This window comes from Maribacter sp. 1_MG-2023, from assembly GCF_030547005.1.
Lineage (GTDB): Bacteria > Bacteroidota > Bacteroidia > Flavobacteriales > Flavobacteriaceae > Maribacter.
This window is the reverse complement of sequence record NZ_JAUOPN010000002.1, coordinates 1-387033: the sequence shown is the minus strand read 5'-3', so window position 1 is coordinate 387033 and position 387033 is coordinate 1. Positions and strand designations below refer to the sequence as shown.

General features: G+C 34.6%; 329 protein-coding genes, 2 tRNA genes and 1 pseudogene. 138 read left to right on the top strand and 194 right to left on the bottom strand.

The window, feature by feature from the left end:
- Positions 1-178 precede the first annotated feature (178 nt).
- From Q4500_RS04585 to Q4500_RS04555, 7 genes are all read left to right on the top strand, one after another.
- Positions 179-1639 (top strand): lipopolysaccharide biosynthesis protein, encoded by a 1461-nt coding sequence (locus Q4500_RS04585; RefSeq protein ID WP_303598545.1) that lies wholly within the window; start codon positions 179-181, stop codon positions 1637-1639.
- Positions 1636-2070: a dUTP diphosphatase gene (dut, locus tag Q4500_RS04580; protein WP_303598544.1), complete on the top strand. Its 435-nt coding sequence runs from the start codon at positions 1636-1638 to the stop codon at positions 2068-2070. Before Q4500_RS04585 ends, dut begins: the two co-directional genes overlap by 4 nt.
- Before the next feature lie 16 nt (positions 2071-2086).
- Positions 2087-3028, top strand: coding sequence for a lipopolysaccharide assembly protein LapB (locus Q4500_RS04575; RefSeq protein WP_303598543.1), 942 nt, complete (start codon positions 2087-2089; stop codon positions 3026-3028).
- A complete protein-coding gene (locus Q4500_RS04570) occupies positions 3029-3814 on the top strand; it encodes a DUF4292 domain-containing protein (RefSeq protein ID WP_303598542.1) in 786 nt (261 codons plus the stop codon).
- Between the two features lie 4 nt (positions 3815-3818).
- A complete protein-coding gene (locus Q4500_RS04565) occupies positions 3819-5042 on the top strand; it encodes a murein hydrolase activator EnvC (protein ID WP_303598541.1) in 1224 nt (407 codons plus the stop codon).
- A gap of 12 nt (positions 5043-5054) precedes the next feature.
- Positions 5055-5900: an aldo/keto reductase gene (locus Q4500_RS04560; protein WP_303598540.1), complete on the top strand. Its 846-nt coding sequence runs from the start codon at positions 5055-5057 to the stop codon at positions 5898-5900.
- A gap of 151 nt (positions 5901-6051) precedes the next feature.
- Positions 6052-6363: a hypothetical protein gene (locus Q4500_RS04555; RefSeq protein WP_303598539.1), complete on the top strand. Its 312-nt coding sequence runs from the start codon at positions 6052-6054 to the stop codon at positions 6361-6363.
- 680 nt (positions 6364-7043) lie between these two features.
- On the opposite strand, the gene Q4500_RS04550 is transcribed toward Q4500_RS04555, so the two are convergent.
- The gene (locus Q4500_RS04550) at positions 7044-7556 is read right to left on the bottom strand and encodes an acyl-CoA thioesterase (protein WP_036151042.1); all 513 of its coding nucleotides are present in this window, start codon (positions 7554-7556) and stop codon (positions 7044-7046) included.
- A gap of 60 nt (positions 7557-7616) precedes the next feature.
- Positions 7617-8588 carry an SPOR domain-containing protein gene (locus tag Q4500_RS04545; protein ID WP_303598538.1) on the bottom strand — a complete coding sequence of 324 codons (972 nt, stop codon included), beginning with the start codon at positions 8586-8588 and terminating at the stop codon, positions 7617-7619.
- A 92-nt stretch (positions 8589-8680) separates the two neighbouring features.
- On the opposite strand from Q4500_RS04545, the gene dprA reads away from it, so the two are divergent.
- The gene (gene dprA / locus Q4500_RS04540) at positions 8681-9799 is read left to right on the top strand and encodes a DNA-processing protein DprA (protein ID WP_303598537.1); all 1119 of its coding nucleotides are present in this window, start codon (positions 8681-8683) and stop codon (positions 9797-9799) included.
- Positions 9800-10090: 291 nt separating this feature from the next.
- On the opposite strand, the gene Q4500_RS04535 is transcribed toward dprA, so the two are convergent.
- The 6 genes from Q4500_RS04535 to trpS form a co-directional block, all read right to left on the bottom strand.
- The gene (locus Q4500_RS04535; RefSeq protein ID WP_303598536.1) at positions 10091-10738 is read right to left on the bottom strand and encodes a hypothetical protein; all 648 of its coding nucleotides are present in this window, start codon (positions 10736-10738) and stop codon (positions 10091-10093) included.
- Positions 10689-11660, bottom strand: coding sequence for a hypothetical protein (locus tag Q4500_RS04530; protein WP_303598535.1), 972 nt, complete (start codon positions 11658-11660; stop codon positions 10689-10691). Before Q4500_RS04530 ends, Q4500_RS04535 begins: the two co-directional genes overlap by 50 nt.
- Positions 11661-11666: 6 nt before the next feature.
- Entirely contained in the window at positions 11667-12095 is a 429-nt protein-coding gene (locus Q4500_RS04525; RefSeq protein ID WP_303598534.1) for a hypothetical protein, read from the bottom strand.
- Positions 12096-12725, bottom strand: coding sequence for a hypothetical protein (locus Q4500_RS04520; protein ID WP_303598533.1), 630 nt, complete (start codon positions 12723-12725; stop codon positions 12096-12098).
- A complete protein-coding gene (locus Q4500_RS04515; protein WP_303598532.1) occupies positions 12716-14587 on the bottom strand; it encodes a hypothetical protein in 1872 nt (623 codons plus the stop codon). The genes Q4500_RS04520 and Q4500_RS04515 overlap by 10 nt, the downstream gene beginning before the upstream one ends.
- Positions 14588-14918: 331 nt before the next feature.
- A complete protein-coding gene (gene trpS / locus Q4500_RS04510) occupies positions 14919-15887 on the bottom strand; it encodes a tryptophan--tRNA ligase (RefSeq protein ID WP_303598531.1) in 969 nt (322 codons plus the stop codon).
- 70 nt (positions 15888-15957) lie between these two features.
- Between trpS and Q4500_RS04505 the strand changes: the two genes are divergently transcribed.
- Entirely contained in the window at positions 15958-16698 is a 741-nt protein-coding gene (locus Q4500_RS04505; RefSeq protein WP_303598530.1) for a 1-acyl-sn-glycerol-3-phosphate acyltransferase, read from the top strand.
- Here the strand turns inward: Q4500_RS04505 and Q4500_RS04500 are convergent.
- From Q4500_RS04500 to recA, 5 genes are all read right to left on the bottom strand, one after another.
- Positions 16695-17249 (bottom strand): DUF3575 domain-containing protein, encoded by a 555-nt coding sequence (locus tag Q4500_RS04500; protein WP_303598529.1) that lies wholly within the window; start codon positions 17247-17249, stop codon positions 16695-16697. The two genes, Q4500_RS04505 and Q4500_RS04500, sit on opposite strands and share 4 nt — an antisense overlap.
- A 9-nt stretch (positions 17250-17258) precedes the next feature.
- Positions 17259-18779 carry an outer membrane beta-barrel protein gene (locus tag Q4500_RS04495; RefSeq protein WP_303598528.1) on the bottom strand — a complete coding sequence of 507 codons (1521 nt, stop codon included), beginning with the start codon at positions 18777-18779 and terminating at the stop codon, positions 17259-17261.
- A 31-nt stretch (positions 18780-18810) separates the two neighbouring features.
- The gene (locus Q4500_RS04490; protein WP_133685886.1) at positions 18811-19377 is read right to left on the bottom strand and encodes an RNA polymerase sigma factor; all 567 of its coding nucleotides are present in this window, start codon (positions 19375-19377) and stop codon (positions 18811-18813) included.
- A gap of 15 nt (positions 19378-19392) precedes the next feature.
- Positions 19393-19818: a hypothetical protein gene (locus Q4500_RS04485; protein ID WP_303598527.1), complete on the bottom strand. Its 426-nt coding sequence runs from the start codon at positions 19816-19818 to the stop codon at positions 19393-19395.
- 79 nt (positions 19819-19897) lie between these two features.
- Entirely contained in the window at positions 19898-20905 is a 1008-nt protein-coding gene (gene recA / locus Q4500_RS04480; RefSeq protein ID WP_027065412.1) for a recombinase RecA, read from the bottom strand.
- A gap of 372 nt (positions 20906-21277) precedes the next feature.
- On the opposite strand from recA, the gene Q4500_RS04475 reads away from it, so the two are divergent.
- The 9 genes from Q4500_RS04475 (at position 21278) to Q4500_RS04435 (ending at position 30743) form a co-directional block, all read left to right on the top strand.
- Positions 21278-22309, top strand: a complete 1032-nt coding sequence (locus Q4500_RS04475; RefSeq protein ID WP_303598526.1) for a rhodanese-related sulfurtransferase — start codon at positions 21278-21280, stop codon at positions 22307-22309.
- Between the two features lie 244 nt (positions 22310-22553).
- Positions 22554-23750 (top strand): regulatory iron-sulfur-containing complex subunit RicT, encoded by a 1197-nt coding sequence (locus Q4500_RS04470; protein ID WP_303598525.1) that lies wholly within the window; start codon positions 22554-22556, stop codon positions 23748-23750.
- A complete protein-coding gene (locus Q4500_RS04465; protein WP_073241568.1) occupies positions 23743-24228 on the top strand; it encodes a gliding motility lipoprotein GldH in 486 nt (161 codons plus the stop codon). The genes Q4500_RS04470 and Q4500_RS04465 overlap by 8 nt, the downstream gene beginning before the upstream one ends.
- Before the next feature lie 3 nt (positions 24229-24231).
- Positions 24232-26574 (top strand): transglycosylase domain-containing protein, encoded by a 2343-nt coding sequence (locus Q4500_RS04460; RefSeq protein WP_303598524.1) that lies wholly within the window; start codon positions 24232-24234, stop codon positions 26572-26574.
- Between the two features lie 105 nt (positions 26575-26679).
- Positions 26680-27378 carry a CoA transferase subunit A gene (locus Q4500_RS04455; protein ID WP_303598523.1) on the top strand — a complete coding sequence of 233 codons (699 nt, stop codon included), beginning with the start codon at positions 26680-26682 and terminating at the stop codon, positions 27376-27378.
- A 4-nt stretch (positions 27379-27382) separates the two neighbouring features.
- Entirely contained in the window at positions 27383-28036 is a 654-nt protein-coding gene (locus Q4500_RS04450) for a CoA transferase subunit B (protein ID WP_303598522.1), read from the top strand.
- A 506-nt stretch (positions 28037-28542) separates the two neighbouring features.
- Entirely contained in the window at positions 28543-28908 is a 366-nt protein-coding gene (locus Q4500_RS04445) for a hypothetical protein (protein WP_303598521.1), read from the top strand.
- A gap of 145 nt (positions 28909-29053) precedes the next feature.
- Positions 29054-29578: a GNAT family N-acetyltransferase gene (locus Q4500_RS04440; RefSeq protein ID WP_303598520.1), complete on the top strand. Its 525-nt coding sequence runs from the start codon at positions 29054-29056 to the stop codon at positions 29576-29578.
- Between the two features lie 16 nt (positions 29579-29594).
- A complete protein-coding gene (locus Q4500_RS04435; protein ID WP_303598519.1) occupies positions 29595-30743 on the top strand; it encodes a serine hydrolase in 1149 nt (382 codons plus the stop codon).
- Between the two features lie 10 nt (positions 30744-30753).
- On the opposite strand, the gene Q4500_RS04430 is transcribed toward Q4500_RS04435, so the two are convergent.
- From Q4500_RS04430 to Q4500_RS04385, 10 genes are all read right to left on the bottom strand, one after another.
- The gene (locus tag Q4500_RS04430; RefSeq protein WP_303598518.1) at positions 30754-31911 is read right to left on the bottom strand and encodes a methionine aminotransferase; all 1158 of its coding nucleotides are present in this window, start codon (positions 31909-31911) and stop codon (positions 30754-30756) included.
- 82 nt (positions 31912-31993) lie between these two features.
- Positions 31994-32539 (bottom strand): type 1 glutamine amidotransferase domain-containing protein, encoded by a 546-nt coding sequence (locus tag Q4500_RS04425; protein ID WP_303598517.1) that lies wholly within the window; start codon positions 32537-32539, stop codon positions 31994-31996.
- Between the two features lie 116 nt (positions 32540-32655).
- Entirely contained in the window at positions 32656-33138 is a 483-nt protein-coding gene (locus Q4500_RS04420; protein ID WP_303598516.1) for a very short patch repair endonuclease, read from the bottom strand.
- A gap of 66 nt (positions 33139-33204) precedes the next feature.
- The gene (locus Q4500_RS04415; protein WP_303598515.1) at positions 33205-33951 is read right to left on the bottom strand and encodes a succinate dehydrogenase/fumarate reductase iron-sulfur subunit; all 747 of its coding nucleotides are present in this window, start codon (positions 33949-33951) and stop codon (positions 33205-33207) included.
- 65 nt (positions 33952-34016) lie between these two features.
- Positions 34017-36032 (bottom strand): fumarate reductase/succinate dehydrogenase flavoprotein subunit, encoded by a 2016-nt coding sequence (locus tag Q4500_RS04410; RefSeq protein WP_299798673.1) that lies wholly within the window; start codon positions 36030-36032, stop codon positions 34017-34019.
- Positions 36033-36044: 12 nt separating this feature from the next.
- Entirely contained in the window at positions 36045-36725 is a 681-nt protein-coding gene (locus tag Q4500_RS04405) for a succinate dehydrogenase cytochrome b subunit (RefSeq protein WP_303598514.1), read from the bottom strand.
- Positions 36726-36906: 181 nt separating this feature from the next.
- Entirely contained in the window at positions 36907-37326 is a 420-nt protein-coding gene (locus Q4500_RS04400; RefSeq protein ID WP_303598513.1) for a hypothetical protein, read from the bottom strand.
- A gap of 109 nt (positions 37327-37435) precedes the next feature.
- The gene (locus Q4500_RS04395; protein ID WP_303598512.1) at positions 37436-37825 is read right to left on the bottom strand and encodes a DUF2721 domain-containing protein; all 390 of its coding nucleotides are present in this window, start codon (positions 37823-37825) and stop codon (positions 37436-37438) included.
- Positions 37826-37837: 12 nt separating this feature from the next.
- Positions 37838-38176, bottom strand: a complete 339-nt coding sequence (locus Q4500_RS04390; protein WP_303598511.1) for a cupin domain-containing protein — start codon at positions 38174-38176, stop codon at positions 37838-37840.
- A 3-nt stretch (positions 38177-38179) separates the two neighbouring features.
- On the bottom strand, positions 38180-41026 hold the full coding sequence (locus Q4500_RS04385) for a glycosyl hydrolase (protein WP_303598510.1): 2847 nt from the start codon (positions 41024-41026) through the stop codon (positions 38180-38182).
- 178 nt (positions 41027-41204) lie between these two features.
- On the opposite strand from Q4500_RS04385, the gene Q4500_RS04380 reads away from it, so the two are divergent.
- Entirely contained in the window at positions 41205-41489 is a 285-nt protein-coding gene (locus Q4500_RS04380; RefSeq protein WP_303598509.1) for a hypothetical protein, read from the top strand.
- 112 nt (positions 41490-41601) lie between these two features.
- Here Q4500_RS04380 and Q4500_RS04375 read toward each other — a convergent pair whose 3' ends face one another.
- On the bottom strand, positions 41602-43365 hold the full coding sequence (locus Q4500_RS04375) for a M28 family peptidase (RefSeq protein ID WP_303598508.1): 1764 nt from the start codon (positions 43363-43365) through the stop codon (positions 41602-41604).
- The gene (locus tag Q4500_RS04370; protein ID WP_303598507.1) at positions 43353-44804 is read right to left on the bottom strand and encodes a M20/M25/M40 family metallo-hydrolase; all 1452 of its coding nucleotides are present in this window, start codon (positions 44802-44804) and stop codon (positions 43353-43355) included. The genes Q4500_RS04375 and Q4500_RS04370 overlap by 13 nt, the downstream gene beginning before the upstream one ends.
- Before the next feature lie 147 nt (positions 44805-44951).
- Here Q4500_RS04370 and Q4500_RS04365 point away from each other — a divergent pair, with 147 nt between their 5' ends.
- The 3 genes from Q4500_RS04365 to Q4500_RS04355 are packed head-to-tail and all read left to right on the top strand — an operon-like array spanning position 44952 to position 47201.
- Positions 44952-46244, top strand: coding sequence for an aminopeptidase P family protein (locus Q4500_RS04365; protein WP_303598506.1), 1293 nt, complete (start codon positions 44952-44954; stop codon positions 46242-46244).
- 9 nt (positions 46245-46253) lie between these two features.
- Complete coding sequence (locus Q4500_RS04360) at positions 46254-47024, top strand: exodeoxyribonuclease III (protein ID WP_303598505.1); 771 nt, start codon at positions 46254-46256, stop codon at positions 47022-47024.
- Between the two features lie 3 nt (positions 47025-47027).
- Positions 47028-47201, top strand: coding sequence for a hypothetical protein (locus Q4500_RS04355; protein ID WP_303598504.1), 174 nt, complete (start codon positions 47028-47030; stop codon positions 47199-47201).
- 15 nt (positions 47202-47216) lie between these two features.
- Here Q4500_RS04355 and Q4500_RS04350 read toward each other — a convergent pair whose 3' ends face one another.
- Positions 47217-48494 carry a branched-chain amino acid transport system II carrier protein gene (locus Q4500_RS04350; protein ID WP_303598503.1) on the bottom strand — a complete coding sequence of 426 codons (1278 nt, stop codon included), beginning with the start codon at positions 48492-48494 and terminating at the stop codon, positions 47217-47219.
- A gap of 250 nt (positions 48495-48744) precedes the next feature.
- Here Q4500_RS04350 and Q4500_RS04345 point away from each other — a divergent pair, with 250 nt between their 5' ends.
- Positions 48745-48981: a hypothetical protein gene (locus tag Q4500_RS04345; RefSeq protein WP_299798641.1), complete on the top strand. Its 237-nt coding sequence runs from the start codon at positions 48745-48747 to the stop codon at positions 48979-48981.
- A gap of 10 nt (positions 48982-48991) precedes the next feature.
- On the opposite strand, the pseudogene Q4500_RS04340 reads toward Q4500_RS04345, so the two are convergent.
- From Q4500_RS04340 to Q4500_RS04320, 5 genes and pseudogenes are all read right to left on the bottom strand, one after another.
- A pseudogene (locus Q4500_RS04340) lies at positions 48992-49141 on the bottom strand (thiamine-phosphate kinase); the annotation flags it as partial.
- On the bottom strand, positions 49138-49791 hold the full coding sequence (locus tag Q4500_RS04335; protein ID WP_303598502.1) for a hypothetical protein: 654 nt from the start codon (positions 49789-49791) through the stop codon (positions 49138-49140). The gene Q4500_RS04335 and the pseudogene Q4500_RS04340, both read right to left, overlap by 4 nt.
- 82 nt (positions 49792-49873) lie before the next feature.
- Positions 49874-51004, bottom strand: a complete 1131-nt coding sequence (locus tag Q4500_RS04330) for a helix-turn-helix domain-containing protein (protein ID WP_303598501.1) — start codon at positions 51002-51004, stop codon at positions 49874-49876.
- Positions 51005-51062: 58 nt separating this feature from the next.
- Positions 51063-52106 carry a thiamine-phosphate kinase gene (thiL, locus tag Q4500_RS04325; protein WP_303598500.1) on the bottom strand — a complete coding sequence of 348 codons (1044 nt, stop codon included), beginning with the start codon at positions 52104-52106 and terminating at the stop codon, positions 51063-51065.
- A gap of 98 nt (positions 52107-52204) precedes the next feature.
- Positions 52205-53662, bottom strand: a complete 1458-nt coding sequence (locus Q4500_RS04320) for a Gfo/Idh/MocA family protein (RefSeq protein WP_303598499.1) — start codon at positions 53660-53662, stop codon at positions 52205-52207.
- 506 nt (positions 53663-54168) lie between these two features.
- Between Q4500_RS04320 and Q4500_RS04315 the strand changes: the two genes are divergently transcribed.
- The 9 genes from Q4500_RS04315 (at position 54169) to Q4500_RS04275 (ending at position 61969) form a co-directional block, all read left to right on the top strand.
- Positions 54169-54498 (top strand): iron-sulfur cluster assembly accessory protein, encoded by a 330-nt coding sequence (locus Q4500_RS04315; protein WP_073241609.1) that lies wholly within the window; start codon positions 54169-54171, stop codon positions 54496-54498.
- A 78-nt stretch (positions 54499-54576) separates the two neighbouring features.
- Positions 54577-56022, top strand: a complete 1446-nt coding sequence (gene sufB, locus Q4500_RS04310; protein ID WP_299318722.1) for a Fe-S cluster assembly protein SufB — start codon at positions 54577-54579, stop codon at positions 56020-56022.
- Positions 56023-56081: 59 nt separating this feature from the next.
- On the top strand, positions 56082-56834 hold the full coding sequence (gene sufC / locus Q4500_RS04305; RefSeq protein WP_133685917.1) for a Fe-S cluster assembly ATPase SufC: 753 nt from the start codon (positions 56082-56084) through the stop codon (positions 56832-56834).
- 79 nt (positions 56835-56913) lie between these two features.
- On the top strand, positions 56914-58230 hold the full coding sequence (gene sufD / locus Q4500_RS04300; RefSeq protein ID WP_303598498.1) for a Fe-S cluster assembly protein SufD: 1317 nt from the start codon (positions 56914-56916) through the stop codon (positions 58228-58230).
- A 144-nt stretch (positions 58231-58374) separates the two neighbouring features.
- Positions 58375-59589, top strand: coding sequence for an aminotransferase class V-fold PLP-dependent enzyme (locus tag Q4500_RS04295; protein ID WP_303598497.1), 1215 nt, complete (start codon positions 58375-58377; stop codon positions 59587-59589).
- A gap of 73 nt (positions 59590-59662) precedes the next feature.
- Positions 59663-60088: a SufE family protein gene (locus Q4500_RS04290; RefSeq protein WP_299318741.1), complete on the top strand. Its 426-nt coding sequence runs from the start codon at positions 59663-59665 to the stop codon at positions 60086-60088.
- A gap of 6 nt (positions 60089-60094) precedes the next feature.
- A complete protein-coding gene (locus Q4500_RS04285) occupies positions 60095-60427 on the top strand; it encodes an SUF system Fe-S cluster assembly protein (protein WP_299318744.1) in 333 nt (110 codons plus the stop codon).
- A gap of 33 nt (positions 60428-60460) precedes the next feature.
- Complete coding sequence (locus Q4500_RS04280) at positions 60461-60967, top strand: DUF2480 family protein (protein WP_303598496.1); 507 nt, start codon at positions 60461-60463, stop codon at positions 60965-60967.
- A 72-nt stretch (positions 60968-61039) separates the two neighbouring features.
- Entirely contained in the window at positions 61040-61969 is a 930-nt protein-coding gene (locus tag Q4500_RS04275) for a DUF3078 domain-containing protein (protein WP_303598495.1), read from the top strand.
- A 279-nt stretch (positions 61970-62248) separates the two neighbouring features.
- On the opposite strand, the gene hflX is transcribed toward Q4500_RS04275, so the two are convergent.
- Positions 62249-63460 carry a GTPase HflX gene (hflX, locus tag Q4500_RS04270; protein WP_303598494.1) on the bottom strand — a complete coding sequence of 404 codons (1212 nt, stop codon included), beginning with the start codon at positions 63458-63460 and terminating at the stop codon, positions 62249-62251.
- A gap of 165 nt (positions 63461-63625) precedes the next feature.
- On the opposite strand from hflX, the gene Q4500_RS04265 reads away from it, so the two are divergent.
- Together Q4500_RS04265 and Q4500_RS04260 are read left to right on the top strand one after the other, a co-directional pair.
- A complete protein-coding gene (locus Q4500_RS04265) occupies positions 63626-64603 on the top strand; it encodes an endonuclease/exonuclease/phosphatase family protein (protein WP_303598493.1) in 978 nt (325 codons plus the stop codon).
- A 163-nt stretch (positions 64604-64766) separates the two neighbouring features.
- Positions 64767-66965 carry a S8 family serine peptidase gene (locus Q4500_RS04260; RefSeq protein ID WP_303598492.1) on the top strand — a complete coding sequence of 733 codons (2199 nt, stop codon included), beginning with the start codon at positions 64767-64769 and terminating at the stop codon, positions 66963-66965.
- 4 nt (positions 66966-66969) lie between these two features.
- Here the strand turns inward: Q4500_RS04260 and Q4500_RS04255 are convergent, their stop codons facing one another.
- From Q4500_RS04255 to Q4500_RS04190, 14 genes are all read right to left on the bottom strand, one after another.
- Positions 66970-67479 (bottom strand): DUF3124 domain-containing protein, encoded by a 510-nt coding sequence (locus Q4500_RS04255; protein ID WP_303598491.1) that lies wholly within the window; start codon positions 67477-67479, stop codon positions 66970-66972.
- Positions 67480-67575: 96 nt separating this feature from the next.
- Positions 67576-68295: a 3'-5' exonuclease gene (locus Q4500_RS04250; RefSeq protein ID WP_303598490.1), complete on the bottom strand. Its 720-nt coding sequence runs from the start codon at positions 68293-68295 to the stop codon at positions 67576-67578.
- Between the two features lie 213 nt (positions 68296-68508).
- On the bottom strand, positions 68509-69084 hold the full coding sequence (locus Q4500_RS04245; RefSeq protein WP_303598489.1) for a hypothetical protein: 576 nt from the start codon (positions 69082-69084) through the stop codon (positions 68509-68511).
- Positions 69085-70050, bottom strand: a complete 966-nt coding sequence (locus Q4500_RS04240; protein WP_303598488.1) for a YHYH protein — start codon at positions 70048-70050, stop codon at positions 69085-69087.
- Positions 70051-70688: 638 nt separating this feature from the next.
- Complete coding sequence (locus Q4500_RS04235) at positions 70689-71351, bottom strand: CPBP family intramembrane glutamic endopeptidase (RefSeq protein WP_303598487.1); 663 nt, start codon at positions 71349-71351, stop codon at positions 70689-70691.
- A 114-nt stretch (positions 71352-71465) separates the two neighbouring features.
- Positions 71466-72302: a LytTR family DNA-binding domain-containing protein gene (locus tag Q4500_RS04230; RefSeq protein ID WP_303598486.1), complete on the bottom strand. Its 837-nt coding sequence runs from the start codon at positions 72300-72302 to the stop codon at positions 71466-71468.
- A 122-nt stretch (positions 72303-72424) separates the two neighbouring features.
- A complete protein-coding gene (locus Q4500_RS04225) occupies positions 72425-72877 on the bottom strand; it encodes a GNAT family N-acetyltransferase (protein ID WP_303598485.1) in 453 nt (150 codons plus the stop codon).
- A 48-nt stretch (positions 72878-72925) separates the two neighbouring features.
- Positions 72926-73432 carry a hypothetical protein gene (locus Q4500_RS04220; RefSeq protein WP_303598484.1) on the bottom strand — a complete coding sequence of 169 codons (507 nt, stop codon included), beginning with the start codon at positions 73430-73432 and terminating at the stop codon, positions 72926-72928.
- Between the two features lie 518 nt (positions 73433-73950).
- Positions 73951-74538 (bottom strand): hypothetical protein, encoded by a 588-nt coding sequence (locus Q4500_RS04215; protein ID WP_303598483.1) that lies wholly within the window; start codon positions 74536-74538, stop codon positions 73951-73953.
- Positions 74539-74837: 299 nt separating this feature from the next.
- Entirely contained in the window at positions 74838-75575 is a 738-nt protein-coding gene (locus Q4500_RS04210; protein WP_303598482.1) for a phospholipase D family protein, read from the bottom strand.
- Between the two features lie 513 nt (positions 75576-76088).
- On the bottom strand, positions 76089-77042 hold the full coding sequence (locus Q4500_RS04205) for an ornithine cyclodeaminase family protein (RefSeq protein WP_303598481.1): 954 nt from the start codon (positions 77040-77042) through the stop codon (positions 76089-76091).
- Positions 77039-78163, bottom strand: a complete 1125-nt coding sequence (locus Q4500_RS04200) for an aminotransferase class I/II-fold pyridoxal phosphate-dependent enzyme (RefSeq protein WP_303598480.1) — start codon at positions 78161-78163, stop codon at positions 77039-77041. The genes Q4500_RS04205 and Q4500_RS04200 overlap by 4 nt, the downstream gene beginning before the upstream one ends.
- A gap of 345 nt (positions 78164-78508) precedes the next feature.
- On the bottom strand, positions 78509-79342 hold the full coding sequence (locus Q4500_RS04195) for an EcsC family protein (protein WP_303598479.1): 834 nt from the start codon (positions 79340-79342) through the stop codon (positions 78509-78511).
- 5 nt (positions 79343-79347) lie between these two features.
- Complete coding sequence (locus Q4500_RS04190; protein WP_303598478.1) at positions 79348-79533, bottom strand: hypothetical protein; 186 nt, start codon at positions 79531-79533, stop codon at positions 79348-79350.
- 721 nt (positions 79534-80254) lie between these two features.
- On the opposite strand from Q4500_RS04190, the gene Q4500_RS04185 reads away from it, so the two are divergent.
- Complete coding sequence (locus Q4500_RS04185; protein ID WP_303598477.1) at positions 80255-80974, top strand: reverse transcriptase domain-containing protein; 720 nt, start codon at positions 80255-80257, stop codon at positions 80972-80974.
- 269 nt (positions 80975-81243) lie between these two features.
- Here Q4500_RS04185 and Q4500_RS04180 read toward each other — a convergent pair whose 3' ends face one another.
- Together Q4500_RS04180 and Q4500_RS04175 are read right to left on the bottom strand one after the other, a co-directional pair.
- Positions 81244-82425 (bottom strand): IS91 family transposase, encoded by a 1182-nt coding sequence (locus Q4500_RS04180; RefSeq protein ID WP_303598553.1) that lies wholly within the window; start codon positions 82423-82425, stop codon positions 81244-81246.
- A complete protein-coding gene (locus Q4500_RS04175) occupies positions 82392-82997 on the bottom strand; it encodes a tyrosine-type recombinase/integrase (RefSeq protein ID WP_303598476.1) in 606 nt (201 codons plus the stop codon). The genes Q4500_RS04180 and Q4500_RS04175 overlap by 34 nt, the downstream gene beginning before the upstream one ends.
- Positions 82998-83444: 447 nt before the next feature.
- Here Q4500_RS04175 and Q4500_RS04170 point away from each other — a divergent pair, with 447 nt between their 5' ends.
- Both Q4500_RS04170 and Q4500_RS04165 read left to right on the top strand, forming a co-directional pair.
- Positions 83445-83939 (top strand): group II intron maturase-specific domain-containing protein, encoded by a 495-nt coding sequence (locus Q4500_RS04170; RefSeq protein WP_303598475.1) that lies wholly within the window; start codon positions 83445-83447, stop codon positions 83937-83939.
- Positions 83940-84113: 174 nt separating this feature from the next.
- A complete protein-coding gene (locus tag Q4500_RS04165; protein WP_303598474.1) occupies positions 84114-85412 on the top strand; it encodes a VCBS repeat-containing protein in 1299 nt (432 codons plus the stop codon).
- Between the two features lie 271 nt (positions 85413-85683).
- Here the strand turns inward: Q4500_RS04165 and Q4500_RS04160 are convergent, their stop codons facing one another.
- From Q4500_RS04160 to Q4500_RS04105, 12 genes are all read right to left on the bottom strand, one after another.
- The gene (locus Q4500_RS04160) at positions 85684-86310 is read right to left on the bottom strand and encodes a hypothetical protein (protein WP_303598473.1); all 627 of its coding nucleotides are present in this window, start codon (positions 86308-86310) and stop codon (positions 85684-85686) included.
- A 508-nt stretch (positions 86311-86818) separates the two neighbouring features.
- A complete protein-coding gene (locus Q4500_RS04155) occupies positions 86819-87406 on the bottom strand; it encodes a hypothetical protein (RefSeq protein ID WP_303598472.1) in 588 nt (195 codons plus the stop codon).
- 124 nt (positions 87407-87530) lie between these two features.
- Positions 87531-88649 carry an acyltransferase family protein gene (locus Q4500_RS04150; RefSeq protein ID WP_303598471.1) on the bottom strand — a complete coding sequence of 373 codons (1119 nt, stop codon included), beginning with the start codon at positions 88647-88649 and terminating at the stop codon, positions 87531-87533.
- Positions 88650-88744: 95 nt separating this feature from the next.
- A complete protein-coding gene (locus tag Q4500_RS04145; protein WP_303598470.1) occupies positions 88745-89581 on the bottom strand; it encodes a LytTR family DNA-binding domain-containing protein in 837 nt (278 codons plus the stop codon).
- A 200-nt stretch (positions 89582-89781) separates the two neighbouring features.
- Complete coding sequence (locus Q4500_RS04140; RefSeq protein WP_303598469.1) at positions 89782-90804, bottom strand: bestrophin family protein; 1023 nt, start codon at positions 90802-90804, stop codon at positions 89782-89784.
- A 221-nt stretch (positions 90805-91025) separates the two neighbouring features.
- Positions 91026-91370, bottom strand: a complete 345-nt coding sequence (locus Q4500_RS04135) for a hypothetical protein (RefSeq protein ID WP_303598468.1) — start codon at positions 91368-91370, stop codon at positions 91026-91028.
- Between the two features lie 605 nt (positions 91371-91975).
- Complete coding sequence (gene avs2, locus Q4500_RS04130; protein ID WP_303598467.1) at positions 91976-96382, bottom strand: AVAST type 2 anti-phage system protein Avs2; 4407 nt, start codon at positions 96380-96382, stop codon at positions 91976-91978.
- 508 nt (positions 96383-96890) lie between these two features.
- A complete protein-coding gene (locus Q4500_RS04125) occupies positions 96891-97367 on the bottom strand; it encodes a methylated-DNA--[protein]-cysteine S-methyltransferase (protein WP_303598466.1) in 477 nt (158 codons plus the stop codon).
- A 15-nt stretch (positions 97368-97382) separates the two neighbouring features.
- On the bottom strand, positions 97383-98507 hold the full coding sequence (locus Q4500_RS04120) for a CNNM domain-containing protein (RefSeq protein ID WP_303598465.1): 1125 nt from the start codon (positions 98505-98507) through the stop codon (positions 97383-97385).
- Between the two features lie 37 nt (positions 98508-98544).
- A complete protein-coding gene (locus Q4500_RS04115) occupies positions 98545-99888 on the bottom strand; it encodes a serine hydrolase (protein WP_303598464.1) in 1344 nt (447 codons plus the stop codon).
- Between the two features lie 22 nt (positions 99889-99910).
- Positions 99911-100900: a porphobilinogen synthase gene (gene hemB, locus Q4500_RS04110; RefSeq protein ID WP_303598463.1), complete on the bottom strand. Its 990-nt coding sequence runs from the start codon at positions 100898-100900 to the stop codon at positions 99911-99913.
- A gap of 18 nt (positions 100901-100918) precedes the next feature.
- On the bottom strand, positions 100919-101068 hold the full coding sequence (locus Q4500_RS04105; RefSeq protein ID WP_299318851.1) for a hypothetical protein: 150 nt from the start codon (positions 101066-101068) through the stop codon (positions 100919-100921).
- A 516-nt stretch (positions 101069-101584) separates the two neighbouring features.
- On the opposite strand from Q4500_RS04105, the gene Q4500_RS04100 reads away from it, so the two are divergent.
- Together Q4500_RS04100 and Q4500_RS04095 are read left to right on the top strand one after the other, a co-directional pair.
- Entirely contained in the window at positions 101585-102460 is an 876-nt protein-coding gene (locus Q4500_RS04100; protein WP_303598462.1) for an ABC transporter ATP-binding protein, read from the top strand.
- A gap of 1 nt (position 102461) precedes the next feature.
- Positions 102462-106064: a M1 family aminopeptidase gene (locus Q4500_RS04095; protein WP_303598461.1), complete on the top strand. Its 3603-nt coding sequence runs from the start codon at positions 102462-102464 to the stop codon at positions 106062-106064.
- Between the two features lie 286 nt (positions 106065-106350).
- On the opposite strand, the gene Q4500_RS04090 is transcribed toward Q4500_RS04095, so the two are convergent.
- The 7 genes from Q4500_RS04090 to hemA all read right to left on the bottom strand — a co-directional run bounded on the left by Q4500_RS04090 (position 106351) and on the right by hemA (position 113682).
- The gene (locus Q4500_RS04090) at positions 106351-107139 is read right to left on the bottom strand and encodes a PhzF family phenazine biosynthesis protein (protein ID WP_303598460.1); all 789 of its coding nucleotides are present in this window, start codon (positions 107137-107139) and stop codon (positions 106351-106353) included.
- A 106-nt stretch (positions 107140-107245) separates the two neighbouring features.
- Entirely contained in the window at positions 107246-108190 is a 945-nt protein-coding gene (locus tag Q4500_RS04085) for a DUF4421 family protein (RefSeq protein WP_303598459.1), read from the bottom strand.
- Positions 108181-109083, bottom strand: coding sequence for an oxygen-dependent coproporphyrinogen oxidase (gene hemF / locus Q4500_RS04080; RefSeq protein ID WP_303598458.1), 903 nt, complete (start codon positions 109081-109083; stop codon positions 108181-108183). Before hemF ends, Q4500_RS04085 begins: the two co-directional genes overlap by 10 nt.
- On the bottom strand, positions 109073-109615 hold the full coding sequence (locus Q4500_RS04075; protein ID WP_303598457.1) for a GNAT family N-acetyltransferase: 543 nt from the start codon (positions 109613-109615) through the stop codon (positions 109073-109075). The genes hemF and Q4500_RS04075 overlap by 11 nt, the downstream gene beginning before the upstream one ends.
- Before the next feature lie 49 nt (positions 109616-109664).
- Entirely contained in the window at positions 109665-110696 is a 1032-nt protein-coding gene (gene hemE, locus Q4500_RS04070) for a uroporphyrinogen decarboxylase (RefSeq protein WP_303598552.1), read from the bottom strand.
- 152 nt (positions 110697-110848) lie between these two features.
- Complete coding sequence (gene hemC, locus Q4500_RS04065) at positions 110849-112429, bottom strand: hydroxymethylbilane synthase (protein ID WP_303598456.1); 1581 nt, start codon at positions 112427-112429, stop codon at positions 110849-110851.
- On the bottom strand, positions 112426-113682 hold the full coding sequence (gene hemA, locus Q4500_RS04060) for a glutamyl-tRNA reductase (RefSeq protein ID WP_303598455.1): 1257 nt from the start codon (positions 113680-113682) through the stop codon (positions 112426-112428). Before hemA ends, hemC begins: the two co-directional genes overlap by 4 nt.
- 192 nt (positions 113683-113874) lie before the next feature.
- On the opposite strand from hemA, the gene Q4500_RS04055 reads away from it, so the two are divergent.
- Positions 113875-114765, top strand: a complete 891-nt coding sequence (locus Q4500_RS04055; RefSeq protein WP_303598454.1) for a helix-turn-helix transcriptional regulator — start codon at positions 113875-113877, stop codon at positions 114763-114765.
- Between the two features lie 4 nt (positions 114766-114769).
- On the opposite strand, the gene Q4500_RS04050 is transcribed toward Q4500_RS04055, so the two are convergent.
- Positions 114770-115612 carry an N-acetylmuramoyl-L-alanine amidase-like domain-containing protein gene (locus tag Q4500_RS04050; RefSeq protein ID WP_303598453.1) on the bottom strand — a complete coding sequence of 281 codons (843 nt, stop codon included), beginning with the start codon at positions 115610-115612 and terminating at the stop codon, positions 114770-114772.
- 9 nt (positions 115613-115621) lie between these two features.
- Entirely contained in the window at positions 115622-116692 is a 1071-nt protein-coding gene (locus tag Q4500_RS04045) for a mechanosensitive ion channel family protein (protein ID WP_303598452.1), read from the bottom strand.
- A gap of 177 nt (positions 116693-116869) precedes the next feature.
- On the opposite strand from Q4500_RS04045, the gene hemH reads away from it, so the two are divergent.
- The 4 genes from hemH to Q4500_RS04025 all read left to right on the top strand — a co-directional run bounded on the left by hemH (position 116870) and on the right by Q4500_RS04025 (position 120345).
- A complete protein-coding gene (gene hemH / locus Q4500_RS04040) occupies positions 116870-117913 on the top strand; it encodes a ferrochelatase (protein ID WP_303598451.1) in 1044 nt (347 codons plus the stop codon).
- Positions 117914-117943: 30 nt separating this feature from the next.
- A complete protein-coding gene (locus tag Q4500_RS04035; RefSeq protein ID WP_303598450.1) occupies positions 117944-118717 on the top strand; it encodes a DUF3050 domain-containing protein in 774 nt (257 codons plus the stop codon).
- A 41-nt stretch (positions 118718-118758) separates the two neighbouring features.
- A complete protein-coding gene (locus Q4500_RS04030) occupies positions 118759-120135 on the top strand; it encodes an MATE family efflux transporter (protein WP_303598449.1) in 1377 nt (458 codons plus the stop codon).
- A 69-nt stretch (positions 120136-120204) separates the two neighbouring features.
- Positions 120205-120345, top strand: a complete 141-nt coding sequence (locus Q4500_RS04025) for a hypothetical protein (RefSeq protein WP_166638524.1) — start codon at positions 120205-120207, stop codon at positions 120343-120345.
- On the opposite strand, the gene Q4500_RS04020 is transcribed toward Q4500_RS04025, so the two are convergent.
- Positions 120342-121646 carry a dienelactone hydrolase gene (locus Q4500_RS04020; protein WP_303598448.1) on the bottom strand — a complete coding sequence of 435 codons (1305 nt, stop codon included), beginning with the start codon at positions 121644-121646 and terminating at the stop codon, positions 120342-120344. The two genes, Q4500_RS04025 and Q4500_RS04020, sit on opposite strands and share 4 nt — an antisense overlap.
- Before the next feature lie 307 nt (positions 121647-121953).
- Here Q4500_RS04020 and Q4500_RS04015 point away from each other — a divergent pair, with 307 nt between their 5' ends.
- The 3 genes from Q4500_RS04015 to Q4500_RS04005 all read left to right on the top strand — a co-directional run bounded on the left by Q4500_RS04015 (position 121954) and on the right by Q4500_RS04005 (position 128971).
- Positions 121954-125064, top strand: a complete 3111-nt coding sequence (locus Q4500_RS04015; protein WP_303598551.1) for a glycosyl hydrolase — start codon at positions 121954-121956, stop codon at positions 125062-125064.
- 169 nt (positions 125065-125233) lie between these two features.
- Positions 125234-128356, top strand: a complete 3123-nt coding sequence (locus tag Q4500_RS04010) for a glycosyl hydrolase (RefSeq protein WP_303598447.1) — start codon at positions 125234-125236, stop codon at positions 128354-128356.
- A gap of 63 nt (positions 128357-128419) precedes the next feature.
- The gene (locus Q4500_RS04005; RefSeq protein ID WP_303598446.1) at positions 128420-128971 is read left to right on the top strand and encodes a CopD family protein; all 552 of its coding nucleotides are present in this window, start codon (positions 128420-128422) and stop codon (positions 128969-128971) included.
- A 44-nt stretch (positions 128972-129015) separates the two neighbouring features.
- On the opposite strand, the gene Q4500_RS04000 is transcribed toward Q4500_RS04005, so the two are convergent.
- Together Q4500_RS04000 and Q4500_RS03995 are read right to left on the bottom strand one after the other, a co-directional pair.
- Positions 129016-132267 (bottom strand): sensor histidine kinase, encoded by a 3252-nt coding sequence (locus Q4500_RS04000; protein WP_303598445.1) that lies wholly within the window; start codon positions 132265-132267, stop codon positions 129016-129018.
- Between the two features lie 199 nt (positions 132268-132466).
- On the bottom strand, positions 132467-133261 hold the full coding sequence (locus tag Q4500_RS03995; RefSeq protein ID WP_303598444.1) for a transglutaminase family protein: 795 nt from the start codon (positions 133259-133261) through the stop codon (positions 132467-132469).
- Between the two features lie 202 nt (positions 133262-133463).
- Here Q4500_RS03995 and Q4500_RS03990 point away from each other — a divergent pair, with 202 nt between their 5' ends.
- The 4 genes from Q4500_RS03990 to Q4500_RS03975 are packed head-to-tail and all read left to right on the top strand — an operon-like array spanning position 133464 to position 138372.
- Complete coding sequence (locus tag Q4500_RS03990; protein ID WP_303598443.1) at positions 133464-134876, top strand: PAS domain-containing sensor histidine kinase; 1413 nt, start codon at positions 133464-133466, stop codon at positions 134874-134876.
- An 18-nt stretch (positions 134877-134894) separates the two neighbouring features.
- On the top strand, positions 134895-135677 hold the full coding sequence (locus Q4500_RS03985) for an enoyl-CoA hydratase/isomerase family protein (protein WP_303598442.1): 783 nt from the start codon (positions 134895-134897) through the stop codon (positions 135675-135677).
- A gap of 17 nt (positions 135678-135694) precedes the next feature.
- Positions 135695-137248: a hypothetical protein gene (locus Q4500_RS03980; RefSeq protein ID WP_303598441.1), complete on the top strand. Its 1554-nt coding sequence runs from the start codon at positions 135695-135697 to the stop codon at positions 137246-137248.
- A 50-nt stretch (positions 137249-137298) separates the two neighbouring features.
- Positions 137299-138372, top strand: coding sequence for a PA0069 family radical SAM protein (locus tag Q4500_RS03975; protein ID WP_299318931.1), 1074 nt, complete (start codon positions 137299-137301; stop codon positions 138370-138372).
- A 206-nt stretch (positions 138373-138578) separates the two neighbouring features.
- Here the strand turns inward: Q4500_RS03975 and Q4500_RS03970 are convergent, their stop codons facing one another.
- Complete coding sequence (locus Q4500_RS03970; RefSeq protein ID WP_303598440.1) at positions 138579-138929, bottom strand: endo-arabinase; 351 nt, start codon at positions 138927-138929, stop codon at positions 138579-138581.
- Positions 138930-139207: 278 nt separating this feature from the next.
- Here Q4500_RS03970 and Q4500_RS03965 point away from each other — a divergent pair, with 278 nt between their 5' ends.
- On the top strand, positions 139208-140608 hold the full coding sequence (locus Q4500_RS03965; protein ID WP_303598439.1) for a glycosyltransferase family 2 protein: 1401 nt from the start codon (positions 139208-139210) through the stop codon (positions 140606-140608).
- Positions 140609-140696: 88 nt separating this feature from the next.
- Here the strand turns inward: Q4500_RS03965 and Q4500_RS03960 are convergent, their stop codons facing one another.
- From Q4500_RS03960 to Q4500_RS03950, 3 genes are all read right to left on the bottom strand, one after another.
- Entirely contained in the window at positions 140697-141377 is a 681-nt protein-coding gene (locus tag Q4500_RS03960; protein ID WP_303598438.1) for an HD domain-containing protein, read from the bottom strand.
- Complete coding sequence (locus tag Q4500_RS03955) at positions 141374-141958, bottom strand: lysophospholipid acyltransferase family protein (RefSeq protein ID WP_368389718.1); 585 nt, start codon at positions 141956-141958, stop codon at positions 141374-141376. The genes Q4500_RS03960 and Q4500_RS03955 overlap by 4 nt, the downstream gene beginning before the upstream one ends.
- Before the next feature lie 234 nt (positions 141959-142192).
- Positions 142193-142603, bottom strand: coding sequence for a BrxA/BrxB family bacilliredoxin (locus tag Q4500_RS03950; protein WP_027065332.1), 411 nt, complete (start codon positions 142601-142603; stop codon positions 142193-142195).
- A gap of 130 nt (positions 142604-142733) precedes the next feature.
- Between Q4500_RS03950 and Q4500_RS03945 the strand changes: the two genes are divergently transcribed.
- The 4 genes from Q4500_RS03945 (at position 142734) to Q4500_RS03930 (ending at position 146248) form a co-directional block, all read left to right on the top strand.
- Positions 142734-143474: a TerB family tellurite resistance protein gene (locus tag Q4500_RS03945; protein ID WP_303598436.1), complete on the top strand. Its 741-nt coding sequence runs from the start codon at positions 142734-142736 to the stop codon at positions 143472-143474.
- A 26-nt stretch (positions 143475-143500) separates the two neighbouring features.
- Positions 143501-144085: a HupE/UreJ family protein gene (locus Q4500_RS03940; protein ID WP_303598435.1), complete on the top strand. Its 585-nt coding sequence runs from the start codon at positions 143501-143503 to the stop codon at positions 144083-144085.
- 85 nt (positions 144086-144170) lie between these two features.
- The gene (locus Q4500_RS03935) at positions 144171-144608 is read left to right on the top strand and encodes a dCMP deaminase family protein (RefSeq protein ID WP_133685991.1); all 438 of its coding nucleotides are present in this window, start codon (positions 144171-144173) and stop codon (positions 144606-144608) included.
- Between the two features lie 14 nt (positions 144609-144622).
- The gene (locus Q4500_RS03930) at positions 144623-146248 is read left to right on the top strand and encodes a S41 family peptidase (RefSeq protein ID WP_303598550.1); all 1626 of its coding nucleotides are present in this window, start codon (positions 144623-144625) and stop codon (positions 146246-146248) included.
- Here the strand turns inward: Q4500_RS03930 and Q4500_RS03925 are convergent.
- On the bottom strand, positions 146245-146448 hold the full coding sequence (locus Q4500_RS03925; RefSeq protein ID WP_276491622.1) for a hypothetical protein: 204 nt from the start codon (positions 146446-146448) through the stop codon (positions 146245-146247). The two genes, Q4500_RS03930 and Q4500_RS03925, sit on opposite strands and share 4 nt — an antisense overlap.
- Positions 146449-146484: 36 nt before the next feature.
- Entirely contained in the window at positions 146485-147063 is a 579-nt protein-coding gene (locus tag Q4500_RS03920; protein ID WP_303598434.1) for a MarC family protein, read from the bottom strand.
- A gap of 115 nt (positions 147064-147178) precedes the next feature.
- On the opposite strand from Q4500_RS03920, the gene Q4500_RS03915 reads away from it, so the two are divergent.
- The gene (locus Q4500_RS03915; RefSeq protein WP_303598433.1) at positions 147179-147748 is read left to right on the top strand and encodes a DUF3109 family protein; all 570 of its coding nucleotides are present in this window, start codon (positions 147179-147181) and stop codon (positions 147746-147748) included.
- Here Q4500_RS03915 and Q4500_RS03910 read toward each other — a convergent pair.
- Both Q4500_RS03910 and Q4500_RS03905 read right to left on the bottom strand, forming a co-directional pair.
- Positions 147741-149678, bottom strand: a complete 1938-nt coding sequence (locus Q4500_RS03910; RefSeq protein ID WP_303598432.1) for a tetratricopeptide repeat protein — start codon at positions 149676-149678, stop codon at positions 147741-147743. The two genes, Q4500_RS03915 and Q4500_RS03910, sit on opposite strands and share 8 nt — an antisense overlap.
- Before the next feature lie 53 nt (positions 149679-149731).
- On the bottom strand, positions 149732-150466 hold the full coding sequence (locus Q4500_RS03905; protein WP_303598431.1) for a LytTR family DNA-binding domain-containing protein: 735 nt from the start codon (positions 150464-150466) through the stop codon (positions 149732-149734).
- A 308-nt stretch (positions 150467-150774) separates the two neighbouring features.
- Between Q4500_RS03905 and Q4500_RS03900 the strand changes: the two genes are divergently transcribed.
- Together Q4500_RS03900 and Q4500_RS03895 are read left to right on the top strand one after the other, a co-directional pair.
- Entirely contained in the window at positions 150775-150915 is a 141-nt protein-coding gene (locus tag Q4500_RS03900; RefSeq protein ID WP_303598430.1) for a hypothetical protein, read from the top strand.
- 21 nt (positions 150916-150936) lie between these two features.
- The gene (locus Q4500_RS03895) at positions 150937-151494 is read left to right on the top strand and encodes a hypothetical protein (RefSeq protein ID WP_303598429.1); all 558 of its coding nucleotides are present in this window, start codon (positions 150937-150939) and stop codon (positions 151492-151494) included.
- A 946-nt stretch (positions 151495-152440) separates the two neighbouring features.
- On the opposite strand, the gene Q4500_RS03890 is transcribed toward Q4500_RS03895, so the two are convergent.
- The 3 genes from Q4500_RS03890 to Q4500_RS03880 form a co-directional block, all read right to left on the bottom strand.
- Positions 152441-153364 (bottom strand): hydroxypyruvate isomerase family protein, encoded by a 924-nt coding sequence (locus Q4500_RS03890; protein ID WP_303598428.1) that lies wholly within the window; start codon positions 153362-153364, stop codon positions 152441-152443.
- 80 nt (positions 153365-153444) lie between these two features.
- A complete protein-coding gene (locus tag Q4500_RS03885; RefSeq protein WP_303598427.1) occupies positions 153445-154092 on the bottom strand; it encodes a gluconate 2-dehydrogenase subunit 3 family protein in 648 nt (215 codons plus the stop codon).
- Positions 154092-155804 carry a GMC oxidoreductase gene (locus tag Q4500_RS03880; protein WP_303598426.1) on the bottom strand — a complete coding sequence of 571 codons (1713 nt, stop codon included), beginning with the start codon at positions 155802-155804 and terminating at the stop codon, positions 154092-154094. Before Q4500_RS03880 ends, Q4500_RS03885 begins: the two co-directional genes overlap by 1 nt.
- Before the next feature lie 172 nt (positions 155805-155976).
- Between Q4500_RS03880 and Q4500_RS03875 the strand changes: the two genes are divergently transcribed.
- The 4 genes from Q4500_RS03875 to Q4500_RS03860 all read left to right on the top strand — a co-directional run bounded on the left by Q4500_RS03875 (position 155977) and on the right by Q4500_RS03860 (position 159979).
- The gene (locus Q4500_RS03875) at positions 155977-156969 is read left to right on the top strand and encodes a sugar phosphate isomerase/epimerase (protein ID WP_303598425.1); all 993 of its coding nucleotides are present in this window, start codon (positions 155977-155979) and stop codon (positions 156967-156969) included.
- Positions 156970-156984: 15 nt separating this feature from the next.
- Positions 156985-157428: a DinB family protein gene (locus tag Q4500_RS03870; RefSeq protein ID WP_303598424.1), complete on the top strand. Its 444-nt coding sequence runs from the start codon at positions 156985-156987 to the stop codon at positions 157426-157428.
- Positions 157429-158658 carry a nucleoside permease gene (locus Q4500_RS03865; RefSeq protein WP_303598423.1) on the top strand — a complete coding sequence of 410 codons (1230 nt, stop codon included), beginning with the start codon at positions 157429-157431 and terminating at the stop codon, positions 158656-158658.
- A gap of 181 nt (positions 158659-158839) precedes the next feature.
- Positions 158840-159979 carry a Gfo/Idh/MocA family protein gene (locus Q4500_RS03860; RefSeq protein ID WP_303598422.1) on the top strand — a complete coding sequence of 380 codons (1140 nt, stop codon included), beginning with the start codon at positions 158840-158842 and terminating at the stop codon, positions 159977-159979.
- Positions 159980-160049: 70 nt separating this feature from the next.
- Here the strand turns inward: Q4500_RS03860 and Q4500_RS03855 are convergent, their stop codons facing one another.
- Positions 160050-160511, bottom strand: coding sequence for an ASCH domain-containing protein (locus Q4500_RS03855; protein WP_303598421.1), 462 nt, complete (start codon positions 160509-160511; stop codon positions 160050-160052).
- A 64-nt stretch (positions 160512-160575) separates the two neighbouring features.
- Entirely contained in the window at positions 160576-162279 is a 1704-nt protein-coding gene (locus Q4500_RS03850) for a GMC oxidoreductase (RefSeq protein WP_303598420.1), read from the bottom strand.
- A 161-nt stretch (positions 162280-162440) separates the two neighbouring features.
- On the opposite strand from Q4500_RS03850, the gene Q4500_RS03845 reads away from it, so the two are divergent.
- The 6 genes from Q4500_RS03845 (at position 162441) to nadD (ending at position 167243) form a co-directional block, all read left to right on the top strand.
- Entirely contained in the window at positions 162441-163493 is a 1053-nt protein-coding gene (locus Q4500_RS03845) for a sugar phosphate isomerase/epimerase (RefSeq protein ID WP_303598419.1), read from the top strand.
- A 12-nt stretch (positions 163494-163505) separates the two neighbouring features.
- Positions 163506-164243, top strand: a complete 738-nt coding sequence (locus tag Q4500_RS03840; RefSeq protein WP_303598418.1) for a DUF1080 domain-containing protein — start codon at positions 163506-163508, stop codon at positions 164241-164243.
- A 12-nt stretch (positions 164244-164255) separates the two neighbouring features.
- Positions 164256-165080 (top strand): DUF1080 domain-containing protein, encoded by an 825-nt coding sequence (locus tag Q4500_RS03835; RefSeq protein WP_303598417.1) that lies wholly within the window; start codon positions 164256-164258, stop codon positions 165078-165080.
- A 132-nt stretch (positions 165081-165212) separates the two neighbouring features.
- Positions 165213-166070, top strand: coding sequence for a YicC/YloC family endoribonuclease (locus Q4500_RS03830; protein WP_303598416.1), 858 nt, complete (start codon positions 165213-165215; stop codon positions 166068-166070).
- On the top strand, positions 166071-166652 hold the full coding sequence (gene gmk, locus Q4500_RS03825) for a guanylate kinase (protein WP_303598415.1): 582 nt from the start codon (positions 166071-166073) through the stop codon (positions 166650-166652).
- Positions 166653-166658: 6 nt separating this feature from the next.
- Positions 166659-167243, top strand: a complete 585-nt coding sequence (gene nadD / locus Q4500_RS03820; protein ID WP_303598414.1) for a nicotinate (nicotinamide) nucleotide adenylyltransferase — start codon at positions 166659-166661, stop codon at positions 167241-167243.
- On the opposite strand, the gene Q4500_RS03815 is transcribed toward nadD, so the two are convergent.
- The 3 genes from Q4500_RS03815 to Q4500_RS03805 all read right to left on the bottom strand — a co-directional run bounded on the left by Q4500_RS03815 (position 167240) and on the right by Q4500_RS03805 (position 170891).
- Positions 167240-167959, bottom strand: coding sequence for a DUF6503 family protein (locus Q4500_RS03815; RefSeq protein WP_303598413.1), 720 nt, complete (start codon positions 167957-167959; stop codon positions 167240-167242). The two genes, nadD and Q4500_RS03815, sit on opposite strands and share 4 nt — an antisense overlap.
- 32 nt (positions 167960-167991) lie before the next feature.
- Positions 167992-170259 (bottom strand): inorganic phosphate transporter, encoded by a 2268-nt coding sequence (locus Q4500_RS03810; RefSeq protein WP_303598412.1) that lies wholly within the window; start codon positions 170257-170259, stop codon positions 167992-167994.
- Positions 170260-170492: 233 nt separating this feature from the next.
- On the bottom strand, positions 170493-170891 hold the full coding sequence (locus Q4500_RS03805) for a carboxypeptidase-like regulatory domain-containing protein (RefSeq protein WP_303598411.1): 399 nt from the start codon (positions 170889-170891) through the stop codon (positions 170493-170495).
- A 174-nt stretch (positions 170892-171065) separates the two neighbouring features.
- Between Q4500_RS03805 and Q4500_RS03800 the strand changes: the two genes are divergently transcribed.
- On the top strand, positions 171066-172409 hold the full coding sequence (locus tag Q4500_RS03800) for a deoxyguanosinetriphosphate triphosphohydrolase (RefSeq protein WP_303598410.1): 1344 nt from the start codon (positions 171066-171068) through the stop codon (positions 172407-172409).
- Here the strand turns inward: Q4500_RS03800 and Q4500_RS03795 are convergent.
- Positions 172406-173533: a DUF3078 domain-containing protein gene (locus Q4500_RS03795; RefSeq protein ID WP_303598409.1), complete on the bottom strand. Its 1128-nt coding sequence runs from the start codon at positions 173531-173533 to the stop codon at positions 172406-172408. The genes Q4500_RS03800 and Q4500_RS03795 overlap by 4 nt on opposite strands.
- Positions 173530-175296: a 1-deoxy-D-xylulose-5-phosphate synthase gene (locus tag Q4500_RS03790; RefSeq protein ID WP_303598408.1), complete on the bottom strand. Its 1767-nt coding sequence runs from the start codon at positions 175294-175296 to the stop codon at positions 173530-173532. The genes Q4500_RS03795 and Q4500_RS03790 overlap by 4 nt, the downstream gene beginning before the upstream one ends.
- A 63-nt stretch (positions 175297-175359) precedes the next feature.
- Here Q4500_RS03790 and Q4500_RS03785 point away from each other — a divergent pair, with 63 nt between their 5' ends.
- On the top strand, positions 175360-175803 hold the full coding sequence (locus Q4500_RS03785) for a nucleoside deaminase (RefSeq protein ID WP_303598407.1): 444 nt from the start codon (positions 175360-175362) through the stop codon (positions 175801-175803).
- 70 nt (positions 175804-175873) lie between these two features.
- On the opposite strand, the gene Q4500_RS03780 is transcribed toward Q4500_RS03785, so the two are convergent.
- The 6 genes from Q4500_RS03780 to aspS form a co-directional block, all read right to left on the bottom strand.
- Complete coding sequence (locus tag Q4500_RS03780) at positions 175874-176065, bottom strand: cold-shock protein (protein WP_299798355.1); 192 nt, start codon at positions 176063-176065, stop codon at positions 175874-175876.
- Between the two features lie 70 nt (positions 176066-176135).
- Positions 176136-176402: a hypothetical protein gene (locus Q4500_RS03775; protein ID WP_303598406.1), complete on the bottom strand. Its 267-nt coding sequence runs from the start codon at positions 176400-176402 to the stop codon at positions 176136-176138.
- 8 nt (positions 176403-176410) lie between these two features.
- Positions 176411-178195, bottom strand: coding sequence for a chloride channel protein (locus Q4500_RS03770; RefSeq protein WP_303598405.1), 1785 nt, complete (start codon positions 178193-178195; stop codon positions 176411-176413).
- 35 nt (positions 178196-178230) lie between these two features.
- On the bottom strand, positions 178231-179085 hold the full coding sequence (locus Q4500_RS03765; RefSeq protein WP_303598404.1) for a tetratricopeptide repeat protein: 855 nt from the start codon (positions 179083-179085) through the stop codon (positions 178231-178233).
- Positions 179057-179602, bottom strand: coding sequence for a hypothetical protein (locus tag Q4500_RS03760; RefSeq protein WP_303598403.1), 546 nt, complete (start codon positions 179600-179602; stop codon positions 179057-179059). Before Q4500_RS03760 ends, Q4500_RS03765 begins: the two co-directional genes overlap by 29 nt.
- A gap of 129 nt (positions 179603-179731) precedes the next feature.
- Positions 179732-181486 (bottom strand): aspartate--tRNA ligase, encoded by a 1755-nt coding sequence (gene aspS / locus Q4500_RS03755; RefSeq protein WP_303598402.1) that lies wholly within the window; start codon positions 181484-181486, stop codon positions 179732-179734.
- 258 nt (positions 181487-181744) lie between these two features.
- Here aspS and Q4500_RS03750 point away from each other — a divergent pair, with 258 nt between their 5' ends.
- Positions 181745-182092, top strand: a complete 348-nt coding sequence (locus Q4500_RS03750) for a toxin-antitoxin system YwqK family antitoxin (RefSeq protein ID WP_303598401.1) — start codon at positions 181745-181747, stop codon at positions 182090-182092.
- Between the two features lie 77 nt (positions 182093-182169).
- On the opposite strand, the gene Q4500_RS03745 is transcribed toward Q4500_RS03750, so the two are convergent.
- The 9 genes from Q4500_RS03745 to Q4500_RS03705 all read right to left on the bottom strand — a co-directional run bounded on the left by Q4500_RS03745 (position 182170) and on the right by Q4500_RS03705 (position 200733).
- Positions 182170-185673 carry an efflux RND transporter permease subunit gene (locus tag Q4500_RS03745; RefSeq protein WP_303598400.1) on the bottom strand — a complete coding sequence of 1168 codons (3504 nt, stop codon included), beginning with the start codon at positions 185671-185673 and terminating at the stop codon, positions 182170-182172.
- A gap of 6 nt (positions 185674-185679) precedes the next feature.
- Entirely contained in the window at positions 185680-186846 is a 1167-nt protein-coding gene (locus Q4500_RS03740; RefSeq protein ID WP_303598399.1) for an efflux RND transporter periplasmic adaptor subunit, read from the bottom strand.
- A 25-nt stretch (positions 186847-186871) separates the two neighbouring features.
- Positions 186872-188212, bottom strand: coding sequence for a TolC family protein (locus tag Q4500_RS03735; protein ID WP_303598398.1), 1341 nt, complete (start codon positions 188210-188212; stop codon positions 186872-186874).
- Positions 188213-188818, bottom strand: a complete 606-nt coding sequence (locus tag Q4500_RS03730; RefSeq protein ID WP_073241815.1) for a TetR/AcrR family transcriptional regulator — start codon at positions 188816-188818, stop codon at positions 188213-188215.
- Positions 188819-189125: 307 nt separating this feature from the next.
- A complete protein-coding gene (locus Q4500_RS03725; protein ID WP_303598397.1) occupies positions 189126-190823 on the bottom strand; it encodes a CRTAC1 family protein in 1698 nt (565 codons plus the stop codon).
- A complete protein-coding gene (locus tag Q4500_RS03720) occupies positions 190810-192171 on the bottom strand; it encodes a phosphatase PAP2 family protein (RefSeq protein ID WP_303598396.1) in 1362 nt (453 codons plus the stop codon). Before Q4500_RS03720 ends, Q4500_RS03725 begins: the two co-directional genes overlap by 14 nt.
- Before the next feature lie 14 nt (positions 192172-192185).
- Complete coding sequence (locus Q4500_RS03715; RefSeq protein ID WP_303598395.1) at positions 192186-195527, bottom strand: VCBS repeat-containing protein; 3342 nt, start codon at positions 195525-195527, stop codon at positions 192186-192188.
- Between the two features lie 67 nt (positions 195528-195594).
- Entirely contained in the window at positions 195595-197472 is a 1878-nt protein-coding gene (locus Q4500_RS03710) for a RagB/SusD family nutrient uptake outer membrane protein (RefSeq protein WP_303598394.1), read from the bottom strand.
- Between the two features lie 9 nt (positions 197473-197481).
- Positions 197482-200733, bottom strand: coding sequence for a TonB-dependent receptor (locus Q4500_RS03705; protein WP_303598393.1), 3252 nt, complete (start codon positions 200731-200733; stop codon positions 197482-197484).
- A gap of 436 nt (positions 200734-201169) precedes the next feature.
- On the opposite strand from Q4500_RS03705, the gene Q4500_RS03700 reads away from it, so the two are divergent.
- The gene (locus tag Q4500_RS03700; protein WP_303598392.1) at positions 201170-202186 is read left to right on the top strand and encodes a GntR family transcriptional regulator; all 1017 of its coding nucleotides are present in this window, start codon (positions 201170-201172) and stop codon (positions 202184-202186) included.
- A 140-nt stretch (positions 202187-202326) separates the two neighbouring features.
- Positions 202327-203301 (top strand): polyprenyl synthetase family protein, encoded by a 975-nt coding sequence (locus tag Q4500_RS03695; RefSeq protein WP_303598391.1) that lies wholly within the window; start codon positions 202327-202329, stop codon positions 203299-203301.
- On the opposite strand, the gene Q4500_RS03690 is transcribed toward Q4500_RS03695, so the two are convergent.
- Entirely contained in the window at positions 203298-204440 is a 1143-nt protein-coding gene (locus Q4500_RS03690) for a lycopene cyclase family protein (RefSeq protein WP_303598390.1), read from the bottom strand. The genes Q4500_RS03695 and Q4500_RS03690 overlap by 4 nt on opposite strands.
- 75 nt (positions 204441-204515) lie before the next feature.
- Entirely contained in the window at positions 204516-206792 is a 2277-nt protein-coding gene (locus Q4500_RS03685; RefSeq protein WP_303598389.1) for a TonB-dependent receptor, read from the bottom strand.
- A gap of 77 nt (positions 206793-206869) precedes the next feature.
- Here Q4500_RS03685 and Q4500_RS03680 point away from each other — a divergent pair, with 77 nt between their 5' ends.
- From Q4500_RS03680 to Q4500_RS03665, 4 genes are all read left to right on the top strand, one after another.
- Positions 206870-207532 (top strand): metal-dependent transcriptional regulator, encoded by a 663-nt coding sequence (locus Q4500_RS03680; RefSeq protein ID WP_303598388.1) that lies wholly within the window; start codon positions 206870-206872, stop codon positions 207530-207532.
- Between the two features lie 26 nt (positions 207533-207558).
- Complete coding sequence (locus Q4500_RS03675) at positions 207559-208380, top strand: ZIP family metal transporter (protein WP_282074773.1); 822 nt, start codon at positions 207559-207561, stop codon at positions 208378-208380.
- Positions 208381-208467: 87 nt separating this feature from the next.
- Positions 208468-208908, top strand: coding sequence for a hypothetical protein (locus Q4500_RS03670; RefSeq protein WP_303598387.1), 441 nt, complete (start codon positions 208468-208470; stop codon positions 208906-208908).
- Positions 208909-208976: 68 nt separating this feature from the next.
- Positions 208977-209399, top strand: a complete 423-nt coding sequence (locus tag Q4500_RS03665) for a DUF2141 domain-containing protein (RefSeq protein WP_303598386.1) — start codon at positions 208977-208979, stop codon at positions 209397-209399.
- 36 nt (positions 209400-209435) lie between these two features.
- On the opposite strand, the gene Q4500_RS03660 is transcribed toward Q4500_RS03665, so the two are convergent.
- Positions 209436-209789, bottom strand: coding sequence for a hypothetical protein (locus Q4500_RS03660; RefSeq protein ID WP_303598385.1), 354 nt, complete (start codon positions 209787-209789; stop codon positions 209436-209438).
- A 72-nt stretch (positions 209790-209861) separates the two neighbouring features.
- Here Q4500_RS03660 and Q4500_RS03655 point away from each other — a divergent pair, with 72 nt between their 5' ends.
- Positions 209862-210248 carry a DUF423 domain-containing protein gene (locus tag Q4500_RS03655; RefSeq protein ID WP_303598549.1) on the top strand — a complete coding sequence of 129 codons (387 nt, stop codon included), beginning with the start codon at positions 209862-209864 and terminating at the stop codon, positions 210246-210248.
- 1 nt (position 210249) lies between these two features.
- Here Q4500_RS03655 and Q4500_RS03650 read toward each other — a convergent pair whose 3' ends face one another.
- The 5 genes from Q4500_RS03650 to Q4500_RS03630 all read right to left on the bottom strand — a co-directional run bounded on the left by Q4500_RS03650 (position 210250) and on the right by Q4500_RS03630 (position 215323).
- A complete protein-coding gene (locus tag Q4500_RS03650; RefSeq protein ID WP_303598384.1) occupies positions 210250-211788 on the bottom strand; it encodes a carboxypeptidase-like regulatory domain-containing protein in 1539 nt (512 codons plus the stop codon).
- A 105-nt stretch (positions 211789-211893) separates the two neighbouring features.
- A complete protein-coding gene (locus Q4500_RS03645; protein ID WP_299319128.1) occupies positions 211894-212037 on the bottom strand; it encodes a hypothetical protein in 144 nt (47 codons plus the stop codon).
- 7 nt (positions 212038-212044) lie between these two features.
- Positions 212045-214231, bottom strand: coding sequence for a ferrous iron transport protein B (gene feoB / locus Q4500_RS03640; protein ID WP_303598383.1), 2187 nt, complete (start codon positions 214229-214231; stop codon positions 212045-212047).
- On the bottom strand, positions 214228-214473 hold the full coding sequence (locus Q4500_RS03635; RefSeq protein ID WP_073241858.1) for a FeoA family protein: 246 nt from the start codon (positions 214471-214473) through the stop codon (positions 214228-214230). Before Q4500_RS03635 ends, feoB begins: the two co-directional genes overlap by 4 nt.
- Before the next feature lie 181 nt (positions 214474-214654).
- Positions 214655-215323, bottom strand: a complete 669-nt coding sequence (locus Q4500_RS03630; RefSeq protein WP_303598382.1) for an SCO family protein — start codon at positions 215321-215323, stop codon at positions 214655-214657.
- A gap of 162 nt (positions 215324-215485) precedes the next feature.
- On the opposite strand from Q4500_RS03630, the gene rseP reads away from it, so the two are divergent.
- The gene (gene rseP, locus Q4500_RS03625) at positions 215486-216838 is read left to right on the top strand and encodes an RIP metalloprotease RseP (RefSeq protein WP_303598381.1); all 1353 of its coding nucleotides are present in this window, start codon (positions 215486-215488) and stop codon (positions 216836-216838) included.
- An 80-nt stretch (positions 216839-216918) separates the two neighbouring features.
- Positions 216919-216992 (top strand) — tRNA-Asn (locus Q4500_RS03620).
- A 341-nt stretch (positions 216993-217333) separates the two neighbouring features.
- Here the strand turns inward: Q4500_RS03620 and Q4500_RS03615 are convergent.
- Complete coding sequence (locus Q4500_RS03615; RefSeq protein ID WP_303598380.1) at positions 217334-218839, bottom strand: aminotransferase class V-fold PLP-dependent enzyme; 1506 nt, start codon at positions 218837-218839, stop codon at positions 217334-217336.
- Positions 218840-219066: 227 nt separating this feature from the next.
- Between Q4500_RS03615 and Q4500_RS03610 the strand changes: the two genes are divergently transcribed.
- The 3 genes from Q4500_RS03610 (at position 219067) to Q4500_RS03600 (ending at position 222771) form a co-directional block, all read left to right on the top strand.
- Entirely contained in the window at positions 219067-219546 is a 480-nt protein-coding gene (locus tag Q4500_RS03610; RefSeq protein WP_303598379.1) for a biotin/lipoyl-containing protein, read from the top strand.
- Between the two features lie 183 nt (positions 219547-219729).
- Positions 219730-221202, top strand: coding sequence for an acetyl-CoA carboxylase biotin carboxylase subunit (accC, locus tag Q4500_RS03605; RefSeq protein WP_303598378.1), 1473 nt, complete (start codon positions 219730-219732; stop codon positions 221200-221202).
- Positions 221203-221229: 27 nt separating this feature from the next.
- Positions 221230-222771 carry an acyl-CoA carboxylase subunit beta gene (locus Q4500_RS03600; RefSeq protein WP_303598377.1) on the top strand — a complete coding sequence of 514 codons (1542 nt, stop codon included), beginning with the start codon at positions 221230-221232 and terminating at the stop codon, positions 222769-222771.
- Positions 222772-222804: 33 nt separating this feature from the next.
- Here Q4500_RS03600 and Q4500_RS03595 read toward each other — a convergent pair whose 3' ends face one another.
- Complete coding sequence (locus Q4500_RS03595; protein ID WP_303598376.1) at positions 222805-223830, bottom strand: LacI family DNA-binding transcriptional regulator; 1026 nt, start codon at positions 223828-223830, stop codon at positions 222805-222807.
- Between the two features lie 195 nt (positions 223831-224025).
- On the opposite strand from Q4500_RS03595, the gene Q4500_RS03590 reads away from it, so the two are divergent.
- The 10 genes from Q4500_RS03590 to scpA all read left to right on the top strand — a co-directional run bounded on the left by Q4500_RS03590 (position 224026) and on the right by scpA (position 239096).
- Entirely contained in the window at positions 224026-226701 is a 2676-nt protein-coding gene (locus Q4500_RS03590) for a TonB-dependent siderophore receptor (protein ID WP_303598375.1), read from the top strand.
- A gap of 178 nt (positions 226702-226879) precedes the next feature.
- Positions 226880-228193: an amylo-alpha-1,6-glucosidase gene (locus Q4500_RS03585; protein WP_303598374.1), complete on the top strand. Its 1314-nt coding sequence runs from the start codon at positions 226880-226882 to the stop codon at positions 228191-228193.
- 121 nt (positions 228194-228314) lie between these two features.
- Positions 228315-229919 (top strand): sodium:solute symporter, encoded by a 1605-nt coding sequence (locus Q4500_RS03580; protein WP_303598373.1) that lies wholly within the window; start codon positions 228315-228317, stop codon positions 229917-229919.
- Between the two features lie 10 nt (positions 229920-229929).
- On the top strand, positions 229930-231054 hold the full coding sequence (locus Q4500_RS03575; RefSeq protein WP_303598372.1) for a glycerate kinase: 1125 nt from the start codon (positions 229930-229932) through the stop codon (positions 231052-231054).
- A 312-nt stretch (positions 231055-231366) separates the two neighbouring features.
- Complete coding sequence (locus Q4500_RS03570; RefSeq protein ID WP_303598371.1) at positions 231367-233673, top strand: PAS domain S-box protein; 2307 nt, start codon at positions 231367-231369, stop codon at positions 233671-233673.
- An 11-nt stretch (positions 233674-233684) separates the two neighbouring features.
- Entirely contained in the window at positions 233685-234101 is a 417-nt protein-coding gene (locus tag Q4500_RS03565) for a response regulator (RefSeq protein ID WP_303598370.1), read from the top strand.
- A gap of 105 nt (positions 234102-234206) precedes the next feature.
- On the top strand, positions 234207-234362 hold the full coding sequence (locus Q4500_RS03560) for a YqaE/Pmp3 family membrane protein (RefSeq protein ID WP_133671524.1): 156 nt from the start codon (positions 234207-234209) through the stop codon (positions 234360-234362).
- A gap of 289 nt (positions 234363-234651) precedes the next feature.
- On the top strand, positions 234652-235461 hold the full coding sequence (locus tag Q4500_RS03555) for a DUF6503 family protein (protein WP_303598369.1): 810 nt from the start codon (positions 234652-234654) through the stop codon (positions 235459-235461).
- A gap of 106 nt (positions 235462-235567) precedes the next feature.
- Positions 235568-236941, top strand: coding sequence for a methylmalonyl-CoA mutase subunit beta (locus Q4500_RS03550; protein ID WP_303598368.1), 1374 nt, complete (start codon positions 235568-235570; stop codon positions 236939-236941).
- Entirely contained in the window at positions 236934-239096 is a 2163-nt protein-coding gene (gene scpA / locus Q4500_RS03545) for a methylmalonyl-CoA mutase (RefSeq protein WP_303598367.1), read from the top strand. Before Q4500_RS03550 ends, scpA begins: the two co-directional genes overlap by 8 nt.
- Positions 239097-239171: 75 nt before the next feature.
- On the opposite strand, the gene Q4500_RS03540 is transcribed toward scpA, so the two are convergent.
- Positions 239172-240416, bottom strand: a complete 1245-nt coding sequence (locus Q4500_RS03540; RefSeq protein ID WP_303598366.1) for a sugar MFS transporter — start codon at positions 240414-240416, stop codon at positions 239172-239174.
- Between the two features lie 239 nt (positions 240417-240655).
- On the opposite strand from Q4500_RS03540, the gene Q4500_RS03535 reads away from it, so the two are divergent.
- Positions 240656-241228 carry a RidA family protein gene (locus Q4500_RS03535; RefSeq protein ID WP_303598365.1) on the top strand — a complete coding sequence of 191 codons (573 nt, stop codon included), beginning with the start codon at positions 240656-240658 and terminating at the stop codon, positions 241226-241228.
- Between the two features lie 485 nt (positions 241229-241713).
- On the opposite strand, the gene Q4500_RS03530 is transcribed toward Q4500_RS03535, so the two are convergent.
- The gene (locus tag Q4500_RS03530) at positions 241714-242463 is read right to left on the bottom strand and encodes a hypothetical protein (RefSeq protein WP_303598364.1); all 750 of its coding nucleotides are present in this window, start codon (positions 242461-242463) and stop codon (positions 241714-241716) included.
- Between the two features lie 483 nt (positions 242464-242946).
- On the opposite strand from Q4500_RS03530, the gene Q4500_RS03525 reads away from it, so the two are divergent.
- The 6 genes from Q4500_RS03525 to rimK all read left to right on the top strand — a co-directional run bounded on the left by Q4500_RS03525 (position 242947) and on the right by rimK (position 249737).
- Positions 242947-244359, top strand: a complete 1413-nt coding sequence (locus tag Q4500_RS03525) for an arginine decarboxylase (RefSeq protein ID WP_303598363.1) — start codon at positions 242947-242949, stop codon at positions 244357-244359.
- A 93-nt stretch (positions 244360-244452) separates the two neighbouring features.
- Positions 244453-245391, top strand: a complete 939-nt coding sequence (speB, locus tag Q4500_RS03520) for an agmatinase (protein WP_303598362.1) — start codon at positions 244453-244455, stop codon at positions 245389-245391.
- The gene (locus Q4500_RS03515; RefSeq protein WP_299319243.1) at positions 245378-246355 is read left to right on the top strand and encodes a deoxyhypusine synthase family protein; all 978 of its coding nucleotides are present in this window, start codon (positions 245378-245380) and stop codon (positions 246353-246355) included. Before speB ends, Q4500_RS03515 begins: the two co-directional genes overlap by 14 nt.
- A gap of 2 nt (positions 246356-246357) precedes the next feature.
- A complete protein-coding gene (locus Q4500_RS03510; RefSeq protein WP_303598361.1) occupies positions 246358-246681 on the top strand; it encodes a hypothetical protein in 324 nt (107 codons plus the stop codon).
- A gap of 116 nt (positions 246682-246797) precedes the next feature.
- Positions 246798-248324 (top strand): bifunctional GNAT family N-acetyltransferase/carbon-nitrogen hydrolase family protein, encoded by a 1527-nt coding sequence (locus tag Q4500_RS03505; protein WP_303598360.1) that lies wholly within the window; start codon positions 246798-246800, stop codon positions 248322-248324.
- A 42-nt stretch (positions 248325-248366) separates the two neighbouring features.
- Positions 248367-249737 (top strand): 30S ribosomal protein S6--L-glutamate ligase, encoded by a 1371-nt coding sequence (rimK, locus tag Q4500_RS03500; RefSeq protein ID WP_303598359.1) that lies wholly within the window; start codon positions 248367-248369, stop codon positions 249735-249737.
- A 108-nt stretch (positions 249738-249845) separates the two neighbouring features.
- Here the strand turns inward: rimK and Q4500_RS03495 are convergent, their stop codons facing one another.
- Together Q4500_RS03495 and Q4500_RS03490 are read right to left on the bottom strand one after the other, a co-directional pair.
- Complete coding sequence (locus tag Q4500_RS03495; protein ID WP_303598358.1) at positions 249846-250268, bottom strand: hypothetical protein; 423 nt, start codon at positions 250266-250268, stop codon at positions 249846-249848.
- A gap of 131 nt (positions 250269-250399) precedes the next feature.
- Positions 250400-251341 (bottom strand): NAD-dependent epimerase/dehydratase family protein, encoded by a 942-nt coding sequence (locus Q4500_RS03490; RefSeq protein WP_303598357.1) that lies wholly within the window; start codon positions 251339-251341, stop codon positions 250400-250402.
- Positions 251342-251404: 63 nt separating this feature from the next.
- Between Q4500_RS03490 and Q4500_RS03485 the strand changes: the two genes are divergently transcribed.
- A complete protein-coding gene (locus Q4500_RS03485; RefSeq protein ID WP_303598356.1) occupies positions 251405-251905 on the top strand; it encodes a hypothetical protein in 501 nt (166 codons plus the stop codon).
- Between the two features lie 139 nt (positions 251906-252044).
- On the opposite strand, the gene Q4500_RS03480 is transcribed toward Q4500_RS03485, so the two are convergent.
- The 4 genes from Q4500_RS03480 to Q4500_RS03465 all read right to left on the bottom strand — a co-directional run bounded on the left by Q4500_RS03480 (position 252045) and on the right by Q4500_RS03465 (position 256466).
- On the bottom strand, positions 252045-252749 hold the full coding sequence (locus tag Q4500_RS03480; protein WP_303598355.1) for a hypothetical protein: 705 nt from the start codon (positions 252747-252749) through the stop codon (positions 252045-252047).
- A 135-nt stretch (positions 252750-252884) separates the two neighbouring features.
- Positions 252885-253259, bottom strand: coding sequence for a hypothetical protein (locus tag Q4500_RS03475; protein ID WP_036151420.1), 375 nt, complete (start codon positions 253257-253259; stop codon positions 252885-252887).
- 125 nt (positions 253260-253384) lie between these two features.
- Positions 253385-254191, bottom strand: a complete 807-nt coding sequence (locus Q4500_RS03470) for an SDR family oxidoreductase (RefSeq protein WP_303598354.1) — start codon at positions 254189-254191, stop codon at positions 253385-253387.
- Positions 254184-256466 (bottom strand): M28 family peptidase, encoded by a 2283-nt coding sequence (locus Q4500_RS03465; RefSeq protein WP_303598353.1) that lies wholly within the window; start codon positions 256464-256466, stop codon positions 254184-254186. Before Q4500_RS03465 ends, Q4500_RS03470 begins: the two co-directional genes overlap by 8 nt.
- 120 nt (positions 256467-256586) lie before the next feature.
- Between Q4500_RS03465 and Q4500_RS03460 the strand changes: the two genes are divergently transcribed.
- On the top strand, positions 256587-257051 hold the full coding sequence (locus tag Q4500_RS03460; RefSeq protein ID WP_299319281.1) for a CBS domain-containing protein: 465 nt from the start codon (positions 256587-256589) through the stop codon (positions 257049-257051).
- Between the two features lie 96 nt (positions 257052-257147).
- On the opposite strand, the gene Q4500_RS03455 is transcribed toward Q4500_RS03460, so the two are convergent.
- From Q4500_RS03455 to Q4500_RS03420, 8 genes are all read right to left on the bottom strand, one after another.
- Positions 257148-257498, bottom strand: a complete 351-nt coding sequence (locus Q4500_RS03455) for a hypothetical protein (RefSeq protein WP_303598352.1) — start codon at positions 257496-257498, stop codon at positions 257148-257150.
- Positions 257499-257990, bottom strand: coding sequence for a DUF6265 family protein (locus Q4500_RS03450; RefSeq protein ID WP_303598351.1), 492 nt, complete (start codon positions 257988-257990; stop codon positions 257499-257501).
- A 51-nt stretch (positions 257991-258041) separates the two neighbouring features.
- Complete coding sequence (locus Q4500_RS03445; RefSeq protein ID WP_303598350.1) at positions 258042-258422, bottom strand: VOC family protein; 381 nt, start codon at positions 258420-258422, stop codon at positions 258042-258044.
- Positions 258423-258510: 88 nt separating this feature from the next.
- Entirely contained in the window at positions 258511-259020 is a 510-nt protein-coding gene (locus Q4500_RS03440) for an outer membrane beta-barrel protein (protein WP_303598349.1), read from the bottom strand.
- Between the two features lie 221 nt (positions 259021-259241).
- On the bottom strand, positions 259242-259805 hold the full coding sequence (locus Q4500_RS03435) for a hypothetical protein (protein ID WP_303598348.1): 564 nt from the start codon (positions 259803-259805) through the stop codon (positions 259242-259244).
- Positions 259806-259821: 16 nt separating this feature from the next.
- Complete coding sequence (locus tag Q4500_RS03430; protein WP_303598347.1) at positions 259822-260379, bottom strand: hypothetical protein; 558 nt, start codon at positions 260377-260379, stop codon at positions 259822-259824.
- Between the two features lie 7 nt (positions 260380-260386).
- Positions 260387-260605, bottom strand: a complete 219-nt coding sequence (locus Q4500_RS03425; RefSeq protein ID WP_303598346.1) for a DUF6500 family protein — start codon at positions 260603-260605, stop codon at positions 260387-260389.
- A gap of 8 nt (positions 260606-260613) precedes the next feature.
- A complete protein-coding gene (locus Q4500_RS03420; RefSeq protein WP_303598345.1) occupies positions 260614-261186 on the bottom strand; it encodes a pentapeptide repeat-containing protein in 573 nt (190 codons plus the stop codon).
- Positions 261187-261376: 190 nt separating this feature from the next.
- Between Q4500_RS03420 and Q4500_RS03415 the strand changes: the two genes are divergently transcribed.
- Entirely contained in the window at positions 261377-263965 is a 2589-nt protein-coding gene (locus tag Q4500_RS03415) for a cyclic nucleotide-binding domain-containing protein (RefSeq protein ID WP_303598344.1), read from the top strand.
- Positions 263966-263969: 4 nt separating this feature from the next.
- Here the strand turns inward: Q4500_RS03415 and Q4500_RS03410 are convergent, their stop codons facing one another.
- The 4 genes from Q4500_RS03410 to Q4500_RS03395 all read right to left on the bottom strand — a co-directional run bounded on the left by Q4500_RS03410 (position 263970) and on the right by Q4500_RS03395 (position 267632).
- Positions 263970-265520: a M20/M25/M40 family metallo-hydrolase gene (locus tag Q4500_RS03410; protein WP_303598343.1), complete on the bottom strand. Its 1551-nt coding sequence runs from the start codon at positions 265518-265520 to the stop codon at positions 263970-263972.
- Between the two features lie 203 nt (positions 265521-265723).
- Complete coding sequence (locus tag Q4500_RS03405; RefSeq protein ID WP_303598342.1) at positions 265724-266020, bottom strand: SRPBCC domain-containing protein; 297 nt, start codon at positions 266018-266020, stop codon at positions 265724-265726.
- A 6-nt stretch (positions 266021-266026) separates the two neighbouring features.
- Positions 266027-267319 (bottom strand): Zn-dependent hydrolase, encoded by a 1293-nt coding sequence (locus tag Q4500_RS03400; RefSeq protein ID WP_303598341.1) that lies wholly within the window; start codon positions 267317-267319, stop codon positions 266027-266029.
- A 109-nt stretch (positions 267320-267428) separates the two neighbouring features.
- The gene (locus Q4500_RS03395) at positions 267429-267632 is read right to left on the bottom strand and encodes a CDGSH iron-sulfur domain-containing protein (protein WP_303598340.1); all 204 of its coding nucleotides are present in this window, start codon (positions 267630-267632) and stop codon (positions 267429-267431) included.
- Positions 267633-267788: 156 nt separating this feature from the next.
- On the opposite strand from Q4500_RS03395, the gene Q4500_RS03390 reads away from it, so the two are divergent.
- The gene (locus Q4500_RS03390) at positions 267789-268424 is read left to right on the top strand and encodes a CatA-like O-acetyltransferase (RefSeq protein ID WP_303598339.1); all 636 of its coding nucleotides are present in this window, start codon (positions 267789-267791) and stop codon (positions 268422-268424) included.
- Positions 268425-268451: 27 nt separating this feature from the next.
- Here the strand turns inward: Q4500_RS03390 and Q4500_RS03385 are convergent, their stop codons facing one another.
- Entirely contained in the window at positions 268452-269954 is a 1503-nt protein-coding gene (locus Q4500_RS03385) for a sensor histidine kinase (protein WP_303598338.1), read from the bottom strand.
- A gap of 209 nt (positions 269955-270163) precedes the next feature.
- On the opposite strand from Q4500_RS03385, the gene Q4500_RS03380 reads away from it, so the two are divergent.
- From Q4500_RS03380 to recQ, 3 genes are all read left to right on the top strand, one after another.
- Complete coding sequence (locus Q4500_RS03380; RefSeq protein ID WP_303598337.1) at positions 270164-270850, top strand: GNAT family N-acetyltransferase; 687 nt, start codon at positions 270164-270166, stop codon at positions 270848-270850.
- Between the two features lie 265 nt (positions 270851-271115).
- Positions 271116-271448 carry a single-stranded DNA-binding protein gene (locus Q4500_RS03375; RefSeq protein ID WP_303598336.1) on the top strand — a complete coding sequence of 111 codons (333 nt, stop codon included), beginning with the start codon at positions 271116-271118 and terminating at the stop codon, positions 271446-271448.
- A gap of 143 nt (positions 271449-271591) precedes the next feature.
- On the top strand, positions 271592-273676 hold the full coding sequence (recQ, locus tag Q4500_RS03370) for a DNA helicase RecQ (RefSeq protein WP_303598335.1): 2085 nt from the start codon (positions 271592-271594) through the stop codon (positions 273674-273676).
- 253 nt (positions 273677-273929) lie between these two features.
- On the opposite strand, the gene Q4500_RS03365 is transcribed toward recQ, so the two are convergent.
- The 4 genes from Q4500_RS03365 to metG all read right to left on the bottom strand — a co-directional run bounded on the left by Q4500_RS03365 (position 273930) and on the right by metG (position 279938).
- The gene (locus tag Q4500_RS03365; RefSeq protein WP_303598334.1) at positions 273930-274529 is read right to left on the bottom strand and encodes a phosphatase PAP2 family protein; all 600 of its coding nucleotides are present in this window, start codon (positions 274527-274529) and stop codon (positions 273930-273932) included.
- A gap of 77 nt (positions 274530-274606) precedes the next feature.
- A complete protein-coding gene (locus Q4500_RS03360) occupies positions 274607-275509 on the bottom strand; it encodes a histone deacetylase (protein ID WP_303598333.1) in 903 nt (300 codons plus the stop codon).
- Between the two features lie 8 nt (positions 275510-275517).
- On the bottom strand, positions 275518-277641 hold the full coding sequence (locus tag Q4500_RS03355; RefSeq protein ID WP_303598332.1) for a Tex family protein: 2124 nt from the start codon (positions 277639-277641) through the stop codon (positions 275518-275520).
- 218 nt (positions 277642-277859) lie between these two features.
- On the bottom strand, positions 277860-279938 hold the full coding sequence (metG, locus tag Q4500_RS03350; protein ID WP_303598331.1) for a methionine--tRNA ligase: 2079 nt from the start codon (positions 279936-279938) through the stop codon (positions 277860-277862).
- A gap of 192 nt (positions 279939-280130) precedes the next feature.
- Between metG and Q4500_RS03345 the strand changes: the two genes are divergently transcribed.
- Positions 280131-280310: a hypothetical protein gene (locus tag Q4500_RS03345; protein ID WP_027065197.1), complete on the top strand. Its 180-nt coding sequence runs from the start codon at positions 280131-280133 to the stop codon at positions 280308-280310.
- 57 nt (positions 280311-280367) lie between these two features.
- Here Q4500_RS03345 and Q4500_RS03340 read toward each other — a convergent pair whose 3' ends face one another.
- Together Q4500_RS03340 and Q4500_RS03335 are read right to left on the bottom strand one after the other, a co-directional pair.
- Positions 280368-282071 carry a DUF1501 domain-containing protein gene (locus tag Q4500_RS03340; RefSeq protein WP_073241963.1) on the bottom strand — a complete coding sequence of 568 codons (1704 nt, stop codon included), beginning with the start codon at positions 282069-282071 and terminating at the stop codon, positions 280368-280370.
- A gap of 11 nt (positions 282072-282082) precedes the next feature.
- Positions 282083-283576 (bottom strand): DUF1800 family protein, encoded by a 1494-nt coding sequence (locus tag Q4500_RS03335; RefSeq protein WP_303598330.1) that lies wholly within the window; start codon positions 283574-283576, stop codon positions 282083-282085.
- Positions 283577-283762: 186 nt separating this feature from the next.
- Between Q4500_RS03335 and Q4500_RS03330 the strand changes: the two genes are divergently transcribed.
- Both Q4500_RS03330 and Q4500_RS03325 read left to right on the top strand, forming a co-directional pair.
- Entirely contained in the window at positions 283763-284122 is a 360-nt protein-coding gene (locus tag Q4500_RS03330) for a YraN family protein (protein WP_303598329.1), read from the top strand.
- Positions 284123-284210: 88 nt separating this feature from the next.
- Entirely contained in the window at positions 284211-284870 is a 660-nt protein-coding gene (locus Q4500_RS03325; protein WP_073241969.1) for an aspartate kinase, read from the top strand.
- Here the strand turns inward: Q4500_RS03325 and Q4500_RS03320 are convergent.
- The 5 genes from Q4500_RS03320 to mfd all read right to left on the bottom strand — a co-directional run bounded on the left by Q4500_RS03320 (position 284867) and on the right by mfd (position 290864).
- Positions 284867-286186 (bottom strand): TlpA disulfide reductase family protein, encoded by a 1320-nt coding sequence (locus Q4500_RS03320; protein ID WP_303598328.1) that lies wholly within the window; start codon positions 286184-286186, stop codon positions 284867-284869. The two genes, Q4500_RS03325 and Q4500_RS03320, sit on opposite strands and share 4 nt — an antisense overlap.
- Before the next feature lie 162 nt (positions 286187-286348).
- Positions 286349-286681: a hypothetical protein gene (locus Q4500_RS03315; protein ID WP_303598327.1), complete on the bottom strand. Its 333-nt coding sequence runs from the start codon at positions 286679-286681 to the stop codon at positions 286349-286351.
- Between the two features lie 8 nt (positions 286682-286689).
- Complete coding sequence (locus tag Q4500_RS03310) at positions 286690-287019, bottom strand: hypothetical protein (protein ID WP_303598326.1); 330 nt, start codon at positions 287017-287019, stop codon at positions 286690-286692.
- 150 nt (positions 287020-287169) lie between these two features.
- Positions 287170-287496 (bottom strand): TerB family tellurite resistance protein, encoded by a 327-nt coding sequence (locus Q4500_RS03305; protein WP_303598325.1) that lies wholly within the window; start codon positions 287494-287496, stop codon positions 287170-287172.
- Positions 287496-290864: a transcription-repair coupling factor gene (mfd, locus tag Q4500_RS03300; RefSeq protein WP_303598324.1), complete on the bottom strand. Its 3369-nt coding sequence runs from the start codon at positions 290862-290864 to the stop codon at positions 287496-287498. Before mfd ends, Q4500_RS03305 begins: the two co-directional genes overlap by 1 nt.
- A gap of 126 nt (positions 290865-290990) precedes the next feature.
- Between mfd and Q4500_RS03295 the strand changes: the two genes are divergently transcribed.
- Positions 290991-292340: an NAD(P)/FAD-dependent oxidoreductase gene (locus tag Q4500_RS03295; RefSeq protein WP_303598323.1), complete on the top strand. Its 1350-nt coding sequence runs from the start codon at positions 290991-290993 to the stop codon at positions 292338-292340.
- Positions 292341-292348: 8 nt separating this feature from the next.
- Here the strand turns inward: Q4500_RS03295 and Q4500_RS03290 are convergent, their stop codons facing one another.
- From Q4500_RS03290 to Q4500_RS03270, 5 genes are read right to left on the bottom strand one after another with little or no spacing between them, the layout of a single operon-like run.
- Positions 292349-293140, bottom strand: coding sequence for a tryptophan-rich sensory protein (locus Q4500_RS03290; protein WP_303598322.1), 792 nt, complete (start codon positions 293138-293140; stop codon positions 292349-292351).
- 58 nt (positions 293141-293198) lie between these two features.
- Entirely contained in the window at positions 293199-293870 is a 672-nt protein-coding gene (gene pdeM / locus Q4500_RS03285; RefSeq protein ID WP_303598321.1) for a ligase-associated DNA damage response endonuclease PdeM, read from the bottom strand.
- Positions 293871-293884: 14 nt separating this feature from the next.
- Positions 293885-296356: a ligase-associated DNA damage response DEXH box helicase gene (locus Q4500_RS03280; RefSeq protein ID WP_303598320.1), complete on the bottom strand. Its 2472-nt coding sequence runs from the start codon at positions 296354-296356 to the stop codon at positions 293885-293887.
- 49 nt (positions 296357-296405) lie between these two features.
- Entirely contained in the window at positions 296406-298043 is a 1638-nt protein-coding gene (locus Q4500_RS03275; RefSeq protein ID WP_303598319.1) for an ATP-dependent DNA ligase, read from the bottom strand.
- Positions 298040-299065: a ligase-associated DNA damage response exonuclease gene (locus Q4500_RS03270; RefSeq protein ID WP_303598318.1), complete on the bottom strand. Its 1026-nt coding sequence runs from the start codon at positions 299063-299065 to the stop codon at positions 298040-298042. The genes Q4500_RS03275 and Q4500_RS03270 overlap by 4 nt, the downstream gene beginning before the upstream one ends.
- Positions 299066-299167: 102 nt before the next feature.
- On the opposite strand from Q4500_RS03270, the gene Q4500_RS03265 reads away from it, so the two are divergent.
- Positions 299168-299590: a TerB family tellurite resistance protein gene (locus tag Q4500_RS03265; RefSeq protein WP_299319432.1), complete on the top strand. Its 423-nt coding sequence runs from the start codon at positions 299168-299170 to the stop codon at positions 299588-299590.
- Between the two features lie 50 nt (positions 299591-299640).
- On the opposite strand, the gene fbp is transcribed toward Q4500_RS03265, so the two are convergent.
- On the bottom strand, positions 299641-300651 hold the full coding sequence (fbp, locus tag Q4500_RS03260) for a class 1 fructose-bisphosphatase (RefSeq protein ID WP_303598317.1): 1011 nt from the start codon (positions 300649-300651) through the stop codon (positions 299641-299643).
- A gap of 107 nt (positions 300652-300758) precedes the next feature.
- Here fbp and Q4500_RS03255 point away from each other — a divergent pair, with 107 nt between their 5' ends.
- The 3 genes from Q4500_RS03255 to Q4500_RS03245 all read left to right on the top strand — a co-directional run bounded on the left by Q4500_RS03255 (position 300759) and on the right by Q4500_RS03245 (position 304428).
- On the top strand, positions 300759-301241 hold the full coding sequence (locus Q4500_RS03255) for a GNAT family N-acetyltransferase (RefSeq protein WP_303598316.1): 483 nt from the start codon (positions 300759-300761) through the stop codon (positions 301239-301241).
- 37 nt (positions 301242-301278) lie between these two features.
- A complete protein-coding gene (locus Q4500_RS03250) occupies positions 301279-302526 on the top strand; it encodes an aspartate kinase (protein WP_303598315.1) in 1248 nt (415 codons plus the stop codon).
- An 81-nt stretch (positions 302527-302607) separates the two neighbouring features.
- On the top strand, positions 302608-304428 hold the full coding sequence (locus Q4500_RS03245; RefSeq protein WP_303598314.1) for a lysophospholipid acyltransferase family protein: 1821 nt from the start codon (positions 302608-302610) through the stop codon (positions 304426-304428).
- Position 304429: 1 nt separating this feature from the next.
- Here the strand turns inward: Q4500_RS03245 and Q4500_RS03240 are convergent, their stop codons facing one another.
- From Q4500_RS03240 to Q4500_RS03160, 16 genes are all read right to left on the bottom strand, one after another.
- A complete protein-coding gene (locus Q4500_RS03240) occupies positions 304430-304930 on the bottom strand; it encodes a GNAT family N-acetyltransferase (protein ID WP_303598313.1) in 501 nt (166 codons plus the stop codon).
- An 11-nt stretch (positions 304931-304941) separates the two neighbouring features.
- Positions 304942-305265 carry a helix-turn-helix transcriptional regulator gene (locus Q4500_RS03235; RefSeq protein ID WP_303598312.1) on the bottom strand — a complete coding sequence of 108 codons (324 nt, stop codon included), beginning with the start codon at positions 305263-305265 and terminating at the stop codon, positions 304942-304944.
- A gap of 87 nt (positions 305266-305352) precedes the next feature.
- The gene (locus Q4500_RS03230) at positions 305353-305790 is read right to left on the bottom strand and encodes a TM2 domain-containing protein (RefSeq protein ID WP_303598311.1); all 438 of its coding nucleotides are present in this window, start codon (positions 305788-305790) and stop codon (positions 305353-305355) included.
- A gap of 54 nt (positions 305791-305844) precedes the next feature.
- Complete coding sequence (locus Q4500_RS03225; protein WP_303598310.1) at positions 305845-306231, bottom strand: VOC family protein; 387 nt, start codon at positions 306229-306231, stop codon at positions 305845-305847.
- Between the two features lie 6 nt (positions 306232-306237).
- Complete coding sequence (locus Q4500_RS03220) at positions 306238-306693, bottom strand: DUF1801 domain-containing protein (RefSeq protein ID WP_303598309.1); 456 nt, start codon at positions 306691-306693, stop codon at positions 306238-306240.
- 1 nt (position 306694) lies between these two features.
- Positions 306695-307639, bottom strand: a complete 945-nt coding sequence (locus Q4500_RS03215) for a 2-hydroxyacid dehydrogenase (RefSeq protein WP_303598308.1) — start codon at positions 307637-307639, stop codon at positions 306695-306697.
- A gap of 10 nt (positions 307640-307649) precedes the next feature.
- Entirely contained in the window at positions 307650-308015 is a 366-nt protein-coding gene (locus Q4500_RS03210) for a cupin domain-containing protein (protein WP_303598307.1), read from the bottom strand.
- Positions 308016-308132: 117 nt separating this feature from the next.
- Positions 308133-309488 (bottom strand): magnesium transporter, encoded by a 1356-nt coding sequence (gene mgtE / locus Q4500_RS03205; RefSeq protein ID WP_303598306.1) that lies wholly within the window; start codon positions 309486-309488, stop codon positions 308133-308135.
- The gene (gene rsmA, locus Q4500_RS03200; RefSeq protein WP_303598305.1) at positions 309475-310341 is read right to left on the bottom strand and encodes a 16S rRNA (adenine(1518)-N(6)/adenine(1519)-N(6))-dimethyltransferase RsmA; all 867 of its coding nucleotides are present in this window, start codon (positions 310339-310341) and stop codon (positions 309475-309477) included. Before rsmA ends, mgtE begins: the two co-directional genes overlap by 14 nt.
- A gap of 20 nt (positions 310342-310361) precedes the next feature.
- Complete coding sequence (locus tag Q4500_RS18640) at positions 310362-310994, bottom strand: DUF4286 family protein (protein WP_368389716.1); 633 nt, start codon at positions 310992-310994, stop codon at positions 310362-310364.
- A 75-nt stretch (positions 310995-311069) separates the two neighbouring features.
- Positions 311070-312857: a tetratricopeptide repeat protein gene (locus Q4500_RS03185; RefSeq protein ID WP_303598304.1), complete on the bottom strand. Its 1788-nt coding sequence runs from the start codon at positions 312855-312857 to the stop codon at positions 311070-311072.
- Positions 312858-312970: 113 nt separating this feature from the next.
- On the bottom strand, positions 312971-313297 hold the full coding sequence (locus tag Q4500_RS03180) for a multidrug efflux SMR transporter (protein WP_303598303.1): 327 nt from the start codon (positions 313295-313297) through the stop codon (positions 312971-312973).
- Between the two features lie 44 nt (positions 313298-313341).
- Positions 313342-314184: an endo alpha-1,4 polygalactosaminidase gene (locus Q4500_RS03175; protein WP_303598302.1), complete on the bottom strand. Its 843-nt coding sequence runs from the start codon at positions 314182-314184 to the stop codon at positions 313342-313344.
- Between the two features lie 442 nt (positions 314185-314626).
- Positions 314627-315898 carry a serine--tRNA ligase gene (serS, locus tag Q4500_RS03170; protein ID WP_303598301.1) on the bottom strand — a complete coding sequence of 424 codons (1272 nt, stop codon included), beginning with the start codon at positions 315896-315898 and terminating at the stop codon, positions 314627-314629.
- 78 nt (positions 315899-315976) lie between these two features.
- Positions 315977-317308: an HTTM domain-containing protein gene (locus Q4500_RS03165; RefSeq protein ID WP_303598300.1), complete on the bottom strand. Its 1332-nt coding sequence runs from the start codon at positions 317306-317308 to the stop codon at positions 315977-315979.
- Positions 317309-317310: 2 nt separating this feature from the next.
- A complete protein-coding gene (locus tag Q4500_RS03160) occupies positions 317311-318237 on the bottom strand; it encodes a bifunctional riboflavin kinase/FAD synthetase (RefSeq protein WP_303598299.1) in 927 nt (308 codons plus the stop codon).
- 53 nt (positions 318238-318290) lie between these two features.
- Between Q4500_RS03160 and Q4500_RS03155 the strand changes: the two genes are divergently transcribed.
- Positions 318291-322055, top strand: coding sequence for a reprolysin-like metallopeptidase (locus Q4500_RS03155; RefSeq protein ID WP_303598298.1), 3765 nt, complete (start codon positions 318291-318293; stop codon positions 322053-322055).
- Positions 322052-322738, top strand: a complete 687-nt coding sequence (locus Q4500_RS03150) for a hypothetical protein (RefSeq protein WP_303598297.1) — start codon at positions 322052-322054, stop codon at positions 322736-322738. The genes Q4500_RS03155 and Q4500_RS03150 overlap by 4 nt, the downstream gene beginning before the upstream one ends.
- Here the strand turns inward: Q4500_RS03150 and pth are convergent.
- The 3 genes from pth to Q4500_RS03135 all read right to left on the bottom strand — a co-directional run bounded on the left by pth (position 322735) and on the right by Q4500_RS03135 (position 325064).
- On the bottom strand, positions 322735-323364 hold the full coding sequence (gene pth / locus Q4500_RS03145) for an aminoacyl-tRNA hydrolase (protein ID WP_303598296.1): 630 nt from the start codon (positions 323362-323364) through the stop codon (positions 322735-322737). The two genes, Q4500_RS03150 and pth, sit on opposite strands and share 4 nt — an antisense overlap.
- Before the next feature lie 87 nt (positions 323365-323451).
- Complete coding sequence (locus Q4500_RS03140) at positions 323452-324081, bottom strand: 50S ribosomal protein L25/general stress protein Ctc (RefSeq protein WP_303598295.1); 630 nt, start codon at positions 324079-324081, stop codon at positions 323452-323454.
- A gap of 41 nt (positions 324082-324122) precedes the next feature.
- Positions 324123-325064 (bottom strand): ribose-phosphate pyrophosphokinase, encoded by a 942-nt coding sequence (locus Q4500_RS03135; RefSeq protein WP_303598547.1) that lies wholly within the window; start codon positions 325062-325064, stop codon positions 324123-324125.
- A gap of 191 nt (positions 325065-325255) precedes the next feature.
- Between Q4500_RS03135 and Q4500_RS03130 the strand changes: the two genes are divergently transcribed.
- A tRNA-Leu gene (locus Q4500_RS03130) sits at positions 325256-325335 on the top strand.
- 155 nt (positions 325336-325490) lie between these two features.
- A complete protein-coding gene (locus Q4500_RS03125; RefSeq protein WP_303598294.1) occupies positions 325491-326312 on the top strand; it encodes a CPBP family glutamic-type intramembrane protease in 822 nt (273 codons plus the stop codon).
- 21 nt (positions 326313-326333) lie between these two features.
- On the opposite strand, the gene Q4500_RS03120 is transcribed toward Q4500_RS03125, so the two are convergent.
- The 3 genes from Q4500_RS03120 to Q4500_RS03110 form a co-directional block, all read right to left on the bottom strand.
- The gene (locus Q4500_RS03120; RefSeq protein ID WP_303598293.1) at positions 326334-327377 is read right to left on the bottom strand and encodes a DNA cytosine methyltransferase; all 1044 of its coding nucleotides are present in this window, start codon (positions 327375-327377) and stop codon (positions 326334-326336) included.
- 180 nt (positions 327378-327557) lie between these two features.
- Positions 327558-328919 carry a phospholipase D-like domain-containing protein gene (locus Q4500_RS03115; protein ID WP_303598292.1) on the bottom strand — a complete coding sequence of 454 codons (1362 nt, stop codon included), beginning with the start codon at positions 328917-328919 and terminating at the stop codon, positions 327558-327560.
- Positions 328920-328964: 45 nt separating this feature from the next.
- Positions 328965-329870: a hypothetical protein gene (locus tag Q4500_RS03110; RefSeq protein ID WP_303598291.1), complete on the bottom strand. Its 906-nt coding sequence runs from the start codon at positions 329868-329870 to the stop codon at positions 328965-328967.
- A gap of 274 nt (positions 329871-330144) precedes the next feature.
- Here Q4500_RS03110 and dinB point away from each other — a divergent pair, with 274 nt between their 5' ends.
- The 3 genes from dinB (at position 330145) to Q4500_RS03095 (ending at position 334664) form a co-directional block, all read left to right on the top strand.
- On the top strand, positions 330145-331359 hold the full coding sequence (dinB, locus tag Q4500_RS03105; protein WP_303598290.1) for a DNA polymerase IV: 1215 nt from the start codon (positions 330145-330147) through the stop codon (positions 331357-331359).
- Between the two features lie 160 nt (positions 331360-331519).
- A complete protein-coding gene (locus Q4500_RS03100; RefSeq protein WP_303598554.1) occupies positions 331520-331732 on the top strand; it encodes a hypothetical protein in 213 nt (70 codons plus the stop codon).
- On the top strand, positions 331680-334664 hold the full coding sequence (locus tag Q4500_RS03095) for a DNA polymerase III subunit alpha (RefSeq protein WP_303598546.1): 2985 nt from the start codon (positions 331680-331682) through the stop codon (positions 334662-334664). The genes Q4500_RS03100 and Q4500_RS03095 overlap by 53 nt, the downstream gene beginning before the upstream one ends.
- A 545-nt stretch (positions 334665-335209) precedes the next feature.
- Here Q4500_RS03095 and Q4500_RS03090 read toward each other — a convergent pair.
- The 12 genes from Q4500_RS03090 to Q4500_RS03035 form a co-directional block, all read right to left on the bottom strand.
- Positions 335210-336298, bottom strand: coding sequence for a glycosyltransferase (locus Q4500_RS03090; protein WP_303598289.1), 1089 nt, complete (start codon positions 336296-336298; stop codon positions 335210-335212).
- A complete protein-coding gene (locus Q4500_RS03085) occupies positions 336298-336777 on the bottom strand; it encodes a serine O-acetyltransferase (RefSeq protein ID WP_303598288.1) in 480 nt (159 codons plus the stop codon). Before Q4500_RS03085 ends, Q4500_RS03090 begins: the two co-directional genes overlap by 1 nt.
- Positions 336774-337883 carry a glycosyltransferase family 4 protein gene (locus Q4500_RS03080; RefSeq protein ID WP_303598287.1) on the bottom strand — a complete coding sequence of 370 codons (1110 nt, stop codon included), beginning with the start codon at positions 337881-337883 and terminating at the stop codon, positions 336774-336776. The genes Q4500_RS03085 and Q4500_RS03080 overlap by 4 nt, the downstream gene beginning before the upstream one ends.
- Complete coding sequence (locus Q4500_RS03075) at positions 337880-338410, bottom strand: acyltransferase (protein WP_303598286.1); 531 nt, start codon at positions 338408-338410, stop codon at positions 337880-337882. Before Q4500_RS03075 ends, Q4500_RS03080 begins: the two co-directional genes overlap by 4 nt.
- Before the next feature lies 1 nt (position 338411).
- Positions 338412-339545: a glycosyltransferase gene (locus Q4500_RS03070; protein ID WP_303598285.1), complete on the bottom strand. Its 1134-nt coding sequence runs from the start codon at positions 339543-339545 to the stop codon at positions 338412-338414.
- Positions 339546-339602: 57 nt separating this feature from the next.
- Positions 339603-340046 (bottom strand): serine O-acetyltransferase, encoded by a 444-nt coding sequence (locus Q4500_RS03065; protein ID WP_303598284.1) that lies wholly within the window; start codon positions 340044-340046, stop codon positions 339603-339605.
- A 131-nt stretch (positions 340047-340177) separates the two neighbouring features.
- A complete protein-coding gene (locus Q4500_RS03060) occupies positions 340178-340786 on the bottom strand; it encodes a DapH/DapD/GlmU-related protein (RefSeq protein WP_303598283.1) in 609 nt (202 codons plus the stop codon).
- 13 nt (positions 340787-340799) lie between these two features.
- Positions 340800-341780 (bottom strand): glycosyltransferase, encoded by a 981-nt coding sequence (locus tag Q4500_RS03055; protein ID WP_303598282.1) that lies wholly within the window; start codon positions 341778-341780, stop codon positions 340800-340802.
- A 1-nt stretch (position 341781) separates the two neighbouring features.
- Positions 341782-343080: a glycosyltransferase family 4 protein gene (locus Q4500_RS03050; protein WP_303598281.1), complete on the bottom strand. Its 1299-nt coding sequence runs from the start codon at positions 343078-343080 to the stop codon at positions 341782-341784.
- A complete protein-coding gene (locus Q4500_RS03045; RefSeq protein WP_303598280.1) occupies positions 343040-344236 on the bottom strand; it encodes a hypothetical protein in 1197 nt (398 codons plus the stop codon). Before Q4500_RS03045 ends, Q4500_RS03050 begins: the two co-directional genes overlap by 41 nt.
- Positions 344237-344313: 77 nt before the next feature.
- The gene (locus Q4500_RS03040; RefSeq protein ID WP_303598279.1) at positions 344314-345840 is read right to left on the bottom strand and encodes an oligosaccharide flippase family protein; all 1527 of its coding nucleotides are present in this window, start codon (positions 345838-345840) and stop codon (positions 344314-344316) included.
- Between the two features lie 201 nt (positions 345841-346041).
- Positions 346042-347082 (bottom strand): NAD-dependent epimerase/dehydratase family protein, encoded by a 1041-nt coding sequence (locus tag Q4500_RS03035; RefSeq protein ID WP_303598278.1) that lies wholly within the window; start codon positions 347080-347082, stop codon positions 346042-346044.
- 577 nt (positions 347083-347659) lie between these two features.
- Here Q4500_RS03035 and Q4500_RS03030 point away from each other — a divergent pair.
- From Q4500_RS03030 to Q4500_RS03020, 3 genes are all read left to right on the top strand, one after another.
- Positions 347660-349399 carry a hypothetical protein gene (locus Q4500_RS03030; RefSeq protein WP_303598277.1) on the top strand — a complete coding sequence of 580 codons (1740 nt, stop codon included), beginning with the start codon at positions 347660-347662 and terminating at the stop codon, positions 349397-349399.
- Between the two features lie 160 nt (positions 349400-349559).
- Positions 349560-350912 (top strand): exopolysaccharide biosynthesis polyprenyl glycosylphosphotransferase, encoded by a 1353-nt coding sequence (locus Q4500_RS03025; RefSeq protein WP_303598276.1) that lies wholly within the window; start codon positions 349560-349562, stop codon positions 350910-350912.
- Positions 350913-351079: 167 nt separating this feature from the next.
- A complete protein-coding gene (locus Q4500_RS03020; protein WP_303598275.1) occupies positions 351080-353431 on the top strand; it encodes a polysaccharide biosynthesis tyrosine autokinase in 2352 nt (783 codons plus the stop codon).
- Between the two features lie 64 nt (positions 353432-353495).
- Here Q4500_RS03020 and Q4500_RS03015 read toward each other — a convergent pair whose 3' ends face one another.
- A complete protein-coding gene (locus Q4500_RS03015) occupies positions 353496-353927 on the bottom strand; it encodes a hypothetical protein (RefSeq protein WP_303598274.1) in 432 nt (143 codons plus the stop codon).
- Positions 353879-354433, bottom strand: coding sequence for a Gfo/Idh/MocA family protein (locus tag Q4500_RS03010; protein WP_303598273.1), 555 nt, complete (start codon positions 354431-354433; stop codon positions 353879-353881). Before Q4500_RS03010 ends, Q4500_RS03015 begins: the two co-directional genes overlap by 49 nt.
- Positions 354434-354571: 138 nt before the next feature.
- On the opposite strand from Q4500_RS03010, the gene Q4500_RS03005 reads away from it, so the two are divergent.
- Positions 354572-355441 (top strand): DUF808 domain-containing protein, encoded by an 870-nt coding sequence (locus tag Q4500_RS03005; protein ID WP_303598272.1) that lies wholly within the window; start codon positions 354572-354574, stop codon positions 355439-355441.
- On the opposite strand, the gene Q4500_RS03000 is transcribed toward Q4500_RS03005, so the two are convergent.
- From Q4500_RS03000 to gmd, 3 genes are all read right to left on the bottom strand, one after another.
- A complete protein-coding gene (locus Q4500_RS03000; protein ID WP_303598271.1) occupies positions 355442-356788 on the bottom strand; it encodes an undecaprenyl-phosphate glucose phosphotransferase in 1347 nt (448 codons plus the stop codon).
- A gap of 122 nt (positions 356789-356910) precedes the next feature.
- Complete coding sequence (locus Q4500_RS02995) at positions 356911-358002, bottom strand: GDP-L-fucose synthase (RefSeq protein WP_303598270.1); 1092 nt, start codon at positions 358000-358002, stop codon at positions 356911-356913.
- Between the two features lie 47 nt (positions 358003-358049).
- Positions 358050-359162, bottom strand: coding sequence for a GDP-mannose 4,6-dehydratase (gene gmd / locus Q4500_RS02990; protein WP_303598269.1), 1113 nt, complete (start codon positions 359160-359162; stop codon positions 358050-358052).
- A gap of 883 nt (positions 359163-360045) precedes the next feature.
- Between gmd and Q4500_RS02985 the strand changes: the two genes are divergently transcribed.
- From Q4500_RS02985 to Q4500_RS02940, 10 genes are all read left to right on the top strand, one after another.
- A complete protein-coding gene (locus tag Q4500_RS02985; protein ID WP_303598268.1) occupies positions 360046-360297 on the top strand; it encodes a hypothetical protein in 252 nt (83 codons plus the stop codon).
- 501 nt (positions 360298-360798) lie between these two features.
- Positions 360799-364755: a non-ribosomal peptide synthetase gene (locus Q4500_RS02980; RefSeq protein WP_303598267.1), complete on the top strand. Its 3957-nt coding sequence runs from the start codon at positions 360799-360801 to the stop codon at positions 364753-364755.
- Between the two features lie 475 nt (positions 364756-365230).
- Positions 365231-372619 (top strand): non-ribosomal peptide synthetase/type I polyketide synthase, encoded by a 7389-nt coding sequence (locus tag Q4500_RS02975; RefSeq protein WP_303598266.1) that lies wholly within the window; start codon positions 365231-365233, stop codon positions 372617-372619.
- A gap of 49 nt (positions 372620-372668) precedes the next feature.
- A complete protein-coding gene (locus Q4500_RS02970; protein ID WP_303598265.1) occupies positions 372669-373361 on the top strand; it encodes a 4'-phosphopantetheinyl transferase superfamily protein in 693 nt (230 codons plus the stop codon).
- Between the two features lie 203 nt (positions 373362-373564).
- Positions 373565-374356: a polysaccharide biosynthesis/export family protein gene (locus tag Q4500_RS02965; protein WP_303598264.1), complete on the top strand. Its 792-nt coding sequence runs from the start codon at positions 373565-373567 to the stop codon at positions 374354-374356.
- 109 nt (positions 374357-374465) lie between these two features.
- On the top strand, positions 374466-376784 hold the full coding sequence (locus tag Q4500_RS02960) for a polysaccharide biosynthesis tyrosine autokinase (protein WP_303598263.1): 2319 nt from the start codon (positions 374466-374468) through the stop codon (positions 376782-376784).
- Positions 376785-377149: 365 nt separating this feature from the next.
- Positions 377150-378085 (top strand): hypothetical protein, encoded by a 936-nt coding sequence (locus Q4500_RS02955; RefSeq protein WP_303598262.1) that lies wholly within the window; start codon positions 377150-377152, stop codon positions 378083-378085.
- Positions 378086-378091: 6 nt separating this feature from the next.
- Entirely contained in the window at positions 378092-379459 is a 1368-nt protein-coding gene (locus tag Q4500_RS02950; RefSeq protein WP_303598261.1) for a lipopolysaccharide biosynthesis protein, read from the top strand.
- A gap of 23 nt (positions 379460-379482) precedes the next feature.
- Complete coding sequence (locus tag Q4500_RS02945) at positions 379483-380367, top strand: glycosyltransferase family 2 protein (protein ID WP_303598260.1); 885 nt, start codon at positions 379483-379485, stop codon at positions 380365-380367.
- On the top strand, positions 380364-381305 hold the full coding sequence (locus tag Q4500_RS02940; RefSeq protein WP_303598259.1) for a nucleotide-diphospho-sugar transferase: 942 nt from the start codon (positions 380364-380366) through the stop codon (positions 381303-381305). Before Q4500_RS02945 ends, Q4500_RS02940 begins: the two co-directional genes overlap by 4 nt.
- Positions 381306-381343: 38 nt before the next feature.
- Here Q4500_RS02940 and Q4500_RS02935 read toward each other — a convergent pair whose 3' ends face one another.
- On the bottom strand, positions 381344-382798 hold the full coding sequence (locus Q4500_RS02935) for a right-handed parallel beta-helix repeat-containing protein (protein ID WP_303598258.1): 1455 nt from the start codon (positions 382796-382798) through the stop codon (positions 381344-381346).
- A 429-nt stretch (positions 382799-383227) separates the two neighbouring features.
- Between Q4500_RS02935 and Q4500_RS02930 the strand changes: the two genes are divergently transcribed.
- Positions 383228-383980 (top strand): WecB/TagA/CpsF family glycosyltransferase, encoded by a 753-nt coding sequence (locus Q4500_RS02930; protein WP_303598257.1) that lies wholly within the window; start codon positions 383228-383230, stop codon positions 383978-383980.
- 112 nt (positions 383981-384092) lie between these two features.
- On the opposite strand, the gene Q4500_RS02925 is transcribed toward Q4500_RS02930, so the two are convergent.
- Entirely contained in the window at positions 384093-386192 is a 2100-nt protein-coding gene (locus Q4500_RS02925; RefSeq protein ID WP_303598256.1) for an Ig-like domain-containing protein, read from the bottom strand.
- Positions 386193-387033: the final 841 nt, after the last annotated feature.

Here is a 387033-nt window from a genome sequence, read left to right as displayed (position 1 = left end):
AATATTGAGCCTAAAACAGATGGGGCTAGCCCCATCTGTTTTAAATATTCGTGTTGCACTTATGACTTGAACTTAGAGGTTATTAAAACTGTATTAAAATAAATTATTAAGAGAACCAGAGAAGTAACTTTGTATCTAGGCTTTTAATAGGTACTTTTATAATCTGAATGTATAGTGCTTGAATCCACTCAAAAAACTTTTTAAACAAACTGCAATCTATGGCTTGGCAACTGTCTTGCCAAGGATGCTTAATGTTATATTGGTGCCTATTTATACGGGTGTAATGAAGCCAGGTTCATATGGTGAAGTCGTGGTGATTTTTGCTTATTTTGCTATTTTCAATGTCTTCTTAGCGTATGGTATGGAGACTGCCTTTTTTAGATTCTATAAGGATACAGAAAATAAAAAAAGAGTGGTTTCGACATCATTGTTGTCCATTTTGGGATCAACTTTGTTATTTATGCTTATTGGGTTTTTGTTTAAATCTTCGTTATCCGATGTTCTTGAAATATCAAATGAGTATATAGGCTATGTCTTTTGGATATTAGCTTTAGATGCGTTAGTTATTATTCCGTTTGCTTGGTTAAGAGCAAATGAAAGACCTATGCGTTATGCCATAGTAAAGTTGATAAACGTAGTCTTAAACTTAGGGTTGAATTCCTTTTTCTTAATTTTTCTGCCCAAAATTGCAGCTACAGATAGTTCAGGTTTCTTAGTTTCTATCTACAAACCAGATTTTGAGATTTCATACATCTTAATTTCTAACTTGGTTTCAAGTGCTGTCACATTAGTTTTAATGTTAAGAGTTTATCTACGAAGACCATATGTTTTTGATATGGAAATTTGGAAGAGAATGCTAAAATATGCCATGCCAGTAATGATAGCGGGTATTGCATTTACCGTAAATGAAGTATTGGATAAAATTTTACTAGAGAAGATATTACCTGTAGAAATCGCTAGTAATGAAGTGGGTAAGTATGGGGCTTGTGTAAAATTAGCAGTATTTATGACGTTATTTGCCACTGCATTTAGAATGGGTATTGAACCCTTTTTTTTTAGCCATTCAGACACTAAGCATCCACAGAAAGCTTATGCTCAGATAACAAATTATTTTGTAGTATTAGGGAGTATCATATTGTTGGCAGTAGTAGTTTTTTCTGATGTGTTGAAGGTTCTTTTTGTACGCGATGAAGCGTATTGGGAAGCGATGCCTGTAGTGCCATTAATTTTATTAGCGGCTTTTTTCTTAGGTATCTATCACAATTTATCCGTTTGGTATAAGGTGACCGATCGTACAAAATTCGGAGCTTATATATCCATGATTGGCGCGGTTTTGACTATAATCGTAAACTTAATTTTCATTCCTTATTTTGGATATATGGCATCTGCCGTTGCAACTTTATTGGCTTACGGGTCCATGATGTTGCTTTCGTTTTATTTCGGGCGTATGTATTATCCTATCCCGTATAACTTTAGAAAAATTATCTTTTATTTAGTAGTATCTATCTTGTTTTCTGCAATATCATTTTACATTTTTGATAGAAATCTTTTCGTTGGTATACCGCTATTGCTATTGTTCTTAGGCTTGGTTTATAAATTGGAATTTCAGAATCTAAAAAAATTATACTTAAATAGATGAACATAAAAATCATAAATAAATCGAATCACGACTTACCGCATTACGAAACAAATGCTTCTGCTGGTATGGACTTAAGAGCTAATCTTGCTGAAGCTGTTACTTTACAACCTTTAGGCAGAGCCATTATACCAACTGGTCTTTTCATTGAGTTGCCTGTAGGTATAGAAGCTCAAGTAAGACCTAGAAGTGGTCTTGCCGCTAAAAAAGGAGTCACAGTACTTAATGCACCTGGCACGATAGATGCTGATTATAGAGGAGAAGTCGGAGTGATATTGATAAATCTGGGTAGTGAAGATTTTGTTGTTGAAAACGGTGAACGTATTGCACAAATGGTCATTGCTAAGCATGAACGTGCTGAGTGGAACCTTGTCGATAATCTGTCTGAAACCGTAAGAGGCGAAGGCGGATTTGGTAGTACCGGCGTAAAGTAATTTCTAAATTTTACATATGAAGAAGTTGATTTTTTTGGGTTTGCTTGTTGGTGTTTGTAATACGCCCTTGCAGTCTTATGCACAAGAAAATCAAGAATTAGAAGTAGAACAAAGTGCTGAAGTATTTCTAGAAGAATATTCTGATACTTTTCAAGAGAATTTTTTCGAGGGATTAAAGCAAATGGGAATAAGAAATTATGACCGTGCCATTACCTACTTTTTAGAATGTAAACGTCTACAGCCGCAAAATACAGTTGTTACTTTTGAACTTGCTAAGTTTCATTTGTATGATAAGCAATATATACTTGCTCAAGAATATGCCTTAGAAGCATTGAACGGAGAGCCGGAAAATTACTGGTATGCTGAAACTCTCGTTAATGTCGTTGATGCTAGAAAATCTGTACTAGAAGAGGTGAAAACAGAATTACCTTGGAACAACGTTGAACTAAGAGGTAATTTGGCAGAAATCTATTTTTTAAACGCAGATTACGTTACTGCAAAGTCTGTTTTAAAAGGAATTAAAACGTCAAAAAAACAAAAGTATTTAGAGCAGAAAATTAACGACTCCATTGCTAAACAACAAAAGATAGTGGTATCTGTAGCAAATGTAGAGAGAACAGAAACTTCTGAAGATTTAAACGGTGTAGAAGGGTATAAGTCAAAAATTGAAACCTTGCTTACTGGGGGTTCTGACAATGATATTTTACTTGAAACAACCGAAGAGGCAATGGAACGTTTCCCTTCTCAGCCTTATTTCTATTATGCCAACGGAGCATCTTTAAATAAAGCGCTTAAATATGAAGATGCTATTGATATTCTAGAGACGGCATTAGACTACATAGTTGATGATGCTAACTTAGAAAATGCTATTTATAAAGAATTGGTAAATGCATATACGGCGACAAATAATACGTCTAAAGCAAATATGTACCTTAGTAAAATTAAATCAGGATTTTAAATGACGAAGTTTTTAAATATGATGAAGATAAAATATGCTTTACTAGTGGTCGCGGTAGTTTTTATGGCGTCTTGTAAAAGTACAAAGGTGATTTCTGGAGGTACAGTAGATGCAAAATTATCGTCTAAATCGGTGATAAAAGCGCATTACCAGAACGAAGCTGGATTTAAGACATTAGCAGGTAGGGTTAAAATTAATTATTCCGATGGCGAATCTTCTCAAGGTGTTTCGGTAAGCTTACGAATGGAAAAAGACAAAGCTATTTGGATGAGTGCTCCATTAGGTATTGTAAAGGCATACATCACGCCAGATAGAGTGTCGTTTTATAACAAATTACAAAACGAATATTTTGATGGTGATTTTTCATATTTAAGTGATTTGCTTGGGACCGAGGTAGATTTTTCTATTCTACAAAATTTACTAACCGGTCAGGCGATAGTAGATTTAAGAGATGAGAAGTATAATATTGGTATATCTGAAGATAATTATAGGCTTACTCCAAAGCAGCAAGGTACTTTGTACAAAACCTTATTTCAAATAGAGCCTAAAAATTTTAAAATGGCTTTGCAGCAATTATCCCAACCTGCAGACAAACGTTTGTTAGAAATTACCTATAAAAATTATCAAAGTATAGATAAAGAAGTTTTGCCTAATGAGATTATGGTAAAGGCTATAAGTAAGGATAAGATGAATACGATTGACCTGGAGTTTAAAAATTTAGAATTGAACGTAAAAGTTAACTTTCCATATTCAATACCAAAAGGGTTTAATGAAATAGAGTTGTAAGCAGATGTTATTCAAATTAAAATATGGTCTTTTCCTATTAGTGCTGTTCACTGCGGTATCTGCCTTTGCGCAAACCAGTGAGCAAAAAGCTTTAGAGGAAAAACGTGAGCAACTGCAGACTGAAATACGGGATATCAACAGATTACTTTTTGCTGAGAAAAAAGAGAAAGGTAATGTATTGGATCAGATGGAAGCATTGGATAAAAAGATTACTGTACGCCAACAATTAATTCGTGTTACCAATCAACAATCTAACTTGTTGAACAGGCAGATCAATACCAACATCAGAAATATAGGGAAATTAAAGAATGAGCTGCAAGAAGTAAAGGACGAGTATGCTAAAATGATACAGAAGTCATATCAGAACAAATCCAAGCAAAACAGGTTGATGTTCTTGTTGTCGTCAGAAAGCTTTTTTCAGGCATTTAAAAGACTTCAGTATATGAAGCAATATACTGACTATAGAAAAGAGCAAGGAGCTCAAATATTAGCTAAAACAGAAGAGCTTTCGCGGTTAAATTCAGACTTGAACGAAGAGCGTAAAGTAAAAGAGGTTTTGTTGGCTCAAAACAAAAAAGCAAAAAATCAATTATTTGCCGAAATACAGACACAAAAAGCATTATTAGGTACTATTCGTAAAAACGAGAGTAAGTATACTAGTGCTATTGATAAGAAGAAGAAGGAATCTAGAAAAATAGATCAGCAAATTGAAAAACTGATCAGAAGTGCTATTGCCGCTTCCAATAAAAAAACGGGAAGTACTACCAAAAATTCAAGCAAATTTGTGTTAACTCCCGAAGCTACGGTTATCGCAAATAACTTCTCTGCAAATAAAGGTAAATTGATTTGGCCAGTTGAAAAGGGAATAAAAAGTCAAGGATTCGGAGTATATGCCGATCCTGTTTATCCAGGAATTAAACACCAAAGCAACGGTGTAATCATTGCAACTGATGAGGGTTCTAAAGCACGTGCCATTTTTGAAGGTGAGGTAATTGCTATTTTGGCTGTACCAGGCGGTAATAAAGGTGTTCAAATTAAACATGGTAATTTCATTAGTACTTATTACAACCTTTCTGAACTATATGTCAAAAAAGGAGATAAAGTTTCTAGTAAAGAAGAGCTAGGTGTGGTTTACACCAATAAGAACAATGGACAAACCCGATTAAAATTCTACCTATACCAAGATACCTCTCGTCTTAACCCAGAAGATTGGGTGTATCGTCTTTAAAACTTTATAAGCATGAGTCAAAAACACACTATATCAGATATAAAAGGAAGCTTTGAATTAAGTAACGGGGTAAAGATGCCGTACTTAGGTTTGGGAACTTATCAATCAGATAATGACCAAGAAGTTGTAGATGCGGTAAAGAGTGCACTTCAATTAGGGTATCGGCATATTGATACTGCGGCAGCATATAAAAATGAAGAAGGTGTAGGGCAAGGTATACGCGAAAGCGGAATAGATAGAAGTGAAATATTTTTGGTTACCAAAGTTTGGAATGCTGACCAAGGATATGATGAAACACTAAAAGCTTTTGATGCGAGTTTAAAACGTTTGGGTGTCGACTACCTAGATTTATACCTTATTCATTGGCCAGTTGCAGATAAGTACAAAGATACTTGGAGAGCTGTAGAACATCTGTATGCTCAAAAGAAAATTAGGGCTATAGGAGTTAGTAATTTTCTAAAACATCACTTAGAAGATCTGATGAGCGAATGTACCGTGGTGCCTATGGTCAACCAAATGGAGTTTCATCCGTACTTGGTGCAGCAAGACCTTATCAATTTTTGTACTTCGAACGGAATTCAATACGAGTCTTGGTCTCCTTTTATGCAGGGTAAGGTGTTTGAATTAAATATTTGTGCGGACTTGGCTAAAAAGTATAATAAGAGTGTTGCACAGATTATTTTGCGTTATAATCTTCAAAAAGGTATTGTTGCTATTCCAAAATCTGTACATGCCAATCGAATAGCATCTAATGCTGATATTTTTGATTTTGAGTTGTCTATAGCTGATATTACTTTTATAGATGGCTTGGAAACAGGAGAACGTTCAGGTCCTGATCCCGATAACTTCAATTTTTAGTAGCTAATTTTATCAATACTATTTTTCTGTTATTTAAATAATATTATTTCTTTAATTCTGAGTTATCATATTGATTTTCATGCTATTATGTGAGTGGTGGTTGATTAATTTTTCCGAATTTTACTGTATTAATTAGTAAAAAGGAACTATTATGAGCAACACGATCACTTTAAATTCAGAGTCTACTCAAAATCAATTAGAGAAGAATGCTAAATCACCAAGTTTTAATTTAAACTGGTCTCTTAAACCAATTGTGGTATTTGTTGCTTTCTTAGCTATATGTTTGACTTTAGCCTACGGTGGACTAATTGCATATTCTATCTCCTTTTTCATAATAGGAAGCATTGGTCTGGCTGCACTTTATATTTGGAATAATGCAAACAAAATTGAAATGGACCTTTCTTTTGAGGTTGATTTAGAGCAGTCAGAATTGGAAAAGGATTTGTACCGAGAGGTGGTTTAACAGAAAGTAGTTGCTAGTTAAGTTTTGAATATGCAAAAATTTTTGCGTTATCTTAACCTAGCGTACTTTCCTTTTAGTGAATTTTCAATAACAAAAATTAAAGGAACATCGCCTGAGTTTAGACAATGTAATAGTGACGGTTTGGTCATTTTTGATTTCCAACCTGCACAGGCAGCTGCAAGTCCATATCTTGGGTCGCTTAACTCTTTTTTTCTAATTTAAAGATTTTGTTTTATTCTTAGGACATATTTATTATAACCAAAACTAAACAAAGCCTGGACTATCAAATTCGGTATTAATGGTATCCAAAGAAAATGTATTAATTCATCAAAATGAAATGCCGTAAAATGAGTCCAAATTTTAGTAAATACAAACATTAAAATGGAAGGTAAAAAGAAGGTTGTCAAAACAAGAATTCTGCTCTTGATTCTACCTATAAATACATAAGGTAAATACGCTATTAACCATATTCCTGCTGCAATTAATGTTAATATAATAAACATTCCAGCTTCCCCTTTAGGTTTAATTATGAATCCTAAAAGAATAAATGGCAGTATATTTATTAGTACCGCCATTAAATACATCTTAGTGGGATAAAAATATTTTTTCATTACACTTAGATTGCATTTTTATAATTAATCTCAATAGAGAACGACACCTCAAGAACAAGATAAAGCCATTTACTTCGTAAACAAAGCTTTAAGCTCGGTAGCATTATCAGGCTTCATTTTTCCTGCCAAAACAAGACTTAGCTGTTTTCTACGTAATGCACCTTCAAAACGGGTAATTTCTAGAGGAGTTTCCGGCGTTAGTTCAGGAACTTCAGTTGGTGTACCTGTTTCATCAACGGCAACAAAGGTATAGATAGCTTCATTTGCCTTAGTGCTCTTGCCGCTGTAGCGGTCTTCTATCCAAACATCTATATAGACCTCCATAGAGGTGTTGTATGCTCTAGAAACGGCTGCTTCTACAGTAACAACACTACCAAGCGGAATTGCCAAGTTAAAGGCTACATGGTTAACAGACGCTGTAACGGTAATTCTACGGCTATGTCTACCGGCCGCAATACTCGCTGCACGATCCATACGTGCCAATAGTTCGCCCCCAAATAAATTTTGAAGTGCGTTGGTCTCACTTGGGAGAACCAAATCGGTCATTGTAGTACGAGATGCTGCAGGAGTCTTTGCTTCCATTAATTAGAAATTTTGCGCAAAGATACGGGCATCAAGGGTACTAATAAAATGTGTGTAGGTTTATTTTTCGGTTAATAACCAAGCATCTTTAGACTGCGTACGTTTAATTTCACGCAATGCTTTTAAAGCATCGTTTGCATTGGTGTAACTATCAAATGTTACCATGTGAAGTCCGTAAGCATTCGTGCCATAATAGCCGGCATTAAATCCGTTTGCCTTAAGCTGTTCAATTTTTCTATCGGCATTACCTCTCACCCTAAAAGCGCCGGCAACAATAAAGTGTGTTGCCTCATCTTTGTTGATGGTTGATTTTGCTGTTGAAGTTGTAGTAGCTTCAACGGTAACCGTTGGTAATTCTAATGGCGATAAGTCAAAGAAGGTCGCTTCTTGTATTTGTTTGTTTACAAATTCTTCAGCATCTTGTCTTGCAACTTGCTCGTTTGTATTTTTTTGTTGGTATGCACGATAACCGGTTATTCCTGTAGAAAATGCTAACATTAGAATAGCAGCATATTTTAAATAAGGTCTAAAACCTCTAGTTTCTCTACGTTCAGGACTAATAACGAACGGTATTTTTTCTTCTATTTCTACAATCTCTTCTTTTAGAACTTCTCTAGTTACTGGTATAGAGTTAAAATTAGAAAGACCGAATGAAGAGGTTAAATAGTTTGTTTCATTTGCAGGTTGAAACAATATTTTATCTTCCTGGTTTCTTGCTAAAGAACCTATATTTTTAAGGTTTAAAGAAGTTTCTTGAATCAAAACTTCTTGCCAAGTTTTCACTTGTTTTTCAATTTCAACCAATGCTGTTTCATAAGAAACCTTCTCTGCACTTGATACATAAGAAACCAAAAGCCCATCATTAGAGATGAGTTGTCTATTGAAAACAATAGATTTATTTGGTGCACTAAACGTATTGGTAACCACGTTTATTTTGGCAGAATTTTTTTGGGTAAGGAATGCTCCAAATCCAGGAACAACAACACAGTTGTACCTATAAAGTAAATCGCTTATATAGTGTTCTAAAACCATCGGATCACAAATATGAAGAAAATAATGAGGTATAAAAACACCTTCGGTAACTTTTTATTAACATATTTTTTTCGCTTATTTGTGAACAAGAAATGAAAACTACACAACATACTGCTGATGAACTTGTTGCAATACTTCGGTTACAACATGTTCCAAATATCGGAGATATCCTCGCGAAGAAATTAATTTCACATTGTGGGAATCCATCCGCAATTTTCGAAGATAAAAAGCAAAATCTTTTAAAAATCGATGGTATCGGTACCCATACAATCAGACATTTATTTGACTTAGAGCATTTAGAAGCTGCCGAGTCAGAATATAACTATGTGCTAAAAAACGATATCAACTGTACCTACTTTCTAGATGAAGATTATCCTAAATATTTAAAACATTGTATAGACGGGCCTATTCTTTTATTTCAGAAAGGAAATATTGATTTGCATGATCGTAAATTGATTAGTGTTGTAGGCACTCGTAATATTACGAGCTACGGTACTGCTTTTTGTGAACAGTTTATTGAAGAAATAGCTCCATTGAACCCAGTTATAATTAGTGGTTTTGCGTACGGAGTAGATATTTGTATTCAAAAAGAAGCAACCAAGCACGGTTTGCAAACCATAGGTTGTTTGGCGCACGGATTAAATCAAATCTACCCAAAAGTACATGCCAAGTACCAAGCCGATGTTTTAATGAATGGCGGATTCTACACTGAGTTTTGGAGCACCAGTAACCCCGAACGTGAAAATTTTTTAAAACGCAACAGAATAATTGCTGGTGTGAGTGAAGCTACGGTTGTAGTTGAATCTGCTGAAAAAGGTGGTAGTCTAGTAACCGCTGATATTGCCAATAGTTATAATAGAGATGTCTTTGCGGTACCAGGTAGAACTACCGATAAATACAGTCTGGGTTGTAATAACCTAATCAAGCAGCAAAAAGCACATGTAATGACTTCGGCTGCAGATTTGATTTATTTACTAGATTGGGATATAGCAGAGAAACAAAATAAGACAATTCAGAGACAGCTTTTTATTGAATTAGATGAGATTGAACAAAATATTTACACTTATTTACAGAATAACGGGAAGCAAATTTTAGATAGTATAGCCTTAGATTGTAAACTGCCTATTTATAGAACATCGTCTACCTTGTTGACTATGGAAATGAAAGGTGTTATACGACCGTTACCTGGAAAACTGTTTGAGGCTATCTGAGATTTTACAAACCACTCGGTTTGTTTATTGATTATTAAAGGTGTAGAATGGACTAAATAATCACTTTGTCGATAAAATGCCATTACAAATCGGGAATACTACCACGGACTCAGTAGTAATTAAAACAAAAAACCGACCTAGTGGTCGGTTTATAATATTTGAGGTTTTCTGAGGCTGATAATTAATATCCTAGTTTTTCACGAACTCTTCCTAGTACTCCGTCAGCTACTTTTCTTGCTTTTTCTGCGCCTAAATCAACTGAAACTAAATATATGTAGGCTAATTCGCATTTCAATATTCAAAATTCCAACTGTTGAAATTGATACGATATTTAATTTTATAACCTTCATCTATTTTCGCAACAACAATTAACTCTTCTGTACCATAAATATTATTATTTAAGTTAAAATGATATAGTAAGTATTCATTATCTTTTATTGAAACAAGAGAAGAAAAAAAGTGTCCGAACCTTCCTTTCGAATAGGGTTCCGTAAAAAAATTCTCCTTAGAAAAATTGTTTTGGAGTGATTTTTCCTCTGGAATATTATCAATAATACACTTAACTTCTTCATCTGTAAAATATTTATTTAAGCTCTTTAAACCAAATTTAAGTGACTCTTCCAATAATTTTTTTAAGGCTGAATTTTTTGTTATTTTAAATATAATCGGAATACTATTTTTTTTGTTCTGAACATAATTTATACTATCCTGTTGGGTTAATATTCCATTTTTTATATAGTTATTTAACTTGTAAAGTTCATCAGGACCAATGATTTTTGCCTCTAAAACTACTTTTTCAATCAATGTATAGTACCCTTCATCTTTTATGCTATAATCTTGACTCGATAAATTAAGATTGAACATTATAAAGGTAGAAACTAAAAAAGGTCTAATTACATGGGGACCCGATTGCCAAAATTTCAAAACCTGTGCTTTCATCGTCAATAATATTTTTATAATTCTCTTTTACAATTTCTTCTAAAAGTGTCCAAGCGACTGAGTCTTGTAGACCAGCCCAGGCTAATGCTTCTGCGGTATTATCACTAACATTATACCCTTTTAAATTGCCATAATTTTGAATAATCTGGGCACTTTCCAAAACCAGAGCACCCATTATCTGATGTTGCTGTATTGCCAAATCCGTCAAGATTTCATCTTGAGGAACACCAGCCTGAACATGGGCAACGTGCTTAGACCATTCGTTAGCCAAAATTGAATAGTCTATGTTTGGGTTATCAATAGTTATGCCAGCGTTGGACAATTGATAGTACATCAATGCATGAATATTTTCATGAATTACTGTTGCGAATATGGAGAGATCGGTTGCATCAATTAAAAAGTCGTTGTCTAGTTCTATGTTAATTCTCACTATGTTTCCTTGACTGTTCGTAGTCGGTATTGTCCGTCCTAATACATGACCATCTGGATTGTCTTGAGGAATGTCTGTATTTGAATAAAACAAATCTGGACCGTCTTGGCTACCAAAAGAGTCCATAATCTTTTGAGCTATAGGGTTATCTGCTTTGTTTGCTTCTTCGACAACATCTGAGGGGCAAGGAAAGGTTATCGTATTTATTATCCTATCATCAACATTAACAGTTCCGCCGTTAACCAACGCATCAACAGCCATTAGAACAAAAATAATTGAATCTTCAGATTTGTTGTTGTCCAAAAGAAACCATACCAAATCTTGGGCCATAAATTTTCGTTCGGGAAAATTACTATCGTTGAACCAATTTAACTGGCCGGCATTTAGCCCACCTGGCAAGTGATAATCCAATTTTTCGATAGACCTAGCAGCGGTATTGATGGCGAAAGTGCCGTCTGGGCTTGTACAATCGCCACTTTTAGAGGTGTTCAATATAGATTATTCAACTCCTAATATTGCAGATGCTTTGTAAAATTTATTGGTTTCACTTTTTGTTGTGTCTATAAAAATAACAACATTAGAATTAAATTTATCAAATATTTTCTGATGCCTATATGATAAATGCTTTTCGTTATAAAGTCCTTTTCGTTGTAAATATCTTTTTAAATTAAGAACAGTATCGGTTTTAATAGTTCTTACTTCTTCTAATTCAAAATTTAGACTTGTATGTAAACTTGTACTATTAGTATCTTCAGTAATACAGACTAAGTTCAAATCAGGCAGAGTTTTTTTCAAATAAGCGTGATCATAATTAAAAAACAAGGTATCCTTATTAACCTTTCTTGTTTTTTCCTGAGCAAATAAATTCATTACCGATAAATAAATTAAAACTTGGAAGAATTTTACTGTTCTTTTTTCACTTATCATCTAAGAAATTGATTTTAGTTCAGATTGATATTTCCAAGACCCATCACTCAATTTTTTTGCGTAAATAATAGATGAACTTGAATTTAATCTTCTTTTGTAAAAATTCATTTCAAAAACGGCTTTTTTTCCATCTTTCGAGTAATATAAATTTCTAAAACTTATAAATCCGCCATAGTCTTCATTAAATTGAATTTTATCTTGCTTTTTAAAAAATTCCTCACTTGAAAGGAATTCTAGTTCAACACCTTTCTTTTCATCAAACTTTATTTTTTCTAAAAGAAAATTCTTAGCCGGAAATTCATTATTATCCATAAAGCTAAAATCTCTTTTCAGTTTTTGGTCATGTAGAAAATTAGAATCGAATTTAATCTCAAGGTCTATGTAAATTTTAAGTGGTACAAGGTTGCTTACAATTGAATCAGGCTTCATTCTCCCGATATGCTTTAGGCTATCTTTCCATTGCGGCGGTGGTGGTGGGTCATAAAGTCTAATATCATACTTTTGATTATTTATATAGTCCCCAATGTATACATTAATCGCATCAGGATTTATAGATTTTTCTTTAATCCTGCAACCATCAAAAACTAGAATGGATATTGACAAAATGACGAGAATTCTAATTATTCGCATGATGTTTTATGATTATCGGTTAATGGTATTTGTGCAAGTCTAGTAAATTCATTGAATTGACTCATATTTATCAGACCTCTATTACTTCCTTCATCATATAAACCTTCCCATCCGAAATACATATAGTTCTGTTTGGAATGTTTATAATTATCATATTTTCTAACTGCTTCTGCTATAGGATTTACGTATAGAACGGACATAAAATCATGTTGAGCAGTTTCAACGGGCATTACGGAATGACCTTCCCACCATTTATTTAAATCAATTAACCAGGTATACTGATCATTTGTGAGATTATATTTTACATTATTACCAGATGCAATTATTCTTTGTAATTGAGCATGAACTCCTTCATGTAGTAATATTCCGGCTATTTCCAAATCTTTAGCTTCAGCAGAAGCAGGCCTAAATGTAATTGTTATAATTCCATTTGCATCTGGTGTACTAGTTTGTGCATCCGCACCATCCCTAACAGGGCCCGTTGTAAATTTCAATTTATATTCGCTATTATTATTTGTAAAGGCATCCATCACTTCCTTAAAATAACCTGTTTGCTTTAGTAAAATATCAAGAACACAATTGGCTTTTGAATTTACGAAACTTTTATCTCTAATTATCCTATCATCAACATCTACACTTCCGCCATTAACCAACGCATCAACAGCCATTAGAACAAAAATAATTGATTCTTCAGATTTGTTGTTGTCCAAAAGAAACCATACCAAATCTTGGGCCATAAATTTTCGTTCGGGAAAATTACTATCGTTGAACCAATTTAACTGGCCGGCATTAAGCCCACCTGGCAAGTGATAATCCAATTTTTCGATAGACCTAGCAGCGGTATTGATGGCGAAAGTGCCGTCTGGGCCTGTACAATCGCCGCTTTTAGAGGTGTTGTTTGTTTTTTGTTGTGCTCCTTGGCAGGGTATATTGTCTATAGTAACATGTCCGTCACCAAAAGTGGTCACCACCAAACAGATATCTCCTGGTCCAGAAGGGCCATTGCCTTCACTGGTGACCTGAACGCTAACTGTTTGCGTTGGCACATTATGACTTAACAATGTACCTGTAGGGCCTGTGGTCGCTATTTGCACAGTACCACTAGTACCTGCCGTACTGACCGTATTCACTTGAGCATTTTGTGTTCTTATGGTTGAGGTATAGCCATAGGGTATATTGACCGCATCGTTACTAAAAATATTTGTTACTGAATGTCCACCATAGTTGTGGTTGAACGTGCCACCTGGAGGAGTTTGTGAAGAACCTCCTGTATTACCCCCAGTGGTGCCACCACCACAATCTCCAGATTTGCCAACACGATTGAATTTACTATCCTCGAAAAAAGCATCAAATTTATAATAACGATACTCGGTAATAAAATAATTATAATCTTCCCCGTTTTCAAAAAAGGTGTTTAAATCTTTAGGCTTCATTTTATAACCTACTATAACTGGATCTTGCATTGAACCATCTTCGCCCTTGGTCATTATTAGGTTATAAATATAATTTGGCGAATCTTTTACATCTAACGCAAAGGTGTAATTTCTATTACTACCTTCGTTTACAATCTCTTTTATATCTTCAAGAAAGATTGCAACATTATTATGTTTTAATTTGCCTGTATTTATGTTTTTAGAGCTTTTGCCTATTCTAGACATTAAATCGTTCATTACACTTGGTATCTCATCATAAGTTAGGGTTTTTATTCGACTTTCAGTCTCGATCGAAAAGGCGTTTTCTTCAATTTCTAAGGAGTCTATGGTTATAGATTCTATATCCTTTTCTACGCATCCTAGAAATATAATTGACGGTATCAGGCAAAAAACTAAGGATGGTACTGCTCTTTTTAAAAATTTTTTCATGAAGGTGGGTTATTAATTTTGGTCAAGTTATTTTTTTTTTTTTTGCGGAAGTCAATAGGAAAACCTTAGAATTTTTGAGGTTCTTGTATTATTTTATCTTTTCTGGTTTTAAATTCCTTAATTCTTATCTGATAAATTCCTTGCGGATTAAATTTTTACAAACTACTTGGTCTGTAATTAGTTGTATTTTAAATTGTATTCTTATTGTTTTGAACTTTCATCGATATTTCGTCATTTCAAATCGGAAAATTACAAATGGTAGTAAGTTTATTAAAACAAAAAACCGACCTAGTGGTCGGTTTTTGATATTTGTGGTATTTAAGGCTAGAAATTAATAACCCAGCTTTTCACGAACTCTTCCTAGCACTCCATCAGCTACTTTTCTTGCCTTTTCTGCACCTAAGGCCAAAGCATCATCTATCTCGTTTAGGTTGTTCATGTAATATTCAAACTTCTCACGAGGTTCTTCAAACTTATTTACTATTACTTCATAAAGTGCTTGCTTGGCATGACCGTAACCATAATTTCCCGCTAGGTAGTTGGCGCTCATTTCTTCAATTTGAGGCTGGCTAGCTAGAATTTTATATAAAGCGAATACATTATCATTGGTAGGGTCTTTTGGGTCTTCCATAGGCGTACTATCCGTCTGTATTCCCATTATCTGCTTACGTAATTTTTTATCCGTCTGAAAAAGACTGATTAAATTACCCTTGCTCTTACTCATTTTTGCACCATCTGTGCCTGGTATGTACATGGTTTCTTCTTGAACCTTGCCCTCTGGTAAAACAAAAGTTTCACCTAACTGTGCGTGAAAACGAGAAGCTACATCGCGTGTCATTTCTATGTGTTGCATTTGATCTTTTCCTACAGGTACAATATTGGCATCATACAATAGAATATCTGCAGCCATTAACATAGGGTAGGTGAAGAGTCCGGTATTTACATCCTCTAACCTATCAGCTTTGTCTTTAAAGGAATGTGCAAGCGTTAAACGTTGGTACGGAAAAAAACAGCTTAAGTACCAAGCTAGTTCTGCCGTTTGAGGCACATCACTCTGTCTATAAAAAACGGTATTTTCAATATCCAATCCAAAGGCCAGCCAAGTTGCAGCAACAGCATAGGTATTATGACGTAATTCTGCGCCATTTTTAATCTGTGTTAATGAATGCATGTCTGCAATAAAAAGAAAAGATTCGTTAGCCGGATTATTTGCCATTTCTATTGCTGGCTTAATCGCTCCTAAAATATTTCCTAAATGCGGAGTCCCTGTACTTTGTATGCCTGTTAAAATTCTTGCCATTTTCTTTATTCTAAGAAAGCAAAGGTAAAACAAATACAAAAAAACTATCCTAAATAACTACTTTTGATTTATGCTTAAATTGGTTAAACAAACCGGTCAAACGATATACCGTATTTGGTTTTATATTCTAGTGGCCATTCCTATTCTACTCTTTTTTCCATTTCTTGTCCTTTTTGCCTCAAGGGAGGCTTGGTATCCTCAGTTTTTCTGGATGGCCAGAAACCTATGGGCAAGATTTATACTATATGGTATGTTTTGCTTTCCTAGAGTGAAATATGACCAACAATTGGTTAAAAAGAAGAGTTATATGTTGGTGGCGAACCATACAAGTATGTTAGATATTATGCTGATGCTTGTGGTTAGTAGAAACCCTTTTGTATTTGTTGGCAAGAAAGAGTTGGTTAAAATTCCTTTATTTGGATTTTTCTATAAACGTGTATGTATAATGGTAGATAGAGACAATACACAAAGTAGAACAGGTGTATATAGACGGGCGCAAAGAAGACTGCAGCAGGGTTTGAGTATCTGTATTTTTCCTGAAGGTGGTGTGCCTGAAGAACATGTATTGTTAGATAAATTTAAAGATGGTGCTTTTAAAATGGCTATTGCTCATAAAATACCAGTAGTACCCATGACTTTTTATGATAATAAAAAACGATTCTCTTTTACATTTTTAAGTGGAGGACCAGGTAAGTGCAGGGCTAGAGTACATTCATTTGTTGAAACACATTCAATACGACCGGAAGATACGGCACAGCTTAGAACAAGTGTTAGAGAAACGATACTTAACGATTTAACCAAAAATAGCTAGAACCTGTAACCAAGGTTAATACCGCCTTTACCGATAATTGTAAAGTCTCTATCGTTTTTAAATAGATTGCGGCCAATACCTGCGTCTATTTCTACGATAAAACCTCTTTTAGTTAGTAGTTTAACACCTGTGCCAATGCCTAAGGCAAAATCGACAATGTTTTCTTCGTATCCAGAACTTGAATAATAAGAATCTGCTGGCTCATCATAATAAGAACCATAAGTGTAATCATCAACAGAATTCAACATACCAAAAGCTTCTACGAAGAAACCAGAAGCGTATTTTTTCCCAAAATATTGACGGTAGTAAGGCGATACATAATAGTTGACATCGAGATTCTCATCATCATAAGCATATAAGACATCAATACCGATAGCAGATTCTTCGTTTAGTAAATATTGATAATCCAACTCAATGGCGCCTAAGATTAAAAAGAGACCGTTAATTTTTAATTCTTGATGTTCTTCTGAAGTTATATACTCATCATCTATATTTTGAGCATGTATAGAAATGCTCATTAAACAAAGGCAACACAATATATAATTCTTCATATTTATAATTTAAAATTGAAAGGTTAGTCCACTGTAAACTCCCACAGAATAGGGTCTAAAAGTACCGTTTACATCAGAAAAGGTATTCAGTTGGTATTTAAAAATAGGCTCAACGTTAAACCGCACCTTTTGTGAAAAATTGTAATTAAGACCTAGCCCCATGTTGGCGCTAAAATTTAGGTCGTTAATATTATTAGCCTCTCCTATTTCAGTGGTCAGTTCACCAGAAGTCAAGGATACTGCATTGTCAATTAAAAATAAAGAACTAACACCACCAATAAGGTTAACGCCGAATTTTTTATCTATAAGCGCGTAATTTAATTCAACAGGTAATTCAAGATAACCGAACTGTTGCGACATATAGCCATCTCTTGATGGACTTTTTGCGGTGATGTCTTGGGTAGAATTCGTAGTGTTGAATTTTTCTGAAGCAACCCTATTGCTAGAAATCTTTAAGGTACTAGAGGTTTCAGCATAATCAATAGAGCTTAATTGTCCATTATTCGGTGCAAAAGCCGATGAAGATGAAAAAGCAACATCTTCAGTATCATAACCATAATCTACTTTGTTAATTCCTGAACGTATCGTCAACTTTTTGGTAACCGCGTATGCTACAGAGACTCCGTAACTCATATTTACATTCCCTGATTTTGCATTAGGACTAAAAATTGAATTTACCGGAGAGCCTTCGCCAATGGCATTAAAATATACAGGAGCTACATTTGGTCCTGCAGACCATCTATTACTAGTTACTTTTTTCTTTTTTAGCTCTTCTTGATCTTCAATCTCTTCAAAAATAGATTTCTTGTTCGATTCAAGTTCTTTGTTAACCTCTTCTACAGTACTATTTTCAGCGATTGAACTTTCTAATTCTTTAGGGCTAAAATCTAAATGTGAATTAGAATCCTTGTTTGTTGTAGCAATTGATCTGTCTGTATTTAGAATGTTATTTGATACGTTTTCTGAATCATTAATGTCAACAGCTTTTAAAGGGATATGTTCAGCAAGTAAAGCCTCGTTAGTAGAATTACTTTTCTCTGAAACATTTTTATTGTTTTCAGCTATAGCATTATTCTCAGGTTCAATATTCTTGTTGTAACTATTTTTAGTCTTGGACGCTACAATCTTATTAGATTCTTCCTGATTGTTCAATGCTTTATTTTTAGCACTATTCGCTTCGCTATCACTAACTATATTTTGTTCAACTACAGCATTAGTAGTAGTGTCTATAGAGTCAATAAAAATCCTAGTTTTGGTAGTTGGTTCAATATCATTTAGTATTTCTGATTCATTTTTAGTGTCCACCAGAATTTCATTGGTAGTGTGTTCTTCTGTAAACGGATTAAATACTAATAAACTAATCATTATAGAGGCAGCAATACCCCCAAATGACCACCAAAATGGTATGACCCTTCTCTTTTTCCTTTTGTCCAATGACGCATCAATCGCACGCCAAACTTTATTGTCTGGTGTTTGCTTGAAGTCCGAAAGTTTATCTCGGAAAAGTTCGTCTATATTCTTCTTCTGCATCTAGTACTGTTTCTGTCTATAATCACGAGGATTATAAAAAGTGTGTTGATATTATAATTAAGATACTTACAATTGATTGCGTGATCTTAGTTTCTATTTTTTCTTTTAATAATGCGCGTGCCCTAGCAAGATTAGATTTTGAGGTGCCTATAGTGGTGCCTAACAGTTCACTAATTTCTTTATGCGTGTAGCCATCCATTACATATAAATTGAATGTAGCGCGGTATTTATTAGGTAATTCTTGAATGTAGCTGAGCAACGTTTGCAAGCTTATGTCATCATAAACGTTATCTACGGTAACTTCTTCTTCGGTATTATCTGTAACTACATTAAGGTATTCTTGCTTTCTATATTTTTGTAGCGCAGTATTTACGGTAATTCTTTTCATCCAACCTTCAAAAGAACCTTTGTTTTTAAACTGACCTATTTTATCATAAATCGTCATAAAACTATCATGTAGAGTGTCTTCTGCCTGCGATTTTGATTTGGAATATTTTAGGCATATACCATAGAGGGTTGTGGCATAGGCTCTATATAATAGCTCCTGTGCTTTACGGTCTCCTTTTTTGCAATTATGTATGAGTTCTTCTAGACTCACAAATGGTTGGTTGTTTTAAGGGTTGTTTACTGGAACGACAATTTCCATATATTCTGCCTCTCCGTCACTATTATCGCCTTTGTAAAATCTAAATGTATAGGGTTCGGTATAAATTACCTGGAAGTTGAAAGACGCCGTTTCTTGAATTAATTCTTCCATACAATCATCAATATCAGTTTTTACTGCGCCAATGGCAACAACACTTCTAGTGGTCAGGGAATCTTTAACAACGTCAAAACCTTCATAGTATGTACAACTATCGGGTTTTAAATAATTTACAGAAATCTTATAAGTCTCATTAAGAATAAAAGATTCTGGTACTTCTGCATCGACAATTTCCAATGCTGTAAAATGGAAATTGGCGTCATCATCATCAATAGAACAACCATTGCATATAAATGCTATGACCAAGGTCAACAGCATCAACTTATTTCTCATCATATAACTGTTTTGTTTTAAGATGAGAATGAAGTGCAATGGTTGCGTTAATTCATTTATGTTTACTTAAATAAAACTGAATTTAAGCATTTAAGGCAGCAATGGCTTCTCTGATTTTACCATCTAATTCCTCAAATAATTCAGGGTTATCTAAAAGTAGGTTTTTAACAGCATCACGACCTTGACCTAATTTTGTGTCGCCATAGCTAAACCATGAACCACTCTTTTTTACTATTTCATATTCAACACCTAAGTCGATAACCTCACCAACTTTAGAAATACCTTCACCATACATAATATCAAATTCAGTGGTACGGAAAGGTGGAGCTACTTTATTCTTTACAACCTTAACTCTGGTCTTGTTACCTTGAACATTACCGTCTGTATCTTTAATTTGTGTAGATCTTCTAATATCTAAACGAACAGATGCGTAAAATTTAAGTGCGTTACCACCAGTAGTAGTTTCTGGGTTACCGAACATTACACCAATCTTTTCACGTAATTGGTTAATGAATATAACGGTACAGTTTGTTTTGCTGATAGAACCGGTTAATTTTCTAAGTGCTTGAGACATTAAACGAGCGTGAAGACCCATTTTAGAATCTCCCATTTCTCCTTCAATTTCACTTTTAGGTGTCAATGCCGCAACTGAATCTATTACTACAATATCGATTGCTCCAGAACGAATTAAGTTATCTGCAATCTCTAAACCTTGCTCACCGTTGTCTGGTTGAGAAATAATTAAGTTGTCTATATCTACACCTAGTTTTTGAGCGTAAAAACGGTCAAAAGCATGCTCTGCATCAATAAATGCTGCAATACCCCCATTTTTCTGCGCTTCTGCTATTGCATGTAAAGTCAAGGTTGTTTTACCTGAAGATTCTGGTCCGTAAATTTCAATTACACGACCTCTTGGGTAACCCCCTACGCCTAAGGCAATATCTAAACCTAATGAGCCAGAAGGTATCACTTCAACATCTGCAACAACACTATCCCCCATTTTCATTACAGCGCCCTTACCGTAGGTCTTATCCATTTTGTCAAGGGTCAACTTTAATGCTTTTAATTTTGCTTCTTTTTCAGAACTCATTTTCTATTTTTTTGGAAAGCTAAATTACCAATTCTTTTTTGAATTGAATAATATTGAATCGATTACGCAACCATTTTAAGCAATTACTATCTTTTATAAAATAGAAGTTACTTCATTGGTTATAAATCGCTGTTTTTAGTGTCGGCGATTATAGGTGACTATCTTCTTTTTCTATTCTTTAAGAATGCTATGAAAAAGAAAAGAATGGAATAGTCGATTAAGAGTCTTGTTCTAAACAAGGCTCTTTTTTATGTTATAACGCGGTAAACGGTAATAAAATAGGTGCATTTTTCAATATTATAACTATTTTTGTCCTTCAAAAATTTTCTATAAACCTTCTGCCAAATGGCAGACTTAAATTATTAGTATAGCATGCAACTGTACAATACGTTAAGTGCAATAGAAAGAGCAGCTTTAATTGAAGAAGCGGGTAAGGAACGCCTTACTATCTCTTTCTATACCTATGCACACATTGGTAATACCAACATTTTTAGAAACCACCTTTTTATCAACTGGAACGATATGGATGTTCTTGGGCGAATTTATGTTGCTCACGAAGGTATAAATGCCCAACTTTCCGTTCCGGCTGAAAACTTCAATGTTTTTAAAGAGCATTTGGATAGCATTTCTTTTCTAGAGAATGTGCGACTTAATATTGCTATTGAGCAAGACAACCTTTCTTTTTTAAAGTTGAAAGTTAAAGTGCGTAAGAAAATCGTTGCCGACGGATTGGAAGACAATTCTTTTGATGTTACCAACAAAGGTATTCACGTTGGCGCAGAGCAGTTCAATGAACTTATTGAAGATCCAGATACGGTTTTGGTAGATATGCGAAATCATTATGAAAGTGAAATAGGTCATTTTAAAAATGCAGTTACTCCCGATGTTGATACGTTTAGAGATTCACTTGATATTATTGAACGTGATTTAGCTGATCATAAAAAGGACAAGAAATTGGTAATGTACTGTACTGGTGGAATTCGTTGCGAAAAAGCTAGTGCTTATTATAAACACAAAGGTTTTGAACAAGTATATCAACTAGAAGGCGGAATCATTGAATACACAAGACAAGTAGAGAAAAACAATCTTGAAAATAAATTCAAGGGTAAGAATTTTGTTTTTGATCACAGAAGGGGAGAGCGTATTAGTGATGATATTATTGCCAATTGTCATCAATGTGGTGAGTCTTGCGATGAGCATGTTAATTGTGCAAATGAAGCTTGCCATTTATTATTTATTCAATGCCCATCTTGTGCAGAAAAAATGAATAATTGCTGTTCAGATACTTGTAGAGAGGTTCATGAATTGCCTTTTGAAGAACAAAAAGCGTTGAGAAAAGGTAAGGTTGTAAGTAATAAGATATTTAAAAAAGGTCGCTCAGAAGTGCTGAAGTTTAAAAAGTAGCTTTCTGTTTAAATAAGGCTTACGTCATTAAACAATACGATATATTATAAAAAGGCAGCGTTTTTCGCAGTCTTTTTGTGTTTTAAAAAAGGGCTTGAGTTATTGGTAAAGTCACTATTTAAAACCCACTCCGCTAATTTCACTTTTATTTCACATTAAAAAAACTGTATCTTTACCTATAAGTTTTTTATGAACCTTTTTTGGTGAATTTTATAAAATTCGACCAAACCAATATATATATAATATGAGTTGTAGTAGTTGTTCTACCGGTAAGGATGGACAACCAAAGGGATGCAAGAATAACGGTACTTGCGGTACAGATGGTTGCAATAAACTGACAGTCTTTGACTGGCTTTCAAATATGTCGCTCCCTAATGGGGAACGACCATTCGATTTTGTTGAAGTAAGATTTAAAAATAGTAGAAAAGAGTTTTTTAGAAATACAGAGAATCTCTCACTTTCCATTGGCGATATAGTTGCCACACAAGCACAATCTGGTCATGACATTGGTATGGTTACCTTAACTGGTGAACTAGTACGTGTGCAAATGAAACGGAAAAAAGTGTCTTTTACTGATGAAGAGGCACCGAAAGTGTATAGAAAGGCGAGCCAGAAAGACATTGATATTTGGCAAAAATGTAGAGATAGAGAAGAAGAAATTAAGAAAAGAGCACGTGAAATCGCTATTATCTTAAAGCTTCAAATGAAAATTTCTGATGTTGAGTTTCAGGGTGATGGCTCTAAAGCTACTTTTTATTACACGGCAGATGAACGTGTAGATTTTCGTCAGTTGATAAAAGATATGGCAAAGGCGTTCGGTATTCGTATCGAGATGCGTCAAATCGGGTATCGTCAAGAGGCACAAAGACTTGGTGGTATCGGGTCTTGTGGTAGAGAGTTATGTTGCTCAACATGGTTAACAGATTTTAGGTCTGTAAGTACTTCTGCAGCACGTTACCAACAACTATCATTGAATCCGCAAAAGCTTGCTGGTCAATGTGGTAAATTGAAGTGTTGTTTAAATTATGAGCTAGACGTGTATGTAGACGCTCTTAAAGATTTTCCTGCTCAAGACACAAAATTGTTTACTGAAAAAGGACTAGCTTTTTGCCAGAAAACTGACATTTTTAAAGAGATGTTGTGGTTTTCATATAGAGAAGATCCAGGTAGTTGGCATGTGCTTTCTAAAGATCAGGTAAATGAAATTTTAGAAAAGAATAAAAAGAAAGAGAAAGTAGCTAGTTTGGAGATGTATGCAATGGAAATTGCCGTTGAAGAAAAAGTAGTTTTCGAAAATGTAGTAGGGCAAGACAGTCTTACACGTTTTGATAGACCAAAAGGTGGCGGAAACAATAATAAAAACAGGAATAAAAACAAAAATCGCAACCGAAATAAGAACAAGAACAGAAATCGTAATAGAAATCAAAAGAAGGATGCGTAGTATATCTTGTTGTTTTTTAGCATTAGTGCTATTTGCTTCTTGTGACAGCAATATTATTAAGACTGAATACCGAACATTAGAAGATGGTGTTTGGAACAAAGATAATGTTCTTGAATTTTCATTATCTAAAATGGATACTATTGCGGCTCATGATATCTTTATCAATGTTCGCAATGACAATACTTTCCCATATAGCAATCTATTTATAATTGCATCTTTGACTACACCTGAAGGCGAAGTAACCAAAGACACTTTAGAATATGCGATGTCCTTACCAGATGGCACATGGCTTGGCAAGGGTAGTGGTAGCATCAAAGAAAATAAATTATGGTATAAAGAAAACATCGTTTTTTCATCTTCTGGCGTATATACTATTGAGGTATCACAGGCGATGCGTAAAAATGGTAATGTTTCTGGTATAATTGGGCTAGAAGGCATTACCGATGTAGGAATAGAAGTAACAAAAAGCACCCCGTAAACAATGGCAAAAGAGGTAAAGAAAAAAACAACGAATAGTTTTTCGAAATTCATATTATGGTTTTGGATTTTGTTTGGGTCGGGTATTGCTATTGTTGCATTAATTTTCCTATCTGCTTCTTGGGGACTTTTTGGTGAATTGCCTCCTTATGAGTATTTAGAAAATCCGCAGACCAATTTAGCCTCACAAATCATCTCTTCTGATGGTAATTTGTTAGGTAAATTCTATTTAGATGATAACCGTACCGATGTAAACTTTGAAGAGCTACCAGAAAATTTGGTAAATACTCTTATGGCGAGTGAGGATATACGTTTTATGGACCACTCTGGTATTGATTCTCGCGGTACATTGAGAGCATTTTTCTATTTAGGAAAAAGGGGTGGAGCAAGTACTATAACTCAACAATTGGCTCGTCAACTTTTTGTTGGAAGGGCAGCAAGAGGATGGAAGCGATATACACAAAAAATTAAAGAATGGGTTTTAGCTATTAGGTTAGAGCGCAGTTATACCAAAGAAGAAATCATTAGTATGTATTTGAATATCTATGATTTTGGTAATAATGCCGATGGTATACGTTCTGCAGCTCGTATTTATTTTGGTAAAGAACCGAAAGACCTTAAAATCGAAGAATCTGCCATGTTGGTTGGTATGTTGCAAAACTCATCTCTTTTTAATCCATTAAGACGAGAGGAAATTACTTTTAAGAAAAGAAACATTGTTCTCGGACAGTTAGCAAGGTACGAGTACATCACAGAGGTAGAAAAAGACTCGCTACAGGCTATGAAAATGGATATTAATTATAATCCAGAAACGCATAGCGTAGGTTTGGCAACTTACTTTAGAATGTATTTGCAACGTTTCATGAAAGATTGGATAAATAAGAATCCAAAACCAGCAATCGGTGATGAGCCAGATAAGTACAATCTGTATTTAGACGGACTCAAAATCTACACGACCATTGATTCTAAAATGCAGGCTAATGCAGAAGAGGCGGTCAATGAGCATATGACAAAATTACAAGCGGAGTTTTTTCATCAAAATACACCAGATAGAAATAAGACAGCACCTTTCTTAGATATTACTCCAGAGGAAACGAAGGGTATTATGGAACGTGCCATGAAGAATTCTGATCGATGGAAAATTATGAAAAGCGCTGGCAAATCTGAAAAAGAGATTCGTGAGTCTTTTGATAAGAAAACAGAAATGACTGTTTTCGATTGGAAAAGTCCGACTAAAGAAAAAGATACCATACTTACACCAAGAGATTCCATTCGTTATTATAAAACTTTTTTAAGAACGGCAATGATGTCTATGGAGCCACAAACCGGTCATGTTAAAGCATGGGTAGGCGGCATCAATTACAAGCATTTTCAATATGACAATGTTATACAAGGTGCAAGGCAGGCAGGTTCTACTTTTAAACCTTTTGTGTATGCAGCTGCAATAGATCAATTACGATTATCACCTTGTGAAACTCGCCCAGATACACAATATTGTATAGAAGCTGGTAAGCATGGTAATGTGGAGCCTTGGTGCCCAAGAAATTCTAATCTTAAGTATTCAGGTAATAGCTATACCTTGAAAAAGGCATTGGCAAATTCTGTAAACACAGTTACAGCGCAATTAATAGATGAGGTAGGTCCGAAATCTGTTGTTAGTATGGTACGTAATTTAGGCTTGAGCGGAGATATTTTGGAAGTACCTGCAATTGCTTTAGGTACTGTAGATGTAAATGTATATGAAATGGTTGGTGCATATGGTGCCTTTGCCAATCAAGGGGTATATGTAAAGCCAGTTATGGTAACCCGTATAGAAAATAAAGATGGTACCGTTTTATATGAATACGTTCCTGAAACTAAAGATGTGTTGAGTAAAGATGTTTCATACGCTATATTAGATTTAATGAAAGGTGTTACTCAAGGTGGTTCAGGTACACGATTACGTACTACCGGCTATAATAAGTGGAGACCAGAGTATGATGAAATAATTACTGGGTACCCTTATAAATTGACAAATCCTATCGCAGGTAAAACGGGTACAACACAAAACAATAGTGATGGTTGGTTTATGGGTATGGTTCCCAATCTAGTTACCGGTGTTTGGGTAGGTGGTGAAGAAAGAGCTGTTCACTTTAAAAGTATTACATACGGTCAAGGTGCTTCAATGGCGCTGCCAATATGGGGATTGTATATGACCAAGAATTATGCAGACGAAGAGCTAGGTATTTCTAAAGAAGATTTTGAGAAGCCAAGTAATATGTCGATAGAAATTAATTGCGATGAGTTTGCAGCTGATATTAAAGAAGATAATGATATTGAAGATGACCTAGAAGATTTAGATTTCTAGGCATATTCTATTGTAATAATGAAAAGGTCTTGGTGTAAACCAAGACCTTTTTTTATTTAATCCATTTTAATTGGGTAATTTAGTGACTAGTTAATTTAATAAAAAATGATACGTAAAACAGTAGCAAACGTAACCGATGCATTAGCAGAAGTAAAAGACGGAATGACCTTTATGTTAGGTGGTTTTGGTCTTTGTGGAATACCTGAAAATGCGATAAGTGAATTGGTTAATTTAGGTGTAAAGGATATCACTTGTATTTCTAATAATGCGGGAGTTGATGATTTTGGTTTGGGATTATTGTTGCAGCAACATCAAATTAAAAAAATGATATCTTCTTATGTTGGCGAGAATGATGAATTTGAGCGACAGATGTTAAGTGGAGAGTTAGAAGTTGAACTAACACCACAAGGTACATTAGCTGAAAAATGTAGAGCTGCACAAGCCGGTTTTCCTGCTTTTTTCACTCCGGCTGGGTATGGAACCGAAGTGGCAGAAGGAAAAGAGGTGCGTGAATTTGATGGGAAAATGTACATATTAGAAGAAGCATTTAAGGCAGATTTTGCTTTTGTTAAAGCTTGGAAAGGAGATGCTGCGGGTAACTTAATATTTAAGGGTACTGCTAGAAATTTTAATCCGTGTATGTGTGGTGCGGCAACAATTACTGTGGCTGAGGTTGAAGAATTAGTTCCTGAAGGAGAACTAGATCCAAACCAAATACATATTCCAGGAATATTCGTGCAACGCATTTTTCAAGGAAAAGATTACGAGAAAAGAATAGAACAAAGAACGGTACGTCAAAAATAAGAGCATGTTAGATAAAAACGGAATTGCAAAGAGAATTGCACAAGAAGTGGAAGACGGTTATTATGTAAACTTAGGTATTGGTATTCCTACCCTAGTTGCTAATTATGTTCGTGAAGATATTAGTGTAGAGTTTCAAAGTGAAAACGGAATACTTGGTATGGGTCCATTTCCTTTTGAAGGGGAAGAAGACGCAGATTTAATAAATGCCGGTAAGCAAACTATTACCGCGCTACCTGGTGCATCTTATTTTGACTCTGCAACGAGTTTTGCTATGATTAGAGGTAAACATGTTGACCTTACCATTCTTGGTGCTATGGAGGTCGCTGAGAACGGTGATATAGCCAACTGGAAAATTCCAGGTAAAATGGTTAAGGGTATGGGTGGTGCTATGGACCTTGTAGCATCTGCAGAGAATATCATAGTTGCTATGATGCATACCAATAGAGCAGGTGAGTCTAAACTATTAAAGAAGTGTAGTCTTCCTTTAACAGGGGTTGGTTGTGTTAAGAAGATAGTAACTAATTTGGCAGTACTTGAGGTTATAGAAGATGGCTTTTTGCTATTAGAAAGAGCGCCAGGTGTATCTGTAGATGATATTAAAGCTGCTACTGAAGGTAATCTAATAATTAGAGGAGAAGTTATAGAGATGAATGTTTAGTAGGGTTGGGTAAATCATCGATGAAATAAGCTTTTTTTATTTTTTACAACAGGTTATATTCAGTACACAACATTTATTGTCATGTTTAAGAACAACAGATGTATCTTTAGACCTCAATGAAACCCATAACCTATTAATTGCTTAACCGTCATGAATTCTCGAATTAATCACACAGCAAACGAACATAAAATTCAAGTTTATAGAAACGACTTTTTTAGTGGATTTCTAAGACTTACTAAAAAGTTATTTATGTTATAAATTACTTTTATAAAATTAAAAAAGAGCGACTTAATAGGTCGCTCTTTTTTTTTGCCTTTTTTTTAAACGTTGAAAATTTTAATAACCTATAATTAAACTTTTAGTCATAGTTGATTAACTAACTCGTCTAGGTTCACCACAATTTTAATAAGTTTTACCACAAATATTTTATTGTAAGAAAAAGACTACATATATTTGAAATGTAATAAAAAGTGAACCCCAAATCGCTTTGAAAAACTTAACCTAAAATGAAGTATGTATTTAGTTGCCTAATCTTGTTGGTACTTGTTGCCTCTTGTTCAAAAATTGAAGAAAATAACGATCCTATAATTGGTATATGGAATCACACCGTGAAAACGGCTGCCAATACAAATAAGATGGTTATTGATAATGAAGAATGGATTTTCAATGATGTTTATTTAGGTCGCTTTCACGGTTATAAAGATGGTCAGGTAGTTTATCTAACAGATTTTAACTGGAGTGTTAATGATGATGTATATATCGTTAGTTACCCAGGTACAGATTTCCCCAATGATTTCGTTAAAATGCAAAAGACAGATGAAGGAACAATACTTATGAGAACAGAAGGTAAATTGTTTGCCGAAAAACAATAAAAGTTCGCAAATGAAAAATGCCTACGAGCTATTGCATGTTATAAACATGCATTATTAGAAACAGAAAAGTTACCAAATCAACCATTTTATAAAATTTCCCCCGGTTAGGAGCAAAGTAATTTGCTCCTTTTTTTATTTTAGGGGTATGGTACTTACTTACACTTTATGTTCTTTCGAAGAACTAGATCAATTAAGGTCAATTTCAGAACAAACTTTTGTTTCTGCCTTTGCTAAAGACAACGACCCTAAAGATTTTGAAATCTACATTAAAAAAGCGTTTGCATTAGAAACTATTAAAAAGGAACTTCTTAATCCTAACAGCGATTTTTACTTCGTATACACTAACAATGAAGTTGTTGGTTACTTTAAGTTAAATGTAAAGGAAGCACAGTCAGAACTTAAGCAAGATGATAGTATTGAATTGGAACGTATATATGTATTACAGAAACATCAAGGTTTAGGTTTAGGCGAGCAATTTCTTCATCACATTAAAACTATTGCTAAAGAACGAAATAAGAAAATGTTATGGTTAGGTGTTTGGCAAGAGAATAAACGCGCCATAAAATTTTATGAACGATACGGATTCCAAAAATTTGATACGCACCCATATTTTATAGGTTCAGATGAACAGACAGATTGGTTAATGCGTTTCAATTTAAGTACCTTGTAGTTTCAAATTAACTTTCATGAAATTACATTTTATCACCTTCGTAGCGCTCCTTGGTTTTTTTAATTTACAGGGGCAAGAATATTACTTTCCAGAACGAAATGCAGACTGGGAAATAAAAGCACCAAAAGACTTTAAAATCAAAGATGCTAAGCTAAATGAAGCGGTAGATTTTGCAGAGGCAAATGAATATTCAGGCTCTAGAGATTTGCGTATTGCAATCGTAAAAGGTTTTGAAAAAGAACCTTTTCATAAAATATTAGGTCCGACTAAGAAACGTGGCGGTCCTGCAGGCATGATTCTTAAAAATGGATATGTAGTTGCTCAATGGGGAGATACCAAAAGAGTTGATATGACTTTCAGTGTAACTAAGAGTTTTTTGAGCACAATGGCTGGTCTTGCCGAAGACGAAAAGCTAATTACGGATACTAAGAATTTGGTAGGTGACTACATTTGGGACGGCACTTTTGATGGTACCCATAATTCTAAAATTACTTGGGAACATTTATTGCAGCAGAATTCGGCTTGGTCTGGTGAGTTGTGGGGAGTAAAAGATTGGGCAGATAGGCCACCAAGTGAAGGCGATATTGATGATTGGAAAATGGCTCAGCCAAAAGAACCAGGCACTGTTATGGAATATAATGATGTTCGTGTAAATGTGCTTGCATATTCGCTTACACATGTATGGCGCAAACCAATGCCTTTAGTATTAAAGGAGAAAATTATGGATAGAATTGAAGCATCTTCTACATGGCGCTGGTTTGGTTATGATGATGCTTGGACAGAAATTGACGGACTTCAAATGAAATCTGTAACCGGTGGCGGACACTCAGGGGCAGGAATATTCATTAGCACAGAAGATATGGCTCGTTTTGGTATGTTATTCTTAAATAATGGTAAATGGAAGAATGAACGATTGATTTCAGAAAATTGGATAAAGAAAGCAACAACTCCTTCAATCCCAAATGCGAATTACGGCTATATGTGGTGGTTAAATAAAAAGGGTGCTAGACATTGGGAAGGATTATCTGAAAACATCTATTATGCTGCTGGTTTTGGTGGTAACTTTATTGTTATAGATAAAGAGAATGATGTGGTTGTAGTAACACGTTGGTTAGAGCCTAGTAAAATTGGTGAATTTATGTCTAAGGTAAATGCTGCTTTTTAATAAGTAGGTGTTAGAGCTTGCATAGAATTTCAACTGCTTTTTCTAAAGTTTTCTGTTTTTTGGCGAAGCAGAATCTCAACATATGATCATTTCTGTTATCGACATTGAAAGATGAAATTGGTATAGATGCTATTCGGTTTTTAGTAATTAATCGTTTTCCTATAGCTTCATCTTCTTCATTTGAAATATGGGTATAATCCAATAGTTGAAAATATGTGCCTTTGGATGGTTTAAACTTAAATTTGGACGATTTTATTCCTTCAAGAAAGAAATCTCGTTTTTGCTGGTAAAAATTGTTCAAATCTAAATAGTGTGATGGATTCTTCAAATATATAGCCAATGCCCGTTGCACCGGATGGTCTACACAGAAAACCGCAAATTGATGCACTTTTCTAAACTCAGCCATTAATTCAGCAGGCGCTGCACAATAGCCCATTTTCCAACCGGTTACATGAAATGTTTTTCCGAATGATGCGCAGACAAAACTCCTGTTGGCTAGATCTGTAAATCGCGAAGCACTTTCATGCACTTGTCCGTCGAAAATGATATGCTCATAAACCTCGTCGCTCAAAAGAATAATATTGGTTGGTTTTAATATATTCTCTAGCTGCTCCATATCCCATTTGGTTAACATTGTTCCGCTAGGGTTGTGAGGCGTATTTATGATGACCATTTTAGTCTTATCACTAATTTTACTACGAAAAATGTTCCAATCAATTTTATAATCTGGTGCATTTAATTGAACGAAAACCGGTATGCCTCCATTTAATATGATTGCAGGTTCATAACAGTCGTATGCAGGTTTTATGACAATAACCTCGTCGCCTTTGTTAACGAAGGCTGTAATAGCGGTAAAAATAGCTTGTGTGGCGCCAACGGTTACCGTTATTTCACTTTCAGGATTATACTCGCGGTTATGTAGCGTTTCTATTTTGTCTGATATAACTTCTCTAAGTCCGTAATAGCCTTGCATGGGTGCATATTGATTATAACCAATATTAATTGCCTCGCTTACCAATGACTTTAATTTGCTGTCAGCCTGAAAATTTGGAAAACCTTGAGATAGATCAATAGCCTTATGTTTACGTGCTAGATTGCCAACGGTTGTAAAAATTGTTGTCTTTACTTCTGTTAATTTAGAGGCTTTGGTAAGTGGTGTATAATCCATAGTAGTAAATGTATGAATTTTAAATACGGATATAAAAAAAGCCCAACCTGTTGGTTGGGCTTTTCATTTCCATTAAAATGAATTATGCATGTTGCATTTCATGCTTACCTTCTTTTATTTCCTCAATTAATTTGGAATTAAATGCTGGTAAATCATCCGGATTTCTACTTGTTACAAATCCTTCATCAACTACTACCTCTTGGTCTACCCAATTGGCTCCTGCATTTACTAAATCATCGTTAATGGAATTAAATGATGTCATTTTTCTCCCTTTGACTACGCCTGCACTAATTAATGTCCACGGTGCATGGCAAATTGCTGCTACTGGCTTTTTCAGTTTAAAGAAGTCACGTACAAAATTCAAAGCCGTTTCTTCTCTTCTTAATAAATCTGGATTAATTACTCCACCAGGCAATATTAATGCATTATAATCTTCCGCTTTTACTTCACTTAGTGTTTTATCTACTTTATAGCTGTTAGACCATTTTCCGTTTGCCCAACCTTTTATTTCTCCTTTTTCTAAACTTACAATTTCCACATTGAAGCCTTCTTTTTCCATGGCTTCTTTTGGAGATTTTAATTCACTTTCTTCAAATCCATTTGTAGCTAAAATTGCTATCCTCTTCATAATATTTAGTTTTTAGATTAATAATTTTGTTCTTCACTAAGTTACTAATCATACATGCTCATACCCGTTAAGGCTGTATTAAATAGGGGTTTTCAAGGGTTAAATATTTATAAAACTCATTTTGTGCTCATTTGCACAGTATTTAAATGATTTAGGGTAATCGCTAAGCATTCGTCTAGATTTTTTTTGATTTCAGATTCCCAAAACCTGAATATGGTATAGCCTAAATGATTAAGTTCTTTGTTTACTTCATTATCACGCTGCATATTGCGCTCTATTTTAGCAATCCAAAATTCGCGATTTGTTTTAACCTTTGGTTTTCGTTCTGACCAATTTTTGCCATGCCAGTATTCCCCATCTATAAATATGACTGTTTTGTATTTAGGTAAGGCAATGTCTGGTTTACCAATCAATTTTTTGTAATCTATTCGATATCTATATCCGGCACTGTATAATGCTTTTCTAAAAGCTAGTTCAGGTTTGGTATTCTTACCCTTGATCTTACTCATGATTTTAGATCGCTGAGGTGTAGTGTAATATCCTGATGCTTCGTTGAACCTAGGTACTTTAATTCTTTCTTTAGGATAGTCTTTTGACATATCTTAAAAATAAAAAATCCCGAGCCTTTACGGTCGAGATTTTTTAAAACTTTATGATTGTTATGTCTAACTTTTAACGTTAGCACTTAAGAATTCGCGGTTCATTCTTGCAATGTTTTCCAATGAAATACCCTTAGGGCATTCTACTTCACATGCTCCGGTATTGGTACAATTACCAAATCCTTCTAAATCCATTTGTGCAACCATGTTTTGAACACGGTCTACAGCTTCTACTTGACCTTGTGGCAATAATGCATATTGAGATACTTTTGCACCTACAAACAACATTGCTGAAGCATTTTTACAACTTGCAACACAAGCACCACAACCAATACATGTAGCGGCATCCATTGCCTCATCTGCAGCGTGCTTGGATATTGGAATACCATTAGCATCTTGAGTGTTACCTGAAGTGTTTACAGAAATGTACCCACCTGCATGTTGTATACGGTCAAATGAACTTCTGTCAACAACTAAATCTTTAATTACAGGAAATGCTTTTGCTCTAAATGGCTCTATTGTAATAGTATCGCCATCTTTGAACATACGCATGTGCAATTGACAAGTAGTTACACCTCTATCTGGTCCATGTGCTTCTCCGTTAATAAACATAGAGCACATACCACATATACCTTCTCTACAATCGTGGTCAAAAGCTACAGGCTCTTCACCCTTGTTAATCAACTGTTCGTTAAGAACATCCATCATTTCTAAGAACGACATATGTTCAGAAATCTCTGTCACTTTATAATCGACCATTTTACCCTTATCTTGGGCATTTGATTGTCTCCAAATTTTTAATGTCAGATTCATATTTTAAGTATTGAGTAATGAGTATTATTTTATGAAGTAAATCATATGTAATAGCTCAATACTATTTATTTATAACTTCTTTGTTTTAATTCGATCTCGTTGAACTCTAGCTCTTCTTTATGTAAAACTGCATCACCAGGTTCTCCTTTGTATTCCCATGCAGAAACGAATGCGAAATCAACATCGTTACGTTTTGCTTCACCTGCTTGTTCTCCACCAATCTCAACCGACTCTTCTCTAAAGTGACCACCACAAGATTCTTCTCTTTCTAAGGCATCTTTAGCGAATAGCTCACCAAGTTCCAAGAAATCTGCTACACGACCAGCTTTTTCCAATTCTGCATTAAGTTCGGTTGCAGTACCAGGTACGCTAACGTTTTTGTAGAAATCTTCACGAAGAGCCTTAATTTCTGCCATAGCTTCTTTTAAGCCTTCAGCGTTACGAGACATTCCACATTTCTCCCACATAATATTACCTAATTTTTTATGGTAATAATCTACAGAGTGAGACCCTTTGTTATTCACAAAGAAATTAATTTTATCTGTTACTTCTTTTTCAGCAGCATCAAATTCTGGAGTATCGGTTGCTATCTTACCGGTACGAATTTCGTGAGATAGATAATCACCAATTGTATATGGCAATACAAAATAACCATCAGCTAAACCTTGCATTAACGCAGAAGCACCAAGTCTGTTTGCACCGTGATCAGAGAAGTTTGCTTCACCTATACAGTAAAGACCTTCTACAGTAGTCATTAAGTTATAATCAACCCAAACACCACCCATAGTATAGTGTACCGCTGGGTAAATCATCATTGGTGTTTTGTATGGATCTTGATCAACAATCTTCTCATACATTTGAAATAAGTTACCATACTTCGCTTTTACGATAGCGGCACCTAATTCATAAATTTTATCGGCAGAAGCATTTGAGATATTATGAATCTTAGCTTGTTCAACACCGTAACGTTGAATTGCAGATGCAAAATCTAAATACACAGCTTCACCAGTTGCATTTACTCCGTAACCGGCATCACAACGTTCTTTTGCAGCTCTCGATGCAACATCTCGTGGAACCAAGTTACCAAATGCAGGGTATCTTCTTTCTAAGTAATAATCTCTTTCATCTTCAGACAAATCGGTCGGCTTTTTCTTGCCTTCACGTATTGCCATTACATCATCCATATTCTTTGGCACCCAAATACGACCATCATTACGTAAAGATTCAGACATCAACGTAAGTTTAGACTGATAATCTCCTGAACGAGGAATACACGTTGGGTGAATTTGAGTATAACAAGGGTTTGCGAAAAATGCTCCTTTTTTGTGTATTTTCCAAGCAGCGGTAGCGTTCGATCCCATTGCATTTGTTGAAAGGAAATAAACATTTCCGTATCCACCAGAAGCAATAACTACGGCATGTGCTGAGTGACGTTCTATTTCACCAGTAACCAAGTCACGAGCGATAATACCACGAGCCTTACCATCAACCTTTACTACATCTAACATTTCATGACGATTGAACGGGGTAATTTTACCACGTGCAATTTGTCTGTTCATTGCAGAATAAGCGCCTAACAATAATTGTTGGCCAGTTTGTCCTTTAGCATAGAAAGTACGAGAAACTAATACACCACCGAAAGAACGGTTGTCTAAAAGTCCGCCATAATCACGTGCAAATGGTACACCTTGGGCAACACATTGGTCAATAATATTTGCAGAAACTTCTGCTAATCTATATACGTTTGCTTCTCTAGAACGATAATCACCACCTTTTACGGTATCGTAAAATAAACGGTAAGTTGAATCACCATCACCTTGATAGTTTTTTGCAGCATTAATACCACCTTGTGCAGCAATAGAGTGAGCTCTTCTTGGAGAATCTTGGTAGCAAAATGTTTTTACATTATAGCCTAATTCTGCTAAAGTTGCAGCAGCAGAACCACCTGCCAATCCTGTTCCAACAACGATTACATCAATATTACGTTTGTTAGCAGGGTTAACTAAATCTATATGGTTCTTATAATCGGTCCACTTCGTTTTCAACGGACCTTTAGGTACTTTTGAGTCTAATACAGACATAAGTAATAGGTGTTAATGATGATTAAAATGATGAAAAAGTGCAATGAATATAAATCCTAACGGGATAAAGATTGAATACACTTTAGCAAACAATTGTAGTTTTTCTTTTCTCATGCTCGATGCACCGGCAGACTGAAATGCAGAACTGAAACCATGCATAAGGTGTAGCGATAAGAAAATGAAGGCAATAACATAAGCACCTACACGTAATGGGTTTTCAAATTTATGAGCTAATTCCTCATAGTATCTGAATCCTTCTCCATTTGGCAGTAAGCCAGTCATGTCTCCTGCAATAAACTTGGTGTTAATTTCTGGTATCCAGAAATCTATAAAGTGAAGTACTAAGAAGGCCAAAATAGCTAATCCGCTGTAAATCATATTACGGCTCATCCAAGATGAATTGGCAGCACCATTGTTTTTTGCGTATGTTTTAACTCTTGCACTTCTGTTTTTAGCTTCTAAAATGAAACCCATCACAAAGTGATAAATAACACCGAAAATTAAAACAGGCTGCAAAACATATTGTACGGCCCAAAAAGTGCCCATAAAATGCGAAGCTTCATTAAACGCATCGGGACTTATAACCGATAAGATGTTTATTGCAAAATGCTGAAGTAGAAAAAACATTAAAAAGAAAGCAGAAAGCGCCATTGCGTACTTTCTACCAATCGAAGATTTAAAAAATCCGCTCATTAGTCGTTAATTTTATATGCGAATGTACATCACAAGCTAGTTATTAACAAGAATTAAGCAGTTTTAGTATGTCTATTTAGATTGATTTTAAAATGTATTTTTCGTGTGTTTAAGAATTTTCTCGAATTAGTTCATTTAAAATGCGAATTCTTGAACAAAATTCGATTTAGGATACAGCTAGCTAATGTGCTTTTTTTGAGATTTGTAGCGCCCAGTTTACAGCTTCGTCTAAATCTGTAAATGTTTGAATTCTTTTTGGAAAAATCAATTGCTTCAATATTGAGCTGAGTATATTGTTTTTTAATGCACCGACTGAAGCAATATACTGCATGTCAAAACGATTTTTGTGAAACTTGAACCACTCAAAAGGTGATACACGATATTTGTTTACTCTATTGGCAATATAAATTAATGGAATACCCTTTTCATAGATTTCTTGTGCTGCGTAGACTGCTTTTTTTGCATTCTCCCACTTGAATTTAGCACCTTCATTCATTTCAGATATAACAATACCTCCTTTGAAGAAATAGAATACCCCAAATTCGAATTCTCTTATTTCCCTTATCTGATTTATCAATTCGAGTTCTCGAACTCTTTTCATGCCTATTTTTGTCAGATGGCAAAGATACCGGATATTAACCTAATAGCTAATAAAAACATCGACGAACGGTAAGGTTATTAGTTAGGCTTCTTTAATTGATCTCAGGTAATTATTTCTCCATATCCTTTAACTGAATTTCTAATGCTTTAGTCGATAATTGAACTTCAATCAACGATAATACTAGAGAGATCATAAGTGCAAATAAACTTATACTAAATACCAAATTAGCCCAAAAGGTAAATTTTACATAAATTAAGGTCATGGTAATTACGGCCAAAAGGAAGCTTACAATAGCAGTTGCCTGCATATTTTTTATAATAGTAAGTCGCTTTCTTAATTTTTGTACCTGTAAACCAACGGACTGCGATGCTGTTTCTTGATATTTTTGATGTAACTGTCGAATTAAAGCTGCAATGGCTAAATAACGTGCATTATAGGCTAGCATAGTCAATGAAATAGCTGGAAAAAGTAGTGCCGGTATTCCTAATGTTAATTCCATAATTAATTCTTCTTAATCTGTGGCTATGCCAAAATAGGTCCAAGTGACTTCTGTGTCAAAAGGATTGTGTTGTCCATGTATTTCGCCTGGTTCAATAGTTATACAATTTCCTGGACCTACTTTATACTCTTTACCTGAAATAGTAAAAACAGCTTGACCTGTTTGTATATGAAATACTTCGAACATCGTATCATGTTTGTGTAAATCTACTTGTTGACCAGGTTTAAAAACGGCAGTGCCATACATCATTAATTGCGGAATTTCTCCACGGTTGATTAATGTTCTTTTTTTAATATCCGCATTATGGCTAACTCCTAAATCTGCCAGTGTATTCCAATCTACTATCTTCATTTATTACTCTATTTCGAAAGTGATGTTTTCACTGGTACCGTTTCCTTTAATTTCAACAACGTATGATCCTTTAGGTAAATAAGTACTTCCGTTATCAGCTTGCTTTAATACGGTTTTGTGCTTTTTAAGGTAATTGAGTTTGCCAATTTTTGAAAAAGCTAAGTCATATGACAAAATATTCAATCCTTTATTCGCTATAATTTCTGTTTCACTAACTACAATGTCATCAGATGATTTAATCTTAGTTTGGTACACATCATCTCTATCAGAATAGAAAGTGATGTCTAAACCAGGTGTACTTGCCTTCGACCACGAACTCCATGAATTCCCCCAACGACTAGAGTGCTTTATGTTTTCTAACGGATAAGTATGCAATGCTTTCTCTAGTACTTCAGTTGTCATACTTTGCAATGCTGAAATATCTGCTTTATAAATGCTTCTGCCATGTGTACCTATTAACAAATGTTTGGCTTCTTTTTGAATTACCAAATCGTGTACCGCTACATTGGGCATTCCGTTTTGAAAAGATTCCCAAGATGTACCACCATTTAAGCTTACATATAAACCATTGTCAGTACCTACGAATAATACCTTCTCATTTTCGGTATCTTCAAAAATAACATTTACTGCAGCAGTAGGTATGTTTGCTGCAATGTTCTTCCAAGTAGCGCCTTTGTCTTCACTTACATATATATAAGGTGTAAAATCATCTGAGCGGTAACCGTTTAATGTAGCATACACTCTATTTTTTTGATGTGTTGAAGCAACTACTCGACTTACCCATAAATTTTGAGGTAGGTTTTTAGAAATGACCTCCCAGTTTCCGCCACCATTTTCTGTGCGTTGTATGAGTCCGTCATCACTACCGGTGTACATCAATCCGAATTTGAAGGTTGATTCTGATATGGTTGCTAAGGTTCCGAATGCTACGTTACCCTCTTTGCCGCCTTGGGTTAAATCACCTGATATGGTTTCCCAAGTATCACCTTGGTTTAATGAACGATGCAGCTTATTGCTTCCCATATATAAAATATCTTGATTATGGGGTGATAATAGGATAGGAGATTGCCAATTAAAACGATACGGAGTCTCACCTAATTCATGTTTAGGTTGAATATAAGTGCGGTGGTCATTTTCTAAATCAATTCTGAAATAATTGCCGAATTGATATCCTGTGTAAACGATTTTTGAATTGCGACTATCTACTTGTACTTGCATTCCATCGCCACCTAAAATAGATTTCCAAGGGTATTGACCTGTTTGTTGCCACCTCGTATTTTCTTCTGCGTTATTTGGACCCATCCATACTCCGTTATCTTGAAGACCGCCATATACGTTATATGGTTTTTCGTTATCTACAGTAATTGCGTAAAATTGACCTACTGTAGGTGAGTTGTTCTTAAACCAATTTTTGCCGTCATCATAACTAGTATTTACTCCGCCATCATTTCCGTTGATTAAATGTCCAGGTAAATTTGGATTTACCCATACTGCATGGTGATCAGAATGTACATTATCGCCATTTATAGAAGTATATGTTTTACCACCGTCTTTTGATGAAATAATAGGAACGCCAGACAAATAGATGGCATCTACATTATTTGGGTCTACCGTAATTTGCGCAAAATAATAACCGTAGCTGTAGAATAAATCATCTATATAGTCTTCGCTTTGCTTTACCCAAGTGGTGCCGCCATCATTACTACGATATACTTCTGCGCCAATTACTGGCGTATCGAATAACATAGAATTCGCATCTTCTAAATACAATGCGATGTCTGCTGGTTGTACAGCATTACTACGTACCATTTGCTTTACGTTGGCAGCTCTATATTTTTCTTGAAAGTTGTTGGTTTTGAGAAACTCATTTAGATCTTTATCGTTTAGGTCTAAGAATTGTTCTTTCGACAGCGACTTAAAGTCATTTTTCGTTAAACCATTTTGATTCTCTTTCTTTTCGTTGGAGTTTTCTCTTCTAAACTGACTGTCATGAACAGCATAAACAGTATTATCATTAAAGACAGCTAAACCTATTCTACCTACTCCTTCACCAGTAGGAAAACTACTTGCGGGAGTTGATATTTTTGTCCAGCTTGATCCTGAATCTGTACTTTTGTAAATACCAGATCCTTCTCCATTACCAATAAAATCCCAAGCTTTTCTATCTTTTTGCCATGCAGCGGCATATTGAATGTTAAAATTATTAGGTGAAACGGCTACGTCAATAATACCTGTTTTGTCATCTATGAATAAGGTGTTTTTCCAAGTTGTACCACCGTCTGTAGTTTTGTAGATACCACGTTCCTTATTATTCGAGTATAAATGTCCGGTTACACCAACGGTGACTTCATTTGCATTATCCGGATTTACGACTATACGCCCAATATGATGCGAATCGCTTAAACCCATGTGTTGCCAAGTTTTACCTTTGTCGGTAGATTTTAAAATTCCGATACCTGCATACGATGAACGCGATGAATTATTTTCGCCAGTACCTGCCCAAATAGTGCCGCTTTGCCAGTGAACGGCTATATCACCAAGATTTTGTGTTTGAGTTTCATCCATCACTGGGGTAAAAGTATTACCGTTGTTATTGGTATACCATAAACCGCCAGACGCATATGCGACATAGTATTCTGTAGGGTTATTTTCATTGACCGCCAAATCAACAACACGACCACTCATTACAGACGGACCAATATTTTTTAATGGAATATTTTTAACCAGAGAATTGGTTTCCATCACTTTTTTTACAGCTAAAGATTCATCAACTTTTTGTGAAGAAGTGGGTTGAATTTGTGCCGATGCAATAGTAATACTGGCTAAACATAGAAGGAAAAATTGCTTCATTTTGATAAGTTATTTGTAAAGTGAAAGTTAATAATAAGTTTTACCGAGTACAAATAATCGTTTTATGACTTTGTTAGCGGGAATAAAGTTGTCATTTAGGCGAAAAAATTTGATTAAATTATAAAAATCACAAATAAAATGTTAAATTATTGCCAAATAACAAATTAATATTTTAAACATGGAAGAGTACTTACCTTTAATTATTCAATTAGTATCAGGCGCAATAGGTGGAAACGTTGCGGGAAAGTTATTGCCAAAACTTAATCTAGGAACGCTGGGAAATAGTGTAGCTGGAATTTTAGGTGGTGGTCTAGGTGGGACATTACTTGGTATGTTGGGACTGGCAACCGATGGTGGAATGGACGTTTCTGGAATAGTATCAAGTCTTGCCGGTGGTGGTGTAGGTGGTGGTGTAATTATGGCTATTATAGGTGTAATAAAAAATGCTATGGCTAAAAGCTAAACTGAAAATATGTTAATAAAAAAAGGACCTTAGAATGAGGTCCTTTTTTTATTCTTTATATCGAGGTTAATTTTATCTATTTAAAGACATTTAGGATTGTTGATTTATAATTTCAAAATTTCCATTTAAATACATCATCGTTAAGGGATTGTCCTAATTTATTCAGTTCTGACCTTAATTCAACTTGAGCTTCTTCAATAGCTTGTTTGGTATTTTTGTTTGGGATGATGTCATTTAAAGAGTTTAGAGATCCGGTATACCAATTAAACCAAGCCATAATTATAAGCGATTCTTCAGACATTGATCCTCCGTTTTCTTTTACTTTTTTAGTTAATTCAATTTCATCCATTAAACGCTTAATAGCCTGTTCTTTTAGAATTTGAATCTGTGCATGTACAAATACATCTGATGCATTCACTAATTGCAACCCACTAACCAACGCTGCCGTGCCTACATTTTTCAAGGTTTCTTGAGATACCTTGTCAATTCGGTCATTATCGGTATGGTAAAATTGATCTGTAAAGTGCCACAATAACAGACCGGGAATATTTGCTTTTAAAAACGGAGTATGATCACTACCACCTTCAAACGGATTGGTTTCAACTACCCAATTGGCATATTCACCTTGTTCTTTAAACGTAGAAATTATAAAATCATTCAGGTAATGCGGTTTCATATCTTCTAATTTCAAAACCTCACCGCCCCATTCGCTGTGTTTGTCTTTACCACGTGTCCAAATAGCACTAGGGTCTGGCATTTTTTCAATCAAGAAAGTGCCCCCAGTTATCGCGGTGTTTTCACCGACCATATCTAAACTAATTCCCCACTTAATGCCTTTAGCTCGTTCTTGGTCTTCTTGAATATACCGGTTGGTAGAAACAATTTCATCGCCCCATAAAAAGGTCATGCTACGCTTAAAATCTATTTTGTTATCCGTAAATAATTTAGAGGCTATTCTAGCCATTTCTAATTGCGTGCCAACGCCAGTTGCATTATCATTTGCACCCGGTTCTTGTATATGTGCGCTGTACACCAAACGCTCATTTGGTAAATCATTACCTCTAATATTGGCAACTATAGTTAGTTCTTCTGATGGATATCTTTTGGTCTGAATATTCACTAGAACTTCGGTTTTACCTTTTTGAAGCTGAGTTTTTAGTTTTTCTTTTGCTTCGAAGGATAAAGCAATGCCCCAGAAATCAGCATCATCTTGAGAAGGAAGACTTCTAAATTGTATGGAAGTAGTGTTCTTTTCTGGTTGTAAATATGCTGGATTGTCATAAGTGAGAATCCCCAAAGCGCCATTTCTTATGGCTGATTTGTAAAGCTTTCGAACATTTATTTCTGCAAATACCACTTTGTCTTTAACAGAAACTGACTCTAGTTCATCAACGGATTTAATCCAAACTACTGTTGCCTTTAAATCATCTTTAGGGGTTGAAACCGAATTTAAATAGGTCATGTTTCGGTTCGTTTCTGATAATAATAAAGGTTTTTCGTTACCAACGATTTGTAACGATGCAGATAAGGGCTCCCATGTTTGGTGGGTCATTGCCCGTTTTTCAATACGGTAGGTAAATCGGTCACCTTCCTTAGCTTTTTCTTCTAAAACGTAACCTGCCGCTTTTAAACTATCTGCAATAAGGTATATGGTTTTATTAAAACCGGTATTGCCAACTACGCGCCAATAATCTTCTACAAAATCCGTGGTCTCGTATGCTAGTTGACCTGTAAATTCTGGACGTACAAGTTTAAAATAATCAACCTGTTTTTCTTCAACATGCTGTGAGCATCCTGTTAAAAAAGAAAGGCAGAGTAGTGCAGGTACAATTCCCTGCCTAATGATAATTTTTTTAATTTCGGTTATTCTTCCCATTTCCACTCGTTACCAATGATCAATTTTTCCTTTAGGTCATTTTTAATCATGAACTCTTTTGTGGTTTCGCTATCCATTTTGGTAGCAGGTAATGTATCTGCATTTGCAACGGCATAAAGCATCATGGTGCCAAAACGTGCCGTGTTTTTCATATGGTCTTCATTTACCAAATTAAAATCATCACAATCAGAATGGTAGCAGCCATAAATAGAACGGTCTAAATTGCTGTGTACAGATAAAATTGGCACACCTTCTAACATAAAAGGTTGGTGATCACTATGTAAACCAGATTTGTTAGAAAACTTATTTTGGTAGATGGTATCTTGTTGTTGAATAGCAGCACCTAAATCTGTAAAGAATTTTTCGTCATCTAATTTTCCGCCAGCATTCATACCTATTGGGTTACCAGACATATCTAAGTTCATCATGTATTTAATGTTCTCGATAGTATTATTTTCAATAGCTTGTTCCACTAAATATTTAGAACCAAGTAATCCTTGTTCTTCACCCATGAACATCACGAATTTCACCGTACGTTTTGGGTGCAGGTTATTTGCTTTAAATGCTCGTGCAATGTCTAGAACTGCAAAAGAACCAATACCATTATCAATAGCACCTGTAGCTAGATCCCAAGAATCTAAATGACCGCCAATAACAATCTCTTCTTGCGGAATTTCTGTACCAGGTAATGTTGCGACTACGTTTCTTGCTTTGATGACATCACTTGTATTGGTCATATCAATTTTAGCAGTTGCCTTTTTAGTTTTCAAGGTTTCTTTCAAAGCCATACCATCTTCCTTGCCAATGCATACAGCAGGGATTGGTATCAACTCTCCGGTTACAGAAGCAGTACCCGTTAATAAAACACCATTATCAACTTGGTTAATTATAATTATACCAATAGCACCGTATTTAATTGCTAAAGCCGTTTTCTCACTTCTGTGTAAATTGGTAAGTCCCTCTTCACTTTCTGGAAGAATATTAATGTATACCAATGAAATTTTTCCTTTTACTGCATCTGGGTTAGCTGTGTAATCTGCATCTAGTCCATTACCCATATCTACAATTTCGCCGGTAACGTGTGCTTCTACAGGTGCGTGACCTAAAGTCACTACTTTAACGTCTTCATCGTTAATTTTTAAAGAAACCTCGCCCCTTGCCCAAGCTTCCACTTCAAAAGTTTGGTATTCAACATCGTCAAAACCATATTCCTTAAATTTATTATAGGTGTATTCTTCTGCCTTAGCACCATTTGTAGACCCTGTAAGTCGGTGTCCGATAGTTTCGGTAGCTTCTTTTAAAGCACTATAACCTTTTGAGTTTGCTTTGATCTCGGTATCGATACGTGCAAAAAGTTCAGATTGCGTTTCCTCTTTTTTAGTTTCTGAACAAGCCTGTAGGCACAAAGCACCTATGAATAGGTAAGCGATTTTTTTCATGAGTTGTTTGAGTTTGGTTTAGGTATACAAGTTAGTTAAATTGTATTGAAATAGTAGGGTAGTGGTTTATGTTAATCTTGTAATTCCATGCCCTATTTTTTAAGGAAACAACACATAATGCTTAATTTTATAACAAAATAAGAATTCATGAAATACGATCAAATACCTAACTCCCTATTTATAAAGAATCGCAAGAAGTTTATGGACCGCATGCAGCCTAAAAGCATAGCTGTTTTTAACTCTAACGATATCTATCCTATTGCTGCTGATAGTGTTTTGCCTTTTGAGCAGCATAGAGATATTTTTTACCTATCTGGGGCTGATCAAGAAGAAACTATTTTAGTGTTGTTTCCTGATGCGATTAATAAAAATCATCGCGAGGTGCTGTTCGTTCGCGAAACAAACGAACATATTGCTATTTGGGAAGGTGAAAAATTAACGAAAGAGAAGGCTACAGAAGTTTCAGGTATTGAAACAGTTTGTTGGTTACAAGATTTCGAGAAAATATTCTTTGATTTAATGACCGAGGCTGAAACTATTTATTTCAATACTAACGAGCATTATAGACAAGCAGTAGAAACGCAAACGCGTGAAGACCGATTTATTGAAAAATACAAGCATCAATATCCAGCTCATAAGGTTGCTAAGAGTAACCCTATTCTTCAAGAAATTAGAGGGGTGAAGGAACCAGAAGAAATTGCTATTATGCAAACTGCATGTAATATCACCGAAAAAGGATTTCGTAGGCTGCTAAGTTTCGTGAAACCGGGGGTGATGGAATATGAGATCGAAGCAGAACTATTGCATGAATTCGTAAGAAATAAATCTAAAGGTTTTGCTTATCAGCCAATTATTGCTTCTGGAAATAATGCCAATGTACTTCATTACTTAGAGAATAATAAACCATGTAACGATGGTGATTTAATTCTGATGGATGTTGCTGCAGAGTATGCTAATTATTCTAGCGATTTAACTAGAACTATTCCTGCAAACGGGAAATTTACCAAACGCCAAAAAGAGGTGTATAATGCCGTCTTACGAGTTAAAGACGATGCTACTAAAATGTTGGTGCCAGGTACGCTTTGGGCAGAATATCATAAAGAATGTGGTAAACTAATGACTTCTGAACTTTTAGGTTTAGGTTTATTGGATAAGGCAGATGTTCAGAATGAAAACCCTGAATGGCCTGCGTATAAGAAGTACTTTATGCATGGAACTAGTCACCATATTGGTTTAAATACGCATGATTATGGCGCATTGAAAACGCCTATGAAAGCAAATATGGTATTTACCGTAGAGCCAGGTATTTATATTCCTGCTGAGAATATGGGTATTCGTTTAGAAGATGATGTGGTTATTCAAGAAAAGGGAGAACCTTTTAACTTGATGGCTAATATTCCTATTAAGGCAGATGAGATTGAGGAATTAATGAATAAATAAGACCAAAGAATGAAATTAGTATCGTGGAATGTTAATGGAATAAGAGCTTCTGTAAAAAAGGGCTTTGAAGATATCGTGAAAGATTTTGATGCCGATGTTTTCTGCGTTCAAGAAACAAAGGCGCAAGATGACCAGGTTGAAGGAGCACTGAAAAATATTTCTGATTATGTGCTATTTAGTAATAGTGCAGAACGAAAAGGATATTCCGGAACTGGAATTTTATCTAAACAAGCACCTGTGAAGTTTGATAAGGACATGGGTATTGAAGAACATGATTTAGAAGGAAGGATTACACATTCTGAATTTGAACATTTTCATTTAATCAATGTATATATACCTAATAGTGGTAGTGGATTAAAACGTTTGGATTACCGTGCCGGATGGGATAAAGATTTTACCAATTACCTAAAAGAACTGTCTAAATCGAAGCCTTTGATTATTACGGGCGATTTTAATGTAGCACATACCGAGAACGATTTGGCAAACCCGAAGAGTAATTACAATAAAACATCAGGATTTACACAAGTTGAAATTGACGGATTTGAGCATATGCTGAAAGAAGTGAACTTAGTAGATAGCTTTAGAAAATTGCACCCTACAACGTTCGATAAATATACATTTTGGAGTGCAAGAGGTGGTGCGCGTGGTAGAAATGTGGGTTGGCGTTTAGATTACTTTTTGGTTAGTGAATCTATTTGGGATAAGGTAACATCTGCCGAAATTCATGATCAGGTAATGGGTAGTGATCATTGCCCTATTAGTTTAGAAATAGAATTTTAGAATATGAGATTATTAGTTTTGATACAAGATGCTTCTGAAATTGAAGAGAAGATTCAGAATGCACCTAGCAACGCATATGAAATAGGTGTAGCTATTGGAACTTATCTGCCTTTTGTGGTGATGGTTTTAATAGCTTATGCTTTTTATTATTATTCTAAGAAGAGAAAGAATCGATAATAGGTATTTCAAAATTTATTGAGGTTTTCTGCTACCTATCAGATTGATTGCCAAAAAGACAACGAAAGAAGGTAAAACCCACCCTAAGCTATACTGTTGCAGCGGAATCCAAGAGAAAGTTTCTGCAGCAGGAGCTAATGCGCTTATGCTGCCTAAGAAATCTGGAATACTAAATAGGATGGTGGTAATCGTAACCGCTCTGAAAACAAAAACTGTTGCATATTTATCTGGCACTACATTCAATAATATTAGAATTATGGTTATCGGATAAATAAACATTAAAGACGGTATTGCTACGGCAATAATATAGGCTACATTAAATTGCCCCACTAAAACACCGAGTACACTACCTAGAATTGCTGTTATCGTATAAATAGATTTGGAGTCATTAAATCTAGACGCCACAAAATCTGCTGTCCCCGTCACAATACCTACTGCAGTAGTAAAGCAAGCTAAACCCACTAGAATGCTCAAAAACAAATTGCCAATATTGCCCAAACTCTGTATTGCTAAGCCAGATAAAATTTCAGTTCTACTGGTATCTGCATCAAAGACAGAATGTACTAACGCCCCGGAGAGAATTAGTCCCATATAAATTAAAAACAGCGATAAACCTGCAAACCAAGCGGCGTTGCGTATCAATAGTTTTTTATCTTCATAAGAAGCATGGGTGTATTTTAAATTGATCGATATAATAATTACCCCACCAACAACAACAGCACCAATGGCATCGAATGTTTGGTAACCTTCTAGTATTCCATTTGTGAATGGACTTGCAATAGCCGCGCTTCCAAATTCGAAAGGGAAAGAAAAAACGGTTATTCCAATCACTAAAAGTAGAATTAGAATTATGGCAGGCGTTAATATTTTACCTAATATGTTTAAAATTTTAGAACGGTTCAATGCAAAGACTAAAACTAACCCGAAATAAATACTACTTGTAAACCAAGATGAGATATCCCAATAAGGCTGAATGGCCATTTCATGTGTTACCGAAGCTGTTCTAGGGCTAGGCAGTGCAATAGCAATAGCATAAATGAAAAAGGCATAGATTAAACTGAACGTTGGCGAAACTTTATTACCAAAATCTATTAATGTACCCTGCAGTTTTGCATGGGCCAAAATACCAAGTACCGGAATTGCTACTGCAGATAGGCCAAAACCTATTGTAACTATGAGCCATTGATCGCCAGAATTAAAGCCTAATAATGGAGGTAAAATAAGATTGCCCGCTCCAAAAAAAAGAGAGAATAATGCAAAGGCTGTAACTAGGGTTTCCTTTTTTTTAAACATGGTTGCAAATTAAGTGAAAGATTATTAAATAACAGGTAGGGTAAGGTTTTTCATTTTCTGAAACAGCAAAAAAAAGGGTGTTGACAACAGGTTAGGTAAAATTCACAACAATTACTGGTACAGGCCTTTAATATGCTGTACTTTAACCAAAGGAAACAAAACGCATGTTAATTTCCTTGAAATTCAATCTAATTTATAATCGCATTTTCTCGATTACCCAAATCGAAATTTTTGCATAAAATCCTACAGCATGAAAAAAATATTCTGCAGCATCTTCGGCCATCACTATTCAATTTCTAAAAAAGTGACATCTCATATTAAAGAGTACAAATGCATTCACTGTCAAAAAGAAGTAACTACAGATGTGAGTGGTAATCTTTCTGCTTTGACACCTGAATTACAAGATATCAATAGAACTTTAGAGCATATTTATCAAAGAAGACATACAGCTTCGCATGCACAAACACCTACACAACAGGTAGCATAATGTATTGCCTTTAGTTAAATGAATTCCAACCCTGTGCGGTTAATGGAATCTTTGTATTACTCCTTGAAATTAAGAATGCACCTTCGTCTTTTCCTGTGGTATGACCAATAATGGTCAAATTTGGATTGCCCTTGATTTTCGGGAATTCTTTTTGGTCTATATTTTTTTAATTTTGTTCTTTCTCCAAAAAAAGATAATAAATCCTATTGCCAAGAGAGTTCCAAATATAGAAGGTAAAAATTGGCTGTAAGGTTTGTATTCTGGTAAAACTGTACCAATAAAAGCCGCCAAAAGAGCTGTAAATGAAGCTACCATCTTATAGATATGTTCATATAGCCATCTATTCTTATACTTGTTTTTTGGGAGCAAGTATCTAAGGAAATCATAAGTGATTATTAAAAATAATGCTGCAACTGTACTATAAATAATTCCTGGTGCCCATATAAAGCCTATAGTTTCAATATAGTACATAAAATATATTCCAGCTCCCAAAGTTATTACTGCTACAATAATATCTAATAGTTTTGGTAAGCTTTTTTTATTTCCTAAAATTCTATAGCCAGAAAATGCTTGATATCCACTTAGTAATGTAAGTACTAAAAGAAACGTATTTACTTTAAAAATCAAAATACCAATAAGTCCTGTTGCTATTACAACTGCTATCAAATAAACAAATAGTAAACCGCTTTTTTTATGTATTGTTTTTCCTTTTGAGGATATCATGGCAATGATTGCCATTATCATTGCTAAACAACCTGAAATAATATGTAACCAAATATTTAATTGATGTGAAAAAGTATAGTCGCTCATAACTTTAAAGTTTTAAGCAATATTACTTTTTGATATTATTTTTCACGACCCAATCCATTGGTTGACACTTGTAAAGTAAGAATCAAGTGTTAAACTGGGAGGGAGTTTTGCCTGTATTTTTTTTAAAATATCGATTGAAAGAAGATTTTGATTTAAAACCACATTCAAATGCAATTCCTAAAATTGAAAGATGGTCATAATCATTAGACTCAATCATAGTCTTAGCCATTTCAACACGATATTGATTAATGTAATCATAAAAGTTAATTTTATAATATTGGTTAATGACTTGTGATAAGTGAGCGGGAGAAATATTTAAATTATCTGCAAGTAGCGCTAAATTAAGATTCTCGTTCATAAATGGTTTTTCCTGAATCATAAAAATTGCTAATCGTTGCGCTAATACTTGAATTTTATCATCTGTTAATCCTGATTTTGAATAAGGGGATTTTAGCTTTTCAGGAGAGTTATGTATTGGTGAATTGTTTTGAGAAAAATCAATGCTGGAAAACACAGCAGTTTGTTTGAATCCGTAAAATCCAAAAGCAATTAGCATTAAGCTTAATGAAATTCCGACCAATGCAAATGCATTTTTTAATGGGAATAATTGAAACTGAGTAGCTCCAAAAATCCAAATTGAAGTTATTACGAAAAGTATTAAAAATGAATTGACAACGTAGGTCAACCATTTTAAATCTATTTTTTTCTGAAATGAAAATAGAGTGTTAATTGAGGTTCTATGTTCTTTAAGTATTAGTAAATCCAAAACACAATACAAAAGCCCAGAAATTGCTAAAGGGACTGCATAAAATCGGGACCAAAATGTATCACTTTTTGGAATAATTAAATAGCCGTCTTTTGCTATTATTAACGTATCCCAATATTGTTGTGCAACGTATAGAATAATAACATAAAGAACATATATGCTCGAATGGACGAGTATAGTTCGAGCTGATACTTTGTGTCCTGTAAGATGTAAAATATAAAGGTAAAGGACTGGCGCACCCAATAAAGGAAGGCTAAAAAAAGAGATAGCCCAAAACCCTGTCATTTCAAATTGATAGATGGTAATTTGGTAAAAAGCGACCTGGCAAAGCATAATGCCAATCCAGCTAAGAAAGAAGTAATCTCCTTGTTGTTTTGCTTTTTTAAACAATAGTAAAAAAAACATCAAGATACCAATACCAAAACCAATATTCAGAACAGTTTCCATTTATACACTATAACTCTCCATGCCCCAAACTACGAATTTATATCATAATCAATCCTTTTTAGTCAAATGAATTCCAACCCTGTGCGGTTAATGGAATCTTTGTATTACTCCTTGAAATTAAGAATGCACCTTCGTCTTTTCCTGTGGTATGACCAATAATGGTCAAGTTTGGATTACCCTTAATTTTCGGGAATTCTTTTTGGTCTATCGTGAACAATAATTCATAGTCCTCGCCGCCACTAAGTGCCACAAGGGTACTATCCATTTTAAACTCTTCGCAAGCTGAAATAACAGTAGGGTCTAAAGGAATTTTGTCTTCGTACAAGTCAATCCCTAATCCGCTACTCTTGCTTAAATGTAGAATCTCAGATGAAAGTCCGTCACTAATATCGATCATTGATGTTGGGTGAACATCTAATTTTTTCAATAGTTCAGGAATGTCTTTACGAGCCTCTGGCTTTAATTGTCTTTCAACGATATAAGAATACGGCTCTAGATCTGGCTGACTATTTGGGTTTACTTTAAAAACTTCGTTTTCACGCTCTAATACTTGTAGCCCCATATATGCGGCACCTAAATCTCCGCTAATAACCAAAAGATTGTTTGGTTGAGCACCTGAGCGGTAAGCGATATCTTCTTCATTTGCGATACCAATTGCGGTAACGCTAATCATTAACCCTGTTTTTGATGAGGTGGTGTCACCACCAACTAAATCAACATTATATGCTTTACATGCCGTTGCCACACCTGCGTAAAATTCTTCAAGGGCTTCTAACGGAAACCTATTTGAAACAGCAATAGAAACTGTGACTTGAGTTGCAGTAGCGTTCATGGCGTAAATATCAGAAAGGTTGACCATAATAGATTTGTAACCTAAATGCTTTAGTGGCATGTAGGCAAGGTCGAAATGTACCCCTTCTATTAAAAGATCTGTACTGATAACCGTTTTTTTGTTTTCAAAATCTAAAACTGCAGCATCATCACCAATACCTTTTACAGTAGATTTCTGTTCGATTTTAAAATCTTTGGTCAGGTGTTCTATAAGTCCGAATTCACCTAATTTCTCTAACGATGTTCTTTCTTGTTCTTTATCTTCTAGCATGTTGCAAAAATAAGAAGTAAAACTAGATGAATGGTATAAAAAAATCCGAAGCTTTTTAGCTTCGGATTTACTATTAAAATTGTGAATATGTTTTGGTCTTATCCTGCCGAATACCCATCTCTGTATGTGCGTTTTACGTATTTGTTTGCGGGTTCGAAGTTGGTAATTTTCATATTTGCTGCATCCCACTGTAGGCGCTTTCTGCCGTGGTATTGTTTTCCGCCACCCCAGAAACTTTGATTTTCAACAGTTGGGTCTACTTCAAAATATGATTTCAATGCCAAGTTTCCTATTAGTATACTTTCTGTAAACGGACCAGCATAATCAAAAGAAGAACTAGTTTCTGCATTTCTGTAGCCTGCCATACATGCATTTACCCATTGTAAATAATGACCTTCTGGTACACGTGCAATAGTTTGTTCTACTTCAAATTGTTCGTTAAGGGTTAATGGCAGTAACCTTGGGTTTGCACCGTAGCAATCTGCCATTAATTTTCCTTTTGTACCTATGAATAGTACGCCACCATCCCAGTTTCCTAAAGCTTCGTCATCGCCTAGTTCTTCTGGTCTTTCAGGTAGCAATCCGCCATCCATCCAAGTAACTTTTATTTTTCCTTTACCATCCGTTCTTGGATAGCTTAAGTGTATTTTACTAGAGTTGGGGAAACTTTTTGGGTAGTCTTTGTACTGAAAATTACCACTGAAAGAATCAGAAACACTGCATTCTACAGTATCAGGATATAAAATAGGTAGTATTCTATAGACAGGATCCATAATATGGCAAGCCATGTCACCTAAAGCTCCTGTTCCAAAATCTGACCAACCTCTCCAATCAAAAGGTAGATAGGCATTATTATAATCTCGCATTGCTGCTGTACCTAACCAAAGATCCCAATTCAATCCTTTTGGGACCTTGTCTTTTTTAGTTGGTGTTTGTAATGCTTGCGGCCAGATGGCTCTATTTGTCCAACATTTTACGGTGTGTACTTCACCAATAATTCCCGTATCGTAAATTTCTTTCATGGTACGTACACCATCGCCAGAACCACCTTGGTTGCCCATTTGTGTAACTACCTTGAATTTTTTCGCTGCTTCGGTCAGCATTCTTGCTTCCCAAATATCATGCGTCAATGGCTTTTGAACGTAAACATGTTTACCCATAGACATTGCTTGGTAAGCAGCAACGGCATGGTTGTGATCTGGTGTAGATACAGATACGGCATCAATATTTTTGCCTTCTTTATCTAGCATTTCCCTAAAGTCATTGAAATAACTTGCTTTTGGGAATGCCTCTCTAGATGCAATTGCTTGTCTATTATCTACATCGGCAAGTGATACGATATTTACATTTGGGCTCTCGGCAAAAGAAGCAATATCGCTTTGGCCTTTTCCGCCAACTCCTATACCAGCAATGTTTAGTTTATCGCTAGGTGCAATATAACCTGTTCCCCCAAGAACGTGTCTTGGTACAATCATAAAACCGGCTGCCGCCATACCGGTATTTTTCATGAATTTTCGGCGAGTGTTGTTTTTGTCGTTTGATTTGTTGTTTGACATAAGTTGTTGTTGTTTGATTTCGTATTGAAGATACTTGAATTCTAGCAAATTGCAGGTGAACATTAGGTTTTATAAAATTTTTTCTAATAGCAATTTGCTGTTTTAACTGTTGACTATAAATTAATTTCGATTTAGTTGTGATTAGTATTTAATATTCACTTTGTTTTATTACGAACTTCAGACTGATTTAATTTTTTTTTAATAGTGCGAATTAGAACTCGATTGCCAAGGGTGAAAATTGATGAAAGGTGGCTTAAAATTTACCGTTCTTACAGCCATAGGCAGTCGCAGCTATAATAGATTTTTAAAGATGATATAGGTAAATTTTAGGAGAAAAACTTGTAAAGTAAACTTGTATTTAATCGATCATAAATTTAAATAACTGCTTTACATTTTCTTGATAGTATTTCTCTATGAACTTATACTTTATAATAATGTTAGGTTCTATGGAAAAAACCTACTTATAACGTATATTTGTAAACTATTTAGATTAAATCTAGTTAATTATGATTCAAGTATCAGAAACGGCTAAACAGAAAGTAATCAACCTAATGACAGAAGAGGGTTTTGATGCTACGACGGATTATGTACGTGTAGGTGTAAAGAGCGGCGGATGCAGTGGCTTATCATATGAGTTAAACTTCGATGATAAGAAAGACGATGCTGATAAAGTATTCGAAGACAATAACGTACGTATTATCGTAGACAAAAAAAGCTTTTTATATTTAGTAGGAACGGTGTTGGAATACTCTGGTGGATTAAACGGAAAAGGTTTTGTTTTTAACAATCCTAACGCTCAAAGAACGTGTGGTTGTGGCGAGAGTTTTTCATTGTAAAAAATAAGTTTTGAATATGTAAAATGATAGGTGAGTAAGTTTTTAACTCATTTTCTTTTTACTTATTACATAGAATATATGGCATATACAGAAGAAGAATTAAAGAAAGAATTAGAAACCAAAGAGTATGAGTATGGTTTCTACACAGATATTGAATCTGATACATTTCCTGTTGGTTTAAACGAAGAAATCGTTATTGCAATTTCAAAGAAAAAGGAAGAACCAGAATGGATGACCCAATGGCGTTTAGAAGCTTTTCGCATTTGGGAAAGTATGGAAGAGCCTACATGGGCAAATGTGCATTATGAAAAACCAGATTTTCAAAAAATCAGTTATTATTCTGCGCCTAAATCTGCTGACCCTAATAAAACGTTAGATGATGTAGATCCAGATTTGTTAGAAATGTATCGTAAGCTTGGTATTTCTGTTGATGAGCAAAAGAAATTACAAAATGTAGCTGTTGATATTGTTGTTGATTCTGTTTCTGTAGCAACGACTTTTAAAAAGACACTTGCAGAAAAGGGAATTATTTTTATGCCTATTTCAGAGGCTATAAAAGAGCACCCAGAGTTAGTGAAAAAGTACATTGGTTCTGTAGTGCCACAAAAAGATAATTTTTATGCAGCTTTAAATTCTGCTGTATTTACAGATGGTTCTTTCTGTTACATTCCAAAAGGGGTAAGATGCCCAATGGAGCTTTCTACGTATTTTAGGATTAATCAAGCAGGTACAGGTCAATTTGAGCGTACGTTGCTAATTGCAGATGAAGATAGTTATGTAAGTTACCTTGAAGGTTGTACAGCTCCTTCAAGAGATGAAAATCAATTGCATGCTGCCGTAGTAGAGCTAATTGCTCTAGATGGTGCCGAGATAAAATATTCAACCGTTCAAAACTGGTTCCCTGGTAATAGTGAGGGTAAAGGTGGTGTTTTTAACTTCGTTACGAAAAGAGCTATTTGCGAGAAAAATGCTAAAGTTTCTTGGACACAAGTTGAAACAGGTTCGGCAGTAACATGGAAATATCCTTCTTGTATTTTGAAAGGAGATAATTCTATCGGTGAATTTTATTCTATTGCTGTAACTAACAATTACCAACAGGCAGATACAGGTACAAAAATGATTCACCTTGGTAAAAATACCAAGAGTACTATTATATCTAAAGGTATTTCTGCAGGTAAATCACAAAACAGTTATAGAGGTTTGGTACAGATTAATAGCCGTGCCGATGGAGCGCGTAACTTCTCTCAATGCGATTCTTTATTAATGGGTAACGAGTGTGGTGCACATACCTTCCCGTATATTGAAGCAAAGAATAAAACGGCAATGATAGAACATGAGGCTACAACTAGTAAAATTGGTGAAGACCAAATTTTCTATTGTAACCAAAGAGGTATCGATACCGAGAAAGCAATTGCATTAATTGTAAATGGTTTTAGTAAAGAAGTATTAAATAAATTACCAATGGAATTTGCTGTTGAAGCTCAAAAATTATTGGAAATTAGTTTAGAAGGTTCTGTAGGATAAAAAGTAATTAAGATTTTAGTAAAACGCCATTGGCGCCACAATATTTAAAGTAACACATTATGTTGAAAATTAAAGATCTACATGCTAGCGTAGACGATAAGGAGATATTAAGAGGAATAAACTTAGAGGTTAAAGCAGGTGAAGTACATGCTATCATGGGTCCTAACGGTTCTGGTAAAAGTACATTAGCTTCTGTAATTGCCGGAAATGAGCGTTTTGAGGTTACTCAAGGTTCAATTGAATTAAGTGGTGAAGATTTAGAAGAAGTTTCTCCAGAAGAAAGAGCACACAAGGGTGTTTTTCTTTCTTTTCAATATCCAGTTGAGATTCCGGGTGTTTCTGTAACCAACTTTATGAAAACTGCTATTAACGAATCTCGTAAGGCTAAAGGTCTTGAAGATATGCCTGCAAAGGATATGTTGAAGCTGATTCGTGAAAAATCTGAGTTATTAGAAATTGACCGTAAGTTCTTATCTAGATCATTAAACGAAGGTTTTTCTGGTGGTGAGAAAAAGAGAAACGAGATTTTTCAAATGGCAATGTTAGAGCCAAAGGTTGCTATATTGGATGAAACCGATTCTGGATTAGATATCGATGCTTTACGTATTGTTGCTAGCGGAGTTAACAAGCTAAAAAGTAAGGATAACGCTGTAATATTAATTACACACTACCAACGTTTATTGGAGTATATCGTACCTGATTTTGTTCACGTTTTACATAATGGTAAAATTGTAAAATCTGGTGGTAAAGAACTTGCTCTAGAGCTTGAAGAAAAAGGATACGACTGGTTAAAGCAAGAAACGGCGGTGTAATTAAGTATACAGTATTCATTGGTAGTAATCAGAGATTGCGAACTGCCAACTGCTACTGTAAACTGGCAACTGAAAAAATATGGATTTAAAAGATAAATTGATTTCCTCTTTTATGGCGTTTGAGAACAACGTGGATGTTGAACATCCGGTACACGATGTTCGTATGGCAGCCATAAAAAACTTTGAGGAAAAAGGATTTCCTTCTAAAAAGGAAGAAGCTTGGAAATATACTTCATTAAATAGTTTACAAAAAATAGATTTCAGCATCTTTCCAAAAGAACAGAATGCGTTGGAATATAAAGATGTAAAACGCTATTTCATTCACGAAATTGATACCTACAAAATTGTTTTTGTTGACGGTATTTATAGTTCTTACCTTTCAGAAACTACGCATGATGGGGTAGATATCTGTTTAATGAGTGCAGCGCTTACTAAGCCAATGTACAAGCAGATAATTGATGTATATTTTAATAAAATTGCATCTAAAGATGAGTCGTTAACTACTTTAAACACGGCGTTTAGTAGAGAAGGAGCTTACATTTACATTCCGAAGAATAAAATGCCTAAAAAACCAATTGAGATATTACATTTCTCTACTGGTAATGAGGCTTCTCTTTTATTACAACCAAGAAATTTAATTGTCGTAGAAGAAAATGCTGAGGTTCAAATTATTGAGCGTCACCAGAGTTTAACATCAAACGACACACTTACTAATGCAGTAACCGAAATATTCGCTGCAAAAAGTGCTATTGTTGACTTTTATAAAATTCAGAATGATGCGGCTACGGCTTCATTAATCGATAACACCTATGTTGACCAAAAAGATAAAAGTGTTGTTAACGTTCATACTTTCTCTTTCGGTGGTAAATTAACGCGTAACAATCTTAACTTTTATCAGAACGGTGAGTATATAGATTCTACTATGAATGGTGTTACTATTCTAGGGGAAAAACAACACGTTGACCATTACACATTAGTGCATCATATGCAACCGAATTGTGAAAGTCATCAAGATTATAAGGGAATTTATAGCGACAGCTCTACAGGTGTTTTTAACGGTAAAATTATCGTAGATAAAATTGCCCAAAAGACAAATGCTTTCCAAAAGAATAATAATATTCTTATTAGCGATAAAGCAAGCATCAATTCAAAACCTCAGTTAGAGATTTTTGCCGATGATGTAAAATGTTCTCATGGTTGTACTATTGGTCAGTTAGATGAAGATGCCTTATTCTATTTACAGTCTAGAGGTATACCAAAAAAAGAAGCAAGAGCATTATTGATGTATGCATTTGCTAATAATGTATTATCTACAGTTCGTATTCCTGAACTAAAAGCTAGAATAAATAAATTGATTGCTAAGAAGCTAGGGGTAAACCTTGGGTTTGATTTGTAAGATGTTTTAAGTAAAAAGTATATAATAAGGATAGTTAATTATTTAGCTATCCTTTTTTATTTTAAACTGACCTAGAACTAAATCAGTATTCAATAATATATATGTTTTCATTATCGGGTATCTTTGTATATAAGAAGATTGACTATGTTAGATATTAAAAAAATAAGAGAAGATTTTCCAATTCTTAAGCGTCAGGTGAATGGTAAGCCATTGGTCTATTTAGACAATGCCGCTACTTCGCAAACTCCGCAACAGGTTTTGGATGCTATTGTAGATTACTATCAAAACTACAATGCCAATATACATCGTGGTGTTCATACGCTTTCACAAGAAGCTACCGATAAATACGAACAAGCTAGAATAAAGATTCAAAAGCATTTTAATGCGGCTAATTCTTACGAGATAATTTTTACTTCAGGTACAACGCATAGTATTAATCTAGTAGCAAACGGATTCGCTTCTTTGATCAAAAAAGGAGATGAGGTATTAGTTTCTGCTATGGAGCATCATTCAAATATTGTACCATGGCAAATGTTATGTGAACGTACGGGTGCTGTTTTAAAAGTAATTCCTATGAATCAAGAAGGGGAATTACTGATGGATGTTTATGAGGAACTTCTAAACTACAAAACGAAACTGGTTTTTTGTAACCATATTTCAAACGCGTTAGGTACTATTAATCCTATAGAAGAAATTATTGAAAAGGCTCATAAAGTAGGTGCGGCTGTTTTAATTGATGGCGCACAGGCTGCTCCTCATTTAATAGCAGATGTTCAAGCTTTAGATGTTGATTTTTATACCTGTTCTGCACATAAAATTTGTGGTCCTACAGGTGAAGGTATGTTATATGGCAAAGAAGAGTGGTTAAATAAATTACCACCATATCAAGGTGGTGGTGAAATGATTGCAGAGGTTACTTTCGAAAAAACTACTTATGCCGATTTACCACATAAATTTGAAGCTGGCACCCCTAATATTTGCGGTGGTATCGCTTTTGGTGCCGCATTAGATTATATGAATGCTATTGGCTTTGATGAAATTGCCAAATATGAGCATGAGTTGTTAGAATACGCTACGGAGGAATTACTGAAGATAGACGGACTCAAAATTTACGGTACGGCTAAAAACAAGACTTCTGTTATTTCATTTAATATAGAAGGTATTCACCCGTATGATATAGGTAGTATTTTAGATAAGTTGGGAATTGCCGTTCGTACAGGGCACCATTGTGCACAACCTATTATGGATTTTTACAAGATACCAGGTACTGTACGTGCTAGTTTTGCTTTCTATAACACCAAAGAAGAAGTAGATGTACTGGTGGCAGGTGTATTGAAAGCTAAAAGTATGTTGTTGTAATACAAAGTTTAACAGGTAATGTTTAGGTTTGAAATCCTTCAATTGTTATTGTATTTTTGCATAAAATAAAGCAATGGAAATTAAAGAGATACAGGAAGAGATTATAGATGAATTTTCTATGTTCGATGATTGGATGCAGCGCTATGAGTACATGATCGATCTTGGTAAGTCACTTCCATTAATTAACGAAGAGTTTAAGACTGACGATAACATTATTAAAGGTTGTCAAAGTAAGGTTTGGGTACATGCCGAATTAGAAGATAATAAATTGGTCTTCACTGCAGATAGTGACGCTATAATTACTAAGGGTATTATTGCCATTCTAATACGTGCATTTAGCAACCAAAAACCGCAAGATATTTTAGATGCCGATACGCAGTTTATTGATGAAATTGGGTTAAAAGAGCATTTATCGCCTACAAGGGCAAACGGTTTGGTAAGTATGATCAAACAATTAAAGTTATACGCAGTAGCGTATCAAACACAAATTGAAGACTAGAAGATTATGAGTGATGAAAATATAGCTGAAGACAGCGCAGAGTTAGGAGAGAAAATCGTTAAGATTTTAAAGAGCATATACGATCCAGAAATTCCTGTAGATATCTATGAACTTGGATTAATCTATGATGTTTTGGTAAATGAAGATAATGAAGTTAAGATTTTAATGACACTTACATCTCCAAACTGTCCGGTTGCAGAAAGCTTGCCGGCAGAAGTTGAGGAAAAAGTAAAATCATTAGACGCTATTAAAGATGCTGAGGTTGAAATTACTTTTGATCCACCTTGGACACAAGATTTAATGAGCGAAGAAGCAAAATTAGAATTAGGACTTCTTTAATTAGATTGTTTCCTCAATTTAAAAGATGCCTTTATGCAAGATGAAATTGTAAATAAAGTTGCCCAGAGCAAACTGATTACTTTTAACCTAGAAGATTACTATCCGAAAGGGAATAGAGTAGTGTTAGATATTAAAGACTGGCTATATGAAGGTTTTATTCTTAAGGAAAAGGAATTCAGAAGTTTTGTAGAAGCGCATGATTGGTCTCAATATGAGGGCGCTTATGTAGCTATGCTATGTTCTACCGATGCTATCGTACCAGGTTGGGCGTATTTATTATTAAGTGTAAAGCTTAGTGGTATAGCAAAAAAGGCAATTCAAGGTACTTTGGTAGATTTAGAAACGAGTATTTACCAATCTATAATTGAGGGTATTGACGTTTCTGAATATCAAGATAAGTTAATTATTATAAAGGGATGTAGTAAAAAACCTGTGCCTGTTAACGCATATCTGTTTCTTGCAGAGCGTTTAAAACCGGTTGCAAAGTCTATTATGTATGGTGAAGCTTGCTCTTCTGTGCCATTATATAAAAGAAAATAACATAATCGTGCTTAAAGAAGTTCTCAAGTATTATTACCTTTGCGCCACTATAAATTATAAACATTAATTATTATGAAGAAAATTGTATTAACACTAGCTCTTGCATTTGTTGCAACTGTTGGTTTTTCTCAGACAGAAGAAGAACTAAAAGGTCAATTAGGTGCAGCGAAAGATTCTATTGCAGATATTCAAGGAAGAGCGGACGCTATTCAAGGTGAAATAGATGCATTACCAGGTTGGAAAAAAGGTGCATTCGGTACTATTGGTGCTAACTTAAGTAGCTTCAACAACTGGTACGGTCAAGGTACTCCAGATTTATCTTCTGGTAGCATCGGTGTAACAGTAAATGCTTTTGCTAATTTGAACCAAGAGAAATTCTTTTGGAGAAACTCTGCCAACGTCAACTTAAGTTGGTTAAAGTTCGACGATAAGAACGATGAAACTGATGAAGATGGTTTTAAGCAAGGAACAGATGTTTTTAACATCTCTTCTCTTTATGGAAGAAAACTAAATGAAAAATGGGCTATTTCTGGTTTAGCGGAATATAGAACTACTATTCTTAATAACTTCAACGATCCAGGATATCTTGATTTAGGTGTTGGTGCTACTTGGACTCCTATCGCTGATTTAGTTGTTGTAATTCACCCATTAAACTACAACTTTGTTTTTAGTAACAACGATGCAGTTTTTGAATCATCTTTAGGTGCTAAAATTGTTGCTGATTATACTAAGAAATTTGGAGCAGTTAATTTTAAGACAAATCTTTCTATGTTTCAAAGTTATAAGAGCGGTAACCTTTCTAATTTAACATGGATCAACTCCTTTGGTTACACGTTATGGAATGGTATTGGTTTAGGTTTTGATTTTGGTTTACGTAGTAACAAGCAAGAAGCATTAAACTACGCTATAACAGGGCCTGATTTAGATACAGATGCTACATTTGATACTGTTGACAATAAGTTACAAACATATTTCTTAGTTGGTCTTAACTATGCTTTCTAAGTATTAAGTCAATTTATACAAATTTTACAAATAAAAAAAGCCCTCTAATTAGAGGGCTTTTTTCGGTTAAGTATTATCGTAAAATTTGGGATTTTACTTTTAATTTTTATAAGTTAAATATCGATTTGGGGTCAAGACTTTTCTTAAGTACACTGTAAAATTAACTCATATGGTCTTGTTACAAACAATTTATGTTGTGAACTGATCTCAAATTGTGGTGAGATTTACCATCGGTTTAATTTCATCGATGAACTACATAAATTTGATTATAATCGGTGTCTAATATTCGTCTAAATGCTCTGGATATAGAAAATTATTATAAGGAAAACGCGTAACATGTATGTCTCTGACCTCGTCATAAACACGTTTTCTAAATTCATCTAGATTTTCTTTGTTTAATGCAGATATAAAAATTGCGCGGTCGCCCACTTTTTCCATCCAAGTTTGTTTCCAGTCATTAATGGTGAAATGTCTTCCGGTACGTTCTGTAATTAAATCATCATCATCTATGGTATCATGCTCATACTGATCAATTTTATTGAAGACCATGATTATTTTCTTATCTGAACTTTTGATTTCAGATAATATATGGTTTACAGACTCTATATGCTCTTCAAACTGAGGGTGAGATATATCTACAACGTGTAATAACAAATCAGCCTCCCGTACTTCATCTAATGTACTTTTAAAGCTTTCTACGAGCTGTGTGGGTAGTTTTCTAATAAATCCTACCGTATCACTTAATAAAAATGGTAGATTCCCTATAACAACCTTTCTTACGGTTGTGTCTAGTGTAGCAAATAATTTGTTCTCTGCGAACACATCACTTTTGCTAATTACATTCATTAAGGTAGACTTTCCAACATTTGTATAACCTACCAATGCAACTCTAACCAAAGCACCACGGTTACCTCTTTGGGTTTCCATTTGGCGATCTATCTTTAGAAGCTTCTTTTTTAATAAGGTAATACGGTCACGAACAATACGTCTATCAGTTTCAATTTCGGTTTCCCCTGGTCCACGCATTCCAATACCCCCTTTTTGTCGCTCAAGGTGCGTCCATAATCCGGTTAGTCTTGGTAGCAAGTATTCATACTGTGCAAGTTCTACCTGTGTTCTAGCATAACTTGTCTGTGCACGCTGGGCAAATATGTCTAAGATTAAACTGGTACGGTCAATAATCTTGCAGCGTAATTGTTTTTCAATATTACGTTGTTGACCAGGCGTAAGTTCATCATCGAAGATTACCGATCCAATTTTATGCTCATCAACGTATTTTTCGATTTCTTCCATTTTCCCAGTTCCAATCATGGTTTTTGGGTTGGGTACGTCCATTCGTTGAGTAAAACGTTTGTATACTTCTCCACCAGCGGTATACGTTAGAAATTCTAGTTCATCTAAATATTCCTTAACCTTTTCCTCATTTTGATCTTTATTGATTATACCAATAAGAACCGCTTTTTCATAATCTATACTCTTCTTTTCTATCATAAATTCCGTAAAGTGTAAAATTAAGCATTTACCGATAAGCTATTTCGTATTTTTATTGACTAGATAATCGAGATTATGTGCTCTGGAGCTTTCTAAGGAATATTAAATTAATTTTCTCCGAATGTCTTTTGCTTCTCTAGAGTTAGTTTCTCCTTAAAATAATACATGCGATTTCCATTCTTTAAGAAAAAGACAAAAAAACAGCGTTATACGATTGCATTCTACAATTTAGAGAATCTATTTGATCCAGAGCGCAATACCAAAATATTAGACAAAGATTATACACCTAATGGTGCAAAAAAGTGGACTGTAGAGCGTTATCAACGTAAATTAGAGAAACTCTCGAAGTCGATAGTTAAGATAGGTGAAGAAGACCACCCTTACCCACCGGCATTAATAGGTGTTGCCGAAGCTGAAAATAATAGTGTTTTTAAAGCATTGTTAGATACCGATGCTATGGATAATTTGGATTATGGATTTGTACACTATGATTCACCAGATGAACGCGGTATAGATACGGGTCTTATTTACAGAAAGCGTTTTTTTAAGGTTTTACATTCAGAACCATTTACCTTAATGGTTGATAATGCCGGCGGAGTTAGAGACACCACTAGAGATATACTATATGTAAAGGGTGAATTAAATAAAGAAGTGGTGCACGTATTTGTAAACCACTGGCCGTCTAGAAGGGATGGTGGAGTAGAGACGGAATATAAGCGGGTTATTGCCGCAAATGAAATCGTTCAGAAAATTAAGATTCTAAAGGAAACCGAATTGGACCCCAATATTATTGTTATGGGCGATTTTAACGACGATCCTTCTTCAAAGAGTATGCAGATTTTAAAACAAGAAGCATCTTTGTTCAATCCTTTTGAGACTTTACATATACCTGACACTACAGGTTCATCTGTTTATGGTAACAAATGGAATATGTTCGATCAAATATTGCTATCCAACTCTTTTTTCAATTATGAAAAGAATACCCACAGTTTTGATAGTGCAGCTATTTTTGATCATAAATCTTTAAAAGAAAAGAAGGGTAAATATAAAGGTATGCCTTACAGAACATTTGTGTCTGATCGTTATATGGGTGGTTATAGCGACCATTTTCCGGTTTATGCGATGTTCACCTTTAATTCTTAAAGTACCGTATATCGAGAGAAAAGTCTTACACATCATAAATTGATGTTTTCACAACAAGTTCAACATTATGTTTAAGTATTTCATCGAATAAAAGAGGTCATTCACCGAACCCTCCATTAGGTTTATATATTTGTAGTCCAAATCTTACAAAAACAATCTAAGGATGAATACGTACAATACCACCTACCGTACATATAGTTTTTTAATAATGCTATTTTTTGTGTTCTCAGCAGTAAATAAAGTTAACGCTCAAACTTCTCAAGAACGTTTAAAAATTGCTGCTAATAATAAGAAGACTGAATTGGCAAATTTCAAGTCGAATTTGGTTTCTGAATATGCTCTTGAAAGAACTCACCTTAAAGAGGTAGCAAAACTAAACAATTGGAAAATCAAGGAAACCTTAGCAAACGGTAAAAAAATTGAATTGCAAGGTATTGGTACAGATGGAAGTCCTTTATATTATGAGACCTATTCTGATCAAGCTGGGGTAGCTTCTAGAGCAAGCACTTTGAACACAAATGGTTTATTGGGGCTACATTTAGATGGTGATGGTATGAAAGTTGGTGTTTGGGATGCTGGTGTTGCCTTAAAGAATCATATAGAATATACTTCTAGGGTTACTATTGGTGATGATAATGCAGAGGTTGGTACCCATGCTACTCACGTTACAGGAAGTATAATTTCTACGGGACTTAAAAGAGATGCTAAAGGTGTAGCTAATATGGCTCAGGTAATATCTCATGATTGGACAAGAGATAAAATTGAAGTAACCGAAGCAGCTGCAGGCGGACTTCTACTTTCTAACCACTCATATGGTATTAAAGCTGATCGAGTGCCAGACTGGTATTTTGGTGCTTACACGAAAGTAGCTCAAGATTGGGATAAGATCATGTACAATGCTCCTTACTATTTAATGGTAACAGCTGCTGGTAATGCACAAAAGAGCAGAGATAACTTAGAACCTACATACGGTAACACTGCTGATGGTTTTGATGTATTGTTAGGTTTTACCATTTCAAAAAATAATATTACTGTTGCTGGTGCAAATTCTGAAATTGACGGAAACGGAAATTTGAAAAATGCACATGTTTGTACCTATAGTAGCTTCGGTCCGGTTGATGATGGTAGAATTAAGCCAGACATTGCAGGTAACGGTGGTGCTATTCTTTCTACAGATGCCGCCAGCAGTACTAGCTATGAAACTTCTTCTGGTACTTCAATGGCAACACCAGGTGTTACCGGCTCATTATTACTATTACAACAATACAACAAAGAATTATATGGTGAGTATATGAAAGCAGCTACCTTAAAAGGTTTGGCTTTACATACTGCAGATGATATTGACGATTTAGGTCCAGATTATAAAATGGGATGGGGCATTATGAATTCAAAAATTGCCGCTCAGGTATTGAACAATAAAGATTTTTCTAGCCATATTGCTGAAGAAACACTAGAAAACGGAAACTCATTTTCATTTGATGTAACTGCAGAAGGTAACGAAACATTGATCGCTTCAATTTCTTGGACAGATGTAGAATCTAGTTTTATTAATTCAGGTCAATTAAATAATACTACTGCCGCTTTGGTAAATGATCTTGATATCAGAATCTCTAAAAAAGGACAAACTTTTTTACCTTGGAAATTGAATCCTGCCCAGGCAAATAGCCCTGCAACTAAAGGCGATAATTTAGTGGATCCTTTTGAAAGAGTTGAAATACCTAATGCAAATGGAACCTATACAATTACCGTTACCCATAAAGGTGAACTAGTAAACGCTATGCAAGATTTTTCATTGATCGTTTCAGGTGTTGCTATGACCACATGTTCTATAAATGCCCCAGAAGTTAACCTTGATGAAGCTGAAATGTCTACTGTAAAATTAGCTTGGAATGCTTCTGAAGATGCACTTTATGAAATTCAGTATAAAGAAGTTCATCAACAAGAATGGTCTACAGAGTATATTTCTGTAAATAACTTCAGCTGGAAGGGATTGTTAATCGATACTACCTATTCTTTTAGATTAAGAACATTCTGCTCACAAAACATCGCTTCTGAATTTAGCGAAGTGGCAACATTTACTTTTAATAGTGAAGATACCGAGTTAGAAACTTTACATCCTTTAAGTGCAGATTCTGATATTCCGTTTAGGGTATACCCTAACCCTGCCGTAGATGAAATACAATTGAATGTAAAAACGTCCGATACTGCTACCTATAGAATAATGAGTACAGGTGGTGTAGCATTGAAAATGGATAAAGCATCAGATGCTAGAATCAACGTTTCAGATTTACCTTCAGGTTTGTACATATTACAAATTCAAGATGCTGAGGTAAGTAAAAGCACAAAATTCTATAAGTACTAGAAAGCTATTTTATTCTTCTAGATTGTGTAGTAAATGAAAGCCCTTGTTGACCAACGGTAGAATTCATGATGCCTTCGAATAATGGCTCTGGGCAATCTTTTGGTGCTTGCCATTCAAAAATAAAGTTAGAACCCGTACCACCTTCAACGTCTATCTCATCGATAATAATTTCAGCTGTCTCTAAAGGGGCTAAATAAATAGGGTGGCTAAAGTAATTTCTTAACGATACCCCATGAGTATCAAAATACTCAGCTTTAGATAAATAAATAGTATCGATATCGCTTGTATTTCGTAAACTGACCATAGCGGTTAAATTATGGGTCTTATGCTCAGAGCTACTATAAATTTGAGAATAGATAGATAAATAAGACTTACCATACTCTAAAGAATCTTGAACCTTAATGGTAACTTTTCTCTTCGACCAGTTCTCTGGGTGTATAGAACTTATTTCCTTTTCTTGTAAACAGCTTGCCAGTACTAAAACTACAGAGAATAATAAGATGATTTTTTTCATAGGTTTGGCTCGTTTTTGAACAAATGTTGTTACTAACAAAATTACATCATTAGTGCTATTTTTATATGAATGGATGCTAATTTTAACGCGATTCTATCAATTAGCTACTTTCTTTACTTCGTTATCTATTAAAAGATCTTGATTTCTTAATCTTAAATACACTTGCGCAGTAGTAAGCACATCTAATTCGCAATAGGTAACAATACGCTTTAAATCGTTTTGTTCATAGTATACCACACGTACCATACTGCCATCTATATCTTCTTTTGGTGAAGGTATGCCCAGCACATGTGCCATAAGTTTTAACGAAGTAAAATGTTTGTAGTCACCAAATTTCCACAGCTCCATGGTGTCTATATGTGGAATTTCCCATGGTTTTTTGCCAAATAAGTCTAGTTTTTGAGGAAGCGATATACCGTGAATAATCATTCTTCTAGCGATATACGGAAAATCGAACTCCTTACCGTTATGTGCACAGAGTACATGCTTTACATGATTAAAATGTTCGTCTAATAAACCTTTGAAATCTTGTAAAAGTGTAGCTTCTTCGCCATGAAACGTGGTAATTCTAAAACTGCGCACCTCTTTTTGAAAGGTAAAGTAGCCTACAGAAATACAGATGATTTTACCGAACTCTGCCCATATGCCGGCACGTTCATAGAATTCTTCTGCCGTTACATCATCTTTTCGTTGGTATTGAGATTTATGTGCCCAAAGCTCTTGTGTGGTTTCATCTAGCTGGTCAAAAGAACTTTTTTCAGGTACGGTTTCTATATCTAAAAACAAGATATTTTCAAGATGTATTTTATTAGGCATAGAAAGGTAAGATACTAATAAGTAGGAAATTAACACAATTTCGCTTTTGACTTACTCAATGATATAGGAAATTTTAATTTCCTATATCTGATAAAAGCAGACAATTTTAATTGATGTTGTGAGGGATTTATTGTGTTTTAAATTTTTAAGCATATTAGGGTATACTTAGTTATGAAATAAAGCACATCATCCAACAAACTAAAAACGAGGCAATTAACTATTCATGCCGTGGTCATTGTTTTTTTGATAAAATCTGTTCCCCAAAAATATAAATGGTATTATTAATAGAAGGAAATACCAATTACCTGATTCCATTTTTTGATTTACATTAAAATGATTTGTTGCTTTTGAGGTTTTATACGTTTTTGAACTGATTGCTAATTTGTTGTAATTGACTTGATTGTCATAAACGTTAAACATAATTGTATTGGTAACTTCAAATAAATCACTACCGTTAAAGACTATTAAATAACTGTTTTGCTTAGAATGTCCGTTATTATCTAACTCCTTATAATTTTGAAATTGAAGTAGCTCTCCAGATTTATTTTTTAGAATGAGATTTGCTTTAATGTATTCTATAAAAGTATGCTCAAAATCTTTTTTGCTTGCCGTATTTTTAAGGGAAGGATTGTATGCTATCAGAGCATTTCTCATTGTCCAAGGAAATTCAGCTTTAATTTCAATGGTGCTCTCTTTTTGAGTAATTATGAAAAAGGCTTCATTTGTTTCATGTGCTACTACAAAACTACAGTACAGACACACAAAACAGCATATCAATAAATTTTTCATTTATGCACCAATTTTAAAATCATTAGAAGGTGTTCCTCTAAAATATCTTGGGATGCTAGGGAATTCATCAGTAATTACATAGTAATAGGTTCCTAACGGGTATTCTGGCGTAACACCAGTTCTACCATTGGCTTCATCTAAAGTCCCTAAACCTGTACTGTATTCATAATCATTAGAATAAACTCCATTGTACGTATCGCAAGGTGCAGTTATTCCATCTCCTGTTCTGTCGCCCGTTTTTAGTTGGTAACTTGATGTCATTTCAATTATAGAAGATGAATTATCCGAAACGTCTGTAAATGCATATTTATAGTAAATAGGAAATCCGTCTGCCGCATATCCAACTAAAGTCATTTGATCATTTGGAATATTTAAATTCTGCAAATAAAGGGTTGGTGAACCATGATAATGATATTTTCCTGTGGGTTGTACATGTGCATTGTTACAGTCTAAACCTAAGTTAACATTTAAAGCCTCTAAATTCCACTCCCAATTTACATTAGCACTCATAATTCCTTCGTGCGGGAATGGTTCGGCAGCTACAGGATCTAATTCCACCCCGTTTAATAAAACGCCAAAAGAATATTGTGGACCTACATTTGTACCTACGCCAGTTGTAGAAAGTAAAGGAGTAAAGCTTGAAGCGGTAGTTGGGTTTAGAGTGATATTATACGTCTCAGATTGTTCTGAAATAGCATTGGGATTTAGTGATCCAGGACCTCCACCAAAAATCCCCACCAAGTGTTCAGGAATATTATTTGCCGTGATTGTTCTTATACCTCCTGACATGGACTCATCAAACTCAGAATTAAAAGCCAAAGTTGTGTTACAGTCGCCTCTTGTATCGTCTAAGACTTGATCTGAAAAACAAGTTGTTGTTGCTGTTGTTGTGTTTTGGTCATCACTACTACAGCTAATTATAGATGTAAAAGAAAAGATAACTGATACTGATTTCAGAAAATTCATGGGAAAATGGTTATAAGTTATTACTTAGACTTCCTATTTGTTAAAAGGTTTAAGTATACTGGTATAGATTAAAATCTTAACCAACTATTAATTAAACGTAAATAAGTGCGTTAAAATATATTTTTAGAAGAAATATGGTAATCCACGAATAAATTTAAGTGTGACTTACGGTTCGGCTGATATTTTCTAAGGATACTACTAATCTAAAATTAGGTTTAATTAGTAACGAAGTACATTATAAAGATTATTACCTTATAATTAACGAACCGACCAACTGGTCTGTTTTTTATAATCAAAATGTCCCCAAAATTCTTGAGACAAAAGATAGCCTTCACCATTTTATCGATAAAATGCAAAGAGTAGGAAGTTAAATGAGTGTTTCAGGAACCAAACAAACTAAGTGGTTTGTTTTTTGGTATTAAAATGCGAGGTTAAAATGATCTATTTCTTACTATCCGTTATGAATTTAAGAAGATTTGCGTTTTATGTTTTTGCTCGCAGACACGAAAAACGCAAATCTTTCATTATGAACCTATATCCGTTGTTGTTAGGGTTACTGTTTTATTTTTATGAAATAAGATGCACAGTGAATATCTAATCAGGGTAGGTGATGATGTAACTAGTGTTTCCAGTTATTATTATGCCAATCCGTAGTAAATACAAATCAACGATATGGTATCAAAAAAACCATGTATGGCAATTACAAACCATAAATCGTATTTACGTAGGTAGAATATCAGCGCTATGAGCCCTCCGACGGTACCTGCAACTATTTGTCCGGTAATTCCTTGGTAACTATGCATAAAGCCGAAAAAACAAGCTAATAAGACAATATTAAGAACTATGCTGAATTTGCTTTCTCCAAAGAATTTTACAAATTGTCTCATAAAATAACCACGAAAAATAATTTCTTCTCCAAACCCAGCAGTAGCCCACACGACTACTACAGCAATCAAGCAAGCGGTGAGATTTCCTTCTAATTCTTTAAAACTAGAATAATCTATGGGAACTCCTGTGAGTTTTGTAACTCCAGGAACTAGTAAAAAGACATAAAAAATAAAGAGACCTAAAGCAAGTAAAGGTGCTAGTACGAAGATGTTTTTTACTGTGAATTTTTCTCGTTGAAATCCTAACGCTGAAAATGGTTTTCCTTTGTATTCTATATAATTTGATAAGATGATTATTATAGAAACAACGATGTTTTCTATATAACTTAATTGTAGTGGTCCAAACCATATAAAGCAGATAACTGCAATGGTAATTAATGGAATTACTATTTGGCGTAAGGTAACTTTGTTCATTATTGTTGGTTTTAAATTCTAAGCGAATTAATGAACAAAAACGCTGAAACCCCTTTTAATTATTGATGCTCTTACTGAATGGTAGTAAATTAATAACTGAATAGTCGGTGTTTATTATTGAAACCAATTCATAAATTCTTTTCGCTTGTACCGACTGATATTTATTTCTTTAATAGTATCGTTTTCAATGGTAGCTTTTAATTGAATACGTAATTTACCATTTTCAATTTTTTCTATTTCTTCTACAGCATCTTTGTGAACGATAATTTGCCGATTTGCTCTATAAAACAATTGATTATTTATTTTTTCTTCCAGCTCATTCAATATGAAATCTGTACTAATAGTTGTGCCATCATTTTTAACAGCAAATACAATTTTGTTTTCACTATAAAAGCATGCAATGTTTTCATAAGCGAGTTTTGTAGTTTTTGCTCCGCTTTCTATGGTTACAACAGCATCTTTTAAAGATGACTTATATAAATTGTACACGTCTTGGGCATACGATAAGCCTATAAGAATAAAACTCAATAGTAAGGTAATCAGTAAACCTATTAGTAAATAATAGAACTCTATCTCTCCATCTACGACTAGACTAAAAATAAAATTTACAGGAATATACATGAGTGTAATATATCCTAAGGTTGAGGCCATAAACCATACAATAGTTGTCATTTCAACTTTTTTAGAGAAATGCTTCTTCTTGTAATATTGAAAATTAACCTCGGTTATGATGCCTATAAGAATACACAAAACAATAGATGCCAAAAAACCTTCAATAGGAAATCTATAAGAATCACCATCAGGAAAACTTTCGCGCTCTGCTAAATGATTTAGTATTAAAGAGAAAATAATCAATACTACTACTTTCTTAAACCAACGCCATGTAGAACTATTCATAAAAGTGTGCCAGTAGGTTTTTAGGTTATTCTTGGTTGTTGGTATGGTGCTCATTAATTGGAAGCTCTATATTTTGGCATTGAATCTATGTTTAGAATGTTTTTATACCGTTTAGTATAAAAAGTTATGGACTAATAGACGCTAGCATTTCAGTTAAACACAGGTCTTTATTATACTTACTTTATTCTAAGATATACATTCGGGTTATGTTTCTCCATATAAATTTCAGGATGAGGTATCTCCGTAAACCCAAACTTTTTATAAAGCCATTCAGCGGTGTCGGTCAATAAAATCCAGCGTCTTAATCCTTGAAGATTTGGGTGTTCCATTATTTCGTTGATTAGCCATTTACTTAACCCCTTTCTTCTATGTTCTTTTAGAATATAAACATCTCCTAAATATGCAATAGTTGAATAGTCAGAAATTATTCTAGCAAAGCCAATTTGTTGGTCTTTGTAATAAAGTCCAAAATTTAAAGAGTTTTCAATTGATGTTTTTACTGAATTGAGTGGAATTCCATTAGCCCAATCAGTTTCGTTTGAGAGGAATTTGTGAATGCTCGGGATATCTAATTTATCCCTGTCAGTTGAAATGGTGTACTCATTTCTATATGTTTCTCTAATTTCCAACTCAGTTTTTTTAATTATTGTCTTTGGCTAAACACGAAGCTAAAGCTTTTAGTTTTTAAACCTAAAGTCCGTATCGTGTTTAGGCTGCGTTAGGGCAAGTTTTTTTTTTCCGCTGATATCATCTTCACTCCCTAAAATCCCATCCTTACCTTTTGATTTTAGCACATAATTTAGTCCATAGTCCAATTGCTCATAATGAAATTCATTTTTCCAATAGTCCAGCGTTATATTTTGTCGTAGCGGATTGTTTCTAATAATTATTTTGAGTTCTTCAGGATAAATACCCAAGTCCTTTTTTTCTTCATTCAGTATCGTAGTAATTTGAGCAATTTTTTCCTCTGTTTCATCCGTGCCTTTATCACTAAAGTAAAAAAAACCTATTATTCGGGCAACTATTATAAATCCCATCGCAAACAATAATATGAGAGTTGAAGTTCGAAACATTAACTTTTTAGGTAAATTATTCTCTTCTTCAAATTTCCGTCTTTCTTTTTTCTTTTTCCAGAATTTTAGTTCCTCCCAAATTAAAAGAAGTTCTGCAATGATTTCTCCCATTCGAAATTTTGATTTTTAAATTTGCCCTAACGTATATAAACTGACTACGGTACGTTTATTTCCTGTCTCGTTGTTAAATGGTATTTAGCCAATATACTATTTAAGAATAAACCTACAATTTACATCTTACGTTCTATTATGAAAACCTATTATAGCTATTAATTAGATGGAAATAATTTGTCATTAGTAGAACTCAAAAGAAAATTACCTTAAAAATAAAAAACCGACCAAGTAGTCGGTTTTTTGCTGCTAAAATGTGTTGAGCATTCTTTAAAATAACGATAGCAATCGCAATTGTATCGACAAAATGCAAGGTGTGTTAGGGTAAAAGGCTGTTTTAGGTACTAAACAAACCAAGTAGTTTGTTTTTTGGTTGGGTAAAGCGGCTGTTTTAGAACAAATTTTACTGTTTAAACAGACTCTCATGGTTCAATAACCACTGTTTGCTGTGTAGTTTTATAATCCTCAATGCCAAGTACTAGATGACATCATAGTTTTAAATAAGGAACAAACATGCATTAGTCTTCAGTGAGCGTTTTAAAGCCTTCCATCACATAGATTAACTTACGTTTATCTTCGAATCCTGGATATTCTTCATCCGTGAACATTGATGGTAAAAAACTCTTATATTCTGTATAATTTTCGCCTTGGTATAAACCTAAAGTATAGGTTTGTCCACCACTTATGGCTTTTTTCCATGAGTTCGCTTTTTCTCCTAAGGTCGCTAATTGACGTTGATCTATATTGAATTTTCCTTCGCTAGCACAGAGATTCAAAAATGCCCAATACTCTGAATACTTTTTTTTCTTAACACGTATTCTCTTTATTTTAGGGGAAGCCATTGGTTGTGCGGACTCATTAATTCTGTAGCGCCTTACCTTACCGTTGTTGAAGTAAACGATATAATCTGATTCTGGTTCTATATCTGGCAGTATGGAGTAGGCGAGGCGAACCACCAATGCGTCTGCATCTTTCAAGACAAATAACTCAACATACCTGTGTACTTCTTCTGCATTCGTTTTAAAGTCGATTTTTGGTATTTCAGGTGCTTGCGAAAATGCTAGAATGGGCAAAAGAATTAAAAGATAGTATTGAAATTTTCTCATTGTAAAGTTATAAAACACGGTTATGGGCGCATTGTGTTTATTGATTTGGTCTCAAGGAACTTGATTTTAGAATCTATGTGCCTAGAATAATAATGTCTCAGATTAAAGAAGAATTTGTTTGTTTTTTACCTCAGTTCTTCCTAAGAAGGGGAAGCCTACATACCAATAACCATCTTCCTTGCCAAGGTCTAGGCAAACTTCCCGAATTCCCCCTTATCTACAAATCCCGGATCAGTCAACAAGTCATATAGCGCTAGCCGATCGGCGCGCCATATGCTTAGTTATTGTAAACAGTTTTTTTATTCCGTTAATTCTTTTGCAATATTTTCTGGCCAAATAACAAATTTACCATATTGTCCACTTTTTTCAATTCCGCCAACTTCTTTTCCACGCTTTGTAGTTATCCAATCTTCATCTTTCTTATACATCAGTTTGTTGTCGGTAAACCAACTATTTACTTTTCGACTGCTCAAACCTGTCAATTGTGATAATTCTTTGGTGGTCAAAAGTTTTGATTTAGAATAATCTTTTTTTGCTTCTGTTTTTGGAGTTTCTTTTTCTATTTTAGGTTCAGGGATTATATTTTCAACTTTTTTAACCGAAATTGTTCTATGCTCACTTCCTCGTTTAATCCTGTCAACTTCTTTTGCAATTTGATTGTATAGTTTTTCATCATCTTTTTTTGACACATAAATACCCATCTCTACATTATTTTGTTGAGAGAACATATACAAATTCATTGAAGTAATTATTGCTTCTTTGCCATTAAAATAACATTTAGCGTGTAGGTCTTTATGAAACATAAGTTTAATTCCTGGCATAGATGTTAGCCATTCACTATCTGCTGGATTTATTTCTGAAACTTTACCATAAATCATAACAATGTCTATTGAGAACTTATGTCTATCTTCTAACGAGAGTTTTAGTTGATTGTTAAGTTGTAAGTATGGACTTATTAGATATAATTTGTCATCAGAATTATCAATTAACTTTTTTAAATAATATGATACACCTTGTGTGTCTAGAAATTCAGCCATTTTTAATATTTTTTATCGTGATCGCTTTGTTTTTTAATTGGTTATAACGTACATATAAACGTACCGGGTACGTTTATTTCTTGTTTTGGTGGTTAAAGCGTACCTAGCTAATATACTATTAAAGAATAAACCTACAATTAACATCTTACATTCCATTACGGAAAACCATAATCATCATAAATTTTATAGAATTAATGTGTCATAAATAGCTCTAAGAAGAGAATCACCCTAAAAACAGCGAACCGACCAAGTAGTCGGTTTTTTACTTATAGCATGTGTTTATAATTGTTGATTGTAACGACAGCAATCGCAATTGTATCGATAAAATGCAAGGTGTACGAAGTATAAAGGGGAATTTTGAAAGGAAACAAACCTAGTAGTTTGTTTTTTGGCTGGGTAAAGCAGTTGTTTTAGAACAAACTTTGCTGTTTAACTAAGCTCTAATGATTCAAGGTTCACTTTTTTATGCGATTTGCCAGCGTAGCCGGTAAGTAATTCGTCTTTATTTAAGAATCAACCTGGGTTGTTTAATTTATTCATTACAACAATCGATGCTGCCAGATCTTGGATTCCTACACCAACCAGTTTTGCTATTGTAATTTTATTATCAGAATTTTGAAATCCTGTATTCTGAAAAGCATTACCAAACTCTACGGTCTTATCAATTAGACGCGGTGAAGATTTTATTGCATGAGCATATTCCCCATATTTTTTGTTTAGTTCTAGACTATCAATAAAAATAGTATCGGCAACATGAAGACAATCGCTATCCATTTCATTTTTATAAATATCGTCAGAGCCAACTGCAGTTATGTGTTGTTCTTTCTGCAACCATTTACCCTTTATAAGAGGTGTTTTACTTGACGTAGTAGTAATGATTATTTCAGATTCTTTTACTGCTTTCTCTACGCTGTCAACTAAGTCTACTTTCAAGTCAGGATAAGAATGAGTCAGTTTTTCTTTTAATGAAAGTGCTTTTTCCTTGCTACGACCATAAATGGCGAGTGTATTGATCCGTCTTAGTTTCGCCAAAGCAAATACTTGATGGTATGCTTGTATACCAGTACCAATAACAGCAACCGATTTTGAAGATTTTGAAGCTACAAAATCGGTAATTACAGCACCTGCAGCTGCAGTTCTTAAATCTGTAATAATGCCTTTATCGTTTAAAATGGCAGTAGGAAAACCTGTTTTAGCATCAAACAGAAAAATAGCGCCACTAAAAGGAGATAGGTTTTGCTTTGCATTGTCAGGAAACATGGAAACTACTTTTATAGAAAAGTAATCATATCCTTTTATAGCAGCGGTTTTTATATGTGTATCCGCATTATTTGGAAAGTGGAGTAAACTTACAGGAATCCCAATAAGCGATGATGGGTTATAGTCAATAAATGCCTGTTTTACCGGTTCAAATAAATCCTCTATTTTCAATAGTTCATTTATTTGTTCGTAGTTTATATTTATCATTTGCCCATTAAATTTTCTAAAACAAAAGATTCAAATTGTTCTAATGCTTCCGGTGTTTTTTGTCTACCAAAACCTATTCTAAAATAGCCGTTAAAATCATACACGCCACTAGGAAGTATTAATACACTCTTTTCTTTAAGCACTTGTTCGGCAAAATCCATGTCATTGGTATCAAAATGCATTTTTACAAAAGCTATTGGTCCGGCATTTGGTTTATACCAAGAAAACAAGTCTGCGTATTTTGTAAAAAAGGTATCATAAAGCGGAAGATTATCTTGTATTATTTTTAGATTTTTATCTAAAATAGCATGCCTGTTTCGTAATGCAACACCTGCTAAAAATTCACTTGGTCCGGCATTACAAATGGTTGTATACTCTTTAAGAATAGCTACTTTTTCTAAAATGGATTGGTTTTTTGTTGCTAGCCAGCCTATTCTTAATCCGGGTAAACCATATGCTTTAGACATAACACCTATAGAAACACCATTTTCATAAGCATCGGCAAAAGCAGGAATTGCAAATGAAGGTTTGTGTTCTAATTCTCTGTAAACTTCATCGCAAAAAATGATGATATTGTTAATTCTTGCGAGTTCTATAATTGCTTGTTGTTCTTCTTTTGTAAAAAGAAACCCAGTAGGGTTATGTGGCGCATTTAAATAAATAACTTTGGTTTTGTTAGTTATTATTTTTTTTAACGCTTCAATATCAAAACAAGGAACGTTTTTTTCGTAACGTACATGCCAACTCAACACCTTGCAGCCTATACTTTCTGGTACAGATTGTAAAGATTGGTAGCAAGGTGTTTGCACTATAACTTCATCGTCTGAGTTTAGCATAGCATGAGAAAACAAGAAAATTGGTTCTTGTGCCCCTGTACAAACAATGACATCCTCTGCCGTTATTTTGCTGTAAATTGTAGTAATATCTCTTCTTAATTCTGGACTACCTTGCGTATGAGTATAACCCAACCATGTGTTGTCAAACGCTTCTTTTGCTCCATTTTCTAATGAAAGTAAATCGGCTATTGTCATAGCTTCACAATCAGAATTGCACAACGAATATTTAGCACTATGTTCGTGTAAGGTATAATACCTTTCTAACTTAAATGGTTTTATTTTCATAGCGGTTTTTAGATGATAGTTAACATTTAGATTAAGCTAAGAACTTAGTAGTAAAGTAATAATTTTATTTCTGCGCACGAAGCTAAAGCTTGATGTTTAGTATTATTTTTTCTTGCTCAAAGATAAATCCATTCCCGATAGCTATCGGGAATAGCGAGCTCTTAAAACTGCCTGCCGGCAGGCAGGTATACGCAGACCTTTCGGTTTTGACCTGAAGTCCGTATTAATCATAGCAATTATTGCCCAGCGTTTTTTTTCCGTTTAAGTTATTTTTCATCCAAGTTAGAAGTCTGGCGTAACACTTGCGACTGAGTGGGAAGTTCATCTTCCGGTTTATTATTAATTTTAGATTTTTGAATATGCCTTCATCACAGCATCTTCACCATATTTACGCTCCAACCTTCTTAGTGTAAAGTGTGAAGTAGCCATTTTCTGAAAATGATTGATAAAAATAAAGTTCATAGAACCACCACCTAGTGCTCCGGCAATTGGTACAGCTTGTGCCATAAACTTCTCGCTAATTAATACACTAAATCTCGCTGCTATTTGGGTGATGAATTTATTCATAGCATTAGAACCAAAAACAACAGAACTATTTGCAGCAGTCTTAATAGCCGCTTGTAAACTAGCCGAAGTAAGATTCTTTAAAGTTGATGACAAAGCAGCGCGTGCTACATAATAGCTTGTATCAATACTATCATCATCTTTTGACTTGCCTCCTAACGCAAATACTTCCATACATTGCATTTGCCCTTCAAGAGAATAAATATCCTCACCCTGGCTTCTAGCTATATCCATAATACTGCGTAAAATATACTTCGTGGTAATGGTCATTTCAGAAGCGAAAATGGCTGTTCCAATGCCCGTAGTCGAACCGAAAAAACCACCAACTGTTCCTGAGCCAATAACTATAGCTTTATACGTAATACTAGAAGGTTCTTTTAACTGTTTGTTTTTTGAAATGGTAAGGAGATTAGCCTTTAATAATCCCAACAATATTTTTTCTGTAGATTTTTGAAGGATGTTTAACGCTTTTTCAGGAATAAATCTAGCCCCTGTTTCTAAAGAGTTTCCAATAACATTAACTCCTTTTATAGCCCAACCTATATTCTCCATTGAAGCTTTACACTTTTTAATGGTTTCAAGGTCTTCTCTAGAAAGGGCATTTTTAACCAGCATATTATTTATTGTTTATTTGAACTTAGGGGTGTTGACATGTTAACAGCTCTTACCTCTCCTTCAGGCACGCAAACAGGTCCATTTTGACCTGGTAATTCTATAAACCCATCTTCACAAGGTAGCGACTCAGTTTCGCAACCTAAGAATACCACTCCAAAAATAGCTATCAATAAAATTCTTTTTAATATCATCTTTTATTTGAACTTTGATAGCGTTTAAGCTATGAACAGTACGGGAGCAAACTTGCGTTTGCTTTCCGCTACGCACATAGCAAAATCTTTTTTTTTGTTTTTTCTTTTTTTGTTCGAAAGCAAAATTCCAAAGATTTTGCGACCTCATAAATATACCCAGACCTTAGCGTTTAAGCCCTAAGCCCGTATTGATTGTAGGTTCTGTGTGTGCCCAGTATGGGCATCTTTTTAACTACAGAAATGTAGTTAATTAATTTAGAGGGTGCAAGTCCCTTATGGGCAGGGGTAACGCCTTGAACCATTAGTAAGCTGCAAGGTTGCTAGTTGTGAAGCTAGGACTGAAGAAAGCAGGATTACAAATCTCGGTACTGACCCTTCGGCTATGCTCAGGATAAACCAAGCAGGAACCGTATATGAGGCATAATTACTCGGGTAAGCAAGCACATCATTGTTACGCCCCAAAGATTACCAAAAGGGTAATTATGTAGATACGGCAGGGATCGAGAGAAAGAAGATGTTCTTACCTGGGGAGGTCTCTATAACCACGAGTTGGTCTAGTAGAGAAGTCAGCAGAAGTCATAGTAGCTAAAGCCTGATATTTTAGTGAAGGACAGAACGATAATTGTCTTTAATAAACTAAGGAATTGTTTTATGTTACGGATAGTTTTCTAGTAGAATAATAGCCTTTGATTAAGCGAGACGGCAATTCAAATTATGAGTATTGATTAAACATGTAACAAGTAAAAAGAATCTAAACGAAGCCTATGCGCGAGTGTATCGCAACAAGGGATCTGCAGGTGTGGATAAAGTTCACATTAATGAGTTAAAATCTACACTACAGGGCTACGCAAAGCAGTATATCTCACAAATAGAAAGAAAGACCTATCAGGTGTCTCCTATACTAGGCGTTGAAATCCCCAAGAGCAATGGTAAGAAACGATTACTCGGTATTCCTACGGTTGTTGACAGAGTGTTTCAACAAGCAATACATCAAGTATTGCAACCTTTATTTGAGCCAGACTTTCAAAAGCATAGTTACGGGTTCAGACCACAACGTAATGCCCATCAGGCCACCGCACAAAGTCTTTTAAATATCAATGCTGGTTTTCAACATATAGTAGATATTGATTTAAAGAGTTTCTTTGATGAAGTATCACATTATATACTTCTAGAGTTGATTTACAAAAAGGTACAGTGCAAAGCCACGATGCGGTTATTGCGTTCATTTCTTAGAGCGCCTATACTGATTAACGGTAGATTACAAAAACGCAGAAAAGGCGTTCCTCAGGGTTCGCCATTAAGTCCATTGCTCTCTAATATCCTGCTCAATGAGCTGGATAAAGAATTAGAACAACGAGGACATCGTTATGTAAGATATGCTGATGATTTTAGTATTTACGTTAAAAGTAAAGTGGCTGCAAAACGTGTAGGTAATAACTAAGCATATGGCGCGCCGATAGGCTAGCGCTATATGACTTGTTGACTGATCCGGGATTTGTAGATAAGGGGGAATTCGGGAAGTTTGCCTAGACCTTGGCAAGGAAGATGGTTATTGGTATACCGTTTTATAGCTTCTTTTTTTGTAGAAAACCACATTAAGGCTACTATTTTGTTGTAAACCCTTTACTGCTTTTTAGTATTTAAGCGGCTTTACACACTTTTCCTTCGTTTTTAGGCAGTAGTATGCCAGGCCTCTTTTTTAGGCGGTTCTTATATTTTGAATTTCAGTAGTTTACGTTTTATGGTCTGTTGGTAATTCTTTGGTGGACCACGGCTGTCAAAGGTAAAAAGGGTAATCAATGCCCCTTTTTTACAACTAGGGCAAATGCGGTGTAGTGATTTCTCTTGTATGACAACCGTTTCAATGGCTAACAAATCCTTGTCCGCTAATTGCCTTTGCAACAGCGGTAATTTGTCTTTTTTCCAACTGCTACTTAAAAATCCGTAATGGCGTATTCGTGTAAAGCCTTTAGGAAGAATATGGAGCTGAAAACGCCGTATAAATTCCTTGCTCGTAAGGGTTAATCTTGTTTTTTGACCACCCTTTTTGTAGTCTTTTAAACTAAAGTCAACCTCTCTTTTTGCTTTGTCGATTGCAAGAATACGGTGGTTACTAATGGCTATTTTATGGGTATATCTCCCCAAATATTCGATGACATGCTCCGGTTTCCCAAAAGGAGGTTTGGCATAAACTACCCACTTTTTTTTGAACAGACCGTCATATAAAGATTGTGGTAGTTCGGGAAGTGCCTTGCGTAATTTTGCTACAAAAAGCCCTCGGTATTTATCACTCATCGCTTTTACAGAAAATAGAAAATCATCCTTTCCCTTTCCCTTTTTCCAAAACCCCGCCTTGGAGACTCCTCCTTTGGGAACAATGCAATGCAAATGTGGATGCAGACTTAAATTCTGACCCCAGGTATGTAACACGGCAATCATTCCGAGTTTTGCCCCCAAATGTTTGGGATTATTCCCAAAGGCAGTGAGTGTTTCCCAAACGCTATCAAACAAAATCTTATAAAGCACTTGGGGGTAGCGTAGCGCAATAGAATTAAGGGTGTCGGGCAATGTGAAAACCACATGGAAATAAGGAACAGAAAGAAGCTCCTGCGACCTGGCTGCTATCCACAGGTGTTGCTTGTGTCCTTGGCAGGTAGTACAATGTCGATTCCGGCATGAATTGAATTGCAAATGCAGCTTCTTACACGCTATAGACCAATCTAAATGACCGCCAAGTGCTTTGGTGCGGCATTTTCGTATGGCGTGCAGGGCACGTGCATTCCAACTGGCATGGGCTATCTCTTGCAAATGGTCTACTTCTAAATTCAACACATCTGCCACAGTATGTTTGGGCTGCACTACTTGGCTAACAATGTATCCAACGGACTGAATTTCAACGAACTCCCAGCATTGGACACCTGTAAATACACAATGGTAATTTCTATATGAGCGTGCCCTAGCAGTTCTTTTAGGCTCATGATATTCAATCCATCTTCCAGTAAGTGGGTGGCATAAGAATGGCGCAGGGTATGGGCGGTAAACTTCTTTTGGGTGTTTACTTTACAGCGACATTCCTTAATAACCCATTGGATTCCCCTTGTGGTAAGAGGTCCTACCACACCGTCTTTGGTAATCTGACTATTAAAAACATGTTTTACGGGGTTTTCTGTCCTGAAATAAGTTCTAAGGCCGCGGGCAAGATGGGGGCTCAAGGGAACATAGCGGTCTACCTTTCCTTTTTGTTTTTTTACAAACACCGTCTTTCGTTCAAAATCAATATCCGATTGCAGTAAATTACAAAGTTCATAGCTGCGCAGACCACAGCCGTAAAGCATCGCTAATATCAAACGATGTTTTAGGTATTTGGGAGCTTTTAATAATTCTCGAACCTCTTGTTTGTTCAAGATAATAGGAAGGTCTTTCTGTCTTTTTATTTGAGGAAGTCCAATCCGTTTTTTATCCATTCCCAGAACCTTATAAACAGCACGAAGTCCATAGATGGTGTGTTTAAAAAAGCTCTCCGAAGGAGTTTTATGCAAATTCTGGCAATGGTAGAGATAGTCGTTTATTTGCTCTTCATTAAGCCGTTCTGGACTACATTTATAATAGATAGACAAGTGTGCAAGACACCGAAGGTAATTTCTTAAAGTACTGGTTGCCTTACCATTAATAGCAAAACTCTTTGCTAAGCTAAGGGATAGTTCTTTAAATTCAGGTACTTCTTCTAACTCCGTCTCTAAAATCGTCCTTGACTTTTTTTATATATCATTCTAAGGTTTTTTAATACCTCAATAAGATAATGTATTTTTATATCAGACTAAAAGCTTCCGAGGTACGAGGATTAGTTCAACAGTATCTATAAGTATTTGCGAGACCACCTCCAACTTCCCATAAATAGGGTAAAAAGCGGTGTGCGGAGACCTTTAGATTTCCAAGTATTAGGCTTTGGCTTTGTGCCAAGGTATAAGAAAGGGGAAAAAGGGAAGTATCAACTTGTGGTAAAAGCGTCCAAATGGAAAGATCTTAAGTCAAAACTTAAATACCTGACCAAAAAGACGATCCCTGCAAGTTTTGACGAGCGTATCAAACGTACCAACCTATTAATACGTGGTTGGATAAATTACTTTAAACCTGCATCCATTCAGTCGAAGCTTAAGAAGCTAGAAGAATGGCTAAGAAACCGATTGAGGTACGGCATATGGCATCATTGGAAGAAACCAGAACGGAAACGGAAAAACCTAATCCGTTTAGGAGTAAACCAAGACAACGCCTATGCTTGGAGTCGCACAAGAATGGGAGGATGGGCAGTCGCTCAAAGTCCTATACTAGGTACTACAATTACTATTAAACGGTTAAAAATGAGAGGTTATGTCAGTTTAATCGAGTACTACAAGCGAGCTGTATAATTATTGAACCGCCGTATACGAGACCCGTACGTACGGTGGTGTGAGAGGCGCACTCTGCTAATTGCTAGCAGAGCCGTCTACTCGATTATCTCTTGTTTTTAGTTTTTTTTTAATTTTATATTAAACCTTTAAAGTAAAGTAAAGTCAAAAGTGATATAATTCAAATAAAAAAATATGATTCATAAAACTTTAATTTTCGCATGTTTTCTAGTACTGTTTTTAAGCTGTAGTAGTGATAATGACACAGTACCAAATGAAGAAATAGTTGATGAAAATGAATTGCCTTATCAAGCTGAAGGATTTGTGAAAATTGAAAATGGTTCCGGAGGTTTTTCTGCAAATTTAGAAAGTGGAGATAGATTTAGTAGAGATCACGATAAAATAGGAGATGTTAATGGAGATGGTGTTATAGATTTTGTTATTGGTGCACGATCAGACGATGATGGTGGTGTTGATGCAGGAGCTGTTTATATTTTATTTATGAATAATGACGGAACTGTGCAAAGCAACCAAAAAATATCGATGCTTGAAGGGGGGTTTAATGAAACGTTAAATGCTGGAAATTTCTTTGGTTATGGTGTTGCAGGTATTGGTGATTATGATAATGATGGAATTCCTGATATTGCAGTATCTTCTCCAGTACCACCAAATAATTCATTATATATTATTCACCTTAATGTTGATGGAACTGTTAAAGATTATGTAAAAAATGAAAATATTATAGCAAATGGTTTAACGGCTATTGGTGATATTAATGGAGATAATCGAGTAGATTTAGTAGCTTGTAATCCAGGATCTGATGCTGGTGGAACTAATCGTGGCGCTATTGATATTTTATTTTTAAATGAAGCGTCGCAAATAATGTATACAAATACGGTTACTATAAATTCTATACAAGGAGGTTTGGGAGTAGGACTTGAAGATGGTGATCAATTTGGAGGTAGAGAAGTAGCTATGCTTGGAGATATTGATAACGATGGAACAAAAGAATTGGCAGTTGGAGCTTTTATGTCTGATGGAGGGAAAGGTGCCATTTGGATTTTATCTTTAAACAGCACAACTTTCAATGTAGAATCTAAAGTCAAAATTACTGAAGGTACGAACGGATTTACCGATGAGCTAGTAACCGATTTAAACCCTAACGGAACTTTTGGTGGGCAGTTTGGTCATGCAATGTGTGCTGCCGGAGATATAGATGGAGATGGAATTAACGAGTTAATTACAGGAGCAAATCAGCAAAATGAAGGTTTGGCTTATGTATTGTATTTAAATGCCGATAAGACAGTTAAATCATTTACAAGAATAAATAATACTGATGGAGGTTTTAATTTGACTTTAGATTCAGAAGAGCGATTTTCTCGTTCAATATCATATGTTGGAGATTTAAGAGGTGATGGCTCAATTGCTATCAATATTGGAGGAGGTGCAGGAGGAACTGGAACACTATATACGCTGTTTTTTAGACCACAGTAATCTTTAAAGTATATTCAATAATTTTGATTAAGAAAATGTATTTTTTGTATTGACTATATTTTTTGTTCAAATTAGAGATAACGACCCGGCTATGCGTAGTGCGGGATTTGAAAAGTGGAGTTTTCAAATCTGCACGTAGCCAAGAGTTTATATTTTGTTTTTAATTTATTCACTTTAAACACCAAATTAAAGTATTGGCGGACTTCATTAAATGCACTGACCATTCGTTTAGCAGAAAACCCGCATTACGTATAGCCCTTGTTAGCTGCTTTTATTCTTTTACTTTTTTAAAAATGTATCCTGAGGGACTTTTCGTGTATGCTATTCCCCTCATTGTTCTTAATAACTTTTCTTTTGTTGGTTGATTTCCGCTTTTGGGTTTTAGGTAATCATCCAAGTTTTTGCTTGAAATAGTGAATTTGTCATCAGCATATCGTCTGTAAACAGCAATTAATTCATAGTCTTCATCTAAAGAAGCCATAGATGCATCACCATGTGAATTGTTGCAGACCAATATTCCTCCTTTTTTTAAATAAGGCTTTGTGGCTTGCCCAACGAATCCAGCATATTGAGAAATTACCATATCAAACTCTTTTTCTAATTCTTCAAAAGGTTTGTTGTAGTCTTGTTGGTAAAACCTAAAATTAGTCTCCTCTGGATACTCCCTTTCATTTCTTATAAATTCATCAGTATCTTTTTCTTCAAAAAATTTATATGTATTTCTAAATGAATCAGCATATGTAACATTCGAGAAAATCAAAGAAGGAGTTATATGAACGTGTGAACCTGGATAAAAGACATTTTTTATGTCGAAATAGTCCTTTATTACCCTGAAAAGTCCAATAGAAGTGTGCTCCTTGTCTACGTGATGCTTTTTATATAGTACTGGTATCTTCATTTTTCTAATTGCAGCTAACGTACGTATAAACGTACCAGGGTACGTTTATTTCTTGTTTTGGTGGTTAAAGCGTACCTAGCTAATATACTATTAAAGAATAAACCTACAATTAACCTATTACATTCTTTGACGGGAAACCATAATCACTATAAATAAATGGCGCTTGTGAGTAATTAATTGAATTCAGAAGAGAATGGTCCTAAAAAATAACGAACCGACTAGTTAGTTGGTTTTTGCTGCTAAAATGTGTTGAGCATTCTTTAAAATAGCGTCAGCAATTACATTTGTATCGATAAAATGCAAAGAGTATGAAGGTAAATATGCGTTTTGAGCACTAAACAAACCAAGTGGTTTGTTTTTTGGTTGGATAGACGAACTGTTTTAGAACAAATTTTACTGTTTAAACGAACTCTCATGGTTCAATAACCACTGTTTACAGTCTAGTTTTATAATCCTCAATGCAAAGCATTAGACGACTTCATAGTTTTAAATAAGGAACAAACATGCATTAGTCTTCAGTGAGCGTTTTAAAGCCTTCCATCACATAGATTAACTTACGTTTATCTTCGAATCCCGGGTATTCTTCATCTGTGAACATTGAGGGTAAAAAGCTCTTATATTCTATATAATTTTCGCCTTGGTATAAACCGAAATTATAGGTTTGTCCACCACTTATGGCTTTTTTCCATGTGTTCGCTTTTTCTCCTAAGGTCGCTAATTGACTTTGATCTATATTGAATTTTCCTTCGCTAGCACAGAGATTCAAATATGCCCAATACTCTGAATACTTTTTTTTCTTAACACGTATCCTCTTTACGTTAGGGGAAGCCATTGGTTGTGCGGACTCATTAATTCTGTAGCGCCTTACCTTACCGTTATTGAAGTAAACGATATAATTTGATTCTGGTTCTATATCTGGCAGTATGGAGTAGGCGAGGCGAACCACCAATGCGTCTGCATCTTTCAAGACAAATAACTCAACATACCTGTGTACTTCTTCTGCATTCGTTTTAAAGTCGATTTTTGGTATTTCAGGTGCTTGCGAAAATGCTAGAATGGGCAAAAGAATTAAAAGACAGCATTGAAGTTTTCTCATGGTAAAGTTATATAACTCGGTTACGAACGTATTCTGTTTATTGATATTGTCTCAAAGAATTTGTTTGTTTTTTACCTCAGTTCTTTGTTGTCTTTTAGTGCTTCATCTGTTTTTTCACATTAACTTATTTAATCTTCTTCTTTAGGCCAAAAAGTGGTCTAATATATTTACAACGACGAATTAAAAATTCATAAAAAAGCCATGATAAAATAAAAGTGCCCAAAATCATTATTGAAGACTTTACAGCTAACGACCAATCTAATTCTATTAGGTAATAGCCAATCACAATCATAATAGTTTGATGTAAAATATAGAATGGGTAAACTGCTTCGTTGGCATAGCTTAATAAATTACTTTTTCTATTTAAGTATGTCGCTGAAAATCCAAATAAAGTAAGTACCCAAGACCATAAGTTAGCAACCTTAAAGAAAGCTTCTATATAATGTCTCATGAATGAATCTTCATATTGGTGTGTGATAAATAACATTATACCAAAGCTTAGTATTCCTGCTATTAAAAAGTGTTTTCTATACCTTTCAACAGTACTCCAAAAGGTGTCTTTTATAGAAATAAGGACAAATCCAAAGAAAAATAATACGATGCAATTTATAAAAGTGAACCAATCGTCTATCAAGGCATGAGTAACTGGAAAGAGAGGTTCAATTAACGCTTCAATGAAATATAATGGAATAATAAAAATGTATAATCCTATAGGTCTGAACGTTATTCTTTTCATCCAAGAAATAAACTTATTCTTTGGATGATTTTTTAGGTAGAAGAATAAAGGGATTAATATAATTGAGAAAACCAACAGATAAGGCAAAAACCATAAATGGTGCCAACTAAAATTACCTTCTGGATAAACCCCATTAAATAATTGACTAGGCCAAAAATCAAAATAGTTTCCAGTAAATTGATTTTTATCTAACCGCTCAAAATATATTTGAGGAGGAATAACACAAATCATTCCGAATATTAGAGGCAATCCTAATCTTTTAAGACGCTCCAAAGTAAATTGCACTCCTTTTCTTTTTTGTAAAGCATAATAGGTGCCCATTCCAGAAATAACAAATAATATAGGCAATCTCCATTGATTTAGAAACCACATTGGATAGGTTAACCAATTATATGTAACATTATTTTTTATATGAAATCCCCAAGGAACAAAGAACATTCCCACATGATAAAAAATAAGTAACCCAAATACTAGTACTCTTAACCAATCTAAATCGTGTCTACGCATCAACTATGTTTTTTAGCGAAACTATTTAAAAAAAATATTGATATTTTTTAAAAGTGATGACAGACAAACTTTTGTGACAAGGAGCAAGAAGTTTATTAAGAATTCATCTTTTTATTAAATTTTGAAATCATATTTCTTGAAACAGGAATGGTATTAGAACAGTTTTTAAGCTGTAGTTTATAACCTTGAGCATTACCAGTAACAGAATCGATTTGGTTAATATTAACAATGTAAGAACGATGTGTTTTTATATAGTTAGAATATGAGTCTAAAATGTTTTCCAATCTTTTCATCGTTAACCTTTTTAATATTTTACTTCCATCGTTTAAAAATAACTCTATATAATTGCCTTCCGCTTTTGCATATAAAACATTTTGCGAATCAACATTTAATTCATTTATGTGTGATGGAGTTTTTTTAGAAATAATAGATTTTTTCTTTGAAGTATTAAATGCATTTGCATTTCTGCTATTTTTAGTATTTAACCTGTGATAATTTATTGGCACTAAAATAAATGCAAATAAAATTCCGACTAGAAAGGTGTTTCTTAACTCTTCATAGAAATAACGTAAGGACCAGTTATTTGGATTGTCATAAATAATATCTCTAATAAGAAATTGTACAATACCAACGAATAGTAAAAATGAAGCTACCAAAAGTATCTCTTTTTTTATAGTCCAATTCTCTTTTGTAATTGGGGATATTTTTAGAGACAAAAATATAAAAATCATAAAAACAGGAGTGCATGAATGTATCAAAGTAATCCAAAAATACCCCATTTTATGTTCAGGTTGATATACTTCAAAAGGCTCAAAAAAATAGCCAAATAAAAAAGTCATAAAAAATAATAAGATCGTTATTGACCATAATTCTTTTCCTTGATAATAAAATGGATATGCTTGAGATAGTAAGTTTGAAATGTTTTTTTTCAATTTAAAGTAAGATGTTTTTGGGCATTAAAGACAACGTGTTTGTATAAGATTTTTTGCGTGTTTAAGCACCTAATTTAGTAAATACAAAACCAACTAGAAAATCCGAAAGGATTTTCGTGAGTAGGCGAGTACAAGCAATTAATTTTATACGGTGTTGGCAACAGTTTTATGATTAATCATTATTTTAAAAATTGGTTGATTTATATAAGAACACCTTTTTCTGCTTCTATATTTGGTGGTAATTCAGTTTCATTCAAAATTTCTCTTAAATCAATTTCAATGGTTCGGCATAGGGATAGCATAGGTATATCATTAACCATCCCTTGAAAAGGATTTTCTGAATAATCACCTACTAATTCCATCATTAAAAAAACCCAACTTATAAGCACTACTATTGGAACGGATAACCAAATTCCCCATTCATTTAATTTTAATAATTCAGGCATCATACTAAAGGGTAATAGAAAAATGAATATATATACAAAATATTTACTCATATTCGAATATTGCCTAGGAAGAGGAAACTTTTTAATTCGTTCATTTTTTCCTTGAAGAGTATAAAATTTACTCAAAATATTTGACAATTCCATATGCCGGAAATCATCAATTAAATCTTGTTCTCTTAGTTGACTTAAATCCCTTGATTGTTCATTGATTATTTGAGTGGCTGAATTAGCTTTTTTTATAAGTCTATCATACTCTTTATCTTCTAAAAGTTTAGTTGTAAATTCAAAATCGATATTTTCTAAACCATCTTTATTTTGATAACGTTTGGCAATTGTAGCTGTTATTCCTTTTTTGTCAGTACGTTCCCATTGTGTTGGTATCAGTAATTGCTTTCTATGTGCATACAACCAAGCAATATGTCTGTAAATTAATCGTCTTTTAATGGAATGAATCTCTTTGCTAGGAAGCCTACTTTTTGTGTTCAAATTAGAAATAAACCCATCAATCATCATCCCCCAAGTCCTGCTTTCATTTACAATACCTCCCCAAATTTTTCTTGCTTCCCACATTCGGTCATAGGATTGGTTATTTTTAAATCCTATATAAAAGGAAACGGCTGTTCCTATTACAGAAACAGGAAGCCAAGGGATGGAAAAGTTAATAATTTTTTTGTGATATAAGAATGCTATAAGCCCCATTAATATTATAAGTGAGATTGTATGTCGAAAGGTTATTTTTATTAACCTATGAAGACCTATATTCTTTTTTATTATCATTTATTCTTTTTTAATTGTTGGCAACGGTTTAGCTATGCGTAGTGCGGAAGCAAGGAAACTTTTCGTTTCCGTCTACGCACGAAGCTAAAGCTTATTGTTTAGTTTTATTTTTCTTGTTCAAAGCTAAATCCATAAGATTTAGCGACACAATAAATATACACAGACCATTCCGTTTTAGCCCAAAAGTCCGCATTACGTATAGGTTTTGTTACCACACGTTTTTATTTCGAACTTTTAATTTTACTTTCTAGACCTTTTATTAATCCATTGATTGCGAGATTTATATGATTTTTTCCTTCTCGGAAGTATCCATCATCCTTTTTTTTCAAATCGCTATCAGAATAATATTCTAGTTCTTCTTTTCCATCTAGAAAGTTAACTTTAACGAAAGGGTCTGTTTGATAATATTCTTTTGCAATTGGGAAATTAACTGAAAAAGTATGTTCAAAAATGCCAATTTTACTAACCAATTCTTGAGCTTTTGGTTTTGACATATTTGTTTTTGACCACTCTAAACGAATTTTAGTAAGTCCTTTAATTTCGCTATGTATTAAATCTGTTTCCATAATTAAGTTTAAATATAAGGCAAAGTTATGAAAAAATAAATATTCATAGTTTTTATCTATTACAAATGTGTTTTAATTTGTTAACAGCTAGTCATGATTTTTTTAAACCCCAGAATTCCGAAAATCTATTTTCGCGAACTAGCTAAAAAGTCCATCTGCGCAACGATTGGGTAGGAGTGAAGTCCATTTGCGTTAGGATTGGAGATTCCATTTGCGTAATATTTTCAGTTTTCGATTACGCAACATCGATTTTATTTCAATAAAAATTAAGAAATTTTCAACTGGCAAAATGTGTGGTAACGTCTAGTATAAGAAACGTAGGGCAGTTAAAAAGCACTTTCGTTTCGGTTTATTACTAAGCTAAATATAAATATTTTGCTTTTATCTTTTCTTCTATAAATGCCAAATTTTATATTTAGCGGACTTAATTAATATTCACAGACCTCTCGGTTTAGCACAAACGCCCTATGTTTTTTATACATTGTTGTGTTTTCGTACTTTATTTTCGGTTCTGTGTGTAGCGTTGGGGCAAACATACTCTTTGACAAGTTTTGGCTCGTGCCGTTGGTTTTTGAGCGACTTGACAATGTGTATGATTGCTTGCGTCAGGTATTCTTAGTGTTAATCACTCCTTTTAATTCTTCTTTGTCAAAATAATATGCTCCACTGATTTCTAATCTTCCCAGATAGTCAGTTCCAAAAGATCGTCCTCCAATTATTTGCTTTTCTCCCAATACAGTCCAAACAACTTTTAAATTATTTTCATTAAGAAACTTCAAAAAAGAATTCTTTCGAACAAGCAGATAAGATTTTGAATTATGATAAACATTTGGTGCAAAACATTGTACAACTTTGGAGTTGTCAATAAACTCTCCTTCTCTTTGACTATATTTTATATCCATACCCTTATAAATAACAGTACTTGGTTTTAAAAAGCTAATAGTTTCTTCTTTTGATTTATCAAATTCTTCCTCCCATAAAAAGCCTTGTGCAGTTACATTGATTTCTGCAACATATTGCCCTGATTCCTGGTCATGAACTTCTCTCCATTCTGTGCCTCCATAATATTCAGTTGTAAAATAGTCTTGAGCAGGTGACCAATAATATTCTCTGCTGAACATTTCATATCTATCTCCGCTTTCAGGCATCCAGCGCCCCATGAATTCTTGTTGAGTAGCCCAATCTTTAAATGAATCGTATTCATCATTTTTAACTAGATAACTTCTAATATGACACCAAAGCTCTTTATGTGGTTGATCCCATTTTTCTTCTCCAATTTTTTTTGGTTCTGACCAAGATGGATAACCTTCCAAAACCAACCACTCTGTACCTTTATCATCTTTTATTTGGATGATTTCTTCCATGTTAGGCAAAACACTTGAATCATTTACCCAGCTTTCGTTGGTACAATCCCAATTAAATAATTTGTTATTAACCCACCAGAAATCTTGTGGCTGTTCATCATTATAACTTCCAGTTTCACTAATCAACAATGTTGGGTCAATATCTCTAACATAAGGATCCCAAGGCCCTTGATAAGGGGCTTCTTTTTTCTCTCCCCATCTTTCTTGCTTTATGAAATTATCAGATAACAGTGCCATGTATTCATAGTAAGCTATCCATTGATATTTCTTTCCTATTCGTTCGTTAGAAGAAGCACTTCTTCCTCTGGAATGATTTTCTTTATCAAAAGAAAGATGTAATTCAGGATTCCATCCAAGTTCTATAACTTTTGAAAAGATTAATCTTTGAGCAATCCTTAAATCAAAATACTCTCCGGTATTTATAATTTTATGATTGTGATCTAAAAAAGGCTCTATTTCCTTCTCATATTCCAACAAGAACTCAGTTGACAATGATTTTTTAAAGCTATCTGTTATTTGGTTCAATTCTTCTTCAGTTTTTCTGCCAACTGCCTTCTTAAAATTGATTATACTATCTCCTAATTTTAGACTATCATCAGACTCTTCGGTAATTATTGGGTCAAGACTATTTAATAATTCTAATTGTTCAGAATTCAATTTTTTCTTAAAATCATTAAACACCTGCTCTCTATCGACTGGAGCTTCACCTTTTTTACAACCTGACCATTCTGAAGAACCACTATTAGTTCCTATTGTATATCTTGCAAAGTCTTCAAATCCCATTACTGAGTGCCAAATATCCCAATGTTTATCATTATCAAATTTTTCTTCCATTTCTTCACGAGACGGGATTTTTTCTGGCCAAATGCTATTATAAGGCGGTTGAACCTTTGATAACTCGAAGCTTAATTCTATACCAATATAATGCGCATATTCAATTGCTCCTCTTGCGTAATCCCTTAATAATATGTGTGGGATTACAGATTTTGGATCGCTAAATACCGTTTTGAAAATATATTCACTTAATTCTTTTATTTTCTCTCTTTGAGCTGTTCTTAATACACATCCGTAAGCAACAGCAAATAGACGTTCATATACATAAGGGTCGTTAACTTCTTTAAATATTTTCAGGAGCTTTAATAATATATCAAGCCTATTTTGCAATAAACAAACCAGTGCTTTTGTTGAACAATCTCTAAGTTTTCTATTTGTAGAAGTGTGAAACCATGCCAATGTAATGCTAGAAAGTAAAACTGATTCATCTGAGATATGTGTTTTGTCTGTTTCACGCCATGCCCAATCTATAAGACGTTTTACAGATGATTCATCGTCATATTTGTATTTGAGCAATTGAGTCCAATTTGCATCTCGGTCAGCGAGAGAAAATTTTATTAAGTGATTATTTAGAAAACGAGCATTAAAGAAGTGGTTTGGAATTCCTGTAACCGAAATAATAATTTCCCAGAAATAATCATTTGTGCCTTGGAAGGCTAACACATGTTCGTTTACATAGTTTAATGACTCATCATTAATGGTTTCGACCTTTCTCCAAAGTAAACTTTCAACAAAAGACTCGACAATTGGATATTTATTTTTAAGATTAGGAATAAGAGTGAAAAACTCATATCCTTTTTTCTCAGGAACCTGTATTGAAAAAGCTTCAATTAGTCCTTTATATCTATAAATCGCATTTTCATCTTTTACATAATTGTGGAGTTTACCATCTTCTGTGAACTCTTTCTCCAATTCAGAATATTGTTCGAGTAAATATTGAACAGTTAAGTGATCTTCAAATCTCTCATACGCTAAATAAACACCTTCTTCATAATCATTCTCTTCTTTCCAAAAACGGTTCTTTGATAATACGCCTTCTGTAATTAGGTCATCTATAAAGTCTTTTTTGTCAATAAAATCTGAAATGGATTCATTAACAACTTTATAAGCTAATTCATATGGAACATATCTAAGTTGATTGTCAACTTTACATTTTATTAAAGCATAAATGGATTTTTGCACTAGGTTTAAACTATCTGAGTACCCAATTCTTTTTGGTTTTGATAAAACAATATTTACATTTTTGACAAAAAAGTTAATAATTGAAGTGATGCCTTGAAGACCATCAGGAATACGGGTTAACCCAGCCTTGTTGATTCCTTCACAAAATAGTTTTAAAAAGAGTGGGTTTTGAAACTCAGGGTGCAATAATGGCACATTAGGCAATTCAATTTTATAATTATCAAAAAATAATTTGCTTGCTTCATATTCAATATTCCTAAATCCATAGTGATGATGTTGTACAATGTTAAGATTGGTCATTTCATCTTCAGGAAAAATTAAATTTTTATAGGAAGTTCTTATTGTTAATACAAGACCAAGCCATTCATATTTCTTTATCTCATTAATGAAGCTTTTTATAAACTCATTCCAGAAATAGTTGCCTTTTCCCTCATTGATCGCATCAATAAAAAGAACTATTCTACTTCCTGAATCTTCAGCTTTTTTATTTAATTTTCTAAGAAAATCTTCAGATTTAGAGTTGATTTGAAGTCTTTTAAAAATTTGTGTCCATGGATCTTCTTCCGTCACAAAATGTTGACCAAGAACAAAAACACTTTCATGTTTTTTCTTAATTCTTCTTGTAACTACATCTCCAATCAAATGTGATTTTCCTATACCAGCTTCACCATCTAGAAGTAAAAAAGGATTATTAGCAAGTTTAAATGAAGAACCATGAATTAAATTTTGAAAAGTAGAAAGCTCATGCTCGAACTCTCTAATATTTCTTAAGTCAGTACCGTGTTTATGATAATATTGGTCGTCATTTTTTTCTTTTTGTACCTTGCGTTCTTCCGTAATATAATAGTCATAAATTTTTTGGACGGTGCTATGAGACTCATTCAATAAGTTTTCAAATTCATTTACTGGAATTAAATCAGTTCCTAGGAAATTAGTATCTTGAAACAAAGCTTGTAATTCATCAAAGGTTTTTTCTAAATTTTCTAGACTTTCCTTTATTTCAGGTTCATTCTTTAATACCTTTTTTCCTTTTATCAGAAACTGATCGAATTGCCCTGTTATTTTCCTTTTGAACTCTTCGGTTCTTCCTAGACCTTCAAATATTTCAGATACCTCAAGTTTTACATTTAACTCTGGTGTATACCTTTTACCAAGATCATGTATTGATGATTTACATTGCTCTTGAAACCAGTCTTGATCTGGTTGAAATGTTAACTCAGATTTAATTTCTTCTATCTTATCATCAATATTTTTCGAAAGACGATTGAAAATATTATTTGTAATACTTTTTACGGAAGCTTCAATGCCTAGTTTTTTAGCTTTTAATTCCTGTAAATAAACGTAGGTAAACAAAAGGAGCATCATGATGATAAGAACAAGACTCCACCATGGAAGATTAATGCTAAAATAGAAGTGAGCTGCCTTCCAAAATAGCTTTGTCCAGTATCCTTCCGAACTTTCATGAAGTTGATTTGTCGCTTTAACCGAGAAGTCTAGTTTCTTCGCAAATTCACCTATAACGAACAAGCCAGCTGGTACTGCAATACTCCAATAAGTTTTCCTTAACCTTAGTTTAAAAACCCACGACAATACCCATTCAATTATTGACTTCAACTTATCTGTTTTATTCATTCAATTCAGTTTCTATATTGTCGAGTGTTGGCTTAAAAATAGCTCTTTTGGTTTTTCAGTGTTGGATTTCGTGTCGGCAAAAACCAAATGTGCTGTTTGCGTGGTTAGCTTTTTTCGGTATGAAACACAACAATTGTGTATGTGCACAATTGCACATATTCCCCAATATTAAGGAATATACGTAATAGTTAATATTTCAGTATATTAAATATACCACTAAAGAATAAACCTACAATTAATAGCTGACCTTCCATTACGGAAAACCATAATCACCATAAATTTTATAAAATTAATTTGTCAGTAATAGCTTTCAAAAGAGAATTGCCTTAAAAATAGCGAACCGACCAAGTAGTTGGTTTTTTACTTTTAGCATGTGTTTATAATTGTTGATAGTGACGATGGCAATCGCAATTGTATCGATAAAATGCAAGGTGTACAATGTATAAAGAGGAATTTTGAATGGAAACAAACCTAGTAGTTTGTTTTTTGGCTGGGTAAAGCAGCTGTTTTAGAACAAACTTTGCTGTTTAAACGGACTCTCATGGTTTAATAACCACTGCTTTCTGTGCAATCCACCAGCGTAGCCTGTAAGTGAACCATCAGTACCAATAACTCTATGGCAAGGCACCACGATCCATAACGGATTTCGAGCATTTGCAGATGCAGCAGCTCTGGTTGCATTGGGGTCACCTAATAATTTTGCAAGCTCTAAATATGACTTCGATTTTCCGTAAGGTATGTTCTGCAACTCCACCCAAACCTTCTTTTGAAATGTTGTTCCTTCAGGGTTTAGTTTTAAATTGAACTGTATTCTTGCGCCTTCAAAATATTCGTTTAATTGATAAACGGCATCTTCTAAAGATTCTGGTATAACATCGGTAAGTGGTTCATCAGAATTTAAAACGGTTATAGCGGTAAGGCCGTCAGTGTCGCCCATAATTTTGGCAACGCCAAGGGGTGTTTGTATGTAAGCAACATCGGCCATAGTGGTAATTGATATTTATTCGTCTGGTGATGTTGGCTTTTCGATCACTCCTGAAGCCTGAGCGCGTTTTTCCCAGTTTTTGCGAGCAAGACTCTGCAAATCTGCAACATTGTCGCTCTCGTCCATTATTTCGAGTCCTAGAAGGGTTTCAATAACATCTTCCATAGTTACAATACCACTTACAGAACCATATTCATCTACAACAAGTGCAATTGCTTCACGTTTTGCAATGAATATTTCAAATAAGGTGGGTATTGGTGTACTTCTACGCGTAACTAAAATTTCGCGTTTAATATCTTTCAGCGGAATGTCTCCGTTCTGATCGATCATTTCTTCAAGCACATTATCCTTTAAAACAAAACCGGTAATATTATCCATATTATCAGTATACACAGGAATTCTAGAAAAACGCAATTTAGGATTATCGGTAAAGAACTCTGCTATCGTTTTTTTCTCAGAAGTAACTTTCATTACCGCTCTTGGTGTCATAATATCTTTCACCAAAACTTCATCGAACTTCAACAAGTTTTTAATGATGGTAGATTCAGACTTTTCAAAAACACCTTCTTCATGTGCCATATCGGTCATCGCATGAAAATCTTCGCGACTCAAAACACTACCATGGTGTTTGCCACCGCCTACCATTTTGGTAAAAAGACGAAGCAACCATAACAGCCCCGTATATTTTAAGCCTAAAACCATAATTTTTAAGGATTTGGTAGAGAAATTAGCGAGTTGTTTCCAGTATGTAGCTCCAATAGTTTTCGGGATGATTTCAGAGGCTACAAGTATAAGAATGGTCATGAGGGTAGAAACTACCCCTACCATTAAATCTTCTGTAAATGTGACACCTAAGATTGTTTTGGTTTCGCTACCGTATAATTCTGCATAAGCCACCTTTGCCTGTACACCTACCAATATTGCACCAACCGTGTGGGCAATAGTATTTATAGTTAAAATGGCAATTAAAGGTTGATCTACATCTTTTTTAAGTGCTTCTAGGGTTGTTGCATACGCATGACCTTCTTTCTTTTTTACATTTATGAATGTTGGCGTTATGCTCAATAATACTGCTTCTAATATAGAACACAGAAAAGAGAAGAAAATAGAAATGAATGCGTAAAAAAGTAGTAGTCCCATGGGGTTGTTTTATGAATCGAAGATATTAATAAAAATGCTAAGGTTGGTGCTGTTTTGCGTTATCAAATGCCTGATAAAATATTTGTTGGATGGATGGTCGGATATTTAGATTGTAAATATTGCGATTTTCTCTCGTAGGATACACTCTATTTGACAGAAATATATAAACTAATTTGTTTTCAGGATCTGCCCACACAAAAGTACCCGTAAAGCCGCTATGACCAAAACTAGATGCGCCAACTTCTGGTGCAGGGTAGGCATTGGCAATTTTAAAGGTATTATTATCCAAATAAGGCTTATCAAAACCTAAACCTCTTCTGTTTTCGTTCTCTGGATATTGAACTTTTATAAATTCTTTAATCGTCTTTTCAGAAATATATTGCTTACCGGCATAAAGTCCGTTTTGAACAAACATCTGCATAATAATCGCTAAATCATCTGCAGTACCAAACAGACCTGCGTTACCAGAAATGCCACCCAATAAAGAGGCATTTTCATCATGTACCCAACCTTGGGTTAGCGTATGTCTGTACATAGTATCTACTTCTGTAGGGACTATTTTGTTCGTAAAATTTTTGGTGCTCGGCAGAAAACCGAAGGTTTTCATACCAAGTGGTTTGTAAAATTCTTGTTCCATATAATCTGCATATGGAACGCCAGTAATTTGAGTAATGAGCTCAGGAAAAATCAGAAATGTGAGTCCGGAATATTTGTATTTTTTCTCAGCCGATACTTCAGAACGATTTATGATTTTGTACATTTTTCGGTAGAATCTATTTTTTACATAGATGCCATCAAAAGCTTGGTTGCTAAATCTGTTATTCGATTTTCTACGGATATACCTTTTTTTAAACCGACCGTTATTTTTTAAAGTTTCATTTAAGAATACGACATAAGGTTGAAGTCCCGCCTGATGTGCTAATATCTCGCGAAGCGTAATAGTTGCTTTATCTTTCTGACTTTTCCAAGGTTTCCAATAGGTGCTAAAGGGAACATCTAAATCTAGCTTGCCTTCATCAACCAATTTCATAATTGCTGGTAGCGGACCTAAAATTTTGGTAACCGAAGCTAAATCGTAAATGTCATTTAAAGCAATCGGTTGAATGCTGTCATACGTGTGAAATCCGTATGCCTCATGAAAAATAATATTACCTTCTTTCGCGATTAACACCTGAGCACCTGGGAATGCGTTATTTTTTATACCATTTGTTACAATACTATCTACCTTGCTATATACAAAAGCAGAATCTAACTCGTAAGCAGCCAATGAAGATGTTTGCAAACTAGATCCCACCGGAAGCAAAAGAGTTTTGTTAGTTGTCTCTTGCGAAACAGCCAAACCACTAATTAAACCAAATAGTATAAAAAATATTTTATTCATGAATAGTACTTCAGGTAATTGACTATCCTAAGAATTTTACGGCATCTTTAGCGAAATAGCTGGCGATGATATTTGCACCTGCGCGTTTGATTGCAGTCAGCTGTTCCATCATTACGGCATCATGATCTAACCATCCTTTTTCAGCGGCAGCTTTTACCATGGCATACTCCCCGGAAACTTGATAAACGGCAACTGGCACATCTACTTCGTTCTTAATTTCACGTACTATATCCAAATAGCACAATCCTGGTTTTACCATAACGATATCCGCACCTTCGTCAATATCCATTTGAGTCTCACGAATAGCTTCAAATCTATTCGCATAATCCATTTGGTAGCTCTTTTTGTCTTTAGGTACATTTTTAATATCTACCGGAGCAGAATCTAATGCATCTCTAAACGGACCGTAAAAAGCACTGGCATATTTGGCGCTATAGGCCATAATACCGGTATTTAAATAGCCTTCATCTTCTAAAGCTTCACGAATGCTAAGAATACGACCATCCATCATGTCGCTAGGGGCAACAAAATCGGCACCTGCATTGGCATGAGAAACACTCATTTCGGTCAAGAGCTCTACACTTTCGTCATTAAGAATTTGTCCGTCAGCAACAATACCATCATGACCATAAGAAGAATAGGGGTCAAGGGCAACATCTGTCATGACCAACATTTCTGGACATGCATTTTTTACCGTTTTAATGGCTAGTTGCATTAATCCGTTTTCATTCAACGCTTCAGAACCTTTATTATCCTTTAAGTTATCGGGCACTTTTACAAAAAGAAGCACCGAGCGTAAACCCATTTTCCAAAGTTCTTTAACCTCCTTGGTTAAATTGTCTAGACTAAGGCGGTAATAATTTGGCATAGAAGGTATTTCTTCTTTAACGCCTTTGCCCTCAACAACGAACAGCGGTACTAAAAAATCGCTTGGAGATAAAATGGTTTCTCTAACCAAACTTCTAATGGCTTCATTGCTACGTAATCTTCTTGGGCGTATAAGTGGGTACATAATGCTATATATTATTTCTTATTCTGATTCCTGACTTTTTCTAATGATTTCTTTCAAGCGTTCTTTTCTTAGCGCGGCTTCTTTTTTCAATTTGTTCTTCTTTCGATCCATTAGCTTGGTATGCTTTGCTTTGTTCACCGTATTTTTAGCCTTGCCTTTTTTTGCCATACCTGAATATTTATATTCAAACGCTTTATCGCTTTTTCTCTGTAAAGTCTAGACTTTACGTAATTAAAACATATGTATCTTGAAGTTATACAAAAATAGGGGAATTTGAATAATAGCTACAGCCAATAGTACTTATTTTTATGGGGGTAGCCGCTAAATGTTTCTTGATACAAAAGTTCAAGGAAATTTTATTACACAAATATACCTAACGTTACTAGCAACAAGAGTTTTAGAAGGTTTTCTAGATTGTATAAAAGAAGAGCACTTATAGGTTATAGCGCCACTTGGTTTATTTTTTTATAAAGTTAAGAGGATGCTATTAAAATGCCCTTTTTCCAATTTAGATGACTTTATTTTTTAATTGATTTGAATTCGAGTGAGAATAAGAATAATTACCGCTATTTTGTAGGTGAAATTATAGGATATAAATTAATTTCTTACCTCCTGATGTAACTTTTTCAAAATTTTAGACACGTATTAGACATCTGAATACTAACCTTGAAAACCGATTTAATTATGCTTTCGATTACAAATTTGAATAAAACGTATCCGAACGGAACGCAAGCCCTAAACAATGTTAATCTGGAAATTGGTACGGGAATGTTTGGTTTACTTGGCCCAAATGGCGCAGGTAAGTCTTCTTTAATGAGAACAATTGCCACCCTACAACAAGCGGATAGTGGTGATATTAAATTCAACGATATTGACGTGTTTGCTCAACCAGATGAGCTTAGAAAAATATTGGGTTATTTACCTCAAGATTTTGGAGTCTACCCAAAGGTATCTGCAGAAATGATGTTAAATCATATTGCAAAAATAAAAGGTATTCAAAGTAAAACGGACCGTAAGGCATATGTTGCCGATTTATTGAATAAAGTAAATCTGTACAAATTCCGTAAGCGTAATCTAGGGGATTACTCTGGTGGTATGAGACAACGGTTTGGTATAGCACAGGCATTAATTGGTAATCCTAAACTGATTATTGTAGATGAGCCAACAGCTGGTCTTGATCCTTTAGAACGTAATCGTTTTCATAATTTATTAAGTGAACTAGGGGAAGATGCTGTTGTTATCTTGTCTACGCATATTGTTGATGATGTTATTAATTTGTGTACCAATATGGCAGTGTTTAATGAAGGTAAGGTTGTTGTTCAAGGGCATCCTTTAGAATTATCCAATACCTTAAATAATAAAGTGTACCGTAAAAATATTTCTAAAGAGGAAACTGAATTGTACCAATCGGAATACAATGTTTTATCTACTTATTTACGTAGTGGTAATCTGTATATAAATGTGTTCGCAGAAGATGTACCTGGTGAAGGATTTGAGCTAGTTGCCAATAATTTAGAGGACTTTTATTTCTATAGTATTAACCAACCACAAACTGTTTAATATGAAAGAAATATTCTTATTTGAGCTAAAATATAGGCTTAGAAGACCGGTCACTTATATTTACATATTTATCATGTTTTTAATACCCTTACTTCTTGGGGTATTTTCAGAATCTGCTACTGCGGAATTCACCAATAGCCCTAGTGCCATTGTAGGAGTTCTTGGTGGTTTAAGTACTATAGCGTTATTCTTTTATGCTGCTATTATGGGTGTGCCCGTGTATAGAGATGAGGAGCATAAAACTGCCCAGACCTATTTTACTTTTCCTGTTTCCGAAAAGAATTACATAATGGGTCGTTTTTGGGGTAGTTTTACAATTGTTACCATAATGAACATTGCAGCGATGTTTGGCGCTATGTTCGGTTTTGTACTTGGTGCCTTGTTAGATAGGCCAGACTATGGTACGTATACCGATTTTAATTTTTGGTCGTACTTCTTTCCATTTTTATACTTATTGGTTTTTAATTCTTTTTTTATTGGTAGTCTTTTCTTTTGTTTAATGACATTTTTTAAGAGAATGCCAATTTTATATTTAGGAGGTATTGTAATATTAATAGCTTCCATATTATCCGGACAGTTGTTGTCTAATTTAGATACCGAATGGCTTAGTATCTATGTTGATCCTTTTGGGGAATCTGCTTATGGGTATTTGACCAAATACTGGTCTGTAGACGAGTTAAATACCAACCAATTGGCTTTAACGGGTAAGTTTATGTTAAATCGTCTATTATGGCTGACTTTGGGAATATTAATATTTGTCTTTACACTTTTTAAATTTTCATATAAAGGATTTTTATCCTCCAAGAAAAAGAAGAATGTAAAAGAAGATAATGATCTAATGGCATCTTCAGAAACGATTAATGTTGTTCAAGAATTTAGTAAAAAGGCTCAGCGTCAAAATTTGTGGTCTTTAAGTAAAATAGAATTTTTATCTATCGTTAAAGAACCTGTATTTCTTGTCTTAATTATTATAGGGGTTATAGTAGCTGGGTTTATAACCTATCAAAATAATCAATATAATGGTACGCCGTCATTACCGCTTACTAGGTTTATGGTTGCATATGTTTCGGCTGGAATAGCTTTATTTTCTACAATAATTCTAATTATTTATTCTGGTGAAGCAGTTCATCGTACAAGAAGTAATAAGACTTTTGAATTTTATGATGCGCTACCGGTAAGTAATACTACACTATATCTTTCAAAGATTATTTCACTTATTGGTGTTGCCGTATTGCTAACCTTAATCAACATATTGGTTGGTATTATGTATCAAACAGGTAATGGCTATTTTGATTATGAATTGGGTATGTACCTTACCTATAATTTCACGTCTCTTTTTCCTTTATATGTTGCTACATTGTTATTGGCATTTTTTGTTCATGTGCTAGTAAACAATAAATTTTTAGGTCATTTTATTGTCATTATAATTTATGTGGGAATACCAATTTTGGTGAGTTTAGTGTTGAAAACAGATAACCCACTTTTAGCTTTTGGAGAGACTACACCCGGTTTTATAAGTGATTTAAATGGATTTGGGCATTACCTAACCGGTCAATTTTGGTTGAACTTATATTGGGTTCTTTTAACAGGTACATTGGCTACTATTGGTAGTGTATTCTGGAGTAGAGGGTTTTATTCTTCAGCAAAAGAGCGTTTAAAATTGGCTAAAAGTAGATTTAAGGGTAAAACGGTTGCATATACCTTATTTTTCTTATTTGCTTTTATTTCTGTAGGTGCTTACAGCTTTTACAATATAAAAGTTCTGAACCATATGGAAGATAGCGATTCTAGTGAGAAACTTTCTGCAGATGCTGAAAAGGCATATGGTAAGTATATAGATAAGCCCCATATTCAAGTAATCGATTTAAAAGCTGATATAGATATCTATACAGATACACGTGGTGTAGATGCAAAGGGTGTGTTTACAGTTGTTAATCCTTCAGAAGAACCAATTGATACGGTTTTAATGGAAATTATGTTTCCTACTTATGATACTAAGATTACAAAGGTGGTTTATAATGACCAAGAGTTAAAACCGTTTTTAAGCGATTCATTGTATCGTTTGTTCATTTACAAGCTACCAGAATCTTTACAGCCAAAAGACACTGCTAATTTGGTTATTGAAACTAAGGCAAGAACACATGGGTTTGCTATGGATAGGGAAACTGCAGTTTTGAATAATGGTTCGTTCTTTAATGATGCTATTTTTCCAAGTTTTCATTATGATATTGCTTTGACGGAGAACGGTGCTCGTGAAAAATACGGTTTAGAAAAATTAGACTTTCTTTATCCGCCAAGAACAGATAGCATTGCTTTGAAAAAGAACTTATTTAATGAGGATAGCAATTATATGGATTTTGAAGCTACAATTAGTACTTCAAAAGGGCAAACTGCTGTTGCGCCAGGTGTATTGGTTGAAACATGGGATAAGGATGATAGAAGCTATTTTAATTACAAATTGGAAGATAAATCTGATTACTTCTTCAATTTTGTTTCTGCAACTTATGATATTGAAAAAGATGTTTGGATTGCACCTAGTGGAAAGAAAGTGACTATTGAAGTGTATCACTCTCCGAAACACAAGAAGAACTTAGCTTCATTTATAAAAGGGGTTAAAGTTTCGTTAGATTATAATTCTAAAAACTTTTATGAATATCCATATTCTGTAATTAGGATAATTGAGTTTCCGGCTCATACCACATTTGCACAATCTTTTGCGACAACAATACCTTACTCAGAAGATTTTGGCTTTGTAGCAGATTTTTCTAACGAAGGTGATTTTAATTATGCTTTCAGGGTAACAGCTCATGAAATTGCACACCAATGGTGGGGTCATATTGTTACTCCGAGTAAAACAAGAGGAGCAAATATCATTTCCGAAACTTTAGCGGAGTATGTTTCGTTAATGGCTTTAAAGCATGAATATGGTGAAAATGGTATAAAAGGATTTTTAAAGCCCTCTTTAGATACCTACCTATCTAGAAGATCATTCAGTTTTAAACCAGAACGTTCGTTAATGGATGTTGAAACTGGTCAGCACATTTGGTACCAAAAAGGATCAATGATTATGTATGATTTGCAAGATGTCATTGGTGAAGATGTTATAAATGCGGGACTTAAAAAATTCTTGAATGAATACAAGTATTTTGAAAAAGGAGTTTATGCTACCTCTGAAGATTTCTATAAAGCGATTTATAATGTTACTCCAGATTCTTTAAAATATAAGGTTGATGATGGTTTTAAAGAGATAGTTCTTTATGAAAATCGGGTGATGGATGCTAAAACCAAAAAGCTAGATAATGGTAATTGGGAAACCACATTCACCGTAAATTCTAAGAAGATTTATTATGATGATACGGGTAAAGAAAAGCTAATTGACGATAAGAAGAACCTGGTAGATATCGGACTCTTTGGCGAAGATATTACCGGTGACGATGGTGTAACTATCAAGAACCCTTTTTACTTTGAATTGAAGTGGCTTTCTGCAGGTGATAATACCTTTACTATTGTTACAGATGAAAAGCCTTTAAAAGCAGGTATTGATCCGTATAACAAGTTAATTGATCGTAACTCTGATGATAATTTAGAGTCAGTAGAAGAGTAATTTTTTCATTTTAGTTAGTGAACTCATCTTGACTTTTTGTTTGGAACCGAGAATTATGGCTTTTGTGCCGTAAGGAAGTCATTTTTTACTTGCATAGCCATAGCTACGGAACTCAAAAATGACAAAATTAGGGTGCAAAATGTATAATTCGTAGGTAAAAGAAAAAGTTAAGAAGAGTTCAGTTATAAACCTGTTCGTAAATGGTAATTGTCATAAAACGGACAGGTTTTTACTTTTCTAGAACTTTGATAATAGGTTGTATTGGTCAAACAGAGTGATACAGCATCTAAATTTCTATCTCACCCACTAAATAACAAACTCCATTACCCGATATTTTTACGCGGTCTCCAAGATATTCGCATTGTATATCGCCACCACGTTCAGATAGTTGTTTTGCAGATAGTGTTTTCTTATTCAGTTTCTCTGACCAATATGGTGTAAGTGTTGTATGCGCAGAACCCGTAACAGGATCTTCAGGAATCCCGCATTGCGGTGCAAAAAAACGAGATACAAAATCTACTTCGTTACCTTTTGCCGTAACAATGACTCCTCTACAATCCAATTCATTTAATAAATGAAAATTTGGAGCAATAGCTTCTATTTCAGCCTGAGATTTATAAATAAGCATGTAGTCAGTTTTGCCTTTATAGGTTTCTAAAGCTTGTTTTCCTATTGCTTTTGTAATGTTGGTTTGTTCTGAAACAGGCTTTAAGTTATCCGTAGGGAAATCCATGGTTAATAGTCCCGATTCACTTTTTTGAACTAATAACTTTCCACTTCTTGGAGAAATAAACCGAAGCGTATTTTCTTTGTAACCATAATGATTAAAGATAACGAAAGCGGTAGCAAGGGTAGCATGTCCGCATAGGTCAACTTCAATCTCTGGGGTAAACCACCGTAGCTCATAATGATTAGTATTCTTAACCGTAAATGCCGTTTCAGCCAAATTATTCTCAGCAGCTATCTGTTGCATTAAATCGGTTTCTAACCAAGATTCAAGAATGCAAACCGCTGCCGGATTTCCGCCAAATAGTTTGGATGTAAACGCATCTATTTGAAATATTTTTTGCTTCATGAAATATAGATTTAATCGATAATCGAGATTTTAATGCTTAGAACATTGACTATAAAAATACGATTATTTTAAAACGAATGCATCTAGCAGATTGCTCTGCTGTTGTTTATTCAATCCCTAATTTACGACTTATCTCGTCGGCTTTGGCAATCCATTTATTCGGAGCATCAAAACGATAACCTACATAAAACTCAAGAAAACTTATAGAATCATCTAAAATGAAGTTCTCATCTGAAGTGTGACTCAATAATTGCGTATTGATATTTATGCCACTAAAGAAATTTTCTGAATTATAGCCTCCTGTAATTCTAAAAATCAGTTGTGCCAAACCATTAAACGAAGTATTTCCGTCTGTACTAGAATAGTTAAAACCCAATCCGCCAGTTGCACCAGCAGAAACGAGGTAGTTTTCATCGAAAATCCAGTTGTAATAATAACCCGGACCAATGGCAACCTTCAAAGATTTCTCCAATTGATTATCGATAATAGGATCTTCTAACTTAAACTTTGTGTAGTAGTACGATATGCTAGGAATAAAACTACCGACACTTTGCTTTTGCCATTCATTTTGAAACCCAATAGCACGAAACGAAAAATCAGGATTAAAAATATAGCTAGATGTTCCTCCGATTTTAAATGTTCTTAAATCATCTACGGGCAACGTAAATTCAGAAGTTCTAGTGAAAAATCCTTTTTGCTTGTAGATATCTAAGGTCTGCATGTATTGACCGAAAAATGTTCGAATGTTGAAGGTGATCAATTTAGAATTTCCGTTGTCTTTATTTTCGGCGAGAAAGTTAGGTGCGTAGCCAAAATCGACTTCTAAAAAGCGAAATAGCACCGATAGCCCTAAATAACTCTTATCATTTGGTATAAACTCTGTTTTAGCTCGTGTTATCTTGTCTCTAAGGGTAAAACTATTGGAAGTGGTCTGTAAGGACAGCCGAACGGTTACCTTATCAGGGAAAGCTTCTTTGTAATGTGAATTTTGAGCAATACTTAATTGCGTAAAGCATAGCATAATCCAAAATAGAATGATTCTTACACCCATTCTTTTGGTTTCATCAATACGTCAATTAAACGCTCTTCTTCACTGCCCTTTTCTGGTTGATGGTCATAGACCCATTGTACATGTGGGGGTAAGCTCATTAATATACTTTCAATACGTCCGTTCGTCTTTAACCCGAATAGGGTTCCTTTGTCATGAACCAAGTTGAATTCTACATATCGCCCTCTTCTAATCTCTTGCCAATCCCTCTGTTCTTTGGTGTATTCAAGGTCTTTTCTTTTTATAACGATTGGTACATAACAATCTAGAAAACTATTCCCTACTTCGGTTACGAAGTTGTACCAGTCTTGCATATCCATTTCTGGTGTTGCTTTGCAATAGTCAAAAAATAAACCGCCTAGTCCGCGAGCTTCGTTTCTATGGGTGTTCCAGAAATACTCATCGCAACGTTTTTTATAGGTGTCGTAGAATGTAGGATTATGTTTGTCGCAAGCTGTTTTGCAAACTTCATGAAAATGAACTGCATCTTCGTCAAATAAGTAATAGGGAGTCAGATCTTGACCGCCGCCAAACCATTGATCTACAATTTCGCCGTCCTTGCCATACATTTCAAAATAACGCCAATTGGCATGAACCGTAGGTACCATCGGGTTCTTCGGATGCAGTACTAAACTTAATCCGCAGGCGAAAAAATTAGCATCTTCTACTCCAAAATATGCCTTCATACTATCCGGAAGCTCGCCATGTACTCCGGATATGTTTACGCCGCCTTTTTCAAAAACTGCTCCGTTTTCAATAACTCTAGTACGGCCACCGCCACCTTCTGGGCGTACCCAAATGTCTTCTTTAAAAGTAGCTGTACCGTCTACTTCTTCTAATTTTGAAGTAATCGTATCTTGAAGTTGTTCTATGTAGGCGTAAAATTTATCTTTCATTCTGTAAAACATAAAGTTCCATATCTAACGGGTCTTCGTTAGGCGGAGTGTGTTCTTTTAATAGTGTCTTTTTCCAAAGATAACCACAATTTTCTGCTACCTTAATACTGCCAAGGTTCGCTTTATGAGCAATGATTTTGAGTCGCTGTAAATGTTGTTCGCTGAAACCCCATTCTGAAATGGTTTTAACAGCGGTAGAAGTAATACCTCTTTTTTGGTGTGTGAAGTCAATACAATAAGCAATTTCTGCTTCTTTTTCGGCTCGTTTTAGTTCTTTAAGATATACCAAACCGATAATCTTTCTGTGTTCTGATTCTTTCAAGGTAAACAGATACTCTTTACCTGAAAGAAATTCTGCTACTTTATCAAGGACAAAAATATTGGATAAGGTGGGATTAAGATTTGCAGCCACCGTTTTCGGGAAGTATCGTTTTATATGGTCTGCATTGGTAGATATAAAATCACACAAACGCCATCCATCTCTCTCTGAAATCGGATTTATTTCGAAATCTGGTAGTTGAAATGAATTCATTATGCGATTATTATATCGGCTACTTTAATTCTCTTTAAACCTATTAGGGTTAATCTTGCTTGTATTCTTTTACAGCATCAATAAATGCCTTGGCATTTTCAACAGGAACATTTGGTAGAATACCATGGCCTAAATTTACCACGTAACTGTCTTTACCAAACTCATTGATCATTTGGTGTACCATCTTCTTGATTTCAGAAGGCGGAGATAACAAACGAGATGGATCAAAGTTACCTTGTAATGTAATTTTACCACCACTTAAGTATCGTGCATTTCTTGCAGAACATGTCCAGTCAACACCCAGTGCTGCAGCACCAGATTTTGCCATATCACCTAATGCAAACCAACATCCTTTTCCAAAAACAATAACCGGAGCTTCATCTTTTAAAGCATCGATAATTTGTTGAATATATTGCCAAGAAAATTCTTGATAATCGGAAGGGGATAACATGCCACCCCAAGAATCAAATACTTGAACAGCATCTACGCCTGCAGCAACTTTTGCTTTAAGGTATGCAATGGTTGTATCTGTAATTTTCTGAAGTAATTCGTGAGCAACAACGGGTTGCGTAAAGCATAATTCTTTAGCCTTATCAAACGTTTTGCTTCCTTGGCCTTGTACACAGTAGCATAAAATCGTCCAAGGCGAACCTGCAAAACCGATTAATGGAACTTCATCGTTCAGTTTTTCTTTTGTCGCTTTAATGGCTTCCATTACATAACCTAATGTTTCATGAACATCTGGTACAATAACACTATCTAAATCTTTTTGATTACGAATAGGGTTCGGTAAATACGGACCAAAATTTGGCTTCATCTCCACATGAATGTTCATTGCCTGTGGTATTACCAATATATCACTAAACAATATAGCGGCATCCATACCGTATCTACGAATAGGTTGAACCGTTATTTCTGATGCCAATTCTGGAGTCTGACATCTTGTAAAGAAATCATATTTTTCTTTGATGGCCATGAATTCAGGTAAATATCTACCTGCCTGACGCATCATCCACACTGGTGGTCTTTCTACCGTTTCACCTTTTAAGGCTTTTAGAAATAAGTCGTTTTTTAAGCTCATATTCTTGTAATAGCTTTTAGCTGCTAGCCCTTGGCTTTTAGCTATTTTTATTTTACTAATTAGACTATTAGTCATTTTAGATTCTATTCAAATCAATTCAAATATTGACTTCAAGTCTCTTATTCTATTGCAATTATGTTAATAGCCAAAGGCTAATCTTGATAGTCACTGTTCACCAATTCAATAACACTTTCTACAGTAGGTATTTTGGCAACTTTAACTTCTTTGAAATGTTCCCTAGCTGCTTTTGCAGTGGTTTCACCAATACAATATGCTACTCTGTCTGTAGAATTCTCTTTTAAATAGCTTTCTACGTTCGACGGACTAAAAAATAGAATCCCTTTTGCGCTTGCAGGTATTGCTTTACCAGAAAGTTTAGTTCTGTAAGCTTCTATGGCGTTTACCTCAATATTGTTTTCCTCTAAAATACTTGGTAGTTCTTCTAAACTTAGATTGCCATGAAAATAGGTGACTTCAGTACCATCAATAAACTCTACTAAATGCTTCGCTAAATCTTTTGCATTATTTTCATAATGCGTCACTTTACCGAAAGTATTTTTTATTAATCTACGTGTTTTTCTACCAACACAATAGATGTTTTCAAAATCTAACTCAGCAACATCTCTACTTGCTAATACTGCTTCTACCGCATTTTTACTGGTGAAAACAACATTTTTATGTGGCTGTTTCAAGATAATAGGAGAAATACGATTCGGATTTATTTTTATAAAATCATCTGAATCGGCATTAACCGATATGTTTAATAGTAACTGTTGTGGCGGAGTAAGTTTTTTGGTAGAAAATATATTGACTTCTAAGCCAGCATTTGCCATTTCGGTCATTAATCGTTTTCCTCCTCTGGCTAAAATACTTTTAGCACAGTCGATACCTAAATTTTGATGCTTACCAAGTGGCGCCGTCAATTCTGCTTCCAGTTTTTTACTTCCATCAACATTTAATAGTACGCCTTTAAGCGTAACAATATTTTCTTTGTTGATATATGATAATGCTCCGATCGGTGCACTACAACCACCTTCTAATTCTCTAAGAAATTCTCTTTCAAGTGTAACACAGGTATCCGTTTCTTCATGGTTTAGTTGTGCGCAGGCTTCACGAATTTCTTCATCACCTTCCATGGCAACTACCATAATTGCACCTTGTGCAGGGGCTGGTAACATCCAAGTAAGTCCGATAGTGTTTTCTGGTTCCAAACCGATACGTTCTAGACCTACAGCGGCGAAAATTGCACCGTTCCAATCATTTTCGTATAGTTTTTCTAACCGTCTATTTACATTTCCTCTTAAATCGACAACCGTATGTGTTGGGTATCTGTTTAACCATTGCGCTTGTCTACGTAAGCTACCAGTGGCGATAACGGCATCACGAGAACCTAAAAATTCCTCATTATCATTAAATGCCATAATGTCCATGTAATTACCACGCTTTAAAACTGCAGCTTTTACAATACCTTCTGGCAAGGCGGTAGGTACATCTTTCATAGAATGTACGGCAATATCAATATCACCATTGATCATGGCAACATCTAATGTTTTGGTAAACACTCCCGTAATTCCTAATTCATATAGTGGTTTATCTAAAATTAGGTCTCCCGTAGATTTTACAGGGACTAATTTTACTTTATAACCTAATGCTTGAAGTTGACTTTTAACGGTTTTCGCTTGCCATAGCGCTAATTCACTATCGCGTGTTCCTAATCGTATTACTTTACTCATTGTTCGTCCAATTCTAATTGAAATACTTTTTGGATAAATTCTAAACTTGAATTGGAATCTACCGTGTCATCTTTTAGATGATTTGCAAATTGTTTGGTTATTTTTTGAATGATGCGATTGGTTACCACATCAGCTTGGTGCGAATTAAAATCGACCGTTTTTTTAGATTGGTAGTCTAACTCTTCGTCCTTAATAGTTTTCAATTTCTGCTTTAGCGCCTTAATTACTGGGGCAAACTTTCTAGTTTCTAACCATTGGTTAAAATCATTTTTCACCTCTTCGTTTATAGCTTCAGCATCTGGTATAAATTGTTTTCTACGCTCTAAAGTTTCATCTGTCATTTGAGATAAATGATCTAAATGAATTACGGTAACATTATCCATTTCTGAAATAGAATCATCTACGTTCTTTGGTACGGAAAGATCTAATATTAATAATGGTTTGTTCGTATAGATTAATTCTTTGGTAATCGTAGGTTTTTGTGCACCTGTTGCAACTACCAAAATATCTGAAGTTCTTATTTCGGATTGTAAATCTCCATAATCTTTCACCCTTAGGTTGAACTTGCCTGCAATTTGCTCAGCTTTATCTTTAGTTCTATTGATTAGGGTGATATGCGGATTTTTAGTGTGCTTTATTAAATTCTCGCACGTATTACGACCAATTTTCCCGGTTCCGAATAAAAGAATATTCTTGTCGGTAACATTTTCAACATTACGCATAATATATTGTACAGATGCGAATGCTACAGAGGTTGCGCCAGAAGAAATTTCAGTTTCATTCTTAATTCGCTTGCTCGCTTGTATTATGCTATTACAAAGTCTTTCGATAAACGGATTGGCAATACCCAATTCTTTAGAACGCTTAAAACTTTGCTTTAATTGACTGATAATTTCAAAATCACCAAGTATCTGGCTATCTAATCCTGTACCTACTCTGAAGAGGTGATTGATAGCTTCTTTGTTTTTATACACATATGCTACTTCTTGAAAAGCCTCAACGGTTCCGTTAGAGTGGTCGCATAATAATTTTATCAGTTGAAAAGGATGTTGCGCAAAGCCATGTAACTCTGTACGGTTACATGTTGATGTTGCCAATAACCCATCAATGCCCTGTTCTTTAGCTTGTATTAAAAGTGATTTTACAGCCACTTCGTCTAAACTAAATTTACCACGAGCCTCAGCATCAGCCTTTTTGTAGTTAAGACCAATGGTGTAAAATGAGTTATGTTTAGAAATGTGATAGTCCTTCATAAAGCGGATACAAAAATATGAGCATCCACTCAATAAAAACAACGCTAGCGGTACAATTAGTATCGTCTGCCGAATTTTTGAGCAAAATATGATAAATATCAGTTTATTAGCCATAATTTTATGATGGTTTGAATGAATACGGACTATTTTATTTAGATGCTTTCTAAATAGATATAAATTTGATTTAAGAAAATGGAAGTAAAAAGTAACGCTCAAGGGTCATACGATGAGGTTTTAATTGAAGACGGATTTTACGTGCTTAAATTTCACAACGAAGAAGATCACGTAGTGCATTATACCCGTGAAATCAATAAACGATTTATTCAGATTCATTTTTGTTTAAAGGGTAGTGGTAGCTATAATTTCAATCAAGGTAATTATAGTTTAGATGTCAAAGAAGAGAATTCTTTGTTGCTGTATAACACGCAGTTAGACTTGCCTTTGAATTTAAGTCTTAGCTCAAAATCATCGTTGGTTTCTGTGGTAATGACCCTGCGTAAGTTTCATTCTTTATTCACTGCAGAGGCAGATTATATTCCGTTTTTAAGTTCAGATAATAAAGAGAAAAAATACTATTCTCAAGAACCATTTTCACCTTCAATCGCGGTTATTTTGAGTCAGATCGTGAACTATAATCTACATCCTTCTATAAAATCGCTTTACGTAAAAGGTAAAATTTATGAATTAATAGCTTTATACTTTAATAGAAGCCCCAATGCCGATATTGAACAATGCCCATATTTAGCAGATGAGGAAAATGTAAAGAAGATTAAAAAAGCGAAAGAAATTATTTTAGCTAATATGGCAGAGCCACCAACATTGGCTGAACTATCAAGTGAAATAGGTTTGAGTTTAAAACGACTAAAAGAAGGGTTTAAGCAAATTTATGGTGATTCGGTCTACAGCTTTTTATTTGATCATAAAATGGAATATGCCAAGCGTCTTTTAGAAACCGGTCAGTATAATGTCAATGAAATCGGACTCAAAGTAGGGTATAGTACCTCTAGTCATTTCATAGCTGCCTTTAAGAAGAAGTATAATACCACCCCTAAAAAATACTTATTGGCGTTAGCGGGTAGTTAGAAAGTTATAATGGTCTTGCAACCATAATACCTGTGTTGCTTTTTATGCCTTTTAGATAATCTGCTAACGGTAATTTAGAAACTTCAACTTCCATTGATCCGGTCGATGCATGTAGTAAGTGAATTCTACCATCTTTTTCGCGCGTAGCAATACCGGTATGGGTAACATCTAATCCGTTTATAGAAGTAGCAAGTGCTATGATGTCCCCAGATTGAATAAGATGCTCGTTTTTGGCAATTTCATCTTGTGCCAGTACACAAATAGCCTGACTGTTTAAATAGTTTTCAGAAGCTTTAATTTTTGAGAAATTAGAATCATCGGCAAGAAAGGGATACAGATCTCGGTGCGTACTCATGAAATCAATATCTTTTGTGATTTCGGTACCACCAATTTCACCAGTAATATCTTTTAGAAGTCCTTTCTCGGCATTGTTGGCAATCCACTCAGAAAAGTAATGTAAACGCGATGCGTAACCTTCTAGTTCGCCGTCTTTGTATCTAATAACTTCTAGGTTTTTAACAAAAGCATCAAATGAAAGATCTTCTTGTCTCAACAGCTTAGAAAAGTCTAATACATTCTCAACGAATGTGGTACAATCTAACCCATGAAGGTTTACGACTAATGTTTCTGTATCTCCAATCTCTAGGGTTTTGGCAACATACGGAGTTTTCATAAACGTTTTACCGACGCTCACCATGGTTTTACCGAAATTACCATTATCCATTCCGTCGATTTCTGCTAGCTTATTTTCAACAGCAGCTTTGTTTTTTGGAGAGCAGGTGATTTGTTGAGAGAAGCTTGCTGATAGACATCCGCAGAAAAAAAGTAATAGAAATTTATGTTTCATAAAGCTAAATTATGAATTGTTATTATTATCCGTAGACTTTTCCAACAAAACCCTATTTCTTGCAATACTCTCTGGATAATTTTGTTGTAAAAAAGTAATTAATTTTTCACGTACAAGTACACGTAAGTCCCATGCAGTAGGGGAGTCCTTGGCACTCATTAAGGCTCTAATTTCTACTGAATTTTGCTTGCTTTCCGTTACTTGAAGTACGTTGACCTCTTTATCCCATAGATCCGTACTATTAAGAATTTTAGTCAGTTCTTCGCGAAGTGCATCAAAAGACACATTGTAGTCGGTATAGAGAAAAACAGTGCCTAAAATATCAGAAGAAGTCTTGGTCCAGTTTTGAAATGGTTTTTCAATGAAGTAAGGCGTGGGTACAATCAGTCTACGTTTATCCCAAATTTTTACGACAACATAGGTTAAGGTTATTTCTTCGATTCGACCCCATTCTCCTTCAACAATTACTACATCATCTATTTTAATAGGTTGCGCAATGGCAATTTGAATACCTGCCAATACGGTACCAATCATTTTTTGTGCAGAGAAACCAATGATAATACCCGCTACACCTGCAGATGCAAAAATACTGACACCCAAGTCTCGTATACTTTCAAAACTCATGAGAACGGCACCTGCTGCTAATATGATTATGGTAATCATAAGTATGCGTTCTAGAATATTGAACTGCGTGTATATTTGGCGAGCTTTCAGGTTGTTTTTGACATTGACATCATAATTATTGACAACTATACTTTTTGCAATTTTCAATAAATTGAGTAGCAGCCAGGTTACAGAAACGATAAATAGGATAGTACTCGTTTTTTTAAACCAATATTCATGATGCTCCACTTGAAATAGCGTACGTAACGATTGTGAACGAATTAATATGGAAAGGAATATGAATAGAATGGGTCGACTAATTTTTCTAAACGCTCCATTGGGCAATAGATATTTTGGATCTTTGCCATATTTTTTAATAAAGAACGAAACAACCCAGTAGGCAATAAGAATACCTAAGGTAGAAGCTAGAAACAGATATAGGGCACTTTTAGGAACAGTATCAAAAAAAGTATTCATTGTAAAAAGTGTTATAGTTTTTGACGAATTACAACTTACTAAAATTAAATAGCACTAAAAATTAATTGGTCAGTTATTAGATTGCTTTATGAGAGTATAGAAAAACTATTGCCGAAAATTAAAATATCATCGATTTGCATGTGTTATTTTTGCAATCGAATAACAAACACATACGCTATGAAAGGAGTATTATTGGTCAATTTGGGTTCTCCAGAAAGTCCTACCGCAAAAGATGTTAAGCCCTATTTAGATGAATTTTTAATGGATGAGCGTGTGATTGACGCTCCTAAATGGTTAAGAACTATTCTGGTAAGAGGAATAATTTTGCAGACTAGACCAAAGAAATCTGCTGAGGCGTATGCCAAAATATGGTGGGAAGAAGGTTCTCCGTTAGTTGTTATTTCTGAGCGATTCTCTAATAAATTGAAAACACAGACCGAAATGCCAGTGGCTTTAGGTATGCGTTATGGCACCATGTCTATTAAAAAGGCAATGCAGGAGTTAAAAGATAAAGGTGTTGACGATGTACTTCTGGTTCCGTTATATCCACATTATGCGATGTCTAGCTTTGAAACGGTGGTCGTAAAAGTGTTGGAAGAGCAAAAAGCAGGCTTTCCTGAAATGAAAATTACTACGTTACCAGCTTTTTATAAGCATCCGGAGTTTATTAAAGCGCTTTCAGAGAGTATAAAAGACGAATTAGAAGGCTTTGATTACGACCATATTTTGTTTTCATATCATGGTATTCCTGAACGTCATATTCGTAAAAGTGACCCTACTAGTTTTCATTGTAAAATTGACGGTACATGCTGTAACGTAAATTCTGTTGCCCATAATACATGTTACAGACACCAAGTTTATGATACTACCGAAATGGTAAAGGCATATTTGGGGTTAAAGGAAGAGCAAGTGAGTTCTTCGTTTCAATCACGTTTGGCTGGTGATCCATGGTTAAAGCCTTATACCGATTATGAATTTGAGCGCTTAGCTAAAGAAGGCAAGAAAAAGTTGGCTGTGATCACACCTGCATTTGTGAGTGATTGTTTAGAAACATTGGAAGAAATTGCAATGGAAGGTAAAGAGCAGTTTATGGAAGCTGGTGGTGTGGAATACAAGCATATTCCTTGTATGAACGATAATGATGCCTGGGTAAAGGTAATGGCGAAGTGGGTGAATGATTGGCAAGCAACTGATCAACTAGATGTAGTGCCTAGCACCTAATAAAATCAAAATTCTTAGAATATCACTGCTATGAAAATCGAAGAAATAGAAATTATATTACAACCGTTAAGAGAACAATTAAGAAATCATGCGCTTTACAATGAATTGAAGTCTTTGTCTGATATTCAAATATTCATGGAGAGCCATGTGTATGCCGTATGGGATTTTATGTCGCTTTTAAAAGCATTGCAGATTAACTTAACCTGCACTTCATTACCGTGGAAGCCAGTAAAAAATACAAATACCGCTCGGTTTATTAACGAGATTGTTTTGGAAGAAGAAACAGATGTCAATGAATTGGAAGTTTTAAAAAGTCATTACGAAATGTATTTGGATGCCATGGTCGAGGTTGGTGCAGATACTAGTAAAATAAAGGAGTTTTTGAACGGAATTGGTGAATTAGATAGTGTTTTACAAACTATTGAGAATTCTGATTTGAACGAAGCTGTAAAGTCCTTTCTAACATTCACTTTTGAAACGATACAAACACAAGAGCCCCATAAAATTGCTGCTGCATTTACTTTTGGTAGGGAAGATTTAATACCAGATATGTTCTTGAAAATTGTAGAACAGGCTGGGGAAGATGCATACCCTAAATTAGAATATTATTTAAGAAGGCATATTGAATTGGATGGGGATGAACACGGTCCGCTTTCCTTAAAAATGATTCAAGAATTATGCGGAGAAAGTGATTCTAAATGGCATGATGTTCTAGAATGTTCAGAGAAAGCATTGCAACAGCGTATCAAGCTATGGGACCATATTGCAAAGTCAATTCAGCAAAATAAAGAGATTATAGTTTAACATTATCATCTAAGATGGTATACTAATTCAAAACCACACTAATGGCAAACGTTTCCGCAGAACAACTGGGCACGGAATCTATATCAAGTTTGCTCATTAAACAAGCATTACCTGCAAGTATAGGTATATTGGTAATGTCGCTAAACGTTCTGGTCGATTCCATTTTTGTTGGTAATTGGATTGGCTCAATTGCCATTGCGGCAATTAACGTGGTGTTGCCTATTTCCTTTTTTATAGGTGCTTTGGGTATGGCTATCGGTATTGGTGGTGCCAGTATTATTTCGCGTGCATTAGGTGCTGATAATAAAGAAAAGGCACTGCGAACATTTGGTAACCAAATTTCGTTTACCATACTTATTACTGTTATTATGGTGGCAGTGGGGCTTACTTATGTAGATACCTTAATACCTGCTTTTGGTGGTAAAGGCTCTATTTTCGAGCTTGCTAAAATCTACTATGTTATCGTGTTATATGGCGTGCCGTTTTTAGCACTTAATATGATGGGCAATACTGTAATTAGAGCAGAAGGCAAGCCTAAGTTTGCCATGATAGCGATGATTATTCCGTCAATTGGGAATCTGGTCTTAGATTATGTGCTAATCAATGTTTTAGATTTTGGAATGGCAGGTGCCGCTTGGGCAACTACAATAAGTTACTTTTTGTGTTTTAGTTATATCTTATATTTTTTTCTGTCTAAAAATTCCGAATTAAAACTGAGTGCCCAGTATTTCAGTATCGACTTTTCGATTATAAAAGAAATTAGCTCGCTAGGGGTAGTGACACTATCTCGTCAGGCGGTAGTAAGTATCATCTATTTACTGATGAACAATATTCTTTTTGATTTAGGAGGTGAAGCAATGGTGGCTGTTTACGCTATAATAGGTAGAATGTTGATGTTTGCGCTTTTTCCCGTATTCGGTGTTACACAAGGTTTTTTGCCTATTGCAGGGTTTAATTATGGTGCTCAAAAGTATGATAGGGTAAAGGAGTCTATTTATACCGCCATAAAATTTGCTGCAATGTTAGCGTCGGTAGTTTTCGCGGGACTCATGATTTTTCCTGCAGAAATAGCGGGACTCTTTTTAAGTAACAAACCAGATATGAGTGCGCTAGAACTTACTACGAATACCTTTGTTATGGAAAACACTCCGTCAGCCATGCGATGGGTGTTTGCAGCTACGCCGATTATTGCACTTCAGCTAATTGGTGCCGCTTATTTTCAGGCGATTGGTAAGGCGGTACCAGCTTTGCTATTGACATTATGTCGACAAGGCTTTTTCTTTATTCCTTTAATTCTAATACTACCTAATTACCTTGGTGAACTGGGAGTGTGGATTTCCTTTCCCATTGCAGATGTACTTGCTACAATAGTTACTGGGTATTACTTGAGAAAAGAGATTAATAAGAATTTGGTTTAATCTTTCTAAAAACCAAACCTCAAAAAACATTTTCCGTAAGTAGCTTTAGAAACACTAAAGAATACTGTTATGAATTTTATCTTATCACAATTAATTGCCGTTGCTATATTTTTATTAGCATGGAAACTTAAAGAATTGATAAACAATCAAAACACCTATGTAAAGCTACTTAAGGAAAATGCTGTTAAAGTATCTAAGGTTAAATATTAGTTCGCTGGTTGTGCATGTAGCAACTCCATTCCGGTAGATGATCTTGGCTTAAAACCTGTCCAGTCTTTTTCATTTGAATTTTCTTGTACATCTAAAAATTGTGCGTTGTCTTGGTTTTTAAGATGCTTCCCTATAAATGCAGTTACAAAGTGCTGATTTATATTGTTTATTTTACGTTGATCCCATGATGGCTCTGCATATCTATAATACTCATCTATATGTAAACCTGGTGCCAATGCTTCTGCAGGTGGTGGGTTAGGTGCAACATTATGTCTTGCGTTTTGGTACGTCAGTATATATCTATCTGCGTTTACTGTACCTTCGTATATTGCTTTAATACCTTTTTCATATCCTGAAATATCATCTTGGCTTCCGGCGATAAAGAAAGTGGGAGTTTTTAATCCTTTTAATCCTTCAGCATCCCAAACACCACGTTCCATTCCCCATGGGGCAAAAGCTACTATGGCCTTAATTCTAGCATCAGCCAATTTCTGGTATTCGGCATTCCCTGCTGTGTTTACTGAGATTGCAGTGCTACCACCTGTCATTCCTGTAAAGAATTGACCTAGGCCTGCGCTATATCCGGCTCCGCCGACATTTAATACTCCGTAGCCTCCCATAGAATATCCTATAATAGCGGTGTTGTTAGCATCTACTAATCCTTCGATTTTATTCTTAGAACCTTTGGCTCCTAATTTTTCCATTTCATTGATAACAAAACGAATATCTTTTGGTCTATTCAAAAGTGTGCTTTGAAACGCGTTGGCATCTTTAAAAGTAGAATCTGTATGGTCGATTGCCGCAACAATGTATCCCTTAGACGCTAAATTCTCTGTTAAGTATGTCATTAGGTATCTAGAACCTACATAACCATGAGATACTACAACCAAAGGGAATTTCTTGCCTTTCAATGCTTCTGCATCTCTATAAGCTCTTCCTTTAAAAGTAAAAGGTGTTAATGGCCTAAGTGAATCTCCTCTGGTGCCCATTACTTCGTCATAAACTACCGTTTTTGCATCAGCACTTACACTTGCAGGATACCAAACCTCAATAGTAATTGGTCTGTCGTAAGTTGGATCTTTGCCTTCTTTTGAGTTTAAAATATCAACTTGATTTGGGTTCACTAGGTTTACGGTTTGTACGCCGACTTTATATTCGCCTCTAGCACTTAATTCAGGTGCATCGGGCATTTGGTCTCCGTATAAAAAATCTTGGGTTTGGGCATTTACAGTATTAATTGTCAATCCATTAAAAAGAAAGGCAATTAACGATGCCGAAAATAATAGCGTTCTAAATTTCATAATTGTTAGTTTGTTGGCTTAAATATAGGAATACTTTAAATAATTAGCACTTTCTGTTTAATATGTTGAATAAGTATTTTTCAAAAGGATGCTATTCTTGCTTGTTCTTTAATACATAGAATTCTCGAGCACTAATGAGAATTAAATATTGAAATGTATAACTGATTCTTAATTTGATAATTATGCTTGTTTAGAAATGCTAATAAAATCTTAAAATCAACATTTACACAACAAAATGTTTAATTTTAGTGGAGACTAACATCAAACTATCAAAATGAAAAAGCACCTTACCAATGCTGGCATTCTTATGCTGGTATGTTTTCTATTGCCATTATCGTTACTTTCTCAAAGAAGAAGTAAATCTCAAAGTACAACACCAACCTACCCAGAAGAATTATACTCTAGTTTAGAGTATCGTTCTATAGGTCCATATCGTGGCGGGCGTTCTGCTGCAGTAACAGGTGTACCCGGCGAGCCTAATTTATTTTACTTCGGCGCAGCTGGTGGCGGAGTATGGAAAACCTTAGATGGCGGACGAACTTGGGATAATATATCTGATGGATATTTTGGAGGTAGTATTGGTGCCGTTGAGGTTGCCAAAAGTGACCCAAATGTTATATATGTAGGTGGTGGTGAAAAAACCCTAAGAGGGAATGTATCGTCTGGTTACGGAGTTTGGAAAACCGAAGATGGTGGTAAAACATGGGCTTCTGCTGGTTTAGAAAAGAGTAGACATGTACCAAGACTTCGTGTGCATCCTACAGATTATAATACGGTATATGCTGCAGTTTTAGGCGATATTTATAAGCCTACTAAAGACCGCGGAATTTATAAAAGTACCGACGGTGGTAAAAATTGGAAACAGGTGTTGTTTGTAAATGAGCAAGCTGGTGCGGTAGATTTAACGTTTGACCCTAATAACCCTAGAATTTTATATGCTTCTACATGGCATGCACAACGTACTCCGTATAGCTTAATTAGTGGTGGTGATGGTTCTGCGCTTTGGAAGAGTATGGATAGCGGTGAAACTTGGACAGAGATTTCGAAAAATGAAGGTTTTCCTAAAGATACTTTAGGTATTATAGGTGTAGCTGTGTCACCTAAAAATTCTGAAAAGGTTTGGGCAATCGTTGAGAATAAAGAAAAGGGTGGTTTGTATCGCTCAGAAGATGGTGGTAAAACTTGGTCTATTGTAAATAGCGAGCGTAAAATTCGTCAACGTGCTTGGTATTATACTAGGGTTTATGCCGATACACAAGATGAAGATGTAGTGTATGTGCTAAATGTAAATTACCATAAGTCTACCGATGGCGGTAAGTCATTCAACACATTTAACGCACCACATGGGGATCATCACGATTTATGGATTTCTCCAGAAGATTCGCAACGTATGATTATTGGTGATGATGGCGGCGCCCAAATTTCATATGATGGTGGCGAAACTTGGAGTACCTATTATAATCAACCTACGGCTCAATTTTATCGTGTAACTACAGATAACTCTTTCCCTTACAGAATATACGTGGCACAACAAGATAATTCTACATTACGTATAGATCACAGAAGTGATGAAAATAGTATCGGTGATGGTAATTGGGAAGAAACCGCTGGTGGTGAATCTGCTTGGATTGCTGTGGACCCTAAAGACAACGATATTGTTTATGGTGGTAGTTATGACGGATTTTTAACGCGTGTTAATCACAAGAAGAAAACTGTAAGAGGTATAAACGTTTGGCCAGACAACCCAATGGGTGCTGGTGCAGAAGCAATGAAATATCGTTTTCAGTGGAATTTCCCTATTCTATTCAGTAGACATAATCCTAAGAAATTATACACCTTTTCTAACTATGTACATGTTTCAGAAAACGAAGGTCAAAGCTGGAAAGTTCTAAGTGGAGATTTAACTAGAAACGATCCAACAAAATTAGGTTCTAGTGGCGGACCAATAACTCAAGATAATACGAGTGTTGAGTACTACTGTACCATTTTTACGGCAAATGAGAGTCCGTTGAAAGAAGGGATTCTTTGGGTAGGTAGTGATGACGGTTTAATTCATGTTTCTAAAGATTCTGGTGCTACTTGGAATAATGTTACGCCTGCAAATATGCCAGAATGGAATATGATAAACAGTATCGAGCCTTCTAATTTTGACGAGGGTACTTGCTATGTTGCAGCGACTAGATATAAGTTAGGTGACTTTCAACCATACTTATACAAAACAACAGATTACGGTAAAACCTGGACAAAAATAACGAACGGTATCCCGTCAGAACATTTTACAAGAGTAGTTCGTGAAGATCCTAAAAAGAAAGGTTTATTATATGCAGGTACAGAAACAGGTATGTATGTTTCTTTTAATGACGGAGCTAGTTGGTCTCCTTTTCAAATGAATTTACCAATTGTACCTATTACCGATTTAACCATTAAAGAGGATAATTTAATTGTGGCTACTCAAGGGCGTAGCCTGTGGATTATTGATGACTTAACCGTGTTGCATCAGTTAGATGAAAGTAAAAAGAATGCGAATACTATTTTGTTCAAACCAAAAGATTCTTATCGTACAAAAGGTAGGGCATCTAAAAAGCCTTCTAAAACATCAGGTCAAAATTTAGAGAGCGGTGTAATCACTCATTTTTTAATGAAAAACTATTCAGAGAAAGATTCGGTTCAGTTAACGTATACAAGTATAGCTGGTGATACATTGGCAAATTATAGTACTTCTGCCAAGAAAAAAGACAAGAAGTTAGAAGTGAAGAAAGGCGGTAATACTTTTGTTTGGGATACTCGTGGTAAAGGAGCTGAGAAACTAGAAGGAATGATTTTCTGGTGGGCAAGTTTTGACGGTGCTAAAGCAGTACCTGGTGATTATAAAGTTCACCTAAATGTAAATGGAACTAATAGCAGTGAAACATTTACCATTTTACCAGATCCAAGAGCAGAAAGTTCAGTAGCTCAAATGCAAGAGCAGTTTAATTTTATTACTGATATCAATACAACCATTGAAAATGCGCATCAATCTATAAAGAAGATTAGAAATGTTACTAAGCAGCTGAATTCATTTACTGAGCAGTATAAAGATGATGACAGAACTAAAGATTTGGTCAAAAAGGCAAAAGCCATGAAAGACAAACTTAGCGAAGTAGAAAAAGCATTGTACCAAACTCAGAACAGAAGTGGTCAAGATCCATTGAATTTCCCTATTAAATTGACGAATAAATTGGGTCATTTAAATAGTTTGGTTTCCATTGGTGATTTTCCTCCAACAGAGCAAGATATTGCTGTTAAGAACGAATTGACAACTAAAATCAATAAAGAGCTGGAAATTTTTAATAATGTAATATCATCAGAGCTTCAAGAATTTAATAAAGGTTTTAACGAGCTTAAACTGAATTACTTGTTCATTGATGAAAGTAAGTAAGAACAGAATTTTGTCATTTCGAGTGAATTATTGAAGTATGAAAAAATTGTATCGAGAAACCTTTTGTGTTCCAAATAGTTCTCGATGCAATTTTTCTTTATGTTTTACTCCAAGAAAAACCACTCGAGCGGACAATATAAAAACCAAAACAATATCCAAACAAACTATCATGAAAAAACAACTAGTCTTGTTTATGGCGGTAATTGCAACCACCATAACTTTTGCGCAGACAGCCAATGATTATTTTAAACCTTTAAAATTTAGAAATATTGGTCCGTTTAGAGGTGGGCGTTCGGTAACTGCTACAGGAGTCATAGGTGATCCCATGACGTATTATATGGGCACGACTGGTGGCGGAGTTTGGAAAACAGAATCTGCAGGGCAACGTTGGGAAAATATTTCAGATGGATTTTTTGAATTAGGGTCAGTTGGCGCAGTTTCTGTATCGGCATCTAACCCAAATATCGTTTATGTAGGTATGGGAGAACATGCACCACGTGGTGTAATGACATCTTACGGAGACGGAGTATATAAATCTACCGATGCCGGTAAAACATGGAAGAAAATGGGACTTGAAAAAACCCAGCATATTTCACGAATTATCATCCATCCTACAAATCCTGATATTGTTTATGTTGCTGCGCAAGGTGCACTTTTCGAAGGTAATGCCGAACGTGGTATTTATAAATCAATTGATGGTGGTAAAACATGGACAAACACTTTGTTCGTAAACAATCTTACCGGTGCTTCTGAACTTTCTATGGATGCTAGCTATCCTGAAATTATGTATGCCGCCATGTGGGAGCATCAACGTAAACCGAATATGGTGGTTAGTGGTGGTGTCGGTAGCGGATTATATAAGTCTACTGATGCAGGTGAGACTTGGAAAAAAATTCACAAAGGTTTACCTGAAGAAAAAGGAAAAATGGCGATAGCTGTGAGTCCGTCAAATTCTGACAAAGTATATGCGCTCATTGAAAGTGATTCAGATGCCGATAAAGGGGGATTATTCGTTTCTAACGATGCAGGAGAATCATGGACAATGGTTAGTGGTGATAATAGATTAGTGCAACGCGCTTGGTATTATATTGAGGTTTTTATAGACCCAAACGATGAAGATACAGTGTATGTTTTAAGTGCACCTGCGCTTCGTTCTGAAGATGGTGGAAAAACATGGGAAACGCTTTCAGGAACACACGGTGATTATCATAACCTATGGGTCAATCCAAATAATTCTAAAAATATGGTAATCGCTAATGATGGAGGGGCTGCCGTTTCTTTTGATTATGCAAAAACTTGGTCCACTCAAGATAACATGCCTACAGCTCAATTTTATCGTATTAGTGTGGACAATCTGTTTCCGTATAATATTTATGGAGGTCAACAAGATAATAGGTCTGTAAAAATCGCTAGTCTGTCTGCAGGTAGCAGTAGTATTACTACAAGAGATTGGACTGATTCAGCAGGTGGCGAGAGTGCCTTTTTAGCCTTTGATCCAGACTACCCAAGATATGTTATGGGTGGTCAATATTTGGGAACGGTAGAGGTAATGGATATGGAGTCAAAAGCCGCAACACAGATTATGCAGGCACCTATTCAATATTTAGGTCGCGAAGCTAGAGATATGAGATACTTGTTTAATTGGAATGCTCCTATAATAGCTTCTACACATGAACAGGGCACCTTTTATCATGGAGCGCAATATGTTTTTAGAACCCGAGATATGGGACTCACTTGGGATAAAATTTCTGATGACCTTACTCGAGATATCGATGCAAAACAAGGCAATGGTGGTGGACCATATACGAACGAAGCAGTAGGGGCCGAGAATTATGGTACGCTGGCTTACATATTAGAATCTCCGCATGAAAAGGGATACATCTGGACAGGTAGTGATGACGGATTAGTACACTTAACTAAAAACGGTGGCGATACTTGGGAAAATGTAACGCCTAAAGGATTAAAAGAATGTTTGATCAATGCAATTGAGGTTTCTCCGCATGATCCAGCAACTGCTTACATTGCTACAACAAGATATAAGTTTAATGATTACACACCTGGTTTCTACAAAACAACCGATTATGGTAAAACTTGGACGGCCATAAACTCCGGAATTCCTTATGGAGCTTTTACGCGCGTAGTTCGTGAAGATGAGTTTAAGAAAGACTTGCTATATGCGGGCACAGAAAAGGGAATCTATGCATCTTGGAATGGTGGTAAATCTTGGGAACCTTTTCAATTGAATTTACCAAAGACTCCAATTACAGATTTAAAAATGCATAAAGGCGATATGGTAGTTGCTACTTCTGGTCGTTCGTTCTGGATTCTTGATGATGTTGTTGCTCTTGGTCAATATCAACCTTCTAAAACGGGACTCCAAATTTTGAAGCCTAAAGACGCCTACAATGGTTCTTGGGGGAGTCCGTTGAGTGGTAATTCTGATAAATTTACCGGTAGTGATACTTTTGAAGGTATTAACCCGGCTAACGGAGTAGTACTATATTATGAGCTACCTAAATTAAAAGATAGTACTGCAATTACCATAGAGATTTCAGATGCAAAAGGAAAAGTGATCAGGACAATTAGTTCAGAAAAAGATCCAACCTACAAGCCACATAATGGAGGTGGTGCACCACCAGCACCAGTATTGAATAAAAAAGAAGGGTTAAATCGCTTTGTTTGGGATATGAAACATGCGATAATGCCAGGTGTACCGGGCGTGTATATTGAAGCAGGTTTCAGCGGACATAAAGTATCTCCAGGTACTTATACTTTTAAACTAAAGGTTGATGGGCAAACAGTTTCTACTACAGGTACAATTAATGAAGTGCCTACTTATGAAACAAAGCCAGGACAATACGAAGAATATGATGCTTTTATGACGATTGCAGAGGCAGAGTTGACCGAAATGCACAATATGGTCAATCAGTTATATGCTGCTCAAAACGATTTAGCTGAAGTCCTGAAAGAGGTAACAGATTCTACCGCGAAATTAGCTGGTGAAAAATTATTGACAGACATGAAAGCATGGGATAGTGAAATGGTACAGCGTAAATCGCAAGCGTATGACGATGTAGAAAATTTCCCTAACAAATTTTCTGCCGAGTATATATTTATGATCAACCAGACGAATAGTGGTATTCCACGATTGAACAAGGCGAGTAAAGATCGTAAGACTGAATTAGATACACAATGGGTTGGATTAAAAGCTAAAGGCAAGCAATTCATCAACACTGCTATACCTGCTTATAATAAAACTTTGTGGGAAGCTGGAATTGGAGCTATAAAATAAGTTCTATCCGCTTTTACTAACTTTGGGCTTAAGTTTGAATTAGTTTTTTGAACAAGACGTATTATGACAGAATATTACAACTATATAAAATCCCTGCATCTCATCTTCGTAATTACGTGGTTTGCAGGGCTTTTTTATATTCCAAGATTGTTCATTTATCATATAGAAGCCAACCAAAAATCATCACCTGAAAAAGAAATTCTTTCTAAACAATTGAAGTTGATGACCAAAAGGTTGTGGTATATCATTACTTGGCCATCGGCTGTATTGGCAGTATTTTTTGCTATTTGGTTGCTTGTTATTTACCCTGGTTGGCTTACCCAACCGTGGATGCATATAAAACTAGGTTTCGTATTGTTACTGATTTTATACCACCTTAAAAATCATCAAATTTTCAAGAAGTTTCAACGTGATGATATTCAGTATACTTCTAAATTTATGCGTATATGGAATGAAGGTGCTACGCTAATTTTGTTCGCAGTTGTCTTCTTAGTGATTTTGAAGAGTTCTTTTAATTGGATTTTTGGGGTAGTGGGTATTATAGTTTTAGGAATACTTTTAATGTTGGGAATAAGACTATACAAAAGAATTAGAAATAAGAATCCCGAAGTGTAGCTTTCTATAATTGTGAAATAAACGAAAATAAGTTATTTTCTAATTTACGATTTCATAGATGTTTTTGCTTTTTTTGCCGCAATTTTAGCTTTTGGTAGTACAAGCATAAAGGTTGCACCCTTGTTCTTACCCTTCGATTCTGCTATGATGGTACCACCATGAGAAATGGCAATTTGTTTAACCATATACAAGCCTAAACCTGTTCCCTTTACGTTATCATGAAATCTTTCAAATGGTGTGAACAATTTTTCTAATGCCTGCTCATCCATACCTAAACCATTATCTTTAACCAAAAAGATATTATTGTCACCATCTTCCTCAAAATCCACAACTATTTTAGGGTTGGGTTGATCACCCATATATTTTATGGCATTGTCCAAGAAATTTCCAAAAACTTGTATTATTCTATTAAGGTCACCAAAAATGCTGGGAAGGTTTTCAGCTATGGTAAGCTCTATATTTTTGTTCTTGAGCTGGCTTTTAATAAGATTTCTTGATAGGGCTAATATTTCATTTGTTTTTAATAGCTCATTTTTATTTTCAATTTTACCTAACCTAGCTATTTCTGTAATGTCAGATATTAATTCGTTCATATTATTACAAGAAACGTCAATTAAACTCAAGTACTCGGCTACATCTGGGTGGTCTTCTAATTTCATTTCTAATGGTATTAGACTGGCCAATCCTTTAATGTTGCTTAACGGACTTTTTAAATCATGAGATACTGCGTATGTAAAACGTTGTATTTCTTCGTTTTTTGATTTTAAATTGTCTGCGGATTCTATAAGTTTATTTTTTTGAAATTGTAGTTCTTTTGTACGTTCGTCAACTTTCAACTCTAGACTTCGTTGATTTTTTCTAATATTTTGTAGTTTAATATGTTGTGCTATATAGAATATCAATAATACTAGAGCAATCATTAATGCCTTAAACCACCAAGTTTGCCAATAGGGTGGTGTTACGGTAATATAAAGGTCTATTTCGTTATCGACCCATACACCATCGGAATTTGTAGATTTTATCCTTAATTTATATTCTCCAGGATTTAAGTTCGTGTATGTTGCTGTAGGATTGTTTCCGACATAATTCCAATCTTTTTCAAAACCTTCAAGGTAAAAAGCATAATTCACGCTTTCTGTATGTCTAAAAGTCAAGGCTTTAAAGTCTATATTAATTACAGATTGGTCGTAGTTAAAGGTTAGGGAGTCTACCTGACTAATATCTTTTTCTAATACATCAAAATCATCATTCGGTAAAACTGGTTGATTAAAAAGTTTCAATCCAGAGACAAATAACGTAAGTGCGTCTTTTCGTTTTTCAACATCACTTGCAGTAAAAATATTAAAGCCATTAATTCCACCAAATATATATTCGCCTTTTTTAGTAGTTATAGAAGAACTTGCAATAAATTCTTTAGACTGAAGACCATCGCCTACATCGTAATTAATTGTTTCTCCGGTTTTGTTGTTATATCTGATGATACCTTCTTCAGTGCTAAGCCATAAGTGGTTGTTTTGATCATCTATGATGCCTTTAATGGCGTCGTTTTTTAAACCATCAGCCTTGGCAATCACTAAAAATGAATTTGTTTCTGGGTTATATTTGTTAAGTCCACCTTGAGTACCGACCCAAATGGCATCTTCATTATCTTGAATGATAGCATTGATGAAATTATTACTTAAAGAATTTTTGGTGTGATAATGAACAGATGACAATTCACCATTCTTTTCTGTCAATTTAAATAAACCTGTGTTCAATGTTCCTACCCATATATTCCCCTGGTTATCTTCAAAAATTTGGTATATGGAGTTGATTATACTGCCGTCAATTTCTGACTTGAGCGTTATATTTTCATGGGTTTTTGTTTTGGGGTCATACACTTGTACACCTGAAAAGTAGTTTACTATCCAAATTCTTTCTTTTTTATCTTTTAAAAGATCAATAATTATATTTGATTTTAAAAATGAATTTTCTGAAGTTAGAACACTGGTTTTTTTGGTTTTTGTATTAAGTATAGCTATACCATTTGTCCATGTCCCAGCCCATAGTTCATCATCTTTAGTCTGTAATATCGATAGAACAACATTACTGGCAAATGTTTTATTCCTTAATGAATAATTGTCAAATGTATCTGAAGAACGGTCCCAGTAATCAATTCCTCCGCCATCTGTGCCAATCCAAAGGTTGCCTTTGCTGTCTTCGCTAAAGCAATTAACTAATTTGTTGCTCAACGATCTAGAGTTGAATGGGTCAGAATTAATATGTTTAAATTTATAATATTCTTTATCATAAATATTTAGCCCGCTTTTGTATGGGGCTATCCACATTGTACCATCTCGTGTACATAGTAATGCCCATATAGAATTACCAGAAATCGAATTAGGTCTTGTAACACTGTACTCAATATGTCTTATAAAATCTAGATTTTCATTGTAAATATGTAAGCCGTTATTTTCAGTACCTATCCATAATTCATTGTCTAAAGTTTTTTCTAAAGAGCGTATACCAAAACCTGGGCTGACCTCTTTTTCATTTGAGATACTAATTGAATTTTCTGCTATGTCCAACTTAAATAGTGAGCCAGTTGCAGAACCTATTAATAAACTATTTTCTGATGAATTTATGCCAGTGATGATTGCCTCTGTCTGTAATATTTCACTAATAATCTCCATCTCATAATTAAGTATAAGGGTATTATAGGTAAAAACAAGCAGAATGCGGTTTGCATCTAATACATCAATTTTAACAACTTTATTAAGTCGAGGGTTATCAATAGTTATGTGTTTATTAGGAGGAGGAAAATGTTTTACTTTTCCAGTTTCTAGCTCGTAACTATAGAAACCTCTAGATTCAGATCCCAGCCAAAGTATACCGTCTTTTTTAACTATTTTCTCAAAAACTGCGTCTTTGATGGTTTCACCTTCATTGATAAACGGATAAGGTGTTATAATATTTAAACTACGATCATAAAGGCTAAGCCCCTCATTTGTGCCGATAATAATATTTTGGCCATCTTCATGTAATGCTACAATATATTCATGTTTAAGACCAGTTCTACCATCTAAACTTTTAGTGTAGATTTCAAAATCTTTTCCATCGTATCTGTTTAATCCATTTCTGGTTCCTATCCATATAAAACCAAAATTATCTTCTAAAAGTACGGTAGCACTACTTTGAGACATACCTTCTTGGATATGCTGAAAGGTAAGTGGTTCAGAATATTGAGAATGTAGTGCTATTGGGGTGCCAAAGGCAATGAATATGGTAAATAAATATAATAGTGATTTATACAGCATTCCTATATTTTATAAAAAAGATAATTACAACATAGTATTAACGTAAATAAATGTAAGAAATTACTTTCATTTTTAATTTGTTTTAAATTTCATCTTTACATATCAAAATGATTGCACTTGAAAATGAATTTTTTACGTCAAATAATTTGAGATTTAATTAGCCCTGCACATACAAAATCAATCTATGATTTAAATACGATTAGGTGTCTGATAAAATCTGTTCAACTTTTACAAGTTGTTCTGTGGGATGTACAAGCGGACCAAATTGATTGAAAATGGCAACATCGGCAGCGTCACGACCGAAACCGAGAATAACATATCCACCAGGCGAATTTATTTGTGTTGCATCAAATGTATACCATCGATCTCCAACATAAGCTTCAAACCAAGCATGCATATCCATAGGCTCTAAGCCATAAAGATAACCCACAACTATACGAGCAGGAATGCTTAAACTGCGGCAGAGGGCAATACCCAAGTGAGCAAAATCTCGACAAACACCAAACCTTCTAATATTAACCTGACTTGCAGATAATGGCTGATTATTGCTTCCTGGTAAATAGCTAATATTGTCACGTAACCAATTGGTAATGGCAGAAACTTGATTATAACCGTATAAATGACCATTAGTTATACTTGAACTCATTTCATAAAAGCAATCAGATTCGCAGTATCTGCTAGGTAATAGGTAACTAAGAACAGCGTCTGGTAAATTCTGTATATCTACAAATGATGCGCCAAAATCCTGGTCTATAAAATTTGAAGTTACAATTTCTGAAGAGGTAGATATTAAGAACTGCCCTGGTTGAGCAATTAATCGTTGACATAGGTTACCGTAGTTGTCGGTAAACTCAATAACTTGAATACTCGGGGTGATTTTATATTCCTCTCTTTCTACCCATTGTTGGTTGCCACTGCGTGGTCTCAACATAAGAATAAATGGTGTTGGTTCAGAAATCTCGAACTTTATATTGCAACTGGTACGTAAACGCATATATCTGAATTTTTGAATACTTTAATTATGGCGCCTTGACGAACTTAGTATTGAAGATAACATTTAAAGTAACACCTTATACTTTTTGCCATAAAACCTTAAAAGCATATTTGATATATTTGGTGCGATATTTGCTAACTTTAGACGAAATAGTAGAATCTTGTTAACGAGAGTATCTTTACGGTCACGCATTTTCTTATCCATGATATTTTTGGTGCTAATTGCATCTGTATTGATTGCAGGTGTTACCGTATACCAATATCGTGAGCAATCTAAAGACTATCATGAAAATAGAATGGAGCGTAAAGAGGAACAGATACGCCAAAGTATTGACCTTGCCATTCAGAAAACTACATACCCTGTAACAACAGAGAACCTTGATTTAATCTTCAAAAATGAGATTTATGAGATTGCCGTTGTGCAAAACATGAATTTTAATATTTATAGCTTAGATGGGGGACTTATTAAAAGCTCTCGCCCGAAATTTGCCAACGACTCTATTTCTATGTGTTTAGATCCAGAGGTGCTGAACAAACTAGAAATAAGTCCAGATAAACGTTATGTGCGTGAAAATGCCTTGGCAGGTGATAAATACCAAGCTTCATTTACTTACATCGCGGATCAAAAGTTCAAGCCTATAGGTATTCTTAACCTTCCTTACTTTGAGGATAATTCGTTTAACGATTATGAGTTGAAAGAGTTTTTATGGCGTTTATCAGGGGTGTATCTGTTAATGTTGCTTATGGCTATTGCCTTTGCTTTTTTCATTTCCAAATATATTACTCGATCCTTGGAGACTATTTCTGATATGATGGAACGAACAGATCTGAGTAAACAAAATAAGAAGATATTTATTGAGAACCCTGGTGAGGAAATTGAAAAATTAATTAGTGCCTATAATGGTATGATTGACGAGCTTGGCCATAGTGCAGCTAAATTAGCAAAGAGTGAGCGTGAACAGGCATGGCGTGAAATGGCAAAACAGGTTGCACATGAGATTAAGAATCCGCTAACACCTATGCGATTGACTGTGCAGAGTTTTGAGCGCAAGTTTGATCCCAGCGATCCCTTAATCCATGAAAAACTAAAGGAATATTCAAATACCTTAATTCAGCAAATAGATACCATGAGTAGTATAGCTTCTGCTTTCTCAAATTTTGCTGAAATGCCGGCGCAACAGAACGAAACCTTAAACGTGGTCAAAATTGTAAAATTGGCAATAGATATTTTCAATGAAGATTATATACATTTCATAGCCGATGAAGAGGAAATAATTGCGAAATTAGATCGAACACAGTTAATACGTGTGGTAACCAATTTGGTTAAAAATGCCATACAAGCAGTGCCAGATGTAGCATCACCTAGAGTTTTGGTCAGCGTAGCATCAGAAGGAGATATGGTTAAAATATCGGTGGCAGACAACGGTTATGGTATTGAAAAGGATAATGAAGAAAAAATATTTGAACCTAAATTTACTACTAAGACTAGTGGCATGGGGTTAGGATTAGGAATGGTAAAAAATATTGTGGAAACTTATAAAGGGTCTATCAACTTTACTTCTCATTTAGGTAAGGGTACGGTCTTCTGTGTAAAGTTTCCGAAAGAGAATACATAAATCAACAAATCAACAACTATGTCATACAATACAATTCTTATAGATAGAGAAGAGACAACGGCAATTGTGACGATTAACCGTCCGAATAAATTAAATGCTTTAAATAAAGAAACCATAGGTGAATTACATGAAGCTTTTAAAGAGTTACAAAAGGATAAAAGCGTTAAAGCTATCATCTTAACGGGTAGTGGAGAAAAGGCATTCGTTGCAGGTGCTGATATTTCAGAGTTTTCTGATTTTAGTGAAAAGGAAGGAAAGAAATTAGCAGCGAAAGGTCAAAAACAATTATTCGATTTTGTTGAAAAGTTAGATACTCCCGTGATTGCCGCAGTAAATGGTTTTGCACTTGGTGGCGGATTAGAATTGGCAATGGCATGTCATTTTAGAGTTGCAAGTGATAATGCAAAAATGGGATTACCAGAAGTCTCTTTAGGTGTTATACCTGGTTATGGTGGTACACAACGTTTGCCGCAATTGGTTGGCAAAGGTAGAGCTATGGAAATGATTATGACCGCAGGTATGATTACTGCAGAACAAGCGCATGCTTATGGTTTGGTAAACCATGTAACTACCCAAGAAGAATTATTGCCATTATGTCATAAAATTATCTCTAGAATAACCAATAACTCATCTGTAGCCATTGCTCATGCAATAAAAGCAGTAAATGCTGGTTTTAAGAATACTGTAAATGGTTATGAGCAGGAAATTGAGGCTTTCGGTGCCTGTTTTGGAACAGATGATTTTGCCGAAGGTACTACTGCATTTTTAGAAAAAAGAAAGGCAAATTTTCCGGGTTCATGACATAAACTAAATTGGTTATGTTTAAACGTAGCGCATTCTTATTCTTGTTTCTGGTTAATGTAGTTAGTTCTTTTGCTCAAGAAGAACTCGTATCATATACTATCGGCGAAAAATTTCATGATAAATATAGGTACTCCAATATGCTTGCTATCGCAGATGATGGTAGCGAAGGTACTGTTGTGGTCCGTGCATATTATACAGGTATTGTACTAAGACCTAAAGGGTATTTTATTGAACATTACAATAAAGATTTAGAGCTAGTCTCTGAATATAATTATAAACTTAAAAATGCTAATTTTATAGATGCCTATGTTCGTAACGGGCAGGTTTATTTGTTGTTTTTAGAGTACAACTATAATACTAGAAGTTATCAGTACGAAGTGCATAGAAGCCCGTTCTCTCAATTTCAGTTTACAAAAGAAACCTTGCTGTCAATAGCGTCTGACCCAGTAGAACAGCCTTTAGATCGAAATTTCTATAATCGAAACTTTTCATCTGGGTTTACTACTTCTATTTTATTCAATGATGATAAATCAGCTTTTGCCATAACTACACATTATAAGAAAAGAAAGATTGATCAGCATACAATTCATGTATTCAATGCCAACTTAAACAAGTTAATGGAGCATGATTTTTCTGATGAGGTAGAAGAAAAGAATTATGCATTTGAAAATATAGCCTTCTCGAAGGATTTACAGAATGTGTATTTGGTAGGAAAGGCATATTTTAAAAAGAAACGTTTTAATGCTACAGAGCGTAAGTTTCAATATGAAATGGTTCGAATTTCGAATACTAGCAGAAGCGTTCAGTCTTTTTATACTCCAGGTAAATTTCCTGAATCTTTGAAACCTATTTTTAGAGGTGATGAATTGCTTTGTATCGGTTTTTATTCGGATAGAAAAGATAATCGTTATAACGGAATTTCATATTTCAATTTAGACCCGAAAGCTTTAGAAATGAAATCTGAAACATTTAATCCGTTTTCTGAGCAATTTATGATGGATAAGTTTGGGCGTGAAGATGATAAGGCGATAAAAGATTTAGTGTTTAAAGGTATGAATATCACCAAAGAGGGAAACATTCTATTTAATGCCGAAGAATATTTTACCAGTAACAGCGTACAATCTAACTCTAGCGGTGGGCGAGTTATGGTTACTAGATATCACCATAATGATATCATCAGTGCAAAGTTAAGCTCAACCGGAGATTTGGTTTGGGCTAGAAATATAAACAAAACAGAGGTTACACAGGGCGATGGTGCTTATGCATCATATAGTTCATATACAAAAAACAATACAACATACTTTTTTATAAGTACATCTTCAGAAAACCCGCAGCAACTGAGCGATGATCGTATCATGTTCAAACAAGGTTTAAGCAGAAACAGAAATGTATTCTTAATTCGTTTAGACGAAAACGGACATATGAAATACAATAAGGTAATTGATGATACCGAAGCTCGCTTGCCATTAATGGTATCTGTACCATACATTGACCACCAGAACGATGAATTAAGGTTCTACGCTAAAAGAGGCACAAAAAAACAATTGGTTCAAGTGGGTGTTAAATAATTATAATATATAGGACATATTCCATATTTTTGGATTAAATCCTAATATTAATGAATTCTAATTCTTCGGTTAAAGGAAGAGGAGCCCAAAAAAATACCAGCAATAAATTTTCTGCTTATAGTTATGAAACTAGAGATGATTTTCTCGAATTCTGCCGAGTAGAAGGCGAAGTTGCCGATAGAAATAAGACCCAATATCTTCCTATTTTTCCAAAAACGATAGTTAATAAAGTAACTAGTCCAGATGTGGGTATGAGTTATTCTATGAATATGTACCAAGGTTGTGAGCATGGTTGTATTTACTGCTATGCTAGAAATGCTCATGAATTTTGGGGTTATAGTGCAGGATTAGATTTTGAGCGAAAAATTTTGGTAAAACACGATGCGCCCAAACTGTTAGAAGCTAAATTAAGAAGTAAAAGCTGGAAGCCGAGTACAATTGTGCTTTCTGGTAATACAGATTGTTATCAGCCTGCAGAGCAAGAATTTGAAATAACCCGTAAATGCTTAGAGATTTTTTTGAAATATAGGCATCCGGTAGGTATTATAACCAAAAACGCTTTGATTTTGCGTGATTTAGATATTCTAAAAGAATTGAATGAATACGGATTAATCGGAGTCAACATTTCTGTCACTTCTTTATCCGAAGAAACAAGAAGAATATTAGAACCTAGAACTACCACCATTAAGAAACGACTAGAAGCTATACGTGTATTATCTGAGAATGGAATTCCTGTAAATGCAATGCTAGCACCCATTATACCCGGTATTAATAGTCACGAGATTTTGAACTTGGCTAAAGCGGTTTCAGAAAATGGTGCTTTATCTATGGCATTTACCGTAGTTAGACTAAACGGAGCAATAGGTGAAATATTTACAGATTGGATCCACAAAACGTTGCCCGACAAAGCAGAGAAGGTATTGCATCAAATTCAAGAATGCCATGGTGGTAGACTAAACGACAGCAGGTTTGGTTTAAGAAGTAGGGGTGACGGTATAATAGCCACGCAAATTCATGATATGGTACGTTTGGCAAAGCGTAAATATTTTGAAGGCAAAACATTCCCAAAGCTAAATACTACTCTGCATGAATCTTATAAGGATGGACAATTAAAATTATTTTAATATCTCATTGAGGGTTTAATTCTCCTTGGCTTACGCGCAGTGGTAAATTTCGGGCGGGCTTCGAAATAAAAAATATATCTTCAGAAGCATACTTGGCGGGCTTAGGTCGAGGTAGTTAATTATTAATCCATTTTTCTTGGGTGTATAGATTGCCCTACAAGTTTCCAACTGCCATTAATTTTCTCTAGAATTCGTATTTTGTAAGTTTAATTTGTTACTCCGTCAATAGTAGTAGATTCCTCATCATGAGTAACCCAAGCGTTATTACCATTTATATTCATCTTATAATTAGAATTTTTAGACCCACCACCTTTACCTACCATATGTTCTGGAGGATTGATCATCATTGCCGGTGGTACATCCATACTATTTCCATCTGGCATAGAAATAATAATTCTACTATAGGGTTGAAATGACCAGCAAGAAGCATGTGCTTTTATATCACCTGAACGCCATGTGGAAGATTCTTTCTTTAAAAGTGAAACAATTGCCTCTTCATCAGTTTTTGCGTGGCTATAAGTAATGGCAAACAGTAGTAATAGAAAAGCGTATTTCATGAAAATTTATTTTAGTTGTTTAATATGGGTCAGATATGACTATTTCTCAAATACTTAGTCTAACTCTATGAAAACGAGATAAATATTATAAATAATTCAAAAATTTAAGGTTTTAAATTAGCAGGTGAATATTAAAAAGCGTGCAATAGTTGTTGGTAAAAATTTTCTTTAATAAGTTTTGTTAAAATAAAATCCAAAAGATACTTCTAAGCGTACATAGGAAGAAGAAATAAATACGAGGATTATTTCTGAAAACCAAGAACACTACCAAAAACGAAATGAAAACATTAAAAAACAATACTGAAAAAACTGAAAAGAAGCCTTTCTTTTCAAGACTTAAACATCTAATTGAAAATGCCAATGCATGGGGTATTTTTGTAATGGGTAGCACATTCGTACTAATGTTTGGTTCAGCTTATTTAGCGTATATATTGCAAAACGACTTTACTCAATTACACCTAGAGAGAAGAAGCACCATGATCGGATTAATTTTTATGATTTTAGCCGTTGCTTTTTTTGTGTTTAAATTGAGTTTCTTTATTTACACTTTTATAAGGTTTTTAAAATATAAGGCAATACCATCTGTTTCTGATAAAGAGTTACCAACAGTTACGGTTATTGTACCTGCATATAATGAAGGTAAACAAGTATGGGCTACATTAAAGAGTTTAGCTGAAAGCGATTTCCCAGAAGAAAAAATTCAATTATTGGCTATCGATGATGGTAGTAAAGATGATACTTGGAATTGGATGCTAGAAGCCAAGAAAGAATTAGGAGATAGAGTTTCTATTTGTCAGCAGCCAAAGAACATGGGTAAACGTCACGCATTGTACAGAGGTTTTAATGAAGGTACAGGTGAGATATTCGTAACCGTTGATAGTGATTCTATCGTAGATAAAGACACATTAAGAAATTTAGTTAGTCCGTTTATCGTTGATGATAACTGTGGTGCTGTTGCAGGTAATATTCGTGTATTAAATAATGACAAGATTCTACCTAAAATGCTAGACGTAAGTTTTGCACTTAGTTTTGAGTTTGTACGTTCTTCTGAAAGCACATTAAATTCTGTTTTATGTACTCCAGGTGCTTTAGCAGCTTACAGAGCTACTGCGGTTTTTGGTTGTTTAGATGCATGGATCAATCAAACGTTTATGGGTCAAGCTTCAGATATAGGTGAAGATAGAGCTATGACGAATATGATCTTAAAGCAAGGTTTTCACGTTTTATTCCAAAGAAATGCATTTGCGTATACTAATGTTCCAGAAAAATATAAAGGACTTTACAAAATGTTCATTAGATGGGGTAGAAGTAATGTACGTGAGAATATTCAAATGTCTAAATACGTGTTTACTAACTTTAGAAAAGGTCCAAAAACAGGTACAAGATTATTGTTCTTTAGCCAATTCTCAAGAATTGTATTATGCTACCCATTTGTATTATTCATGTTGGTATTCGTAGTTACACATCCATTATTATTCTTAAGTTCTACTTTCGTAAGTATATTGGTTTTATCAACTTTTCCAGTATTGTTCTATGCTAAAAGATACTCGTTATCTGAGTCTGTATGGGCATATTCTTACAGCGTGCTTTTTACGTTCGGTCTTTTTTGGATAACACCTTATGCAATTGTAACAGCAAGCAGAAGTGGTTGGTTAACTAGAGAGTTGCCACAGAAATAGTAGAAAAATATATAAAATTAAAAAAGGGTCTCAATGTAAATTGAGACCCTTTTTTAATGGTTTGATGTTGTTGAATTGTTCTGTAAACCTAACTTAAATTTTTTAAAGGATTCCATTCTTGATAAAATTGCTCTAAAAAATCAACCATGTATTGGTGTCTTTCTTCTGCCAATCTCTTGCCAGTTTCTGTGTTCATTTTATCTTTAAGCAATAAGAGCTTTTCATAGAAATGATTTAAAGTAGGTGCTTCTGATTTTTTGTATTCTTCTTTGGTCATTTCTAAATTTGGTGCTATACTTGGGTCATAGAGCGCACGATGTTTGAATCCGCCGTAATTGAAAGCACGTGCAATACCAATAGCGCCTATGGCATCTAAACGGTCGGCATCTTGAACCACTTTCAGCTCTTTTGAGGTAAAGAGTTTCTTCTTAGTCTTTCCGTCAGTTAAACTGGCTTTAAACGAGCTGTATTTGATGATGTTGGTAACATGGTTGATGGTTCTTTTCGGCACACCAAGACTTAATAAAAAATCTTCTGCCATTTTTGGACCTAAGGCTTCATCACCATCATTAAATTTAGCATCTGCAATATCATGTAAAAGTGCGCCTAGACTAACGACCAACAGGTTTAGGTCATCTTCGTCTTTTGCAATTAACATGCTATTATTTAATACACGTTGAATATGAAACCAATCGTGCCCACCTTCGGCATTTTGTAACGTTTCTTTTACAAATGTGATGGTTTCTTCTACAATTTCTGAATTGGTCATTTAAAGGAATTTATCCCGCTAACTACGGATGCTTCTATTTGTTGGATCAGTTCATCTAAGTTGCCCTCGTTCTCTAAAGGTTGTTGCACCTCTAATCGAACTTTGGCACCTAATCCCATCGGAAATTGTCCGAAGCGAACCAATTTCCATGAATTATTGATGCTAATAGGAACAATCAATGCAGATGGAGCTTTTTTTAATAGCATCTTAAGTCCCATCGGTTTAAATGGCTTAGGGTGTCCATCTCTACTTCTAGTTCCTTCCGGAAAAATTACGGCACTTCTTTTATGTTCTTCAATATAGGTACCCAGTTTTCCTATTTCCATTATTGCCGATTTACCATCGTTTCTGTCAATTAAAACAGAGCCACCATGAACGAGGTTAAATGATACACTAGGTATGCCTTTTCCTAATTCTTTCTTACTAACAAATTTTGGGTGGTATTTGCGCATATACCATATAAGTGGTGGTATATCGTACATACTTTGATGATTGGTTACAATAATCAAAGGTCTGTCTGCTGGTAAATCAAAGTTATTTGTAAAGCGGTAAGTTGTACCTAGAATATTGGTGCTACGCATTAAGCAAAAGTTCAATTTGCTAACAGATGGTTTTAATGCGCTGTAGCCAAATATTTTAAATCCGATCCATTGAATGGGATGAAAAATAAGGAGGCATAGCCCAAATGCGACGAAAAAAAAGGGGGTTATAATGTAAGAAAGCAACTTCTGCATAGTACAAAAATAAAAAACCGCTCAATTAGAGCGGTTTTTTAATCCTATTATTTTGTAAGAAAATAGCTTAAGCCATAAAATCTAGCAAAACTCGTCGTAAGCCTGTGCTAAATTCTGAGCAATCATTTCAGCTGGTCTACCTTCAATATGATGACGTTCGATCATATGAACTAACTCGCCATTTTTGAATAAAGCCATAGAAGGAGAAGAAGGAGGGAAAGGAACCATAAGGTTTCTTGCCGCATCAACAGCTTCTTTATCTACGCCGGCAAATACAGTTACTGCAAAGTCTGGTTTTTTATCGTTCTGCAAGCTCATTTTAGCCGCAGGTCTTGCGTTTGCCGCAGCACAACCACAAACAGAATTTACAACTACTAAAGTTGTTCCTTCTTTATTGATGGCATTTGCTACTGCATCTGCTGTATATAATTCTTCAAATCCGGCAGAAGCCAGATCATCTCTCATTGGTTTTACTAATTCCGCAGGGTACATATTCTTATTATTTTAATTAAACTATTACAAAGATAATCAATTAGTCGCAGCAGTGCTTCAGACCTTAACTTTTCATTGGCCTAACTTTCTGATGGTAATATTTTATCTTTGGCAAAATTGAGAATACGAAATGATTAAATGGTTAGGGGCTGTAGTCGGCTTTTTTTTAAGAGGTTTATCTGGAGCAGTTTTAGGCTTCTTTGCCGGTAGTGTTATAGACAGCTTTTTTGGGACTAGTAAAGGTAGCGCGCGTAGTGTGTTCGAAGATTATACAAGACCAAATGTTACCGCGGCAGATTTTGAGCTGAACTTACTATCGTTATGTTCACTTGTTATTAAGGCAGACGGTCAAGTGAGTCAGTCAGAAATGGATTATGTACGTCAGTATTTTGTTAGTACCTACGGAAAAGACAAGGCGAATGCTATTTTTAGAAGTTTCAATGAAATAAATAAGAAAGGGCAAATATCTGCACAAAACGTTTGTACATTTTTGGCACAACGCACCCGTTATGAAGTCCGTCTGCAATTATTACACTTTTTATTCGGTATTGCTCAGGCAGATGGTAGTATCAGTAACCCCGAAATTCAAAAAATTCGTGAAATAGCAGGTTACTTAAGAGTTTCTCTTAATGAATTTGAAAGTATAAAAGCTATGTTCGTGAAATCGGCGAATAATTCTTATAAAATTTTAGATATTGAGAAATCGGCAACAGATGCTGAGGTAAAGAAAGCTTATAGAGAAATGGCTAAAAAATATCATCCAGATAGGGTGAACACAAAAGATGAAGCCATTAAAAAAGGTGCTGAAGAGAAGTTTAAGCAGGTGCAAGCCGCTTATGAGACTATTCAAAAAGAGCGCGGATTAAATTAGAAGGGCAATTATTTAGATGTATTAGTATGCAAGAATTTTGGTTTTATATAGAATTAGGTCTACATCATGTTTTAGACATAAATGCATATGATCACATATTGTTTTTAACTGCACTGGCGCTTCCTTTCACGTTTAAAAGTTGGAAGAATGTTTTGCTTTTAGCTACCGTTTTTACTTTTACGCATTGTTTGGCGTTGGTATTCTCTGTTTATGAGATTTTGGTAATAGAAGCAAGCTGGATAGAGTTTTTAATACCGGTTACCATTCTCGCAACCGCTATTTTTAATTTAGTAGATAACAAGGCTCAAAAGGAAGATAGAACTATTTGGTTTCATGTCTTGGTAACGGGTTTTTTTGGACTAATACATGGATTTGGATTCTCTAATTATTTTAAAATGATGATTATGGGAGAGGAAGATAAATTAGCACCTTTATTAGGTTTTGCTGGTGGAATCGAATTGTCTCAAGTTGTCATTGTCCTTTTAGTATTGATTTTAGCTTATGTAGTTCAAGGCATTTTAAAAGTAAAGCAAAGCTTGTTTATTACGGTCGGTAGCATTATCATAATACTGGTTACGCTACCGTTGTTATATGAAACATTTCCTTTTTAGATTGTTAAAGTTTACCCTAAGATATAGTCGGTACTAATCAAAGCAGGTACCTTAGGGTTAAGTGCTTATATAAAGCGTAGTGTAAATGAAGAAAGAAAAGCAATTAAAGTATGATAGGGCCTATTTAAGAATGGCCAAAGAATGGGGTAAGCTTTCTTCATGTAAGCGGAAGCAAGTAGGTGCCATCATCGTAAAAGATAGAATGATTATTTCTGACGGATACAATGGTACACCAACTGGATTTGAAAATTATTGTGAAGATGAAGAAGGGTACACGAAATGGTATGTTTTACATGCCGAGGCCAATGCTATTTTAAAAGTAGCAGGTTCTACTCAATCTTGCCAAGGTGCTACTTTATACATTACGTTATCGCCTTGCAGAGAATGTAGTAAGTTAATTCATCAGTCTGGCATTAAACGTGTAGTGTATCAAGTAGGATACAAAGATGATTCGGGATTACAATTTTTGGCAAAAGCAGGTGTTGAATTACAACATATGCCAGAAATAAATGTTACTATCTAACGTTTACACTAATGATGAATAAAAAATACAGTGCTCTATTTCCTTTAATTATCGCTATTGCGCTCGCATTAGGGTTTTTTATAGGCGGAAAACTGAATTTTAATGACTCTCCTGAACGTCTTTTTTCAACAAATTCTAAAAAAGACAAACTCAACAGACTTATAGATTACATTGACTATGAATATGTAGATGATGTAAATACCGATAGCATCGTTGATATTACTGTCAACAGTATTCTTGAAAAACTCGACCCACATTCTGTATACATTTCAGAAAAAGAAATGTCTGGTGTAACCGAGAATATGAAGGGCGATTTTGTTGGTATCGGTATTAATTTTTACTCTTATAACGATACTATTGCGGTTATAAAAACCGTCAAAGACGGACCAAGTTTCGTAAAAGGAATTTTACCTGGTGATCGTATTCTAATGGCAGATAATGATACGCTGTATGGCAAAGACTTCCCCAGTGAAGTTATTGTGGAGAAATTAAAAGGTCAAGAAGGTTCTTCTATTAATCTTACCGTATTTAGAAAAACAGAAAATAGAACATTTGATGTAAAGGTGAAACGAGGTATTGTTCCCTTAAAAAGTGTTGATGCTTTTTATATGCTTAATAAAGATATCGGCTATATAAAAGTAAATCGTTTTGCTGAGTCTACTTATAAAGAGTTTAAAGATGCTTTGGTACGATTACAAAAGCGAGGTGCTAAAAAGCTAGTGCTTGATCTGCGAGATAACCCTGGTGGTTATTTAGGTATGGCAGAAGAAATGGCAGATGAGTTTCTAGAAGATGGTAAGCTTATTTTGTTCACTAAAAATAAAAAGGGAAAAATCAATAAGAGCTTTGCTTCAGATGAAGGTAGTTTTGAAGATAAACCTATTTATGTTTTAATAAATGAAAGATCTGCCTCGGCTAGTGAAATTGTAGCGGGTGCATTGCAAGATAATGATATTGGTACTATTGTTGGTCGTCGATCTTTTGGTAAAGGTTTGGTGCAGCGAGAAATGGCTTTAGGTGATGGCTCGGCAGTTAGACTTACAGTTTCTAGGTATTACACGCCTACAGGTAGAAGTATTCAAAAGACATATGCTAACGGAACTAAAGATTACTACCAACGTTTTACAGATAGATTTCATAGTGGAGAAATGATTTCTGTAGATAGTATTAAAGTGGCAGATTCATTAAAGTTTACCACACCTAAAGGAAAAGTAGTATATGGTGGTGGCGGTATTATACCAGATGTATTTGTGCCAATCGGAAGCAATGAAGAAGAAGCTGTTGAGAGTATGGATAATTTAGGCTTCTTATCCTTTTTTGTATTCGAACATTTAGATGAGGATCGAGAAAGATATGCTCAATACACACAAGAAGAATTTGTAAACGATTTTAAAGTTGACGATATTCTCTTTGAAAGATTTGTACAGTATTCCGTAGATAGAAATCTAAGAATGAACTTCTATGATTATGAGCAAAGCATTAAGCGATTCTTGAAAGCTAATATCGCAGAACAACTATTTAATACTAATATACACGCCAAAATTAAAGCAGATGAAGATCTTATGCTTCAAAAGGTACTAGAACTAGACGGAGGTGGAATTCAGCAACAAGAATCTGGCGAGATTAAAGCCAATAATTAATCCTTATTTATTTTATCTTGAATCTTTCTGCTGGTAACGAATACCAAAAGAAGTACAATGGCGCATAACGACGCCATAATTCCAATTAATGCTATCGTACTATTTTTCTCAAAAGGGTCTGCAAAATTCACTAGAGTTACATTGTAGGCTATAAGTGCTACTGCAATTACTATAAAAATTATGGATAATGTCTTGCTCATAAACTTGTTTTTATAAAAATACAACCTTCTTATGGTCTAGAAAAGCTCATTAATATTAGCTGCGAATAATTTAACAGCAATAGCCATAAGAATTACTCCAAATACCTTTCTAATTACATTTACTCCGTTTTTGCCGAGCATTTTTTCGATTTTAACAGATGATTTGAGTACAATAAAAACGAAGACAATGTTAACAACAATAGCTATAATAATATTTTCAACAAAGTACTCTGCTCTTAACGAAAGCAAAGAGGTAAGGGTACCTGCACCAGCAATTAATGGGAAGGCAATAGGTACAATAGAAGCACTTTCTGGTTCATCATCTTTGTACAATTGAATACCTAAAATCATTTCAATTGCTAAAAAGAAAATAATGAATGCACCGGCAACGGCAAATGAATTTACATCGATGCCAATAAGATTTAATATTTCTTCACCAAGAAACAGAAAGGCTACCATGATTACAGCAGCAACAACAGATGCTTTTTCAGACTGAATATGACCTACTTTTTTCCTAAGCCCAATAATAATAGGAATACTGCCTAAAATATCAATAACGGCAAATAGTACCATACTAGCGGTTGCAATCTCTCTTAAATCAAAATGAAACTCCATACTTCAAATTTTTTGCAAATTTACGTTTATAAATATGCACTTAGATATTTATTCTTAAAATTTTCTAATATCATTACTTTTTAAAAAATGTATCTTGTGCACTTTAAATTAGGTCATGTTTCAATTAGGGAAAACCATAGTATCTGAAGAGATTATAGAAAACGATTTTGTTTGCAACCTTAGCGCGTGTAAAGGTGGTTGCTGTGTCGATGGCGAAGCAGGTGCGCCAGTTGAAGATTCAGAAACTGAAATTATGGTCGATATCTATGCTAAAGTTAAACCATTTTTAAGACCCGAAGGTGTTGCTGTTATTGAAGAGCAAGGTGCTTTTGTTAAGGGTGAAGATGGTGAGTGGGAAACCCCATTAGTAAATGGAAGTGAATGTGCCTACGTTATCTTCGACGATAAGAAAATAGCTAAATGTGGTATAGAAGAAGCTTATAACCAAGGGGAAATTAAGTGGAAAAAACCTGTGTCTTGTCATTTGTACCCAATAAGAGTACGTGAGTATACCGAACTGACTGCAGTAAATTATCATAAATGGCAAATTTGTGACCCAGCATGTGCTTTAGGTGAAGAGTTAAAAGTGCCTGTTTATAAATTCGTTAAAGAAGCTTTAATTAGAAAATTCGGTGCACCTTGGTATAACGAATTAGAAGAGGTTGCTAAAGACCATCTTAAATAGTAGGTATATAGATTACTATTTGTGTGCCCATAGGGTTGGTATCATCGTCAAACTTATCAATGATATCTACATGAAAAAAGTTTTCATAGTCACGAGAAAAATTTGCTAGTCGTTCTTTGGTAATGTCAATACCTACCGACTTTCTCTTGAGAACTTTACTGTCCTTTATTTTTTCTGCCGCATCTCTACCTACACCATTGTCGGTAATGATTATTTCAATAAAGCCACTTTTACCCTTTTTTACTTCTAGGTCTATATTCTTTGCTCCATCTTTTGATGACAAACCATGCCACAAGGCGTTTTCTAAAAAAGGTTGAAGTATAAGCGAAGGTATTTTGATGTTATGGGTATTTATGTCGTCTTTAATATGGATGTTAAAGTTGATTTCATTTGAAAATCGTATGTTTTCGATATTCATATACAGCGCTACTGTTTCTAGCTCATCAGCCAAAGAGATTTCTCGTTGAGACGACGCCTCAAGTATTTTTCGTACTAGTTTCGAGAATTTATTTAAATAATGAACAGCATTCTTTTTCTCATTATTAATGATATATAATTTAATCGAGTTTAGAGAATTGAATAAAAAATGAGGATTCATTTGACTACGCAACATGCTTTGCTCTAATGTTAATAGTTTTTTCTCTGCATTTAATTGGCTCTGCCTATATAGAATATACAAAATGCCTACAAGTAGAATTAAGAAGATACCAATGATAATGAGCATGGTTCTGTTGTTCTTTAACTTTAAGCGTACCGTTTCATTTTCTTTGGCTAGACGGTCTAACTGGTTGGCTCTCTTTTGAGATTCGTATCGTAAAATCATGTCATTTACGTACCGTAGGTTAAGAGAGTTGGTAATGCGTTCTTCGTATTTTCTAGATTCTTTAAAATAGCGCATACCTTTCTGGTAATCATCTCGCTTGATCCATAGCTCAGATAAGAATTTATTCGCTTCGGCTATTTCTGCATTGAAATTGTTAGATGTCGCTAAGCTTAAACCAGACTCTAAATTAGTTTCTGCTCCGTCATAATCGCCAAACCGTATTAATGACCATCCTAAGTTTATATAAATAGTAGTTATGATTTTTTGATCTTCAATAGAAATGGCTTTTAATAAATTGTTTTCTAAAATAGAAATGGCTTCTTTGATTTTGCCCATGTGCACATACACGTGTGCTATATTATAATGACAGATTATTTTTCCGCGATTCGAATCAATTATTTCATTGTAAACAAGTGCTTTTCTAAAATTTTTTAAAGCAGGTTGGAGCTTTCCTTGATATTCATAACACTCGCCTAAATTTTGATGGCTAATGGCAAGACCTAGTTTGTCGTCCAATTCTTTTTGAAGGATCATCGACCTTTCATATTTCTCAATGGCCAGATCATACTGTTCTAGCATTTGATATATTCCGCCAATACTGTTTAAAGATACAGTGATGCTTCGTTTTATGCCACTATTGGGTTCGGTGACATTTTCAGCTAACTCTAATGCTTCTTGGCTGCTATCTAAAGCAGATTTTATAGCATCAGTGTGCCTGTAAACTTTACTGAGCATATTTAAACTATGTACTCTAAGTTCAATGTTATTAGTTTTAACAGATGCTTCTAAGGCACTTTGATAAAGTTCTATTGCTTTTGGGTAAATTGATAAGTCACGATAGAGATTTCCTAGTTGGTTTAAAGCGTATGCTTCTCCTAAAAGATACTTGTTAGTTGTAGCCCTATCTTTTATATAGCGTAACGCAGTACTGTCATTGCTGTAGGTAGCTAAGGCCGAATGTATTTCTTGACATTCTTTCGGAGTTTTAGTTAATAGACTATCTACTATTTCTTTTAATTTTTCGGGTATATTCTGAGAATAACTAGGGTGTTGTGCTACTAATGTATACAGAAGGAAAAATAGAAATTTGAACTTGAATTTATACACTATAGAATTTAAATATAAGCTTAAGATTTGTTATTGAACTTGCTATTGTAATGCTACAACATATCTAAAAAATCTGATTTTTTTTGTCTTGAGACAGGTATTTTATGATTAGACTTTAAAACCACGTAACCATCAGTCTTTAAAAATTCCTTTATTTTATTTAGGTTGATGATGTACGAATTGTGAATTCTAAAAAAAGAATCTGCTGGAAGCAACTCATTGACTTCTTTTAGTTTTTTTGTAAGTACTATTTTTTGCCCATCAGTTAAAAATATGGTACTATAATTACCGTCAGATTCGGCATAAAGAATCTCATCGCTCTCCAAAAATAACAATTTACCATCGGTGTTTAATGTAATACGTTTATGTATTGACCTAGAGTTATAATTTAAGAGTGCCATTTCTAATTTCTCAACAGAAAAATTCTTGTTATTAAATTTTTTAATCTTAATAATGGTTTCTTCTAGATCATCGGTATCTATCGGCTTTAATAGATAGTCTAAAGCCTGACTTTTGATAGCTTTTAAGGCATATTGGTTATAAGCAGTGGTGATTACTACAGGGAAATTCTTGTTTGTTAGTTTTTTAATAAACTGGAAACCATCCATAGTGGGCATTTCGATGTCTAAAAAAAGACAATCAGGAGTGTTTTTTTCTAAATATGAAAGTGCTTCTTTGGGATTGGTAAATGAGGCAATAACATTGATTTCATCACTGAAGTTGGTAAGCTCCCATGTTAGGCTCTGCAGGGCTTTAATTTCATCATCAACAATTACAGCTTTTAACATAAAAGATCGGGTATCAAGTTAGAAAGTTATGAAAAATTACGGGTTTGTAGGGCTTTAATAGGCGAATTTGTATCAATGGAGGATATTTTAGTGTATTCGGTATATTAATGTTGTAAAGGCGTAAAAAGCTTTTGCGCCTTTACATTTGGAAAGAAAAAGACTACATATGTTCTTGTTTGTTAATTATGACAGAATTTAGGTTTCCGATTATACATAAAAGAAGACAGGTTATACATTATAGGACCATGCTTTTTCAGCTTAAATTTATCTTTAGTGAAGAAATTCAGAGTGTTATAAATGAAATTGACATGAAAAAGTGCGGTATAATGTTGGCATTATTTATAGTTGCCTTATTGGTTGCTTCACAATTTATGCAAGATGAAAATGGGGCGAATGAAAATATAACAGTTGTAATGGATGTTCAGAAACGAAATATTAACAAACCATGACTATAACTATTTCTTACAACTATGTCTAAGATAATACAGTTTATAGCTAAGTTTTTGAAAGTATTTTTTTTCGGAATAATACCTTTTATTTTACTTTCAGGTGGATCAAAATACGATTTGGAAAGCATTAAAGTTGAAAAAGGCACATGTAGTTTTAATGTTGATGGAGTAACAAGTTTTCATTTAGAGGGTAAAGCAACCTTTACCAAGAAAATTGAACAAGACAAATTTGGTAATACAATAGACAATTTGTTGTTGAGTTTTACTTCAGTGGATGGTGGGGAGAAACAAACTTTAGAGTTTATTATTGCTTCCACAAAAAAAATGGATAATGGTATACCTGTAGGTGTATATAAAATAAAGCATTTAGATCGTTTACTTAATAAGTTTAACGGTGTTTACGGTTTTGCAGATTTGAGTGGAATTAGTGAACTACCCTTTTTTATTAAATCGGGTGATGTTATAATCACAGAAAATTTTTCTAACAATGTCGATGGCAAGTTAGAAGTAGAATTAGAAAATGCTAACGGAGAATCTTTGAATGTTGAAGGTTCTTTTAATGCAGATATAAAAGTTTAAAATTTAGTACGGTTCTTTATAAGATAGTGTATGTTATCTTATATCTAATGTTTGAGCGCCAAAATAAGTATAACTACGATTCGTCGTATGATTACGTTCTAAGAAAAGGTTTCGGGGGAACTACCTTTTTTAGGCTTGGTGGGCATTTTTCATAATAGAAGCATTAGTGGGGCCGTACATTTTTTATATCAAATGCCAATTCACCTACCTAATTTTATTCTTCAGTTCGTAGTAGTAATGGTTATTAATATTGTTTCTAAATTTCAGCTTTGAATATTGTTCTTTTTATTTCTAAATTGAATAGGAAGGAAGTTTGTATTAATCTTATTTTCATCTAAAATAAATTAATTTCTAAAACTTAAGATTGGTTTCAAGAAGATAATTACTTAATATGATTTTTATAATAAGAGAATAAAAAAGACCTCGTTGACGAGGTCTTTTTTATATACGGCTAAGCCGAGGTTAAGTAAGGGGAATTTTATTTATCGTTTTTGATATACGGCTTTAATACAGTCGAAAATAATAACGCTGCCGCGTATATCATCAAAATTGTGATGTAGTTTTCCATAGCTTAAGTATTAGAGTATAAATTATATACGCATGAAAACTGATTTTGGATTATGGAAAATGGATAGTATCATTAAAAAGACTATAATAAGTTAGTTTAACTGTACTTTTAAAATTGAACCATTTATATTTTAGTCTCATTTGAAATAAGTCAAATGAATTTGACTTTATCTTTTTATAGATATAAAAAGATATTTTTGATGCCAAAAGCAAACCGGCATAGACGAGTAATGTTTGTAGGTATTGGGACATATACAAAAGAACGAATAAGTAGGTTAATTCTTACGTATGCAAAATGTATTTCATCGAAAAGGTGATAATTATTCGATGAAATGCATTTTTTGTTCTCTTATAAATGTATTTATTGTTGATTTTAGGCTTAAAGAAAATTGTCTACCTTCTTATAAGCTTCTATAACGGCCAGTTCACCTTCTTTTCTGTCTCTTGAGTTTCCATGTTCCATGCCTAATACTCCAGTAAAGCCTTGTTGGTGTATCCATTTAAATACGTTATGGTAATTGATTTCACCAGTAGTTGGTTCATTTCTACCAGGATTATCACCTATTTGGATATAGGCAATCTCAGACCAAGAGGCTTCCATATTCGGAATCAGGTTTCCTTCTTGAATTTGTTGGTGATAGATGTCAAATAAAATTTTACATGAAGGTGAATTAACCGCTCTGCAAATTTCAAAGGCTTGAGGAGAGTCGGTCAAAAATAGCCCAGGGTGATTTCTGAAATTCAATGGCTCTAAAACCATGGTAATATTATGTGGTTCTAATAGGGCAGATGCTTGTCTAAGGCTTTCTACAACATTGGCAGTTTGGTAGCCCATTCGTAGTTTTAGGTCTAGATGACCTGGTACTACGGTCATCCATTTTGCATTTACTCGTTTAGCTACTTCAATTGAGCTTTTTATATCATTTAAAAACTCTTCTCTTTTAGTTAAATCTCCAGATGCTAGATTCGGTGTTTTCCAATGAATTTCATGGGCAACAAAAACACCCATTTCAATACCACGCTTTTTCATGGTTGCCGCCATTTTTTCTTGTTGCTCAATTGGGCGTTTGCGCATTTCATTATCTTCAAAAGCAGTATAACCTTGATCTGCCATAAAGTTCAATTGATCAATTGGGTCATCGCCTGCAAGATGTTTAAACATGCCTAAGTGGGGTGCATATTTTAAATTGTATTTATGCGCTGCTGTATTGTTGGTTAATGTATTGGCAAATGATACGGTACTTGCTACTGAAAGTGCACCTGTAGTTAATGCAGATTTTTGAATGAAACTTCTTCTTTTCATGAGTAGTGTATTTAAATGAAAATAGCCAAGAGCGATAACAAATCATGCTCTTGGCTATTAAATATTAGAATATTATTTGGTTATAAGGACCATGCCTTACCGCCAGTAAGCTCTTGTACATCACCGCAAGGCACATATTCCCCTGGTACAGGTAAGTATGCCAAAACTTCTTCACCTACATATTCAGAAGCTTTGTAGCCCCAGATGGTCATTCCCCTTAGATTATTAGCAAAAGCAAATCTTGAAACTTCATCATCTAACTCAGCAGTACCGCCATCGGCAATAGCCTTTGTATAACTGTTAATGGTTTTGAACATTTGTTCCTGTTCATCTTTGTTGTATTTCAAAGAACTTGCTAAAACTGGTTCTAAATCTTCAGCAGTTAAATCTTCAGCTTTTTCTTTACCAGAATCAGCCAAGGCTTTATTTATAAATTTTGTCATAGACATTTTAAAGAAATCTTGTTGTTCCTTTTCCATCACATCTTTGGCAAACCTGTCTATAAAAATATCAACTTGTACTTCTGTAGCAGAAGGAGTATCTGTTTTTGGTAAAATAAGATTCACCAATTTTGAAAGTACAGACCCTTCATTTTGAGCTAAAAATTCAGGTGTCCAAGTAAGGGCTGGCTCACTTTTACAGCTTTGAACAATTGATAATAAAGTTGGGGTGGCCACCATATATCCAAGTGACATACCCATATTTTTTAATACGCGTCTTCTATCCATTATATGTTTCCTTTTTTAAGTTCTTTAACTGCATGATCCGCAGCTCTAGCCGTAAAGGCCATGTAAGTTAATGATGGGTTTACACAACTAGCAGAGGTCATAAATGACCCGTCAGTTACATATACATTAGATACATCATGTAATTGGTTGTTTCCGTTTAGAACAGATGTTTTTCTGTCTCTTCCCATACGGGCAGTACCCATTTCATGTATACCTAAACCTAATGCACTTTCTTCATCATAACCCTTTACATCTCTAAGTCCCGCTTTTTCTAACATATCAACAGCCGACTCTAAAATGTCTTTACGCATTTTAAGTTCGTTTTCTTGAAGCTCAGCATCAAAAGTAACTGTTGGTAGACCCCAATCATCTAATTTATCGTAGTCTAATGTAAATCTGTTGTTTTCGTATGGTAGTACTTCTCCAAAGCCCATCATACCAAACGTCCATCCACCTGGTTTTAAAACAGCATCTTTTAATTCTTTACCGTAAGATAGTTCGGCAATAGATTCTTGCCAATTACCTCTAGAGGCCCCACCTTGATAGCCGAATCCTCTTATGTAATCTTTTCTATCAGAATCACCACCTAAGTTTCTAAATCTTGGAATATAGATTCCACTAGGTTTTCTTCCTTTATAGTATTTATCTTCAAATCCGTCAAATTTACCAGAAGCTCCTACTTTTAATTGGTGGTCCATTATGTTACGGCCTAATTGGTCAGATTCATTACCCATACCATTAGGGAAGGTTTCAGATTTAGATTGCATTAATATAGAAGTAGATGCAATTGCTGATGCACATAAGAAAATAACTTTTGCTTTAAATTCAAATGTTTCTTTCGTATTTGCGTCAATTACTTTTACACCTGTAGCTTTCTTTGTCTTTGGGTCATAAATTACTTCATGTACAATAGAATCTGGTCTAAGGGTCATATTACCTGTAGCTTCTGCTGCTGGTAATGTAGAAGACAAACTGCTGAAGTATGCTCCAAAAGGACACCCTCTTATACATCTGTTTCTAAATTGACATTTACTTCTTCCGTCAAATTGTTTTGTGCCTGTAATGTGTGCTGTTCTACCAGCAGTTACTACACGACCATCAAAATTTTCTGCAACTTTTTCTCTGAATTCCTGCTCTACACAGTTTAGGTCCATCATTGGTAAAAATTGACCGTCAGGTAATTGCTCTAGCCCTAAATTTTCACCACTTACACCAATAAATGTCTCTACCTTATCATACCAAGGTGCGATGTCTTTATAGCGAACAGGCCAATCAACGGCAATCTTATCCTTTTTATTTGCTCCAAAATCAATATCACTTAAACGATAACTTTGACGACCCCACTGTAGCGAGCGTCCACCTAGGTGGTACCCTCTCATCCAATCGAATCTTTTTGTTTCGTTATATGGATGCTTTAAGTCATTTACAAACCACATATTATTTGCTTGGTTTGTAGTGTAACCTGTTCTATGTTGTTTTGCTTGTTGTGCTATAATTTCTTTGGTTGGTTCACCTGCATTCGGAAAATCCCAAGGATCTTTGTTCGCGGTCTCGTAGTCTTCTATATGTTTAACCATTCTACCGCGTTCTAAAACTAGGGTTTTAAGGCCTGCCTCGCATAGTTCTTTTGCGGCCCAACCACCACTTATTCCAGTACCTACGACAATTGCATCGTAAGACTCTTGTTCTTCGTTATAATAAAATTTGCTCATAAAAGTTGTTTAATCTCTAAATTTATTAAATATAAAATTAATTCTATACATTTAAAGTCCATTATTCTTGCGAAATTCGCTATTACTAACGTTAAGTTAGATTAATGTATCAATTCATAATTTTAACGTCAACAGTTAAGGTTATATTTCAAACAACAACAAACTACCAAAAATGAAAAGAAAAAGTTTTATTCGGATTGCCTCTATTGTAGGCATTGGAATCTCGTTATTAGGATCTTACGCGTGTAAAGAAACTAAAAAAGAAAAAGTGGAAAATTCTGAAATCGTGGCAAAAGACAGTAATGTTGAGCCATTTTTTAAATTATCTCTAGCACAATGGTCAATGCATAAAATGATCAGAGAAGATGGCGTAGATCCATATTCTTTTGCTGAAAAAGCTAAAAACTGGGGATTTACAGGATTAGAATATGTAAGTCAGCTGTATAATCCTGAATTAGAGGAAGCAGATTATTCTGAGGAGGCTATGGCAAATTTCGTAGCAAAATCTAATGCCGAAGCTGAAAAATACGGAATGAAAAATGTATTGATCATGATCGATGGTCAAGGAAATTTAGCGGTTAATGATGAAACCGAAAGAAACGAAACTGTAGAGAAGCATAAAAAATGGGTAGATGCTGCTGCAGCTTTGGGTTGCCATGCTATTAGAGTGAACCTTAATGGTAGTAGCGTGCCAAAAGAATGGATCAAGAATTCTGTTGATGGACTTACCAAATTGGCGACTTATGCAAAAACTAAGAATATTAATGTGTTGGTAGAAAACCATGGCGGATTATCATCTAATGGAGAGTTACACGCTCAGGTGATGAAAACCGTAAATATGGATAACTGTGGAAGCTTGCCTGATTTTGGAAATTTCTGCATTGAACGTAAGCCAGAAAGTTGGGATTGTTTAAAGGAGTATGATAAATACAAGGGTGTTAAAGAATTAATGCCATATGCTAAGGCAGTAAGTGCAAAGTCTAATAATTTTGATGCTGACGGATATGATACTGGTATTGATTACGTTCAAATGCTGGAAATTGTTAAAGATGCTGGATATACCGGATTTATCGGTGTGGAATATGAAGGCTCTGAAATTAGTGAAGAGGCAGGTATAATTGCTACTAGAGATCTTTTGTTGAAAGCAGCAAAAGAAATAGAATAATCAAGAGTATGATTTATGGAGACTTTTTTTAATGAAATATTCGATTATAATTTTCACTGCAACAAGAAACTGATAGAACAGTGTTTGGCGCTAGATGCAGTGCCGCCAGAAACTATGCGTTTATTTAGTCATATATTAAATGCGCATCATCTTTGGAACGCTAGAATTTTAAATAAACCTAGTGATTACGAGGTTTGGCAAGAACATGATGTCAAAAACTGGGCAGATATACATTATGAAAATCAACGGAGTTCGTTCGAGATAGTCACTAATGCAGATAATTTTGATAAGCGTATAGATTATGAGAATACTGAAGGGCGATTGTTTACCAATACCTTGCAAGATATTCTTTTTCATATCATCAATCATTCTACAAGTCATAGAGGGCAAATTGCTGTAGATTTTAGAAATAATGATGAAACACCTATAAGTTCAGATTATGTTTATTACAAAAGATAGATGAAAAATAAAGTCAGAGCCCAGCTTTGCTTTATGATGTTTTTAGAATTTTTTATATGGGGTGCGTGGTTCGTGACTCTAGGTACATTTTTAGGAAACAATTTAAAAGCAACAGACGGTGAAATAGCCTTGGCATTTTCAACACAATCATGGGGAGCTATTATTGCTCCCTTTGTTATCGGTATAATAGCCGACAGATACTTTAATGCAGAAAGAATTTTAGGGATTTTACACCTATTTGGTGCGGTACTCATGTATTTCATGTACCAAAGTGCTGCTTTCGATAATTTTTATATGTTGGTTTTGGTATATATGATTTTATATATGCCCACTTTGGCATTGGTAAACTCGGTTTCCTTTAATCAGATGAAGAACCCAGCGAAAGAGTTTTCAATGATTAGAGTATTCGGAACTGCCGGATGGATTATTGCCGGACTCTCAATTAGCTATGTTTTTAGCTGGGACCAAGGTGAAAATATAGGGCAGGGTTTATTAAAAAACACTTTTTTAATGACTGCCATAGCCTCTTTGGTATTAGGATTTTTCAGCTTTACATTACCTAAAACACCGCCAAAAGCAGCTAGTTCAGGGAAGTTAGGATTAAAAGAAATTTTAGGTTTAGATTCCTTGAGTTTATTTAAGGATAAGAATTTTTTAATATTCTTTATCTCTTCAGTTTTAATATGTATTCCGCTGGCATTTTACTATCAGAATGCAAATCCGTTTCTTGTTGAAATCGGCATGGATAACCCGACAGGGAAAATGACATTAGGTCAAATTTCTGAGATTGCCTTTATGTTATTACTGCCTTATTTCTTTACCAAATTCGGATTTAAGAAAACTATTCTTGTAGCCATGGCTGCTTGGGTCGTTCGCTATTTGTTATTTGCATTTGGTGATGTCAACGAACTTGGGTTTATGCTCATCATCGGTATAGCACTGCATGGTATATGTTATGATTTTTTCTTTGTATCAGGGCAAATCTATACCGATAGCAAAGCAGGTGAAAAATTCAAGAGCTCAGCACAAGGTCTTATAACATTGGCAACCTATGGTGTGGGTATGTTAATAGGGTTTTGGATTGCAGGAAAGATTTCAACGGCTTACCTTTTAGATGACGGCAAACATGTTTGGGAAACTATCTGGATGTATCCGGCTGGTTTTGCGTTGGCTGTATTTATATTGTTCGCCATTTTCTTTAAAACCGAGAAAATAGAATATCAGTCTTAGATAAATTCTTTAATTTAAACGCCTGAAAATTGTTTCTTACCCAGTGGTGCAGTTATTTTTAAAGCCTCAATTCAGTAAGCAGTTTTCGAATTGGAACAACAATGTAAATCTGAAGGGATTTTAAACAATACTATTTTCAATAAAAACAACAACAAAAACAACAACAAAAACAACAACAAAAATGCCAAAGAAAATACGATTAGGAATACTAGGTGGAGGAGGAGATTCGCTGATAGGTGTGTTACATAGAGTAGCCTCTTTTATCAATGATAATTATCAAATTACGGGAGCTGTTTTTAATCCTGATTTTGATGCCAGTATAGCATTTGCAAAAGAAATAGATGTTCCTTTAAATAGAATTTATAAAGATTTTGATACTTTAATTGAAGAGGAGTTAAAACTACCAGAAGATGAACGTATTCAAGTATGTTCTGTACTAACACCTAACTTTTTGCATTACCCAATGGCTAAAAAGTTGTTGGATAATGGTTTCCATGTCATTTGTGAAAAACCGATGACCACTACTTTAGATGAAGCAAAAGATTTGCAGAAATCTCATGAGAAAGCGGGTACTGTTTTCGCTTTAACGCATACTTATACAGGTTACCCAATGGTACGCCAAATGCGCGAAATGATCAAAGCTGGAGCTTTAGGTAAAATTCATAAAGTTGATGCAGTTTACTATCAAGGTTGGATCAATACTATTATTCATGATAAAGAGAAAAGATCTTCTGTTTGGAGATTAGACCCTAAGAAAGCTGGTATAAGCTCATGTATGGGAGATATAGGTGTTCATGCCTTTAATCTTGTAGAGTATACTACAGGTCTTAAGATCAATGAACTACTGTGCGACTTTAATTATCTTTATGAAGATAACCAGATGGATGTTGATGGTACCGTTCTTATACGTATGGGAGATCATGTTAAAGGGGTAATTAGAGGTAGCCAAGTTGCAACAGGTGAAGAAAACGGACTTGCCATTTCAATCTACGGAGAGAAAGGAGCTTTTCGTTGGGAGCAAGAACGCCCTAACTTTTTATATAAATTAAGTGATACTGAGCCAACGCAAATATATAAGCCAGGTCATGCTTATAATTCAGAGCTGTCTTTAGACGGAACCAAGTTGCCAGCTGGTCACCCAGAAGGTATTTTTGATTCTATGGCTAACATTTATAAAGGTGTGGCAAAAGCAATTAGAGGTCAAGAGTATAACGATGGTGAATTCCCAACTATGACAGATGGTGTTCGTGGTATGAATTTTATTGAAGCAACCGTAGATTCTCATAAAAGCGGAAATACTTGGGTAGCTTTAGAAAACTAAAAGTAAGTATTAAGTATAAAAAAGAGCCGCAATTTGCGGCTCTTTTTGTTTTATAAACTTTAAATGATAATTACGAATTTACCACTTTAAAATGTTGGCATACGACAATCATACTTTCTCTTGGTTCTCTTTTGAATTCTTGTAATTCTCTGGTAAAAAAATCCCAATGATACTTTTTCCAACTGTCTAATGATTTGTCTCCATTTGCTTCTAATTGAGCATAATTCGAATCAATACTAAAATACGGTTTAAGAGAAACGGCGGTGGTAGCAACGATACATTGTGCTTCACCACTCCAATTTGTGACTACTATATAATCTCCTATTTTGGGTAAAGGTTCATTACGGTTTTGTAAACTTAGTAAAGAATGTGAAATTGCCTTTCTAACTCCGCTCTGTATTAATCTAGCGTTTTCGTTGGCATCTTGTTCATTGTCGCCAAAATACATCGTTTTCGGTGTCTCGTGAAAGACATCTTCGAGGTGATTTTTTAAATAGTCACCCCACATATTTCTGGCTGAAGCATTTTCCATAAGTTGTTATTTTCTTTAAGCTATAGGATTTAATAAACGTTATAATCGCTAATTAATTTTAACGTTATGCGAATTTTCCTGCTTTTAATTGTTCGGCTGCATGGTTTGCTGCTCTTGCCGTAAAAGCCATATAGGTTAATGACGGATTTACACAGCTAGATGATGACATAAAAGCACCATCGGTCACATACACATTCGGTACCAAATGTACTTGATTATTTTTATTTATAATCGAAGTCTTTGCACTGTGCCCCATTCTTGCGCCACCCATTTCATGAATGCCTAAGCCGGGTCCGCTAGGTTCATCATAAGAAGAAACTTCTTTAAAGCCAGCTTCTTTGAACATCGTTACAATTTCTTTTTTAATGTCTTCGCGCATTTTATACTCGTTCTCTTTAAACTCAACGTCAAAAGCCAATTGTGGTAATCCCCATTTGTCTTTCTCAGTAGGGCTTAGGGTAACTCGGTTATCGTCATATGGTAAAAATTCACCAAACCCTGTTACTCCAATGGTCCAACTTCCTGGTTTTAGTACAGATTCTTTTAGCTCTTTTCCGTACCCTAACTCGCCAATTTCTTTAGACCAATCTCCTCTGCTTGCAGTGCCTTGGTAACCGAAACCACGTAAATAACCTTCGCGTTTTGTTTTCTCGTTCAGGTTTACAAATCGAGGTATGTAGAAGCCGTTCGCACGTCTTCCTTTATAATACTTATCTAAGTAACCATCAACTTTAGCAGTTGCTCCAAGTTTATAATGGTGGTCCATAATACCTCTTCCTAAAGCATCAGAATCATTTCCTAATCCGTTAGGGAAGCGTTCAGATTTAGATTGTAGCAAGATGCCAACCGATGCCATGGCCGATGCGCATAGAAAAATCACCTTTGCCTTAAATTCAATTTTCTCATTGGTTTCAGCATCAATGATTCGTACGCCTGTTGCTTTTTTTGTGGTATCGTCATAGATGATTTCATGCACGATGGAATTTGGTCTCAAGGTCATGTTTCCGGTACGTTCCGCTGCAGGTAGCGTAGATGAGTTACTGCTAAAGTAACCTCCAAATGGACACCCGCGCCAGCAACGATTTCTGTTCTGACAAACACCACGACCTTCAAATGTAGCGTTGGGGTCTGTAATATGGGCAGCTCTACCGATTGTTACAAGTCTACCATCATCAAACTTATCGGCAGTTGTTTTTTTAAAATCTTCTTCAACACAATTCAATTTCATAGCGGGTTGAAATATGCCATCAGGCAACACATCTAAGCCTAATTTTTCGCCACTTACCCCAATATATTTTTCAACTTTATCGTACCAAGGCGAAATATCATTATATCTAACAGGCCAGTCTACACCAGCCCCGTCTTTTTTATTTGCTTCAAAATCAATATCGCTCCATCGATAGCTTTGACGACCCCAAGTAAGTGATCTACCACCAACTTGATATCCGCGAATCCAGTCAAAACGTTTTGTTTCTACATACGGGTGGTCAAGATCGTTTACAAAAAAGTGCTTTGAGTCTTCTGTCGGAGCCCATTTTACGCGTTTTTGTACATGATATTTTTTCTCATCCTCCTTAGATAATTTACCTTTTAAAGGATAATCCCACGGGTCATCGTTCATCGTAGGATAATCTACTACATGCTTTACCATAGGACCGCGTTCCAAAACAAGCGTTTTTAAGCCATTCTCTGTTAATTCCTTAGCAGCCCAGCCACCACTTATTCCTGTTCCAACAACAATTGCGTCGAATATTTCATCTTGATTCATGCTTGAAATTTTATCTTTTTCTGATGGTAATCCCTATATTTATAGCAAATCTCCAAAGTATTGAGAAGAACCTGATACAATTCTTAAATATAAGATTTTTTGAGAGATGTGACATCCCAAATACAACAACAAATTCAAACAACAACAGATAGTATATTTTTATGAAAACAATCAAAGGACCAGCCGTATTCTTGGCACAGTTTGTAGACAGTAAAGCTCCATTTAATTCTTTAGACGGAATGTGTAAATGGGCAGCTGATCTTGGATATAAAGGAATTCAAATTCCGACGTGGGAAACTTTTTTAATTGATTTGGATAAAGCAGCTGAAAGTCAGACATACTGCGATGAGCTTAAAGCCAAAGTAAACTCTTACGGTTTAGAAATAACTGAACTTTCTACACACTTACAAGGGCAGTTAGTAGCGGTTAATCCTGCATATGATTTAATGTTCGATTCTTTTGCCCCTAAAAATGTTCACGGAAATCCAAAAGCAAGAACAGAATGGGCAATAGAAACCGTTAAAAAAGCAGCAACTGCAAGTAGAAGACTTGGGTTAAATGTTCATGCTACTTTTTCTGGATCATTATTATGGCATACCATGCACCCTTGGCCTCAAAGGCCAGCAGGTTTAGTGGAAATGGGTTTTGAAGAACTGGCAAAAAGATGGACTCCGATTTTAAATCATTTTGATAAAGAAGGTGTTGATGTTTGTTATGAAATTCACCCTGGTGAAGATTTACATGATGGCGATACTTTTGAGCGTTTTCTAGAAGCTACAGGTAACCATAAAAGAGTAAATATTCTTTATGACCCTAGTCATTTTGTATTGCAACAATTAGACTATATCACGTACATCGATCATTATCATGAATTTATAAAGTCTTTTCATGTGAAGGATTCTGAGTTTAATCCAACAGGTAAGAAAGGTGCATTTGGTGGTTATAATGATTGGGGAGATAGAGCCGGTAGATACCGCTCATTGGGTGATGGTCAAATAGATTTCAAAACCATATTTTCTAAATTAACACAATACGGTTGTGATGTTTGGGCGGTTATGGAATGGGAATGCTGTATTAAGAGTCCTGAGCAAGGTGCTTGTGAAGGAGCAAAATTCATTTCTGACCATATTATTGAAGCGACTAAAAAGACTTTTGATGATTTTGCAGGTGCTGAAATTGACAAGGATATGTTGAAGAAAATGCTAGGACTTTAAAATAGAGCACAAATGAAGAAAGTTATAGCTAGTGTAGCTTGTTTATTGGCATTCATTGCATGTAAAGAAGAGAAAAAAGAGACATCTGAAGCTGCTGTTGAAAAAGTAGCCATTATTGAAAATGACTGGGAAGTCTTATTCGATGGTTCATCATTAGATCAATGGAAAGAGTTCAAAACTGACGGAGTAAGTGATGCTTGGAAGATTGAAGGTGACGCTTTAGTATATACGCCTCCTGCAGAGGGTGAGGAGTCTACAAACCACGATCTTGTAACAAGACAAGACTATACCAATTTTGTATTGAGCTTAGATTGGAAAATATCTGAAGCAGGAAACAGTGGTGTTTTCTGGGGCGTTAATGAAGATGAAAAATTTGGGACGGGTTATCAAACAGGTCCTGAGATTCAAATTTTAGATAATGAAAAGCACCCAGATGCTAAAGCAGGTACAACGCATCAAGCAGGTGCTTTGTATGATATGGTTTCACCAGCTACAGATGTTACTAACCCTGTTGGGGAGTGGAACACTATGGTTATTACTGTAGATCACAATGCGCACATAGGTAGTGTTACCTTAAACGGAACTGTAATGGTAACATTCCCAGTAGCAAATGATCAATGGGATGCTATGGTCGCAAAATCTAAATTTGCAGGTTGGGACGGATTTGGTAAATACACAAAAGGAAAAATCGGATTACAAGATCACGGTAATATAGTCGCTTTTAGAAACATAAAAATTAAACAACTTTAACTGTATTTAGGTATGAAAAATAGATACTCATTAGTACTGTTAGCTGCTTCTTTGGGAGTAATATCTTGTCAAGAAAAAGTAACGGTAGATGCTGATAGTCGCATTGAAGCTGTAATAGATAGTGTAATCGTTTATGAAGAATACATGGGTGAAGAACCTACTACGCCCGAAGGAACTGAATTTTATGAACCTAAAGTTGCGGTGGTAAAACCTGGGGAGACGAATACAGCTCCAAGTGATGCTGTTGTGCTTTTTAATGGTACTGATTTAGATAATTGGATCAGTACAAATGATAGTACTGCAGCTAAATGGCATTTAAACAAAGATGGTAGTATGACGGTAAATGATAAAACCGGAAACATACAAACCAAGCAAAATTTTGGAGACGTTCAATTGCATATAGAATGGAAATCTCCTTTGCCAGTGCAGAGAGATAATCAGAATAGAGCAAATAGCGGTGTTTTTCTAAACGGCATATATGAAGTGCAAATTCTAGATCAAAATGATAATCCGACGTATGTAAACGGACAAGTTGGTTCTATTTACAAACAACATGTGCCTTTAGCTATGGCTTCTGTGCCAACGGGTGATTGGAATACGTATGATATTATTTACCATGCGCCAGTATTTAATGTTGATGGCGGAAAAATAAAATCAGGTGATATTACTGTAATCCATAACGGAATTTTGGTTCAAGATCATGTGGAGCTTAAAGGTACGACCCCTTATATAGGCTGGCCTAAAAACCCTGCTCATGGTAAGGGACCATTACTATTACAAGATCACGGCGACGATAGTCGTGTTAGTTTTAGAAATATTTGGGTAAGAGAACTTTAATATTTTATCAGTTAGAATTTAAGGAGTAGACAAGATATTTTTTTGTTTACTCCTTTATTAATTATGTAAGGTGAGATGATTATCGTTGAAATTTTCATTTACCTTACCTTTGTCTTAATCTAAAATGTATTTATGATTCAATCAATGACCGGCTTTGGAAAGCATGTAGTTCAATTGCCTAATAAAAAAATTACGGTAGAAATAAAATCGCTTAATAGCAAGAGCATTGATTTAAATGCACGTATGCCTTCAAGTTATCGCGAAAAAGAATTAGAACTACGAAAATTGGTCGCTAATTCGTTGTTGAGAGGTAAGGTAGATTTTAACCTATACGTTGAGCTTACAGGTGATACAACTTCAACCCAAGTTAATGAAGTTGCTGTAAAACAATACATGAACCAATTAAAGAGCATTGCCGATGGCGATGATTTAAGATTGTTAGAAATGGCATTGCGTTTTCCTGATGCTATGAAAACGGATAAGGAAGATATAGATGAATCTGAATATGAGGCTATCAAAGAGGCATTACAAGGTGCTTTGGTAGAAATCAATGAGTTTAGATCAGAAGAGGGCAGTGTGTTAGAGAAAGATTTTCTAGAAAGAATATCTTCTTTGAAAAAATTATTAGAAGAGGTTATAAGCATTGATCCTGATAGACAATCTACTATTCGCGAACGTTTAGAAAAGGCAGTACAAGATTTAAAGGCAGATGTCGATGCCAATAGATTTGAGCAAGAACTTATTTACTATTTAGAGAAATATGATATTACTGAAGAAAAGGTACGCTTAGCGAATCATTTAGACTACTTCAGTAAAACATTACAGTCAGACGATAGTAATGGTAAAAAATTAGGCTTTATTTCTCAAGAAATTGGTCGTGAAATCAATACGATCGGTTCTAAAGCAAACTTTGCTCCAATGCAACAAATTGTTGTGCAAATGAAAGATGAGTTAGAGAAGATTAAAGAACAAATGTTAAACGTATTATAGATGAAAGGTGGTAAGCTAATCATTTTTTCTGCACCCTCAGGAAGTGGGAAAACAACCATTGTGCGCCATCTATTGGCACAACCAGAATTAAATTTGGCTTTTTCTGTATCTGCAACTTCACGACCAAGGAGAGGTAAAGAGAAGAATAAAGAACATTATTATTTCATGTCAGTTTCTGAGTTCAAAAATCATATTAAAAATGATGATTTTTTAGAGTGGGAAGAAGTATATAGAGATAACTTTTACGGGACTTTAAAAAGTGAAGTAGAACGACTTTGGGCAGAAGGCAAGAATGTCATTTTTGATATTGATGTTGTTGGCGGTTTAAGAATTAAAAAGAAGTTTCCTGATCAGACACTGGCTGTTTTTGTGAAACCACCAAGTGTCGATGAACTTAAGATTAGACTTAAAAAGCGAAGCACCGAAAGCGAAGACAAAATAAACATGCGCGTTGCAAAAGCTTCTGTAGAATTGGCAACAGCACCACAGTTTGATAAGATTATTAAGAATTATGACCTTGATGTTGCTTTACAAGAGGCAATAGACTTGGTAGCCGATTTCGTTTCTGAAGATAAAGAATAACTGAGCATGAAGAAGGTAGGATTATATTTTGGCACCTTTAACCCTATTCATATCGGTCATTTGGTTATTGCGAACCATATGGTAGAGTTTTCAGACTTAGATGAGGTTTGGTTTGTAGTAACGCCTCAAAGTCCGTTTAAAGTCAAGAAAACGCTTTTAGACAATCACCAAAGATTCGAAATGGTGTATGAGGCAACGAAAGATTATGAAAAGTTGAAACCTAGTAATATCGAATTCAATCTGCCGCAACCAAATTACACGATAAATACGCTTGTTCATTTAGGAGAAAAGTACCCCGAAGGATATGATTTCTCATTGATAATGGGCGAGGATAATTTGAAAGGACTTCATAAGTGGAAGAATTATGAAGCTATCTTAGATCTTCATCATCTATATGTTTATCCAAGAATATCTGAAGGGGCTATTGAGCATCAATTTAAGGAGCATGAAAAGATACATCGTGTAAATGCACCTATTATGGAAATCTCTTCGACTTTTATTAGAAGAGAGCATAAGAAGGGTAAAAATATTAAACCTTTATTACCACCAGAAGTGTGGAAATATATGGATGAAATGAATTTTTATCGCTAATCTATAATATTCGCTTTACGAAGATTATCAGTAGCTAAAAATACATCGCCTTTGTTGTAATGCCACTTGCGTACTTTAGGTATCTTAATTCCGTTTACGGTTATCATTTCAGAAAGTAAAATATATTCTCCGTCGTTTTTACTTTCATCATGAAAGAATTGATAGACTTCCATAGCGTAAGTCTTTGGGTCAAAGTAGAAGTACCAAGTATCGTTACCTACTTCTTTTTCATACGTAGCTTTTAAAACTAGGTACTCTTTGCCTTTAAAGGTTTTCTTAATCACTTTGCTATCTATAATGGTGCCAGGGTCCTTTAATTTCATAGGCAGCCCATATAAATATGTGTAGTAGTTCTTCATCATTTTAGCGCGATCACAGCTAATGTTCATGCTATCTTTTATCTTAGGGAAAATAGAAGTGCTTCCATTTAATTTTAAAGTACAATCGTTGTTATCTAATTCAGATTCAATAACGTAATTGTCTTTGGTAACGGTAGTTTTAAAATAATTCTCAGGTAATTTCATTTCTACTACTGTACTACGAGGACTTCCTTTCGGATTTTCCATCTCAATCAGCATTTTACCTTTAAATGTAGGCCAATTGTCTTCTGGGTCATGAAATGCTATTGCTCGTTCTAATAATTCGTTGCCGGTTATTTCTTGGGCATGATTATAAATACCTGTTAGCAGTACCGTGAACAAGATGATATATTTCATAAATATGGTTTTTATTAAATATAGAATATGACTTAATCTAAGGTTGCAGGGGCAACGTCGGCATCATGTTCTTTGTAATACAATTCTAAAAGATCCATGGTTGCTGTCATTAGATCTTTTGTCTCAAGCAAGATGGTGAAATACAAGGTCGTGTTTTTAGGACTTGATTCCTCAGATCTTGTACGTTCTACTTGTGCACTTATTTTTTGAGAAACTAAATCATATAGTTCTTGCTTATTATTAAGAATAGTACCGATTTTTTCAAACGATCTTTCTTCAAAAGCATGGTAAGTATTATCTAATATCTCTGCTAATTTTATATCTATCTGCTTAAGTTCTTTTATTTGATTGTACTTTAACTTCTTATGATTATTGTTAACATGCTTATGGCTTACTTTACCAATATACTCCAACGATTGTGAAATATCGGTCAAATGCCCCATGGCATTAATGTAGAAATTACTGGCACCTATATGAGCTTCTTCTAGATTCTTAATAAAATAGAATGTATGGTTCCTTAAGTCTTCAATCTCGTTTGCCAATTTAGCGCCCTGCTTCTTGTTTTTATGAAGCGAGTTGAGGTCTTGTTTTGCTAATCCGTTAATAGAATTAGAGTATATTTTGTTAGCTCGTTTTACAACGTTGGCAATGTTTTTTGCACTTTCTTCAATAACACCTTGAATAGAGCTACTTTCTGCACGCTCTAAAATTTCTTCTTCTTTTGTCTCTTTTAATTTTTTAGTGTGAGATAAGTAGTTTTTACCAATTAAGACAAAGGCGAATACTAACAATGCACTGATGGCATAAATACCACCTAAGTGAATAATGTAAGCTATAATTGCTGCAGCTAAGAATGCTACGATTGCGGTAAAGAACCATCCGCCTATTACATTAAGTACACCTGCAACTCTATATACGGCACTTTCAGAACCCCAAGCTCTATCTGCTAAGGATGTTCCCATAGCTACCATAAATGTTACATATGTAGTAGATAGCGGTAGTTTTAATGAGGTTGCAAGAGAGATTAATACACTTGCTACCATTAAGTTTACCGAAGCTCTAATAAGGTCAAAAGCCGGTTGGTCTTTTGCCTTTGCCTTTAGGGCATATGAAGTTGGCTTTACAAATTGGGTATTAATTCTATTTTGTAATGAAACTGGTATTAACCCGTTTAAATTTTCAGATGCTTTAATAGAAAATTTCACAATTTGTCTAGAAAGATAATTAGGCTCAAAACGTTCATCACCCTCGTCTTGTCTAGAAAGGTCTACACTGGTTTTTACAACGTTTTTAGCTTTTGAAGAAAACCATAATGTTACTACCATGATAACCCCTGATGCTAATAGTAAATAGGTAGGTGTTTGTACTGCAACAGCCAAACCTTTCATATTATATTCAGAAGCCAATTGACCAGAATCTGACCAGCTTAAGAAAGATTCGTAAGCTGCTAGTGGTACACCAATAAAGTTTACTAAATCATTACCTGCAAAAGCCATAGCCAATGCAAACGTGCCTAGAATAATAATGATGGTATAAATATTCCATTTCATAAAAGTAGTTGCCAGCCATGATAGCGCAAACCATATTATAAAATTACCTAATAGAAATAACTCAGGATTGTCAGAGATAAGAATAGCTGTTTCTGGGTTTATGATTGAGGTTCCTTTTAAACCTTTAATAAGTATGAAGTATATGATAGCTGTTATAGCCATACCACCAAAAATTGCACCGACCCATTTTGGTTTATCGTTGAATTTGAAGGATAATAGAATTCTAGTAAAAAATTGAACAATGGCACCAATGGTAAAGGCTATAACCACAGAGAGTAGTATGCCAATAATAATTTCAGTAGCCTTGTCTGTATTTATGTAATTTGAAAGATGGGTAAAATTACCGTCTCCTGAATATATTTTAACTAATGATATAGCAACGGCTGCACCTAATAACTCAAAAACGATAGATACCGTGGTTGAAGTAGGCATACCCAAAGTGTTGAAAAAATCTAGTAAGAGAATATCGGTTATCATAACAGCCATAAAGACAATCATGATTTCAGCAAAGACAAATTCTGATGGATTGAATATTCCTTTTCTAGCTACTTCCATCATTCCGCTTGAAGAAACTGCTCCGAAGGCAATACCTACGCTGGCTACAAGCATGATTGTTTTAAAAGAAATCGCTTTTGAACCTATTGCCGAATTTAAAAAATTGACAGCATCATTACTAACACCAACAATTAAATCTGTTATTGCTAAAACTGCTAGAGCAATAATCATGAATAAATATATGTTCTCTCCCATCAAAAAATTAAATAAGGAACAAAAATGATACTATAAATTATCATTAAGGTTAAAATAAGGTTATGAAGTTAATTTCGTAAAAGTTGTAATGATTTTTAATTATCACAAAGAAACTAAGTTTAGTGGATGAAAATACTAATTTCTTTTCGAAAAAGGATTTTTTCTGCTGTAATCTAAGGGGCTTTTCTAAATGAAAAACTTGAAAGGTACCTTATGCTTAGAAAAATGAAAGGTTACTTCGTTTTATTTGCAGCTAATTCTAAGGTGCTTAGCGCATCTTCTGTAGTGGCACTAACTTTAGCTGTAGAAGGCATTGGTAGGCTTTTAGCATAAAGGGTTTCAAAAATTTCAGTTTGTTCTCCTTCTTTAACTGTTATTTCTAGGTGCATTGGTTCATACCCTACAAATTGAACTAAAATTTTATGTGTGCCAGGTGCTACCTCATTAAATTCAAAATTACCTCTAAAATTCGTATGCGTAGTAAGAGCGGAGTTGTCTATAGATACTGAAGCCATTAATAATGGTTCATTAAAAAACTCGCCGTCTAAAACTTTACCTTTAATAGAACTGGTCTCTTGTGCAAAAGACAAAGAGCAAATCATTAAAGCGAACAGAATGTAGATTTTCTTCATAAGTAAAATAACTGTTGCAAAGAAAAGGACTCAAGGTTAAGATAAGGTTATCTAAGCTTTATTAATATATGTTTTAAAGGTTAAGGTTCTAGCACAGAATATTTTACTGTAATTAATACTAAGGTTATTAAAATGGGCAAATGCCGTATCTTGCTGGCTTTAAAATTGATGAGCATGAATTGGGAGCAATTACTTTCTTTACGAAGACAAGGCGATAAAAATAAGAGGTTACGAAATGAGCAAGATGAAACCCGTTTAGGGTTCGATGTAGATTACGACCGTATCATATTTTCATCGGCTTTTAGAAGTCTACAAGATAAGACCCAAGTAATACCGCTTTCAAAAACTGATTTCGTACATACTAGATTAACCCATAGTCTTGAAGTATCTGTCGTCGGTAGAAGTTTAGGTAGATTGGCCGGAAAAAAAATTATTGAGAAACACCCGTATTTAAAAGAGGTTCATGGCTATCAATTCAATGATTTTGGTGGTATTGTTGCTGCAGCTGCTTTGGCACATGATATTGGTAACCCACCCTTTGGACACAGTGGTGAAAAAGCTATTGGAGAATATTTTAAAACCGGAAACGGATTTAAATTTAAGGAGTTACTTTCTGAAGTAGAATACCAAGATATTATCGATTTTGAGGGTAACGCTAACGGATTTCGATTAATGACACAAGATAGGGCTGGGGTTTCTGGCGGACTCCGTCTTAGCTATGCTACGTTGGGTGCTTTCATGAAATACCCAAAAGAATCTTTGCCTAAAAAACCAAGTAAACACATTTGTGATAAGAAATTCGGATTCTTTCAAAGTGAAAAATATATTTTTGACGAAGTAGCTCAAGATTTAGGATTATCAACTAGAAGCAACAACGGTACTATTTCTTATGGTAGACATCCATTGACATTTTTGGTAGAAGCTGCAGATGACATTTGTTATACTATAATTGATTTTGAAGACGGCATTAACTTAGGTCTTATTTCTGAAGATTATGCCTTAGAATACTTAATAAAACTGGTTAAGGATACCATAAATACCAATAAGTATAATTCTTTGGAGTATATGGAAGATAGGCTTAGCTATTTACGAGCCTTAGCAATTAATACGCTTATACAAGATGCGGTTTCTATATTCGTCGAGAATGAAGAAAGTATCTTAAATGGCACTTTTGAAGTCTCTTTATTGGACAAAAGTAGATACAAAGCCCAGATAGAAGATATTATAAGCTTAAGCGTTCAAAAACTATATCAATCTCAAGAAGTGGTAGAAAAAGAGATTGCTGGGTATACTATTATTTCTGATATTTTAAATGTTTATATCGATGCTTTAATTGGAAAGAAAAATAATAAGGCATCTAATTATCATAAGCTCATTTTAAGAACATTACCGGGTTTCTATCAACAAACAGATGCATCTTTATATGAAATTGTATTGAATACGTGTTGTTATGTTGCCAGTCTTTCTGATAGCGCAGCTGTGCATATTCATAATAAGATTAAGGGAAAACAGCTTTAAAAACCATATAATATACCAACGCCAAGTACTTGTTTGAATTGAATTTTAGGTACACCAGGATCTATTATTGTTCCATTATCATTTTTGACCACATCAAAAAGAATATCGTCATCATATATTATTTGAGTGCCTAAACTTGTGCTTATGAACTTATTTACTTTCATGTTAAGAGTGAGTTCCCAATCTATGTCAACATTGCCAAAATTTTTAATATAGTCCATATACAAATTCAGTCTACTCTTCAATTCAATATTATCGGCAACATTGATGTTTAAGTTATTGGTAATGAGTACACCTATTCCCAATAAATGGTTTTTTCCTGGTGTAATAATATTTCCATCAGCATCTAAAACTGCCGCTTGAACACCAAAAGAACCATTATTTGCTAATTCTTGATCTAAAACGAAGGTTGATCTTTGAGTTAAAGGCGATAAATAGAGATTGAATTTTTCATCTTTGGTAATGTAAGAGGTACCAGCACCAAATAGTACATAACCAGGAGCCATAAATCTAGAAATTGGTGTATCTCTGTCAGGATACTTGTAGCCATTGGAGAACTGGGTATTAAAATTAAGTTGTACAGAGTAAAACCACCTACTGGTATTATTTTTTTTAAAACCAAGGTTTGAACTTAAACGAATTACATCTTCTGTTTTTCTAAGCTTGCGTCCTTCTTGAGCGTTTAAACCATAGCGTAGTTCTAAATTATTATCCCATTGGAAATTACTGAATTTATACTTTCTGGCAAACTTCAAAAAACCTAGGCCACTTATGGCATTGTCTCCACCTGCATTCCAATTTATAAAGGCAACTTCACTTATATTGATGCCGAAACTATTTTCTGTTTCCCAAAAAGATGGAACTCTAAAACGTTGAAATCCTTCTTGTAACGTTTCTGTCTTTTTAAAATCTATATTCGGTATTTGAAGATTTACATCTTTTCTAGGCGAATAAATTTTATCTACCGTTCTACGTATAACTATAGTGTCAATGGCTATACTGTCTACCACTACACTATCAACAATTATAGGTGCCGGTATAGTATCTTGACCATAAGATAATGAGGTTGTTAAAATAAGTAGTATAAATATACTCTTAAGAAATTTTGAGACTATGGCTTTCATAGAAATTGTTGTACATATTGTTTTACGGACATCTTATCTATTCCTGCTTTTACATACAATTTTTCGGTAGCACCGTGTGTAATAAAAGCATCAGAAATGCCAAATATCTTAATTATTTTATGGATTCCAATATTATTTGCAAATTCTAACAAACCACTTCCAAATCCGCCAATCGCTGAACCATCTTCTAATGTAATGATATGATTAAATTTCTGAAATATTTCTTCTAATAAAGTTGAATCTAAAGGTTTTATGAAAGGGAAGTTATAATGGGCGATTGCTGGGTTGCTATCTAATTCATTAATCAATTCCGTAACCATATTGCCAATGGGTCCTGTGCTTAGAATAGCAACTTTACTTCCTTCTTTTAAAAGTTGACCTTCCCCAATATTGAGTTTTTTCATTGGTACTTGCCAATTCACTTCTTTTCCACGTCCACGTGGATACCTTATCGCAATAGGATGGTCTAAACCTAACTGAGCCGTGTACATGATGTTTCTGAGCTCAATTTCGTTTAGAGGAGAACAAATTATAAGGTTAGGTATACACCTTAAATATGAAATATCGAAAACCCCATGGTGCGTTGGCCCATCTTCACCAACTAAACCTGCACGGTCCAAACAGAAAATAACGGGTAGGTTTTGTATTGCTACATCGTGTATAACTTGATCATAGGCTCGTTGTAAAAAAGTGGAGTAAATATTACAGAATACAATTAAACCGTCGGTTGCCATACCCGCAGCCAATGTTACTGCATGCTGTTCGGCAATACCAACATCGAAAGCTCTATCTGGTATAACCTCCATCATAAATTTTAAAGAACTACCTGTTGGCATGGCTGGAGTTATCCCTACAATTTTCTCATTTTTCAGGGCAAGTTCTACTAAAGTTTTACCGAATACATCTTGAAACTTAGGCGGTTCAATAGCACTGGTTTTCTTTTGTAGCTCACCTGTTTGTTTATCAAATTTACCGGGGGCGTGGTAGGTGACCTGATTTTCTTCTGCCTTTTGTAACCCTTTTCCTTTTGTGGTGATTACATGTAATAACTTAGGACCTTCAATATTCTTTAAACGTTTTAGTTCTTTTACCAAAACGGGCAAGTCATGACCGTCTATAGGACCAGTATAATTAAAATTAAGGCACTCGAAGATATTTTCTTCTTTTGCAGTACCTGTTTTTACGTTGGTTAAGTATTTTTTTAATGCACCTACGCTTGGGTCTATACCCATAGCATTGTCATTGAGTACGACAAGAATATTTGCATTGGTTACACCAGCATGATTTAAACCTTCAAATGCCATACCGCTTGCAATAGATGCATCACCAATAACTGCAATGTGTTGTCGTTTTAACTTCCCTTGTAATTGTGCTGCTAAAGCCATGCCTAACAAAGCTGAAATAGAGGTAGAGCTGTGCCCTGTACCGAAAGCATCATACTCGCTTTCTTGCATTTTAGGGAAGCCACTAATGCCACCTAATTGTCTGTTGGTATCAAAAACCTCTTTTCTACCGGTCAGTATTTTATGTCCGTATGCTTGGTGGCCTACATCCCATATTAACTTGTCTATGGGTGTATTGAAAACATAATGTAATGCTATGGTCAATTCTACAACACCTAAACTAGCACCTAAATGCCCTTCTTTTACAGAAACAATATCAATTATGAACTCACGTAATTCAACAGCCAGTTGCTCTAAATTCTTTACTGATAAAGTTTTTAGTTCGTTAGGTGACTTGATATGTTCTAGAATTGATTTCAAATTGTATCTATAATGGGCACAAAAATACTTTTTTAAAAATGAAACTATCGTATTTTTGAGGTTATGGTTTTACCTTACGATGATACTTATTTTATGAAAAAGGCACTTCAAGAAGCAGAATATGCATTTGAAGCTGGTGAAGTGCCTGTGGGTGCTGTAATTGTAGTGCAAGACAGAATCATTGCAAGAGCACATAATTTAACCGAAAAATTGAATGATGTTACGGCACATGCCGAAATGCAGGCAATAACTTCTGCAGCTAATTTTCTAGGCGGTAAGTATTTAAAAGATTGTACGTTGTATGTGACTTTAGAGCCGTGCCAAATGTGTGCTGGCGCGCTGTATTGGAGCCAGATTGGTAAAATCGTTTATGGCGCTACAGATGAACAGCGTGGTTGCGGAGTTATGGGAACAACTCTTCACCCTAAAACTAAAATATCTGGTGGTATTCTTGCTGATGAAGCTTCTAGTTTATTGCTTCAGTTTTTTGCCAAGAAAAGAAAATAGGATATTGAGCATAAATGAAAAACCACGCAAGCGCGTGGTTATCTAAATTTTTTTAAAAAAAAGAACATTGTTAAAGTACCTGCACTTGTCCGGCAACAGTACCTTTTCTTCCTTCCTCCTCCTCATAACTCACTTTATCACCTTCTCTAAGCTCAGTGCCGTGTAAAGAGGTGGCGTGAACAAAAATATCTTTTCCAGTTTCTTCATTGGTTATAAATCCATAACCCTTAGATTCATTGTAAAATTTGACGGTACCAATCATTGTATTGAAATTTTAATGTTAACATTCTAATTTACAATATTTTACGATTCATTGGTAGCGAATCGCACTATTAATTTTTCGGAGTGTCTTGATTATCAGTCTTTCTAGGCTCTTTTCCTTGCATTTTCCGTACATTTTCATCGGTAAGCATGTAATTATTGAATTTTTTACCCTTACTCTCTCGAATAAGAAAGAGCGGCATGGCAACTAAAAATAGCAATAAGGTACCTGAGCCTATATACCGATGTGATAGCACTTCTTCACCGGCATCTAAATTGAATCCGTAAATAATTAATCCGATTGAGATTAATACTATGGCGATAATTATATATTTCATGAGTTATTTTACTTTGTGAATTTTATAAGTTCTCTTCTGTACGCGGTTAATAGTTTTGATTTGGAAACAAAGCCCATGTATTTTCCGTTTTTGACTACGGGTAAATTCCACGCGCCACTATCTTGAAATTTTTGCATTACAATTTGCATACTGTCCAGCCCATAATATATATGATCGGGTGCTTTATGGGTAAATGTTTCCACCTTTGTAGTGTTGTACAATTTGGTATCGAACATAAACTCCCTAATATCGTCTAATAAAATAATACCCAAAAACATGTGATTTACATCTACAACGGGAAAAATATTTCGTGTTGATTTGGCGACAGAGTCGTGTAGCATTTCACCCAAGGTCATATCTGGGTGTACAGCTTTAAAGTTGGTTTCAATTACAGTGTCTAAATCCATAAGAGTAAGTACCGCTTGATCTTTATTGTGGGTCAGCAAGTCTCCGCTTTCAGCCAATTCTCTTGTGTAAATGGTGTAATCAACTGTGTTTTTTGTGATGATATAAGATATAGATGCTGTTATCATTAAAGGCACAAATAGGGCATAACCACCTGTAATTTCAGCAATAAGGAAAATAGCCGTTAGCGGAGCGTGCTGTACTCCCGCAATGAGACCTGCCATACCAATTAAGGTAAAATTACTTTCAGATACCGAAAACCCTAATCCAGAATTGTTAATCAATTTTGCCACTACATTGCCTAAAGCACTACCCATAACCATTGTAGGTATGAAAATTCCTCCTGCTCCTCCTGCGGCTAAAGTAGTGGTCATCGCTACCGCCTTAAAAATAGTAATACCGATCAAAAGTGCTATTACTACCCAAATATTGCCAATGTAAGCATCGAAAGGTGTCTTGCCCAAAGCTTTAATATGATCACCGATTAAAAGGTCGTTGATAAAGGAAAAACCTTCACCATACAGTGGAGGAATCATATACAACATAATACCTATAGCAAGACCACCAACTAAAAGCCGATATTTCGGACTCTTTAATGGTTTAAAAAGGTTGATTATGCCGAAGTACATTTTTGTAAAGTAAATAGACGCTACAGCGGTACCAACACCTAAGAGAATATAAAACAAGGTGTCTTTAACTTCAAAGGGTTCTGTAATAGAGAAATTGAATAGCACTTCGTTTCCCATAAAAAAGTAGGAGGTAAGTACACCGCTAATAGATGCTAATAAAAGAGGTAGCATCGATATCATGGTTAAATCTAAACTGAATACTTCAACGGCAAAAATAATGGCAGCAATTGGCGACTGAAATATAGATGAGATTGCACCTGCCGATGCGCAGGCAATTAATAAAGAACGTGTTTTGCTGTTAATATGAAAAAGCCTACCAAGGTTGGAGCTAATAGCGGCACCGGTTGCTACTGCCGGCCCTAATAAACCTACCGATCCACCAAAACCAACGGTTAAAGGAGCTATAATTAACTGTGTATAGACCTGTTTTACATCTATACGCCCCTTGTTTTTTGAAAGTGAAAATAGAATGGAAGAAACAGCATGTTTTAATTTCTCTTTATGAATATATTTTACGTACAGATAAACTAATGTTAAACCAATAATAGGAAGAATAAAATACAGTTGATTACTGGAGATATTAATTCCTTTTTCAAGGGATGCTTCTATAAAGTAAGTTATGTTCTTAAGGGTTACCGACGCCAAGCCTGCCAAAAGACCTACAACTACACTTAAAATGTAAACAAAGGTCTTTTGAGAGATATGTTTATATCTCCATTTGTAAATACTTTTTAAAATTTTATTCTTTTGGATGGGCATGGTTGAGCCATATCAGTGATAGGGTTCAAAGGTATTTAATTACTTGCTATGATTTTTGATTTAAGTTCTTCTAAATCTTCAAGATAAATTTGGCGTAAGGTTTCTACATAACCTCTGTTATTATAATACCCATTATTAAAATCTACAATGGCATCATCAATCATATTCATAGCCGCCTTTTTATTTCCCTTATTTAATAATAATTGCGCCTTATAATATTTGGCATCTGCAGAATTGGTGAAGTATTGAATGACTTTTTCAAAGTTTTCATTTGCTTTTTCAATGTTACCTGCTTCATAATACGCAATACCTCTATATAGAAATGCTTCAAGTTCTACCCAATCTTCACCAGAGTCCTCTGTTTCTTTAGTAATATGTTTGTCCCAATAAGCAATGGAGTTGTCATAGTCTTTTGCGCCTAAATAAGCAATGCCACGCCAAAAATAGACACTATGCCCTTGTGGATAATCTAAATAAGGAGTTATAGAATCTGATGCATTAAAATCTGCAATGGCTTTTTCATAATCTCTGTAGAACCACAGGTATAAATAGCCTCGCCAAGGCACCCATGTCGCTGGGTCATGTTTTACTGCTTTGTCAAATCTTGCTTTCCATTCAAGTGGAATTCCCCTTTTTAGAAAAGGAACGGAAATCTCCCTTAATGCATCTGCATTCGTACTATCTAAAGCTATAATTTTATCCAGAAGGGTCATCGCTTTTGGTGTCCCTTGAAAACTACCGTTAAAACCGTGCTTACTATTTTCAGTGTCCCAAATATCTTTTGCTATTAGTTTTGAATCTTCTGATGATCCTTCATTTAGATTTTCATTCTTACAGCTTAATGATATTAATAGTAAAAAACTAAGGTAATATTTCAACAATTTTTCCATCTTCTATTTTAAAAATCAAGTACATGTATTTGTCATTATCCGATTTGTTATTTGAAATAACCCAATTTTCCTTTTCTACCGTTAATTGAATTATTTCTTCAACCAAATCATTGTTGAGTTTTGTTATTTGATAATCTTTATTTAGCTTGTTTACCTCCATATCACCGACTTCACCTTTGCAATTAATAATAAAGCGAAGGTTAAGCATACCGTTATCATCATAGCGCTTACTATTGAAGTTAGATTGAATAAATTGTCTAAAATGTGCTTTGCTGTTATCAAAAACATTAAATCCTACACTAGAATAATATCCTCTGAGATGATTATTACTACATCGTTCAAAATTAGGAACAAAATCACGATTTGTAGGTGATAAATAACCGATATCGTGCTGATATTTTGAAGAATTTACTTCATATTTCAAATCATATTGATAATAAAAATATCCAATAACACCACCAATGATTACAACTATGCCCAATAAACTATACAATACAACTTTTACCCATTTTTTCACAAAGTGAATTTAACAAAAAATACCTTACTTAGTGTGGTGGTTGATTTGTAAGGTGTCTAATTGAAGAGAAGAGCAAACAAAAAATCCCGCACTAGGCGGGATTTTTTGTTATCACTTTGTCAAGATGGTTTATTCTTGAATATCCAACTTCAAGTTCAATTCTTTCAATTGTTCATTATCAATTGGTGCAGGGGCATCGATCATGACATCTCTACCGCTATTATTTTTAGGAAAGGCAATGAAATCCCTAATCGTTTCTTGTCCGCCTAAAATAGATACCAGTCTATCTAAACCAAATGCTAATCCGCCATGTGGTGGTGCACCGTATTGAAAAGCTTCCATTAAGAAACCGAATTGTGCTTTTGCTTCTTCAGGTGTAAAACCTAAATGTTTGAACATAGTTGCTTGCATATCCTTATCATGTATACGAATAGAACCACCGCCTATTTCGTTTCCATTCAATACTAAATCGTAAGCGTTTGCACGTACAGCACCTGGATCAGTATCCAATAATTCTAACTGACCTGGTTTTGGAGAAGTAAATGGGTGGTGCATTGCGTGGTAATGACCAGTTTCTTCATCAAGCTCCAATAATGGGAAATCAACAACCCATAATGGTGCGAATTCGTTTGGTTTTCTTAACCCTAGTCTGGTTGCCATTTCCATTCTTAAGGCGCTTAACTGTGTTCTTGTTTTATTGGCATCGCCAGAAAGTACACAAATAAGATCACCTGGTTTGGCGCCTGTTGCTTCTGCCCATTTTGCTAAATCGTCTTGATCGTAGAATTTATCTACGGTAGATTTAAAGCTTCCGTCTTCATTACATTTTACGTAAACCATACCATTGGCACCAACTTGTGGGCGTTTAACCCAGTTTACAAGAGCATCTAATTCTTTTCTAGTGTAAGACGCTGCATCAGGTACAGCAATACCTACTACTAACTCTGCAGAATTAAATACTCCGAATTCTTTATGCTGGGCAACGCTATTTAATTCAGCGAATTCCATTCCAAAACGAATATCTGGCTTATCGTTACCATATTTAGCCATGGCATCATCATAAGTCATTCTTGGGAATGAATCGATTTCAACACCATTTACTTCTTTTAAAAGGTACTTGGTTAAATTTTCGAATACATTAAGTATATCTTCTTGCTCAACAAAAGCCATTTCACAATCTATCTGTGTAAACTCTGGTTGTCTATCGGCACGTAAATCTTCATCTCTAAAACACTTTACAATCTGAAAGTATTTGTCCATACCACCAACCATAAGCAATTGCTTAAAGGTTTGTGGCGACTGTGGTAAGGCATAAAATTGACCTTCGTTCATACGACTAGGTACCACAAAATCACGAGCACCTTCTGGTGTAGATTTTATTAAATACGGCGTCTCAACTTCTATAAAGCCTTCACCAGATAAAAACTTACGAACGGCCATAGTAACCTTACTTCTAAAAATAAGATTGTTTTTCACAGGGTTTCTACGGATGTCTAAATACCTGTATTTCATACGAAGATCTTCACCGCCATCGGTTTCGTTCTCGATAGTGAAAGGCGGTGTTTTAGATTCGTTCAGAATAGTAAGTTCAGAAACTAAAACTTCTATATTACCCGTTGGGATGTTGGTGTTTTTAGAAGTTCTTTCAATAACCTCCCCCTTAATTTGAATAACAAACTCTCTACCCAAATTTCTTGCCTGCTCTAATAGCACTGCATTTGTGCGGTCTTCATCAAGTACTAGTTGTGTAATACCATAGCGATCTCTTAAATCTACCCAAACTACGAAACCTTTGTCTCTAGTTTTTGCTACCCAACCGGATAGTGTAACCGTTTGGCCAATATGTGATTTTCTTAATTCCCCGCAGGAATGGCTTCTATACATAACATGTGCTTTAATGAAAGGGCAAATTTAAGAAGTCTATTTCATTATAGGTCTATATTAAACGCACGTTTTATAGGATGACCGGTTTGGTTGATATTAAATTGAATTTTACTTAACTATCTTAAAAACAGTTAAATATGGCTTCAATGTAAATTTAATGTTATGTAAAAGTTACCTAAACATTGATTAATTGCAAAATAATTGTATCTTTATCTCGTTAGAGTACTGTAAAATAATAATCCCAAAAAAAAATATATCATGAAAAAATTCTTAATTATAGCTGTAATGGCATTGTCGTTCGGAGCTTACGCTCAAGTTGATCCTACTTTTGAAAAAGAAGGAGAAAAAGTAAAAGCGACATACTTTCACGCAAATGGTGAGAAATCTCAAGAGGGTTACTTTTTAAACGAGAAGTTAGAAGGTGAATGGAAAATGTTCAATGAAAAAGGAGATAAAATTGCCATGGGTAATTACGAAAATGGTGTTAGAACCGGTAAGTGGTTATTTTGGGAAGGTGATGTAAAAAGTGAAGTAAGTTTTGATAATAACAGAATTGCTAGTGTTTCTAAAGCAAAAGCAAAAGATCCTGTTGTAACGAATAAGTAATCTCAATCAAATACAACAACAATAAAAAAGCCCCGTATCATTTGATACGGGGCTTTTTTGTTTCAGCTTTTTTTAGATTAAGCTACATGCTCTAATTGTTTATTTTCTTCATTACTATTTCCACCGAAACTGCTAAACTTTATTTTTATTCGGTATACTATGTTGAATAGTACTGGCACAATAATTAAGGTTAAGAAGGTTGCAACGATTAATCCGAAGATAACCGTCCAAGCTAATGGTCCCCAGAAAATTACATTGTCTCCACCAATATAAATGTGTGGATTGAACTCTGAGAATAGCGCAAAGAAATCAATGTTAAGTCCAATCGCTAATGGAATCAATCCTAAAACAGTTGTTATAGCAGTTAATATTACTGGGCGTAATCTCGCCTTACCACCTACGATCATTGAATCTGTTGCATCATCCATGGTTAAAAGATCACTGTCTTCTATACCAAGACGTACTTTTTTACGATCTATCAGAATTTGGGTGTAATCTAGGAGTACCACTCCGTTATTTACTACAATACCGGCTAATGAGATAATACCCATCATAGTCATCATAATTACAAAAGACCATCCGGTAATCATCAATCCTCCAAATACGCCGATAAAGCTTAAGAAAATTGCGATCATAATGATCAATGGTTTAGATATACCACCAAATTGGAAAATTAAGATAAGCATAATCAATCCTAATCCTGAGAAAAAGGCACCTACTAAGAAAGCTTGTTGCTTCGCTTGTTCTTCTAATTGACCTGTATAATCAATTTTAACGGTAGCGGGAGTTCCATCAAAACTTCCCATCTCATTTTGAATTTCGGCAACAATTGCACCGGCATCAGTAAAGCCAGGTTTTAATCCCGAATAAATAGTTACCACTCGTTTACCGTCACGGTGTTTAATAGCACTATAGCCAGATGTATTCTTTTCGGTGGCTACAGCAGAAATTGGAATCTCCTTAATCTGTCCGTTAGAAGGGTCTCTAAAAATGATATTCTGATTGAATAGGGCACTTTTATTGTATCTCAAATCTTCATTGAATCTTATGTTGATATCATAATCTTCACCATCTTCTTTATAAACCCCTGCTTTTTCACCAAAAATAGAACGTCTTAATTGGTTACCAACTTGACCAACGGCAACACCTAATTCACCCGCTTTTTCGCGATCTACAATCACTTGCATGGCTGGTTTGCCCTTGTTTACATCTATCTTCAATTCTTCAATACCAGCAATATTTTTAGTATTGATAAAGTTTTTAATGTCTTCGGCAGTATTAATCAGCTCATCATAATCATTACCTTCAAGCTCAATGTTAATTGGGAAACCTGCTGGCGGACCGTTGGCATCTTTCTCTACCGATATGGCAACACCAGGATAAATGCCCTGTAATGCAGCTTGCACACGACCACGAATATCTTCGGTATTTAAACCATTACGAAATTTATACTCGCTAAAGTTTACGGTTACCTTACCCTTATGTGGCATTTCGGCAGACGAACCACCATCGGTAAGTGGATTACCGGCACCTTCACCTACTACAGAAACAGCAGATGCCATCATAAAGTTTTCACCCTTTTCATTCTTGTACATATCATCATCCATGATTGCGTACACTTGGTTTTCTACCTCTTTAGTAATCTCATTGGTCTTTTCAATAGAAGTACCTTCAGGATATTCTACATACACATAGATTTCATTTGGTTTGTTATCTGGGAAGAATTCAATTTTAGTTCTACCGCTACCAACAGACATACCGAATAACATGAATACACCGATCAACATTAGAAATGTAATACCAAAATACCAGTATACATTGCTGCCTTTTAGTGCGTGCTTTAAACGACGCTCATACCAATTTTCAAAACGTGCCATTGTATTCTTTTGGAACTTAATAGCAGAACCTTTAATGATATATTTATATGCCCAGAACATGATTGCAGTAAGTATAAGTACAGAACCCAGGCCACGCATAGCGCCACCGAAGATGAGTATTAATGCTCCAATGCCACCCATAATAACACTCATTCTAATCAATTGCTTTAAAGTAAGTTCTTTTTCATCGGTACTCATGAATTTCGATACCAACATAGAATTCATGAAAATTGCCACGAATAATGAAGACCCTAAAACCACAGAAAGAGTAATAGGGAAGTAGATCATAAACTGCCCAAAAATACCAGGCCAAAGGCCTAATGGTACAAACGCGGCCACAGTTGTGGCTGTCGATATGATAATTGGGTATGCTATTTCACCGATACCTTTTTTTGCAGCTTCGGTTCTTGACAAACCTTCATCCATTAATCGGTATACATTTTCAACAACTACAATACCGTTATCTACTAGCATACCAAGCCCCATGATCATTCCGAAAAGAATCATTGTGTTTAAGGTATAGCCTAGCCATGATAATATTACGAATGACATGAACATTGACATTGGTATAGCGAAACCTACAAATAGTGCATTTCTAAAGCCTAAGAAGAACATTAAAACGGTTACTACGAGTATAATACCGAAGATGATGTTATTTACTAAGTCATCTACTTGATTCAGTGTACGTGTAGAAGAATCATTGGCAATGGAAATATTTAAATCTGGCGGAAAGTAATCGGCTTTTTCTTTTTTTACCAATTCTTTTATTTTGTCTGCTGCAGAAATAGAATTTCTACCTGCTCTCTTTTTTACATCGAGCATTACTACATTGTTCCCGAATTCTCGAGCATAGGTAGTTTTGTCTTTTGATTGAAAGTTAATGGTAGCAATATCTTTTAGGTATACAGCGCCATTCTCAGATTTTACGACGAAGTTGTTCAATTCTTTAGGATTTTCAACTTCTCCTAAAATACGAATGGTACGTCTTTGTCCAACGGTTTTTAAGTTACCGGCAGACATTGTCATATTACCATTACTAATAGCACTAATTACATCTTGAAAGCTGATTTTAGCAGCCATCATTTTGTAAATGTCAACACCAACTTCAACTTCTAGGTCTTGTGCACCACGTATATCTGCTTGTTTAATTTCTGGTAGGTCTTCTACTTCATCTTGTAAATATTCAGCAAACTCTTTCAACTTTTCTACAGGATAATCTCCGGTAAAGTTGATATTCATAATGGGCACTTCTTCTGAAAAATTCAGGTCAAACACATTCGGTTCTACCTTTGCACCGTTAAAAGTAGGCCAGTCTTCACTCGCTTTTTCACTATCGACCTCATCTTTTACCTTTTGTTTGGCTTGCTCAACAGTAATCTCTTCATCAAACTCTATGGTCAAAATAGCGTAATCTTCTTGAGAAGTTGAGGTGACTTCTACTACGTTACTTATATTCTTTAACCGATCCTCTAAAGGGTCTGTTATCAGTTTTTCAATATCTTCAGCTGTGTTACCTGGGTAAGGTGTGCTAATGTAGATTTTGGTCTCTATAATTTCAGGAAAATCTTCTCTAGGCATTGCCATATAGGCGCTAAATCCTAACCAAAGAAAAATGGCTATCATGACATAAATAACCGAAGGGTTATCAATGGCCCAAGACGATAAACCGAATTCCTTATCGGCGTTCTTTTGTACTTTGCTCATCGATCTTTATTTTTTGATTTTAACTTTTTGACCATCTTTTACACTTCTAGCACCTTCTTTGATAATTTGGTTGCCATCTGCTAAACCAGATAATACTTCAATATTTGCACCTTGTGTTTTACCAGTGATGATTACGCTTCTTTTTACTAACGCTTCACCATCTGCATTCGGCTCTTCTGCAACGAATACATACTGCTCCCCATCCGCATTTTCTGAAATTATACTAGTTGGTATTAATATGGCATCTTCGCTAGTGTAGTCGTTGATAGCTACCTTGGCAGAAAGATTAGGTTTAATCTTACCTTCTTTATTCGGTACAGGTATTTCAACTTCGAAAGATCTATTCGAAGGATTGATAAAATTGCCTGTCTGTCTAATTTTAGTAATGATGCTATCACCTAAAACTGGAAAATATACCAAAGCCTCTTTACCTTTTGCGACACTACCTAAATATGATTCTGGCACTTCTACCTCAATATACATATCAGATAGATTTACGATACGAAATACCTCTGAACCTGGACCAGGGGCAACTACAGTACCTTGATCTTTAATTACATTGTCAATAATACCCGAGAAAGGTGCTCTTATGGTTGATTTACCCAATTGACTTTGCGTCTGAGAGACCATATTTTCTGCAGCTTCATAATTGGTTTTAGCTTGTAAAAATTGAATTTCTGAACCAATATTCTGATTCCATAAACGCTCTTGACGTTCAAAAGTCGTTTTTGCTAAAGCAGCTTGCGATTTCAATTGACTTACTTGGCTTGACATACCGCCATCGTCAATAGTCGCTAATACCTGCCCTCTAGAAACTTTGTCTCCTTCTTTAACATATACTCTTTGTAGCGTACCTGCCATTTCTGGGTATATCAATACATTTTGCTTGGTAGATACATCACCTTGTAATTCTAAGTAGTGATTGAATAGCTCTTTTTTAGCAGTCAATGTATTTACTAACGGTAATTTTTCTTCATTACCTAAAATGGCAATGGCAGAATCTAAAGACTTTATTTGCGCATCAATTATTTTTTGCTGCGCGTTAATATTATTTTTTTTAGTTCTTATTGTCTCTAGGTCTTGCTGTGCTATAATATCTGCTACCGACTGCTCACCACTGCCACATGAGTATATGCCAATAGTTGCAATTAATAAAATTAGTATTTTTTTCATGATTGTATTTTTAACGATTGATTATTTAGTTTTTTGTATTTAAAATGATTTCCAATTCGGTCTTGTTATTAATTACCTCTACCATTGATTGCAAGTACTCTTGTTGGGTAGTATATAATTGTGTTTGTGCCTGTCTCAGTTCAAAACTTGTTGCAAGACCTTCTTTATATTTGATTTGGTTTTTGTTTTCAATACGTTCAGATAGTGTTAGATTTTGCTTTGCGGTTTCGTAATTATCTATCGCCAGTGTATAATTATTTTTGGCATTCTCTAACTGTAATCTAATTTGTTGTTCAGCTTCGGTTAATTGAGTTTCTGATTTTTCTAAAGCAATTTTAGCACGTTGCGTACTAGCACTTCTTTTCAATGAACTGAATATGGGTATGTTCAAATCGAAACCCATAATAGAAGAATCAAACCATTGCTGATCTCCGCTGAAAAAATCGAAGCTTTCCGAGTAAGCTGAACTACCATAGTTTACGTACGCATTCAAGGTTGGTAATGCGCGACTTCTTGCTAGTTTCCATTCAAAATAGCGTTGTTCGTTTAAATTCTCGGCAAGCTTGTAATCAACATTGTCATTAATATTAAAGTCGAAACCAAGAATACCTAAGTCCATTTTTGACATGGTAAGATCTTCTAGGTTTTCTTGTAATTGTGTAGGTGCATTAAGGTCTAGACCCATGCTTACATTCAACATTTGTAATGTAATGTCTTTTAGCCTAAGAGCATTTTGCAATAGATTATCTATAGATGATAATGTAATTTGAAGCTGGTCAACACTTTCTTCTTCTCCTAGTCCGTTTTCAAATAACTTTGTAGTTTCAAAAATATTTTTTTCGAGTGTGCTTTTGTTCTTCTCTAAGATTTCTATACTTTCTTCTGCTAAAAGTACATTTCCGTAAGCTTCAACTACTTGTTTTCTAACGTCTAGTTCTGTTTTCTCTTTGTTGTTTGCACTATAGCTTAAAAAAGCTTTTGTTGCTTGTACACCAACAATATATGAACCATCAAAAATTTGTTGGGTCAAAGTAACTGTTGCAGTTGCTGATTGTGGTTGAGAGAAAACTACAGGTATAAATTCGCCTGCTGCACCACCTACCAATTCTGCCGGCAGTAATGTTATAGGTTGCTTTAATTGATTAGAATAGCCAACAGACCCGTTAATTTGAGGAAGTCCGCCTGCGATAGTTTCCCATTTTTGCTTTTGGGCATCTATGATATCTCTATTCGCATTAATTGCCGAATAGTTGTTTTCTAATGCAAATTGAATCGCTTCTTCTAATGTAAACGAATAGGTTTGCTCTTGTGAATACCCTAAGCTTATACTTAGAATAGTAATTAAAATTAATAATTGATTTCGCATTTATTCTTGATTTGAATTGATGATATTATTTAATATGGTTTTTCCTTTTGGTGTTACAATACCTCTAATATGATATTCTAAAAATGAGTCCATAAGTTTCCCTATTGGAAATTGTTCTAACGGAAACATATTTTGGTCTTTTATACTATTTAGACCTGTGAAGTATATTCGAGCAACAAACTCCGGATTTATATTGTCTCTAAACAAGCCTTGTTTTAAACCGCCTTCTACATTCAATAATATACACTTATGCATTTTATCGAATTGCATAAGTTTCAGGTTTTTATGAATTTTCGGATAGTATTTCATTAATTGATACTGAGGAGAGCTTTTTTCATCATTTAAATGAGACATTACATATTTTTTAATCTCATACAATTCTTCTATAGCGTTTTTCTCCATCGCTATAATTAAGTCAATACCATTGCTTAAATCACAGAACTTATTCATTACGCAATCTTCTACTAACGAAGTCTTATTACTGTACTCGCTGTAAATGGTTTTTTTAGACATGCCAATTTCATTGGCGATATCGTCCATGGTAATACTCTTAAAACCACGTTCTAAGAAAAGCTGTGAAGCTGTATCCCTAATTTTTTCTTTCATATCGGCTGCAAATATACATCAGGAAACTTTAGAAACTAAAAAAGTTTCCAAAGTTTTACAATTTTTTAATATTCGGTAGTTTTTCAACGAATTTTGAGGGAGTCGTAATTAGTTATATAGCTTTAATTACTTGAGGCTAGAACTATGGCTTTTTGAAAAAACCAGGTTTCGCTATTATACATAGAGGGTATAAAAGCGTTTTAAAATGTATTAATTAGAAAAGATGAGGTATTAAATACTGATGTATTTTGAGGTAAGTATCTTAAAATTAATTGATTGTTATAACCTTCGGGATAGTGAAATAAGTTTATTGCTTTTTCTTTTTATCTACAAAATAGATAACAACAAGAAGTACTAAAGCGCCAAGCAGGTACCAAATAGTAGAAGTTTCCTTTTTCGGTTGATTGATTTCTACAATTTCTAACTGTTGGTTAGTTTTTATATTAGTCAGTATTTGAGTATTACCGCCTGTCCAATTTACAATTACAGAATCAACAGCAGTATTATCTCTCAAACCAAAGTGCGCTATCACTGAGTTTTGTGATAAATGACTAGACCCACCACCATCAATTTCTCTGATAATTCTTTTTCCATTAGCAACTACAGTTACGCGAGAGCCGATGCCATTTGCTTCTGAATCCAAACCTTTAAGAGCAACTTTTAGCCAATTACCTTTTTCTAAATCATTTCTAAAAAGTCGTGTGGTAGATGATATTGGGTAATTTAAAATAGGTTTTTGATTTACAACTAGTAAATCCATATCACCATCATTATCCATATCAAATATTACCGAACCCCTACCAATTCCGTAATCGTTAATGGCTAATTCCCTTCCTTTTTCAGTAAAGGTATTGTCGTTATTTTCAAAATAAAAATTGCCCATAGGTGTGCAATTCGGATTCAGGTCTCCGTTAGAAACAAACAAATCTAAATCTTCATCATGATCAAAATCAGCAAAATTCGCACCCCAACTAATTGCTAAATTGTAAGTGCCTAATTCTTTTGCTTTATCTACAAACGGTTTACCGATACCTTGATTCTCCATTAGCATATTGAACTTGATGTTGGTAATGTAATAATCCATCCACCCATCACCGTTATAATCGCCTACAGCTGCACCCATGGCGTTAATTTTTAAATCCATTTCGGTTTCCTTGCTGGCATCATCAAAATGGAGATCAGGATACTCATTTCGGTATAGAAAATTAGGAACGGCTTTATAGCCAAAATCTTGATTCACCAATAAGTCTTGATCTTGGTCATTATCATAATCGGTGAAAACTCCACCGAAACCAAAACCTTTATGCCCTAAACCATATTCATCATACACGTTTTCAAAACCTTTGCCGCCTTCATTTTTTAGTAAATAACTTCTAGCGGTTTGGTTCGCACTAACTATGGTGGCATCTTTTATAATACCCAGTTTGCCAGTAAATTCTTGAAAATAATTACCCACAAATAAATCAGTATATCCATCTGCATTAAAATCACCAAAACTTGGTCCTGTACTGAAGGAGTTTAAATCCTCTAAGCCGTATTCATTCGTTACATCTTTAAAGGTTGCATCTCCATTATTTAAGAAGAGTAAGTTTTTTGCCCTTGGTATAACGCTTTTACCATCGGTAGTGGTAATGGTCGTGATGAACAAATCTCTATATCCATCTTTATTAATATCGGCACTTACGACACCTTGAGTAGCAAACTCATCTGTAACTTCTAGTCCAGAATTTTTAAAAACATCTTTGAAAGTACCGTCACCATTGTTAAGGTATAATCGATCTGATTTTATACCACTCGTTATATATAAATCTTCGTAACCGTCATTATTGACATCGAATACTGTGACACCACCGCCAAAAGTACCCTCATAGACTTCATATTGGTGGTCAATGCCAGCAGTTTCTGATATATCGGTAAAAGTTTGTTGTGCATAGCTCATCAATCCGAATAATAGAAAGAATGTGGTATTGCTTATTTTAATAAGTGCTGAATTATTTTTTATCATTGTTCTTCCATTCTAGGGCATAAACGTTTTTTGCAATTTCTACCCCTTTTTCTAGCCCTACTTCGTTGTCTAATTGTGTGTGTATACCACCATAAAATCTAGAATCTGCAGTTTCTAGTGCGGCATCCCAAAAGGTGTCGAATGACCGAATTACAAAATCGGTTTCTTTGAGTTCATCGCGTTCTCTGCCTTCATGGGCTTTGTCTGTAAACGTAAATTCTTTTCCAAAGTTATGTTCTAAGACCGTTGCAGCAGCTGCAGCTTGTATAGCGTGACCAGATGGAAAAGAGGGGAATGGAGGGTCGGGCCAAAAAGATTCCCATTCCTCATCTATATATTTAGGTACAAAAGTATTTGGACGCTCGGTAAAAAATTGATATTTCCATTTCCAGCAGTTAACAAAAGCATCTGAAACTGCCATACCTACTTGTGCATAGACCTGTGCAGTTTCAATAAGCGAAATGTCATGACCTTCTACGGCTAGGGTAGCAAAATAGTATGAGTGACCTGGTGGTGTAAAACTTACATCTGGGTCATCGCCCCACCAGATAGCCGCTTCTTTTTCTAGCTGTGTTAATTCTAAATCTTTTAGATATACATTTTCAAACTGCTTGTAATAAGGAGAACCAACAGTTGTGTCATACGGAATCATCTTTGGGTCTTCAAGTTCTTTATTTGTGGAAGCAAAAGTTCTATTTTCTCCCCAATGTGGGTGTAATGGGTGGTGGCTGAATGATTGAGCAAATAATGGTGGTTTCCAAGCACCTGGTCTATCTGGGTGTACCATTGTTTTATCGAAATTATTGAGATATCCTCTGTGTCCGCCATCTGTTTTTGACCATTCGAAAATAGTTTGTGCGACAGATTTACCAAAGGCCACAGAACGCGAAACGGTTTGTTCGTCTAAACGATTTTGAAATTGAGTAAATATCACTTGTTCTAGAGAATCAATTTTTTGAATGTTTTCTTCGGATGTTTGAACGTAGATATTCTTTAGAATTTCTGATTGCCCAGCATTTAATGCCAATACCCAACTATATTCCTTAGAGTCATCTGCCATAGGAAGCATTTCTAACCCTTTCAATTGACCATTCATTGATTTATATTCAGTGAAACCCGGTACAATAGCCTCATACATGGTTAGCCCAGTATAGCCAAATGCCCTAGATGCAAAAGTGGGGGAGTTCGAGGGTGTATATCTGGTGATGAACAAGGTCATATTTGCCCATTCTAAAGCAACTTCTTTATCACTCATTTTTGGCTGCTCATTTGTAGAGCATGCCATTATAAGCAAGAGCAGCAGTACGGTAGAAATTCTTGTAAATGTTTTATTTATGGTACTAGTCATCGTTATTTAAAAAGCTATTTTAAAAGTTTATAGGTTTCAGTTGCTGCGCCGTAACTGGTTAATATAAGTTCATCATTTATCAATACTGCATGGGTGTTACTTCCTTTTATTGATAGTCCAGATTTTGATTGCGATACATATTTAAAAGTACCGTTGCCAACACCTAAAAGTACTGTGCCATAGTTGGCATCAAACTTCCCTATTCTAAGTTTATAAAAATCATTGTTGCCTAAAAATAGCAAATCTACAATACCATCTTTGTTGAAATCTGAACTTATAATTTCTGAAATAGGGGAGTATTGCGCTTGAATAGGTAGTGGTATGTTTTGGTATTTGCCATTTGCAGTGCTCATTAAAACGGTAGTTTCTTGATGTGTTATGGTTAGTTTATTGGCCTTCTGCAATTCGGTTTCATTGAAAATCTCTTTTAAAGTTGCATTGGCATATTTTTCATAACTATTAAACTGTTGTCGTTTACCTGAAAGCTGACCTAGCAACTCATCTCTTGTGATATAGGGGTAGCTAGTGCCATCCATATAAAAATTTAAAATAGGATCTACAGAACCATTATTATCAAAATCTGAATAATATAATTCAGCGGGAGTATCGGTACTCAATGTAAATTGAGTATTGCTACCAATGTTACCAGCAATTATATCCGGTTTACCATCTTTATTAAGGTCAGTTACATGTAGGCTTGTCCATAATCCGGATAAGGGCTCTTCAAAAAACTGATTGGTTTCATTAATTAATTTACCATTTTTATTGAGGTAAATAGAAATAGGCATCCATTCACCAACAACTATTAAATCTTCTTTTTTATCACCGTCCATGTCTGCCCAAACAGCATGAGTGGTCATACCTAAATTTTTCAATTCTGGCTGAATAGCATCCGTCTTGTCCGTAAAATTTCCTTTACCATCATTTATTAGAATATAGCTGCTAGATGATTCAGGAAAACGACCGGGTGTAACAGATCCACCAACGAAAATATCTAAAAAAGTATCGTGGTTTACATCTGAAAAAGCAACAGAAGCCGTATTAGTCTGCATGCTTGGTAGTGCAGATTCAGATTTTACAAAATTTCCTTTCCCATCACCTAAATACAATCGGTCTTGTAATAAAGGATCATTTTGGGTAAAGTTATGGTAGCCACCACTGGCAACGTACATGTCTAATTTACCATCATTATTTACATCAATAAGTGCGATGTCTGAATCGATGTTTTCTTTGTCTACATCAAAACTAGTATTGACTTTTTGAGTAAATTTCTTATTGTTGTTCTGTATAAATATGGATGTTGCTTGCTCAATGCCACCACCAATGACAAGATCTTCTAATCCGTCATTATTTATATCTCCCTTCGCCATTGGCGGACCGTCATGAGATACTTGTTTTAATAAAAGTGATTGCCTTTTAAAGTCATTTACTGATGATGATCGGTGCAGGTAATTAATAGCATTTGCGACCTTTGAAAATAAAACTTCTGATTTGCCTTCTACAAAAACTGATTTTTTTGCATTACTTTCTTGAAGCAATAATAATTGATTTTTAGTAACTTGTTTTAGAGTTTCCGTTTTGCCCGAATTCCAATTGATTACTAGGGAATCTATGGTAGTGTTATCAGCCAATCCAAAATGTAAAATGGATGAAACAGTTGATAGATAACCTTGAGTGGGCATCTGTTCAATTACTTGAGTTTCTCCATCACTGAAAATACTTACTTTAGAACCAATACCATTTGTATTTTTATCGCTGCCTTTAAGTTCTATACTTAAATAATTGTTGGTTTCATTTGGCGAATCGTTTCTGTAAATAAAAGCCGGTTTGTTAATGTTATTAACCACTAGATCCAAATCACCATCATTATCTAAATCGGTATATATAGCGCCGTTACTATTCGCGGGTTGATCCATACCGGCACTTTTAGTATTGTCAGTAAAGTTTACGCCGTCTTTATTACTGTAAAAGAAGTTTGTGAGGTTAGATGCTGGCATTTCTTTAATTAACTCTAAAACATCTTGTCTTTGTAACCTGCCTTTAGATTTTACGTAACTATCCATGTAATTGATGAAATCTAAATTGGTGTAGTCTCTGAAATATCCGTTAGAAATAAATAGATCTTTAAATCCGTCATTATCGAAATCTGCAAATAGTGGAGCCCAGCTCCAATCTGTATTTGAGATACCTGATAACTGACCTATTTCACTAAAGGTGTCATCACCATTGTTCAATTGTAGCATGTTTCGCATGTACTGATGATGAAATCCGCTTCTGATATTTAAATCGAACTTTTCATAATTATCTGGAGATAAAAGTAGCTTTTGGCGTTTGTTATCTTTTGGTAACATGTCTAATGTGAAAATATCTTGCAGACCGTCATTATCAATATCCGCTACGTTATTTCCCATAGAGAAGTGACTTGTATGCCCGATTTGGCTGCCCAATTGGTCAGTAAATGTTCCGTTTTGATTATTGATGTACAAGTAATCTGGCACGGTGTAATCATTAGATATGTAGAAGTCTTGCCATCCGTCGTTATTGATGTCACTTATGGCAATACCTAATCCGTAGGTTAGGGCAGAACCGCTAATGCCTGCTTTTTCGGTGATGTCGTAAAATTTATTATCTCTTTGTTCAAATAGGCGAGTACCTTGAAATGGGTCGTCTTTTTTTAAGAATTCTTTTGTGCTTACTTCATTTAATACTGGCAGTGATTTCGGATTATGATTTAATAACAGCATGTCTAAATCGCCATCTTTATCATAATCAAGAAAATAGCCTTGATTGCTGAATGCGGCACTTGCCAATCCATATGCTTCAGCTTGTTCTTTAAATATGGGAATGTTGTTAGCGTCGTTACCTTGATTGATAAAAAGTTGATTTTTACGCTTGGCATCTGGTAATGCTCCTGAATAACATAGGTAGAGGTCTAATTTACCGTCGCCGTTTACGTCTGCAGACGTAATACCCGTTTTCCAAGGTCCTGGTCTGCCGGTGACTTTTGAAATTGCGGTTACATCTTTAAAAGTAAAACCGCCTTCATTTAGATAGAACTTATTTTCACCCATATTAGAGGTGAAATATAAATCTTGTAATCCGTCATTATTAAAGTCTCCCGTAGCTACGCCACCACCATTATATAAGTATTCATATACCAATACATTAGCATTTAGCCCTTCTTTTAAAGTGTTCTGAAAAGTAACGTTAGTTTCATTTTCAGATAAAAGAGTAAAAAGAGATGGTTTTTCTGGCTTATTAATAGTAGCTGTTGCTTCATCTTTTTTAGGCTTTTCTGTACAGCTTTGAAGGAGTGTACATATAATAAGAAAACAGAGAGTTAGATTTTTTGTCATTTGCTTAAAAGTAAAAGATCTATCCCAAAAAGGGATAGATCTTTAATTTAACTCAATTTAAACTAAACTAATAACCCGGATTCTGAATCAATAGGTTATTTCTGTTGATTTCATCTCTACTAATAGGCATGAAATACATTTTGTCATCCCAAGTTCTGGTTTCATTATCATTATTGTCAACAACGGTATACGTGTAATCATATACTGTTGTGTCATATTGATAAGGAGTTCTTGGTGTAGCACCTGCTTTAAGTGCCGCAGTAACTTTCATTACTTTAATACCTCTACCCAATGTTTGGTCAGCTATCATCCATCTTCTGGCATCATGGTATCTATGTTCTTCATAAGCTAGTTCAACCCTTCTTTCGTTGATATAGTCTTCTAAAAGCTCAGTGCCTGATGATTCAATTGCTGGCATACCTGCTCTATAACGAATCTTGTTTAGCCAATTTCTAGCTTCACCTTCATCACCAAGTGCAATAGATGCTTCTACATAGTTCAATATTACTTCAGTATAACGAATAAACGGCCATGGCACTACCTGTGCACTTGATTGATTGTCTACTAATGACGGATCTGAATCGATAAATTTACGAACGTAATATCCTGTTCTACTTCCGTTCCAGTTTTCAATTGGTGAATCACGCATGTCTACACCTGCAATAATTCCGCCACTACCATCTGCATAGGTACCTGTCTGAATTTCATCAAATGGATCTATTCCAGCAACGTCATCTGGTCTTGGTTTCCAAGCAGCTCCATCATAAAGAACGGTTGCAGCTAGTCTAGGGTCTCTGTTTTCATAAGGTGAAGCAGCGTGCTCAGGATTGCTCCAATCGAAATCAGAACCATCCATCATCTGGTAGTCATCTACTAATTGCTGAATAGGCGTATTACCTGCCCAGTTGTGGTAACCGTTCGGACCATTGTTGATACCTTGGTGAATACCACCTAAAGGCCAGTTACTTTCAACTGTAAATAAAGGTGAATGCGTTCTTTCAAATAAAAGTTCAGATCTTGCAGCAGCATCACCAACAGCACTTCCACCTCCCATAGCAATGGAGATATAAGTCTGTTCAGCTTCTTCTGCAGATGCAGGCGCTGCTAAATCTAATTTGTAACCAGTTGTTGCATCTAATACTGCCTTGGCTGCAGTTTTAGCGTCTGTCCATCTAGCATCTCTATCACCTGAAGTATAAGCAACTAATTCTAGATTTGAATATCCACCTAGTATTGATGATTTTGCACTGGCAGTAGGTCCGTCTCTTAAATCACTAGCTGCATAAGTAAGTATTCTAGATTTTAAACCCATTGCACTTAACACTGATGCTCTACCAGGTGTAACATCTTTACCGCCTAACAATGTAATTGCCTTATCTAAATCTTCTGATACGAAAGTTACGTTCTCTGCGTATGTACCTCTAGCTATTGTATAGTCGTCATCAAGACCATATGGAGCATCTATTAATGGTGCGCCACCATAATAGCGCATTAGTTGATGGTAATAATAAGCTCTTAAAAAGTGGGACTCACCTAGTAGTCTATCTTTTAGTGCTTGGTCATCAAACCCTGCGTTTGGTAATTCTTGTATTGCGATATTTGCTTTACGAATAGCTAAATACAACTCGTTCCATTGCGGAATGATATTTACGTTTCCCGTACCTGACGGTGAAAGTGAACCTTCTGTGATTACATTTACCCCTCTACCGGAGTGGGTAAACATTGCTTCGTCTGTTAATGATGATAAGCCTTCTTCCTCAAATCCTCCATAGCCTAGAGATGAGTAAACATTGAATACAAAAGCTTCTGATAGTGCACCATCTGACCAAGTAGCATCTGCTGAAATGGCATCTAATGGTGAAGTTTCTAAGAAATCTTCATTACACGAAATAGGTACCAACGCTAGTGTTAGTAAGCCTAAGAGTACTAATTTTCTTTTTTTCATGATTTTTTTTTAAAATGTTAAACTAAAACCTGTGTTAATAATAGTCTGTTGTGGATAAAACTGTCCACTATTACTAGTCGATTCAGGATCATAGATATCTTGTGCAGCCCATGTAGCCAAGTTCAGACCGCTCATGTATACCTTAAATTTAGACAAGCCAAATTGCTCAATTAATTTTGTAGGAAAATTGTATGCTAATTGAACATTTTTAAGTCTTAAGTAATCTTTACTATAAAGATTGTAGGTGTTGTCACCGTAATCGCCACCTGTATAATATGTATCGCCACGACTTGCTAGTCTTGGGTGAATACTACTTGGGTTATCTGGGCTCCATCTATTATCATAGCTATGCTTTAAGAAGTTACCTATATCACCAGATTCTGTTTGGATAAATAATTTAGCGCCAGTTGCACCTTGTAATAAAACAGATAAATCAAAGTTTTTATAAGAAGCATTAAAGGTAACACCAAAGTTGAAATTAGGATTAATACTATTTTTAATTCTTACTTGATCTAGGTCATTAATAGCACCATCACCATTAACATCTTTAAACTTCATATCTCCGGGTTCTAGGGTCGGCTTAACTGCGCTATAATCTAATGGGTCAGAGTCTATGGCTGCTTGGTCAATAAAAACACCATCTGATTCATAAACTAAATATGAACCTATTGGTTTTCCTTCTTGTAATTGATAGTCTGGAGCCCCAGGAATTTCATCTAAAAACTCAACACTGTTTTGAGAATAACCACCATTTACACCAACATCCCATTTAAAGCCATCAATATTACCGCCGAAATAGTTAAAGGCAAATTCAAAACCTTCATTATTTACCTTACCTGCATTTACAGGAGGTAATAGGGCAGAAATACCAGAAGAACCTGGTGTAGAACCTGTTTTCTGAATTAGAATTTGATCACGTTTATTTAAAAAGTATTCAAGAGTAAAACTCAATTTGCCGTCTAAAACTATACCATCTAAACCAATGTTATAGTTCTTTGCACGCTCCCAAGTAAAGCTAGGATTAGCCAATAAGTTTTCGAAAAGAGTGGTTTGTACTTGACCATTTATAGGGTACTGTCCGAACTCATAAATAGACTGATAGGCATACTCCTGTAATTCATCATCAGTAATTTCTCCATCACCATTGGTATCAAAAGAAACTTGGTCGTTACCCATTTCTCCGTAAGAAGCTCTAAGTTTTAAGTAACTGATTGAGTCTACATTAAACCAATCTTCATTGTTAATGTTCCAACCAAGTAATAAACCTGGGAAGAAACCGAAACGATCATTTCCTGGAAAAATATAAGAACCGTCATATCTCCAGATAAATTCAGCTAAATATTTTTCTTTAAAATTGTACTGAGCACGACCATAATATCCTAAACGAGTTCTGTTATATCCATAACCATCCGTTTCTTGTGCAATTTCACCACCAACTCCAAGTTGATCAACAGCTGTAGAAAGATAGTTTCTTCTAAATGCAGAGAAAAATTCGCCTTGAAAATTTTCACGGGTTATACCTGCTAAAAGACCAATGTTATGGTCCTCACCAATGATTTTGTCATAAGTTAATATACCCGTAAGGTTCGTGTTAAGAACATTGTTTGAAGACTGTAGTAATCTTGCGTCAGTAAAGTTTGATCGAATAGATCCCGTTAGTTCTGGTACACCAGTGGCTATATATTTATCACGGTCAAGTGAGTATAGAGTCCAAGGTGTTTGCCATAGTTTTCTACGTAACTGACTTTGATCTACGCCTGCTGTTAAGTTTAATTTTAGGCCTTCAACCCATGGGTTTGTAATATCAACAGACCCGGTAAATTGAAGGTAGTCGGTTGGTTGTTTGTCATAACCTGTAGCATTAGTTGTTACCACTACCGGTTGTTGTCCGTTTTCAATATCCGGTCCTGGTAAGCCGTTCGGCCAAACCGCAGGTTCATTTGGTCTACCTCTCATTAACATTCTAAAAATAGCACCTGCACCTTCAGTAGGGAAAGTTCTATCTTCCTTTCTGTATGCCATGCTCAACTTTGTAGAAATGTAGTCGTTAATTCTAGCATCGGTATTTAATCTAAAATTATATTGCTGATACCTGTTCGCAGAATTCTTATAGATCGCACCTTGGTCAGAATACCCTAAAGAAGCATAATATTTTAAATCTTCATTACCACCACTAATAGATAGATTGTGTCTTTGTTGTTCTCCCCAATCTTTAAAAGTTGCGCCAAACCAATCTGTATCAGGATAAAGCCACGGATCTGCTTTTGTTCTATGATTGTTTATTGTTTCAGGACTGAATGCGGCGTTAACTGTTTCTGCAGGACTACTTCCAGGAATAGTATAATTACCTGAGTTTTGGAATGCACTACTTGCAGCACTCCATTGTGAAGAAGGAATGTTACTATTATAAATAGCTAGCTCATTCATTATGGTTTGGTACTCAACAGCACTGGCCATTTCTGGTACTCTTGTGGGTTTGGTAATCCCAAAATCTGCTTTATAATTTATCTGCATTTTACCAATTTTACCAGTTTTGGTAGTAACAATAATAGCTCCGTTTGCTGCTCTAGCACCATAAATAGCGGCTGATGCATCTTTAAGAACTGAAATATTTGCAATATCATCCGCATTAATACGGGCTATACCACCATCTCTATCAGGTATACCATCTATAACGATTAAAGGCTCGTTGTTACCCAAAGTGTTTGTACCACGAATGCTAATAGTAGATTCATCATTACCAGGCTCACCACTGGTTTGTACGATTACTACCCCGGGCAGTCTACCTGCCAATGAGTTAGATACACTAATTGCGGGCGAACTTTCTAGAACAGGACCTTGTACCGCAGTAACTGCACCAGTTACAGTTGCTTTTTTCTGTGTACCATAACCAACGACAACTACTTCGTCTAAGTTGGCAACATCTTCTTCTAGAGAAACGTTTATGGTACTTTTGTTATTTACGGGCACTACTACAGCTTTAAAGCCAATGTAGCTAAATCGTAAACTAGAATTGCCATCATCGATGGTGATGGTAAAATTACCATCAAAATCTGCTTGTACTCCCGTTGTTGGGTTATTTGCATCAATGACAGAAACACCCGGTAACGGCATGTTGTCTGAGGCTGATGTAATAGTACCTGAAACAGTTGTTTGTGCGTGGAGACTGGTGAAGAGAAATCCACTAAAAAATAAAATCATCGTTAAGCCTACATGATTTCGAATCATGGAAAACTTAGGAAAGTTTTTTTGATAATTCATAAAGTTAGTTGTTACAGTTGTTAGTTATTGTTGTTGACATTGGAATCATAATCTCATGGAAGTATTTTGAGAGAAAAAGACTATGATACACTATGCTACTGTAAGCAAATATATAAATTAATGTTAATTTAATAAATTTTGCTAGGATATTTTTTGAATATGATATTTGAAACTCAAAAAATTGAGGATCTATCAGTGTTAACATTTCATTAGGATTCCCTGTTTACAGGGGGTTTTCTTCGGAGATGGGTTTTTTTAATGAAAAAAATATTTTTAAAAAAAAGTTTTACTTGAACGTTTTACTTCAGTTTTTAATTATGGTTTATCTATTAATTCTTCGCTGCTGAACTACGGTTTAAGAGTGAACTAAAAATGGAAGAACTTTGATATATTTTATTAAATTGTATATTGACGGCTCTTAATTTGATTATAATTTATGCCGGTTATTAGTAAAATTTTAAAACTAACCCACAATAATAACCTTACAAAACACGAACAATTGGTTCAAGGAGTTATTGAATCAATTGAAGGAGGAGAATTGACCGTCGGTGACCGCTTACCCTCTATAAATATTATGGTTGAGGAAATTGGTTATGCTCGAAAAACTATTTTTAAAGCATACGAAGAACTTAAAAATAGAGGCTTAATTGAGTCTAGGCAATTAAAAGGGTATTTTGTAATTAGCCAAGCAACAAACATTACTAAAAGAATGGCGTTGTTGTTATTTGCTTTTCAGAGTTATCAAGAAGAATTTTACAAAACCTTTCGAAAAGAGATGGGTAAGCGATTTCAAATCGATGTTTTTTTTCACCATAATAATCCTACTGTTTTTGAAACCATTATGACCAATATTAATGGTAAATATGGAATGTATGTCGTTGCACCTATTCAAAATCAAAAGTCTGCTCAATTACTGCAGAATATTGAACCTAAAAAATTGCTGTTAGTGGATCGTTATTTGAATTTGGGAAAGTCCTTTTCTTACATTTCTCAAGAATTCGAAGATGTTATTTATTCTTCTTTAGTACAATTACTTCCTGAAATCAAAAAATATAATAAGGTTATACTTTATTTTAATGAAGAGAGCGATTATTCACCGCTAACCATAAAAAAAGCTTTTGAGAAATTTTTAAAGGAGTTTTCAATCGATGGTGTAGTTAAAGAAAACTATACTATTGGTTCTGCAATTAAGGGAAACCTTTATTTTGCATTAGGTGATACTATTCTATGGCATATTTTACGTGATTCTGTACGTAAAAAGTTAGTAATCGGAGAAGATATCGGTATACTTTCACAGAACGATAATGTTTCGAAAGAGATTGTTTTTGGAGGTATTACCACGATTTCTACAGATTTTAATGAAATGGCTAAGGCGGCAGCTAGGCATATAAAAAATGAAAGTGTTACTCAGGTTATTATGCCGTCAAGGTTAATTAAACGCGCTTCTTTATAACACTATTTTGATTGAATTCAACGTTGAGGTTAAAATCTTAGTTTTCTTGATTATAATAGGGTTTAGAGATTTGTTCCTTCGAGGGTAAAAAGGGGGTATTTCAATCTTATTTGTTCTATTTTTGAAAAAAATTGCGAGGAATGCACACTATTAATGAATACCGAGAAGAGTTTATTGCATATTTGGACTCAATGAAAATTACAAAGGAACCTAGAAACCTTTATGAGCCCATTTCCTATATTCTCGGCTTAGGCGGAAAGCGCTTAAGACCAGTTCTGGTATTGATGACCGCTGAAATTTTTAAGGGCGATTTTAAAAAAGCTTTAGATGCCGCCTTGGCAATTGAAGTATTTCACAATTTTTCTTTGGTACATGATGATATTATGGATGATGCTCCTGTTCGTAGGGGGGAAACTACCGTTCATGAAAAATGGGATATTAACACTGGTATTCTATCTGGTGATGCGATGCTAATTATGGCATATCAGCTTTTTGAAAATTATGAGCCCAATGTATTTAGAGATTTAGCCAAGTTATTTAGTAAAACGGCATTAGAAGTATGTGAGGGTCAACAGTACGATGTCGATTTTGAGACAAGAGACGATGTCATGTTACCTGAATATTTAAAAATGATCGAGTACAAAACTGCTGTTCTCGTTGCAGCTGCTCTAAAAATGGGTGCTATTGTTGCCGGTGCTTCAGATGCAGCACAAGAGAAAATGTATAATTTTGGATTAAATCTTGGTATTGCCTTTCAATTACAAGATGATTATTTAGATGTATTTGGGGACCCAGAAACTTTCGGTAAGCAAGTAGGTGGCGATATCATTGAGAACAAGAAAACGTACTTATATTTAAAAGCATTGAATTCTGGTTCTGAAATAATGAAGCAAGAATTAGAGCATTTATACTCTATTCAGCCAAAAGAATCAGAATCTAAGGTTAAGGCTGTACGCTCAATTTTTGAGAAAACAGAAGCAGATAGGGCTACTAAAGTTGCTATTTCAGACTACACAACAAAAGCATTTGAAGTATTGGATGAAATGGAAATAGAGCCTGAAAACAAAGATTTGTTAAAGCAATTTGGTGAAAACCTGATGAATAGAACGGTTTAAAATAGCCTTCTAAATAGTGCTTTTATAAATGGAGTTTTCGGACAAGAATTTATGTAAATGATATCTTCTTTTAAACTTGTTTTTTCATCAAGAAATTTAAATACCATTTGTGGTTTTAAAGATTTAAAAATAGATTCGAAAATTGCATGTCCGTTACCATTATTATGATGCAAAACATCTAAAAAGAGCATATCATAAAACCAGAACTTATTTTTTAATTTCAGTTTTTGAAGCGGCTTCCCTTGTTTTATAAGTTCAATTAATTTCGGAATCTTATTTGCTGTACTCATTAAGGTGTAGCCTGTGCTTGGTTTTGCCCATCCGCCTGCGGTACCTATATATCTAATTCTATTGGTATGGTGCTCTCTAAAGTCATAAGCTGTCATTGGTATGCTACCCGCTTCCTTTTCAATAATCTCATAAGTTTTACATTGAAAACGGTCTACTATATATTCTTTTATAGCAGCTTCATATTCGGCTTTGGGTAATAATTGCTCTGAGAATAAGGTGTATTCAATTAATGCGGTATCATTTGAATAGGGTAGTACATACATAAAACGGGTATTTCCTTTTTGAGGGATGGAAAAATCCATGTAGGTAACTTCATTGGCATTGAAAATGGGCTTTTCAGTTTTAATTACCCATCCCACAAAATGTTGCTGTAATACCGGATATTTTTTTTGCCCCGTTGCCATTTTATAATCAAAAAGACTATTGAATATGTACTTGCCAGAATACGTGTTATTTGTAGTTTTTATGGTAACCTCAGTGGCTAACTCTTTTAAGCCTACCATAGCTTCTTGAACAAAAGTAATGTTCGATGATTCTTTTATTCTACCTAAATAGTGATTGTAAAAATCAATACTCCTAATCATTTTATAGGAGTACGGACTAATGTCTGTTCTTTTAAGAACATCTTCTCCTTGAAAGTGGATAGAATTCCATCTTTTATGAACGATAGCCTCGAACTGACCATCGCCTTCTTCCCAAAAACACCATGTTCTATCATTGCTATTTTTAACGTCTTTGTCAAGAAGTAATATCTTCTTATCATTAAAAAACGAATCATTGAGCATGGCATCAGCCAGTAATAAACCAGATGCGCCTGCTCCAACAATAATGTAATCGTATTCGTTCATGTATTTTTAAAACAAAACTCAGGGTATTAAATACTGAGAATTTCAAAAATACGAAATAGCAGTTGTCTTTTGTGCTTAATTCAACGTGTAACGTAACCCGAAAAATGATCTTATGCCTTGGTTAGGTCCGTAGACGTATGATGGGTCAAAAGTCAATGCATTTGGATTGTTTGGTGTAGCCACAGCATTACCATTGTTGTCAAAAGTCACTTCCTTATCAAATGGATCATTTGCACGTGCTATTATAAATGGATTTCCTCTATTAGGTGTCCAATCTAAAAGATTTTTTACTCCTCCGTAGAACTCAAAATTCTTTAAACCATCATATGTAAATTGAATATTTTGAATACTCCAAGCAGGTGAATAATCACTTCTTGGGTCGCTTTCGCCTAAAGTTGGTAAACGCATAGGTCCATATAAGTTTCCTGTGTAGTCAACCGATAAATCCCAAGTACGAATATCATAGCTAACACTCCAGTTTGCTGAATAACTTTCTGTAAGAATCTGTCTTTCCTTTACCCCATCTTCTGTATTACTTACATCTTGTAATGTACAGCCTAGCATTAGTTTTAGTCCGTTGTAGAATGATACATCTAGGTTGGCACTAATACCTTTTGAAATAGAGGTTCCGTTTAAATTATCATATATAATCTGATTTGGGTTGGTGTCATAATCAGGAATAATGACATTTTGGAAATTGGTGTAAAAAACGGAGGCGTCTAAGCCTACAAATGTACCGTTGTTACCATAAAGTTTCTTTAAATAATTCAGGTTTACGTTAAAAGAACGTTCTGGTTTCAGTTCTTCGGCAATAATAACATCTCTTGATCCCGTTAAAGCTGCGTGATCTTCTGTAAATAGATTTACTACTCTGAAACCTGTACCAGCATTTAGGCGAATTATATCATTATCGGTGAATTTAAAACGATATGCACCTCTGGGGGTAAAAATGTTACCGTGTCGGTCATCATAATCGTAACGACCACCTAATAGTAAAGAATGCTTTTTATTAAAGGCTATTTCATCTTGTACAAAAATACTTGGTATTAAAACTTCATCTGGTTCATTTCCATTGGTGCTTAAAGTTGCCGGCGTGTTGTCATCGTAGTAATTGTAACGTAATGCAGTGCCTGCTAAAAGACTATGTTTGCCAATAGTTTTGTCCCATGTTAATTGTGTAAAACCAATGCGTTGATCCGCTAAATACGGTACATCGCCATAAACAGAGTTTTGTTTGTGGTCATTATAAGAAAAAGAAAGCATTAATTGCTCTTCTACTGGTAGTTGATATTTCCCTAAAACTTCCCATCTGCGGGTGTAAATACTTTCTCCATAAATTTCATCTCCACCTCTAAATTCAGGGGTCCATTGCATTTCGCCACCCCATCTATCTTCGTAAAAAAAACGTCCGGCCAAAGAAAGAATTCTGGAGTTTTTTCTGGTAAAATTCCACTTTTGAAAAACCGAAATACGGTCCTGTAAAGTCAAATCGGTAAAATTATCTCCGTTATTATCAATAGGGTTATTGTATTTAAAATAGTTGACACCTAAGAGTACATTGGTCTTTTTGCCAATATTAAATTTAGTACCTACATCAAGGTTGAATTCTCCCCATGAGGTTACGAAGCTATCTGCGAAAAAATCGGGAGCAGATAGGTTATTTTTTGTGATGATATTTATAAGGCCGCCAACAGCTTCACTTCCATAGAGTGTAGAAGCAGGTCCTTTAACCACTTCAATTTGCTCAATAAGCGAATTCGGAATACCAGATAATCCATAAACCGTACCTAGTCCGCTTACAATCGGCATCCCATCAATAAGTACTAATGTGTACGGACCTTCTAAACCATTAATATGAATATCACCTGTATTACATACATTGCAATTAATTTGTGGTCTAACACCATTAACGTTTTGCAAAGCTTCAAAAATACTAGCCGTTGGGTTTTTCTTGAAAAAAGTCGGTTTGTATACTTCTACGGGAACCGGACTCTCTAATCTGCTTACAGGTTTTAAGGTACCGGTAACGACCATTTCATCTAAAGATTCGGTAGAAGGTGATAAGGTGACATTAACAATTTGGTCTTCGCCTTCGGCAATTGTAATAGTTTTGTAAAATCTCTCGAAGCCAATGGTAGAAGCTATTAGCGTGTATTTTCCTGAAGGAATGTTTTTTAAGGTGTATTGACCGTTTTCATTTGATGCAGTGCCAATTTCGGTTCCTTTTAAGTAAATATTTACATATGCTTCTGAACCGTCATTTGATGAAACAGTGCCAGATATGGTAGATTTTTGCGCACTTATGATACCGAAAGATAAAATAGAGCAAGCAAAAAATATAATTTTAATCATCTAAATATAATTTTAGACAAATCTAAAAAATTGTTTTTACGTATAAAAATGTATTTTTGTGTTTATATTGTTTTAACATGACATTATCTGAAGAAGATTATATAAAAGCTATTTATCATTTAAGCGAGTTCAATAGTAAGTCTGTTGCTACTAATGCAATAGCTGAACAGATGAAAACGAAACCGTCGTCAGTTACCGACATGATTAAAAAGCTGGCAGAAAAGTCTTTGGTGAACTATAAAAAGTACCAAGGAGTGTCACTTTCTGAGAAAGGAAGGCTGGTAGCACTCTCTATAATTCGAAAACACCGTTTATGGGAAGTGTTTTTGGTAGACAAATTAAATTTTTCTTGGGATGAGGTACACGTAGTGGCCGAACAATTAGAACATATAAAGAGTGATGCTTTAATAGATAAATTAGATGCCCATTTAGGATTCCCAAAAGTGGACCCGCACGGAGATCCAATCCCTAACAAAGACGGAGTATTTACAAAATCTGTAAAGAAATTAATAAGTGAATTACCTGTTGGTAGTCAAGGGGCTTGTGTTGGGGTTAATGATTCTTCGGCAGCTTTTTTAAAGTTTTTAGATAAGAATAAAATTGCCTTGGGCGATACTTTTAAAATATTGGAAATTGAAGAATTTGATGGGTCTGTAACTATTTCTACACGGTCAGGGTCTATCAGAATATCCAAACAAATTGCAACTAATTTATTTTTAGAGATAGTAGATGAAGAGTAGTTTTTAACTGATTAATTTTTGAAATTATGGATGAAATTATAGCGTATTTTGAATCGATAGACCCAGTGTTGGCTGCGTTCTATGCGACATTATTTACTTGGGGACTAACTGCGGCCGGTGCTGCATTGGTTTTTCTATTTAAAACTATGAACCGTGCTGTTTTAGATGGTATGTTAGGTTTTACTGGCGGAGTTATGGTTGCGGCAAGTTTTTGGAGCTTATTGGCGCCTGGTATAGAAATGAGTCCTGGTGAAGGATTTGTAAAAGTGATACCTGCAGCGATTGGTTTCTTTCTAGGAGCCATGTTTATTTTTGGATTGGATAAAATTTTGCCTCATTTACATATTAATTTTAAAGAAAGTGAAGCAGAAGGGGTAAAGACTCCCTGGCACAGAACTACTTTGTTAACCTTGGCAATAACACTGCATAATATACCAGAAGGTTTAGCTGTAGGTGTTCTTTTTGGTGGTGTAGCAGCTGGGTTTGAAGGCGCTTCTATTGGTGGTGCCGTTGCTTTGGCACTTGGTATAGGTTTGCAAAATTTCCCAGAAGGTTTTGCTGTTGCTATGCCATTGCGTAGACATGGTTTAAGTAGAACCAAGAGTTTTATGTTCGGTCAGGCATCTGCACTTGTAGAACCAATTGCTGCTGTTTTAGGTGCGTGGGCAGTGATGACTTTTCAACCTATTTTACCTTATGCGCTTTCATTTGCAGCTGGTGCAATGATTTTTGTTGTGGTAGAAGAAGTGATACCAGAAACACAGCAAGATAAATACACCGATATTGCTACAATGGGCTTCATTGGTGGATTCATAATTATGATGACTTTAGATGTTGGGTTAGGGTAAGATTAAAGTGTTTTTGTAATGCAATAATTTAATACCAATTTTAGCGTTTAAGGCAATAGTATTGTTAACTTGATACTTTAAATTTCTATGTATTCTTCTAAGAAAAATTGGATCTGGACGATAACGTTGATTGTAACGATTATAGGTTGTGCAGCCGTTTTAATACTTCATGTAAAGAACTGGGTAACTAATGATGAAATAAGTCTTGGTCTACGCTCGGGTTTTTATAATATTGAAATTCCCCTAAATGAATTGGATAGTGTGGTATTTGTAGAAAGAATTCCGCCAATGCAACGCTTACATGGTTTCTCTGCATTAGAAAAAGAGAAAGGTATCTTTAGGGAGTTTAAAGATTCTTTGACAGATAAAAAGGTCCATGTATTTGTAGATAATATCAATCAAAATAAAGTAAAGTTGGTTTATAAAGATTCGAGTTATGTATACTTTAACCTAAAAGATTCCGTTGAAACTATTCAATTATTTCAGAAACTTAGCGCTAAAACAAGTGCTTTAAGTGAACCCAATTAGAACAGCTTAAATTAAAATTTATAACATCGTTGAAGTATTAAAACCTTTTTTGATTTTAAATAGCACCCATGATTAAAAAGAATCTATTCGTATTATTGATTATGTCATTAATGTCTACTGGTCTTTTCGCACAACATAATCTTAGTTTAAATATTGACGGAGTTACCTCTGAAAAAGGAAATATCTGTTTTGCTGTTTATAATGATGAAGGTTCTTTTTTAAAATTCGATAAAGTCTACAAATCTGGATCGGAGAAAGCAGTGAAAGGCAAAACAGCTTTTGATATTACAGATTTACCTGAAGGTGATTATGCCATCGCTATTTTTCATGATGCTAATGGCAATAAGAACTTAGATACCAATATGCTGGGTATACCAAAAGAGCAAATTGCTTTTTCTAAAGGGAAAATGAAAATGTTCGGTCCGCCAAAATATAAAGAATGCGTGTTTACCGTAAATTCTAATATGGAGATGAATATTAGTTTGAACTAATTACAATTAATAACCCCATTTGAAGCTTGGGGTTCCTTAACCTGCAGCATCTACGACAGAAAGAATAACTATTTTTTTTACGTTGTAACTATCTATCAGTTCGTTTACAGAATGAAACGAATTTCCGATTACTTGATTATTTAAAACGTATAATGGTTCTTGATTTCCGCCAGAATCGAATGAGTTTGTTGTTTTATTCAAAATGGGAACATTGTTCTGTAGCACCACTCCTGGCTTTTGCCTTGTGCGTTGCAATAGCGAAACATTAGCTCTATTCTTTTCTCTTAATTCAGTATCTAAAGATGATTTGTCTTTCGTGGTACTTTTCGCAGAACCACAACTACACAATAGAATTATTCCTATTAAGTGAAGAGATAGATACGTTTTCATTTTTATTCAATAATGGTTTCTGTAATTTATGAATTAAAAGGAGATGACAGTATCTTTGAAATAAAAAAAAATATGGTTTTAGTAGCGCAATTGGTAGGAGCTTTGTTGGGTTTGTTAGCTGTAGTATTTGGTGCTTTTGGTGCACATTTACTTAAGAGAACATTTACAGCGGATCAATTGAACAGTTTTGAAACGGGAGTGAAATATCAAATGTATCACGCGCTTTTAATATTGATGCTGAACTTCAATCTAAACCTAGAAACTGGTCTAGAGAAAGCCATTATCTATTGTCTAATTATCGGAACCATCTTATTTTCTTTTAGTATCTACGGATTATGCATTTCTGCATCCAAAGGAAAAAAAATAAAAATATTGGGTCCTATAACCCCTCTTGGCGGACTCTTTTTAGTAGTAGGCTGGGGGTTATTATTCTATAATTTCATAAAGAACTTAATTTAATTTACTCTGCAGATGTAGCTGTAAACTCTTTAATCGCGGTATTTGGTTCCATAATCGCATAACCTTCCCAGAATGTTGGGTCGTATTTAGGCATATAAGTAGGCGATATAGTGTTGTTTTCTGTAAAACCATCAAAGGTAGTCTGATTAATATTTTCTGTCTCAAATACAATCATTTCATTCTTTTCTACACTGATAATTACAAAATCCATATCTCCAGCTAATTCATTCTGCTTATTTCTACCTTTTACGATTTTATTTTTTTCAATAATTTTTAGTGGTCTTCTTACGCCAACCCTCATACCATTTTCAGATTCATAGTAGCGTACACTATAAAAGCCATCTTTACCCTTGTTATAAATTATTTTCCCTTTTAAAAGGTAGTTATTAGTAGAAATGCCCAATAGACTAAATTTACTAGTAGGTTTAACATTAGAGTAGTCCACTTGTATTACTGCAAAATCATCTGCATTTACATATAAAGTCCCTTCATAGTCTGCTGATCCGTCTGGTTTAAAAGAAATTACATAGACAGGGTTATCGCCTAAAAAGGTAAACTCTTGAAGGGTATAATCGTATTTTCTTTTCTTATCAATAAAATTAAGTTTAGAATCTTCTTGTGTCGGTAAACCACTAAATATTTTGGCTAGTTGATTTCTTTTCCAATTACCATAATTTTTTTGCTGCTCTTCTTTACTTTTCTTTTTTTCTTCAAGTTCTTTATTAACTGCTGCTACATCGGTAGAATCCACATCTTCTTCAAAAAGGGTGCTTACTTCATCAGAATCTATTTTGAATGACAATAAGCCAGATTTAATTTTAAAATAGGACCCAGGTTTTACATTTTCTATTAAAATGTCGTTTAATCTTTCTTCGATTTTTTCATAATCAAATTCTGTGTTTTCGTCATATAATTTAGATGCTTTCAGTAAATCAAACTTTTGAAGTTCTTCGTCATGATTGCCATATAGGTCTCCTACGATTTCAGAATAATAACTATCATTTTTTGGAACCGTAGTAATGATGCTATCTATAAACTGTTGATTCAATACATCTATAGAAGATTTTTTGACCTTAAAATCACTTTTCGTCCAACGGTCAAAATTTGATGTTCGGTGAAAAAGTCTTTTTTTCGAGAGATCATTAGAATAGTTTTTTTCAAGATTATCCTCTACAAAATCCATAATCTCATCTGCAGTATAATTCTTATTAGAGACAATAACTTCTCTTAACTCTATAGCTTTAGGTACAAGTGCAATTTTGGTTGTAGTGAATTCAGAAATGGGTTTAGATAAGGTCTCGTAACCCATTATAGAAATAATAAGGGAATCAGATTCTTTAATAACTTCACCGAATACCAAATTAAAGCTACCTTCTTCATTTGAAATAGCCCACTTATCTTTTAATTGCACCGAAGCAAAAGGTATAGGTTGTTGGCTAACACTATCTATAACGGTTGCACTTAAGCTCTGTGCATTGGCGTTAAATAGGTTAAAAATTAGAAATGCGAAAAAAGCTAGAAAAGGTAATTTAGTGTTCATAGGTTCGATTATTCTTACGCAATCTAGACGAACCAATGTAAGTAACGTTACAATTTTAGAAACTGTTGTGAACGTTTTAAATAAATTTTAACAAAAATCTAAAGCCTAATGACAGCCGCAACCATCTTGACCGCAAGCCTTTGAGCTTTCTTTTTTGCTAGACCAAATAGATTTTGGGATAAAAAATTTCGTAACTATATAACCAACAGAAATAGCTAAAGTGATGTAAACTAAGATGTGTTGTATCATGTGTTTTTTATTTTAATAATTGATAAGCTATTAAAGCTACAATATAAGCAAATAGGCTCATAAATACTAGCTGACCCGCTGGCCATTTCCAAGAATTCGTTTCTCTTTTTACTACTGCAAGTGTACTCATACATTGCATTGCAAATGCATAAAATAGAAGTAGCGAAACACCAGAAGCCAAATTAAATAGTGGTTTTTGAGTTCTAGGGTTTACTTCTGCAGCCATTCTGTTTTTTATGGTTTCCTCTTCATCATTACCTACGCTGTAAATAGTTGCCAATGTGCCAACAAAAACTTCTCTAGCTGCAAATGAGGTGATGACGGCAATACCAATTTTCCAGTCATAACCTAAAGGTCTTACAATAGGTTCTATTGCTTTACCCATATGACCCATATAAGAATGCTCTAATTTATACCCTGCTATTTCTTGTGCTAATGCACGTTCTTCAAGTTCTTTTTGTTGGTCTGAAGCGTTAGGGGCATTTATATCAAAACCATCTTGATGGGTCTCAAAATATATTTCACTACTAGTACTGAAACCTTCTTGTTCTACGCGGTTGGTTACAATGGTCTCTGCATTTTTAAATTCATCAGAAGACCCGTTAGAACCTAAAAACCAAAGTATAATTGAAATTGCCAAGATTATTTTACCTGCTCCGAAAACAAAACTTTTAGTCTTTTCAAGAACGGTATAGCCAACGTTTTTAAGCAATGGTAATTTGTAATTCGGCATTTCTACCACAAAGAAAGATTTGCTTTTTATCTTAAGTATTTTGTTTAAGATTACTGCCGATAAAATAGCAGCCCCAAAGCCCATTAAGTACAATGACATTAATGTCAGAGCTTTATAACTTAAACCTAGAAAGCTACCTTCGGGTATTACCAATGCTATAATAATCAAATACACTGGTAAACGCGCAGAGCAAGTGGTAAACGGGGTCACCAATATGGTAATTAATCTTTCCTTCCAGTTTTCAATGGTTCTAGTGGCCATTACTGCAGGTATGGCGCAAGCGGTACCCGATATTAACGGAACAACACTTTTGCCGCTTAAACCAAACGGACGCATTATCCTATCCATCAAAAACACAACTCTACTCATGTAGCCTGTTTCTTCTAACAAGGCAATAAATAGGAACAAGAAAGCTATTTGTGGAATGAAAATAACAATACCACCAATACCAGCTAAAATACCTTCAGCAATCAGATTCGTAAAAACCCCTGGTGGTAAGGTGTCTTTTACCCATTCTGTCGCCGATGCAAAGAATCCATCAATTAAATCCATTGGGTATTCACTCCATCCATAAATCGCTTGAAATATGGTCAATAGTATTAGAAAGAATATAAGATAACCAAATACTTTATGCGTTAATACTTTGTCTAAAGTTGCTCTAAAACCCTTAGCCGCATTAACGTCAACTTTATAAGTTTCTTTTAAAATACCATTTATAAACTGGTATCTTAAAATGGTCTCCTTTTGTTGAAGACGTTTTAATTCGGATTTAGATTTAGTGGCAAATGAAGAGGCGTCTTTAAATAGCGTCTTTTCAAGAGGCATAAAATTGACATCTTGTGTTATTACCAACCATAATTTGTACACGTCTTCTTTTGGGAATGCGGTAGCAAGTTTTTCAAAATATTCTGGCGCAATTACAGAAATATCTACATTTTGCGTTTTTGGTAAATTCTTGTGATCGGCAATTAACTCTCTAAGTTTGTCGATACCCGTTTCTTTACGGGTACTAACTAATGCAATTTTTGAGTTTAATTTCTTTTCTAATAATTCAATATCAATAGTAATACCCTTGCGAGACATACGGTCTGCCATGTTAATGACTAGTATGGTGGGTATTTTTAAATCTTTTATTTGTGTAAAAAGTAGCAGGTTTCTTTTTAGGTTCTCTACATCAGAAACTACAATTGCGACATCTGGGTGATCCTTATCGTTTTTATTAAGAAGCAACTCGACGGCAACACTTTCGTCTAACGAAGTTGTGTTTAAACTATACGTTCCTGGTAAATCTAAAATATGGGCTTTTACACCTCGGGGAAGTTTACAGATTCCTTCTTTTTTCTCAACCGTTATACCTGGGTAGTTACCCACTTTCTGGTTTAACCCAGTAAGTTGATTAAAAACCGATGTTTTACCGGTGTTCGGATTCCCGATAAGGGCTACATTGATTTGTTTGCTCATATAACCGTATTATCTTCAATAATATCAAGTGCTATATGTAATGCCATTTCTCTTCTAATGGCAATATGTGATCCGTTAACATTGATATAGATAGGGTCGTTTAGTGGAGCTACTTGCACTAATTCTACTACATTACCCGGTAAACAACCTAATTCTAGTAGTTTTATAGGTAGTAGGTTTTCAGTGAATTCTTTTATAATTCCCTTTTGACCTCTTTTTAAATGTGCGACTGTAGTTTCCAATCTTTATTTAGATTCATTATAAGTAAGGCAAAAGTAATGGAAATAATATTATTCCCTATACTTTTTAGCATAATTAAATAGGGGTTTTTAAGATGAACAGAGGTTATAATAGTCGTTATCTTAACAGTTGTGAATTTGTGAATTATTATCTTAACATAACCATTGAATAGGTGTTTTACTTTTAATGAGATTCTTGAAGCACTTTAATATCCTCTATCAATTTTTCAATATCCTCCTTTTTTGTTCCGTCATAGAAACCTCGAATTCTTTTTCTCTCGTCTACTAAAATGAAATTTTCGGTATGGATCATATCAAATGGTCCTCCGTCACCATCTGTCTTTACGGCTAGATACGATTTACGGGCTAGGTCATAGATTTGTTTCTTCTCACCCGTAACTAAATTCCAATTACTATCGTCAACTCCTTTTTCAAGGGCATATTTTTTTAACTGGGCAACAGAATCAATTTCTGGTGTTACCGAGTGCGATAATAACATTACATCAGAATCTTTACCAAGCGATTGTTGTAGATCTACCATGTTTTTGGTCATGATCGGGCAAATAGTAGGGCAGGTGGTAAAGAAGAAATCTGCAACGTAAATTTTACCTTCGTAATTATCTTGGGTAATAGTTTCTCCATTTTGGTTCGTTAAAGAGAAATCTGCGATAGTATGGTATTTTCTAACGTGCTGTATTTCTTCAGACACCAATTCTGCATTTACCATAGCAGGTGAATATACCGGTAACAGCTTTACAGGTTGTAGGGCGTTGTAAAAAAGATACATGATAACTGCAGAAATAGGTATCAGTACCAGACCGAATAATTTGAATTTAGCGAAAAAAGACCGCATAAGAATTTTTTACAAAGGTACGCTAGGGCTATTTACTTTTCAAGTGAATTCACCCTGTTAGCTGATAAATTATTCATAAAATACCACTCACTCAGTGTGTTTCTTTTTTTTAGCGGTTGTAAAAATGTACTTTTGTGCGATTTTAATTTTCAGGAAAAAAGAATGAGCCCTATTATAATAAAGACAATACAATTTTTTTTAAGCCTTTCTATACTTATAGTATTACACGAGTTAGGGCATTTTATACCAGCAAAATATTTTAAAACAAGAGTAGAGAAATTCTACTTATTCTTTGATGTTAAGTTTTCGCTTTTCAAAAAGAAAATAGGTGAAACCGAATACGGAATTGGTTGGTTGCCTTTGGGCGGATATGTAAAAATATCTGGAATGATTGATGAAAGCATGGACAAAGAAGCCATGGCTGAAGAACCGAAGGAGTGGGAGTTTAGAAGCAAGCCGGCTTGGCAACGTTTAATTATAATGTTAGGTGGTGTTACAGTTAATTTCATTTTAGCTGTAGTTATTTTCATTGGTCTGGCATATGCTTATGGTGAAACCTATATAGCAAATGATAGTTTAAAAGACGGAGTTTGGATTACTGATACTACATTGGGCGATGCTCTTGGAATACAAACAGGTGATAAGGTTCTTGCCGTTGATGGTAAAGAAATTGAATCTTTATATAGTATAATGCCAGAAGTGGTTTATGGTGAGAAAATCACTTTAGAACGTGATGGTAATAAAATTGAAAAGGATATTCCCGTAGATTTTATAGAAACTATTTCTGATAACAGGGAGAATGCGAGGTTTATTTCATACCGAAATCCGTTTGTAGTTAGAAGCATTTCAGAAGATTCTCCAAATAAAGATAGCGGATTTCAAGAAGGTGATGCTGTAGTAAAAATTGCCGGCACACCAGTAGAGTTTCAAGATCAGGTGATTCCTGTATTGGCGGCTAACAAAGGTAAAAACGTTCCTGTAGAAGTTATGAGGGAAGGTAATAAAGTATCATTGAATGCAAAAGTTTCTGACGAAGGTAAATTTGGTATTTATGCGGGATTTAATTCAAGAGAGGAATATGAAGAAAAGGGCTATTTCAAAATTGAAACACTTAATTATACTTTTCTAGAATCTATCCCAGCGGGATGGAACAAAGGTGTTAAGACCCTTACGGATTACATTAAGGGGATGAAGAAAATTTTTAATCCTGATACTGGTGCTTATAAAGAGGTTGGTGGTTTTGCAGCTATTGGTGGTATGTTTCCAGATACTTGGAACTGGCCAGCATTTTGGGCAACAACTGCTTTTATATCAATTATTCTGGCGTTTATGAATATTCTGCCGATACCAGCTTTAGATGGCGGACATGTAATGTTTTTGCTTTACGAAATGATTACAGGTAGAAAGCCAAGCGATAAGTTTTTAGAGTACGCACAAGTAACAGGCTTCTTTATTTTAATAGCACTTTTACTGTTCGCGAACGGTAATGATATCTATAAATTGATATTTAAATAAAAAAACTTAATTCTTTGTTTGGCGAGTTTCAAAAAACTACTATATTTGCACCCGCTTTAGGAAACTAAAACGGGTTATTTTCCTCCTTAGCTCAGTTGGTTAGAGCATCTGACTGTTAATCAGAGGGTCCTTGGTTCGAGCCCAAGAGGGGGAGCAAAAATCGAAATCCAATCTATTTATTTAGGTTGGATTTTTTGTTTTTAGTCAATACTGATGCGGCTTCGCGTTGTTTAGGCAGAAATACTACTTTTCAATACAAGGATCTCTTTCAAAGTAATTATTAGAAATTCGGTGCACTATTCGGCATACCACTTAAATTTGCGAGTGCCCTAATATTTAAATCAGAATTTAAAACAATAGTTTCTCTTGATTATTAAAAAAAAGGTAATCATCTAGGTCTAAAATTTTTAAATAGAAGAAATTGCATACAATAAAGAAGGCTACTTAATTTTAAGTAGCCTTCTTTATTGTATCATAAATAGTGTTTTACTTTAATTACATGGTAAACCAATCTTTTACTTCTTCAATAATCTTCTGGTCACCGCTATTTTTAAAATCAAATTCATTGCTTTTTGGGTTGTAGACGTAATCTTCACCCCATTCTTTAAAGTTTTGGGCAACTTGATTTATTGCGTCACAGATATATACTAGGTCTTTATTAGAAGTGATCGGGTGTAGCGATAAGCGAACCCAACCTGGTTTATTTGTTAAATTACTATTCTCAATATCTTTGGTCATAGTAGTAGACGAGTTCGTATCCATGCTAAATAAATAATGGCAATAGGTACTTGCGCATGACCAGCCTCCTCTAACTTGAACGCCAAATCTGTCATTTAGTAAACGAACTACTAAGTTGTAATGCGCCCCTTTTATTCCGAAGGAAATAACACCTATACGTTTTGCGTCATTTTCTCCTAAGATAAACAAGCCGTCAATTTTATTAAAAGCCGTAAAGCATTGCGCTAATAATTCTTCTTCGCGTTTTTCAATGTTGGTAGTTCCCATTTTTTCTTTAAGACGTATAACAAGCGCTGTACGCATTACTTGAAGAAAACCTGGAGTTCCACCATCTTCTTTAGTTTCTATGTCTGTATGGTAGCTGTATGCGCCCCATGGATCGGTCCATTTTACATTTCCGCCACCGGGTACATCAGGGCAATCGGTATTATAAAGGTTTTTATTAAAAACTAAAACGCCACAAGTACCCGGACCTCCTAAAAATTTATGTGGTGAAAATAGAACGGCATCTAAGTTTGCTTCTGGGTCTTTAGGGTGCATATCTATTTCTACGTATGGCGCAGAAGCAGCAAAGTCCATGATACAAATTCCTTTATTTTGGTGCATTACTTTTGCAAGTTCATGGTATCTAGAAATTATTCCGGTAACATTAGAACAGGCTGTAAATGCTCCTATTTTTTGAGGTCTATCTGCGAATTTTTCAACCTCAGTTCTTAATTTTTCAGGACAAATAAGGTTATTTTCATCGCAAGGTACAATCACTACATCTGCAATAGTTTCCATCCAAGGGACTTGGTTAGAATGGTGTTCCATGTGAGAAATAAAAACAACAGGGCGTTCATGCTCTGGTAACTTTATGTTGTTTTTGATAGCGTCTGGCCACCTTAGTCCCATAATACGCTGAAGTCTAGAAAGTACTCCCGTCATACCTGTACCAGCGGTCACCAATACATCGTTTTCATTTGCATTTACATGCTTTTTAATTATTTCTCTTGCATGTCTGTAAGCATAGGTAGAGGCTTTTCCTGTTTCGCTTGAGAATGAATGCGTATTGGCAATCATCGGACCAATTTTGTTTCTCATAGTGTCTTCAATGGGACCATATAATCTACCACTAGCGATCCAGTCCGCATAAAGCAGATTTTGAGTACCATAAACCGTCTCAAATACTGCATTTTCACCTACTACATGAGATTTAAATTTGGCGAAATGGAGTTCAAGAGAAGATTGCTTTGCACCTTTTTCTGAGTTGGCTGAAGTCATAATAAAAGTATTTAAATGAAAACTGAGGCGAAAGATACTAAGGGTAGTACAATTACATTAGTTAAGTCAGCATTTTTTTGTCTTTCTTAAGAGTATAAATATGCTGGTTTCGAATTGTATAATAATATAAATCAATAATGAGATAGACATTTTTAAAAGGTAAAAATCATCGCCAAACTTTTTCAATATCTTTGGTACACACTATAAGTTGTTTTATAATATAAAATATGCCAAACTATTTAATTACCGTAAACGAAGAAGAGCTACACTACAATAGTAGCGATATCGATACTTTAGATAGCATTAAAGTGAATGCAAAAAACCTTCATGTTTTAGATAATAATACTGCTTTTGAGGTGGAGATTGTTCATTCAGATTTTTTGAACAAGACGATGACATTGTCCATCAACGGAAATATTTACGAAGTTAAACTAGAAGATGAATACGATCAACAGGTCAAAAAAATGGGATTGTTAGCAGTAACGACTCAGAAATTGAATGAGGTAAAAGCTCCAATGCCCGGGTTAATTGTTGATGTAATGGTTAAGGTAGGTCAAGAGATTGTAGAAGGTACTCCCTTATTGGTTTTGTCGGCAATGAAAATGGAAAATATTATTCTTGCCCAAGGTGAGGGAGTTATTAAATCTATTGAGATTAAGAAAGACGACACTGTAGAAAAAGGACAAGTGATTATTGAAATGGAATAGAAAATAACAGGGTAATTGTGATTGGAGAAAGAGTAAATTAGCTAGGATGAGACCTTTGATACACGCTTAAGAGAAAAATCTTATAATATTGAGGTCCGCCCAATGGTACGGGCGAGCATGCCTTAGAAAATTAAACCCTCAATGAGGGATTAAATCTCGATTATCGAGTAAATTAAGTTTTAAATGAAAAAAATTTTAATAGCCAACCGCGGTGAAATAGCTTTACGAATAATGAAAACTGCCCAGAAAATGGGTATAAAAACTGTTGCTGTTTATTCAGAAGTTGACCGTCATTCGCCACACGTTAAGTTTGCCGATGAAGCAGTTTTATTAGGACCTGCACCATCATCGGAATCTTATCTGGTAATGGAAAAAGTTATAAATGCAGCAAAGGTTACCGGTGCAGAGGGTATTCACCCAGGTTACGGATTTTTAAGTGAAAATGCAGTGTTCGCCCAAATGGTGGAGGATAATGGCATCATTTTTATTGGTCCTAAGCCAGACGCTATTAAAGTAATGGGAAATAAACTAGCTGCCAAAGAAGCGGTTCGTGATTATGATATTCCTATGGTGCCAGGTATTGAAGAGGCTATAACCGATGTCGCATTAGCTGAAAGGGTAGCTAAGCAAATAGGATTCCCGATTTTAATAAAAGCTTCTGCAGGTGGTGGTGGTAAGGGAATGCGTGTTGTTGAAAACTTGAAAGATTTACCAGAACAAATGCAACGAGCTATCAGCGAAGCGCAATCTGCATTTGGTGATGGTTCTGTTTTTATAGAAAAGTATGTGGGCTCGCCTAGGCATATAGAAATTCAAATACTAGCCGATACGCATGGTAATATGGTTCATTTATTTGAACGTGAATGTAGTGTTCAAAGAAGACATCAAAAAGTAGTTGAAGAAGCTCCGTCAGCAGTTCTTACTCCGGAAATTAGAAAAGCGATGGGTGAAGCTGCAATCAAAGTAGCAAAAGCTTGTGATTATGTTGGTGCGGGTACGGTGGAGTTCTTGCTTGACGAAAAAAAGAACTTTTATTTCTTAGAAATGAATACGAGATTGCAAGTAGAGCATCCGGTTTCTGAGTTGATATCTGGTATCGATTTAGTAGAGCAACAAATAAAAGTAGCCAGGGGCGAAAAGTTGGCTTTTACCCAAGATGATTTGAAAATAACAGGTCATGCGCTTGAGGTTCGTGTGTATGCAGAAGACCCGTTAGCTAATTTCATGCCGAGTATCGGTACGTTATCTACCTATAAAACTCCGGTAGGGGAAGGTATTCGAGTTGATGATGGTTTTGAAGAAGGTATGGAGGTTCCTATTTATTATGACCCCATGATTTCTAAGTTGATTACCTATGGAAAGGATAGGGAAGAGGCTATTCAATTAATGATAAAGGCAATTAATGACTATAAAGTTGAAGGTGTTGCAACAACCTTGTCTTTTGGTAAATTCGTATGTGAGCATGAAGCTTTTACATCTGGGAATTTCGATACACATTTTGTCAAAAACTACTATTCTCCAGAGCTTTTAGAAAAGCAATATGCTGAAGAAAGAAGAATAGCAGCTTTGGCAGCTTTGAAGCTGTATTTAAAAAATGATAAAATAGTAAAAATTCCGGCTCAGGTTTCTTCGAATTGGAAGAAAAGTAGAGCTTAGAATTGCAAATTGATTTGAAAAATTAGAATGAAAGATAATAAACAGATACTAGCAGAGAAACTTGCATTGGCTAATTTGGGTGGCGGTCAAGAACGTATTGATAAGCAGCACGCTAAAGGAAAGTTAACTGCTCGTGAACGTGTTCATTTTTTGTTAGATGAGGGCTCATTTGAAGAAATGGGAGCTTTGGTTACACATCGTACCAAAGATTTTGGCATGGAAAAACAAGTTTTCTATGGTGACGGAGTGGTAACAGGTTACGGTACTATCAATGGAAGACAAGTTTGCGTTTTTGCACAAGATTTCACAGTTTTTGGTGGTGCGTTATCTGAAACCCATGCCGAAAAAATCTGTAAGATTATGGATATGGCTATGAAAATAGGTGTGCCCATGATTGGTTTAAATGATAGTGGAGGGGCCAGAATTCAAGAAGGGGTTCGTTCATTAGGTGGCTATGCCGATATTTTTCATAAGAACGTAATGGCATCTGGAGTGATTCCGCAGATTTCTGCCATAATGGGTCCATGTGCCGGTGGTGCAGTTTACTCACCTGCCATGACTGATTTTACCTTAATGGTAGAGAATTCTAGTTATATGTTTGTTACAGGGCCTAATGTCGTAAAAACGGTAACAAATGAAGAGGTAACTTCAGAAGAGTTGGGTGGTGCGTTAACCCATGCTACTAAATCTGGAGTAACACACTTAACCGCTGCAAATGATATTCAATGTATTAATCAAATAAAGCAAATGATTAGCTATATGCCTCAAAACTGTGAGGATAAGCCGGCAGACTTGCGATTTGAGTTAGGTAATGAGGTTCGTGATGTATTAGAAGATATTGTTCCTGAAAATGCAAATAAGCCTTACGATATGCGTCATGTAATCAACGGAATTATTGATCAAGATACCTTTTTCGAAATTCATGAGGCCTATGCCGATAATATTGTTGTTGGGTTTGCAAGATTAGGTGGTAAAAGTATTGGTATTGTTGCCAATCAGCCAATTAGTTTGGCTGGAGTATTAGATGTTGATAGTTCAAAAAAGGCAGCGCGTTTTACTCGTTTTTGCGATTGTTTCAATATTCCGCTTTTAGTTTTGGTAGATGTACCAGGATTTTTACCGGGTACTGATCAAGAATGGAACGGTATCATAACCAACGGGGCTAAATTACTGTATGCCCTAAGTGAAGCAACGGTACCTAAAGTAACCGTTATTACGCGAAAAGCATACGGTGGTGCGTATGATGTTATGAACTCTAAACATATAGGAGCCGATTTAAATTATGCTTGGCCAGGTGCAGAAATTGCAGTAATGGGAGCAAAAGGAGCTAGTGAAATTATTTTTAAGAAAGAAATAAGTGCTTCTGATGATCCTGTGGCGAAATTGGCTGAAAAAGAGGCTGAGTATGCAGAATTATTTGCAAATCCATATAGTGCGGCACAAAGAGGGTTTATAGATGAAGTAATTCTACCAAAAGATACCAGAAGAAAATTGATAAAAGCATATACAATGCTCGAGAATAAAGTAGCTACTTTACCAAAGAAAAAGCATGGTAATATTCCGTTATAATGTTCTACTTTTTTAAAAAAAGGTCCTTTAACTTTATACCATTAGAGAAGAATCCCTAACAATAAGGCTGGTTTTGATCTCAACGGTTTTTGTCATTACATCATTGGTAGGGTTTTCAAGTTCTTGAATTAAAAAACGAACTGCCGTTCTACCTATTTTGTCACCTGGTTGATCGACTGTTGTTAATGCGGGACTCACGATGGTGGAGTTAATAGAATTACTAAAACCTACTACAGCTATCTCTTCAGGTATTTTTACCTTGAATTTGTGTAGTGCCTTTATTGCGCCGATGGCTGCATTATCTGTAATAGCGAAAATAGCATCTGGGCGTTTCTTCATGCTTAAAAGAATGTTGGTCAATCGTCTTCCGTTTCCTAATGAAATATCTTCTGTACTTAAAATAAGCTTATCACGCACTGGTATACCATATTGGTTTAAAGCTCTTAAATAACCGGCATACCTTTTTTCAGAATTATAAGAATTCTCTGTTTCCTTTATAATAGCAATACGCTGTTTGCCCAATTCAATTAAATGCTCAACGGCATTAAATGCAGCTTCCTCTTCATTGATAACAATTTGTGTACAGGGTATTTTACTAGAGACCTTATCGAACAGCACGATAGGAATGCGATTTAATATTTTTAATATTTCTTCAACGTTGGTTGTCTTTCTTGCCAAAGACATTAACACACCGTCTACCCCAAATTGCGTCATGGTATTTAACATTTCTACTTGCTTAACCTCGTTATTGTTTGATTCTGATATAATCACACGATATCCGCGTAGTTCAGCTTCCTCTAGAATTCCCTTTAAAATAGTTGAGGTAAACAAATGAGATATGTTGGGTACAATTACACCAAGTATATGAGTTTCACGCGAGCGAAATCCTCTCGCAAATAAATTGGGGACATAATTCATTTGCTTTGCCAGCTTTCTAACCCTCTCTTTAGTGCTTTGGCTAATATCTGGGTGATCATTAAGTGCCCTGGAAACTGTGGAAATTGATAGACTCAATTCTTTTGATAACTCTTTTAATGTGGTATTTCTCTTTTTACTCATAATTGAAAATCAGTGAATTATGATCATTTTGTTCTATTTACAATACTACAAAATAAATTGCAAACGTTTGTGCAAACGTTTGCATAGAAATTTCGTTAATTTTTGGTTAACAGAATGCGATATTCATATAATTTGGTCTCATAATCAACGATTTGATAATTTGAATCGACTCAACTTAAAAAAAACTCAAACATTATGAAGAAAATTATTTTTGCGGTAATCGGACTTCTATTCAGTGCAGGCTCCTTTGCACAGACCGATATTTCAGGAACCGTAACAGACAGTTCAGGAGAGCCAATTCCCGGTGCTAACATTTTAATTACAGGTAGTACATCGGGTACAACATCAGATTTTGATGGTAATTTTACTTTTTCAACAGACCTAACTGGTACTCAGATTTTACGTGTATCATATATAGGGTTTACATCAGTTGATAAATCATTAGACTTAAACGGTACGGCACAAACTGTCAATGTAGTGCTGCAAGAAGGTGGTCAGCAACTTGATGAAGTTGTACTAACGGCTTCAAGTACATTTCGTTCTCAAAAGCAGGCTCCTTTATCTATTAGCTCTGTAAAGATGAAAGAAATAACTAAGCTATCCGCTAACAGTCAGGCAGATATTCTTAGAAGTGTACCAGGTATTACCGCTGAAGGTGGTGGTGGTGAAACGGCTAGTAACATATTCGTTAGAGGTTTGCCTTCTGGTGGTCAGTATGTTTTTAATCCTTTACAGTATGACGGTATGCCTTTGATTAGTTCTTTCGGACTAAACTCTTCTGCGCATGATGTCTATGCAAGACCAGATATAGGTTTTAAAGGTGTTGAATTTGTTCGTGGTGGTGCAGCTGTATTATACGGTGCAGGTTCTGTTGCCGGTATTATCAACTACACAAGTAAAACAGGTGATACAAACCCTGGTAACATTATTAATATTGAAGTTGCCAACCAAGGTAGAATTAAAACCGATTTTTATTCTGGTGGTCAACTAGGTGGTGAAGATTCTAATACCTACTATGCCTTTACAGGTTTTGTACGTCATGATAGAGGTCCTATTGATGTAGGTTTACCAACAAAAGGTGTTCAATTTAGAGGTAACATCAAAAAGAAATTCGATAACGGTTCTTTTACTTTAAGCGGACAGTTTATTGACGATAAGGCACAATTTTACCTTCCTATTCCATTAAGTGGTGGTAGCAGAGAGCGTATAAACGGTAATGATGGTAACCCAGTTGAACAGTTATTATCTGGTGACTTAGCTAATACTTCATTTAACACTCCTGGTGGAACATATAATAGTCCAATTGCTGATGGTGTTGCAACTACAGGTGGTTACATTATGGGAGATTTCAATTACAGATTTGAAGATGATCTTAAATTGACTTCTAAGATTAAATATGCCAACTACAAACACAATTTCGCACTTTATGTTGGTGGTAACGGTACTAACGGAAATCCTATCACTTTAGATAATTATGTAGAAGGTATTGCTCCTGGTAACTTAGGGTATACTGCTGCTTACCAAAGTGGGTCAGGTTCTCAAATTAATGGTAATGATTTAGTAATCGACAATTTACATGTAGATCGTTTACGCCCAATGACAGATTACTCTGGTGAAATTAATTTGACAAAATCTATTGAAACAGCAAATGGTGGTAACCATAACATTACTGTTGGTTCTTATATAGCTCGTACAGAGGCTGAAGACGTTAACTATCAATATAGAGTATTGACAGAATTCAACAATAACCCTCAATTGGTAAACTTAAACTATACCGATGCTGGTGGCGATAATGTAGTGTATTCGCAAGGCGGACTTTATAACCGTATTGGTCAGACAGCTAATAACTTTCTTTCTCAAAATAGAGTGGCATTATATGTTACAGATGAGATGATTTTAGACAGATGGCGCTTTGATGTTGGTTTCAGATGGGAACATACAGATGGTATCAACAGTCGTGGTGGCATTATGAGCGAAACCGTTTATTCTACTCCAGATATTACTACAGAACTTAGCGATGTACAAACTGCAGATGGTTCTTTCTTAAGAACAGAAGTAAATGCAAGTGCTTGGGCATTGTCTTTAGCTGGTTTGTATGAGTTAACTGAAACAACCAACCTATATGCTAACTTCTCTAAAGGATATTTCTTTCCGCAATTAAGAGGTTTTGCTCCGGTACCTGGTATTTCTGAAAGTCCTTATGATGCTGAAAATATTATTCAATTTGAAGCTGGTGCCAAATTCGGAAATGAGAAATTCTCAGGATCTGTTGCAGGGTATTATGTAGGTCTTAAAGATCGTGTATCTATTCGCCAAGCAATTGTAGGTGGTCAATTAATAGATGAAACAAGAGCAGAACAAAATACAAGAACAATAGGTATTGAAGCTACCGGAGATTATTCTATTGCACAATACTTAAATCTTCGTGGTAATGTAACATATCAAGACCATGAGATTACAAAGAATACCGATTTCGATTTAGTAAATGGTACTTCTACAGAAGCTAATGTAGGTAACGAATTGGCAAGACAGCCAAACTTATTGGGTGGCTTAGGGTTGTACTATGATAACGCTGCTTTTGATGCAAACTTCGGATTCAACTATACTGGTGCAAAGTTTACAGATGACACCAATAATATAGAATTAGATGCCATAACAATCGGTAGACTAGGTGCAGGTTATACATTTTCAAAAGAAGATAACAACCAGTCGGTTCGTTTAGGGGTGTCAGTTTTTAACCTATTCGATAGTGATGGTATTACAGAAGGTAACCCTAGAGCAGGTTCAGCTGGTCAAACAGAATCTCAGTTTTTTGTTGGCAGACCAATTTTACCTAGAAGATTGTTCGTTACGGCGACCTTTAATTTCTAAAAAGTATTTGTTGTTAGTTTAAGTTTATTTGATAAGCACATTGGTGGTTGGAGAATTGCCAATGTGTTTTTTTACTCGATAATCGAGATTTAAATGTTCAGACGCTTGCGTCGAAATATTAATTATGTTTTCAATTCAATGCCTTGCGGGCTTGTCCCAAGGTTATTTACTAGATAATATGAAGGAAGAATTATATAAAAAAGCAATTGCAGTATTAGATGCAAATTTTCAAGAAGGTGGTTTTACTATACCTAGTGCAGGTTTATATCCTTTTCAATGGAAGTGGGATTCTGGATTTATTGCTATAGGTTTTGCTCATTACGATGTTGAAAAAGCAAAAACTGAAATGAGAACTTTACTTGATGCACAGTGGGGTAATGGTTTTATACCGCATATCGTTTTTCATACAGAGAACGATTCTTATTTTCCTGGGGCAGATTTTCATCAATCTGAATTACACCCATTATCTTCAAAAAAGTATAGATCTACGGGCATGACGCAGCCACCGGTAACGGGTTTTGTACTGCAAGAAATGTATCGTATTGCAGACGATAAAGAAGATATGCTAAACTTTATCAAAGAAGAAATTGATAAGGTCTATGAAAATCACGCTTACTTCTATTCAAATAGAGATCCACAAGATGAAGGTTTGGTGTATATCTATCACAACTGGGAATCTGGTACAGATAATTCTCCTGTTTGGGATGATATCTGGAAAACGATGAATCCGCCAGAATATACTTTTGTTCGAAAAGATACTACACATGTAGATGCATCTCAGCGCCCGACTAAAAGAGAATACGATCACTATTTACATATCATAGATATTGCCAAGGCAAACAATTATGATGATGCTAAAATAGCGGAGCTTTCACCCTTTTTGGTTCAAGATCCTTTGTTCAATGCCATGTTAATTAAATCTAATCAGGCATTAGTTGATATGTATATTATGATTGGTGGAAATGAAGATAAAATTAAGACCATTTTAAAATGGCAATCGAAAAGCATTGAAAGCTTTAATAATAAATTATTTGATGCTGAATTAGGTGCTTATGTGCATTACGATTTAAGAAATGAAAAACCTATTAGGCATATAACATCTTCATCTTTTTCTCCATTGTTTGCAAACATCCCTTCTCCAGAAAGAGCGAAGGTTTTAGTAAAAACTATGATGGATAAGTTTGGAGGAGACGATAAATACCTTTGTGCTTCTTTTGATCCTACAAATGATCGATTTAATCCTAAAAAATACTGGAGAGGTCCTGTTTGGATCAATATGAACTGGATGCTTTTTCTAGGACTTAAAAATTATGGATTTGCAGATGTTGCAGCACGCATGAAGCACGATAGTATTGAGCTTATAGAGAAATATGGCTTCTACGAATATTTTGATTGTAGAAAAGATACTGGTGAAGAAAACACGCCTGGTTATGGCGGCAATAATTTTTCATGGAGTGCAGCTTTGTTTATTGATATGGTGAATACACCATAGTGATTTTTATAAAAAATTTAAAGGTTTAAAAATGAATTACATTGACTATTTTTTAATCGGATTTTATATAATGGGTATTTTAGGAGTAGGGCTTTTGATTAAAAAAAATAAAAACTAGGATATGAATTATGTAGATTACATTATTATTGTCGTTTACCTAGTGGGTTTTTTAGGATTGGGCTTTATGTTCAAGGATAATAACACGGGTGGTGATTACTTTTTAGGTGGTCGTAAAACATCATGGTTGCCTTTAAGTTTATCAGCAATGGCAACCCAATTATCTGCTATAAGCTTTATTTCCGCACCTGCATTTGTAGGTCTAAAAGAAGGTGGTGGTATGCAATGGCTTACCTATGAGTTAGGTGTGCCCTTGGCTATGGCATTTTTATTAATTGCAGTGTTACCAACGTTATATAAATCAGGTATAGTTAGTGTTTATGAATATTTAGAAACACGATTCGACGCTTCTTCTCGATTATTGATAAGCTTTGTTTTTCAAATTAGTAGATCGGTAGCTACAGGTGTTATGGTGTATACCATGGCGTTAATTTTACAAGCTACTATCGGATTAGAGTTTTGGATTTCTATTTTAATTATTGGTCTCATAACCATGGTTTATTCTTTTCAAGGCGGAATGAAAGCGGTGATTTGGGGAGATGTTATTCAAATGAGTATCCTGTTTATAGGTATTATCATTTGTCTTTATTTCGGATTTAGTGAGCTTGGCGGAGTAGATAATTTTCTTACCCATGTTGATACCGATAGAATTACTGCTGTAGATTTTAGTAAATGGGGATTTAATAATGCTGATGGAAATGATGAATTCGGGTTTTGGCCCATGGTAATCGGCGGATTTTTTCTTTATGCCTCTTATTACGGTACAGATCAGACTCAGTCGCAGCGATTGTTATCATCTAGTAGCATGTCTAACCTGAAAAAATTGATGATGGCAAACGGACTCCTTCGTTTTCCCTTTACATTGACCTATTGTATTATGGGGCTTGTACTGGGTACATTATTAATGCAAGATGTAACTTTTCAAGAACAGATGGAAACGGTGTATCAAGCCAATATTGGCTCTCTAGCCGGTAAAAAGGCAGATTTAATGGTGCCTGTATTTATTATTAAATATTTACCTAATGGTGTTATCGGTATATTGATCGTGGCTATTATGTCGGCAGCAATGTCTACGTTGAGTTCAACGGTTAATTCATTATCGGCTGTAACAATGGAAGATTTTGTAAAAAGATTTAATCCTAATATGCCCGATAAAAAATACATGACCTATTCAAAATTGTTGTCCATATTTTGGGGTCTGGTATGCCTGTTCTTTGCATTTTTTGCTGGTAATATAGAAGGTACGGTTATAGAAGTAATTAATAAGATAAGTTCTGTGTTTTACGGCCCTATTTTAGCAGCTTTTATTTTGGCAATTCTTACTAAGAAAACACATGCACTTGGTGCTAATATCGGTATCGTAGTAGGGGTGTTGTTCAATATTTATTTATGGTTATACGTGCCACAAATATTTTGGTTCTGGTGGAATGCCTTAGGTTGTTTGGTGACAATATTAGTTGCTCTTGCAGTTAGTTATACCGTAAAAAGAAAAGTGAACGAAGGGCTAGAGGTAACTTATTATTCGGGTAAAAAAGAGGTGGCAATATTATTAGGATATTTTGTAATAATTGTACTGTTCAGTATTTCATTACCTAATATTTTGAACTAGAATTATGGCAATGAAATTTGTAATAGCTCCAGACAAGTTTAAAGGCTCCTTAACCGGATTCGAATTTTGTGATGCGGTAGAAGAAGGTATTAAAATGGTTTTCAAAGATGCCGAAATTATAAAAAGACCTTTGGCTGATGGTGGTGATGGTACTATGGAAGTCGCTAAGCATTATATAAAAGGAGAAACGGTTACTGTAACTGTAAACGACCCGCTTTTTAGACCTATTAATGCTTCTTATTTATATTCTGATGAAACCAAAATAGCCTACATAGAGATGGCAGAAGCATCAGGATTAAAACTGCTGAATGTTGATGAGTTTAATTGTATGGAAACCACCACATCTGGTACTGGGGAATTAATTTATGATGCATTAGAGAAAGGTGCTATAGAAATTATTTTGGGTATCGGTGGTAGTGCTACAAACGATGGTGGTATGGGCATGACAAATGCTTTAGGCTATCGTTTTTTAGATGATAATGATCAAGAATTAAGTCCTATCGGTAAAAACCTTTCAAAGGTGAAAACAATAGATGATTCTAATAGGCATAATAGACTTGATGAGGTAAAAGTAAAAATTGCTTGCGATGTAACCAATCCTTTTTATGGGTTACAGGGTGCGGCCTATATATATGGAGCACAGAAGGGAGCTTCTGAAAATGAGATTATATATCTAAATCAAGGTTTGTGCAACCTAGCCGAGATTATTAAAAATCGCTATAAAATCGATTTACAAAAAGTAAGCGGTGCAGGGGCAGCTGGCGGAGTTGGTGGTGGAGCCCTTGTTTTTCTAAATGGCGAATTAACATCAGGGAATAACTTAGTAAAAGAACTAGCAGATTTTGATAACGCCATTAAAGATGCGGACTGGATTATAACCGGCGAAGGTCAGCTAGATGAACAAACTCTTTCCGGTAAGACAATAGACGGTGTAGTTACTTCGGCATCTTCTAAAAACATACCTGTTGCAGCCTTGTGCGGCTCGGTAAGTATAAGCGTAGCACAACAGAAAAAATTCGGATTAGCCTATGTTTCTTCAATAGTAAGAGGCATTTCTACTTTAAGCGAGGCGATGGCAAATAGCAGGGAAAATCTTGTAAATGCTTCTTATAATTTTGCTAATTTATTGAAGTGAAGATTAACATAACTTAAACTCATCTTAGTAATTTATGTAAACACTGTTCATCGTAATTTTCCTTGTAACATATCATGGCTTCCCGTAGTTGTTGAAACCGTTTAAGATAACCTCATAAGCTCCTTCTAAATCGGAGCTGAAAAATTCAAAATCTAAAGAGCCATCTTGCGTAAATAAAAATACATTACTTTTTTTGCCTTATTTTAAAACCTATCCATTAAAAATTTATAGCTTTTTAAGGTTCGTTATATTCATATTTCATTATATATCAGTATTTTATTATTATTTTTAGCTTAAATTCCTGTTAAAATAATGAAATTGAATAAGTACCAATCCAATACGGCGCTCCAAGAAAACCATCATCAAATATTTATTGAACAAACTCCAACAGCGATAGCTATGTTGGATAAGGATATGGTTTACTTAGCCGTATCTCAACGTTGGTTAAAAGATTATAAATTAGATGAGCAAGATGTAATCGGTCGTTGTCACTATGATGTTTTTCCTGAGATTGGTGGTGATTGGAAAAAGGACCATCAAGAATGTTTGAAAGGTGCTATAAACATTTGTGAAGAAGCACCTTTTTATAGAGCAGATGGTACAACTCAATGGATTTACTGGGATGTTCGCCCCTGGTATAATGCTGAAGGAGAAATTGGCGGACTCATGATGCATACTGGTGATATTACAGAGCAGAAAGAGAAAGAGTTAAAGGAAAGAAAGTTTAATACTATATTAAGTGACACCAGTGAAATTGCACGAATTGGTACTTGGGAAATAGATTTTGTACAAGAAAAAGTAACCTGGAGTAATATGGTGTATGAAATTCATGAGGTTCCTCTAGATTATGAGCCGACAATCGCTTCTGGATTCGATTTCTTTGAAGATGAAGAAAGTCGAAATAGAATCGGAGAGGCACTTAAAGAAGCTCAAGAAATAGGTACTCCCGTTAATTTAAATCTTAATCTTAAAACAGCTAAGGGCAACAATAGATGGATAAAAGTTATTGGAAAAGTCGAAAGAACTAATGGTGTATCCACAAAGATTTTTGGAATAACGCAAGATATAACTTCATCGATGATTTCTGAGCAGAAATTAACTGTTGCACATGCAGAATTAGAAGCTATTTTCAACTCAGATGCAATAGCAGTAATTACAACTGATGTAAATGGTATAATTAATCGTTTTAACAAAGGTGCCGAAAAGTTATTAGGGTATACAGCTGATGAAATAATAGGGTTAAAGAAACCTGAATTATATTTAATGAAAGAAGAACTAGATGAATTTAAAAATAATATTACTAAGTTATTTAGAGGGGATACTTTTGTAGAAGATGAAAATTATAATTATCGTAATGAAAATATTAACGACACCAGACAATGGACGTTTCGTCGAAAGGATGGTTCTACGTTTTCGACCCTCACTTCAATTACGGCAATTAATAGTAGTCTAGGTGTAAATGACGGATTTATCTCTGTAGTGACTGATATATCAAAAATAAAAGATGTCAAGAATGAATTAAGAAAGAAGAACGATCTGTTGAATCTTGCAGAGCGTATTAGTTTAATTGGGCATTGGAAATGGGATCCCAATAACGATATTGGTTCATGGTCAGATAATCTGTACTCTATTTTTGATTATCATATAGAGCCTATTAAAATAACGTTTAAATTATATTTTGATATGATCCTCGATGAGGATAGAGGAATGGTCTTAAAACATTTTGAAAATGCCAATGAAACAAAAGTCTTCCAAAAATTAAGGCATAGGGTAAGAACTTTCTCTGGAAATATAAAGACAATCGAAATTTTGGCCAAAGTGTTCTGCAACGAGAAGGGCGAATTATTAGAAATGATAGGTACTTGTCAAGATGTAACGGAATCGAAAAAAGCCGAACAGAAAATTATAGAAGCCAAAGAAGAATTAGAAATAGTTGCGCAAAAACTTTCTTACCAAAATAAACAATTGGCAGATTTCACCCATATAACTTCTCATAATCTAAGGGCTCCCGTAGCCAATTTAAACTCATTAATGGAGATTTATAAATTAACCGAAGATGAAAGAGAACGTTTAGATATTTTTCAAAAGTTCGATACGGTAATTAATCGACTGACATTAACATTGAATTCGTTGATAGAGGCATTAAAAACTAAAATCAGTGATGCTCAAGAAGAATTGGAAAGCGTAGATTTAAATGATATTTTTGAAGATACGACCCAAACATTAAGCGGTTCAATTCTAACTTCAGGTGCTGTTATAAAAGGAGATTTTAGAGAACTTTCAACTATTACCTATAATAGAATATATATGGATAGCATTTTCCTGAATATAATAGGGAATGCCATAAAATATAAGGCAAAAGACAGGGCGCCTGAAATAATAGTAAAATCTAAGGTTAAGAATGGTAGAAATATCATTACATTTAAAGACAATGGCTTGGGTATTGACCTTGAAAGACACGGTCACAAATTATTTGGACTAAACAAGGTTTTTCACAGACACCCAGATGCAAAAGGTGTTGGTTTATTTTTGACAAAAACTCAAGTTGAAGCTATGGGTGGTACAATTACCGCAACAAGTGAAGTCAATGTTGGTACAACTTTTACAATAATATTTTAATTAAGCTTACTATGAATAATGTTTTAAAAACATGTATTGTTGATGATGATTCCATTTACCGTTTTACAATGGTAAAAACACTAGAATCGACGAAACTGCCTATGGAAATTATGGTGTTTTCAGATGGTGAAGAGGCTATTGATTTTATGCTTGATAATCTTGATCAAGATTCTGTTTTTCCAGATGTTATTTTCTTGGATATAGACATGCCAGTAATGGACGGATTTCAGTTCATGGAAGAATACGTAAAAATCAGACCTAGGGTAGGTAAAAAGATTACTATATACATGGTGTCATCTTCTTTGGATCCTGTAGATATTGAAAGAGCAAAGAAAATAAGTGCTATTTCAGATTATATTGTAAAACCAATTGGTTTAAATAGATTAAAAACTATTATTGAAGGCCTATTAGAAGAACGAAAAGATTAGATTATAAAGAGGTGTGTTATTGTTTTTAGGTCATTATACTATTGAATGGAGTTAAGCTAAACGGCTTAACTCTAATATTTTTGGGTGAACCTAAAAATTAAAAAAATGTCTTTACTCACAATAATTTTAAATATTTTATTACCACCATTAGCTGTTTTTCTTAAACACGGTATTGGTACAACTTTGTTAATTAGTATATTACTAACTATGTTAGCTTGGTTGCCAGGTGTAATTCATGCTTTTGTTGTAAATCAAGAATAACAATTATCACATATAGTCTTAATCATTATTATATGGGCAAAGACAAGTAAACCGCACTAACCATTAACACAAGATGATGGTTAGTGCGGTTTCTTTTTATAGCTAATCTTCTATATTTGAAAATCAGTTTCTTATTAACATTAATTATGATAATCTACCTACTTGGCCATTTTTTTATATAATAACTTTGGTGCGTTAGGTATTACTATCTCGTTCGACTATTATTTTTTCAAATCAATAAGTGTTCAATAGATATTTATCATCCATTTTTAATTTTATCCTTTGTAATATGAATAAGTTTTTAAGTATTGTTTTCGGAATTATTTTTTTATCGGTTGTTGGTTGTAAAGATGTTGATAAACGTGGCAATAGCGAAGGGCAGAGTGAAAAATCTACGCAAGAGTTAGATAAGGAAAGCGCAGAGGCAATAGTACAAAATGCTATCAAAGCACACGGCGGAAGCTTATATGATAGTGCTAATTATGAATTTGTTTTTAGAGATAAAGTATACATGTTTAATAATGCTGACGGATCTAATTATCGTGTTAATTTTAAGGATAGTCTAGGCAATAAAATTGAAGATAATTTTAAAAACGGTTCATTTAGTAGAACAATTAATGACAAAATAGTCGACCTCTCTGAAAAGGATATTTCAATACATAGTAATGCTTTAAATTCGGTTATCTATTTTGCTACATTACCACATAAACTAAACGATAAGGCAGTACATAAAGAAAATGTTGGTGAAACTGTTATTAAGGGTGAAGATTATGATGTTATAAGGGTCACTTTTGGTAAAGAAGGTGGTGGTAAAGACCACGATGATATTTTTATGTATTGGGTAAATAGAAAATCGAACTACATTAATTATCTAGCGTACAGCTATAGCACTAATGATGGTGGTGTACGTTTTAGAAGTGCTTATAACCCGAGGACTGTAGACGGTATTCGTTTTCAAGATTACATTAATTGGACAGCTCCCGTAGGTACTCCGTTAAAAGAACTTCCAGCCCTTTTCGAAAAAGAAGAGTTGAAAGAGTTGTCTAGAATAGAAACAGAAGATGTTCGTACCCTTAATTCCAGTGCAGTATTAGAATAGGAACTTTTTAGAACACAATTTACTTATCGTATCTTTGAAAGACTGTGTTTGATACATTTTCAATGCACATTAAACGAACTTGTTTTTTAATTAAACTCCGTCTTGTATGAAGGGTAAGACCTTATTTGAAAATTTCGATCCCGTTTCTGAAAAAGAATGGAAACTGAAAATTCAATATGATTTAAAGGGGAAAGATTATAACGAAGAAGTGGTATGGAATTCTCCTGAAGGTATTAAGGTAAAACCTTTTTACCATGCCGAAGATTTAGAGCACATAACAGTTACTTCTTCTCTTATTACTTCTTGGAATATTGGTCAGGTTATCTACGCTGGTAATGCTATAATGGCTAATGAAAAGGCGCTAAAATATATAGACAAAGGAGCTGAAGCTATTCGGTTTGTTATTCCGACTGATGAAGTAGATGGTTCGGTTATTTTGAACAATATTGATTTAAATGCGGTCAATGTATATTTTGATATGCAATTTTTGTCTCAAGATTATATAACTAAAATTCTTAGTAGGGTTACTGAATCTAATAAAATACATTTTCAAATTGATCCAATCGGTCACTTGGCAAAATCAGGGAACTGGTATGAATCTATGCCTTCAGATATTAATCTTGTTAATGATTTAGCAGCACTTAATATTGACAACTTATTGAGTGTAGATGTTTCTCTCTATCAAAATGCTGGTGCAGATATGGTGCAACAATTGGCAAATGCCTTATCTCATGCCAATGAATATTTAAATATTTTACAAGAGAGCGGAAAACTTGCTAATCTTAAAAGTATTGATTTTAAGGTAGCGGTAGGTGGTAATTATTTCTTTGAAATTGCTAAGATAAAAGCGTTGCGTAATCTTTGGAGCGTTCTTGCCCAAGCATATGATATTTCTATTTCATGTCACATTACCACGCAACCTTCTAGACGAAATAAAACCATTTACGATTATAATGTAAACTTGCTTAGAACTACTACTGAATGTATGTCTGCCGTACTAGGTGGGTCAAATTCGGTTTTTAATTTAAATTATAATTCAGAATATAAAAAGGATAATGATTTTGCAGAACGTATAGCTTTTAATCAGCTTATTCTATTAAAAGAAGAAAGCTATTTTGATAAAGTAGAAAACCCGGCAGAAGGTAGTTACTATATTGAAACAATAAGCACACAATTAGCTGAGAAAGCGTTGATTTTGTTCAAGGCAATTGAAAAGGATGGCGGATTCTTAAAACAACTAAAAAATCATACGATTCAGAATAGAATTGCTGATAGTGCTCAAAAACAACAAGAGAAATTCAATACAAAGAAAACAGTTTTGGTAGGTTCTAATGCATTTCAGAATGAGAATGATAAAATGGCGCAAGAAATAGAACTATACCCTTTCGTAAAAAAGAATCCTCGAAAAACATTGATTACTCCGATTATCGAAAAACGATTGGCAGAAGAACTAGAGCAAAACCGTTTATCTCATGAGTAGAAAAGATTTGCAACATATTCAATTGAATGATTCGGTATTATCTGGTAATGTTCATAAGAATAGTATTTCAGAAACAGAAGAATCAACATTTACTACGGCCGAAACAATTTCATTAAAAAACAAATATGCTAAAGAGGATATAGCTGATATCGAGCATTTAAATTTTGCTGCAGGTATACCGCCATTTTTACGTGGACCATATTCAACCATGTATGTATTACGCCCGTGGACTATTAGACAATATGCAGGATTTTCAACAGCTAAAGAAAGTAATGAGTTTTATAGAAAGAATTTAAATGCAGGTCAGAAGGGATTATCGGTCGCCTTTGATTTACCTACCCACAGAGGTTACGATAGTGATCATGAAAGAGTAGTGGGCGATGTTGGTAAAGCAGGGGTTGCCATAGATAGTGTTGAAGATATGAAAGTACTCTTCGATGGTATTCCTCTAAACGAAATGTCTGTTTCTATGACCATGAACGGTGCGGTATTGCCAATTATGGCATTTTATATTGTGGCAGCCGAAGAGCAAGGTGTTTCGTTAGATAAGCTAGCGGGTACCATACAGAATGACATTCTTAAGGAATTTATGGTGCGTAACACTTATATCTACCCGCCAAAACCGTCTATGCAATTAGTGGCAGATATATTTGAGTATACCAGTAAACACATGCCTAAATTTAATAGTATTAGTATTTCTGGGTACCATATGCACGAAGCTGGAGCCCCGGCTCATTTAGAGTTGGCGTATACACTTTCTGACGGATTAGAATATATTAGAACAGGAATAAAAGCGGGATTACAGATTGATGATTTTGCACCGAGACTTTCCTTTTTCTGGGGAATAGGCATGAATCACTTTATGGAGATTGCTAAAATGCGGGCAGCAAGAATGCTTTGGGCAAAAGTGGTGAAAGAATTCAATCCGAAGAACGAAAAATCGTTGATGCTAAGAACGCATTGCCAAACTAGTGGTTGGAGCCTTACAGAGCAAGATCCATTTAACAATGTAGCAAGAACGACTATAGAAGCCTCTGCAGCCGTTTTTGGCGGTACGCAAAGCCTACATACAAATGCTTTAGATGAGGCAATAGCGTTGCCTACAGATTTCTCTGCGCGTATTGCTAGAGAAACTCAGATATATCTTCAACAAGAAACGAATATAACCAAGACCGTAGACCCATGGGCAGGTAGTTATTATGTAGAGAAACTTACGGATGAGTTGGTGCATAAGGCTTGGGAACTAATGGAAGAGGTTGAGAGTCTTGGTGGTATGACCAAGGCGATTGAAACCGGTATTCCTAAAACTAGAATTGAAGAAGCTGCCGCTAGAAAACAGGCACGTATAGATAGTCAGCAAGATGTAATTGTAGGCGTCAATAAATATCAATTGACCGAAGAAGATGAGCTTCAAATTTTGGAAGTTGATAATAAAGAAGTTCGTAGACAGCAATTACAGCGATTAGATGAAATAAAGAAAAGTAGAAATACAGCTGTAGTTCATGAAAAGTTGAAGGCACTTACTATAGAGGCTAAAACTAAACTTGAAGATGGCGATTCGCAAGAAAATTTATTAGCTTTAGCAGTAGGTGCCGCAAGAGAAAGAGCCACTTTAGGTGAAATAAGTAGTGCTTTGGAAGAGGCATTTGGTAGACATAAGGCAATTATAAATTCATTTACAGGTGTGTATTCAAGAGAAATAAAAGATGATTCAAGTTTTAAGAGAGCACAGGAGCTAGCTGATCAGTTTGCAGAAAAAGATGGTCGTAGACCACGTATTATGGTCGCCAAAATGGGGCAGGATGGTCATGATCGCGGTGCAAAAGTTGTGGCTACAGGCTATGCCGATCTAGGATTTGATGTAGATATTGGTCCGCTTTTTCAAACTCCGAAAGAAACAGCTAAACAGGCAGTAGAAAATGATGTGCATATTTTAGGAATATCATCGCTTGCTGGCGGACATAAAACATTAGTACCAGAAGTAGTTAAAGAACTTAAAAGCTACGGTCGCGAAGATATTATGGTCATTGTTGGGGGAGTAATACCGAAACAAGATTATGATTTTCTAAAGGAAGCTGGTGCTACAGCAGTATTTGGTCCAGGTACTAAAATTAGTGATGCAGCCATACAATTGTTAGAATTACTTTTAGAGTAAACACTGATATTAAATCAAATAAAAAATGCCGAGCAATTCAATTGCTCGGCATTTTTTTTATGTCAATTATAGTGGTTACGCTGCGGCAACTTCTATATTACTTTCTTTATTCTTTAGCCAGAAATATAAAATGGTAAATAGAACTATTAAGATAGCAGGAAACAAAACCATAGTACCTAAGGTTTCTTGACCAGAAACTAATTCTAATTCATCACCTGTAAATCCTTGTGCTTCAGCCGTTGCTCTGTCAGCATCGATCCAACCACCAATAATCGGTTGAAAGATAGAAGATGAGAACATACCTATTGCGCCAATGATAGACATACCTAAGGCACCCGTTTTCGGTGTTTTTGTTGCAGCTAAACCAATCATGTTAGGCCAGAAGTAAGCGACACCCAATGCAAATATTACAGCAGCAACATAAGCCATAGCTCCTGTTTGTGTGCTAAATAAATAGATTCCTAAAGTTGCTAAAACAGCAGAACCTAAAAGAACTCCGGTTTGGTTGAATTTTGCTACCATGCTGCCTCCAAAGAAACGTGCTACAGCCATTAACCCTGCAGTCAATGCTAAAATTAAAGTTGGTTCAGCACCACTTTTAGAAAGAATAAGACCTACCCATTGGTTTGGTCCAAATTCAGAAATTGCAGTAAGTGCCATACATATTCCTATAAATAAGAATAGGGGAGTAAACATACCTTTTAAGTTTCCGCTAATTGTTGCAGCTTCTTCAATTTTAGCTTTTGGCCAAGTTTGACCATAAAATAAAAACGCATAAATAACAGCCGGTATTAATAGCAACCATACTTGGCTCTGACCAATGATACCCATATCTGTCATAAAACCAGATAACAAGCTACCTACGGCAATACCGCCAGGAAACCACATGTGAAACCTGTTAAGCATCGTACTCATTCTATTGCCTTTATAAGCATCTGCAATCATTGGGTTACAAGCAGCTTCGGTACAGCCGTTACCAAGTCCTATTAATAAGTTAGCTACTAAAAGTCCCATATAACTTCCAGAAAAAATCAATAGTAAAATACCAACGGCATGCGCAAAAAATGCAAATTGCATAATTACTTTACCACCTACTTTATGATAAATCAAGCCACCGATTACCATGGCAATTGGGAAACCTAAAAACCACATAGAGGTTATAAGTCCCGCTTGACTAGCGCTTAATTCTAATTCTGTTTTTAATTGGTCTAATATACCTGCCGCTATGGCAAAAGAGAATGCCGTGGTAATTAATGCGAAACAGCTGGCATAAAAGAGCCTATTCGCATTTACTTTAGAAGTTGAGTTAGAACTGTCCATATTTAAATTGATTTAGTTGTTGTTTTGCATAATTTGCTAAACTAATAAAAATGAAATAATAACAGTGCTTTTTTAGTAAAATGATACCTAAAGTGCGACAGAAAGCACAAAAAATAATGTTTATACAATTTTTGATGTTTTTTATGCAATGTGATATATTTCGGTTTTAGAGGTATTGTGTTGATAATGAACTATTAGGTACCTTGTAGTCTTAAATATCCACCTATAATTTAAAAACTATGAAATATTGCGTTTTAATGCTTTTAGCCACTGTTGTACTGAGTTGTGGCGATGTAAATAAGCCAGCTAAGACAGAAAATGAAACTACAAGTGCTCATGCGGACACTAATTATAACCCAGAAGCTGTTTTAGATAGTTTAGGGATTGTATTACGCGATCAAGGTACACCAGTTGCAAATTATGTACATGCGGCAAGAACAGGCAATCTTTTATTTTTAGCGGGTAAAGGTCCAAAACAGGCTAATGGTGAAAATATTAGTGGGAAGCTAGGCGATAGCTTAACTATTGATCAAGGTTATCAAGCTGCTCGAGAGGTAGGTATTAATCAGTTGTCGGTTTTGAAAGCAGAACTTGGCAATCTTAACAAAGTAAAAAGGATTGTAAGCGTACATGGCATGGTCAATGCCTCACCAGATTTTAAGGATCACTCTAAAGTTATTAACGGATATTCAGATTTAATGGTTGCAGTTTTTGGAGAAAAAGGAAAACATGCACGTGCTGCAGTAGGCATGGGGTCTTTACCTGGAAATATGGCTGTTGAGGTAGAGATGGTTGTTGAGGTGTATGAGTAATTGAATTATAATTGATTCTAGTAGTAAATGTTTTTTAATAGCAAATCAATTTAGTAACAGATTGTTTACGTATAACTCACTTTGAAAAGAAGCAAGAGCTATAATTTTGTAACGCCCTTAAAAAAGGATACGTTCATATTTTGAGTTAGTTTGGTAAAGCCGATTTATGCAATCGGCTTTTTTTTGCCCTATAGTGATGATCAATGCTTTTATATACAGTTGATCTTGCTGACCTAATTTTTGTTTTCGCTAAAAAGGAATACCACTAAAAAGGCAACTATTAAACAAATTGCGAAAAATCCGAAAAGATTAATATAATTAGACATAAGTAGGAATTTTCAGCTAAACTATAAAAAGTATGGCAGGGCAACCTTCATCTAAAGTTATTTTCGATAAACGGTGTCCATTCTATAGTTTGATAATTATAAACCAGTAATCATTGGCTGAATTATTGGGTTATTAATCATTAAATAGTCCTGTTTTCTTTATGATCCAGTTATTATTCTTTTGCTCCATATTTCATACATAGGCTCCCCTTTGCTGTTTTTACCTGTATGGTGCCAGTCATCACCTTCAAGTTTATAATTAAATTCTAATTGTGCGCCAACTCTAGTATTGTCTTTAGAGAAGAATTCTATTTGTTCTTTATATATCCCATTTTTAGCTGAGTAGGTGCCGCCGCCAGTTCCTGAAAATCGAAAAGATTCGGTGTCATAGGCTATCCATTGAAATGTATTATCCATTAATAGTTTTAATGTTTTTCTTGTGTTTTCTTTTCCTCTTCGTTCCTGACCGGTATCTGGTCCTCTAGTTGCAAAAAGCCAAGCACCTTCTAAATCTTGTGTTGTAGCATCAAGGGGTGTTAATGTCAGTTTTTGATTCCAATTCATTTTTAGATTTTCACCGTCCATTTCTACTGGGATAGATAATTTTCTTAAAGTATCATTCTTAAAATTAGAATTGAATTCCAACAATGCAACCAATAAGTTATTCGATGCCTTTTTTTCAATTTGAAAAAATCCGCCAATGGTTTTTATGAATTTTGCTGGTTCAATTTCATATTCATTGTAAACAAAATGGTCGTCGTTTACCTTTACCTGATGCACCGTTTTTGAACCATTATTTTGAATGGTATCTACATAGACTCCACACGGAATTTGACCGTATGAAACTAAACTAACGCCGAAAAATAAAAATAGAGACGATTGTAGAAGTTTTAAGTAAGATTTTTTCATTTTTATTAGTTGCTAATGAATTTTATAATCAATTGGAAATAAGTTATTTATATTTTATTTTATACCATTTTTGAATTGATTTTCTTAAAAAATGTTAATTATCGTAAAAAAAATAAAAATGCTTGTTTTTTCATTTTTTTTGATTTCATTTGTCCTGTCTTAAGATACAACTTTGTGTGTTAGATATTTCAAGCTTTTAGCTGAACATTATGTATCGTTATTCTATGTTCGGGTTTGAGGGAAATTGGAAGTATTTTTCTCAAATGGCTTATAAGATAGGTTGCCGATTAGTTAAGCAAGCTTCCAACTCATATTCTACAATCATGCAAAGTCAGCATGATTACTTTTTTATTCCTACTACTCAGAAGCAAATTCTGGTGTGATATCCTACTTAAAATAGTTACGTTTTCTTAACTTTAAGTATCTAGGCTAGTTACTACATTTATCATAATCATATTTCATTATTATTTAATATTCAATTTCATGAATACCAAATACATTGATCTTATTGATCAAACTTACTATTTCCCTCAAGAAGAGTTTAATTTAGATGGTGAACACTTACAATTTCACGGCATACCTTTGAACGATTTGGTTCAACAATATGGCAGTCCGTTGAAATTTACGTATCTCCCAAAAATTTCTGAAAATATTTTGAGAGCCAAAAATTGGTTCGCAAATGCAATAGAAAAGAATAATTATAAAGGTAAATACCATTATTGCTATTGTACAAAAAGCTCTCATTTTCAACATGTAATGCATGAAGCTCTTAAAAACGAGATTCATATGGAAACCTCTTCTGCTTTCGATATTAATATTATCGAAAAACTAAAAGCAGATGGTAAGTTGACGGATCAAACGTACGTAATCTGTAACGGTTTCAAACGTGAGAAATACATTGACAATATTGCTAGATTAATCAATAACGGTCACCAAAACTGTGTACCTATTATTGATAATTACGAAGAAATAGATTTGTTGTCAGATGCTATCAACGATACGTTCAAAGTTGGTATTCGTATAGCATCAGAAGAAGAGCCAAAATTTGAGTTTTATACTTCTCGTTTAGGTATTGGCTACAAGAATATTGTTCCTTTTTACGAAAATCAAATAAAAGATAATGATAAGGTTGAACTTAAAATGCTTCACTTTTTCATAAATACGGGTATTCGTGATAATGCGTACTACTGGAACGAGCTTGTAAAATGCTTAAAAGTATATGTACGTTTAAAGAAAATGTGCCCTTCATTAGATAGCTTAAATATTGGCGGTGGCTTTCCTATTAAAAACTCATTGGCTTTCGAATACGATTACCAATATATGATCAATGAGATTTTAAATCAGATCAATATTACATGTTCAGAAGCAGATGTGCCTGTGCCTCATATTTTTACTGAATTTGGTAGTTTCACCGTAGGTGAAAGTGGTGGTGCTATATATGAGATTTTATACCAGAAGCAGCAGAACGATCGTGAAAAATGGAATATGATAGATTCGTCTTTCATTACTACGTTACCAGATACTTGGGCAATCAATAAAAGATTTATCATGTTACCAATTAACCGTTGGAACGATGAGTACGAGCGTGTATTGTTAGGCGGATTGACCTGTGATAGTGATGATTACTATAATAGCGAGCAAAACATGAACGCAATTTATTTGCCTAAGTATAAAAAGGAAAAGCCATTGTATATCGGCTTTTTCAATACAGGTGCTTATCAAGAGTCTATTGGTGGGTATGGCGGTTTACAACACTGCTTAATTCCGCAGCCAAAACATATATTGATTGATAAAGATGAAAACGGTAACTTCACTTACAAACAATTTAGAGCTCAGCAAAAGGCAGAAGATTTGCTTGGTATTTTAGGCTACGATGTAACTACTGACGATGAATAAAAATAATTTGGCTGCAAAGACCGATACAGATAGAATTACGTATATAGAATTAAAAATAGTACTAAAGAACCACTTAACAATAGCTAATATATCATGAGTACATCTAAGAATTATGCCGGTATTTCCGATGAATTCGCACAACTAGAAAAATCGAAAATTATCTTGATACCTGTTCCTTATGACGGAACCAGTACTTGGGGTAAAGGAGCAGACAAAGGTCCAGAAGCTTTTTTAGAAGCTTCTGAAAACATGGAATTGTATGACATTGAAACTGATTCTGAGGTTTACAAACAAGGTATTCATTTAACTGAGCCTATAACCGAAAACAGTTCGCCAGAGGCAATGGTTAATGAAGTTCATGCTATTACTAAAGACTTTATTAAACGTAATAAATTTGTTACCCTTTTTGGAGGTGAACATTCAATTTCTATAGGATCTATTCGTGCTTTTAATGAATGTTTTGACAACTTAACCGTATTGCAGATAGATGCACATGCAGATTTAAGAGAATCATATGAAGGTACCAAGTATAATCATGCTTGTGCAGTATATGAGGCAAGCCAAACTACTAATTTGGTGCAGGTAGGTATTCGTTCTATGGATATTATTGAAAAAACGGTAATGGATGAAGAAAAAACATTCTTTGCACATGAAATGGTAGCCGATGAATATTGGTCAGATAAGGTAATTGAAGCAATGACAGAAAATGTATTTATTACGTTTGATCTAGATGCTTTTGACCCTTCTATTATGCCTTCTACAGGAACTCCAGAACCAGGCGGATTACTTTGGTATGAAACTATGGAATTCTTAAAACAGGTTTTTGAAGATAAGAATGTAGTAGGTTTTGACATCGTAGAACTTTGTCCGAACAAGAACGATAAATCGTCAGATTTCTTGGCGGCAAAATTATATTATAAAATGCTCAGCTATAAATTTGCAGGGCAAGATTTCGATCAAGAGTATGACAATACTTTTGACATTGATTATAAAGCAAACACAAATTCAAAATTTGAAGATGACGAAGACTAAAGGTGCAATCACCAATTTTATAGAAAAATACTATTTACACTTTAATGCTGCTGCATTGGTTGATGCTGCAAAAGGGTATGAAGAGCAATTGGAAAATGGAGCCAAAATGTTGGTTTCATTGGCAGGTGCTATGTCTACTGCAGAAATAGGTAAAATCTTTGCAGAGATGATACGTAAAGATAAGGTGCAGATCATTTCTTGTACAGGTGCTAACCTAGAGGAAGACATCATGAATTTGGTAGCCCATTCTCATTACAAACGTGTGCCTAACTATAGAGATTTGACTCCGCAAGACGAGTGGGATCTGTTAGAGAAAGGCTTGAACAGAGTAACGGATACGTGTATTCCTGAAGAGGAAGCTTTTAGAAGATTACAAGAGCATATTTTCAAAATTTGGAAAGATGCCGATGATAAGGGAGAGCGTTTTCTACCTCATGAGTTTATGTACAAAATGCTACTTTCTGGCGTGCTAGAGGAATATTATGAAATTGACCTTAAAGATTCGTGGATGTATGCTGCTGCAGAAAAGAACCTACCTATCATTTGCCCCGGTTGGGAAGATAGTACTATGGGAAACATTTTTGCATCGTATGTGATGAAAGGTGAGTTGAAAGCAAGCACTATGAAATCTGGTATTGAATACATGACCTTTTTAGCCGATTGGTATACTGCCAATTCTGAAAACGGAATAGGATTCTTCCAAATTGGTGGTGGTATCGCGGGCGATTTCCCAATCTGTGTTGTGCCAATGCTTTACCAAGATATGGAGCGTACAGATACGCCTTTCTGGAGCTATTTCTGTCAAATTAGTGACAGTACTACCAGTTATGGTTCTTACTCAGGTGCAGTACCTAACGAGAAAATAACATGGGGTAAATTAGATATTAATACACCCAAATATATAATTGAAAGTGATGCGACAATTGTTGCGCCTTTAATTTTTGCTTACCTATTAGACATGTAATTATGGACAAGAACGCACATTTAAACAGAGTCATTGTGGACTTTAAGAAATTAACGCCAGAGGTTCTTAAACTTTTGGTAGAAAGATATCCAGATGGGTATGATGATCGTAATATTATCTCTTTCAGAAATTCTCAAGGAGAACGAATAGAGGCTGTTGAGGTTTTAACTGAAGACACTAAATATTTAGTGAAAATCAGTGCCAAGCTTGAGTACACGATGGAGAATTATGATGTGGATGATTATGAAGATTTCGAAGATGATGATCCAACTGCGGTAGTAGAGCCAGATTCTGAAGATATGGTTGATGGTGCAGACGAAGATTAAGTTTTCTAGTCCATTATCAAGATTACACTTAAAGATTCCGGTTTGCTTTTAGTAAGCCGGAAAAATGAATCACACATAAAAATTAAACTAAATATCGTTGTGCTTACAACAGATAAATGAAAATTGACGAAATTGAAAATATTGAATTAAAGTTTTTAGATTTTGATGATTATCAGGAGCTAAAAACAGCTATGATTTCTGCTTATGCCAATATGCCTGGGTCATATTGGAAAGAGGAACATATAAAATCTTTGATCGATAAATTTCCAGAAGGTCAGGTAGTTATAAAAATCAATGGTCAATTGGCAGGGGTAGCATTGTCTATAGTTGTTGATTATGATTCATTTGATGACACCCATACTTATGAGCAAATTACGGGTAAGTACAGTTTTGATACTCATGATGATGAAGGCGATGTACTCTATGGTATCGAGGTATTTATAAAACCGAGTTTTAGAGGTTTGCGCTTAGGTAGACGTTTGTATGATTATAGAAAAGAACTTTGCGAGAAGTTGAACTTAAAAAGTATTGTATTTGGTGGTCGTATGCCTAATTACCATTCACATGCTTCAGAACTTTCGCCAAAAGAATATATTGATAAGGTTCGTCGTAAAGAAATTCATGATCCGGTACTGAGTTTTCAAATCAGTAACGACTTTCATCCTGCTAAAGTAATGAAAGGGTATTTAGATGGTGATAAAGCTTCTCAAGACTTTGCTATTCTTATGGAATGGGATAATATCTATTATCAAAAACCTAATAAAAAGGCGGCTACCAAAAAATCAATAGTTCGATTAGGGTTGATTCAATGGCAAATGCGCCCCTACAAAGACTTGGAAGAACTTTTACAACAAGCAGAATTTTTTATAGATTCTGTTTCTGGTTATAGGTCTGATTTTGCGCTCTTTCCAGAATTTTTCAATGCACCCTTAATGGCAGGTAACAATCATATGTCTACCGCAAGTGCTATTAGGGAGCTGGCCAAACATACTCAAGCCATAGTTCAGAAATTTTCTGAATTTTCCATTTCTTATAACATCAACATTATTTCTGGTAGTATGCCTGAAATGATAGATGGGCGCCTTTATAATGTAGGTTATTTATGTAGACGAGATGGTAGTATGGAGCGTTATGAAAAGCTACACGTTACCCCAGATGAAGCAAAGGTTTGGGGAATGCAAGGAGGTACGCAGTTAAAGACTTTTGATACGGATTGTGGTAAAATAGGGGTTTTGATTTGTTATGATTCTGAATTTCCTGAATTAAGTAGGTTACTAGCAGATGATGGCATGGATATTTTGTTTGTACCTTTCTTGACCGATACACAAAATGGGTATTCTAGAGTACGCCATTGTGCTCAGGCTCGTGCAATAGAAAATGAATGTTACGTAGCCATTGCTGGTAGTGTTGGAAACTTGCCAAATGTTGAGAATATGGATATTCAATTTGCCCAGTCGATGGTATTTACACCATGTGATTTCTCTTTTCCAACTAATGGTATTAAGGCGGAAGCTACTCCAAATACAGAAATGATTTTAATTGCAGATGTGGATATTGACCTTTTGCGAGAACTTAATCAATTTGGTGCGGTTCGCAATTTAAAGGATAGAAGAACAGATTTGTTTGAGTTAAAAAAGAAATAATAAAAACTCCGTCATTATAACAGGAGGTAAAAAACAAAAATATTGGATAATTTACAGATTATAGGTAGTGAAGAATGGTGTGTGTTTAATGACTTGGGTATCCCTGCGATTAAAGCAAGAGTAGATTCAGGTGCAAAAACATCTTCCATACAAGCTACCAATATAAAAATGGTGTCAAAAGGTGGTCAAGAATGGGTGAAATTTGAGGTGAGTCCGCTACAAGAAAACCGTAGTATAGCCATTGAATGCGAGGCAAGATTAGTTGCTCGCCGTATGGTAAAAAGTTCATCGGGTATATCTGAAGAGCGATTGGTTATTAAAACACCAGTTACCATGGGCGATGATACTTTTGAAATAGAGTTGACCCTTGCAAATAGAGATACGATGGAGTTTCGTATGCTATTGGGTAGAGAAGCTTTAAATGAACGTTTCATTGTAAACCCTGCTGTAAACTATCAACTACAATCATTTGAAGATAGTGACGTAAATAAATTCTATGCTCCTTATTTCAAGGAAAAAACGGGATTGAAAATTGCACTTTTAGCAAGTAATCCTAATTTGTACAGTAACAAAAGAATCATGGAAGCTGCAGAGGCTAGAGGGCATGAAATACATTTTTTGAATGTAGAGCAAGCGTATATGAAACTTGATGCTCATTCTCCTGAAATTAGATATCGTGGTGGTATTATTCTTAAAGATTATGATGCGGTTATTCCACGTATTAAACCTTCAGTAACTTTTTATGGTTGTGCCTTAATTCGTCAATTCAACAATTTGGGAGTGTATTGTCAAAACTCATCTGAAGCAATTACGCAGTCTAGAGATAAGCTGTTCGCCTCTCAATTGTTTTCTAATCATGATATTCATATTCCTATTACAGGATTTGCAAAATCACCAATGGATACTAAAGACTTAATTAAAATGGTTAATGGTGCACCATTAATAATTAAGCTTCTAGAAAGTACACAAGGTAAAGGTGTTGTTCTGGCAGAAACCAATAAGGCTGCAGAAAGTGTTATTAATGCCTTTAAGAGTGTTAACACCAACATTTTGGTACAAGAGTTCATTAAAGAAGCAAATGGTCAGGATATTCGTTGTTTCGTGGTCAACGGTAGAGTAGTGGCTAGTATGCAACGCCAAGCCCAAAAAGGAGAATTTAGGGCTAATATTCACCAAGGTGGTATTGCTTCTATTATTAAAATTACTGCAGACGAAAAGAAATTGGCTTTAAAAGCGGCCAAAGTATTAAACCTTGCCGTTGCCGGTGTAGATATAATACGTTCAAATAAAGGACCATTATTGTTAGAGGTAAACTCTTCGCCAGGGTTAGAAGGTATAGAAAATGCTACAGGAAAAGATATTGCCAATGCTATGATTATGGCCATTGAAAAGCGATTGAAATTTATCAACTAAGTTCTAATTTAAGAATTGTAAAAATTAAAAGAGGTTACCTGAATAGGTAACCTCTTTTTTTATTTTGTTAGTAGAACCTTGAAAGTGGTTCGGGTATAATTTATAGGATTATCCCATAAACATCAAGCTCGATATAATAGCCCAAATACCAAGACCAATAGCTGCTATTCCAAATTTGCCTTGTAATGGTGCAAGTTTGGCTCTTAGCTCTTCTCCTTTTTTCATCGCTTCTGCATTTTTAGATAAAAGCATATCTTGAATCATGCCATAACCTAGTAAGAAGCCTAATACTGCAGTAACTACACTAACAGCAATCCATGTAATCCACCAAATTGGAAAACTACCAAGCATACCAATGCTTAATACTGCGCTAATAATACCCCAGATACCCCAGATACAGAAAATTAGACCGATCCAACCTTGATAGGGTGTAATTTTGTCTAATAGCTCTTTTGCATTTGGTTTTTTTGATAAAAGCAATGAAGGTGCTGCTAATATCCCCAGGATAATTAATGTAAGTCCGTAAATCATAATTTTAAATTTTAGGTTGGTTTCTTGTGAATAACGGAATAATATACTTTTAAGTATAAAATCGAAATAGAGGAACCAGCTATTGATTTAAACTCATATGACTAAATGGACTTCTTCACTAGTTATTCAGTTTATTCCTTCAAATTTTCTAACATTACTTGTGTCGTTTTTTGAAGGTCGAATTCTGCCTTCCAATTCCAGTCTTTTTGTGCAGTACTATCATCGATACTGCTTGGCCATGAATTTGCGATCTCTTGTCTAAAATCTGGTTCGTAAACTATTTTAAATTTTGGTAGAACAGCCTTAATGTTTTCTGCCATTTCTTTAGGTGTAAAGCTCATTGCAGCCAAATTATAGGCAGAACGTTCTTTAATATTTTCTTCAGATGCTTCCATAATCTGCAAGGTGGCACGTATGGCATCGTCCATAAACATCATTGGTAATTTAGTATCTTCTTCTAGAAAGCAAGTGTATGAACCTTCAGAAAGTGCTTTATGATAGATTTCTACGGCATAATCTGTTGTTCCGCCGCCAGGCATAGTTTTCCAGCTGATAAGTCCTGGGTAACGAATGCTTCTCACATCCACATTAAACTTATTAAAATAATACTCGCACCAGCGTTCTCCACTTTGTTTGCTTATACCGTATACGGTACTTGGCTCCATAATGGTATTTTGTGGAGTATCTTCTTTTGGAGTATTGGGACCAAAAACGGCAATACTCGACGGCCAGAAAATCTTTTCTATTTTTTTGTCTTTCGCTAAATTCAATACATTGAAAAGCGTATTCATATTCAAGTTCCACGCGCGCATGGGAAATTTTTCTGCTGTAGCACTTAACATTGCAGCCATTAGGTAGACTTCAGAGATATCGTAATATGCGATTACCTCTTCTAAGGCATCGTAATTAGTTGCATCTAAAATTTCAAAAGGTCCAGATTGCATTAATTCATCGTTACCTTCTCTAATATCGCTGGCAATAACATGTTCGCCACCGTGTTTTTCTCTTAGGGTTAAGGTTAGTTCTGTTCCTATTTGACCACAGGCCCCAATAATCAATATGTATTTTGGCATTAAAATTTGCGTTAAATGAATTTGAGATAAAGATACCTTTTCTTAAAATTTGTACATTCGCTTATGTCCAAAATTATCTTTTTTTTATCAATAGTTGTATTGGCTGTTTCTTGTAAAGATGCGGCACAAGATAAATCTAATATTCGTGAAATTCGTTGGGAAGAAACAACGGATAGCTTGCCACAGAAATCTCGTGTCGATGCCAAGGCACAAACCATTCTAAATGATTGGCTGGAGTACAATGCTTTAGATAAGAGTTTTGATAAAATCTACACTTCTGAACATATAGAGGATTTTCAGTTCTTAGTCGATGAGTTGATAGAGAATCAGAAAAAAATGGAAGAAAGTACTTATCCAGAGAAATTCAATATTCCTCAGGTAAAAGGACGTCAAAAACTATTTAAGACCTATATTTTAAAAACTAAAGGAGATTTGGAATACCAACAAAATCCAAGAGAATCCATCCTTCAAATGATTGCCGCTTACAATGATTTAAGAAATCAATTTAATGTCATAGTGAATAATACCTTACCAGATGAATTAATTAAAAATGAAGATAATTAGTGTATTTCTAATATTATTAAACTGGTTACTATCGCCCAAGTGAACGACAAGCATAAATCGGATATAAAGAATTTTAAATAGAAAAATAGAAAAGGCGAATCTTATGATTCGCCTTTTCTATTTCAATAACATTTCACTATCATTTTTTCTCTTCAGGAGCTTCTTTTCTAGAAGTCAGAGCTTGTTTACTTAAGCTAGCTAAATTGAAATTAGGGTCAATTGCCAACGCCTCATCTAATGTAGCGATTGCTTGATCGATATTATCTTTATCCGTATTATACTGTATAAGAGCTTTTATATGAATAAATGCAGCTTTTAATGGAACTTCGTAAGGTTGTTGACGCTCATAAAATGCATAAGTCATATCATCTGTAGCATTGGTAATACCATATTCAACATGTTTCATAGCACCAACGTTATCGCCTGTTTGTACTTTTAAATCAGCTAATTCATAGGCAAGGTATGCATTTGGCTCTCGCGAATTTAATGCTTCAAATTGTTCTAAGGCTCTTTTGGGCTGATTTAAGGCTTTTAAAGAAACCGCTTTCACTTGAATGGCTAGGTTAGAATCTGAATCTAATTTCTCGATTCCGATAATGTTCAATGCCTGTAAATGTTGATTATCATTTGCATAAATATAGGCAAGGGTATCATTACGTTGTTGAGATGGAGATAAGATATTTAAGTGTGTCAATGCATTGATTACACCATCAACATCGCCTTGTAAACGCATTTGGTCATAAAATGCTTCGTAATGCGTTAGTAATTCTGATTTGGTCTGTGAATATCCATAACTACCTGAGAATAAAATGGTAGCTACAACTATTAAAACTGTTTTTTTCATCTTTATTGTTCTTTTTAAAGTGCGCTAAACTATTAAAATAATCTGTATGATCCTGTTAAGGAAAGGTTTAAATGTTAGAAATGAAAAAGGCGCCCTACAAGGCGCCTTTTTTAAACTTCAATAGTTTTTAGATTCTTAAGCTAATTCTAATCTGTTATTAGATTTTTTAAAAGAATTTAAAAGCTGTGTATAAAAGCCAATACTCTTATTGTCTTTCTCAACACATGAAATTAGAAACTTACACAAGTTGTTAAATAGTAAATTCGTGTAAAATGTTGGTAAATAAGTATTTACCGTTTTAGGGTCATATAGGCTATCGTCTTCTATAACCTCCATTTTAATTCTATGGCGATGATAGTCTATAGTTACACTTGTTGCATTATAGTATTTTTTCAATAATGCAATATGTAATTCTTCGTACTTTTTAGAACCGTTCGGGTTCTTGCAACTTAGGGAGATGAGCTTCTCTAATTCAACTAAAACCCTCTCCCGTAATTTATCTTTCTTCATAATATTATGGTTTTATATTGTTAAACAAAGGTATGTCATACGTCGATAAGTAGTTGAAAACCAACAATATATTAACGCTGTTTTTAGGTATTTGTTGTGAAAGGGAAGCTAAGTGTTGTGAAGGGTTAGTTTATAGGTGTAAGAAAGTTATAGTTGTTAATAAGAAAAATACTACAAAATGATATTAATTTTTGATTTTTGCCAGTAGCAGCGTATTTTGGCGCTGGTATACTTTTTTTAGCTGCTTGTTTGGTATAATATTCTTTTTTCGTCGGATGCTTAGGATATACAGCATTCAATACATCATTATAATGGTCGCATTCAATAACCGTTTTTATAATACCAATGCAATCATTTAAATGAATTAGGTTAACAGGTGCGTCGCCACCACTAAGGTTTTCTCTTCCCGATAACATAGTTACTGGGTGTCTGTTTGGTCCAATTAATCCGCCAAAACGAATGATTGTTGTATTTAACTCTTTATCGTTTTTTAAAAGGTCTTCGCACTGTACTAATTGTATGCCAGATTCAGTAGTGGGTTGAGGTACCGTTTTCTCAGTGACTGTACCTTCTGTATCACCATAAACTGCCGTGCTACTAGCAAATATGATATTTTTTACTGCCGATTTTTTAATAGCCTGGTGAAGTAATGTAATCTTTTCGATGTAACTTTCTTTAGGGCCTTTTCCTCTTAATTTGGGAGGAATGTTTATAACAAGCACTGATACCGAATCAAGAAACGAATCAATATCGCCATTGATATTATTCTCGGATAAAGCTATTTTGAATGGTGTGATGCCTCTTTCTTTTAAGACCGATATTTTCTCATCAGATGTAGAAGTTCCATTAACTGTATAACCGCTAGCTATTAAATTTTCAGCCAATGGTAAACCCATCCATCCACAACCAATTACGCCTATTTTCTTATTCAAATTTCACTTTTTGTATGGTTAATATGGCATCGTTCAATACAAACGGCATCGGTATTTGGTCTTCTTTTCGCTTCGGTATCGAGAATAATCCATTTTTAAGTAAATCGTTAGAAGCTTCATAAACCGTAAGTTCCAATTCTTGATCTTGCGGGACTTCTAATATAATATCGGTGTAATTTTTATCACTAATATAATGGGTAATCAGCCTACCGCCATATCTGTTTTTAAGAAAATACTCAGATAGTTCTATTCCGTTTACATCTGCCTTTACAATATCAACATCATTGGTGAACACCTCTAAACGGTTAATAGGTCGATTCGGAGTAATACATAAATGAACTGTGCGAATGTTATTTATTACAGAATCTAGTTGCACCTCAATAGTTGGTTTTGGTACATTCTTTAACGGAGCTTCATTTGTAAACGTAAAATTAGAACCGTATTTGCTGCTAATGGTCTTTTTTGAGAGAAGGGTATCTGCAACTTTTTTAGTGATGTATTGCGAAGTCCAGTCAGATGGACGGTGCTCATAAGTTGCCCACTTCGCTTTATTTTCATCGGTATCTAAAACATATAATAGGCTAGTTGGTTTCGGTCTATCGTTGGTAAATCCAGAGTTCATATGCGCAGATGCCATAAAGCCTGCAAACAACAAGAAACTTAGAAATGCCAATGCACCTTTTTTTCTGTATTTGGTAACTAAGGGAAGTAATAAAAAGAAGATTAATGTCGTCAATAGGGTAGTAGCTACCAACATTTTAAGACCTAAGCCAACCGGAAACATTTTCACGAAGGGTGCGAATATGAATAAGGCGGGAATACCAAGAAATACAAGCAAAAATGCATTCGGATTCTTTTGATTTATATGCACGTAAAAGGCAACTAAAAAGCTATATAAAGGTATAATGAAAAACGCGGCACCTTGTAAATAGATAGCTACTAGTCCACAAATGATAATCCAAATTATGAATGGGGCTACCAATAAATTAGCGGTTTTAATTACCTTGAATTTATAGTATGCATAAAAACAAGTGCCTAATGAAAATAGGGTAAACGCAAAGATATAAGCATGACCGTTATAAGTGAAACCATGTAGAATATCTTTATAGCTTGGGTATAGCCATTTTAAAAACTGCCAACTAAAGTACCCTACAACTCCGTTAACTATTAAGGTAAAGAGTACGGGAATAAATCCTTTTAAAATATCTTTTCCATTCAGGACTTTTTTTCGAAATCCAGATAGTAATAATAGTATGAAAAAGAGAATGGCAATGATTAGCATGGGTATAATCCAACTAAACGGATATGATACCATCTTAAAGAAAGGTACATTGAAATATACGTTATCGTCAAGGCTTTTTAAGTTGCTGATGTCAGCATTACTGAAATAGGTTAATAATGGCATTAGATAGCTACCTTGGTGAGCCATCGTGTTTCTGTCTAATCTTTCATAATTGTCTATTTGGGTATGGTAATCGAAGTGATCATCAATAAACGCAAAGTTGAACCCTTCAACATCGCCATCTTCTCTAAACACGGTTAAATCCGTATCATTGGGTAACATCTTATAAATACTATAGGCAAGTGAATTCGCTACTGGAAACTCAGGATTTGCAGCTATAAATTCAGTAATTAATTTACTATTTCCTCTATTGGTCTCCATCAGCATATAACTTGGTCCGCCACTACCACGAGCTTCAAAATTTAAAACCAAACCAACATCTTTCAGCCATTCATGTTTATCTACAAATAGATCAGCACCGTTAAGACCTAATTCTTCAGCATCGGATATGAGAATGATGATATCGTTTTTAGGTGTGGTATTAGTCCTTAAAAAAGCCCTTACGCCCTCTAGAATTGTAGCAACACCACTACCTGCATCACTAGCACCTAATGAAGAATGCGGATTACTATCATAATGACTTAGCAGTAATAAGGCCTTACCAGATTCACTTCCTTTAATTCTTGCTAATACATTTTCTGCTTTACTTAAATTACCCCAATCACCAGCGGTATACCCTTCTTGTAAAGAAGTTTCCAAACCTAACTTTTGAAGTTTTGCAGTAATATAATTACGGACAGTCGTATGTGCAGGAAACCCGACACCATGTGGTTCTTTTGATATTTCTTTTACGTGTTGCAAGGCTCTATCGGTAGAAAATTCGGTGTCTACGACTGTTTCACCCTCATTATATTGTGGTAGAAGTACTCTAAAACTCCAATATGTGGCAAGAATGACTAGAAGTAAAGTTAATACGGTTGGCGTTTTTCTCATGATTATGATATTCTTTTAAAAAGTCCTAAAATACTGAGTATATGTAGGTATTCATCGAAAAATATTAGTAAAATTCGTTTTATTTGTTATCTTTAGTAATCAACCTTTAAATAAACTATCATGGGAATCAAAAGCTTTCAAGGCGTTAGAAAAGTATTTAAAAAGGAATTTGAAGCCCCAATATTGGTCGCTGATTACATGACCACTAAGTTAATCACTTTTTCGCCAGATGATTCAATTTTAACCGTTATGGAAAAATTTGCAAAACATCATATCTCTGGTGGACCCGTTTTGGATAAAAATGGATTTCTTGTAGGTATCATTTCTGAAGCCGATTGTATGAAGCAGATTTCTGAAAGTAGGTACTTCAATCAACCTATTTTAGATAAGAGTGTAGAAAATTTTATGACAAAGTCAGTTGAAACAATTCCTCATGATATTTCAATTTTTGACGCAGCAGGAATTTTTGCACAACATAATAGAAGAAGATTACCCGTAATGAAAAATGATATTTTAGTTGGTCAAATTAGTAGAAAGGATATAGTCGTGGCCGCACTTAAATTAAGTGGGCATAATTGGAAATAGATTTTATTAAGTACAAAGTACAAAGTATTAAGTAAGAAGTTAACTTATAAAAAAGTCTCCTTTAAGGAGACTTTTTTATATAATGTTCACAACCAACTATTCTCTCTTTACAATCATATAGAAATCATTGTCTAATGGTAGGTAGCCTAAATCATATAGAAAGTAATATGTTGTGCCTTTTTTTGTGGTGTATAAATTGGTAATAAAGTCAAAATCGAAACCTTTATCTATTAGCCGCATACGGGTGGTTTTTGTTTTGCCGTCTTTCAAGTTATAACTATCAAGAATGCGGTAGTTTTTGCGTAGCTTATTATTAATATTTCTAATAAGGTTTTTGCTGTCTGGGTTTACTTTATTGTTAAAGGTATTGCGACAGTAATCATTGCAGAACTTTTTGTCGACTCTGCCCATGACCTCTTTTCCGCATTCTAAACATTCCTTTTTCATCTATTGCCTGTGGTAATTAAAGGTGACTTCGTTCGATGATCCGTCTTCTTCACCAACCTCAACATACATATTTATTTCTTTGTCAGATATGCGCTCAATAGTAAAATCATCAAAGTAAAATTTACTTCCTTCTATTTTTACTAGCTTAAAATCAATATTTTCATCTCGTTCTTCCCAACCACTTAAATTAGCATTGAAATGTTTGAGTTGTAAAATGAGTGTTCCATCTATCTCAATAAGATGACCGAATTCATAAAAGCTTACTTCCCCTTTATCTAGTAATCTAAAGGAGAACATCATGGAACCATCTGCAGGCGGAGACCATATCTCTTCGGCAATTCCTCCAAAGGCTTCTCCTTTCCAATGGCCCGCAAGCCATTCTATATTATTTAGCGTCGCTGCTGGGCTCGTCATACCTTCTTCAAAAGAAACGGTATTTTGTGCCTGTAGTAAACACGTTGATGAAAGTAAGAAAAGCAGTAAAAATTTCATGTTCTAGTATTTGTAGCAAGATACAAATTAAACGTTTACAAACGGCTTCGCTTACTTTTCATAAAACTCTATTGGTAAGTCGTCTGGGTCCGCAATAAAGGTGAATCGTTTATTGGTAAACTCATCTACACGAATAGGTTCTGCTATTACATCGTGTTTTATACAATGTGCAATAATATTCTCTAAATCATCAACCTCAAATGCTACATGTCTTAATCCGCAAGACTCTGGTTTAGACGGTCTTTTCGGCGGATTAGGGAAAGAGAATAATTCAATTATATACTCACCTTTTAATGCCAAATCTAATTTGTAAGATTGTCGCTCTTCTCGATAAACCTCTCGAATAATTTCTAAGTCCAAAACCTCAGTGTAAAATTGTTTAGAAACCTCGTAATCAGAGCAGATGATAGCGGTGTGGTGTACTTTGTTCATTGGTTGTTAGAAATTTGTCTAAAACATTACAAAAATAGGGTGGCTTACATAGTTGTAAACCACCCTTGTATTATTGTTAAAGGTATTCTTATAATTTATAAGTGATTCCGATTCTACCTCCACTTACAACATTTCCTCCACCAACTTGAAGGTTTATTGCAAAGTTATCATCGAAGAAATAGCGACCACCTATTTGTAAACCAAGTCCAAAATTATCGGAACCACCGTAATCAAAAGTCTCTCCGTCAAGTTTGGTATTCCAACTAAAATAATTCAAATTAGCTCCTGCATAAACATCCCATTGACTTGAGATTTCTAATACTTCGTTAAAATGGTAATTTCCATTTGCTTGAATTCCGAAGATAGAACTATTGAAGTCACTGCCTAAACCGCTACCATGGTTATATTTTTGATATGATATTTCTCCTCCAACAGTAATATTCGTAGCTACGCCGACTTCTAATCCTGCATAAATAGGTATTCCCCATCCTGAAAATCCGAATCCTGCATTTGCTTGAAGACTTCCTTTTTCTAATGGTGATTGTGCGTACGTAAAGCCAATTGTAAATAAGGCTAATAATAAAGTGATTTTTTTCATGGTTAACGTTTTGATTAACAATTAGTTAATTAATGTTGTTTTGATAATTAAATTGTAAATATCTGCGAAAGATAATTAAATATTTTAATTGTAAATATCTAAATGTATATATTGGAATAAGAAACTCATTAGAGTGCTATAACTTGCTCAATTATTAATTTCAGTCATTAAAACCAATCTCTTAAAATCATTTGAAAAAGTGAAATATAGGCTGTGTGCTTTTATTTAATCAATTTTAAGTTTGACCTATACTTTTTCCAAAGTTGGAAGAATCCAATAAATAAGCCGATAATACCACCAAGATAACTGAAATTATGTACTGTTCCTGCTCTTAAAAATGCATATGGGTTAGTCATTTTTTGAAGGGAATCATCAATGATTTCTCCGTAACTAGGAAAATTAACGGCTTCATAATATCTTTCCGGTTGCCATTGAATGTAAGCAACCAGAATTCCAATTATACCAAGCGTTATGGTAGCAATGAGAACTGTACCTAAAGCTTTAAATCTATCTCTAATAGTGAGTATGTCATTCCATATCCATACAGTTCCGAGTATGACCCCGATAATAAGTCCCATCCACCAAGTGGAATTCCAGCCAATTATACTAGCACCTAATCTAGCAGGTTCAATATAATATTCAGGTAGATGATGTTGAATAAATTTAAGAAGGGTAAAGTACTCACTGGATATGGTATATGTAATTTGATTGTGTATAATTCCATACAATCCAGAAATGACAATAGTTGAAACTATAAAGAGAAATAAATAAATAATTTTTTTCATTGTACGTAACTCCTAACTAATCCCGACCCTCATACAGTTCAATCGCCTTCAAATATTTCATTGCTCCTACCATAGTCAAGTCATTCACAAAACCATCAAGATTTGGATGATTTACTTTTGTCCAATTCACTAAAGAATCTTTCTCTTGATTCCATTCTTGCCAGTTTACACGGATGTATTCTAATTCTTCAAGTCTTGATATTTTATCTGCGGAAAATGAAAGCTTGACTTTAAATTGTAAAGGGTTGTTCTTTAAAAACTCATTACGAATATTCTTTTGACTGATTGTCGCAATAAGGTCTTCGTTCTCTTCAGCCAATTCAAGTATTTCATATGACGGCTTGAAAACTGAATCCCATTTATAGAATTCATAAAAATTACTCTTGTCGAAAGGAGTTACAAAATCACCATTAATCATGGTGATACTATCATGTATTACTCCTTTTATTTTATCGAAGTTGCCTGAGTCAAAAGCTTGGTAATAGATAGTAACAGTTTCTTTGTGACTTAATTTTTTATTACCACAACTAGTAAGGATCACTGCTAAGAATAGGATTAGAAATATGTTTTTCATCTAGGTATTAGTTAATAGATTTTACCATTTCTTTAATCTTCAGTGCTTTTTCAAAATGGTCGAGTTTTTGTTCTAGAATCCACCACTGCGCTATTTCCATTAACAGCTCTGGGTTGTCATTTTTGTTTTTAAAGAATGCATAGAATGAAAGTCCTACATTTTCCCCTTTTGCAGCAATTTTGGCATTGCATACTTCAATGATTTTTGATTTTATCTCTTGATTCATTTTTATTATTACTTCAAAATCTTAAGTTTATGTTTCTGCAATAATCCCTCAAGATTATCTTTTGAAAATATAGCACCTGTCATAGTATTATTATCGGGGTCTATACTAAAGTTTGTGGCGGTACTAAAATCAGCTTTTTGCAAATTGGTTCTCCCAAATACAACTCTTTCTAAGTTGCAATCGTCAAATTTAGACTTACTTAAATCGCAATCGCCAAAATCAGCTTCCTCAAGTTTACAAGACGTAAATACCTGTTCGGCTAATTTTAATTCTGTGAAGATTGTAAAACTTAAATTACAATCAAAAAAAGATAAATCCATCAAAAAGGCATTGCAGGTATTAAAGGCTAGCCCCATAAGTTTACAGTGCGAAAATTTCACTTCTTTAAAAGTGGTATTTACAATATTGGCATTGCTCAAATTACAATCTATAAACTCGCACTCTAGAAAAATTTGGTTGTCTAGATAACCTTTCGAAAAATCACATCCTTCAAAAATGCAATTTTCATATTCTGCTCTAGCTAATCTAGTAGCAGTGTAATTTTCTCCTTTAAAGGTTTTGTCTAGTATAAAGTTCTGCACAGAAGGGTGAATTCTTATTAACGCTAGGAAAGATAAGAAAACAGAATAGGAAATAATCAATTTGGTTATTCTAAGTTTATGGGCTTAATTTTTACGGTTTTAACCAATATCAATTTCCTAAAATGACAAATTGGTTTTAATGTTGGCAGTCCTTTTTTTTTCGCTTTTATCTGGTTAAGTTAGAAGGAGTATGATACACCAAAATAGAGTTTTAAAGCAAGAAATAACTACTGAAAAATTAAAAGAATATTTCCCGAACGGAGCGTTAAAAACATACGCTAAAGGATATGCCATCAGTTATATTCATAAAAAAGTAAGAACGTTTAGATGGCTTATAGAAGGTAGTGTAAACTATTACATTTCACTTGATAATCCTGAAAGTGATATTCTCGTATGTCAAAACTCAGAACCTTTTTCTACTATTGGTTTAAACGGATTCAATACTCCCAAAAGATTTACATATAAAGCTACTGTTGCTTCACCAAAAGCATCATTTTTTGAAATTCCATTTCACGAGCTAGATACGTACTTAAAAAAAGGACATCAGAATATTTTGCTTAAGAATATTGGTTCAAAATTGTACCGTGTATTGCATACAGCCCTAACGAAGCAAACTGAATTATTGAGTCCCGTAAGGTTTCAGCCTTTTGTTGAAGACCGACAGTTTTTTATTTCTCCTGCTTCCGAAAAAGAAGAGATTGTTTCATTAATGCGACGCTCTCCATTTCTAGATTATTTTGAAGAGAAAAATTTAATGGCTTTAGCTGCGTTGGCAGAACGTAGGGAATATGAACCAGATGAAGTTTTATATGTACAAGACGGTTCTAGTAATGGTTTGTTTATTCTTATTCACGGAGAAGTTACAGTTAAACGAATTGAGAACACGATTGAGATTAAACAGCGCTCCATTAAAAATTCCGGCTTTGTATTTGGGTGGTCATGCCTATTGAAGGAGAAAGATATTTGCTCTGCTATTACGAACACAAAGACTTCTGCTTATTTTATTCCTGAAGGCGATTTAATGAAGCTGTTTCAAATTGATGATGCTTTTGAAGGTCAATTTTATCAGCGCTTATTGTGGCTTATGGGCAATCAGCTAAATGCTGCTTTTGTACGTTATGTTGGTTTGTTGGGCAAGCACAATCTGCAGGCCGTTTATCAATTGATAAAGAATAATAAATCTCGCCTATTATTATCATCACCTTTACATCAAGTACCGCATCTACTAAAAAGTAATACCACCAAACAGTTTGCTTATGATGCCTTAACAGGTTTGGTTAAGAATGGTACTGCTCTAGAACGGCATATTGCCTCATTAAGTTTAGAACTGCTGGGCGAAGATCAAAAAGAGCATGAGTTTATAAGCGGTTTACAGCAGATTTATGAGAATGTAGCAGAAAAGAACAGTAATGATGCTGAGCAAAATAGAAAGGTTTGTGCCGAGTTGACCATGAAGGTGTTTAAAAATGTACCCTATATTATTGAAGGATGGGATAATTTGCCTAATGATACCGGTAATATTTTTATTTATAATCACTTAATCAATGACCCACATTATACACTAAATAATAATTTTCAGATTACCCTAGATTCTCATTTTCTAAGTGCCATGGTTTTGTATAAAAAATACGAGGAACCTGGTATTAGAACAGTTAGAATAGGGCAGGGACAAGAATACGGTCATCAGAATTACTACGACAACCTTGGCTATATAAATGTGTATACCAAAGAATCTGATGAAACTTCTAATAATAGAAAAGAAGAGGCAAGAAGTATATTTTACAGTGAAGCATCTAAACATTTAAAACAGAAATACAATTTAATTATAAGCCCTGAAGGCACCTCTTATAGAACAGACGAATCTCCCGGTCCTTTTAAAATGGGCGCTTTTAAATTGGCATTACATACCGATCCAGAGCCGTATATAATACCTGTAGTCATGGTAAATTTTGATCATAGAATTGGCAAATCTTTATACTACTGTGCCATTAAGGAACCATTTTTACTGAGTGAAAAAGTACCTTCTAAAAGCAATGAAGATTTATATGCTTTTATGGAGCAATACCAAGCGGAATATCAAGGCTATGTACAAGAAGCGATCGAAAGAGCTGAACAGTTGAACGTATCTAGTTCGGGTGCCGACAATTTAGAAGAACCGCCTGCTATTTGGTGTAATGAGATCAAAAGACTGAAAAGACGTATCGATAAATTACCGACACAAGAAAATCTAATTACTTTTTATGGGAGCTCTTCGGTACGTTTATGGGTGAATATGAAACGCGATTTGAGTCCGTTTAATGTGGTGAACCTTGGTTTTGGCGGGTCTACATTTGCATGGTGTATTCATTATTTTGATGAGATATTTACAGAGGCAAACCCGTCAAAAATTGTTTTGTATGCTGGAGAGAATGATTTGAATAGTGGTAAAACTCCCCAAGAGGTACTTTCTGGTTGTATGGAATTGGTAGGATTGATAACTAATAAATATCCCGATGCAGAATTGGCGTTGATCAGTTTAAAACCAAGTGTGGAGCGAGAAGCTTTAATTCCACTTATTATGGAGACAAATTTAATGCTGTCTAAGTATTTTATTACCGAACTGAATGCGCAATACATCAATGTTTTTGCACAGATGATTACCACAGATAACAGACCGATACCAGAATTATACCTTTCTGACGGATTGCATTTAAACAAACAAGGCTATGCACTATGGAGTACTGCAATTAAGAAAGCACTACAAGCAGCAGATAGCCTTGAGCTTGAAAATCAATTATAACTATTTATTCGTCTTGTCCACCTTTGCGTTGTGGTGTTCTTGGTGTTGGCCATTCTCCTTTTTCACCAGATCTAGGGTTAATACCTAACACTGCTTTTTCGCGTGATGTTTTCTCTGGATCTTCACAAGCCATATACGTAAGAATAGCTGTTAGAATAGCATTGTTACGTACGTCATCGAATACAATCTTGTCATACGTATCTAAATTTGTGTGCCATGTGTAATTCCAATAATCCCAACTAAGAGAGCTTAACGAAAAAGCCGGAGCACCTGCTGCTACAAACGAGGCATAATCAGATCCACCACGACTAGGTGACCCTGGGAAGGTCGTTTCTATTTCATTTTTATACGTTTCAGGAACAGCTTCTAACCAACGCCCTAAGTAATCGTAGGCATGTAAAAATCCTTGTCCCGATAAACGAACTACACGACCAGTTCCATTATCTTGATTAAAAACAGCTTGTACACCCGCTACAATTTCTGGATGATCTTGAACAAATGAACTAGAACCATTCAACCCCTGTTCCTCGCTTCCCCAATGACCAATTAAAATCGTTCGTTTAGGATTCGGATATACTTTTTTAAGAATACGAGCAGCTTCTAACATGGTAATTGTTCCTGTACCGTTATCCGTTGCTCCTGTTCCACCATCCCATGAATCGAAATGAGCAGAAAGAATTACGTACTCATCTGGGAATTCGGTACCAGGTATGGTTGCAATAGTATTAAAAGTAGGTACTATGCCTAAGTCTTTAGATTCCGCTACTATTTTAATTTTAGTGTCGGCACCATGTTCTACCATTCTGTACAACATTCCATAATCTTCTAAAGAAATATCTACTGCGGGAATTTTATCGGTACCTGCGCTAAATATTTTATTGGCTCCAAAACCTTCAGACCATCTTGATTGTGCAATACCAACTGCGCCTGCTCTTTCAAATGCAGAATTGATATTTCTACTCGTGTATCCTGTATTATTAATGTTCTGTCTCCAAATTTTTTCAATAGAATCACGCTCGGTTTTCATTTTTTCGAAGGATGCTTTAGTTGCATATTCTTCCCAGTTTTCATCTGGTCTACCTGTAGGTTGTAGCATGCTCACCATAACTATTTTTCCTTTTACATTCGGAAGCCATGTTACAAAAGATAAGGAGTCTTTGAAACTAGGCAATGTGATTAAAGATGCGGTAACACCTTTAGAACTTGTGCCTGGGTTCCATGCCAATTGTGTGGCATGAAGCGAAGCTACGCGTGGCGATACCATATCTACGTGCGTGATGCCTCTTTGCCAACCTTTCCAAGTTCCCCATTGTTGGTTTTCGGCAGAAATACCCCATTTTTTATAGGTATTTATTGCCCAGTCATGTGCTGTTTTCATTTCTGGAGTACCTACTAGTCGTGGTCCATTAAGGTCCATTAATTCGTAAGCTAATTGCTCTAATTGCGAGTTTTCAACACCTTCTTTTTCAATGGCATTAACGATGTCTTCGGTGGATTGAGAAAATCCGAAAGTGGCGCATAATAAGTATGCACCAAAGAGTAGTCCTTTTTTCATGTTCAAGATAGTTTGTTAGTTGAACTAAGGTACTAATTTAAGGGTAGAAGATTGCTGTTAAAATTTGTCTGATTTTTGAAGGAAGAGGGTAAGCTTTCCTTAATTAAATACGACCATCCTGCCTCGCCGCTTTCTCTTTTAAATTCTGGAATATGTGTTGGAAAATCTTTTGTGATTTCGCTTGTGACCTTAAGTAGTGTTTGTTATTCCTTCTCACATAGTTCAAATGTAGAGATGCTTTCTCCAGGGTATTCATTGAAGGTCCAAGTGTAACTGATTCTAGATTTTGGAATAGCGGCTGTTACAATCCAATTATGAGTAAAGTTTCGTCCACAATTCGTTATTAAAAAGCTAGTTTTAAAAGAAACCTTCGGCTTAAAATCAGGAATAGCATTAAAATACCATTGCCGCATATCATCCACATTGGTTAATGCTTTCCATACCTGTTCAATTGATGCATTTAGAAGTTGCTCAATATGTATGGATTGATTGTCTCTCATAAACTATTATTTAAGCTTTTTGTCTAATGCTAAAATAGTCTGCAATAATACATTGGCACCATTTGCCATGTCAACCGCAGAGGTAAATTCTTTAGGAGAGTGACTAATGCCATTTTTACTGGGAACGAATATCATACCCGTTGGTGCAATAAGTGCCATGTCTTGGGCATCGTGACCAGCGCCACTTGGCATTGACTTGTAACTCAATTCAAGAGATTGAATACTTTTTTCAATTTCAGATTGTATGGTTGAATCCATAATAGCAGGGTCTGCCGTAGTATCCAATTTTTTAAAGGAAATTTCAACTCCCGATTCAATACTAATTTCTTCCGCTCTTTTTTCGATAGCAGTATATACCTTTTCAATAATCTCAGACGACAAATCTCTAATTTCAAGACTCGTAATCACATGACCCGGAATTACATTGGGCGCGCCTGGTTCTGACTTTATTCTACCTACCGTAGCAACTTGTGTGCCATCGAAACTTGTGGCAACTTCATTAACGGCAATGATAAATTTTGAGGCTGCTAAAAGCGCGTCTTTTCTAGCATTCATTGGTGTTGTGCCGGCATGGTTGGCAAAACCGTTGAATTGAACATCCCACCATTTTAATCCTACAATTCCTTTTACAATACCAATCTCTAAATTTTCTTGTTCAAGAGTACCACCTTGTTCAATATGTAGTTCTATAAAGGCAGCAACATCTCCTTTTTTACGAGCAACTTCTGCAAGTCTGGTGGTATCTCCACCTAATCTCATCATACCTTCGCCAATGGTATACCCTGTTGAATTTTTAACCGAAAAAGCACTTTCTTTCAAATGTCCGGCGATTGCCCTACTACCTACAACACCACCTTCTTCATTAGAAAAAATGATAATTTCTAAGGGGTGTTTTGTTTTAACGTTGTTTTCATCAAGCACCTTAAGAACTTCTAAGGAAGCCATACTGCCAACACAGCCGTCATAATTACCACCATGCGGAACGCGATCTATATGTGAGCCAAATGAAATTGGTTTCATATTTGGTTTTGTCCCTTTTCGTATTCCAATAACATTGCCGGCAAAATCGATATGAGTTTCAATATCTATGGCTTTTAATTGCTCAATAACCCATTGCTGGGCTGCAACATCGGTATCACTAAAAGCAACGCGTTCTGTTTCGCCATTTTCTTGAATGCCAAACTGTGCAAGATCTTTAATTCGTTTCTCTAATCTGTCTTGATTCACCGAGATTTGAGCAATACCGAATAAAGGACTAACAATTAAAAGTAAAATAATTATATTCTTATATTTTTTCATGATCCTATATGGTAAAGCGTTTTTATCTCTCTTGGAATATTTCAAAAATGGTGTATACTATTGAGATGTAGTATACACCTAATAATTTATGTATTAGAATTTTGATAAGTTAACCTATCCATTCTATTTTTCTGTGCGATCCATCGCAAAATGGTTTGTTTTCTGAAACTCCGCAACGACAAAAACCAGTGGTTCCTTCTTTTGCGACAATTTCGCCCGATGCTAATTGAATTTGTAAGTTTCCTTTAATTTTTAGGGGTCCGTTATTAGCTACAATCATTTCTGTAATGCATTGGTCTTTGTTTTCTTCCATAGTATTTTTTTAAAGTATTATAATAATGTATTAAAAGTGAAATAACATCCTTTATTTGGAAAGCACAAGTTATCACAATTTTAAATTGAAATTTGAGGTTGTATATTTATTGCTGAAAAAAACGGATTAAAATTTATAATCAAGGTCAAAAAATAAATGAAAAAGGAGTTAAATATTGAGGAATGGAATAGGGCTGGTCATTTTAATTTTTTTTCGCAGTTCAGCGAGCCTTTTCATGGGGTAACCGTAAAAGTGAACTGTTCTAAAGCCTATGATTTTGCGAAAGAATCTGGCAACTCTTTCTTTCTGGTTTATTTACACAGAACGTTAAAGGCTGCCAATGCCATAACCCCGTTTAAATATAGAATTGAAGATGATAAGGTATTCGAGTATGATCATGTGCATGCATCGCCAACCATTGGTAGAGATAATGGCACCTTTGGTTTTTCGTATATCGAATATAAAGAGTCTTTCATTGAGTTTAGAGACGCAGCTAATGAAGTGACTGAAGAGGTTAAAAAATCAACGGGATTAGAATTGCCCGAATGCGGTATCAACGTATTACATTGTTCTAGTATGCCGTGGCTAGATTTTACATCGGTTTCTCATGCACGACATTTTGAATTTGCAGATAGTTGCCCGAAAATTTCATTTGGTAAAATGACGGGGGATGGTGAGCATAGGTTTATGCCTGTATCAATACATGTACATCATGCTTTAATGGATGGCTATGAAGTAGGTTTGTTCGTTACCGAGTTTCAACGACTAATGTCACTAGAAAGAGAAGTTTAGATAAAAAATAAATAATGTGTCTGTAGATTATAGTTGGGTAGGCAATTGCTCATTTGTTGCCGTTTTAAAGCTTAAGATGAACTCTGTTCCCTTATTAATTTCACTTTTACAGCTTATTTCGCCACCGTTCATTTCTACGAAATCTTTAGTTATCATTAAACCGAAACCAGTACCTTTTTCGCCAACTGTGCCTTGCCTTACTTCTGGTGCGCCATTGCTTCCAGATGTGTTTTGCCAATCGGTATTCATGCCCAATCCAAAATCTTTTACCCCTATTGTAACTATATCAGATGTGCAGTTGGAGGACAATATTATTTTTTGACCTTCCTTACTGAATTTTATTGCGTTAGAGGTCAGATTACGGAGAATGACTTTTAACATGTTTTCATCAATAAAAAGTTCCCGACAAGAAATTGCTAGTTCTATTTCTATACCCTTTTCATCGGCCATTCTTTTAAAATCCTTCTTTATGGATTTGAATAGGGTATCTAAATCGCATACTGTTCGATTTAAGGTGACACCTTCTAGTTGATTATAAGACCAGTCGAGTAACACGTTAACCATAGAAATTCTATCCGTTACTTCGTTTTTTAATTTTTTTGTAATCTCTTTTAGTTCACTTTCCTCCAACTGACTTTCTATCATTGCGATAATCGTGCTAACGTTATTTAGCGGTCCTCTTACATCATGAGTAAGTAATGAGAACAATTTGTTTTTAAGCTTATTTACTTTTTCAAGTTCCCCGTTTTGGTATTCTAAATCTTGCTTTGCTATTTGTAAATGTTGGGTTTGTTTTTCAACTTCTGTAGTAAGTTTGCTATTAGCTTCAATCTGAATTTTTATAGTATTATCTTCAATAGATTTATACTTGTAGCTAACCAAAATGGAGAAAAGAACTAATTGAAAAGTCACAAGAATAGACGTTAGTAATATAACAAGGTCGGTATCTACATTAAAATACTTTTGTGAAAACCATGCTCCTATATAAAGAAATGAACCGAGCAAATAAGGTGTGTAAGAATACAAATAATATTTATTAAATTTTTCAGCTGTATACAAACGTATTCCTGAAAATAAGCTGAGAAGTGCTGTTGATAAAGCTATGATGGCAGCGAACAACACTAGAGAACTGTTTAACCAATCAATTTTAGTTATTATGTTATTTAGAATGTGCAAACCAGGCAAACAAATCATGATTATTGCAAATACTTTATAAATTGTAGCTAATGTTGGGTGGTTGTTTTGAGAAATGTTCAGGTAGCTTTTTGTAAACATTAATAATCCAAAAGTTGAAATCATTGCTGTGGTAAGTGAGGTTTTATCAGCGATTAATATAACCTGATCACTAAAAGAACCGTCGATGATGAGAGATAAACTCCAATGTAAAGTCAATCCGAAAATTAAAATAAAATAGTACAGTAGAATTTTATGCCTCAAAACTAGAAATGATAATAGGTGGTATATACCAAAAACGCCAAAAATAGACGTAAAGACAATTGTTGTTAAATACCTAAAATCAATGATATCCATATATAAACTATAAATTTATTAAGTGGGGAGATATGAATCTGAAATGCCCTTTATCATCTCTGCTCTTTGAATTTATAATTTTTTATTGAGAATGAGCCAATGTTAGGTAGGCTTCTTTTTATATAAGTATTAAATTCATTTATATGTTTAGTAAGATGTGATATTGTTTTAAGATTGAATAATTTGCGCAAAATTTGATTCATATTAGAATGGTAAAGTTAGAAGAGCAGCTTAAAAATCCGGTTTGGTATTCCTTAAATGAAACACATAAAAAGTTTGTTGTTGTATATGACGGCGTTCAGTTTTATGATCAAGAGGTGTGTACTTTTGGATCTTTTTTCGATGAATCAAAGACAGAAAAAGCTTCCGGTCAATATATAAAAACTACAGATAGTTTCTTTTTCGTTTCAGAGAATCAGACTCCGCTAATAGATGAAACTAAAATTGTTCTAGAGAAGAAAATTGATGGTTGCCAAATGGTGTTGAAAGAACTTCCAGATGTTTCGATAACAGAAGATATTGTCTTACTGACCGATGAGCATATTGATGAAGTGTATAACTTAATCTGGTTAGTAATGCCTGGTTATTATCGTAGAAGGACTTTTGAAATGGGTAATTATTACGGAATTTTTAAAGACGGGAAATTAGTTTCAATATCTGGTCAGCGAATGCAAACAAATCTTTTTATAGAAGTAAGTGCGGTGGTAACACATCCAGATTATACCAGAAAAGGATTGGCAAAACAACTTATCACTCATACTACAAAAGAGATTTTAAAAGTAAATAAAACACCTATTCTACATACCAATAAGGGAAATTTGGCTATACCACTTTATCAGAAATTAGGATACGAATTAACCAGAGATATGAACTGGTGGTTGTATCGTAAAATTTGATTAATTAGATTTTCTATGGTTGATGTTTTTGGTTTTGTTTTGCATTTTTCAACTATTTAATAAATTATTCTATTTTTTATTTCATTTTGATATGTTATTAAATAACTGTATAACAGTATTATAAAAGTTTATAAACGACTGTAAACGATAACAAACGAAAGTAAGCGTTTGCATACCGATTAATCCTTCAATGCTGTTCTAGGTTTGCAGTGTCGAGTCACATTGGCTTGATAGTATGAACTGTTAAACCATAAAAATTAGAGAGATGAACGCATTAAAAAACAAAGTACAGTTGATTGGTAATTTAGGACAAGACCCAGAAGTCGTAAACTTAGAAGGTGGTACCAAATTGGCTAAGTTTTCTATCGCCACCACAGATAGTTATAAAAACGCTAAAGGTGAAAAAGTTGATGATACCCAATGGCATAATATTGTAGCCTGGGGAAAAACAGCTGAGATTGTAGAGAACTATTTAACCAAAGGAAAACAAGTTGCCGTGGAAGGTAAACTTACCCATCGTTCTTATGAAACAAAAGAAGGTGAGAAAAGATATATTACAGAAATTAGGTGTAATGAGTTGTTGATGTTGGGGAAGTAGATTGATACGTCTTCACGAGGGAGTACGACGAAGTAATCTGTAAGTTTGGTACACGAAATTGGCAGATTGCTTCGTGGCTCGTAAAGATCTAATCCTGTGAAAACATCTGCTAAAGACAATTTCAAACACTATTTTTGCAAAACATGATTACAACAGAAAAAGACTTAATACCATTATTAAAAAAGCATTTTGGTTACGATTCATTTAAGCCGAATCAATTATCAATAATTGAAGATGCACTTAGTAAAAAAGATGTGTTGGCGATTATGCCAACTGGTGGTGGTAAGTCTCTTTGTTATCAGCTGACTGCATTAGCTTTAGAGGGAACTGCGATTGTGATTTCGCCTCTAATTGCTTTAATGAAGGATCAAGTAGATGTTTTAAAAGCTAACGGAATTGCTGCCGAATATTACAATAGCTCTCAGACCCAAGAAACACAGCAAGAGATCCTTGGAAAATTGGAGAGAGGGGATTTGAAACTATTCTATGTGGCTCCAGAAAGTCTGGGCTTTTTTAATAACATTCTTGGGAATTTAAAAATCAGTCTGTTCGCTGTTGATGAGGCTCATTGTATTTCTTCTTGGGGACATGATTTTAGACCTGCATATACTCAACTTGGCGGATTAAAAAGAAGGTTTCCGAATATTCCGGTAATGGCACTTACGGCTACTGCCGATAAGACCACTCAAGACGATATAGCAGATCAATTACAAATAACGAATGCTGAGCGTCATTTGGCATCATTCAATAGACCTAATTTATATCTTGATGTAAAACCTGCTCAAGATCGAATAAAACATATTCTCGATTTCTTAGATGATAGACCGAACGAAAGCGGAATTATCTATTGCCTTAGTCGAAAAAGTACAGAATCTATTGCCGAGAAATTACGTAATGCGGGTTTTAAGGCCAAAGCGTATCACGCAGGTATGTCTTCAGATGAACGCTCTACTGTTCAAGAAGAATTCATTACCGATAAGGTGCCTATTATTGCAGCAACCATTGCTTTTGGTATGGGTATCGATAAAAGTAATGTGCGTTGGGTCATTCATTATAACCTGCCAAAGAACATAGAAGGGTACTACCAAGAAATTGGTCGAGGTGGTCGTGACGGTTTACCTGCCCACGCGTTACTATTTTACAGTTTTGCAGATGTGGCTCAATTACGTAGGTTTATTACGCAAAGTGAAAATGCAGATGTTGAATATGCTAAGTTAGAGCGTATGCAACAATTTGCAGAGGCATTAAGTTGTCGTAGAATAGCGCTGCTAAATTATTTTGGAGAGCAGGTAACTGAAGGTTGTGGCAATTGTGATATCTGTAATGCTCCACCTGCTTATTTTGACGCTACATTATTGGCGCAAAAAGTATGCTCTGGTGTTGCTAGGTTAAAAGAGCGAGAACCAATGGGTATGGTTATCGATGTTTTAAGAGGTGCGCAGAATGCTCAAGTTCTAGAAAAAGGCTATCAGAATATCAAAACATATGGCGCCGTAAAAGATGTCTCTTGGTTAGACTTGCAGCAATATGTTATTCAATTATTGAACCAAGGGGTACTAGATATTAACTTCAGGGAAGGTGCAAGACTCGGATTAACTGAACAGGCAAAGCAAGTTTTGTTTTCTGGAAAAAAAGTTCAGTTAGCAGTATTGCAAAAGGAAGCAGAAAAGAAAAAGGCTGCAGCAAAATCACGAACTACGAAAACAAATTTATTCGAAAAGCTTCGTTTACTTAGACAACAAATTGCAACGGAACAGAATGTACCTGCTTATGTTGTTTTTGGGGATGCGAGTTTGAAAGATATGGAGGCTAAACTTCCAAAAAATAGAGAAGAGTTTATGCAAGTCTCTGGAGTAGGGCAGGCGAAGCTAGAAAAGTATGCAGACGTGTTTATTGCTGAAATCACTAAAAACGCCCCTGCTAAGAAATCAAAAAAAGCAACTCATGACCAAACTTTTGAACTGTTTAGTAAAGGATCTACGGTTTCTGAAATCGCTACGTCAAGAAATTTGTCCGAGAATACGATATACGGACATCTAATGAAAAAGCATGCCGAGGGTGAGGATCTCGATTTAAATCAGTTTGTTGATTCAAAAGAAATAGCTGAAATAGAAAAGGCAAAATCTGAACTTACAGACGCCACAGGTCTAAAAGACTATTTTGAATTCTTTGAAGAGAAAATGCCGTATTGGAAAATTAAGTTTGCGCTGTATATGTTAGATTCTTAAAAATGGATATTTGTCAGCGTTAAAAGTTAACGGTTACACCCATTTGCCTCGGATCGAAATTAAGATTCCAGCTCATCAATGTCTTATGATCATTGTATTTTTCATCGTACATTTTGTCTAGATATCTATCTATAGATTCTACGGTTGCAATACATATGGCAAACGCAAAGACCATATCACTTAAGTAATGTTGACCATCCCAAACACGAGAAATATCTGGAATAGCGCCTAATGTGTAAATACCTGCTTTTACTCACGAATTTTTAAATTGCTTTCCTATTGCATATGCATTGGTAAAGGCAAGCAAAGCATGCCCAGATGGGAACGAATGAACGTTTCTGCTTGAATTGAATGGGTCAAAGGTATCTTTGCCCAACTCAGCTAATGGCCTTGCTCTGCCCACTACAGATTTTAATACTTGTTGCAGCAGTCCTGCAGAAGTAGCTGATGATATTAATAATACTCCAGTTCTTCTTAATTTTTCGTTTTTGGTAATTAATCCTACAGCATATACTCCAGAAGTCGCAATATAATTATTAGCGGGACTTCCATGTATTTCTCCATAATCACGAATTACTTGTGGGACTCCTTCTTTATTGTTTCTTATAAATTTAGAGGTATTGTCATCTGCTAAATATATAAGCCCTGTAACACCTACCATAGCACCAAAGTGACACCACTGTTTACCTTGCCAATGTAAAGGTTTGGTGTATGAGTAACCAACTCCTTTGAACATATTTCCGACATCATATTTAAACATGTTCCACCTTGTCTCGGTAGAATCCTTTGCAAAATCTTGAGCATGAATCGAGAAACAAGATATTAGACCTAATAGGATTATTAAATTTTTCATACTACAAATTTAAAATTCTACTAATTGAAAAATTAATTAAAAGCAAACAATGTTTAACTCTAAAACTCTTGAAAAGCTTAAAAATAGAGTTTCTGTGCCAATCGAAATGTATTAGCATGCGCTTCAACTATAATTTTAATGTCAGGTGAATAACCGCCGCCCATACTACATTGTACGGGTATGTTTAGGTTGTGACATGTAGTTAAAACAAATTCATCCCGTTTTTTACACCCTACTAATGTCAGTGCAAGAGTACCTAATTTATCACTTTCTAAAATGTCAACACCACTTAGGTAAAAAATGAAATCTGGTTTTACCGTATCTATTAGTTTGGGTAAATTTTCCTTTAGAATTGAAAGATATGTTTCATCAGTAGTTCCTTTCGGTAAGGGAATATCCATGTCTGACTTTTCTTTTTTAAACGGATAATTACTTTCACCGTGCATAGAGAATGTAAAAACTGCATCGTCATTCTGAAATATTTCGGCCGTTCCGTTTCCTTGATGTACATCTAAATCTACAATGAGAATCTTTTTTGCAAGACCTTTGTTCAATAAGTATTTGGCGCCAATTGCTTGGTCGTTCAACATGCAAAATGCCTCACCATGATCGCTATAGGCATGATGTGTTCCACCGGCAATATTCATTGCAATTCCATATTCTAAGGCAAAATCGCATCCTTTTATCGTTCCATCGGCAATAATACGTTCTCGTTCTACTAAATCTTCCGAGAGTGGGAAACCTATTTTTCGAGCCATTTTGGGCGAAATCATCATATTCAACAAATCATAGAAATACTCGGGGTCGTGAACAGCTACAATATGTTTGTCATTTGGGATGTCTGGTTCAAAGAAATTTTCTTCGGTGCAGGTGCCTTCATGAATTAATTGCTGTGGTAATAGCTCATATTTTTCCATAGGAAAACGATGCCCCTCTGGTAACGGATGTTTGTATATAGGATGATTTGCTATTTTCAGCATCAGTTCAATTATTTATGCAACTTTAATTGAATACGTTTTCTAGCAACATCCACATCTAAAACCTTTACAATAATCTGCTGATGTAAATGCACATGTTCATTTACATCTTTTACAAAAGAATCAGAGAGATTAGAAACATGAATTAGTCCACTTTCTTTAATACCGATATCTACAAAACAACCGAAGTTGGTAATGTTATTTACAATACCCGGTAACAATTGCCCGCTATGTAAATCAGTAATCGATTTAATGGTTTGGTCAAATGTAAAAACCTTGGCTTTTTCTCTACGATCTAATCCTGGTTTTTCAAGTTCAGAACGAATATCTTCTAAAGTAGGCAGCCCGACCTCATTGGTGCAATATTTTTGAAGATCAATTTCTATGAGTAAAGTTTTATTTCCTATCAATGATATAATTTCTGTTCCTTTATCTTTCGCCATCTGCTTGACTATACCATAACTTTCTGGGTGTACGGCAGAATCGTCAAGCGGATTCTTAGCATCTTTTATTCGTAAAAAGGCTGCGCCTTGCTCAAATGCTTTACCGCCTAAACGTGGAACATCCATAATATCTTTTCGGCTTTTAAAAGCACCTTTTTCTTTTCGCTGAGCAACAATATTCTCGGCTAATTTCGGGCCAATACCAGAAACATAACTTAATAACGGAACGCTAGCGGTGTTGATGTTTACGCCCACAGAATTTACACAACTTTCAACAACCGTATCTAGTGAGTTCTTTAATTTGCTCTGATCAACATCATGTTGGTATTGCCCAACACCTATAGATTTTGGATCAATTTTTACCAGTTCGGCAAGGGGATCTGCCAAACGTCTGCCGATAGAAACGGCTCCACGAACAGTAATGTCGTAATTTGGGAATTCATCTCGCGCAATTTTAGAGGCGGAGTAAATAGATGCTCCGGCTTCACTTACTACAAATACTTCGACCGGGTCATTAAAAATCACCTTCTTTACAACTTGCTCAGTTTCTCTTGATGCCGTACCGTTACCAATGGCAATAGCTTCTATTTTATATGCATTTGTTAATGAACTCAATTTCTTTATGGCGCCACCAATATCGTTTTGTGGCGCATGCGGATAAATAGTTTCATTATGTACCAAGTTACCTTGGGCATCTAAACAAACCACTTTACAACCCGTTCTAAAACCTGGGTCTATGGCAAGAATACGTTTTTCGCCTAGAGGTGCACCCAATAATAATTGTCTTAGATTATTAGAGAAAACAGCAATTGCTTCATCATCTGCTTTTTCTTTTGCTGCTTTTAATAGTTCGTTAGATAAGGATGGAAAAAGCAATCTTTTATAGGCATCTGCGAGGGCTAGTTCGATTTGCTGTCCACAGGCATTGTTTGTTTTTATGATTCTATTTTCAATTCTATCTAATAAGCGTTCATCATCCAATTCAATTTTAACCCTTATGAATTTCTCTGATTCTGCACGTAAAATGGCTAATAAGCGGTGCGACGGACATTTGTTCAATGGCTCGCTCCACTCAAAATAATCTCTGAATTTCTGAGCCTTTTCATCATCTTTTTTGGTGCCAATTACTTTGGTGCTAATAATGGCAAATCGCGCTAATTGAGATCTTATGGCACTTCTTATATCTGTACGCTCATTAATCCACTCAGAAATGATGTGGCGTGCTCCTTCTAAGGCATCATCTTCGTTTTCTATGGTTGAATTAAGGTATTTGGAAGCTGTGAACTCAATATTGTCATCACGTTGAACCATAATGATTTTTGCTAAAGGCTCTAATCCGTTTTTACGGGCTACTTCAGCTTTGGTTTTTTTGCTCTTTTTGAATGGGAGGTATAAATCTTCTAACTGAGTAAGGTCTTCAGAATTATTGAACTTTTGTTTTAGCTCAGCCGTTAATACGCCTTGTTCGTCAACAGCCTTTATAATCGCTTTTTTTCTCTTTTCTAATGCTTCAAACTGTTCTTTGAATTGAACGATTGCACCAACTTGTACTTCATCTAAATTACCGGTTCTTTCTTTACGATATCTTGATATAAAAGGAATGGTGCAATCAGCATTTAAAAGCTCAATAGTATTTTGAATTCCCTTCTCAGGTAGCTGGGTATATTTAAGTATGTAGGGCAGTAATTGCATGTAAAATCGTTTAGAACTTTTAAAAATACCCATTATTAGGTATTGAAATCAAGCAGTGGAAGGTATTTGTGTAGATTTTAATATTCTTTCTTTTCTTTTTTTGAAGATTTATGGAGATCACCTTAAAACTATAATTACGCATGTAACAGGGTTTTATTTAAAACAAGAAGCCTTGGTGAATATTCACCAAGGCTTCTTAAATTGATTAAAATTGTTCTCTAGTTAATCCCTTCCCCATTACCAACACTATCCTCATCTGGGTTAACAAACACCAATTTACCATCGGTATTTTCAGTCATTAAAATCATGCCTTCACTATCAACACCACGTAAAGCTCTTGGTGCTAGGTTGACCAAAACAGTAACTTTTTTACCGACTATTTCTTCTGGTTTATAGCTTTCTGCAATACCAGAAACTATAGTTCTAACGTCTAAGCCAGTATCTACTTTTAAAACTAAAAGCTTCTTAGCTTTTGCCATTTTTTCAGCTTCGATAATAGTACCAACACGCATATCTAGTTTTGAAAAATCATCGAATGTAATGGTATCTTTTTGCGGCATTAGTTTTTTGTTTTCGTTTTCGTTCGCTTTTTTAGTTGCTTCAAGTTTATCTAGCTGGGCTTGAATTTCGCTATCCTCAATTTTTCTAAATAATAGTTCTGCTTGGTTTATTTGATGTTCAGGTTGTAATAATGCTTCTTTTGTTGAAACATCATTCCAATTTAGACCATCACCTGCGCTTAAATCGATATTTAGAATATTTTTAAGCTTATTAGATGTAAACGGTAAAAATGGTTCACTTAGAACAGCTAAACCAGCCGCAATTTGTAAAGCAATATTCATAATTGTTTTTACACGTTCTTCATCTACCTTAATTACCTTCCAAGGTTCTGCATCGGCTAAGTATTTATTACCTAAACGTGCAAGATTCATAAGTTCTTGACCTGCTTCTCTAAAACGGTAGCGTTCAATAGAGCTTGAAATTATTCCTGGATATTTTGATAATTGTTCAAGTGTCTCGTTATCTACATCGGTTAAGCTTCCTGCAGCAGGTATTTTGCCATCGTAATACTTATTGGTCAATACCACGACTCTGTTAATGAAGTTACCTAAAATGGCTACTAATTCATTATTGTTACGTGCTTGAAAATCTTTCCAAGTGAAATCGTTATCCTTAGTTTCTGGTGCATTTGCTGTTAATGTGTAACGCAGCGAATCTTGCATTTCAGGAAAATCTACCAAATACTCATGTAGCCAAACGGCCCAGTTTTTAGAAGTAGACAGCTTGTTTCCTTCTAAATTCAAGAACTCATTTGCTGGTACATTTTCAGGTAGAATATAACTACCTTCTGCCTTTAACATTGATGGGAAAATGATACAGTGAAAAACAATATTATCTTTCCCAATAAAGTGAACTAATTTTGTGTTTTCATCTTTCCAATAGGGTTCCCAATCTTTTCCTTCACGGGCAGCCCATTCTTTGGTAGATGATATATAGCCTATAGGTGCATCAAACCAAACATATAGTACTTTGCCTTCACCACCTGGTACGGGTACTGGTATGCCCCAATCTAAATCTCTAGTTACGGCTCTTGGTTCTAATCCACCATCGATCCATGATTTACATTGTCCGTATACATTTGGTTTCCAATCGTCTTTATGACCTTTAAGAATCCAATCTTTTAAAAATTCTTCATACCTATCTAATGGTAAAAACCAGTGCTTGGTTTCTTTAGTTGTAGGTATGGTTCCTGTAATGGTCGATTTCGGATTTATTAAATCGGTGGCATTTAAACTAGATCCACAATTTTCGCATTGATCGCCGTATGCCTCTTCATTTCCGCATTTAGGGCAGGTGCCTATAACAAAACGGTCTGCCAAAAACTGTTGGGCTTCTTCATCATATAATTGAGCAGTAGTTTCTTCAATAAAATCTCCTTTTTCGTAAAGATTTACAAAGAATTCTGATGCGGTATCGTGATGAATCTTGGCAGAGGTTCTAGAATAATTATCGAATGTGATTCCAAAGTCTAAAAAAGACTGCTTAATTATTGCATGGTATTTATCAATAATATCTTTAGGGGTTACGCCTTCTTTTTTAGCTTTCATTGATATGGCTACGCCATGTTCATCGCTACCACAGACAAAGGCAACATCTTTGCCAGTTAATCTTAGGTAACGAGCGTAAATATCTGCTGGTACGTAAACGCCGGCCAAATGACCAATGTGTATTGGGCCATTTGTGTATGGCAACGCAGCAGTAATCGTATATCTAGAGGGTGATTTAATATCGGACATCAAAATAAATTAGGCTACAAAAATACTGAATTTGATGGGAGAATTACTAATTACTTAAGATTAGTAGTAAGCTACTAGATGAAAATTTTAACCGTGTCTAACTATGTCGTTCATGGATATTTTATACTAAAAACATTTAGAATCTGTTATAATGTAAGAAAATACCTATTTATAAATTAAAACATAGATGTTATGGCTGTTGGTAATTCAAGAAAGTTAAAGCTTGATGAAAGCTTAGAGAAATTTAATGCAGGAATAGAAGATGCACAAACAAGTAAAGAAGATGTTGTGCGGCTTTACAAAGACAAGAACCATAGAGTAAAAAAAGAATTGAGGTTTGAGTCCAAAATGAACAAATCGAAATTAGCATAAAATAAAAAGCCCTATTTAATTAAATTGAATAGGGCTTTTTACATAGTGGGAAACAGATTAAACTACCATCACTGATTTACTCATTTTTTGGTTTTGTACATTTATACGATAAATGTACTTACCTGTTGATAGTTGTTCGGGCATGCGCTCTCGTATATTTATTTCGGTAGAACCTTCAAACATCATTTCGTTAAAAACGGTGCCGACTTTCTGACCAAGAATATTAAAAAGTTCAATATCTACATGTGCCGAAAATGGCATTTCTAAATAGATATGTGGTGTACTATCCGTTGGATAAAAAGGTTTATGTACAACAGCATTTATTAAGTCTGGATTAAACGGAGTCTCTGCTTCTTCATCAGGATACACAGGTGGTGTTACTTCGCCATCACTATATACAATATCTGGGAAAGCCTCTCCACTACAGCTAAAGCCTAAGTCTACCGGTACATACGGTTTGTAATTCAATAAATGCGCTTCAACCAAAGGTATGTCTACACATAGCCATTCTGCTAGAACGGTAGCATAGAGATCTCTGAAATCCATCGTGTATTCTAAGTTTCCGCGTCCATCTGGGTCATCTAACGTTGGGTGGTCGCCAACAAATGCACTACCATTTAAACCTGAACCAAAAAATAATGTTGGTGTTGCTTTACCATGATCGGTACCATTAGAGCCATTTTCAAAAATTCGTCGTCCAAATTCAGAGAAAGTCATGCTTAGTACTTTATCGTCTTGCTGGGTAAAGGCTATGTCTTCATAGAAGTTGTTTACCGCAACAGATAAATTGGTCATTAAATTGGCATGTGCCTGTGGTTGATTACCATGGGTGTCAAAACCGCCCATTGAAATCATGTATACCTTTGTGCCAAGGTTACCTTTTATTAATCTTGCTATAAGTGCCAATTGGCGTGCAAAACTATTGTCTTGATATTCCACTTGATTTTGCCCACGTGTGTAAGCATCGTGTATAATACCAGAATATTCATAAGTTGTATTGGCTACTCCTCTCAAAAATTTCAACTGATCACCGTACATACAGTCATTGAATAAGGTATCATCTAAACCATAGACAACGCCAGATTCTGCAATTTCCTCTAGTTGATCAACATTAGAAGTTACAAATGCATAATTGGTTTCATCTCCTTGAAATACCAAACTACCAAACTGTCCAATTTGTATGGCAGCTGGTGCCGCTGGGGGATTAACTAAATAATCTGGGTACATGTTTTCAAAATGCCTACCCATCCATCCAGTATTTAAACCGCTGAACCCTGTAGTTTCTATGTCTGTATTCGCAAAAATATCTGAACCTGTAAAGTGAGATAAACTTTGTCCTTCATAACCTACACCATGCACTGCTTTAAACTGACCTTCTTCCCACATTGGAGCTAAAGAACTCATGTACGATGGTACACCAAATTCATCGGTCAATTTTAAAACTTTACTTTCTGGTATATAGATATTTGGTCTTGCATTGGCATAACTATCGTATTGTTCTATAGGTATAACCGTGCTTAATCCATCATTACCACCAGACAGGCGAATAAGTATTAAGATATTATCTGTTTCTGCAGCTGATATGCCCGCCGATAATGGCGATGGGGCAGATGCCGATAACATATTTGCACCTAGCATCATTGAGCCTGAGCCCGCAATGCCCATTGCTTGTAAAAAAGAGCGTCTGCTCCATGTTTTATGTTCTTCATCATGACCTTCGTGTTGAAGACCTTTAAATGGGGAGTGGTGTGTGTTGCACATAAGAGTAGGTGTTATTTTAATTGAAACTCAGGTTGTCTAGCTAAATACTGAAAAAGGAGGTATACTTGAAACGGACCTTGTTGCCAAGTAGCCAGCGTCCATGATTCTTGATTACCACCATTGTAGTAAACATCTTCTACATCACTTCTGAATATGGCAAATGCTTTGGCATATTCTTCTTCATTTAGAAGTCCCTTAGTTAAAACGAAATCTATAATTAGTCTAGCAACCTCGTCGGGGTTTGAGCTTGTTAAACCTGTATTTCCTGATATTTCGAGTCCAAATGTTCTAAATTGCTCATTGTCGGCCATATAGAATTCTTCTAATATGCTTTCAATGGTAAGCCAACGCCCAATCATAAAATTGGTGTTGATCCAAGACCTGTCTCTTTGCCAACCGGCAACATCAAAAGGTTCAAATATTTCTTGGCTTAATAAGGCACTGTAATTGACCATTTCGGCAACATTCGTGTCTGTATAACTAAAGCCCGATTCATTTAGTGTGTTAAAATAGAAATCTACCGGACTCTTTATAATTACTCCAATAGCTTCATCGTCGAAAAAGTGCTGACTTTTAAATAGTACTCTTAGCACTGGTGCCAATTCAAAGTCATTAGTTACTAATGTCGCAGCCAAACCATCGATAATTATTTGTGCGTTATTCGCATCATCTTTAGAATCTGGGTGTACAAAAAATTCATATAATTTACGGCAGATGAATTCTGCTATTTCGGGAGCTCTTTGTTCGAAGAGGATGTTGATTACATCATCATACCCCCAATTACCAGTTTGTCCTAATATGGTTTTGGAACCTTCATCATGCTTAGTAGCATCAAAGGCTACAGCTGAACAACCAACTTCGCCGCGTTCTACATAACCACTTAAGGCTTTTGCTGTTTCTATAATATCTTCTTCAGTATACCCATTGCCTTCACCCAAAGTAAATAGCTCATATAATTCACGAGCATAATTTTCATTAGGGTTGTTACCGTTATTATATACACCGTCTAAATAATACAACATGGCATTGGTTAACCCAATTTCGCTAGTAAAGGTTTTAAAATTTCCTAAAGAGTTGCGCTGTAGACAGTCTATATATTGATATAAAAAAGAATTACAGTTATAAACTTCTAATTCAGTAACAAAATGATTGCTCCAGAAAAAGCTTAGCCGATCTCTTAAATTGTTATTTAAAAGACCATTGGCATAAGCCAATTGAAATTCAGATTTTTGCTCTCTTTTTAGTTGATTACTTGCATCACTATCTGCAGGGTAGTTGTCATTGTTCCAATTTGCCCAAGCAGGTGTAGCTATTTTAGGCATATTCAAAGCTTCATCTACCAAACTATCTACCAATGCACTGGCAGATTGACCCGTTGCTTGGTTAATAGTTGCCACTGAGGCACTAAAACCTAATCGGCGGTATAAATGAGCTGCTCTTAGCTGATCTAAATTAGCTGTATACGGAGCAAGAGTAGAAGTATTACAATTAATGAAATATTCCATATTCTTAAATAGGCATTTGTATTACGTTCGTAGAGTTGGGGCTTCTATGCTAAACGTTTCGAAATTTGGTATAGTATTTAAAACTATCTATTTTCGATAATAAGATTTCAAATAACGAGATTTATTGATAAAAAGGCGATGAAATTCCTGTTTTTTCGATGAATTACACAATCTACGTACTACATCATGGGGAAACACAATGAATTTGGTAAAGAAGGAGAGCAGATAGCGGTAGATTATCTCAAAAAAAACGGCTATGTCGTCAAGTATAAAAACTATAGATACTTAAAGGCCGAAATTGATATTATTGCTAAAAAAGGTGATGTGTTGGCAATTGTTGAAGTGCGTTCAAGAAGCTCAAATTTTATTGAGAATATTGCTGAGACGGTTACACCTAAAAAAATTAAGTTATTGGTTATGGCGGCTGACCACTATGTTACCGATAATAATTTAGACGTTGAGGTACGTTTTGATATCATAACTATACTTAAAAATAATAGCCAGTTTGAGCTAGAACATTTAGAATCTGCCTTTTATCATTTCTGAGTAATCTACTAAAAGAGTAGATTTATTAAAAAACATTTTGTTTTATTTATAACAAGTTGTTATATTTGCACAACAACCATACAGTAAAATGAAAACAATATCATCAGTCGTTGAAGAGTACATTAAGAAAAAGCCATTTTTACAAAGTGCTCTAGCACAAGGCATCATCAATCTTACATCGCTATCTAGAATAGTGAAGCCAGAGATTGAGCATGAATTAGGTAAAGACATTCGTAATGGCGCAATTGTAATGGCATTGAAACGCCTGTCTGATGATTTAGAATTTAGAGCGACCCATAAAATTCTAAAAGTGTTGAAGAATATTGGTGAGATCACCGTACGATCTTCACTAACTGATTACACTTTTTTAGCTTCAGATAAAATATTGGTTCATCAAGCTAAATTGCTTGAGGAGATTAACAATAATCAAGATGTTTTCTATACCTCTAGCCGTGGTGTAAACGAAATCAACATAGTAATTAGTAATGTGATGGATAAAACAGTTGAGAGACTGTTTAAAGACGAAAAGTGTACTCAAAAAGCGGAAGAGCTTTCATCTATTACCGTAAAATTACCTGCTGAAAATGTTTCGGTACCTGGTATTTATTACTTTATTTTTCAGAGGTTAGCTTGGGAAGGCATTGTCCTTTACGAAGTAATTTCAACAACAAATGAATTTACAATTCTAGTAAATGATGCTCAAGTAGATATGGCATTTAAAACCATAAAGGATTTAAAGGCGCTTTAGTTTTCTAAAAACTCTACGACTTCTTTATCAGATTCTGGTTTTGCCAAAAATCGTTTTTCACTATCCAATATAAAATAGGTAGGTGTGCTTTGTATGCCAAAAGTATGTGCATACTCACTTTCCCATCTACCTAATGCTATGGCGTGATTAAACCCTGGTAATGTTGCAGAAACTTCCTTCCAATTAACATCATCATCTTCTAACCCTATAGCTATTATTTTTAGATTGTCATACTCTTTAACTTCTTCATGTAATGCAGGAAGCTCTTTTAAACAGTGCGAACAGGTGCTGCTCCAAAAAACCAGTAAATAATTCTCCGCTTCTTCCATGGCTAAAAGCGATTCTTTTTTGCCATTTGCCTGCCAAGTAATATCTGGTGATACTGCTCCAATTCTTAATCGAGATGCCAGTTCTAGCTCATCGACCAATTTTTGATTATTGTTGGTTATTGCCAATTTATTCAAATGGTTCTTGAAAATGTAATCTTGCACAACAGGCATATCATTTACATCGGCTATTTTCCATAATTGATGCATAGCCCTTTCTTGAAAACCGATTGGAGTAGTTTTTATAAACTCAGCTGTGGTCTTTACGTTTTTATTTACCTCAATTGCTAATTGCTCTTTTGTAGTGATATCGGTGGGTAGTGCCGAAAAAACATAACTGGCGAATTTATCGGTTAAGAAATTAGAACCTTGTAGAACGGGATCATTTATTGCTAAATGGTCAAAATGATGTTGCTTTTTATTTTTAAGAAATGTTTCTAAATCTTCGAATTCTGACGGAATGTAACTTCTATTAGCCTTAATAAATTTATGGGCAATAGTGTTAGCATGCTTTTCTTCAAAAGAGATTTGTATCGCATTTAATTCTTTTATAATGCTTGTATACTCTTTATTCGATTCGTTATTGGTTTCATAAAACTCTATAAGTTTATCTTGCGCAGCAGTTATTTTAGAAAAATATTCTCGGTACCACTTATTTTCTTCAGAATTGGTAATTGTCAAACCATCTTTAAGATTGAAATTGAATTTTATATCTTCTTTCTTATTATAAATGACATCGATATAAAATTCATCTTGTGGTACGGCATATACCAATCTATACATACCAGCTTGAGCGGTTAAGGGCATTTCTAGCTCAAATGAACCATCTCTTACGACACCGTCAACGCTATAGCGTTCACCATTTGGGGTCAACTCATAGGCAATCAACCATTTAAAATCTTTAGGCGGGGAAAAATTTCCAGCAATGGAACCTTGGGCATGAATACTTAATGAAATAAATAAGAGGCAAATACTAATAAGAACTTTCATACTTTTTTTAAAACAATTATCGGACCAATATGTATAATGCTAATTACAAATTGAGCTTTATGTTTCTTGAAATCCACATAAAGTGCTGTTGTAATGAAGCGTACTATAAAGTCAATAAAAGTAATATTCAGAAAGCAATTGTAGGCTTTAATTTTGAAAAGCTTATGAAAATTCTTTTTCAATATTCATATGACCTAGTGCTTCAGTTATTTTTATCAGCTCCTTATCATGAACAAATCCATCAGAAATAGCCACCTCGTCTAAAAGTTTAGCAACCTCTTTCTTTTTAGGTAAAGTCATTTGGCTAAGAATTTGAAAAGCTTTGTCTTTATTCAAATTTCTGGCTTGACCTACAAAAAAACTATCAAAAGTAAAGCGGTCCATTAGTTGGGTAAGATATCTCATTTCTGCAGGGTCTACTTTGCTATCTGCTAGAATAACATAGTCTACCATTTTTACTACAGCTAATTTCTCTTCTTTTGTAAAATCTATCATTCTCTTGATTACTCTGTTTCTTCTCCAAGTCCAATATTAATGAATGTTTCGATGATTAAGTCCATTTCTTTTTTATGGATATCACCATCAGATATAGCAACTTCATCAAGGATCTCTGCTAAGGCTTTCTTTTGTTCGTGTGGTGAATTGTAGAGTGTCACTAAAGCATTATCGTACTCTAATAACTTTGCACGTTCTAAAAATGTATCGTCAAAACCAATTTTGACTTTAAGTTTATTTAAGATTTCAACTTCTGCAGGATGAATTTCACCGTCGGCCTCTATAACTTCATAAATCATCTTTACAAAGGCTGCTTTTACAAACTCTTCAAACTCCATTCTTTTTGTTTTGGAGTTGAAAGATAAGGAAAACGATGAGACTTTTTAATATGGTTGTGGAAGGAGTTTTACAACATTATTAAAAGTTATGAGTAGTACTTGTTAAAATGCTTGATACGAAGATATTAAGCCTTGTACATTTATAATTTATTATGCTTTTTTAGAGAGCCCTATTTCAGAGAAGACATGTCGTATAACATCACTTTCTTTCTCATGAATATAGCCGTCAGATATGGCTACGTCTTTTAATATTTGGGCTAGGTTACTTTTTTTGTCCTCAGGCATATCTTTTAAGATATTGACACTTTGTTCTATATCGATACTTCGTGCCTGAATCAAGAAATTACTATCAAAATCGATGATGGTCATCAATTTTGTTAAGGCATTAATTTCGCCATTATGCACTTCGCCATCGGCTACAATAACTGAATCGATTAAATGAACCATCGCCAATTTTTCTGATATTTCAAATTCCATTATGCAGTTGTTTTTTCTTTAATTTCAAAAGGCCTTAATGCCAAATATGCTCTATCTGTAGATCTTATATTTTCAAAAACTAATAATAAGCGTAAACCGTTTCGGGTCTTTTTTTCTTTGATTTTACATTGCTGTGCATTTGACTGCACATATTGTAAAACTCTAGTAAATGTTGAAGTCTGATAAAATTCTGATTGTTGGTCGCTTAAAAAGTACCCGATCAATTTACCTTGTTTCATCACTATTTTCTCTAAACCGATACTGTTTGCTATCCATTTTATACGAACCGAGTTTAGTAAATCTGCCGCCTGATCTGGTAATTCACCGAAACGATCAACTAATTGTGCTTCGAATTTTTGAAGCGCTGCTTCGTCTTTTACCTGGTTCAGCTCTGTATATAACGTTAGTCTTTCAGTTATATTATTAATATAATCGTCTGGAAAGAGCAATTCGAAGTCAGAATCTATCTGAGTTTCTTTTACAAAAACCTTCTCATGTTTACCTTCAACCTCCTCATAAAGGTCTTTAAATTCGGTTTCTTTTAATTCATCGATGGCTTCAGCTAATATTTTTTGATATGTTTCAAAACCTATTTCATTGATGAATCCGCTTTGTTCGCCACCTAATAAATCTCCTGCACCACGAATTTCTAAATCTTTCATGGCGATATTAAAGCCGCTGCCCAATTCGGTGAATTGTTCTAATGCTTCAATACGTTTACGTGCATCATTGGTCATTACTTCGTATGGCGGAGTAATAAAATAACAAAATGCCTTTTTATTACCACGACCTACACGACCACGCATTTGATGCAGATCGCTCAAGCCAAAATTGTTGGCGTTGTTTATGAAAATGGTATTGGCATTTGTAACATCCAGCCCACTTTCAACAATAGTTGTCGATACCAAAACATCGAACTCACTGTTCATGAAACCAAGCATTAAAGCTTCTAGTTTTTTACCCTCCATTTGACCGTGACCCACTGCTACTTTTGCATCGGGCACCAACCTTTGAATCATACCGGCTACTTCTTTTATATTTTCTATTCTATTATGAATAAAGAATACCTGTCCGCCACGTTCAATTTCATAACTAACGGCATCTCTTATAATCTCCTCGTTAAAACGTACAACCTGACTTTCAATAGGGTACCTGTTTGGCGGTGCCGTTGTAATAGTTGATAAGTCTCGAGCAGCCATCAAACTAAACTGAAGTGTTCGAGGTATTGGCGTTGCTGTTAACGTGAGTACGTCTACATTTTCTTTGATGGACTTTAATTTGTCTTTTACGGCAACTCCAAATTTTTGTTCTTCATCAACAATTAATAACCCGAGATCTTTAAATTGAACGTTTTTGTTCACAAGCTGATGAGTGCCAATAATAATATCGACCTTGCCTTCGCTTAATCGCTGAATCGTATCTTTTTTCTCTTTTGCAGTTCTAAATCTGTTCAGATAATCTACCGTTACCGGCATATCTTTTAATCGTTCTGCAAAAGTACGATGGTGTTGAAAGGCTAATATAGTAGTAGGTACTAAAACTGCTACTTGTTTGCCATTATCAACGGCTTTGAATGCTGCCCGAATAGCGATTTCCGTTTTTCCGAATCCTACATCACCACAAATTAAACGATCCATAGGTCGCTCACTTTCCATGTCTCTTTTTACATCTTCGGTAGCGGTACTTTGATCGGGAGTGTCTTCGTAAATAAACGAAGCCTCAAGTTCATTCTGCAAATAACTATCTGGGTTATATTGAAATCCCTTTTCAAGCCTTCTTTTTGCATAAATTTTAATAAGGTTAAACGCTATTTTCTTAACCCTTGATTTGGTCTTATCCTTAATTTTTTTCCAAGCTCCAGAACCAAGTTTATAAATTTTTGGCGGTGCACCATCTTTACCGTTGAACTTTGAAATTTTGTGTAACGAATGTATGCTTACGTATAAAATATCACGCTCACCATACATTAATTTTATAGCTTCTTGCTTTTTGCCTTCAACATCTATTTTCTGTAATCCGCCGAACTTACCAATACCGTGATCAATATGGGTTACGTAGTCACCAATCTCTAGTTTGTTAATTTCCTTTAAGGTAATGGCTTGCTTTTTGGCATAACCATTCTTTAAATGGAATTTGTGGTAACGTTCAAAAATTTGATGATCCGTATAGCAAACTAGTTTTTGATCATCATCTATAAAGCCTTGAAATAGCGGAGAAACAATAATTTGATAATGCACATGTTCGTTAACCTCTTCGAAAATATCATGAAAACGTTTGGCTTGCTGCTCACTGGCACAAAAGATGTAATTGGTGTAGCCTTTGTCTTTATAGCTATTTAAATTCTCAATTAATAAATCGAACTTCTTATTAAAAGAAGGTTGTGGTTTAGAGTGGAATTCGACAAAGTCGATAACATCTCGCTTAGCATCTTGGGTTAAAAGTGTAAAGCCAGATAGTTGTTGTTTAAATTCAGCGCCGCCCATAAATAACTCTTCGGGTTCGGCATGCTTAATGCCTTTTGATAATTTTGTAAAAGCTTCTTTTGCTTTTTCAAAGAAATCGTCCAATCTATCATATAAATAGTCGGTATTTTTTGCAAAAACAAGTGTGTTCGATGCCACGTAGGTCAAAAAACTTTGTCTTTTATCAATCAAAAATTTGTCGGCCATATTCGGCACAATTGTTATTGATTTTACCTTTTCTTTAGAAAGTTGTGTTTCTACATCAAAGGTTCTAATACTGTCTATTTCATCACCAAAAAACTCTATTCTATAAGGCTCATCGTGCGAGAAAGAATACACATCTACGATACCACCACGAACCGAAAATTCACCTGGTTCGGTAATGAAATCTACTCGTTTAAATTTGTATTCGAATAAAATTTCATTTAGGAAATCTAAAGAAAGTGTATCCCCTAATTTCATTTTTAGGGTATTCTTGTCTAATTCTTTTCTTGTAACTACTTTTTCGAAAAGTGCATCGGGATAGGTGACTATTACTGCTGGTTTTTTTCTAGAGTTGATTCTGTTTAAAACCTCGGCACGTAAAAGTACATTGGCATTATCTGTTTCTTCTATTTGATAAGGTCTTCTGTAGCTACCTGGGTAAAAAAGTACCTTGTCTTCGCCAATAAGGCGTTCTAGGTCATTTAAATAATAGGCAGCTTCTTCTTTGTCATTAAAAACCGCCAAGAATGGTCGATCTTCTGTATTGAATATACTGGTAAGCACAAATGAAAGTGATGACCCTACAAGACCTTTTAATTGAATGTTTTTGGATTCTGATTTTTCAGAATCGGCAAAAGTATTTTGCAGTTTCCCTATCTGGGGAGACTGATTATACCGTTGTTGGATAGAAGAATGACTCAACAGTTTAAAATTTTTACAAATATACGCATACCTAAGAAATGGATAAGACTCATTATTATCGAATTTGGGTTACAGATTGCCTCTAGAAAGTTGCACATTGGTGTGTAGCAGAAAAAGAAAAGTGATATGGAAGATAATGAGTTTGATGTTTTTGTAATAGGAAGTGGTGTTGCCGGACAAACGGTCGCTAAGGCTTGCACTGATAAGGGATTAAAAGTTGCTATTACCGATAATCGTGAATTTGGTGGTACTTGTGCAAATAGAGGTTGTGATCCTAAGAAAATATTTCTCGGAGCGATAGAAGCCTACGAGTTAAGTGAAAACTTAAAGGGAAAAGGCATAAGTAAGACTGCGAAAATTGATTGGAAGCAATTGCAAAAGTTCAAACGAAATTTCACTTCTAATATACCTGCTTCTACAGAATATAATTTGATAGAATTAGGAATTACGTTGTTTCATCAATCTCCTACTTTTTTAGATAAGAATACTTTATTGGTAGAAGGTAAAAAAATCATCGCCAAGAAAATTGTCATTGCCACGGGTTTGGTGCCAAGAAAGTTGGCTTTACCTGGAGCGAAACATTTTAAAGAAAGTGATGATTTTTTAAACCTAAAAAAGCTACCGAAGAAAATTGTTTTTGTTGGCGGAGGTTATATTGGGATGGAGTTTGCTCATATGGCGGCAAGAGCTGGAGCTATTGTTACGGTAATAGATACCGGTAAAAGACCTCTGCATGCTTTTGACGAAGATTTGGTTAATGAGCTTAGGAAATATTCTGAAACAATAGGGATTAATTTCATTTTTGAGGCTACACCTAAGGCATTGAAAAAGAAACGTAAACAACTCACACTAACCTATGAGTCAAAAGGGAAGGAGAAGACTATTGAAGCCGAAGCATTTTTTAATACCGCTGGTCGTGAACCCGCATTGGCAGGTTTAGATTTAGAAAAAGGCAATGTTGATTTTAGCGATAAAGGTATAGAAACAAATGCGTACTTACAAAGTACCAGTAACGCAAATGTTTATGCTTGTGGAGATGTATCTGATAAGAACTTATCGTTGACTCCGCTTTCTGGTAGACAAGGTTATGTGGTTGCAGAAAATATTATAAATGGAAATGACAAAAAATTAGAGGTTCCTGTAATACCATCTGTGGTATTTACTTCTCCAAATTTGGCTACTGTTGGGTATTCTGAAGAAGAAGCACGTAGCCGTTATAAGAACATAAGAGTAAATTTTGAGATTGCAACCGATTGGTTTAATGCCAAGCGAATAAATGCACCTTTATATGCATTCAAAATCATTATGAATGATAGAACAGGCGAAATTGTTGGTGCACATCTATTAGGTTCTGATGCTGGTGAGACCATCAATATATTAACTTTAGCTATCACTAATAAAATGACAGATAAGAATATAAAATCTACTATATTCTCTTATCCGTCTTGGGGTAATGATATAAAAAGTATGGTTTAAGATTTTTCTTATAATCGTTCTTGTAGCTTTTTAAACGGACTAGTTTCTCGATTTTTGAAGGCATGAAAAGCAATGGCAATAAATAGAATTACCGTGCCCGTCATTGCTGCGTAAGCAATGTAGATATTTGATTCGTTATGTCTTACATAAATGGCGAATAATGCCCAAATGCCTACAAGGGCGAATTCGCGCATATTTCTTTTCCAAATCATTAGTAGATTTATGATGGTGGCTGCTACAATCATATTTATCGTCCAGGCTTGTTCTGATAATACTCCCCCGTTCCAATCTAGTTTACTTAAAAAAGCTGATATGTTTGCAATGGTGGCTACAGTAATCCATCCGCTGTAAAAACAAATAGGCCACCAAACAAATGCAATGACCGAAATAGTAGCATCCCAACGTTCCATATTGGTGTTTAGAATAATCTTAATTAATGAAAGCAATATTCCGAACATAATAACCACTGAAAGTCCGGTGTAATTGTACATGAATGCAATTACCCAGCAACAGTTTAAAATATTCGCGAAGACAAACCAGTAGCCAGTTTGTTCAATAAAATTACTAGGTTTATCACTGAAAAAAGCTCTTTTTACTTGAAAAATACCATAAGCAAGTAATCCTAAAAAGATTGGGCCCCAAATAGCAAAAGCATATGATGCGGGAGTAAACAAGTTTGCATATTGAGCACTCATCTCACCAATGGTAGTATCATTAAGAGAAAATGCTTGTGAAATGTAATTAACTACAATTACTAGAATAACAGATGCCAAATTAAGAACGGATAATTTCTTTTTCATAACTGTAAAGCTATTGTGGTTATCTTATAAAGTTATGCTCTTTAGCGTATTAAACGAACTATTTTCGGTAATTACGCTTCTTTTTTACCGCTTTTATAGGAACTGGCAGTACAGCGTCACCTAAAAGGGCATAAATCTCACATCCATCGCAAGGTTCTAAAGTGTAAGTGCCAGTAAATTCTCCAAATGCCGGTACTATCATTTGATGTTCGGTTTTGTAAAAACAAGGCAATCGAACAGATTGTCTTCCTAATCCGCTAAGTTTAATTGCAGGATGTATATGTCCTGAAAAGTTGAATAAACGATCTCGTTCTTCTGGGTGATGGGTTAGTAGAAAAGAATCTATAATCATTTCGGAAATTACTTTAATATGTAATTCTTCATATTTCAGCGGAGAAATAATATCGTGATTACCGCTTACTAAAATTATTTCTTGTGGAGTAGCCTTTACCCATTGTTCAAAAAGAAGCCATTCTGTGTTTAATGCAGAGTGAAATAAATCACCTAAAAAAACTATCGAATCTGGTTTAAAATGATTCACTACCGAGGTTAGTGCATCAAAATTTTGCTGTACAGCTTGTTGTGGTACAGCGGCACCGTATTTTCTAAAATGTGATACTTTGCCTAAATGAACATCACTAATCATTAACATTGATTTCTCTACCCAAAAAAGAGCGCCAGAGAAGTGCATTTCAAAAGTTTGATTATGAAGGATAATGGAATGGGTCATTGATGCAAAATTACCTATTTCTTCATCAATAGTGCAGCCATTTTTTTAATTCGGTCAGCCAATATTTCACTTGATAATTTTTCGCGCCCCACACGTTCCGTAATTAAAGGGAAAGAAAATGGTGTGGGTTGCTCGCACGCTTTCCAAACGATTTCTTGCGTTGCAATACGTTCTAATGAAAGTCGTAAACGTCCTTCTTCTAATTGATGCTCAAAGGTTTCTGTAAAGGCTTGTTGAAATAATAAGTTGTCGGGCTCGTAATCTCTAAAAACATCAAATAATAATTGCGAACTGCTTTGTAAGTGTTTCATTTTAATACCTTTTTTGGGGTATCCGGTAAAGACCATACCGCTAATAATAGCAACATCTCTAAAACGTCGACGCGCCATTTCTGTGGCATTCAAACTTTTTTGCAAATCATCTAACATAAAATCTGTGGTGAACAAATCATTATCTAACACTTGTTGAATATTTATAGGTTGATCTGATAGTAGCTCAAAACCGTAATCATTAAACGCCAATGAAAAAGTAATAGGGGAGAGTAAACTAATGCGATACCCTAGCAAGCTGCCCATTGCCTCATGTACAAAACGACCTTCAAAGGGATAAAACAGGTGATGGTACCCATCGCGTGTTTTAAAGGTTTCAATTAGAAATTCTGATGGTTTGGGTACAATGCTATCTCTTCGTTGTCGGTCAAAAAGAGGTTTTAAAGCTCGTATTTCTGCAGATTGATTTTTAATAGATTCGCTAGAGCTGTATAATTCATTTCTAAGTAACTCTGACATTTGAGCAGATAAGGTAAGGCGGCTTCCCATCCAACTCGAAATTTTATTGGTTTTCTTATTCGAATTTTTTACCTGAACGGTCATTTCCTTTATCCGGATTAATTCTAAATTTCTACCAGCAAATGTGAATACATCACCTCTGTTTAATTTTGAAATAAAGAACTCTTCAATAGAACCAATGTAGCCACCTTTTTGATATTTGACGGATAAATTAACATCACCGACAATAGTCCCGATTTGAAAACGGTGTCGCATCGCCACACCTCTGTTATTCACCTTGAATTTACCGTCTTCTTCAATTTCTACTTTTTTGTATTCGTCATAGCTCTGTAAACTTTGACTGCCCATTACCAAGAAGTTCAATAACCACTGCCATTTTTCTTCGGTAAGGGCTTGGTAGCAGAACGTCTGTTTTATTTCTTGATAAATTTCTTTAGGATAGAATCCGTCAGAAATCGCCAAAGTGGTTAAATACTGTAATAAGACATCATAGCTGTTGAGGTATGGCATGCGATCTTCAACCGTATTCTGCTTTACTGCTTTTTGTAATGCCGAAGCCTCTATAAGTTCAATGGCATGTGTTGGTAGAAAATAGATTACACTTTCCTTACCTGGACGGTGACCGCTGCGCCCTGCGCGTTGTAAAAACCGGGCAACACCTTTTGGCCCTCCAATTTGAATAACGGTTTCCACTGGGGCAAAATCAACCCCCAAATCTAAACTTGAGGTACAAACAACTGCCTTTAGTTGTTCATTGCGAATGGCATTTTCAACCCAAACCCTAGTTTCTTTATTTATACTACCATGGTGCATTGCCATTTCACCGGCATATTCTGGGTGTTTTTCAAGAATTTTCTGAAACCAAATTTCGCATTGACTACGGGTATTGGTGAACAGTAATGTGGTTTTACTGTTGTTGATAATAGGTACAACTTCTTCTAACAAATGAAGCCCTAGATGACCACGCCAGGGGAAGGTTTCCATCTTTTTTGGAATGATACTTTTTACCGTAATCTTCTTGTTTATGTTAGCTTTAATGAGGACGGAATTCTCAAGTGCTTTTGATTCTATGCCTAATAATACATCTCTAGCCTGTTCTAAATTACCTATGGTGGCCGAGATTCCCCAAATTCTTAATTGCGGCGATACATTTTTTAAGCGAGATAATGCAAGCTCCATTTGTACACCTCTTTTGGTACCCAAAATTTCATGCCATTCATCTACCACAATAGCAGTGCAATCTTTAAATATTTTCTCGTAGCCTTTTGTGGCTAATAGTAATTGTAAGCTTTCCGGTGTTGTAATCAGCAAATCGGGCATTTGCTTTTTTTGTTGCGCGCGCTCTTTGGTAGTCGTGTCTCCTGAGCGAATACCAACGTTCATTTGTGTGCCTAGATCTAAGGTAATACGTTCGGCAGATTGCTTTATTTCTTGGGATAAAGCGCGAAGTGGGGTAATCCAAATAGCCTTTAATCCCTTTTTATGCTTTGTCTTATAATCGGGATTGTTTTTTATGTAATTCAACACAATAGGAAACCATAATGCATAGGTTTTTCCACTGCCTGTAGGAGCGTTTAGTAGCCCGTTTTTACCCTGCAGAAATGCCTTCCAAGTATCTTTTTGGAATTTAAATGGTTTCCAATCTTGTTCTTGAAACCAATTTTCGGCGATATCGTAAAGTTCTTGTCTTTTTACCATTGCGAGCAAAGCGAAGCAATCTGTTTTTATAAGTTAGTTTTAGTATTATTTAATTGGGTATTAATCCTTTCAAATCCTCAAGCGTATTTGCTTCATGAATATTCTTGTCTTTTCGCCATCGTAACATTCTTGGAAAACGAGTGGCGATCCCGCTTTTATGACGCTTTGATAATGCTATACCTTCGAAGGCAATTTCAAACACGTGATGTGGCGTAACACTTCGTACGGGTCCGAACCTCTCCAAGGTATTTTTCTTTATCCATGCATCAAGCTTTCTGAATTCTGCATCTGTTAATCCGGAATAAGCTTTAGCGAACGTAACCAGTTCTTTTTCTCCTTCTTCATTATCTTTCCAAAGGGCAAAGGTATAATCTGTAAAAAGATTACTTCGTCTTCCATGTCCGCGCATGGCATAAGTAAGTACGGCATCAATAGTTAATGGATCTACTTTCCATTTCCACCAGTCACCTTTTTTTCGGCCTACTAAATAAGGAGAATCTTTTCTCTTAAGCATGAGTCCTTCACTATGCATTTCACGAGATCGGTCTCTTTCTCGCGCTAATTCATCCCAAGAATTAAAATGCATTGTTTCAGAAAGGTAAAGAGGGATATCACTTTGGCTACGCTCAGCGACCTCACTTTGGCTACGCTCAGTAACATCTTTAAATAGCTTTTCTAAAAGTTGTCTGCGTTCTATAAATGGTGTTTGGCGAATATCTTTTCCTTCCCACTCTAAAATATCATAAGCTTTTAATATAACTGGCACTTTTTTTAATAGTGCTGAGGATATATTTTTACGGCCAATTCTAGTCTGTAGGTCATTAAAGGTTCCTATGGTTCCATTGGGATAAGGAAGAATTTCACCATCAATGACAGTTCCATTAGGAATTACACCAACGAACTTTTTAAATTCTGGATACTTATCGGTCACTAATTCTTCACCACGACTCCACACAAATAGTTCATCGTTTCTAAGAATTACTTGCGAACGAATACCATCCCATTTATGTTCTGCAGACCATTCATTAATATCGCCTAGGTCTGACGCTTCACCCTCTATAGCATAAGCCAAATAAAATGGGTAGGGTTTTGACAGGTAATCGCTCTCATTTTCTTCAAGTACCAATTGTTGAAAAGAAATAGTGTTAGGGTCCCAATTACCCATAAGTTTGTAAGCTAAAATATCCTCATCTATCTCGCTTGCTTTGGCTAATGCTCTGGTCATCAGTTTTTGGCTAACTCCAATTCTGAATCCGCCAGTAATCAATTTTGTAAACACAAAACGTTCGTAGTAGTTAAGTACTTTCCAGTTTTCGTATAGATATGCTTTTTTATCATCATCTGACTTCTTTTTTAGGGCTATCATTTCCTCAAGAAAAACCGTCAAACTCTTGTCTGATGATTGATTGGCTGCAGGAATGACCAAGGCAATAGTTTCGGCTAAATCACCTACTATATGGTAGCTCTCTTCAAATAGCCATAACGGAATATTCGCCAATTCTGACGCCCAAGTTCTTAGAAGGGTAGTGTTCACTGGTCGTGGCGGCCTACGATGAGATAATATAGCTATTGTCCATACTTTATCGGCATCGTTAGCCTTTAAAAAGTAGTTGGTCAGTGCCTGTACCTTAACCGTAGTTTTATTGGTACTGTCTAATGTTTTTATGAGTAGGGCAAAATTTTTCATGATGCAACGGTAGATTTAGACGCTAATGCAGTTTCGTTTTCTTCTTCGCCATATTGCGTTGCTTCGGTACGTGCGTCATACCCTTGTTCACGTAAATATTTAGAAAATATATCGGTGTATCCGTGTGTAGAAATAATTTTTTCTGCTCCCGTTGCCTCAATACTTTCTAGAAGTCCCGGCCAATCACAGTGGTCACTTAAAACAAAACCTTTGTCAATTGCTCTTCTTCTTCGGGCACCTCTAAAGGTCATCCATCCGCTTGCGGAAGCGGTTACATAAGGTACCATTTTTCTTATCCATGTGCTGCCGTGTGCACTTGGCGGTGCCAACACTATATTGCCTAACAATTGCTCTTTCTTCGTTTCTCTAGTAATAAGAGTCGTTTTTGGAAAATCTACTAAGGGTCGCAATACCTCTGTCATATTCTCAATAGCGCCATGAGTATATATTTCACCAATATCAGTATTTAAATATTTTAACAGCCGCTGAGCTTTTCCTAAGCTATATCCGAAAAGAATAGATGTTTTGCCTTCGGCTTTATTTTCTACCCACCAATTATTAATGTTCTCTAGCACCTCTGCTTGTGGCGTCCATTTAAATGCTGGAAGTCCAAAAGTACATTCGGTAATAAAGGTGTTGCATTTTATGGGTTCGTACGGAGTAGAGATTCCATCGTTTTCAGTTTTGTAATCACCTGTAAATACCCAAACCTCGCCTTTATGTTCTACACGTATTTGTGAAGAACCTATTATATGACCTGCCGGGTGCAGACTAAATTTTACATTATTGATAACAAAAGTTTCGCCCCATTCTTTTCCATCAACATTAATTTCACCTAATCGATGTAGAATAATTGGAACATTTCTGTGGTGGGTAATATACTTTTTATGACCGTACCGACTATGGTCGGCATGCCCATGCGAAATAATGGCATGGTCTACTGGTTTCCACGGGTCAAGATAGACCTTGGCTTTTTCGCAATAAATGCCATTGGCAGTAAATTGTAATAGAGGAGTTTTCATAGCGACATCAAGTTACAAATTTTGCATGCAAACAAAGTTGATGACAAACTAAACTATGACCTCTAAAAAAATTATATTTGCTCAATAATTAAAAAATAAGATATGTCTTTTGCAGATTTATATAGTAGCGGTGAGCACAGAAGAAACTTAGCTCATTTTGCAGCTTTGGCAACTTTAGCATCTATTGATGGTGAAATTAGTACTGAAGAAAAAAAATTATTAGATCGTTTCGCTACTAAATTAGATATCACTGATTCTGAGTATTTAGAGGTGTTTAAGAAAGAAAATAAATATCCTATCGATTCTACGCCAGATTCTGAGAAACGATTAGAGCGTTTATACGACTTGTTTAGAATCGTGTATTCTGATCATGAAATTGACGATGAAGAAAGACTATTGATTAAGAAGTATGCTATTGGTCTTGGCTTTACTGAAGAAAAAGCAGATGTTATTATAGAACGTTCTGTAGCTATTTTTGGTGGTAGAATAGATTTTGATGATTATCTATACTTAGTAAAACATTAAGCTTTGAAAAAAGTGAAATAAAAAAGGGAGCAATTTGCTCCCTTTTTTTATTAATGATATTTATTTAAAAATTCTTGTAGTTTTTCGACCATGTTTTTGCTTCCACAGAAGAACGGAACCCGTTGATGGAGTTCTGTTGGTTGAATATCCATAATACGATTTTTACCGCCAATTGCTATTCCGTTTGCTTGCTCGGCTAAAAAAGCCATAGGGTTACATTCGTATAACAATCTTAGTTTACCACTTTCACTTACGCTACTTTTTGGGTACATATATATACCACCTTTTATCATGTTTCTATGAAAATCAGAAACTAAAGATCCTATGTACCTTGAGGTATAAGGTCTGTCGTCTTCTTCCATTTGGCAATACTTAATGTAATCTTTTACCCCTTGGTGAAAATGCACATAGTTTCCTTCGTTTACAGAGTAGATTCTGCCATTTTCAGGAAACTTCATATTTGGGTGAGATAGGTAAAAAGTACCTAACGCAGGGTTTAATGTAAAGCCATTTACGCCATCACCAGTTGTATATACTAACATGGTAGAAGTACCGTACACTACATAACCTGCTGCAACTTGCTGGTTACCTGGTTGTAAAAAATCTTCCATAGTTACGGGTGTACCTACGGGAGTTATACGTCTGTAAATAGAGAAAATAGTACCTACCGAAACATTTACATCAATGTTAGAAGATCCGTCTAATGGATCTATCAGCACTACATATTTATTTTGATGATTGTCGTCATTACTATTAATACTAATGAAACTATCTTCTTCTTCAGATGCGATACCGCATACAATTTCTCTGTTTTTTAAAGTCTGAATAAATTTGTCATTAGCAAATAGGTCAAGTTTTTGTTGATCTTCACCTTGAATGTTGGTTTCGCCAACTCCGCCTAAAATATCGATTAGACCTGCTTTGCTCACCTCGTGGTTTACAACTTTAGCGGCTAATCTAATGGCATTGATAAGCTTTGATAATTCACCTGAGGAATATTGAAATGAATCTTGATTTTCAATAATAAACTCCCCTAGGGTCTGATTTCTTTTTGGAGACATCTTTTAGTTTATGGTTTATACAAATATCGTGTATTTTGTTAAACGTTCAATTTTGATTTTAATTACATTTTTTAAATTTATAACTTTGTGTTTTATTTGTAACAATTATGAATTATACTATTAGAGTTGCCCAGAGAGAAGATATGAGCCAAGTGCTTCATTTAATTCAAGAATTAGCCTCTTTTGAAAAGGAAGATGATGCCGTTGAAGTAAGTGTACAGAACTTAGAGGAAGATGGTTTTGGTAAACAGAAATTGTTTCACTGTTTTGTTGCAGAAAAGAATGATAAAATTGTAGGTATGGCTTTGGTTTACCCTAGATACTCTACTTGGAAAGGACCTGTAATTCATTTAGAAGATTTAATTGTTACCGAAGAAATGCGTGGTAGTGGTTTAGGTACGGCACTTTTAAATGAGGTCGTTAAATATGGTGATGAGTTAGGTGTAAAAAGAATAAGCTGGGAAGTGATCGATTGGAACGAACCTGCAATTGGTTTTTACGAAAGTAAAGGAGCCAATGTGATGAGAGATTGGGATGTTGTTCAGTTAGATGAAGCAGGCATGAAAGAGTATTTAAGCGCGTTAGCTTAATTGAAAAAGAACTATAAAATTTAGATAGCAATAACATATGAGAGTTTTTAAATTTGGAGGAGCATCGGTTAAAGATGCAAATGCGGTTAAAAATGTAGTTAAGGTTTTAAAAGAAGTAGGGTATGAAAATACGCTATTGGTAGTATCGGCAATGGGTAAGACCACCAATGCTATGGAAGATATTATAAACGCTTATTTTAATGATAAGAAGGAAATACCTTCTAAGGTTGCCGAGATGGTAGACTATCATCATGGTATTATAAAAGACTTATTTCCTAATGCACAGCATGCTATTTATAAGGATATAAAAATATTGGTCGATGAGATCAACGGTTTTTTAGTTTGGAATAAATCGCCCAATTATAACTTCGTATATGATCAAATAGTCGGCTACGGAGAATTGATTTCTACCACTATTATCAGTGCCTATTTTAAAGAAATTGGCATAAAAAATAATTGGTTAGATGTAAGAAACTTTATTAAAACAGATAGTAATTATAGAGATACCACGGTAGATTGGGAGCGTACTCAAAAGAACGTAACTAAAATTGATCAAAAGGTATTGAATATTACTCAGGGTTTCTTGGGTAGTGATGACAATAACTTTACTACTACATTGGGTCGTGAAGGTTCAGATTATTCTGCTGCAATATTAGCCTATTGTTTAAATGCCGATTCGGTTACTATTTGGAAAGATGTACCAGGCGTTTTAAATGCCGATCCTCGGTATTTTAAAGAAACGCAATTGCTAAATAATATATCTTATAGAGAAGCTATTGAACTGGCGTTTTATGGAGCATCAGTAATTCACCCAAAAACATTACAGCCTTTACAGCGTAAAGAGATACCACTTCATGTAAAATCTTTCGTTAATCCTAAAGGTAAGGGTACAACTGTTGGCAAAGGTGTTGGTATAGAACCAAAAGTACCTTGCTTTATAGTAAAAAAAAATCAGGTTTTAATGAAATTGTCCTCACTTGATTTCTCTTTTATAGTAGAAGATAGTATTAGCGAACTATTTAAATTGTTTCATCAACATAAAATTAAGGTAGATTTAATTCAGAATTCCGCTATTAGTTTTTCTGTTTGTATAGATAATAAATTTGGCGGATTAGAAGCGCTGCTACAGCAACTAAAAAGTAAGTTTAAAGTTGCTCATCATGAGAATGTTTCATTATACACCATTAGACATTTTAATACTCAAGCATTAGAATCGTTGCAGAATGGCCATGAGCTATTATTAGAACAACGTGGTACAGAAACGGTACAGTTGGTTGTGAAGTAATTCAAAGGTCATTTCAGTAATTTTTAATAGGTAGCTACAAACGCTATTTTCCTATATTTACAGTCTAATCGATGATGATTTATGGGTTTAGTTACCGCGAAGGAAATTGCCATTGCTATCAATCTCTCTAAATATGGGGTGTTTGGTACTTTTATTGGTTGGGTACTATTAAAAGTGACGCGTTTATCTCGTATAAATAGAGATTACGATAGCATTGCCCATTTAGAAGGTGAAGATTATGCCAATGCTATTCTAAAGCTTTATGAAATTGACTACGAAATTCCTGAGGAAGATTTTAGGCGTTTGCCGAAAGAAGGTCCGTATGTGACTATAAGTAACCATCCATTAGGTGCTATTGACGGTATTTTGTTGTTCAAGTTAATGGTGAAACAACGACCCGATTATAAGATAATGGCTAATTTCTTACTACAAAGAATGGTGCCGCTAGAGCCTTTCGTTCTGCCTGTTAATCCTTTCACTGAACATAAAGATGCTAGAAGTAATTTAGCCGGATTCAAGAAAACTTTAGAGCATTTAAAAGATGGTCACGTATTAGGGGTTTTTCCTGCTGGTGAAGTTTCTACACATAAAGATGGTAAGCTCATTGTAGATAAACCTTGGGAAGAAGCCGCTTTAAAATTGATTAGAAAGGCTAATGTACCTGTGGTGCCTATTTATTTTCATGCCAAGAACAGTTCGTTGTTTTACCGTATTTCTAAATTGGGAGATTCGTTGCGAACGGCAATGATTCCTTCTCAGGTATTTTCGCAAAGAAACAGACCAATAAAGGTGAGAATAGGGCAGCCTATTTCTATAGCTACCCAAAAAGAACAACAGAGTTTAGAAGAATACACTGATCTTCTGCGTCGTAAAACGTATATGCTATCTAACGCATATGAGAAAGAACGTTTAATAGATCAAATACCTACTTCCCTTAAAATACCTAAGCAGCCAAAGAAAATTGCAGATGCGGTTCGTAAAGAGGTTATGGAGGGCGAAATTGAGAAACTTAGGGAGAAAGACTGTCGTTTACTTCAAAGTAAAAATTATGAAGTATTTCTAGCGAAGGAAAAAGACATGCCTTTTATTTTGAAAGAAATAGGAAGACAGCGTGAAGTAACCTTTAGAGCCATTGGCGAGGGTACGAATAAAGCGATTGATCTTGATAGTTTTGATAGCTATTATCATCATCTTTTTTTATGGGATGCCGAGGCTAAATGCATTGTAGGTGCTTATAGAATGGGAATGGGTTCTGAAATTTTCCCAGAACATGGTATTGATGGTTTTTATCTTCAAGATCTTTTTAGGGTAGAACCTGAATTGTATGATATGATGGAACACTCTATTGAAATGGGTCGTGCCTATATCACTAAAGAATATCAGCAAAAACCAATGCCATTATTTTTGCTTTGGAAAGGGATAGTGCATACTACTTTACGATTTCCAGAACATAAGTACTTAATAGGTGGGGTAAGTATCAGCAACCAGTTTTCAAACTTTTCTAAATCGTTGATGATCGAATTTATGAAGTCTAATTATTGGGATCCTTATGTAGCGCAATATATAAGACCAAAAAAGGAATTCAAAGTGAAGCTAAACGATGCTGATAAGGAGTTTGTTTTTGATGAAACTCAGGCAGATTTAAATAAGTTTGATCGTTTAATTGATGAGGTAGAACCTGGTAATTTACGTTTACCAGTTTTAATTAAAAAATACATCAAGCAGAATGCTAAAGTAGTTGCGTTTAATGTAGATCCATTATTCAATAATTCGGTAGACGGATTAATGTATATTAAAATTGCAGATTTACCTGAGAGTACAGTAAAACCGGTAATGGAGGAGTTTCAGGCAGAATTGGAACGAAAATTACATGAATCTCAAAATCCTGAAGCAGAAGCGTAATTTAGTCTATACCAACAACGCTACTTCGTCGTTCAAAAAGCACATTATCTACCCATTTACCGTGTAATTTACCAATACGCTCTCGTATGCCGATCATTCTAAACCCTGTAGCTTCATGTATATTTATGCTGCCATAATTTGTAGGGAAGATACCAGATTGTAAGGTCCAGATGCTTTCTTGTTCGCTTGCCGATATAACATGTTCTAACAATAACTTGCCTAAACCTTTGCCACGGCTATTTTTAGAAATATAGACACTGATTTCTGCGACGCCACCATATACACATCTGCTTGAAACAGGGGAGAGGGCAACCCAGCCCATAATATCAGTATTGCTTTCGGCAACAAAACGGCAGGTGCTCATGTGTGCTTTGTCCCAAGCTTCAAAAGCGGGGACATTGGTTTCAAAAGTGGCTATGCCAGTAGCAATGCCTTCTTTATAAATATTAGCAACAAATTCCCAATCTGTCGGCAACATGGTTCTTATTGTTATAGCATTCATATCGAGTATTCTTAACAATAATTGCTTTTAGTGGCGTCGAAAAAAGAATTTAATAATGCTTGTATTTCTGTCCATTTTGGTAGATTAATACAATAGCATACTTTTTTACCTTCAATTTCACCTATAATTAAATCTATACTTTTTAGTTCTTTTAGATGCTGAGAAATAGTAGGTTGTGCTAAACCTATTTCATCAACGATGTCATTGCAAATACATGCATCTTGCTTACTTATATATTGTAAAATGGCAATACGAGCAGGGTTTGATAATACCTTAAATATAATCGCCAACTGATTCTGCTCTACATTAAATATTTGTGTTTTAGTAACTCCCATTTTGTATTTATATATTGCTATATTGCTATATTGCGATAATAAATATTATAAAAAAAGCCAGATGATATTTTATCTGGCTTACATTATTTAGAACCAAGGTTTTCTACCTACTTGATAGGTGTTGTAAAACTCTTCGTCTGATTTTGTTAGGTATATGATACCTTCAATGATACCAACTACCCACATTGCAGATGCACCGATACCACAAGTTACCGCCCCTAATACTAGCGTAATAACTAACATAATAATACCTTCTTTTTGGTATCCTAAAATAAATTTATGAATCCCTAAAGAACCAACTACGATTGCTAAAATTCCAGCAAGCATTTTCTTGTTTTCTCCTCCTGGACCTCCGCTGAAAGCCTCTTTAGCTCCGGCAGTAAAATCATTAGCTGTTTTTTTAGCTCCTTCGCTAAATTCTTTAGCAGATTCTTTAGCATCCTCTGAAAATTCTTTAGCCGATTCTTTAGCACTGTCAAAAGCATCTTCTGCCTTATCTCCAAAATCTTTATTCTCGTCTGACATTTTTTTGTTGTTTGGTGGTTATTATAAGCGATAAATGTAGCGATTATTTTAACATCATAAAAATGCTTTATCTATTGGTTCCCAAAGTTCTAGCTTATTTCCGTCGGGATCTAAAATCCAACCGAACTTTCCATATTCGAATTCCTGAATCTCACCGACCACAGTAACTCCTTCTTCCTTGAGTACTTCTAATAGTTCTACAAGATTTTCAACCCTAAAATTCATCATGAAAGTAGATTGGCTAGGTTTGAAATAATCAGTATCGTCGTTCATGGGGCTCCATTGTGTGGAGCAATCATTTCCTTCTTTATCTTTCCACCAAAATGTACAGCCATATTGGTCAGTGTTAAGCCCTAAATGTTTGTTGTACCAATTTTTAGAATGGTCAGGATCTTTCGCTTTGAAAAAGAATCCGCCTAAACCTGTTACTCTTTTTTTCATATCGATTTATTTTTTGATATTCTTCTCGTATAAACTAATCCATTCTGTCGCGGTCATTTTAGTGCATAGTTCTGCAATGAGCTCGTACGGAATATCATCCATACTTTTAAACCGAACGCAACTTTTACCCATATCTAGCTTGCGTTTGCAATGAATTGAGTATTCGTTCTTGAACCAGTTCATTAAAGCAGGGTCTGCATATATGCCGGAGTGGTAAAGTGCTATATAAACTTTCTGAGACGCCAAATTAATAAAAGGTAAAGGTAGTTCTGGTTTTACATGATACCCTGGCTCGTATAAAGAATGTGGTACTACGTAGCCCAACATGCCATAACTTAACTGCTCTTCAAAACCAACGGGTAAATTTTTTGAAATAATACCTCTTAGTTTTTTAATTACCACTTTGCGTTCTTGTGGTAGTTGAGCAATATATTCGTCTGGTGAGTTGGCTTCGTATTTCATGCTACTCCAAAAATTTAGCTTTTATCTTGTCTACTACAGTCTGTGCTAATTTAATTTTGCTTTCAACCGTCCACCCAGCTACATGGGGTGATAGTATTATTTGGTCAGATTTAATTAGGTATTGAAATGCTTCAGGTAAATTGCCGTCAGTAAACATATTTTCGAAAGAGGCTTTTTCATATTCCAACACATCTAATCCTGCTCCTAGAACTTTACCAGATTTTAAGGCATCTACCAAAGCTGTGGTTATGATACATTTACCTCTTGCGGTATTAATAATCCAAATCGGATTTTTAAATTTCTCAAGAAACTCTGAATCGACCATACCTATAGTTAATTCTGTCTGTGGTACGTGTAAGCTAATGACATCGACTCTATTTTGAAATTCGATAATACCTACTTGACGAGCATTTTCATCTTCTACACCGCCTTGAATATCATAACAAATAACCTCTTCTACGTCAAAACCTTTTAGCTTTTTAGCAAATGCTTTGCCCATATTGCCATAGCCGATAATACCAACAACCTTACCTTCTAGCTCAATGCCACGGTTGCCTTCGCGATCCCAATTGCCACTTCTTACTTCTTTGTCTGCCGTGTTCAACTTATTAAAAAGAGATAAAAGCATACCTAAAGCATGTTCACCTACAGCATTACGATTGCCCTCGGGTGCGGCAGCAAGAAATATACCAAGCGACTTAGCATGTTGTGTATCTATATTTTCTAAACCGGCGCCTAATCTTCCTATAAATTTTAAGTTTTTTGCTTTGTCTAAAAACGCAGCATCTATCGAGAATCTACTACGTATTATGAGTCCGTCATAATCTTCTATTTTGGCTTCGATTTCTTCTTTGGTAGCGGTGTAGTCTTCATCGTTTTGAAAACCTAATTCAGAAAATTGCTCAATTATTAGTGGGTGATTTATATCTACGTGTAATACTTTCATTTATGCTTAATTATATTTTGGGGTAATCTGTTTGTGTTTTTTCGTCTTTAACGTTACCGGTATGGGCTGTGCTTAATTTTTCGAATAACATGAGTTGTACAACTTCATCGTTTTTGGTCATGGGGCAGTGCTCAATACCTTTGGGTACTATAATAATTTCTCCTTGTTGAACAACTTCTGTGCGATTTCGAAATTGCATATAAAGCGTGCCTTTTACAACTTGAAAAAGTTCATCTTCATTTTCATGTGAATGCCATACAAACTCACCTTTGATTTTTGCCAATAGCACTTGCATATTGTCAACAATACCTATTTGGTGTGGATGCCAAAAATCATTTACATGATTATACTTTTCTTTTAGGTTAATACTTTTCATGTGTGTTCGTTTTATCCTGCTTTAGGATAAAAGGGTCGTTTATTTTCTGTGAATATAAAATATGATATAGTAAGATACGCAAAGCGCCACTATTCTAAAAAGAAGATGAGTGGTTTATTAAATGCCAAGAATTACTTTGGCAATAGAGAAGTAGATTAAAATACCGAAAATATCATTTCCTGTCGTAATAAACGGACCGGTAGCAACTGCGGGATCCACGCCTCTTTTATCTAAAAATACAGGTATGAAGGTGCCAATTAGGGCAGCAATTATTATTACGGAGATTAATGCAACACACAGCGTAATTGAAATTAGGTAACTGGTGTGAAAGAAGAAATGACTTATAACCAATACTATGGAGGCTATTGCAACACCATTTATTAAGCCTAAGGTAAATTCTTTTAATAATCTGTTTAATATTTCTCCTTTAACTGTATTGTTGGCAAGACCTTGTACCATAATTGCCGAAGACTGTACCCCAACATTACCTGCAGTAGCCTGTATTAATGGAACAAAAATTAGTAAGATTGGAAAAGTGCTCATTACTTCTTGAAAACTACTAATAATACTTGCTGCACCAATACCACCAAACATACCAATAATTAACCATGGTAGTCTTGCTTTGGTAAGTTCCCAAATACTATCATCCGCCTCTACGCCTCTAGATATACCTGCTGCCATTTGGTAATCGCGCTCAGCTTCTTCTTTTATGACATCTACAATATCATCAATAGTAATACGGCCAACCAATCTACCTATTTCGTCAACTACAGGTATAGCTTCAAGGTCATATTTAGTCATGATTCTTGCCACTTCTTCGGGGTCTTCGTTAACGTTAACAGAATCTACGTTCTTTATAAAGACGTCTTTAATGTGGGTTTTTGTAGAAGTGGTTAATAAATCTTTTAACGATAATCTTCCTTTTAGTTTGTCTTCATCATCTACCACATAAATAGAATGTACCCTAGTTACATTCTCTGCTTGCGCCCGCATTTCTTTTACACAGGTGAGCACATTCCAGTTTTCATTGACTTTTACAAGCTCTTTTGCCATAAGTCCGCCAGCAGAATCGTCAGCATATCTTAATAAGTCAACGATATCTTTTGCGTGATCTCTATCTTCAATTTTAGAGATAACGTCTTGTATTTGGTCTTTAGGTAATTCACCAATAATATCTGCAGCATCATCGGTATCTAGCTCTTCTAATTCGCTAGCAATTTCTTGAGATGAAAGATTACCTAAAATGGCCTCACGAACGTCTTCATCTAGCTCGGTAAGTACATCAGAGGTTTTGTCACTTTCAAGCAGTTTAATAAGATAGGTAGCCTTGTCTTCATCTAACTCATTAATGATTTCGGCAACATCGGCATAATGCACAGCACCTAGCATAGAATTAAGTTCAGTATCATTGTTCTGTTCAATGAGCTGTTCTATTTCTACTACAAATTCTTCGGTTAGCTTAAAGGGTGTCATCTGCTATTTTGTTCGTCAATGCTATAAAATCGTCGACCGCCAATTGTTCTGGTCGAAGGTCAAATATAATATCTTCTCTTAAATTATCTGATAGTGTAAATGTTTTTAAACTGTTACGTAATGTCTTTCTACGTTGATTAAATGCAGTTTTTACCACACGATACAAAAGTTGTTCATCGCAAGAAAGTTCAAAATTCGCTTTACGAGTTAATCGTAAAACGCCCGACTGTACTTTTGGCGGAGGATCAAAAACATCTGGTTCAACCGTAAAAAGATATTCTGCCTCATAGAAAGCCTGTACCAAAACTGAAAGAATACCGTATGCCTTACTACCTTCTGGTGAGCAAATACGTTGCGCGACTTCTTTCTGAAACATCCCCGAAAATTCAGGAATTTGATTTCGAAGCTCTAACATTTTAAAAACTATCTGAGTAGAGATATTATATGGGAAGTTACCGGTTATGCCAAATTGCTCATCGCCGAAAAGGGTTGAAGTATCAAAATTTAAAAAATCGGCTTCAATGACTTTAAAAGTACCATCGCCTTCAAATGCTTTTGGGTGTTCTAACGGAAAGTTCTCGTTGAGGTAGGTGATAGATTCCGTATCTAAATCCATAGCCACTAAATTGCTATCTCTTAAAAGGAGGTATTTAGTAAGTACCCCAGTACCCGGACCAATTTCTATTACATTCTTATAATCTTGTTGTAATAGTGTTTCGGCTATTTGTCGGGCAATGTCCTCATCTTTTAAGAAGTGTTGACCTAGGTATTTCTTTGCTTTTACAGGACCTTTTTCGTATTGCTTTTTATAAGCATACTTATCACCTTTATTCTTCTTTCTTTTCGTTCCCATAGCTCTAATTTAACGGTGCCTTATTTTGCAATATATGCCCAAGCATTTTTTCCTGAAGCTAATTGAATTTCAATTCTTTCGTAAGCTTCACCTTCGTACCTATCTGCTTTTTGTAACTCTTGATGAGATAGGGTATATACTTGTCCTTTTATGGCATCTTCCTTAACTCCTGTATGCTGCAAAGTAGGGTAGAGGTCAGCCACTTTTATGTCAGATAATGTATATAAAGGTAATTCGTCTTCGAATCCGTTTAAAGGTCTTGCGAAAACTCCCAATTGTACTTCTAATTCTTGTAAAGTTCCGTACGTAAATAGATAGTGTGTGGCAGTTGCTCTTTGAACAAAGAATTCATCTACCACTTCTAATTCGGTTTTAAAAGAAACCAGCTGACCAGCAAACTTCTTCTGAATACTTTCTATTAGCGCAGGTGCATCTTCTTCATAGTATCTTTCTAAGGTAGCTTTGTCTTTTACGGTATATTGTACCGAATAAGTGAAGCCGCCCATATCTTCTTCAACTAATACTTTTGAGAATTTTGCACTTAAAAATTTACCTGTTGATAGCACTTGTGGAATATGAGTTTCTTTCATCCACTGCAACCAGGTATTATGAGCAGTTTCTTCTATATTCGTGGTAACGTTATATATATACATGGGTTATCTCAAGTTCTATTTGAAATGCAAAGTTAGTTTAACTAGGGCTTAAAACGAATTAGATAATACCTGATTTTAATTTATGGCGTCTCCCCTTAAAATTCTAAAGTTCTTTCTGGCTTCGGGAAAGTAGTAACTGTCCTGATAATTGTAGATAATTTTCTCGTACTGCTCTTTTGCTTTTTGAGGGTCGTTCAATACTTTTCTATACAATTCACCTAAAGCATAATAGGCATCATCAGCTAGAATTCCATTACCGTAAAATGTGATGATTTTCTGATAGTTTAGTTGTGCTTCTTCATATTTCTTTTGCTTCTCAAATAATTGAGCTTGTTTTAAAAGTGCCTCGTCTTCAATTTTTTCGCCTTTATGATTTTCTAAAATATCGCCCAATGCGATTATTGCCTCATCGGTTTTATTCTGGTAGGCTAAGAAATCTGCCCTTGCATATTTTTTCAAAGCTGTTTGTGTAGAGTCTTCAAGTGAATTGTCTGAAATTAGTAAGCTCAACTGCATAGCATCGTTGGCAATTAGTTGAGAAGTAGAACTTCGCAATACCTTTAATTGGGTTAAAGCCCAATCGAAATCTCCTTTGTAAAAACTAGTTTGTGCTACTTTATAACGCGCATCTTGACCAAGAACATCGTTCTTTAATTTTTGCTGAATCTGAGAGAAATAGATGAGTGCTTCGTTGAACTTTTTGTCATAGACCAAAATATCGCCTAATGCTAATTTTAAATATGCGGTATCTCTGTCACTTAATGGCAACTCTAAACTATTTTTCAATAATTTTTCTGCAGGCTCAGGATTGTTCTTTGTAAACGTTAGAAAATTAGCATAGGCTACTTGAAGTTGTAACGATTGCTTTTTGTAGCCATATTCATCTACTAAGGCATCGTATTTTTTTTGAATAGCATCTAATTGATTGCCAGACACATTTAATAGTTCAATATCAATGAGGTTTAATTCGGCATCTAACTGTGTTATTTTATTGCTGGTATTTTTAATAATATAACTGTAAATATCTTTGGCAACTTTATGTTCTTCATTGTCTTGGGCATCATTGCCTAAATTTTCTAAACGAGTAGTAGAGCTACCGTTCATACGTTTGAAAATGGCTTTTTCTTGCCTGAACGCACTTCCGTATTGCTTTTGCTGAACGAACAGCCAACTCAGAAGTTCGTTCCAAAGAATATCAGGATTCTTTTGTGCGCGTTCTAATAGTACTTTTTTTAAGAGTATGTTGTTTTTGTTTTCCGCATCTTCAGAAACGAAATCATCAATACTCCTTAATATGTTAGATTTAGATGTTTTGCCATCAATAACAAGATTTAGATATGAGTTATACATAGATTCAACATTGCCTTGTTCTCCATAAATTCTGGCAAGTTGAAAGTTGAAGTTCAATGCCGGATTTAGCTTCATTGATGTTTGAAAGGCTTTTATAGCCATGTCTAAAAGACTGTATTTTTGAAATTGTAGGCCTATAGCGTATCCATAATTAGGATTTTTAGAGATGATATCTAAAGCTTTGTCATAATAGGTTTGTGCCATTTCTTCTTTTTCTTGAAGGGCATAATTGTAACCTAAGTCTATTAATAATGTTGGGTAGGGATTACGGTCTTTTAGACGCTGGTTTAAAAAATCTTCAGCATCTTGGTAGCGTTCTAATTGCTGATAGCAAGCAACTAAATCTTGAACATATTCCGTTCTTCTCGGACTTTTTTCTACTAGTTTTTCATAAAAAACAACTGCTTTTTCAAAATCACCATCGGCAAAATATTGCTTTGCCAAAAAAACATCTTGGGCAAAGGCAAACATAGACAGTGCTAAATATGTTATTATGAAAAAGATAAAGCGCATAATCAAATATACATAGAATGCAGTAAGTTGTTGTTAAGTAGATGCTAACAAGCACTTGATTTTATGCGGTAATATTAATTTTTTAGTGAGTAATTCTTGTAATAACTATAGTATTAATGAGATACTACTTTAAGACCTATAATAGAACCTATTAATGTTGTAATGAAAAGTATACGTAAAAAAGTAGCTGGTTCTTTGAATACGAATATACCAACTAGTACTGTGCCTACGGCACCAATACCTGTCCACACGGCATATGCGGTACCAATGGGTAATGTTTGTGTCGCTTTTACTAATAGTATCATACTTATGGCAAGTGCAACTAAAAACCCAACATACCACAAGTACATTTCATTGCCAGCGGTTTCTTTGGCTTTACCTAAACAGAATGCGAAGGCTACCTCAAAAAGACCCGCGATTATTAATAGTGCCCAATTCATAATACAAATACTTAGTTATACTAAAGGTCGATAATCTCTTCTACCTATTCATTGTAATGAAGGTATTTTTTAAGTGTGGTGTCTTCGCAGATAAACGAAAGATCTTCGTTGTAAATCGCTTGGTAATCAGCATAAACCTGATTGCAGTTACTTTCATTATAATGAATTATAATAACGAGTTTTTCGTTATCTAAAAAGCTTTGTGCTCCAGAGGTATCCCACCAATTTTTCTCATCACTGTATGATTCATAAGTTACCCCATCAAAATCTTCGGCATTTTCAACGAAGTTCTTTGCCATGCATTTCATGCCTTTTTCATGTACATAATTACAAAGCTCTTTATAATAGGCAATACCATCTTCTTTCGATACTTGAATGCCATAAGTTTCTCGTGTTTCATCATACAATGCCCAATCCATATTATCGAATTCTACCCAATCAAAACCCAAATCTGTAATTTTATCAATTCGAGCTTTCATGACATCGATTATTCCGGTTGTAGTAGTGTTTACGAAGTATTCACCTGGCCACTCTGCCCATTGTTCGGTAGTTAAAAAAGGCTGAAGTTCATTGAAATCATCTCTCCAATCTTCACCTGTACCAATACTGATATAGGCTGCTAATTGATTGCCGTTAGCTTTAATTTCAGCGATTGATTCTGCAACGTCATCTTCGAATGGGTCAACTAATACATATGCATTTGTAGCATTTAAAGCAATGTAGGCTAATTGGTCTACTTCATAATTTTCAATATAGGCGTGGTTGTAGATTGGTATTGCGTTAGAATTTTCATTTTCCTCTGTTACTTCATCAGTACTGGCAATATCAGCTTTATCATTACAAGCAATAAAGGTCGATAACAATATTAGTAGACTAATGTTTCTCATAAGCGTAAATTATAATATTGTTTAGTGGAGTCTATATATTTGGTTATTTATATACGCTTTTCATTAACAAATAGTCTATAAAGATTTTGAAAATATATCTTATGCTTAATTTAATATTGGAGGTTTTCTATGTTTTGTGCCTTGTTCATAAGAATAAGTTAGCCCTATTAAAATTGGCTCGTCATATATTCTACCCAGAAATTGCAGTCCCACTGGTAAATTTCTACTAATAAAACCTATGGGATCGGTAAAAGCGGGTTAACCTGTTTGCGGACTAATATTTTGGCTATTGTATTCTTTTTGAAATTTATCAATAGAGATTTTTATTGTGCAAAAATAAAATCAATATTGTAGGCACCTTCAATATTCGTCTAAATTGAAAATACAATCAGACCGCTCAAAATACATTCTAAATTATAAAATAAAGTAAGGCGAACTGGTGTTAATTAATCATATCAAAACCACAATAAGGTACTAATACATCTGGTATTTTAATGCCGTCTGTAGTTTGATAATTCTCTAGAATTCCGGCTAATACACGTGGTAAGGCCAAAGAGCTACCATTTAATGTATGAGCTAGTTGATTCTTTCCGTTTTCATCCTTAAAACGTAGTTTTAATCTATTGGCCTGGTAAGTTTCAAAGTTTGAGACAGAGCTAATTTCTAACCATCTGTCTTGTGCAGTTGAAAACACTTCAAAATCAAACGTAAGTGCAGCTGTGAAACCTAAATCACCACCACATAGTCTTAGAATACGGTATGGTAATTTTAATTCTCCTAGAATGTTCTTTACGTGATCAACCATACCATCTAAGGCATCATATGATTTTGAAGGGTGTTCTACGCGTACAATTTCAACTTTATCGAATTGGTGTAAACGGTTTAAACCACGTACATGTGCGCCATAACTACCTGCTTCTCTTCTAAAACACGGAGTATACCCCGTATATGAAATTGGAAAATCACTTTCGTTTACAATAACATCTCTAAAAATGTTGGTTACAGGAACTTCTGCAGTAGGTATTAAATAAAGGTCATCTGCCGTTACATGGTACATTTGACCTTCTTTGTCTGGTAATTGACCTGTGCCATAACCAGATAGTTCGTTTACCAAGTGTGGCACTTGAATTTCAGTATATCCTGCTTCGGTATTTTTATCTAAGAAATAGGCAATTAAAGCACGTTGCAAACGAGCTCCTTTTCCTTTGTAAACAGGAAAACCGGCTCCAGCGATTTTAACACCTAATTCAAAATCTATGATATCATATTTCTTCGCCAACTCCCAGTGAGGTAAGGCGCCTTCTATTAACTTAGGTATTTCACCTTCACTGAATATTTCCTCATTGTCCTCTTCAGTAGAACCTTTCTTTACAGAAGTATGCGGAGCATTCGGTAATTGGTAAAGAAGTGTTTGTAACTCTTCTTCTGCAGTGTTTAAATCTTCGCTTAATTGTTTAGACTCTTCCTTCAGCTTTACTGTTTGTTCTTTTAAAGAATTAGCTTCTTGAGCTTTTCCTGTTTTATACAAAACACCAATTTCTTTGGAAATTTTATTCGATTCTGCCAAAATATTGTCCAAACTTGTTTGGGCAGCACGTCGGTTTTCATCTAATTGAAGCACTTTTTCAATTAAGGGTTGTGCATCAATATTTCTTTTTCCAAGGGCTAGGATAATATCTTCTTGATTATCTCTAATGGTCTGTATTTGTAACATTATTGAATTGTATTTGACTGCAAATTTACGTTAATCTTATATTTATAGCGGGTACTTTGAGGACTAAACACGTATTAACTAATTTTTTGAGTTCCCGAAGTTTGAGGGAAGAATCCAGTCGTGATGTTTTGTTTGGTACCAAGTCTCTGCCGCCAGATCAGTTTTAGAGTCTATAAACGGAACAAAAGGTTTGCGGTTGATGCTGATCTTTGAGTTTTCTAGGTATACTGAAACATCTCTGTCATTTTGCTCAAACTCTTTCTTTAAATATTGGGCAAACTGCCATGCAAAATCTGGGTAAGCAAATACTTTGCGTTGTTGGCCTCGTGTTATATATTTTTTTGGATCTATTATAATTTCCTCTTTCGTGGTATTGTCGACTACTTTAAAGTTGCCTTTGCCACGTCTGCTGCGTAACATCATTCTCCAGCTCATTCGGTGTCCCTCTTCTGTCCAAAGCACATCTCCATCAATAGCATGATGACGAATGGGCATTAGTAATTGGATAATAAAGTATACAGCAAAGCCTAATAAAAGTGCGTTTTTGTGTGTTGAAACAATTAGTTCTGACGCAGTATACGGTCTCTTAGATTTAAAAAATATCTTGCGAATAGTTTCTGGTTCAAAAAAGAAGACACTAAAAGCAATAGATAAATAAGGGAATATGCCAATCTGAAATATGATGGAATTGAATAGATGAAAGAAAAGTGAGATAAAGAAAGCCGCTTTTCTTGTTGGTTTCCAGAGAAGGGCGGGTACAATGAGTAAATCAAACAAAATGCCAACGGATCCAATAATACTATGTATCCAAGGTTCTTGTAAAATATCACCAACTAACCAATAGTTTTTTTTAGAATGCATTAATACTGCTATGGTACTAAAATCAAGCCAATCTCCATACATTTTAGCAATAGAAGCGTATACGTAGACTATAAACAATTGTAGCACTACTACCCATTTTACATAGGCGTACATTGAATTGCTTTCTAATTCAGGTTTCATTTTAACATCATATGATCGACTTCTTTCCGCAGGAAAAAAGCACATAATCAATGATATCAATATGAGTAAGTAGTAATGATTGTTATAAGCTGTTTTTTGCATCAAATACGTTGCAGTCCACAACACGGTAAATGATATGATGCTTACTCGGTATTTGAACCCTACGGCAATAAAAAGCCCAAGTAGTCCCATCACTATAAAATAGAAATACATGCCATTGCCAGGTACTGGTTGAAGAAATTCAAAACCTATGAAAGGAAATGTATGATCAGGAGTGATTAGATTTCTCTTTACCCATCCTGTAGCAATAGCGCCAAAACATTCTAAGGAGACGAGTATACCGAAAATTATACGAAAGATGATTAACGGGCTATTATCAATGCGTTGAAATAATAACCTATTGAGCATAATTACTTTTTAATATAGTGTAGCGATTTTTCTTTGTCTTTGGCCAATTGAGCTTTTAGAGCATCGATAGATTCAAATTTATGCTCATCTCTTAAACGAACCAAAATATTAACCTGAATTTTTTGGTCATACAAATCTTCATCAAAATCGAAAAAATTGATCTCTATCGATTTCTCCGTACCATTTACGGTTGGGTTATAGCCAATATTCATCATACCATAAACAACCACTCCATTTAAAATGCTATTTACAGCGTAAGCACCAGTTTTAGGTATCAGCTTGTAATCTTCAGCTATAGCAAGGTTTGCTGTTGGGTAGCCTAGTTGCTTGCCAATGCCCTTGCCTTTTATAATGGTACCTGTAAGCATATATTTATAACCTAAATAGCTATTAGCGGTTTCAATATCGCCATCTTCTAATGCTTTTCTGATTTTGGTAGAACTTACCGATACATCGTCAATTTCTTGAGCAGGAATTTCTTCTACAGTAAAGTCATACGTGTTGCCAAAAGTGATTAAATCTGTGATATTGGCATTTCTATTTCGTCCAAATCTGTGGTCATACCCAATAATCACCTTTTTTATATGTAAAGTATTTACAAGCATATCGCGTACGAACTCAATAGCTGTAAGGCGAGAAAATTCTTTGGTAAAAGGATGAATTATAAGTACGTCTAGACCAAGTTTTTCTAAAATATGAATCTTTTCGTCTATGGTATTCAGCAGTTTTATATTCGCATCTTTTTGTAAGACCATTCTCGGGTGCGGAAAAAACGTAAGAACCGAAGATTTTAATTCGGTACTTTTGGCATGATTTATGATTTTACTAAGTATTTTAAGGTGACCTATATGTACACCATCAAAGGTGCCTATGGTAATGACCGTAGGATATTCTTCTTTATATTTAGAAATGTTGCGGACTGTAATCACCTATGATAGAAAATAAAAAGACTTATATTTGATTTTGAGTTAAAAGCCTCTTGATGATTGCAAAATTACGCCTAGTTTTTACAATTACCATAGTATTTCTTTCCTTTTCCGGTATGGCACAAACTGCTTATTGGAAAAACACGAAATTAAATAATAAGGCTAAGCAATTCACTAAGCAACAGTTAAGAGTGAATAAAGGAACAGCTTTTACCCTTAATCAGCAAGAATTTTTACAGGCACTTTCAGGGCATAAAGCTTCCAAGATTATTTATTTTCCCGATGAAACGGGCAAGTTAATTCCCTTTCTAGTAGAAGATTCTCATCTTTTTTCTGAAGAATTAGCACTTAAATATCCGTCCATAAAATCGTATAAAGGTATTGCTTTGCACGATGCCACGACCCAAATTAGGTTTAGTATTTCTCCTAAAGGTATTCAAAGTACTATGAGTACTTCTGGTAAAAACGGAGCATTGTTTATGCAGAAATCTGCAGATGATACCTATGTGTTATATCGTAGAACGGAGCAAGACGAGCGCGATATTGATTTTGTGTGTAAAACTATGCCAGAGGTTAAAGAATATTCGCAGAACCTTACTGCGAAGTTAGTGGATGACCAAACACTAAGAAAGTTTAGAGTGGCCATTTCGGCTTCGGGTGAATACACTGCATTTCATGGAGGAACAAAGGCAGATGCTCTTGCTGCCATTAATGCAACCTTAACTAGAATTAATGCCGTATTTGAACGCGATTTAGCCATAACCTTAGAGTTGATTGCAAATACAGACCTTGTAATTTATACAGATCCAGAAACTGATCCTTATATGGGCAGTTTAAGTTCTCAAGTGCAAAATACATTGACATCTGTTATTGGGGAGGCTAATTACGATATTGGGCACCTTTTTAATCAGCAGGATAATACCTTAGATGGTAATTCTGGTTTTATTGGCGCTGTATGTACAGATGGCAGAAAGGGTAGTGGTTACAGCACGTTATCTTCTCCTGTAGGCGATGCTTTTGATATTGACCTTGTTGCTCATGAAATGGGGCATCAATTAGGTGCAAACCATTCATTTTCACATACTTCTGAAGGTACGATTGTGCAGGTTGAGCCAGCTAGTGGTACAACAATTATGGGGTATGCAGGCATAACTGGTGTTAATAACGTTGCTTCTAATAGTGATGATTACTTTCATTACGTTAGCATTGTACAGATACGAGATTACTTAAAAACTGTTTCATGCGGAGTTACAGATGTGCTCACCAATAATCCGCCTACGATTACGCCTTTAACAAATTACGTTATACCTAAAGGAACTCCTTTTGTTCTTACGGGTGAGGCTACAGATGTTGATGCAGCAAATGTGCTTAGTTATACTTGGGAGCAGATTGATAACGGAATAGTTACTCAAGCTACATTTGGACCTGATAACCCAGCTGGGGCAAATTTTAGATCCTTACCGCCTACGCTGGTTCCCGAAAGGTATTTTCCTAATTTAAATAGAATTTTAAGCGGAGAACTAACTCAGACAGTACCAACTTCTGGTTCTGCTTGGGAAACGCTGTCTAATGTCGGGCGTGAAATGAATTTTTCATTAACCGTTCGTGATAATGCTTTAAATGGCGGACAATCAGATTCTGATGAGATGACAGTTTCGGTGGTCAATGAGGCCGGTCCTTTTTTAATTAGTTCGCAAACTAATGGAGAATCTTTTGAGGCTGGATCGTTGCAAACCATTACTTGGGATGTTGCGAATACTGATGTTTTACCTGTAAGCGCAGAAACTGTTTCTATATATTTATCTACAGATGGAGGTGTAACTTTTCCTATTGTTCTAGAGGAGAATATTTTGAACGATGGTAGTCAGACTATAATTGTGCCAAACATTCCTACCAGTACGGGACGTATAATGATTAAGGCAGATGACAATATTTTCTTTGCCGTTAATGATGCAATTTTTTCTATAACTCCTTCAGAAATCGTACTAAATTTTGAAGAGGTTGTTTTTGATATTTGTAAACCAGACAATCTAAGTGTTGATTTTACCTATGAGACCGATTTAGGTTTTGATGAAGAAAGTGTCTTTAGCGTACTTGATTTGCCAATAGGTATTACAGCAACTTTTACACCTGCTGTCGCAGATGCAGACGACACTTTGGTTACAGTTGATTTTGAAGGAATCGTTACTGTAGATCCTGGTATTTATCCTGTTCGGGTTTTAGCGAGTGCAGATACGTTAACAAAAGAAATTATACTGCAGTTAAGAATTTACGATGATAATTTTGAGGAAGTAATTCTAATTTCACCTGTTGATAGTTTTGAGAACGCGTCTACCGATGTGTTGTTAGAATGGGGAACATCGGTTGGGAATACCCAGTATGATGTTGAAATTGCAGATGATGCTGCTTTCACGAATATTATAGAATCGAGTACTGTTAATGATAGTTCGTTCTCGCCTACGCTTTTAGATAATAATAGCACTTATTTTTGGAGGGTAAAGCCAAAAAATGATTGTGGAGAAGGTGTTTTTAGCACCCCTTTTAGGTTTTCTACAGTTCAATTTAACTGCGCTACAAAAAGTGCTACAGGTATGCCAATCGCTATATCAAGTAGCGGTACACCAGTTATTACCTCTAAAATTGTGTTTTTTGAAGATTTGCCTGTTGCAGATATTAACGTACAGCTAGATATTGAACATACTTTTCTGTCCGATTTGGTAATTACCTTAACATCGCCTGCAGGTACTACGGTAACTTTGGTTTCTAATTCATGTGGTGATTCGCGAAATATTGATGCAACTTTTGATGATGATAGTCCGGCTTTTACTTGTTCGGTTAATCCTGGTATTAGTGGTTTGGTAAAACCTTTAGGGAGTTTAAGTTCTTTTAATGGAGAATCTATATTGGGTGAATGGACTTTAGAAATTAAGGATAACGCTCCTTCAGATGGTGGTAGTTTGAATTCTTTTGTTCTTGAAGCTTGTGTAGAGGGGGTTTTTAGACCAGATGACGATAATGATGGAGTGTTTGATGATGGTGATGATTTATGTTTAGGTACGCCTGCCGGTCAAGAGGTAGATGCTTCTGGTTGTGCTATATATCGTTTCCCTGTTGAGAACTTTATTATTAGTTTAGAAAGTGAAACGTGTAGAGATAATAACGATGGTTCGCTCTCTATTGTTCCAAAGTTGGCGCTAGATTACCAGGTGGTAGTTTCTGGTAATGGATTAAATCTAACACAGAATTTTTCGAATGCCTTTAATTTAGCAAATCTTGAGTCTGGTACATATACTTTGTGTATGACGGGGACAGATGGTGTTATCGCGTATCAAGAGTATTGTGTTGAAGTGCAGATTACCGAACCTTCATCACTTAATGTAACTTCTAAAATTGCGGTAGATGGCTCTCAAGTAACACTTGAAATGAACGGGGCGTTATTTTACACCATAGAACTAAACGGTGTGGCTATACAAACAGAAGAATCAACAGTAGCACTAGATTTAGATAAAGGATTGAATACTTTAAAGGTTTTTACAGATATACCATGTCAAGGTGTTTATGAAGAGCAGATAGGTTTTTATGTACAGCCGGTTGTATATCCAAATCCTGTAAAAGATATTGTTCAAATCTATTTAGGTACTCAGCAAGAAGAAGTAACTGTAAGTGTTTTTAGTGCCGACGGCAGATATATTTCTAGTAATTCTATACTGCCATTAAATGGAATCATAAGTTTAGATTTGAGTTCGCTATCTACGGGTATTTATTACTTAAAATATGAGGGAAGAACAATAAATGGAACTTCTAAAGTAATTAAAGAATGATGCGCTTTTTAGTACTTATTACGTGTTTGTTTATGGCTGTTACCAGTTGTAAAAAGAAAAGTGCCGCAAATCCACCTGAAGCAGTGCTTTTGGTTTTTCCAGAAGAGAATTCTGAATGTACGACAGGTGTTGATATAGGTGAGGAGACGAGTAGAGTAGAGTTTCGTTGGGATTTGGCAGATAATACCGAGACGTATGAACTACGTGTTACTAATATCGCCACTGGTACAGTACAGACCATTGTTTCGGCGTCGAATTCTGCTCAATTACCTTTGGCAAAAGGCGAGCAATTTTCATGGCTTGTTCGCTCTAGAAATAGTGAAGTAGAGCAAACGGTATCTAGTAAAGAGTGGTATTTTTATAATTCTGGATCTAGAACCACATTTGCACCTTTTCCTGCAACTATTATAAGTCCGGCTTCTTCAGATAATGTTTTTAAAGATATTAATAATGAGGTTGAATTATCATGGTCTGCTTCTGATTTAGATAATGATATCGCTGGTTATGAAGTGTATTTCTCTGTAGAAACACCACCAATAAATTTAATTCGAGAATTGTCATCACCAGTAACAAGTATAAAAGTATCTGTAACATCAGATACGGTGTATTACTGGAGAGTTGTTGTTATTGACGAAGAAGGTAATAAATCAGATACCGGTATTTTTACTTTTAAAGTGCTTTAAGAATTATTGAATTGATTCATAGTTCTAGCAATGCCCGCTAGTACAAATGAATTAATAATTTCGGTTGACTTTTTTAATCGCTCTGGCATTAGTGCTTTTTCTTCTTCGCTCCATTGCCCTAAAACATATTCTACCTGTCTACCTTTGCCGAAGTCAGCACCAACTCCAAAACGATATCTGTTGTAAAGTATAGTCTGTAGAAACAGCTCTATATCTTTTAATCCATTATGACCTCCATTGCTACCTTTAGTTTTTATTCTAATGGTGCCAAAAGGTAAATTGATGTCATCTGTTATGACTAGAATGTTACTTTGAGGTATTTTTTCTTTATCCATCCAATACTTCATAGCCTTCCCGCTTCTGTTCATATATGTGGAAGGTTTAAGGCAAATTATAGTTCTACCTTTTACCTTGTATGACCCTATATCGCCAAGCTTTACGGTTTCAAAAGTAAAGTCATTTTCACGTGCTACTTCGTCTAGTACTTTGAAACCAATGTTATGTCGGGTTTCTGCATATTCATCACCGATATTACCTAAGCCTACGATTAAAAATTTCTTCATGGGATCTTTCTCTTCAAGTATGATGTTCTGTTTTGTAAAAAGAGCTTTAAAAAAACCGAACATTTGTTTTGTGATTTAATTGATAAAAATACAAAAGCATCCTGATACAAGTATCAGGATGCTTTATTATGAATCTTAAAATTGTAAAGACTACTCTTGAGCAGCTTCTTCAGATGCACCTTCTGCACCTTCAGCTCCTTCTTCACCTTCTTCATCTTCATCCACAACAACAGCGGTACGTGCAGTTTTAACCTGTACTACAACTTGGCTATCTGGGTGTAAAATGGTGAAATCATCATTTAATAATGATGCTACATCAATGTTTTGACCGATTTTCAACTTAGAGATATCAATGTTGAAGAAATCAGGTAATTTGCCAGGTAAAGCTTTAATAGAAAGTTTACGTTTTCTGAACAATAAACGTCCACCGTTACGTACACCTGGTGAATTTCCTTCTAAAGTTACAGGAATATCCATAGTAACCATTTTATCATCGAATAATTGATAAAAATCAATATGGATGATAGCATCTGTTACAGGGTGAAACTGAATATCTTGCATAATAGCTTTTACAGAAGCTCCACCATCTAATTCAATTGCAACTGTGTGCGCATTTGCAGTGTAAACCAAATCTCTGAACGCTAGTTCATTTGCTGAAAAATGTAATGGTTTATCCCCTCCGTATACTACGCAAGGAACCTTTCCAGCATTACGTAAGGCTTTGGTTGCTTTTTTGCCCACGCTTTCTCTTTCTGATCCTTTAATTGTAATTGACTTCATTATATGTATTAAAAATTAATATTCTTGTTTTGGCTTCTAACTTACATTAAGAACTTAGAAGAAATAGAGTTATTGTTGTGTACTTTATCCATTACCTCGGCAAATAGATTAGCACAACTTAATACTCTTACCTTATCACTCTTTATTTCGATCGGAATAGAATCTGTAATGATCAATTCCGTTAATTTCGATTTTTCAATTTTCTCGTATGCATCACCTGACAATAAACCATGTGTGGTTATAGCCCTAACACTAAGAGCACCGCGCTCCATCATTAAATCAGCTGCTTTGGTCAATGTACCCGCAGTATCTACCATGTCATCTACTAGTACAACATTTTTACCACTTACATCACCTATCAACTCCATATGAGAGATGACATTAGCTTTAGCTCTTTGTTTGTAACAAACAACAACATCGCTATCTAATGCTTTAGAGTATGCATATGCTCTTTTTGAACCACCCATATCTGGTGAGGCTATAGTAAGATCTTTTAGACCTAAGTTTTTTAGGTATGGTAAAAATAATGTAGATGCGAAAAGATGATCAACAGGTTTTTCAAAGAACCCTTGTATCTGATCAGCATGCAGATCCATTGTAATAATTCTAGTAGCACCTGCTGTTTCGAGCATTTTAGCAACTAATTTTGCTGCAATAGGTACTCTAGGTTTGTCTTTTCTGTCTTGCCTTGCCCAACCAAAGTATGGCATAACTGCTGTAATATGACGTGCAGATGCTCTTTTTGCAGCATCTATCATTAACAACATTTCCATCAAGTTTTCAGGACCAGGATGTGTAGAACCTATAATAAAGATTCGCGTTCCACGAATAGATTCTTCGAAAGAAGGTTGAAACTCCCCATCGCTATAACGAGAAAAAGATATTTTACCTAACTCCGTTCCATAAGCCTTAGCGATTTTCTCGCCTAAGATTTTACTTTGTGTACAAGCAAATATTTTCGGTTGTGGAACTTGGTATGGCATGTCTTTCTTATTGTTTTCCAAACTGTTACTTCAATAAAGTATTGAGGTCTTTGTTTTTAAGGAGGTGCAAATTTAAAAATTAAATTCGGTTGCTAATGCATAAATCTTGATATTTTTGGTGTTGGAAAGAAAATAATTATTTAGTTTTGCAGTCCTGTTTTACAGGATGCCGTTTCTTAACGGTAAAATATGCTCGAGTGGCGGAACTGGTAGACGCGCTGGATTCAAAATCCAGTTCTTCGGAGTGCGGGTTCGATTCCCGCCTCGAGTACTTCTAAAACCCCTAACAATCTAATATGTAGATTGTTAGGGGTTTTTATTTTTTAGAGATTAATTTGCATAATAAAGTATAGTTAAACTACTTTAGCATAAACTATATTTATTTGAAGTTTTGTGTTTAAAATGATAAATAGGTAGTGTTAAAATATGAATAGTAACTTATTTATGGTTCCAAAAACGGTCGGTTTTCTAAAGAAGTACGAAATATGGGTGTTTTTAGCACTCGCGCCTTTACTTAATTTTGTTATTACTTATTTGAAAAGTAAGGGGGTTATTGAGTTTTTTCCATATACCAACGGTCGCTTTTACGCACTAATGTTCTTATTGCTATTTATTGTAAAAATTACAAAAGGCAATGAGGGAATAAAGAATTTGTTTAGACCTATGCTAATTTGGAAAGTGCACCCAAAGTGGTATCTATTTAGTTTACTGTTCGCATTTACCATAGGTTTAATAACTTTATTAATTGTAGCTTTTTATAATGGAGACATGTCCATTCTAGATTTCGAAATTTATATACCTACCTTAAAATTTACTTTGTTTCTATTATCTTGGGCATTTCTAGGTGAAGTGGTATGGATCGGATATGCATTTCGTGAACTTTCGAAAATCACTAAACCATTTTACGCAACTCAGGTTATCGGTTTTGTATGGTCTTTATGGTGGCTACCTTCCGTTTTTATTAATGTCGGAGTAATAGAAGATTTACCAGTATGGCCCTTGTTTTTGAACATGATGGGAGCTGCAGGTATGTGTGCTATCGTATACTCAAAAACTAAAAGTGGAATATGTGTATTGGTAATACAATCGATGTTAAATATGTCTCTTGTTTTACTGCCGATTTCACCAGATGCGGGTGACAATACCTATACTACATTTGCGGTTCTTTATTTTGTGATCATGTTGATTTTCATGTATTTTATGCCGCCGAAGATGAATGTGAAAACAAAAGAATTAGTAGGTGGGTAATAGTTGTAAGGTAGTTTTTGACTATTCTAAAACCTTATAAGCTATAGCTTTTTTGTCTGTAGCTATTCTAGTTGCATTATCCTTTAATTGAGCCATAATACTCTCGGCCAAAAACTTCGCTAAGTTAACGGGTACTGCGTTACCGATCATTTTGTAGCCTGCAGCCACTTTTTTGTAATGAAAAGTAAAGTCATTGGGGAAAGTCTGTATTCTTGCACATTCTCGCACGCTTAATCTTCTATAAAGCTTTTCTTTACCTGGAACAAATACGCGAACATCTTTCTCAACAAGCTTCATTTTTGGTGCCTGCGGATGTATTGGAGCATGTCTACCACCTGCTTGTATAGTAAAAGATTGTTCATCCCAATTGCGAACACGATTTCTAGACATATACATGGTCGAAAAACCACCAATCATATACTCGTGATTGGGAATAGTACACTTTTTACCATTAGTGTTATTGAATTCTAGCGCAGGAATTGCTTTTTTGTTTAAATCAGCTATAGCAGATTCAAGTGTTATTTTAGGAAAAGTCTCGGTCGGGAATTCATATTTAAAATTCAAGTCTTTTCTAATGCCTATAAAGAAAACTCTTTTTCTGTCTTGAGGTACATTGTAGTCAGATGCATTTAGCATTTGAAAAGAAAGGTCATAACCTGTACCTGCATTTTTTAAAAGATTCTTAATGCCATCAAGTGCTTCGCTATGTTTGCCAATCAGCATTCCGCTTACGTTTTCTGCTAAAAAGAATTTGGGTTGCTTGGCTTCCAGTATTCTAATGAAATCATAGAATAGCTGTCCTCTTTTGTCTTGAATACCTCTTGCGGTACCGGCTGCACTCCAACTTTGACATGGCGGTCCGCCAATGATTCCGTCACAATCGGGAACATCATCCGCTGGTATATCTACAATACTTCTTTTGTCGAATGTAGTATTTGGATGATTCTTTTCATAGGTCTCCCAAATATCCTTATCATATTCGTTTGCCCAAATAACATTAAAGCCAGCTTGTTCAAAACCAAGATCTAGTCCGCCTGCTCCAGCAAAAAAGGATACTATATTCATTTTCTTACGCTATTCTATATTTCTTAGATTTTCTAAAGAGATTTTTAGAAAACACATCTCCTGAAAACAAAAATACATTTTAGAATTTCAAATTGCTTTTAATTCAATCATCTATTTTACTCGATAATTGAGATTTGAATGATCTCATGCTTGTGTCTAAATATTAATTATGTTTTCAAGTTAATATCTCGTGGGCTTGCCCCCAAAGTTAGTTACTTGTATGGTTTCTTTCTTATGTTTAATAGCTACTACATTATTTTCAAAAGCCTTTATGGTATTTTGGTCTTTAATAACAAGATGCATACCTACTTCGCAATGTATTCCGCTATAATTTAATTCTGGCATGTTGGTGAATTGAGTGATATTCACATTGTCTAGGTAAATAAATTGTGTGGGAGTGAAATTATAAGAACAGTATATAAGTGTGTTGTCTATGATGATAAATTTTGAATGTATGTGCTCATTTACATAGTATTCAATATTTTCAGAGCGCTTGACCTGACTATAGAATTGCTGAAAGCTATAGGTGTTTACAGGTCTTCTAAATTTTAGCTCTTTAAATTTCGCTGCATCTTCGGTCACAGGAGCAAAAGTCTGTGATAAACAAGTTACTTGAATGCCTTTTTTCGCCATGGTAATTACATCGCCTAATATACCTTTACGAATTTCATTTTTATTGATAGTAGCATGATGTTTAGCATTAAATTTGTAATTAAATGCTGCCAAATGCTGAGCACAAACTATAATTCTTTCTTTTGCTGCTACTATATATTCTGATAATATTTTTTCTAGAATATTCGCAGAATTATCATAAAATGGTGCAGTAATAAATGCAGAATTTGAAGAGTTAAATTCAAGTTTCTTATATGTATTACATGTGGTGTTTAAAGACGTTTTGTAATCTTTAATAGCAATTGAATTACTGATTAAATTTTTGTAAAATGCTTTTATGTTTTCCTCATAGTTTGGTTCGTCTTCTATACAAATCATAGATTCATTTTTTACCAAATCTCGTACTGCTAAATTAGACGAACTCATTAAAGCTATATAGCCACTTTTCTTTTTAATGTAAGCAGATTTAATATGTAAAGAATAGGGTAGAGAGCCTCTTGAGAATTTTTTTACACGGGCACTGCGTACATATAAATGTGGGAACACATATAAATTAAAATTTTTGTGTGATGTTGATCTGTACATCTCCCCATAAATTTTTCTTGCCAAATTATATTTAGTGAAACTTGTACTTGACTTCTCGCCCGTTATAAGGTTTTCTATAACTTTTGGGTTAGAGTGATCATAACCCTCTAACGGAATAGTAATCACATTAACTGTAATACCACTTGTGGCTACTTCTTTTAAATAGTCATGCAAATGTTGGTTGTTGTACAAATACCACGAAATAGTGATTTCTTCAATATCATTTTTTTGCTCTTCAATAGTGTCAATAAACTTTTGAAGGAGCAATGGAGAGCCACCTTGGTCATAAAAACCAAATCGGTCTTTATAATTTTTAGGTTCATCAAAATAAGATTGAAATGGCATTTATACTTTAACTGATAGTTACATTGTAATAAGACGGAGTTTTAATTACTTCACACTAATCAATACTGCTTCGCAGCTCTTTAGGTCTGAATTCAATACTATGTTTTCAGATTTTTTTCCGTCAGATATTTCAACCGAAACCGTATTTGGTGGCGAATCGCCTAAATTATGGGCGTAAAGAAATAAATCGTTAGATTTTGTTGGGTCAAGTTTAATTTTGAATTCCTTTTTCCAATAGGTTAAATAGTATTTTTTAACTACTTGAACGCCGTTCAAATAAATAGATACAATATCGCCATCTTGTCTGCCGTGATCCCATATTTTTATAACAATATCTTCAGAGTTGAACTCGAATTCTTTGGTATATGAAATTTTTCTACCATCGAAGCTATCTCTAACTTCAGATTTGCTTTCAGTTGTAGGTTCAGGCTTTTTTTCTGCCTTGGCAACTGCAGTTCGCTTAGGTGCTATTTTCTCTTTTGCTTTTTTCTTTGCTTTAGATCTAGACTTCTTATTTTTCGGGGTTACTGTGTTGGCATTTGCCAATTGCTGCTTTTTCTTTCTTTCGTCAGATGCTGCATTTATAATCGAAAAGAACGGAGTAACCTTTTTAGCAATATTGAATTTATCATCAGGGAACAGTTCTATGGCAACCACTTGGTATCTATTACCAGAGCCAATATTTTTTGCCAATTCTATTCCTTCTTCAAAACCATCATTCTTAAAAGAACCAAGCTCTTGTACTACCATTTCATTACGTACTAGAAAAAAACGAATGGACTTGCTAGTATCTATTTTTACGGTATTCCACTGCAAAGCAATTTTGTCGGGAATGTTCCAGACAGTGCTTTCGTTTGGGGAAACGATATTTATGGTAGCGATATCTTGCGCAAAACTAATAGTAGATACTAGTAATAGGGTAGATAAAAATATAAAATGAATTTGGCGCATATGTACTGTATTATCTTAAAGATTGTATTAAACGATTCTTGTTCAATACCTCTATAATCTACAAGATATATGACACTAAACGAAAATTTATACCATTTTAATATAATAGTAAGCGCCTTTTAATTCATTTAGGTCATATATTTTTTTTCTATAGTAGTTTTACTAATTATATAACACTTGTGGTTCTTATTTTTTAATGTTAAATATTGGAAATAATCCTAATAATTGGAAATATTCCATAATTTAGCTATCCCGATTTTTAAGAGGGATAGTTATGAGCAAGACCATACTTCATATAGATTTAGATACATTTTATGTATCCGTAGAACGATTAAATAATCGTGAATTACAGCATAAGCCATTATTAGTGGGCGGTACGGGAGATCGCGGCGTGGTAGCGGCATGTAGTTATGAAACCCGCGGATTCGGAGTGCATTCTGGTATGCCCATGAAAATGGCGCGAGAACTGTGCCCCGATGCTGTTGTAATTCGAGGTAATGCAGGTGACTACAGTAAACACTCAGATGTAGTGACGGAAATTATTAAGGAGTACGTACCGGTATTCGAAAAATCGAGTATTGATGAGTTCTATGCAGACCTCACCGGTATGGATCGTTTTTTTGGTTGTTACCAGTACGCTTCAGAAATGCGTAAGAAAATTATCAATGAAACCGGACTCCCCATTTCTTTCGGATTATCAGCAAACAAAGTAGTTTCTAAAGTAGCGACGAACGAGGCGAAACCAAACAATCAATTGAAGATAGATGAGGGACTGGAGAAACCTTTTTTAGCTCCGCTATCCATAAAAAAAATACCAATGGTGGGCGATAAGACTTATCAGACCTTACGGAACCTTGGACTACGACAAGTACGCACCGTACAAGAAATGCCCATGGAGGTGATGCAAAGGGTGCTGGGCGCTAATGGCGGAGTAATATGGAAGCGTGCTAATGGAATTGATAATACGCCTGTAATTCCGTTTTGCGAACGAAAATCTATCTCTACTGAACGAACTTTTAACAAAGACACTATTGATGTAAACAGACTACGTGGTATTCTTATCGCAATGACCGAAAATCTGGCATATCAATTACGACGTGGAGATAAGCTAACGGCGTGTATTTCAGTAAAGATTCGGTATTCAGATTTTAATACCTATTCAAAGCAAATGCGGATTCCTTATACCAGCGGAGACCATATTCTGATACCTAAAATTTTAGACCTGTTCAAGACCTTATATAACCGTAGGTTATTAGTTCGGTTGATTGGTATACGTTTCAGTCATTTAGTATCCGGTAATTATCAGATTAATCTGTTCGATGATACCGAAGAAATTCTAAGTCTTTACAACGCTATGGATAATATTCGAAAACGCTACGGAGACAAAAGTGTATTGCGGGCATCGGGTATGGGAGCAAAAACAATTGGTAGAATGCATAACCCTTTCAACGGATTGCCACCTGTTGTGTTGGCGCATAGGAAAATCTAGTTGATGGTTGTTGGAGGTTTCTGTCCGGTCGAGCGCAGTAGAGACCTGTTGTCTGCTGAGGAGAGAAAAGAAGTTAGAATATAGAAAATAGAGAAGAGAAAAACGCATTGCGCCACACGCTGCACGCGAAGCGCAAAAAAAATAGTGTATAGCGCGTAGCGTGAAGCGAACAGCACTCAGTGCAAAAAATCAACAACCAAAAGCACAGCGTATAACGAATAGCGAACAGCGCAAAAAACGAACAACCAACAACCAAAATGTACCTAAACTGCCACACATACTACAGCCTTCGCTACGGAACCTTTTCGGAACTGGAGCTCTTGCAATTGGCAAAAGACCATGGGGTAACGCAATTGGTATTGACAGATATTAATAATACATCGGCTTGTTTAAACTTTGTTCGTAAAGCACATGAATATGATGTGCGACCTATTTTAGGTATAGATTTCAGAAACGGAATGGAGCCATGCTTTGTTGGTGTAGCAAAGAATAATGAAGGGTTTTTAGAGCTCAATGATTTTTTATCACATCACATACATCACGGCAAGAAGATTCCCGATACCGCTCCGCAGTTTAAAGATGTGTTTGTTATTTATCCCTTTGAGAAAGTGTTGGAGAGTGAAAAGAAAGTCTTTGCACCGCATGAGTTTATTGGGGTTTCTGTTAATGAGTTAAAACGACTCCGTTTTTCAAGGTTATTAGAACAACGAGATAAAATTGTATTACTACAGCCGGTCACGTTTAGAAACAAGCGCGATTTTAATGCACATCGTTTGCTACGCGCTATAGCTAATAATACCTTGCTGAGTATGCTGTCGGTTACCGAGCAGGCTCGTGATGATGAACACATGTATGCGATACCTAATTTGGCGGCGCATTTTTCTGAACACAGCTTCATTTTAGAGAATACTCAACAGTTGATGGATGCCTGTACTATAGATTTCGATTTTACCGAAGGGCGAGAAACACAGAACTTAAGTACCTATTTGGGCAGTAAAGCAGAAGATGAGGTATTTTTAGAACAATTGTGCCAAGAGGGATTGCCCAAGCGTTATTCAGAAATTGACCAGGCTGTTTTAGACCGTTTGGCGAAAGAGTTGTACCTCATTAAGAAAATGAATTTTGTCTCTTACTTTCTCATTAATTGGGATATTGTCACCCATGCACGAAAGCAGAACTTCTTTTATGTAGGTAGGGGTAGTGGTGCCAATAGTATTGTGGCATACCTGCTTTTTATTACCGATGTAGATCCCATGGAGCTGGATCTGTATTTTGAGCGATTCATTAATTTGTATCGTGTGAATCCCCCCGATTTTGATATTGATTTCTCACATCGCGACAGACCTATAATGACGGAGTATATTTTCAATCGTTTCAAAAATGTGGCACTTTTGGGGACCTATGTTACTTTTCAATCGCGAGGTGTTATTCGAGAATTAGGTAAGGTATTCGGTCTGCCAAAAGATGAAATAGATGTGTTGTGCAATGGTAATATTCAAGCAAGCAGGTTAGATAATATATCGGTTTTGGTATTGAAATACACACAGCTGCTACATGGCATGCCCAATTATTTGAGTATTCATGCAGGCGGAATCCTAATTACCGAGAAACCCATTCATTGGTTTTCAGCTACCAATATGCCCCCAAAAGGATTCCCTACTACGCAGTTTGATATGGTAATCGCCGAAGATGTCGGTATTTTTAAGTTCGATATTCTTGCCCAACGCGGACTCTCAAAAATAAAAGAGACGCTAGATATTCTGGAACGTGACCGACCAGAAGAATTTGCCAAGTTTGATATTCATGATATCAAGGCATTTAAAAAAGACCCAAAAGTCAATACTTTGGTAAAAACGGCGCAGTGTATGGGTTGTTTTTATGTGGAATCTCCCGCCATGCGGATGTTATTAAAGAAGCTAGAAGTTGATACCTATTTGGGTTTGGTAGCCGCAAGTTCTATTATTCGCCCGGGAGTATCTAAAAGCGGAATGATGCGCGAGTATATTCTTCGCCATCGTAATAAAGGTAGGGCAGAGGAGCTGGCACATCCGGTGATGTTAGAAATTATGCCAGAAACCTACGGAGTTATGGTCTACCAAGAAGATGTCATAAAAGTAGCCCATCACTTTGCAGATCTAGATTTAGGAGAAGCCGATGTATTAAGACGCGGAATGAGTGGTAAGTTTCGTTCTCGAGAGGAGTTTCAAAAAGTGCAAGACAAGTTTATGGACAACTGCCGTAAAAAAGGATATGCAGAAAAACTCATTCAAGATATTTGGAATCAAGTAGCGAGTTTTGCAGGCTATGCTTTTGCTAAAGGGCATTCGGCATCGTATGCGGTAGAAAGTTACCAGAGTTTGTTTTTACGTGCCTATTATCCGTTAGAATATATGGTGGCGGTGCTCAATAATGGTGGCGGATTTTACAAGCCTGAGTTCTATGTGCACGAAGCCCGTATGTTGGGGGCAACAATTCATCCGCCATGTGTAAATAGAAGTAATTCGGGAAATCGTATCTATGGGAAAGAATTGTATTTAGGATTAGGCTATTTACGAGAATTAGAACAACGGGTCATGGAACGTATTTTAAAAGAACGCTTTGTGAAAGGTGATTTTATATCGTTGGAGGATTTTTTGGATAGACTGATTATCTCCATAGAACAAGTCAGTATTTTAATACGAATTGATGCCTTTAGGTTTACCGAAACCAATAAACACGAACTGCTGTGGAAAGCACATTTGTGTTTGAACAAAACAAAGAAAATAGACCACCCAAAACTGTTTGCCCCACGGCATCAACATTTTGAGATTCCGTCATTGTATACTACCAATTTAGAAGTCGCCTTTACACAGCTAGAGTTGTTAGGGTTTAGTTTGTGCAGTCCGTTTGAGCTTTTGGTAGAAGCACCATTAAATAGTTCTGGGAGTAAAGATTTAGAGCGGTATTTAAATAGAAATATAGATGTCTACGGATATTTGATAACGGTAAAACGAACCAGAACACATAAAGGAAAAGCAATGTACTTTGCGACCTTATTAGACCAACAAGGTCAAGTTTTTGATACCGTACTGTTTCCGCCTGTAGCAGAGAAATATATGTTTAGGGGAAGAGGAATTTACAGATTCTATGGTAAGGTGGTCAGTGAATTCGGTTTCTTGAGTATAGAGGTTATTAAACTTCAAAAACAAGATTTTATTCAAGACCCAAGGTATGCCGATATGAAAACCAGCGCCAAGGTTTTTGGACAAAAGAGAACTGGTGAGAAAGTAGGAGGGAGAGAAGAGAAAATAGAAGTTAGAGAATAGAGGAAGCGCCGTTCGCTATTCGCAATGCGCTACGCGCTTAGCGCAAAATAATTATTTCGTGAAGTTCATCGCGAGACGAAAAGCACCCCGGTTATCGCGTCACGGGCGAAGCCCAATTGAAGCGCCCAGCGAAAGGCGTCCAGCGAAAAGCGCAATGCGTGAGGCGAAAACTTATGCTGAGCGTAGCCGAAGTGACCAACACAGAACAACCAAAAAACTTATAGCGTCCAGTGAGCTGAGTAAACCGTACAACGTCTAACGCAAAAAACCATCAACGAAAAATGATTTTTCCTAAAAAGCATCAAGCACATAGCCTAATATCCAGAAAAGTATAAGGAACACAAACACGGTTCCTATACAACCACATTTACCTCCGCCTATTTTCTTGGCGCCGTACCACGCACCAATAATTTGAATTAGTTTTTTCATGATGGCAATTTACGAGATTACTTGGTTGTTATTGATTTAAAAATTAGCTTGAAAAAAAATGATATACTTTGAATTTTTTGGAGTGTTGGAGTTGTAGAGTATTTTAATCAAAAATATTATTTCTCGTAAACAGATAGTAATTTAGATTGAACGATCGCAGAGGTGAATTTTGTTGCCACAGTTTTTTGCATATCTCCAGAGAAAGTCGGCCATAGATTATTCTCCCAAATTTCGATAATTAGATCACTATAAGCTCTTTTATTAAATTCAATATTGATTAATTTATTTGAATTTATAATCTCGCGGTTAAATCCAAAATCACTACATAATGGTACAATCCCTAAGGACATAGCTTCTGTTAAAGCATTAGAATGACCTTCTCTAGGCTCTTGAGTTGGGAATATAAAAAAATGTTTATTCTTGAGTTTTTCAACTAGTTTTGAACCGAAGGCAGGTGGCGAAAGTTTTATATAATCTGATAAATTTTCAGATTCAATCTTTTCCTTTATTTGTTCAATATATTCTGAATTTCCTTCCCCAATTAATTCTAATTTAAATGGTATTTGCTTGCTTTTTAACTCTGAACAGATGTCTATTGTGAATAAGACATTTTTAGTTGGAGACATTCTTCCAAAATATACTATTTTAATTAGGTTCTTGTTTTCTAAAATGTTTATATCTCTTGGTGTAACGTCTCCCATAATATAATTAGGATAATGAACTATTTTTTTTGCTCCCAATTCATTTAAAAGTTCAACATACCTTTCCCCTTGTACTAAAATGGTGTCTGCAGACTTAACTGCTTTTTTAAAAAATAACTTATACAAAAAAGAACCTTCTGTGTACGCTTTTTTTACACCACCTGCTCGTAACTCATATATACACTTTTTACCAAAAAGATTAACTATGTAAATGCAAAGTAATTCTTTAAGAATAAGTTGCTTGTAAAAACCAGAAATATGAACTATTTCAATATCCTTATTTTTTAACAGTTTCAATAACAATAATAAAGGCATTAAGCTTAAATGGGCTAAATGTTTTATTTTACTTAAAAAGCTTTTAGAAGGATAGGGTTTTCTCAATCTAATAATATTAAATCCTGCTTTTTCTAAAACTGAAATGGTTTTAAGATTACCAGATTCACCACCACCAACAACTTTTGAGTTTTCCTTACCTAGAGGACCATAAAAAAGAACATTTGTCATTAATTATTTTTTTTTAAAACTCGAGCAGGATTACCAACTGCAATTGAGTTTGGGGGTATACTTTTGACTACGACACTTCCGGCTCCTATAATTGAATTTTCTCCAATTATTATATCACCGATTACAACACAATTTGCACCAATGTCGACATTATTTTCTATAATAGGAGACTTGCCGCCAGGTTTTGAATTTCCAATAGTGGTATTATGGCGTAAAGTAACATATTCACCAATTTTTGTATTGGTATTTACAATAAGCCCTTGCCCATGCATTACTTTTAATCCTCCTTTAATAGTAGTAGTATCAGGGATTTCGATACCTAATATCCATTCCACAAATATTTTATATAATATACGAACAGGTATACCTATAATTTTTAGAATTATGTTTTTTGTAAAGAATTGACTTATTCTAAAAAGAATAATGAATAGTAATCCTTTGGTATTATTTTTATTTGAAGAGAAATCTTCCTTTATCATTTATTTAATAATAAATTATATAATTCAATATACTGAGCTGTCATTCTATTTAAGTTAAATTTAGTCTCAATGGTTTTCATAGCTTCTTTGGAAAGCGTTTTATTAAGATTTTCATCTTCTAAAACTTGAAGAATCCTATCTTTTAACTCATTACTTTTATGTGGTTTTATCAAAAATCCATTACTACCGGAATTAATTATCTCTGGAGTACCACCATCATTTGTTGCTATAACAGGTACACCAAAAGCCATCGATTCCATAATTGCATTAGATACTCCCTCCTTGTGGTTGTTGGGGTTTGTGCACAATACGGATACATCTGTTATTCTTAAAAGGTTTTCTACATCAGAACGAAAACCAAGAAACTTTATAAACTCCTTCTCATTTTGTTCGATTTTAGTCTGAAGTTTTATTGAGTTTGGACCAGTACCAATAATTAGAAATATAATATCTTTTCTTTTTTTAATTATGGATTTTGCAGTTTCAATTAATGTTATATGGTCTTTGTTATTATCTAATCGCGCAACCATGGAAACAATGAAATTGCTATTTAAATTCATTTGTTTTTTAAGTTCTTTTTTGCTGTGATTAGTAGTTTTAAGCCTTTCATTATTAAATCCGTTATAAATTACTTTAGCTTTTTTTTCTGGTACACCGTATGCTTTTATACCAGCTTCAGAATTTCCTATAATACAATCTGCCAACCAAATATTAAAAAGAATCGTGAGTTTTTGAACAGAATACTTTTTGGGCTTATTACAATTCGCCACATAAGATCCAATGTACTTAAAATGCCTGAAACATCTAATCGGATTAGTGAAAAGAGTGGAAAAAACGCCCCAAACCTGAACAATGTCGGGATTAAATTTTTTCAATAATTTATTGACTACAAAAAATGTTTGTAAATAATTAAATCCTTTATTTTTTCTATCTAAAATGTGTAATTCGATATTTGTATCATATAATTCTTTATATGCAATATCATTATTTATAATGATAACCTGAATATTAGTATATCCTTTCTTATTTAGACCTTGAATCAACTGAAGACATCTACGTTCTTTACCTCCACCACCAAATGTATCAAGTACAAATGTAATTCTCATTTTAAGGTTTTCTTGTTGATGAAGGCGTTTAAAGGAAGCTTTTCTATGGCTTCTTTTTTTAGTACATCATCTTTATTCTTAAGATTTGTATTAATCTTCATCATTTTAAATTTATATTCTTCGGTAGTACAAATATTAGTGGCGGGTACACCTGCTACAACAGTATTATCTGGTATGTTTTTTGTTACAACACTATTTGCGCCAATTACACAATTCTTTCCGATTTGAACACCAGGCATAATTACGGCATTATTACCAATATAAGTATTGTCATCAATACTTATTCGTCCAAATACATCAAAATTTGGAATTTCCTGCCTAAATACCCAAACACCCCCATCATGGTTAATAAATTGGACATTTGTAGTAATGTGCACATGATTACCAATGGTAATCAAATAGGGTTCCGAGCCCCAGTTTTTGATAGCAATTTTACAGTTTTTACCAACTTTTACACCTTTGCTTCTTGCGTAGGATATTGGTGATTGCCTAAGCTTATTAATTTTTTTAAGAATTTTTATTAACATTTTAAATCTTTTTTAAAAAAGAATCAATACTTGTAGATAATACTTTATAATCAAAATGGTTTTTAGAGATTTCATAGGCTTTATCGGCAATATTTTGTTTAGGTTTATGTATAATACCATTTAATATATTTACGTATTTATCAATAGTATAGTTGTCAGCTAAGAAACAATTATCATTATTGAAATAATTTATTACCTCTCCCCATCTGTTAGAAACGAATGGAGTTTTACATGCGGTGTATTCGGCGATTTTATGAGGAAACCTTGCTTTGTGTTGTTCAATTTCTGGTAATGGTATTAATAGTAAATCTGCGCCCTTATATAAACCTATAAGTTCACTATATTCAATTCTACTTTTTAAAATGATATTGTTATTTTTTTTTGAATGGTTTATTAATTGTTTTACCTGCTTCATTTGACTTTCACTACCTGAAACAATTAAAATTAGATTCGTATCTAAAATTGTCTTTTCAAAAACCTCAATTACAAATTTTAATGTTTCTAAATACGAAGCTGATGCACAGTATAATAAATTAAAATCGTCTAATGTAATTTTCTTTATTTCATCAAGTTTTGAGATGTCACAAATGACCGGTATTTTTAATTTAGGAATGTTATTCTCATAATTGTCCATCAACTTATCACTAATTAAAAGAACACCATCATATAGATGTTTATTGTACTTGTCAAAAAGTTTATCGTTTAAACTTGCATCTATATTATCCCCTAAAGCTTCATTGATATCTGCAACATATTTATAACCTAGAAGAAATGATAAAAGGCGGTAGTATACAGTACTTATGAAGCTAGTTCTTACACTAAATAAAATGTTTTTAGTATTTCGTTTTCTATTTTTAACGATATAAAAGGTTTCCAAAACTGAACCCAAAGTTTTATTTAAAGTACGAAAAATGAAGTTAGAAGGTCTATAAGGAACAGGACTTGCGCACAAATAAGGAACACCTTCTATTTTCCCCTTTCTCTTAAGTTTCTCTTGTTTGTCAAGTAGTCCAAATTTGGTTAAAACCAGGCAACTGTTTTCTTGTAAAACAAAGCCTTTTGCAATTAGTAATTGACGTTGAATCGTTGCCATACCAAAAGGAAAACCGTTTGCTCCTATATATATAATATTCATAATTCTTTTGTAACCTATAAAATTTTTCTAAAAATGTCGTGGCTAATATCTTTATTATCAACTTTCATAATAATGTCGTTCTGCAAATTCTTCGAATTCTTTTAAAATATTTCTGTTTGGCACACCTACGGCCACTGAATTGTCGGGTACATCTTTATTTACTAAGGTATTAGCACCAATAACAACATTATTACCAATATTTACTCCACCAACAATTACTACACCTGGGGATATCCTAACTTTATCTCCAATAACAGGAGCTTCATTTTTTTCTGAAGCAAGTGTCACACTATGTGTTAGCATTACATTATCGCCAATTATAGATTTAGAATTTATAACCAAAGCCATACCATGGTTGATTTTTAAACCATAACCTACTTTCACGGTTAATGGAAAATCTATGGAGTATTTTGTACTTAATCTTTTGTAAATAATGTTGGTTATAACTGCAAGAATAAAATAAGATCTTTTTTTATTAAGAATATTGAAATGTTGTGCCAATCGAAACCAGATTATGAATCGAAAAATTTTATTTGTTCTATAGGCTTTTAAAAATGATTTTTTGGATATACCCGATCCTAATCTATATAAATCGGATTTTACACATTTGACCAAATTTTTATTGGATATAATCATGAATTGGTTGATTGCATTAGTTTAATAACTTTACAAGGGTTTCCTGCTGCTATTGCGTTTGCAGGAATATCTTTGGTTACAACGCTGTTTATTCCAATTATGGTATTCTCTCCAATAGTTACCCCCTTCATTACAACAACTCCGTATCCAAGCCATACATTATCCCCAATAAAAACCGGTTTCGGACCAGAGACTCTGGGGTCATCTAAATGCCAATCACTATCTGTGATTAAAACATTAGCACCAACATTAACGTTGTTTCCAATTACAATATTTTTAAAACAACCTATGGAAACACCACTAAATCCAGAATTGGAACCGATTTGTAATCTGGCATCGTTACCGAATGTTGTTATCATACACTTATGACGAATACCAATTCTATTTGAGGTTGTTTTAGAATTAAAACGGCATTCTTTTCCAATCTTTATATTAGAATTGTTGGACATCTTAAAAGATGTCCATCCTCTAAAACTGCAATTATTGCCAATCTCAACTCCTATTAATTTTAAATAGATATTTTCTATAAAAGAAGTAACTCTATTTTTGAAAACCGCCATTAAAAAATCCACCTTATTGAATACTTTATTAAAGATTTTTTTCACTTTCAAATTAATTTTAGTTTTTTTTGAATTCCTGTAATTTATAATCTAGTTTATAAAATTTTAAAGGGGATATACGATATAATATAAGTTTGATTTTATCCTTAAAACCATTGTTTTTAATTTTTAAATACTTTGCTTTTGATTTTAATAAGGACTTATGTTCATCATAAAATGAAATGAAATCTGAGTTGTTCCAAATATTACGACTAAAAGATAAAACTGCTTGTAAATTTCTATATGATCTATATTCAAAAAATGTTTTATCTTCTTCAGTTACGTAATTCTTTTTAAAATTTTCTAATGAATGAAATATTAAAACTAAATCTTCCAAATTTTTAATTTTAATATTACGCATTATCGATCCCGAATTTCTTAGTAAATAATTATAAATAGGTTCTTTTAAAACGTATAAGGTTTTGGTCGAGTATAACATTTTTGGTCCAAATTCAGCGTCTTCATGATAGACGTTGGGCATGAAGAAAAGATTGTTTTTTAATAAAAAATCTCGTTTAATTATAAAACGTTGGGAAGCTCCGGAATTATAGCCTTTAAATAAATACTCTTTCCCTTCGATTACACCATCTACATTTGGGTATACTTCAACCTCTTCATTATCTGTTAATTCGTCTACTCTATTAAGTCTAGTTGCAATAACATCAACTTTAGTTGAATTTATGGTGTTATATATTAATTCTAATGCGTTTTTTTTGATGGTGTCATCACTGTCAACAAACCAAACATATTGTCCAACAGCAGCTTTTAAACCAACATTTCTTGCTGTACTTAGCCCTTGGTTCTTTTGTCTTATTAATTTAATATTTTCAAACTTATCTTTGAAAGTGTTTATTATGCTTATGCTATCGTCTGGACTACCATCATCCACTATAATAACCTCGTAGTTCGCATCGAATTTTTGTTGATTGAAAACACTTTGTAAGCAATTGTAAATATATTTTTCTACGTTGTAGATAGGTATTATTATAGATATAAACATATTAAAGGTTATTTGTTTTTATCCACTTTTTATTGATTTTGTCAATGGTTTTCGTTAAAATAAATTCAATAGTTATGAAATTTTTTAAAAATTTAAATCTAGTTTTTATTTTTCTTAAAAATTCCTTAATAAATTTTAGTCTGAATTCAGCATTGTTCATTTCATTATAACCATGTAAAAGATAATTTCTATCCAGTGATTTCTGGAATAATTCCTCCCATTGCAATGTAATAACTTCAAAGGAAAAATTAGAGTCTATGAAATTCAATACATCGTTATAATCATTTTTCTTTGCTTTTAGTAACATAATAACATGATTTGCCAATGAATTAGTGGATTTATATAAATCATTTTTATTGAATACAGTATCTAAATAACCAGGACATTTAATAGTTGTAACTTTACAACCCATAGCTTGCATTTCAATTGCTGTAAAACCAAATGTTTCACTAATTCCAGAAGGATTAGGAACTCCAACTCTACATTTGAGTAATATGTCATTTTTTTCTTGTCCTAATACTCCCATAAAATGAACAGACGAATGAATCTTGTTGTCTTCAATCAAATAATTCATGAATTTGTCTTCATAGCCCTTTACTGCTATTCCCTTTTCTCCTAACTTCAAATCTCTATTATACAGTTTGCCAGAGCCTAATACATATAGTTGTGCATCAGGTATATGCTTCAATATTTTTGGCCAAGCTTTGGCAAGAACATGAAATCCTTTTGAGGGAACTATACTTCCCATATATATTACATTGTTCCCTCTTTTTTCAAACGGAAATGATGTGACCTTATAATTTTTAATAGAACTTAGAGATAGAGCATTATAAATATAGTCCATTTTAAAAGATACTTTATGATCTCTGTGCAAATCTCTTTGTTCCCTACCAACATTAATTATTCTGATAACATTTGGAGCATTGTAATAAAATTCAAGATCCATTTCTTTTAGGAAATTATGGGCCCAAATAACAAATTTAACCGTTGAATATTTTGAAATAAGTTCTTTAGGTATTCGTTTGTGATCGACAAGAAAGTAGTCAACTTTATTTTCTATTGAGCTTAATATTGCATTTTCTATGGTGTTAATAATATTGTAATTTATTTCGTGTGGAAATAACCCTTTTCTTTCAGAGTATAAAGTGATATTTAATTCATTTTCTCGTACAGATAATTGATTTGCGATAGTTAGTATTGCAAACTCACTACCTCCAATACCAGGGTTTGAATTAATTATATTTCTACAATCTATAGTGTCAATTCCTATATTGTTGAAATAAAAAGCGACGTTTTTCATATTTTATTCTGGTTAACATATATAAAAGTAGGGCTTGGACAAGCATACTGCTTTGCTGGTAAGCTTCTGGGTGCGTTATTGAAATCATTAACAAATAGATAAACCATGCCCCTATGTATTTGTAGGGTTTTGGAACTTTCGTTCTAATAGCCTTTGTCATATAGCTTATAATGCACAGCACTAATGGTATACCACCAATCCAACTCAATCCTAATAAGCCCCAATCTGCTAAATTTATTCCTTCTTCTCTTAAGTCCATTACATATTTACCATAAGAGGAGTCCCCTATTAGACCTGAACCAAAGAAATATTCTATATTACTTTTGAAGTGGTCATTAAAAAAATAAATTAGCTGAATAGTTCTAGCATAATCTTCATTGTCCAAAGTCTCTCCTCCACTTTGCCTTTCCACCATATGATTTAAAGCTTCTTGAACAGGTGGAATGAAATAAGATGCAGCTAGAAATATTAGAATTCCAAAAAGTGTTGATAAATTTTTAGCTGTAAAAAGTTTTTTATTATGAGCATAAATCAAATACATACTAGACACAATCATAGAAAAAAGCATAATTCTAAAACCACGCATCAAAACGGCAATGAAGCAAATTATTATTAATATTAAATATTTGGATTGTTTTGTGGTTAAGAACTTATTCAATCCATAAAAAACACCTAATGATAGAAGAGATTGACCATGAATTTGAATAAAACGCCATGCAGTTTTACTATTAATAATCCAATCATAACTTGATGCAATAAAATAAATTCTAGGAAACATTATTTGTTGAAAAAAATAACAAAAAGCCGCGCCTAAAGTTAAATAGAGAATAGCTTTTTCAAGTTTCCTTACAGAGATATTGATGTAAGCCAAAAAATAAAAAAAGAAAATATCTAAAATAAAAAAAGCAGCTTTAAAGCTTGAATATAAGCCCTGTTCTCGATAATATAAACTAGATATTGCATTAAGTGTTAAGGCTATAATGATAAAGATAAAATACTTCTTAAATTCTTTTTCTTTACTAAAACCTAGTATGGTGCCTAATGCGAGAATTGCTAAATGAATCGTATTCCCTAACGGTACATTTTTAAAAGCTATGAAGCCATAAAAAAATGTCAACAATAAAAATAGGGAAATAACTTTAGCACTTTTACTCATGAAATTTATTTACGATTTTATTAGCCTTATTTTTTAAAATGAGAGTTACTTTTTAATAGTTTAGTTTCATAATCTTTCTAATTGAATTTGTTTTTTAGTAAGACAATTTTTTCTTCTACAAATTCTTTTTCTACTTTGTTAAGGCCAACAAAGTATATAGCTAAGCTGACAGAAATTACACAACTTAAACCAACAATTATAAAAGAAAGAAAATCTTCAGTTAGGTTTAATACAAGTATAATTGGTAGAATAATAGAAATAGCTATTACCTTTAAGCTAGTAACTACAACTTCATTAAAATAACTTGTTAAGGAGAGATTAATCATGTTTTTGATAATTAATAATCTTGCAGTTTCAGCTATAATCGAAATTATAATTTGAACGATAAAAACATATTCTGGAACTGAATATAATTTAAGAATAAGATAAGCAATAGGTACTATGGTTATATTAATACCTCCCACAATTAATTGAAAGTTACGAATTTTACCTTGCGATCCAGCTGCCGCAGATATGGGATTTCCAACGGCCGTCAATATTCCTATAAATATCATCAACTGTACAAATTGCACAGTATGGTCTGGGACTTCTTTCAGCCAAATAGCAAGAATATACTCGGTTTTAAGAAGTACAGGAAGTGATAAGAATAATAGAAGATAAAATGAATATTTGCAAGCAGAAAGAAGTAACTCATGCATATACTTGAGGTCTCCAGAAGCATAAGACTTATGCAATTGAGGATTTAGAGCCTGTTGAAAGCCAGATGTAAATTTTTGAAGTGCCATTTGAATTTGAACGGCTATTCCCCTCGCAGCATTTACAGCAGGATTAAAGAAAATATTTAACAGTATATTAATTCCTTCTACTGTTAACAAATTAGATATACTGCCACTTAAACTCCAGAATGCATAAACAGACATTTCTTTTACAAGTTCTTTTTCCACTTTAAAACTAAATTTTACATCTGTAAAACTTTTTCTACAATAAATCTGATAAACCACTCTAGTAACTAGGTTTACCAATAACATGAAAGAGGCATATGTAATTAGTTTATCTCCTGAAAACTTCACTAATAGAAGAACTAAAAAAAGCTTTAAGGCGGTTTCAACTATTGATACATAAGCGTATATATTCATTTTTTCATGAGCAATAATAAGAGCATTATAGGGTACGCTTAAAACCATTATCATAGTTGAAGCAACGGATAAATGAAAAACCCAATTTGCGGCTATAATTCTATCACTTGGTATGGTCATTTTATTGTTTAAAAACCAAAGACCTATCGTTTCTGCAAATACTAGGATTAATATTGCAATACAAATATGAATCAAAACACTTGTGCTAAAGACAATATTTAATTTTGATTTTTTTTCATCAACTAGATAGAAAGACATAAACCTATTAGTAGCACTCCCCATCGCATAATTAATAAAAGTAAATAATACCACTACACCTCCTATGACATTATATATTCCATAATTGGTTTCTCCCAATTCTTCCAAAACTATTCTAGCAGTAAATAGACTAACCCCCATGATTATTAACATACGTATGTATAACAATCCAGTATTTTTTGCGATTACCTTATTTTTTTCTCTACTCATAATATGTTAAACTCAGATGAAATCTATAAACTTATTTTTATCTGATAACGTTTCTTTAAATTTATAATGGAGCATTGATATTGTACAATACCATGTGTTAGACTACAAGTTTACTGATTAAGTGAATATTGGATAAAATATATGATTCTAATCGAAAAAACTCGCTAAAAACTTATCTGTAATTGGTTTTATCTGAATATCTTAATAATATTCATTATTTATTTTGGATTTTTGGTAAGTTTTAAACCATTCGATAAAAATTGATACACCCTCCTTGATTTCTACAGAACTTTTATAACCTAAATCTTCTAAATTGGTAGTCTTGGCCCAAGTCCTTGGTACATCTCCTGATTGCATGGGTAAATAGTTTTTTTTCGCAACTATTCCCAAACTAATTTCAATTTCTTTTATAAAATCCATTAAATTTTGTGGACTTCCATTCCCTATGTTCAATATGCGATAAAGTAAATTTATATCATCTTTTTTAGATTGTTGTAAAATTACAATTTCAATACCATCAATAATGTCATCTATAAAAGTGAAATCTCGACTCATATCTCCATTATTAAAAACTTTTATTGGATTTCCTTTTGAAATGGCATCGGCAAATAGTATGGGAGCCATATCTGGGCGGCCCCAAGGACCATACACCGTAAAAAATCGTAAGCCTGTTGTTTGTAAATTATATAAATGGCTATATGTGTGTGCCATTAATTCATTGCTTTTTTTTGTCGCAGCGTATAGGCTTACGGGGTGATCAACACGGTCTTCTTCTGAAAAAGGAACTTTTGAATTGGCACCATATACGGACGAGCTAGAAGCGTATATGAAGTGTTCAATTTTATAATTCCTACAGCATTCTAAAAGGTTAACAAATCCCACTAAATTGGACTGTACATAGGCATGCGGATTTTCTATAGAATAACGAACGCCTGCTTGTGCAGCTAAATTCACAACATGTGTAAACTTTTCTTGCTTAAAAAGCTGCTCTAATTTAAGTAAGTCTGTAATATCGATTTTAGCAAAACGATAATTAGAGTGTATATCACTTGTAATTAATTCTCCATTTTCATGTATAAGATTTTGCTTAATTCCTGTTTCGGTCAACCGAGCAAGTTTTAAATTAACATCATAGTAATCATTGATATTATCTAAGCCTATGACGGTATGACCATTATTAACTAATTTTTTAACTAAATGAAAGCCTATAAAACCTGCAGCTCCAGTAACTAATATTTTCATTTCTTTTTTTATATAATAGAACTAATGTAGTTTTACTTTGTGATTAAGAATAGTTTTTGAATTCCTTAAATTGGAATAAATAGGGGATTTAAATTTAGAACAAGAATATCTAAAAAATTTACATTTTATTGATTAGTGCCACTATTATTAATTCTTGTATTTTTTATAAATGCATTTTATTTTGAGATAATTCGGATTATTCAAATTGTATTATTTATATGGTTGGGCAAGATACTGTTTTTCTAAAATTCAATTCTTTTTACATCTTATATTCCGAAATTATTCGATGAAAAGTAAATTCTCTAAAAGTTTTTATGCTTATGAAAATTTGGTTTATAAGACGTTGCTTACTTTTTTTAATTTGTTTAAAACTAGAGCAATAATATTTATTAGTCTGAGATGTAAAAATATCAATGACTAATTTTAAACTAATAATTGTTAAGTTTTTGCTATAACGATTTTATTTGCATAATGTCGAAGAAAATATGCTGAAGTTTTTTTAAAAAATAGCTTTACTGGTTGTCTTTTAATAAATAGGTTTGTTAGTTAATCATTGGCAACATTTTGTTTGATTGTTATGAAAAAAGTTTTTTTAGTTTTACTATTATCTATTGTCAATATGGTTTCTGCCCAAATAAAAATTGGAGATAACCCAGAAACACTCGATACTACTTCTTTGTTAGAGTTGGAGAGTGCTTCCAAAGTTATAGTTATTAGTAGAATGACAGAAGGGGAAATGCTCGCAATAGACCCATTAGAAGGTGCAATGGTTTATAATACTGATGCCTCTTGTATTTTTTATTATGATGGAGCGCAGTGGAATAATATGTGTGTGGGTGAAAATCCTGGTAGTATATCTTGGGGTTCGTTAACAGGTTCTTTGACAGATCAAACTGATTTAGCAGCTGAATTTGAAAATTATGTGAATCTTAGTACTTCCCAATCGATAGCTGGAGAAAAAACACTTATGGATAAATTAACCGTGAATACAGGTGATGTAGATGCGCAAATTGCGGAGTTTTTAGGTCGCGTTAAAGGAGAGGAAGGTTTAGCTCCAGAAGATTTTGTAACCAAGGCACAATTAGATGCTTCGGGTGGTGCTACAAATTGGGGCGCAATAACTGGAGATTTAGTCAACCAAACTGATTTAGCTTCTGAATTTGAAAATTATGTGAATCTTAGTACTGCACAATCGGTATCAGGAGAAAAAACACTTACCAATAAATTAACGGTGAATACAGGTAATATAGACGCGCAAATCGCTGAATTTTTAGGTCGTGTAAAAGGAGAGGAAGGTACAGAGCCTGAAGATTTTGTGACCAAGGCACAATTAGATGCTTCTGGTGGTGCTACAAATTGGGGCGCAATAACTGGAGATTTGGTTGGTCAAACTGATTTAGTTTCTGAGTTTGAGAATTATGTAGACATTACTACGTCGCAATCGGTAGCTGGAGAGAAAACACTTACCGATAAACTGACAATAAATACAGGTGATGTAAATGCCCAAATTGCTGAATTTCTAGGTCGTGTAAAAGGAGAGGAAGGCACAGATCCTGAAGATTTTGTAACCAAGGCACAATTAGATGCTTCGGGTGGTGCTTCTAGTTGGGGTACAATAACCGGAGATTTGGTCGATCAAACAGATTTGACGGAAGAATTTGAGAATTATGTAGATATTACAACGGCACAATTAGTAGCGGGAGAAAAAACACTCACTGATAAACTGACAGTAAATACGGGTGATTCTAGCATACAAGTTGCAGAATTTCAAGGTCGAGTAAAAGGTGAGGATGGTACAGCGCCAGAGGACTTTGTCACCAGATTACAACTTGACGCGATAACTTCAGGGGGTCATACAGGTACACAAGGTTCCGTTTTTTTTGCAGGGGATGATACACAACCTACAGAAGATAATGAAAACTTGTTTTATGATAATACAAATAGACAATTTAGAGTTGGTGGATTTGTTGATGATATTGCAGTTGATGGACTTTCAGATGATGAAACTACTTTAAGTCTGCAAGGCTCTTTTTCAACACCAATTGGGTTTCCTAGAAATTTAACAGAAGAACATCATACAACTATTATTCGTTGGTCTACCTATGTAACTTTACCTGACCCTACTACCTGTATTGGCAGAATTTATATAGTTAAAACAAGTCCTAAAAATTTTAATAACCCTACGGAAGATACTAGAGTTCAACTAACAAATCGCAAAGGTTATACAGATTCAGCTTCGGTAGTGCGCTTTGAATTTCCTCCAGGAAGTGTAACACAATTACAAAGTAGTGGTTACACGTGGGAACAGATTAACTAATGTTAGTGATTATGTATATTTTGGTCTATAAATAATAACATGACAAATAATACCGCCCCTCGTCGATTTTTATTGTTAGTGTTGTCTTTTTATCTGAATATTGCCAAGTGTAATATTCATTTTTCAAATACGAAGTAATTGTAGACTTTCTCCCTTATAAATGAAATATAGTAATTCAGATTTTATCATACCCATATCTATTATTATACATTTGTGCATTATAAATGGGCTGTTATTTATTTTAACACCAGATACATATTTGAATATTTATAATATTATCTATTATAATATAAGTTGGTTGTTAATTACCTTTTTCTTAAACTTTTACCCAACGGAAAGACAGGAATTATTTTTTACTAGGTTTCATAAAATAATTCAAGTCCTTTTCGTTTATTTTCTTTCTTATTTTGCTTTATTTTCAATTAAAGGAGAAACCATAGCTGTTTTGGGTTATCAATATCTAGTTTTTGGAATATTGACCTTATGTATTTTATGGTATAGAGTTGTATTTTATTGGTTACGAGGGAAATATAGGGTTACCGGAGGTAATAATGTTAAGGTTATTGTATTAGGAAGGGATAGAAATTTAAAAAAAATCAGAAAAGTTTTTGACAACCCTTCTTTTGGGTATCACTACATGGGCTACTTTTCAGATAAAGAATCAAAGAGCCCGACTTATTTAGGGCCAATAACGAACAGTTTTGCATATATCTTAAATTACGATGTTGATATTATCTATTGTGTTGCTTCTAATTTTACCGAAGCCGAATTAAAGAATTTTGTAGATTTTGCCGATAATAACTTAATTCGATTCAAAGTCATATTAAATGATATGGATGTTTTTAACAGGGCTATGTCTGTAGAAACTTACAATACAACTCCTGTTCTTAACTTGCGTAATGTACCTTTAGACACAGAATATGCACGTATAACTAAACGGGCCTTCGATATCATTTTTTCTAGCTTGGTTATTGTTTTGGTTCTTTCATGGCTTACACCTATATTATATATTCTTATCAAACTTGATTCTCCGGGAGATTTTTATTTTAAACAATCTAGGCATGGTTATAAGCGTAAAACATTTTCGTGTTATAAGTATCGATCCATGACCGTAAATACAGATTCTGATAAGGTTATGGCGAAAAAAGGAGATATGAGGGTTACTAAAATCGGAAAATTTATACGCAAAACCAGTTTAGATGAATTACCTCAATTTATTAATGTTTTTAAAGGTGATATGAGTGTCGTAGGTCCAAGGCCACATATGGTCGTACATACCTCAGACTTTGAGAAATCGGTGGATAAATATTTAGTACGTCATTTTGTGAAACCTGGGATAACTGGTTTAGCTCAAATAAAAGGATATAGGGGTGAAATCTTACAGAAATCAGATATTAAGAATCGAACACGTTTAGATATCTTTTATGTAGAGAAATGGTCATTGGGTATGGATATCCACATACTATTTTATACGATTTATAATATTATTAAAGGAGAAGATAAAGCATATTAATTTTTTGGAAACATAATATTACTTGATGGTTTTCGATTATTTTAAGTTAAAATAGTAATATTGTTTTTTAGCATCCAAAAAATAATTGAAAGAATAAGTTATACTAGAGAATCTTTTGTTTATGATTCGCTTATATTATTAAAATAAGAAATCAATTATATTTTTAAATGAGTAAAGAGAATTACGACTTATATTCAGAAGAATCAGAAGGTATTGAGTTTAAAGCAATCTTAGACCGTTATTTGAGATATTGGCCTTGGTTTGCTATTGGGGTTGGTGTATGTTTGTTTTTAAGTGTGGTCTATTTGAGCATTTCAAAATCTACATATAAAGCTGTGGCTACTATTATAATAGATGATGAAAAAAGCAAAAGTTCTTCGGTAGGTTCGGCTTTTTCTGATTTATCCTTGTTAAGTGGACTTTCTACTAGTAGCATAGAAAATGAATTAGGTCTTTTACGTTCTAAAAGGTTAATGCACAATACTGTTAGAGCTTTAGACCTCAACGTGCATTATAAAGAAGCTAATGGCATTTTAAAAAAAGAGTATTATATGAACAGTCCTTATATAATACGAATTGCTTCTTTGGATTCTGATTTATTGAATAAGGCTATGAAATTGGAGGTAAATAAATTTACCATTAATTATATAGGCGAAAAAGACGTTGAGATAAAAATAGAAAATAGCGATACTATTATTACTAATAAGATTGGTGAGATAGTGGATCTTGAATTTATAAAATTCTTTGTAGAGCCCAATGAAAATATGGACTTTAGTGTCGATGATGATGGTAAGTTTAAGAGTGTTTTGGTTTTGATTTCTGGAGTAGAGGGTACTGCATCATCATTGAACTCAAATTTAAATGTGAGTCTTGTAAATAAAAATTCTACAATGATTCAGTTAGGTCTTACAAATGAATTTCCAACAAAAGCTAAGAATGTTTTAAATCAATTAATCTTTGAATATAATCAGGAAGCTATTGAAGACAAAGATTTAATCGCTAGGAATACTGCGTTTTTTATTGATGAACGTTTGGCAATAATTAACTCTGAACTGGATTCTGTGGAAACGGGTAAAGAACAATTTAAGGAGTCTAATTTATTGACGAATATTGAAACAGAATCTCAATTAATTGTTCAGAATGTAAGTGATTACAAAAATGAGCAACAGCGCATTGGTACAGAACTAGAACTTACAAATGCCTTAATAAAACATTTACGAAACAATAAGACTAGTTTGTTACCAGCAAATATAGGTATTGAAGATTCTGGTTTAGGTGGTTTAATAGAAGAGTTTAATTCTATTGTATTGGAAAGGAATAGATTACTAAAAAGCGCAAGTAATCAAAACCCTGTTGTGGTTGGTCTAAACAATCAAATTGATCAGATTAGGGACAATGTGATGGCGAGTTTAATTGGAATGCGGTCAAGTTTAAATATTAAGAAAAATAATCTTGATCGACAATCTGGTGTTTTGGCTTCACAAATCTCAGATGTACCCGCGCAGGAACGTGCCTATAGAGGTATAGAAAGACAACAAAATATTAAAGAAGCTTTATATTTGTTTTTATTGCAAAAACGAGAAGAAAACTCACTATCGTTGGCAGCAAGTGCACCTAAAGCTAAAATTGTTGATGAGGCTTATTCTTTAGGTGGACCTATATCACCTCGACCCAAATTAATTCTTTTAGGGGGCTTATTCTTAGGATTGGTTTTTCCATTTTTAATTATTAACGCAATTTCACTATTAAATGATAAATTACAGAATAGTGAGGATGTAAAAAAGGAAGCAAAAGATTTAACACTTTTAAGCGAGTTGCCTCATATTTTACCTCAACAAACAGCAGTTGTTGAACCTAATATACGTACAGTTCTCTCAGAATCTTTTAACATACTAGCTTCAAATGTTCAACACATGCTTGAAAATACACTTTCAGAAGAAACGTCTAAATGTATTTTTGTCACCTCATCTTTAAAAGGAGAGGGTAAAACGTTTACATCTGTAAATCTGGGAATAACTTTAGCTTCTGAAGGCAATAAAGTAATTGTAATAGGGGGCGATTTACGAAATCCACAATTACAACGTTATCAGAAAAATGCTGATCATCTTAATGGATTGAGTACTTACTTAAATGATACCAGTTTAATTGTACAGGACTATATTAAAGATACTGATTTGCATAGTAATCTTAAATTTATGTACACAGGAGCTATACCGGCCAATCCTTCTCAGTTATTAAAGAGTTTGAAGATGAGACAAATGTTTGACGAATTGAAAAAGGATTTTGATTATGTTATTATTGATACGGCTCCAGTACTTCAAGTAGCTGATACTTATATTATAAATAAATATGCAGATGTGACTTTATACTTGTTGAGAGCTTCAGTGACAAAAAAGAATTTTGTTGGTCTGGTGGAAGAAATGGTGAAATCTAAGAAGCTTAAAAATGTAGGTCTAGTTTTAAATGATGTTAAATTGAAAGATTCGTCTTACGGGTATGGCTATGATTATGGTTCGTAAGACTTATTTACGCAAGTTCAATCAAAGCTTTTTCTGTTATTTAGTTTATCTATAGTATCCATAACTAGTAACCCATCTTTAGCTTGGCAAGAATTTCTTCCTTGCCAAGAAAATAATCAACTGAAGACTTTATTATAGGTTCTTGAACGTGCTTTGGGTTAGTGAATGAAAATATTTGTTCTTCTTTGATGGTTTTTAAAATAACCTTGCTTCCAGAAAAGGAAAACTCAATGATTCCTTCAGTGTAATAAATAATGCACTGATCTTTTTGGTTAATTTCTGCTACTTTGAAATTCCAGAGATCACGAAATTGAATTTCATTTTGAAATGAAATAATTCCATTAACAATCTCTTCTACGTTTGCATTTCTAGTTGTCGATTTAGTTAATCCGAGGACTTTATCTATTGATCCAAAGAAATGAATCATTAAATCTATATGGTGTGGTGCTAAATCGTAAAATATCCTCCACCAGAGATTTCTGGTTGTATTCTCCAATTGTCTTTAATATCTGCTACAAATAGTTTCTTTTTAGATTGTAAAACTCGAAGATCAATATGTAGTATATCACCAATACTATTTTCATGCAATAGTTCTTTTGCTTTTAAAAAAGCAGGTAGTTTACGACGATAGTGCGCCATGGTAAGCTTACTGGTACTGTTTTTAAGTGCATCACATATTTGTTTGGATTCATCAGCGTTTAAAGCCATTGGTTTCTCTAAGTATACATGTTTGTCAGCTTTCAATGCTTGTAATGCATATTTTAAATGCGAAGATGGAGGTGTGGCAATATATACCGCATTGATTTTCTTATTGGCCAGAATATCATCGGCATTAGAAGTCCAATGTGGAACATTATGCCGCTTTGCAAAATCTTTAGCTTTTTCTTCATTTCGACGCATAACGGATACTAAATTAGAATTTGCCACTCTTTGAAAAGCGGGTCCGCTCTTTACTTCGGCTACATCTCCACAACCAATTATTCCCCAATTAATCTCTTCCATCTTTTGTCCTTAAAGTTTCTAAAATCTATCTGCTCTTTATCTTTTTGAAATTACAAAATAGCGTCGATTCATTTTTTTTACGGATAGAATTCCTATAAATGAAATGGTTAAATTATTTTTGATCAAAATTAGAAATACATGGCTTCAGGTTTTTTTGCAATTTTAGATGATGTAGCAGCACTTTTAGATGATGTAGCGGCAATGAGTAAAATAGCCACTAAGAAGACGGCTGGTATATTAGGTGACGATTTAGCTGTGAATGCAGAAAAAGCTTCAGGGTTTGTCTCTCAAAGAGAATTACCGGTATTATGGGCTATTACCAAAGGGTCTTTGTTGAACAAAATCATCATTCTGCCTATTGCCTTTTTATTAAGTGCTTTTTTACCATGGGCAGTAACCGTAGTTCTGGTACTTGGTGGCATTTACCTTGCCTTTGAAGGTGCCGAAAAAATTCACGAGTTCTTTGTTCCTCATGAGCATGCACATATAGCTGCTGAAGCGAAGCCGATGACTAAGGAAGAGATTCTAGAATTAGAAAAAACCAAAGTGAAATCTGCTATAGTTACCGATTTTATACTATCCATTGAAATAGTCATCATTGCTTTAGGAGCTGTTATAAAAGAGCCTTTAGTGACCCAAATTGCAGTGGTTTCAGTTGTGGCGTTAATAGCGACGGTTGGGGTTTATGGTATTGTCGCCCTAATTGTACGTATGGATGAGTTTGGTATGCGATTAATTAACCTGAACGAAGAAGAAAATAGTATCTCTGATAAAATAGGTCGATTCTTCGTTAACGCGCTACCTAAAGTAATTAAGGCATTATCAGTTATTGGTACAATAGCGCTATTGTTAGTTTCCGGCGGAATATTTGTCCATAATATTGACTTCTTTCATCACTTTCTTCCTAACGTTCCAGCTATGTTGGTAGAATTTGTAGTAGGACTTGTAGTAGGGTTCATAGCACTTTTACTGTTCAATGGTGTTAAAATGCTATTTAAAAAGAAGTAATTAGTACGCCTTCGCTTCGCCTTTAATAGCATTGTAAATTGTTAAGAATACAATTTTGGCATCTAAGGCAAGCGACCATTTTTCCATGTAAAAAATATCATACCGTACTCTATTAACAATATCAGATCTATCAAGGATTTCTCCTCTACAGCCTTGAATTTGAGCTAAGCCTGTAATGCCTGGTTTAATAAAGTGCCTTACCAAATATCTATCTACTGAGTTTTCATACTCTTGAGTATGTACCACCATATGTGGTCTAGGGCCAACAACACTCATGTCGCCCATTAATACGTTGAAAAATTGAGGTAGTTCGTCTATGCTGGTCTTTCTTAAAATTCTACCTAATTTAGTGACTCTGACATCATTTTTAGTAGCCATTTGAGTATCGCTAGTAGTACTCTTGGCCATGGATCTAAATTTGTAGCACCAAAATACATCTCTATTGACTCCGTGGCGTTGCTGTTTGAAAAACAACGGGCCTTTAGAATCAATTTTCATTAATATATAAACAAGCGGCGTTAACCATGACAACACAAACACTATAGCAAAGCTTGATATTAGAATATCAAAAATACGTTTGATCATGTTGGAATAATCTAAATCTAACGGTGATGCTCTTAAGTTTAAAATAGGAACAGCGCCATATAACTCTATTGACATAGCGCTAGAGAATAATTCTTTATTATCTGGAATAATCTTTATTCGTTTAAGACTATTATCGGCAATTTTCATTACATACTGTATCTCGGCTTTAGATAGTTTAGAAGCCATGCAGTACACTTCTTCAACATTATTTTCAAAAATATAATTGAAAGAGCTTTCAATATCCCCTAAGCAAGATTCACTCTCAACTGTAGAATTGTCAAAATAACCCATATAGGAATACCCATATTGTGGATTATCAAAAATGCGTTTTAGCTTTGGTAAATTTCTATCTCTGCCAATGACCACTACTCTGGTAGTATTGTATCCTCTTTTTCGATATAAATTTCGAGCCAAATAGAATAACACTCTAAATAGGGTAAGCAAGGCGCAAATTTGAAGATATGCAAGAAATAAGTAAGGGGTCGAATAAGAATTTAACCCGAAGAAAACAAAGGACGTAAAGTAAACTAAACCGTAAATGAGAAAAAGTTTTATAAAACTTTTTAAATTGGTCATAAAGCCATCTCGTCTTGCAGTAGGATAAAAATTTAAGCTATAGGTAGTTATTAGCCACGCGATATTATAGTATACTATGCTGAATACATTTAAGTATGTTTCAGGAGTATATACATATAAGGTAAGGTTGATAATCAAAATATGGACTATCAGCGAGATTGGTATAATAAAAAGCGATTTCTTCATTTTAGCTTTTGAAATGGTTGGTAAAACAGCTAATGATAGGTTATTACATTAGCCAATAGTTTGCAACTATTGGCTAGTTGTAATTTTTGGGGTTGATAGAAATCTGAAATTTTAAAGAATGGCTAATTCTTTTTGGTATACCAAGAATATACTTGCTGTACACCTTGTTCTAATGAAATGGTATGTTTCCAGCCAAGGTCATGTAATTTGCTTGGGTCTGTTAACTTTTTCATTGTTCCGTCTGGCTTTTCAGTATTGAAATATAATTCGCCTTTAAAATCTATAGTTTGCTGAATTAGCAAAGCCAAATCTTTAATTGAAATATCAATACCGGTGCCTATATTAATGTGCGTATTTCTAACCTCTTTGTTGTCTTGTGCGTAACAATCTTTAAAATCGCGTTGCTCCATTAAGAAAACACAGGCATCTGCCATGTCTTCGCTCCAAAGAAATTCTCTCATCGGGTTTCCTGTACCCCATATTTCTAAGTGAACAGTATTGTCTTTCATCTTAATACCGTACTTATCTAATGCGGAAATAATTTCTTCTTTAGATGAACTTCCAGTAACGCCTTCAATAGGTAAAGCATTTAAATCTGAAGCGATAACGTCCCAATTGTTATTCTCTAATGCTTTACCTAAGTGCATTTTTCTAATTAATGCAGGTAATACATGCGATTTTTCTAAATCGAAATTGTCATTAGGTCCGTATAAATTTGTTGGCATCACAGATATAAAGTTTGTGCCATACTGCAGATTGTAACTCTCACACATTTTAATACCTGCTATTTTAGCAATAGCATATGGTTCGTTCGTGTATTCTAGCGTATCTGTCAATAAATAGTCCTCCTTCATAGGTTGCGGACAATTTTTAGGATAAATACAAGTACTCCCTAAAAAGAGTAATTTCTTTACGCCATGAAGATAACTTTGGTGAATTACATTATTCTGAATCATTAGATTCTCATAAATGAAATCTGCCCTGTAGGTATTGTTTGCCACAATACCACCAACTTTCGCAGCAGCAAGGATAACATATGCTGGTTTCTCAGTTTCAAAAAACTCAGCAACTTTTGTTGGGTTGGTCAAGTCTAATTCTTTATGTGTTTTAAAAATTAGATTTGAGTAACCCTTGCTTTCAAGATTTTTAACGATTGCACTGCCAACAAGACCTCGGTGACCTGCGATATATATTTTAGCTTCTTTATTTAACATTTGGTATAATTTATCTACTAATTAGATGTATAAATGTTTTTGAAATCTTACTCAAAATAATTGAAAGTTACGTAGCCACCATCTTTTAAGTACTGATCTTTTTGCATCAATTTAAGATCATTTGTCATCATGTCTTTTACTAACCCCTGTAAGTCATATTCAGGAATCCATCCTAATTTAGTATTTGCTTTTGTAGCATCACCAATTAATAATTCAACTTCTGTTGGTCTAAAGTATTTAGGGTCAACAGCAAGAATTTCTTTTCCTATTTCTACTTGAATATCAGGATTTGAACATGATTTTACATATCCTTTTTCATCTACACCTTCACCTTTGAATTCTAATTCAATGCCCATTTCAGCGAACGCCATTCTTACGAATTCACGTACAGGAGTAGTTTTACCAGTTGCAATTACCCAATCTTCTGCTTCATCAGCTTGAAGAATCATCCACATCATGCGAACATAATCTTTGGCATGACCCCAATCTCGTTGCGCATCTAGATTACCTAAATAAATTTTGTCTTGTAAGCCTAAACCAATTCTTGCAGCTGCTCTGGTAATTTTTCTAGTAACAAAAGTTTCTCCTCTAATAGGGGACTCGTGGTTAAAAAGAATACCGTTACATGCAAACATGTTATACGCTTCTCTATAGTTTACTGTAATCCAATATGCGTACATTTTTGCAACAGCATACGGGCTACGTGGGTAAAAAGGAGTAGTTTCAGATTGTGGAACTTCTTGTACTTTACCGTACAACTCTGAAGTAGATGCCTGGTAAATACGTGTTTTTTCAGTTAAACCTAATAAACGAACAGCATCTAGAATTCTTAAAGTACCTAAACCATCAGCATTACCTGTATATTCTGGAACTTCAAATGATACTTGTACGTGGCTCATTGCCGCTAGGTTATAAATCTCATCTGGTTGAATTTCTTGTATTAATCTAATAAGATTAGTACTATCTGTCATATCACCGTAGTGAAGTACAAAATTTCTATTCTCAATATGTGGGTCTTGATAAAGATGATCAATTCTGTCTGTATTGAACATTGACGCTCTTCTTTTAAGACCGTGTACTTGATACCCTTTTTTTAATAAAAACTCACTCAAATAGGCGCCGTCTTGACCTGTGACTCCGGTAATTAATGCTACTTTCATACTCTTGTAAAATGGATTTATAAATGTTTTTTTTAATTTAAATTTCAACTATTCTTAGTATTATAGTTTTAGGCTATAATCTAAATAATAGCGTAATACGTTACGAAAATTAAACGATTGTTTCTTAATTAGTATAACTAGATTGTTGAAGGCAAAAGCTCAATTTTTACCATTAACGTGATAACAATAATTAAAGTATCGGAAGTCACTAAGATTAGGTGTGAAAATTCTTAATCTTTTAACTATGGTTAATGGTTGTGAAGCAAATTTAGGACATTATTTGTGTATTATAGATCAATGCAAACAAACCTTAGACCAATTAATGATATAATCGTTAAACTGTGTTTTTGTGCTATTTACATAATAGTAATGTGCTGTAATAGTAATAATATCTGGATAAATGTAGAGTTTCTTTGTTAATGTCTCATTTAATTAATTGTTGATATATTTAATATAAAGGATACTTTATAGGTTATAGTATTAAATTATTGATAAGTGAGATGTAATCGTATTGTAGCCTTTGCCCTACTTGACTTCGTGGTAATTGTCAAATTTTACTTTGTAACTATGTGCTTAGTTAATTTACATTCCTAATAATTAAATTTAAACTGCTATATATGTAGTGGAATATGCAATAACCTTAGCCTTTACTTAATTGACCTAGAGATACCTAAATGACCATTTCACGGTTATCAAATTGCAATAAATTATGTTAAATTTTAGTAAAATTCATACAAAAGCAGTGTGGTTATTAATATTTAGCTTATGTTTATTTCATCAAAGTTTAACAGACATCTCTTGTGTATTAGAAATAGGACTTAAATTTTGATTTAAAATTTTTATTGTTTTTCCCCGTTATTTTATCAACTTAAACCACCATACGATGATATCTAACATTTTAAACGGGAAACTAGCATCTTCTTATCAGAAGAAAAAGTTAGTTTCTCTTGAAGATTGCTACATGCACCTTAAACCTTATTTTAGGCTAAAGAAAAGTGCAAAGAGTAACGAGACCGATAATGTTTTGGTTCGTGAAAAATCAAAGAATGCAAAAGTTAAAAATGCATTCAACTCCATTGAGCAAAATCAAATTTTATACGCCAAAATTATGACTGAAAGGTTGTTAAAAGTTTAGGCGTTTAGATGATGAGAATATTTTCTTTATGAACGTGTTTTCTATTTTAAACAAATAGTGCTCAATTGGTATTTAATATAAAGTGTAGTATTGAATTAGAAGTAATTCAATACTACATTTTTTGTGTTTTAAAACTAAATATTATGGCTTGTATAGTTCTCAACTTTTAGTGAATTGTTACCCGTATGTAAGCTCAAATACTTCTATAATATTTCGGCTTTTTCTTCAGATGTAAACGCACATCTAGTATTCACTACACATCAGCGAAACTAAATTTCTATTCTATAGATTAATAATATATTTATCGCACAATGTGATCATTGTAAATTTTAATCACTGCCATAATGATGTTAGTTTAATTAATTCTAGATCTTTTGTTTATTTTTAATGAAGTAGTAAATACCTGATTAAAAGGACTAAAGAAACTTTAAATTATAAGATCTTTGTGACTGTTGGTTTCCCGAAATTTTGAATTGCATTAACCTATATTATTAAACAATCTTGGAAGTACTGACACATTTTAACCCTTTTGAAGGTCCAGAGATAAAACATATTTTGCACACTACAGATGCGCAAGAAGAGATTTGGTATTCTTGTTATTTTGGTGGTGACGATGCAAATAAGGCCTATAATCTCTCATTAACCATTGAATTTGAAGGTAATTTGGATATTACCGCCTTACAATGGTCTGTTGACATGCTTATCAGTCGACATGAATCTTTACGTTCTGTATTTAGTCCCGATGGAAAATTTATTAATGTTTTTGCTTCCATCATCGCAAACTTAGATTTACAAGACTATGCAGGTCTGTCTGCTCAAGAGAAGGAAGCTGCCATAAAAGACTATACCAAGACCGATACTGGTAAAGCGTTTGATCTAACCAAAGAACCATTAATTCGATTCGCCGTTCTTAGAACTGAACCGGATAAATTTCAGTTTATAATCACCACGCATCATATTGTTTGTGATGGTTGGTCTTTAGGTATTATCATGCAAGAATTGGGAGCCTTGTATTCTGCAAAGGTCAAAAATGTATCTCATAATCTTCCTGATGCTGTACCGTATACTGAGTATGTGGCGCATCAAAATGAAATAAAAGTAAGTCCGGAATTCAATCAAACCGAACAATATTGGTTGAATGTATTTCAAAACGATATTCCGATAACAAACCTTCCGACAGATTTTAAACAAATATCCAAGAGAACCTATAACGGTGCACGTATTAATCAATTATTAGATAAACGTGTAGTAAAGGGTATTAAAGAAACGGGTATTAAGGGTAACTCTAGTTTGGTGCTGACCTTAATGGCCGCTTTTGAAATATTACTATATAAGATTACCCAGCAAGAAGGTATTGTGCTTGGGTTGCCTGTTGCCGGGCAATCATCAATGGGTGCAAAGCATCTTGTAGGGCATTGTGTGAAGTTGTTACCGATGAAAAGTAATCTAGACATTGACGACAGTTTTATAGACTATTTAAAGAAAAGAAAATCTGCCAATTTTGATGCTTTCGAGAATCAAGAATTATCATTTGGTAGTTTATTGAAGAAACTTAATATTCCTAGAACTCTTGGTAGAGTACCATTGGTGCCAGTCGTTTTTAATGTGGATATGGATTTGGACGATGGTGTTACTTTTGAAGGCCTTTCGTATCAATATCATAGTAACGAACGAGAATATGAGACTTTCGAATTATTCTTGAATGCTACTGGATCAAAAGACAATATAGTTTTAGAATGGTCATATAACACCAACTTGTTTAAAGAAAGTACCATAAATGCTATGGGCGAATCTTTCAATGCGATTTTAAATACATTGATCGAACAGCCTAATGCGAAACTATCTGAAATACTAAACAGATCGAATGAAGAGAGTATTGTAACGGGAGTATCATTAGAATACCCAAATACAACACTTCATGAGTTAGTATATAAGCAGGCGACAAGTACGCCAACAGCAATTGCATTAGAATTTAAAAACGAAAAAGTTACCTATGCAGAGTTGCAAAGAAAAATTAATAGTACCGCTGTTTACTTGTGGGAAAAAGGGATAAGACCAGGAGATACAGTTGCTATTTCATTAGAAAGGTCACCTGAGTTAATTGCAACTTTATTTGCCATACTTCAATGCGGAGCTAGATATGTACCGATAGATACCGGCTACCCTGATAATCGTACCTTATTGATGATTTCAGATGCTAAATCAACCTTCTTTATTTGTGACAAATCAAAACAAGCACTTGAGCATGGTGTCAAAACGATTTTCATTGAAGAGTTACGTATCAAAGCAAATGAAACTAGTAAAACTATAATTGATGTAAATGTAGCTTCTGATGCAGGAGCTTACATTATATATACTTCTGGATCTACAGGAAAGCCAAAGGGAGTTCAGGTAACTCATAATAATGTTGTAAACCTTTTGTTTTCAATGGGCAATGAGCCTGGTATTACATCGAACGATAAAATATTTGCAACCACAACCATCTCTTTTGATGCTATGGTGATGGAGATTTTCTTGCCATTGGTTCATGGTGCCAGTGTGGTATTGGTCGATGAAGAAACACGAAAAGACGGACACCTTTTATTGCAAAAAGCAATTGAAGATAACATTACCGTTATTTGGGGAACACCAACAATATGGCAAATTTTATTAGACTCTGGTTGGAAAAAACCATTGCATATTAAAGCACTTATTGGTGGCGAACCGGTTTCTAAAGCACTTTCATTAAAGTTGCTAGAAAAGGTTGATGAAGTATGGAATATTTATGGTCCGACGGAAACGACTGTTTGCTGCATACTCACAAAAATTACAGATCAAGATGATCCGATTACTATTGGGAAGCCTATAGCAAATACTGATATTTATATATTAGATGCTAACGGTAAACCTGTGAGAACCGGGGAAGTCGGAGAAATTGTAATTGGTGGCGACGGAGTTACCAATGGATATTTAGGACAAGAGGAGCTCACCAATGAGCGCTTCGTAGACAATACTTTTCAAGCGGAAACGAGCACTAAAATGTATTTATCGGGGGATTTAGGTAAACTTTTGCCTAATGGTCAGATTGAATGTTTGGGTCGTAAAGATGGTCAAGTAAAAGTCCGCGGACATAGAATTGAACTTGGCGAAATTGAACATTCTTTAAATAAACTGAAAGGGATTCAATCAGCTGCTACCGATGTTAGAAATAATGCGTTAAAAGCTTATGTGGTTTATGGGGGCAGCGATTGGAATACTGATGTTACGCTTTGGAAAAAGCAATTAGCAGCGGAGTTACCCGTATTTATGTTGCCTCATGATTATATTAAATTGGATAAACTGCCCGTAACTATCAACGGTAAACTAGATAGAAAAAGTCTACCAGATAATACGCATATCATCATTACTAAAGAGGAGCGTGTTCAGCCTTTTACCAAGGCTGAAAAATTGGTATCAGAGGTTTGGAAAGAGTGTTTGTTTTTAGATACTATTAATTTAAACGATGATTTCTTTGAATTAGGTGGGCATTCGTTAATTGCTGCTAAAGTAATGACTAGGCTAGAAGAAAAATCTGGTCAACGATTACCATTGTCTTCTTTATTCGAATATTCTACGGTTAAAAGTCTGGCTAGTTTATTAAAAATTGAGGAGAATACCGTAACCTGGGATTCAATGGTGCCCATTCAAAAAAACGGATTTAAAACACCACTATTTATAGTTCATGGTGCAGGGTTAAATATACTTTCTTTTAAAACCTTAAAGCATAATATGAATCCTGATCAGCCTATTTATGCTTTTCAGGCTAAAGGTTTAGATGGTAAAGAAGAATTATTGACTTCTGTAGAAGAAATAGCATCACATTATAATGAAGCTCTTTTAGCAACACAACCAAAAGGACCTTATAAATTAGCGGGTTATTCCTCTGGGGGTATTATCGCCTATGAAATGGCAAAACAATTAATGGCAAAAGGGAAAGAAATTTCTGCTTTGGTATTGTTAGATACCTATGCATATGCCCATTATGGTAAAAGTACAAGTTTAGGTAAGAAGATAGCTTATGGTAATTATTTAGCGAATAAGACCCTGCATGTTTTAAAGCAATTATCAAGTGTAGAAGGGTTTAAATATAGAATTGGAGTCACTAAAGCTAACTTGAAGAAATTGTATTTAAGATTAAAGAAAGATAAAACTAGAGTAGCTAAAACGGATTATGATTGGGAGTATGAAAGCCGAATTATTGAGCACAATAAAGTTGTTGATAGCTATCATTTAAAACCATTGCCTATAAAGGTCGACTTATTTAGAATCGAAGATGTTATTGATTACACGCACGATAGTGTAAATCTTGGCTGGAAATCATTTGCGGAAAACGGAATTGAGCTACATTATGTACCAGGGGATCACCTTAGTATGTTTAGCCCGCCTAATGATAAGGTTTTAGCTACATCATTGCAAAAGGTTCTTGATAAAAATGGTTAAGGTTATAAGGTAGTAAATTATAGATGTAATGATGCTTTTCGCAAAACCATTGACCGAAGATATCTGTACATAATCCATAGAATTATTCCAACATTTTTAAAACCTATTTGAGTTTCGAAGAACGTCATTTATTTGTCGATGAAATTTTCTAGTCATAAAATAAATGAAGTAACCGTATAAAAACTATAATTAATTGATAATCAATTTATTATATTGAAGTATTGAGTGTAATTCAACCACTTTAAATCTTTTATAAGATTGAAATGTTCATGATATTCTGTAGTTTTACTTCATTGAATATTTACATTTTTTGTTCAGATTTTTTATTGAGTTGTACTTTTAAGTACACGACAAGATTAAAATTTTTATTTAATTATGAAGTTATTCATAAACTGTTTGAAGAAGATTGATATTTTTTCTTTAACCAATATGTAAATAGGAAACCCTAAAGTCTATACCTAATTATTATTTTACAATGGAAGCTAGAAATGCGAATTTAATAACTGATTCTACTACAGAATATTGGAAGAATATTTTATTAGAAGATGTAAAATTATTAGACCTGCCAAGTAGAAAGCTTACCGTAAAAGAAAGCGTAGGTCAAGGATCAACGTTGCGTACTTATTTTTCTGCTGATGTAACTAGTCAAATAAAAGCTTATACAGCTAAAGACAGTATAGAGTCTTTTTTAATTACTGCATTAAGTGTTCTGCTACAGAGATACACTAATCAATTAGATATCGCTTTTGGTTTAACCATTGATGATAACGATAATAAACAAAATAATTTATCTCTATTTAGAAATACTATAGCTCCTACTGTAGACTTTAATACGTTAAGTAATCAAACAAAAAAAATACTTGCTTCAAATAAAGCGAATATATATCCTACCGATAAATTTATTAAAGATTTCAATCTTGTAAAAGAGAACGGGGAAAATGCTATTTTAGATTTTGTTCTGTCTATAAATTCTCAAAAAGATCAATCTGTTATTTCAAAAGATATTAGTGTTACTGATGCCATTGAGTTTATTGGTACTGTTGATTCTAATTCAAATATCAAGGTAGTATTACACCTTGCTGATGAACAGTTCAAATTAGATGTTGTTTTCAATGAAAATATTTTCGATAAAGATTTGATTGAGCAGTTCATGGTTCACTTTAAGACTTTAGTGTCACGTTTAATTGAGCAGCCATCAACTCCTGTAGGAAATATTGATTTCCTTTCTAAAAAAGAACGCAATACTTTGTTGAGCGATTTTAACAAGCCTGTTGTAAACTATCCAAAAGAGAAAACTATTGTTGATCTTTTAAATGAACAGGCTGCTAAGACTCCTAACAATACTGCTGTAGTTTATGGCAGTACTAGTTTAACATATGATGAGCTACATAAACTATCGAACCAATTTGCAGACTATCTTATTAAAAAACATGGCGCTAGCAAAGGTGATTTTGCTTGTTTACTATTAGAACGTAGCGAATGGTTGATTGTAAGTATGATGGGTATTATGAAGGCTGGGGCAGTATATGTGCCGGTAGATCCTAATTACCCTGTTGAGCGAATCGATTACATTAAGGAAGATAGTAATTGCGATTTTACTGTTGATGCTGCGGCAATTGAAGAGTTTAAGAATACTCTTGATAATTATGCTACTGAAGATGTTAAAAACATTGAATTAGCACCAAACGATTTAATATATATTATTTACACTTCTGGTACCACTGGTAAGCCTAAAGGTGTACAATTAGAACATAGAAATATTGTTAGTCTATTTGTAAACGATGAACCATTCTATGATTTTAATGATACTGATGTTTGGACCATGTTCCATTCGTATTGTTTCGATTTCTCGGTTTGGGAAATGTATGGAGCATTATTATTTGGAGGTAAACTAATCATTCCTTCAAAAGAGGTGATTAAAGACCCTTACGAATTTATGTCCTTGGTAATTAAGGAAAAGGTGACGATTTTAAACCAAACACCATCTTCCTTCTTAAACATTATGGGCAGTCTACCTACAGAAGATGTCGATTTAAATTTACGATATGTAATTTTTGGCGGAGAAGCTTTATTCCCTAAGTATCTAGAAAAGTGGTACCGTAAATTCCCAAGTATTCAATTTGTAAATGGGTATGGTATTACAGAAACTACCATATTTACAACTTTTAATATTATTGACGATGAAGATATCAGAACCAATATTTCTAATATTGGCAACTGTATATCAACTTTGTCTTCTCATGTGGTAAATACCAATAACCAATTACAACCTATTGGTGTTATTGGTGAATTATGTATTTCTGGTCATGGTTTGGCAAGGGGTTATTTGAACAGACCAGAACTGACCAGTCAGAAGTTTATTGATAATCCTTTTGAAGATGGAGAAAAAATGTACCGTTCAGGTGACTTAGTAAAAAGACTTGCTGACGGAACTTTAGAATATATTGGTAGAATAGATCACCAAGTTAAAATTCGTGGGCACAGAGTAGAATTAGGAGAAATTGAATCTTCTATTGATGCTATTTCGGGTATAAAACGTACCGTAGTCTTGCCTAATACAAATGCAGAAGGTGAAGCCAGGTTGGTCGCCTATCTTTTGGCTGAAGGTAAAAAACCTGAAATAAGTAGTATTAAGCAAGAGCTTAATGATAAATTACCAGAGTTTATGGTACCTACATTTTTTATGTGGGTAGATGAGTTTCCAACAAACTCAAACGGTAAAATAGATAAAGAAAAATTACCGGAGCCAAGTTACGTTAGATCAACTTCAGACGTAATATTTAGAAAGCCACGAACAAAGATTGAAAAAGGTCTTGCCAGTATTTGGGAAAAAGAACTAAAAGTATCGGGTATTGGTTTAGACGACAACTTCTTTGAAATGGGAGGTACTTCTATTGTAGCACAAAAGGTAGTTAACGCTATCATGAAAACGCTTCAAGTAAGAATACCGGTGACCAAATTATATCAGCATACTACGATTTCTGCGCTTTCAGAATTTATGAAAGGCCATAAGAAAACAGCATTGTTTTCTAGTAAGCGAAAAGTAAAAAATAAAAACCAGTCTAATGATGTTGCTATTGTTGGTATGGCAGGTCGGTTTCCTGGTGTAAATACCATTGATGAATTTTGGGATGTCTTAAAAAATGGGAAAGAAACGATTTCATTTTTCACGAAAGAAGAATTGGATCAAAGTATTCCGGCATCTTTACGAAATGACCCGTTATATGTTGCTGCAAGAGGTGTCGTGCCTTCTGCAAAAAAGTTCGATGCCCGTTTCTTTGGCTTAACGCCTAAATTGGCAGAAGCTATGGATCCCCAACAACGTTTATTTTTAGAATTGGCTTGGGAAGCTCTTGAAGAATCTGGCCACTTGCCAGAACATTATACAGGTAGGGTAGGAGTATATGCAGGTACAGGTACAAATACCTATTATAAAAAGAATGTACTGCCAAATAGCGAGGTTGTAGAAAGCATTGGGCAACTGCAGTTAGATACGGTGAACGAGAAGGATTATGTGGCTTCAAGAACCGCGTATCAATTAAACTTAAAAGGTCCGGCGGTTAGTGTCCATTCAGCATGTTCTACATCACTATTGGCAATCGCCGAAGCCGTAGAATCTATACGTAATGGTCATTGTGAAGTTGCACTGGCGGGTGGTTCTAGTATTACCGCACCTATAAATAGCGGACACCTTTACCAAGAGGGTTCTATGCTCAGTACCGATGGTCATTGTAGACCTTTTGATGCTCAAGCAAAGGGAACTGTTTTTAGCGATGGAGCCGGAGTAATCGTTTTAAAAGATTTAGAAGAAGCCAAAAATGACGGAGATGTTATTTACGGCGTAGTAAAAGGTGTTGGTATAAATAACGATGGTGGCGGTAAAGGAAGCTTTACGGCACCAAGTGCAGAAGGTCAGGCAAATGCTATTAAAAGTGCCATTGACAACGCCAATATTTCACCTGATACCATTAGCTATGTAGAAGCGCATGGTACGGCGACTCCGTTAGGGGACCCTATAGAAATAGATGGTCTTAATCTCGCTTTTGGAGAACAATCAAAAAATAATTTTTGTGGTCTAGGTTCTGTAAAGAGTAATATGGGGCATATGACTGCCGCAGCAGGTGTTGCGGGTGTAATAAAAACAATTTTAGCATTTAATCATAAACTAATACCGCCTTCTTTAGGTTACGATAAACCTAATCCTGTAATTGATTTTGAAAATAGTCCGTTTTACGTCAACAACAAATTGACTGATTGGAATGTTGAAGGTCCACGAAGAGCGGGTGTAAGTTCATTTGGCGTAGGTGGTACCAATGTTCATGTGGTTTTAGAGGAATATGAAATGGAGGAGAAGACTTCCAAATTTCAACGTCCTTTGCAACTACTACCTATTTCTGCAAAAACCGAAACAAGTTTAGCGGGATTCGAAACCGTATTAAAAAAACAAATCGATGCTAAACCAGAATTGAATTTGGCAGATGTTGCCTATTCTCTAAGTACTACTAAAGCTAATTTCAATAATCGTAGATTTATTTTAGCGAGCGATACAAATGACGCTTCTGAGTTTTTGATTGATAACGATCTAAAGGCTACGCAGTCTTCAGTTGTAAAAAACGTTCCGAGTGAGATTGTATTCTTACTTCCTGGTCAGGGTTCCCAGTATTTAAATATGGGTAAAGATTTATATGATGGGGAAAGCGCTTTTAGAGAAGCTGTTGATAATTGTGCCGATTTACTGTTAGATACCATAAAAGTAGATATTAGGAAAATCATTTTTCAGGATGCGAATTCTGAAGATGCGGAAAACAAGTTACGAGATACCCGTTATACACAACCTGCTTTATTTACCATAGAATATGCCCTTTCACAATTATGGATGAGCTGGGGAATACTGCCTACCGTATTATGCGGACATAGCCTTGGGGAATTTGTAGGTGCTCATTTAGCCGGAGTTTTCAGTTTAGAAGATGCCTTGAAATTAGTTTCAATGCGGGGTATTCTGGTCAGCGGACTTCCAAAAGGGAGCATGCTTACCGTGAGAATAGACCAAGAATCGCTAGAAAAAATTCTTCCGAAGACATTATCAATTGCAGCTATTAACTCCGTTAAACTTTGTGTAGTATCTGGCGAAGATGATGAGATAACGAAATTCAGTGAGCTTTTAAAAGAGCAGAGCTTAGCATACCGTTTAATTGCTACCAGTCATGCCTTTCATTCATCTATGATGGATCCTATTTTAGAGGAATTTCGTGATGTGGTCAAGAATATCAATTTAAACATTCCTGAATTACCAATAATATCTACCGTTACAGGTACTTGGCTTACGAATGAAGAGGCTGTAGATGCTGTATATTGGACAAACCATTTACGAGATACCGTACGATTTTCAGATGCTATGGATACCATAGTGAAGTTAGAAGACGTTGTATTGTTAGAAGTGGGTCCGGGTAATACGCTTACCACTTTAAGTCGCCAGAATAAGGGCGCAAAAAATATAAAATCTTTAGCTTCATTACCTATCCCGAAAAATGATGAGAATTCTTATCACGGGGTATTAAAAGCTTTAGGTCAATTATGGCTAACTGGTCTTACCATAGATTGGAACGCCTTATACACAAACCAAGAAAGGCAAAAACTGAGATTACCAACTTATGTTTTTGACCGTAAACCATGCTGGATCGACCCTCTGGTTTCTATTCCAAAAGAAAGAACCCATTTGAATGCCGATCAGCCCATAACTAGAATAATAGAAAAACCAAAAAGTGCCGCACCAATGAGAAACGTCTCTATTTTAAATAAAATTTCAGAGTTAATTTCAAATTCATACGGAATTGAGCTTGAAGTTGCCGACAAAGACAGTAGCTTTCTAGAATTAGGATTAGATTCTTTAATTCTAACACAAATGGCGATTACCTGTAAAAAAGAATTCAAAATTCCGATTACATTTAGACAGCTTAATGAAGGTATAAACACTCCTGAGCTTCTAGCTAATTACTTAGATAAGAATTTGCCGGCAGAGTTTATGGCGCCACAACCGGTTGCAGAAGCAGTTCCTCAGCCAGTTACCGCTGTTAATCACGTGCAACAAGCTATTCCTGCTAATTATAATACTTCGGCAACGAACCAAACGGCAATTGGCTTAATAGGTGAGCAGCTTAACTTATTAAGTAGGCAGCTTCAGTTGTTACAAGGTAATGCGCTAGCTCCAGCTCCACAACCTGTTACTGTTCCAAAGCCTGTTCCGGCAAAAGTGGTAAATGGATCGGCTACTTTAGATGCTCGTTCAGAAAAAGAGAAGCTTGAGCATAAAAAACCGTTCGGTGCATCACCAAGAATTGAAAAGCAATCTACAGGTTTAGATCAAGAGCAATCGCAGTATTTAAAGGATCTTACTATAAAGTACAATACCAAAACTATTGGTAGTAAAAACTATGCTCAAGATAATAGAGCTAAAATGGCAGATCCTAGAGTAGTATCTGGGTTTAAGCCATTAACCAAAGAGTTGGTGTACCCTTTAGTAATTGGTAAATCTGCAGGTAACCGTTTATGGGATGTAGATGGCAATGAATACATAGATGCCTTAAATGGTTTTGGTTCTTGTTTCTTTGGCTATCAACCCGATTTCATTAAAAAAGCGATGCATGACCAAATTGAATTGGGTTATGAAGTAGGACCACAACACCCTTTAGCAGGTGAGGTTTGTGAACTTTTATGTGAATTTACAGGTCATGATAGAGCTGCTTTGTGTAATACGGGGTCAGAAGCGGTGCTAGGAGCTATGAGAATTGCACGTACGGTTACCGGGCGTTCACTAATTGTGGCATTTACTGGTGCTTACCATGGTATTAATGATGAGGGTATTGTAAGAGGTTCCCAAAAGAAAAAAACGTTTCCGGCTGCTGCAGGTATACTTCCAGAAGCAGTTCAGAATATGTTGATTCTTGATTATGGAACGGATGAAAGTTTACAAATAATAAAGGAGAGAGCTCATGAAATTGCAGGGGTACTTATAGAACCTGTTCAAAGTCGTAGACCAGAGTTTCAACCTGTAGAATTTATAAAGAATGTAAGAGAACTAACTACTAAAGAAGAGATTGCTTTTATTTTCGATGAGGTGATAACCGGCTTTAGAATGCATCCGGGTGGTGCTCAGGCATTATTCGATGTCAAGGCAGATTTAGCTACCTATGGTAAAGTTATGGGCGGCGGAGTTTCCATTGGTGCCATTGTAGGTAAAAAAGAATATATGGATGCGCTTGATGGCGGATTTTGGCAATATGGAGATGATTCTTATCCTGAAGTAGGGGTGACCTATTTTGCAGGTACTTTTGTTCGTCATCCTTTGGCTTTAGCTTCATCAAAGGCAGCCTTACTTCATATGAAAGAACAAGGTCCAAGTCTACAAGCGAATGTATCTGCTATGACAGAGCGCATGGCAAAAAGCCTAAATGCTACTTTTGCAAAAGACGGACTCCCCATAGAAATCACTTATTTTGGATCGTTATGGAGATTGAAGTTCAAGAAAGATATTCCGTATTCAGAATTACTATTCGTTAGTATGCGTGAAAAAGGAATTCATATTTGGGACGGCTTCCCTTGTTTCTTGACCACTGCGTATACTAGTGATGATGTTGATTTCTTGATGAAAACATTGTTGTCTTCAATAGATGAGTTGGTGGCTGTAGGAATCCTTTCTAAAGAAGGTTTAAACGGTAATCATGTTGCTAGCTCACAATCATCTTTTGATAAATTAAATACGCCTCCAGTACCTGGAGCACGTTTGGGTAGAGATGAAAAGGGTCAGCCGGCATGGTATGTAGCAGATGCGAGTCAAGAAAGTGGCTATATGAAAATTGATATTTAATTAATGTTCATGTGTACTTAAGTATAGAATAGAGAATATATCAATTTAAATGATACACGTATTATTTACGTATTTAACCAGTGAAAATAACGATGAGTTTTTTGCAAATGCGCACCATAACTTCTCGGAAGATTTTAATAAAAAAGTATCTAAATATAAACGTTGGCAAGATGCTAAATCGACGGTTCTTGGTAGGTTGTTATTAGGTTATGGTCTAAAGCATTTTTATAAACAGGATATCGAAAATCTTAAGATGAATTTTTCCAAGGATAAAAAACCTTTCTTTGAAAATTCATCTATACACTTCAATATATCGCACTCTAAAGAGCTCATCGTGTGTGCAATTTCTTCTACAGGAACTATTGGCATAGATGTGGAGAAAATAAGTGATTTAAATATAGAAGATTTTAGAGAGCAGTTTTCTGAGAATGAAATCGGTAGAATGCATAATTCTTCAAATACACTAAAAAGCTTCTACAATCATTGGACCCAAAAAGAAGCGATTGTAAAGGCAAATGGTTCTGGTTTGCATATACCTTTGAATTCATTTGAAATAAATAGCCAACAGGCAACAATTGCAGATCAATGTTATTATTTGAAGGAAATACATCTCAATCCCCAGTATATATGCAATGTAGCTACCCAAAATATAATATCCGATAACGTAATGACGTTAACAAGTCTCAATACGGAATTAATTACAGATTTTGGGTCATGTAATAATTTTAAATCTTTTTGCTAATAGCGGTGTATGCCTTGTGTGGCCGTTAAAGTGCTTTCGTTTATATCTCATCTGCTTAGGTGGCAATTGTGATATAGATGAATTTCTTAATTACGACGATTATATAAACGATGACGTCGGAATTTATAAGCAATCAATTTTTGTTTGATTTAATTTTGAGCCTTATCATGTACAATAACTATAAGCTACAAACTTTACTATTTATGAAAGCTGATATTTCCCCATTTAATTTTAAGAACATAAGAAATTCATTGTTTAGATTTTCTTTACTACTACTAGTTGCATTACAAATTTCATCTTGTGGTAGTGCAAAAAAGTCTTCTTACTTTAATGAAGTAGGTGACAATTCGTTTGCTACTTATTTTGAACCATTAGAACCAATATTACAGAAGAACGATTTGTTAAGCATAAACATTACTAGTTTAAATGCAGAGGTAACAGAGATGTTCAATCTAGCCAATAACGCTGGTGGTGCGCAATCTATAGGATATTTAATTGATCAAGATGGTTACATACGTTTCCCTGTTTTAGGTAAAATAGAAGTTTCTGGGTTGACCAAAAAAGAGCTAAGAGAATATATTAGAGAAGAATTGATTGCGAAAAAGTTATTAATGGAGCCGATTGTAGATATTCGATTCATGAACTTTAAGGTTTCTGTTTTAGGTGAAGTAAATCAGCCTGCGGTATTTACCATTCCTAATGAGAAAGTAACTTTACTAGAAGCGTTAGGTATGGCAGGTGATATGACCATTTACGCACAGCGTAATAATGTTTTGCTAATCAGTGAAGAAGATGGAGTTAAGAGTACTAAAAGAATTGATTTGACATCAGATGAATTATTCACATCTCCAAATTACTATTTGAGACCTAATGATATCGTTTATGTACAACCTAATGATAGAAAGGTTAGAAATACATCTAATGCTGCGCAATGGTTTTCAGTAATATTAGGTTCGTTATCATTAGCGGTAATCTCAATTTCTACTTTTAAGTAAATCTCAAAAGAATATTATAAATAAACGGTTAGTACAGGGCTTAGTGTTTATAAAATAACAACACTGGTTTTATTTACCGATTATTATTTCCCATTTAAATTTAAATATAATGACCGAAAAGGAATATTTTGATTCACAAATGTCTTCCAAACAAAATGTAGAGAATTTTGATTTGAAGGGACTGTTGAATAAATACCTTAAATCATGGAAATTTTTCATGATTTCTTTGTTAGTGTTTTTGGGTTTAGCTGTGGCTGCCTTGCAATTTATAAGTACATCTTATAATGTATCGAGTAAATTATTACTAAAGAATGAAACGTCGAATATAGATGCTTCTGGTAATAATTTAGTTTATAATAATCCTTTTAGTAACTCAGAAAGGGTTAACAATGCTATTGAAGTGCTTACTTCTGTAAATTTAATGCGTTCGGTGTTAGATACGTTGTCGTTACAAGCTAAGATTACGGCTCCAGATGCTTTTCCAAAGAAAGAAATTTATGGGTCGGCATTACCTTTTAAAATGGTAATAGATACATTATACCCATCTGCTTATGAAACAACCTTGACTATTAAATTTGAAGGTGATGATAGCTTTAGTATAGCAGAAGAATTCGAAGATTCATCAGAAGGAGCAAGTACGGTCAGTTCTGATTATGGTTATAATAAATACAATGTTGATTATAAAATTGAAAAACCATACGGTGTTTTTAGAATTATATCCAATGAAGAAAGTACATCTAAAAATACCGAGTTCATCGTAGATTTTAGAGATATTGATGAGATGGCGCATAATTATGTAAAGAAAGCATTAAGTGTTCATGTAATAAATAAAGACGCTTCGGTAATCAATATTTCATTAAAGGAACAAATACCTGAAAAGGGCGAAGATATTATCAATAATCTAGTCGAACTTTATGGATTAAAGTCATTTCTAGCTACAAATGCCTTGGCTTTAAGTAACGTTAAGTTTATAGATGATCGCTTAAATACACTTTCTACAGAGCTTAGTGAGGTAGAAATGAACGTTGCACAGTTTAAAACGGATAATGAATTGGCTAGTGTAGAGTTTGATGCAAATTCTTTTGCGGAACAAGAAATAGATTATGGCAGAAAATTAGCGGATTCGGAAATCGAATTAAAGGTGCTAAGTGCTATTGAGCGCAATTTAAAAAGGGGAGATAATGAATCTACCATAAATTCGTTGAGTGTCACTAGTCCAAACTTAATTTATTTAATTGATAGTTATAATAAGTTGCAGATAGATAAGAAAAGTTTGCAGCGAACTGTACCTGAGAACAATCCTAGAATGATTGATATTAGAGATCAATTAGAACAGCTTAGGAGAAATATATTGGGTAGCCTTTCAACATCTAAGCAAAGTTTAAGAACTACAATTAATAGTATTAAGGGTAGATCTGATCAGTTTGCAGAGAAGAAGCAGAGAATTCCAACCATGCAAAGACAATTACTTGAGATTAGTAGAGAGCAGGGTATTAAAGAGAATTTGTTTCTATATCTATTACAAAAAAGAGAAGAAGCAGCTTTAATGGTTGGTGTTAGAAATGATAATTTCACAATCATCGATAGGGCTATAACCGATTTTGAATCTGGTTCGCCTAGTAAAAAATTATTTCTTTTAGTTTCCTTTTTAATGGGTCTTATGGTACCAATTGGTTTTATACACTTAAAAGAAGGTTTAAGCACTAAAGTAAAGAATAAGAAAAATGTTGAGGACAGAATAAGTGTACCCGTAATTGGTGAGATAGTGCATAACAAGTCTAAAAACAATTTAATAGAAAAAGGAGAAGAAAAAAGTCTTTTGGCGCAGAGTTTTAGAATGATGCGAATGAATCTAGATTTTATGCTCTCTAAAAAGAAAGTACAAACGGTTTTAGTGACTTCAGCTATTAAAGGCGAAGGAAAAACCTTTTTCTCTTCAAATATGGGTGTCGCCTTGGCTTCATCTAGTAATAAGGTGCTAATACTTGAATTAGACAAACACAATCCTGAATTGATTGAAGCTTTAGGAGAAACCAAAAAAGAATATGGTATTTCTAATTATTTAAACCAAAGTCATAATACTATAACGGTTCATGATCTTTTAATTCCAGTAAGTAATAATCCAAATCTTTTTGCAATTGGTTTAGGGTCTGAAAATATTGACGGTCTAGAATCTTTCAATTCGAATAGAATGGAAGTATTGATGAATAATTTAAAACAAGAATTCGATTATATATTAATTGATTCAGCGCCTATAGGTAAATTGGCAGATACTTTTGCACTTTCGAGATTTACAGACTGTTGTATTTATATGGTTAGGGAAAACCACTCTAATCTAGAAGATTTAGCAATAATAGAAGATATTAAGGTGAACAAAAAATTTAAAAACCCAATGGTGGTTTTAAACGATGTAACTTCTAATAAGTAGGTTGATTATTTCACCGAAAAATACTAGTACAAGGTAAAAAGAGAATGAATATATATTATATTATTACTTTGTTTTTTTTACTATTTGCTTCTAAAGCCAATTTTTTAGTTCAATCTAATTTAGCTTGGTTTGGTTTTGAAGTATGTATGATATTTGTTGCCTTTTATTTTAAAAGGGTGAAGAAAAAAGATGTGCAGTTTTTTTTAATAAGTGCTGGAGTTTATTTTGCCTACATTTTATTTCGGTTCAAATTAAACCAGTTACCCAGCGATTATTTTAAGAGTGATGTATTTTACTTTTTCAAGTTCGTTTTTACATCCTACTTATTTTGTTTGATTTTAAAAGAGAAGACACTTTACTATTTAGTGAAAGTAATTTCACACTTGGCCTTGGTATCTATTCTATTTTATATCATTCAATTTTATCAAAACGGGGCTATTGTTAAAGCGATAGGTAATACGTTCGAAAGCCTCACGGTAAATGATAATTCACTTAGGTACACCAACTTTTTAATATATACCTATGATACTATTCATTATTATAGAAATTCTGGTTTTTGTTGGGAACCTGGGGCTTTTGGTTCGTTCTTGACTTTAGCGCTGTTATTCAATTTTTTAATGAATGACTTTAAGTTGAATAAAGAAGCATTTATTATTACGCTTGCTATTTTAACAACGGTATCCACTACTGCCTATTTGGGTGTATTTCTATTATTTTTCTTGAGATATCGTGTTTTAAATAAGGGTAGTAAAGTAACCATTATTGCCTTTGCTATAATTTTTGCATTAGCGATACCTAATGTGCCGTTTTTAGGGGAAAAAATAGTTGAAATTTATGAGCAAGATATAAGGGATCTTAAAAGAATTGAGCAATTATCTACTTATTATGATGATGTGCAAAGACAAATTCCTTTGAATAGATTTGCTAGTGTAATTTTTCTTTATGAGCAATTTGATTGGAAATTGTTTTTAGGGGTGAGTAACCAATATGATGAGTATTATATAAATGAATACAATATCAATATATCTAATGGTATAATGGATTTTATTACCAAATTCGGTGTCGTAGGGCTCTTTGTGTTATTATATCGTTTTGGTAAAGTATGCAAGGTATATCTCCGTAAAATGGAATACGTATTCTATGCAATACTTATTCTTTTAATTCTGAGTTTTGGAGAACCTATTTTAATGTTGCCTATTTGCGTGATATTTATATTTTTACCAACATTTAAGAATCAAGATTTCTCGGCATTATCTTATGCTTATAGAACTAAATATTTAAAAGTAGCAAATACCCAATAATCTATAATGATAAAAGCATACAATACAGTCAGGGTATTTATTAAATCTTATTTCGAAGGAAATTCAAGAACTAATTTGTTGGTTAAGAATGTGTTTTCTTCTTTGATATTAAGAGGCTTGGGTACGGCCATAAATTTCTTGTTTGTGCCATTGGTGATTAATTTTGTAAATGCTGAACGATATGGTATTTGGTTAACATTAAGCTCTGTATTAACCTGGTTTACACTTTTAGATATAGGTTTTGGAAATGGATTACGAAACAAGTTTTCTGAGGCGGTCGCCTTAGATGATATTAAAGAACAACGTAAATTAATACATACTACAGCAGCTGTTTTAATACTTATTTCAGCCCTCATCTTTATCCTTAATGTCATATTTACCGATCAAATAAAATGGGATGAATTTTTGGGTGTTGATGCTTCGTACAGAACAGAGTTGCAGCAGCTTGTATTTTTACTGATTTCCTTTTTTAGCTTACAGTTTATATTTCAAATTTATAATCCCATACAGTACGCATTACAAAAACCGGCAATGATTGCGAGAACAATTTTGGTTGGTAATGCACTTGGGCTCATAGGTATATTGTATTTGAGAGAATTTTCAGAACCTTCATTATTTAATTTGGGTTTTGTGGTTATGGGTAGTAATGTGCTTTCTATATTCTTGTTTACAGCATATTTCTTTATTGTACAAAGACGAGATTTAATACAAAAAATAGAAAAACCTACACTAGATACCTTAGGATCTATTTTCTCTTTGGGGATTAAGTTTTTCTTTTTGAATATTGCCTATATGGTACAGTTTCAAACAAGTAACTTTTTAATCAGTAAATATTTTACACCAGAAAAGGTTACGGAGTTTAATATCGCTTTTAAGCTTTTTAGTGTGGCTTCTTTGGTTTTTGGTATCATATTGAGTCCCGTATGGAGTTCGGTTACCAATGCCCAGGTAAATAATGATTATACTTGGATAAAGAAGTTAATTAAGAAGTTGTTACTCATTTGGGGTGTTATTGCTATAGGTAGTATTATCGTATTAATGATTGCACCTACCATTTATAATTTATGGATCGGTGATATCATAACCATACCGTTTATAACGTCATTGGGTGTGTTGTTAATTGTACTTTCTAATTGCTTTTCAGAAATATTCATTAGTGTTCTTAATGGTATGGGCAAGGTGAATCTGCAATTTTATATTTCCATTTTTGTAATCATATTTTTTGTACCGATAGCCTATTATTTCTCGGTAGAATTAGAGTATGGTATTTTTGGAATATGTATGGCAATTGTAATAACGAATGTCAACGGATTAATAGTAGCGCCCTATCAGGTGTATATTGAAATGAGAAAAAATCGAAAGTTACCAGCTTAGTAAGTTGAATTAAATTAATGATGATGTCAACTAAAGAAAAGAAATTAATTACTGTTTTGCTTACGTGTCACAATCGTAAGGCAAAAACGTATAGCTGTTTGCAAGCGTTGTCTAAATGTACTTTAGATGATGGTTTCGATTTGAATATATTCTTGGTAGATGATGGTAGTACCGATGGTACGACCGAGTATTTGCAGGGTAAGTTTGATAACCTTCAGATTATACAAGGATCCGGGAGTCTATTTTGGGCCGGTGGTATGCGAGCTGCCTGGAAATATGCGAATGAGCATGAAAATAATACAGATTACTATCTGCTATTAAATGATGATACCATTGTTTTTGAAGATACCATTACTAGATTGTTCAGTGATTTAAAATCAGTTAATGAGCCTAAAAGCATCATCGTGGGCCCTACTATGGACCCAGATACAAAGAAGATATCTTATGGCGGACATCAGCTATTAAACAGACTGACTTTTAAAAGTAAAATGTTAATACCTAATAATGAGTTTCCTCAGAAGTGTGAGTTAGGTAATGCTAACATCATGTTGGTGCCAAAAGAAGTGTACAAAGAAATTGGATCTCTAACAGAAAGCTATACGCATGGTATTGCAGATTTTGATTATACCTTGAAAGCTTTGAAAAATGGTATTAACAGTTATATATCAAGTGCCTATTGTGGCTATTGCACAAATGACCACGGGGTTAATTGGCTGCCTCAAGACAGTAATTTAAAAGAAAGAATAGCGTATTTGTATAGTCCTACGGGGTTATCATATAAAGAATATTTACAATTTGTTAAAACACATTTTCCATTACACCTGCCCCAAGCCTTCTTATTTTTGTGGGGTAAAACCTTGTTCCCTATTATTTGGCAATTATTTAAAAATGAAGACTACTTAAAATGAGAACAACCATAACCACACCACAAGCACCGGTACTTTTTATCATTTTTAATAGGCCTGAACAAACAAAAAAGGTTTTTGAAATGATACGAAAGGCGCAACCTAAAAAACTTTATGTTGCGGCAGATGGACCACGAAATAATGGTAAAGACGATCAACGTTGTAAAGAAACTAGAGCTATCATAGATTTAGTGGATTGGGACTGCGAGGTTAAAACACTTTTTAGAGATGAAAACATCGGTTGTGGTTTAGGACCAAAAGAAGCAATTGATTGGTTCTTTGAAAATGAAGAAGAAGGTATTATTCTAGAAGATGATTGTTTGCCATCAGAAAGCTTTTTTAAATTCTGTTCAGAATTGTTAGAAAAGTATCGAGATAATAATCAGATTATGCATATTGGAGGTTCTAATTTTCAGAATGGATATGTGCCTGATTCAGATTATTCATATTATTTCTCTTATTTTAGTCACGAGTGGGGTTGGGCTAGTTGGAGAAGAGCTTGGAAGCATTATGATTATGAAGTGTCCACCTATCCGGAGTTAAAAAAGAAAGGATATTTCGATAAGTACTTTTCAAATTTTATTGAGAAAAAATACCGACTTAGCAAGATAGAAAAAACAATCAAAGCCAAAGAAGTCACTTGGTGGGATTATCAGTGGGATTATACCAAACTAGTCAATTCAGGATTGTCAATTATTCCGAATCAAAATATGATTAAAAATCTTGGTTTTGGGGAAGATGCTACACATACGTTAAGTGCTAATGATGAAAGGCAGAAAAATGAAGCGCATGAGATAAACTTTCCGCTGTCCCATCCTAATTTTATTATTAGAGATACAAAGGCAGATAGTAGGTATTTTAATTGTTTCTTTAAAACCACCGTTGTACGTAGAAAAATATTAGGATTCTTAAGAATTCCAGGGTATTCAACTCGTGGATAATTTTAGCAAGCAAGTTTAACTATAATCAATAGCTGTCATCAATTAGCGGCACTACAAGGAAAATCAAGTACAATAGGGTCTCTTGGTTCAAAATCGATATCGTCCCTATAGTCTACAACTTCAAAACTATATTCTGGCCAAATAATATTGGTAGGGTTGCATGACTCATAAACAAGGCAGTCAATAATTTTATTGCCGCCAGAAGTATCAAAAGCTGCAAATATTAATGAATTAGATGCTGGTAGCCCTCTGTTTTGTCCTAATTCTCCACATATAATTTGCTTAGCACGTAATCTGTTAAAAGTTACATTACCAGAACCTTCAACTGAAGATGCAACACCGTTGCCCATCTCTAAAAAATCTACATCTTCAACAAGTCCGCCCGTACCTCCACGTGCGCCTTCGGTATTTTGATCTTCAAACATCACACCAACACCATTGGGGCTGTTGTTACCGACTATCAAACCTTTTTTAATCTGTTGGCCTGCGCTTTTGTAGATACTAATATTGTCTTCGGTCCAAGCAATTTCTCGGTCATTTATGACTGAAAAATTCTCTAGCAAACCTCCAATACATTTATCGTATTGCACTAATTGCCCTCTAGGAAAAGGACCTCTCATATTATGACCTTCAATATAGGTCAATACAGATTCGTCACATTGGTCTAATCGAATACCTGTAGAGCCATCTTCAACTTTTACATACGTAATAACTAGATTTTGAGAATCAAATCCTTCAATACAATTTCTAGTAGCATCTGCTAAAGGTCCACTAGAGGGAGCATCTGTATATGTTATGGAACAGTTTTCAATAGTTAGGTTATCTGCCTCAGAGAATTTAATACCCATATAAGCACCAGTGTATTCTATAATACAATTAGATATTACTACGCCGGTAAAACCATTAATTTCTATACCATGTTGATTTGATGTTTTTATATTCAGGTTTTCTATGCGCTGATTATTTTCAGTGACAACTATTGGTCCTGAATCTTGACGATTGCTTGAACATGGAGTCTCTACGATCTCAGGTTCTATAATCTCAGGCTCAACAATTGTTGGTATTACGGTATAGTTTTCTTCGGATCCATTTTCAGTAGTTACCGTATAGGTGACTTCCTCACTAAAATCTTGTGGAGTAGTGGTATCGGGTATTACGGTAGTAGCCGAATCAACGGTAATGGTAGGTTTTAGTTGAAGCGTAGATATGCTACTGGTATCAATGTCAACATATATAAGATTTTTTTCTTCATCAATAACACCAATAATATCTGTGTTCAAACCTATGTTATCAATAGATTGAATGCTGAATTCAGTAATTCTAAGAATTGGAATAAAAACAGATTCTTCTGTTGTGGTATCAGTAATAACAGATTCGCTTAGAATATCATGATCGGACGAACAAGACCCTAATTGCAATAAAGGGAATGTTAGTACAAGTAAGGTAAATACTGTATTGTTGAAGTACATGGGTTTAAATGTGATTCTTGCCATAACGTTTATTTATATCATTGGGCCATGAATAAATATTGAAGTGTTTAGTCTGTATTGTCTACTCTCTATGAATAACTGATTTTTCCGTTGAATGTTGTTCTAGTAATATAAACAGGTTAATTTATGGAGTGAATATTGATAATTTGCAAAAAAAAATATTATAGATGAAGAGATATAATTTTTATAAGAAGGTTAAATAATTAAAATAGATCTAGAAAAAATGGATTTATATAAGATAGTACACTTACTAAATACTCTTAAATTGAAAATAAACTTACCTTTTCTGCAGATAAACGTAATTTTATTGTTAATAATTTAGAATTGGATATCTTTGCTTTAAATTCTAATAACCCCCCGGAGTAATTACTATTCCTAAATTACAGCTGTTAAGATTTAACGGTTAGTTGGTTTTAAGAGAATGTATTTACTATGATTTTAGATGATTATATGATTGCTACTGATATTAATTCAGAAGTTTTATGTCTTGGTTACCCTATTTATAATTCTTCACTTGATAATTTGCCTAATAAATCAAAATTGTTGGTGAATACCATCAATCAATATTCATATTGTATTTCAGAAGAAGATGCTACTTTTAAAGAAGCACTTTTGAAAAGTGATGTTATTTTGCCCGATGGTGTTGGTATTGTATTTGCATCAAAGTGGTTGAATGGTGTTAAGGTAAAAAAAATAGCTGGGGCAGATTTTCATGAATTTCAATTAAAACGTTTAAATAAGATAAATGGTTCTTGTTTTTACTTGGGTGCTTCTAACGAAACCTTAGGTAAGATAGAGACCAGGTTGAAAAAAGAATACCCAAATGTAAAATTTGGTAGTTACTCGCCTCCTTACAAGCCTAGCTTTACAGAAGAAGATAATGCTAAAATGATACAAGAGGTGAACAATTTTAGCCCAGATGTATTATTTATAGGTATGACAGCTCCAAAACAAGAAAAATGGAGCTACGCACATAAAAATGCGCTCGATGCTAAAATCATTTGTTCTATAGGTGCTGTATTTGATTTTTATGCAGGTACAGTAGAAAGACCTAATAAGATATGGCAAGATTTAGGTTTAGAGTGGTTTGGTCGTCTTTTAAAGGAACCTAAAAGAATGTGGAGACGTTATATTTATTACGGTGGTGTTTTTGCTAAACATTTGGTGAAGGCTAAATTTAATTGATTATAAATATTTACGGCTAAGCGATATTGCAAAATCTTTAGCCTTGTTATATCTAAATGCAGTATTAATTTTAAGTATTTTCTTTGTAGTATAAATTTTAATCTACTATTTATTAATTACATAGGTTTAGACTTGAATTTTCTATTGAATTGTTAGTCCCTCTTAATCTAAAACAACCGGGACTGGTAGTAATAACCTCTACTCCAGATAATGTGACGTTAACTCCATCTGCACTGTCTAATGGATATACCGTAGAAGTCAATGAATTATCTTTGAGTACCATATTTTCGAATATCACATTATCTAAATTACCTACAAACCTTAAGGTGTTAAATTTATGATTGGCTTGGAAAATATTTGTTTCACTTTCAGCATACAGGTTTTTAAATATACCGTTAGATATATTTTGCATATCCGCTAATCCGTCCCGTCTGTAAGAAGCGTAACCATCTACATTTACGTTAGTGATATTATCTGTCAATTTAAGGGAATTACAATACCCACCACCCGATCTAACATTAACGGATCCAACATATTCTCCATAATCTATAACATCAGACATGTATACTTCGTTTGAATCATTTGGTTGACCGTCTCTATTAATGTAAAATAAATGTGGTGGAGGAGACCAAGTACCACCATTTCCGCCAATGTCACCGCCAGCAGCATTTTGAATATCGGTATATCTATGTGATCTTACTGTCTCAACATTAAAATTAGATACATTACCTTGTATGCCCATAATTGTGCCATCCAAGGTCAATCTCCTTAAAGTAACGTTTGAGGTTTGGGTTTTTGGATCAGTACTTTCGTTAGTTACGGTACTACCTTCATTATATTCTGTTGTTAATTTCATAAAGTAAGGACAGAATTGTTGTGCATTTGCCCCATCAGGAACTCTTAATGACAAATCTTCTAATAATATATTCGAAGAACCTCTAATATTAAAAACGGCCCAAAAGGAAATTGCTCCCGACCATGCAGGGTCAGCGCCAGAAAAAGACATTCCTTTATTGGCAATTAACCAGTTTTCTACCTGTAATTGATTGGCGGCATTTGTTTGCGAATCAATCGGTAAGGTAGAATAGGTTTGATCCCATACCATATTTAAATTTTTAAAGGTAACATTATCGGCAAGTGCTATTATAAATGCTGGTGAACGTAAGTTGTTGATAATTAATTCTGATTCAGATGTACCCTCTATCCAATCATTATCATTCAAGAAAATTGACTTTGTACCAGTGGCCGAAACATCAATAAACATTTTTCCATCAATCAAAATTTTGGCATTTGTATTATTTGCTTGCTTAAGGGTCTCTTCAAGATAGTCCCTGTCATCGGTCGAACCATTCATGTAAGCACCAAACCATTGAGGCTTAATAAACTCTGTGCCAAGGGTTCCTGCTAAGTTAATAGATTCAAAAATACGTTGGTTGTCTTCAGTTTGAATTATTGTATTGTTGAATGATATGGTTCCATTAACTAAGGTGCCACCTTTAAATACTAAGGTAATATTTTCTGGTAATATTATTTCTTGACCACTAAACTCAAAACGGTCAAAAATCTCCCATGAAGCATTACTCATATTTGCAGGAATATTACTCCAATCAAAATTGCTTGGGATTACAAAATTCGTACTACTTATGTCGTCGGTACCACTAGTATTATCAGTTTCCTCGTTTCCTTCGGGTTCTATTGTTACAGTGCCTTCTTCAATTGTAGTAGAACCATCTTCCTCTTCTACTTCAATGACATAATCAAAGGTGTCTGTTTCATGATTGTTTTGATTTTCGGTCTCAGAATCGTCGGATGATGATTCTGAGGTTTCAGGCGTTTCGGTTGTTTCAGTTGCTGTTTCTGATTCTTCTTCTGATTCATTCGAAGAATCTTCATTTGGCGTTTCCGCAGTGCTGGATTCATCTTCATTTTCAGAAGTATCTGCAGGAGTATATATAATTTTTTGATTTTCACTGATCTCTATAGCTCCATTTTCTGGGTTAGAAGTTTGAATAATTTTCACATTTTGCCCTTCTACAAATGTGTCATTGGCTAATACATCTAAAACTATAGGGTCATACCCGTTAATTATAAAAGCATCATCTACTGCATATTGATTATTGTTTTCATCAATGTTAGTGACATATTCTGAGAGAATATCTGTATCCTTACTACAAGAAAAGTGAAGTGAAAATATTACTAATAAAAAAAGCATATTTATCTTCTTGAAAACTAAACGTTGCATAAATAGGTTCATATTGTTGATGTAATTTTGGGATGGTACTTAAGCAATTACTTTTGGGGTTGTAATTATTTAAATATTTATTCTGTTAATTATTAACTGTGTTTTCTTTATTTTTTTGATATACGTATACAATTAAGGTTTTGGTTGTCCAAGACCTTGATTATTAGACTATTGTTTTTTAAAATGTTGTGAAAACCTCATTAAGGATAAGTAAAATTTTACTTTTTTTTGTAAAGAAATATTTAAATATTTCTTTACAAAAATATTTAAATAAATAAAATAATCGATGAAATATTCAAATAATCGTTGAAATACACTTGATAATTTTTTAATCTATTTTTTGTTCAACTTTTTTGAGTAAAACTTGAATAAAATGTAATTAATGGTTTAATTACGTTGGTTTTCACAAAAAACTTAATTAACAATATTTTGATTAAAGGATTTATTAAGAATGTAGAAATACAGACTTGGGTAAGATTAGAATTTGTCTTTTTTAGGAAGTAAATAGTAAGTACAATTAAGAATTTCTCTTAATTAAATTTTTATAATAGAATTGGTAATACTGAATAGGAAAGATGCAACTCCATTTAAAAAAATGGAGATCATTGTTTATATATTTTATTTCTAAAATTATTACGTAGTTTTTATTAAATAAATATAGGATATTTCAAAGAACTTATATTAAATTACGGTTATTGGAAAAATTCTGTTTTCTTGAATAGTATTAATCTTAATGTAGGCTTCCCTAAAAATAGGACAGTTCATAATTCGAATTTACTAACTTTAAATTCAAACTGTCACGATGAAAAAC

What these genes read in the sequence shown, in the direction of transcription:
- Q4500_RS03430 (WP_303598347.1), bottom strand. Translation starts at nt 260,379, where the DNA reads ATGAAAAACATATTTCTAATCCTATTCTTAGCAGTGATCCTTACTAGT.
- Q4500_RS03725 (WP_303598397.1), bottom strand. Translation starts at nt 190,823, where the DNA reads ATGATAAAAAATAATTCAGCACTTATTAAAATAAGCAATACCACATTC.
- Q4500_RS04120 (WP_303598465.1), bottom strand. Translation starts at nt 98,507, where the DNA reads ATGGGACTACTACTTTTTTACGCATTCATTTCTATTTTCTTCTCTTTT.
- rseP (WP_303598381.1), top strand. Translation starts at nt 215,486, where the DNA reads ATGAGCCCTATTATAATAAAGACAATACAATTTTTTTTAAGCCTTTCT.
- Q4500_RS04075 (WP_303598457.1), bottom strand. Translation starts at nt 109,615, where the DNA reads ATGAATTCATTTCAACTACCAGATTTCGAAATAAATCCGATTTCAGAG.
- Q4500_RS03835 (WP_303598417.1), top strand. Translation starts at nt 164,256, where the DNA reads ATGAAAAATAGATACTCATTAGTACTGTTAGCTGCTTCTTTGGGAGTA.
- Q4500_RS04535 (WP_303598536.1), bottom strand. Translation starts at nt 10,738, where the DNA reads ATGAAAGCACAGGTTTTGAAATTTTGGCAATCGGGTCCCCATGTAATT.
- Q4500_RS03540 (WP_303598366.1), bottom strand. Translation starts at nt 240,416, where the DNA reads ATGGACAGTTCTAACTCAACTTCTAAAGTAAATGCGAATAGGCTCTTT.
- Q4500_RS03630 (WP_303598382.1), bottom strand. Translation starts at nt 215,323, where the DNA reads ATGCGGTCTTTTTTCGCTAAATTCAAATTATTCGGTCTGGTACTGATA.
- Q4500_RS03085 (WP_303598288.1), bottom strand. Translation starts at nt 336,777, where the DNA reads ATGATAAAGGAAGATTTCTCTTCAAATAAAAATAATACCAAAGGATTA.
- Q4500_RS03075 (WP_303598286.1), bottom strand. Translation starts at nt 338,410, where the DNA reads ATGTTAATAAAAATTCTTAAAAAAATTAATAAGCTTAGGCAATCACCA.
- Q4500_RS04415 (WP_303598515.1), bottom strand. Translation starts at nt 33,951, where the DNA reads ATGAATCTGACATTAAAAATTTGGAGACAATCAAATGCCCAAGATAAG.
- Q4500_RS04360 (WP_303598505.1), top strand. Translation starts at nt 46,254, where the DNA reads ATGAAATTAGTATCGTGGAATGTTAATGGAATAAGAGCTTCTGTAAAA.
- Q4500_RS04215 (WP_303598483.1), bottom strand. Translation starts at nt 74,538, where the DNA reads ATGAGAAAATTTCAATACTATCTTTTAATTCTTTTGCCCATTCTAGCA.
- gmk (WP_303598415.1), top strand. Translation starts at nt 166,071, where the DNA reads ATGAAAGGTGGTAAGCTAATCATTTTTTCTGCACCCTCAGGAAGTGGG.
- Q4500_RS03455 (WP_303598352.1), bottom strand. Translation starts at nt 257,498, where the DNA reads ATGAAAAAGGAATGTTTAGAATGCGGAAAAGAGGTCATGGGCAGAGTC.
- feoB (WP_303598383.1), bottom strand. Translation starts at nt 214,231, where the DNA reads ATGAGCAAACAAATCAATGTAGCCCTTATCGGGAATCCGAACACCGGT.
- Q4500_RS03685 (WP_303598389.1), bottom strand. Translation starts at nt 206,792, where the DNA reads ATGATTAAAATTATATTTTTTGCTTGCTCTATTTTATCTTTCGGTATC.
- Q4500_RS04455 (WP_303598523.1), top strand. Translation starts at nt 26,680, where the DNA reads ATGATACGTAAAACAGTAGCAAACGTAACCGATGCATTAGCAGAAGTA.
- Q4500_RS03810 (WP_303598412.1), bottom strand. Translation starts at nt 170,259, where the DNA reads ATGGGAGAGAACATATATTTATTCATGATTATTGCTCTAGCAGTTTTA.
- Q4500_RS04285 (WP_299318744.1), top strand. Translation starts at nt 60,095, where the DNA reads ATGAGTGATGAAAATATAGCTGAAGACAGCGCAGAGTTAGGAGAGAAA.
- Q4500_RS02925 (WP_303598256.1), bottom strand. Translation starts at nt 386,192, where the DNA reads ATGCTTTTTTTATTAGTAATATTTTCACTTCACTTTTCTTGTAGTAAG.
- Q4500_RS04405 (WP_303598514.1), bottom strand. Translation starts at nt 36,725, where the DNA reads ATGAGCGGATTTTTTAAATCTTCGATTGGTAGAAAGTACGCAATGGCG.
- Q4500_RS03180 (WP_303598303.1), bottom strand. Translation starts at nt 313,297, where the DNA reads ATGAATTGGGCACTATTAATAATCGCGGGTCTTTTTGAGGTAGCCTTC.
- Q4500_RS03345 (WP_027065197.1), top strand. Translation starts at nt 280,131, where the DNA reads ATGGCTGTTGGTAATTCAAGAAAGTTAAAGCTTGATGAAAGCTTAGAG.
- Q4500_RS03655 (WP_303598549.1), top strand. Translation starts at nt 209,862, where the DNA reads ATGGTTTTAGTAGCGCAATTGGTAGGAGCTTTGTTGGGTTTGTTAGCT.
- Q4500_RS04275 (WP_303598495.1), top strand. Translation starts at nt 61,040, where the DNA reads ATGAAGAAAATTGTATTAACACTAGCTCTTGCATTTGTTGCAACTGTT.
- Q4500_RS03475 (WP_036151420.1), bottom strand. Translation starts at nt 253,259, where the DNA reads ATGAAGAAAGATAAATTACGGGAGAGGGTTTTAGTTGAATTAGAGAAG.
- Q4500_RS03245 (WP_303598314.1), top strand. Translation starts at nt 302,608, where the DNA reads ATGGGTTTAGTTACCGCGAAGGAAATTGCCATTGCTATCAATCTCTCT.
- sufB (WP_299318722.1), top strand. Translation starts at nt 54,577, where the DNA reads ATGGCATATACAGAAGAAGAATTAAAGAAAGAATTAGAAACCAAAGAG.
- Q4500_RS04165 (WP_303598474.1), top strand. Translation starts at nt 84,114, where the DNA reads ATGATTCATAAAACTTTAATTTTCGCATGTTTTCTAGTACTGTTTTTA.
- Q4500_RS03975 (WP_299318931.1), top strand. Translation starts at nt 137,299, where the DNA reads ATGAATTCTAATTCTTCGGTTAAAGGAAGAGGAGCCCAAAAAAATACC.
- Q4500_RS03535 (WP_303598365.1), top strand. Translation starts at nt 240,656, where the DNA reads ATGAAATATTGCGTTTTAATGCTTTTAGCCACTGTTGTACTGAGTTGT.
- Q4500_RS03485 (WP_303598356.1), top strand. Translation starts at nt 251,405, where the DNA reads ATGTCCAAAATTATCTTTTTTTTATCAATAGTTGTATTGGCTGTTTCT.
- Q4500_RS03425 (WP_303598346.1), bottom strand. Translation starts at nt 260,605, where the DNA reads ATGAATCAAGAGATAAAATCAAAAATCATTGAAGTATGCAATGCCAAA.
- Q4500_RS03885 (WP_303598427.1), bottom strand. Translation starts at nt 154,092, where the DNA reads ATGGATAGAAGACGCGTATTAAAAAATATGGGTATGTCACTTGGATAT.
- Q4500_RS04150 (WP_303598471.1), bottom strand. Translation starts at nt 88,649, where the DNA reads ATGCGTAGACACGATTTAGATTGGTTAAGAGTACTAGTATTTGGGTTA.
- Q4500_RS03880 (WP_303598426.1), bottom strand. Translation starts at nt 155,804, where the DNA reads ATGAGCAAATTTTATTATAACGAAGAACAAGAGTCTTACGATGCAATT.
- avs2 (WP_303598467.1), bottom strand. Translation starts at nt 96,382, where the DNA reads ATGAATAAAACAGATAAGTTGAAGTCAATAATTGAATGGGTATTGTCG.
- Q4500_RS03750 (WP_303598401.1), top strand. Translation starts at nt 181,745, where the DNA reads ATGAAAAAATTCTTAATTATAGCTGTAATGGCATTGTCGTTCGGAGCT.
- Q4500_RS04250 (WP_303598490.1), bottom strand. Translation starts at nt 68,295, where the DNA reads ATGCCTAATAAAATACATCTTGAAAATATCTTGTTTTTAGATATAGAA.
- Q4500_RS03365 (WP_303598334.1), bottom strand. Translation starts at nt 274,529, where the DNA reads ATGAAAAATTTAATAATCCTATTAGGTCTAATATCTTGTTTCTCGATT.
- Q4500_RS04235 (WP_303598487.1), bottom strand. Translation starts at nt 71,351, where the DNA reads ATGAACAAAGTTACCTTACGCCAAATAGTAATTCCATTAATTACCATT.
- Q4500_RS04430 (WP_303598518.1), bottom strand. Translation starts at nt 31,911, where the DNA reads ATGGATTATACACCACTTACCAAAGCCTCTAAATTAACAGAAGTAAAG.
- Q4500_RS04400 (WP_303598513.1), bottom strand. Translation starts at nt 37,326, where the DNA reads ATGAAAAGAGTTCGAGAACTCGAATTGATAAATCAGATAAGGGAAATA.
- metG (WP_303598331.1), bottom strand. Translation starts at nt 279,938, where the DNA reads ATGTCCGATATTAAATCACCCTCTAGATATACGATTACTGCTGCGTTG.
- Q4500_RS04050 (WP_303598453.1), bottom strand. Translation starts at nt 115,612, where the DNA reads ATGAAACATAAATTTCTATTACTTTTTTTCTGCGGATGTCTATCAGCA.
- Q4500_RS03025 (WP_303598276.1), top strand. Translation starts at nt 349,560, where the DNA reads ATGAAATATAGTAATTCAGATTTTATCATACCCATATCTATTATTATA.
- Q4500_RS03565 (WP_303598370.1), top strand. Translation starts at nt 233,685, where the DNA reads ATGAATAATGTTTTAAAAACATGTATTGTTGATGATGATTCCATTTAC.
- Q4500_RS03275 (WP_303598319.1), bottom strand. Translation starts at nt 298,043, where the DNA reads ATGAAAAATTTTGCCCTACTCATAAAAACATTAGACAGTACCAATAAA.
- dinB (WP_303598290.1), top strand. Translation starts at nt 330,145, where the DNA reads ATGAGCAAGACCATACTTCATATAGATTTAGATACATTTTATGTATCC.
- Q4500_RS03510 (WP_303598361.1), top strand. Translation starts at nt 246,358, where the DNA reads ATGGACAAGAACGCACATTTAAACAGAGTCATTGTGGACTTTAAGAAA.
- Q4500_RS04245 (WP_303598489.1), bottom strand. Translation starts at nt 69,084, where the DNA reads ATGAAAAATTTATTGATATGCTGTTTTGTGTGTCTGTACTGTAGTTTT.
- Q4500_RS03600 (WP_303598377.1), top strand. Translation starts at nt 221,230, where the DNA reads ATGAAAGATAATAAACAGATACTAGCAGAGAAACTTGCATTGGCTAAT.
- Q4500_RS03265 (WP_299319432.1), top strand. Translation starts at nt 299,168, where the DNA reads ATGTCTTTTGCAGATTTATATAGTAGCGGTGAGCACAGAAGAAACTTA.
- Q4500_RS04545 (WP_303598538.1), bottom strand. Translation starts at nt 8,588, where the DNA reads ATGGTTTTAGAACACTATATAAGCGATTTACTTTATAGGTACAACTGT.
- Q4500_RS02975 (WP_303598266.1), top strand. Translation starts at nt 365,231, where the DNA reads ATGGAAGCTAGAAATGCGAATTTAATAACTGATTCTACTACAGAATAT.
- Q4500_RS04210 (WP_303598482.1), bottom strand. Translation starts at nt 75,575, where the DNA reads ATGGCTGAATTTCTAGACACACAAGGTGTATCATATTATTTAAAAAAG.
- Q4500_RS03115 (WP_303598292.1), bottom strand. Translation starts at nt 328,919, where the DNA reads ATGCCATTTCAATCTTATTTTGATGAACCTAAAAATTATAAAGACCGA.
- Q4500_RS04175 (WP_303598476.1), bottom strand. Translation starts at nt 82,997, where the DNA reads ATGGATAAAAAACGGATTGGACTTCCTCAAATAAAAAGACAGAAAGAC.
- Q4500_RS03585 (WP_303598374.1), top strand. Translation starts at nt 226,880, where the DNA reads ATGAAGGAAGAATTATATAAAAAAGCAATTGCAGTATTAGATGCAAAT.
- Q4500_RS04365 (WP_303598506.1), top strand. Translation starts at nt 44,952, where the DNA reads ATGAAATACGATCAAATACCTAACTCCCTATTTATAAAGAATCGCAAG.
- Q4500_RS03730 (WP_073241815.1), bottom strand. Translation starts at nt 188,818, where the DNA reads ATGAAAGAAAAAATTAGGGATACAGCTTCACAGCTTTTCTTAGAACGT.
- Q4500_RS04020 (WP_303598448.1), bottom strand. Translation starts at nt 121,646, where the DNA reads ATGAAATTTAGAACGCTATTATTTTCGGCATCGTTAATTGCCTTTCTT.
- Q4500_RS03495 (WP_303598358.1), bottom strand. Translation starts at nt 250,268, where the DNA reads ATGATTTACGGACTTACATTAATTATCCTGGGGATATTAGCAGCACCT.
- Q4500_RS03375 (WP_303598336.1), top strand. Translation starts at nt 271,116, where the DNA reads ATGAACGCATTAAAAAACAAAGTACAGTTGATTGGTAATTTAGGACAA.
- Q4500_RS04015 (WP_303598551.1), top strand. Translation starts at nt 121,954, where the DNA reads ATGCTGGTATGTTTTCTATTGCCATTATCGTTACTTTCTCAAAGAAGA.
- Q4500_RS04465 (WP_073241568.1), top strand. Translation starts at nt 23,743, where the DNA reads ATGCGTAGTATATCTTGTTGTTTTTTAGCATTAGTGCTATTTGCTTCT.
- Q4500_RS18640 (WP_368389716.1), bottom strand. Translation starts at nt 310,994, where the DNA reads ATGTATATATATAACGTTACCACGAATATAGAAGAAACTGCTCATAAT.
- Q4500_RS04450 (WP_303598522.1), top strand. Translation starts at nt 27,383, where the DNA reads ATGTTAGATAAAAACGGAATTGCAAAGAGAATTGCACAAGAAGTGGAA.
- Q4500_RS03240 (WP_303598313.1), bottom strand. Translation starts at nt 304,930, where the DNA reads ATGAATGCTATAACAATAAGAACCATGTTGCCGACAGATTGGGAATTT.
- Q4500_RS03090 (WP_303598289.1), bottom strand. Translation starts at nt 336,298, where the DNA reads ATGACAAATGTTCTTTTTTATGGTCCTCTAGGTAAGGAAAACTCAAAA.
- trpS (WP_303598531.1), bottom strand. Translation starts at nt 15,887, where the DNA reads ATGGCAAGAATTTTAACAGGCATACAAAGTACAGGGACTCCGCATTTA.
- Q4500_RS03745 (WP_303598400.1), bottom strand. Translation starts at nt 185,673, where the DNA reads ATGAGCAAAGTACAAAAGAACGCCGATAAGGAATTCGGTTTATCGTCT.
- Q4500_RS03765 (WP_303598404.1), bottom strand. Translation starts at nt 179,085, where the DNA reads ATGGAAAAATTGTTGAAATATTACCTTAGTTTTTTACTATTAATATCA.
- Q4500_RS03080 (WP_303598287.1), bottom strand. Translation starts at nt 337,883, where the DNA reads ATGAGAATTACATTTGTACTTGATACATTTGGTGGTGGAGGTAAAGAA.
- Q4500_RS03405 (WP_303598342.1), bottom strand. Translation starts at nt 266,020, where the DNA reads ATGAGAGACAATCAATCCATACATATTGAGCAACTTCTAAATGCATCA.
- Q4500_RS03175 (WP_303598302.1), bottom strand. Translation starts at nt 314,184, where the DNA reads ATGAGAAACATTAGTCTACTAATATTGTTATCGACCTTTATTGCTTGT.
- Q4500_RS04160 (WP_303598473.1), bottom strand. Translation starts at nt 86,310, where the DNA reads ATGAAGATACCAGTACTATATAAAAAGCATCACGTAGACAAGGAGCAC.
- Q4500_RS04195 (WP_303598479.1), bottom strand. Translation starts at nt 79,342, where the DNA reads ATGCTGGTTAAAAATGCCCTTTCTAGAGAAGACCTTGAAACCATTAAA.
- Q4500_RS03330 (WP_303598329.1), top strand. Translation starts at nt 283,763, where the DNA reads ATGGGGAAACACAATGAATTTGGTAAAGAAGGAGAGCAGATAGCGGTA.
- Q4500_RS03900 (WP_303598430.1), top strand. Translation starts at nt 150,775, where the DNA reads ATGAAAAAGTGCGGTATAATGTTGGCATTATTTATAGTTGCCTTATTG.
- Q4500_RS04390 (WP_303598511.1), bottom strand. Translation starts at nt 38,176, where the DNA reads ATGAAGATAGTAGATTGGAATACACTGGCAGATTTAGGAGTTAGCCAT.
- Q4500_RS03020 (WP_303598275.1), top strand. Translation starts at nt 351,080, where the DNA reads ATGAGTAAAGAGAATTACGACTTATATTCAGAAGAATCAGAAGGTATT.
- Q4500_RS04155 (WP_303598472.1), bottom strand. Translation starts at nt 87,406, where the DNA reads ATGAGAAAACTTCAATGCTGTCTTTTAATTCTTTTGCCCATTCTAGCA.
- Q4500_RS04505 (WP_303598530.1), top strand. Translation starts at nt 15,958, where the DNA reads ATGCTTAAATTGGTTAAACAAACCGGTCAAACGATATACCGTATTTGG.
- Q4500_RS03155 (WP_303598298.1), top strand. Translation starts at nt 318,291, where the DNA reads ATGATTGCAAAATTACGCCTAGTTTTTACAATTACCATAGTATTTCTT.
- Q4500_RS03705 (WP_303598393.1), bottom strand. Translation starts at nt 200,733, where the DNA reads ATGAATTATCAAAAAAACTTTCCTAAGTTTTCCATGATTCGAAATCAT.
- Q4500_RS03965 (WP_303598439.1), top strand. Translation starts at nt 139,208, where the DNA reads ATGAAAACATTAAAAAACAATACTGAAAAAACTGAAAAGAAGCCTTTC.
- Q4500_RS03385 (WP_303598338.1), bottom strand. Translation starts at nt 269,954, where the DNA reads ATGGATATCATTGATTTTAGGTATTTAACAACAATTGTCTTTACGTCT.
- Q4500_RS03270 (WP_303598318.1), bottom strand. Translation starts at nt 299,065, where the DNA reads ATGAAAACTCCTCTATTACAATTTACTGCCAATGGCATTTATTGCGAA.
- Q4500_RS03390 (WP_303598339.1), top strand. Translation starts at nt 267,789, where the DNA reads ATGAAAAAGGAGTTAAATATTGAGGAATGGAATAGGGCTGGTCATTTT.
- Q4500_RS03865 (WP_303598423.1), top strand. Translation starts at nt 157,429, where the DNA reads ATGAAAAATAAAGTCAGAGCCCAGCTTTGCTTTATGATGTTTTTAGAA.
- Q4500_RS04105 (WP_299318851.1), bottom strand. Translation starts at nt 101,068, where the DNA reads ATGGCAAAAAAAGGCAAGGCTAAAAATACGGTGAACAAAGCAAAGCAT.
- Q4500_RS02960 (WP_303598263.1), top strand. Translation starts at nt 374,466, where the DNA reads ATGACCGAAAAGGAATATTTTGATTCACAAATGTCTTCCAAACAAAAT.
- Q4500_RS03830 (WP_303598416.1), top strand. Translation starts at nt 165,213, where the DNA reads ATGATTCAATCAATGACCGGCTTTGGAAAGCATGTAGTTCAATTGCCT.
- Q4500_RS04555 (WP_303598539.1), top strand. Translation starts at nt 6,052, where the DNA reads ATGAGCAACACGATCACTTTAAATTCAGAGTCTACTCAAAATCAATTA.
- Q4500_RS03580 (WP_303598373.1), top strand. Translation starts at nt 228,315, where the DNA reads ATGAATTATGTAGATTACATTATTATTGTCGTTTACCTAGTGGGTTTT.
- Q4500_RS03140 (WP_303598295.1), bottom strand. Translation starts at nt 324,081, where the DNA reads ATGAAGTCAATTACAATTAAAGGATCAGAAAGAGAAAGCGTGGGCAAA.
- recQ (WP_303598335.1), top strand. Translation starts at nt 271,592, where the DNA reads ATGATTACAACAGAAAAAGACTTAATACCATTATTAAAAAAGCATTTT.
- Q4500_RS04135 (WP_303598468.1), bottom strand. Translation starts at nt 91,370, where the DNA reads ATGGAAACAGATTTAATACATAGCGAAATTAAAGGACTTACTAAAATT.
- Q4500_RS04470 (WP_303598525.1), top strand. Translation starts at nt 22,554, where the DNA reads ATGAGTTGTAGTAGTTGTTCTACCGGTAAGGATGGACAACCAAAGGGA.
- Q4500_RS03230 (WP_303598311.1), bottom strand. Translation starts at nt 305,790, where the DNA reads ATGTCAGACGAGAATAAAGATTTTGGAGATAAGGCAGAAGATGCTTTT.
- Q4500_RS03575 (WP_303598372.1), top strand. Translation starts at nt 229,930, where the DNA reads ATGAAATTTGTAATAGCTCCAGACAAGTTTAAAGGCTCCTTAACCGGA.
- Q4500_RS03255 (WP_303598316.1), top strand. Translation starts at nt 300,759, where the DNA reads ATGAATTATACTATTAGAGTTGCCCAGAGAGAAGATATGAGCCAAGTG.
- Q4500_RS03335 (WP_303598330.1), bottom strand. Translation starts at nt 283,576, where the DNA reads ATGGAATATTTCATTAATTGTAATACTTCTACTCTTGCTCCGTATACA.
- Q4500_RS03225 (WP_303598310.1), bottom strand. Translation starts at nt 306,231, where the DNA reads ATGAAAAAAAGAGTAACAGGTTTAGGCGGATTCTTTTTCAAAGCGAAA.
- Q4500_RS04385 (WP_303598510.1), bottom strand. Translation starts at nt 41,026, where the DNA reads ATGAAGCAATTTTTCCTTCTATGTTTAGCCAGTATTACTATTGCATCG.
- Q4500_RS03215 (WP_303598308.1), bottom strand. Translation starts at nt 307,639, where the DNA reads ATGAAAGTATTACACGTAGATATAAATCACCCACTAATAATTGAGCAA.
- Q4500_RS03525 (WP_303598363.1), top strand. Translation starts at nt 242,947, where the DNA reads ATGAATACCAAATACATTGATCTTATTGATCAAACTTACTATTTCCCT.
- Q4500_RS03875 (WP_303598425.1), top strand. Translation starts at nt 155,977, where the DNA reads ATGAAAAGAAAAAGTTTTATTCGGATTGCCTCTATTGTAGGCATTGGA.
- Q4500_RS03850 (WP_303598420.1), bottom strand. Translation starts at nt 162,279, where the DNA reads ATGAATCAAGATGAAATATTCGACGCAATTGTTGTTGGAACAGGAATA.
- Q4500_RS03645 (WP_299319128.1), bottom strand. Translation starts at nt 212,037, where the DNA reads ATGATACAACACATCTTAGTTTACATCACTTTAGCTATTTCTGTTGGT.
- Q4500_RS04445 (WP_303598521.1), top strand. Translation starts at nt 28,543, where the DNA reads ATGAAGTATGTATTTAGTTGCCTAATCTTGTTGGTACTTGTTGCCTCT.
- pdeM (WP_303598321.1), bottom strand. Translation starts at nt 293,870, where the DNA reads ATGACCCATTCCATTATCCTTCATAATCAAACTTTTGAAATGCACTTC.
- Q4500_RS02940 (WP_303598259.1), top strand. Translation starts at nt 380,364, where the DNA reads ATGAGAACAACCATAACCACACCACAAGCACCGGTACTTTTTATCATT.
- Q4500_RS04350 (WP_303598503.1), bottom strand. Translation starts at nt 48,494, where the DNA reads ATGTTTAAAAAAAAGGAAACCCTAGTTACAGCCTTTGCATTATTCTCT.
- Q4500_RS04460 (WP_303598524.1), top strand. Translation starts at nt 24,232, where the DNA reads ATGGCAAAAGAGGTAAAGAAAAAAACAACGAATAGTTTTTCGAAATTC.
- Q4500_RS04045 (WP_303598452.1), bottom strand. Translation starts at nt 116,692, where the DNA reads ATGAATACTTTTTTTGATACTGTTCCTAAAAGTGCCCTATATCTGTTT.
- Q4500_RS03490 (WP_303598357.1), bottom strand. Translation starts at nt 251,341, where the DNA reads ATGCCAAAATACATATTGATTATTGGGGCCTGTGGTCAAATAGGAACA.
- Q4500_RS03315 (WP_303598327.1), bottom strand. Translation starts at nt 286,681, where the DNA reads ATGATAGATTTTACAAAAGAAGAGAAATTAGCTGTAGTAAAAATGGTA.
- Q4500_RS04265 (WP_303598493.1), top strand. Translation starts at nt 63,626, where the DNA reads ATGCGATTTCCATTCTTTAAGAAAAAGACAAAAAAACAGCGTTATACG.
- Q4500_RS03280 (WP_303598320.1), bottom strand. Translation starts at nt 296,356, where the DNA reads ATGGTAAAAAGACAAGAACTTTACGATATCGCCGAAAATTGGTTTCAA.
- Q4500_RS04495 (WP_303598528.1), bottom strand. Translation starts at nt 18,779, where the DNA reads ATGCAGAAGAAGAATATAGACGAACTTTTCCGAGATAAACTTTCGGAC.
- Q4500_RS03995 (WP_303598444.1), bottom strand. Translation starts at nt 133,261, where the DNA reads ATGCGTTTACGTACCAGTTGCAATATAAAGTTCGAGATTTCTGAACCA.
- Q4500_RS04500 (WP_303598529.1), bottom strand. Translation starts at nt 17,249, where the DNA reads ATGAAGAATTATATATTGTGTTGCCTTTGTTTAATGAGCATTTCTATA.
- Q4500_RS03650 (WP_303598384.1), bottom strand. Translation starts at nt 211,788, where the DNA reads ATGAACACTAAATTACCTTTTCTAGCTTTTTTCGCATTTCTAATTTTT.
- Q4500_RS03805 (WP_303598411.1), bottom strand. Translation starts at nt 170,891, where the DNA reads ATGAAGAAAATCTACATTCTGTTCGCTTTAATGATTTGCTCTTTGTCT.
- Q4500_RS04345 (WP_299798641.1), top strand. Translation starts at nt 48,745, where the DNA reads ATGAAAAAAATATTCTGCAGCATCTTCGGCCATCACTATTCAATTTCT.
- Q4500_RS04525 (WP_303598534.1), bottom strand. Translation starts at nt 12,095, where the DNA reads ATGATAAGTGAAAAAAGAACAGTAAAATTCTTCCAAGTTTTAATTTAT.
- Q4500_RS04440 (WP_303598520.1), top strand. Translation starts at nt 29,054, where the DNA reads ATGGTACTTACTTACACTTTATGTTCTTTCGAAGAACTAGATCAATTA.
- Q4500_RS04515 (WP_303598532.1), bottom strand. Translation starts at nt 14,587, where the DNA reads ATGAAAAAATTTTTAAAAAGAGCAGTACCATCCTTAGTTTTTTGCCTG.
- Q4500_RS03680 (WP_303598388.1), top strand. Translation starts at nt 206,870, where the DNA reads ATGACATTATCTGAAGAAGATTATATAAAAGCTATTTATCATTTAAGC.
- dut (WP_303598544.1), top strand. Translation starts at nt 1,636, where the DNA reads ATGAACATAAAAATCATAAATAAATCGAATCACGACTTACCGCATTAC.
- Q4500_RS03135 (WP_303598547.1), bottom strand. Translation starts at nt 325,064, where the DNA reads ATGCCATACCAAGTTCCACAACCGAAAATATTTGCTTGTACACAAAGT.
- Q4500_RS03395 (WP_303598340.1), bottom strand. Translation starts at nt 267,632, where the DNA reads ATGGAAGAAAACAAAGACCAATGCATTACAGAAATGATTGTAGCTAAT.
- hemF (WP_303598458.1), bottom strand. Translation starts at nt 109,083, where the DNA reads ATGAAAGATAAATTTTACGCCTACATAGAACAACTTCAAGATACGATT.
- Q4500_RS04095 (WP_303598461.1), top strand. Translation starts at nt 102,462, where the DNA reads ATGAAAGAAATATTCTTATTTGAGCTAAAATATAGGCTTAGAAGACCG.
- Q4500_RS04255 (WP_303598491.1), bottom strand. Translation starts at nt 67,479, where the DNA reads ATGAAAAAAATCATCTTATTATTCTCTGTAGTTTTAGTACTGGCAAGC.
- Q4500_RS03590 (WP_303598375.1), top strand. Translation starts at nt 224,026, where the DNA reads ATGAAGAAAATTATTTTTGCGGTAATCGGACTTCTATTCAGTGCAGGC.
- Q4500_RS03920 (WP_303598434.1), bottom strand. Translation starts at nt 147,063, where the DNA reads ATGGAGTTTCATTTTGATTTAAGAGAGATTGCAACCGCTAGTATGGTA.
- Q4500_RS03855 (WP_303598421.1), bottom strand. Translation starts at nt 160,511, where the DNA reads ATGGAAAATGCTTCAGCCAGAAATATGTGGGGTGACTATTTAAAAAAT.
- Q4500_RS03505 (WP_303598360.1), top strand. Translation starts at nt 246,798, where the DNA reads ATGAAAATTGACGAAATTGAAAATATTGAATTAAAGTTTTTAGATTTT.
- Q4500_RS03290 (WP_303598322.1), bottom strand. Translation starts at nt 293,140, where the DNA reads ATGAAAAAGAAATTATCCGTTCTTAATTTGGCATCTGTTATTCTAGTA.
- Q4500_RS03310 (WP_303598326.1), bottom strand. Translation starts at nt 287,019, where the DNA reads ATGGAGTTTGAAGAGTTTGTAAAAGCAGCCTTTGTAAAGATGATTTAT.
- Q4500_RS03895 (WP_303598429.1), top strand. Translation starts at nt 150,937, where the DNA reads ATGTCTAAGATAATACAGTTTATAGCTAAGTTTTTGAAAGTATTTTTT.
- Q4500_RS03930 (WP_303598550.1), top strand. Translation starts at nt 144,623, where the DNA reads ATGAATAAAAAATACAGTGCTCTATTTCCTTTAATTATCGCTATTGCG.
- fbp (WP_303598317.1), bottom strand. Translation starts at nt 300,651, where the DNA reads ATGTCTCCAAAAAGAAATCAGACCCTAGGGGAGTTTATTATTGAAAAT.
- Q4500_RS03770 (WP_303598405.1), bottom strand. Translation starts at nt 178,195, where the DNA reads ATGCCCATCCAAAAGAATAAAATTTTAAAAAGTATTTACAAATGGAGA.
- Q4500_RS03570 (WP_303598371.1), top strand. Translation starts at nt 231,367, where the DNA reads ATGAAATTGAATAAGTACCAATCCAATACGGCGCTCCAAGAAAACCAT.
- Q4500_RS03785 (WP_303598407.1), top strand. Translation starts at nt 175,360, where the DNA reads ATGGTTTTACCTTACGATGATACTTATTTTATGAAAAAGGCACTTCAA.
- Q4500_RS03890 (WP_303598428.1), bottom strand. Translation starts at nt 153,364, where the DNA reads ATGAAAAGAAGAAGTTTCATTCAAAAATCTGCATTAACTACAGGTGCA.
- hflX (WP_303598494.1), bottom strand. Translation starts at nt 63,460, where the DNA reads ATGATAGAAAAGAAGAGTATAGATTATGAAAAAGCGGTTCTTATTGGT.
- Q4500_RS03720 (WP_303598396.1), bottom strand. Translation starts at nt 192,171, where the DNA reads ATGACTAGTACCATAAATAAAACATTTACAAGAATTTCTACCGTACTG.
- recA (WP_027065412.1), bottom strand. Translation starts at nt 20,905, where the DNA reads ATGAGTTCTGAAAAAGAAGCAAAATTAAAAGCATTAAAGTTGACCCTT.
- Q4500_RS03295 (WP_303598323.1), top strand. Translation starts at nt 290,991, where the DNA reads ATGGAAGATAATGAGTTTGATGTTTTTGTAATAGGAAGTGGTGTTGCC.
- Q4500_RS03515 (WP_299319243.1), top strand. Translation starts at nt 245,378, where the DNA reads ATGACGAAGACTAAAGGTGCAATCACCAATTTTATAGAAAAATACTAT.
- pth (WP_303598296.1), bottom strand. Translation starts at nt 323,364, where the DNA reads ATGTTCGGTTTTTTTAAAGCTCTTTTTACAAAACAGAACATCATACTT.
- Q4500_RS03735 (WP_303598398.1), bottom strand. Translation starts at nt 188,212, where the DNA reads ATGCGAAATCAATTATTAATTTTAATTACTATTCTAAGTATAAGCTTA.
- Q4500_RS03560 (WP_133671524.1), top strand. Translation starts at nt 234,207, where the DNA reads ATGTCTTTACTCACAATAATTTTAAATATTTTATTACCACCATTAGCT.
- Q4500_RS03710 (WP_303598394.1), bottom strand. Translation starts at nt 197,472, where the DNA reads ATGAAAAAAAGAAAATTAGTACTCTTAGGCTTACTAACACTAGCGTTG.
- Q4500_RS04000 (WP_303598445.1), bottom strand. Translation starts at nt 132,267, where the DNA reads ATGCTGTATAAATCACTATTATATTTATTTACCATATTCATTGCCTTT.
- Q4500_RS03800 (WP_303598410.1), top strand. Translation starts at nt 171,066, where the DNA reads ATGAATTGGGAGCAATTACTTTCTTTACGAAGACAAGGCGATAAAAAT.
- Q4500_RS03980 (WP_303598441.1), top strand. Translation starts at nt 135,695, where the DNA reads ATGTTTAAACGTAGCGCATTCTTATTCTTGTTTCTGGTTAATGTAGTT.
- Q4500_RS03320 (WP_303598328.1), bottom strand. Translation starts at nt 286,186, where the DNA reads ATGAAAGTTCTTATTAGTATTTGCCTCTTATTTATTTCATTAAGTATT.
- Q4500_RS04435 (WP_303598519.1), top strand. Translation starts at nt 29,595, where the DNA reads ATGAAATTACATTTTATCACCTTCGTAGCGCTCCTTGGTTTTTTTAAT.
- Q4500_RS03355 (WP_303598332.1), bottom strand. Translation starts at nt 277,641, where the DNA reads ATGCAATTACTGCCCTACATACTTAAATATACCCAGCTACCTGAGAAG.
- Q4500_RS04355 (WP_303598504.1), top strand. Translation starts at nt 47,028, where the DNA reads ATGAGATTATTAGTTTTGATACAAGATGCTTCTGAAATTGAAGAGAAG.
- Q4500_RS03440 (WP_303598349.1), bottom strand. Translation starts at nt 259,020, where the DNA reads ATGAAAAAAATCACTTTATTATTAGCCTTATTTACAATTGGCTTTACG.
- Q4500_RS02970 (WP_303598265.1), top strand. Translation starts at nt 372,669, where the DNA reads ATGATACACGTATTATTTACGTATTTAACCAGTGAAAATAACGATGAG.
- sufC (WP_133685917.1), top strand. Translation starts at nt 56,082, where the DNA reads ATGTTGAAAATTAAAGATCTACATGCTAGCGTAGACGATAAGGAGATA.
- Q4500_RS03010 (WP_303598273.1), bottom strand. Translation starts at nt 354,433, where the DNA reads ATGGAAGAGATTAATTGGGGAATAATTGGTTGTGGAGATGTAGCCGAA.
- Q4500_RS03030 (WP_303598277.1), top strand. Translation starts at nt 347,660, where the DNA reads ATGAAAAAAGTTTTTTTAGTTTTACTATTATCTATTGTCAATATGGTT.
- Q4500_RS04315 (WP_073241609.1), top strand. Translation starts at nt 54,169, where the DNA reads ATGATTCAAGTATCAGAAACGGCTAAACAGAAAGTAATCAACCTAATG.
- Q4500_RS02985 (WP_303598268.1), top strand. Translation starts at nt 360,046, where the DNA reads ATGATATCTAACATTTTAAACGGGAAACTAGCATCTTCTTATCAGAAG.
- Q4500_RS02935 (WP_303598258.1), bottom strand. Translation starts at nt 382,798, where the DNA reads ATGGCAAGAATCACATTTAAACCCATGTACTTCAACAATACAGTATTT.
- aspS (WP_303598402.1), bottom strand. Translation starts at nt 181,486, where the DNA reads ATGTATAGAAGCCATTCCTGCGGGGAATTAAGAAAATCACATATTGGC.
- hemA (WP_303598455.1), bottom strand. Translation starts at nt 113,682, where the DNA reads ATGAAGGACTATCACATTTCTAAACATAACTCATTTTACACCATTGGT.
- Q4500_RS02965 (WP_303598264.1), top strand. Translation starts at nt 373,565, where the DNA reads ATGAAAGCTGATATTTCCCCATTTAATTTTAAGAACATAAGAAATTCA.
- Q4500_RS04025 (WP_166638524.1), top strand. Translation starts at nt 120,205, where the DNA reads ATGAATTTTATCTTATCACAATTAATTGCCGTTGCTATATTTTTATTA.
- Q4500_RS03120 (WP_303598293.1), bottom strand. Translation starts at nt 327,377, where the DNA reads ATGAATATAGTATCCTTTTTTGCTGGAGCAGGCGGACTAGATCTTGGT.
- Q4500_RS03695 (WP_303598391.1), top strand. Translation starts at nt 202,327, where the DNA reads ATGCACACTATTAATGAATACCGAGAAGAGTTTATTGCATATTTGGAC.
- hemB (WP_303598463.1), bottom strand. Translation starts at nt 100,900, where the DNA reads ATGTACCCACTTATACGCCCAAGAAGATTACGTAGCAATGAAGCCATT.
- Q4500_RS03165 (WP_303598300.1), bottom strand. Translation starts at nt 317,308, where the DNA reads ATGCTCAATAGGTTATTATTTCAACGCATTGATAATAGCCCGTTAATC.
- Q4500_RS03005 (WP_303598272.1), top strand. Translation starts at nt 354,572, where the DNA reads ATGGCTTCAGGTTTTTTTGCAATTTTAGATGATGTAGCAGCACTTTTA.
- Q4500_RS04565 (WP_303598541.1), top strand. Translation starts at nt 3,819, where the DNA reads ATGTTATTCAAATTAAAATATGGTCTTTTCCTATTAGTGCTGTTCACT.
- Q4500_RS03870 (WP_303598424.1), top strand. Translation starts at nt 156,985, where the DNA reads ATGGAGACTTTTTTTAATGAAATATTCGATTATAATTTTCACTGCAAC.
- Q4500_RS04010 (WP_303598447.1), top strand. Translation starts at nt 125,234, where the DNA reads ATGAAAAAACAACTAGTCTTGTTTATGGCGGTAATTGCAACCACCATA.
- Q4500_RS03185 (WP_303598304.1), bottom strand. Translation starts at nt 312,857, where the DNA reads ATGCGCTTTATCTTTTTCATAATAACATATTTAGCACTGTCTATGTTT.
- Q4500_RS04190 (WP_303598478.1), bottom strand. Translation starts at nt 79,533, where the DNA reads ATGATATTAAAAAGAATTTTATTGATAGCTATTTTTGGAGTGGTATTC.
- Q4500_RS02945 (WP_303598260.1), top strand. Translation starts at nt 379,483, where the DNA reads ATGTCAACTAAAGAAAAGAAATTAATTACTGTTTTGCTTACGTGTCAC.
- Q4500_RS03050 (WP_303598281.1), bottom strand. Translation starts at nt 343,080, where the DNA reads ATGAAAAACGTCGCTTTTTATTTCAACAATATAGGAATTGACACTATA.
- Q4500_RS03955 (WP_368389718.1), bottom strand. Translation starts at nt 141,958, where the DNA reads ATGCGTAGCACCAATATTCTAGGTACAACTTACCGCTTTACAAATAAC.
- Q4500_RS04090 (WP_303598460.1), bottom strand. Translation starts at nt 107,139, where the DNA reads ATGAAGCAAAAAATATTTCAAATAGATGCGTTTACATCCAAACTATTT.
- Q4500_RS03675 (WP_282074773.1), top strand. Translation starts at nt 207,559, where the DNA reads ATGGATGAAATTATAGCGTATTTTGAATCGATAGACCCAGTGTTGGCT.
- Q4500_RS03950 (WP_027065332.1), bottom strand. Translation starts at nt 142,603, where the DNA reads ATGTACCCTGCGGAATTAGTAAAACCAATGAGAGATGATCTGGCTTCT.
- Q4500_RS04280 (WP_303598496.1), top strand. Translation starts at nt 60,461, where the DNA reads ATGCAAGATGAAATTGTAAATAAAGTTGCCCAGAGCAAACTGATTACT.
- Q4500_RS03220 (WP_303598309.1), bottom strand. Translation starts at nt 306,693, where the DNA reads ATGAAATACGAAGCCAACTCACCAGACGAATATATTGCTCAACTACCA.
- Q4500_RS03360 (WP_303598333.1), bottom strand. Translation starts at nt 275,509, where the DNA reads ATGCTGAAAATAGCAAATCATCCTATATACAAACATCCGTTACCAGAG.
- Q4500_RS04575 (WP_303598543.1), top strand. Translation starts at nt 2,087, where the DNA reads ATGAAGAAGTTGATTTTTTTGGGTTTGCTTGTTGGTGTTTGTAATACG.
- Q4500_RS03610 (WP_303598379.1), top strand. Translation starts at nt 219,067, where the DNA reads ATGCCAAACTATTTAATTACCGTAAACGAAGAAGAGCTACACTACAAT.
- Q4500_RS03070 (WP_303598285.1), bottom strand. Translation starts at nt 339,545, where the DNA reads ATGAATATTATATATATAGGAGCAAACGGTTTTCCTTTTGGTATGGCA.
- Q4500_RS03435 (WP_303598348.1), bottom strand. Translation starts at nt 259,805, where the DNA reads ATGAAAAAAATTATTTATTTATTTCTCTTTATAGTTTCAACTATTGTC.
- Q4500_RS03795 (WP_303598409.1), bottom strand. Translation starts at nt 173,533, where the DNA reads ATGAAAGCCATAGTCTCAAAATTTCTTAAGAGTATATTTATACTACTT.
- scpA (WP_303598367.1), top strand. Translation starts at nt 236,934, where the DNA reads ATGAGTAGAAAAGATTTGCAACATATTCAATTGAATGATTCGGTATTA.
- Q4500_RS04035 (WP_303598450.1), top strand. Translation starts at nt 117,944, where the DNA reads ATGAAAATCGAAGAAATAGAAATTATATTACAACCGTTAAGAGAACAA.
- Q4500_RS03595 (WP_303598376.1), bottom strand. Translation starts at nt 223,830, where the DNA reads ATGAGTAAAAAGAGAAATACCACATTAAAAGAGTTATCAAAAGAATTG.
- Q4500_RS03210 (WP_303598307.1), bottom strand. Translation starts at nt 308,015, where the DNA reads ATGAAAAGTATTAACCTAAAAGAAAAGTATAATCATGTAAATGATTTT.
- serS (WP_303598301.1), bottom strand. Translation starts at nt 315,898, where the DNA reads ATGTTACAAATACAGACCATTAGAGATAATCAAGAAGATATTATCCTA.
- Q4500_RS03340 (WP_073241963.1), bottom strand. Translation starts at nt 282,071, where the DNA reads ATGTGCAACACACACCACTCCCCATTTAAAGGTCTTCAACACGAAGGT.
- Q4500_RS03665 (WP_303598386.1), top strand. Translation starts at nt 208,977, where the DNA reads ATGATTAAAAAGAATCTATTCGTATTATTGATTATGTCATTAATGTCT.
- Q4500_RS03460 (WP_299319281.1), top strand. Translation starts at nt 256,587, where the DNA reads ATGGGAATCAAAAGCTTTCAAGGCGTTAGAAAAGTATTTAAAAAGGAA.
- Q4500_RS03530 (WP_303598364.1), bottom strand. Translation starts at nt 242,463, where the DNA reads ATGAAAAAATCTTACTTAAAACTTCTACAATCGTCTCTATTTTTATTT.
- nadD (WP_303598414.1), top strand. Translation starts at nt 166,659, where the DNA reads ATGAAGAAGGTAGGATTATATTTTGGCACCTTTAACCCTATTCATATC.
- sufD (WP_303598498.1), top strand. Translation starts at nt 56,914, where the DNA reads ATGGATTTAAAAGATAAATTGATTTCCTCTTTTATGGCGTTTGAGAAC.
- Q4500_RS03940 (WP_303598435.1), top strand. Translation starts at nt 143,501, where the DNA reads ATGCAAGAATTTTGGTTTTATATAGAATTAGGTCTACATCATGTTTTA.
- Q4500_RS03715 (WP_303598395.1), bottom strand. Translation starts at nt 195,527, where the DNA reads ATGACAAAAAATCTAACTCTCTGTTTTCTTATTATATGTACACTCCTT.
- Q4500_RS04295 (WP_303598497.1), top strand. Translation starts at nt 58,375, where the DNA reads ATGTTAGATATTAAAAAAATAAGAGAAGATTTTCCAATTCTTAAGCGT.
- hemC (WP_303598456.1), bottom strand. Translation starts at nt 112,429, where the DNA reads ATGAGTAAAGTAATACGATTAGGAACACGCGATAGTGAATTAGCGCTA.
- Q4500_RS03040 (WP_303598279.1), bottom strand. Translation starts at nt 345,840, where the DNA reads ATGAGTAGAGAAAAAAATAAGGTAATCGCAAAAAATACTGGATTGTTA.
- Q4500_RS04560 (WP_303598540.1), top strand. Translation starts at nt 5,055, where the DNA reads ATGAGTCAAAAACACACTATATCAGATATAAAAGGAAGCTTTGAATTA.
- Q4500_RS04520 (WP_303598533.1), bottom strand. Translation starts at nt 12,725, where the DNA reads ATGCGAATAATTAGAATTCTCGTCATTTTGTCAATATCCATTCTAGTT.
- Q4500_RS03690 (WP_303598390.1), bottom strand. Translation starts at nt 204,440, where the DNA reads ATGAACGAATACGATTACATTATTGTTGGAGCAGGCGCATCTGGTTTA.
- thiL (WP_303598500.1), bottom strand. Translation starts at nt 52,106, where the DNA reads ATGCTAGAAGATAAAGAACAAGAAAGAACATCGTTAGAGAAATTAGGT.
- Q4500_RS04370 (WP_303598507.1), bottom strand. Translation starts at nt 44,804, where the DNA reads ATGAAAAAAATCGCTTACCTATTCATAGGTGCTTTGTGCCTACAGGCT.
- Q4500_RS04100 (WP_303598462.1), top strand. Translation starts at nt 101,585, where the DNA reads ATGCTTTCGATTACAAATTTGAATAAAACGTATCCGAACGGAACGCAA.
- Q4500_RS03235 (WP_303598312.1), bottom strand. Translation starts at nt 305,265, where the DNA reads ATGGGAGTTACTAAAACACAAATATTTAATGTAGAGCAGAATCAGTTG.
- Q4500_RS03000 (WP_303598271.1), bottom strand. Translation starts at nt 356,788, where the DNA reads ATGAAGAAATCGCTTTTTATTATACCAATCTCGCTGATAGTCCATATT.
- Q4500_RS03110 (WP_303598291.1), bottom strand. Translation starts at nt 329,870, where the DNA reads ATGCGCCAAATTCATTTTATATTTTTATCTACCCTATTACTAGTATCT.
- Q4500_RS04550 (WP_036151042.1), bottom strand. Translation starts at nt 7,556, where the DNA reads ATGGAAGCAAAGACTCCTGCAGCATCTCGTACTACAATGACCGATTTG.
- Q4500_RS03480 (WP_303598355.1), bottom strand. Translation starts at nt 252,749, where the DNA reads ATGAAAAAAACAGTTTTAATAGTTGTAGCTACCATTTTATTCTCAGGT.
- Q4500_RS04125 (WP_303598466.1), bottom strand. Translation starts at nt 97,367, where the DNA reads ATGGCCGATGTTGCTTACATACAAACACCCCTTGGCGTTGCCAAAATT.
- dprA (WP_303598537.1), top strand. Translation starts at nt 8,681, where the DNA reads ATGAAAACTACACAACATACTGCTGATGAACTTGTTGCAATACTTCGG.
- Q4500_RS03845 (WP_303598419.1), top strand. Translation starts at nt 162,441, where the DNA reads ATGAAAACAATCAAAGGACCAGCCGTATTCTTGGCACAGTTTGTAGAC.
- Q4500_RS04410 (WP_299798673.1), bottom strand. Translation starts at nt 36,032, where the DNA reads ATGTCTGTATTAGACTCAAAAGTACCTAAAGGTCCGTTGAAAACGAAG.
- Q4500_RS03465 (WP_303598353.1), bottom strand. Translation starts at nt 256,466, where the DNA reads ATGAGAAAAACGCCAACCGTATTAACTTTACTTCTAGTCATTCTTGCC.
- Q4500_RS04005 (WP_303598446.1), top strand. Translation starts at nt 128,420, where the DNA reads ATGACAGAATATTACAACTATATAAAATCCCTGCATCTCATCTTCGTA.
- Q4500_RS04380 (WP_303598509.1), top strand. Translation starts at nt 41,205, where the DNA reads ATGGAAGAGTACTTACCTTTAATTATTCAATTAGTATCAGGCGCAATA.
- Q4500_RS03960 (WP_303598438.1), bottom strand. Translation starts at nt 141,377, where the DNA reads ATGACCAATTCAGAAATTGTAGAAGAAACCATCACATTTGTAAAAGAA.
- Q4500_RS04475 (WP_303598526.1), top strand. Translation starts at nt 21,278, where the DNA reads ATGCAACTGTACAATACGTTAAGTGCAATAGAAAGAGCAGCTTTAATT.
- Q4500_RS03915 (WP_303598433.1), top strand. Translation starts at nt 147,179, where the DNA reads ATGTTTCAATTAGGGAAAACCATAGTATCTGAAGAGATTATAGAAAAC.
- Q4500_RS03550 (WP_303598368.1), top strand. Translation starts at nt 235,568, where the DNA reads ATGAAGGGTAAGACCTTATTTGAAAATTTCGATCCCGTTTCTGAAAAA.
- Q4500_RS03325 (WP_073241969.1), top strand. Translation starts at nt 284,211, where the DNA reads ATGAAAACAATATCATCAGTCGTTGAAGAGTACATTAAGAAAAAGCCA.
- Q4500_RS04570 (WP_303598542.1), top strand. Translation starts at nt 3,029, where the DNA reads ATGACGAAGTTTTTAAATATGATGAAGATAAAATATGCTTTACTAGTG.
- rsmA (WP_303598305.1), bottom strand. Translation starts at nt 310,341, where the DNA reads ATGGGAACGAAAAGAAAGAAGAATAAAGGTGATAAGTATGCTTATAAA.
- Q4500_RS04375 (WP_303598508.1), bottom strand. Translation starts at nt 43,365, where the DNA reads ATGGGAAGAATAACCGAAATTAAAAAAATTATCATTAGGCAGGGAATT.
- Q4500_RS04395 (WP_303598512.1), bottom strand. Translation starts at nt 37,825, where the DNA reads ATGGAATTAACATTAGGAATACCGGCACTACTTTTTCCAGCTATTTCA.
- Q4500_RS04055 (WP_303598454.1), top strand. Translation starts at nt 113,875, where the DNA reads ATGGAAGTAAAAAGTAACGCTCAAGGGTCATACGATGAGGTTTTAATT.
- Q4500_RS03150 (WP_303598297.1), top strand. Translation starts at nt 322,052, where the DNA reads ATGATGCGCTTTTTAGTACTTATTACGTGTTTGTTTATGGCTGTTACC.
- Q4500_RS04030 (WP_303598449.1), top strand. Translation starts at nt 118,759, where the DNA reads ATGGCAAACGTTTCCGCAGAACAACTGGGCACGGAATCTATATCAAGT.
- Q4500_RS03035 (WP_303598278.1), bottom strand. Translation starts at nt 347,082, where the DNA reads ATGAAAATATTAGTTACTGGAGCTGCAGGTTTTATAGGCTTTCATTTA.
- mgtE (WP_303598306.1), bottom strand. Translation starts at nt 309,488, where the DNA reads ATGACACCCTTTAAGCTAACCGAAGAATTTGTAGTAGAAATAGAACAG.
- Q4500_RS03775 (WP_303598406.1), bottom strand. Translation starts at nt 176,402, where the DNA reads ATGAAATATATAATTATCGCCATAGTATTAATCTCAATCGGATTAATT.
- Q4500_RS04320 (WP_303598499.1), bottom strand. Translation starts at nt 53,662, where the DNA reads ATGTCAAACAACAAATCAAACGACAAAAACAACACTCGCCGAAAATTC.
- hemH (WP_303598451.1), top strand. Translation starts at nt 116,870, where the DNA reads ATGAAAGGAGTATTATTGGTCAATTTGGGTTCTCCAGAAAGTCCTACC.
- accC (WP_303598378.1), top strand. Translation starts at nt 219,730, where the DNA reads ATGAAAAAAATTTTAATAGCCAACCGCGGTGAAATAGCTTTACGAATA.
- Q4500_RS03250 (WP_303598315.1), top strand. Translation starts at nt 301,279, where the DNA reads ATGAGAGTTTTTAAATTTGGAGGAGCATCGGTTAAAGATGCAAATGCG.
- Q4500_RS03935 (WP_133685991.1), top strand. Translation starts at nt 144,171, where the DNA reads ATGAAGAAAGAAAAGCAATTAAAGTATGATAGGGCCTATTTAAGAATG.
- Q4500_RS03450 (WP_303598351.1), bottom strand. Translation starts at nt 257,990, where the DNA reads ATGAAATTTTTACTGCTTTTCTTACTTTCATCAACGTGTTTACTACAG.
- Q4500_RS03985 (WP_303598442.1), top strand. Translation starts at nt 134,895, where the DNA reads ATGTCATACAATACAATTCTTATAGATAGAGAAGAGACAACGGCAATT.
- Q4500_RS03055 (WP_303598282.1), bottom strand. Translation starts at nt 341,780, where the DNA reads ATGTTTATATCTATAATAATACCTATCTACAACGTAGAAAAATATATT.
- Q4500_RS04230 (WP_303598486.1), bottom strand. Translation starts at nt 72,302, where the DNA reads ATGAGCACCATACCAACAACCAAGAATAACCTAAAAACCTACTGGCAC.
- Q4500_RS03415 (WP_303598344.1), top strand. Translation starts at nt 261,377, where the DNA reads ATGATACACCAAAATAGAGTTTTAAAGCAAGAAATAACTACTGAAAAA.
- Q4500_RS03925 (WP_276491622.1), bottom strand. Translation starts at nt 146,448, where the DNA reads ATGAGCAAGACATTATCCATAATTTTTATAGTAATTGCAGTAGCACTT.
- Q4500_RS03380 (WP_303598337.1), top strand. Translation starts at nt 270,164, where the DNA reads ATGGTAAAGTTAGAAGAGCAGCTTAAAAATCCGGTTTGGTATTCCTTA.
- Q4500_RS04290 (WP_299318741.1), top strand. Translation starts at nt 59,663, where the DNA reads ATGGAAATTAAAGAGATACAGGAAGAGATTATAGATGAATTTTCTATG.
- Q4500_RS03660 (WP_303598385.1), bottom strand. Translation starts at nt 209,789, where the DNA reads ATGAAAACGTATCTATCTCTTCACTTAATAGGAATAATTCTATTGTGT.
- Q4500_RS03045 (WP_303598280.1), bottom strand. Translation starts at nt 344,236, where the DNA reads ATGAGTAAAAGTGCTAAAGTTATTTCCCTATTTTTATTGTTGACATTT.
- Q4500_RS03555 (WP_303598369.1), top strand. Translation starts at nt 234,652, where the DNA reads ATGAATAAGTTTTTAAGTATTGTTTTCGGAATTATTTTTTTATCGGTT.
- Q4500_RS04200 (WP_303598480.1), bottom strand. Translation starts at nt 78,163, where the DNA reads ATGAAAATAAAACCATTTAAGTTAGAAAGGTATTATACCTTACACGAA.
- Q4500_RS04115 (WP_303598464.1), bottom strand. Translation starts at nt 99,888, where the DNA reads ATGAATAAAATATTTTTTATACTATTTGGTTTAATTAGTGGTTTGGCT.
- Q4500_RS03445 (WP_303598350.1), bottom strand. Translation starts at nt 258,422, where the DNA reads ATGAACAAAGTACACCACACCGCTATCATCTGCTCTGATTACGAGGTT.
- Q4500_RS03970 (WP_303598440.1), bottom strand. Translation starts at nt 138,929, where the DNA reads ATGAAATACGCTTTTCTATTACTACTGTTTGCCATTACTTATAGCCAC.
- Q4500_RS03840 (WP_303598418.1), top strand. Translation starts at nt 163,506, where the DNA reads ATGAAGAAAGTTATAGCTAGTGTAGCTTGTTTATTGGCATTCATTGCA.
- Q4500_RS03400 (WP_303598341.1), bottom strand. Translation starts at nt 267,319, where the DNA reads ATGAAAAAATATAAGAATATAATTATTTTACTTTTAATTGTTAGTCCT.
- Q4500_RS04260 (WP_303598492.1), top strand. Translation starts at nt 64,767, where the DNA reads ATGAATACGTACAATACCACCTACCGTACATATAGTTTTTTAATAATG.
- Q4500_RS02950 (WP_303598261.1), top strand. Translation starts at nt 378,092, where the DNA reads ATGATAAAAGCATACAATACAGTCAGGGTATTTATTAAATCTTATTTC.
- Q4500_RS03905 (WP_303598431.1), bottom strand. Translation starts at nt 150,466, where the DNA reads ATGTTAAAAGCTGTAATTGTTGATGATGAAATTAAAGCCCTGCAGAGC.
- Q4500_RS03670 (WP_303598387.1), top strand. Translation starts at nt 208,468, where the DNA reads ATGTATTCTTCTAAGAAAAATTGGATCTGGACGATAACGTTGATTGTA.
- Q4500_RS03125 (WP_303598294.1), top strand. Translation starts at nt 325,491, where the DNA reads ATGAATAGTAACTTATTTATGGTTCCAAAAACGGTCGGTTTTCTAAAG.
- Q4500_RS03990 (WP_303598443.1), top strand. Translation starts at nt 133,464, where the DNA reads ATGATATTTTTGGTGCTAATTGCATCTGTATTGATTGCAGGTGTTACC.
- Q4500_RS03860 (WP_303598422.1), top strand. Translation starts at nt 158,840, where the DNA reads ATGCCAAAGAAAATACGATTAGGAATACTAGGTGGAGGAGGAGATTCG.
- Q4500_RS03615 (WP_303598380.1), bottom strand. Translation starts at nt 218,839, where the DNA reads ATGACTTCAGCCAACTCAGAAAAAGGTGCAAAGCAATCTTCTCTTGAA.
- Q4500_RS03700 (WP_303598392.1), top strand. Translation starts at nt 201,170, where the DNA reads ATGCCGGTTATTAGTAAAATTTTAAAACTAACCCACAATAATAACCTT.
- Q4500_RS04485 (WP_303598527.1), bottom strand. Translation starts at nt 19,818, where the DNA reads ATGATGAGAAATAAGTTGATGCTGTTGACCTTGGTCATAGCATTTATA.
- speB (WP_303598362.1), top strand. Translation starts at nt 244,453, where the DNA reads ATGAGTACATCTAAGAATTATGCCGGTATTTCCGATGAATTCGCACAA.
- Q4500_RS04140 (WP_303598469.1), bottom strand. Translation starts at nt 90,804, where the DNA reads ATGATAATAAAAAAGAATATAGGTCTTCATAGGTTAATAAAAATAACC.
- Q4500_RS04425 (WP_303598517.1), bottom strand. Translation starts at nt 32,539, where the DNA reads ATGAAGAGGATAGCAATTTTAGCTACAAATGGATTTGAAGAAAGTGAA.
- Q4500_RS02995 (WP_303598270.1), bottom strand. Translation starts at nt 358,002, where the DNA reads ATGTTAAATAAAGAAGCTAAAATATATATCGCAGGTCACCGAGGTCTT.
- Q4500_RS02930 (WP_303598257.1), top strand. Translation starts at nt 383,228, where the DNA reads ATGATTTTAGATGATTATATGATTGCTACTGATATTAATTCAGAAGTT.
- gmd (WP_303598269.1), bottom strand. Translation starts at nt 359,162, where the DNA reads ATGAAAGTAGCATTAATTACCGGAGTCACAGGTCAAGACGGCGCCTAT.
- Q4500_RS04085 (WP_303598459.1), bottom strand. Translation starts at nt 108,190, where the DNA reads ATGGGTGTAAGAATCATTCTATTTTGGATTATGCTATGCTTTACGCAA.
- Q4500_RS03305 (WP_303598325.1), bottom strand. Translation starts at nt 287,496, where the DNA reads ATGGAATTTGAAATATCAGAAAAATTGGCGATGGTTCATTTAATCGAT.
- Q4500_RS04335 (WP_303598502.1), bottom strand. Translation starts at nt 49,791, where the DNA reads ATGAGCGACTATACTTTTTCACATCAATTAAATATTTGGTTACATATT.
- Q4500_RS04205 (WP_303598481.1), bottom strand. Translation starts at nt 77,042, where the DNA reads ATGATAAATATAAACTACGAACAAATAAATGAACTATTGAAAATAGAG.
- Q4500_RS04240 (WP_303598488.1), bottom strand. Translation starts at nt 70,050, where the DNA reads ATGAATTTTCTGAAATCAGTATCAGTTATCTTTTCTTTTACATCTATA.
- hemE (WP_303598552.1), bottom strand. Translation starts at nt 110,696, where the DNA reads ATGAGCTTAAAAAACGACTTATTTCTAAAAGCCTTAAAAGGTGAAACG.
- Q4500_RS03410 (WP_303598343.1), bottom strand. Translation starts at nt 265,520, where the DNA reads ATGAAAAAAGGACTACTCTTTGGTGCATACTTATTATGCGCCACTTTC.
- Q4500_RS03780 (WP_299798355.1), bottom strand. Translation starts at nt 176,065, where the DNA reads ATGATTGGTACCGTCAAATTTTACAATGAATCTAAGGGTTATGGATTT.
- Q4500_RS04420 (WP_303598516.1), bottom strand. Translation starts at nt 33,138, where the DNA reads ATGTCAAAAGACTATCCTAAAGAAAGAATTAAAGTACCTAGGTTCAAC.
- Q4500_RS03945 (WP_303598436.1), top strand. Translation starts at nt 142,734, where the DNA reads ATGATTAAATGGTTAGGGGCTGTAGTCGGCTTTTTTTTAAGAGGTTTA.
- Q4500_RS04220 (WP_303598484.1), bottom strand. Translation starts at nt 73,432, where the DNA reads ATGGGAGAAATCATTGCAGAACTTCTTTTAATTTGGGAGGAACTAAAA.
- Q4500_RS04330 (WP_303598501.1), bottom strand. Translation starts at nt 51,004, where the DNA reads ATGGAAACTGTTCTGAATATTGGTTTTGGTATTGGTATCTTGATGTTT.
- Q4500_RS03740 (WP_303598399.1), bottom strand. Translation starts at nt 186,846, where the DNA reads ATGAAAAAAATACTAATTTTATTAATTGCAACTATTGGCATATACTCA.
- Q4500_RS03815 (WP_303598413.1), bottom strand. Translation starts at nt 167,959, where the DNA reads ATGAAATATATCATCTTGTTCACGGTACTGCTAACAGGTATTTATAAT.